Origin of the sequence: Acidianus infernus (genome assembly GCF_009729545.1) — an archaeon.
GTDB lineage: Archaea > Thermoproteota > Thermoprotei_A > Sulfolobales > Sulfolobaceae > Acidianus > Acidianus infernus.
This window is the reverse complement of the sequence record NZ_WFIY01000004.1, coordinates 447,432-900,452: the sequence shown is the minus strand read 5'-3', so window position 1 is coordinate 900,452 and position 453,021 is coordinate 447,432. Positions and strand designations below refer to the sequence as shown.

Here is a 453,021-nt window from a genome sequence, read left to right as displayed (position 1 = left end):
ATGACAAGAACCTTTTTTTAATATATAAATTCCTCAGCTCTGCATCAAGCGCGACTACTAGGTATATAGTCTTGTTCACAAATCCCTTTGTTGGAGTAGTAGATAGCCTGGATAATGAAGAAGTAATGAAAGTTGAGAAAACCGTGCTAGATGAGTCTTCGCCAATAAAAATCCTTATAAGAAAAAACTATGACATAGAGTATCAAAATGTAATAGAAGTTAATAGAAAGGATACAAATTCAAATTACTACCAAGTTGAAGTGGAACCAAAATTATTAGGAGATTATGAGGCTAAATTCAAATTAATCTCACCTTTCTTCTCTTTAAATGTTAATATACCAATTATTAGCGAAAAACCTAAAATATATGCAAAAGGTTCTATTATAAGAACAAATGGAGAAGTTTTAGGAACTAAAATGAATTCGTATCTAAATATAACTATTAACGCTAAAATAGTAACTAATATTCCTTACACTATTAGAATAAGATTCAGAAATCAATCATTTGATATTATCTTTGACAAAAAGGAGATTAATAAGGAGCTCAAAATCCCTGTAAATATATTTAATCAAAAAGAATCAAATGAAATTATTAAAATAGAAGTAATAAGGAATAACACTATACAAACCTCTATGGAATTACTCGTCCCTATAATTTTCGTAGAACCCCCAAGTGAGTGGAAATCAAAAATTATAGACCACGGCAACTATATAGAGAAAATACTATATACTAGTAGAGGAGACATATCTTGGACTAAGGTTTATCATTATCCAATGCACAAAAAGGCATTATTAGTTAAGGAAGGCTTAAAGGAAGGCGTGAAGGTTTCTGGAGATAAAGTAATAGTAAATTTAGAAGACCCTATAATAAGCTTATATTATACAGTAGACTATCCCTATTTAGTTTTAATACCAAATATGAGATATTATTATCCTATAGAAGTTTTCTACGGAACTCACAGTTATAGAGGGCTTCCTGAGAAAATAATATTTCCTCTGGATCCTGCATATAACGAAATTTTCTTCAGAGTTTACGTTGGAGATAAAATAATAAAGAGAACATATAAAATTCCTAAAGAGATATATTTCAAGGTAGCAGCAAGCTCAAAATGTAAGTTAGAAGAATTACTCAAAACTTTTGGTATAGTCTGAAGCTTTTTTATTTTCTAATCCTTACGTGCCTTCCAATATAGTGAAAAATACATATTACATTATGGGCTGCAAAGTTACAATATCGCAAGTAGATGATGTATTAAATTACACAGTAGAAGAACCTACATTAACTCTAGAGGAGGAAAAAGCTCTTAAATCACAAGTTCAATTACCTCAAAATAGTATAGAAAAAATAAATTATTATAGAGAAAAAATGGAAAAATTCGGTAATCTAACTTGTTTAATGCTTGATAAAAATGTTGAAGAAATTGAATGCATTGATATTTCAAAACCTTTAAATGTAAAAATTAAAGGATTAGGAAGAGCGACAACTAACATAAAAGTTAGTAGAGATGAGATACTAGATATTTTCTCTAAATTTATGGACTCAAAAAATTATAGGAGAATAGGGGAATTCATTATTATAGAAAATGATAAATTCAGAGGTATAATTAAAGTTAAAGAAGATATAAACTTCAACATAATAAAAAATGATAATTACTCAGAAAGTATAACTGAACTCATTTCTGAAGGGTACTTAAATAAATATTCTGCAACTTACTTATGGCATATTATTGAAAATTCAGGAATTATTATAATAAATGGAAACAAAAGAATTGCTAATAGTTTAGCCTTTTCTTTGGTTAACTTAGTTTATAATAAATTCAATAAAATCGTAGTAGTAAGTAAATCTAAGATTAGGAAACTTAACGAGTTAATTATACTAAATGGCGTTAAAAACCTCGATATAATTGATTATTACAACCCAGACTTAGTATTATTTGATTATGTTAATAGTGACGTTATTACAAAAATTATCGATTTAAATATTCAAAATAAGGGCGTAATAGTACTATCTGGTTTTCCAGATAATACTACTTTCCTAAGTAGCTTATTAAAATTTCAATTGCTTTCCTTGTCTAAATTACCTACCGTACTTGTGGAAATAATTGGAAATTACGTTAATATTCACGAGTTGTATTCTACCAGAACTAAAGTAAGGGTAAGAAAAGTATGCAAAAAAGGAATTATGAATAAAAAAGAATTCAATTATTCTATAATACTAAAGAATAAAATAAATACCAATAATCTAGATTTAAAGATATCAATTATAGAAAATTTAACTAATAATAATATCTTAGATAAGTACGAAATAAGAGAAAAAGTGGCGAAAATAGGTGAAAAAATTGAGCCAGAGATTTAAATTGATAAAGTCATTTAATATTGAGAGTTTTGAGAATATTAACGAGAAAAACTTTACTGAGCTTGAAAATTTATCAATAAAAATCTTATTATTTAATTATCTAACATTTATATCAAGTCTAATTTACTTACGCCTCTCCATTCAATTAATCACTATTGCCTTACTTGCGTCTATGCTAAGCTTGATATACCTTTTAGTTAAACGCAAAGTTAACTTTACTCAAAACATTAATTTATTATCACTAACTGCAGTAGCACCATTATTACTACCAATGCCAATAGAAGTAAGAATAAGTACTTCTCTTGCAATTTTTTCAATGCTTAACTGGAATTTTAATAAGGAGGATATATATCATCAGTTTCTTAAGAAAAAAAGAGAGAAAATACTAGAAATGAAGAGAAAACTATTGCAAGGATCTAAAACTTACAGAGTTACTATAAAAAGGCTGAACAAACTTGAGAAAAAGTTCTATGGGCTATATCAAAAACTCCAAGTATTTTATATCGTATTATATTTTCTACCATTACTAACATTACCATTTATTAAGTATGAAACTATAGCATACGAAGAGGGAATACTGACTATTCTAATTTTATCCTCTATAATATCTTTACTGCTAAGAAATAGTTTATTTGATTTCAAAAACATACTTTATATCTCATTAATTTCAGTACTAATATGGTTTATATGAGCGCATCTTTACTTTCCTTGGTAACAATATCTATTTCATGACCCTTTTCTAAAGCCTCCAATATTTCTTCGCCTTTTTGAGTAAGCTTGTATACCTTATGTGAGCCTTTAGAGTAAATAGTTTCTATAAGCCCTAAGCCTTCTAAAATGTGAAAAATGGCTAAAACCTCGTATCTGGGTATTTTTGTCCTTATTACTACCTCTCCAGGGTTTACTGCACCGTCTCTTATAGACTCAAGAACAACTTTAATCTCGTACATCAGTTGAGATACTGGAGCTATTTCGCTTAAAAGCTCTCTTACTCCTTATCATATTGTGAAGTGTACTGGAAGAGAAATCATTGAAAAACTAAGAAATGCTTATAAGAGAGACCCTAAGGAATATGTTGCTTATGACGTATGGATAAACTTTAAGGATCCATTTAAGGTTCTCATAGCGACGTTACTTTCTCAGAATTCTACAGATAAGGGAACCTATAAGGCATTCTATACACTACAAGAAAAAATAGGAGTAACTCCAGATAATTTAATTAAAGCTAACCTAGAAGATATTGCTTCATGTATAAGAAATATCGGAATCTATAGAATAAAAGCAGAAAGAATAAAAGAACTCGCAAAAATAATAAAGGAAAAATATAATGGTGATTTAAATAAAATTCTAGATAAGGATCCACAGGAAGCTAGAGAAGAATTATTATCCCTCCCTGGAGTAGGTGAAAAAACTGCTGATGTTGTACTATTGACTTGTAAAGGATATCCATACTTCCCAGTTGATACGCATATAAAGAGAATATCTCAAAGACTAGGAATTGCTTCAGGAAGTTATGAACAAATTTCTGCTTCTCTTATGAAACTTTTTGATCCTAAGGATTACTTAGAAGCACATCATTTATTAATAGCCCACGGAAGAAATGTTTGCAAGGCAAAAAATCCTTTATGTGAGAAGTGTGTACTAAATGACTGTTGCGAATATTACGCCAGAATTAATAAGAATAAACCAAATAATAACTCATGAGGATATAGATATTGTTAACCTAGACAAGGTAATTAGTTGTATTAAGAAAACTAAGGAAATTAATCCTATAATAGTTGATGAAGAAACATTCATGGTAATTGACGGACATCATAGATTTTATGCAATGAAATTGCTAGGATTTTCAAAAATACCTGCGTATTTGATCAACTATAGAAAGGATTATGTAAAAGTAAACAAATGGTTTAGAAAAATAGTATTTGGTAAGGGAAATAATGTAGATAGAATACTCTCGTTAGTTATTCCAGATAGTGAAGGAAAAGTTTGTATCAACTTTTTCTCTAAAAGATTCTGTTCTAATTCCGAATATACTCTATATTGGAAATTAAACATAATAGAGAAATATTTATTATCAATCGGAATAAATGTAATAAAGAATCCTAAGGAAGGAATAGAACCTCCTTCTTTAGATAAAGAATACGTACTAAGTATTGCTAAGAAGGGATTAAGATTCCCGCCAAAAACGACAAGACATAGCTATGAATTTATTATCCCGAGTTATAGAATTTCATTGAATGAATTCGTTTAACATTATAACGCAGATAATAGTATTTGTAATACCTTCATTAATTCTATTATATCAATATATATTCTTTAAACTGGGATATAATAGAATAGACGTCATAGATGTAAATCCTAAAGACTTACCTTTGCTTTCAATTATAGTTCCTACAAAAGGCGAGAGACCAGAATTAATACAAGGACTTCTAAATAATTTAGCAGAAGTAGATTGGGATAAGAGTAAGATGGAAGTAATAATAGTATCAGATGATAGTCCAGAATATTTTGAGGAAATGAAAGAGAAAATAATTCCACCACAAGGATTAGAAGTTAGAATGTATAGAAGGGAGAAAAAGCTAGGTTTTAAGAGTGGTGCTTTAGCTTATGGATTTGAAAGAAGTAGAGGAGACTTAATATTAACTTTAGACGTAGATGCGAGAGTAAGAAAAGATTCTATCAAAAAAGCTTACCTTCACATGTTACAATTTAATTGTGATGCAGTTACAATGAAATGGATAGGGTATTCCCATAACAGTTACTCGCTATTGGCCAAAGGTATAATGGTATCTACTATAATTGCAGATAATTCTATCCTTAGGGGAAGAGATAGAGCAAATTTAAAGGTATTTCCCGTAGGATGCGGAACAATGTTTAAGAAAAGCGCAATAGAAGAAGTAGGACCTTGGGACTATAGCATGATTCAAGACGACCTAGAAATAGGGGCTAGGCTTATAAATCGCGGGAAAAGAATATGCTCCTCCGACTCTATTGTATTTGTTGAAGTTCCAGATAACTTACTAGCATTTTACATCCAACAAACTAGATGGGCAATGGGGAGTATAGAAGTGTTAACTAGAAGATTTAAGCAAATAATAACTAGCAAAGCTAATATATTACAGAAAATAGATGCATTGCTATTCCTTCTCCAATACGTACCTATTGCATTGACTTTTATTGCAGCATTATTAATTTCCGTTTACTCGTTTTTAGGCAAAGGAGATCCACTAAATTCTATTCCGCTTTTTACTCTGTGGGCAATTGCTCTTGGAATATATGCGTATAATTTCATTAAAGTGGCTAGAGATTCTGGACTTAGATTGATTGAAGCATTAAGATCATTAGGTAAGGTATCAGCTTATACTGTTTCGATATCTCCATTTATTACCTTATCCATATTTAGCGCGTTTAAAAAGTCAAGAAATTATATTATAACCCCTAAAGGAAAAGCTGGAAAAACAAGAATAATATACATAATACTAGCTTTTGGATTGCTATTCCTTTTCGCCTCAATTAATTATTTAATTCACCAAGAGTTCATAGCGGGCTTATGGCTTCTTTATTATTCTTTAGCCTATATTTTCACATTCTCTTCTTATAAACAAGAAATTAAATAGAAGCTTTTAACTCTAAGAGTTTCATTTAACCTAAATGAGCATTGAATATGCTAGGGGCTTAAGTGACGAGGAATTATTTAAATTATTAAGGCCTTATGTTGCTGATTGGTTTAAAAAGAAATATCAAACTTTTACTCCACCTCAAAGAGCCGCAATACCTTTAATCAAAAATTATGAGAACGTTTTAGTTTCAAGCCCTACTGGTAGTGGTAAAACACTTGCAGCATTTCTAGGCATAATTGATAATTTATTTGAGTTAGCAGAAAAAGGACAACTTGAAGATAAAATATACGCAGTTTACATCTCTCCACTTAGGGCACTTAATAATGATATGTATAAGAACTTAATAGAACCTTTAACTGAAATAAAGGAGCAGGAGAAAGTAGATTATAACATAAGAGTAGGAGTTAGAACTAGCGATACCTCATCCTATCAAAAGGAAAAGATGCTAAAGTTGCCTCCCCACATACTTATAACTACGCCTGAATCTTTTGCAATATCATTAACTTCACCCAAATTTAGTGAAAAATTAAAAAACGTTAAATGGGTAATTGTAGACGAAATTCATGAGTTAGCAAGCAGTAAAAGAGGGTCTTTCCTATCAGGATTTTTAGAAATTTTTGAGAATATGATAGCAGAGGATAAAGTTAGTAGAATAGGCTTAAGCGCTACAATATCTCCTTTAGAAGAAATAGCTAAATTTCTTGTGGGTCCAAAAAGGAGTTGCAAAATTGTTGATGCAAGGTTTGTAAAAGATATTGACTTAAAGGTTATTTCTCCAGTAAGAGATTTGATACATGCAACTGAGGATGAAATAAGTGAAGGTATTTATAAGACAATAATTGAAGAAGTACTTAAGCATAGAACTACATTAATTTTTACAAATACAAGAAGTGCCGCAGAGAGAGTTTCCTTTAAGCTAAGGAAACTTGTTCAAGCTCAAAACCTATTTGATGCCGACATGATAGGAGCTCATCATAGTAGCTTAAGTAGAGATGTAAGGTTGGAAATCGAGGAAAAATTGAAAAGGGGAGAATTAAAAGCAGTAGTATCTTCTACAAGCTTGGAACTAGGTATTGATATAGGTTACATCGACCTAGTGATCTTACTTAGTAGTCCTAAGAGCGTTAGTAGACTACTTCAAAGGCTTGGAAGGGCAGGGCATCATATTAGGAGTATAAGTAAAGGAAGAATAATTGTAGTTGATAGAGACGACCTAGTCGAATGTACAGTACTAGCAAAGCTTGCAAAAGAAAGAAAAATAGACAGAGTTTATATCCCAAAAAATCCACTTGATGTATTATCACAATTGATAGTTTCAGCTTCCCTTATAAGGCCAATTTCAATTGACGAATTTTACAATATTATTACTAAAAGTTACACATTTAGTGGGTTAACTTTAGACTCTTTAAAGGCTACAGTAGATTATCTTACTGGAAAATACGGATTGGAGTCTAACAAGGTTTATGCAAAGATAAGAGAAGAAAATGGAGTAATAAAACCGAAAAGAGGATCTAGAATGATATTCTACATGAATAGTGGTACTATTCCAGAAGAATCGTTAGTTCCAGTGTATACTGAAAGCAACAAATACGTGGGGAACCTTGAGGAAGAATTCGTTGAAATTTTATCTCCCGGAGATATCTTCGTGTTAGGAGGCAAAACTTACGAATTTCTTAGTAGCAAAGGAAATAAAATAATCGTAAGAGATGCTGAGGGCCAGAGACCTACAGTGCCTAGTTGGTTTTCAGAAATGTTACCTTTAGCTTACGATTCTGCGTTAGAAGTAGGAAAATTTAGGAAAGAAGTTGCAGAAATGATAGAAAATAATGTAGATAAAAAAACTGCAATTGAGGAGATCTCAAGGAAATATAATATCTCGAAACATGCAGCGTTCTCAATTTATGAATACATCCTAGAGGAGTATTTATTCACAGACGGAAAAGTTCCTAATGATAAATTCATCTTAATTGAAATATATGATGACGAAGAGGATAGAAGAAATTTCATATTCCACGCTCTGTACGGAAGAAGGGCTTTAGACGCGCTATCAAGAGCGTTGGCTTATATCATAAGCGAACAGCTTAACGTTGATGTTAGAATTTCTGTATCAGATAATGGGTTTATATTAACAATACCAGAAAGGACTGCTTACAGGATTAATAAAATATTTGACTACTTAAATCCAGACGATATGTATGACATATTAAGCAAGGTTATCCTAAGAACGGAAATGATTAAGAGGAGATTTAGGCAAACCGCAGAAAGGTCATTTATGATATTAAAGAAATATAAGGGAAGAGAAACTAATCTAGAGAGAAGGCAATTAAGTTCGGAGGCTTTACTTAACGTAGTTAAGGAAATTCCCAATTTTCCGGTATTGAAAGAAACAATAAGGGAAATTCTTGAAGACCATATGGACATAAAAAGTGCTATAGAAATCGTTAGAAAAGTTAAATCTGGAGAAATAAAAATTGATGTAATAGGGCCTAGAAGAGTACCAAGTCCTTTTGCACACGGAATTATAGCAAAAGAGCACGCAGATGTTGTACTTGCAGAAGAAAAGAGAGAGTTACTTAAGAAGCTTCACGAAGAAGTTATCGCGTACCTTAAAAGGAAGGGAATTAATATCGACCTCAATTATACCGAGACTTGAAGAGTATTTGTATGCCTTAATGCAGTCACTTGTCACGATAATCCAATATACTTTCCATATCTTCATGTTTTTGACGTCAAAATCACTAGGGATACAACTTTTAACGTGAGTATGAACTATAGCTTGGAGCTCTTTTCCATTACTTATTATAGAATAAAATTCTTCTGGATCCATAATAAATTCATAAGGATCACTTGAAATGTTATTTATCTCGTAAAATACTCCATCAACTATTATTCCGCACCTTTCTATACTCCCCATAGTAATTCTAATCCTGCTATAGACTTTAGAATATCAGTCCTAGTTACAATTCCTATAACTCTCTGCATTGAATCAACTACAAGTAATCTACCAACATTATATATTACCATTTTCCTAATTGCCTCTAAAACGTCCTCTTCTTCTCTGATTGTTATAACATCAGTCTTCATGTAATCTGAAACTTTTGCATCGTATTTACCTTCAAAGAATGCCTTAATAATATCTGCAGTAGTTATAATTCCCAGGACTTTCTCTCCTTCTCCTAAGACGGGAGCGCCTCTAATGCCCTCTTTATATAATATCATTGAAGCCTCTTTTAACGTCATGTCAGGCTTAAGTGTTATAAGCCTCCTTCCAATAATATTCTTCACTTTTTCCTTTGGAACGCTTATCATTCTCTTAACGTCTATTAAAACCTCTTTTCTGGAATCGTCGGCATTAATTACTACTCCGTCAATTACTAATCTGCTATAAGGCGTTGGGCCCAACCTAACTGGATCTCCTGGCCTAATTTTCCTTAAGTCTCCAGTGACTTTAAGAATAACTTTATTCCCAGAAGGATTAGTAATGTCAAGAAGCTCAATATTCTCAATTTTAATGTCAGTTTCGACATTCCCTCTATATAAACTTAATTTATCAAGAATAGGAGAAATTGATGGATTTTTAATAAATTCATAAGCTTTTAACGTTGGAATATATCCTCCATTAGGACCCGGTTTTGATTCAACAAGCCCAAGCACTTTAAGGCCTAAAATTATATTTCTAACAGTGCCTTCATCTTTGCCTATCATGTCAGCAACTTCTTTACTCTTTATCATCTTCTTTCCTTTATTGTATAATTCTACTAATGCTAGCAAAATTTCCCTTTGAGTAGATGATAAATTCTGCATACTAAATTATAATTTAAGTATTTGCTTAAAAACTTCTATGTTTTAGCTGAAACTTCTAGAATCTTCTTAATTAACTTAGGTTTAACATTGAAAACTTCTTGAGAGATCAGTGCTACATAATTAGCCTTAGGTAAAGGATACTCAATTCCTATATTTATTGATATCGCCTTCTTCATTGCAATATAATTCATTTTATCTCTAATACTACCTTCGGCTATGCCTTCAGCTAATTTAAATGCTGTATAAAATCTAGAAAAACTTTTAGCAGTATGTTTTATTGCATCGTTAGTGCTTGAGTCAAGTCTCCTTAAAGCATCTATAAGCTTGCTTTCATCTGCAAATGAGAAGATAACTTCAACAAAAATTAGCCTTAACGCTCTTGCCAATAAATCTTTATCTTCGTTAGCTTTTTTGAAAGCCTCTTCTGGGGAATTTAATATTAAATTAGCTATATTCTCATAATTTTCCTCCATAGAGAATAATTTATCAAAAACTTGTTTATAGTCATTAAATAGACCAAGTCCCTCTTTCCCAACTACGTAAACTGATATTAATTCTTTTTCGTAAAGATTGGTAGATTTAAATCCTCTGAAAGGTTTTATCTTATTGTCTTCATAAATTTTCTGAACTAAAGAAATTAACGAGTCTCTATTTAAACTTTCCCACTCATCAAGTATTTTTCCCCATAGATCAGTAATTACTTTTATCCTGCCCTTGTAAATCTCTTTAACCATAATTAACCCGTTGAATATTGTGTAATTTTGCTTAAAAAGGATAGCATTTAAGCTACAAACCATGAGTTTAGAAGAAAGTTTAAAATCAAGCGTAGTTTTGATTTCTCCATCTGATATAGAGGAAAGTGTAAAGAAAATTGAAGAAGAAATAAAATCGCATGAACAGATAGATATAGACTTCCAAAAGAAAATTCAAGAAGAGCTAGATAAAATATGGAGTACATTATCATGGTTAAAGATTGCAGAATCTCAAGGTGTTTGGAAAACAAAAACATGCAGACATGCAATTGACGGTGTTTGTGAAGCGTGGAACATAAGCGATCCAGCCAAATTAGGAATGCCTCAAGAAGTAATTTCGGTAAACCAGGACGGTACAAAAAGAGTAGTCGTTGCTAAATTTTATCAAATATGCATAACTTGTCCTCTATATGAACCCAGAAGAAGCCAATAATTTTCTGCCTTCTATTTCATCTAAAATTTTTTTAAGTTCGTCAATTTTTTCTGTGGTTACGTTAGGATATTCGGAAAATACTTCTATCACACTATTTACAAGGTCGTTTAAGATTATATTAACTATTTTCTCTTTTTCATCATCACTTGCTATTTCAAGGGCTTTTAAAATAGTATCATCACTTGGGTGAGTTAAACCTTTAGTAAACTTAACTATTGCAGCAGGAGTTATTCCTAATTCCTCTGCAAGTTCTTTTCTAGATCTTTTTTCTAGCAATATATTAATTATTTCCTGCCTAGCTTCTTTACTTAGATTATGTATAGCCTTCATTTAATGAAGATTTAGTGCTAAAACTTAAAAGAGAAGTTTATAATTGCTTTCACATGATATCAATTATATTTAACCAAGGTATTATTCCTAAGGACGTTGTTGAAAGGCCTATAAATAACGATTTTGTATTGGTATCACCAGATAAAGTATTACTAACGTTTATTGAAAATTCTGTATATCTAGGATTATTATGGGTAAGACCTTGGACAATACTGGGCAGTATTGGAATAGGTAAAATAGAAGCGGTAGGAGTAGATGTAGACTCGACTTTACAAGGTAAGAACGTTCTAGTCTTACCTTATTCTAGAAAATATGGAGGAATAGGAACAGAGATTGATGGATTATTAACTGAAAAAGCAGTAATTCCAGACGATGCAATAGTAACTCTTCCTGAAAAATTCAACGATAAAGTTCTTCTTTATCCTTTTGTCTCAATAGCAACGCAAATAGTGGACCTAGTAAAAGGAGAGAAAGTACTAATAATAGGTTCTGGTTTACTAGGATTATTAACTTACCAATATTTATTGGATAATTCCGTAGACGTCAGTATATATACTGACATCTCAGGTAAAAAAATTCAAGGAGTAAAGGAGGTTAAAAATTTAGAAGAAGGAAAATGGGATATAGTAATATTATCAACTATGAGAGGTTGGGCAAGATATATTGCTGAAAGGTTAATTACTGAAGAAGGAAGAATTATAGTCCCAGTTTTTATGAACACTTGGCCACCAACTTTGCCTTCTAGATCAATTAAAATATATCCTAAGAAAATGGACGGACTACTTCAAAAAACTGAGAAAATTTCGGATAAATTCTTTAGCGAAAACATAGCATATTCCGACGATATTTTATCTAGTATTCCAACTCCAAAAAACGGTGTTATAGTAAACGTTAAAAAAGCTTTAGCTAGTTACGCTAATTCCTCTTTGATAACTTGACCTAGGATTCTAATTCCTTCAACTAGTTTCTCCTTAGGCGGGAAGCTAAAATTAAGCCTCATAGTATTTCTTCCACTATAGTCATAATAGAAACTCGAGCCAGGGACATAAGCTACTCCTCTTTCTAAAGCTTTAGGCAGCATATTTAATGCATCTATTTTTTCAGGTAACCAGGCGAATACAAACATTCCACCCACTGGCTTAGACCAGCTGGCATCCTTAGGGAAGTATTCCTCTATAGCTTGTAACATAACGTCTCTCTTCTCTCTATAAAGTTGCCTAACTTTTGGAATATTGTTCTGGATTACATTCCTCTTTATAGCCTCAGCTGCTATAAATTGAGTAAAACTTGGAGTATGCAAATCTACATTTTGCTTATATAACTCAACGTTATGTATTATTTCCTCATCAGCTACTATCCACCCCAATCTAAAGCCTGGGGCTAAAATTTTACTAAAAGTTCCAGTATAGATTACTCTACCCTCTTTATCTAAGGCCTTAATAGGTGCAGGACTTTCGCCTTCAAACACTAAAAATCCATAAGCGTCGTCTTCTACTATTAGAAAATCATATTGAGAAGCTAATTCTAATACTCTTTTCCTACCTTCCATATCTAATGTAGTACCTCCAGGGTTTTGTGCTGTGGGAATTATATAAAGCAATTTTGGAGATTTACCTTCAGCTTTTAGTCTCCTCAATTCTTCTTCAAACTTATCTAAATCTGGACCTTTTTCCGTTAGCGGAATTCCGTGAAATTGAGGATTTCTAGCTCTTAAAATGTTTAAAGCCGCCAAATAACTTGGCATTTCTACAAATACATGATCTCCAGGGTCAACAAAGATGTTAAATAATATAAATAAAGCTTCTTGACTACCTACTGTTACAAATATATTATTCTCATTTATTCCGGTAATCCCTCTTTGGGATGAAAGGTTTACAAGTTCCTTTCTTAATTCCGGTATTCCAGCAGTTGCAGAATATTGCAGGGCACGAGAAGCATAATTTTGTAATACATAGTCAGTTATATTCTTTATATCTTCTGCAGGGAAAGTTGATGGATCTGGTAAGCCTCCTGCTAAGCTAATTACATTCTTTCCTTCAGTGAGCTTCAATAAATCTCTTATCTCAGAAGTTTTTAATAATGCTGTATCTTTAGAAAGAAACTTCGACCATTTAGCCATAAGCATAATTAGAGGGATTAGTATTTATTATTTTATGAGAACATATCCAGCAGAAATCTTAACCATAGGCAATGAAATACTTAGCGGAAGAACAGTTAATACTAATGCATCACATATTGCAAGAAGATTAACTTCACTCGGTTTTACAGTAAGGAGGATAACGGTGGTGATGGATGAACTTGACGAAATCTCTCAAGGTTTTAAGGAGGCTATACAGAGGAATCCAAGAGTAATAATATCAACTGGAGGATTGGGACCAACCTATGACGATAAGACTGCGGAAGGATTAAGCTTAGCATTAGGAAGAAAATTGGTAATAAACCAGAAAGCTCTAGAGGAAATAGAAAATAAATATAAACAACTTGGATTGCAACTAACAGAAGAAAGAAGAAAAATGGCCATGATGCCAGAAGGTTCAATTGCTGTAGAAAACTCTAAGGGTATAGCACCCGGCATATACATAGAATATAACGGTATAGAAATATTAGCTACCCCAGGAGTACCAAGAGAAATGGAAGATATCCTAGAGACGTTTATTAAAAAATACTTAAAGACAAAACCAGAAGTAAAATACGTGGAGGAAACAATTTATGCAGATAAGGTAATGGAGTCAGTATTAGCTCCTTATGTTAGACAATTGGTAAAGAAGTACGACCTATACATAAAAACTCATCCTAAAGGCTACGAACTAAGTAATCCGTCACTTGAAATTCAGATAGCAGGAAGTAGCGAAGATGAGGGAGAGATAAGGAAAAGGATAAACGCTTGCATAAAAGAACTTGAAGAGTACATAAAAAATCTTGGCGGAATTATTAAGAATTCCCAACAAGAAAATCAATAATTGATGCGTATAGCTCGTCTGGAGCTTCAAAATTTAAGAAATGACCATATCCATTAAGAATTCTATAGCTAGAGTTAGGAATAGTTAGCATTGTATTTAAATTCTGTTTTAATTTATCCTCACTGCCATAAATCACTAAAGTTCCGCCTTTTATATCAATCTTGTTAAGATCTTTAGAATAGTCTCTGGCACGCAATAATCCTTCTACTGCGTATTTATATCCTAGCGGATTGTTTTCATTATACACTTCTAAAAGCTTTCTCCAAGCCACAGGATTCAGAACTAAAGAATCAGCAAAATCTCCTATAGTTTTCCTATATTCCGCTAACGCTTCCATTCCAAAGTTAAGAGCGACTGAAACGTATTTCTCATAGGGCTCTGGATTAGGAGCCTTATATAAGGCTCCTATTAATATTAATTTATCAACTACGTTTCTTAAAGCATATTCAATTGCAACTAAAGTTCCTAAAGAATGGCCAATAATAATTGGACTATCTAGCCTAAGATATTCTATTAATCCTTTCAGATCTTTAGAATGATCTTCAATCCTATACTCATATGGCAAAATGGAAGACCTTCCGTGCCCTCTAAGATCATAAGATATTACCGTAAATTTTTGCGATAGCTGATAAGCAATATCAGACCAACTTTTGTAAGATCCTGCTAGATGGTGAATTAAAATAACTGGTTTACCTTCGCCTCTTATTTCATAATAAATTTTAGCATCATCTAAGATTACAAACATGTTACTCACACAATTTTTCCAAGTAAATTTCTGCTATAACTACAGGATTTTCAATATTAAATTTCTCTAAAACTTGTGGTGATATCTCACCTATCTCTCCAACAACGTTATTGTCAAACATTATTTTGGCAGACCTACCTTTAATAAAATAATCTTTATCTTGTCTGGCGTATCTAGGCTCCTTCCCTTTTAGATTATATAATATTTGATGAACTACAGACTGCAATTCCTCATAAGAGACTCTACTATTCATTATCGCAAGACATGCTCTAGCGTCATTTTTATATCCAGTATCACTTTCTTCACTTTTCACAACCACATCTCCTACTTCAAATACTTTAATAGGAAACCTAGCGTGTTGATTCTTTGCTAAAAACTTAAGCATATTCCAGATCAATGAGTTTCTTACAGCGTCGTATTCAACAGTTATAGGATTTTGTATTTTAACAAAATCATTGTATAACAAGTATGATGATTTATTTAGGACAAAAGTGAAAATCTCTTGGAATCCTCCGCCTATTGCTAAGTCTCTAAACGCTCTTTCAAGCCTGGTTATCGGTAAAAGTTCTCCTATTCCTTTACTAGTATATTGAGGCAAGCTAAAGCTTTTATATCCGTAAGCCATTGCTACGTCCTCTGCTACGTCCACGTAAGTCATTATATCTATTCTATACTGTGGAACTATTACCTCTACCTCATCGCCATTAATATTAGCGTCCATTCTCATCATTCTAACGTACTTAGCTATCTCCTCTGTCGATAAGCTTAATCCTAATCTCTTATTTATATCAGAGGTCTTTACTACTAATTTGTTATGAATTAATAGTGGAGAGGAAGAAGCGTACCTCGACACCTTTACTGTTCCAATCTTGCTTCCTCCTTCAGCAAAATTACTAACCAACAAATCTAAAGTCTGGGCAACAGCGTCAAAATTAGTTCCAGTAACGTCAATGAATAAGTTCTTAGTAGAAGAATCAATTTTTGTCTTATTTGAATTTATTACGGGCGGTATGCTTAGTACTTGGCCATCTTCTTGTAATATTGCAGGAGAATAATTGTCCTTAATTGATATATTTCCATAAAGTTTACCTTGCTCTGTAGAAGATATTACTGCTGAAATGCTCATCTCCTTATCCGAGTTTAAGGGAATGAATCTATAATCTAGAGGGACCTTCGAGTATCTTATTACCTTCCCATCTATTTTATCTAGATCGTGAATACCTATAGCAACTTTCTTTCTTTTCCTACCTATAGTACAATGTAATTTCTCTTGAAACTGTATTAATTCCTTTATTCTATCATCATCGAGCTTAACATCATAAACTACTGCAGCAAGAGCATAAGGCCTACTCTCTACATCATCTATTATTAGCTGATAATTAGTTGGAACTACTTCATATTTAGCCTCTCCCAATTTCCTTCCTAGGATTCCATCAACTGCCCTCTTAATTCCTTCTGGGCTAAGCATATCTAACCTATCTGAGTTTATCTCTATCTCAAGCTCATCTTCTCCTCTTTTTTCAACTTCAGACTTTAAGTTAAATAAAACGTCGTTCAATTCTTTCTCTTCTAATCCAAGAAGGTTTAGTAATCTTGATTCTTTCAATACAATATTTACCATTTAATATTCCACCTTTCTATTTCTCAAGTACTCAATATCGTCTGAATATAAGTCCCTTATATCTTTAATACCTAAAAACAGCATAGCTAGCCTATCCAATCCAAGACCCCAAGCTCCTGCTGGCATTGTAACCCCTGCTGGCTCAGTAACTTCTGGCCTTAATAAACCTGCTCCAGCCATTTCTACCCATCCTAAGCCTTGAATATAACCATAGACTTCTACACTAGGTTCTGTAAACGGGAAATATGCTGGCTTAAATTTTACTTCCTTAATTCCTATCCCAGAAAATATTGCCCTTAGAGTAGACAAGAGTTCCCTAAAGTTAAAATTCTCTTCTATAACTAAACCATCTAACTGGTGAAATTCGATTAAATGCGTGGCGTCAATTGCATCTGGTCTAAATACTTTACCTATAGTGAAGACTTTAATCTCTTTATTAGGCGACGTAGAAAGAACTCTTGCTGTAGTTGCCGTAGTTTGGCTCCTTAGAACTAAGGACTTTGCGACCTCTTGATTCCAATTATATTTCCACCATTTTTCATGAACTTCTTTTACTCTCTTTACTAAACTTTGGTTTGACAATTCTCCCTTTCCATCAACCTTAAAGCTATCATGAATTTCCCTAGCAGGATGATCTTGAGCTTGGAATAGCATGTCGAAATTATAAAATTCCATTTCTACAAAGTCACTCTTAACTTCTTTAAAACCTAAAGAGACCATAACATCTTTAACGTGCTCTAAAAACTCCTTAAAATAATGCTTCTTCCCCAAGGGAATAAACGGGGGTAACGCTTCAACATTGTACTCTTTTAATTCATATTTAGTCCATTCTTTATTTCTTAATAATTCTGGAGTTAAGTAAGTAATAGCTGGGCGAATTTCTGGCTCCTTAAGTAAAGTAAGTAATAGCACCTTATTCTTCTTAATTTCTATTAGCCCTCTATTTTCTAATTCTTTCAAATATTTTTTGTCCTCTTCAGAAAGATCCTGAGAAGATGATATCTTCTTAAGAACGATGTATTCTGGTGAAATATAAGACGATTTTAAAGGTATAATTTCTCCTTTATCTACCTTTACTAGTCCCTTCTTCTTAGCCCAGCTAAGTGCAATATTAAAATCCTTAAAACTTTTGGCTATTTCTTGTATTTTTTTACTTTCTCCTTTTAAAAAGTTCATTAAATTATCTTCTGGAAGCCCTTCTTTTAATCTTTCTTCTCCCTCTTTAGTTAATATGATGTCCTCTTTTTCTTCCTCTTTTACGTTTACATAACCTTTGTCTTTCAATAAATAAGCCAGACTAAAGACGGCAGTTTCTGGTATTATGGATGAGAGTTCTGTAGAATAAGCGGATTTATTATCCTTCTTTTTTAAAAAATCAATAATTTTAATCTCATTCTCGCTCAACATGGCTTTACAACTCTATGCTCTGTCCTGGTTGTAAGATTATTGGTTTATAACCCTTCTCTTTAACATATCTTTCAAAGTCTCTAGGATCTACTTTGATTAAATCCCAGGTATTATAATGAATTGGAATTACTCCTTTCTTAGGTTTTATCATATCTACTGCTATCGACGCTTGATATGGATCCATGGTAAATCTTCCTCCTATAGGAAGTAATGCATAATCAGGCTTAAAGACCTCACCAATTATTTTCATACCTTCAAATAGTCCAGTATCTCCTGCGTGATAAATTGTTATTCCTTCAGCTGAAATAATTACACCGGTAGGATCACTATGTTCACTGGAGTGAATTGCTTGAGTTAACGCTAATTTAATACCTTGATATTCAATATATCCGCCTACATTCGCAGGTATCATTCTGTCCCACGGTATGTTGTATTCCTTATTCAAGTAATTTTCTAAATCCCATGTAGCAAAGAGTAATGCTTTCTTATTTTTGTTCATAATTTCTACTGTATCGCCTAAATGGTCGTAATGATCGTGTGTTACGGCTATTAAATCAAAATCATCAAAATAAGATAACTTAACTGGAGCTGTTGGGTTATTCTTTATAAATGGATCTATAACTATTTTCTTGCCTTGTAAATTTAGTTCAATTGCCGCGTGACCTAGCCACCTTAGTGAAGGCATGAGATAATATTAATAACCAAGAAATAAAAACTTCCATTATGACAGATGAAGAACTAAAAATTATCATGAAAGTGGGAAAAATTGCCGCAGAAGCAAGAGATGCAGGAGCTAAAATGATAAAACCTGGAGTAAAAGTCTTAGATGTTTGTGAAGCTGTAGAAAAAATGATCATAGAGAAAGGAGCTTTTCCTGCATTTCCTTGCAATTTATCAATAAATTACGAGGCTGCGCATTATAGTCCAGTTATAGGAGACGAGAAAGTAATTCCGGAAGGTGCAGTAGTAAAATTAGATATCGGGGCACAAATTGACGGTTACATCTCTGACACTGCAGTTACTGTTGTTTTAGACGATAAGTATCAAAGGTTAGCAGATGCATCTAAAGAAGCGTTAAATGCAGCAATATCAAACTTCAAGCCTGGCGTAAGTCTTGGGGATATAGGAAAAGTCATTGAAAGAGTAATTAGAATGAACGGCTACTCTCCGGTCAGAAATTTAGGAGGGCATTTAATAAGAAGGTACGAGTTGCATGCGGGAGTATTTGTACCTAATGTTTATGAAAGAAATATGGGAAGAATAATGGAAGGAAATACTTATGCAATAGAGCCCTTTGCCACGGACGGATTTGGAGAAGTAATTGAAGGAAAAATGGAGACTATATATTCTGCAAAGTCTTTTGTCCCTAAAGGATTAACTGAGGAGGAAAAACAATTCCTAGATGTGATAAATAAGAGATTTAAAACATTACCGTTCTCAGAAAGATGGCTTTCAGACTTAGGAGATAAGGAAAAAGTCGAGAAAACTCTTAAAAACTTAGTCAGAAAGAAAGCGTTAAATTCATACCCAGTGTTAATAGAAATAAGGAAAGGAATGGTGTCGCAATTTGAACATACAGTGTATGTAGGTAAAGACGAAACGATAGTTATAACGTAAATTAGATTTTGGTAAAAGTTTAATTTGGACAAATGCAGATAAGTTACAAGAAGGTATATGTTGGATATAATTTTAAATATATTAGCTTTCGCTCAGTCAGCAAATAATGGTGCAGCGTTCACTTTTGAACTATTGTACATGCTATTCTTTATAGTAATAATAGCAATATCCTTCATCCCTGGGCTTCAACAGCAATACCAAATGATGTTCATGAGCAAAGATGTTGAAAAGAACCTTAATATTATAGAGAATTACCTTAAAGACGCTAAAAGTATAGCTGAAAAATTATTAAAAGAGAAGAACTTTCAAGACCCTAAAGCTTTCCTTGATAGAGTAATAGATAGGTTTGTAATAGATCCAGTAAGTATAGAGCCTACCGATATCATAAATAGAATGAAACTCCTACTCAGGACAAATGAAGATACTGTAAGGCAAATGATAACAAAGTATTCACCAAATATAGATCCAATGAGCAGAAGTCAAATTGAGGTATCGATAGAAGTAATTAACGCGCTTAACATGATATATAAGGTGATTAGGCACTATTTCTTACTAGCCAAGAAATTAAAGAACTTAATGATAATGTACCAACTACAAGCAGTAGCTCCAATTTATGCAAAACTTGCTGAAGCTTATGGAAAAGCCCAGAAAGTCTTCTTACAAGGTATACCAGTAGGTGACGGCTTAGGGCCACTAGTTGCATCAAGATTCTTAATGAATATAAATGACAAGTGGAGTCCAAGCAAAGATACTATAGCGGGTTCAATGGAATTTGAAGGAAGAAAGTTAATAGTCGTTAAAGCAGAAGGACCAATGGCAACAGTAGGAGAACCAGGAGAAGCTGTACAAAATATTGTAGAGAAAGAAGGCAATAAAGTTGCAAGAATAATAACCATAGATGCTGCATTAAAGCTAGAAGGAGAAGAAACCGGAAGCATAGCAGAAGGTATGGGTGTTGCAATGGGCGATCCAGGACCAGAAAAGATAGCAATAGAAAGAGTCGCTGCAAAATATAATATTCCTATAGATGCGGTAATAGTAAAAATGAGCATGGAAGAAGCAATAACTGAAATGAGAAAGGAAGTTTACGAAGCTGCCGATAAAGTTGTAAACTATGTAAAGAACATAATACTAGAGAGAACAAAGCCTGGAGATACTGTAGTACTAGTAGGTGTAGGTAATACTGTAGGAATAGCTCAGTGATATAAAATGGCAATCTCCTCAGAAACAAAACAACCACTTGTAGTGAAAACTGTAATAAAGTGCATGACTTGCGATTATTCTATTGTTAGGGATTTTCAGCAAGGAGATTTTGTTCCTAAACTTGTAGGAACTTGCCCAAAAGATGGAGGAAAGCTTTACATAGCCGGAATTTACGCTGAATCCCCCAATAGTCAACACAAGTAATTTTTTATACTTCTACTCCTTTTCTTTTATTGCCCACCCGGCCATAGTGGGAGGGCAACACCCGGACTCATCTCGAACCCGGAAGTTAAGCCTCCCACGTTGGAAGGGCAGTGGGGTCCGAGAGGACCTGCAGCCCTTCCAAGCCGGGATGGGTTTTATATTTCTCCCCTTTTCATATAATGTATGAAAAAGATATACGACGAAATTCATGGATATATAACACTTGGGGACGCGGAAATTGAAATTGTAGATTCTCCAGAATTCCAAAGACTAAGAAGAATAAAACAAACCAGCCTAGCTTACATAGTTTATCCGGGAGCTACTCATACAAGGTTTAGCCATTCACTAGGAACGTTTTACCTAGCGTCAAAAGTGGGAGAGAAACTTTATAATTCTGGCGAGATAAACGCTGAAGAACTTCAAGATCTAAAGATGGCAAGCTTATTACATGATATAGGCCAATTCCCATTTAGTCATGCTATTGAAGGATATTATTTATCTCAAGGCTTCGGGAATAAGGAATTAAGGGAATATATTTTAGAAAAATCTGAGATAAAAGATATACTAGAAAAATACGGTTTTTCAATTTCAAGAATTCTTGACATATATCACGGGAATTCATTATTATCATCAATTATAGATGGAGAAGTTGACGTAGATAGGATAGATTATTTAATGAGAGACTCAAGACACACTGGAGTTCAGTTAGGTAAACTTGACTTAGATAGATTAATAGATACGATATTTTACACGCAATCAGGGATTACAGTAGAGGATAAGGGAATAATAAGTCTAGAAAATTTTTACATCTCAAGGTTGCATATGTATCAAGCAGTATATTACCATAAAACAATATTAGGCTACGAGTTGTTTTTAAGGAAATTGTATGAGCATATGATAAACTATTGCAATAAAGACCTTAAAGATTCGTTAAATATTAAGGAAATGGTAAAAGAAGGCCTTTTCCCATATTGGGACGACGAATGGGTAATATCGTCTCTTTATAATTGTTTAACTGAAGATATTCCATTATCAATAATTCAAAAAATTAAGAACTTTATGGATAGAAAAGGACCTAAAGTTGTTTATGACGAAGTATCATACAAGGAGGAAAAAGGTTATTTAGAAGATATAAGAAACCAATTGGAGAAAGTCGGTATTCCTTCTGATTCAATATATCCGTTTGAAGAAAAAATTTCAATAATTGACAAAAATAAGATTAAGATCCTTTCAAAGGGCAGAGAGAAGAAATTAAAGGACTATTCTACAACGCTTTTGCACGAAATTCCCGACTTCATACTAATTAGAAGAGTTTACGTGGATTATGAATACGCTAAGAAAGCGAGGGAAGTATTGAGTTGATTAAACTACTACTAACAGATCTTGACGGTACACTTACTGAAGATAGAGGAATATACAAGGTTAGTCTAGATGCAATAAAATACCTTAGATTATTGGAAGAAAGGGGAATAAAAGTTGCATTAGTTAGCGGTAATTCTTACCCAGTATTAAGAGGATTGCATAATTATTTAGGCTTCACAGGTGGAGTCGTTGCAGAAAATGGTTGCATAGTCTTTTATAAACAAAAGATTAGAGTATGTAAACCTATGGATAGACAAATATTAGAAGAATTTAGAGAAAAATTCAAACTAAAGGATAGTTGGCAAAACGACTATAGGGAATGCGACTTCGGTTTTACTCCCCCAGATATTACAGAAGATATGATTAAGTGGGCAGAAGAAAAGGGGTTATATATTAACTCCTCGGGATATGCGTTACACATAGCTTTTAAACCAGCTGGCAAAACGGTTGGAGTTAGAAAACTTATAGAACTTCACGGCGTTAAAAAAGAAGAGGTTATAGGGATAGGAGATTCATTAACTGACTTAGATATGTTCAAAGAAGTAGGAATAAAAGTTGCGGTTGGCAATGCTGAGGAAGAGTTAAAAAAAGAGGCAGACATTATATTAAATCTTAAGAGTGGGGAAGGAGTTAAAGAACTAGTTACAATGATATTGGAGGGAAAATTAGATGGACGAGATAGATGAGATAATTTACAAGTACGCATTAGATAATGCCGTCAAACACGATGGTAAAGCAGCGGTAGGCCCGGTAATGAGTAAAGTGCTAGGAGAAAAACCAGAGTTAAAACCAAAAGCTAAGGAAATAGCAAAGAGAGTACAAGAAATAGTAGAAAAAGTAAATTCCATGAGCTTAGAAGACCAGAAAAAAGAACTAGAGGCAAAGTTCCCAGAAATGCTAACAAAGAAGAAAAGTGAAGAAGAAAAGAAAACTTTGCCACCATTGCCTAACGTTAAAGGTGAAGTAATAACTAGGTTCGCTCCAAATCCAGATGGGCCAATACACTTAGGCAATACCAGAGCTGCGATTCTCTCTTACGAATATGCCAAAATGTATAAAGGTAAATTCATTTTAAGATTTGACGATACTGACCCAAAAGTAAAGAAACCGCTGAGAGAAGCTTATGATTGGATAAGAGAGGATTTAAAGTGGCTGGGAATAACTTGGCAAGAAGAATTTACGGCCTCGTCAAGACTTGAAAGATACTATGAAGTTGCTAAAGAAATGATCAAAAAAGGTTACGCTTACGTAGATACTTGTAGCGAAGAAGAATTTAAGAAAATGAAAGAAACTAGAAACTTCTCCTTACCCTGCTTCAATAGATCAAAACCAGTAGAATATAATCTTGAATTATGGGAAAAAATGTTAGAAAGAAAATTTAAAGAAGGAGAAGCAGTTCTTAGAATAAAGACTGACCTTAACGATCCAGATCCTTCAAAAATAGATTGGGTAATGGCTAGGATAGTCGATACCGAGAAAAACCCTCATCCTCTTGTTGGCGATAAATATTGGGTATGGCCAACGTATAATTTTGCGTCAGCAGTAGACGATCACGATTATAAAATAACTCACATTTTAAGAGCTAAGGAGCATATGAGCAACGCGGAGAAACAAAAATGGGTATTCAACTATATGGGCTGGGAAATTCCCGAAGTTATGGAATTTGGAAGGCTTAAATTAGAAGGGTTCATGATGAGTAAATCGAAAATAAAAGGAATGATGGAAAAAGGGACTACAAAAGACGACCCTAGATTGCCTACTATTGCGGGACTAAGAAGAAGAGGAATTTTGCCAGAAACTATTAGAGAAATAATCATAGAAGTTGGAGTAAAACCGTCTGATGCAACAATTAGCTTTGAGAATATAGCTGCACTGAATAGGAAAAAACTCGATCCTATTGCAAAAAGGATAATGTATGTAGAAAACTACTCTGAGTTTACGCTTGAAATTCCAGAAGAAATGACTGCCAAAATACCTCTAAGTCCAACTATGAAGGAATTTAGGGAAATTACGGTAAAACCTGGAGATAAAATACTTGTAGAAAAGGCCGACGCGGAAAACCAAAGTATAATTAGACTTGTTGACCTATGTAATGTTAAAGTTGAAGGAAACAAACTAGTCTACGTAAGTAAGCCAGTAGAAGATGCAAAGAAAATTAATGCAAAGATAGTCCAATGGGTCAAGAAAGGAGAGGAAGTTAACGTAAATGTGATAAAGGCTGATCCAAATCAAGACTTAAAGATAATTAAAGGAAAAGCTGAAAGATATGCAATTAATCTTAATCCAAATGAAATAGTGCAGTTCATTAGATACGGTTTCGTTAGAGTCGACTCCAAGAACGAGAGCAGTAATGAATTAACAGTAATATACGCACATGAATGACTTTTTCTCAAACTTTCATTTATATAAGGAATAACTTGCTAAGTTTTTAGAAAAATTTTACAATAAAATGTACTAAGACTCGCACATTACCAAATTATACTACTTAGGCTATCATTACTAGCGATAACTTTTTCGAACTTAGAAAATGAAGAGCCTGGGGGCGTTAGCAAGAATGTACCCCCAGCCAGCGCCGCAGGCTGGACTCGAACCAGCGACCGCCCGGTTAACAGCCGGGCGCTCTTCCAGCTGAGCTACTGCGGCAATTTATTCTATTAACTTATTTCTTATAACGTTTTTGCTTACTCTTGTCAAAGGATAACTTGAACTACTTAACCATTAAGCATAATCACGCATATAGTGCAAATTTCAGATACAATTGGAAAAAGAAAATCTCATAAATAAAATCTATGAATATCTAAAAATAAAAACTAATAGTATTATTAAGATTTACCAGATATCTCTTGTAGTTTCTTTAATACTTCGTCTAACGCGTCCTTAGCTTCTCCTGGATCTATAATAGCCGCAGACGCTGCTGCAACTTGTAGTCCGCATGCTTCGCCTAATGCTTTCTTTGATGGTACGTATATATAAGGAACTTTCTTTTCTTCACATAATCCAGGCAAGTGAGCTACTATCTCTTCTGGTTGTACATCTTCTGCAATGTATACTAATTTTGCTTGTCCTCTTTCTACTGCTTTTGTAGTCTCGTTAGTTCCTTTCTTTATCTTTCCAGATTCTTTAGCTTTCTTAAGAACTTCTAGAGCTTTGTCTACCAAATCTTGTGGAACTTCAAATTTTACATAAGATGGCTTGGACATACGCTCATCCTCCTCCTTATTTCGTCACGCAAAAATGAATGAGACTCATTAGCTTAAAAAACTATTTGACGTCATTTAGAGAAACAATCTTCGTGCCACTTTAAAAATACGGTCTAAGCTATTAGCATAATCCAAACCTTGCGCACATATAGGCGTCGTGCAGTTCCCTCCTTTCTTCATCGGTGTAAGAAGAAAAGTCATGATCACTAGAGTTGATCTCTTCATATATCTTCTTGGCAATAATGTAGTTCTTCTCAAAGAGCTCACCAAACTAGCTTAGAGAATTAACTATTCGATTAGCAACGTCTTCTTCCATTTTATAGACATTGACTAAAACTTCAGCTACGGCAGAAACTTTGAGCACTCTTGCAAACGCTTTTCTAAAGTTATCGCCAATACCTAGCCAGTCAGCATAGGCTTCTAAATTTTGTAAACTATATGGATTAGAAGACGAAAAGTCTTGAGACTTCTGAGGAGTTACATCGGGTGTTTTATCATCCTTATCGGTAGCGTTGCTCTGGTTAGATTGGTTCGTATGAAAATGTTAGAAATTCGATATAAAAATACGCATCATCCTAGTTAGAGTACTTAATAGGCTAAAGTATTTCATAACTATATACAATACAAAAAGTTAATTACAAACGAGCTAACTTCCTACTGATTAATCTTATTTACTATCCCCAAGAATAAACGAGAAAATTTTATAGCGACCAAAGTATAAATGTACTTAGCGGCGTAGGCCAGCCTGGTAAGGCCGCAGGGCTCATAACCCTGAGGTCCCTGGTTCAAATCCAGGCGCCGCTACCTCACACTTTTTGTGATGAGAAGAGGGTCGAATGAGATTGTGATTATCGCTGGAAATGCTGAAATCTTAAATTAAATCTTCAAATTATATATTATGGGTAAGCTTTTCGGCACAGACGGAGTGAGAGGTATTATAAATAAGGAGCTAACGATAGAGTTGGCTCAAAAGTTAGGGCAAGCTATTGGAACTTTTTTTGGCAAAGGATCAACGATACTGATAGGAAGAGATGCTAGAGCCGGAGGCGACATGTATACTAGAGCTGTAGAGAGCGGTTTATTAAGTACTGGAGTTAAGGTTTATGAAGGAGGTTTTGCCCCTACTCCTGCATTACAATACGCTGTAAAGACACTAGGTTATGATGCTGGTGTAATTATTACTGCTAGTCATAATCCTGCGGAATATAACGGAATAAAAGTAATAGATAAGGATGGCGTTGAGATTTCTAGGGATAAGGAGAACGAGATTGAGGATATTTATTTCTCTGGTAAATTTTATTCCGAGGACTGGAGGGCTTTAACTTACGACGTAAAAAAAGAGGATAGAGTTATAGATAATTACGTTAAAGGTATTTTAAGTCATGTTGACGTAGAGAAAATAAGGAAGAAGAACTTTAAAGTATTAATAGATGGTGCCAATAGTGTAGGTTCTATAACTTCACCTATCGTTGCCAGAGAGTTAGGTTGTAAAATATATGGTATAAATACTAACTTAGATCCTTTATTCCCTGCAAGAACTCCAGAACCCACTTTTGACAGCCTAAAGGATACTGCAGAGATTGCTAAAGAGCTTAAAATTGATTTAGGTGTAGCTCACGATGGTGATGCGGATAGAGCAATATTTATAGATTCGCAGGGAAGAGTGCAGTGGGGTGATAGAAGCGGTGCATTATTATCTTATTGGGCTTCAACAAAGGAAAATAACTTTCCAAGGAGGATATTTACCGCAGTCTCCAGTTCTGTTCTGGTTCAAGATTACCTTAAGAAATATAATATAGAAGTTGTTTGGACTAAAGTTGGTAGTGTTGATATTGCTCATAAATTAATGGAAGAGAAGGGAATTGCTGGCTTTGAGGAAAACGGTGGGTTCATTTTCCCTCTTCACCAGTATGTGAGAGATGGAGCAATGTCTTTTGCTTTAATGCTTGAGATGCTTGCCTCTGAAAATATTTCTTCTGCAGAACTTTTTGATACATTACCAAAGTATTATACAGTAAAAACTAAGGTTTACATAAATAAAAACACGGACGTTGAGAAAATATACGAAGCAGTAAAATCTACATATTCTCAGGGTAATATCATAACTATAGATGGCGTGAAGATAATTACACCAGACTATTGGTTCCTAGTAAGAAAGAGTGGTACTGAGCCTATAATAAGGGTAATGGTTGAGGCTAAAGACAAGGAAAAAGCAGAAAATCTTGCAAATGAATTAGTAAAGCTGGTAGGTAGTTTGATATGAAATATAGGCTAATGGATATATTAGCTTGTCCTATGTGCAAGCATTTTCCTCTTCAGCTTATAGTAATTTCGCAGAAAAAAGTCGAGAGAACTACTGATGAGAAAAAGCCTTTGTGCGAACTTTATTGCGCATATAAGAATTCTGAAGTTAAGAACGTCGAAAATCCGCCTTGTGACGAATGCATAACTTATGAAATTGAGGAAGGAGTACTTTACTGTCCGGAATGTAAAAGATGGTATCCAATTATAGATGAAATACCTAGGATGCTACCGGATAAGTTAAGAAAGAAAGAGGAAGATTTAAAATTCCTTGAAAAGAATAAAGATAAGATACCATCTTACATTATAGAGAACGGCGTTCCATTTAATCTATCGAGTTTAAAATGAGCTTATTAATCCGGTTTACAAATGTATTTTTGGTGTAAATCGTGGAAAGTTCATTTCTATCTAATTTAGACGAATGGATAAAGATGCAGAAGAGCTTACTCGCAACTATAAAAGATATGGAAAAGAATGAAAACGATAAAGACATGGATAGGTTAGACTTAATCTTAGCTTCTAGAGTAGCTTTCCAGCACATGATGAGAACTATAAAAGCATTTGATCAATGGTTACAAGATCCAATGATAATAAAACACATGCCTAAAGAAATGCTGGAAGATGTAAAAAGAACTAGCTGGAGTATATTAGAACAGCTTCTGGAGTTAGATATTAGGCACACTAGTGAAGCACGCGACTTAATAAGCAAACTAGGAAAAGAAGGTAAACTAGATCCATTAATTTGGTCTAGGCCATTGTTTGATGAACAGCAGAATCAGAATAATAGGAGAATAACTTTCACAACAATGTAATTTTTATTAAAATATAGTTTAATTAAAAATAAGCGAAATTTTTCATTTTTATATTTATATACTAATACCTTCTTCCTCTACTATAACCTCTATTGGCATTTCTTAATTTCAATGTATATTCTTCATCAATAGCTACTATCTTAGACTTTATTTCTGATAAGATCTGATTTAACTGATTTTTGAAATTATCATCAATTACAGCTTGATTCTCTTCTAGAGCTTCTTCTCCGTTAGTTGATAATTTTAGTTTCTTATTTACTGGGTCACTTTCAATTAGCCCTAAATAGAGTAATGAAGTGAGGTCTTCTTTTATCATTGGACTGAATATATTATTTCCGATTATATTGAATTTATAGCCTAAATCTAAACCTTTTTGCGAGGCCTCGTATAGTAAAGTTATTAAAGCCCTTTCAGATATTCCTCCAAATATTTTTATTATATACATCAATTGTACTTTTTTCTTATCTTCTTTTAAAACAGATGGAGTAATTACTTGCTTAGTAATTGTTTTTAATTCCTTAGTTTTTGTCTGCCCAGGCTGTGACAAACTTAATCCCCTATCTTATTTATGTCCTCCTATTATATTAATTAAACGTTTCGTAACAAGTAATGGGTCACTACTCCTAGTTATTGCCCCTCCTACCACATAGATATTTATAGGCAAATCTAGGAGATCTACAATGTTCTTCTCGTTCAATCCTCCGGCAACTGATACCAGTGAGAACTCTGAGATTTGCTTAATTTCATTCTTTAAAGACGTTACTGTAATTCCGCGTTCTTTTTGAACGTCTAATCCCACGTGCAAACCTATTATGTCAACTCCTAATTCCTTTAATCTTTTTGCTCTCTTTACCGGGTCATTAACATTAATTAAATCAGCTTGAACTACTATTCCTAGTTCTTTTGCCTTATCTACTGCAGATTTTATTGTAGAATCACTCATTATTCCCAGAACAGTCATTATATCTGCATTGCCCAATTTAGCAATTTCAACTTCTACGTCTCCAGCGTCAGCTGTTTTTGTATCTGCTAAGAGAATTTTGTCTTTAGCTAATTCTCTTAATTGTTTTATTCCTCTAATTCCTTCTGCCTTAACTAGCGGAGTTCCAACTTCTACTATGTCTACTCCTCCTTCTATTGCCATTTTTGCCACTTTCATTGCGTCGTCAAGAGATATGAAATCTAACGCTACTTGTAAGTTCTTTTTACTCGAAATTCTTTCAAGGACTTCGTCTTTCATATGACATAAGCGGACGAGGTAATAATTAAATTAATCTATAAAAGAGTTTTTAAGCTCAAAAGCGGAGTACTTGTTACTGTGATTATGTATTGACAAAGTTCGTAATAGTAACTGGTGGTGTATTATCTAGTGTAGGAAAAGGTACTGTTGCCGCATCCATAGGACTTCTTTTGAAAGCTAGGGGATACAAAATCTCTGTAGTAAAAGTAGATCCTTACATCAATGTTGACGCAGGCACTATGAATCCTTATATGCACGGAGAAGTTTTTGTCACAGATGATGGCGCAGAGACCGACTTAGATTTAGGGCATTATGAAAGATTTCTCGATATAAACATGAGTAAGCATAATAACATTACTGCAGGGAAAGTTTATTTTGAGGTAATAAAGAAGGAAAGAGAAGGAAAATATCTAGGGCAAACTGTCCAAATTATACCGCATGTTACTGATGAAATAAAATCAATGATTAGGAAAGTAGCGGAATTGGATAAGGCAGACATAGTAATAGTAGAAATAGGGGGTACAGTAGGAGATATAGAAAGCTTACCATTCCTTGAAGCGGTTAGGCAAATGAAGTTAGAGGAGGAAGAGCATGATATAGTCTTTATTCACGTTGCATTAGTAGAATATCTTAATGTAACTGGAGAATTAAAAACTAAGCCTCTGCAACATAGTGTTCAAGAGTTAAGAAGAATAGGAATTCAGCCCGATATTATAATAGCGAGATCTATAGTACCAATAGATGAGGAAACTAAGAAGAAAATCGCATTGTTCACTAATGTAAAACCCGAGTACATTTTCTCGAATTATGACGTCTCAACTGCCTATGAAGTTCCTCTAATTTTAGAAAAACAATCACTTCCTTCAAAGCTTTTATCAAAGCTTGACTTAAAGGATACTCCGCCTAAGCTTGATGATTGGGTAAATTTTGTAAATGCCATAAAGAACGGTAACAAAGTAGTTAGAATAGGTTTAGTAGGAAAGTATACAAAACTAAAGGACAGTTACTTGAGTATAAAAGAAGCAATATATCATGCTGCTGCAATGTTACACCTTAAGCCTCAAATTGTTTGGATAGAATCTACTGACCTAGAGAAAGATAATGCTGTAGAGGAAAAATTGAAAGGATTGGATGGAATAGTAGTTTTACCCGGCTTCGGAGCTAGAGGTGTAGAAGGTAAATTAAAAGCAATAAAATATGCTAGAGAAAACAATGTTCCATATCTAGGTATTTGTTACGGCTTACAGCTAGCTGTAGTTGAGTTCGCCAGAAACGTTTTAGGTCTTAAAGGTGCTCATACTACTGAAGTTGACCCTAATACTCCTTACCCTGTTGTCACTTTACTAGATGAGCAAAAAAGAGTTACGCAAGTAGGAGGAACCATGAGATTAGGTGCACAGAAGATTATTCTTAAAGAAGGTACAATAGCCTATAGCCTTTATGGAAAATCAGAAGTTTATGAAAGACATAGGCATAGGTATGAGGTTAATCCAGAATATGTAGATAAACTACAGTCTGCTGGTATGATAATCTCTGGAGTTAGTGAGAGCGGTTTAGTTGAGATGATAGAATTAAAGGATCATAAGTTCTTTGTAGCCACTCAAGCTCATCCAGAGTTTAAGAGCAGACCTTTAAGACCTTCACCTTTATTTGTTGGATTCTTGAAGGCCGCTGCTGGACTCTGAAAGTACTATAATAATCTTATCATATTTTGATTTTATCATTTTTTTAATTCCCTTTTCACCATTCTCATACGAAATTTCTATTAATCCTGCATTTTGTAATTCTGCGACTTGAGAGCTTATATTTCCTTTTGACATCATCAGTTCATTGCTTAATTCTGTTATACTCTTTGGTTTTTCTGCCACCAATTTTAGTATATTTATTCTGGTCATTGAAGAAAATGCAGTTGAAACTCTTAGTATATCCTCTGGATCTGTTACTACAAGTTCCATGAATAAAAAGCTGGCAAATACTTTATTCAAAAGTCTTTTGCCGTAAAAACGCTAAGTCATTCTTTTATATTAGTTAGATAATTGATTAGGAAGAGGAGATTTATATTGCAAGCTAAAGTTGAGAATCCATTAAAGAACATTAAATCAGCTGTAAATAAAATTGTATTAGTTAAACTTAAAGATGGTTCAGAGTATATTGGTAAATTAGAGCAAACTGATGGTACAATGAATTTAGTACTTAGAGACTGTACTGAACTTAGAGAAGGTACTGCAGAGCCAGTAGCAAAATACGGCAGAGTTCTAATAAGAGGCAGTAATGTTCTCTTTATAAGTATTGATTATGAAACGATAATGAATAAAGAAAAATAATTTTAAAACATCAAACGAAAGTGAAAGTATAATGAAAAACATAGTAGTTGAACCTGCAAGGATTCAAGATATTAACAGTTTACCAGTAGAATTGGTAGAAAGAAAAGGTACAGGACATCCGGATTATATTGCTGATTCTGCTTCAGAAGAAGCTAGCAGAAAATTATCCTTATATTATCTAAAGAAATTTGGTACAATACTTCATCATAATTTAGATAAAACTCTCGTAGTAGGCGGTCAAGCTCAGCCAGAATTTAAAGGAGGAGAAGTCATACAACCAATCTACATTATAGTTGCAGGCAGGGCAACTACTGAGGTTAGGACTGAAGACGGCATTCAGAACGTTCCCGTGGGTACTATAATAGTTGAAAGTGTTAAAAACTGGATAAAGAATAATTTTAGATATTTAGATCCAGAAAAGCACGTCATTGTCGATTATAAAGTTGGCAAAGGGTCCGCTGACCTAGTTGGAATATTTAATAAAGGCAAGACAGTTCCTTTATCTAATGATACCAGCTTTGGGGTTGGATTTGCTCCTTTCTCTACATTAGAGGAATTAGTATATCAAACAGAAAGAATGTTAAATTCTAAAGAAGTAAAATCTGAACTTCCAGAGATCGGCGAGGATATAAAAGTCATGGGATTAAGAAAAGGTAAAGAAATAGATCTTACAGTAGCAATGTCAACTATAAGCCAGTTGATAGACGATACCAATCATTATTTAGCAGTTAAGGAGGAAGCGAAACAGAAGATCTTAGATTTGGCAAGCAGATTAGCGCCAGATTATAAAGTTAATGTTTACATAAACACTGGAGATAGGGTTGATCAAGGAATTTTGTATTTGACAGTCACTGGAACTTCGGCTGAACATGGAGACGACGGAATGACTGGTAGAGGTAATAGAGGAGTTGGTCTTATAACACCTATGAGACCAATGTCATTAGAAGCAACAGCCGGTAAAAATCCAGTAAATCACGTTGGCAAGATATATAACGTAATGGCGATGTTGATTTCTAAGAAGATTATAGAGGAGACTAAAATTAGAAATGTTCAAGTTGAAGTTCTAGGTCAAATAGGTAGGCCAATAAATGATCCTTTGGTAGTTAATGTAGAAGTTAGCACAGAAAACGGTAAAATATCTGATGATCTAAAGAACGAAATTAATGGAATTGTGGACGAATATTTAGAATCGTTTAGTAAAATCACAGAACTAATATTAAATGGCAAAGTTTCCATGTTTTAATTTCTGTCTCCTATACTCTTCAATTATGTTCTTTATATCATTAATATCTATTTCTTTCTGGATTTCTTTCTCTTTACTTAATTTGCGTATATCATCTAATATATTTGATTTACAGATTATGAAATCTTTTCCTACATAATTAAATATTGAAGGATTGACTTCTTCTCCCAAAATTTTGACTTTATAATCTGAGATTTCGATAAGCGAGTTAGATTTTATAATATTTACTCTTCCCTCTACTAGGTCATTAATAATTCCTTCAAGCTTATTTATTTTATCCGAGTAGTCCTTTATTATTTCTTGCAATTTTAATATTGATTTGTTTCTTTCCTCTAATTCCGTTTTTAGTCTATACAACCTTCTATCTCTCTCAACCTCTGCGTTAAACTGAGTTTTTATCTCATATAATTTCTTCTCTAACTCATATTTTTCATTTAATAACCTTGTAATAGTCCTTCTTAATCTAAATATTTCATGCTTTAATTCAGAATTCTCTGTAAATGTTTTATTCTCCGGCTGTTTTTCTTTAGTCTCAGTTTTTTCTACTTTTATGATTTCCCTATTCTCGTCCTCTGCTATCTCATTCTCAATCTGTTTCTCTATACATTCTGCCGCCGTCTTTCCTTCAATGATACACCTATATACTGCGTACTCATCTATATCTAGGTCGAGTTTTCTTATAGTAGAAAACGCTTGAGACAATTTGTTTTCTAATTCTTTATACGCTTTTAGTGCGGCAGCTAATGAGTCTCTGATGTGCGGATCTGTAATGTTTAAGTTGTATTTTTCAGAATATTCTTGAAGCAATTTTTGTTTTTCATCTACGCTTAAGGACTTATCCGGTACATATAATTTTGCTTTTAATATTCCTGCTATCTTTTTTACTGCATCTGGTACAGGGTTTACGTCAGTAGCTATTATTATTGCGGAGCCTTTTTCTGATAATATATTTATTATTTCTTCTCTATCAATTCCCTTTTTAGATTCTAAAATTACAGGATTACCATGAATATCTATTGCAGAAATTCCTACAAATATTCCCGGATCTATTCCTACTATTATAGGCTTTTTCTCTATCTTTTTGTTAGTTTCAAAATCTATCTTAGTTTTATACACTGGCCTAATCTCTAAGTTAACGTCATGTCCACTCATCTTTTTAACTAGTCCATAAAGCCTTTCTCTTGGTGCGTAGACTATGAATGTTGCATTTTCTAAACCACTCTTTGATTTCCTCAATATTACGTCATAGTCTATGTTATTCCTATCTAGAGTCTCTTTTACCTCTTTAAAAACCCTTAATATTAATCCCCTAATATGTCTCTTATACCTATTAGAGCTCATACCTCCTGGTCCTAAGTGCCTACCTCGGGAAATTATTATCTTAGTTTTATTTTCTGTGAGCTTAATTTTAGTCCCTGCGCCTTTCAGTGCCAAATAAGCTGCTAGGTATGCTGTCTTGCTAGGATTAGGTTTTCCTTGAATTTCTATACCCATGTTTTTAGCTACTTCCCTTATATCCATAAATCTTCCATCATTGTAAGTTACTTGGACTAGTTCTACGTTATCTGGAAATAGGCTAATTATTTTAATTACTTGCTTATCATTTTCTCCAAGTTCGTATATATTATCCGTTGCTACGATAGAAACTTCGTATTCCCAAGCTAATCTGATTATCTTAGATATGCCTATTTCATCATATTTTTGAACTATATTCCCATTCTCATCCAATATTACTACTGAGTATTTTGCGTCTAATAGATTAGCAGGGCTACTGCCTGGATTTATATCTATTCCCATTATCCTCATGCTTTCCCCTTGATAAAGTCCATTACATAGTTCAAATCTTCAGTTATATTGTATTTTTTACTAAAAAATGAAATTATATTATTAATATCTCTATTTAGCAAATTATCATCATCCTGCTTCCATTGGGGCCAGTCAATTATATAAGGACTCTCGTTATCTCCTATAATTATATTATAAGGACTTAAATCTCCATGTACCATTTTATTACAATACAAATACGCAATCCTAAGGGATCCTATTATTGAATCTAATACCTCCTTAGGGTTATTTAGCTCTGCCTTAAGTAAGCTGGGCCCTTCTATGTATTCCATAGCTACTGCATTATAAGCGTAACCTAAAGGTTTTGGCACTTTAGCTAAATTTTCTGATAGACATTTTAATGCGATATATTCATTCTTTGCATTATCGAGCGTTATTGAAACCCAACTTCTTTTTTCTCTATAACCTCTAAGTTTCCTAGCGTTTTTATAACTCGAATTTCCTACTCTATGAAATTTTACTATTATAGTGTTATTATCGAAATCATATCCATAATACACATTGCTCTCTTTTCCTTCTCCTATTATTAAACCTAGTCTATTTAGAATCTTGTTCACATAAAGCATTTTTATTGCTAGAATATCCAATCCTGTAAACGTTATTTTATACGCTCTTTTACCAGCTATTATGTCCCATGAGACTGCTCTTAAATTCCTTAACTTTTCTAAAGAAATTCTTAATTCGGCATCAGTAAAGTCTAGTCTATCTTTTAATTCCTCTTCAGTCAAATATTCATATTTATCTTTTAATTCTACAAATGTTTTAAGTACTAAATAGTCCTCTGGAAGCACTAACGAGGCTTTTTCTGCTAAAGTAAGGGATGGCATAAGAATATTAATATTAGATTAGCGTTAGGGTTATTATTGTTTATCATTAGTTTCTTTAACTACTTTAATTATTTTTGACTTCCCAGGTAAAATCGATAGTACCTCATTTTTAAGTTCTTTTCCAGCATTTATAGAATTTGCCTCACTAAGTATTTTTACTATTCTATCCGCGGTTCTTTCCAATTCATCACCAGGGGAAATTAATACGTAATTTTTAACTTTAGCCGAAACACTATTTTCTGAACCAACAATAATTTCAAGAGAATCATTTATTTTGAAGCCTATTGCCAAGTTTAATTTTACTGATTTAATATAATTCTTCTTTCCATATATCATAAACGAACCTTTTGGCAAATATTCTCCAGCAGGTGGACTTTTAGACACTTGGCTTCCGTAAACCCAAAATACATCAACTGCGGCTAAACCTAATTTCCATGCCTTTGAATAGCTTGCTGCAATAACTGCAGCATCATAAATATCTTGTTCTGTAATATTTTTAGGGTTTTTAATTATAGTAGCAGCGGCACCTTGAATATCTGCGTGCAAAAATATGTCGTTATCCTCTAGGAGTTTTCTTACTAAGCTTTCGTTTTGGTCGGCGTCTTTACCAGCTATTACTAAGAATCCATTAGTAGTGAAACTCCACCTATATTTTTCATACCATTCTTTCTTCCTTATTGATAATTTTCTCCCTTCTTCCTCCTTTTTTATCTCAATTTCAATTTCATTAAGCTTTCTTTTCAATTCTTCTAGAGTTTCTTTAGCTTTCTTACTTTTTTGCACGTATTCCTTTGCTTTATCAAAGTAAATTGAAGCGTTTTTAGTTACTGATAATTTAGGGTCTATTTCTATTTCCTTATCCTCAAGCTTAATTTTCTTTTCTTTATTCTTTATGGCATTCTCAACCTCCATGTAATGTTCCATTATTTCTTTACCTATTTTTCTTAGTTCTTCTGCCTTCTCTTCGTATTCCTTGATGTTCTCTTCTATTTGTTGGATAGTTTTCTCAAGCTTTTTCTTTTCTCCTTCAATTTTTTCAGTTATCTTTTGTATCTCTTTTTGTTTAGTTAGCTCGAGAAAATATTCGTCTATGACGTCATTAAAGCTATTTCCTTTTTCGCAACCTTCAAACTCTATTGGCATAAAATTTATCCCTTTTTGAATGCAAGGCGTTATTTTCCCCTCAACAATAGATTTTTCCAATTTTTCATACTCTTCCTCCGCATTGCTAGTTAAATGTAAGGCTAATTGTATATCCTTAGGTACAACTACCTTATTTTGTTTTGGTGGCTGTACATAAGGTAAGCCAGGTTTTACAACTCTATCTTTAAATTCCTTATACTCTGTAGAGAATTTTATTTTATCTTGATCGTCTAGTACTAAAAGCAATCCTCTGGGTAATAATTCGACTATTATCTTCATACCATTACTTAATGCAATTTTAAGGATTCTTTCCTTGTCTATTATTTGAACGTCTGAGATTACGAGATCTCTTATTAATTCCCTTAGGGATTTAGCTTTATTCCCAATTTCTTTTTGGATATCATATTTTGTGAAGTTTATTCTAACTCCGGGCTCTATTATTAGATTTTTATCAGAATTCTTACAATGCAACTTAAATATGAATACGTTATCCAATTTTTCCAAATTGTAAATGTTATCTATTCTACAGCCTATTAGCTCGTTTTTATTTTCAACTACCCATGCTAGTAAATCTATATAACTCATGGAATTTTTCCTTGGTAACTTTATAGCCATCTTCTTACATTTTAGAAATGTGGATGTTGAAGATAAAATTCTCTTAGTGAGGGGAATATTAGGGGCCATAGCTGGAGTAATTTCTGCTTTTTCTAATTCTTTCATTTACGCAGTAATAATTGTTTTAGTTTCATACATTATTAGTATTCCAATAGTAACATTCTATTTCAAGATCAAGAAAAACTGGCTAGTTTTTGGTAAAGGCAGTTTAACACTAGCTATAGCTTGGTTTTTAATACTAGTTTCTGTATATAATGTGTTTGGATAACATGCAAAGCAAGTTTATTGCTGATGCAATGCTAGGTAAATTAGCTAGATGGCTTAGGATTTTAGGGTACGATACTTATTATAGTAATGATATTGAAGATTGGAAAGTAATAAAAATTGCTGAAAAAGATAAAAGAGTCATATTAACAAGAGATAGAGGCCTATGTATTAGGGCTAAGAAAAAGGGTTTAGAGTGCTTCCTTATTCCTCCAGATTACGATATTATATCAATTTTAGCTAAGCTTTCCATAAAATATGGAATAGATTTAGAGGCAAGGATTGAAGCGTCTAGATGCTCCGAATGTAATGGAATTCTAGAAAAAGTTGGTGAAAATAGATGGCGGTGTACAAAGTGCAAGAAAGAATATTGGAAGGGAAAGCACTGGAAGACAATCGAAGAGATACTTATTAAGGCAAAATCAAAGAAAGAAAAAGATGAGCTTAGTTACAATTCAAGAACTAGGAATAGAGGAGGGCAAAACACTAGTCAAGATAGCAAGACAAGCAATAATGAAAAAATTGGGGTTACAAAGCTCAATTAACTATAAGGAAAGCGAAGTACTTAATAAGAAAGGCCTAGCCTTTGTTACTCTGGAAACCCTTTTAGGAGAGACCACTACTTTACGCGGATGCATAGGTTACGTGGAAGCAGTCGCTCCATTAAAGGAGATAGTTAAAAATGCTGCAATAGCTGCAGCGTTTTCTGATCCCAGATTTCCTCCGTTAATGAAAGATGAGATTAATAATATAATCATCGAGGTTACAGTATTAACTAAACCAGAGGAAGTAGTAGTTGACGATAGGAAAGAATTACCCAAAGTAATAAAAGTAGGCAGAGACGGACTCATAGTTGAAAAGGGAATATTATATAGCGGACTATTATTACCTCAAGTTCCTATGGAGTACTGCTGGGACGAGGAAACCTTTTTAGCAGAAACTTGCTTAAAAGCCGGATTGAGCCCAGATTGCTGGTTAGATAAGAGCGTTAGAATAAAAAGATTTGAAGGTATAATATTCAGAGAAAAATATCCTAATTCCGATGAAATTCTTATGATAAAGCCATCTGATGTTAAATGTAAACCGTTTGATTTTTCAGAGTAGATCTCTTCGGTAGAACAATAGTTTTCTACCTCTATGCTTTTATGAACATTTTATACAAATACATAAAAATATACTAAGCCATAATGATTAGAGATATGAGTGCGCCAACAATTTCGTAGTTTCTCAAAAAAGTCTGAACAGCCTTATTTTTGTTAGTATTTTTCTTAACTATTTATTAATCATTTTTCATAAAAACTTATATTAGTCTGAGGCACATTTCTTTAAGTTTATATGAATAGATAAATATTAAACTAACAATATTGTTGGACACGCTCAGAGATACTACTAATTAGGTATTTAACGTAAAATTCACGTTGATAGAACATTGATGTAACTTTTTAAGGCTGTTAATTAATATACAACAAGTGGATTGACATGAGTGAAGAAGAGTATGCAGAACTTTTTACTGATGAAGTAAGAGACGCTTTAAAAGATGCTTTAAAAGATATGAAAAATCCCGTTGATGTATATGTTTTTATAGACTCAAAAGATGTTAATTGCAACTATTGTGGGTTAACGAAGAAATTATTGGAATTCATTAGTGAAGCAGCACCACAAAATGAGGGGAAGAGCTTGCTCCAAGTTCACATTGAGGACAGAGGAAATGGAGATCCAGAGGTGGAAAAAGTATTCAAAGAGTTTAAAGTAGAAAGAGTTCCAACAGTAGCCTTCTGCAAAGGATATATAAGATGGACCGGAGCTCCAGTTGGTGAAGAAATAAGAGCTTTAGTGGAAACAATTGTAAGACTATCTCAAGGAGAAAGCGGCTTAAGCCAAGAAACAATACAAGCTATAAAAGATAAATTAAACGGAGAAGTGAAAGTAGAAGTAGTGGTAACTCCGTCTTGTCCTTACTGTCCTTACGCTGCACTTCTATCACATATGGTAGCATATGAGGCATGTAAAGCCAATAAGTGTAACATATTATCAGAAGTAGTCGAAGCGTATGAGAATCAAGATATTGCTGATAAGTATCAAGTAATGTCCGTGCCAACGTTAGCTATAAATGAATCCGTTGAATTTATAGGAGTTCCTAATGAAGAGAATTTTGTAAATACCATCTTAGAAAAGCAAAAGGTAAAATGAGTATATTTTTTAATTAAGCTTATATCTTTTGAATTCTCATTTAAAGTTGAAATCATGAAGACACTTGTTATTAAGCTTACAGATGAAGAATATAAACAATTGGAAGAGGAGGCGAGTAGACAAGGCTTTGCTATACTTAGTTATTACGTTAAGTATAAGTTACTATCATCACCTTTAAATGATGGAATGAATATTTCTACTACTACAAGTAGTAATATCACTCCACAAATTATAGATGAGATTACGAAAAAACTAGAAAGAAAAATTCAAGATATGGTAAATCCATTTACAGCTGAAGTGGAGAATTTAAAACAAAAAATAGCTGATTTAAGCGAGAAAATTGATGAAATAGAAAGCAAGAAAAGCGAAGAATCAGAAGCTAAATACGAAAAAACGCGCCAATACTCGCAACCAACTGGTGAAAAGAAGAAAACTGTCATGGATATTCTTAAGTCACAAGGGGCAATATATGAGAGCGAGGTAAAGCTTAAGAACCCTGACTTATTCTTTGAAAAAATTGAAAAACAAGGTGGAAAAGTTCTATATACTGATAAAGAAAGAATAGCCGTAGATGTTGATTTCTTTAATAATTTCGTAAAGAAACTTTCAGATATTCATACCCCAGATGATGTAGAAGCACAAAAGTATCTCACTAAACAAGAGCATAAATTATTCCAAAAATTGAGACAATTGGGAATAATATACTTCGATAATAATGCTAAGGCATGGAAATTATCTGGAATTTAAATTTTGCTGACTTCCCCTCCGTCTTGGAAGGGTTCCCTTCCAAGGGGCTCATAGTTACCACCATCAATTCGAGTAGCTCAGAGACCACCATTTGATTTTTATCTATAAATGCTAGTTGCCCCTAACTCGAGCTGGAGAGGAGCGTCATTAACGTCTTGGGTTATCCATCCCCTTTCCGCCTCCTTACCTCCCATTTTTAGGTAAAGTTACACCTTGTTGTCCTTGATATTTACCGTGGTAGGGGTTCTCTACTGGTGTTAAAGTTTTGGCGAAAATGAGGTGTAGAAACCTCGTGCCTCTTTTTATTTTGACTGGAAAGGCTGAACCTAGCACTTCTATTGTGAGCTGACCTTCAAATCCAGCATCTACTATCGTTGGAGGGATGAATAGGCCTAACCTAGCAAAAGATGAACGAAGGTTCACAAATGCCATTACGTCATTTGGCAATTTCACGTATTCTTCAGTAACTAATAGCACGTGTTCGTTAGGATGAATGATGAACTCATCTCCCTTTTCAATTTCATAAAATGACCGAGGATCCTTTCCATCTTCGTAGACCTCATCCGTTTTCCTGAATCGGGCAATTTCTCCGCCTACTCTTAAATCGACCCCGTTCTCTCTTATAGTGTCTTGAGTAAGAGGAGAAATTACTATCCAACCCTTTTCCAGGTAGTATTTTAAATCTCTATCCCCAAGAATCATAAATATCTACTTTTTTCCTCTTGTAAGAATATATTTTATAAGGAAAATGGCTTCAGAGTAACTCTGATACTTCATCCTTCCGGCTTGCCGGTTTTCATCATCAAATATATTATATCGTAATTCAAACTTTTATTTATGGAGTTTAAAATTATAGCTGAATACTTTGATAGACTAGAAAAGATATCTTCTAGGCTTCAACTTACATCATTACTTGCAGATCTTTTTAAGAAAACTGATACAAATGTTATTGATAAAGTTGTATATATAATTCAAGGTAAACTATGGCCAGACTTCTTAGGAATGCCAGAATTAGGAATAGGTGAAAAATTCCTCATAAGAGCATTATCAATAGCTACAGGCGTAAGCGATGATGAAATAGAAAAAATGTATAAATCCGTAGGTGACTTAGGGCAAGTAGCTTTTGATATAAAGCAAAAACAACAGTCTGCCAGCATTTTAGCGTTTTTAGGAGCACAAAAGGCTTCAAAGCCACTAACTGTAGAAAAAGTTTATGATGATTTAACAAAAGTTGCTACAAGCACTGGAGAAGGTAGTAGAGATATTAAAATCAGACTATTAGCAGGATTACTTAAAGACGCGTCTCCGCTTGAAGCTAAATATTTGGTTAGATTTGTTGATGGTAGGTTAAGAGTTGGAATAGGAGATGCTACAATATTAGATGCACTAGCAATAACTTTCGGTGGCGGACAGAACTTTAGGCCTATAGTTGAAAGGGCATACAATTTGAGGGCAGATTTAGGTAATATTGCAAAAATATTGGCAAATGGCGGAATTGAGCAACTGAAGAACATCAAACCTCAGCCAGGAATTCCAATAAGGCCAATGCTGGCTGAAAGATTATCGGACCCTGCAGAGATGTTAAATAAAGTAGGCAATCTTGCATTGGTTGATTACAAGTATGATGGAGAGAGAGGGCAAATCCACAAGGCTGGGGATAAAATTTTCATATTCTCTAGAAGATTAGAAAATATAACAAATCAATATCCTGACGTAGTAGAGTATATTTCAAAATACGTTAAAGGCAATGAGTTCATAGTTGAAGGAGAAATAATACCAGTAGACCCAGAAACCGGCGAAATGAGACCTTTCCAAGAGTTAATGCATAGGAAAAGGAAGTCCGATATTCACGAGGCTATAAAAGAATATCCAGTTAACGTATTCTTGTTTGATTTAATGTACTATGAAGGAGAAGATTATACAGTAAAGCCGTTATCAGAAAGACGTAAGAAGTTAGAATCAATAGTTGAAGATAACGATTATGTGCATATAGCTACTCATATTATAACTGATAATGTAGAAAAACTAAAGGAATTCTTCTACCAGGCAATTTCTGAAGGCGCAGAAGGCGTTATGGTAAAATCTCTGGCACCAGATGCAATATACCAGGCAGGATCAAGAGGCTGGCTTTGGATAAAGTTTAAGAGAGATTACCAGAGCGAAATGGCAGATACTGTAGACCTGGTAATGGTAGGAGCTTTTTACGGTAAAGGAAGGAAAGGAGGTAAATATAGTTCCTTCCTAATGGCAGCATATAACCCAGACAAGGATGTTTTCGAGACTGTATGTAAGGTTGCTTCTGGTTTTACTGACGCAGAACTTGACGATTTACAGAAGAAAATTGCAGAGTTAAAAAGAGATTCTCCTCACCCAAGAGTTGTTTCAACTATGGTTCCAGATGTTTGGTTAACACCAGTGCTTGTTGCCGAAATAATTGGAGCAGAAATAACTATATCTCCTTTGCACACATGTTGCAAGGATCAATATGGAGAAGGTGGTTTATCAATAAGATTCCCAAGATTTATAAGGTGGAGGCCAGATAAAAGCCCGGAAGATGCAACTACTAGTCGTGAAATTCTTGAGATGTATAAGAGCCAATTAAAGAAGATCGAAGAAAAGCCGTCAGATCAAAATGTATAAGTTTTTATAAAATAACTCATAGTTATGTTTTGTGTTCTTCGATATTAAGAAGTCTGGTGCAATACTTTTAGGTAACAACTTTACAGTTGATGGGCATTATGAGCGAAATTTTAGAGTAGTAACTCATTTCCATGCTGATCATATTTTGCAATTAAATAAGAGCATTTCATCTTGCATTGGAATCATATCGACTCCTCCAACTCTTGAAGTTCTTTCAGTCTTAGGGTATGATATACCTAAGAAAAAGGCAATGGGAATAAGTTATGGTATAAAGATTGCAATAGAGGATGAGAAAATAGAACTAGTTCAAGCAGATCATGTATTTGGAGCTGCTCAAGTAGTTGTAACAAATTCTAATGGGGAAAGTGTAGGTTATACTGGAGATTTTAAGAATCCTGGGAAAGGTACTCCTATACTTAATACTGACGTATTAATTGTTGATACTACCTACGGAAAACCGGCATTTAGAAGAAAATTTAGAGATGAAGTCGAAATCTTATTTTCAGACTACGTAAACGATTCGCTAATTTATGGACCAGTAAGAGTCTATGCCTACTATGGAAAGATTCAAGAGGCAATGAAAATACTGAGAAGAAATGGAATTTCGGCCCCTTTTATAGTAGATGGCAAAATAAAAGAAATTACAGACATTGCAATAAAGTATGGCCTAGAAATAAAAGACGTTTTCTCAGCTAAGAGTCCTGAAGCTAAGGATATAATAAAAGACGGTTGGTACGTGGAATTTAAACATTTTCATGAGTTCAAAAATAGGGACTCTAAATTTACAAATTTTGCACTATCTGGATGGGAATTCTCCAGTCCAATAAGAGATGTGGATAATAAATCTAAAATAGTTGCACTCAGTGATCATGCAGATTTTGATGAGCTAGTTTATTATGTAGATTCTTCCTCTGCCTCTTTAATAGTAACTGATGGAGGAAGAAAAGGTTACTATAAGGAATTTGCAGATTATGTTAATAGATACTTAAATAAGAAGGCCATTAGCTTGCCTAAAGATTAAATAACCATCTTTTCCTCAATTAGTTTTTCTTCATTAAATCTATCAGGAGAGAATATCTGTATAAATCTATTTTTCTCACCATCAGCTATTAAATCTGCCATTATTTTCCCAGCGTAAGGTGCAAACATCATTCCATGACCACTATATCCTGCATCAATAAATAATCCTTCTGGCCAATCATTTCCATAACCCATTACATGAGAGTGATCTGGAGTCATTTCATAGTACCCAGACCAACCTCTTAGAATTCCTATACCTTCTATTCCCTTAACAACTTCTCTCAGTCTCTTTAAGTACTCTATTGAATCTAAGAATGATATTGAAAACTCCTTAAATCCAATATCTTCTTTCTCTATTCCGCCTATTATTTCTCCTTTTAATGTATGGGAAAAGTAAATTTCCCGTTTGAAGTCTATAACAAGTGGTTTAATTCTAAATTTTACATCTTCAGTTATAAATATTTCCTTTCTATCTGGATATATAGGCAAGTTTATGTTAGCAGTCTTTAGTAATTCTCCTGACCAAGCTCCTGCAGTAACTACTACCTCATTATCTTTTATCTCCTCTCCGCTTTCTAGTTTGATTCCTGTAATTTTTCCATTATTATACAGAATTTTTGATACTTTTCCATATTTTATATCTACTTTATCCTTAATCTCTTCATAATAGCTATAAATCATGTAATCATGATGAAATGCTCCATCTTGAGGAGCAAAATAGCAAGTTCCATCTACTCTAAGAAACTCAAATTCTTTGCACTCTAGAAATTTTCCGCCAATTGAATAGGAAGACCATAAAGAATGCAATTTTTTAAAGTTCCCTATTAAATTTTCATCATGTAATAACCATAAATATCCTGTTTTGTATATTAAAGGATTATATTTTAATTCTTTCTTTTGGGATATCAAATATTTTATTCCTTCTAATGCAAACTCTATATTTTCTCTACTGTAAAAATGATATCTAAATCGGCTAGCATTCCTACTACTTGAACCATAACCTATCCTACTCTGTTCAACAAGAATTATACCCTTGACTCCTTTTTTAACTAAATGATAAGCTAAACTTAACCCGTGAGCTCCAGCTCCTATTATTATCATTTTACCACATTGAATATAAGGGAGATCTGAAAGTTATTAGCTTATTGCTATTTAAATAATCTCCAACTAGGAAGCTACATATTTTTCCTTGGCAATACCCTGTAGAAATTCCAAGAGTTCTTTTCATCTCTTCAACAGTTCTATAACCTTTTTTATACTGCTCCTCTACATCTTTCAGTTTAATATCCTCACATTCGCAAACATAACCATTACCAAAGAAATAAGGCGAAATACTGCTACTTTCTTCTTCTCCTCTCTTATTATAATAATGATAAAGATAGGTCTCCTTTAGTTCAGCGTAAAATTCGTCTATAGCTTCATTAAATATTATTTTTCCACTTAAGAATGACAGCTCATAATCATAAATTCCTCTCATCCCACCTGTCACATAGTAATTATCGTTAACTTTTCCATTTATATTATGTACTGGAAGATAAATATGAGATTTGTGATAAAAATTGTATTCGATTCCGAGATTGTTAGCTATTTCAATTCTTGGTTGTCTAACTATAGCAAAAACTATAGCATCTACAATTTCCTTCCCATAATCATGATAAAGCACAATTTTCTTACCTTTTCTTGAAGCCTTAAGTTCATTTACTTCTAGAATGTCTATTCCTTCATTTTCCGCCAATTCAAGATATTTTTTGGAGAAATTTTCTGTACCTTTTTTTAGGAATATTTTTGATTTAGAAATTAATGCAGTTCTTATGGCATCGTCAGTAGAGCCTATAACTACTACATTTTTAAATAAATTTAAGAATTTCAGATACATCCTACGCGATATTATGCCGGGTAAATCGTTACCGGGAAATACTGGAGGTAAGAATCTTGAACCGGAGGCTAAGATAACCTTAGCAGGTTTCCTTATTACTAGATAGTTATCTTTTAGCCTAAAAACTAACCCTTCGTCAAACCTTCCAATAAACCTACCATAAACTATTTTGTTCGAGTTATTTTTAATTATCGATTTAATTTTGTCTTTTAAACTGCAGTCTTTACATAGAGGATCTAGAAATATTTCATCGTCAAAATTTGGAGAGATTAAAATACAATTTTTACAATTTTCTAAAGCAGAAAGTCCGCTAATTCCCTCACCTATTATTATTTCGTCAATTTTATCGTTTATCTCAATCTTTATCTCGCGGTTTTCATTGTAGTATTCAGGTAAGTTCAGAAATCTGGGAATATTATTTAGTATGAATTGACTTCTAAGAAACTTACTATGTATTATGGAGGAACTAAAATTTATTGAAAAATGATTACTATAATGAAAATACTTTTCAAAATTCTCACATACCTTAATTCTTTTGCCATCTTCTATAACTTCAGTATAAGGCAAACCTTCCTCGCAATCTTTGGGAAATCTATATCTCTTGTGCTTCTTACTTTTGATATATTTCATAATCTTAATACCTCTACTAATGCCCTTCCATCAGATTTTTTATTTTGCACATTAAATAACTTTAATATTGTTGGTGCGATATCTATAATTCTAACTTCCATTTTCTCGCGAGTTTTCCTTATCTTATCTCCGTAAGCAAAAAATACTCCATACATATCTTCTTTTCTAAAATAACCATGATCTCCGGTTGAGGTTTTATAAGGTATTACTTGCTTAATTATCTCATCATCTGTACTTTCAACATCGCTACTCATTCCGTATAAATATCTTGGTGTTATTTCTATATCTCCTTCTCTATCTCCTGCAGGACTCTCTTTTTCATAGATTCTTGTAAAAACTTTTTCTCCATCATCTACTATATTTTCTAAGTTTCTAACAATGTATTTAACTAGTTTCGGAAATTCCTCTTTACTTACTATTCCATTTTCTTCTCTGTCTTTTAGATTTATTCTTATTATGCCTCCACCACCATAGAACGCTTTAGTTCTTCTCCAATCAATTTTTCCATCTTCAATTTTTAACACATTTATTTTTTCTAATACTTTATTAATATATATCTTCTTCCTAATCTTAGATATGCCATGATCAGAACATATGAAAATTGTATCTGCGTACCTTGAGTTTAATTCAACGAACTTATCTGCCAATTTGTACGCATTAAATATAGCATCTAAAGCTCTAGAATCATCTATTCCATATAGTAAATGTTGTAGATTATCTATAGTTGGTAAGTATGTAATTGCGAAATCCCAGCTAGTTTTTGTTAAAAGATATTCAGTGTATTTATAAAAGAAATTATATGATAACTCTACAGTTTTCATATATTCCTCAAAAGAAATCAGACCTTTATTTAATGATTTATAATCCCCATCTAAAATTATTCCTTCTTTCAAAGCAATATTTTTCCAAACTTCTTCTAAAAGAATTTTATTATTACCCCAATCAGTAAAAAACGATGGAGGAGTTAGATAAATGTCTTTTTCTCTAGCATGTAAAAAGGCTATGCCATTAACATCTTTCCCTCCACATTTTGCATTAAATTCTATTGGATTACTCCACTCTCCTTGAGCTAATTTTACTTCCTTACCATCTGGTAAGGTTATATAAAATGTATTATTATCAATTTTTACATTCCATTTATTGCCTAATATCCTATTTTCTCCTTCTTTAATTACATATCCTTTAGTACATTTTTTAATTTTAGACTTATAGGGATCAAATAATATTACATTATCAAGCTTCCACTTATCTGGTAGAGCTTGAGGAGCAGACGTTACGAGAACTTTGTAACCTTTTTTTCCTAAAATACTCCATATTGGCTCTGCAGTTAATGAAGAACTGTTATAAGCGGTTAGTGGATATGAAAGTTTTCTTCCCTTAACAAAAATTTTTGGTGCTACAATTCCGTGGTTTTTAGGTTGTAATCCTGTAAAGAGTGAAGCTAAAGCTATCGGAGTTATTGCAGGATACACACTTTCTAATCTACTATAGACTCCTTCCTGCGAGAATTTGTATAAAGTATTAAGGTGATAAAGAAAATTATCAACTAAATGAAAAGCCATCCCATCTATTATTGTTAGTATTACCTTCAATTGCTCACCTTATTCTCTTAATTTCTTTTCAAGCTCTTCCCTTAACTTTAACGTTTGGATCATGTTAATATGTTGCCTATAAATTTTACCCTTAGTATCAAAGCTGAGAGCAAACTCGTATATTCCTTTATCGTCCTTAAATTGCCCAAAAACATCGTATCTATTTTTATATTGTTGAAGAAATTTGATATCCAGAGAATCGTCAACGATGTTTGGATCCATTTTTTTCAAAATTTTTAGTAATTCATCCCTTACATCATTCATTGAAACTTCACTTCCTTTTTGATTAAGTCAATTACGCCTTCTATATCATATATTTTACTTTGAAAAATTTTTAGGTCTGGTCTTAGAGACAAAATAGTCTTAGTAGTCATAGGGCCTATACTAATTATCTTATAGCAATTCTTAAGAGAACTTGCGACAGCCTTTGCTATTTCAGAGCTAGTCAAAACTACCACGTCAATCTTACAATTTTCCAGATAATCTTTACTTTTTTCTAGTTCTTCCTTATTGATAATAGTATCATAATCATAAATTTCGTGATATTCAATATTCTGAAGCGAATTCTTTAGATCATTAGAGGCCTTCTTACTTCTTATGGCAGTTAATGATTTTATTCCTTTACTTTTAATGAACTCCGCCAAGTCTAGACTATCATAATTTGGAGGATAAAGAGAATTAATTCCATAATTTATCAGCTCTTTTGCAGTACTTTTGCCTATAGAGAAGATTTGTTTTCCTTTTATTTTATCAAAATCATGAAAGCACTTTACCGCATTAGAACTTGTAAAAGCATAAGCTTCTGTTAAAGGCAAAGGAGGATAGTCTATGCAAACAGGACTAAAAATTGGTATATTTATAACTTCCGCAAAATCAACTTTAGGTATTTTGCTACCTTCTGGTCTAAGGAATAAGATCCTCATTCTTCATCTCTCTTAAGAGTAATTTTCCTAATTCGTGACCAACATCTCTTGGCTTGCCTTTTCTTTCAATTGTCACAGTAATCTTCTTTTTACCATTAGAGAAACTAGCTATGCCTAATAATCTATCATCAATTTGCTCAAAATACACTCCGAATGGCGAGTGACAGCCTCCTCCTACAATTTCAATTGTGCTTCTCTCAGCAATTGCCTCATTGAAAGTTTGTTGGTCGTGTAATTCAGATAATAATTTTCTTATTCTCTCATCATTCTTTTTCCCAACAACAGCTATTATTCCTTGATTAGCCTCTGGAGTAAAATCAATGGGATTAAGCTTGAAATAATTAATATTCAAATTTAATCTAAGTATAGATGCTTCAGCTATTATTATTCCTTCATACTCTCCAGAAGTATATTTCTTAATCCTAGTATCTATATTTCCCCTTAAGTCTTTAACTAAAATGTCTGGCCTCAAAAATGTCATGAAATTCTTTCTCCTGATGCTACTAGTTCCTACAACAGAGCCACTATCTAAATCGAAAACGTCCTTTTTTGAGACTAAAACGTCATAAGGAGAGTCTCTTTTTACTGTAGCTAAAATATCTAATTCTTCACTAAGATTACTAGTTAAATCCTTCATACTATGAACAGCCAGGTCGGCTAGGCCTCTTATTACGTATTCGTTAACTTCTTTCTCAAATACGCCTTTTCCTAGCTTATACAAAGGTTCATTAGCAAACAAATCAGCCTTAGTTTTTACTCCAATAAATTCAGTTTTGTATCCAAGCTTATTTAAGTAGTCTGAAACTACCTTAACTTGAACTTGGCTAAGTTGACTATTTCTAGCAGCAATTCTAATCAACTTAACTCACTTGATTTTTTGATAGCAAGAATTGTATCACTAATTATATTATCATCATAATGCGCTAATGACGTGAAGACTGATTCAAATTGGCTTGGCGGGAAGTAAACTCCGTTTTTCATTAAGTTTATCTGGAATTGTAGATATACTTCCTTTTTTGCCCTTCTAGCTTCAGTAGCATTGCTAACTTTTTCAACTCCAAAGAATATTTGGAACATGTTCTTCACTCTGTTTATAACGTGAGGGTATTTTATTCTCTCAAGTTCTTCCGTAACCTTTTCTGCAACATATGTCGTTTTTTCAATAACATTTTCTCTCTCCATAACTTCTAATGTAGCTAAGCCCGCGCTCATGGATATAGGATTTGCATTAAAAGTTCCAGCGTTAAACACTTTGCCACTAGGTGTAAGCATATCCATAATTTCCCTTTTTCCACCGAATGCCCCTATTGGGAATCCGCCGCCTATTATCTTACCCAAGGTAGTAAGATCGGCTGTAACTCCAAAATATTCTTGTGCTCCGCCCATCGAGAGTCTAAATCCAGTTATTACTTCATCAAAAATTAGCAGAGTATTATAAGTTGAAGTGATTTCCCTTAGCCCTTTTAAGAAGTCTTTTTCTGGTGGAATTACTCCCATATTTCCCATAACTGGTTCCACGATAACTGCCGCAACATCCTCATTTTTTAACTTCTTTTCAACGCATTGCAAATCATTATATTCACATACAATTACAGTCTTTAATACCTCTTCTGGTATACCCTCAGAATTAGGAACTCCGAATTCACTTGCTGCACTTCCTGCATCAACTAATGCATAATCATGAGCTCCATGATAGTTTCCATTAAACTTCAATATTTTATCTCTCTTAGTATAACCTCTAGCCAGCCTTATTGCATTCATAGTTGCTTCTGTACCGCTGTTTACAAATCTGATTTTTTCTATTGAAGGCATGTGCAAAGAAATCTTTTTAGCAAGCTCTATTTCTACACGTGATGGAATACCGAAAAGCCAACCTTTCTCTATTTGCTCTATAACTTTCTCTTTTACATATTCGTTTGCATGACCTAAAATTAAAGGGCCATAACCTAATACGTAATCAATTAAGGAATTTCCATCTTCAGTATAGATATATGCCCCTTTTCCATAGCTTACGTAAAACGGATAAGGCTTTACTGCAGCTCTAACTGGGCTATTTACTCCTCCTGGAAAATACCTTAAAGCCTCTTTCCATAACTCACTACTCAAAACGGTAATCCCTCCTTAAGCCACTTTGCAATGTCATTAGCATAATATGTGAGTATTAAATCAGCTCCTGCTCTTCTTATTGCCGTAGTTATTTCTAATACTGCAATCCTTTCATCTATCCATCCATTTAGTGCTGCAGCTTTAATCATTGAGTACTCACCACTGACGTGATAAGCTGCTAATGGATAGTCAGGGAAATTGTCTTTAACTAATCTAATTACGTCTAGATAAGTATGTGCAGGCTTTACCATTAATATATCTGCGCCTTCTTCTATGTCAAGCTTAGCTTCCTTTAATGCTTCATATGCGTTTCTAGGATCCATTTGATATGATTTTCTATCGCCAAATGCTGGTTTTGAATATGCTGCATCTCTAAATGGAGAATAAAATGTTGAAGCATATTTTACGCTATATGACATTATTAGTGTATCAGTATAGCCGTTTTCATCTAGAACCTTCCTAATAGCTCCTACAACTCCATCCATCATACTTGACGGAGCTATAATATCTGCACCTGCTTCTGCTTGAGAAAGAGCTATTTTAGCATGTATCTTTAAACTTTCGTCATTATCAACTAGATATTCTCCTTTACTATTGTACTTTACTATTCCACAATGGCCATGAGAAGTATACTCGTCTGTACACTCATCTGTTATTACAATTAGTTTATCTCCAAAAGTATCTTTAAGTAGTCTAACGCTCGTTTGTATTACTCCATTTTTATCGTAAGCTGAGGAAGCAATATCATCTTTATACTTTGGAATTCCAAAAAGTATAACATTCCTTATTCCATTATCATAACTGCTCTCTACGAATTTTATTAATTTATCATTAGGGGGATAACGAAATACTCCTGGCATGCTCTTTATTTCTTCTTCTTCTAAAATACCTTCTTTGATAAAAATTGGTAAAATTAGATTTTTTTCAGTTAGACTGGTTTCTGCTATCATATCTCTTATTAACTTGTTTTTCCTCAATCTTCTTGGTCTTACTATCGGAAAGCTTGCCATTATTAAATAATTCTAAGATCAAGTTAATGTAGTTTGTCTCATTATTTCTTACAGCTTCTTTAATTTTAGATAACAATGGATAAAACATTTTCTTTACCATAGACTTAGTCATAGCATTAAGTACTTCTTCTGCGTTATCACCGTTAAGTTCTTTTAATGCTTTCTTTACTTCATTTTGTCTAATTTCCTCTATATTTTTCATTATTTGCGATACAATCATATCATACTTTAAATTTTCGTAATCTAGTATAAAGTCTCTTATTCCTTCTTCTATAATATCTTTTGCTTTACTCAATTCGCTTAATCTCTTTTTCCTTATTTCCTCAGATATTTGTTGCAAATTCTTCAAAGTATATACTTCATTACCTTGAAATATTGGTGGTGACGATAAATCTATTATAAACTTATTGTCAATCCTTATAACTCTAGGGTAAAATATTGCAGAAAATATTACATCAAAATCGGCAAGCTTTGAAAAGTCTAAGTTTGAGTAAGAATAACCATACTTCTCTGCTAGTTCTTTAGCTTTTTCAATAGTTCTATTTAGAATAGTAACGTTTTTAGCACCCTCGGAGTTTAGCATTGATACTAATCTACTTCCTATTTGCCCTGCACCTATTACTGCTATATTTGCAGTCTTTAAGTCGACTCTAGTTTTTGCTAATTCTATAGCTATAGAATATAAACCTACTTTTCCTTTAGAGATGTTTGTCTGTTGCCTAACTCTCCTTCCTACTTTTATCGCTCTCTCAAATAAAATCTCCAGTTCTTTTCCTATCATATGTAATTTTTTTGCATTTTCCAAAGAAAGTCTTACTTGACTTAATATTTCATATTCTCCTATTGCCATTGAATCTATTCCTGATGCTACCTCAAATAAGTGTTCTATAGCTTTACTTCCAGTAAGAATTGTAGCATCAATGCTTATTTTCTTACCATGTACTTGGTCAAGAAAATTTAATAGTTTAGTTGGAGTATCAGGATCCTCAGAATATAAGTAAATTTCTATTCTATTACATGTTTGTATTATAGCCATTTGCGAGCCGACAATGTTATGAATTAATGATATTTCGTTCTCTCTTAGATAATGAGAAGATAAGTTATCAAATCCAATTGTCTTGTAAGTGTATATTATTGCAAAGTATCTATTTTCGATTTCATTTAATATACTCATTCATTATCTCCTCCGCCCTATTTATTGCTTCATTATATTTTCCATTAATTAAAAAATCTGAAAATAACTTATCATAAAATATTTTATAATACAATGTAAACCTAAGTGAGGGATCATTAATTTTTTTCTTTGCAATTTCCTTAACTCTAGCCATAGCATTCGTCAACAAGTTTACAAAATCTTTCTTATGAGAAAGGTTATCAAGGATTTCATTAAGTATAAACTCTGAAACAAGACTAGATTTGCCATAAGTGGTTACAGCAATTTCGTAATTTTCATCAGAATAAAAAATTGGTACAATAAAGTTTGAATCTTCTGGATTTGTTGGATTATTACATAATTTTCCTAGTTTCTTTGCTAAATCACATAATTTAGAGTTTAATTCTTTATTGTTAGTTGCAGTGACAATTATATCGTATCTCTTTAAGAAATCCTCGGATAAATTTTCTGCATTCATTTTTATTTTTTCTATTGGAGAATTAAGCAAGTCTTCTGAAAAGTTTTCACTAATAACCGTTACATTTTTACTGTACTTGTGAAATTTTAATGCTCTTTTACTTCCTACTTTTCCTCCTCCAATTACTAGGATTCTAAACTTTTCTAGGTCTAATATTACTGGGAAGTATGGTAAGTTTGACACTATAAATTATTGGACACCTAACATATAAACCTAATTATAATAACAATTTAAAGTGCTAAAACCACTGATCTAATCCGCTCTGTCTGCTAGCTCCTTTAGCTTCTTTACCGGCTTTAATCAGTCTTTCGATTCCATTAGTTACTCTATCCTCACTAAAGTTATGCTCATCTATGAGGATTTTCTTAATTTCTTCTTCGTTAGGCTCTTTTAGATCTAAAGAACTCTCAGGCTTAACTACTGGCGGATTAAGAAAGATGGATCTAATTTCATTAATATTAAGATCAAGAATGTATTTCGGTAATTCTCCTTTTTCTACAGCTTTTTCTATATTTCCGTATTTCCTTATTATTCTTAGAGCAGTAACTGGCCCTATTCCCTTTATTCCGTCAGGGTCATAATCAGTTCCTATTAGTATTCCTATATCAACTAGCTGTTCTCTAGTAATCCCGAGCTTTTTAAGCAAACTCTCAAGCTCTATAAGTTCTGGCTTAATTTCTACATATACATCTTTTTTAGGTAATTTCCTCTTTCCGGTTAAGGTTAAATTTCTAATTAATTTATTTGCACCAAAAAGTAAAGAATCGTAATCCTGACTAGCCGCTGCCCAGGTATATCCTTGACTACATAAATATGCAGCTTCGGCTTCTCCTTCGCTAGGAGCTTGTACTACTGGAATTCCCATTGCCTCTAAAAGTTTTTTACTTTCTTCCGCCATATCGTTAGTTAACCTAGTTGCCATTTGCGAATACTTCTTTAATTCCTTTGTTTCTCCTTCTTCTTTAGCTTTTTCCAATTTTTTCTCCGCTTCTTCCTTTATTTTTCTCCTTCTTTCTAATTCTTGAGCTTTAAGTTCTGGCGGTTTTCCATCAAATACGTAAATTGGGATTACTCCTTCTTCTAAAAGGCTTATTGTTCTATAAAATATTCCACTGAGATGGCTAGTAACTCTCCCTTGAGAGTCCATTAGCGGGGTACCGTCTGGCTGTCTTATTGCAGTTAAAAACTGGTAAATCGCGTTATAAGCATCTATACTTACTTTCTTCCCTTTTAATTCACTTAGCTGAACTTCTCTTTTTATTTCTTTTACTAAATCAGCAAGGTCTACTCCTATTCCTTATCACCTATATAAGTTATCATTCTGGAATTTTCCCTAATTAATGATACTGAAATATAACCCCTAATTTCTAATGACATTAAAGCTCTTAAAAAATCTCCAAATGGAACTTCATAGTCTACTGATTTTCTCACATCATTATAAAGATCGTCGTCCTTTATGGGTCCTTCTAATTTTCTAAGTTTCTCTAAAATAATATGGGTTAATGGAACTTCCCTCCACATGCAGATCACGTGTATGTCGAAGGCTTTAACACTTGTCTTGGTAGTTGCTGTCTAGCTTTCTCTAACCAAGATTGATAGAATTGTATCATATCCTGAGATACGGATGGCTTCACTTTCTTCAATGCCTCTTCAAAATGCCTCATTTCTATTTTAACACTAGAACCTTTCATGCATTCTTTCATTTTAGCGTCACGACAGTCGGTATCAGTTGGTGGGCATAGATTATTTATCTTATCTATGCAAGTTTTCATTCCTTCTCTTATTGCTATCATTGCTGCTTCTCTTACTAACGCAGCTAAATCTGCACCAGTATATCCATCAGTCTTCTCTGCAATTTCTTCTAGGTTAACATCTTCTCCTAGTACTACCTTCTTAGTATGAACTCTTAATATTTCATACCTTGCCTGCTTATCTGGTGGTGGTACGTATATTAATTTTTCAAATCTACCTGGTCTTAATAGCGCAGGATCTAATATATCTGGTCTATTAGTTGCCGCAATTATTACTACATTATCAAGTTTTTCTATTCCGTCCATTTCTGCTAATAACTGATTAACGATTCTTTCGGTTACGCCAGTATCTGGTGACATTCCTCTCATAGGCGCTATTGCATCTATTTCGTCGAAGAATATTACCGTTGGGGCGTACATTCTAGCTTTTCTAAAGATCTCTCTTATTGCTCTCTCGCTTTCTCCTACCCATTTTGATAATACTTCTGGGCCTCTTACTGCAATGAAGTTTGCTCCGCTCTCAGTTGCTACAGCCTTAGCTAACATTGTTTTTCCAGTACCTGGAGGACCAAATAGTAAGATTCCCTTAGGCGGTTCAATTCCAGTCATCTCGTAGTATTCTTGGAACTTTAGTGGGTACTCGGCAACTTCTCTCAATTCTTCCTTTATATCCCCTAGCCCGCCAATATCATCCCATCTTACCTCTGGTACTTCAATGTAAATTTCTCTCATTCCACTAGGTACTATCTCCTTTAGGGCGTTCATGAAATCTTCCATCTTTACTTCCATCGATTCCAAAATTTCTGGTGGAATCTTGTCCAACGTAATATCTATCTTTGGTAAGTATCTCCTTAGGGCGTTCATTGCTGCTTCTCTTACTAACGCAGCTAAATCTGCACCAGTATATCCGTGAGTAACTTCTGCTAATTTTTCTAGATCTACATCTTTAGCTAATGGCATATTTCTAGTATGTATTTGAAGAATCTCTAATCTTCCCTGCTTATCTGGTAAAGGTATTTCTATTTCTCTATCAAATCTTCCTGGCCTTCTAAGTGCAGGGTCTACTGCGTTTGGTCTATTAGTTGCCGCAATTACTATTACATTGCCTCTACTCTCTAATCCGTCCATTAAAGTTAATAGTTGCGCTACTACTCTCCTTTCTACTTCTCCTATTACTTCGTCTCTCTTAGGCGCTATTGCGTCTATCTCATCTATGAAAATTATAGCCGGGGCATGCTTTTTAGCATCTTCAAATATTTCTCTTAGTCTTTGTTCGCTTTCACCATAAAACTTGCTCATTATTTCTGGTCCGTTAATTGAAGTGAAATATGCGTCTGTTTCATTTGCTACAGCCTTTGCTAACAACGTCTTTCCTGTGCCTGGAGGACCATAAAGTAATACTCCCTTTGGCGGTTCTATTCCTAACCTTTTGAACAATTCTGGATGTCTTAATGGTAATTCTACAAGTTCCCTTACTTTTTGTATTATATTCTTTAATCCTCCTATATCTTCATAAGTTACTCTTGGATACCTAGTCTGTTCAACTGGTTTATCGCTTATGTTTATACTAGTCTCATCAGTAACCATTACAATTCCTGCAGGCCTTACTTGAATTACAGTAAATGGTATAGCTTGCCCAAGTACTGGTATTAGCACAGTATCTCCTTCTACTAATGGAAATTCTTTCAATTTTTTCTTAACATACGCAACAAAACCTGGATCTACGGTAATGGAGAAGTTAGATGGTGCTAGCTTTACAGACGTTGCAGGTTTTACAGTAGCCTTCCTTACTATTACTTTATCTCCTATGGATACTCCAGCGTTTTTCCTTGTTATTCCGTCCATTCTTATTATATCTTTCTCTCCAGTATAATCATCGGCAGATAATGGCCATGCAATTGCTGCTGTTTTTCTCTGTCCTTCAATTTCTACAACGTCCCCTGGACTAACATCGATTTGAGATAGCAAATCTAAGTCTATCCTTACTTTTCCTCTTCCTACATCCTTTTGTCTAGCTTCAACAACTTTTAATATAAGCTCACGCTTCCTGGGTTCTTCAGCAGAAGAACTGGTTGCCAAATATGATCTCCACTAAAATATATGGAAAACTAGATAAAAGAGATTAACTTATTAAAAGCCGAGCCTCGTTATTCCAACTACTTCGGCATGACTTACTCCTTCTACATTAGAAGCAATTTCTTCAAGCGTATCTGTTCCTCCTTCAGTCTCTTCTGGCATTTTAACGTAAAGAACTAGAGCTTGTAAACCAAAAGCTATAGGTTCAGTCTCTTTTCTCACTATGGAATAATTTTGAGGAAGTTTCTTAGATATTTCCTCTGCTAACTTATCTAAATTAACCTCATCGCTATCAGGAAATACTTTTAGTACTACCAAAACATCTGTCATTTTATAATCCCCTCTTAAGGTCCAGTAAAACCGCACTTAGGACAAGTATATTCTACCCCTTGTAATCTACAGTATTTATCCCTTAATATCAAGACTTCACCACAATTAGGGCAATAAAATGCTACTCCTCTCTCTCTAGGATGTATAATTCTTCCACAACTACTGCAAACTGGAGGCTCTATTTCTTCTCTTAAACTAAGCTTGACTGACAATTTTATTTCCCTCTAAATATCAACTCTGGAGAGTTTATAAAAGTGTCAGATTACTTAGGATTTATGAAAATGGTGATAATGGTACGGAATGACATAAAAATGGGCAAAGGTAAGATTGCTGCCCAGGTTGCTCATGCAGCAGTTTCTCTAGTTTTAGATATTTTAAATTCCAATAATAATATCTGGAAATCTTGCCTTAAAGAATGGATAAATGAAGGTCAGCCTAAGATAGTTGTAAAAGTCGAAAACCTTGAGGAACTGCTGAAGAGAGCAGAACTTGCCAGGCAAAAAAATTTACCAGTAAGTATAATCCAAGATGCAGGAAAAACTCAAGTTGAACCTGGGACTATAACTTGTGCGGGTATAGGTCCTTGTGAAGACTCCTTAATAGATTCAATAACCGGTGATCTAAAATTACTATAAATTCCATTGATATTGCAGTAGGAATTGAAAGACATTTACACGAATGGCCTACAATTGATGCAGAAATACCTAGACCAGAAGGTTTTAGAGTAATAGAAGAAATAAACTACAAACCGTGCATTGAATGGAAAGGAGAAAAATCTGGGAAATACGCAGTATATCTTCTAGAGAAGACTAATGTTGATCATTTTACCGCAATGTATGAATTAACTAAAATTTTGAAGAGAAAAGTTAACTATATAGGAATAAAGGACACTAATGCAATCACATCCCAAATAGTTTACACAGATTCTTCATCTACTGTGCAAGAATTTGAAAGTGATGGGATTAAGCTAAAATTTCTTGGTTATTCAAATCAAAAGTTCAACCATACAGGAAATATATTCACAATAAAACTTGTAACTTCTAAATTTGATGAAGTAATAGAAAGGATTAAGGTAATTAATAAAGATCCTTTTATCCCAGCCTTTGTAGGCTATCAAAGGTTTGGAACTAGGAGACCCATGACTCATGTCATAGGTTATTATATTGTTAAAAAAGATTGGTATAATGCAGTAATGTCTATATTAGCTTACCCTTTTTACTCAGAGTCAGATTTAATGAAAGATTTAAGAAAAATGATAATGGAAGGAAATTACAAGGAGGCATTAAGTTTCATACCAAGTAAATTTAAACAGGAAAGAGTACTTCTGAAGAATCTTATCAAGGATAATAATTTCTTTTTAGCGTTAAAAAACTCGTTTATTCCTCTAAGTTTTTATGTTGAAGCGTATCAAAGTTATTTGTTCAATAAGTTTTTATCTAGAAAAATGAATGATATAGGGAAAAACTCTGTTTTAGGCATATATTCTGATATACGAAAATGTGATGAAATATGTAAAGAAATTTATGATGAAGAAGGAATAGATCCAAGTAATTTTAAGATAAAAGAGTTGAAAATAAATAAGCCACAACTGGTTAGAAAAGCGTTTACGAAAGTAAGAAGTCTAAAAGCTGATGAGAAAAATAACGAAATATCTTTTGCATTAGATAGGGGAATGTATGCTACAGTTTTTCTAGTGGAACTATTAAATATAGATGCAAGAAAAATAACCTAAGGAACAAGTCTTTTCTTATCCCTTGGGAATAACGAGATTTCTTTTACGTTTTGTAATCCGGTGAAAAGCATCATTAGTCTTTGTACTCCTATTCCCACACCAGCATGAGGAGGCATTCCATAATCAAACCATTTTAAGAAGAACTCAAAACTTGCTATATTTAGTCCTCTAGACTTTAATTCTTCTTCTAGAACTTCCCTCTTGTAGTTTCTACTGCTTCCAGAGGCTATTTCAACCCATCTATAAATTAAATCAAAGCTTTCGCTTAATTCAGGATTATTACTTTTCCTTCTTGTGTAAAATGGTCTAGCAGTAGAAGGCCAGTCAATTATGAAATATAAATCTTCATTTAATTTCTGGTGGAGAATTCTTTGCTCAGGTGTTCCTATATCATCCCCAAATTTTATATTAACTCCAGCGCTTTGCAATATCTCTATTGCTTCAGAATAGGTTATCCTCCTAATAGGTTTTTTAATCTCTGGTAAAGTATGATTGAGTATTTTCAATTCTTTTTGACAATTATTTCTTACCTTATTTACCATAAAGTCTAATGTATTTTCAACAATGTTCATTATATCATTATAATCTGCAAATGCTACTTCAATATCTGCACTTAAGAATTCTGATAAGTGATAAGGTGTATCAGACTCTTCAGCTCTCCAAGCCGGAGCGACTTCAAATACTCTTTCAATTGTTCCAGCTAATAGTTCCTTGTAAAGCTGTGGGCTTTGAGCTAAGAATGCTTCTTTGCCAAAATATATAACTGGAAATAGTTGTGCTCCTCCTTCAGTTGCAGTAGCAATTATCTTAGGTGTAAAAATTTCAACAAATTTTTGTGAGTATAGATACTCTCTAAAGGCTCTTATAGCCTCAGATTGTATTTTTATCACAGCTTCCATTTCCAATCTTCTTAGATCCAATAGCCTTTCCCTAAGTCTAGTATCCAAATCTGCGTTAACTTTCCCAGAAACGTCCAACGGAAGAGGAGCTTTTGCTTTACTTAAAATTTCAAGTTCATTTGCGTGTATTTCTACTCCGTTTGGAGCTCTCTTATCAGCTTTTACTATACCTTTAACTAAGATCACTGATTCTTGAGTTAAATCTTTGCTTAATTCAAAAGCTTTCGTATTACTTTTATCAATAACTATTTGACCTAAGCCTGACCTATCTCTAAGTAATATAAATTTCTTTCCTCCTAGATCTCTTATAGTGTGAACCCATCCTGCTACTGTAACTTCCTTCCCATCTTGCTCTGGAGATATTTCTGCTACAAAATCGGACTTAAGCATTTACTCAACCCTTATCTTAACTCTTGTATCATGAATTTTTGATAAAGCTGATTCTAAGATGTTAGAGTCGGCAGGCAATAATTTTCTTTCGCTTTTTGAAACTCTTATCACGTATTGAACAGAACCGTCGGGCAACCATACAGTATTAACTCCTAAAACTCTTGCGGGTGAAAGTAATTGTATTGCACTATTCTTAATATTGTTAGTCTTTTCTATTATCCTTACTTTCATATGAAGCTTATCTTGTAGAGCTTTAGCGACCTTTATCCACTTTTGTATGGTCATAGACGGACCACTCCCAACTAAAAGGATTAAAAGATCATTTACCTTAATTGCCTTATAATATGTTGAGTCTTTCAATTCTTTAAATTGAGTCTCCTCTAATTCTAAAAGAGCTTGCATTACCTTTACTTCAAAACTATCTACCTCTCCACTATCTACAAGACTCTGGCATCTATTGCAAAGCAGGCCACTTTTTACACACAAATAATCAAGGGGAATTTTCATCCAAATCCACGCTCCACTATTACCGCAATATTTATGAATCTTGTCAGATATATAAGTAGCGGGTTATATAAATGCCTATTACCGATCCTGAAAAGCTCAGAATAGTCCAAGAAAGAGTGTTCATTAAAAAAGTTTGTAGAAACTGCGGTGCTTTAAACTCAATAAAAGCTACTAAATGCAGAAGATGTCATAGTAGGAATTTAAGAATCAAAAAGAAAGAACTACCAGCTAAGAAAGCCTAAAACCAATATCCTTAAGTCTTTCTTTTATACTATTAGCATTTTCTTCAAATAATTCTATGTGTTTTTCAAGGTAATCCTTGTTTATTTTTAATTTTCCTTCAGCTATATAATATAGAATGCCTTTCAGCTCATCCTCGTCTTCTTCTCTATAAGCATTAACTTTTAACAATATGTAATCTTCAAGTCTTATTACCTTAAATGTGAATTTTCCAATTTTCATTTCTTCTGCACTATTTAGTATCTCTTGTGGTACAAAGAAATCTTGGATATTATCATAAATATCAATTTGCAATTGACCTTCTTCTACTGGGACTATTATTCTAGGAGTATCTATAGGTGTTGAACCAAAGTCCCAATTTTTTTCTTCAGCTAATTCCCTATATTTTTCTCCTTCAGCTATAGCACTTATTTCAGTGGGAAATATATCTACATCGCTTTCAGTTCCCTTTCTCTTTAAAAGTAGATCTACTATTGTATCTCCTATTATTACAAAATCTGATATTTTCCTCAGTTCTTCTAAGACTTCTCCAACTGAGTTAAAACTTATCAATTAGCTCACAAGTTTATGATAGCAAAATCTTCTATATTTTTAACCTATCCAAATCTTCGTAGATATGAGACCTTAATCTTAAATTTAAATTTTTTAAACACCGTTAATTCTTTGGTGATTATTTGAGCGCGCCTAAAAGAAAGGAAGAGACTGTAGGAAAAGAAATGACCGGAGATGAAGCTTTAGCTTATGTTTTAAAAGAAATAGGCACAAAAAAAGTATTTACAACTATTAGTCTTCCTGAAAATTTAAGAGAAAGATTAAAAGAATATGAAATAGAACAAGATATTTCATTAAATTCAAGGGATGCGTTACTTTTAGCAGAAACCTATGCAATGGAAAATAATACTGCAGGAGTAGTAATTCAGATACCAGGAACAGAAATACTTAATGGAATCGATGTAATAGCACAAGCTTATGCTGATTCAGTTCCACTTTTAATTATAGGTAGTTTAAGATCATATAGAGATGTAGGTAGAGCAAGAGTAGGAGAATTAAGAACCCCAGATGACTTAAGCTCTACTCTAGCACCAATTACTAAATTGAGAGAAAGAGCAATAAGTATCGAGGAGATAACAGTAACTGTAGAGAAGGCAAATAAAGAGGCTTTAAGCAATAGACCGAGGCCGGCCTTCGTTGAAATAGCTGAAGACCTTTTCAAGATGAAGGCTTATCCATTATCTCCTGCGGAACAAAAACCTGAAAAGAGAACTCCAGATAAGAATACTGTAGCAAAAGTAGCCGAGGTTTTATCAAACTCAAAGCTTCCAGTAATAGTTGCTGGATACGGTGTTATAACTAGCGAGGCTCATAATGAATTAATAGAACTTGCAGAACTACTTGATGCACCAGTAATTACTACAATAAAAGGCAAAGGAAGTTTTCCTGCATCTCACCAACTTTTTGCAGGAGAAGGATTAGGCATAATAGGAACAGATATAGGCAATAAGCTTCTGGCAGAAGCTGATTCAATTCTTTTCTTAGGAACTAGATTAACTCAATTGTCTACCGGTGGATGGTCAATGAAATTCAAGGGATTTACAATGCATAATAACATTGATGGCGAAGATATAGGAAAAGTAATCATGCCTCATTTACCCATAGTGGCAGATACTGGTCTATTCTTAAAGGAGCTACTTGTATTACTAAAGCAGAAGATTAAAGATAAAATTGATAGAGGCATAAGGTACGAGATTCTTAGATCTAAAAAGGAGCCAGAATTAAGAACTCATAGTGGATTATGGCCTTGGGATGTAGTTAAGACGCTGACAGACTTTAAGTTTAGTAAAATCTTTGTAGACTTGTCTGCAGTAACTTTCGACATGATAAGATATCCTGTTGATAAACCAGTATGGTTCACTTCAGAAAGTATTATTTCTAAAGGTTTAGGAATAGCAGGAGTTATACAGTCTAAGGATAAAAACGCTTTAGGAGTAACAGATTTACCTTCGATTACTAGAAACTTAGGACTATTACAATCAAAGAGAGATGAGGCTAAAGGAACATTAATAGTGTTTAATGATAAGGCTTCCACATATTTAGATACTACAGCATCCGATGCACCTACAATAAAAAGAAGCTGGTCTTCAATTAATATAGATTTAAAATTCTTAGGCGCAATTGACGTAAATTCAACTGCTGAATTAAAAGAAGCATTGAATAATAATGAAGGAGATAATAAACTTAGGATCATAAATGTAAATATTGATCCGCAATACGACTCTGTCGTTCTTATAAGAATGTGAAATTATAATGTTCGAGTGAAGGACTTTTTATAGTTTAAGCGCTATTATATTTATTTTAATAATATCTTTTTAAATGAAAATACGCTAACCCACTTTATGAATGACAAAGTATTCATAATAATCGATCCAACAGCTCTTAACGTTAGTATTGGTAGTCTAAGTGTACTAGCCAGCGGAATTTTTATGGACTCCTAGCCGTTACTAGCAAAATGTCTACTGGAATACTGACTTCCTCCTGAAGGGTTCCCTCCCAAGGGGCTCATAGTTCCCACCATCGATTCGGGTGGCTCAGAGCATTGGAAGAGTGAGTAACTTTCATTCACCTAGTCCCTTATTGCTGGTTGCTCATACTTGAGCTGGAGAGGAGCGTCATTAACGTCACTAATAGATAAACGAATATTTAAATCTATAAGGGGGCTATTCATTCCCTAGGCTTTTCTCCCCCTTAACCCCTATTTTGTAAATCCTAAAGAGCTAGTATTTTATCAGACGATAATATCTACAATCGTCACCTCATCTTTCCTTTTAATACTAAGATTCAATTTAACGTTAAATAGTATTAATAATAGTTACCATTGCAACGTTAGTAAATGCTTTACTAGCTTTATTCCTATGATATGATGCACTTGCTAAAATAAATATTCAATTATCGTCAGTTCTAAGCTATCTAGATCAGTATTCGCAATGCTATTTGCATTTATATTTTTACATCAAATACCGACTTTAATATCATTAATAGGCAGAATATTAATAATAATTAGCGGAATATTTTCAGTTATAGGAAAGGTAATTATTAGCAACCTCACCTAAATTAGCGCTGCATATTTTAATGCCTATTGTTGCACGAGTTAAATTTACAAATAAAACATAACAGCCTCAAAGTGGGCCCGCTGGGATTTGAACCCAGGATTACTGCCGCGTCAGGGCAGCGTCCTAACCAGGCTAGACGACGGGCCCTTTACAAAATATTAAAGGCTATTTTGGTTTAAAAAATTAAATCCGTCTTGTAACATCTTATACGACTCTTAAGCTATCGAGTATTGCAGGAGTGTAGATGTTTGCCCCTTTAATTCCAAGCCTTTCCTTCTCTTTAGGATTATCTATAAGTCTCTTAAAGGCCATCATTGAATTATATTCTCCATGATCTAGAATGATATTTTTAGGCTTAGGAGTTAAGTCGTGTAAGAACTTTAGTAGTTGTCTCCTATCTGAGTGCCCTGAGAAACCATCAACTACTTTTACTTCCATATTAATTTGTATGTTTTCTACTCTTCCGTCTCTTCCGATTATTTGTACTTCTTTTGCTCCATCCCTTACCTTTCTACCCAAAGTTCCTTCCGCTTGGTAGCTTACAAATACTATAGAATTCTTTGGATCTGGAGCCATAGCTTTAAAGAACTCCACCGCGGGTCCGCCGTTAAGCATACCAGATGTTGCTAAAATAATGGAAGGTTCTCCTTGTGCAATATCTTCCCTATATCCTTCTATCCTCTTAAATTGATCCGAAACGAAAGGATTCTCATCCTTATAAAGTATCGCATCTCTAACTTCTCTACTTAACCACTCTGGATAAGCAGTGTGTATTGCAGTAACCTCATCGAATAATCCAGTCACGTATACTGGAACTTCTGGTATTAATTTGTTCTTTAGCGCATTATTTATTACTAACATCATTTCTTGACCCCTTCCTACTGCTAAGACTGGAATAAGGACTTTGCCTCCTCTGTTTATTGTATTATTTATAATATCTATTAGCTGTTTTTCAGATTCCTCCCTACTAGTTTGCTCTTGAGCACCGTAAGTTGTCTCCATGATTAATGTATCAACCTTAGGGAATTCACTAGTAGCTCTATCTAATAGTCTAGTTTTTGCATACTTGAAGTCTCCAGTGTATACAATGTTATGAGTTCCTTCGCCTATATGTAAATGAACCATTGCTGAGCCTAAAATGTGTCCAGCATTATAGAATGTTAACCTTATATCTGGTGCGATGTCAGTAACTTCCTCGTAATCCAATGTTATTGTATGAAGAAGCTCTTTTCTCACTTCTTTTGCGCTGTAAGGTAAAGGTCTTCCATCTTTCTCTGCAACGTCCAATAAGTCTAATTGCATTAAAGCCATAACATCCCTAGTTGGTGGAGTTGTATAAACTGGACCTTCATATCCATACTTAAATAGGTAGGGAACCATACCGCAGTGATCTAAATGCGCATGAGTTATTACTACAGCATCTAAGTCTTCTAATCTAAGCTGGTCTATGTCTAATTTAGGAAACATTCTTTCTCCGAAATTGACGCTTGGATTTACTCCAGTATCAAGTAAAACTCTACTCTCTGGAGTCTCTACTAATATTGCTGATCTGCCTATTTCTTGAAAAGCACCTAATGCTGTGATTCTAACATATCTATCCTTAAATAATACTTCTCTATGTATTCTATCTCCAAAAGTCTTCAGGATTTTCGCTCTATATTCTGTTTCATTATATATGTGAGTTATGACATTCTCTATAGTCTTAGATTTTATTGGCGGCTCTCTAATTATTTCTGGTTTCCAGAAAGTTTCAAGGAATATTCTTTGCTGTATTAAACCTCCTTTTCCTATTACTAATCCAGGTTTCTTAGCTTTTATTAATACTTCTCCTAAATCTTCGTCAAACTTTATGTCAGTTATTTCTGCTTCTTTCGGTACAATGTTCTTTATTATTTCTATTGCTTCTTTTTCATCTTTTCTCACGCTTTTATCGGCTTTTACAACAATTCTTTTCTTTATTTCTTTGGCTATTTTCTTTATAATATCTCCACCATTAGTTAGAAAATTTGGATTTTTTACATATACAGCTATTTCTGGCCCTTCAAACTCTATTCTAGTTATTCCTGCATCTTTTGGAATTCCATTATATATTGCACCTAAAATTTCAAGTCTACTTGTCACTTAACTCACCAAGAAGGAGACTAACAACTAACATACTCACTTTTTAATATTTAAAACTTTACATTACCATATGGAAATGCGAGAGCACATAATCAGCTTACCAGAAAGAATTTTTATTGGTAATGGGATAATATCTCGAATTGACGAATACTTTTCTGAGTTAGGACTTACTGGTTCTTTCCTCATAGTTACTGGCAGTAACGTAAGAAGGCTGATAGTTAGTAAAATCCTAGATAAAATACCTGCTGATGTAATAGAAGTTCAAGAAGCAAACCTTGATGAGGTCAGAAAAGTTGAAGAATTCGCTAAAAAACATGAGAGCAACGTAATATTAGGAGTTGGCGGAGGAAAAGCTATAGACGTTGCAAAATTTGCAGCATTTGAATTAAATAAAAGATTTGTTAGTATACCGACTGCTCCTTCCCATGACGGCATTACGTCACCTTTTGCCGCAATAAAAGGTCTAGGAAAGCCTATATCGATGAAAGCTAAAGAACCTACAGCAATAATAGCAGATATTGACGTACTAAGTTCTGCACCTAGGAGACTAATTAACGCTGGCATAGGAGATACTGTAGGAAAAATAGTAGCAGTAAGGGATTGGAAATTAGCAGCTAAATTAAGAGGAGAATATTATGGTGATTATACTGCATCTTTAGCGTTGCTCTCAGCTAGGCATGCGTTAAACTGTACTAGGATTATAAATAAAGACCTTAAATACGGTGTAAGACTTTTAGTAGAAGCATTAATAAGCAGTGGAGTAGCAATGGGTATGGCTGGAAGTACAAGACCTGCAAGCGGTTCAGAACATTTATTTGCTCATGCGGTAGAAATGCTTTATCCAGAAGGGCCACTTCATGGCGAATTAGTAGGAGTAGGCACAATAATGATGGCGTATATTCATGGCATAAAATGGAAAGAGATAAGAAAAGCGTTAATTAGGATAGGTGCACCAGTTACTGCAAAGCAATTAGGAGTACCAAATGAAATAATAATAAAGGCATTAACTATTGCTCATACTATTCGCCCAGAAAGATATACTATACTTGGAGATAGAGGATTAACTTGGGCATCTGCAGAAAAAGTTGCAAGAAATACTGGAGTTATTACTTAAAAGTATCCTTATTATAGTTCTCTACAAAACTTACTACACTCTCTGGAAGCACGAAAGTTATGATATCTTTAGCCAAGACGTACTTTCTAGTCTGCAAATCTTCTAACAGAAAGTAATCCTTTGGAACTTCAAATTTTACGCTCTTCTTATCTTCTGTAAGCTCAAACGTCATTTTGCTATTTTCACCAAACCACCTTTCAACTAATGCTTGAATTTTTTCCTTTTCATCCTTAAGTACTTTAACTACTTTCACGTTGTAAACTATAGTCTTTCCAGCATATGGATGATTCAAATCAAGTATTACCCTTCCTCCACTTACACTTTTTACTGTAGCATATCCACCTTCTGCTAATCTTATTACCATGTTAGGCCTAGGATTGATACCTTGTCTCTTTAATTCTCCTAAAGATACTAATTTAACCTTTGAAGGATCTCTTTCTCCATAAGCCTTTGACGGAGGAATTTCTATCTCCTTTTGCTCTCCTTCATTAAAGTTCCTTAATGCCTCTTCCAATCCTTCTAGAACTCTGTGCTCCCCTATTATGACTAGGAGTGGTTTGTATTTTTTCTCTGGATTATAAATGTTTGCCTTTTTTGCTTCCTCCTCTATTGTTGTATCAATTACTTCTCCTGTATCTTTAATTTTACTAACATAATCTATATACACAAAATCGTTATCCTTAAACATTCAGATCTAGAGAGAGTTAAGATTATAGACTTTAAACTTATTGTTCTTTCACGTTCGATATCACTTAACTTTTTTACGTAAAACAAGATTTTCTCATATGGACTATAAAATCAAGGACATAAAACTCGCTGAACAAGGCAGAAAACAAATAGAATGGGCAGAAATGCATATGCCCGCATTAATGAGCGTAAGGAAAGAGTTAAAGGAAAGACAAAGCCTTAAGGGAGTAAGAATTTCGGCTGTACTTCACGTAACTAAAGAGACAGCAGCACTTGTAAGAACATTAAAAGAGGCTGGAGCAGAAGTAGCACTTGCAGGAAGTAATCCCTTATCCACTCAAGATGACGTTGCGGCTGCGTTAGTTGAAGATGGAATAAAAGTTTTTGCTTGGAAAGGGGAAAGTGAAGAAGATTATTATTCGAATATAAAAGAAATTTTGAAATATGAACCTAACATTGTAATGGACGACGGAGGAGACTTGCATGCGTATATTCACGAAAAATGCCAGTCTCTAAAGATAATAGGAGGTACAGAGGAAACAACCACAGGGGTTATTAGATTAAAGGCGATGGAGGAATCTAAAGTATTAAAATATCCAGTTATTGCTGTAAATAATGCGTTTACAAAATATTTATTTGATAATAGGATAGGAACCGGGCAGAGCGCTATAGACGGAATTCTAAGAGCTACAAATATATTAATTGCAGGAAAAGTTGCAGTAGTTGTAGGCTATGGCTGGGTAGGGAGAGGAATAGCCACCAGATTAAGAGGTATGGGAGCTAGAGTAATTGTAGTTGAAGCCTCACCTTTAAGAGCATTAGAGGCAGTAATGGACGGATTTGACGTAATGCCAATGAGCAAAGCGGCAGAAGTAGGAGAAATATTTGTAACAGCAACTGGTAATATAAATGTAATTAGCAAAGAACATATATTAAAAATGAAGAATGGAGCAGTATTGGCGAATGCAGGCCATTTTAACGTTGAAATAGATGTTAAAGGCTTAAAAGAAATTGCAAAATCTGTGAGAAATATAAGGCCTTACTTAGATGAATATGAATTACCTAATGGTAACAAAGTATATTTACTAGCGGACGGCAGATTAGTTAACCTTGCGGCAGCTGAAGGACATCCAAGCGAAGTAATGGATTTAAGCTTCTCAAATCAAGCACTTTCGGTAGAATATATTTACAACAATAGAGATAAACTTGAAATAAAAGTATACAATGTTCCTCAAGAAATAGATGAGAAAGTAGCATTATTAAAATTAAAAGGAATGGGAATAGAAATAGAGCAAATGACTGAAGAGCAAAAGGAGTATATGAAGCAATGGAAATATGGTACGTAATTTTTTTCGTAAGTCTTAAAAAGGATTGTTTATTAAAAAGAAAATAGTGGGCCCGTAGCTCAGCTAGGTAGAGCGCTCGGCTCATAGCCTCGGTGAGAGACCGAGTGGTCGAGGGTTCAAATCCCTCCGGGCCCATAAGGGTCTGGTAAGCGCTCCCAGACCCACATTCGATTATCTCGTCTAAGTAGTCAATGCTCTCCTATGTTACTGTCTTTGTCCTTCTCTACTGTGTAAATATTAATACTTCTTCCCTCTCTGATGAATCTTGTATCGCTTGGCTGAGAAAACTCTATACTAATTGCAACATGTGCGGATCTTTTAGAAACGTTAACTATTGTATGCTAACGCACTATATTCAAATGTTATATCTCGGAAATCACGTCACTAGAAATATTTATTTTTTATTCATATTATATTATAATAAGTGTTAAACTTTTATGCCCTTAGTACTAATTAATTTTACTCTTATCATTCCAGTTGTTGCACTAACATCGGCCTTTAGATTGCTTACCTCCAGCATTCCATCTACTAGGCTTTTTATGAAATCTATTATTCTACCTTGAAAATAAGGAGAAAAACTTTCAATGTATTTACCATTATAATCAACGTTTACGTCACCTATAAAGAGTAGAAAGAAACGTAAAATCGATAAAAATGACACTTCAACATTATTCATTAACTGACTTACGTAACTCATTAAACTTTTACCTAACTCTTTCCATTTTTCTAGGCTCATCTGTGAGTCTCTTAAGAAATCGAAAGGAACAAGAATCATAAATCCTTTATAATTGTTCATTAGTTTAGACAAGAGTATAAACGTACTTATCTCGTTTTTAATATCTACTCCGTTCTTCTCCATCTGTATTGACGCAGCTAGTAAATCATTTGTATAATTATATATTGAAGAGCCGTTTAATTCCGTTAATCTTCTTATTTCATCATAAATATCTTTTCTCATAAAACAAGGTTGACGTTTACCATTATTTTCATTTTCCATATTAATAGTGATGTATACACTTGTATATAAAATCAGTGGCTGCCCACTTACATCACTGTTCTGTTATCTTTGAGTCATCATCTGTTAGTCTTATTTCCATTTATAGCTTAAATTATTAAGTGATATTTGCAGGAGTTGATCCAGGGAGTGAAAGTTACGCAATAACTTTCGTAGACGAGTTAGGAAGAATAGTTGAGTATTATGAAATACCTACTGACCTAATTATTCACGATTCCATGAGACTAGTTAAGTTGATAAGAGATAAAAGACCTAGCGCTATTGCATTACCTTCTGGTCACGGATTGCCTTTAGTTAAAGCTTCAAAAATAGGTGAGAAAGAAATTTTTCTATTAACGCTCGCGGATCCTCAAAAGGAGGGTCCTCTTAGGAGTTTTTTAAGAGCAATAATACCGGAAGAGAATGCATTTACTATACCTTCAGTAATAGAACTTGAGAGTGTGCCAGAATATAGGAAGATAAATAAAATAGATATGGGTACTGCGGATAAAGTTGCTTCTGCATTCTTTTATAGGACTATTTTTGATAGTTTTGTATTAATCGAAATAGGTAGACATTTCTCATCAATCATAGTAGTTAAAGATGGTAAAATAATAGACGGATTTGGAGGAACCGAGATACCAGGTTTAATTTCACCTGGGTGCATTGATGGAGAAATTGCCTACTTACTTTGTAAGTACTCAAGGATAACTAAAGATACTATATATACTCAAGGAGAGGAAAAAAGATCCTTAGAGATTTTAAGGATAATCTCTGAATGGTATAGCGAAAAACTAGACTTACCAATAATAGTCTCTGGGAAAGCTAAGGATAAAATTGATTTTGGAATCAAATTCGAGATAAAGTACAAGGAAGCTTCTGTAGGAGCTGCGTTTATAGCAAATGCAATAGGTGGAGGAATTTTTAGAAAGTACATTGATATGCTTAATAGCTCTGGTACAGTACTAGATTATGTAAGGTTAAAGGGATGGGAAGAAATTACTTCCTTGATAAAGACATAATCAAGGATAAAAATGACAATCTTTACGTAGTTATTACAAATTATAATCCTCCTGGGTACGTATTTGCATATTTAAAATACGTGTATACAAGGGAAGGGCTTTGGAAAGGATACGAAAGAGTGTTTAAAAAATATGGAGTAAAAAATTTGATAAAAATTAAACAAAATTTCGAGTATGAACCTTGTTATGGATCTACATTTCCCGTGCTTAAAATATCAGAAATTAAAAACCATTTTAAGCCTGAGGATAAAATTAAGGAGATAATTCACAAGCCTACAAATAAGCTGGAAGAAACTGTAATAAATATGTTAGCTGAAATGGAAGTAAACTTGCCTTTAGATAAGATTGGAGTTACTGGTTCATTGCTTGCAGGAATATCTCATGAGAGCTCTGATGTTGATCTAGTAATTTATGGCAAAAAATACGCCGAGGATTTCGTTAATGTCTTCCAAGGATTTGAGGAGGATAAAGATTGGATCTTTGAAACTTCTGAGAATTATTCTCTACCAATAGAAGTAGTTAAAACCATATATAGTAAAAAAACTAGAGGAAAATACAAGGGTACGAAGTATTCATTCCTATTTGTAGATGACCAACCTTGGAAATATAATGAAAAAGTATGTGTAGAAGTAAATCCTATAAAAGTGGTCGGAGAAAATGTTAGCGATTATAGAGCTTTATTTTATCCATCAATTTCTACTCTTTATTCCCAAGGTAAAACATTTAATATAGTGTCATATGAAGGTATTTACAACTTGGCTCTCTATTACAGTAAGAAAATAGAAGCTTTTGGAATGCTAATGAAATGCGAAGATGAATTAGAAATCGTGATAGGTGATAAAAAAATTGGAGGATATATTAGACCAATTATGTAGTGAAGTCGCATATATCTTATCGTCTTCATCTATTATAGAAGCTTCGGTATTCAAGCCAGGTAACGCTTCGAGAATACAAGATATTAAAAGCGTAAAATATGAGGATATTCTACTTTCAGCAAATCTTGCCAATGCGTATTATAGAAAAGCCTGTATTAGAGGATATAATTCTTCTAGACCACTATACGATCTGCTTTACCTTACTATAAAAGAAAGTAAGAAGATGGAGGTAAATTATTCAATTCTAGGTACACAATTGCTCTTACTTCCTATCTCTTATTCATCACTCCTAGCTGATAATGTGGAGAATTTAAGGAGAAAACTTAGCGAAGTCATAATTTCTTTAGATGTTGAAGATACTAAATGGTTTTTTGAAGCTCTAAAACAAGTGAAATTAAGCTATCTAGGTAAAATTGACGTCATGGATTATAGGGAAACAACAAATAAAACCATATATGAGGTTTTAGTATTTTCATCAAATATGGATACTATAGCTAGAAATATGATAAGAAACTATGAGTATTCCTATACCGCATATAAAATAATAAAAGATAGCGAAAGTCTTGAAAAAGGAATACAGAAAGCTTTCATAGAAATTTTATCAGAACAACCGGATGGATTAATATACCGAAAGTATGGCGGAAAGATTGCTTTGCTTATTTCTCACATGGCAAGAGAAGTTAAGGAAGATTTTACTGAGAAAAAACTTTTGGATTTCAATGATTTTCTAGTTAAGAATAATTATAATCCAGGATCTACGGCAGATATTATAGCCTCTGGTATTGCATTATATTTACTTGATAAGTGGTATGAAAAAACTCGCAATGATTACCCGCTTCCCTTGCCAAGAGGATGCAGTAGAATATATAAATAATAATTTTGACGGAGTAATAGGTTTAGGGGATGTAGAATGCCCCCAATATCTTAATAACTTTCATGGAATTTTGGGTGAAATGGAAAGCGTTTATATCATGAAATACCTTAAAAAAACTGAGAAACTAATAACGAAGGAATTCTTAGGTCTCTCAACTGATTTTTCAACTGAAATTAGTATAACTCATTTCCCTCCTAAAGGATTTAAGTCTGGAATGATTATAAACGTTGAAATAGGAAAGAAGGAAATTTCTGCAAAGATACTTTCAAGTAAGACTAAAATTATAATACACGGCCATTCTGAAAACCAAACCATAGTGAACTCTCAAGGATTTCAAGTAATTTCTGTAGGTGCTTTCGAAAAAGGATACCTTGCAATTTATTATCCAGAAGAAAAGAAGGTTCAGTTAAGTAAGATAAGTAGCCATTAAGTACGCATCTTCTCCGTCAGCGTAATAATGTTTTAATACCTTGATTTTCATGAATCCAAGTTTTTCATATACTGAAATAGCTGGATAATTACTTACCCTAACTTCTAAGTAAACTTCTTCAGCACCATAATCTTCTTTCATGCTTTTCATTGAAGCTTTAAGAAGCGCAGTGCCTATTCCTCTATTCCTATAAGCCTCTAAAACTGCTATAGAGACCACGTGGCCTTTCTTAACTAATGACGGCAAATTCTTCAAATTACTGAAGCCCAACTCTATTCTAGGCATTATATATCCAACAACATCACCGTTAACTTCAGCCACGTAAAACGCCTTTCCGTAATCTTTAATATGATCGACAAAAAAGTAATAAGGATAATTTTCGGGTAATGACAGCCTATTAATCATTATTATATCGTCTATATCGTCCATTCTAACATTTCTAATAAGAAATGAGTTTGTAGATTTATTGCTTGTTGCTTGTTCCATGCTATAATATTTTTATTAAGAAGTTTATATACATGTTTGAACCTATTTATGACTCATCCATCGAAGAGAATAATAGGCGAAATTAGTGATGAACTAAAAGGTAAAAAAGTATTATTAGGAGTCTCAGCCAGTATTTCCTTATATAAGTCCCTTGACCTTGCAAGAGAACTAATGAGGAGAGGGGCAGAAATAAAGGTAATGATGACTCCATCAGCATCTAAATTAATTTCCCCGGAAATGTTCACTTGGGCTACAGGCAACAAGACAATCGTAAAAATAGGAGGGAAACTAGAACATATACAATTAGCTGAGGAGTTTGACGTAATGATAATTGCACCTTCAACTATGAATATTATAACAAAGTTAGCTTATGGTATTACAGACAATAATTTAGTTCTAACTGCAATAAATTTTCTTCAGTTAAATAAAAAAGTAATACTCGTTCCAGCAATGCATTTGCAAATGTGGAACTCACCTCAACTCCAAAGTGCAATAGAAATCTTAAGGAAAAATAATAATGTAGAAATTATAGAACCTAATTTAGTAAATAATCTAGCTCATTACCCAGATATTGGATATCTAACCTCAAGAATTACCTCTTATATTTTAAGAGAGAAGGACCTTAGAGGTTTAAAAATTGTAGTTACAGCTGGACCTACCAGAGAATACATGGACCCAGTAAGGTTTATAACAAATCCAAGTAGTGGCACAATGGGCGTATCAATAGCTAACGAAGCTTACTTCAGAGGAGCAGAAGTGGTCTTAGTTCATGGTCCTCTCAGCTCTCATTTACATCCTTATTCTCCAACTATCGAGGTCGAAACTACAGAAGAGATGCTAAAAAATGTTGTAAACCTTGTTGAGAAAGAAAAGTTTAATATAGTAATATTAGCAGGAGCTCCTGCAGATTATAAGTTTAAGGTAATAAGAGGAGAAAAAATTGATAGCCATACTGAAGTGCCAAAAGTAGAGTTAGAAAAAACACCTAAAATTTCAGAATATATAAGGGGAAAGGCTTTCGTAGTAGGATTCTCTGCGGAAACTGTAAATAATGATGACGAACTTATCGAAAAAGCCAAAATAAAGAAGGAAAGGCATGGCTTTAATATGATAGTTGCAAATAACGTAAAAAGAAAAGATATAGGTTTTTCATCTGAATATAATGAGGTAATTGTTATTACTAATAGTGAAATTATAAAGATACCTAAAAGTTATAAAACAATTATAGCTAGAAAATTGCTAGATATCGTAAGAGAAGAGTTTATAAAATCTAAAGTATAATGTTGTTTTGGCTCAGGTAGCTCAGCCAGGGAGAGCGCTGGGCTGTGGACCCAGTGGTCCCGGGTTCAAATCCCGGCCTGAGCCCTTATTTTACCAAAATGGGGTTAAGGAGGCGGAAAAGGGGATTGATATCCAAGAAAGTTTTTAGTGACGTTAATTACGCTCCTCTCCAGCTCGAGTTAGGGGCAACCAGCATTTATAGATGAAAGTTCCTCAAATAGTTCTCTGAGTCGCCTAAATTAATGACGGGGACTATGTGCCCATTGGAAGGGAAACATTCTAGGGCGAGGAGGAAGTCAGAAAGACTAAAAAACTTGTCTTCACGATAGATAACTAGACTATATATGCCAAAGAATACGATTGAATTTTTACATTTTGATGAATCTTCGCCATTAACTTTCAATTTCGCAGCCGAGTTAGGGCGTGCTTAAATGGTTGAAAAGGAGCATAGTTTAAATTATGGGTTATAGAGTTTTCTCAGCCTGAATATCCGTTAGAGAAGGAAGAAGCACTAATGTTTACTCTATAGAGAAGAACAAAAAAGGTAACGTAAGAGAGCGTCACATTGACCCCTTAGATAAGATAGTCGAATACTATCTTAGCAGTGGGAGTATCCTCACAATGGGGCTGGCGGGATTTGAACCCGCGACCACCAGGGCCCAAGCCTGGCATCCTAGTCCTGGCTAGACTACAGCCCCATTTTTTACAGTACATTATTAGCCTAAAAAATTTTTCATATAACTATTACCGTAGTTTGTAAATAGATTGCAAGTATTGCAAATATGCCTTCAATAATCCAAAGTATAGTAACTACTTGATATTCTTTAAATCTTCCCATTTTCATAACTATATGAGTTAAAGAATTTGGCTTATCATTCCAATATAACGTTCCGTCTTCGTCAACTTTTCCAAATGATACTCCCTTAAACCTTGTTCTTGCCTTTAATATAAATTCCGCAACGTAAGGTAAATATAATACAGCCAAAGCAGTATACATATAACCAGCTATTCCAATAGAACCTATTACTGAGCCAACAAAGTATGTCCCTATGTTTCCTATGAAAACTTTAGCTGGATATTTATTATAATAAAGGAAGGCTAAGAGAGAAGCTAGCAAGATCAATGCCATTTCTCCTGCAACAAAAATGTTCCCAGACCTTGTTAAACCAATATAGGCTAAAGCAGCTGACATTATTATGCCCATTCCGGTTCCTAATCCATTAAGTCCTTCAAGCATATTGAAGGCATTAGATGAAATTGTTAGTGCAGCCGGTATTACAACCACGTAATAGAAGATTCCTAAATTTACTACCCCTAAAAAAGGTATGGATATTGCTGAATGCCCTACGCTAAAAACTGCCAGAGGTACTGCAGCAAAGATTGGAGTAAAAGCCCTAATAGATTGCCTAAGATTCAAAAAATCGTCCATTAATCCAAGGAAAGCTATCAATAACGAGGAGAGTAAAATTGACGATATTATTCTCTCATAATTTTGGTCCTGTATTAAAAGTACAAAAGTTCCAGAAACAAAACCTGCTACTATAGCTATTCCGCCAAGTGAAGGTACTTCTGGCTTATTGGGCTTATTTACGTCCTTCCCTACAATTTTTCTCTCTTTTGCAACGCGAATTATCCATCTAGTAGTAAGAAATGTTATAATAAAAGCTATAATGGCACAAATAGGCAACACTATTTTCGCCTTTTTATTGTAAACTCTGCAAGGTATTTTAAAGCCTTTCCAGCTATATCGTTGCCCCCTATAGCAGATAGAGCCTTCATAGATTTTTGATAATATTCTTCTGCAACTTCATATGCGTAATTTAATGAAAGAGATTTTACTACTTCTGCTGCTCTAACTATTTTTTCTTGATCCTTAGATCCAAGTCCTTCAATTATAATTTTTCTTTCTGTCTCCGACGCTAAACTCAATGCCTTTATTACAAGGATAGTCTTCTTACCTTCTCTGATATCACTATATACCGGTTTACCTAGTTCTTTCTCATCTGCAGTTAGACCTAGAATATCGTCAATTATTTGAAAAGCAATGCCTAAATTTAGTCCAAATTGCTTAAGCAACTCAAGGTCTTTATCTTCAGCATTAGAAACTAGACCTCCTAAAAATGCAGAACACGAAAATAGTTGTGCCGTTTTCTTTTTTATCATTTCTAAGTATTCTTCTTCTGTAACATCCTGCCTATTTTCAAATTCCATATCCATTGCTTGACCTTCTGCAATTATTATCACTGATTTGGAAAATTCTGATAAACCCATGTAAAATCTCCTTGAATCTAATCCTTCTAATGCCTCTGATAAAACTTCAAAAGCTTTTGCATGAAGTAAATCACCTGCAAGAATTGCCATTGGTATTCCCCATTTTACATGCACTGTTGGCATTCCTCTCCTAAGTGTATCTTCATCCATTATATCATCATGTATTAAAGTAAAATTATGTAAGATCTCTACAGCAGCTGCAGCTTTATACGCTCTTTTTCTATCTCCAGAGAATAAGTCTGAAGAGGCAACTGTTATAAGTGGCCTAAGTCTTTTACCCCCAGCTTTTAAAAGATATATTGAAGCGTCGTAAAGTTCCTTTGGTTCACCTTTTATGTATTTTTCTATCTCTTCATTTACATTTTTAATTATCTCATCAAAATACTTGTCTAGTTCCATTATTCTCTTTTTCTTAATTTCTCATATGTAGATAAGCTTATCCCTCTACTTTCCATCCATTCTCTTAATTCCTTCCAAATAACTACTGGAACTCTCTTAAGTTCTTCCACGTTTTTAGCTCCTGTTAACATCATAGCCGCTTTAAGTTCAAAAATTACCTTATTAAAGAAGGAAACTAAGGACTCCTTTCCTTCCACGGCTTTCTTTAAAACCGGACTTGCCATTCCGGCAATATCTGCTCCTAAAGCTATAGCTTTAGCAATTTGAAGCCCATTTCTTATCCCACCGCTACCAATTATAAACGCATCAGGAACTGCAAACCTTGTTTCAATTATTGAGGCTGCTGTAGGAATTCCCCATCCGGCAAAAAGCTCCGCACTTTCTTTTTTCCAATTGTTCTTTCTCTTATCTCTTACCATTTCTACGGCAATCCAACTAGTTCCTCCTTGTCCAGAAACGTCAAAGTATCTTATTCCAATTTCCTTAAATTTTATTGCAGTTTCCATTGAAATGCCTGTCCCTGTTTCCTTTATTATTATTGGTACTCCCAATTCTTTTGAAATATCCTTAAGTTTTATTAAAATATCCCCTGGATATTCTGGCTCCCCTTCTGGCTGAAATAACTCTTGAGCAGGATTTAGATGTACAGCTATAGCATCTGCCTCTATCATACTTACTGCTTCCTTTAGTTCTTTTAATCCGTAACCTTTAGCTAACTGAGGAGCTCCGATGTTAGCTATTATAGGTGATGTAGGGGCTTTTTTCCTCACGATTTTAAAGCTCTCTCTAGCATCTGCTCGCTCTATTGCAATCCTCTGACTTCCAACTCCCATGGCTAATCTTAATTCTTCAATAACCTCTGCTATTGTTGCATTAATTTTTCCTAAGGCTTCATTTCCTCCAGTCATTCCAGTTACCATTAGTGGTGCAGAGATTTCTTTGTTGAGAAATTTAACGCTAGTATTTATTTCATTAAATGAAAGACAAGGCATTGCTTGGTGTATTAAAATTACATCATCAAGTAATGTTGGTATATAACCTTCAACGTCCTCATAAAGACAAATTTCAACGTGCTCCAACTTTCTATTTGTTATCATTTTTACACCTTACAAGAGTTCCTATATTCTTTCCTTCTAATGCCTTATATATGTTGCCTTCGATCTTACCATTGAATATCAAGGCTTCTACACAATTTTCCAAAATTTTCTGGATTTTAGCTTTCATACCACCAGTAACATCAAAGCTTGAAGAAGATAGATCATCTATAAAAGGAGAATTGACTTCCTTAGCAACTCTTCCATTGATAAATACCCCATCCACATCTGTGGCAAAAAATACTCTAGAGTTAAACTTTTTACCTAACAAGATCGCTATATCGTCTCCAGAAATTATTTTTCCAGACTCAGTGATATCGCCATAAATGACTGGAACTAGTCCTTCCTGTAAATATCTTTTAACAGTGTCTATGGAAAAGAATCTGCCTGGTAAAGGGAATGCTTTAATTCCTTCATTATAAAAGATTTTCATAATTTTAAGGTTTAATTCTTGCATTGCAATAACAGTTTTTATCTTATCGCCCTTAGAGGCTTCATAATGACCGAAACTCCCTCCTCCATGTATGACAATTAATGGATAAAACTGTCTAATTTCACGTGCAATTCTCCTAACTATTTCTTCGTTATAAGAATAAGGTATGTTCTTATTTGTTATTAAGCTTCCTCCTAATTTAATAATTCTATAAGTGAAGCCCATTTTAAGTCCCATATCCATTTCCAACTATTGTTCATCGGATATGGCAAACCATAAAGGGAACTCCATAAGCCGTTCTCAAATTGAATTAAGCTAGAATCTTTAGATATTTCTACAGGTAAAATGCCGGCCAAGTGAATTAATGAACTTTCTAAAAACCTCGGTTTAGGTAGTGGAAAGCTGGTAAGTAAGTTTATTCTGACTTCCTTTCCACTAAGAGGTACTGGATCTTCTCCATCGCGATAAAGTATAGGTGAATTAAGTTCTTGAGCCTTTCTTAAGGCCCTTATTAATCTAGAGTCAAACATTGCGTCATCTATCATTTCTAGCGTTTCCCTAACGTCATTTTCGTTCATGGGAATTTTGCATTTGTTTATTGATAAGTCAACGAGCTTTCTCGTTACATAAACGTAATAAGAAGAAAAAGGCAAATTCCCCTCTATATCATAGTCAATATTACAAGAAAAGCCTGTAGCTTCACGAAAATATTCTAGGAATTTATCTATTTTTGGTTTTCTTTTTACCTCTCTCACTTTAACTATTGCAAAATTAATTAAAACTGGATTATTAACTTCCAATGGGAGCCCAGAATAACAAAATGGAACTTTAACTTCCAAATCTTGCTGCAAGATATCCCACTACTGAAGACTTGTCTCCCGATGTATCTCCAGAAGTAGCATGTTTCAAAATATATGGCTTCTTATTAAATTTCTTTGCTAATATCATCGCAACCATTATTGGAGCGTAACCACAAAGTGTTACATCCTTATTCTCTACAACATCGTAAAGCCCTTTATAATCTAGTTGTTCTATTTTCTCTATCGCCATCTCATCTTTTTTATACGTAATATCGTAAGGATCATAATGATTCATGTCACTACTAGCTAGGACTACTATATCTTTTTCAGGATGTTTTTGCATTAATCTATATATTCCTTCAGCTATGTATTCTGCTATTTCAGGAGTTTGATAAAGTATAACTATTGGAATTATTTTTATATCAGAATCGAAGAAAAACTGTAAGAAAGGTATTTGAACTTCAACAGAATGCTCATATAGATGAGCTTGCTCATCTATATCAATAACTTCACTATACTTCACAAGCTCCATTGCCATCTCTTCATCTATCTTTACATCTCCTAGCGGAGTCTCCCAACAACCTTTATTCCATAAGGAAACATAAGATCCATAACCTGTATGATTAGGACCTAGAATTATTACAAGATCTGGCTTGCCTTCAGAAGCTAAATAATAGTAAGAATGGGCTGCTACAGGACCGCTGTAAATATAACCAGCATGAGGAACAATAAAAAATAAGTTATCTCTCTTACCTTTTTCTTTTGGAACTGTAGGTAATTTGCCAGGACCTACAGGATGAGTAAATGACCAAACAATTCGATCTTTTAGTTCCTGAGGATCTGCCTCATAAAATGCACCGGCTACTGCAGGTAATCTTTTCATTGAACAAGCTTCACCTCAAATTCCTCAACCTTCACTGGTATATCGGCATCCATGGGTATCTGCTTTCTCTCCCTAAGTATTTGCCTAGCTAGTAGCCAATAAAGTAAAGCTAAAGATTTCCTTCCCTTATTATTTGCAGGTATTACCAGGTCAACATACTCTATTTTAGCATCAGTATCCGCAAAAGCTACAACAGGGATTCCCATATCTGCAGCCTCTTTTATTGCCTGAGTATCAGTTCTTGGATCAGACACAAGTAACACTTCCGGCTCTATAAATCTGTCAAGGTATGCATTAGTTAAAGTGCCTGGAACTAATCTTCCGGTTATTGCCCTACCTCCTACTACTTCTGCAAACTTTTGAACTGGAGTAAATGCGTAAGGCCTTGACGCAACAGCTAGGATCCCACTAGGTGTAAATCTTGAAAGGAATTTTGCAGCAATTCTTAATCTTTCATCTATTTTTCTAACATCAAGTACGTAAAGGCCTTCAGGCCTTACTCTATAAATGAATTTCTCCATATACTTAGTACATGTATGTGTACCTATATGGACGCCTGCAGAAAGATAGTTCTCTAATGGAGCTAATAATTCTATTACTGCTCCTTTCTCTGATTTTTGTAATTCAGCTTTTTCTGCCTCAGATAACTCGGTTCCCTTATTTTCTTCTTCTGACATTTAAATCACCTTAAATTGGTCTAGTATAATTAACTACCTCTTTTATAATATCTACATGGCTTAATAACATTCTCCTACAACAATATCTTCTAACACCTAGGTCGTCCAATACTTTTTGTGGATCTTCTCCAGCATTAACTCTAGTTATAAAGGGTTCCCATTTGTCTGCTATCAAAGATCCGCAAGTAAAGCATCTGACGGGAATTATCATAAATGTCACCTATAAGCCTTCTGCCTCCATCTTCTAGCACTATACCTCATCCATTTTTCTGACTCTGTCTCTCTTGGGTCTCCTGCTAACATTGTCCTATCATACTGTTTGTATAATTCTTCTAATTCTTTGCTACCGCTAAACTTAACTAATGCCCTAGCTAACGCCATCCTTGCGGCATCTGCTTGGCCCATTATTCCTCCACCGAATGTGTATATTTTAGCATCTATTTTTGAGGCTAGTGACTCGCCCGCAAGTAATAAAGGTTCCATAATTTTTAATCTTATCATTTCGATGGGTATAAGTTCTATTGGCACTCCATTCACAAATACTCTACCCTTTCCTTCAGTAAGTTGGCATTGTGCCCTTGCCATCTTTCTTCTAGCTGAGGTTATTATAATTTTATTGGCCTGCTGCTCTGACATAAACTTTCCACCCCATTTCTTTAGCTAATTCTCCTACAGTAATATACTTACCTTTAAGTCTTTTTACGTCTGCGTCAGGAAAGCTTATGAAGTTCTTACCATTATATTGCTGTGGAACGCCTATGTAAACCTTAACGCTTTTTAACATTTGCCTGCCTTTTGGAGTCTTGGGTAACATACCCCTTATTGTCCTTTTTACTATATTAATTGGACTCCTAGGCCTTCTAACTCCTTGCTTTTCTGGGTTAAATAGAGTTCTAAGTGAGAAGTATAACTTATAACCAGCAACTACTCTACTTTTAGGACCACTTATTACAGCTTTTTCTGCATTAACAATTACAACTTTTTTACCTTCTTTGAGCAGTTTTACCACATTAGTTGCCATTCTGCCCAGAATCTGATTTTCTGCATTAACAATTACAACTTCACTCATTGTTTCATCAACCTCACATTTTTACCCTTTAAATCTAGCTTATCAAAATCATATAAACTCATAACTTTACCTCCAGCTTTAAGTATCTTTTCTTTAGCTGACTTAGAAAAATCAAGTGCTACTACTGTGACTTCATGAGTTAAATTACCTATACCTAGAACTTTACCTGGGACTATTACAATATCCCCAGGCTTCGTATACTTTTCTATTTTATATAAGTTTATATACCATCTTTTCCTACTTGGAGTTTGGAGCTTCTCTGCTACAGTTTTCCATAAAGGTTTTTTCTGCTTTTCTAGGCTCCTAATTAATTTTCTAATCATAATATTTGTACTTCCAGTCATGAAATCACCTTCTTCAATTCTTCAAGTTTACGAACTATACTCTTTCCAGCCTCTAATAAAATTCTCTCTGGCTTTAAACTACCTACACTCTCAATTTCTAAGATATATTTGTTTTCAACAGAAGAGATTTTTATTCCTTCACAATACCTTAAACATTCCTCACATAATGTACAAGCAATTTCATTAGCTATTACTATTTTTCCATCCTTTACTGCAAAGACTTTTTCTGGGCATACATCTGCTGCTTTAACGCAACTATCATCTTTTAATTCAATATGAGGATAATATCTTAATACAGCAATAGTAACTGGATTAAATTTAGCATGCTCTATGCCATATCCTAGCCTCAATCTAGCCTCTAATGAGACTTTTTGGTTCTTGCCTAATAGTACTATAGGTATATCTTTACTTATCGGAACTACTGCTGGGTCATCAGACTTTATATCTTTTGAATATACCATGACTTCTGAATCCTTAGCTTCTACGTCTAGATAGATTTTACTAAAGCATCCGTCGCAATTCTCTTGGCAGTTCGCACACTCTTCTGGAGGTCTATAATGGTCTATAGCTTCATCTGATGAAAAAGGAATTAAACCCAATCTGTGTGCTAGTATTTCGTCATATAAAGGACTATTATTTTCTATAATATACACATCATCTACTGCCATTACTGGAACGTATAGCATGCAAGCTCTTCTTATTGCGTTAACAAACTCTAAAGGATATCCATCTAAAGAAAGGGAAATAAAATTTCCTTCCTTTTTTATTACATCTATCATTTTATACTCTCCTTCCTCTTCTTCCTCCAGGTCTCCTAATACTATCGTGAGGTATTGGCGTAACGTCCTCTATTCTGCCTATTATGAATCCTGACCTAGCCAAAGATCTTATTGCCGGCTGTGCTCCGGGCCCTGGAGTCTTAGGACCAGAACCTCCTGGAGCTCTTACCTTAATATGGATTGCCATTATGCCTTTATCTAATGCTTCTCCTGCAGCCTTATTTGCTGCTAGCATTGCCGCATAAGGTGAGGGTTTTTCTCTATCAGCCTTAACTACCATTCCGCCTGAAGCTTTAGCTATCATTTCTGCTCCTGTTATATCAGTTATTGAAATAATTGTATTATTCTGTGAAGCATATATGTGGGCTATTCCCCACCTAATTTCACGCCTGCTGGACATTCTGTTCACCACCTTGAGTTACTTGAGAGGATTGGGTAACTTGAGCAGTTGGAGGTCTTGTTTTGAATACGGAAGTTGGGTAATAATCTATTAAATCTTCCTCATCTTTAGGTACAATATAGCCTGGTGAAGTCACTCTTTTGCCTCCTATTGCTATGTGACCGTGAACTATTAATTGTCTAGCTTGATATATTGTCTTTGCTAAACCTTTTTTGAAAACTATTGTTTGAAGTCTTCTTTCTAATAACTGTTCTTCCGTTAAGCCTAAAATGTCGTCTATTGTAGCGTTCTGCGATGTTAATAAACCCATCTTATATAATTTTGATATTAATTGCTTTTCTCTGACCATTCTTTCCGCTGGTGGTAATGCTAGTAAACTTCTAGCCATATGTCTAAATTTCCTTACTATTGTCCTTGCTAGCCATATTTCCTTTTTATTCCTAAGCCCATATTTTCCTAATAACTCTTGCTCATGAAGTAAAAGTTCTTTTATCCAAGGTAAACCGGGTCCTTCCCACTTTTTCCTACTTTTTCTAGGATCTCCCATTTAATTCACCTCATTTCTTAGCTTGAGAAGATTGAGAAGATTGAGCTTGACCGCCACCTGCGGGCTGTGCCGCTTTGGCTCTCTTTACACCTACAGTAGTTCCAGTTCTTCCAGTAGTCCTTGTTCTTTGTCCCCTAACCTTAAGGCCCAATGCGTGCCTAACTCCTCTCCAGCTTTTGATCTTCTTTTCTCTTTCTATGTCATTTCTAGCATAGAAAATTAGCTCAGAAGTAACTAAATGTAAGTCCAACCCAGATTCATAGTCTTTCCTCCTATTAAGCATCCATGAAGGTAATCCTTTTATTGTCTTATCTGATAATGCCTCTTCAATCTTCTTTAACTCTGAGTCTGAAAGCTCGCCAAGCCTTCTATCCTTGTCTATTCCTAATTGCCTTACTATAGCTCTTGCAGTATTATAGCCGATTCCTTTTACCATAGCCAAGGCATAAGGAACTTTCATAGTACCGTCTACGTCTTGCCCAAAGAGCCTAACTATGTACTTAAATGACTCTGACATATAATATCGACTGGATGTTCTATGCAAAATGGCTTTTTAAATTTTTCAATACGTTTTCCTTTCTTATCTTCGAAAACTTTACTGCGTTAGATAAGTGTTTCTCAATATCGTCTATAGTATAAGGAGAATAATTGCCTATAACTTTCTTAACTGGAGTATAAGGGCTTTCCCTAAATCTTGCTTCCAATCTTTTACCATCTTCTGTTAATATCGGATAGCCTTTATAGGTAGTAACATAACCAATTACATCGGCTTTAATTTTATTCTTGTTCAGTAATTCTAAAACCTTATCTTCATTATTAGTGAATATTAAGATAGAATCTATAGAAATTCCGAAAGGATCTATTTGCAGTTCATTAAGCATTTTTAAAACCTTAGGATTTATAAGATGTAGGAATTTCTCAGAGTCTATTATAAATGACAACTTATTGGCTTCTGAAATTTCTATGGCATCCATTCTTAATCCACCGTTAGTTACGTCAGTCATGGATTCGGCTATACTTGGATTATTTGAGATAATCTTGCAAGTAACTAGCTCATCTAAACTTAATGTTTCTTCAATCACTTCTGGAAATCCATAGTATATAGCTGTGGCAGAAATAGTTCCGCCACCGTTTCCTTGAGTCATTACTATTTTCATTCCCTCTCTAACGTTATGCCTTGCAAAAAACTTTGACTTAAGCTTTCCTATTGCTCCTACCCCTCCGCTTATCCTTTCTCCTAAAACTAAATCTCCACCAATTCTTAATGTACTACCTGCTAAGATAGGGACTCCTAAAAAATCTGTAACAGTTGTAACTCCTGCCTCAAAATCTAGAAGATATGAAACGTCTGCATCATCTGCCAAATGTATATCTACAATAACCCCTAAAGGTTCTGCACCTTTCACCATTATATCTCTTAAAGTAGCCTTAGTTGCATGAAAACCGGCTAAAAATGGGAAATACGATAACCTAGAATGAATCCCGTCTATTGAGGCTATTATGTCATCTGCAATTCCAGCGTCTTCAAATTCCTTCTTACCTGCTATCTCCAAAATTTTCTGATGAATTATATGGTCACCAATGCCTCTAGAGCCTAAGCCTGCATCTCCTGCTTTTATTCCAGATAATACTGGCTCATAAATTGAGGCTTTCTTAGAATTTTCCACTTCGGTTATTATACTATCAGCTATCCTTTCGTTAATATCTCTTTTACCCTTATAAAATTCTAGCCATTTTATTATCTCTTTTCTAGCTTCGTCTTTCTGCAATCTTCTAGCTATTCCTTCTAGATCAACCATGATTGCTTATATTCACTAGTTAACTTAAAATGCATATGAAGATTTTTGAGAAAGAGTTTAAAGTAAAAACAAATGAAAGATTCGAGAGCATAGATATCACTGATAATGTTGAAGACGCTGCAAAAAGTATAGATAGCGGAATTGCATACATTTTCGTAAAACATACAACTTGTGCAGTAATAGTTAACGAAGCTGAGAAAGGGCTAATGACCGATTACTTAGAGTGGGCAAAGAAACTTGTTCCTCCAGAAGGAAAATTTAACCATAATATAATTGATAATAATGGGCATGCACATATAATATCTTCCATAATAGGAAACTCTAGAGTAGTACCAGTTAAAGGAGGAAAATTGGATTTAGGGACTTGGCAGAGAATAATATTGTTAGAATTTGACGGGCCTAGAGTTAGGACTGTTAATGTAAAAGTTATGGGAGAATAGTGATTTTTTTACCAGCTATTCGTAATTTATATCTTGATCAAATTGCCTCCATTAAACGGGCCTAGTATATATAAATTAAATATGTGCGAAGACAGAAAATGCGTGGAAGAAGTAGTAGATGACTACTTAAAATCATTATTAAGACCCCAATCTGCTAATGAAAAGTTTAAGTTATTTCAGGATAATGAAGAAGAAGATGAAGAGATAGATGAGAAAACAGTTACAAACTCGTATTTATTTACAGAAATTCTAATAAAGAGAATACTAAATGCGGACTTAGACCTTGATTTCATTTTCGAAGACTTAAAATCTAAACTAGGTAATTCCCATCCTATAGTAATATTTTTGAAAGAACTTCTAGAAGAATAGTACTTTTTATTCACTTCTTTCCTTTTAGATTTGGGGATGATTATTTGGAAGATAAGCTTTCACTAATAACTAGGAATGTGGAAGAAATTGTAACACTAGACGATCTTAAAAAGAAGTTAGAAAACAATGAAAAATTAAAGGGATATATTGGCTTTGAGCCTAGTGGACTATTTCACATAGGTTGGCTAATATGGGCACAAAAAGTAAAGGACCTAAGTAATGCTGGAGTAAATATGACGCTTTTAATGGCTACATGGCACGCTTGGATAAATGATAAGTTGAACGGAGATATGGAGCTTATTAAATTAGCGGGAAAATACGCAATTGATGTACTTTCTGCATACGGTTTAGATATGAGTAAAATTAACGTAGTCGATGCAGAGGATATGGTAAAGGATAAAGTGTATTGGGAATTAGTACTAAAGGTTGCTAAAAATACTACATTAGCTAGAATGAAAAGAGCATTAACAATAATGGGGAGAAAGTCTGACGAAGCAGAGTTAGATACGTCAAAACTGTTTTATCCCGCAATGCAAGTAAGTGACATATTTTACCTTGATGTTGATATCGCATTAGGTGGTACCGATCAAAGGAAAGCCCATATGCTAGCTAGAGAAATAGCAGAAAAGTTTCATAGGAAAAAGGTTATAGCAATTCATACTCCACTTCTCGTAGGGCTAAAAGGAGGACAAAGAATGGGCAATGTAGAGGAAGACGACTTGCTTTCTGAAATAAAAATGAGCAAATCAAAGCCTGAGAATGCGATATTTATAAATGACTCACCAGAGGAAGTTACAGCAAAAATTATGCGTGCTTATTGCCCTAGCAGAGTAGTTGAACTTAATCCCATATTACAGATTAATAAATATATTATATTTACTAATGTTAACAAGCTAAAAGTTGAGAGAGATATAAAATATGGTGGAGATATAGAGTTTAATAGCTATGAAGAGCTTGAGAAAGCGTTCGCAGAAGGGAAGTTGCATCCAATGGACTTAAAAATGGCAACTGCAAGAAAGTTAAATGAGATACTAGAACCAATAAGGAAAAAGTTAAACACCCCAGAATATGAAGAATTAGTATCTAAGATTTCAAAAAATGTTTCAAGGTGAAACTCATGAAGTATATAATTAAACTATATTTTGAAACCGAGGGAATAGTTGATAAACCGGACGTTATTGGTGCCATATTCGGGCAAACTGAAAATTTATTTGGGGAAGAATTTGATTTAAGAGAATTACAAGACAAAGGTAGATTAGGAAGAATAGTAGTGGAAATGGAAACTAAAGGTGGAAAAACAAAAGGAACTATAGAAATACCATCAAATTTAGACAGAATAGAGACAGCACTAATAGCATCGATGGTGGAGAGTGTAGAGAAAATAGGTCCTTATCCAGCAAAATTTGAACTCAAAGAAATCCAAGATATTAGAGCTGAGAAATTAAAGAAAATTATTGATAGAGCTAAGGAAATATTAACAAATTGGAGCAAGGAGAAGACTCTTGATATTAAGGAGGTACTTAATGAAATTAGTAGTGCAGTTAAAACTGGAGAAATTACTGAATTCGGACCAGAAAAGTTACCAGCAGGACCAGATGTTCTTACTGATCCAAACTTAATAATTGTAGAAGGAAGAGCTGATGTTATCAATTTATTAAGATACGGATATAGAAATACTGTAGCAGTAGAAGGAGCAAGTGGTAAAATTCCTCAAAGTATAATAGACCTAAGCAAGCAAAAGAATACGGTAATAGCGTTTTTAGACGGAGATCATGGAGGAGATCTGATACTTAAGGAATTACTTAATGCTAATGTTAAAATAGATTACGTGGCCAGAGCTCCACAAGGTAGAGAAGTCGAGGAATTAACTGGAAAGGAAATAGCTAAGGCGTTATCTAACATGGTTCCAATATCGCAATATCTAAAGAAACAACAAGAAACTCCTCAAGTTGTAGTTAAAACGCCAGAAGAGACTGTAACAGTAATTCAGCCTCCTAAAGAGGTAGAAATACAGATTCCTCCTTCAGCATTAGAGGAAATAAAGAAGTTGCCAGGAACATTAGAAGGAATAATGTTTGATGAAAATTGGAATCCAGTAGAGAAAGTTCAAGTTAGAGATATAATACCTAAACTAGAGGCAATGAGCGAAAACAAGGTTGCTTACATAGTATTTGATGGAGTAATTACGCAAAGATTATTAGAGCTTGCAGCTTCTAAAAAGGTTAAGCTACTAGTAGGAGTTAGAATAGGAGGAATAAACAAGAGTTTAGATAATGTAAAAATACTCACAATGTCTGATATTCTCACTTCTTAAAGAAATTCAAGATATCAAAGCTAGTATTTTTTAACGTATTTTCTTTTATTCCGAACTGCTCTAGAATTCTCATGGCAGAAGGAACAATTTGTTTATCTATATAATAGTCAATATCTATTCTATTAATATCATTAACCATGAAGTATGGTTCTGCTCTTTCAGAAATTTTTCCGCTTCCCTTAACTATAACATAGCCTATTTTCCCACCCTTAAATATCACGTAACCTGCTTTCATAGCTTTCTTTGCAGCAGTTACGTGGGGTGCGTCTACTTCATATTCCTCAAGGCTTTTGTCTAAAGATTTCCAAATTACTAAATCTTGTATTGGCACTTCTTTTCTCCTTATTTTCATAATAACATCTCTTACAAGTTTCACTGCTTCATCTACTCCAGATGTTAGTATTTTCTCAATAACTCTCCTCTGTAGATCCTTAGCTAAATCGCACCAATCACCTCTTACGGCTTCAAAACCTACAATATCTATTTTTCCATCCTCGGTAATTCCGGCATAACGTTTTTTATTTTCTGTAAAGAATATCTTTTTATATATTTTATCAATCTTTATTTCTAATCCAAATTTATTCATTATCTCATTAATCAATGAATCTACATTTCCAGATCCTTTTATGAATACTGAGTCAGTATCTCCGTAAATTACTTTGAAACCACGCTCCTCCACCAGTTTAGCCACAGAAGATATAATTTCCCTACCCCACGCTGTTACTGCTTCTGCACCTTCTTTACTATACCACCTAGCACCTAACCATCCCATGTATCCATAAAAAGCATTAGCCATAACTTTTAATGCTCTTTGTCTTTCGTTTAGTCTTCTCCTTTCATATTCATCTTTTTCTATTGGTATTTTTGATTTTACTGCTTTTCTTTCCTCTACTAGCTTCTGTAAAATCCTCTTATAAAATCCGTCAGGAGATTTCCTAAATTTATGGCCAACTTCTGGAGCAACCCAGCAATCCTCGCATTCACCTTTAACTAGCGTATCTGGGCCAATGTTATATTTTATCATTATTGAAGGGTACATTGATGAGAAGTCAAGCACGTAAACATCTTCATGTATCCCAGGTGCGGGGGAAATTACCAGCCCTCCTTTATAGCTTTCGTATTCTCTTTCAACTCTATTTGGTATTATTTCGCTAAATTTATATGCCTCTCTCATTAAAAGCCATTCTACTCTATAACCTACGCTTGCCATAGAAAGTTGGTCTAATGGCAATCCGGTAATCATGGTCAATTGTTCTCCAAAGGGTAAGAACACATCCTTAAGCAAATACGTAGATCTTACATCATCCATATTATATCTCAAAAGAATATCCCTTTTTGATGGATCGGACCAATATTCTGGAATTTGATACCATTCAAGGTTGACTCTCTCAGTCTTTTTAACTACTCCTAGATAATCAGCTATATTATCTAAGCTCTTAACTTTCACTTCTGCAATGCTGCTTGCAAATCCAAGTAAATCAACGTTTAATCTTCCAACTACGGAATAGTGTCCATAGGTTCCTTGTGAAGGTTCTGAATTTACTTTTCTACCTATATCTAACTTTACACCTCTGCTATTAACTCTTTCAAGTAAATATGGCCAATCAAAGCCATTAGAATTATACCCTAATATTATATCTGGATCATAGTCCAAAACAAATTTTGCAAACTCTCTAATAATTTCCAGATCGTCATCCTTCATAACAAATTGCTTTCCGCCATTACTAGTCCATACGCCAATTATTATCACTGGATCCCTCCTTGGATTTGGAGAACCGTACTTATTGTATACTTCAATATCAAAGGCCATAACTCTCAATTCTGGTGGCTTATCTTCATAAATCTGAATAATCTTTTTTAATTCATATACTTTTTTAACTCTAAGTTTGGGATCTTGAATTTCCTCTACTTCCGCTTTGAACCAATGGAAAGGCTTTAAGTCGTGATCTATGGAATACCTCATGTAAAATCTTATATCTGCTTCTACTACCTCTTTTACTCCTTTTATTTTAGCTACTTTATCTCTATAAGTTCTTACATATGCAGGAATTACTGTTTCTATTCTCAGAACTTTTACTGGATTGCCATAATATTTTCTTTCCTCTAATTTTACACTGGTAATTGGGGATTGAGATATGCTTAATCGTTTTATATCTTCTGTTACTTTATCTGGGTCAACTGTATCGTCTAAGATTGCATAAAAATATGGTCTAAAATTCTTCTCTAGGACTGCTACCCTATTTCCTTCCTTATCAATAGCCCATATATAAATTACTGGCTTACCCTCTTCTACATCATATGAAAAGTCTAAAATGTAAAAGCATCCTATCATATATTCTTTATAAAATTTCAAAGATTAATAATTACTCCAACCCTTTTCTAGAATATAAATCCTTAACCATAACGAACGCATGTTTTCCTCTACCATAATAATTTTTTCTCACAAATAATGGAAAATATCCATTGTGAACATAGAAGTAGAATGCGTCTTTATTTGTAGTCATGACTTCTAAATATGAGTACTTGCAATGGCCTAGTTTAAATCTCCTTTCAATCTCGTTAATCAAGAGTTTGCCTATTCCTTTATTTCTATAACTTTTTCGTACAGCTATAGAAACTATATGCCCTCTTATTTTAAATTGTATAATACCTATTACATAGCCTAAAATTTTACCGTCTTCCTTGACAACTAGATATAATCCATCTGCTATATATAGATATGCCTTTAGTAAAGAGTAAGGATAAGGGTTATCAAAGCTTTCCACTTCTATCTCATAAATTTGTTGCAGATCGTCTTCAGTTGCATCAGTTATAATTACCACAAAATGATTAAATTAGAGTAGATAATGAAAGTATTGGAATTCGATGAGAAAAAAGGCACAATGAAAGTTCATGTAGAGGACGAGGATGATCTGTGGACTTTACACATGATCCTAAATAAGGGAGATAAAGTAATAGCAAGGACTTCTAGAGATGTAAGCATGGGAAATGAAGGAAAAAGAGTTTCGATGATTATAGAGCTACAAGTAGAATATACAGAATTCCAAGCCTTCACTACAAGGTTAAGAATTCATGGGATAATACTCGATGCTCCAGAAAGATATAGCATAAAAGGTGCACATCATACAATAAACCTTGATATAGGAGATGAGATAATAATTATAAAGGAAAAATGGAATAAAAGTGTTTTAGATAGAATTTACAAACAAGCTGAAAAGAAAAATAGAGTATTAATAGCCCTTGTCGATTTTGACGAATACTTAATAGCAATACCTATGATTCAAGGCATAAAAATACTTGCGGAAAAGAGCTTATCTACGCCAACAAAAGAAGAGGGAATTATAGAAGATAATGCGAGAGAAGTCGCAAAAGAAATTGAAAACTACCTAAATAGTTATAATAATATAGATGCTGTGCTAATAGCCGGCCCAGGCCCGTTTAAGGAGATTGTAAGAAAACACTTGAATACTAAAGTAAAAGTTTACATGGACTCAGTATCTTCTGCTACAGAAGCTGGATTAAATGAAGTATTAAAAAGAGATATAATAGATCAAATAATGAGAGATTACGAAATTTCTCAATCGGAAAAAGACCTGGATAAGGCATTAATGTTACTAAATAAGGATTCTGGATTAATAGCTTATGGAATTGATGAAACAAGAAAAGCTTCAGAATATGGAGCCGTAGATTCCTTACTTGTAATAGAAGATATGGTAACTGAAAACGAAGAGGTGCAAAATATAATGGAAGAAGTAGAGAAAAGAGGAGGAAAAGTTCACATAATACCTAGAGACTCTCCCATATACTTCCAAGTAAAAAATTTCGCAGGAATACTAGCAATTCTTAGATTTAGAATAAATTAATTTATCGGATATTTTCAAGCCATAAGGGAGTTCCTCCACAATTCTGACTTCATCGGGATTATATTTTGATATTACCTCATCAACAAACTCTGGAGAAATGTAAAATCCATTAGAGGTTTTCTCGCCATAATCTGATAGATCTGCGTTTGTTCTTACAAAAGCCTTTATTATGGTACCTTCTCCACTATATTTTTCATAAGGCTTAGAATAATATCTTATAGTCCTTAGGAACCTCGTTCTAGTTTCTACCACGTCCTTATATACTGAACTACAATAATGTATGTCCAATTTAGAATCTACATTTACTTCAAGTACTTTTAACGCTAGCTCGAAGCTTCCTTTTCCACCTGCTAATCCATGGGTAATTGTTATGCCTTTTGAATTTAAATTGTAAAAATTTCTTTCAGTTATCTCTAATTCGTTTATATTAATAAACTTAACTTTATGCTCTTCAGCCCACTTTATTAAAAAATTAAGATATTCTTCCTCTCCAGGTATTGCTGGAACCTCTAAACCAACATCAAATGAAAAATTCAATGCCTTTTCCACTGCTCTAAGATATTCCTTTCTAACTGGATGAAAACGTATTTCATCAAGTCCTGCTCTCTGGAGAGCAAATAAAGCGTCATAATTTACATACCTGCCAGATGTATAAAGATGAATATGAAAGTCCTCTCCAAATTCAGACTTTAAAATCTCTATCAATTTTACTACCTTATCCAAATGTAAAATAGGATCTCCACCCGTAATTCCTGCACCTAGTGCATTCATCTTATATGCTTCATATATAAAATCTTGAAAACTCTCGGTTTTCTTTTCATTAGCATACATAACATCTTTACCAAATCTTTCCTCACTTACTGGGCAATAATAACACGAGTCACCGCATTCTCCAGTAATGAACACGACTAGTTTACTTCCTAATCTACAATATTTACATCCTAATGGTAAATCTCTATTATACAATGAAATTTCTGGATTTCCTTTTAGCATTTATCCAGTCTTTAACTTTCTCATTTTTAACATCTTCTAATAACTCCTCCAATTCCTTAAGAGCTACACTTTCGTTCAAAGGCTTATTAGCTTGTATCTTTGGACTTCCTTCATTGCCTCCTTCAGGAAAGTACCAAACTTTGAACCACGTGAATCCTGCTTTTAACAAAGAAAAACCTAAAGGAGTATCTACAGCAGAATAACCTTTCATTATCATATCTAAAGTTTCCTTATCCTTATCATACGTCACAAATAGCCTACCTCTTTTGGATAGGAAATTGTATATCTTTTTGAAGAACTCTTCCTCTAAACCTACGTCCCTTAACCACGGATAATAATCTATTTCCAGCCAATCTGGATAATAATCCCTTCCAGAAAAATAGTTGCAATATCCTACTAGCTTGTCTCCTAAGTATAACTTAAAATAGAAAAGTTCCTTTATATGAGTTTGTTTTATATCTACAACTTTTAATTCCAGATCTCCTATCTTACCTTGAATCATTTAGAACCCTTCTAAAGAATTTATTTCTCCTACTTAATTCTCTTATTGCTTCCTCAAAATTTTCGTTAGCGGCTAATTCATATTTCAAGAAAACGCCAGTTCTACCTTTGTCCTCTCTTTTCATCAACAGCTTTTCTCTCTCATTAATAGTTGCTATGGAAATCTTAAGTAACCTAGTAGCATAGTCTTCATTTCCTTTAAGTGGAATTTCGTCATGACCATTCTTATTTGGTATAATAAGCTTTAATTCCTTATTTATACCCGGCTTTCTAACGCCATTTATTATATCCTCTAGGCTAACTAATCCGCCAAAATAGTAAAATTCCTCTTCATCTTTTTTAAGTTTTGATAATGGAAAAGATATTACTTCAGTTTCCTCAGGATTTAATGAAATATAAGCCTTAGGAGTTGATATTGGTGTAGCTTGTATTATATATTTATGGTCAGCTTCAAGTAAATCAAGTTCTAATATATTAGGTTCAAAAACGATAATATCAATATCACTAGTCTTTTTAACATCTCCCCTAGCAATAGATCCATAGGCATATCCCTTAATACCTTTGTAATATAAGGTTTCTAGGATTTCTTTTGCCCTTTTTCTCTTTTCATTAAATAACTTCCACTGCTCTTCTGTATACTCTATTTCCACAATTGATTTATAGTTCTTAGATAAGTTAAACTCTTATGGATATTTCCCTTTACACCTTTGCAATAGGCTTTGTAATATTTTGGGGGCTTATCTTAGCTTTTAGAAAAAGACTTGAGCCAAAAGGATTTATTATATATCCTCTATTTTTAATGTGGAAAAAGAGTACCCGATCATTATGGTTTCCAAGATTAGCCTCCTCAAAGCCGTTTAAAATTTATGAAAAAATAGCAATGATCCTAGGAATCCTTGCAATGATTGGAGGTATTACAATGATATACTATGTAATATTTGGCCTAATTTTTCACCCACAATCCACTACAGTAAGGCTAGAACCAATAATCCCTGGAGTTACTATAAGTTTATCATGCTTGCCTTACATTCTTTTAGCTTTAGGAATTTCAGTTACTTTACATGAATTATCTCATGCAGTATCTGCAACATCAAATAAAATAAACGTAAAAAGCGGAGGTTTCATACTCTTAGGAATCTTTCCCGGAGCATTTGTAGAGCCTGAAGATGAAGAATTTATGGCGTCTAGCCTGCCTGCAAAAATAAAAATTCTTGCTGCAGGTATAGCAGTAAACCTAATTCTTGCAGGCATATTTTTTCCACTAGCTATATTTTTGCCCGGATATTTTTCACAAGGTTTACTTATAGAAGGGGTAATACCTCATAGTTCAGCTTATAACGCATCCATACAAGCTGGAGATGTAATACTATCTGTTAACGGAATTAGGACAAATACTTTCAATTCTCTAACTACAGCTCTAAATCAAAGCACTAATTATACTATAGTACTAAAAGCACCAAATGGGTCAACAATAGTAAAACATGCTGAAGCTAAAAACCATTTCTTAGGAGTTTATGTAACTTACTATTTTCCTCCATCAGTAAGACCGTTCTTGCTTTTCGTTACCTGGATGTTTATAATAAATTTCAGTTTAGCATTATTTAATGCTGCACCGTTAATAATTACAGATGGAGGGAAAATATTTACAGAATTACTTAAAAAGATAAGTTCACAAAACGGTGAAAAAATGTCTATGGCCATACAAGCTTTCCTTTTAATGTCGCTAGTATATGCAATAATGTTATCTATAACTGCTTAATCTTCTTCAATTAATTTTGCGCTAAGCATTGGGAATGGTATTACTTCTTTTATACTTTGATTATTCGTCAATAGCATTACTAGCCTATCTATTCCTATACCTAAACCTCCAGTAGGCGGCATGCCATAAGATAAGGCCCTTACAAAGTCTTTATCATAAGGATGAGCTTCTTCGTCTCCTCTTTTCATCATTTCTTGCTCTTCTTTGAATAATTTATCTTGTAATATTGGATCGTTAAGCTCAGTATAGGCGTTTGCCAATTCCATTCCAGCAATATATAATTCAAATCTCTCTACTAAACCTGGCTTTGACCTATGAGGCTTACATAATGGTGTAGTTTCTATTGGGTAATCAGTTATGAAAGTAGGTTGTATTAAGTTGGGTGTAACTAATTTATCAAATAATTTTTCAATCATTAAACCTCTGACGTAAAGGTTACCTCTTGGTATAAGACCATATTTTTTCATTAGCTCTTTTAATTCATCATCTGTCATTTTCTCAACGTCTTTACCGAGGGCTTCACTTAGCGAATCAAACATAGTAATTTTTCTAAACTGAGATAGTTCTATTTCATATTCCTTATCTGCTACTTTATACTTGAGCTTAGTGTCTCCTAAAACTTTACTTGCCACAGTTTTTAACATATCCTCAGTAAGTTTCATTATATCGTTATAATCTGCATAAGCCCAGTAAAGTTCCAACTCAGTGAATTCTGGATTATGAGTTACATCTATATCCTCATTTCTGAACACTTTACCTATTTCGAAAACTTTATCAAATCCGCCGACTATGAATCTCTTTAAATAGAGCTCTAATGAAATTCTGAGGTACCATTCTTCATTTAGATAATTCACTTTAGATTTAAACGGTTTTGCTAACGCACCGCCATAAACTGGTTGTAATATTGGCGTTTCGACTTCTATGAATCCCTTTGAATTTAAATATTCTCTTATTTCCTTTATAGTCTTAAATCTTACCTCCATAGCTTTCCTTGCATTATCATTATAGAGAAAATCAACGTATCTATGAGCGTATCTAAATTCCGTACTTAATTTAGTCCAATCAGGAGGCTCTATTAGTGCCTTTGCTAGCAATTCATAGCTCTTAACAAGTAATGTCAGCTCTCCTTTACCTGTATAGAATAAATCTCCTTTTACTCCTATTATATCGCCTCTTCCAATATAATTAAAGAACTCTTCATATTTATCGCCTAATTCGTTTATCCTTAAATAAAGTTGTAATCTTTCGCCTTCATCAAAAATGTCTACAAAAGACGCTTTTCCATGCCTCCTAATATTGGCAACCCTACCTGCAGTTGAAATATCAAACATAAAAGGCTCGTGAGGTTTATCCTGCCTATTAAGGCCTATTTGCCTAATCTGAAGTATAGTATGAGTTATTTCGTATTTCTGCGGATAAGGATTAATTCCTTTAGCTTTAAGCTCCTCTACAATTTTAACTCTTCTTTCGTCCCATTTCACACAATAACCGAATATTTCTAGTATAAAACATTTTACGATAATAAACTACAACTTTACTCCTAATATCTCTAGAAATTTTAATGCACAATCCTTTATTCTTCCCTCGGTAGACTTATCTATAGAAATTTGCTTATTATAAGTAGTATAACCGTTTTGACTAATAAATGCAATAACATCGACTGAATTGTAATAGAATTTTACATATAACATATCGGAATAAACTATGGAAATTATGCAAGGGCATAAGTTAAGCAATTCCTTAACTTTTAAAGAATACTCTTCAGCTATTTTCATCTTCTCTTCGCTCACTTCTTTTTTAACAAACTCAACTCCATCGTATTCCCCTACCTTAATTTCTCCGTTAAGCATTATGCTATCAATTCCATGCTTTCTAAGTTCTATCATAATGACTTCTTTACCTTTTATTTTAAGCTTAGAAACGCTTTTAGTCATTTCGCATAATTTTTAGCTAAAAGAAAATTAAATTTCTGGCCTCTGACTCCATTTCCTGAACATATAGAAAGTTAATATGAAGAAGATTATTGCAATTACCGTGAAAATTATACCAAAAATTGTTAAAGGCAATAATTCATTCTTTGGGCCCACTCCGAAGAATATTGGGAAAGGACCTATTAATACTAGTCCTCCTACAGCAGTGCTAGAAGTACTCGGCGTAGAGACTGTACAAGATAAAGCTGAGATGAAGAGTAGTGCAAAGCCTATAAATATTAAACTCATCCCTACGCCGATGACGGATAATTTCATAATATTATTTATGATACTAAGGTTTATAACGGTGTTGATAATTGTATTACGGCAACATTATAAGTGTACTATCTTCAGACAAGGAAAAGGCAGGAAAATTAGCTGAAAGTTTAGGAAAACTTCATGAAAATGAGAAATTGAGAATTTATTATAGGAAAAAAGGAGATTATATAAGGTCAATCCTAGTACCTACAGAATATCCAGAAAAGATTCTTCAAGCTGCTGAGGCAGTTAGTCTTTCATCGTATTGCGTACTTTATTTGCCTATAGTTCCTTCTTGGACAGAAGGAGAACTAGCACTTTTAATTACATCTGCAGGTTGTAAAGGAGAAATAATAACTGAAATGCCAGAAAGTGATGTAAGAAAATTATTCAAAGGCTTACCCCTAGAGGAGTTCCCTATTCACCAGACTCCTGAGGAATTTGAAGGAAAAGAAGAAGATAAGGGAGTAGTTTATATAGATAAAGCATTCGTAGTGAAAGGTGTTGGAGTAGTAATTACTGGATTTTCCTATACTCAAGTTAAAGTACATGATAAATTGAAAGTTATACCGCAGAATAAAGAAGTTGAGATAAAGAGCATTCAAGTTCTTGATGAAGATCAAGAGGCTGTAGATACCGGAATCAGAATAGGTTTTGCGTTAAGAAATGTAAGAGAAGACGAAATGAGGGACGCACTGCTTTTAGTTAAGAGCGAAGTAAAGACTGTAAAGAGTTTCTCAGGAGAAATCTTCCTATTCCCTTGGGCTAAAATCGAGTCCGGAAGTTACCATTTAGTCGCAGATGGAGTATCAGTAATGGCTAACTTAAAGATTAATGGGAGTAATGTGGATGTTGAGCTGAGTAACGAAATGCCATTACCTAAGAGGTTTATAATAGTCAATGTTAACGCAAAACAAGGTAAACCGAGGATTGCAGGTTATATAATACCAAAGTAGCCGGGCAGGGATTCGAACCCTGGTCGACGGGGCCAGAGCCCGCCATCCTTGACCGCTAGACGACCCGGCTAAGATTTAAATTTTTAAATATAATATTAAAAGCTTTTTCCGTGATCTGAAATTCATAGATTAAAAACATGACGGAAAAACTTATAAATTATGTAATCGAAAGATTTAAAAGGGTTTCGGAGAATGTTCAAGCTTAAGGTGACCTACTTATGAGTGATAAACCTCAAGATAACATTTGCCCTCCAGATAAAATAGTTTTTGATGCTGATAGAGGAGAATACATATGTACAGAAACGGGAGAAGTGATTGAAGAAAGAATTATTGACCAAGGCCCAGAGTGGAGGGCTTTTACTCCAGAAGAAAAAGAGAAAAGAAGCAGAGTTGGTGGGCCTCTGAACCAGACTATTCATGATAGGGGATTATCCACACTTATAGATTGGAAAGATAAGGATGCTATAGGGAGGAATTTAGATCCAAAAAGGAGGCTTGAAGTACTAAGGTGGAGAAAGTGGCAAATAAGAGCTAGAATTCAATCATCTATTGACAGGAATCTTGCTCAAGCAATGAATGAATTGGAAAGAATTGGTAATTTATTAGGTTTGCCTAAATCTGTTAAAGATGAAGCTGCATTAATATATAGGAAAGCAGTAGAAAAGGGCTTAGTTAGAGGAAGATCAATAGAAAGCGTTGTTGCCGCATCCATTTATGCTTCTTGTAGGAGAATTAAAATTGCAAGGACTTTAGATGAGATTGCCCAATATACCAAGGCAAATAGAAAAGAAGTAGCTAGATGTTATAGGTTATTACTAAGAGAGCTAAATGTGGAAGTACCAGTATCGGATCCTAAGGATTATGTAACTAGAATAGGATCTTTATTAGGACTTAGCGGCGCTACAATGAAACTAGCTGCGGAGATCTTAGAAAAAGCTAAGAATGCCGGTTTAACTGCAGGGAAAGATCCTGCAGGTTTAGCTGCAGCAGCAATCTACATTGCTGCATTAATGAATGATGAGAGAAGGACACAAAAAGAAATAGCTCAAGTAGCTGGAGTTACAGAAGTAACCGTAAGAAATAGATATAAGGAACTTATTCAAGAATTAAAAATAGAAATACAAAATCAATAACTTTTATAATCTTAAAATTTATTTTTATTTATTCTATTACCATTATATTTTCTGCTGGAAATCCTAATTTTACTAAAATGTCCTTAACTTTTTCTCTATGATCTCCTTGTATTTCAATTCTCCCATTTTTTACCGTGCCTCCTGCAGCTAATTTTGACTTAAGTTCTGAAGCTATCTTTTTTAAGTCAGCATCATTACTACTTATCCCTTCTATTACAGTAACTTCTTTACCATAACGTCTTTTCTCTAACTTTATTTTTATAAATTGTTCTTCTTTATTTAATTGTTCACATATATCTGGTGGAAGTCCTCCACACAAGTTGTCTGCCATGTTTCTAATTAAGAATTATAAAAACTCCTTTTTGAGCTTTTCTATCCACATTAAATTTAAAACTTCTTAAAGATAAGCTTTTGTTATGGACAAATATAGGTGTGGTAGGTGTTGGAAAACTTTTGATGATGATAAATTAAAAGTTTTACCTGGAGTTAGATGCCCATACTGTGGGTATAACATAATATACATGATAAGAAAACCAACTATCAAGGTAATTAAGGCAATTTAGATTTTATTATTGCACTCGTCTCCATTATAATTTTTGCAGCTAATACTGATGTGATTCCAGAAGGATCGAAGGGAGGAGATACTTCTACTATATCGAAACCAACTATTCTTTTATCCGCAATTAATTTTACTATATCTAGAATTGTAGTGGGTTTTAATCCTTCAGGCTCAGGAGTAGCTACACCGGGTGCATAAGATGGGTCTATAGAATCCATATCGTATGTTATGTATATTCTTTTACATTCTTCAGTGAAATTAATAATCTTTCTAGCCACCTCCTTATAGCCTAATAGTTCTACATCCCAAGATGTTATAAATGGGACTCCTGCTTTTCTTGCATATTCTAATTCTTCTTTACTAACAGCTCTATTGCCTATTTCCATGATTTTTATTCCTTTTTCACTTAATCTTCTCATTACGCATGCATGGTCGTATTTATATCCTAAATAATCGTCTCTTAGATCTAAATGTGCATCAAAACTTATTACACAATCAGCGCTTGTACCACTGGCCGTGCCAACCGTTATAGTATGCTCTCCTCCAATCGATACTACTATTTTACCTTTTTCTGAAAAATAGCTTACTACATCAGATATTCTTTTTACATTCTCCTCAACATTTGAAGGGTGTAAAGCTACATCGCCTATATCGTTAAATCCTACCTCTCCCATGTCAATTCCTGTCCTTAAGGAGTAAAATTCGATGTATTGTGCAGCATCTCTTATAGCAGATGGTGCAAAACGACTACCGGGTCTATAACTACTTGTTATGTCCATTGGAATTCCCAGTATTACAAAAGGAGAATTTTCTTTATTAAAACCTGCAAATTTCCTACTTACATCGTTCAAGTAAAGCAGTCTTGCATCGCTCATGCATATAACGGTTGTAATGAGGTTTATAAGCTTAATACAATAATTGGGTTATGTGAGCGAGGAAAAAGTTATAGAACTTGCAAAAAGGAGAGGAATTTTTTGGCCATCATATGAAATCTACGGAGGAGTAGGAGGATTATACGACATAGGACCTATAGGAACTAGGATAAAGAATAAAATAGTACAGTTATGGAGAAAGATCTTCGTTGAAGAGAATAGTGATTTTGTTGTAGAAATAGAGACACCAATGATAACACCAAAGAAAGTTTTTGAAGCAAGCGGTCACCTTGAAAATTTCACTGATCCTATAGTCGAGTGTAGCAAGTGCCATAGAGTATTTAGGGCCGACCACTTAGTAGAGGAAGTTTTAAAAATTAATGCTGAAGGGTTAAAAGCTGAGGAACTTACAAATTTAATAAGAGAAAAGAATATAAAATGTCCCGTTTGTGGTGGAGATTTAGGAGATGTTAGATATTTTAATTTACTATTCTCAACTAATATTGGCCCATACACTGGAAGTACTGGATTTTTAAGGCCAGAAACCGCACAAGGAATGTTTACTTCATTCAAGAGAGTTTACGAATCTACAAGGGAAAAATTGCCTTTAGGAATAGCACAAGTAGGTAGAGTAGCAAGAAATGAAATCTCGCCGAGACAGGGCTTAATAAGAATGAGGGAGTTCACGATAATGGAAATAGAATTTTTCATGGATCCTGAAGATACAGAAAACGTTCCTTTAGATAAATTTTCTGAAGACAAAATCAACGTATTACCTGCTGAAGCTAAAATAAAAGGAGATAAACCGTCAACTTTTAAGGTAAAGGAGCTCGTAGACGAGAAGATCGTTATAAATCCTTGGATGGCTTATTGGATGGCTACTGCTAATAAATTTGTAAGGAAGCTAGGTGTACCACTTGAAAGGGTTTACTTTGAAGAAAAACTTCCTTCAGAGAGAGCTCATTATTCTAGCCAAACTTTCGATCAAATGGTTATAGTAGGAGAAGATAAAGTCGAAATTTCCGGCCATGCCTATAGAGGAGATTACGATCTTTCAAGACATTCCAAGTTTAGTGGACAAGATTTATCAGTATTTAAAAAATATGATCAGCCTAAGATTATTAAAAAGAAAATAGTAATTATAAATAAGGATAAATTAAATAAAGAGAGCAAGGATTTCGTTAAAGAGTTAATGAAAAGGATATCATCATTAAAACCCGAAGAAGTCGAAAAAATTCTTGATGAAAAAATTGATGGAAAGGAAATTAAAGAATATGTAACTGTAACAGAAAGAGAAGAAAAGGAATCTGGCAAGAGATTCATTCCACACGTGGTAGAACCATCTTTTGGAGTAGAGAGGTGCTTATACATCTCAGTACTGAATGCTTACAGAGAAAAGAAGGATAGAATAGTATTGTCATTACCGAGAGAAATAGCTCCTTATGAAGTAGCTGTATTTCCGCTACTTGAAAGAGAAGAATTAATTAGTAGAGCAAGGGAAATTTATAACAAAGTTAAAGAAAAATTCGATGCAATATTTGATGATAGTGGCAGTATAGGTAAAAGATATGCCAGAGCGGATGAGATAGGTATTCCTTATGCTATAACTGTAGACCCGCAGACGTTACAAGATAATACAGTTACTATAAGAGATAGAGATACTTGGAATCAAATTAGAGTAAAAGAAGAGGAATTAATTAATACTTTGGAGAAGTTATTTAGTGGTGAAGAAATAATACCAAAGGGATCAAGCGATGAGTCAGGATAATTCTCAAAATGAGAAAAAAGTAGATATAAAATCATTAGTTAGTGTCATTCCACCTGCTTCCGCACTTAAAAATAGAGAAAGAGAACCTCCAAAAGAAAAGAGAGTTAAAGTTAGAAAGAAGCCGGAAGTTGATGAGGGAACCATAATAATTTCAAATAAATTAGTTTCACAAATGAATATTAAAAATGAAGTAGAAATTTCAGTGAAAGGAAAAAGACTAAGATTAAAGGTAATTTCTCAAGATGGGCTACAAGATATAGAAGTATGGGCAAATCCTTCAGATATGCTCAAACTTGGTTTAGAAGATAATAGTACTGTCACACTGAGGGTAGTATAATGAACGATAGTGACACTCAAGTTAATATAGCATTAACTCATTTCGAGACGTTGATAGAAGACCATTCCACATACTTAAACGAGCTAGAAAATCTAAGTGCAATTCCACAGATGGACATGGATAGAGTTATGAGAATCATAAAAAGAATGAGAAAGATAAGGAAGGATCTTGAACTTGGAATTAATACTATCCTTACTCACATTGATAGCGTTGGAAACTCAAGAATAAAAGAAGAGGCTATAGGAATAATAAGTTATTTAAATATAGTTGGATTTAAGGATGAAAAGGAGATCCTACAAAAACTTTCTACACAAGCAAAGGAAATGGGATATGATATAAATGTAGACGACGATATAAAGCAAATTGATAATATACTTTCTAAAATTTCTAAAATAAGTCTATAGTGAAATCATGAGCATAGCCAACATAACATTAGAAGAAAAATTACAACAAATAACAGTTAAACTTATTGACGAAACTAGAGCACTTTACGAATTCCTTACTGTAGATGATAATAAAATTAATCCTATGCAAATTTATGCGAAAATAAATGGAATAAAGGACAGCGTTGAAAATGAGAAGTACCTCACTGGAGAATATATAATGAAGGTAAGAGAAGGACTAGACTATGTAGACCTTTATATAGATATCTTGAATAATCTAGAAAAAATAGCACAAAATATAGATGCTGCAACATATAGGTTAAGTGTACTTCTAACAAGAAGTAGCAAAATTGATAATATAATGCACGGTTTAATTGTAGTAATGTGCGAGAAAATACTTGCTTCTCTTACCCATTTAATTGAGTCAATTAAAACACTGTCTTCAAATGCTAAGAAATCTATAGAATCTGCTAGAAATATCTTAAAATTAGAGGAAGACGTTGACGATTTATATAGAAATATTGAATTAAAATTGTTTGAAAAACCTCACGACGACCTTGTCTATGTAATGTTAATGAAAGATATTGCTGATAGATTAGAGGATAGCGAAGACCTAATTAGAGATTCAGCTAACTCTATAACATACATAGCCTTTAGTAGAACATGATGAGCATAAAAGGATATTTATTTGGCGATAAGATTGTAATCTTTGATATAAATGATAGCAAAAAATTATATTCTACTGGTTTTTATGGAAAGCCACTTGGGATAAATAAACCGAAGAAAGCCGAAGATATAAAATATCCATTGGAACTTTCTTTAATAGAAGGATTATATTTACTAAAGAAAGGCGAAATAGAAGTTATATATAATGGAAATAAGCTGAATGAGAATGATCTGTATGAAATTGGTAGAAAAAACATAGCAAGATTTGACAGCCTATTCATCGTATATTCAGACTTAAGAAATAAGGGATTTGTAGTTAGATCTGGAATAAAGTTTGGTGCAGATTTTGCAATATATACTTTAGGTCCTGGAATAGAACATGCCCCTTACGTAGTAATAGTTTTAGACGCAAACTCAACTCTTCTTGCAAATGAGTTGATGAGTTTCGGAAGAGTATCTCATAGTACTAGAAAGAAACTCATCTTAGCAATAGTTAATATGCTTTCGCCAAAAAATATAAGATACGTAATGTTTAAATGGGTGAAATTATAGAATAATATTGCATAACATGAAAAATGGGGGTTTTGATTGAGAAACTATTCTGGAAGGAGCTTTAATAAAGAAAGAGGACAAATATCCCAAAACGAGCCAAAACCTCTACCTTTGGGAGAAAAATGCAATTATCTATGCCCTTATTTTAGGTGTAATAAGAGAGCATTAATGATACAGACAAAATATGTAAAAGGTAGTCCATATAAAGTAGGCTTCTGCAGATGGGTTGGAGATACTTGTATCACTGGCGAATGCCAATACGCATATTGTGAAAAAAGAGCACTACTTCCGGGTAACAGGTGTGCTTTTGCTGTAAATAAAAGAACTGATGGAGACGATATGGAGAAAGAATTAAAAGAATCTGATGAGTATGAAGATAAGGTTAAAGATATCATATCTAAGAAACTTGGTAAGAAGGATCTTGATCTGATTTAGACCACCTTTTATATAATTCATTCCTTATTCCTAACAAGTCAAGAGCTTTTCCTACAATAAAATCTATTAAATCTTGAATTTTTGTCGGCTTAATATAAAAGCCTGGTGAAGCAGGCATTATAATCCCTCCCGCTTTAGCTATTTTTAATGCATTATATAGCTCTATTTGACCCAAAGGAGTTTCTCTAATTACTAGTACTAACTTTTGTCTACTCCTTAAGTAATTTATTGCAGATCTAGCAAGTAAATTTGAGGCAAAACCATGAGCTATATAAGCTAATGTGTTTATACTACAAGGAATTATAATCATCCCTTTTGTAGTTACAGTAAAACTAGAACTAGAAGTTGGAGCATCTATTTCATTCTCCATAAATATATTAGAAGTGAATTTTCTTACTTCATGAACCAAGTCTATACCGTTTTCTTTTTCAGCAACTTTTATTGCTGCATTAGTTATTATTACGTATTGGTCGTATCCATATTCATTTAGTACTTCTACTGCCCTTAAGCCATAAATTATTCCACTTGCACCGCTTATTCCTATTACTACCTTCTTCTTATTTGCTCTTGTCTTCTTAACCACTGTCTCATCCATGCTGTGTAACAAGAGTTACTACAAAATACTAAAGGTTTATTGTTACAGCAAGTTTTAACAACTATTGGATTTCCTCTTATTATCTTCTTACACCAGCTACATCTTATTTCGTTAATTTTAGTATCTAATTTTAATGGCATATTTCATTAACTTTATGAAGAATTTAAATATATTTCTTAAATGAACTCTATATAACTTAGTTTATAAGTAAGTTATTATGAAGTAAACACATGCAAAGCATAAGAATTAAACAAGTAAATGAAGTGAAAATAAGTAAATATATTCTAAAATACACTTTTGAAGATTGGAATAATTTAGTAGAAAGTGACGTAGTAATTGTTGGAGCTGGACCGTCTGGTATGACTGCGGCTTATTATTTAGCAAAGGCAGGCCTAAAAACTGTGATCTTCGAAAGAAGACTAAGCTTCGGAGGCGGTATAGGAGGTGGAGCAATGAATTTTCATAAAATTGTTATAGAAACTCCAGCAGATGAAATAATAAAGGAATTGAAAATAAGATACATAGAACCAGAAGAAGGAATTTTTGTAATAGATAGCTCAGAATTTATGGCTAAATTAGCTACCGCAGCAATAGATGCAGGTGCAAAGATTATTCATGGAGTTACTGTAGACGATGTAATATTCAGAGAAAATCCACTTAGAGTAGCTGGAGTAGCAGTAGAATGGACTTCAACACAAATGTCTGGTTTACACGTAGATCCATTATTTATCTCAGCAAAAGCCGTAGTGGATGCTACTGGACATGACGCAGAGATAATTTCTGTTGCGTCTAGAAAAGTTCCAGAGCTAGGCATATCTGTTCCTGGAGAGAAATCCGCATATAGCGAAATAGCTGAAGAGCTGGTTGTAGAAAATACAGGAAAAGTAGCTCCAGGCTTATATGCAACTGGCATGGCAGTTTGTGAAGTAAAATCCTTGCCTAGAATGGGGCCTATATTTGGAGCAATGATTCTTTCAGGCAAGAAAGTTGCTGAGGAAATAATTAAAGACTTGCGTAACTCTTAAATCTTATTTTTTATATTGTAACTCGATGAGTCAAGCTCAGCAAATTAAAATCTCGGATAAGATTCAAGGTGTAATAGAAAAAGATTTTGATAACAAGGTAATAGGAAGAAGAGAATTATCACTAAAATTATATCATATAGGTACTGGAACGCCGTCAAGAAACGAGATTAAAAAGGCAGTAAGTGAATTGCTTAACACTAAAGAAGATCTTATTGTAGTCAGAAAAATATTTACTAGCTATGGTGCTGGGATAAGCACTGCAAGAGTTCATGTTTATACTAATAAAGAAACTTTAGAAAAATACGAGCCTAAACATTTATTAACAAGAGGTACAAGCACAAAGAAGGAAGGTGAACAAGGTGGCGAAAAAGGAAGCAAGTGAAGTTAAGGCTTCAGTAAGACTTTATTACGAAATATCTGATGGAAAAGTAAAATTAAAGAACAAAAAGTGCCCTAGATGCGGTAGTGTAATGGCTCACCATTTAAAACCAGTTGAGAGATGGGCTTGCGGTAAATGCGGATATACAGAATTTGTTTCCTCGGGGAAAAAATAAGAAATGAAAGTTCTTGGTATTGAATCAACAGCACATACTTTTGGAGTTGGAATAGCAGAAGATAAACCTCCTTTTATTTTAGCTAATATTAGAGATACTTATATACCTAAATCTGGTGGAATGAAGCCTGGAGATCTAGCGAGGCATCATGCAACCGTTGCCCCAGATATACTAGCAAAGGCACTTGAGGAAGCAAAAACTACTATAGAAGATATTGACGGAATAGCAGTAGCATTAGGACCAGGAATGGGACCTGCTCTTAGAGTCGGTGCAGTAGTAGCTAGGGCGTTAGCATTAAAATATAATAAGAAGCTGATACCAGTTAATCATGGAATTGGACATATAGAAATAGGATATTTAACCACGGGTGCCAAGGATCCGCTTATTTTATACTTATCTGGAGGGAATACAATAATAACAACTTTTTATGAAGGGAAGTTTAGAATCTTTGGTGAGACCTTAGATATAGCTTTAGGAAATATGATGGACGTTTTTGTCAGAGAAGTAAATCTAGCACCACCGTATGTTGTTAATGGAAAGCATGTTATAGATATTTGTGCTGAAAATGCTAGAGATTTAATAGATTTACCATATGTTGTTAAAGGACAAGATATGTCATTCTCTGGACTGCTAACTGCTGCTCTGAGAGCTGCAAAAAAATATCCAATTCCAGATATTTGTTATAGTATTAGAGAAAACGCATTTGATATGCTTTTAGAAGCTACTGAAAGAGCATTAGCACTAACAGAAAAAAAGGAAATCATGGTAGTAGGAGGGGTCGCAGCAAGCGTTAGTTTACGTAGCAAATTGAATTTACTAGCAAAAGATTGGAATGTTGAAATTAAAATAGTACCCTCACAATTTTCTGGTGATAATGGCGCTATGATAGCTTATGCTGGACTTTTAGCCTTAAAGAGTGGAGTCACTATACCTATAGAAGAGTCGGTCGTAAAACCCAGGTGGAGAATAGACGAGGTAGATATTCCTTGGAGGAATTGAAACTACTTAAAAGAGGTGCAGAATCACAAATTTACGAAACGTATTTCTTAGGAATTCATGCAATAGTTAAGAAACGAATATCTAAAGCATATAGGGATCCCAAGTTAGACAGGAAAATAAATTTGGAAAGAACTATTATGGAAGCAAAGCTCATGTATAATGCATTAAAATCGGGTATAAATGTTCCTGCTATACTCTATATAGATAAGGATAATTTCTCAATAATAATGGAATTTATAGAAGGAATAACAGTAAAGGAAGTATTATGGAAAAACCTTTACGACCCAAAGAAGATAGGCGAAATGATAGGAGAAATAGCATTAAGATTACACAGTTCTCAAATAGCTCATGGAGACTTAACAACTAACAATCTTATTTTAAAAGGGAACCAATTATTCTTAATAGATTTCGGACTATCAAAAAGAAGTAACGATGTTGAAGATTTTGCCACAGATGTTCACGTGTTTTTAAGGTCTTTAGAGAGCGTTCATCCCGATAAAAAAGATGAAGTTTTTGAAGGATTTAAATTAACATATTCGAAGTTTAAGTTATATGAAAAAGTTATGGAGACTTTGAAAGATATTAGAATGAGGGGTAGATATGTTGAAGAAAGAAGAAGTAAAAGTAGTAACAGGTAATAAGAGAAAATTTGAAGAGATGAATCAAATAGCATTACAGTACGGTATTAAACTATCAATGATAAATTTGCCTAAATTTGAAATCCAGGCAGATAGGTTAGAAGATGTGGTTAGGCATGCAGCTTCAGTTTTTTATTCAATACTAAACGAACCTATAATCTTGGAAGATAGTGGCCTCTTTATAGAAGCGTTAAACGGGTTTCCAGGACCTTATACCAAGTTTGTGAAAAAAACGTTAGATATTAATGGCATTCTAAAACTTATGAAAGGCGAAAAAAACAGGAATGCGTATTTTAAAACTGCATTAGCCTATGTGAATGAGAATGAAATTAGAATATTCACTGGAGAAGTTTACGGTAAAATAGCAGAAGAGGCTAGAGGAAATAAAGGTTTTGGATTTGACCCTATTTTTATACCAGAAGGATCCGAGAAAACTTTTGCAGAGATGGAGATAGAAGAGAAAAATAAATACTCACACAGAAGTAAGGCTTTTAAAAAATTTCTTGATTATTACATTCATTTATAGATTTTAGTCTCTTCAATGCTTTCATCATTAAGTTTCTTATAATATTTCTCATAATAAGAAGAGATGAATGCTATATCCTCTTCTGTTAGATCTTCTAATTCTTCTGTCTTTACAAATTCCTCCAATTCTTTAACTGAAGTAATATTAGGAACCACTGTAGAAGCATTAGGATTAGCTAATACGAATTTTATAGCTAATTGAGATAACTTCATGCCTTTTGATTTCGCAAATTCTAACATTCCTTTGCTGTTATTTACTGCTTCTTCAATCCATTTAATGTTTTTTAGACTTCTATGAAGATTTTTATTCTCGCCTATTGGCCATTTATCTTCAATTAAAGCATCAGATGCGTGAGGAACTCTTACTACATTTCCTACTCTGTATTTAAGAAACTCTTTACCTGGATATTGTTCAATCATATTATAAATATGCTCTAAACCTTCATACCCCATTTTTATTGCTTCCAATCCTTCTTCTCCCCAGCCAAGTGTAGGACCTAGTGCAACTCCTATTGCTCTAACTATGCCGTCTTTTTTGAGTCCTTGCATAAAATCAAAGATTTCCTTATTCCTAATTACGTTCATTTTTGGATTATGCAACATAAGAATGTCAACATAATCTGTATTTAATCTTTTTAGTGATTCCTTTATTGCAAATTCTAAATAATCTATATTAAAATTCTGTTCTATCTTTCTCCCCTTTTTGTTATAAAAATCGTAACCTATCTTAGTTAAAATAACTATATTGTCTCTTTTATTTCCTAATACTTTAGCAAGCAATTCTTCAGCTTTTCCTTCACCGTAAATATCTCCAGTATCGTAAAAAGTTATACCTAGTTCATAAGCTTTTTTCAAAATCTCTTCAGCATTTACATTTGGAGCCCACCAGTCAGTAGCAAGACTCCATAATCCTACTCCAATTTCTGAGACTCTTATTCCGGTATGACCAAAGTCTCTTTCTCTCACGTTATACCACTACTAATAATTTTAAACATTCTTAAAAATAAAGGTAAACATCGATACATGCTTGTTAGACTAGAAGAAAAAGAGTTCGATAAAATATTTAGCAAATTAAAAGAGCAAGTATATGAATATAACTCTAAAATTAGTGGAAGTGAAGTGTATTTGAAACCTTATCATGTAGTATATAAAAATGGTAAGAAATATATTTACATAGGAAAATATTGGTATAAACTGGAAAAATATAATGGGAAGATAAAATGGATATATCTTGGAAAAGAGAAACCCCTAGCTAATTTGCCAGATCCCCCCAAGTTTCCAGAATTTACTATAATAAAAGATGAAAAAAGTTACATTGTTGACGAGAAATTTTTAAATAATTTCTAATGAAAGTCTTGATTTTATAGCTTCTTTATTCATTTTTATTTTTAATCCATTTATTATTATTATTAGATCTTCCATGTCCAATTTTATTAGTTCGCTTATAGCCAAAGCAGTAACAGGAGTAAATGGAGAACCCATAAATGCATATATTGAAGCTTTTCTAGCTTCTATTCTAGCTAATCTATACAATGAATATAATGCGGAATATGCATCACCTAATTCGATATTCCTAGAGTATTGTGTTCTTCTTAATATATTGGCTACTTCTTCCATTTTTGAAGATTGCAAATCCCTTATAATATCTGGCAATATCTTACATGTTAGTGGTATTACTATCTTCTGCCTTATCGCTAAGCTGGCTGAGTAATAATCTTTGTATCCACATATTATTGCTTCTGCAGCAGCTTTCCAGTCACCTTTGAAGGTCTCAATTATTGACGATAGTCTATCGATAAAGTAAAAGTCAAGAAGAGACTCTAACTGAGATAAATTCTTTGGATTTTTTGATAGTGCATACTCTAACGCATTAGAATATATTGTTCCTCTTATAATACTCCTTAGTTCTTCTATAGTTGTTGGATTAGATTCATATATTTTCGATAGAAATACAATTTTTGATGGTCTTGATTTATTATATATTCCAGCAATTATTGATTTAAATTCGTCTAAAGTTAAATAATAATAATATAAATCTACAATGTCGTGAGCAGACTTAACTGAAGATGAAAAATTTAATATTTTATAAATTTGGTCAATTGCTCTTCTTTTTATTTCTATCTCAGCATCATCAAATGTTGCTGGAATATCTTCTATAAAGTTTCGTTCTTTTAATATACTTAATACATTTTTCCAATCATTCTCAGCTAATAGCTCTGTTACAAGACCTTTAGTTAATGTTGTCGATTTAAATAATCTAGAAATCGAGGAAATATATGCTAAAGAAGGAGAACTCACTTATATGCACCTTTAATTGCATTTAAAACTTCTGACACAGCTTTTTCCAAGTTTTTGTTAGCCTTTTCTTTTATTTCACTTATTTTCTTTTCCCTTTCATCAGCATACTTCTTTCTTAACCTATCTATTTCTTCTTGAGTTTCTTTAGAAATATTTGAAGAAATGTCATCAAAGATTTTCTTTACTTCTTTATCCATTTCTAGGCTTAGACTATAAGCTAAATCTATTAGTTTTTTTGCATCATCAGAGGTACTAGCTCTAATTTTATCTAAATCGTTTTCAAATTCGACTATAATCTTCGGATAAATTGAAAAGTTAGAATCGCTCATTTGATTATAATTATAGAGAAGTTCCTTTTATATATTTCCTGCCTCTAATTAGGTATCCAGTATGCATTACCCCAATGTTCTTTGGTCTAACAGCATTTTCCTTTACTTGGTATTCTCTGAGTATTAGTTCCTCGGCATGAATGTCTATAAATCCCTCATTTCTCATTTGTAATACAGTTTTCTCTATTTGATTTACTGTAGGAACGAATACTATAAGCGAGCCTGACGGTTTTAGTGCTTCATAAGCCTTTGATACAACGTTCCAAGGATCGGGCATATCTAAAATTACAGCAGAAACTTCTTTTTCATCTATTCCTTGTCTTATATCCTTAATTTTGAATTCTATTCGATCTAAAAGATTTAACATTAATGCATTTTGTTTAGCTTTATTTTGCATATCTTCTCTCACATCATAGCTTATGACTTTGCCGTTAGGACCTAAAAAATAAGCTAAAGTTATTGTTAAAAACCCAGATCCAGTCCCTGCTTCTACTACAGTATCTCCAGGCTGTATTCCAGAGGCATAAATTATATACGAAGCGTCCTTAGGATAAACAACTTGTGATGGTCTAGGTAAAGTAGTATATATATCCATAGGTGTAGGCTTTAGTAAATATGCCTCACCTTTTGATATTTTTATAATTTCACCATATTCTTTTCCTATTAGCTGATCATGAAGTATGTAACCTTTGTCAGTATCAAGTCTTTTGCCTTTTTTTACCTTAATTAGAAAAGCTCTCTTATTATCAATCCAAATTGTAACTGGATCGCCTTCTTGAATTGGCACATGTATAAATCTCATTATATTAAAAATGTTTATCTTCTAAAGGATAGTTGCACTAAATATAAATGAACAAAATTCAAAAAGCCATTTAAATTTTAACTTTCAGCATTGGTGTCTTAACTCATTATGTCGTTAATACCAGCCCTCATCATTCACTCTTTTATCCATAATTCCTTTCTAATAAAATCACCTATGGCTGCTCTAATTACTTCACTTCTTGATTCGTATCTACCCGTGTTTACTAATTCATCTATAGCTTCTAAGAATTGTTCCGGTAGTTTAACGGTTATTATTTTCATAAAGATCGATTATTCACCTAAGTTGAAAACTGCTTTTAAGAATTATTGCAACGTAATTTTTTCTTATTTTGCTTGAGTCCATAAATGGTTAAAATAAACGGTAGCGATGTCTACGATATACTTATGATTTGAGAATAAACCAGAAAGCTTATCTGCATTTTTAATTATTAACAAGACGGCTGTTGAAGTTATTAAACCACTACCAAACATGTTGCTCAATTTACGTATTTGCAGTCCAGAAATTTCAGGAATATTTATATCACTCTGAATTATTACTCTAAGATCTGGAGAAGTATAACTTTTCGCCTTTATAGCTTGTATTATATCTTCACTTAATAATTCTGGATAAGATATTGCAATTGAAACCTTATTGCCTTCATCGAGTATTTCATAAAATGTAGATTTAATCTTGTCTGAAGGTATCATAGTTATACTGTAAGTGGACGAAGGTGATAATAATGAGGATAATGGTTCTATGAATTCCTTTTCGAATTCATCTACTTTAATCTCAATCATTTTCTTAATACTAGCCCATAGATCTCTTAGAGGTATAGCCTCATAAACAGCTGGTTTTTTTCCTAATCTTTTAATCCATCCTCTTTCTTCCAGTTTTGTTAGTAAAGAGTAAATTTTTGTATAAGATATTCCTAGTCGCTCTGCTAACTGCCTTGCAGTCATCTGACCTTCTAATAACAATGTAGAATATATTCGTAATTCAGCTCTAGATATTCCTAAAATTGAAGCAAACCTAGAAACTCTTGCTAACGTATCTTCTAACGGATTACTATCCATTAAATTATTATAAGCCTATTTGCATTAAAGATTAATAGGTGTGCTAAATGGGTGGAGTATCGAAAAAGCCTATTAGTAACATTGAAAAAAGATTAAAGAGACAACAAGAAGAACAACAGCAGAAAGGTAAAAAGAAGATAAGTAAAACTGGTAGTGAAGTCATCTCAAAGAATATTCAAATTTCTGATGAAATGATTAAGAAAATCCAAGAAGAAATAAAAAGAGAAAAGATGATAACACCTTACGAACTAGCAACAAAAACTAACATAACCCTAAGTGTCGCAAAACGTATTTTAAAGGACTTAAATGCTCAAGGAGTAATAAAAGAAGCATTTAGAAATAGAAGAACTGCAATATATATTAACCCTCAGGCTTAGGAATAGGTTTTTCATTCATTTTAGTCTTTTTGATACTCTTGCAAAGTCCATAAATTATTGGCTCTATCCCATTCAACCTTGTATTAACTCCTTCTTTATTCTGTATTATCATAGAACTTTCTACGAGGACTATAGAATCCTCATCTTCCGCTTCCTTATAAACTAAAGAGTCTGGAGTAGCTATAAATGTCGGCGTATATCCTACTATTTCTCCATCTTCGTTCTCTATAATTTCTCCGTTTATTAGGTATGAAATTCCATTTTCAACGCTTCTAGTTATTGCTACATACTTTATCAAGTCCTGTTTTTTATTAACTGGCCTAGTGGTACCTATTATTAACTGTGAACCTCCTAATGCTAAGATTCTGCTAATTTCTGGTGAAAATAAGTCATCTTCAGATAATACTCCATACTTTTTATCTAAAACTACATAAATTGGTTCTTTACCTCCAGATATTCCGAGCTTTACGTCTTTTTCTGACATCATTATCTTCCTATATTTACCTATTATTTCTCCATCCGGAGAAATAACTAGTGTAGTTAAAAATATTTTAGGTCCTGCTTGCTCTAAAAGGGGACCAGCTATTAAATGTATTTCACCTTCCATGGCCAATTTTACCAAGATGTCAGTAGAATTGCCAGGTATTTTCTCTGCAAGATTCTTTACTACACTCCTCATTTTCTTCTCGTTATTATATATTTCAAATGTGTTACCGACTGGAAATAACGAGGGGAGAATTATTAACTTTGCTCCTCTTTCTTTTGCAGTTTTTATTAATTTCTTTGCTTTTTCTATATTATGTTTTCTAGACATCTCTTTGAGTTTTAAATACGTTAACGAGATTAGCATAACTTTCACCCAATACTTTGTATTTCATCATATAATTGTTTTAATACTTGTCTATAATCTTCTTTACCGTCTTCTATAAGATCCATTAATTCAAGTAATTGTCTTGTTCTTTCTTCCGACACGAACTTAAAGTATTTACTCGTTAAAAAGTTATACACGTTAATCCCTAATTTAGATGGAACAAGTCTTTTAACTTTTTTGCTCTCTAACATATATCCTCTTTTGAGCAATGTGGCAATAATTGTAGCATACGTACTAGGTCTACCAATTTTCTTATTCTTCATCTCAGTTATAAGTTCGCCTTGAGTATAAAGTTGATAATCACTTTTTACAAATGAAGATACTATACTTCCTGTAAATTCACACTGGCTCGAATTGCTACATTCTTCTAGCTTCTTTATAGTATCTGCATAAGAAGAATCCCTACTAGCAAAATAAGACCTTGGATAATATAATGACAGTTTTCTTACGTCTATTCCCCCAGGTAAAGAGACATTAGTTATTAACTCAATTTCTGGATTTTCTACTTTAAGTTCTTTGCCATTGCTCAAAACTTTAATATTAAATTTCAATTTATCAACATTTAATGGTACAATTTGACTAGATATAAATCTGGAAAATATAAGACCATAAATTCTATAATGATTTAAAGTAAGCCTTTTAGGCAATTCTAATTCACCTTCTTCTATTAAAGCTCTTAATTGATTCTCATCCAGTGGTCTAGTAGGTCTAATAGCCTCATGCGCTCCACCTTCTCCCCAAGTTCTTGGCTTAAATATCTCCTTATATTTATCTTCAAGGACTTCTTTTAGATAATTCTCCGCAACTGCAATTCCTGTATTCGAGATTCTAGTACTATCTGTTCTATGATATGTTATTAGACCCATTTCAAAAAGATCTTGGGCTACTCTCATCGCTTCTGGAGCAGAAATTCCATATAAATTGGATGCATCAGAAAGCATCTCGTCAGTTGTATATGGAGGCATAGGACCAAATGTTTCTGATGACTTTGATATATTATAAACTACAACTTTAACATCATTTCTGTCTAAGTCTGCTTGCTTAGGGACAAGAACTGAAAGAGAATTAAGGAACTTAACTACAAATACCATCCTTTTAGTTTCATTATACTTATTATACCTGTTTATAACCCATCCTAATACTGGCGTTTGAACTCTTCCCGCACTTAAGTTTTTATTCTCTCCACAGTCAGTTCTCTTTAATACATCAGAGCAATATTGTGGCCAAAAAACAGTTTGTAATTTAGTTGATAGACTAAAACCTATCCATCTATCCTCGACTCTCCTTACAACTTGGGACTGTAACAGCGGTATAGAGAATTGCCTAGAATTATTTATTGCTTCTACTATTGCTCTCCTAGTAACTTCGTGAAATTCTGCTCTTTTTATATTTGGATTATAAGGTTTTAAAGCCAAATATAGATCCCAAGAGATTTTTTCTCCTTCTACATCAGGATCCGTTCCAATTAAGATTTCATCAGCTTCCAATGCTAGTTGTCTAAACGAATTAATAACATCAATCTTATCTTTTATAATAGTAGATCCACATGTTGGGCACTTATTACCTTCGGCATATTCAGTGAATTGATGGCCATTATTACACCTCTTTATTGTGTTATAATATGGTATAAACTCTAGGTTCGAATTCTTTCTCACTTCTATTCCATGAATTCCTATATTTTTAGTAGTTAGATCATAAACATGTCCTCCACTTGCAGTAACCATTAATACTTTATCACCTATTACAGTCTCGTATATTATTGCTCCATTGAATACTCTTATACTCGGTTTAGAGAAAAAGTTAGATATCGTTCTGGCCTTATTAGGAGATTCAACAATAAATAACACTGTCTTTATATTTTTAACTGAAGTTGAAGTTAAAAGGCCTTCCTTCTTTATTTTTCTTATTTTCTCTCTTTCAGAATCAATTCTCTTAAGTATTTCATGTAAATTATTATTTCCTATTTTATCGTTATCTATATCAAATGGATTCCAGGTTACTTCATCTAAAACAATAGATAGGCGTCTATTTAAGAGTTCAAATAATCTCGGATTATCTACTAGTAAAACAGATAGTCCAGTTGTTAATTCTCCCCCAAAAATCCTGGAAGTTCTACCACTAGCTTGAATATAAGTTAAATAATCGGGGGTTGAAATATACCCATTATTTATTGAAATTTCCCCTATTTCTGCAATTTTTTCTAGAATTTCCTCATTTCTTAAATACTTATTGGTTAAATCATATGCCTCTTGGATATACTTGTCTTCAATTTTACCACTTTTTACAGAATTTGCAAGCATTGCGAGTGCGGCAGGAGATATACGCCTTAGCTTATTCCTTACTATTCTTAATATCTTAGTTACCTCTTCGTCTTTAGTTACTAATGAGATAAGGGTAAGCATCTTTAACATAGCTAAAGGATGCATTGTCTCTCCTATCTTAAACCTAAATCTAGGAATTCCTGCAAATATTGCATACCTTATTCTCCAAGGTATATCTATTCCCCTTACTAGTATACCGTAATGAGTAGCTACACCTACTAGAACATCGATCTCTCCTTTCTCGAATTTATCTAATTTTGTAATAGACGTAGAAGAAATTGCTTCAGCCTTTAACCCAGAAATATTTGATGCTATCTCATTAGCAAAAGATACGCCTTTATCTATAGGTACAAAAATTAAACCTCCACTACCTAGCTTATTTACAATCTTATTTACAATGTCAATTATTTCTTCGTCAGTAGCGCTCGATAGCTGAACATAAGAATCTATAACATTTCTCAAGTATATTACTGCACTACCTGGCCTAAAGCCCATGAGTGCTGAGAATACTGGATTACCTTTGGTTATAGTTGCGGAGGAAAATATAGCAATCTTATCCCCAGTTTTTTTCTCTCTAATCTTTCTTATTTCGTCATATACTTCCTCACTATTTTTAGATTTTCTTAATAATTCTCTCACATTTTGAATATCGTCTTCTGTAAATCCCACTAATTTTAATACAGCGTTTGCACTTTTACTTGATTTTAAAACTGAATCTACGTCATCTACAAATAGGTACTTATAATCTTTTGTTGATATATAATCAACATTATTAATTATATACCTAGATGTAGATACAAAAATGTCAAAGTCTCCAGATTCTAAAATCTTATTAAGTTCATCTTTTTGAGATTGAGTAATCCCAGAATAATAATATGCTAATTTCGGTACTTCTTCTAAATTTTTGCTCATTTCTTGTATTCTTTGAACAACTTGATTAACTAATGTCTTTGTAGGAAAAATCATTAGAGTTTTTCTTTGCTTTTCTGAAAAATACAAAGACATTAAAATTCCAAAGGTAGTTTTTCCTAAGCCGGGTGGTGCAATTATCGCAAAGCTTTCTCCTCTTAATGCTCTAACTATCCACGATCTCTGCGGTCCTAATGGTGGGGATCCTAGAACTCTCTTAAAAAGTCTTTCTACTTCTTTCAATTCTTTCAGTATTTCATACGACGAGCGTAAATTAATTAAGCTCTTGTTTTTTAATAGATATAAGGCCAAATCATACACTGAATTGAATTGAATATCTTCTTTTATGCATTTCTCGCACACTGAGCCTCTATACAGTCTATTAGCAGTTATCTCTCCTCCGCAATTAGGGCATGAATTCATATAAACTAAGTTAGGTAATTCTTCACTCATTACTAGTGATTCTGAATAAGACTTATTTAAAAGGTTTAGCTATAGCATATTGATGTCGACTCCAATTAAGCTTAAAGTTTCTGAGGCTAGACAAAGGGATGTAGGAAGAAAAATAGCTAGACTATCAGAAAATTTAATGACAAAGTTAAAAATAGATGCTGGAGACTACTTGGAGATAATTGGACCCTCTGGCTCTTCTTTGATTCAAGCAATGCCTGCTTATGATATTAACGACGACGAAATACGGATTGATGGTTATATAAGAAAAGCAATAGGGGCTAGCATTGGAGACGAAGTCGAAATAAGAAAAGCTACAGTAAATAAGGCTACTAAAATAGTATTAGCACCTACACAGCCAATAAGATTTGATCAAAGTTTTGTTGAGTACGTAAAGGATCAACTCATGTATAAACCATTGGTTAAAGGAGAGACAATCCCTATACCAATTTACACTGGTGTAATAGAACTTGTGGTAGTAAATACACAACCAAGCAATTACGTATTTGTAAGTTCAGAAACTCAACTAGACATTAAGGAAGAACCAGTCAAAGCTGAAACTACGTATGCTAAAGTTACGTGGGAAGATATAGGTGATCTAGAAGACGTCAAAGAAAGAATCAGAGAAATTGTTGAATTACCTATGAAACATCCAGAACTATTCCAGCGTTTAGGAATAGAGCCGCCTAAAGGAATACTACTTTATGGACCCCCAGGAGTTGGAAAAACATTACTTGCTAGAGCTTTAGCTAATGAAATAGGAGCGTACTTCATTTCAATAAATGGACCAGAAATAATGAGCAAGTTTTACGGAGAGAGTGAGGAAAGACTTAGACAAATATTTGACGAAGCAAATAAGAATGCACCATCAATTATTTTCATTGACGAAATTGATGCAATAGCTCCTAAAAGGGAAGAGGTCACAGGAGAAGTTGAGAAAAGAGTAGTTGCACAGTTGCTAACTTTAATGGACGGAATTAAAGGAAGAGGAAAAATAATAGTTATCGGCGCAACTAATAGACCAGATGCTATAGATCCTGCACTAAGAAGACCTGGAAGATTTGACAGAGAAATAGAAATAAGGCCACCAGATACAAAGGCTAGAAAAGAGATATTGCAAGTTCATACTAGAAGTATGCCTCTTTCAGATGACGTAAACCTTGATGACATAGCAGAAATGACTAATGGCTACACAGGAGCAGATTTAGCGGCTTTAGCTAAAGAGGCTGCAATGGTAGCATTGAGAAGATTTCTAGCTACCACTAAAGTAAACCTAGATCAAGGACAGATTCCTGCAGAATTATTAAAGGAATTGAAAGTTACAATGAATGACTTTCTAGAAGCAATGAAATCAATACAACCAACCTTGCTTAGAGAAGTATATGTAGAAGTGCCGAAGGTTAGATGGAGCGATATAGGAGGATTAGAAGATGTTAAACAACAATTAAGAGAAGCTATAGAATGGCAAATAAAGTTCCCAGACGTTTTTACTAAATCTGGAATTAGGGCTCCTAAAGGAGTTCTATTATTTGGTCCTCCAGGTACTGGAAAAACAATGTTAGCTAAGGCTGTAGCAACTGAGAGCGGAGCAAACTTCATTGCAGTAAGAGGGCCAGAAGTATTATCAAAATGGGTAGGAGAAAGCGAAAAAGCAATAAGAGAGATCTTCAGGAGAGCAAGACAAACGGCTCCAACGGTAATATTTTTCGATGAGATAGATTCTATAGCGCCTATGAGAGGTTTTGCTCATGATAGTGGCGTAACAGAAAGAATAGTTAATCAATTATTAGCAGAAATGGATGGAATTACGCCCTTAAATAAAGTCGTAGTTATAGCAGCAACTAATAGACCAGATATATTAGACCCTGCGTTATTAAGGCCAGGAAGATTTGATAGACTTATATACGTTCCTCCGCCAGATAAGAAGGCAAGATTGGAGATACTCAAAGTTCATACTAGAAATGTCCCATTAGCCGATGATGTTAACTTAGAAACATTAGCTGAAAAAACTGAAGGATATACCGGAGCAGATTTAGAGGCAGTAGTAAGAGAAGCTACAATGCTTATGTTACGTCAAGTATCTGCAACATGCGAACAAAAATCCAGAGAAGTCTGTACAAAGGATGGTAAATTTGTAGAAGAATGTTATAATAAGGAAATGAGAAATTGTATGAATAACTTTAACAGTAAAGTCTCAATGAAAGAGTTTGAAGAAGCTCTAAAAATAGTTTCTCCAAGCATAACTAAGGCAGATATTGAAAGATATGAAAGACTTGCCAAAGAATTAAAGAGGAGCGCTGTAGTATGAAAAAATATAAAATACTTTTAATTATTGCCGATGGATTAGGAGATAGGCAAGTTAAATCGCTAAGCAATAAAACACCTTTAGAAGTTGCAGATAAGCCTAACATAAAGGAATTACTTAAATCTTCACTAGTTGGTTTGATGGATCCCATAGGCCCTGGAATAGTAGCAGGCAGTGATACCTCACATATGGCAATCTTTGGCGTGGATCCTCATAGATATTATAGAGGCAGAGGTGCACTTGAAGCTTTAGGCACTGGAGCTTATCTTACTGAAGGAGATATAGCATTTAGAGGAAATTTTGCAACAGTAGATGAAAACATGAACGTAATAGATAGGAGAGCAGGTAGAAAGATTGATGAAAGTGAACAACTGGTAAATGAGTTAAATCAGAAAATAGGAGAAATAGATGGAGTTAAAGTTACCTTTTATAAAGCCACAGAACATAGAGTTGCTGTAGTACTCTCAGGAAAGGATCTTAGCGATAAGATCTCTGATACAGATCCACACGAAGTAGGACACAAGATTAAAGAATCTATACCGTTAGATAACTCGATAAGTGCGAGAAGGACTGCAGAAATTGTGAATAATTTAACAAAAAGAATTTATGACGTGTTATCAACTTCTGTATATAACAAGAATAGAATTGAAAGAGGGGAACCTCCTGCTAATATAATATTATTAAGGGGGGCGTCAAAGTTTGTTGAATTACCTAAGTTATATAATTATACTGGACTAAAAGGGGTAGCAGTATCGGCTACTGCCCTTATAAAAGGCGTGTGTAAAGCGATAGGAATGGACGTATTTACTCCAAAGGGCGCAACTGGAGGTATAGATACAAATTACGACGCTAAGGCAGATAAGGTTATAGAGCTCCTTAAAGATGATAAATACGACTTCATTTTCTTGCATATAAAAGCTACAGATGCCGCATCTCATGATGGAAAAGCTGAAGAAAAAGTTAAGGCAATCGAGAAAATAGATTATATAATAGGAAAGATATTAAATAATGTAGGAAGAGAAATAGTAATAATGTTCACTGGGGATCACGCCACACCGATAGAACTTAAAGAGCACTCCGGAGATCCAGTTCCAGTTCTACTTTACGTTCCAGACAATATAATTCCAGATTACGTAAGTGACTTTAACGAAAGAGAAGCTAGAAAAGGAAGTCTTAAGATAATAGGACTAGATGTAATGAACTTATTACTTAATTATTCCAATAGAGCAACAAAATATGGCGCATGAAGAAGCTCGAAAGGACTGATAGGTGAAGAACCCGCGCAGGACTGATTAACATTTTTTTACATTAAACTTAGAAAATATGTCATTAACTCTCCACTTTGTTGCTTCACAAACCTCTAGTGCAACTGCTCCTGCATTAGGTTGACCGTAAATAACTAAATCCCCTTCTCTTCCATATATAGTAGCGGGAATTACAAGTAAATCTTCTTCTCCGTCAACATAAATTACAGAACTTAATGAAGAATTTAATGCAGACTTAATATAAGACATTGCTGAAAGTCTTATTATACCCGGCTCATTTTTTACTGTAACATAATTCGAAAATTTCATATTCAATTTTATATTCCTTTTAGTCTTACCGTCTACTATAGATAGAAATACACTTCTATTATTCTTTAGTAACTCTTGAGTAACAACGTCTCCTACAGTAATTATTCTTTCGAAATTATCTGCATATTTTAGGAGTTTTTCAGTAGATTTAAAAAGAATGCCATACGGTCTTGAAAGTTCTTTTCTAACTTCCTTTGGCAAAGAAAAACATAAATCTACTTTATATTTATCGCGTATCTCCAAGGTTTCTTTGCACCTATTAAGTTCATTAATTCAGAATTCTCATTCAATATTATAACCATCCCTTCCCAATCCTCAGTAAAACTCGTACTTCCGCATATTGGACATACTTCTTGATCTGGCAAAACTAATGCCTTACAATTTCTGCACGCTTTAAAAATTGATGATTTAGGCATTTTTCATCACTTATTCAACTTTCCTAATGTAGGTTGTTTCATAGTTAAACCTATCCTAGGCAATTTACCTGAAGATGATACAGCAGAAACAGTTACTATTCTTGCCCTAACTAAATCTCCTTTTTGCAGAACCTTCTTACTTTTCTCGCCAATTAAAACTCCCCTTGTTGAATCGAACTTAAAAGTATCGTCAGCTATTTGAGATATATGTACTAATCCATCCATTGGACCTAGATTTACATATATTCCATAATTATCTACTTCTGCCACTGTTCCTTCAACTACTTCCTGTAAAGCCGGAACATATGTCAATAATTCGAATTCAACTTCATGATATGTTGCTCCATCTCCAAAAATTATTTGGCCTTCTTCACTAGCTTTAGCTGACAATACTCCAAGAACTAAACCTAAATCTTTAAAGATTTTATCTTGATATTCCGATTTCAAGATTTCAAGGGCAATCTTGTCTAATTCTTCGCCAAAATATTCTGGCGGTATTCTTACAACTCCTTTAGCTTTAATAATTTTAAACATAATAATCAACAGTTAGATAGGAAAGAGCGATTTTATAATTTTACCTTTACTTGTTAAAAAAATTATTCCTACATTGTTTTTTAATGCCTTTTGTTTCAATTCCTTATCATTTGTAAAAATAAGTAATTTATTCCTTTTAGCGCATTCAATAAGAATATCGTCAGTAGGTTTATCAATCTCATTACCTATAAGTTTCCAATAATTCTTATACTTCTCCAGATAAATTAATGCAATATTTATTCTTGACATATATGAAGGAGATCTAGAGTGTCTAGACCTCAAAATTTCCAATTCATGAAAAACTGCTTTATGAATATAGAATTCTGGTTTATAATCAAGATATTCTATTATCAAATTAAAAGGATCTACTCCATCATATACGTAAAGTAAAATATTGGTATCAACTAGGATACCTAAATTTTTATTTGCCCCCATCCTACTAATCTCCATCTTCCTCCTACTTGCCTACTTATAACTAATCTTAAATTATTCTCCCAAACAGGAATTGGTTTCTTAAGTTCAAGTTCTATTTCATTAGACTTAGCATGAGTTACTGTACCTAGAGTCGTAGCAGACCCAACTGTTATCATTAATACTTCTTTATTTCTTATAGGTTCAACTTTAACAAGATCCTTACTACCTACCACTCTTTCAAGTAAATTATATTCAACTCTAATATTCCATAAAACTGGAATATCCGCCTTTGCGTCCGTTACCATATTACCCATTAGGCTATCAGCTTTAGTTACTGAAGGATCTAAATAAGTTCCTACTGCTACTAGACCTCCAGGTTTGGCCTCGTTCACTTCTAGATCTCCAAATCTAAGCGATGCGATCTTACTGTAAATCGGTTCGTAAGTTACTTTACCTTTATCTTCAACTCTAATTCCAGGCAAAATCTTTATTTCCTGACCTATAGAGAATTTACCTTGAATTATACTTCCTCCTACTACGCCTCCAACTAATTTATCAAATGTAGTTCCTGGCTTATTTACGTCAAAACTTCTCACTACTAACATTATAGGTGTTTTAGTTAAATCTCTCTTTGGTGTAGGAATTCTTTCTTCTATAGCTTCTATTAGCGCATCAATATTTATTTTGTGAAGTGCACTAACAGGAATTATAGGCGATCCTTCTGCCCAGGTTCCTTTTATGAACTCAGTAATTTGCTTGTATTGTGCTATTGCTTGATCTTTAGTTACTACATCGATTTTATTTTGTACTATAACTAGATTTTTTATTCCTACTATACCTAAAGCTACAAAATGTTCCCTAGTTTGAGGTTGAGGAAATGGTTCATTAGCTGCAACTACCAGAATTGCACCATCTAGGATAGCAGTTCCAGATAGCATAGTAGCCATTAAAATCTCATGTCCTGGAGCATCGAGAAATGAAACTCTCCTTAAAAATTCCGGCTCTTCATCACTTCCGCATTGCCTACATGATTCCTCGTTAACATAAGCGTCTGGCTTCTTACAGTTTTTACAAATCCCAAAACTTGCCTCAGCATATCCTAGTTTTATAGTCATTCCTCTTTTTAATTCCTCAGAATGTTTAGACGTCCATATTCCAGTTAGAGCTTGGACTAACGTAGTCTTACCGTGATCTACATGACCGACTACACCTATATTAACTTCAGGTTGGACTTTTGGCCAGGGCAAAAAATCACCTTACTATTACAGTATTTATCTGAACAATTTCATTACTTATTGTATCCCCTCTTAGCATTTTTCTTTTTCTTTCACCATCTTCGCGTGGAATATAGCCCGGAGGGCCAGAAACTAATACTCTTCTCTTTGCAGGACCAGAAATATCTGGTCTCATTGCAAAGCCAGTATTATCTGATCCTCCAGTAATTTTTAACGTAAATGGTGTATCACTAATTACTAAATTTATTTTATCTCCTATTTTAGTTCCAAATAAGTTTAATTTTGATTGATCGATAGAAATTTGAAAAGCCTTAGTCCTATATGCTAAGGCCTCAAAGTCTTCAGCACCGAATTTTTCTGCAATATTCTTACTTATATGCACCTCATTGTCTGGTAAACTGTCATCAATTTGCACTAAGAAATGTACTTTTATTTTCACTTTTTTATCTCCTTCTTGCTTTTCAATTTGCAGTGTTAATAACTTATCCAGATTAAGTGCTTGCTTTAATTTACTATTTAATTTAGCTATAGGTAGTGCTTTTCCATCTTTTTCTCCATCTATCGATTTTACATTTTCGTCTACCTTTACCTTTACTTTCATTATTTTTAATTGCTTTGTTTCGGGATCTGAAATTACAATCTTAAAGTCCGGCAATTAAATGCCACCTTTTCATTTTGGTATTCTGACACAAGTATATAAACTCGTAGCTCCAGAGAACTTAAAATGATCGGTATAATTTTAGTCTTGCATGGCAGTAGAGTTGAGGAATGGAAAAATATAGCTGATGGCTATAAAAATTTACTATCAGAGTATTTTCCCTTAGTAGAATATGGTTTTCTTGAATTTAATAAACCTACACTCAGAGAATCGTTAGAAATCCTAGTAAATAAAGGTGCTACAGAAATAATTGCTGTGCCTCTATTATTTGCTGCTGGTATGCATTTCTATAGAGATATCCCAAAATTATTAGGACTAGACGAGAAAGGAGAAACCGTAATAAACGAGAAAAAAGTGAAAGTTGTTATTGCTAAGCCTATAGGAGTAGATAAAAGAGTTGCAGAAATATTAAAGGAAAGGGTAGAGGAAAAAATTGATGGTAAAAGTTAATTTTGACGGATTGTGCGAGCCAATAAATCCTGGTGGAATAGCTACTTATGCGTATGTAATAAAAATTGATAATCAAGTTCTACAAGGTTACGGTTTAGCAGAAAAACCTTGGTCAAAAGACTCGACAAACAACGTTGCCGAATATATGGGCGCATATTGTGCTATAAGGAAATTAATACAATTGGGAATTACAAAAGCGATATTTTATGGAGATAGCCAACTGGTTATTAGACAGTTATCTGGAGAATATAGAATAAAATCTCCAAGACTTAAAAGAATATACGATAAAATACAAGACAGTTTAAAAAATTTCGAGCATATAGAATTTAAATGGATTCCAAGAGAAGAAAATACTGAAGCGGATAGATTGACAAGAATCGCGTATAAATTAGTTCTTGAAAATAAATTGAAAGAAATAGGATGCAGGTTATGATGTACTAGTTATCAATAATTCAGCAGTTGCAGGATCGTAGTTCCAATTAGCAGGTAATTTTCCAACTTCTTTATAGTAATCTACTAGTCTTCTTATCTTAGACTCAATTTCTTCAAGGCCTTTTTTAGATACTTTATCTTTAGGATATTCTGTCAGATGTCTCCTTACATTAACAGCCTTTCTAATTAGGTTAAATAAGTCTTCTGGAATTTTGGGGGCCAAGCCTTTTTCCTCAAGGATTTGTGTCAACTTTTTACCAGTTATTTGCTTAACTAAAGGTACGCCATACTGGTCCCTTAATATTACTCCTATCATACTAGGTCCGTATCCTCTCTTTGCTAATTCTTCTACTAGCATTTCAACTTCTTCTCTAGTGAACCTAACCCATTTAGGAGCTCCAGCTCTTACTGGTCTAGTAGAGTGAGATTTTCCTCTGGCTCTCTTCTTATTCATAGCTAATCACTAGCTTATTTTACTACATACATTCTACTTTTTAAGTTCTTCCCTTACCATCTTTGTACCTTTTACCATATTTACTAATTTCTGGAAAGCTATGCTCCTAGGAAGTAGTTTTAACCCGCAATCTGGATTGATCCATATCTTTTCTGCGGGGAAGTATTTTAACGATTTTTTAATATCTTTAGCAACTTCTTCGGCAGATTCTACTCGTCTACTATGTACGTCTATTACTCCTAATCCAAGCTCCTTTTCATAACCATATTTTTTAAATAATTCTAGATATCTATAATTATATATTTTTAGAGCAAAATTTATTTGATCAACCTTAAACTCATTCAAGTACGGAGCAACTATCCTATAATCTCCATAGCATATATGAACAACTAATTTAGCATTAATTCCCTTTACAGCTTCGTTTACTGCTTCTACTGCCCAACTAACGTCTTTCTTATTAGAATGTATTGCAGGTTCGTCTATTTGTATTATTCTTGCACCAGCGTCTACCAAATTATGTAATTCTTTGTTTATAATTTTAGCTAGATCGAATACTAAATCCTGCATATCCTTATAGTATTCATTATACGACCAATAGGCAATAGTATAAGGACCAGTGATAGTTATCTTAACATTTGGAGTATATGATACTGACTTAGTATAATTAAATTCGTCCACTAAAAGCGGTGATTTATATTCTATTTTTCCTACAACTGCTGGCTTTCTATAATACGCAGTACCCCAAACCCTTACAGGACCGTAAAACTTGAAACCGCCTAATCTTTCCGCGAAATATTCAACCATTTCATCCCTTTTTACTTCCCCATCTGTTGGAACATCAATTCCTGCCAAATAATGATCATGAAGAACTGCTAGAGCAGCATCATTAAATGCTTCCGTCAATTCTTCATCCGAAATCTTTCCAGCTTTATGTAATCTTATAGCTTCTCTTAACCACTTTGGTCTAGGATAACTACCTATTACAGTTGTGGGTAGGATAGGTAACTCGTCCATCATTGTATCACCTTCTTTAAAAGCATTAATTTTTTCTTAGCTATCTTCTCTGGTATAAAGTCCATTAGGCTTGCGTTACCAATCATAATTTCTTTAGCTCCTTTTTCCTTAGCCTTCTCTACCATTCTTCTTATAGTACTTATTCTTTCCATTTTAGTATTTCTAGTGTTTAAAACTCCTAGGAAGACATTCTTATCCTTAAAATATTTATATATATTAGGCAACTTCTTTTTATTCTCTATTACATCTACGCCATAATTTTCTACTGGCAGGGAAAACAAATATGGAAGTCTTTTATTTAAAACCTCAAAATAGGAAAGAACTAATGTAGGCTTTCTAGTACCTTTAAGCATGTTCTCGTATGCTGAAGAAAGCTTATCGAGTATTTCTTTTTTAATACCCTTAGAGAAGAGTGAAGGTTCGTGTATTTCTATCATGTCAACTTTACTTTCTATTCCTTTTATAACTTCATTAACTACAGAGGAGTAGGCAAATAATAATTCTTCTACATTATGATAGTATTCGTCTTGTGATAATTCAACGTAAGTTAAAGGTCCCAATATTACTGCACTTAAACCAGATTTTAAGCCAAGTTTCTTCATCATTTCTTTATCGACTTCTAGAATGTTTTTATATTCGTCTTTAGGAGTTAATTTAGACTTTATTACAGCTTTTCTATAATAAAAGTTATTATCAAAAAATCTCATTAGCTCTCCTTTTTCTTGACCATTAATGTATGAGAAAGTTAAATCTACTATATCGTCCCATCTAAATAAACCATCAGTAGTGCATTCTGGATTAACATCTTTTACAATATTGAAGAATTTTTCCTCTTCTTTTAGAATGGCGTTTTCTAATTTATCTTGAGATATTTTTCCTGACCTATATCTAGATATTGTCTTACCTAATGCGATAGATTTTGGATAACTTCCTATTATACATGCCTTAAATTCTATCACCCCATTTGTGGAGCAAGTAAGTATACTACATTACCACCAGATTCCATATTAAACTGTATCTGTAATGGTTTTTGATCAGAGAATGAGACTTTCATTAAGCCAGAAAGCTTTGTTAAAGCTAATATATCGTCTAAATAATCACAAGAGTAAGTAGACTCGGCAGGCTTTGATAATTCAATATCTTGTAATCCTCCAGATTCTTTTGTAAATTCTACTTCTACATCAGTTTCAGATTTGCTCTTTAGAGTAATACCGTTCTCATCTGCTTTAAATAATATGGTATCACTTACTGCCGAAATTTGACTTACTGCCTTTTTGAATCCAGAAGAATTTATACTCGCATTTACATCAAATTCTAAATTAAGTTCTGGAACTTCAGGAGGAGAAACGTCTAGATTTCTAATAATATAATCTCTATTAAAACCTCCAGAAATTCTTATTATAACTTGTGAAGGATCATTAGCTTCTAGCTCTATGGATTCTTTTCTCTTAGAAGTGGATAAAATCTTTAGAAGGTATTGAGTATTAAAACCGAAATTGAACTCCTCTTGAACATCGTAGTCTTTAAACGCCTCTTTAGGAATTTGGAGTTTCACTAACGAAATATGAGCCCTATCTATTGCTACTAATTCTACTCCATCTGGTTTTATCTTTAATGAAGCCTCATCGACTAACTTTGCTAAAGCAGTTAATATATTCTTAAAGTCTCTTACATCATCATAAGAAAACTTCATGATTGAATTTAACATAAACTATACATTTATTTCTTTTTCTCATTAGGTATAATATGACTCACATACCTAGAATTTTAATTTCATCAGATAGAAGCGGTTCTGGAAAAACACTTATTTCATCTGGTTTAATGAGAGCGTTGTCTAAAAGAATTAAAGTTAGACCATTCAAAGCCGGCCCAGATTTTATAGATACTGGATATCACAAGATTGCAACAAGAGGGATTCCCTCAATAAATTTAGATTTATTTATAATGGGAAAGGAGAACGTTATTAACAGCCTAATAAAATATTCGAAAGGGTATGATATATCGATAATAGAAGGAGTAATGGGCCTCTATGATGGAATAGGACTAGATTACAGTACTTATCAGCTATCAGAAATAACAAAAACTCCAATAATTTTAATCATAAACTGTGAAAATATAGGTAGTACAGCTGGAGCAATAATTAAGGGACTTAGAGATTACGGAAATGCAAAGATAGCCGGAGTAATATTTAATAAAATCTCTTCTGAAGGCCATTTCAACTATTGCAAAAGTTCTGTAAAGGATGTAAAAGTTTTAGGTTACATACCGTTTTCAAAGGACGTAATAGTGCCATCTAGGCACTTAGGACTTTATACTACTGAGGATTATAACCCAGAGAAAGCAATTGATGCAATATCTAAGTTACTCGAGGAATACGTAGATATAGATAAAATTATTGAAATAGCTAATTCTGCTGAAGATTTGCCTGAAGTTAACGATTTAGAAACGCTAGATACTGAGAAGAAAGTAGCTGCAATAGCTTACGACGCGGCTTTTAATTTTTATTATCAAGAGAATATAGACATATTAAAACGAAAATTCCAAATAAAATTCTTTAGTCCATTAAATAACGAAACAGTTGAAGATCCAGATTTAATTTATATAGGTGGAGGCTATCCGGAACTTTACTTAAAAGAGTTAGAATCTTCTATAACGTCCAGTTGGATAAAAAAGGAGTCATATAAGGGAACAAAAATTCTAGCAGAATGCGGTGGATTAATGTATACTTCCAAGTATATAATAGGCTTTGATAGCAAAAAATACAATATGAGTAATATTTTCGACTTAGGAATTTCTGCAAAAGGAAAACTTACCATTGGATATACTGAACTTTTGACTTTAGAAGATTCTATTCTCTCTAAGAAAGGAGAAAAGATAAGAGGACATGAATTTCACGTATCTTTTCCAGTCGAAGTTAACGAAGAAAAGTTTATATTCAAAAACATAAGAGGAAAAGGAATAAAAAACGGATACGACGGAGTAAAAGTTCAAGAAACTTTAGCTACATATACTCATTTCCACTTTGCTAGCCTTCAGAACTCTGCCTTTTAAGTTCTAGTCTTTTAACACGTTCTATATAGTCAAGGACTCTATCTATATCCTGCGAATATAGTCTAACTTTATAGGGTAATTTCTGTTTCGTTGAGTCTATCTCAATATAATGTTTTTCACGATTTATCGTTATTTCCGAGTTAAGTAAATATTTTGCATGAAGAAAGACAGAATATCCTTTGCCGCTAACTATACCTTTTTCAGTTATTTTGTAGCTAGGTAGCGCCATAGGCGCCATATTGCTCATTGAAGGCGCAAGAATCTTTCTACTAACAAAGAAACCTATTCCAAACAAAGCTTCAAAGTAAGCTAAATAAACTAGCAACCTATAACTCATAGCTTGAGAATCTGCAAACTTTATTATATATTGATATGCAAAGAATAATATTGCTAAATAGACAATATAGAATCCTAGCATTCTAAAATTTCTCTTTATAGAATCCATATATTGTTTTTGATATTCTTGATCTGCCATTATTAATTTTGTAACATCTTTTTCTTCGTAAATTGTCCTAGCATTAACTATTTCATAAAGTAGTTTTCTATCCCTAAACACAGGATTGGATTTGTAAGTCATAAAGAATGTAAATCCAAAAATTACTATAATATATAGAATTATTATCTCGAAATAATATTGCGGATAATAAGTTAAAACTATAGATATTATTATAAGCCATACTTGTGTAAATAGTAGGAATTTCCAATTATAAGGATTATATTGACTGGCAGACATTTCTCATTCCTTTTTATCTTACTCTATTAAATATTTATTAGCATGCTTAAAGCGTTAATATTTTTGCTTATAACACTAGTCTTCTCTTCATTGGTTTCCTATTCCTATTATTCTAATCTCTCATTTAAGATTGGGTATTCTCCACCAAATAAGGTAATCTTAGAAATATATTCTATTGTAAGTAATCCAGTTAACATTTCACTTAACAACATTACACAAGAAATATACATAAGAACTTCGTATAATTTGACTGGAGTTAACATATCGCTTATCCATATACTCATTCCTAACTGTTCAAACTCTGAATATTGCTACATAATAAATAGTGAGTATTTAACGTATTATAATTCCACTTTTTTAATATTAATAATGAATAACAGTAAAGAAATCGGGTACATAAAAATAATTGTGTGTAAACCAGAAAATCTTACTACGCCAAACCTAACTAACTCAGACAGTAATGCCGCATTACCTAGTAAGACTAAAGATATTCAGACTACATATGAGTATATTGTTATATTACTAATACCTATTCTATCAATAATTGGTAGTATATTACTAAGAGTTATAAAAAGGAATAAGTAAATACTTATATATTATTGTTGAATAGATAGCTTATGATACCTAAAGAAGAAATAAGGAAAAACTTGGAAGACGGTTTGCCAATACTAATATACGACTTCGATGGAAGAGAAGAGGAAACGGACATGATGTTTTATGCAGGCGTAATAGATTGGAAAAAAATCTATATATTAAGAAAAGAAGCGGGAGGACTAATTTGCTACGCTACTGGTAGTGAAGAAGGTAAAAAACTTGGTTTAAAATTTCAGACAGATATCCTATTAAATTCTGAGTATAAGCAATTAGTTAAATTACCTCAGTATGGAGATAAGCCAGCATTCTCATTATGGGTAAATCACGTCAATACAAGAACTGGCATTTCAGATAATGATAGAGCATTAACTATTCTTAAGCTTCATGAAATTATATCTGAGTTAAAGGAAGATGAAAAAAGTGCAGTGAAAAGATTTTATACAGAATTCTACGCTCCAGGGCACGTTCCAATTTTATTATCCAGAGGAATAGGAGAAAGACACGGACATACGGAACTCTCAACTACACTCGCAGAATACGTTGGCCTTGAAAGGAGCGTAGTAATAGCTGAAATGCTTGACGAGGGAAAAAGTTTGAGCAAAGAAAAAGTTATAAAATATGCAAGAAATATGGGATTCTTATTAATAGAAGGTAAGGAAATTCTAAAAGAGGTGATAGCATAATGAAGTATGGCGTTGCGGATACAACGTTTTCAAGAGTAGATATGGGAGCAATTGCAATTAAAGTTATAAAAAGTGAAGATCCAGATGCGGAAATTATAAGGTATACGGTTCCAGGGATAAAGGATCTGCCAGTAGCCGCAAGAAGGCTAATCGATAGCGGATGCGATGGAGTAATAACTCTAGGTTGGGTAGGTAAAACTATGCTTGATAAATATAGTTATTTAGCAGCTAGTATTGGATTAATAATGGTACAAGTGCTAACGTCAAAACACGTAATAGATGTAACAGTGCACGAAGACGAAGCTGATAATGAAGAAAAACTAAAAGAAATAGCAATTGACAGAGCGTCAAAACACGCAAGAAATTTGGTTCTCCTAGTAAAGGAAGGCAAGAACGCACTAACTCCTTATGCAGGAAAAGGATTAAGACAGGGGTATAAAGATGCAGGATCAATCGATTAAATTAGGATTAGTTGTAGCAGAATTCAATTACGATATTACTTATTTAATGCTACAAAGAGCAATATCTCATGCAGAATTCCTAGGAGCTAAAGTCAGTGTCATATTCAAAGTTCCTGGATCGTTTGAAATACCTCTAGCAGTAAAGAAATTAATAAAATTGGATGTAGACTGCATAGCAGTTTTAGGTGCAATTATAAAAGGTGAAACAAAACATGATGAGTTAATAGCTAACCAGATAGCTAGACTCATTTCCGACCTCGAAGTTGAATATGAAAAACCGATAGGATTAGGAATTATAGGACCCGGAGCAACTCATGAACAAGCAGTAGAAAGAATTGAAGAATATGCAACTAGAGCTGTTGAGGCTGCAATCAAAATGGCTAAAAGGCTAAGGAAAATTCCAGAAAAATTGAACGAGGAAAAAGTGATAATAGAATGAAAATTTTACTAATAGAATTTATTGGATATAAAGAATGGACAGAAAGTTTAGGTTACGATAGAGAATGGAAAATACAAGATATACAGTCTAGTATATACAAGATTGTAAATGACGAAATATCAAGAGTTGGAGGATTCGCATTACCAGTAAGATATGACGGCTTAATAATTTTAGCCGACGGAATACCTAACAAGCATTTACTAGAAATTTATACTAAGGTTAAAGAGATTTCACCTACTAAAATTAGCGCGTGCATAGGTTTCGGTAAAACTCCTAGAGAAGCTGAAATAAATGCACACAACTGTATACTAAATTCTTTATCAGATGAACCTAAGTTTAGTATAATTCATGACGAGAATGTAGTTGCATGCCACTTTGATTATAATAATTTTACATCATTAACACACGAATTATCATTCTATGCAGCTTATATGAGAGTAATGAGACTTTACTCTAAACTATCTGACTCTATATATGATTTTGGTGGAATTAGCCAATATTTAGGAGGAGACAATATGATAGCGTTCATTGATGAAGATACTATAGATAAAATTATCAAAATTGTCGAAAATATGGACGAAATAAAAGTAGGAATAGGAATAGGTAAAAATGCGAGATCCGCTATGGCAGGAGCAACCAGAGCTTTAGACGAAATAAGGAGCAAAAGGGAAGATAGATGGAAAATTGTAAAGTTCTCAATGTAAGGAAGGTACTTATAGGGGAGGACCTAGAAGTTAAAGACAATGCTAACATTGAAATATGTGATGGATATATTACACATATAGGTAATGGATTTTCAAGTAATGCGGAGAGCTTTACTAGCGGAATTGCTATACCATCACTCGTAAACTCTCATGTCCACATGCTAGATTACGCATTTCCAGAAATAGGAATAGATAAAACGATAAAAGAACTTGTAGGAGATCCTAATAGCCTAAAATATGAATTATTATCAAAGCAAAATGAGAAAGATTTAATAAACTTTTCATTAAACTTTATTTCTAATTCGATAAATTTTGGAGTAACAACTATAGCTGACTTTAGGGAATTAGGTATTTTTGGTAGCAAAATAGCTCTCGACATAAAAAGAAAATTAAAAGGAATAAATTATATTATTTTAGGTAGATTAGAGAAAAATGAATTTAACGATAAAAATCTAGTACATCTAGCAGAAATTGATGACGGCTTCGGTGTATCAAGTATTTCAACGTACTCACTAGAAGAACTAATGAAAATAAGTGAAATATTTAAAAATAAAATTAGAGCTGCACATATTTCTGAAACTTTGAAACAGAATTTAAAGAAAGATCTAGAATTTTTCATGAAATATTTAAGACCAAATCTTATAATTCATGGAACTTGGCTTTCAGATGATGAGCTATTGATACTAAAAGAGAAAAACGTAAGTCTAGTTCTTTGCCCTAGAAGTAATTTATGGTTCTCTACTGGAATACCTAGGATTGCGAATGCAATAAAACTTGGAGTTAACATACTATTAGGTACTGATAACGCTGCATGGCTATCTCCAAATTTATGGAAAGAAATGGAGTTGGCTTTGCTAATATCTAGGCTTCAAGACCCTTTAAGTAATTATTCTAAGGAAATATTAAAAGCTACAACGGTAAATGCAAGATTATTTGGAACAAATAAAATAGATGAAGGAGAAAAATCAAATTTTATAATAATAGATGGAGAGAAAACAGGAATTTTAAGAGCACATGACGTATATTCGGCTATAATAAAAAGGGGCTCGGAAGGAAATATTACATACGCGGAGCAACCCAGAATATTAGCATAGCTCCTTTATCTGTATAAGCCTCAACTTTCATTGGTAGATTATTGCCAAAACTTATTTTTAATGTATCAGTAAAGCTACTTGCTGTAGCCACAGTTTTTAATACTTCTAAACTATACACTGCTTTAGCACTACTTTCTATGCTAACTTCTTTTAAAGGCTGATCTTTTTTAAGAATAGCTTTATAGCTTTTTCCAGACTCTTCTGTGGATATAGTGACTTCTTCCCCTTCTGCAGAGAATTCAACTTCTTCTCCTATTTCTGAGGCATCGCTTATTATTGTTTTTAGAATATCGCCTTCAAATACTATAGAGACTGGTAACTTTACGTTAGGTTCTTTTAATACTTGTAGCTCTCCTTTTTCAGCCTTTAAATTCATTGTACTCCTAGTTCCAGATTTTTCATCCCTAATAGTAATTTTGACTCCATAATCTGTCTCAGAGATTTCGATTGAAGAGTTCTTTGATTTAGCCTTACTAAGTACTTTCTTAAGATCAGAAATGGTAATCTTTAATGATAGAGGTTTTTCTATTTCATAATCGTCTAAAACATCTTTTGGAATATTTATAACTCCCATGAGAACTTTATCATCAGTCAAATGTTTAGCTACTACTCCGTCTTCTGTTAAATTTAATATCGGAGAATCGACTAATTTTGACATTGCTGTTATTAATCTATAAAAATCTAATGAACTCCCATATACTACCTTAAACACCTTACTCCTCCTCTTCTTCTTTTACTTTTGTTTTCTTAGATTTAGTAGTTTTCTTTCTTACAGTCTTTTTCTTTTGCGAATTGACTAATTCTTCGTAATTTTCTTCAAATAATTTTTTAGCTTGTTCAATAGTAATTTTACCAGCTATTAATTCATCCCATACCTCAGTATTCTTCATTAATAATTCTATATCTTGTAAAGTTAGTGCAGGTAACTCTTCTTCCTCTTCCTCAGTCTTTTCTTCCTTTTCCTCCTTTGGTTCTTCCTCCTCCTTATTCTCGTAATCGTCTGACATAATCTCACCTAATTTGAACGAACCAAAATTATTTCATCCCGCAATATATCTCTTGTTATAATTAAACCCCTTTCTAACTTCGGTAAGCTATTATAAATAGCTTTAAATATATCTGGATCTTGCCCTCCTATTAATCTACTTATAAAATCAATCTCTGTAGGATCAACAATATTTAAAGCAAAGACATATGAAGTATTTGGAATAAGTTTCCTCACATATTCTACAGATTGTGATATTAATATAAATCCAAAACCAAATTTTCTACTCTCCGCAAAAAGCCTCTCCATTATTTGCTCTCCACTTTCCTTAGATAGTATAAAAGGAGCCTCATCGATTACTATCATTTTCCTAAAATTAGATTGTCCAGAGATATACATAAATGCTAGGATGGATCTTAAGATAGTTTCAATTATAACGTATTTTATTTCTGGAATTGTAACTTTTGAAAAATCTAACACATAATCATCAATTATTAGATCATAAAGATTTATTGAATTATCCATGAATGTATTAGTTGCTAAAAAATAAATGTACGGCTCTAAAGATTGAATTTTATTAAGCTCTTGCGCTGTCGTAACTAGTTTTTTCTTCTTCTCAAGTAGCATTAATACATCCCTAAAATTCGGCGGAGGTAAATTCCAGGTCCTTTCATCATCTTCAAATATACCTTTTTCCCCGTATGCGTCTATAATAATGTTTGAAAGATCAATGGTTTGCAAGCTACCCAAATTAAAAATAGATTTTATCATATATGCAACTTCTAACGCCCTTTGCCTCGGAGATTGCCCAAATAGAGACAAAGGATTAATTGATATTTTAGAAACATCTATCCTCTTTGCATTTACGTCGTATTCTCCATGAATATCAAAAATAAGGAAATGAAATTTTCCCTTCCTTATTATATTCTTGGCTAAATGAGATTTACCTGATCCGCTTCCTCCAACTATTATTATATTGAAATTTTTATTCTTCTCCATATTAATATAAAACTTAGACTTATATGAAACCCATTTATAATTACTGTTAGTCGATATTTTGGATGAAGAAAATGAAGCTCTCTTTAGTATACCTATTATTTCGCCTATACAAATTCCTTTTTCTTCTCTATTTGAGCCAATTTGAGACATTAAATAAGGCAAAAAAATCCAACTTGACAATATTAGAGGAGAATCTTCCTTCTTACCTGAAATTAACAGCAAAAGAAAAGCAATAACGCTACCTATCAGCAGTAATTGACTATAATATATATATAAATAAATTATTATCGCCAAAATAAGAAATACTAAGGATACCAAAATCGTGTAAAAATTAAAGGTAATACTTATTTTCTTCAGGGATGATAAAAATTCATCATCATATTTTCTCCTTATAATTAATCCAAAGAATAGGGCAGTTGCTAATCCCATACTGTATGGAAATAAAATGTAAATATTGACTAAATTCGTATAATTAAGAATATCTATCAGCGATAGTACGGTTAAAAAATAAACCAATGATACTATAATTGACCCAAACAGAATATACGATAAAATAGCGTCAACAAAAAGGGATACAAAAATACCGAAGCTAGTGTAAACAGATTCTAACGGATAGCCTGCCAAAATAAGCCTAGGTAAAATCAAACCCAGTATTACTATAGTCAAAAATATTCCATGCCTAATTTCTTGCATACTCTTATTACCTCATAACTACCATTATTAACTTGTTAATGCAGGAAGATCTAGTTTTTGTTGATAATCTAAGAAAGCTCGGCTATGAAAAACTTACTCCAATACAAAAATTAGCAATCCCTATAATTCTAAAGGGAAATAATACTTTAATAATAGCTCCAACAGGTTATGGAAAAACTGAAGCTGCAATAATACCAATTTTTTACAGAATTTTTGCTTCAAGACCACAAGAGATTTCTACATTATACATAACTCCACTTAAAGCATTAAATAGAGACCTGGAATCAAGACTAAAGAGACTTGGTGAAGCTTTCGGAATAAGCATAAAGACTAGACACGGAGATACGACTCCGAAAGAAAGAAAAGAAATTGCCGAGAAGCCTCCGGACGTTCTTATAACTACACCCGAAAGCTTGCAATATATAATACTAAATGAGTTTTATAGAAAATATTTCGCAAATTTAAGATGGATAATAATTGACGAACTACAGGAAATGTTAGATGAAAAAAGAGGATACGAGCTTTCAGTAGTTTTACAAAGACTCAAAAGACTCATAAAAGGAACTCCACAAATAATAGGAATTTCTGCCACAATAGGAAATGTAGAATTAGCCAAAAAATATCTAGATATAAACGGCAACGTAGAAGTTGTAAAAATAGATGCAACAAAAGAAATGGAATTAAAATTGTTAATTCCAAGACCTAACGATGATATAAAAAATCTCGCACTAAAAGAAGGACTTGACGTAATCCTAACTGCTAGACTTAACGAAATAAGTAAAATAATTAAAGAGAACAAGCCAGTTCTAATTTTCACAAACACTAGAGAAACCGCAGAATTCCTTGCCAATAAACTTCAATCAATATTTAACCTGAACGTCGCAACTCATCATGGATCTCTATATAGAGATGTTAGAATAAATGTAGAAAAAGATTTTAAAGAAGGAAAGTTAGATGCAATAGTTGCAACTTCAAGCTTAGAATTAGGAATAGATATAGGTATAATATCCCTTGTGATACAATATATGTCTCCTAAGCAAGTTATCAGATTACTACAAAGAATAGGAAGAAGCGGTCATTCACTTTATAAAAAAGCTAAAGGCGTGCTCATACCATCAAATTACCTCTTTGACATTCTAGAATGCGAGGCATTAATAGAAGCAGTAGGAAATTATTTAGAAAAACCATCCTATGAAGAAAACCCATTAGACGTCTTAGCACACCAAATTGCCGGAATGGTTCTCGAAGGATATGATGATAAAAAAGAAATCTTACAAATAATTAGAAATTCAGTTTATTTCGCCAATTTAAAAGAAGAGGAATTAGATAATGTAATATCTCTATTAGAATCTGAGAGAATAATTAAAATCAAAGATAATGGAAAGCTCTCTCCTTCCTCAAGAACTTGGAAGTACTATTACCAAGTTAACATGATACCTGACTCTATAAGATCTTACGATGTAATAGAAATATCGAGTAATACAAAGATAGGAAAACTCGACGAGGATTTTGTGGTTATGCTAGATGAGGACTCAATATTCATTTTAGGAGGAAAACTCTGGAAGGTAGTCTCAATAGAAGATAATAAAGTAATTGTAGAAAAAGCCTCTTTAAAGGAAGGAATCTTACCAAGTTGGTTTGGAGAATCAATACCAGTAGAGAAAGAAATAGCCAAGAAAGTCTTCAAAAATTTAGAAAAATACATGAAAGAAAGCTCTCCTTACGAAGAAGTCAATGAAAAATTAGAAAAATACAAGACAAAAGGTTATCCGGAGATCAAAAGCAACGAGATTCTAGTAGAGATAATAGGACAAAATAAAGATCTCACTGTAATTTTATCTCCTTTCGGAAGTAAAGGAAATAATACTTTGGGAGCAGTAATATCTTTTATCCTCTCTAAAATTAGTGGTATAAAAGTCACATATAGGAACGATCCATATCACATAGTCCTTGCATCTATGACTCCCATGTCAAGAGAAATGGTAGAAAAAGCAATAAAAACCATTACCTCGCTAAGTAAAAGAGAAATAATAGAAATAGTAAGTAACGCAATAAAGGAAAGCCCGCAGTTCAAATGGCAATTATTAATAGAAGCAGAAAGATTTGGCGCTATAGATCTAAATTCAGATATCCAAGTGAGCAGTACATTGCTTAAAGCATTTACAGATACGATAGTTGGCCAAGAGGCAGTAAAGGAAATGACAGTAAAATACCACGACCTAAGTATTTTTGAGGAGTTAAAATACTACTCTTGGAATATTTTGGAAGTCCCAGAACCTTCACCTTTATCACAAGATTTTCTAGATAGACTTCTAGCCTTCACTACGGAATCCAACTCGGCTATGTTAGAAATATTCAAAAGAAGACTCCTTTCGAAGGATGTAAAAGTATTGTGCATAATGTGCGGCTGGAATGAGATAGTTAGTATAAGAAATACACCGGATAAATGCCCTAAATGCAATTCTGTTTTCCTAACAGTTACTACTCCAGATGATAAAAATAGTCCAGAAATAATAAGGAAAGTACTTAAGGGAGAAAAATTAAAGAGGCTCGAAAGTAAGAAACTTGAGGAATTAAGGACAATATCTTCACTCTTCTCAAGGTATGGAAAATACGCATTCATCGCCCTTACAGTTCCGGGAGTAGGACCTTCAAACGCTGGTAGAGTTCTTAGTAAATTATCTGATGGAGAAGAAAAATTTTACCTTACTCTCATAGAAGAGGAGAAAAAGTTCCTCAGAAACAGTAAATATTGGAAATAGATGGTAAATTAAAGGTAAGTTTTAAATTATAGGCATAAAGTTTCTTTTAGATTACAATGCCCGCAATTGAAGTTGGTAGAATATGCGTAAAAATTAGAGGAAAAGACGCAGGTAAAAAATGCGTTATAGTTGATATTATAGATAATAACTTTGTATTAGTAACTGGACCTAAGAAAATAACTGGAGTAAAAAGAAAAAGGTCTAACATTTTACACTTAGAGCCAACTGACAAAAAAATAGATATCCAAAAAGGAGCGTCAGACGACGAAGTAGAAAAGAAATTACAAGAGGCAGGATTAATTGACTTTATGAAAGAAAAGGTAAAGATAAAGATACCAGTGATTTAAATGATTTTTTATGATTTTATATATAAGATAGATAATTTTTGTAGATATAATAATCCATGGAATATAAGGAAAGAAGCCCAAACGTCGGACAAGTACGGCTTCTTTGCAGATAAAAGACCTATAGAAGAGTTAGTAAAAAATTCAATAATAAACCTAGATAAACCTCCAGGACCAACTAGCCACGAAGTAGCTTTTTGGATTAAGAAAATGTTTAACCTCAACAAAGTAGGTCACGGTGGGACCCTAGAGCCCTAAAAGGGCGGGGTAACCCCAAAGTATCTGGAGTATTACCTATAGGACTAGAAAACGCTACAAAACTAATGACCTATATAACTAAAGCTGGAAAAGAATACATCTGCGTAATGGAAACTCACGAGAAAGTTGATTTATCTATAGTTAAAAAAATTGCAGAGGAATTTAAAGGAACAATTTACCAGCGGCCACCCGTTAGATCCTCAGTAAAGAGAAGATTAAGGACTAGGAAAGTCTTTGACATTGAAGTACTAGAAGGAAAAGATGACAAACTATTTTTATTAAGAATCTCGTCAGAGCCAGGAACTTATATGAGAAAAATATGCCACGATATGGGAATAATTTTAGGTATAGGTGCACACATGAGAGAACTAAGGAGAATAAGATCTGGAATATTCACTGAAAGTGGACTAGTTACCTTACAGGAAGTTTCTGAAGCATTATACATGTGGAAAAACTGCAAGGACGAGACTGATCTAAGGAAAATATTACTCCCCATGGAGATAGGTCTTTGCGGAATACCAAAAATTATCTTAGATGATAATGCAGTTAACGCGATAGCTTATGGAGCAACTGCAAACGCCCCAGGAATAGTAGCATATCAAAACTTCAAGAAAGGTGACTTAGTAGGTTTAATAACGTTAAAGGGAGAAGGAGTAGCAATAGGCAGGGCATTAGTTGATTCTGACAATATACAGCAAATGAAAAAAGGAGAAGTAATAAAACCTAATAGAATTCTAATAAAAAGAGATGTTTACCCAAGGGCTTGGAAATGAGAGAATTTTACATTGTAAATGATGTAATAGAAGGCATTCCTCTATCACTAGTAAGCCATCCAGGCTTATTCTCAAAGAAAAAAATAGATTTAGGCACTAGAACTTTCCTAGAAAACCTAATAATTCCACAACAAGGAACGGTGGTAGACTTAGGTTGCGGATATGGTGTAATAGGAATTTTTATAGCGCTTAAAAACGAAAACCTAAAAGTCTACATGCTTGATATAAATCCGTTAGCCATAGCTACAGCAAAGATGAACGTAGAAAGGTACAATTTACAAAACCGCGTAATAGTAATGAAAAGCGACGTGCTTTCTACACTCCAGGAAAAAGTTGACGCAATATATTCAAACCCCCCTCTATCAAAGGGAGTAGATTTTCTACAAAAATTTGCAGAACAGTCCGCAGAAAAACTCAAAAAAGGCGGATTTATTCAAATGGTCGTTTATAAAGGAGAAAATAACGTAATAAAAATATTTTCTAACTATTTTTCCGATATAAAAGTAATTAAAAAAAGCAAAGGCTACTCTATTATAGTAGTTAATAATTAAAACTCTCATGGCAATTTTATAATTGCCGGGGTGCCCGAGCGGACCAAGGGGCTGGCCTTGAGAGGCTAAGCTTAAGAAAGCCAGTAGGGGAAACCCTGCACGGGTTCAAATCCCGTCCCCGGCGCCTTTAGCAAGTAACAATCCCTCCTTAGTTCTGAAATAAAATGCATTTAAGAAAACAATAAGGAATTATTATTTCGCTTATTCTAAAAAACCTAGAGCCTTAACTATTCTGTCATATGCCTTCTAATGCTAGGGAATAGTTCTTCATGCATTCCTCGTATTTATTTGAATTAAGTTCTACCCTATGGTAGAACGGTGTATTTAGGGGAGTATTAAAAAGTTTTCACGACTCAACGTTATATTTGTTAAAAAGACAAATAAAATATAAACAACATCAATAAAAATTGTTAAGATAGTTAACGAATTCTATTAAAACGCGCGCCGTAGCCGGGATTTGAACCCGGGTCAAGGGCTCGACAGGCCCTCATCCTAGACCGGGCTAGACTACTACGGCATATTAATATTATTACAGTAAGTATTTAAAGTTTACTCACTACAACTTCTAAAAACTAATAAATAAGGTTTTCTTCTACTATTTAACATTCTCCTTCTAAGTATTGGTCTCTTTTGTATTATGAATATTATAGATGTAAATTTCATTTTAAGATCAAACCTTGTACTGAATTTATACTATGATAACATTTAAGATTGGTAAAATCCACTAAAGTATATACTCAGAGGAACTTGAGGAATATGAGGCAATGTAGAATAAACTGGGGAGATAATTAAAAGAGCAAAACGAAACATAAGCTTACTGAATACGCCTCGATATTTTAAATAGCTTAGCTAGTATTATAGCAGTTCTAGTTTCAAGACTAGGTACATTCACTAGCTTAGTTACTGACATGAAGGAAGCCATATTAAGTTGGATTGTGAGTTTGGCTGTTAGAGAAATTTACTATGCCGTCTTCTTAGTATTGTCTAGTTTTTCTGAGGATTATCAGGTCTGAATTTAGTAATTGTCAAGATTTAAAGAAGTGTAAGGACGAAGTTAGATAATTGCTAATGATATTTACAATTCTCTGCAATCTGAGGATAGTGACAAATTTAGTTTTTATTATTCGTTATTGTAATGATGAAAGTATTAGCGTAGATAAGGATTGCTATAACTCTTGATTTGCACAATTTAAGGACAATATTAGGAAATTACCAATTTGAGATTATCACTTGGCTGAGAATCTGACTTCCTCCTAAAGGGTTCCCTCCCAAAGTAGTTCATCGTTACCACCATCGATTCGGGTGGTCCAGAGAACTGTTTGAGGGAATTTCATTCATCTAGTCCCTTTGAAGAGAGGAATGCTGGTTACCCCTCCCACACTCGAGCTGGGGAGTCACTAAAAACTTTCTTGGGCTATCCATCCACTTTCCGTCCCCTTAACCCCCGTTTCTGTAAAAGATAAGCTAATTTAATAATGGCTGAAGAAAAGTGCAAAAGGTTTGCTCAAAAATTACTAGCAGAAGAAATTGAAGCAAATAATGACAAGAAAAATAATCCTAAATTGTTGAGAGATGAAATCAATTACGGGCAAGCTGGTATAATTCCTTGATTAGATAAATACTCCTGAATTTCGGATTCTAACCAAGATAATATATCTTCTTCACTAGCTTCTGCGTTTACTTCATACATTAAACCAGAGAGATACTGTTGCACTTGTTGAATATATATAATTTTAGCGTTCCTTGGCAAATTGGGAAGAGACTCAATACAACTAGTTGCATAGTTTAAAGCTTCATTATATAGTTTGTTCAACTTATCTACATATGGTTTAGCGTCCCTGGTTATTTGATCTTCGCTTTCCCACTCTTCCACAGCCATTACTGCGGAAAAGGCAATTCCAGCAAGAATACCAGAGGAAATTAAACTGCTTATAGCCCTCTTAGCCTTCCTTATGCCATCTAACACCATGTTTACAGCATTTTCTTGCCCTAACCACTTAATATACTGGTCAATATTAGAGGGTTCAGGGGCCTTAACTAACGTTAAAATATAATAGCCTGCAATAAAATCGCTAGGAAGTTGGGATAATAAACTCCTATCAGTAACAATATTACCTTTAATATCAGCATTAAAATTAGTAATTGCACTCACTAAACCTAAAACACCATAATCAGTACAAGGCTTACCATTATTAGGATTATACTTACTAAGATAGACTGGAGCACCAATAGACATATTATTTAACATAAAAATATCACTACTATACCCATTATAGAACTCGGGATATAATAAATCATTTGAATAGAATGGCGATTGCTTTGGAAAATCTACTATCACTACTCTTAGATATCCTAGGAATAATTGTGTAGGAAAGTTTCCTGTATATTCTATTCCAGAAGTATAATAAGCTGGATAAGGATACGGAAATCTAGAGCTTATGTCAAGCAGTTGGTCTGGTAGTGATTTACTTATGTATGTTGATGTATCAGACCTATAATAGAAGTCCTTTTCCCGCTTTATGGCTAGATGATTTAATTCTGGTTGGTATGTCAATAATTGTGCCGTCGCTGATGGCAATATTAATTCGTTAACTGATTCTTCATAACTTACATTATTAGCTGCTCTGTAATATGTTGGATTTATCCAGCCTGATGCTGGATTAGAAAATCTAGAAAGTATTGGTATTACACAAATTTGTTGTAGGCTTTCTTCGGTGAGCGTCTTTGCGTATTCTTTTAATGCTGCGGTGTTTATCCTAGTTCCTCCGGACATTGTTATGGGCATTCGTCCTGCTGCTCCAAACTGTGCTCCTCCTTGGAATATTAGGTATTTTCCAGATCTCCAATAACCAGAATTATAGTTTACACAACCTCCAATGAAGTAAAGTATTCCTTCTTCATTTGATGTAATTACTATGCCTTGTCTGATAATATCAACAAGTGATTTTGTACTACTTGAGATTGTTTCTGGAATTATTATTGCAGGATACAACCAAAATTTGTTTCCTGAGTACGCTTCACTATTTCCTTGTACTTGACATTTTACGTCTTCTTGAGTTAATGTTGGAGCCTTATTCATTAAGGCAATTTTAGGGTATTGCTCCAATTCTTCGGCAGTTATTGAGTTCTGTTGCTTTACAACAAAGTAATTGTAGATATTATATTCATAGTCTGCAGATTGTTCCGCAATAACTTCCAATTGTTGTTGTGACATAAATATTATGCAGAACTTGGATTTAAAAGCATTTTCATAATACATAGTATTTAGAAACTTATTATAATGGAATAAAATAGGATGATAAAATTAAAATTCCTCACTTAATGACGATAAAGGCATTAACTATGGGAGTATGAAAGATAATGTCACTTCCTTATTTGCGGATGGGGAAAGAGAAGTTTATAAGATACTTAATTTAGTATTGTCTTCTTTAGGTATTTTATAATTATCTTTAGGACCTTTAGTATATTCTTCTAACGAGTAAGAAAATTAATAAAAGCCTCAATAGTTAAAGAGATCTAGCTTTGATAGAGGGCTTATGCTAGTTAACATGAGTCTTTCACCCTTATTCTATATACTCCATTGAATTAAATCAATTCCATGAATCTAATGTTAGTACTATATTATTGCCATAAAACTATTTGCAACATTTACAAGATAGCTGGATAAATATAACGATAGATGAAAGCGCCGGGGACGGGATTTGAACCCGTGCAGGGTTTCCCCCACTGGCTGACCGGTTAACTCTCCAGGCCAGCCCCTTGGTCCGCTCGGGCACCCCGGCAAGTATAAAATTAGATAAAAAACTTAAAAGATTTGCACTAATAAGCGAAGGGAAAATCGTCTAAATTAATTCTATTTCAATATATACGTCTTCTGGAACTCTTACTCTCATTAATTGCCTCATTACCCTTTCATCAGCAGCAATGTCTATTACTCTTTTATGAATGCTCATCTCCCACTTTTCCCATTTCTTCCTTCCTTCCCCGTGCGGTAATTTCATTACGGGAACTTCTAGTCTTTTAGTAGGCAAGGGCACTGGTCCTCTCATACTAATTCCGGTCTTATCAACTATAGCCTTTATTTGTGTTACAACGTAATTTAGATCTTTAACGTTTGTGCTCCATAATCTTATTCTTGCTTTAGTAGGCATAAAAAACACCAAAAAGAGTTTACTTAATCTCTACCTTCATCGGTTTAATGTCAGTTATAACTCCTACTCCTACAGTTTTACCCATATCTCTTATTGCAAATCTACCTAACGCTGGGAAGTCGGAGAACTTTTCTACACATAGAGGCTTAATTGGTTTGAACTTCACTATTGCCGAATCTCCTTGCTTTAAGAATTGTGGATGATCTTCTACTACTTTACCAGTCTTTGGATCCAGCTTTTGTACTAACTCTGTAATTTTACAAGCAACGCTAGCAGTGTGAACGTGAAGAACTGGCGTATAACCTACTGCTATAGCTGTTGGATGCCAGACTACGATTATTCTAGCTGTAAATTCGTCGGCAACTGTTGGTGGATTATCTAGATGACCTGCAACGTCTCCTCTCTTTATATCCTTCTTTTCTACACCTCTAACGTTAAAACCAATGTTATCTCCTGGCTCTGCTTTTTCTAATCTTGTATAGTGGGTCTCTATAGACCTTACTTCTCCTTTCTTTCCTACTGGCATGAATACTACTATATCGTTAACTTTTAACACTCCACTCTCCACTTTGCCAACTGGTACTGTTCCTACTCCAGATTTGGAGTAGACGTCCTGTATTGGTATTCTTAAAGGCTTATCAATAGGCTTCTTTGGAACTTCAAACATATCTAACGCTTCTTCTAATGTTGGTCCATTATACCATGGCATGTGCTCAGATCTATGAGTTACATTCTCTCCTGTAGGAGATACTACTGGAACGAAGGGAATTTTGCTAACATCGTATCCGAAGGCTTTCATGAATTTTGATACTGTATCTTTAACTTCATTATATCTCTTTTCGCTATAGGGCGGCTCGGTCAAATCCATCTTAGTTACTGCTACTACTACTTGGTTTATTCCCATAGTCTTAGCTAATATTATATGCTCTCTGGTTTGACCTTCTTCGCTCATTCCTGCTTCAAATTCTCCTTTCTTAGCAGAAACTGCTATTATTGCTGCATCAGCTTGGCTAGCTCCAGTTATCATGTTCTTTATGAAGTCTCTATGCCCTGGTGCATCAATAATTGTGAAGAAGTATTTCTTAGTCTCAAATTTCATAAAGGTTAAGCTTATTGTTACTCCTCTTTCTCTTTCTTCCTTTAATCTATCAAGTAGAAATGCGTATTTTTCTGACTCTTTTCCTAACTTCTTTGCTGCTTCTTCTGCTTCCTTAATTGTCTTTTCATCTAAAAATCCTCTATCCATTAATAGTCTTCCTACTAATGTACTCTTACCGTGATCTACGTGTCCTATTACTATTAAATTCAAGTGAGGCTTCTGAGGCGCAGACATTTATTCTTCACTCCTCACGCATTCTATTACATTCTTCATTAAAAAATTAGCTTATCTTGAGCTTAGGGCAATTCTCTCAATTTCTTCTTTCTTTCTTATAGCATAACTTTTTGGATCGTTAGATGAAGCCGCTATTATTTCTTCAGCCAATGCTTCGTCTATAGGCTTAGGATTATTAAATGACGCAGTTCTAGCACCTTCTACTAGGTATCTTAGTGCTAGATCAACTCTTCTTTGAGGAGCAACATCTACAGCAACATAATAAACTATACCTCCATACATTATTCTAGTTACTTCTTCCCTAGGTGCTGAATTCTCTATTGCTCTAACTAAAATCTGGATAGGATTCTGACCAGTTCTTGCTGCGATTATCTCAAACGCTGCTCTAACTATATTATACGCTAAAAATTTTTTGCCCTTGTTTCTTCCTGGTCTCATCAACTGGTTTATCAACCTTTCTACTATGGGTACTCTAGACTTACCGAATCTTCTATGCTCGTGTCTTCCACCAGTATGGGGTAAATATACTGGCATTAATGATATGTATTTCTTTAAGCTTGGATCCCTTATTTCAACTTTTGTATCCCATTTTCCAAATATTCTAATATCTAGCTTGCTTAATTCGTAATCGCTCATGCTATGAATGTTATGATAAGTGGAATATATAACTATCTGTTAATGAAGGGTTTAATATGTTGTAAGTCATATTTATTTTTGATAATGAAAGAGGAAGAAGATTACATAAAAGTAAATAGAGTTGATGCATTTGTTTATCCACTAGATGGTCTGCCCGTAATGGTTTGTTATCTAGAAGATGGTAGGGAATTTAATTTATTTTATGTGCCAATAGAAATTGTTATAGCAATAAATAAAATAAAAAAACAGTATGAAGAGGATAGTATATTAGGCGATAAGAGAGAAACAATTTTCGATATACTGTCCTTCATACCAGAAGTTACGGAAGAAATAAGCAAACATATTAACAAAGTAACTATTGACGATATTTCTGGATCAGTTTATATAGCAACTATAGAGCTAAAATTTGATGGTGTTATAATTCAGAAAAGAATGATACCAAGTCATGCTATATACTTAGCATTAATTTCTAACAAACCAATATATGTCAAGAAAAGCTTAGTAGATGAACAGGAAAAAGAAAGGAAGAAAGGTGGAGGAGAAGAGGAAGAGAAGAAATAATTACCTAACTGGTTTTTGTTTCTTTCCTTTATATAATGCGTCTAAAGATACTCCATTAACCATAATAACTTTATATCTAACTCCCGGTAGGTCACCCATTGATCTACCTAATGTACCTCCTATGCCTGCTATTACTACCTCATCGTGCTCATCGATAAAGTTAACTCCACCGTCTCCTGGAACGAAAGCAGTAACTACTCTACCGTTCTTAACTAACTGAACTCTAACACATTTCCTTACTGCAGAATTAGGCTGCCTCGATTCTATACCTACTTTTTCTAGCACTATTCCTCTAGCCATTGGAGCTCCTTCTAATGGGTCAAATCTCTTCTTTAATTGCAACATCCTAGCTTTAAATGACCTTTGGCTCCACCTAAACTTTAATCTCTTCAGTTTAAGTTTTCTTGCTGCATATAAACCTTTAGGTGATTTTCCCGACATTTACAACCCTCAGACAATAACTACTGAGTCTATATCCATATATCTTTTTAAAATTAATTTTGCTCTAACAACGTTCTTTCCGCTTTTACCTATAGCAATACCTTTATCTTGTGGATCTACTGTTATATAGACAGTCTTTTTACTATCATTATCTATAACTTTTACACTTCTTACTCTTGCTGGCGACATTAAGTTCTTTACCATATCTTCTAGGTTATCACTATACGCAACTATTTCTATGTCCTTTCCCAAAACTTTCTTTAGCTTCTTTACGTTCATACCATTTTTTCCTATGGCTAAACCCATAAAATGAGGATCAACTAAGAAAATTATCCTATTATTTTCTTCATCTACAACACAATCCTTAGCAGTAACTTTAGTTACTTCTTGAAATAAAGACATATATCTTATTTCGTCCTGAGTTAGCTTGATCTCTGGCAATTATACTACACCTCATGAGACTGGCTTTGCAAGTTGTAGAATCTTTGAGTCACCTTCATTTTCTACACCAATTGTTGATACCATAAAAGGTTTTCCAGCTAATGTTCCTAATTCCCATCCACTGCCAGGATACTCATAAATTGGTACTCCAGATATCTTAGAATAATATAGAATATCTGCCTTTAAATCAGTTCTTAAGGTAGATGCTATTATCACTGCCTTAATTTTGCCTAATTTTAAGCTTTTTATTGTTCTTCTTGCCCCAAATATTACCTTTCCTGTTTTTAAAAGTGTTTTTAATTCTGATTCGAATGATATTTGTTGAGACATTTTATCACCTCGCTCCAGGCTTCATGAGAAGCTCAACCATTCCAGTTCCAAGTTTAATAGGTTGCCCAATAATAATATTTTCTACTACTCCTCTAAACTCTTCCACGTCACCTCTTGCTGCAGCGTCTAATAAATGTTTAACTGTTACTTCAAAGGCGGCTTTTGCAAATACACTAGTTTTTTCTCCAGTTACACCATGTCTTCCAATTTGCCTAACTTCTCCAGTTCTAGTCATTATGTCGGCAACGAGCTCAACGTGCCTTATATCTACGTCTAAACCTTGCTCGTCTAACACTTTCTTAATTTCTCTAGTTATTAATTCTCTTGCGGCTTCAATTCCTAATACGTTTTCTACTTCATGAAGATTATTAGTTTCTATCCTACTTACATCTACTCCTTTAATTCCTAATACTCCTTCTAAGTTAGATCCATCTGTTATAATCACGTATTCATCCCCTCTTTTTTGTACTATTGCTCTTTTTATTCCTTTAATGCCTTTAATTTTAGTATTAAGTATCTTTTCTCTTGCTTTAAATAATCCGGTTATACTATCCATATTCTGGAAAGTAACTGTAATTGTTAATTCATCTGGCCTATCAATCGTAAAATCTCCTAGTTTTAGTTTTCTAATCACTTTTTCAACTTCGTCTGGCTCAATTCCTTTATCCTTTAGCATTTTCTCATCAAGATGAATTATAAGAGCCATAGATGCCATATCTATGCTAGTTGAATCTACTACGTTCTCTATTTTTGTATATTCTATTTTCCTAGCTATAGAAATTGCCTTTTCCCTATCTGTTTTATATTCGTCTGTAAGATAGATAGTCATCATTGGTGTAGAAGGAACCTTTCTTGCGTCTACTATTTCTATTAATCTTGGCAAACCTAAAGTTACGTTTAACTCTCTAACTCCAGCAAAGTGGAAGGTTCTTAAAGTCATCTGAGTACCTGGCTCCCCAATTGATTGGGCAGCAACTACACCCGCTGCTTCTCCAGGATTTATTAGCGATACATCGTAATCTTTTAATGTTAAATTGATTATTTTATCAATCTCCTCCTTAGTTATATTTGCTGGATACGAGACTATTGCATCTCTTAACTTCTGAATAACACTATCTGGAATTTTACCACTTAATGAAGATAATTTTTCTTCCAAATATTTTTTATCTTCTTCATTAATCATAAATTCTCACCTCTTCCAACCTACAACCCTTTCTAGAATTCTATTCACATCAACGGTTTTACCATGAGAGCTATACATTGGATGTACACCGTCTCCTCCATATAAAGTTTGTATTACCTCGCCATATAAAGTTCTTACTGTGCCATCATATTCTACTCTTAAATCTGATAATGCGTTTATTAATCTTCTTTGCATGTAACCGCTTTGTGAAGTCCTTACTGCAGTGTCTACTAAACCTTCTCTACCTGCAGCCGCGTGGAAGAATAATTCTATAGGATTTAATCCGCTTCTAAATGATGAGTATATGAAACCTCTAGCTTCTGCAGATATATCATCGCGTTTAAAGTGAGGCAAAGCTCTCTTATAATAACCTCTAGAAATTCTCTCACCTCTTACCGATTGTTGTCCTAGCATCGCTGCCATTTGAGTAATATTTAGGACGCTACCTCTGGCACCAGTTCTTGCCATAATATACACATTATTAAATGGATCTAGGTCTGCCGCTGCAATCTCACCAGCATCATTTCTTAATTTGTCTAATGTGTCTAGGATATAGCTCTCCAAACTTTCCTCTAAAGTTCTACCAGGTATTTGCTCTAGTTCTCCTTTTTCATACTTCTCAATGAGTTCTTGAACTTGTTTATCTGCTTGCTTTGCTTTTTCAGCTATTTTAGCCATAGCTTCTTGCGAAATAGTTACGTCATTGATACTCATCGTAAGTCCATGAATTTCTATATACCTTATAAATACCTTGAATATGTTATCCATCAACCACAATCCATAATCCTCTGGATATTCTCTAATTAACCAATGAAGTATGCTTTCTGGCTGCTGGTTTCCTAAAGCTTTCTTATCGAATACTCCTTCTAATAACTTTCCGTTCTTAATAACTATGTAAGAATCGTGCGGACAATCTTCATCTGTGCATAATCTAGGACCACTTGCTATATTAGCTTGGCCGTGATAATTAAAGTCCTCCGGTAGGAATAGACTTACTACTTGTTTCCCTGTGTATAATCTTTTTGGTGCTAATATTGCAGGCTCTCCAATATCCTTAGATATGTTTGCTACCCCAAGTATAGTTTGTACTTCATCCTCTGTTAAAAGCGTAGTTTTTACAGTAAGTAAATAAGCACCGCTAATATAATCTTGGGCAGAACCCATTATTGGACCTCCATATCTAGGAGTTAGAATATTCTTATGCACCAGCATTAATTCCTTAGCTTCTGCAATAGCTTCTTCTGACTGCGGCACATGTAAGTTCATTTCATCTCCATCAAAGTCTGCGTTATATGGTGGACATACAAGCAAGTTTAATCTGAAAGTTCTGCCTGGCAATACTCTAACTTTGTGAGCCATCATGGAAATTCTATGTAAAGATGGTTGTCTATTAAATATCACAATATCGCCGTCTATTAGATGTCTTTCTACTATAAAACCAGGAGCTAATGTTGACGCAAACTCCTTTCTATCTTTTACATAACGTAAATCAATTCTTCTGCCGTCTGGTTTTATAACGTAGTTAGCTCCAGGCCACTTGTCTGGACCGTTTAGCACGTATTCCCTCATTCTTTCAATGTTCCATTTTGTAACTCTCTCTGGAACTGTAAGTATTTTTGCAATATCTATGGGAACTCCTACTTCATCAATACTTATGTTAGGATCAGGAGATATAACAGTTCTTGATGAAAAGTCAACTCTTTTACCAGATAAATTACCTCTAAATCTACCTTCTTTACCTTTTAATCTTTGTGCTAGAGTTCTTAATGGTCTACCTGATCTATGTTTTGATGTAGGTAAGCCTGGAATTTCATTATCAAAATACGTTGCAACGTGGTATTGTAATAGGTCCCATAGATCTTCTACTATTAATTGTGGGGCTCCTGCATCTATGCTTTCCTTTAATCTTTCATTAATTCTAACTATATCCACAAGTTTGTGAGTTAAATCATCTTCAGCTCTAATTCCATTTTCTATCATAATTGACGGCCTTATTGTAATAGGCGGTACTGGTAGGACAGTTAGTATCATCCATTCTGGCCTGCTAGTTTTAGGATCATATCCTAATAATTCTACGTCATCGTCAGGTATTCTTTCAAGCCTATCCCTTATATCTACTGGAGTTAACCTAACTACACCTTCTTTTCTCTCTTCGTAGAAATTGTATGGTTTTTCAAGCTTTATCTTTAATTGCTTTTCTCCACAATGGGGGCAAACTGGGGCTTTCATTGAAGATTTCTTTATATGCTCAACAAGTCTTTTAGCAGCTGAAGGCCATCTCTTATTTATGGCATGATAAATTCTTCTATACCTTTCTAATTCTTGATCCTCTAATTTTATTCTACCGCATCTCCTGCAAGTTGCACGAAGTAAATCGTATATATGTTTAACAAATCCTACATGTATAACTGGCTTTACTAGCTCAATATGACCAAAATGTCCAGGACAATTGCCCATCATATTTCCACATGTAGGGCAACGTTGGCCGGGTTCAATTACACCTAACCTTGGATCCATAACACTGCCTTCTATTGGAGTACCGTCTTCATCATAAACCTCGGAGGTAATTATAGCAGTTACTGACATCTTCCTTATTTCGTCTGGAGATAATATGCCGAATTTTACTCCTTTTATTATTTTTTCACTCATTATTATCACCTTTTAAAGAAACTTTATCACCAAGAATTAACCTAGGTGAAATAACCATGCTCATCAGCTCTTGGAGTAATAATTTGAATGCGTAGGATATGGTAACTGGGTATAAATTAGCTTTATCACCGTGAATTGGACATACATACTTATTCTTATTCTTATCATACCAGCCTATGTAACCGCATTGTTCGCAAACATAAACAGTAGTTTTATCAGAGTTATCAAGTAATCTATCTTTTATAACCATTGCAGCCCCATAACCTATCAAACAATCTCTTTCCATTTCTCCAAATCTTAATCCTCCTTCTCTAGCTCTGCCTTCTGTAGGCTGTCTAGTTAAAATTTGGATAGGCCCTCTAGCTCTACCGTGCATTTTATCCGCAACCATATGATGCAATTTCTGGTAATAAACTACTCCATATAATATCCTTCCTTTTACCTTTTGTCCAGTTCTGCCATCATATACAACTTCTGTACCGTCTGGTAAGAATCCAAAATCTAGAAGCTTCTTTTGTAATTCCTCTATTGGCGTATTATAGAATGGAGTTGCATCTACTGTTTTACCAGATAATGCAGCGTATTTTCCAGCCAATGCTTCCATTATTTGACCTAGTGTCATTCTAGATGGTAATGAGTGAGGATTAAGTATAATGTCTGGTACAATACCTTTAACTGTATAAGGCATATCAGCTTGTGGTATTAGCATACCTATTACTCCTTTCTGTCCATGTCTAGTCGCAAACTTATCTCCTAATTCTGGTATTCTTAAATCTCTAACTCTAACTTTTACTAGTTTATTTCCTTCAGAAGTTTCCGTGATTAACACTAAGTCTACAATGCCTTTTTCTCCATGTCTGGTTATTACTGAAGTATCCCTCTTTGCTTGCTCTGGCGATAACTCTTTAAATTCTTGTAGAAACCTTGGTGGGCTAACTTTTCCTATTAATACATCTCCTCCTTTTACTTCGACTTCTGGAGGAACTATTCCGTTCTCATCTAACGACTTATAATACTCACTACCTTTGTATCCTCTAACTCCTGGTTCTGGTAATTGTATTTTATCTTCTTGACCTCCAGGATACTTAATTTCTTCCGCTGAGTACAATCTAAAGAACGTTGATCTGAACATTCCTCTTTCTACCGAGGATTTATTCATGATAATTGCATCTTCCATGTTATAGCCAGTAAACGACATTATTGCTAGTATTGCGTTCTCTCCAGCAGGTCTATTATTGTACCCAATTATATCTAGCGCTCTTGTTTGCACTAATGGTTTTTGAGGATAGTGCAAGAAATGAGCTCTACTATCAGTTCTTAACTGGTAATTAGAAGCATAAAGACCTAAAGCTTGTTTAGCCATTGCAGACTGGTAAGTATTCCTTGGGGACTGATTATGTTCTGGATACGGGATTATAGATGCAGTAATTCCAAGTATGGCTGGCGTCCATATTTCTAAGTGAGTGTGTTCTGGAGTAACTTTACTTGGCTCTAATGCGATATATGCATTCTCTTCTTCTTCTGCATCTAAAAATTCTATTTTACCTTCCTTAACTAGAGTATCAAATGTAATTTCTCCTTTCTTTAGTCTTTGAATATCCTCTTCTGTAACTAATGGCTTACCATCCTTTACTACAATTAATGGTCTCCTAACTCTTCCGCTATCTGAATTAACATAAACTTCATCATAAGTATCTGTAACTATATGAGCTACATTTATCTCATCGCTAATTTCTCCAGCTCTTCTTTTCTCTCTTATTTTATTAGCTAATTCTTCACCATTAGGATAATAACCTACTAATCTTCCATTTAATATTACCTTGCTCCAATTAGTGTAAGAAGAGGGATCTTCTCCTTCATCGATTTTCCTTATTAATTCTTCTAGTGGAATTACTCCTAAGTCGTAAAGCATCTTTTCAACTATCTTATCATTTATTCCTACGGATATTTGGGCGAGCAAAGCTAAGTTCTTAACCAGACCGCTGTTTGGACCTTCTGGAGTTTCAAATGGACACATTCTACCCCATTGTGTACCGTGCAAATCTCTAGCTTCAAAATTGGGCTGACCTCTAGCTAGAGATGAAATGACTCTCCTTAAATGGCTTAACATTGATAACCAATTAGTTCTATCTAAAAGCTGGCTTACGCCAGTTCTGCCTCCCACCCAGTTTCCAGTAGCCATTGCATGCCTTATTCTTTCTGTTATAATATCTGGTCTAACTAGTGCATTAAGAGTTAGTCTTCTTCCTCTTACCTTAGACTTTTCTAATTGATAAACTAGATCTTTTACAAATGCTTTAAACGCTACTCTAAATAAGCTAGAAAATAGATCACCTGCAAGTTTGAGTCTCTTGTTAGCATAATGATCTTTATCGTCTGGTTCTCTTCTACCTAACTGTAATTCAATTAGTTTTGAAACAGCATAACCTAAATAATACGCTTTCTTTTTTCTATCTGCAGGAGTAAGTCCTAAATGAGGTAAGAAATACTTATCTAAAACTTGCTCAGCTCTTTCTATTCTATTTTCTCTTTTTTGACCTATGGCAACTCTATTTCCAATAAAGTCTAATGCGTCTTCTTGCGTGGTAATAGATGATGCTTGCTCTAAAGATGGTAATAGCTCGTTTTGTATTTCTTCGTCAAAGGAAACCGCAAAGGTTATATCTCTATCTGTTTCTAATCCTAACGCTCTCATTAATATTGCAAATGGAATTCTTCCAGGAACTGCTGGGAATGAAACGTGAATTGTGGAGTCTCTTAATCTTTCTATAGTTATTGGAACTCTATATCCTGCGGTACTAGATATTATTTTTGCTGTATGAGTGACATTTGAACCGCTCTTTCCTTCATCTACTAGGACTCTATTAGTAGCTAGGTCTTCTTGTGTTACTATCACTTTTTCTGTTCCATTTATTATGAAATACCCTCCAGGGTCTTTAGGATCTTCACCTATTTCTACCAGTTTTTCTGCAGGCAAGTCGGCTGTAGGGTCTGCTACTGATTTAAGCATTATAGGTAAGTCGCCTATGTAGACTTCTGTAGGTTCTCCTTCAATATTGTTCTCAACAGGAATCATTGTTAGATATATTGGTGCTGCGTACGTTAAGTTCCTAAGTCTTGCTTCCATCGGAGTTATTTCTCTATCTCCTCTATCTGCCTCCCTTACTCTTGGTTTACCTACTCTTATCTTACCAAGTTTAATCTTTAATCCCGGAATTTCAGTCTCAATCTCTCCTTGCTCGTCAATTATCTCTTGAAGCTTGTTTTTTATAAAATCGTTAAATGAATCTAAATGCTGTCTTACTAATCCCCTAGATTTGAAATAGGATTCTACTATTGCCCACCTATCATCTACTGAAAGCATCATTTCACCCACTTATTACATACCTATAAATAACTGTCTCTCCAACAGTTTGGCTTTTCCTAGTAATTTTTATGATATCTCCTGGCTTAGCTCCAATGGCTTTTACTACAGGATCTGATGCTTTAATCCAAGGTAATTGCTCTGGACTAACACCAAGAGCTTTTAGCACTTTATACGCCTCTTCTATTGAAAGTACTTCATGTTTTGGAACTAAAGAATGAACCCTAGGGTCTATTTTCTTATTAGAAGATGAACGCATGAACTACACCTTTGATAGATAAAAAGGCTTTCTGTAATGTAATATATAAGGTTTAAGTTAATGAAGCAAGTAGCTTTCTAGCGTTCTCTATCATCTGTCTTGCATTATTATATATTTCTTCATAGCTTAGATTAACTCTAGCTATTCCTTGTTGTACAGCTTTGATCCCTACCGCAGCTGCAACTCTTGGATAAACTTCCCACTCTGTCATTTTAGGTATAATATAATCCTCTGAAAGACCTTTTTCTCGAGCAAAGGCAGAAAGTTCCCTAGCTGCAGCTATTACCATATCGTCAGTTATAGTCTTAGCTCTAACGTCTAAAGCTCCTCTGAAAACTGCTGGAAATATTAACGAATTATTAATTTGATTGGGCAAATCGCTCCTCCCAGTTCCAACAATCCTTGCACCTGCTTTCTTTGCTTCGTCTGGCCATATTTCAGGTATAGGATTTGCTAAAGCGAATACAATAGCATCTTTATTCATTTTAGAAATTAATTTTGGATCAATAGTATGAGGTCCAGGCTTTGAAGCCGCTATCAACACGTCTGCACCTTCAAATGCCTTTTCCACTGTTGTAACATTATCCTTATTTGATTCTTTAAGTAGCTCGTACTTCCATGGATTAGTATTCTTTATTTCTTCCTCATCTTCTCTTCCTCTATATAATGGTCCTTTAGTATCAATAAGAACCATATTAGAATAAGGTATTCCGTACGATTTCAATAAACGTGCAGTGGCAATATTTGCTGCTCCTACTCCATAAAATACTATCTTAATTTTAGTAGGAGACTTGCCTACAATCTCTAACGCTGAAATAAGTCCAGCTAAAGTAGCTCCAGCAGTACCTTGTTGATCATCATGCCATACTGGAATATGAAGTTCTTCTCTTAACTTATCTAATATGTAAAAACATTTGGGAGATTCTATATCTTCTAAGTTTATCCCTCCAAATGCAGGTTCCAAAATTTTTACAGTCTCTATAATTTTATCTGGATCTTTAGTACCTATAGGTAATGGTATAGCATCAACACCGCCAAGATATTTAAATAATAATGCTTTACCTTCCATTACTGGCATAGCTGCCTCAGGGCCTATATTTCCTAATCCTAAAACTCTAGTACCATCTGTAACTACTGCTATTGAATTCCATCTATAAGTATATTGAAATGATAAGTCAGGATTTTTACTTATTTCTTTGGAAACTGCAGCAACTCCAGGAGTGTACAAAACCGCAAAATCTTCTAATGATCTTATAGGCACTTTAGGCAATATCTGAATTTTACCTTTATATTTAGACGAAACTTCAATCGCTAACTTATCATAATCCAAACTTACAACCCATTATATCAAGAGAATGTGAGCTTAAAAATAATAACATAAAATTAAAGTAATCTATGTCACGGTGATAAATTTGCCTAAATTAAGGCAGCCAATAGTAGTTGTTCTAGGGCACGTTGATCATGGAAAAACAACTTTGTTAGATAAAATAAGAGGTACTGCGATGGTTAAAAAAGAGCCTGGAGAAATGACGCAAGAAGTTGGAGCTAGCTTTGTCCCTACATCAGTAATATCAAAAATAGCAGAACCATTAAAGAATATTATACCTATAAAGCTAGAAATTCCTGGTCTACTTTTTATAGATACTCCAGGGCATGAATTATTCTCTAATCTTAGAAGAAGAGGTGGTAGCGTTGCGGATATAGCAATTTTAGTAGTAGATATTATGGAAGGATTTCAAAAACAAACTTATGAATCAATAGAGATTTTAAAAGAGAAAAAAGTTCCATTTTTAGTAGCGGCAAATAAGATAGACCGTATACCGGGCTGGAAACCTAATGAAAATGAACCGTTTCTTTTTAGTTTACAAAAGCAAAGCCCTGTAGTTCAGAAAAAATTAGATGAACTTATTTACAACCTTGTAATACAATTGGCATCAGAGAATTTTAATGCTGATAGATTTGATAGGATTAGAGATTTCACAAAATATGTAGCAATTGTTCCAGTTTCTGGAAAAACCGGAGAAGGAATACCAGAATTATTAGCAATACTAGCCGGCTTAACACAACGTTACATGCAAGGTAAATTAAAGTTCGTAGAAGGACCAGCCAAAGGTGTAGTTTTAGAAGTTAAGGAAGATCCTGGTATAGGACATACTATAGATGTAATTATTTATGATGGAATTTTACATAAGAATGATACCATAGTTGTTGGAGGGCTGAATGGAATTATTGTAACTAAGGTGAGGGGAATATTACTTCCTGCACCATTACAAGATATGAGACTTGCAAAAACCGGCTATAGATCTGTAGATGAAGTACCTGCTGCAGCTGGTGTTAAAATTTCGGCTCCAAATCTAGAGGAAGCATTAGCTGGATCTCCGCTATATGTTGCTGAAAATGAAAGCAAAATAGACGAATATAAGAAACTTATTGAGGAGGAATTATCAAAAATAAGATTCGCTAAAGATGTAAAAGGAATAGTAGTAAAAGCTGATAGCTTAGGAGTATTAGAATCCATTGTTACAGCACTAGAGAAAAGAGGAATACCAGTAAGGCTTGCGGATATTGGACCTATAACTAAAAGAGATATAGTGGAAGCGGAGTTAGCAGGGAAAGAAGAGGAAGAATATGGTATAATAGCCGCATTTAGAGTTAAACCTATAGGAAATCTTGATACTTCAAAGGTTAAGATAATTTACAATGATATAATATATCAATTAATAGATGAAGTAGAAAAATACATTAATGATGTAAGAGAAAGGAAGAAAAGGAGAACGTATGATAGTTTAATTCTACCAGGTAAAATAAAGATTTTACCAGGTTTCGTGTTTAGAAGAAGCGATCCGGCGATAGTTGGAGTTGAAGTAGAGGGAGGAGTAATAAAACCTAAATTCCCGTTAATAAAGGATGACGGTAGAAAAGTTGGCGAAATACTACAAATCCAAGATAATAAAAAATCTTTAGATAAAGCTACAAAAGGTATGGAAGTTGCTATTTCAATAAAGGGAAATGTAATGGTTGGAAGGCAAATAAATGAAGGAGATGTACTTTATACTGATGTACCTAAAGAAGATTTAGAAATTCTAGTTAATAATTATAAAGATACAATAACTGACGACATGAAAGAGGTAATACAAGAAATTATTAAGATAAAAAGAGTGGAAGATCCTTTATACGGTTTGGGTATTAAGCTGTAACTCCGTTTCCTCGAAAAATAGAGACATTTCTTTCTTAGCTTTCTCTGGAGAATCCGATGCATGTATTACGTTTTCTGCTTTACTTAACGCATAATCTCCCCTAATAGTTCCAGGAAGAGCTTCTTTAGGATCAGTAGCTCCTATCATTTTCCTTATAACGCTTACAGCTTCGTCTCCTTCTATTACCATACATACCACTGGACCAGAAGTTATATAAGAAATCAAATCCTCGAAGAAAGACTTGCCTTTATGTTCTTCATACAATTTTTCCGCAGTTTCTCTAGAAATTCTTACCATCTTCATTGCTATAATATTAAGCCCTCTCTTTTCAAACCTAGAAATTATCTCTCCTATTAATCTTCTTTTTACTCCATCAGGTTTTATCATTACAAATTCTAATTGACTTACCATTACCTAACCCTCATATACGAGGTCGTCCACTTTAGCTTTCTCGGATCTTTATGATATTTTAGCATATATTTTCTACATTTACTAGAACAGAACCATAAAATTGTACCATCATTCATGACATACATTAACCCTGTTCCTGGCCTTATCTCTTTTCCACAAAAACTGCACTTGTGAGTTACTGGAGGCATTTTTACCCACTTAAATTTTTGAGTGAAGTATTTAAGTGAATTGCTTAAGTTATTATACTGATTGGATATGAGTGAGAAAAAAGCTGAAACGTCACCCATAATAGAAGAGTTTGGATTCCCTGCAGAAGTTATACAAATATTGGATAGAACTGGAGTAACTGGAGAAGTAACACAAGTTAGAGTTAGAGTTTTAGAAGGTAGAGATAAGGGAAGAATATTAACAAGAAATATAAAGGGACCAGTAAGATTAGGAGATATAGTAATTCTTAGAGAGACAGAAAGAGAAGCAAGAAAGTTAACCACAAAGAGGTAAATTCATGCCTCTATTTTTATTATCATCCCCCCTTTCTTTACATATATTAACACAAATAAGAAATAAAGATACAGATCAAATTAATTTCAGAAAAGGATTAGTAAGATTAGGAAGGTTAATAGGTTATGAAATAGCTAACACAATGGATTACGAAATAATAGAAGTAGAAACTCCGCTAGGAGTAAAAACTAAAGGAGTTAGAATTTACGATTTAGAAAACGTGATTATTATAAATATACTAAGAGCGGCAACTCCACTAGTTGAGGGATTACTTAAAGCCTTTCCTGCCGCTAGGCAAGGCGTAGTGACCGCAAGAAGGAAAGAATTTGAAGGAAAAGAACCACCTAAGGAAATGGAAGTAGAAATTTTCTATGAAAAAATTCCAAAAATAAGGAAAGGTATAGATAATGTGATAATAAGTGATCCAATGGTAGCTACTTCAAGTACAATGCTAAAAGTTCTGGAAAAAGTTGCAAAAGAAGAACCTAAAAGAATTTATATTGCTTCAGTAATAGCGTCCGAGTACGGAGTTAAAAGAATTCTAGAATTATATCCACAAGTATACTTTTTCACAATATCGATAGATCCTGAACTGAATAATAAAGGTTACATAGTTCCAGGGTTAGGAGATGCAGGAGACAGATCTTTCGGATGAAAAATTATTGGAAATTGCTAAAAATGCCGCAAGAAACTCTTATGCTCCATATTCGAATATACATGTTGGTGCCGTGATAGTTACTGATGACGGCAAAACGTTCACTGGAACTAATATAGAGAATTCATCGTACGGTCTATCAATATGTGCAGAAAGAGTTGCAGTTTTTAATGCAGTCAGTAATGGATATAGGAAATTTAAAAAGATCGCAGTAATAACCTCTGACGGAAAAGGCATAATGCCTTGTGGAGCTTGTAGACAAGTCTTAGCAGAATTCTCTGAAAATATGGAAGTTATAACGCTTGATAAGGATGGTAACGTGATAAGATTTAAGTTAAATGATTTATTACCGCATGCATTTAGGTTATAGAGTGATAAAAATGCCAAAGATAGGTCTGGAAGTTCACATTCATTTGAATTCATTAAAAACTAAATTATTTTGCTCTTGCCCTACAGATTATGTAGGAAAAGAACCAAACACTGTAGTTTGTCCAGTTTGCTTAGGTTTACCTGGTGCAATACCGGTATTGAATGAAGAGGCACTCAAAAAAGCAGTAATGGTAGCAATAGCTCTTAATTGCGAAATAGCGCCGTATTTGATATTCAGTAGAAAACATTATTTTTATCCTGATATGGCAAAAAATTATCAGATTTCCCAATATGATGGCCCAGGTAGTATGGCAATAGCTAAAGCTGGATATCTCAATATAGGTAATAAAAAAATAAGAATAAGGAGGATAAACATAGAAGAAGATCCCGCAAAATCAATTTATCCTTCTGGATCAATGCTGACTAGTAAATATACGCTCCTGGATTATAATAGATCTGGAATTGGATTACTAGAAATAGTAACAGAACCCGATATTGAACAGCCTAAAGAAGCTAGAGAATTTCTAAATAAATTAAGATCAATATTGGAGCACTTAGATGTATGTAATTGCGAAATTGAAGGTTCCATGAGAGCCGACGTTAACGTTTCGGTTGAGGGAGGTGAAAGAGTAGAAGTAAAGAACGTTGGATCTATTAGAGATGTGGAAGATGCGATAAAATACGAAGTCGCGAGACAAAAAGCGGCCATTGCGCAAGGATTAAAGGTAACTAGAGAAACTAGACACTGGGATGCAGAAAGGAAAGTTACAGTTCCAATAAGGTTAAAGGAATCTGAAGAGGATTACAGATATTTTCCAGATCCAGATTTACCCCCATATCAAATAACTGAGGATTATATTAGAAAAGTAAAAGAATCTATGCCAGAGCTTCCAGATGCTAGAATAAAAAGAATGGTAGAAATGTACGGAATTACTGAATACGATGCTGAAGTTTTAGTCTCCGACAAGGCACTTGCTGACTTATTCGAGAGAACGGCGAAATTATATAACAACTATAAAAAATTGGCAAATGTTATAATAAATGATTATTTAAGATGGATAAATGATAAAAACCTAAGGGTTAGCGATTCAAAAGCTACTCCAGAAGCTTTAGCAGAACTTATGAATATGATGGATAAAGGTATAATCTCAATAAAGATCTTAAAGGAAATTTTACCTCAAATAATCCTTGAAGGTAAAAATCCAAGGGAAATAATTGAAAAAGAAAAATTAAATGTGATTAGTGATAAAGATTATTTAGAAAAAATAATCGACGAGGTATTAGAAGAAGATAAAGATGCTGCACTTGCGGCTAAAAAGGATCCTAAAGTTATAAACTATCTTGTCGGCAAGGTAATGAAGAAGACTAGAGGTAAGGCCGATCCGTATTTAACTAACCAATTACTAAAAGAAAAGCTTCAGAATATTTAATCGCGGCGTGGGTCTCTCATCATTTTTCAGCACTTAAGTTGTAGCTCATCCATGTAATATGAGTCGGGGAAGATAAAATGATTAAAGTTAGTAAGGATAAGGAAATTAGAAATCGATTATTAGCTATAGACATACTTAGAGAATTGAAAAATTCATATACATATAGAGAATTGTCTGAAATTTTTGGAATTCAAGAAACACTTATTTGTAGATACGTAAATGGAAATACTGTCCCAAGTGATGTGCAAAGTATGGAAATAATTTCAAAAGTTAAAAATAAGGAGTTTTTACTAAAATTTTTCAGAAATAAGATCAAAGTCCTTGAAGATGGATATATAGATTCCTCACAATTATTGCTTTATCCAAATTTATTAAAATTACTTTTAGAACTGTATCTTACAAAAGTATTACAACAAGATGCAGTTGACAAGATCTTTAGTATAGCTACTAACGGAGTGCCCTTCGCTACTATCGCGTCCTTAATTTTAGATAAACCACTATTAATAGCTAAAAAGCATAAAGACTCCATTAACCTAGAATATTATGAAGAAAGCCTAAAGGAAACTGATAGTGTAGTAAATAATATATATTTAAGGAAGGACTTGATAAGGAAAAACGATAGAATATTAATTGTTGATGATGTAATTAAGTCGGGTAAAACTATAAGCTCTTCTATAAAGCTTCTTCAAAAAGCAGGCGCCAGAGTAGTAGGAATATTAGTCTTGGTAGGCAATTTAGATAATATAAAGTATCTTAAAGACGAGAATATTCAAGTGATATTTAACATATGACGTTCGCGTATTTAGGAAACGGAGTATATACAATTGATAATGAAATGTATATAATAAACACGTACGAGAATAACTTTTTTATAATAGATAGTAAAGAAAATATAGGAAATTCTGAACTGATGGATATTCTAGAAATAACAAAAGGTAAAAAACCTATGTATCTTTTCTTAACTAGTTGTTGTAAATCTGTGAGTGGAGGTGCTTGGTATATTTATCAAACATTGGGAACTAGGATAATCGCTCATTATCCGGACTCCGTTAATATAAGGCACGGTGAATGTAATAATCTAACTTATACTCCTGTAAACGTATCGGTAGAGTTAAAGGGATACATAAATTATGTTGATAATATTAAAATAATTAATTCTAAAGTACCCACAAGCGGCTCAGTTATAATCAAATGGAAGGGTTTTCTTTTTGTAGGAAATAATAAAACCCTTTCACCATATGGCAATGAAGTTAAATACATATGTGGAGTTAATGGTTGTATAAAGGCGTGATAAAAATGGTTTATGAGCAGATTTGTGATTCTTGTGGAGAATTAAGGGAAGTAAAATACTGTAGTGTAAAAAAGATTAATGTTTGTTATCGTTGCTGTGTGGAATGTAAAACTCGTAATGTATGTAATATACGCGTATGGTTTAAAGGACTGCAAGTCATAAGATGAAAAATGTATGTAATCATTTTCTCTACTATAACAATTGATGGAAAATTAGCATCAAAAGATTACTATAGTGAACTAAGCTGTAAATACGATAAAGTGCGCCAACATATTCTTAGATCTGAAGTTGATGCTATAATGATAGGAGGAAATACTGTACGTATAGATAATCCTTCTCTAACTTTAAAATATGCCCATGGAAAAAATCCCATTAGAGTGATAATATCTAATAGCCTAAATTTTGATATAAACTATAAAATATTTAATATACCACCTCAGACTATAATATATACTTCTAATAGTTCTGAGAATAAAGATATCGAAAATAAGCTAAAAGAAAAAGGAGTCATAATAAGAAAGTTAGATAACTTTAACATATGTAATGTAATGAATGACCTGGAGTCTAACTTTAATGTACATAAAGTTATGATAGAAGGTGGTGGGAAATTAATATGGAGCGTAATTAAAGAAAATTGCTTTGATGAGCTAAGAATAACTATATCTCCGAGAATATTCGGAAATGGTGTAAGTTTAGCTAATGGTGAGGGATTTCTAGGCAAAAACTCTCCAAAGTTAGATCTAGAAGATGTTAAAATTTGTGAATGCAAAGAGGAAGTTCATTTGATATATAAAAATCATAACAAAATAAAGAATTTATAAAAATAAAGAAAATACTCTTACATGAAATGCTTGTATGTATTTTTGTATATTTCTCCTTTTTCTAAGTCACTTACTACTCTCTTATACTTGACTTGATCGCCTATACTATTTTCTCCATGTAACTTTACCCATTCGTCTAGTGGTATCTGGTATTCTTTTAGTATTTTATCTCTGTACAGGTCATTTAATACGTTGTATGTACAGAAAGGAATTACACGACCATCTGGCGTTACATAGTGTATATCACATCTCATTACTCTTTGTATATCATAGTTGTATAAATCCATAAAGTGCATTGTACCTAGGAATAATGTCCTATAGTGCCATTCTCCTAATGCTTCGTAATTATGATTTACGATAATGTTATATAACATCTTATATACGTCGAAGTCTTTAGGTCCTTTCTCTTTGTCAATGAACTTTCTAATATTGTACAATATTTTCAATCCTACCCAATACTTATTACCTCCTTCTTTTAGCTCTTCAGCTTTTTCCTTAAAGTATTCTAGAAGTCCTTCTAGATCAATAAACTTAGATAATGGTATGAAATGCGGCTTACCTTCTCTCCATTCTACAAATACGTAAGTGCCAGCACCACAGCTAGGGTGATTAGCCATTTCAAATTGCTCTTTTCCTGTTAATGCTTCTATCAATCTAGAAAATACTACTGAGGTTCCTATAGGATACCAACTATCTCTTGTAATTTCTCCATCAGTTTGATCTTCTATATCCTTAATGATTTCTGGTATAGTTATCCTAAATCTAGACCTCATATTTCTTTTCATCATTCCAGTTAAGCTTACTGGCTGGAAGTTTATCGCTCTTACTACATCTATGTTTTCTGCTGCAAACCTTACAATATTACCTAGATCGTTATCATTAGTAGTTTTTATTACTGTAGGAACTAAAACTACACTAGTCATTCCTGCTCTTCTGAATACTTCTAATGTGTATGGAATTTCCCAGTGATTTTTAGGATTAGTTCTTCTATTAGTTCCATCAAAACTCATATATACGGTGTTAACTCCGGCTTCCCTTAATTGCATTGCGTACTTAATAGCCTTGTCTGGATCTTCCATGTAAAGTCTTGCAAAAGTTCCTCCCCAAGTGTTTAGCTGAATATGCTTAACTCCAGATTCCCTTAATAATTTTACAATTTGTACTAAATCTTCCCTTAATGTTGGTTCTCCACCAGTTATTTGAATGACTAGAGTGATCTCTTGTCTCTTAAGTTGATCTACCATGAATTTTATTTGTTCTAACGTTGGCTCAAACACATATCCAGCTTTTTCCGCAAAGAAGAAACAATACCAACACGCTTGATCACATCTATTAGTTATGACTAGATTAACTAATGCTGAGTGCTGATGATGCATTGGACATAATCCGCAGTTAAATGGACAGGGAGATTTCAAATCAACATAAGGTACTTTAGGTCCTTTGCCTTCATATTCCCAATAATCAAACTTGTAATACATTCCTACGTCTCCATAGTATAAATCTTCAAATTCTCCGTGCTCTGGGCAAACTTTCCTTATATACATCTTTTCATCTTTTTCGAATATAGCTGCTGGTAATAATCTATAACAGACCGGACATAAAGAATGAGTTACTCTTATCAGCTTTTCATTTTCGGCCAGTTTTGGCAAAGGTCCGCCTATTTTTATTTCTCTATCTCCAAATTTTACTACACCATTCTCATATTTTGATGGAGCTGGAAGTAATCTAAATCCTCCTTCTTTCTTCTGAGTCTCTACTTGTGCCATCTAAACATCTAGGACACTAGTTATTCTAATTTATATATAAATATATTCTCCAAATAAACCGTTTATTTAGTTAATACCAACCCTTAAAATTATCCCAGCCAGATATAGCTAGCTTATTACCTTTATACTTTATTTCATTCTCTCCTTCTTTTCCAAGTTTTCCTAATATTTTAGAAGAAAAATTGTAATGATAAAGCCATTCAAGCATTTCTTGTGCTTTTTCCTTTTTCACTACAAATAACGATGAAAACTCTTCTCCAGAATATTTTAATATATCATTTACTCCGTATCCATATCTACGTAAATTTTCGTATACACTATGGTTAATATTAAAATCCTCTATTAATATAGAATAATTTAATCTATCAGATAGATTCTGTAATGAAATAAGTAACCCATCACTGATATCAGTAGAGGATACTATATAATTACAGAATTCTTTATAAAAATTAAGTATATTTTTATTAACTATAGGATGTTTTACTCTTAACTTAGATATTTCATGTATAGGTATATTAAAATTATTTAGATATGATATAAAAACTTCCGACGTAAAACCTATTTCATCTGAGATGATTATAATATCTCCTTCTTCTGGATTATTTTTTGCATCGCAGAGTTTCTTTCCTATTCCAGCTATATCTATCCAACCATTTTTTTCTGAATTATTTAGATCTCCTCCTACGTACTTTACTTCATAATATTCGGCAGCATTAATTATTCCATAAAATATGGCTTCTAATTGTTTATCTTCCATCTCAGAATTTACACCAATAGAAGAAAGAATTATTCTAGGTTTAGAACCGGATGTGATTATATCGCTTACTGTTGCAGTTACTGCTTTCCAGCCAATATCATAATAGTCCATAAAGGAGAAAAAATATGACAGTTGAAATCCATCTATTTTATAAGTAAAGCCATCTTCCGTATATATATCATAGAATATATTATGTCCTAAATATTTTGATAAACTTCTTCTTATGAATTCATGCTCTCCTATATCCTTTAATTTCATCTTTGTGCACCAAAGCCGCCGGCGGGATTTGAACCCGCGACCACCGGCTTTCTTGACTTAACCCTTACGAGGCCGGCGCTCTACCCGCTGAGCTACGGCGGCAATTATGAATTAGTATTCTGAATTTTTAAATTATATTCCTGTTTTAACTTTTCGTAGTACTTAATAGCCCTCTGTATTAGATATTCTGTTTGACCTAAGTAATTATTAGGATCCAGTATCCTTCTAATTTCGTCCGCTGTAAAATATTTCTTAATCACTTCATTTTCCATAGCTTCCTCCAATAATGAACGACCGTTATTCTCAGCATCTCTAGAAAGTTTCATTGATAGTTCATGAGCAATATGCCTAGGCATTCCCTTTAAGGTCAAATTGATCATTAAACTTTCAGCCATAATAAGTCCTTTAGTAATTTCAATATTCTTCTTCATATTTTCAGGGTAAACTATCAAATTATGTAATAATGAAAGCATACTATCTAACATTTCGTCAATTATTAGAAAAGCATGAGATAATACTATACGTTCTGATGAGCTATTTGTTAAATCTCTTTCATGCCATAGAGGTATATTTTCTAATTCAGTTAAGCATAACCCTCTTATTACTTTAGCTAAACCGCTTATCTTTTCTGCAGTAACTGGATTTTCTTTATGGGGCATTGTACTACTTCCTACTCTATTTCCTACACCTTCGCTTAATTCCCTTATTTCTGGTCTCATTAGTTCCCTAACTTCTAATGCAAATCTATCTAGCTGTGAAGCAAGAATTGCTAAGTCAGAAATAATTTCGGCAAAACCATCTCTTGGAGCAACTTGAGTTGAAATCTCATGAGGAGTCAAACCTAGTTTTTGCATGACTTTTTCTTCAATAATTCTCCCTTTATCTCCCCATGCTGCCATTGTACCTACTGCTCCTGCAAATTTGCCTTTTATAAGCCTTCTTTCTGTATCTTTTATTCTCTCCAAAGATCTAGAAAGCTCGTATACATAATTTGCAAATTTAAAACCTAAGGTTATTGGTAACGCGTGCTGACCATGCGTTCTTCCTATCATAATTGTATCTTTATATTTTATGGACATTTGTGAAAGGGTGTCTAGAATTTCTAATAGTTTTCTTTCAATAATATTTAACGCGTCTCTAAACATTAATGCGTAAGCTGTATCTACGATATCGTAACTAGTAGCACCAAAATGTATGAATTTACCGCTTTCTCCAGATTTCTCAGCTAACCATACAACCATTGCCATTACATCATGCCCTAATTTTTCTTCTAACTTATCTATTTCGCTTAAATCTATATTCTCAGAAACTTTTTCTACAACATTAATATCTTCTTGTGAAACGTAACCTAAGTCTTTTAAGGCATAAAGTAAAGCTATTTCGACTTGTATTCTATATCTTATTATACCCTCTCTAGAGAAGATTTTTCTCATTTCGTCACTTCCATATCTCCAATCCAAAGGACAAATGTTCATCTAAATCTACTTAAAATCAAACTTAATATCTTTATTTACTACTATTAGCCGAAATGATAATTAGTACCCTAGGTAGCCATTCTTCTTTACAAATTTTACATGGTGCAAAAAAAGAAGGGTTAGCAACAAGTGTAATTACTGATAAAAATAGGGAAAACTTCTATAAAAGATTCAATTTTATTGATGAAGTAAGAAGTTATAGTAATTTAGATGAAGCATTAGATTTAATAAACAATAATAATGAAGAAAGTGTATTCATACCGCATGGAAGTCTTATAGAGTATTTGGGAATGGAAAGAGTGAAAAAAATTAAAACTCCAATATTTGGTAATAAGAATTTATTTGAATGGGAAGCTAATCAGCATAAAAAAATGAGTTTATTAAAAATGGCTAAGATAAAAATACCAGAGTCATTTGAAAGTCCAGAAGATGTTGATAGATTAGTTATAGTAAAGTTGCCTGGAGCTAAAGGCGGAAAAGGTTATTTTATAGCAAAAAATAAGGAGGAAGTAAAAGAAAGTCTTAATAAATTACTAGAGGCTAAACTCATTAAATCTATAGATGAAGTAATAATTCAAGAATACGTAATAGGAATACCAATGTATTTTCACTTTTTTTACAGCCCTATCTTTAAAAGGGTAGAAATAACTGGAATGGATATTAGATATGAGACTAACGTGGATGGATTAAGAAGATTACCAACAAATCTTATTAACGTAGATCCAACATTTGTTGTAGCAGGCAACATTCCAGTTGTAGCTAGAGAAAGCATATTACCTAAGGCATTTGAATATGCTGAAAACTTCGTAAATACTGTAAAGGAAAATGTTCCGCCTGGCATGATAGGACCATTCTGTTTAGAATCAATTGTAACAGATAGTTTAGATATAGTAGTATTCGAATTTTCTGGGAGGATAGTTGCAGGTACAAATTTATATGTAGAAGGTAGCCCATATAGTTGGCTTTATTGGGACGAGCCAATGAGCGTAGGTAGAAGGATTGCAAGAGAGATTAAAATAGCCAAGCTTGAAAATAAACTTGGTGAAGTCACAACTTGATTAAAATCTCAGCCTTAGCTAGTCATTCGGCCTTAGACGTATTTGATGGGGCTAAGGACGAAGGTTTTAGCACAATTGCGTTGTGTAAGAAAGGGAGAGAAAGACCATATTTAGAGTTTAAAAGAATAGTAGACGAATGTATTTTACTAAATGATTTTAAGGAAATACCATCAGAAAGTATTCAACAAAAATTAATTTCTGAAAATGCAATCATAGTACCAAATAGAAGTCTTGCTGTTTATGTTGGTTACGATAATCTAGAGAATATGAAGGTAAAATTTTTTGGAAATAGAAAAATGCTTAGATGGGAAGAAAGAAAAGGCGAAAAGAACTATTATAAATTGTTAGACGAGGCAAAAATTAGGAGGCCTAGAATTTACACTCCAGATAATATAGATTCTGCGGTTATAGTAAAACTTCCAGAATCGAAAAGGCGTGTAGAAAGAGGATTCTTTTTTGCCAAGAATAAGGAAGATTTTGATAAAAAACTAGAGGAACTAGAAAAGGATGGAATAATAGATGAGGAAAGCATAAAGGAAATGGTAATAGAAGAATTCATATTAGGAGCATATTTTAATGTTAATTATTTCTATAGTCCAATTTTTAATAGAACAGAAATTATTAGTATAGATAGAAGAATACAAAGCGATTGGGATGAATTCTACAAACTACCTGCTGATATTCAACTTAGTTTAAATAGAACTCCTAGACTTATAGAGGTTGGCCATGAGCCGGCGACTATAAGAGAAAGCTTACTTGAGAAGTTGTTTGAAATAGGGTATGCCTTTGTAGAAGCTACACAAAAACTTGAGCCCCCTGGAATAATAGGTCCTTTTACTTTACAGCTTTCAGTAACTCCGGACTTAGATATAGTAGTTTTTGACGTTGCGCCAAGAATTGGCGGAGGGACTAATGCTTATATGGGAATAGGTAGTCAATATTCTAAACTATATTTTGGCAAACCAATAAGTTTAGGTAGAAGGATAGCTATAGAAATTAAAGAAGCTATAAATAGCTCATTAGAAGAGAAGGTTATTTTTTAATTATAAATTAATCGTAAATACTACATATTTAAACGCTCTAAGAATATGCATCGATAATTACAGATTGCCATTAGAGAATTTTTTATATCTTGAGAGCATATTTACCAAAACGGTGTTAAATGCTTAATATTCTTGTTGGTGGATTCTACGGAGATGAAGGTAAAGGTAAAATATCATCTTACTTATCACTTAAGGATTCGCCAGATATTGCTGTAAGAACAGGATCTATAAATGCCGGACACACTGTATGTTATAATAATAACAAATGGAAAATAAGGATAATTCCTTCAGCATTTGTAAATAAATCTACTAAACTAATGCTTGGACCGGGAGCATTAACTTCTATAACGGAATTAATTAAGGAACTTAAGGAAACAAATTCTGAAGATAGATTCTTCATGGATTATCACGTAGGTATTATAACTGAAAAAGAGATTTATGAAGAAAGAAATGATGAAAACCTAATGAAATCAGTAGGGAGTACAGGGCAGGGGGTAGGATATGCTGAAGCAAAAAGAATATTAAGAATATTAAAGCTTGCAAAAGATTATCCAGAGCTTTCAAAATATACAATAGATGTACCTAATACATTAATTGAGGAAATAGAAAAAGGAAGTGAAATCTTAGCTGAGGGAACTCAAGGTACGTATTTAAGTTTGTATCATGGCGAATATCCTTATGTAACTAGTAGGAATACTACTTCGTCTGGCATACTTAGTGAGATAGGAATAGGACCAAAATACGTAAAAGATATAATAATTGTATTTAAATCATTTGTAACTAGAGTAGGGAATGGTCCATTAGAAGGAGAGCTAAGCGAAGAAGAAGCCGAAAAATTAGGTCTAATTGAAATTGCAACTGTAACTGGAAGAAAGAGAAGAGTTGCACCATTTAATATCAAATTAGCAAAGAAAGCAATTCAATTAAATACAGCGACACAAATTGCAATAACAAAGCTAGATGCATTATTTAAGGGGGCGTATAAAGTAAGAGAATACGAAAAATTACCTAACGAAGCCAAAAAATGGATAGAAGACCTAGAGGATCAACTTAAAGTGCCAATAACTCTCATAGGTACTGGAGAAGACGCTATGGACACAATAGATCTTAGAAAAGAGAAATTGGGTGAGTAAAATGTATGATGTAGTAATAATTGGTGGCGGACCAGCAGGTTTATTTGCTGCATATGAATTAGCAAACGCTTTACAAGGAAAATCCGATTATAAAATATTACTCGTTGATAAAGGAGTTAGAGCCTCTAAAAGATCTTGTCCGCTATTAACTCCTAAAGAAAAGTGCACTTTTTGTAATCCTTGCCATATAAATTACGGTATTGGTGGTGCAGGAACTTTTAGCAGTGGTATAATAAATCTAAGGCCAGATATAGGAGGAGATTTACACGAACTTATGCGTAGCTGGGACGCTGCACAACAGTTAATAAATTACGTAGATGAGATCTTTGTAAAATTTGGAGCACCAAAAGATAGACTATTTAAACCAGATCCAGAGAAGACAAAGGAAATTCAAAAGAAAGCTGCAAAGGTTGGTGCAGAATTTGTACCAATAGTTCAAAGACATATAGGAACTGATAAAAGTCCACAAGTAATAGAAAATTTAACTAACTATATTGAGCAAAATGGAATAAAAATTTCTGAATTAACAGACGTCTATCAGATAGAAAAAACCGGAAATTCATTTAACCTAAAAACTAGTAAAGGTGAAATAGAGTCAAAGATAGTCCTAGTAGCGCCAGGTAGAGCTGGGGCAAAATGGTTTTATGAGCAAACTAAGAGATTAGGCGTCGACACTGTTCCAGGTCCATTAGATATAGGTGTAAGAGTTGAAGTAGAGTCTTTCGTTATGGACGAACTAACATCTGCAGTATGGGATCCAAAAATTATTATGTACTCTAAAAAGTATGATGATAAAGTTAGAACGTTCTGCGTTAATCCAAGAGGTTTTATAATGAAAGAAGTCTACGATGATGGAACTATAGGGGTAAATGGAGAAACGTATGTTGATAGAAAAAGTAATAATACCAATTTTGCGTTCCTCGCTACAATAAAACTTTCTGATCCATTAGAAGATACAATAGAATATGGCAAAAGCATTGCTAGACTTATGACAAGACTGGGAGGAGAAAAACCAATACTCCAACGCCTTATAGATTTTGAGAAAGGTAGAAGAAGCACTTGGGAGAGAATAAATAGATCTACTGTTAAGCCTACCCTTAGAGACGTTACTCCAGGAGATATAAGTATGGGACTTCCATATAGAATAATCTCAGACCTAATAGAAGGGTTAGAAAGATTGGATAATATAGCCTCTGGTATATACTCTTCAAATACTTTACTTTATGCACCGGAAATCAAGTATTATAGTGTAAAGACAGTAGTAGATAGCAACATGGAGACCGTAGTAGATAATTTATTTGTAGCCGGTGATGGAGCAGGATTATCAAGAGGAATAAATGTAGCAGCTGCTACAGGAATACTGGCAGCAAGAGGAATTATAAATAAACTGGGTTTAAGCTAACGTTTTTTATTTCAGACTGAAAAGAACTATATATGCAGTTAGATGAAGTTGATAAAAACCTACTTATGGAATTAGAGTATCATTTTCCTTATTCCCCTACTCCATTCTATGAGATTTCTAGAAAACTTGGTATTTCAGAAGACGAAACAATAGATAGGATAAAAAAGCTTGTTGATGAAGAGATAATAAAAAGAATTGGTATGTACATAAACTTTAGAGCTAAAGGTATGGATGGAGCATTAGTTGCAGCACAAATTCCTTTAGAAAACCTTGAAAAGTATAGAAGAATCGCTTTGGGAATTAGAGAACTAACTCATAATTTCATAAGAAATCATCCAAAATACAATGTATGGTTTGTTATAAAGGCCGAGAATAGAGAAAAACTAGATACTAGTATAAAGAACTTAATGGAAGAAGTTAATGCAAAAGATTACATAATATTATATTCTAAAAAATCGCTAAAATTAAGTGTGAAATATGATATAATTAGAGGAATTTCATGGAGTGAAAATAATGAACCAACATTACCAGAAAAAATACCAACGGCTGAAGAATTAGGTATTAGTAAAGAATTACTAAAAGCATTATCTGTTCCATTACCTATAACTAAACGTCCATTTAAGGAAATAGCAGAAAAATTCAATATGACAGAAGATCAACTAATAGACCTAATTAAAGAACTAAAAGATAAGCATGTAGTAAAAGATTATGGAGCTACTTTAAATGGCGAAAAAGTAGGAATTAAAGAAAACGCAATGCTTTTAATTGATACCGAAGATGTAGAGAAAGCTTGTGAAAATATTGCACTACATATAAATGAAGCCACACATGTAGTCTTAAGAGAGAGCAATAAGCCATGGGATTATTTATGTTATTGTATGTTACATGGCAAGGATAAACAAGTTATTTTTGATGCTGTAAAGAAAGTTATAGGCGAAACTGATGCAAGGAGCTATATGTTATTATTTAGCCTAGAAAACTTAAAACCGGGTATTGTTATGTAATATTATAACTTCCTTTAAATTTAAGTGAAGTGGTTACTTTTTTGAGTTCATCTAATAATTCCTTCTCATAAGATCCTTCATACTCCACATAAAAGTAATAATTCCAAGGTATGCTTCTGACGGGTCTAGAATATATCATTTTTAAATTCTTATTAAATGTATAAAATTTTTCTAGAACTTTATATAAACTCCCCGGTAAATCTGGAACAGTGAATAATATCATAGATCTTTCTCCTCTAAAGCTAACATTTTTGGAAATTAAGGCGAATTTAGTAATATTATTATTATAATCTTGAACTCCATAAGCTAAAATTTTCAATCCATAAAGTCTAGCAGCAAACTCTGAACATAAGGCTGCAGAATTTGGATCAGACAAAGCTAATATGGCTGCTTTAGAAGTACTTTCTACTGGTATTACATTATTAACGATGCCTAGTTTAAGTAATGAATTTTGTGCTTCCTTATATGCGTATAAATGCGTATAAATATTCTTTATATGTTTTATATTAATATCTCCCTTAGATGCTAAAACCAAATTAATCTTTAATTCAATAATTTTATTAACGAACACATCATCAAACTTAAATAAATTATCTAAGGTCTCATTAATAGGGCCTTCCAAACTATTTTCTATAGGAACTATACCTAGTTTGCCTTCAGAACTAACTTTATAAAATATTTCTGATATCGATTGTGCTTCTACATAGATGGCATTGCTAATCTTTAAAGCAGCCTCATGTGAAAAACTCCCTTTAGGGCCTAGATAATAAATTCCATTTGGATCCCACTTCTTACTTTTTCTCTAAAATAAAAATTTAATCTACAATCTTTGCATCTATGCCTTCCTTAGCTAGATCAAGAATTAATTCACTTATTGCATTTGTTGAAGATATCTCGAACATTACATATATCTTAGTATACCCTGGTTTTACATCACTACTTATTCTATCATGAACTACATCTATAATATTTCCTCTAATTTTTGCAACATAACTTAATACTTTATTTAAATATCCTGGTTTATCTGGAACTATTACCTTTACTTTCACTATACGCTTTATTTTATATAGATTTTTCTCTATAATATGAGATAATAACGAGAGATCAACATTCCCTCCACTTAATATACTAACTACTTTTTGAGAAGGATTAAGCTTTATTTTAGATGAAAGTATAGCCGCTAAAGAAGCAGCCCCGGCTCCTTCTACAAGTGTTTTTGCTCTCTCTAATAGCAAGGACATTGCACAAGCTATTTCGTCGTCATCAACTAGCACGATATCATCTACTAGTTCACTTATTATATCAAAAGTAAGTTTAGATGGAGTTTTTACTAATATTCCATCAGCTATCGAATATGAAGGCTCTATTTCAGTTAGTCTACCTAGATCTTTTGAAATTTTTAAAGAAGGAGAAGCAGAAGATTGAACACCTATTATTTTTATGTTCCTATTTTTAGCTTTCAATGCTATGGATACTCCAGAAATTAGACCTCCTCCCCCTACAGGAACTACTACTACGTCTGGAGATATTTGCGATAGAATTTCCAGTCCTAAAGTGCCTTGACCTAAAATAACATTAATATCGTCATAGGGATGGACTAAAACTAAGTTACGCTCTTTTATTATTTCTTCAGCTTTGCTCATACTTTCATGTAGATATGATCCATAAAGTATAACTTCTGCACCATAACTTTTAGTAGATAAATACTTTGAAATGGGTGCAGTTTCTGGCATTACTATTACTGATTTAATTCCTAAAACTTTAGAGGCGTAAGCAACACCTTGTGCATGGTTTCCTGCAGAAACTGCAATTACTCCTCTTTTCTTTTCTTCATCCGATAATGTGAGAAGCTTAGAGAAAGCACCCCTAACTTTAAATGAGCCTGTTTTTTGCAAATTTTCTAGCTTTAAATAAACATTCGAATTTGCCATTCTTGAAAACGTGGTAGAATAATCTAATGGAGTCTCATGAATATATGGAGATATTCTTTCTCTAATTTTTACTATTTCATCAAAATATTTTATATACGTCATCTGCAAACCCTGCCTTCATCATGTTTCAGTGATCGAGAGAGTCTTCATTATTAATAATATCCTTAATAGCATTTTTTATTTTTACATATGTAGTTTCTAAGTCCTCTGGTAATACTTTTGTATTTGATAACACTGGCATGAAATTAGCATCGCCGTTCCATCTAGGTACAATGTGCACATGTACATGAGCTTCTATACCTGCTCCTGCCGTTCTACCTATGTTTATACCTACATTAAATCCGTCGGGAGAATAAACTTTCCGAATTGCTGCTAACGTAATTTTAACTAACCTAAAAATATCTTGGGCTTCATTATCTTCCAATAACTCAATAGACGAAATGTGTCTATACGGAACAATCATGACATGAGCTGGATTATACGGAAATCTATTAAGAATGAGGTAAGCGTATTTACTTCTATATACTATCAAATTTCTTTCATCATTGTTTTGCTTAGGAAACTCGCAAAATATACAATATTCCTCTTTTTTACTCTTAGATGAGTCAGCTACATATTTAGATCTCCAAGGAGCCCATAGAAAATCCATAATATTGAAAATATTGGCCATTTTAAAAAATTATTCTTCAGCGTCCCTAATTCCTTCTTCTGTTATCGCAAATACTACCTCTCCTTCCGGTAGATGTGGAGCGTCTACTATCCTTGCTATTCTTTTATTTCCTCTACTCTTCTTTAATTGAACTCTTATTCCTGGAACGTGATAAAGCGTATGACCTCCTACTGCTACAGTAGGATCTCCGTAAAACATATCTGGCCTTGCCATTACTTGGTTAGTAATAATAACTGCTAGATCGTATATTTCTGCTAATCTAGTTAATTGATGAAGATGTTTGTTCAACTTTTGCTGCCTTGCAGCTAAGTTTTCTCTACCAGTGTATTCTGCTCTAAAGTGCGAAGTCACTGAATCTACTATAACTACTTTTACGGATGGATTTTTAGCTATAAATTCTTGTAAATCGTCTCCTATTGCTATTTGATGATCAGAATTTATGGCTCTCATGTAATATATGTTATCCATTGCCGTATCGGGATCTAATCCTGCAGCCTTTGCCATAGCTTCTATTCTTTCCCATCTAAAGGTACCTTCGGTATCAATATAAACAGCTTTACCAGATAGTCCGCCTTTCTCTGGTGGTAATTGCACATTTACAGAAATTTGATGGCATATTTGTGTCTTTCCTGAACCAAATTCTCCAAAAAACTCCGTCATTGTTCTAGTTTCTATTCCACCACCTAATAGTCCGTCTAAAGCTTGACTACTAGTAGTTATCTTTCTAACATTCATTCTTTCTTTTTTGACTTCTAAAGCTGTCTTGAACCTAATATCTAATGCGTCTCTAGCTTCCTTTATGATACGTTGTGCAGTAGTCAATGGAATTCCGGCTGCAACACTAAGGTCTTGTGGAGATGCTACTGCTATTGCTTCAAGACTTGAGTATCCAGCATCTATTAATTTATTTAATACAGCTTGACCTACTCCGCTAAGATCCTCAATGCTTTTAGGTTTTTTCTTTTCTTGAACTTGATCAGCCAAACTTATTCACCTTTCTAAACTTAGAACTTTGACAATAACTATTATATATTTTATCCACCCTTCCTTAAATACCAACCTATATCTAATTCTGGTATTATCAACGTACTATTTTTTTCTCGCGTAATTTTAGCGTATGCGATAAACTCCCCATAATTATTTAATATAATAACTCTATTAAAATTAATTTTCTCATTAATCTCTATAGTCTTTCCATAAATTAATTTATTTATAAGATTTTCATTTAATCTTATAATTTTTTTACAGTATTTTGAAAGAATATTACCTAAAGGTAGTAATGGAAAGATCTTTTTTGATTCAGTTATCCTTAGAATCGGAGTGCCAACCATATACGGATGCAAACCTATTTTTGATATAATATCAATTATATTTGAAAAATCTGACGTAGATATACTTATCTGTGAGAACTTTTCTCCTATAATTTCATATATGTGATACTTGGAGAAATACTCATAGAGTTCATCGTACGAACATTCAAATTCTATTATTATCTTTTCTAAAATCTTCATTAATTCGCGAGTTTTAAGAGTTTTTACTAGCATTTTTTGAGATGGCATACAAAAAATCCCTCTGTTCCATTCTTATGAGGATAAAATCTAATACAATTTGATACTTCCTCATTAAATGAAACTCCATTATATTCAACAATTCCATTTTCTGCGGGATATCCAGAAATTTTTATAGTTTTCATGCCTAGCTCTTCAATAGCGAAATTAACTATCATTTCATCTTCCTCTGGAGCTATGCTACATGTTGAATAAACAAGTTCTCCTCCTTTTTTAAGTAATTTATATGCTGTAGAAATTAATTGTAACTGAGTAAAGCTAAATCGTTTTAAATCATCGAGCGAAGTTTTTGTCTTTCTAGATTGATCCTCAGGTATTAATCCCTCTCCAGAACAAGGGGCGTCTAAAAGTATCTTATCAAATGAGAGAGTAGTTTTTTCCAATGTCCTAACGTCTGATCTTAATAATAAAACGTTACGGGCACCAAGTCTGCTAATATTTGATAAAAGTGATGCTATTCTTAATCTTGATTTCTCTACAGCTACTATTAAGCCTTCATTATTCATTATTTGAGATAACTGTGTAGTTTTACCCCCTGGAGCTGCTGCCATATCTAGCACAATATCTGAAGATGAAGGATTGAGAACATATGCCGGAACCATAGAAGCTAAACCTTGAATATAATAATAACCTTGTAAATATTCTATTGTAGCTCCTAAGGAAGGTTTAGGAGGTGCTTTCTTTACTATATAACCATGTTTTAACCAACTTACCTTTTCTAACTCGAAACCTTTCTGTTCCATTCTCGATTCTAGTTTATCACAATCTATCTTTAATGTATTACACCTTATACTTTTTTTCAATGGAAAATTACATGAATATAGAAAATCTTCTGCTTCATGTCTAAATATATGTAAATATCTTTCCACCATATAATCTAAAAATCCGTACTTACGTGATAATTCTATAGCTTTTAACGAAGGAGAAATTTCAAAGACTTTATCATACTTTTTTATATAGTTTTCAATAGTAGACATGCAAATGGCTGATATAATAGAAAGGGAAGTAAAATTAAAGCTTGAATCGCCTACATTAGCAGAACTTTATGCCAAATTATTGAATGACGGAATGCAATTAATAAAGAAAGAAACAGAAGAAGATATCTATTTTAATAGTGAATTTAGAGATTTCAGAAAAACAGATGAAGCGCTAAGAATAAGAAAGACTGATAGTGGAATAGAATTTACATATAAGGGACCTAAAATAGGAAAAATAAGTAAATCTAGAGAAGAAATAACAGTAAATGTAAATAACGCGGATAATCTTATTAAAATTTTAGAAAGACTTGGATTTAAACCTGTATACACAGTTGTTAAAAACAGAATCTTTCTAAAAGATGGAGAATTTATAATTTGTCTAGATAGCGTGAAAGATCTTGGAGAATTTATAGAAATAGAAATACCGAATTCAACAGAAGAAAAACTTATCGAATATGTAAATTTATTTCTTGAAAAATATAAAATAAAAGCAACACAAATTAAAAAGTCATACTTAGAATTATTGGTGAGTAAAAACGAGGAAAATAATAGCAATTCTAACTGATTTTGGAATAAGCGATAATTATAATGGAGTAATGGAAGCAGTAATTAGAAGAATAAATAGCGAAGTGGATATAACATATATAACGCCTAACTCCAAAAATTTCAACTTATATGCAGCATCGTATTTACTTTATACGTCATACAAATATTTCAGAAAAGGTTCGATATTTTTAGTAGTAGTAGATCCAGGAGTAGGTACAAGTAGAAAAGCTCTACTGGTAAAATCAAAAAATTATTTCTTTATAGGCCCAGATAACGGAGTTCTATATCCTGCAGCCTCTGAGGATGGCATAGATGAAGTGATTGAGATAAGCAATCCAAGATTATACTTATCAAAAAGCATTTCTAGGACATTCCACGGCAGAGATATATTTGCAACTGCTGCAGGTTTTGTGTCGGCAGGAGTGAATATTAATGCATTTGGTCCAAAAATAAGTAAGGATGAATTAGTAAAACTTAGCTACGATTATAATATAATAAAGGATAAAAATCTAGTTTGTGGTAAAATAATATATATAGATCATTTTGGTAATATAGCTACAAGCATTCGTAATGTCTCTTTTGTAGACGAAAATGTAAAAATTATTTTCAATAACAACAGATTAAATGCAAGAAAAGTGAATACTTTTGGCGAAAGCAAAGGTAACGAGCTATTAGTGTATAAAAATGGTTACGGCTTCATAGAAATAGGTATTAATAAAGAGAATGCATCTATAAAACTTAATGCTTCAGAAGGTGAAGATATTTGCTTAGAGGGATCTATCCAGGAAGATTCCAGCCATTCCACTTAGGTCATTTAAGTGTAGTAAAATGGGCCTTAGAGAGAGTTGATGAATTAATAATAATAGTAGGTAGTGCACAAGAAAGTCACACATTAAATAATCCGTTCACTGCAGGAGAAAGAATAGAAATGATAAGGATGGCACTAACAGAATACGGAATTCCTGCAGATAGATATTATATTATTCCAATTCCAGATATTTTAATGAATAATGTTTGGGCATATCATGTAAAAATGTATGTACCAACTTTCCAAAAAGTATTTGCAAGAAACCCATTAGTTGTTAGATTATTTAAGGAAGCAGGAGTAGAAATAGATATTCCTCCTGCATTTAATAGAGATAAATATAATTCTACATTGATAAGAAAATTAATAATAATGAATGAAGAATGGAAAGACTTGGTACCTAGTAGTGTATATAACTATATAAAAAGTATAAAAGGGGACGAAAGATTAAAAGAAATTACTGGAAGCGATAAAAAATGAGAACAGAAACCTATTATAACGTTTTCCCTTGGCACACTAATCATTTTGGTTCGTTACATGGAGGCATATATATGAGTTGGCTTATAGACACTGCAGGAATCCTAATGTCAAGCATTAGTAAAGGAAATTATTTACTTGCATCTGTAGATTATATCTTCTTATTTAGACCTGCTAGATTAGGTGATGTATTACGAGTAATAGCTAAAGCTAACGCAACGTGGAATAGCTCCGTAGAAATTGAGGTTAAAGGCTGTATTAGAAGAGGAGACAAAGAAGAATTAGGTGCTGCAGGATTAATGACTTATGTGGCTGTAGACGAAAATAATAAACCTAGAAAACTCGATATCAAGATTCCTCCAGATGAGAATGCAGAAAAAAGAAGAATTCAAAGACTTGAGAGAAAGAAGCAAATAATGAACGACGTAGATGATATACTTGACTTAAGTTTTACTAGAAGTTACATAAGAACCATTTATCCAGAGCATGGATTTGGGAATGGTATATTATATGCTGGAAAAATGTACACAATGCTTGATGAAGCTTTAGCAATTGTGGCAAAGCTATATTCTAAGGGCAATGCTTTTACTGTATCTGCTGGACCTGCAGACTTTATCTCACCAGTAAAAATAGGGGATATATTGGAAATTCAAGGCGCAGTAGAATATACTGGAAATACGTCATTAGATGTTGGAGGAAAAGTTTACGCAATAAACCATTATACTGGAGAAAAAAGACTTGTCACCTCAACTGTTTTCTCGTTTGTAGCTATAGATGAGAACGGTAAACCGAGACCTATTCCTAAATTAAATCCAGCTAGTGAAAAAGAGAAGAAGATATTCGAGGAAAGATTGAAAGAAAGAGAAGAAAGAATAAAAACAAGTAAGAGGCTTCAATCAGAAATAAGTTGCGATTGACCTATTGCCTTTCCTATTATATGGGCATACTTTATTGGTTCTGGATATTTTGAAAATGTTTGATAATACTCTATTACGTTTTTTACCATTTTAAGGTCTAAATCAGTATTGACATAAACAGTCCCACGATTAGTAGATAATGCAGTCATATTAGATAAAAACTCTTTAATCACGTTAACACGTTTATCATTATAATGTTTTCTTGCTGCATTTAATATGCTATCAATATCTGGTTTACTAGCATAATAAATAATGTAATTATTATCTGGTATAATATAATTAAATCCACCAACAATTATACTATCAAGTATCTTTATGTCCCCTTTTCTAAGATTTTTGTATGCGGCCGTAGCATCATCACCATCTACAGTTATGAACTCTACGTCAACATCTACTAATTTATATCCGTCAAATGTGACTGAAACTAAAGGACATTTACCACGTTTTCCTTTATATGCCAAAGGGAAATATCCATCGTCTATACCGCTTACTAACACAAACTAGTTTAGTACCTAGACTTTAATAAGGCTTATTAATTTCTCATCATTATCCTTTAAAGCTCTAATTATAGTAGCTTTATCTACGGCTAATTTTACTTCTTTTGTTTTGCCATATCTTCCTCTATTAATAACCGTTGCTGTTATTATTCCTACCATATCAAGCTCGTTCAAAATATCGCTGACACGCCTTTGTGTTACGCACTCTGTACCCATTTCGCTTGTTAATTTCTTATAAATCTCATATACTTCTCCAGTTGTTAATGTATTCTTATATTTTAATCCGTTAAGTATGGATATCAATACGATTTTAGAATGAAAAGGTAACGTAGAAATTATTTCATATACTCTATCTCTTTCAATCTCTATTCTAGCTTTCTCTATATGATCTTCAGTTATTTTAGTATCTCCTTGCCTTTCTGCAATTTCTCCTGCAACTCGTAATAAATCTAGAGCCCTTCTAGCATCACCATGGTCTCTAGCCGCTAGAGCAGCGCATAGTCTTATTATGTCGTCTGAAATTACTCCATCTTTAAATGCCAGGGAGGCTCTACGACGCAATATATCTTCTAATTCTTCTGCATTATACGGTGGAAAAACTAATTCTTCTTCACTTAAACTACTCCTAACTCTAGGATCTAAATTATCAACAAATTTCACATCATTAGTTATACCTATTAAAGAAACTTTAGCATTATTTAGTTCGGTATTTATCCTTGTTAATCTATAAAGAATATCGTCCCCATGCTTCTCAACCATAGCGTCTATTTCATCTAGAACTATAATAATAATAGTATGTTCATCATTAAGAATTTTAAGCATTCTCCGATAAAGCTCTGCAGTAGATAACCCAGTAAATGGCACTTTTTCTCCAAAACTTTCTATAATATCTGCTAAAATCCTGTAAGGGGTGTCTGATTGCCTAGTATTAACATAAATATATTTGAATGATTTAATTTTTTCGTATAATTTATTTAAAACAAACTTAGTTACCGCAGTCTTCCCTGTACCGGTTAAACCGTATATAAATATATTATTAGGCCTCTCTCCTCTGTATACTTGAGCTAATATACTGGCAATTTTCTTTATTTGTTCTTCTCTATGTGGTAACTCGTCAGGGATATAATCAGGCGATAAATATTGCCTATTTTTGAAAATATTGGAATTCTTTACGCTGGATAAGACCTCATCTATGATGTCACTCATTACAATATATGAATCGTAACAAAACTGCTTATAATAACTTTGCCTTAACCGGGGAGTAAAATACCCCTTTATTTCCACTGGAGATTATAAGAGAAAAACAGGCACCCCTCTATTTCCACTGGAAAATTTAGATTTCGATTAGCTAGAATATAAAGTTTGTATAATATATGTATTATGCCTTGTTAGTAGATATTTTCCAAGAGAAATAAAGGGGGAGAGACACTTAGATAGTTGAACTTATAAACCTAGATTTTAATTAGAATATTGGGCCGGTAGCTCAGCCTGGAAGAGTGTCCGGCTTGCAACCGGAAGGTCCCGGGTTCAAATCCCGGCCGGTCCACTATGGGGAACATCCCCACGCCTCCACTGCTAATACTATTATCTAAGAGGTCAATATAACGCTCTCTTACGTTACCTTCTTTGTACTTCTCTATAGAGTAAACATAATACTTTCCCTTGGCTTAAAATTCGGATATCCCAAAATGTGAAAACTTTATTACCCATGTCCATATTTAGCATGTTGGGTTATTTAAGGACGTTAATTATCATATTAGACGTTAAGTAAAAGAGGATGATAATAATTCCACAGTTATTCAAAAATCATATTTTGTTTAATTATTATGTAGTAGAAATCCTAGATCGTGTAAATTTCCATTGAATCTGAATTATCAGCTATTGGCCAGAGTCTATGTTAATTTTATCATCATTATTAAGTCAGTTCTTCATCTTTCATATATCTTGTATCATCAAGTTGAGAAAATCTTGTACTTATCTTTTCTTTCATTAGTCACTTCATTAGTTTATAAACCGTATTTTTGCCTAAAGTTTAAAATTTACTTAATTACGAAGTAGAACGTTTAAAATTTTATTTAAAATCTCAGTTTCTTTTCTATAATTATTATAAAATTCAAGGAATATTGGTTTTGTTAAATGTCTATAATATCTAGTTTGATAAGTTCCTAAACTAATGTCTCTTGGAATTTCTATAATTTCTTTTTCTGAACTGAATTTGTATCCACATTTTCTGCATCTATATCCTTTATTTTTACCTATAGATTCACTTGAATGTCCACAAATAGGACATTTAGGATTTCTATATTCTACCTTATTTGATAATGATAAAATCTCTATTCTTTCTGCATCGATTATTTTACCATATTTACTAGACGGTTTTATTGCACCTATAACAATAATTTCATCCCCTGGCAATAAGGACTTAGCCATACTATTTAACTCCCCAGTTTCTCTATATACGAAGACTGTAAGGCAATTTTCTGTGCGTAAAATTACATCTCCGCCCGGTATTATTTCTACGTCTTTTACAGTTAATTTACCATAATAAGTTTGATACATCTTATCTCCAGGTTTAATTATATGTGCATCTGTACCTTGGTTCGACTTAAATATCATAAAGTTCTCTATTTCCTCGTCTTTTATTTGTATCATGTCTATTCCTTTTAATAATATTTCTGGGTCAATTCCTCTTATACCGTAAAAAACCGGATCTCCTCCGTGGGAAAGTATTAATGGTCTTTTTTTAATATAATCTACGTTAGCAAAAACTTTAGGAAAGAATTTTTCATCGAAAGCAATTAAGCTATCTAAGTCTATTTTCCTTTTCTTTTCCCAGTTTTCTTCTTTTCTATACGTAAGTAATTCAAAAGTATAATTTCCTTCAAATCCTATAGCAGCTAGCGATCCTATTATTCCTCTGCTTCCACGTACTATTGTATTAGTCTTTTTTATGTAATTCTCCATGAAGCTTTGGGTTATTACATCGGAAACTGCCTTTACGTAAAAATTCTCTAATATGTGTGAAGAGTCATAGTTTACAATAGCCATTCCAGGTTTTCTTCCATACTTTAGACCTTGAGAAACATTATTTACATAATCAAGCGAGGCATTCCATACAATGTCTGCTATTTCTTCACGATCTTTGTCGCTTTCTACTATTAATTTAATTGCTGCGTTACCTCTAGTTTTCCATGGAATATTAGGATTTAATCTTATCAAATACGGAAAATCAAGTAATTTTATTCCATTTTTATATAAAATCTTAATTAAATTTGTAGCAAAATGTGTAGTGCAGCCTCTATTGGGCGAATCATGATCGTCTATACCTATTACGTATTTCATTTTTTCATCGTGCTACTCTCCATTATGATCATTGTTAAGGTAGATCTAACCTTAGGTAATTTTCTTATAGTAGAGCTAACAAAATTCCTTAATGAATCCATATCTTGTGCTTCTATTTTAGCTACTATATCATAAACGCCATATACTATATAAGCTTCTGAAACTTCCTTTAGTTCCTTTAATTTCTCATAAACTTCTTCCTCTCCTCCAGCATCTGTATTTATTAAGATTATTGCGGACACGTTTTTAGACTGAGGGTTTGATATCAATTTTAAACTCCCATTAGTTTTAATATATAGCACTATAAGAACTTTACGAGTAATTTTGAAAATTTTTGTCATAGAACTCTATGAAGATGATCCAGAGAAGTCAACTGGGAGAAAGATGGTGAGATTTGGATTTGCAAAGTATACTGAAAAACCCAGAGGTATTGTTTTAAATCCTCTATCTGAAGAAGTGATTTCTATAGATGATATTGAAATAGTTAACAAGTATGGTATAAGTGTAATTGATAGTTCTTGGAATAAAAGTGATGCTAAATTTTATGCAAGATTTATGTCTAGATTCTCTAGAAGATTGCCTTTACTATTTGCAGGTAATCCAATAAATTATGCAAAACCCTATAAACTATCTTCACTTGAAGCTATTTCTGCCAGCCTTTATATTTTAAATTTTGTAGATATTTCTCTGAAACTTTTATCATTATATAAATGGGGAAAAACATTTTATGATTTGAATAGGGAACTTTTGGAAAGTTATAGGGGAAAACATAAAGATGAAATAATAGAGATAGAAAAATCCTTTTTTAAGGAAGAGCCCCAGCAATAACCCAGCTTCTGTATTTGGGGGATTTGACTATGCGTCAAGGGAGGTCTTCGGATCAGTCTCATTGGCCTCCCTACTTGCTCCGGGAAGGACTGCATTTCAACCCCTAAATATTCTCTTCATCTATCTTACCTTGTCGCCAAGGTAAGACTCGAATCATACTCATCGAATATTTAGGGGTAAGTTTTCTGTGCAGTTGCCAAGGGTACTACCCTTGTCCCTTGCGGGACTTCCCTTGATCTGGAGGCTGGAGTTTCCTCAGGATATCCCCGTAACCCCCTACTGGGGCTCTTCCAATTTATATTTAACCAAGAATCCTATTAAATCACTTCTAGTAATTATGCCCAATGGATGTAATTTATCATCTATAACTAGTACAACGGAATATTTGCTAAATAATCGTAAAATTCCATTGATAGGTTCAGTTTTCTGAATTAATGGGGGTAACGGAGACATTACTTTTGACGCTGTAAGCTTCTTAATATTATTAGAGATAATTTTACGCAATAACACATAATCATAAATTATACCAATTAATTTCTCATCATTATTAACTACGGGTATTTGAGAAATGTTATAGTTCTCCATTTTATTCACTACACTAAATATATCATCTTTTTCATGTGATACAATAACTGGCGTGTGCATTATTTTTTCAGCCGTATCTTGAACATTTATCATCAAAAGTAATTCGTCATAAATTTTCTTAATTACTGAAAATTTTGGATCTATTTTTCCATTCTCAATTTTAGCTATAAAAGACTGTGATACACCTACTCTTTTAGCTAATTCAGCTTGAGTTAAGCCGGCTATTTGTCTTAATTTCTTAAGTTCAGAAAAATCAGGAATCATATTAGATACCTTATGGTGGAGGAACTAGCTTGGATAGTATTAATATAATTGCTATTAAAACAATACTTCCAATTAAAGCAACTTTAGGGTCAATTTTAACTTTCTCATTCTCTTCATCATAATATCTTATTAATCCAGCCATAGAAGCTAAAGGTATACTTTCCTTTCTCTTTTTAGTTGAAGGCATTTAAACTCGCCTATAATTTCTAATACTCTCTATTATTTTTATAGCTTTTTCTGGGTTATCCTCTATTATATTGCCTGTAACTATTATATGGGCACCTGCTTCTACTAATTTTATTGCTGTTTCTTGAGTCCTAATTCCTCCCCCTACTATTATTGTAAGATTAGCAAATCTTCTTATTAATGATACCATTTCTGGTTTAACTGGCTCCGGAGATCCAGAGCCCGCTTCTAAATAAAGAAATTTCATACCCATAAACTCTGCAGCCAATGCATAAGATAACGCTAAATCGTTATTATCGAATGGAATAATTCTAGCTCTTCCTATATGTCCTGCAGTACCTCCATAACCTATGATTAAATATCCAGTAGGTAATACTTCTATTCCGAGTTTTTTTATTAAAGGAGCTGCAACAACTTGAGCACCTATTACGTAATATATATCGTCTGAATTAAGAAGAGATAAAAATAATATAGCATCAGCTTTCTCTGAAATTAAATTTATATTACTTGGAAAAATTATTTTAGGAATTTTAATATCGCTCAGAATTTCTAAAACATTATCTAATTTATCTTTAGAAACACCTAAGGTTCCTCCTATTAAAAACGCCGAAGTTCCAGCTTCGTATAGCTTTCTTGCAAGAGAATCAAGTTTATCCAAATTAGATATTTTATCTGGATCTATAAGAGAAAAATGTAACGCGCCTTCTTCACTAAGTTGTTGTATGTACTTGCTTATCTTCTCCTTCATTTATGCTTTCCTCTTTATTGCTTTCTTTTATTTCTAACTTTCCATCAAGGTATAAATCTATGAATTTACCATACGCATTTGCTTCATCGAATATAGGAGGTACCTCGATGTCTGCAGATAGTCCACAATTACCACATTTTATGTGTGCAATACCGTTTTTAATCTCTATAGAGATTGCAATTCTACCACATCTAGGGCATTCAAAGGTTTTTGGCAACTTAGGTTTGGGTTTAATAATCTTAGTTCTCTTCTTTCTTTTACCTCCCATTTTTACTCCCTCTTCTTTCTTTTATTAGAAATTAATACCTTTTTCTTTCTTGGCTCCTCAAGAATTTCCAAGAAAGTAACATAAATAATTCCTAATCCCAATACTAGAATAGTGGCTATTAGCGTAATTTCCATTATATTCATGTGGTGTATATCAGTTTTCTTAATTTTAATGATTTTCCGTCATGTCTTATTTCTCTAATTATATCTAAAAAATCGTTTAATTCGACATCTATAGTAATAGTTTTCTCTGTATGTAACGCGATTTTTAATGCCAAGACGTGATAACAAAAAGCTTTATCTTTGTAAATCTTATTGAAGATAAAGAATTCGCAGTCACAGTAGTTTTCATTTACTATATGATCCTTATGCTTGGAACCATCTTTACCCAGAAAAATGTATGTAAAAAGAAACCCTTGCTTAGATTGTATTTTTACTATTCTACCTTGCATTACAGAAATCTTAGCTTTTTTTAATAATCTCAAGTCTTCCATCATTATCTGCCAATATTATAGTATCGTACAAATTACAAAATATACCTGTTTCTATTACGCCGACAATATTACTTAGTTCATTGTTTAACTTGCATAGATCTTGAGTATTATCAACTTCCATGTCTAGAATTATATTGCCATTATCTGATATTAATGGGCCTATTTTACCTTGACTTTCCCGTATTTTGACCCTAAATCCTTGACTAGTTAAATTGGTTAATACATAACTTAACGAGACTGGAACTATTTCTATTGGTATTTGAAGAAGTTTTGGTACTTTTAATTTGCTTATTTCTCCAATAAAAATTCTCTCTTTGGAACTAACAGTTAATAGTTTCTCCCTAAGTAATGCTCCACCACCTCCTTTTATGAGTATTATTTTGCCGTTATTTTCTCTAATTAGGAAGTCGAAGCTATCTATATAAACGTCTGGAATTATGCCAGAAAATAGCGAAATTACCGAGAAACCTCTTTTACTTAGCTCAATTTCGCTATCTATTGAGCTAGCTATATATTGTTTTGTTTTAAAAATATCGATATCACTTATTGTCTCTATTAATTTCCTAATTGTTTTTCCTGTTCCTATTCCAATTATTTTTTTATCTTTTATATAGTCAATTGAATACTTTGCGACTATTTCTTTAGCATCCATTAAGCTCAATATTATTAAATAACATTAAAAATTAGGGGCCCGTAGCTCAGCCAGGACAGAGCCCTGGTCTCCGGAACCAGAGGTCCCGGGTTCAAATCCCGGCGGGCCCGTGTCAATTTCATAAATTGAAAGATATTTTTATTCCATATATAAAATCTAAATGCAACGGTAAAGGTTAAATTTGTAGCAATGTAAAACTAGGGTTAATAGTAGAGACGACTAAAATTAACGTTGACATATTAGATGATCAGAAAAAGCTTAAGCAGTGAAAAATAATGTTTAAGCTACGTTTCTCGTCATATATGTGTTGATATGCTCGTATTTAAATAGTAAGATTCAGAAGACTCCACAAAGAGATTAATGATAAGGAAATTTCAAACTCCTATTTAGTTATAAAAGGTGGTGTTGGCTCTTTGAGAATATTAATTAAGAAATGAGAGGAGTAAATCTACTGCAGAAATTAATATTATTGAATTTAAGCCATATGTCAGTGAAACTATATTTTGACTAATTTCTATAAAACTTTAAAAATTGCTAATTATTTTGTGTTTCAATTACGTATTTTAACATTAATAACAATTAACATAGTATATGCAACCTTGGATACGGGATTAATATTTTTAATATGATTCTATTCGAAGTATAACTAGTTAGTTCACTTGAGAAAATTATAAGTACCTTCCAAATAAGAGTTGTTCGGTGTATAAGTTGATGGAGGAAGATTGGGAAGAGGACTTAGAAGAGGAAGAATGGGAAGATGAAACTGAAGAAGATTGGGAAGAAGATGAGTGGTAAAGCTAATTTTTAATTTTTATTTTCTTTAAGGATGATGTCAATGAGGGTTGCAGTAATAAATTATGATTTTTGTAAACCTGACAAGTGTAATCTAGAATGTATAAGGTTTTGTCCAATCAATAGGTCAGGCAGCAAGGCTATAGAACTTTCTGAGATAGTTAAAGGTAAGCCAGTTATTTACGAGGAGACATGCATAGGTTGTGGTATTTGTGTGAAAAAATGTCCTTATGAGGCAATATCAATTGTTAATTTACCAGATAAACTATCAGGAGAAATTATTCATAGATACAAGATTAATGGCTTTGAATTATTTGGTTTACCTATATTAAAGCAAGGCTATGTAATTGGTATATTAGGCAAAAACGGTACTGGAAAGAGTACTATATTAAGAATATTGAGCGGAGAATTAATTCCTAATTTTGGAGATCCTAATGCTAAGCTTAGTTATGATGATGTTTTGAATAAGTTTAAAGGTAAGGAAATATATGATTATTTCTATAAGTTATATAATAAAAATCTGAAAGTAGTTCATAAAATTCAGTACATTGAGTATGCTAGTAGAATGCTCAAAGGAAATGTAAATGAGCTTCTGAATAAAATAGACGAGAGGGGCAAAATTGATGAGGTGAGAGAGCTTCTTTCTATGCAGAATATGTGGAATAAGTCAGTTCAAACTCTTAGCGGAGGAGAATTACAAAAATTTTTAGTCGCAGCTGCATTGCTTCGTGAAGCTGACGTTTACGTGTTTGATGAACCTTCATCGTATTTAGATGTTAGAGAGAGACTAAACATGGCTAAAGGCATAAGGGAGCTTACCAAAGATAAGTACGTTGCAGTAGTAGATCACGATCTTATTGTATTAGACTACCTTACGGATTTAGTATCTATAATATACGGTGAGAGTAGCGTATATGGTAGAGTGTCAAAATTATATTCCGCTAGAACTGGAATTAATAATTTCCTGAATGGGTATCTTCCCGCAGAGAACGTAAAATTTAGGCAAGATGAGATAAAATTTATGCTTAAAGAGCTTACAGATCTGGATTTCTCTAAAAATGTAAAAATTAGAATAAAATGGTCTGAAATAAAAAAGAATCTTTCTGACTTTTCACTTGATATTGAAGAAGGAGACGCGAGAGAAGGTGAAGTAATAGGCATTGTGGGTCCAAATGGTATAGGAAAAACTACGTTCATGAGAATACTAGTCAATGAGATAACTCCAGATTATGGTTATGTAACGCCAGAAGGCCTAAGAATGTCATATAAACCTCAAAAGCTTATTCCAGAGTATGATGGTACTGTTCAACAATATCTAGAAAATGTAAGTAAGGACGTACTATCAACATCGTCGTGGTTTTTTGAAGAGGTGATAAGGAAATTAAATTTACATAGGATTCTAGAATCAGAAGTTAAAGATCTCAGCGGTGGAGAGCTTCAAAAGCTTTATGTAGCAGGGGCATTAGCTAAAGAGGCAGACATTTATGTTTTAGACGAACCTTCATCGTATTTAGATGTAGAAGAACGTTATATAGTAGCTAAAGCAATAAAGAGAATAACACGTGAAAGGAAAGCGGTAACGTTTTTAGTTGATCACGATTTAGCAATTCATGATTATATTTCTGATAGAATAATGGTATTTACTGGAATTCCTGGTAAGGAAGGCCATGGTAAATCTCCTACTAGCTTAAGAAAAGGTATGAATGAATTTCTTAAAGAAATGCAAATTACTTTTAGGAGAGATGCTGACACTGGAAGGCCAAGGGTTAATAAATTAGGAAGTTACTTAGATAGGTTACAAAAAGAAAGGAACGAATATTATTCCTTAGAAGTTAGTAGAGATTAGTAAGATAAAAATTTAATAATATCGTAAGAGAATGTCTCTTATGAAGACCACAATAAGCGTGATTAAAGCAGATATAGGAAGTTTAGCTGGACATCATGTAGTACATCCAGATACTATGGCAGCAGCAAATAAAGTGCTAGCCGAGGCTAAAAAGAACGGTATAATAATAGATTATTACATAACGAATGTTGGAGACGATATGGAACTTATTATGACTCATAATAGGGGTGAATTAGATACTAAAGTTCATGAAACTGCTTGGGATGCGTTTAAAGAAGCAACTAAAGTGGCAAAAGATCTTGGATTATATGCCGCAGGGCAAGATTTGCTATCTGACACATTTTCTGGAAACTTAAAGGGAATGGGTCCAGGAATAGCAGAGATGGAAATAGAAGAAAGGCCTGCAGAACCCATAGCTATTTTTATGGCAGATAAAACAGAACCTGGAGCATTCAATTATCCCCAATATAAAATGTTCGCTGATCCATTTAATACTGCAGGTTTAGTTATAGATCCAACTATGCATGAAGGTTATAAATTTGAAATTTTAGATGTTTATGCAGGAGAATCTGTAACACTTAACGCCCCAGAGGAAATTTATGATATATTAGCATTAATTGGAACTCCTTCCCAATACGTAATCAGAAGAGTATATAGGAAAGCAGATAATATAATAGCGTCTGTTACATCAATAGAAAGATTAAATCTCTTGGCAGGAAAATACGTAGGAAAAGACGACCCTGTCATGATCGTTAGAGTCCAACATGGTTTTCCTGCATTAGGTGAGGTACTAGAAGCTTTCTCTTTCCCATATTTAGTTCCAGGATGGATGAGAGGAAGCCATTATGGTCCTTTAATGCCAGTTTCACAGAGAGATGCTAGAGCAACTAGGTTTGATGGTCCTCCAAGATTAATAGGATTAGGATTCAATATTAAGAATGGAAGACTAGTAGGTCCTAGCGACTTATTTGATGACCCGGCTTTTGATGAAACAAGAAGATTAGCAGAACAAATAGCAGACTATATGAGGAGACACGGTCCATTTATGCCGCATAGACTAGAACCTACGGAAATGGAATATACTACTTTACCACTAATTCAACAGAAATTAAAGGCTAGATTTAAGAAAGAAGCTGGAGTAGTAGAAGCAAAGAAAAGCATATATGAAAAACAAGTTGAAGGAGGAGACTAAATTTAAATTTTTATAATATTTATTAACTAACGGGCGAGCTTATGGGAAATATATATACGAGGGATATTAAGAGAATTGCTGCAGAAATTTATGAGAAATATAAGGATGAAGTTACTACTGACTATTCAAAGAATAAAGAAGTAGTTAAGAAATATATTGATGTATATTCTAAAAAAGTTAGGAATAGGATTGCAGGTTATTTAACTCGGTATGCTAAAAGGATGTCCTCTCAGAAGTCTGTATCTGAAGGGGAGGTAGTAGAAGAGAGTGAGTAAAATAATATTTTTTGGCCCACTAGTTCAAGCCTTTAATAGCAAAGAAATAGAAGTTAAAGGGGAAGATATTTTTCAAGTTTTAAAGAATATTGATAAAAAGGGAATTATTTTAGATTTGGATAATAACACCATAAGGCCTGGGTATATAATATTAATTAATGGAGTAGATTGGAGAATTAGAGGTAGTAAAATTACTGATAATGATATTATACAAGTAATTCCGATTAATCATGGAGGATAAAGATGATAGAAATCTCTCAAACTACATGGACTGCTGATAAAAAGAATATTATAAGATTTGATGGCAAATGTGTAATACAAGTGATTAAGGATATTCCGCCTAAATCAGTAATTAATCAAGCATGTTATATATTTTTTAAAACGTATACAAAATCTCGTATTAAAGAACCAGAAATTTATTTTCTAACTTTATTGTACTCGACTTCTCAAATTGCAAATGCGCTAGCGCATATAAAATTTAAGGAAGGAGACGTTGCGTATATAATAAAATGTTGTGATAAAGATATCAATAAATTTGAGCAAATACAGATTAAAGATAATAGCGAACGTATCGCGTTATCTACTAACGCAATAAATTCGCTTATCTGAGTCTCTAAAAAATATATATAACTTGGTATATGAATTTTAATAAAATAGGTCCTATTGTTCTATTTATACTTGGGTTTGGTTTAATACTATTACAATATCATTTAATATATATACACATATTTGATTCAGAATATTTTGTCCTTATTATACCTATAATATTTTCATTTATTATAATATTACTGAGAAAAAAGAATATTATATCAAATGTATTAGTTAAAAACAACATATTTATTATTAAGTCAAATAACGCTGTCATAATAGGTATAGCTTTTAGAATTTTAGGAAAGCAAGATATAAATAATTCAGATAGTAATTTGCAAAGAGAATTGGATAATTTAGTTGATGTATTAAGTAGGAAATCTGACAGTATAAAATACAGTATAGTTACATATATTTATAATAGGCGTAAATCTTCTGCTTTAATTATGTTTAAAGAATGTAAAGACGAAAACTATACAATATGTGAAACAGAAGTAATTCAAGAATATGAAATACTAAAAAAATTGGCAGAATCTATTGCTCCGCATATAACCTTAGAGCCTATAAAGGCAAGTAATGAAACATTACCTATACCCAACGATTTCGGAAATTTGACATATGCACGAGTTTTTGAAAAGCAGTATGAAATACCTAAGTCGGAAAATATTCAAGTAGACTACGATATCGAATTAGGTTATGTGATAACATCATCCTTAGCTAAAATTCCTATAGGCATACGAAGTAATGATGTGCTTAGACATATAGGAATATTTGGTACTACTGGAAGCGGAAAATCTAATACTGCAGCCATAATAGCTTCTCAATTAGCAAATAAGGGATTCAATGTCATAATTTTAGATTGGCACGGTGAGTATATAGATAAGTTAAAGGATTTTAAAATATATAATGAATCAAATCCGCTAAGGCTTAATATTCTAAAACTATATAATTTAGAAGAAACAGTTGAAATCTTTCAAGACGTTCTTGAGCTTACTGACCCTCAAAGATATATTCTATATATCATTCTTTCTGAATTAAGAAAATATAAGAGATTTTCTCTATCTGCATTATATGATGCAGTATCAAGAATAAAAGATGAATATACTTGGATTAAAGATGTAAAACTGGCTTTATTAAGAAGAATGAATTCTATACTTTATAGGCCAGTAAGGCTTTTATTAATTTCTAATATTAACATGGAGGACGAGCTTGCTAACAATAGCAAAATAATTATAGACTTAAGTTTTATACCAGATATCTCAGTTAGGAGATTATATGCATTATTCATAATTCGTGCAATTACTGATATTTATATAAAGAAAAAGATAAAGAATAAACCAACTTTAATAGTCCTAGAAGAGGCACAAAACTATTTTACAACTAGTAATAATGAGATGGTAAGTAGATTACTTAATGAGATACGAAAATTTGGAATAGGACTATGTATTATTACTCAGAGTCCCTCATCAGTTTCTCCAGATGTGATTAAAAATACTAATATAAAAATAATTCATGCAATAAAATCAAATATAGATAAAAAAATAATTGTAGATTCACTTGCGTTAGATCCTAATTTGTCCAATATTTTGGACAAACTGGATATAGGCGATGCTATAATTTCTGCACCAAATATAAAACAACCAATATTAATAAAAATTAAAGAAATTTAGTCTTCTTCTGATGGTTTGCTTTCTCCGCTCTTGGATTCGCTTCCAGAGGATGTTGATTTCTTACCTGCTGCTACTAGATCGTCTATTCTAAGTATTAATGTTACTGCTTCAGTTGCAGCTTTAATCGCATTCATTTTAACTAATGCTGGGTCTATTACTCCTTTTTGCCACATATCTACTGGCTGTCCAGCGTATAAATCTACACCTACCCACTTATTATTCTCGTTTTCATGTGCACTTCTTAGTTTCATTAATAAATCTATTGGATCAAAGCCTGCATTCTCTATAAGTATCATTACTAGACTTTCTAATGCTGATGCATACGCTTCTATTGCTAATTGCTCTTTACCTCCTACTTGTGGGGCGTATTTTCTTAATGCTTTTGCTATCTCAATTTCTATCGCTCCTCCTCCTGCTACTGCTCTTCCATCTTTAATTACATCTGCTACAGTTCCTAATGCATCTCTTAACGCTCTTTCAGTTTCATCTACAACTCTCTCTAATCCTCCTCTTATTAGTATGCTTATTGCTTTCGGATTCTTTGCACCTTCTACAAATACCATTTTATCTTCTCCAACCTTTCTTTCTTCTACGAGTGCAGCATATCCAAGATCTTGTGGGCTTAATTCGTCAATATTGGAGACTACTCTTCCTCCAGTTGCTCTAGCTAGTTTTTCTAAATCACTCTTCTTAGCTCTTCTTACTGCTAATATACCTTTCTTTGCTAAATATGACTGTGCTACTTCATCAATTCCTTTTTGACATATTACTACGTTAGCTCCAGTGGCTGCTATCTTGTCTACCTTTTCTTTTAGCAAATTATCTTCCTCTTCTAAGAATTTCTGCATTTGTGATGGATCATTAATTCTTATCTCCGCATCAAGTTCAGGCTTTTCAGCTTCTAATGAGGCGTCAAGTAACGCTATTTTTGCATTCTCTATTCTCTTTGGCATTCCTGGATGCACTACTTCCTTGTCTACAATTATTCCATATACTAGTTGTGTATCGTTGATTCCTCCTCCTGCTTTCTTTACTATTTGAATATTATCTAGGTCTACATACCACTTATCTCCTCTTAATTCTGAGACTTGTGTTACTGCTTTTACTACAATATCAGCTAAATATTCTCTTGCGCCTGCTACTGATTTACTGCTTAATGAAGTCATTGCAACCTTCTTAAGTAAGTCAGTGTCATTTATACTAACTGGTTGTGCTATTTCTTGAATTGTCTTTAATGCAACTTCTTCAGCCTTCTTATAACCGCTTATAATTATTGTTGGATGAATATCTTTATATAATAAGTCTTCAGCCTTCTTAACAAGTTCGCCTGCTAATATTACTGCAGTTTTAGTTCCATCGGCAGTTTCTTCATCTTGACCTTTAGCTATCTGAACTAATAGCTTAGCTGCAGGATGTTGTAAATCCATTTTATCTAATATAGTAGCTCCATCATTTGTTATTGTAATATCACCTAAACTGTCTACAAGCATCTTGTCCATTCCTCTAGGGCCATATGTGCTTTTTAGGGCTTCTTCTACAGCTTTAACAGCTGCAATGTTTAATCTAACTGCTTCTTTTCCATAAGTTCTTGAGGAACCTTCCTTTAAAATTATTACGGGAATTCCTTCAGGAGTAGTAGCTACAGTAGCTGTGGATGACATATAATTCACCTTCACACTCACTTTGAAACTGGTTATATAAAAATTTAACTGCCATATAGTTATACGCAAACTACATTATTTAACAAGACTAAAGTAATAGGAAAATTAATCTAATAATTCTTTATTCATATATTTTAACTCCTTAGGTAATTTATATGTAATTTTTCTAAAATATTTCTCATTTATATGTAATTTTTCTAAAATATTTCTCATTTTTTTGCATCTATACCCTGCTATATAGAAACTTAAAGCTACCCTTATTTTTATTTTTCTTCCGCAAAATATTCCGTTTTTCTCTAAATATTCATATACTTTGTATACTTTCTTATCCATGTTAAGTAAACTTAAGGCTAATTCTCCGTCTTCGGTTATAAATTTCATATTTTTCTTATTATTAATTATCCTAAATTTATTTGATACAGTTTCTGTTAATTTTATGAAATTTCTTGTTTCTTTTCTTTCTGAGAGGTTTTTATTTAAATCTATTATATCTTCAGAGGTATCTATTTGAGAATAATCGTAAAGTGTATCAATTACACTTCCACATGATGCACAAACTATATTTCCATGTATATTATCCCATATTAAATCATTTGAGCCACAATATGGGCATTGCATGATAATTTTTATCGTTGAATAATCATTATAACTTAATTGTTACTAAGTACATTAGACTGAGATATGACTGAAACTGAGGTTGAAGAATTGCTAACTAAAATTATGTCTAATAAAATTTCAGATAAAGATTTGCAAGCTTTACAAGCCATATATGGTAGTGACAAACATTTTTGGAATAAAATTTCAGTTATTGTGGATTTAAAGTTAAGATCTAAGAAAGCTAAAATCTCTAATAAATTTGATAACGTAATATATTTACAGGATTCAAGCGAGAAGGTGATTGGTATAGTTGTAATTTATAATGAAAACGAACCTTTGAAAATAAATGAAATATTTAAATATATTGAAATGGCTAAGTCGTCTAATATTGATGCATATCTAGCCATAATAGACAAGTATGGAGACATAACTTATTATAATCTTTCTGAGGTATCATTATCTAAGGGCTGATATGGTATCTTATGAACCTTTAAGAGGAATGAAAGATTATTTTGGTGAAGATGCTGAAAAAATTAGATATATAGAGGAACAATTTTCAAAAATTGTGAAAAAATCAGGATATATGGAAGCTATAACACCAATTCTTGAAGAATTTGAATTATTTGCATTAAAAGGCGGAGAAGAGTTAAGGAATACAATGTACACATTTGTTGATAAAGGCGGAAGAGAAGTAGCCTTAAGGCCAGAATTTACGCCTAGCATAGTAAGATTATTTCTAAATTCTATGCAACATTTGCCTAAGCCAATTAGACTATATTATATTGGGACCGTTTATAGGTACGATGAACCTCAGTTTGGTAGATATAGGGAATTCAGGCAAGCCGGAATAGAAATGCTGGGTGAATCTTCAATTAATGCCGATTTAGAAGTTTTAAGTATATTATGGGAATTTTTTAAGAAAATTGGTTTGGAAAATATTACTATAAAAATAAATAATATAGCAATATATAGAGAACTTTTTTCAATGTTAAAAATGTCTGAGGATCAAGAAGATCATTTATTGCATTTAATCGATAAAGGAAATAAAGATTCTGTAATAGAATATTTATCTAAAATTTCAGAATATAAAATTCTAAATATAATAAGGGAAATGCTATATAATTCCATATCCAAAGAATCGGATTTTATTGAGTTAATCAAAGATTTGAATAATGAGCATTCAAAAGTTTTAGAAAATCAAATTTCAAGACTTTTTAAAATTTATGAAATATTAGCTAAGCTTAATGTTCCAATAAAAATTGACTTATCACTAGTAAGAGGCTTGGCATATTATACTGGAGTAATTTTTGAGGTCACCCATCCTTCAGTATCTTTTAGTATTGCTGGAGGTGGAAGGTACGATAATTTAGTACAACTCTATGGCGGGCCATCTACACCTTCTATAGGTTTTGCAATAGGAGTAGAAAGGGTTTTAAGTGTTTTACAAAATTTAAAAATTAAAGATAATGTTAGGAAAATTGCCATAATTCCTCTAAATGAAAATGTAATTGATTATGCACTTAAAGTTCTTTTCATCTTGCATGAAAACGATATTCCTGCAATATTGAACACAAAAAATATTTCGTTATCTAAGATAATACCAATTTTATTGGATATGAACGTAAATATAGCCATTATTATCGGAGAAAATGAAAAAAAGGAAAATAAAGTCTCAATAAAAGATTTAACAACAAGACAGCAAAGTTCAATATCACTTAACGATCTTTTGCCTTATATAAGGCAAATAATTTAAACTTTGTACAAAGACTTATAGTGATAATTATGGAAGAGTTACCCTCAACTGCAGTGGGAATAAAGTTAAATGATGGCATAATCTTAGCCGCTGAACGTAGGTTAAGTTATGGAGGTTATGTCCTAAGTAAGTCTGCTAAAAAGGTTCATATAATAGGCAGATTTGGAATAGCTGGTGCAGGACTTTTTGGAGATTTACAAGCTTTAACTAGAATAATGAATGCTGAAATAAAATACTATGAATTATATAATGAAAAGCCTATATCTACTAAAGCAGCGGCAAAACTACTATCTATTATATTATATCAATATAAATATATGCCATTTATTTCTGAAATTCTATTTGCAGGAGTCGATAATGGAATTCCCCAATTATATGTCTTAGATCCATTAGGTTCTCTTTTAGATGATGTATACGCAGCAGTAGGTTCTGGAGCTAGAGTTGCCATAGGCGTTCTTGAGGCAGAATACGATCAAAATATGTCATTAGATAAAGGCAAGGAAATAGCAATAAAGTCTATTAAAGCATCTATAGAAAGAGACGTAACTTCTGGGGATGGTATTGATATCTTGATATTGGATAAGTCTGGAAAAACATATACAGAGTATATTCCTTATTAATTTTATTTTGATTTTATTACACAGAAATATACATGATCCATTATATTAAATCCGTATTTATTAAGGAAACTTGAGTCGCTTTCTATTTTAACTAGTAATCCAAATAAGGATATTATTGTGACGTACGTTTTCCTATTTTGATTAATTTTCTCTTTTTCTGTAACTATATATCCATGACCACAAAAATCATTCTGCGTGAAACTAGGCTTTGACCTAGATATTATAACATTAACCTTTTCATTATTATTAAAAATATTGATCTCTGATGTAACATCTAAATTTATATTAATATCTTGACATTTTATATTTACTACATATAAATCTCTAAGTACGCCCTTTTGAATAGACGCTATTGTCCCTTCTTCATTAAATTCATAATTTATGCGTTGCAAGGTTTTTCACTTCATTATTTAAATCCTTGTATATTAATCTTATGTTGACCGTTATGAGTATAAGTCGTAGAGTAGTTTATGATATAAATTCATTAATAGATAAAACTGTAATAATAAAATTAACTAATGGAAAAACTTATACTGGTCAATTATCGTCTTTTGAAATAGATCCTTTTATGGTAAGTATATCAAATGCTAAAGATAATGAAAACAATGTTTATTATAAAGCTATAATAAATGGTAGTATTATTTCAGAGATTCTAATAAAGAACGCTCCAATTTTTGATGTAAAAGAGTTCGCTAGTCTAATAGAAAAGTCCTTAAATTTAAGGCCTGGCGATATTAAAGTTTATGAAGAAGCAGGAGTTATAACTGTCCTAGAGAAAATTAAAGTAACAGAAAACGGTGTTGAAGGTAGCGGACCTCTTGCCCAAAGAATTTATGACCTATTTAATGAGTACGTAGAAAAGAAAAAGAGAGAGACTTCAAGATGATTGGAGATTTTGAGGTAAAAGAAGAAGACTTAGCAGGTAGAATAGGCAAATTAGAAACTTCACATGGTATTTTAGAGACTCCGGCTTTTTTCCCAGTAGTTAATGTACTAAAAAAAGAGATATCCATTAAAGATATTATGGCAGTTGGATTTAATAGTATAATAACTAATGCATATATACTTAAAAAAAATAATATAGTTAAGCAAGATATACATAAAGAACTTGATTTCAATTCAATTATAATGACCGATTCAGGAGCATATCAGATCTTAGAATACGGTAATATAGAAGCTAATAATAGAGAAATTGTAGAATATCAGAATCAAATAAAGCCAGATATTGCAGTAATTCTTGATGTACCGACTGGAAAATTGGAAGATAGAGAAGAAGCGAAAATGACTGTTGACGAAACATTAAGAAGAGCTAAAGACGTAGAAAGTATAATAAATACCGAAAATATAATATGGACTCATCCAATTCAAGGAGGAAGATTTTTAGATCTGCTTCAATATTCTGCAGTAGAAGCAAATAAAAGAGAGAAATATAAATTACTAGCATTAGGTAGTCCTACTGTATTAATGGAAAAGTATGATTATGATACATTAATTGATATGATATTTACAGTTAGGTCATCTATAAGTAGAGGAAAACCATTACATTTATTTGGTGGAGGTTTACCGCATTTAATACCTTTTGCAGTAGCATTAGGAGTAGATTCCTTTGATTCTGCATCGTATATATTATATGCTAGGGATAATAGGTATATAACTAGATCTAGGACATTAAAGCTTGAAGAGATAGACAGTTTCCCGTGTAGTTGTCCAGTGTGCTCAAGATATACCCCTCAAGAGCTTTTAGAGATGGATGAAAACGAAAGAACTAGACTACTAGCAATTCATAATTTATATAAAATATTAGAAGAAATTAGAGAAACAAAAATAGCTATAAAAGAAGGAAGATTATTTGAATATTTACAAGAAAAGGCATTTTCTCACCCTTCAGTATATTCTGCGTTTAAGAGATTGCTTAAATATGCAGAATATTTGGAAAAATATGACCCAAGAGTAAAAGGTGAGATAAAGGGATTATTTTTATATGACGAGAATTCTATAAAAAGACCAGAAATTATTAGACATTATAGATACCTTGACTTAATAAAGCCAATGCATGAAAAGGCAATAGTTATTTGTGGAGATAAGTTTGCACAACCATTCATTTTAGATCCTTTTATTTTAAAAATTGTTAATGAAAAATATATGGAGGCAGATATATACATAGCTTATCCATTTTACGGTCTAATACCAGTTCTAGTTTCTGAGTCTTATCCATTGTCTCAATTTGAAATTCCAAAGTCACTATCAGAGAGTGTAATTAGAATATCCTCAGATAAGGCTAATAGCATATTAAAAGCTAAATACAAAAAAGTCGAATTAATAGAATGTGAAAATTCAAAGTTACATATAATGCCTATCTAATCCACTTCTACTTATTTCTTTTTGGATATTCTCTAATTGCTTTTGAAGTTCTTCTTCTAATTTTTTGGCGTCTTCATAAAGTTCGGTAACATCAATATTAGTTCCTAGAATTTTATTTATGGCATCTACAGCAATTGCAGCAGCGGCAGGATCTATTCTTTCTCTGTCTGCATAAGGTAAGAGGACTATTGCTGGAAGATCCTCAATTTCTGAATAGATAGTAAATAATGCTAAAGGTCCTACCATTATTAATTGCTTCTCTAATTCTGGATAAGGTAAATTTATTGTACTTTTAGAAGTTTTAAGCCATCTAAGCTCTTCTGAACTTTCCTTATATCTCTTGTCAAGTCCGCCTATTAGTATTATATTCTTTACTTCGAGTTTTTTAAGCCACATTATGGTATCCTTAGCAAAGGAGTTCCATTCACGTTGGAAAGGTAATAGATGATTTAGTAGCACTATAGTATGCAATTCTTTATCATAAAACAAGTCAAAAGGCGTTGCTATGCCATATTCGTCTAAGAAAGTGACATCCCTAAGATACTTTGTTGTTATAAATCCTATTCTTTGTAATTTGCGTTTTAGCACTATGTATCTTGATGCAAGATATCCAGTTTCTCCTATTGTTCTAAATCCAGTTATAAATGTGGATCCTTTTAATTCATCTTCAGTTATACCCTTAAGAATTACCTTCATTTTTATTCCTCTCCTTTACAATTACAGCTACTCCTCTTTTATATTCGATTATCTCCTCTGCTGATAACTTTAATCTACCTACAGCTATTATATTATCGTCGCTATCGACTACTATAACTTGGTCTCCAGCTCTTAGACTCTTATCTACTTCAATTACATGTTTTGCGAAAACGTTTCCAGAATATCTTACAACTTTTGCGATATCATATGGAATTATTACTCTAAATCTAGGAGGTTTGGAACAAATTTTAATCTTTTTGGCAGAATTTAAAGTCAGCGAGAATAAATTGTCTTGAGCCCTTAAAACTAAAAATAAATTATTATCTATTAGGATATTTCTTATTCTATTAGTATTTATAGATCTTTGAATAAAAAAGTAATTTGAGTCATCAAATACGCAATCAGCAATATCATAACCGAACTGGTACGCAAATATATTCTTTAAATAAAAAAATTCGAACTCAGATACCTTTTCTGGATAAGTTACAAATTCTCTCATGTGTATTTCTCTTCTCTTCCTTTAAATTCTTCCTTTCTTTTAGATTTTACTTTATTTATGGCCTCTATAAAATGGTTCATTTCTATGATTCTTTTATTCTCTCTTATCGCTAAGTATCCAGCTTCAGTACACACATTTTTAATATCAGCACCGCTAAATCCTTCAGTAAGCTTAGCTAATATGTTAATATCAACATCTTTACTAACTTTCATTTTTGAGATATAGATTCTGAAAATCTCTTTCCTACCATTAAAATCTGGTAACGGAATTTCTATTATTCTATCAAATCTACCCGGTCTTAATAAAGCCGGATCTAAAATATCTATCCTGTTTGTAGCTCCTATTATCTTTACATTATCTAAGGGCTGAAATCCATCTAGCTCTGCAAGCAATTGCATTAAAGTTCTTTGTACTTCTCTTTCTCCACTAGTTCCTAGGTCTATTCTTTTTGCACCTATTGCATCTATTTCGTCTATAAACACTATTGAAGGGGCCTTTTTCCTAGCTAACTCAAAGACTTCTCTTACAACTCTTGCTCCTTCACCTACAAACTTCTGAGCAAATTCTGAAGCAACTACATGAATAAAAGTTGCATTGCTCTCTGTTGCTACAGCTTTAGCCAGCATAGTTTTTCCTGTACCCGGAGGTCCATATAGAAGAACACCTTTAGGAGGTTGAATTCCTAATTCTTTAAATATTTCTGGATTCTTTAAAGGTAGTTCTATTACTTCCCTAAGTTCTTGAATTTGTTGAGATAGACCTCCTATATCCTCATACCTAACATTAGGTTTCTCCAATACCTCCATCGATTTTACAAATGGATCATTTCTTTCAGGTAGTATTTTGACTATTGCAGAGCCTCTTTGATTTAACGCTACTGATTGACCAATTTTAAGGCTTTTAATATCTATATCGCTACTTACTGTAACTATCAAATTTGGTCCAGATGTACTTCTAACTACCACTTTTCCATCGTCTAAAATATCAAGTACTACAGCCTCTATTAGAGGAGGGCTTAATAATTTCTCTAGTTCAGATTTATAGTAATTTAATTCCTTTCTTAGACTTTCAGTTTCAGCTTGTAACGCATTAATCTTTTCTTCAAGCAACTTAATTATTTGCTCATAATCCTCATTATTATCTCTAGAAACATCTATTTCTCCAGACAAGCTTAATCCATATCATTTCTTAATGAGATAGACTAAAAATGTTTGCCACTATTTATTACTTGTGAGCATTCAGAAACAACCACAAAAATACTGTGAAATGTGCGGCATGCCAATACGTGGAAAAGGTTTTACGGTGGTCTATGAAGGTAGTGTAATCACCGTTTGTGAAGCATGTTACTCAAAGATTAAAAAATCTGCTAAAATTTATGAAGAAAGACCTAAAAAAACACAGATAATAAAACAACAGAGTCAAAATATCAATAACAAAAAACCAGAAATAGAAGTTGAAGTAGTGGACGATTACTATAAAGTAATTAAAAGTGCAAGAGAGCGTTTAGGCCTTACTACTAAACAATTAGCGGAGAAAATGAGAGTTTCTGAAAATATAATAAAGAGATTTGAACAAGGCAAATTGAAGCCTACAATAGAACAAGCAAAGGAATTGGAAAAAATCTTATCAGTGAAATTACTATATACAGTGCCAAACGAGGAAACACAGAGAGTAGAGAAGAACTTTGAACTTACTTTAGGAGATATAGTAAATATAAGGGAAAAGAAATGAAAGCAATTCTGTTCTCATCGGAGGAGTATCTGGACGAAGCTAAAATATTGTCTGAAACTGCAGGATATGAAATTGTTAGTATATATAAACTTCCAAAAAAGCCAAATCCGTCATATTACATTCAAGAAGATAAGTTAAATAAGTTAAAAAACGAGAATATTGATGCTATAATAGTCTTTGATCTCTTAAAGCCTAGACATTTTATTAATTTAAATAAGGAATTAGGAGGAAAGATGAAAATTTTAGATAAGCTTTTACTGCTATTGGAAATTTTTGCTTTGCATGCTGGATCAAAGGAAGCTCAGTTACAAATTGAGCTAGCTAAATTAAAATATGAATTACCTATAATTAAAGATGTTTACAAAAAGCATAAAATATCTGAGCAACAAGGTCTATTAGGAGCAGGAGTTTATGGAGTAGAGTCAATACTTAGACTGTATCATAGAAAAATTGCAAAAATCTCAAAGGAGTTAATGCATATAAAGGAATTAAGAGAATCTCAAGTAAAGCAACACGAAAGTAATGGTATACCAACTGTAGCTATTACTGGTTATACAAACGCTGGAAAGACTTCAATATTTAATATACTAACTGGTCTCCACCAGAAAGTGGATTCCTCAATGTTTACAACTACTGCCCCTAAAAGATTTAAAATCTCTATAAACGGGCAAAAGCTGATGCTTGTCGATACTGTAGGTTTTATTAGAGGAATTCCTCCTCAAATTATTGAGGCGTTTTTCGTTACTCTATCAGAAATTAAGTATGCAGATATTATACTTCTAGTAGTAGATATATCCCTTGAAGATACATTAATTCTTGAAATGTTAAAGTCTTCATTTTCAACTTTAAGAGAATTAGGAATCTCTGGAAAACCCATACTAATAGTTGCTAATAAAACAGATAAGATACCTTATGAAGAAATAGATAGACGCTCAGATTTAATATATAAAATAAGTAACGAAATATATTCTCCTATTATTGGTATAATTCCGTTTTCTGCTAAAACTTTGTACAATCTATCTAATTTAAAGACAAAAATAGCAGAAAGTTTATTAATGTATTATAATCAGGAAAAAAAGGAAATTACATAGGTAATCTATAAAAACGTCTAGAAGAATAATATATAGGTAGGCGAGCGCAATTGACTAGTAATGTAGACGAGCTTATACTAAATTTAGCTAAGAGCTTATTAGGAGAAGAGTATACAGAACTATTGGAATTTCTTTTAAATAAAAAGACTGAAATGACTGATGACGAAATAGCTAATGAGTTGGGTATAAAAGTTAATGAGATAAGAAAAAAGCTCTATGCATTAGCAGATCAAGGGCTTGTTAGTTATCGTAAAAGTAGAGATAAGGATACAGGTTGGTATATATACTATTGGAAAGTTAATACTGAGCAAATTAATGAAATACTATTAAATAGAAAAAGGGAAATTTTAGAAAAATTAAAAGCAAGATTAGAGTATGAATCTAATAATGAATTTTATATGTGTCCAGAAGATAAAAGTAAATATACCTTTGATGAAGCGTTTGAGAACGAGTTTAAATGCCCAAAATGTGGATCTCAATTAATATATTATGATTCCAGCAAAGTAAGACAAGTATTAGAGAAAAAAATTAATGAGTTGCAAGAAGAGATAGATAAAGAGACTAAACTTGGAGCTAAAAGTAGTTGACTTATTTTCTGGAGCAGGAGGATTCTCTTTAGGGTTTAAAAACCAAGGATTTAATATAGCCCTGGCTATAGATATAAATCATGCAGCGGCTAGGACGTATGCTGAAAATTTTCCTTCGACACTTGTTCTAGAAGAAGATATAAGAAATGTTACTGGAGAAGAAATAATAGACATTTTAGGTTCAAGTCCAGATATTTTAATAGGAAGTCCTCCATGTGAAGGATTTACCGCTGCCAATCCATCTAGACTAAAAAATCCGGTAGATAGATTATACTTGGATGAAAGGGGGTCTTTAACACTAGAATTTATAAGACTTGTAGGGGAATTAAAACCTAAGATTTTCGTAATGGAAAACGTTCCTGCAATAGTTGAGACCAAGGAATTAAAAGATGCTTTAATACTTGAATTCTCAAAAATAGGATATGAGCATATTTATTTTAATTTTCTAAGGGCAGAAGATTACGGTAATCCTTCCAGAAGGTTAAGAGTGTTTATCTCTAACATACAAATAAACCCACCAAAATTAGCTAAAAAGGTTACAGTTCATGACGCGATATCAGATTTAGATGGGAGAACAGACGTTCCTAATAATGAGATTCATGAGATCTCTGAGAAAAAGATGCTAAAAATAAGTAAATTAGGCTTTGGCGACTATTTAACAATGTATAGGGGAAGTAAGAAAGAAATTCCGCTTTATATTAGGCTAGATCCTTTTGACTTAGCACCCACAGTTTTAGGAAATTCAAGATTTATTCATCCTTATCATGATAGATTCTTAACAGTAAGAGAACAAGCTAGATTAATGAGCTATCCTGACGAGCATGTCTTTATAGGAAGTAAAGATGAACAGTATAATCAAATAGGCGAAGCAGTTCCAGTAGCCTTATCAACTGCTATTGCATCATATATTAAGGTGAAAATACGTGAAGAATATTATAGTTGGTTTGCATAATATTACAAGTTCACAAAGATTAATAGATTTTGCAAAAATAGTTTTTAATCTTGGTGTGGAGAAATTAGTTGTAACTAAAGCTAGTGGCACTGCAGCACAAGTAGGAATTCCAGAAGTAGGAAAATTAGCCTTTAAACTTAATAAATCCCTTTTAATTTTACCTGATTTGAAAGATTCAATAGAATTATTAAAACCCAGTTCAGTGTATTTAGTATCTTCTAGTGCCAGAGACGAAATAAATATTGAAGATATAAGAAATAAAAAAGATTCGAATCAAATATTAATAATATTCTCTGGCATAGAGAGTGGATTTACAAAAATAGAACAATCTTTAGGTAATTATGTAAAAATTCCTAAATTATCAGGGGATCTAGGACCAGAAGCAGAAGTTGCTATACTCTTGTATACGCTTCTTTAATACGAGGAAAAAACTTTAAAGAGCGTTAAGTCAAAATAAAAAATGGGCCCGTAGTCTAGCCTGGTTAGGACGCTGCCCTTACGAGGCAGAAATCCTGGGTTCAAATCCCAGCGGGCCCACTTTTGCGTTCTACTCTTTTGGTAGAATGATACGTAAATGCAACGGCAAAGGTAAAAATTGTACTAAATACTTATTTATAGACTGAGAAAAGCCTATATGCATATAACAAGCAAAACGATTAAGCTTTCATTAAAATAACTTTTTTAATCCTTAAAGTAAAAACATAAATCGGAGACCCGCCGTAGCTCAGCCCGGTTTAGAGCGCCCGGCTGTAGATAGGGGGCAGTTACCGGGTGGTCCGGGGTTCAATTCCCCGCGGCGGGACTTCCTTCTTAGTGAAAGATAGATTTTAAACTCCTTTTGCTTCAAAATCATTTAAGGTGATATTTTGGCAGAAACCGCACATAAGGTGCTTGCAGAATCATTAGGTAGCTTAGTATTAGTTAAATTAAAAGGAAACAAAGAGGTAAGAGGACTATTAAAAAGCTATGATCAACATATGAATTTGGTATTATCAGATTCCGAGGAAATACAAAGTGATGGCAGCGGAAAGAAGATTGGTACTATAGTAATTAGAGGAGATAACGTAATTCTTATATCCCCAATACAACAAGCATAAGTGTGATTGAAAATGAAAGGAACACCATCATTTGGTAAAATGAATAAAGGTGCTACACATATTAGGTGCAGAAGATGTGGAAGAAATGCATACAATCCGAGGAAGCATTATTGTGCAGCATGCGGATTTGGTAGATCTAAGAGAATAAGGAGATATAGTTGGCAGAATAAGAAGGTTAATGGAATAAGGTTAGTTTAAATGAGCCAGTTTGGCTGGAGTTGGCATTTAGAATGGCAAAGTCCTTGTGAATTTCATGGCCATTTAATAAATAGAGTAATTGTTGATTTAAAGACGCAATATCAAAGAGTTATGGTAGCAGAGCTTGCAAGGTTTGGTAAGGTATTAATAATAGATGGTAAGATTCAGTCCAGTGTAGCCGATGAGTATATATATCATGAAACTTTAGTTCATCCACTAATGCTTAGTGTTGAAAATCCAGAAAACGTATTAATTCTAGGTGGAGGAGAAGGAGCAACACTTAGGGAAGTATTAAAGCATAAGACCGTCAAAAAAGCTACAATGGTAGATATAGATCAAGCAGTTATAGATTTTGCTAAACAATACTTAACCGAATGGCATAGAGGATCTTTTGATGATAAAAGAAGCAGGATTATAATATCGGACGCAAAGGATTATATTGAGAAAACCACCGAAACTTATGATGCAATAATTCTAGATTTGACGGATCCCATAAAGGGTAATACCTCATATAAGCTATATACAAAAGAATTTTACGAAAAGATAAAATCAAGATTAAACAAAGGAGGAGCAATGGTAACCCAAGCAACTTCTCCATCATTCTCCTTATGTGTTTTCTCAACAATTTTCAATACGCTTAGGCAAGTGTTTAAGCTAGTGTCTGCATCAATAGTTTATGTTCCAGCGTTTGACGGGTTATGGGGATTTGTCTACGCTTCAGACTATGTAAATCCAATATCTTTAACTAAAGAGCAAGTTAACAAGAGAATTAAAGACAGAATAGAAGGCGAACTCAGATTTTATGATGGAGAAACTCATTCAATGATATTTAGTATGCCAAAAGATATAAGGCAATATCTTGCAAATGAAAAAAGAATATCGACGGAAGAGAATCCAATATATGTCCCAGCTTGATTTTTAAGCCTTAATTTCTAATTTTATACTTGCCGGGGTGCCCGAGCGGACTAAGGGGGTAGGCTCGAGACCATTTCCAGCTAAAAGCGAGCGACCTACTGTCCGAAAGGACGCGCGGGTTCAAATCCCGCCCCCGGCGTATTGCGGGGATGCCCGAGCCAGGACGAAGGGGGTAGGCTCAGGCCCTACTGGCGAAGGCCTTCGCGGGTTCAAATCCCGCTCCCCGCACTTATTATGATGAGAGTCCCGACCAATGAAAAATGATTGGGACTCTCAGCCAGCGCTGATTAAAGCTAATAAAAAGAAATAAAAGTATTAATTTCTTATATGATATTAATAATTATTAAAAATTGTACTGTTTATTGCTCAAATTATTATTTAATTATGGCTTCATTTTATTTAAAAGTGTACAATACGTACAATGCATTGAGTCATATAAATACTTAATATCATATCAAACGAAATAGACATGCGGGGGGTGGGATTCGGACCCACGCAGGCCTTCGCCAGCGGATATCTTATCTGGCGGGTGGCATCTTAAGTCCGCCCCCTTTGACCATGCTCGGGCACCCCCGCACGTAAGTAGAAATTAGAATGTACAACTTAAATGTTTTTCCATAATCTTTATAGAAGGTATCTAAGAAGCTAATTAAAGTTTAATTTAATCTTCTTTCGTCTTTAATTTTTAATATTTATTTTATAAATTAGACATTAATACATATTATTATCCATGTAATTTTGTCCCTTTGCACGTCTTTCAAGTATTAGAGGCTCTTTGCTTATAAGACTGACCAAAAATTTAATTATAGGTATGTTTATGCTATTTTGGGTAAGATTATGGTATCTCACTCTAAGGGTAACAGAACCAGGTCGAGAAATCTTTTGAAGAAATCTCCTAGAGAAAGAGGCGCAATTCCATCCTTAAGTTCATTAATGTATGATTATAAGCCTGGAGATAAGGTAATTATTAAAATAAATTCTGCAATACATAATGGGATGCCTCATAGAAGGTTTCAAGGGAGAGTTGCAGAGGTTGTAGGTAAGAGAGGTAGAGCTTACGAGCTAAAATTACGTGTGGGTAACAAGGAAAAATTGATAATTGTGAGACCAGAGCATCTTAGGTTATTTAAGCAGTGAGGTAGATTGTCCTCAGTTATTATAGAGGAGGAGCATTATATTCCATATTCAGTAGCTAAGAAGTATGTATATGAACTAATCAGAAATGGTAATAACTCGAGTATCTTACAAAGAACATATGAATATCTTAATTCAATAACTAAATGTAATGACGAAGATGCTGCTAAACTTATGGAAGAGCTAGCTCAATTAGTGGAAAAAGAAGAAATACGGGCTGTTATAGCAAGTATATGCCCAACTACAGTAGATGAAGTCAGAAGTATTTTGGCATCTGATAGCAAGAATTATGGCCAAGAAATTCTAGAGAAAATTGTAGAACTTGTTAAGAAGTATCTTCAAAAAGGTTGATATTTTTTATTAAGCTAAGCGTAATTGATTATAGTGGAATGATGGCTGAGAATAGAAGGCCGTATGAGAGGAAAGTAGAAAGAAGAGTTGAGAGAAGGGAAAAGTTCGCGTACGTTTTAGATTATCTGAGAGAAGGTAATCCTTTAGATAAGCATAAAATTCATAAAAATAGGCCTTTTGCTCAATTACTTGGTACAGATTATTTCATGTTAATGGAAGCTTCTACAATTAAGGAATTGCAAATTGAAGAGAAAGTGGACTTAGAAAATCCTTCCTTCGGCATAAAGGTAGATTTTATAATTTCCTATGATGACTTAACTTCAGTAGCTAAAGATACTTTAAATAGGGTTATCAAAAAAATAATTGAAGAAAAAGAGAAGTTGTTTGTAGAATTCTTTAATAAATCTGAGCCTTTAACTCTTAAGCTCCATGCATTAGAACTTTTGCCTGGGATTGGTAAGAAAACTTTAAGGGAAATTTTAGAAGAGAGAAAAAAGAAGCCTTTCGAATCATTTAAGGATATTGAAGATAGAACCGGAATAAAGAATATTATTGATATAATAGCCGAGAGAATTCTTATCGAAATAGAGAGAAAGGACAAGTATTATTTATTTGCTTATCCTATAGACCATAAAAAGCCTCAAGCTACACAGCAGCAAGAGATTATTTATGTTGGATATTTGGAGAAGTTAAAATGAAACTTTCACAAAATTTTTTGGTTAATGAGTTTTTTATTTCTAAATTTTCATCCTATGTAAAAAAGGATATAAAGCCAGTAGTTGAAGTTGGATGTGGTAAAGGTAATATTTCCAGGCTCATTGATCCTGATTTATGCATAGAGATTGATGATAAATTCATTAGGTATCTTAAAGCTTATAATCTTATTATCGCCGATGCGAGATTTTTACCTATAAAGAGAGGTCAGATAGTCTCCTCCTTACCTTATTCTATTACTGAAGATTTTTTCTTGGAAGTAAGTAAACTGGATCAAGTAGTCAGTTTAGTTTTAATCTTACAAAAAGATTTTATGGATAAAATATTGAATTACGCTACTTATATTTCTTTTCTACTTAACTATATTTTTGATATTAAAACTCACGAAGTTATTCCTCCTTCAGCTTTTACTCCAAGCCCTAGGGTTTATTCAATTATAGTAACTTTTATGAGGAAAAGGGTATATAATGCAAAAGTAGACGAGTATTTAAAATGTGTTAGCAGATTTAGGAATAAGAAATTAAAAAACGTAGGAGAATATTGTGGCTTTACATCTAATAGCGAAAAGCGTGTGAGGGAGTTTAAACCATGTCAAGTTATAGAACTATTGAATTTAATGGGATTAAATTATGTATAAACGACGAAGTTTATGAGCCTGCAGAAGATACCGAATTGCTGCTTTCAATTGTTAAAGTTAAGAAAGGAGAAAAAGTTATAGAAATTGGTTCTGGATCTGGCATATTTAGCATAATTTCAGCTAAAATGGGTGGAAAAGTATATTCCATAGACATTAATCCTTTCGCGTCTTTAGCTACGTTATGTAGTTCTAAGCTTAATAACCTTGATATAGACGTTATTAACTGTGACATGTTAACGTGTTTAAGAAATATAACATTTGACGTTGGTATATTTAATCCGCCATATTTGCCTTTTGAAGAGTACGATGATTGGATAAAATATAGCTGGTCTGGAGGCAAATCTGGATCTGAGGTTTTAGTCAATTTTATTAACACAATATCTGCTAGAAGACTATATATATTGTATTCTTCTCTGTCTAACGAAGATAAAATATTAGAGGCTATTAGAAGAAGGAAAATGGTAATTAATAGGAAAATAGAAAAAACTTTTGGCTTTGAAAGGCTTATAGCATTAGAGCTTAATGCTGAGGGTAGTGTTAGTTGAGCCTGAAGGAGAGTACAATGTAGGTTTTGTAGCTAGATTATGTAAAAATTTTGAAGTAGATGAATTATTTATCGTAAGACCAAAATGTGATATTAATTCTGCAATAAAATTTTCTGCGAAAGGAGAGAGTATTTTGCGTAACGCTAAGATAGTAGATAACTATGATGATGCACTAAAAGATGTAGAGATAAAGATAGCAACTTCCAGTATTGCTAACAATAAAGGAGACATTTTAAGGAAAGCGGTATTTCCTTGGGAATTACCAAGTATAATGAAATCAGAAAAGATAGCGTTAATTTTTGGTAGAGAAAGTGTTGGGTTAACGAGAGAAGAAATAAGTAAAGCAGACTTCCTTCTTTTTATACCAGCTAATCCTAATTATCCTACCCTTAATTTATCACATGCAGTAGGGATTGCTTTATATGAGATATGGAAGGCAAAGCATGAGATCAAACCCAAAATAACTAAGGAATCTATAGACCTCTTAGATAAATACGCAAAAATTCTATATGATCTAATAAAAAGGAGTGAAGAAGATTATGTGCTGTATATTGCATTGAAAAGAGCCTTAATTAAAGGGATAAATGATGAAGAAGAAGCAAGAACGGTAATAAAATTTCTTAGGAGACTTTATACAAGAATTTTGCATGAAGATAAAGAATGATCTTATATACCCAAGTATTAATGTTTTTATAAATGTCGTCAAAATCCACAAGTGCAATTAGAGATAAATGGAAGTTAAAAAAATGGTATACTATATTGGCTCCTAAAGTATTTGGAGAAGTTGTATTAGGATCCACGCCAGCATTTGATGTATCTTACACTATAGGTAGGAAAGTAGAAACTACGCTTTATGACTTAACTGGAGATTTTAGCATGGTTTATGTACATCTTTATTTCAAGGTAGTATCTCATGATGGCGATAAACTAATAACTAGCTTTTATGGACATGAATTATCTAGGGATTATGTTAGATCTTTAGTTAGAAGAAAAAGCTCTAAAATTAATGAAATTACTGATGTAAGAACTAAGGACGGTTATTTATTACGTGTTAAAGGTCTTGCTTTAACTACTTATAGAGTACACAGAGAACAAAGGACTGCAATAAGAAAAATTATGGAAGATTTAATAAAGAAAGACGCAGAAGGACGCACTTTTGACGAATTTGTTCAAGATATGGTGTTTGGAAAGCTAGCTAATGATATATTTAATGAGGCTAAGAAAATAGCACCATTAAGAAAAGTTGAGATAGAAAAATCAAAGTTACTTGAAGCTCCTTCTCAGGAGGTCACAGTTGCAAGTAGTAATCCTAGCAGCGGGTAAAGGAGAAAGATTAGAGCCAATTACTCATACTAGACCTAAACCTTTTGTTCCACTTTTAGGTTCTACATTAATTGAAAGAACTATTAATTCTATTAAGGAGAGAAATATAGGTAATGAAATTTTAGTAGTAATTCCTTCAGATTATCCCGAAGAATATAAGGAATTTTACTCGAGGCTTAAAGATGTAAAACTAGTTAAACAAAAAACAGATTACGGTACAGCCTCTGCCTTACTGAGCGTAAGAGATGAAATTAAGGACGAAGAATTCCTCTTAATATATGGGGATATTCTTGTAGATGAAAATGCCATAGAGAAAGTTTCTTCAGCAGCTCGTAACGCGATTCTTGGAGTGAAGGTAAATAACCCACGCGATTTTGGCGTGCTAAATATCTCAGAAGATGGTTATTTGAAGAATATCTTGGAAAAACCCCAGAATCCTCCATCCAATTTGATAAATGGTGGAATTTATAAGTTAAGTAGTAAAATATTTGAATATATAGATAAAATTTCCAAATCTGTTAGGGGTGAATATGAGCTAACAGATGCAATAAATTTGTTTTCTAGCGAAAATAAAATAGAAATAATAAAATATGATGGATTGTGGATGGATATTGGAAAACCTTGGGATATAATAGATGCTAATAAGGCGCTTTTAGATATAGAAAAGCCTAGAATTCTAGGAGAGGTTGAGGATGGAGTAAAAATTAAAGGTAAAGTTATAATTGAAGAAGGTGCAAGAGTTCTTCATGGTACATATATAGAAGGTCCAGTTTTTATAGGGAAAAATTCAATAATTGGCCCTAATAGTTATTTAAGACCTTATACAGTTTTATGTGGAAATAATAAGATAGGAGCATCAGTAGAGGTAAAAGCATCAGTAATAATGGAAAATACAAAAGTTCCACATTTAAGTTATGTAGGTGACAGTGTTATTTCTGAAGATGTTAATTTTGGTGCAGGTACTTTAGTTGCTAATTTAAGATTTGATGAGGCAGAAGTTAAGGTTTTTATAAAGGGTGAGAGAGTTTCGTCTGGAAGAAAGAAGTTAGGAACTTTTATAGGAGCCCATGTTAGGACTGGGATAAATGTATCTATTTTACCTGGAGTTAAAATAGGAGCATATGCAAAAATATATCCCGGTGCCGTAGTTAATAGAGACGTCAAAAAGGGGGAATTTTATAAAGGCTAGCCGTGGGCCAAACTTGAGACTATCTTGATTACGTCTCTATCTTGTAATTGGTAATTTTCTCCGACTCTAATTTTCTTTCTTGCGTCTATTGCATATAAAAATCCTTTAGCTAGGTCACTATGTATTACTGCTGCCAGATCCTTAGGCGTAGATCCTTTCTTAATTAGGATAGCATCTGGTAATACATTACCGTTTCTATCTGTTAGCTTTCTCTCATCTTCAACTGGGAATACAGTAATCATATTTAAAGCTCCAAAGACAGCCTCATTTATAGCTTGTTGAACTCCAGTATTTCCATAAACGTCTAGTACGTTAGTTTTTATATAATCCAATGCTTTACGTTGTTTTTCAGGCAAATTGCTAGTCTTTATTTTAAATTCTTTTTCTCCAGGGATATAATCTATTAGTCCATTTTTAGCCGCTTTTCTTAACGCTAATTCTGCCTCTGCACTAGTGGGAATAAGAAACTTGTATTTTTCTTTTAATCTATCTATATTTTTTCTAGCTATAGGTATATCATCTTTATTTGCGGCTATTACGATAGGTTTCGAAATTTGTCTTAAAGTAATCCCGAATCTTCTTATGTCTTCTTCACTCCACTGCATAAATTTTACATTTTCCAATTTACTCTCCTTTAGACTTTGAATTATTTGTTCTCTGTTTATAGATAATCCTGAAAGCTTACTAAGTAATGCGTCTATTGGATCCTTATTTCCTAGATCGGTTACCCTAGCGAATTTTTCCCAGTCTTTCTTGATAATTGAGATAAACCATTCATTTATCTCGTCCTCTACAAATTTTATATCTTCTTCTGGATCTCTACTACCTGGCTCTACTGGAACTCCTTCCTCATTAGTAGAGCCACTTGCATCTATTACATGAATTAGTACGTCTGCCTTCCTTAAATCGTCTAAAAACTTGTTTCCCAATCCTCTTCCTTCATGCGCTCCAGGTATTAGTCCTGCTACATCTACCAATTTTATTGGAATAAACCTATAATCTCCTATACATATTGAATTTCTTGGGCTGCATTTAACTTTGAACTCATTATGAACGCACAATGTTTTAACGTATGCCATTCCTACATTAGGTTCTATTGTAACAAAAGGCCTATTTGCTATTTCCACATCTACTAATGTTGCTGCTGAAAAGAAAGTACTCTTACCAACATTTGTCTTTCCAATAAGGCCTACTGTAATCATGCATTTTCCTCCTAATAAGATAGGCATCACTCTTTTTAATTAGTTATTCTATTTTGAAGTAGGAGAAGATAATGGCATTATCCATGTATCATTATTTAGCAAAAGTTTGGCAAGATGAGGAATGGAAGAAGAGTGTACTAAGGAAGAGAATGATAGAGTGGAGAAACGAAGAAAACACAGTCGTAAGAATAGAGAAACCTACTAGACTAGATAGAGCGAGAGCTATTGGATATAAAGCTAAGCAAGGATTTGTCGTAGTCAGAGTAAGAGTTAGGAAAGGAGGATTAAATAAACCTAGACCTAATAAAGGTAGAAGACAGAAAAGAATGGGCGTATATGGGTTTTCACCATCAAAAGGCTATAGGTGGATAGCTGAAGAAAAGGCTGCTAGAAGATATCCGAACTTAGAAGTTCTCGGTAGTTACTTTGTGGGAGATGACGGTCTTTACAAGTATTATGAGGTTATTTTGGTAGATCCTGCGCATCCAGTTATAAAGAATGATCCAAACTTAAAGTGGCTACAAGATCCTGCTAATAGAAGAAGAGTGTTTAGAGGATTAACTGCCGCAGGTAAGAAAGCTAGAGGACTATTAAAGAGTAGAGGATTAAAGTATACTGTAAGACATAAGTTTGTCAAGAAGCAGAAGGAAAGAGAAGCAAAGAAGAGACATGAGGCCAATAAGTATTATAGACTACAAAATTATGATAGAATACCTGGTAAGGGATGAAAGTAACTAGCGTTTCTTTTCAAATATTTTGTCATGAGACTGAGGATGTGGAAAAAATTAAAAATGCTTTGAATTCTTTTCTTCAAGATTTTTTAAAGTATGCTAATATATCAGAGAATCCTACTGAAGGTCATTATGGAGACAAAATTACTCTAATAAAATATGATTTTCAAGGCAAAATCTCAGAAAAAATTGTAGATTATTTATTTTCCAAATTAGATAAGGCAGATCTATTATATTTAGTTTCTACGATAGATTCTAGGCTTGAGAAAAGTAAAATACACATAAGAATTGATAAGCAAAAGTTCATAGCAGAAGGAAAGCTTTATCTTAGGGATGGTGACGATATTATAAAGATAATAATAAGTTCTGTTGGCGGTCCAAAGAGAGTTAAGGAGGAATTGAATAAAATTGCTAATAGAGCCATGCATACTCAATTTCAAGATTAAATATTTTTTAAAAAAAGCTGGTTATGATGAAGCTTTTATAGAAGGTAAAGATTCTAATTCAAGAATTTCAAGGGTTACAATAGTGACTAAAGATAAGAATACTCTTTTTAGTAATATTAAGCTTTATACTGGAAATAAGTTAATATTTTGTAAACCGTTAACAGAAGAGATTTTGCGAATATGTATATCATATAATAAAGTACATGCAATAACTGTGGATAATGCAAATTTTCACCTTTTTAAGAGAAGGACTACGCTCAACTTAGTTAGGCTTTATGACAAGACTGTAGAGGTAATTTTGCCATATTCCTCCTCATACATTATATATAAGTTTATAATATGGGGCTATAAATGGATTAGAAATATTTTATTTTCATCATGTGCAAAAGATTTTAATGAGATTTGGAATCCTTTATCAAAAGTTAATTATCTTATATTGCATGGTGCAGACTATGAGATGGCAACTTATTGGATTTTTAAATCACCTCAGGTGTTTTTGAACAATGTTAGTTCAAATTATTATTGACTTTGTGTTAATTATATGGCTATCTATCTTAACCTATTTAATTTTATATAGAAATAATTTATATATAAGAAAGATTAAAAATAAGAAAGATATTAAATCCAAGAGATATATAGTTTTCTATATTATTAGCGAAGATCAAAAAATCAGCCAAAAAAATATAGAGGAAGCGATAAGATCTGCAGTTAAAGAGCTTCTTGGAAGTATGTGGTTAGAGATTTCTAATCCTAGAGTTATTATTTATTTAAATGATTCTAATGAAGGAATAATTTCTACTAACAGAGCGGGATATAAAGCTGTTATAGCATCTTTGCCTTTAGTTAAGGCAGTAGATGGCAAGAAAGTACTAATAGTGCCTAAGAGAACTACAGGAAGTTTAAAAAAGGCTAAAAGATTAATTGGTATTAGATGATGAAGACTTAGATGGCTGTAAAATGATGTGCCCAGCGACGATCTGAATAATGTGTAACACTTTTATTAACCGGTTCAAGTCTATAAAACTGTGATCAAAATTGGCTTTTGGACCAGCCGCTATGGGATACGATAGAGCAATAACTATATTCTCTCCAGACGGTTCTCTATATCAAGTAGATTATGCATTTGAAGCTGTGAAAAAAGGTTGGACAACGTTAGGTATTAAGACAAAGTCAGCTGTAGTAGTACTTGGAGAAAAGAAAAAAGCCTCACAATTATTAGATTTAGATAGCATAGAAAAAGTATTTTTATTAGATGATCACGTTGGTTGCAGCTTTGCTGGCTTAGCCTCAGATGGCAGAGTATTAATAGATTATGCAAGAAACTCCGCACTCCAACATAGACTTATTTATGATGAACCTATAACTGTAGATTATTTAACGAAATTAATTTCTGATGTTAAGCAAATGTATACGCAACACGGAGGAGTTAGACCCTTTGGAGTAGCATTAATAATAGGTGGAGTTGATAACGGAGTAACAAAACTATTTATGACAGAGCCTAGTGGTCAGTTTATGCCATATCAAGCTGTCGCTATAGGTCAAGGAGGATATACTGCTACTGAATATCTCGAGAAAAATTATAAAGAAGATTTAAATGTAGAGGATACAATATTATTAGCTTTAAATGCACTTAAATCTACACTAAAGCCCGGAGAAAAGTTAGGGCCAAGTAATGTAGAAATAGGCTACGCCGCAGCCGATACTGGAATATTTAGAAAATTAACCACAGAAGAGAAGATACAATACTTACAGAAATTGGGGTGAAAAAAATTAATGGCGAAACAAGATTATGTAGTGATAAAATATGAATCGCATGGAGAAAGATTTGAAATATTAGCGAAGCCAAAAGAAGCAATGGCTTTTAGGTCTGGAAAATCAATATCTATTTCTGATGTAGTGATCTCTGATACTATTTATAAGGATGTAAAAAAAGGATTAAAAGCATCTCCTTCTGCATTAAAAAAAGTATTTGGAACTACTGATTTTGAAACAGTAGCTAGGGAAATTTTGTTAAAAGGAGAAATGCCTATAACCGCTGAGCAGAGAAAAGAAATGTTAGAGAGTAAAAAGAAGCAATTAATTGACTTCATTCACAGGAACGCTATTGATCCTAAGACTCATTTACCTATACCACCTGCTAGAATAGAAGCTGCTATGGAAGAAGCTAAAGTTCAAATAGATCTTAACAAGGATATAGAATCACAAGCATTGCAAATCATTCATGAAATTGCAAGAATAATACCAATAAAAGTTGCTAGGGCTACATTAGAAATAAAAGTGCCTGCAAAATATAGCTCTAAGGTAAAGTCTCAATTGTCTAATCTTGGAAGTGTTAAGAAAACTAACTGGCTAAACGACGGTACGTTAATTGCAGAAATAGAAATACCAGCAGGAGCTCAAGAAGAAGTAATTGATAAATTAAATTCATTAACTAAAGGTGAAGTTGAAGTAAAAGTTTTACAAGTGGTTTAATATGGATTCTAATCAAAATTCTAATAACAAGATTTACTTTAAATCTAGAAGTATAGTAGTGCCTGGTGATTTAATTGCAGAAGGCAATTTTCAAATACCTTGGTCTCCCTATATTTATAAACTCGGCAATAAATATTATTCTACAGTTATAGGTATAGTAGACCCTAAGGATTCTACTTTTGAAATAATACCGCTTGAAGGATCTCATTATTATCCAAGAGTAGGAGATACAGTGATAGGACTTATAGAAGACGTGGAATTATATGGATGGATAGTTGACATTAAAGCCCCCTATTCAGCATATTTGCCTGCACTTTCTCTATTAGGAAGGCCAGTCAATATAGGTGAAGATTTAAGAAAATATCTTGATATTGGAGATTATGTAATAGCTAGAGTAGAAAGTTTTGATAGAACAATAAATCCAGTATTAACTGTAAAAGGAAAAGGATTAGGAAGATTGAATAATGGTAAAATAATAGATATAATGCCAGTAAAAGTCCCGAGAGTAATAGGTAAGAATAAGAGTATGTATGAATTATTAACGTCAGAAACAGGGTGCGAAATGATAGTTGCTCAGAATGGTCGTATATGGGCTAATTGCCCATCTAAAGATATGGAAGAAGTGTTATTTTTGTCTATAAAAACTATAGAAAGGGAATCTCATATTAAAGGTTTGACTGATAGGATAAAGGAACTAATAGAAAGGAAAAAAGGTGAGTTGAATGTTACAAATTCAAAAGCCTAAATTAATTTTAGATAATGGATTAAGATTAGATGGAAGAAGACCAGACGAATTAAGACCAATGAAGATGGAAGTAGGAGTATTAAAGAACGCAGATGGGTCAGCTATAGTTGAAGTTGGTAATACTAAAATCTTGGCAGCCGTTTATGGCCCTAGAGAAATGCATCCAAGGCATTTGGCATTGCCAAATAGAGCTGTATTAAGGGTAAGATATCATATGACTCCTTTCTCTACTGATGAAAGAAAGAATCCTGCACCTAGTAGGAGAGAAATTGAATTATCTAAAGTAATAAGAGAGGCTTTAGAAGCACAAATACTTGTAGAACAGTTTCCTAGAACTTCTATAGATGTTTTCATGGAAGTATTACAAGCAGATGCAGGAACTAGATTGGCATCTCTAATGGCGGCTTCTTTAGCCGTGGTTGATGCAGGAATACCAGTAAGAGATTTAATAGCTGCTGTTGCAGTAGGCAAAGCAGACGGCGTAGTAGTTTTAGATTTAAATGAGCCAGAAGATATGTGGGGAGAAGCAGACATGCCAGTAGCCATGATGCCTTCAATTGGTCAAATAAATCTTTTACAGCTTAATGGAAACATGACCCCAGAAGAATTTAGGCAAGGAATGGAGCTAGCAATGAAGGGAATAAATATTATTTATAATTTAGAGAAAGAGACTCTTAAAAATAAGTATGCAGAATTAAAGGAGGAGTAGAATGTCAATAACTCCATCAAACGAGAACATAGTACCATTAATTAAGAGAGAAAGTATACTAGCAAGCTTAGATAGAGGAATTAGAGCGGATGGTAGGAAATTCAACGAGTATAGGCCATTAAGCATAACATTAGGTTACGCAAAAAAAGCTGATGGCTCTGCATTAGTTAAACTTGGTGACACTACAGTTTTAGCAGGAGTTAAGGTTGAACCAGAAGAACCGTTTGAGGACACTCCGAATCAGGGTAATTTAGTTGTTAATGTTGAGTTGTTACCGTTGGCTTATGAAACCTTTGAGCCAGGTCCTCCAGATGAAAATGCAATAGAATTATCTAGAGTTGTTGATAGAAGCCTTAGAGACTCTAAGTCAATAGACTTATCTAAGCTAGTAATAGAACCCGGCAAAAAGATATGGACAGTGTGGGTCGATATTTACGTCTTAGATTACGGAGGAAATATATTAGATGCATGTACGTTAGCTGCAGTATCTGCACTTTATGATACTAGATTACCTAAAGTTGTAAAAGAAGGGGATGAAATAAAAATTATTAAAGAAGAGAAAGGAGAGAAACTCCCAATGAATTTTCCAGTAGTCACTGTATCAGTAGCTAAAATAGGCAAGCATTTAGTAGTCGATCCAGATTTAGATGAAGAAGGAATAATGGACGCTAAGATTTCATTATCGTATACACCAGAAGGTAGAATTGTTGGTATACAGAAAACTGGCATAGGCACATTTACTTTAACAGAGATAGATAATGTAGAAACTTTAGCTAGGTCAGTTAGCCAAAAATTGTTCGAAGAACTTAAAAAGCAAATAAACATACAATAGGTGAATTAAAATGGCAAAGTATAAGGTTGTAGGCATAGCAGGGAGATTTGGTGCTAGATATGGATCTACTCTAAGGAAAAGATGGAAGGAAGTTATGGAAAAGAGATATCAAGATTATCAATGCCCAGTATGTAAAACTGTTGGTACAGTATCTAGATTAGCCAGTGGAATTTGGTACTGTAAGAAATGTAAAGCAAAATGGGCCGGTCTTGCTTACACACCGTATTAATGTACTTATAACTTCTAGCAGAGATGCATCCTCTAGATTAAGGAATTTTTTAAACGATCTAGAGTGCGTTATTCCTTATTCTATAAAACGCAATAGAGGAAGAAGTTCGATCGAAGATGTTTTATTTTATTGTAGGAAATTAAATTGTAGGTTTATTCTGTATGTGGACTCTGATAAAGGAAATCCACGTAGAATACTACTTTATGATGCTATTCAAAATAAGATAAGATACGAAATAAAAATAAAGGGAGTTTCTACGTTATCAGACTTTAGAATTGAAAGGAAAAAAATTGATAAGATTTGTATTAGGAACATTGAGTGTAAAGAGTTCATTCCATTCTTAGTTGATCTAAATTTATTTAATATCTCGTCATGTGACAACTTTATAGATATAGTAAAAAAGGAAGAGATATGCGAAATAAAATTTGTCAATAAATTTGAAAAACTTGTAGGTCCTATTATTAGAACATATGATTTCAATAACTATCTCTATAAATGAAATGCCTGAGGATATAAGAGAAATAGTTCGTAAAGCAATACTTTTAGAGAAAATTGATGAAAAATACGTTAAAATAGATGACCCTTTAACTATTAGAATTAAGGCAGAAACAATAAGTAGGGGCAGGGCAATAATGAACTCTTATATATTTTGGCTCTATACAATTCTAAGAACATTAGAAGAGGTGGATAAAAGTGGCAGAAAAAATTCCCCCTGAAGTACAGACCCAGTTAATAAAACTTCAACAATTACAAAAGCAATTAGACAATTTAACATATGAGAGAAGTGTAATTGATAGTGAACTAAGAGAAATAAACAAGATTCTAGAGGAATTATCAAAGTTAAGTGCCGATACCCCTGTTTATAAGATAGTAGGTAATATATTAGTTAGGAAAGATAAGGCTTCCATTGAACAAGAATTAAACGATAGAAAGGAAATACTTGAATTAAGAAGTAGAACGTATTTGAAGCAAGAATCATTATTAAGAAAGCAATTCGAAGATTTGCAAAAGAATGTTAATGATTTATTACAAAGATATTATCCACAACTCAAGGGCTCATCTAATCCTCCAAAAGCTTAAATTTTTTATAACTCTATCATTCTCACATAATGTTAAGAATATACGTTGATAACAGAGAAAAAAATAGTGGAATTCCTGAAATTCTTAAAGATATGGGCATATCAGTAATAATAGAGCAATTGGACGTAGCGGATTATGTATTAGCAGACGGTGTAGCCGTAGAAAGGAAAAGTGTTTCTGATCTGGTAAATTCTGTTTTTGATAAAAGATTTTTTGATCAAATTGATAGATTAACTTCAGCTTATGAGACTTCTTTCTTACTTATAGAGGGAAATCTAAATAGGATTAGAGAGATTACTGAAAAATGGAAGGCAATTAATTCCGCATTAATCTCTATTATTGTTGACTATGATGTAAAGGTAATATATTCCTCTGATAAAAGAGATACTGCAGAAGTTTTAGTAAAACTAGCTGAAAAGTTTCAAGAGCATAGAAGTAAAAATAGAATAATTAACCTTCATGATAAGCCTAAATTTGAAAGCATTAAGGACATTCAACTGTATGTTGTTGAATCATTTCCTAATATCGGTGAAGTAAATGCTAAAAAATTACTAGAGAAATTTTCTACAATAAGAAATATATGCAACGCATCAATTTCTGATTTAGAGAGAGCGTTAGGAAGTAGAAAAAGAGCTGAAGAATTATATAAAATTCTAATAACACCTTACTCTCCTCAGTCTTCAAATTCTAATAACAAGAAATCATTAATGGATTTTATATAAGAACCGTGCAGACACATTTTAATACTTCTTAAACTTAGTACTAGTCGTATATTGGTGATTAGTGTTGGCGAAATATAAGACTACAGAACAAGTCTTAAGCCTAATGAAAGATATTGAAAGAGTTAGAAATATAGGAATCATAGCACACGTAGACCACGGAAAGACTACAACAAGCGATACGTTATTAGCAGCTGCAGGTATAATTTCTCCTAAAGTAGCAGGAGAAGCTCTCGCATTGGATTATTTATCTGTTGAGCAACAAAGAGGTATAACCGTAAAGGCAGCTAACGTAAGCTTATATCACGAAGTTGATGGTAAAGGATACGTAATTAACTTAATTGATACGCCAGGTCACGTAGATTTTAGCGGTAGAGTTACTAGAAGTTTGAGAGTATTAGATGGCTCTATAGTCGTAGTTGATGCAGTAGAAGGAGTAATGACTCAAACAGAAACTGTCCTAAGACAAAGCTTAGAAGAGAGAGTAAGGCCAATCTTATTTATCAATAAGATAGACAGACTAGTAAAGGAATTGAAACTAGGACCTCAAGAAATGATGCAGAAACTTCTGGATATAATAAAAAGCGTAAACGATCTAATAGACATGTATGCTGAACCAGAATTCAAGGATAAATGGATGGTTAATCCCACCCAAGGTACTGTAGTATTTGGTTCTGCAAAGGATAAATGGGGATTTACTTTACCCATTGCCCAAAAGAAAGGAATAAACATGAAAAACGTAATAGACGCTTATACATCTTCTGATAAGAACAAGATTAATGAATTAGCCTCTCAAGTTCCAATTCATGAAGCATTATTGGATGCAGTAATTAAGTTTGTCCCTAATCCTAGAGATGCACAGAAATATAGAATTCCAAAAATATGGAAGGGAGATATGGATAATGATTTAGTAAAATCAATGTTAAATGCAGATCCTAATGGGCCTATAGTAATGATGATAAACGATATGAAAGTAGATCCTCATGCTGGACTAGTAGCTACAGGTAGAGTATTCTCTGGAACTCTTAGATCCGGAGAAGAAGTATGGTTAGTTAACGCAAAATCTCCTCAGAAGATATTGCAAGTTAGTATTTACATGGGTCAATTAAGGGAATTAGCAGACGAAATACCGGCAGGTAATATAGCAGCAGTACTGGGTTTAGATAAAGCAAGGGCAGGAGAAACTTTAGTTGATATTAATTACAAGAATTTACAAGGTAGCTTTGAAAGCTTACATTATGTTTCAGAACCAGTAGTTACTATAGCTGTAGAGCCTAAGAATCCTAAAGATTTAACTAAGATGATAGATGCTTTGAGAAAATTAACTATTGAAGACCCCAATTTAGTTGTAAAAATTAACGAGGAAACAGGAGAGTACTTATTATCTGGAATGGGATTCTTACATTTGGAAGTTTCACTTCAGTTACTTAAAGATAACTATGGAATAGAAGTTAATACATCACCACCCATTGTAGTTTATAGAGAAAGCATAAGAGCTAAGAGTCAAGTATTTGAAGGAAAATCTCCCAATAAGCACAATAAATTCTACATTAGCGTAGAACCATTAAATGAACAAACAATAGAATTGATTGCTAATGGTACAATTAGAGAAGATATGGACTCTAAAGAAATGGCTAAGATCTTAAGAGATCAAGCAGATTGGGATTATGACGAGGCCAAAAGAATTATTGCTGTGGACGAGAACGTTAACTTATTTGTAGATATGACTAGCGGCATTCAACACTTAAGAGAAATAATGGACACGTTATTACAAGGATTTAGACTAGCAATGAGAGAAGGTCCTTTAGCTCACGAACCTATAAGAGGATTAAAGGTAGTATTACACGATGCTGTTGTCCATGAAGATCCAGCACATAGAGGTCCTGCACAAATATATCCAGCAGTTAGGAACGCCATTTTTGCAGGCTTCTTAACATCTAGACCAACATTGTTAGAACCTTTACAAAAGTTAGACATAAGAGTTCCAATGGATTTAGTAGGTAATGTAACTGCAGTACTTACAAGGAAGAGAGGAAAGATTCTTAATATGACACAAGTAGGTAATGTTGCAAGAATACTTGCAGAGATTCCAGTAGCAGATTCTTATGAATTAGCTAGTGATTTAAGAGGAGCAACTGGAGGTAGAGCATTCTGGGGTACAGAGTTTAGTAGATGGGCTCCAGTACCAGACAGCTTACTAATGGATGTAATAATGAAAATAAGAGAAAGAAAAGGACTACCCAAACAAATACCAAAGCCAGAAGATTTCTTGTCGTGAACTTTATGCAAGAATATAATATTTTTTACGGAACTCGAGCAGTTATTTTTGATTTTGATAATACATTGGTCGAATTTAATTATTATTCTAGGAAAGCATTAGAAGCTGTTGCTAAAGATATGTCTGATTATTTTAATGACATATCTTTTTCTCCAGGGTACGAGAAAATCCTTTCTATTTTAATTTCTGTTTCAGAAAAATTGGACAGTGAAGGAGTATATGATAGAACTAAATGGTGGGAAGAAGCATTAAAAGAACTTAATTTGAAGGTAGAAAAAGATCAGCTATACGATTGGACTTCGTTGTATTGGTCCATAGCGTCTAATAATCCAGTTTATGATGACACAAGAGAAATTATAGAATATTTAAAATCAAAAGGATATAAACTAGGAATTCTAACTAATGATGACGGAGAAGGCGGAAATAAGTTACAGAGAATAAAAAAAGTTGATATTTCATCATATTTTGATAAGATAGTAATAGCTGGTACTAATGGAGTTAAACCTAAACCTAATATCCAACCATTTGTGTATATTTGCGAGCAATTAAACGAGAAGGTTGAAAATTGTACCATGATAGGTGATGATCCAGTAAAAGATTGTCTAGCAGCAAAAAAGGCCGGGCTTAAATCAATTTTAATTGACAGAGAAAGTAAGGTTAAATTTGCTGAACTTTATGCAGATTATGTTATACGCAGCTTAAGGGAATTAGAGGAATTTCTTTGAAATTTCATAAAGTTTACTCATGTATTCGTCCTCAAATTCTTTGGCTATTGAACGTAAATAGAGCTTATCATTTGAAGATATTTTTAATGCAGGTTTTCCTTCAACATAGACAGGTTTCTCATATTGTATTCCAGCCAATTTATGAAATAATTTAACAATTGCTAGACTATCTCTCGGAAGAATACCCCCATATAATTTAAGTAAATTTTCGTATATTTCCTTATTATTCAAATTATCTAGAATATTTAATAAATATGTCCTCATAGGAGCTTGAGTAGTGCTCATAAATTGCATAAGTTCGTTTTTTAACATATCATATCTTATCTGTTCAACGTTTTCATCATTCAGTATTTTATTTATAGATAATACTAAACTGGATATACATACTTCCTCTGAAGGGATAATTTCGTCATCTATTGAATGATATTCTTTATAATATCCTTCAAGCGTTACACTAGGTATACCATTTTTTATAAATGTATAACCATCACTGTAAATTTCTGGTTCATAGATAATACTATTGTTAAAGTATTTTTCAAAGACTGAGGATATTGAGGGCACGGCTTTAATTTTTAAATTGCATGGATCTATGTTATCAAGATTAATATTAAGTAATATGCCATCGTTGAATCCCTTCTTTTGTAACTCAAAGTATTTTCTCGAGCCATAACTCCATGAAAATGATTGATAACCTAAAGCTCCTGCTTCTTCTGCAGTAAAGCTTACAAGGTGTAGTTCATATTTTTCCGATTTTAATTCTGGTAATAAACTAACACCCAATAAGTTATCATGCTCTCCTTTAAACCAGTGGTCGTGATGTGCAGTAATATAAACTTTTTTATCATTTTTTGAATTTTTTATGCATTCTATAATGTATCCTGTACTTTCTTTTATATTTACACTAGCCTTTATACTTAGTTTATCTTCAATTTTATTTTTTTCACTTTCTGGTATAATTATTCCGGGTATTTTAGGGGGAGGAGTAGGAAAGAGGTTTAGAAGAGGATCTGATTTTATGACAAATTTTCTTCTTTTATCTGTAAAAAATACTATACCTACACAATTACGCTCTTCTGCTTTTATGTAATATCTAGGTATATCAAATAAATTTTCTATTTTTACTCCTAATATGGAGTCTTTACATTCATCAAGTGAGTAAGTTAATTTTCCTTCAATATCTACACTTGGGGAATATGGCAAATATTCAGAATTTTCTATCTTATTTTTTCCAAAAATCTCATGCGACTCTGAGTAATTTAGGACTGGAATTGGTATAACTCTAGTTTCATCGCATTTATCAAAGAATTTTCTGATTTTATTTACTATTTTTTCCTCTATTTTATCTCCTGCAAATATTTCGCCAAGGCTTGATAATTCTTTTACTCTCTCTATTATCATAATCTCTATGGAGTTGCATGAAGCTATAAAGAATATCTTTCCATCAAGTGGAATATACGAAGTTATATTAGGTACTAAAGGCATAAGGGACAATATTTCGCCAATAGGAGTTATAGTTGATGGAAGTCAACTTAAAGTAAAATTGTATAAATGCACTACAACGTACCAGAATATACTTGTTTATCCATATTGTTCAATTAACGTGGTAATTGACAATCCTAAAATGTTTTATCTTGCACTATTTAATAAGCCAGTTAAGTATACTTTAATTCACGGCTTACCAGTAGTTTCTGATAATGTGATATTTTCTAATTGTAAAATAATAGAAGATCATACAGAGTATGTAATTTTATCTTTAGATCCATTTGATGTGAAGTATTCTAGACATAAAATTAGTGCGTTTAATAGGGGCAATTGTTTATTTATAGATTTACTTGTAAATGTTACTAGATTAGATATCTTTTCTAGAGAGGAACTGGATTCGATGTTAAAAGTGATTTCTTATGAGATTAAAGTAATTAAACGGACTCAACCAAATTTATTAGATATAATTAGAGAAATTGAAGATTTGATAATATCAAAAGGTTATAAACTTGAATAATGTTTCTCTATGTATGGAGTATAGGATTGCATTACTGCCTGGTGATGGAATAGGACCAGAAATTGTTGCGAATTCTAAGAAAATTTTATCTAAACTTATAGAAAGTTATGCATTAAATCTACAAATTACGGAAGTAGAAGCTGGAGATTCAGCATTAGCAAAATATGGCGATCCTTTACCTAAACAAACTTTAGATATAATAAATAAATCACATATTATATTAAAAGGTCCGGTAGGAGAGTCAGCAATGGATGTAGTTGTAAAATTAAGGCAGATGTACGATATGTATGCTAATATAAGGCCTGCCAAATCTTTACCGAACGTTCCAAATAAATACGGTAATGTCGATATATTAATTGTACGTGAAAATACAGAGGATTTATATAAGGGATTTGAATTCATGCTCTCAGATGATACTTCAATAGGCATAAAAGTAATAACAAAAAAAGCTTCAGAGAGGATAGTAAGGGTCGCGCTAAAATACGCGCTAGAGAGAAATAAGAAGATAACATGCGTTCATAAGGCAAACGTAATGCGTATTACAGATGGACTTTTTTCGAGAGTGTGTAGAGAAATATTAAAAGGAAGCGAGGTCAAATTTGAGGAAATGTATGTAGACGCGGCAGCTGCTAATCTAGTAAGAGATCCGTCGAGATTCGATGTTATAGTAACCACTAATGTTTATGGTGATATTTTAAGTGATGAAGCAGCACAAATAGCTGGAAGTCTTGGTCTTGCTCCTTCAGCAAATATAGGAGATTCTAAAGCCTTATTTGAGCCAGTTCATGGTGCAGCGTTTGATATTGCTGGTAAAAATATAGCTAATCCTACCGCATTTTTACTTTCAGTTTCTATGATGTTAGACTACATATATTCATTATCTAAGGAAATAAAATATAAGAATGCGTCTAACGCATTACAAAATGCAATATATGAAGCCTACAAAGAAGGGAAAGCTCTAACACCAGATATAGGGGGTTCGGCTAAACTAACCGATTTTATTGATGCTATATACTCTAAAATAGCGTAAACTCACGTAATGTTTTTTAACCAAAATTTTATTTTTCATTTGGTGGTACGAATTATCCTCAATGAAAGCGTTGTCTACTAAATTCGATTCAAAGTCTATTGAGAATGAGGTTATACAATATTGGAATTCTAATATGATATATGATAAGTTAAAGAAAATAAATCAAGAAACTAGGACAAAAAAATTCCTATTTATAGATGGTCCTCCATATCCTTCTGCGCCAGTACCACATATAGGCACGATATGGAACAAAGTGATAAAGGATTGCATTCTACGCTTTAAGAGAATAGAAGGTTACAAGGTTTATGATCAGCCAGGTTATGATACTCATGGCTTGCCTATAGAGGTAGCAGTCGAGAAAAAACTAGGTGTTGTAAGGAAACAAGATATCATAGATAAAATAGGAGTAGATAAATTCATCCAAGAGTGCAGAAATTTTGCTTTAACTAATGCGAAATCAATGACTGAAAATTTCAAAAATGTTGGAGTTTTTATGGATTGGAATAATCCATACTATACGCTTAGAAATGAATATATTAGCAATTCATGGGCCTTAATAAAAAAGGCTTACGAGAGAGGACTTCTAGCAAAAGACGTTGAAGTTTTGCATTGGTGCCCTAGATGCGAGACTACGTTGTCAGACTACGAAGTTTCAGAATATAAAGATTTAGAGGATCCTGCAATCTATGTGAAATTTAAAGTTGTTGGAGAAGATAATAAATATCTAGTCATTTGGACTACAACTCCGTGGACTATTCCTGCTAATGTATTTGTGATGGTAAACTCTCAGTTCGATTATGCAGAAGTTCAAGTAGGTAATGAAATTTACATCATAGCAAAGGATCGCGTAGAGAGTGTAATGAAAGAAGCAGGAATAAAAGATTATAAAATTTTAAGGACGTATAAAGGTTCTCAGTTAATTGGCTTAAAGTACATTCACCCATTAAAAGAACTTATTCCAGCTCAGAAAAACTTAGATGAATACCATAAGGTAGTAGATGGCGGAAACGAAGTAACGTTAGAAGAAGGTACTGGCTTAGTTCACGCTGCACCTGGTCACGGTGATGTAGATTTTGAAATAGGTAAAAAAATGAACTTCCCAGTGGTAATGCTAGTAAACGACAAAGGTGAGTTTTTAGATATTGCAGGTAAATATGCGGGTAAATATGTCAGAGATGCTAATAATGAAATAATAGAAGATCTAAAGAAAGTCGGTGCGTTATTCCATGCAGGCAAGATAGTTCATAGGTATCCTATTTGCTGGAGATGTAAGACTCCACTAATATTAAGGGCAGTAGAACAATGGTTCATAAAAGTAACTAAGCTAAAAACTGAGCTTCTAAACGAGATAGAAAGGGTTAACTGGGTGCCAGAATGGGGTAAAACAAGAATAGGCAATATGGTAAAAGAACTGAGAGATTGGGTAATAAGCAGACAAAGATTCTGGGGAACTCCATTACCAATTTGGATATGTAAAAACGGTCATATAACAGTCGTAGGTAGTAAAGAAGAGTTACAAAAATTATCTATAAACGGAGTTCCAGACGACCTTCATAGACCATGGATAGATAATGTTATAATAAGATGTCCTAAGTGTGGTGAAGAAGCACATAGAATACCAGATGTAGCAGATGTATGGTTTGATAGCGGTGTAGCATTTTTTGCTAGCTTAGGAGAAAATTGGGATGAAAAATGGAAGGAAATAGGTCCTGTAGATCTTGTGTTGGAAGGGCATGATCAACTTAGAGGATGGTTCTTTAGCTTATTACGTAGTGGAGTTATACTAATAGATAGGGCACCTTACGAATCTGTATTAGTACATGGTTTTATGCTAGACGAGCAAGGTAGGGAAATGCATAAGAGCCTAGGCAATTACGTTGAACCATCAGCAGTTATAGAAAAATATGGAAGAGACATTTTAAGGCTATGGTTATTGAGAAACACCACTTGGGAAGACGCAAAATTCTCTTGGAAGGCAATGGATCTCACAATGCGTGACTTGCAAATAGTGTGGAATGTCTATGTATTTGCAAGTACTTATATGAGCTTAGATAATTTCGAGCCAGAAAAGTATAGTTTCTCTGATGTAGAAAAATACCTTAGAGTAGAAGATAAATGGATATTGTCGAGATATTATTCCATGCTAAGGAAAATAAAGGAAAGTATGAAGAATTACAAAGTTCATGAAATGGCTAATTATCTAATTGATTTCATTATAAATGACGTCAGCAGATTCTATTTAAGGCTAATTAGAAAAAGAGCGTGGGTAGAGTATAATGATCCAGATAAGATTGCAATGTATTATGTGCTATATACCATATTAAAAGGATGGATTATATTAGCTTCTACAGTTATTCCTTATACTGCAGAAAAGATCTATAGAGATTTTGTAGTGAATCCAAAAGACTCTGTTAGCATGGAAGACTTTCCTGAAATTCAAGACAGATTTATAAATGATCAGTTAGAAAAAGCAGTTAATCTTGTTAGAAAAATAGAAGATGCGGGTTTAAATGTTAGAGCAAAAGCTGGAATAAAACTTAGGTGGCCTGTAAATAAAACATTTGTATTCTTGAATAATGAAGATGACATTAAGCTTGTTAATAGCGTTATAGATATACTCAAATCTGTACTTAATACAAAAGAAGTAGAGTTGCACAATATTGTAGATTATGCTAAATTCTCACAAATTATAGTATCCCCATTGCCAGGTAAAATAGGTAGGGATTATAAGCAACTTACACCTAAAATAGTACAATATATTAATAATAACGCTAACGTTATAGGTAAGGATATTATAGATAAGGGATATCATGAAGTAGTAATAGACGGAGTTAACGTTAGACTGGACAAGAATTACGTTAATATTGAGGAGACTAGTTTAGAAGGCTATGTAAGCTCTAAATTCGATCTTGGAGTAATTATGATATCTAAGACTATAAGTGAAGAAGAGGAAGAAGAAGGAATGATCAGAGATATAATAAGGAGAATACAATTTATGAGAAAGAAACTTAATCTAAATGTTACAGATTATATCAACGTTTCTATATTGCCACCTAGTGATAGAGTACAAATGATAGAGAAATGGAAGAATTATATTGCGTCAGAAACTAGAGCTAAAAATATAGAAATTTCCGATAAAAAACAAGAGCTTATAGAAACTTGGGACATTGAAGGAGAGCAATACATTATAGGTATAAGTAAGGCAGACTAAATGTTTCCATTTAAGAGAAGAAGAGAGCTTAATATAGCATTTTTTTCATCAATATTTTCAATAGAAAGAACTCTTACGGAAAAAACTCTTAAAGCTTCATTGCTATTTAGATTTTTTATAGAATACAGGATAACAAATGTATATGTAATATGTTCCTCAGACAAAGAATATGAGTTATTAAGGGAAATTTCAGAATACGCATTAACTCCGCCTTATCTAAAAAAATATATTCCAATAAGTCCCAACTTAAGAAAAGCTGGTTTGTTACCTCCAATGAATTTACCTTCTCATCTTGTACATAGATTTCCAGTGGAAGGCGAAATACGACTAGGTAAGAATCAAGATTTCGGTTTGCATAAAAAAATTAGAACCAAGTATAGATCTATCATGTTTACAGATTCAGTAAAAGGTTCATTTATTCAATATCCAATGATATACTATGACGGATTTAAACTTCATAAAGTAAGGTTTGAGGAAATACTTGAAAAGAATAATCTTATAATAGGCAGTAGAAATGGTAAAAATCCATTAAAATATAAGGAAGAAATAATTTCCATTTATGAAGAAAAGGGGCTAACACTACTTATAGGCCCCCCCGAAGGAATGCTATTAAAAAAATTAGGAGAAAAATTTTTGGAAAAGTCTTATAATTTTATAATAAAACAAGGCGTTTCTGATGTTAGGGCAGAAGAGGCCATAATTTCCTCATTAAGCTTACTTAATGCAATCTTGGAATAGTTACTTTTATAACTTAATAGTAGTGCATGAAATAAGAAGGGGAAGAGGATTGGGTCACCGAAAATTAGCGTCGCCAAGAAGAGGTTCATCTGGATTTAGACCTAGGAAGAGAGCTAAGGAATTACTTCCTACTCCTAGGTCTTGGCCTAGGATAAACTCTTCTAATCCTATACTCCTTGGTTTTGTAGGATATAAGGTAGGCATGACTCATGTTTATTATATTAATGATATTAAGGGATCTTCAGAGTATGGAAAAGAAGTATTTACCCCGGTCACTGTTATAGAGACGCCTCCAATAATTCCTATTGCTTTAAGAGCATATATACTAGGAAGTAAAGGGGAGCCAGAGGTACTTACAGATTATTGGAGTCCAGAATTACCTCAAGAAATAACTAGGAAGATAAAGTCTTTGAAAGTAAATAAGGATAAATTAAATGGATTTTTAGATAAAATAAAGTCTAACCTTAATAATATCTTATACCTAAGGGCAATAATTGCAACTCAACCTAAGCTAGTTCCTGCGCTTGGAAAGAAAAAACCAGAGATTGTAGAGATACAAGTAGGCGGCGGAGATACTTCTGCGCAATTGAATTATTTGCTTAATATTTTAGGTAAGCCAGTTAATGTTACTGACATATTTAAGGAGGGACAACTAGTTGACATAATAGGAGTTACAAAAGGAAAAGGATTCCAAGGAGTTATAAAGAGATATAACGTTATTGAATTACCTAGATGGCATAAACACAGAAAAGGTAGTAGAAAAGTGGGTACTAAGGGGCCCTCTTTGGGTACTCCTAGTTATGTTCCACAACCTGGTCAATTAGGTTTTCATAGGAGGACAGAATATAATAAAAGAATATTAAAAATCTCCACTAATCCACAAGAGATTAATCCTGCGGGAGGATTCGTAAAATATGGATTAGTAAGGAACCCTTATATATTAATTCAAGGTTCTACTATAGGAGTAAGAAAAAGACCACTATTCTTAAGATATCCTATAAGACCTTATGAAGTTCCTGCAGAAGCACCTAAGATTACGTATATAGATTTAAGTAGTAAACAAGGGTGAAATGAATGTATATACAACTTCAACAGAAAAAAGCAGATGTGATTGATTTAGAAGGTAAGAAATTAAAGGAAATAGACTTGCCATTAATTTTTAGCTATCCCGTAAGGAAAGACCTAATTAATAGGGCCTTTAGGTCTTCATTTACTAAGTCTTTGCAGCCTAAAGGAAGAGATCCTATGGCAGGAAAAAGAACTACTGCAAGAAGTTTTGGAATTAATTTAGGATTAGCCAGAGTACCTAGAATAAGAGGAAGCGGAGAAGCAGCTTTAGCTCCTAACACTGTAGGAGGTAGGCTGGCTTTTCCGCCCTCTCCTATGGAGAGGATAGTTGAGGAGATTAATAAAAAGGAAATGAGACTTGCTATAATTAGCGCTATTTCTGCTACAGCTATTAAAGATTTAGTTAAAAGAAGAGGTCATAGGTTACCAGATGGTCTTTCTTTGCCTATCGTAGTTACTGATGATCTAGAGAGATTGTCTAAATCTAAGGATATAATAGAATTTATCGAAAAATTAGGATTAGAAGATGAATTAGAAAGATGTAAAGTCAAAAAGATTAGAGCAGGTAAAGGTAAAATGAGAGGTAGGAGATATAAAATACCTAAAGGTCCACTATTTGTAATAAAGGATGAAAAATCTCCAGTTATTAAAGCTATAAGAAACATACAAGGTTTTGATGTAATAACTGCTAAAGAACTTAGTGTTATGCATTTAGCTCCAGGAGGACATCCAGGTAGACTTACAATATTTACAGAAGGTGCTATACAAGTTTTAAATGAAAGATTTGGAGGTGAACTTAAATGAAAATAAAGGAAGTTTTGGCTACGGAAAAGGCAACAAAGCTAATTGATTCTGAGAACACTATAGTTATAATAGTTGATAGAAATACGACAAAATCAGAAATAAAGAAGGAAATAGAAAAAGCACTAAATGTGAAAGTAGTTAAAGTTAATACACTAATCACACCAACTGGTGATAAGAAAGCATATGTTAAATTAAGTCCAGAATATAAAGCATCAGACGTAGCACAGAAATTAGGATTATTATGAGGTGAGACAGATTGGGTAAAAGTTTACTTCAACAAAGAGCCGGAAGAGGTAATATAAACTTTAGGAATCCAGGATGGCTAAGAGTAGGTAAAGTTAGGTATCCAAAAATAGAAGGTAATCACGTAGGTAAAGTGATCGATATCCTGCATAATCCTGGAATGCTAGCCCCTGTAGCTAAAGTAAAATTAGATACTGGTGATGTCTTCTATATGCAAGCAGTACAAGGGATGACAGTAGGGCAGAAAATAGAAATAGGCAGTAATGTGAATCCTGCTACTGGAAATATTGTAGAAGTAGGGAATTTGCCAGAAGGAGCAATAATATGTAATGTAGAAGAGCATTATGGAGATGGAGGAAGGTATGCTAGGGCTGCAGGATCTTATGCCACAGTAATAGGTAAAAGTGGAGATAAAGTTCTTATCAGGTTACCATCAGGGAAAATAAAGGAAGTATTAAGCAATGCTAGAGCTACAGTAGGCATGGTTGCAGGTGGAGGAGTATATGATAAACCTATGTTAAAAGCAGGAAATGCTTACTGGAAGTATAAAGTAAAAGCTACCAAGTGGCCAATAGTTAAAGGAGTAGCCATGAATGCTGTAGATCATCCACATGGAGGAGGTCTTCACACTAGCGTAAGCAGACCTAGTACTGTTTCAAGAAATGCACCGCCTGGAAGAAAAGTTGGACATATAGCTGCAAGAAGAACTGGGAGGAAAGAGAGGAAGTGAATTTTAATACCAATGTTTATATAGGGTGATTATAATGTCAATGTCAGAATTTCCGGCTGAATGGCAAAAGTTTAAGTACAGGGGTAAGAGTTTAGATGAATTAATAAACATGCCTATGGATGAATTTGTTAAACTTTTACCTTCCAGACAAAGAAGATCGCTTACTAGAGGGTTTACTCCCCAACAGAGAAGATTACTTGAGAAAATTAGGAAAATGAGGAGAGAAGGAAAAATAACTAAAACAATAAAGACTCATGTGAGGGATTTAGTTATCCTTCCAGAGATGGTTGGCTTAAAATTTGGTGTATATAATGGTAAGGAATTCGTTGAATTCCAAGTAGTTCCAGAGATGATAGGGCATTATTTAGGAGAATTTGCTATAACTACAAAGAAAGTAGAGCATGGTGAACCTGGCTTGAAGGCTACAAGATCAAGCCTATTCCTAGCAATGAAGGGATGAGTATGGCTAGTTGGACATATCCCCAATTATCTATAGATGAGACAAAGTTAGGAAAGGCCGTAGTTAAAGATGCGCCAGTATCTATTAGAGATTTATATAACGTATGTAAGGCAATAAGAGGTATGAAAGTTAAGGAGGCTAGAGATTTCTTAGATAGAGTGCTAAAGCGTCAAGAAGCTTTGCCATTTTGGAGATATTCGCATGGCTCCTCTCATAGGTCTAACATTTCATCAAAGTGGGGTATTAAAAACGGAAGATATCCAGTTAAGGCAATAAAATACGTACTAAAGGCCTTAGACAATGCAGAAGCTAACGCTGTGGCAAAAGGATTAGATCCGGATAACCTAAAGATTATACATATAGCTGCTCACAAGTCATTTACTTTAAAAAGATTTATGCCGAGAGCGTTTGGAAGGGCTACAGCAAAATATAGAAGAACATCGCATATTGAAGTTATAGTGGGTGAGTTATGAATGGTAAATATAAAACAATACTTTCTGCAAAAATCAATGACTAAAGTAATGCTAGATGAATATTTGGCTAAGCAATTCTACAATGCTGAGTATGCCGGTGTTGACATAATAAAAACTCCTATGGGAACTAGAATTATTATATACGCCGGTAGGCCTGCAATGATAATAGGTAAAGGCGGAAAGACTATAAAACAATTAGCTCAAGTTTTCGAAAAGTTCTTCAATTTAGAGAATCCACAGATAACAGTGACCAATGTCGATAATCCAGAGCTAAATGCTAGAGTAATGGCTTTTAGGCTTGCCGTTGCTTTAGAGAAAGGATATCATTTTAGGAGAGCGGCTTTTATAACTATTAGGAGGATAATGAATGCTGGAGCATTAGGCGCAGAAGTAGTGGTTAGTGGTAAGATTACTTCTGAGAGAGCTAAATATGAGAAATTAAAAGAGGGTACAGTATATAAGACTGGAAATAGCTTAGAGACCATGATAGATAGAGCAATAGCAATAGCCAAATTAAAACCAGGAATTTACGGTGTAGAAATAATTATTGCGAAACCTTTAAGGCCAGTAGATAAGATTTCCTTTAAGGAAACTCCAGCTCCTTCTGCAGGCGAAGTTACTGTAACAAATGTTAAGATTATAGATGAAAATACTGGAGGTGCACAGAATGCCGCTGGATCCTAAAGAGCTAAGAAAGATGGACATAAAAGATTTGTATAAGAAATTAGATGAATATAATGCTGAGTTGCTGAAATACAGAGCTGAAAGCAGAATGGGAACACTAAAGAATACATCCGCGATAAAGAATGTGAGAAAGGACATAGCAAGAATTTTGACTATAATTTCGGAGAAAAAGAGAAGTAGCAAAAAGAATGAAAAGACCACTTGATCTTATAGGTTTGAAAGTTAAAGTTTTATCACATTCTAATCCATTTTTTATAGGACTTTCTGGAGTTATTGTTTTTGAGTCGCCTAAGTTTTTATATATTAAGTCTTCTAAAGGTAAGGTCTTAATGGTGTATAAAGCAGATGGCATATTTGAGATAGATTTTAAAGGAAGTCATCAGATTATGCATGGTTATAAGTTAATGGGTAATATTGTTAAAAGGTTAAAGAAAAGGTGGACAAAATGAGTCAAGCTAAAAATGTTGGAATAGTAGGAGTAAAAGCTCCAGAAAAAGTATGTAATGACAAGAATTGCCCATTTCATGGAACTCTTAGAGTAAGAGGTATGATATTTGAAGGAAAATTAATAAAATTTAGAGCAAATAAGACTGGAGTTTTTGAAAGAGTTTATTTATACTATAATAGTAAATACAAGAGATATGAAAGAAGAAGAAGCAGAATAAGAGTTCATATTCCTCCATGTTTAGATGTCAAAGAAGGAGATAATGTTATAATTGGGGAATGCAGACCAATAGCTAAATCTGTATCATTTGTAGTATTGGGGAAGGTGGGCAGTTAATGTCAGAAAAATTACAAGTTTTAGGTTCAAGGAAGGCTTTAACGCCAGGTTTACAGCACTATTCTAGAGTAGTTGTAGCTGATAATAGTGGAGCAAAAGAAGCCATGATAATAGGAGTATTTGGATATAGAGGAGTTTTAAGAAGAGTGCCTTTTGCTAATATTGCGGATTTAGTGGTAGTGTCAGTAAAAAAAGGCACGCCTGAAGTAAGAAAACAGAAATTCCGTGCAGTTATAGTAAGGCAAAGAATGCCTTTTAGAAGGCCAGATGGCACGTGGGTGGCTTTTGAAGATAATGCCGTAGTTATAGTAAATCCTGATGGCACGCCAAAAGGTACTGAAATTAGAGGGCCTATAGCCAGAGAAGCTGCAGAACGTTGGCCAAAAGTAGCAAGCTTAGCTACTATGGTTGTATGAAGGTGGTGAAAGTAATGACGTCTTCTAAACCTGCTAAGCAAAGAAAAATACTATTTAATGCACCTTACCATTTAAGGAGGAAGATGCTTACTGCAATGGTTTCAGAAGAAATTACCAAAGAGTATGGAATAAAGAGAATAGAAGTTAAGAAAGGAGATACAGTAAAAGTCATGAGAGGAGACAACATAGGATTTGAAGGAAAAGTCGCACAAGTAAACACTAAAACTGGAAGGATTGCTATAGAAGGGCTAACAAGGAAAAAAGCTGACGGAACGCCAGTCTATATTTGGATTCATGCGTCTAAAGTTATGATAACTAAGTTAGATTTATCAGACAATAAAAGGAAAGCCTCAATAGAAAGGAAAGTTAAGCAGGTGAGTAAGTGATGCCTCACATTACAAGATTTGAAGCTCCTTGGTTCTTAAAAATAAGTAAGAAAGAATACAAGTGGACTGTCAGAGCTAATCCTGGTCCTCATCCATTATCAAAGAGTATACCATTAAGTTTAATATTAAGGGATTACTTGAAGGTAGCTGCAACATTATCTGAGGCAAAGAAAGTAATATCTGAGGGTAAAGTCTATGTTGATGGAATTATAAGGAAAGATTATAGGTTCCCAGTAGGATTAATGGATATTATATCTATACCCAGTGCTGGATTATATTATGTCATGTTTCCTGATAAATCAAGGTATATTTCTCCTAAACAAATTAGCGAAGCAGAGGCTAAGTATAAGCTAGTTAGAATTATGAATAAGACTATGGTAAAAGGTGATAAATTACAATTAAATTTGGAAGATGGTAGGAATATATTAGTAAACAAGGAGGATTCTTCAAAGTATCCTACTCTTAGCACTTTGAAGATTGAAATTCCTTCACAAAATATAATCTCTGTATATCCTTTAGTAGAGAATATGTACGGAATAATAATTGGTGGAAAGAATACTGGCTTACATGGTAAAATTGTGAAGATTCAAAGAGCACAATATAAGACTAGAAAATATTCTATAGTAACAATACAAAAAGATAATGAAAGTTATGAAACTAATTTATTAAATACAATGGTTATTGGAGAACAAAATCCTGAAATAAAGGTTGAGTAAGAATGTCTCAAGAAACAGTTCAAGTTAAAAAGGAAAATCCGATGAGGAGAATAAAAATAGCTAAGGTGACAGTCAATATTGGTTTAGGAGAATCTGGAGAAAGATTGGAGAAGGCTTATCATTTGTTAGAAGAATTAACTGGAGCTAAGCCAGTGTATACTCGTGCTAAAAAATCAATAAAGGAATTCGGAATCAGAAAAGGTCAGTTAATAGGAGTAAAAGTAACCCTAAGAGGTCAAAAAGGAATAGAATTCCTTAAGCGTGTTTTACAAGCAGTCGGATATAAATTAAAAGCTGAAAGCTTTGATGATTACGGCAATGTTAGTTTTGGTATAGCAGAACATGTTATTATTCCAGGGACAAAATATGATCCAGAAGTTGGAGTATTTGGAATGGATATCGCAATAACATTAGAAAGGCCAGGATATAGAGTAGCAAGAAGGAAAAGAAAAACTGCCAGAATTCCTAAGAGACATAGGATTTCTAAAGAAGAGGCGATAAAGTTTTTAACAGAGACACTAGGTATTGTGGTTGTTTAAGGTGATATAAATGGGCAAATACAAGCCTCCTGCAGAGAGAAAGCATGGAAAAGGAGTTCAAGCTTGTAGGCGTTGTGGTAGCACAGATTCTGTTATTCAAAAATACGGAATTTACCTTTGTAGGCAATGTTTTAGAGAAGTTGCTTATGAATTAGGTTTTAAGAAATTGAGGTGACCTATGTGACTGTAATTAATCCTTTGGCTAATGCATTAGTAACTATTTATAACAACGAGGTTAGGAGAAATAAACAAGCAATAATAATGCCTTCATCTAAGCTAATTATAAACGTACTTAGAGTTATGCAAAAGGAAGGTTACATAGGAGAATTTGAGTATATTGATGATGGTAGATGGGGTAAGGTTGTTGTCCAGTTGTTAGGAAGAATAAATAAGTGCGGTCCAATAACACCTAGATACTCATTAAAGTATAGGGATATGATAAACCTACCACAGCATATTAGAACATATTTGCCATCTAAGGAAATTGGAGTAATTCTCGTCTCTACCTCTAAAGGTGTAATGACTCATAAAGAAGCTGCTAGGCAAAGATTAGGAGGAGTTGCATTAGGTTACGTTTATTGATGGGTGATTTAAATGCTCCAAGTATTAGTGAAAGAATCATTAAAAATTCCTAATAATGTTTCCCTAACTTTAGAGAATGGCAAAATAAAAGTTAAAGGACCTAAAGGTGAAGTAGAGAAGGATATTTCGCATATGAGAGGGATAGAAGTTAGGTTAGAAAATGGAGAATTGATAGTCGAAGCAACATTCGCAAATAAAAGAACTAAATCATTAGTATATACTCTACTTAGGCACGTTCAAAACATGATTACTGGAGTCACTAAAGGCTATAGATATTATCTTAAAATAATATTTACTCATTTCCCTACGTCAGTAAAAGTTGTAGGCAATGAAGTTCAAATCACTAACTTAATAGGAGAAAAGAATATTAGGAGGGCAAAAATACTGCCTGGAGTTAAAGTTACCGTAAAGGGAGAAGATATTATTGTAGAAGGAATTGACCTAGAAAAAGTAGCTCAAACTGCTGCTAATATAGAAAGAGCAAGTAAGATATCAGGATTTGATAGACGTGTCTTTGGAGATGGCATATATATTTATAAAAAAGAGGTGATTGAGTAATGTCTATAAACAAATTAAGTAAAGAAAAGATTTATAAATTGAAGCAGAAATATAACTCTAAAATACCAGATTTTCTAAGATATGACTGGGATAAATACTTTAGATTAGAAAGGCAGGAAAAATGGAGAAAGACTAGAGGAATAGATAATAAAACTAGGCTTAAACTTAAGGGATTTCCACCACCAGTTGATCCAGGATATAGAAAACCTAAAATCATACGCTATTTACATCCTTCTGGCCTAAAGCCAGTAATTATAAATAACGTGAAAGATTTGGAAAATATTGCTAAATTTAAGGATCAAGTAATAGGGATAATCTCTTCTAACGTAGGATTTAAGAAGAGGTTAGAGATAATAAAGAAGGCAACAGAAATGGGTATAAAACTTGCAAATGGTGAGTAAGAGTGCCAGAGTTATATTTACAAAAAAGGTTGGCCGCTGATATAGCTAAAGTAGGTATTAACAATGTAAAAATTCCGCCAGAGAATATTGATGAAGTAAAAGAAGCATTAACTAGGGCAGATATAGCAAGGCTAATTAAAGAAGGCAAGATAATTATTGAGAAGGAAAAAGAAAGATCAAACTCTAAAGTTAAAGAGAGAAGGAAAGCAAGAAGAGTTAAGGGAGAAGGAAGAAGACATGGGAGTAGGAAAGGAAAGAAAACTGCTAGATTTGATGAGCATGAAGCTTGGGTTAACAGAATAAGGAAAATAAGAAAATATCTAAAGTGGCTAAGAGACCATGAAGTCATAGATTCTCATTTATATAGGCAGCTTTATATTAGGGCAAAAGGTGGCTCCTTTAAGAGTATAAGTGATGTTAGATCAGTTTTAATTCAGATGGGAAAATTAAAAGGTGAGTAAGATGGCTTTAGGTCCTAATTATAAGGTTAAGCCAAGGAGAAGAAGAGAAGGTAAAACTAACTATTATAAGAGATATATTTATGTTCTAAGTAGGGCAATAAGGTTAGTTGTTAGGCTTACAAATGAATATGTAATTGTTAGTGTAATGAAATTTGACCCTAAAGGAGATATTACTATAGCATCTGCACATTCAATAGAATTAGTGAAGAAATATGGATGGAAAGGGGATACAAATAATACACCCGCGGCTTATTTAACTGGATTTTTAGCTGGGCTTAGAGCTAAGAAGGCCGGTATTGAGTCTGCTGTAGCAGACATAGGATTATTTACCCCTACAAAAGGTGCAAGAGTATTTTATGCAATAAAAGGAGCACTTGACGCTGGTTTAAAGGTTCCTATGGGCGATATAGAGCTTGATGAAAACAGAATAAAGGGAGTACATATTTCCGAATATGCCAAAAAGTTAGAAGCAGAAAACCCAGAGAAGTTCAATAAACTCTTTTCAAGATATTTAAGTAGAGGATTAAATCCTAAGGATCTTCCTTCTCATTTTGAGGAAGTTTTAAATAAGATAAAAAGTTCTGGTGAATAAGAATGGCAGAAGGCGTACCTACTGCTAATATAGAGGAATGGAAACCTAGAACTAAACTAGGTCAATTAGTTAAAGAGGGTAAGATAACTTCAATAAAGGAAATATTTGAAAAAAATCTAGTCATAACTGAGCCCGAAATAATAGATGCGTTATTGCCTAATTTGAAGTACGAAGTGATAGATATAAAAATGGTTCAAAAACAGACAGATGCTGGAGAGCTTTCTAGATATAAAGTCCTTGTAATTATGGGTAATTTTGATGGTTATGTTGGAATTGGGATGGGTAAAGCTAAGCAATTGAGAGTAGCAATACAGAAAGCAATAAGGGATGCTAAAATGAATATAATTCCAGTTAGAAGAGGATGCGGTAGCTGGGAATGTACATGTGGAGAACCTCATAGTTTACCATTTACTGTAACTGGCAAAGCTGGAAGTGTAGAAGTTACTCTAAAGCCTGCACCAAAGGGGACTGGATTGGTAGTAGGAAGTGTTTTGAAAACATTATTATCTTATGCAGGTATCAAGGACGTTTGGTCATCTAGTAAAGGAGAGACTAGAACTACTGAAAACTTTATCAAGGCCGGATATAATGCACTTTATAATACTTATAAGTTTGTAACGCCTGCAGATTGGGCTAGGAAGAGGTGATGAGGTATTCCTAAGGCAGTTGCCATAGTTAGAATAAGGGGATATGCGCACGCTCCATGGAAAATTCAAGAGACTTTAGAAATGTTAAGATTGCCTAAGGTCTTTAATACAATGATTTATCCTTATACGGAATCATTAAAGGGAATGTTAATTAAAGTAGAGCCATTTATAACTTGGGGCGAAATTTCTGAAGACGGTTTAAATGCTCTTCTAAATAGGTTAGAGACATGCAAAGGTGAGAAAATTACAGAAGAGTACATAAAAACTAAATTATCCATGGATTTAAATACATTTAAAACAAAACTGCTTTCAGGAGAATTGGCGTTAAACAAGCTTGATAACATATTCAAGCTTCCCATAAGGTTACATCCACCAAGTGGTGGATTTAAAGGAAAGATTAATGCACCTTATAAATCAAAGGGAGAATTTGGTTATAGAGGGTTAGAAATAAATAACCTAATAAAGAGGATGGTATGAAATGGTGGTCAGAAAAGAGAAAAAATCGAGAAAAATGCGCGGATACAGAACAATGGGTTGGGGATCTAAAGGCCAGCATAGAAATAGAGGGGCTAAAGGTGGAAGACAAGTAGGCATGCATAAACATAAATGGTCATGGTTAGTCAAGTATGGAAAAGATTGGTATGGTAAACATGGTTTTGTAAATCCCACTAGTGTTAAAATTAGTGCCATCAGCTTAAGAGATTTGCAAACATCTATAGAGAACGGTAGTATTAAAATTGATGAGAAAGATGGAAAGAAAATAGTTGACTTAACCAAGTATGGATTTGATAAACTACTTGGAAGTGGCAATCTAAATATTAGCGGATTAAACATAATTGTGAGACATGCTACTGAAAAAGCAAAACAAAAATTAGAAAAAATAGGTGGACAAGTTATTTTAACCCCTAATTCTTAATGTTTTTGAGATTTCATGTCATTTATTGACTTTCTTGCAGCGCTTGGTAAGGATTTACCCGCAGTTAGAAAGCCTAGGCATAAACCTAATTTAAACCAAAAAATAATGTGGTCAGTATTAGCAGTTATTGTTTATCTAGTAATGTCGTCTGTACCACTTTATGGTATTCAATCTACATCCCTTAGTAATTTTTTGATAGAACAAGTTATTTTTGCATCAACTGCAGGTACACTTGCTCAGTTAGGTATAGGTCCTATAATAACTGCAGGTTTAATTATGCAAATTCTAGTTGGATCGAAGTTAATTAATATTGACTTAGGTAATGAAGATGATAGAGCTAAGTTTACTGAAGCACAAAAAGGTCTAGCCTTCATATTTATACTAATAGAAGCATCCCTATTTGGATATGTATTAACTAAAGGTGCAATTATTACATCTGTGCAAATAGAGCTAGCTACTATAATTACCGCGCAGCTAGTAGCAGCAACTTTCTTTATACTATTACTTGATGAGATGATACAAAAAGGCTGGGGATTAGGATCTGGGGTTAGCTTATTCATACTTGCAGGTGTGATGAAAATAATTTTCTGGTATATGTTTGGAATTGTTACTGTAAGTTCCCAAAACCTTCCAATAGGATTCTTTCCTACTTTAATTTCTTTAATAGCAAGTCACGGTAATTTGCTTAGCATTATTGTAAATACTACTAAACCCTTTGAACCTGATTTAGTAGGCTTAGTATCAACTATTACATTAATAATCCTTATAGTTTATCTTACGTCGATAAACATTCAAATACCCGTTACTTCACAAAGGTTGAGAGGAATAAGAAGAACAATACCGCTTAATTTCCTATATGTTAGTAGCATACCAGTTATATTTGTAAGCGTTTTAGGAGCAGATATCCAATTATTTGCTTCTCTTTCCTCCTATTCTAACTCTACTCTCGCGAGTATACTAAATGACATAGCTAGTGCTTTTGAATTTCCACCACCAAATTCTAAAATACCTCATAGCGTTTATGCTGTTGTTCTAGATCCAGTGGGCGCTGTTATCTATGCGATAGTATTTATCACATTAGGCGTATTATTTGGATTAATTTGGGTTGAAGTAGCTGGTTTAGATCCTGCAACTCAAGCTAAACAATTAGTGGAGGCAGGAATAGAGATTCCAGGCATGAGGAGCAATACTAAAATGATTGAAGCTATTCTATCTAAATATATCTATCCTTTAGCATTCTTTAGCTCTCTTATAGTAAGTGTGATAGCAGTTGGTGCAACTTTTCTAGGAGTATATGGTACAGGAGTTGGAATATTATTAGCAGTTACTATAGCCATTCAATACTATAGTTTATTAGCTTATGAGAGGTCTATTGAAATGTACCCATTATTGAGAAGACTGGTAGGTGAGTAAAAATGAAAATGGGTATAGTAACAGGCATACCTGGAGTTGGCAAAACTACTGTATTAAGTAAGGTATCGGAGATATTATCTTCTGAAAATAGAAAATATAAAATAATGAATTATGGTGACTACATGTTAAACACTGCTATTTCTGAAGGATTTGTTAGTAATAGAGATGAAATGCGAAAATTACCTCTTTCAAAGCAAAGAGAATTGCAACTAATAGCTGCAAAGAAAATTGTAGAGGATGCAGAAAAATTGGGGGAAGATGGTTTAGCCTTTATAGACACTCATGCAGTTATAAGAACACCCGCAGGCTATCTCCCTGGATTACCAAAACATGTTATAGAAATCTTATCTCCTCAAGTAATATTTTTACTTGAAAGTAATCCTGAGGATATTTTAAATAGACAAAAAAGGGATAAAGGTAGGATTAGATCTGATTATGCAGATATAAATGTAATTAATGAAACTATTAATTTTGCGAGATATGCTGCTATGGCATCTGCAGTGCTAGTTGGTGCTTCTGTAAAGATAGTAATTAATAAAGAAGGAGATCCTACCATTGCAGCTAAAGAGATAATTTCGTCAATGATGTAATATGGAAATTTATCTTTTTTATATTATTCTTTTATCATTTTTTTCCAATTTTGTTGTTTATCTTTTTTATAAGTATTATATTAGTAAAAAACTAAATTACATCATAATTAAGTTAAAGGAGTATGATGAGAGATTAGGTAAGATAGTATCAGATAAAAGAAAAGAAAAAGTCCAAAAGAAAATTCAAAACGAAATAAAATCGTATAATTCTACTATGTATTTCTACTCATTTATGCAAACTGCACTATTAATTTTTATATACTTTATAGATTTATCATTAGTAGTTTTTAGAATGAATTTTAATGTATGTTTGCCTTACTATATACCGTTAATTTCAATTCAATATAATGGTAAATATATTATTCCATACTCGTCCTTTATAATATTTATTTTATCGTTTGTTCTATTTACTCCTATATCTCTGAGACGCCCGAAGATTATATAAATTAAAGATATATTTTCTTATTGATAAGCAATGCCTAAACCACAGTTTAGGTCTAGGTCTTATAGAAAAATACATATTAGAACTCCTAGTGGTGAATCCACGCTTCATTTTGAAAGAAGAAAGAATAAATTAGCTCACTGTGCTATGTGCGGAAATCCTCTAAATGCAGTAAAGACTAACAAAATTTATTCGTTCTCTTTATCTGAGAAAAGGCCAGAGAGACCTTTTGGTGGGTACTTGTGCCATAAGTGTCTTGAAAATTTGATCAAGTTGAGTGTGAGAGGAATATCATGATTATTGTTATAAGTGGGCCTTCTGGCAGTGGAAAAACCACTGTTGCCAAAATTTTGTCTGAAAAACTGAAACTTAGGTTTGTATCTGCAGGACAGTTATTTAGAGAAATGGCGGCAAGTTTAGGAAAAGATATAATTGAGATGAATAAATCTGCAGAAAAAAAATTTGATATAGATAAATTAATAGATGAGAAAATCCTAGACGAAGCAAAAAAAGGAAATGTAATTATAGAGTCTCATATAGCTGGTTGGTTACTTAGTGGGATTGCTGATTATACAATATATCTTTGGGCTAATATCGAGGAAAGAGCTAAAAGGATATCAATTAGAGATAAAATTCCCTATGAAGAAGCTCTAATTAAAATTATGGAAAGAGAACAAAGTCATTATTTTAGATTTTGGAAATATTATGGGATAGATTTGCTAGATTTAACTCCTTTTGATATGGTTATAAATACTTCTAATATAGATATTAATAGAATAGTAAATATTATCCTTGAGTATATTGGTAAAAACACTTCCGTTTAGGTCTCCTAGCTTTATTAAATGTCTTATAATTTTAGGTCAAGAATGTCTGGTATAGAGAGTCTAATATCTAATTTAACGACTCAAATAACAGAAACTGCATGGAGTATATTTATATTATCATGGGCAGTAGGTTGGGCCTTAAGAGGCTCTCCTATCCCAATATTTAGAATAAAGCGAGGTGGCCAAGATATTATAGAAGATGCTATAATAGCGGCTTTTTGGTTAGCCATAGGTAGCACAGTATTTAGTTTAATATCATACTTAGCAGGTCAAGTGTGAGGTGATAATAATTGTTTAATATAGGCGAAATGTTATTTCTTGCTTCCTCGCTTGGGGCATTAACTTACTTTATTGGAACGTTAATTATGGGTCTTCCAATACCGATATATGGAGTAAAAAGATGGGGGCCAAAATTAATATTAGACGGATTATACGTTACTGCATTAATTAATGCTTATGGTAGTATTCTGACTTTATCATCCATGATTCAGTCATATCTAGGTGCTACATGGTGTAACTACTTTAAGTGGGTATGTTGTTTAATAATTCAAGAAATTGCTCTTAATACATTCTTAAGAACGATATACGGAATAATAGCAGTAGCTAGCGGTCCTGCTGCAGGAGTCTTATTATCTGAGGTCGGTGTACTTTTTTCATTATTTGGAAGTTTAATAACTACTTCAGAAACATTACTTATAATAGCAAGAATAGTTTATGAATATTCTCAAGTATTTGTAGCTTTAGGTATATTATTAATTTCTATACCATTTAGAGTCGGAAGAGGGGTAGGAGGTTCACTTATAGGATTTTCTATAGTATTTTATGCCGGATTGCCATATTTGCCTAATTTTCTAACATCATTAGGAGTCAACGTTCTACAAGGTTTAAATAACATACCTAATAATAATGTATGTTGTATTATAATTTATCTCATGACTAAAGTCGTTCCACTGCTTATTGAAGGTACTATAGTATTTCCTATAGCGTACATGATTATATTAAGTGGTATTTCTGTAGGTGTAGGTGCTGCAATAAGCGGATACTCATCTAGGTTACCAATTCCTATAGAAATATTTTAGAGTGTGATAAGATGAAAAGTAGAGATATATTACTTTTTCTCCTTATTATTAACTCAATAATAGTTTATTGTTTTACAAAAAATATATTATATTCTGTTATAGATATATTTTTGGCGATTGGTATATATTTCTCTAACTATATCATTTCGAGGAAGCTTGCTGACCAGTAGCTGTACCTCTTTTTTCTTTCTTTATTTCTTTTGTCATAAATAGAGTAGTTTTTTGTCTTCCGCCCATTTTTAATCAATAACGTTAAATCCTACTAAGGTTAAAAGTGTTTTTATGAAGAAATTTGAGTTCTTTGACAATACAGCAGATGTTGGGATAAAGGCCTATGGTAGAACTCTTGAGGAAGCCTTTGAGAACTCCGCTTTAGCAGTTTTTGAGGTAATGACTGATACCTCTAAAGTGGATCCGGTAGAAGAGAGAAAGGTAACTATAGATGGAATAGACTTAGAAAACTTATTATATAGATGGATTGAGGCCCTTTTAGTATACTATGATTCAGAATTAATGCTATTTAGTAAATTTAAAGTGAAAATTGATCAAGATAATATGAGATTGGAAGGAGAAGCTTGGGGTGAAAAGTTTAATGAGGAAAAACACGAGAGAAGAACACTAGTAAAAGCAATGACTTATAGCTTAATGTCTATTAATAAAGTAGGGGACATGTATGAAATTACCTTTGTAGTAGATATTTAAATACTTGCAATTAATTTTCTCAACATATTCTCGTCATCTATGTTAATTATCTCTATTTTGCCATGTTTTTGGGCTATTTTGTTGCAAAGCTTTAAGGTAGTTAATAAAAATATCTTTTCGAATGACAGATTATCAAGCTTTTTACTTACATAGTCAAGTATTTTATCTTCTTCATAACAATTGTTTTCCCAATTATAAAATGAAATTGGTATATGTAATATCTCATTTAATATATATATATCTTTTTTATCCTGAAGATGTAATATCTTATTTATATCTATCTTATTTAAAAATACTATAAGTGTTTTCATGTTGGGGTCTCTGGAGACCCTATATCATTGACCCCTAATAAAGGGTTCTCCTAGGGTGTCGCCAGACCCCAATTAACTAATTATCATCGAAAGATTTAAGTTTGAAGATTTCAAGAAATATATTGCCGCCGTAGCTCAGCCCGGGAGAGCGCCCGGCTGAAGACCGGGTTGTCCGGGGTTCAAATCCCCGCGGCGGCACTGCGAGGTTAGGGAAGCACCCCCTAAGACCTCCAATGTTATTTCCACAACCTTATCTAAGGGGCCAATGTAACGCTCTCTTACGTTTACCTTCTTTGTTCTTCTCTATAGAGTAAACATTAGTGCTTCTTCCCTCTCTGACGGATATTCCGGCTGAGAAAACTCTATAATCCATATTTGTATTATGCCCTTTGTAAAGATATAAGTATCGGACTATTGGTATAGTAGAATTGATATTGAGCGGCAAAGATTTCTCAGCTCTAGAAACTAATTCTATTAGCATCCGCTTAGATGAAACTTCATGAGACTCGTCTAATGTCTCTTAATAGTTTCTATTGCTTTAGATGCATTAAGTAAAATCGTTATTTATATCTATTAATGTAAACAGATTAAGAGAAGAGGCGGGAGGAGGCCCCAGCTTCACTCTACCACGGTTCTCGTGGACTGTTAGCTGGGTATGGCCTAACTTTATATAAGACTTTTGATTAATAAAAATTACCAGTATCCTTGTTATGTATATGTTTATTAGTTAGATTGATTATAATTTGAAATTTCTTAATCTATAAAATTTTATGATATAATTTTACCTTTTGGACTGTATTTACTTGCAATTCTATAAAAGAGTAGAACGTAAAATATGGGCCCAGCGGGATTTGAACCCGCGATCACTGCCGTGTGAGGGCAGCGTCCTAACCAGGCTAGACTATGGGCCCAATTGACAATATTAATGAGTTAAATAAAAATTTTAAGTTACTTCTTCTGGCACTTCTACAAGGATTACATAAATATCTTTCATATCAGCTAAATCCGGGTCTATATCTATTGCTTTTAATCTATCCTCCATTTTATTCATATCAAGGATTAAAATTTTAAAATCTGGATACAAACTTTTAGCTTCATTATAAGATATTTCAGCCTCTTTTTTATTCTTTTGAATGTCAAAAATTCCTGCAGATTCTAAGATTGTTGAGCCATAGACAGACTTCATTGCTGGTAATATTAGATTTTAGGTTTTTTATATGCTTTTTTGACTGAAGCTAATAATATTGAGAAAATATGCCTTCAATAAAGGTAATATTTGGTTCTTATGGTGATAACGGAGTTACTTCACTATTGTACGAGGTTATTCAAAGTCTGCCAAATAAATACGATATAAAAATAGATGTAGAGACTGATTTGCTTTATGATTATTCTTCGCCTATGATAGAAATCGATGGTAGGAGAATATTATTTGATTATATAGATGAAAATGATGCAAAAGTTAAATTAAGTAAATTAATTAAGGGAGAACTAATAGAAGATCATAAGCCTTTTAAGATCTTTTATAGTCAAAACGGTATTTTTGGTAATGGAGTGTCAGTCTTATAAATAATTCTTTACTTCCTATATTATGTGAATATAATTTTAGGTGGAGGAATTTCAGGCTTACTTTTAGCTTCCTTAAATAAGGAGGAATCTTTAATTCTAGAGCTACAACACGAAGTTGGTGGATTATTTGCTACGGAAGAAATTTCAGGAATTAATATCTCTATTATTCCTCCAATAGTGAGTAATCCTAACTTTATGGAAGGGCTAAAATATCATGAATATAATCCTACAATAATTTCTGAAAAATCAAAATATTTAAAAGATAAGATTTGTAAGGAATGCGAAACATTTCCATCATGGTTAGATTTCAATAGGAAGAAGTTTTGGATCGATAATTTTAGTGAAATTATTTCCGATCTTGGTAAAGGGGTTAAAATTATTAATGAATACCCTATAATTATAAAAGATAAAAAAATTATTACTAATAAAGGTAGGTCAGTGATTTTTGATAAAATATATAATACAATTTCAAGAAAAGAATTATTAAAGCTAATTGGTTATAATGACCCTAACTTAAAGTCAGTGTCAGCATTTATAACCATATTGATAACTAAAGGAGAGAAGGAGTGGGACGTGTATATCAATGGGGATACGGGTATAGTGTTTTCTCATATAATTAGAAAAAATATAGAGAGCGAGATCTTTGTTAACTATATATATTCATTCTTTACTTCTAAATTGCCTGATATTAAAAAGGTATTTAGTGATCTAAAAAGGACTCACCTATTTTCTAGAGATGAAATATTAGCTTATCGATCACATGTTATTAAAGACGCAATATTATACGGCACTCCTTCAATTGAACTAGATTTTATAAAAAATTGTGGTAGATTGGGTCTATGGAAAAACATTAGCTTAGAAGAAGCTGTAGATTTGGTCCGTAAATGCTAAATTTTTGTGAAGCTAGTTTTGAAAGTCTTGCAGCTTCTTCTATTTTTACTCCTTTAACCCTTAATGTGAAATAAAATCCTAATAGGAAATCTCCGTTTCCTACTTCGTAATTTCCTCTATTTTCGACGGTCTCTTTTAAAATACCATTTTTGCTGTAAATCTCAAACCCTAGGTCTCCGTAACTTATTATAATCTCCTTAAATCCTACGTCTAAAAGTTTTTTAATATCTAATTTTCCATTATTTTTTTCCTCAATGTTAGCATGTGCGACCATATAGTTAGGCTTATATGGGATGTAATTTATTTCCTTATATGTAATTTCCTTGTCTGTTTCACATTTTCTTATAATTCCCTGAAAATCTACGGCTAATGGGATATTTAATACATTTACTTGATCTAAGTCAATTTCATTACATACTGGATTAATTATTAATCCATCTATGTTACCTAGACTTACTTTATTAAAATCTATTTTAGATCCTGGAGATTTCAATTTTAAGGTCCTTTTTCCATTATTTATAATTATTTCAAATCTCAAATTATTTTTTATATTAATTATAAAATCCTCTTTAATATAATCTGGCAATTCAAACTTGAAATCCTCGCCCTTTATTGAATATACGTGAGGCTCTCCGCCCGCTATATAAACTCCTAAACTAGAGTATATTGGTGGTCCTCCAGCTTTTTCATATATTATATTATTTTCATGAATTTCGTCTATAGTATAACTTCCCATAATACCTATACTAATCTTCCTCATTATCTTCCTCTTCTCCTTCTTCCTCTTCTTCTCTTATTTCTTGTGGTCTCTTCTTTAACCATAATGCGTTTTTATGTGCTATTATATGAGCGACCAGATCCTCTACATGGTAAAAATATGTGCTGTAGTCCGGAATTCCTCCTTTTTTGCAGACGGGATTACAAAATGGACAAGCATAAAGTTTTAAGTCATCGTCGTAACACACTTCTACTTCTTTTCCTTTTACATTAATCTTAACTACCTTCCACTTAGGGAGCCATCTAGTACTCATTAAAAATCATTATTATCATTTTGTAATTATAACTTAAAATACTATTCACATACATAACAAACTTTATAAACTATTCATCCTATAGTTTCACGGCGAATCGGTTGTCTTCATCCTCCTCACTTCTTAATCTACCTCTAAGCTTAAAGACAATGTACGATTTAGCAGAGTTTGTGATTAGAGCCGCACAGCTTATTAAACCTGACCAAGTGGAAAAAATGATAGACACTCTAGAAAATTTTTATAAAAATAATAGAAATGGGAAAGTATTGGTTATGGGAGCTGGTAGAAGTGGTTTAGTTGGAAGAGCATTTGCAATGAGGCTTTTACATTTAGGTTACAATGCGTATGTATTAGGGGAGACTATAGTTCCAGCTATCGGTAAGAATGATTTGGCGATCGCAATTTCTGGCTCTGGAAGAACTAGATTAATTTTAACCGCGGCGGAGGCTGCCAAAGAAGCTAAGGCAACTTTAATAGCAGTAACAAGTTATGCAGATAGTCCAATTGGTAAAATTGCAGATGTTGTAGTTGAAGTGCCAGGTAGAACCAAATATTCACAATTTGAAGATTATTTTGCAAGGCAGATTTTGGGAATAACTGAACCCCTAGCTCCTTTAGGCACGTTATTTGAAGATACTACTCAAATGTTTTTAGACGGAGTTGTGGCTGAGTTAATGTTAAGGCTAAAGAAGACTGAAGAAGACTTGAGGCAGATTCATGCTAATATCGAACTTTAGAAGTTTCGGTTTCCTCCCCCTAATATTATTTCTCAAATTATTTTGATGAACGAGGATAAGATATCTTTCGTTTTTGTTTCAATATTAATTATGGTTCTCACAATAGTTTATAGAAATCCATTACTATTGTTACTATTAGTTGTTGTAAGTCTTGTTGCATTTAAATATGGAAAAATCGATATTGGATCGTTAATTCGAAAGATTCCATTTTTTAACAATTCAATAAATTTATCTAGTATTAAGATAGAGGACGGATATATACAAAAAGGCAATGAATATATAGGAGTACTGTTAATTTATGATATACCCGTAGATTATAAAGATTTGAGTGAAAATAGCTTAAGAAATTCTATAGCTTCATTCTATAAAATATTACAAGTAGGCGAGCAAGTAGATATATTCTTTAGGAAGAAATATGTAGACAGTATAAAATATAAAGAAGTTCTATTACATAAGGCTCAAAATTTAAGAATTATAATAGATTCTGACCCATCTAACAGTAAGGCAAAAAGGGAGCTAGAGATAATTAATTTTCTTCTAGATAGAATATCAGAAGGCGAATATCCATTTAAGTATGAAATCTATCTTTTAATACATTCCAAAAATAAAGAGAGGGCTATACAATTGGCAGAAGTTATAAGTAAAGGATTAGAAGGATTAAATATAAGATCCAGGCTAGCGAAAAAAGATGAGATCTCAAATCTTATTTTTTTAAGTGAATGTAAGTGTAATAAAATTTCTATTCCTAGCCAAGTGCCTTTCTTAACTCCATTTTCTGTAGATAAGCTTCCTAAGTTTCAACTTAGAAATGATGGCATTCTTTTAGGTAAGGATATAAATCATGGAATTCCAGTTTTCTGGAATATAGATACTAGTGAGAATCCGCATATGCTAATTATTGGACCTACTGGTGCGGGAAAAACTGAATTTCTAATTAATACTTCTTTACAGCTATCACTTAATTATTCAATTCCTATAGTATTTTTTGATACAAAAGGTGATATAAAGCAAAGAATAATAAAGCGAGGATTAGAAGTGAAAATATTAAATCCATTATATCATGGAATTTCATTACTTAAAGCCAATAATATACCAATACAAGTTAGAGCAATGCAAATAGAAAAGATATTAACAAATTCTTTTGACTTAGATAAGATTCATAGTTCTATAATATTTAAATTAATATATGATACTCTAGAAGATTATTATTCTGGCAAAATTTCCTACTTAAACTGGGACGTAATAGACGAGAAAGCAAAGTCCATGCTAGATGAGATAACATATCTTTACATTTCAAAAATAATCAAAATTATTAAAAGTCTAGATCACGGAGGTGATCTAGTAGATTATATAACCACTGGACTTAATGTAATAGACATTACGATGATTAAAAGTGAAACTTTGAGAAAGATAATCATGTATACAATTATAACCGATATTTATAATAAATTTTCAAGCTCGGTTGATAATGGAACTAAAATAGTTCTAGTGTTGGACGAAGCATGGACTGTAATTAAGAATGAAAAAGTTGACTATCCTTTAGTTGCGGATTTAGTGAAGAGAGGTAGAGGGCATGGAATTGCGTTACTTATGGCTACTCAAAACGTAGAAGACTTAGGAGAGATGTCCTCTGTTTATCTCGATAATATTGGACTCTTGATTTTTATGAACAATGGAGATAAGGAATTTTGGAATAATGTTGTAAAGAGATTTGTTAACATTAACGATGAGGAAATCTATAATAATTTAACGTTTTTAGGTAGAGGAGAAGCCCTAGTGCGATTCTTAGGGGATCCTAGACCGTTATTAATAAAAACCGATATTATAACTAGCTAGCTCTTTCTAAAATAGTCTGCAGCGCTATCTTTATCTTATTATAACATAAGTCGTCATTAACATTATTTATACTTATTTCCTTTAAATCATCCTTATCGAAAACAATATTATAATCTATTTTATCATTATTCTTGCTATCTTCAAGTATCTTACTTAACGCATTAATGTAGGCTTTACTTAAAGTTAATTTTCTTCTAACTATTATTTTCATTAAAGGAGGGGTGTAGTATACTTCTGCTATTATTTCGCCTTTTCTACTTTTTATGTAATCTATACTTCCTTTACTTCCTTTAACTGGAGAAAATCCAGATTCCAATAAACTCAATAAATACTCATAGTATTCTAGCTCTTTTTTTAAATTAGATATCTTATTTTCAAGGAACTTTCTCAGCTCGTCTGTGTTAGACTCCATTGATTAAAATATATCAACATTATTTATAAGTGGATTCTCCTTTTCTACAATAATGATAAGAGTTGCAGTAATAGGCGGTTCGGGTTACACTGGTGGCGAATTACTAAGAATATTATCAATACATAGTAAAGTAGAAATAACCTTAGTTACGTCTAGAGAATATGCAGGAAAGCCAATTTCTTTAGTTCATCCTAATTTAAAGGGAATACTCAATATGAATTTTTCTCAATTATCTTTAGATAAAATTGGGGATAAAGCAGATACGGTATTTTTAGCACTTCCGCATAAGGTGTCATTAAATTATGTGCCCAAATTACTTGAAATGGGTTTACAAGTAATAGATTTAAGCGCAGATTTCAGACTAAAAGATCCAGAAGAATACAAAAAATGGTATGGAATAGAGCATCCATACCCTGATTTACTTAAAAAATCTGTTTATGGTTTACCAGAACTTCACTATGAAGAGTTAAAGGGAGCTAAGCTTATTGCTTCTCCTGGATGTAACGCTACAGCAACTATTTTGGCATTAGCACCGGTAGTCGGTAACGGGATTTCAGCCGATTTGAAGTTTATTAGCGATGTAAAAGTTTCTAGCAGCGAAGGAGGGATGAAACCTAGAGAAGGTAGCCATCATCCTGAAAGAGAGAACGCTATTAGGCCATATGAACCAGAAGGCCATAGGCATGCTGCAGAAGCTGAACAAGAATTAAGCCTATTAGCAAAGAAACCAGTAAAAGTTAGTATAGTTCCTCACGCTGTAAGTAGCATAAGAGGTGCTCTAGCTTCAGCCCATGCCTGGCTTAATGATAATTATGATGATATTGAAATATGGAAAAAGATTGCTGAGTTTTATCGTGGCAGGAAATTTATAAGAATTATTAGGGGAGGACTTCATCCATATCCAGATCCTAAATACGTAATAGGTAGTAATTTCGCTGATATAGGATTTGCACAAGAGAGGAGAATTATGAGACTTACTATGTTTGCGGCAATAGATAATTTAGTTAAAGGTGCAGCCGGTCAAGCAGTTCAAAACTTTAATATATCAAGAGGCTTCAATGAAGACGAAGGTTTAAGAGCACCACCATTGAGGCCTGCCTAAAATGATAGTAGTAAAAGCTGGAGGAAGAGTTATAAAAAATTCTTTACAAAATTTAATTGATAGTATTATATCATACAATGGCAAATTAATATTTGTGCACGGCGGAGGAGACATAGTGACTGAGTATTCTAAAAGGATGGGAATAGAACCAAGATTTGTTACATCGCCAGAAGGTATAAGAAGTAGATACACAACTAGGGAAGAATTAGATGTTTATGTAATGGCTATGGCGTTAATAAATAAAAACATTGTAACGGCGTTAAGCACTAGAGGCAAGTTGGCAATAGGAATAAGCGGTGCTGACTCTGCAATAGTAAAAGCAAATAGAAAAAAGAGAATAATGATAATTGATGACAGAGGAAAGAAAAGAATAATAGATGGGGGTTATACTGGTAAAATCTACGAGGTGAATGCAAATTTATTAAATACTATTTCTAATGTTTTTGATTATATTATATTATCTCCTATTGCTATAGATATTTCTGAGGGCATAATGCTTAATGTGGATGGGGATCAGATGGCTTTTAGCGTGGCTTCTGCTATTAAAGCGGATACATTAGTTATTCTAACTGACGTAAAAGGAGTTCTTCAAGATGGTGAAGTAGTTAAAAAAATTTCAAAATACGAGGCAGAAGAATTCGCTAAAAAAGTTGGAGCTGGAATGAATAGAAAAATACTGATGGCAGCAGAAGCAGTTAAGAATGGTGTTAATAAAGTTATAATCTCGTCCGGATTAGAGAAAGATGCTATTAATAAGGCTCTCAGTGGAGAAGGTACGGTGATAGAATGAGTAGTAAAATTGATAATAATGATTTAAAAATTCTGGAAACGTTAAAAAAGAATGCTAGGACTCCATATACCTTAATCGCTAAAGATCTAAAGATAAGCGAAGCAGCAGTTAGAAAAAGAATAGAGAAATTAATTAGATTGGGAATAATAAAGAGATTTACTATAGAATATGAATTAGAAAACGAAATAAAAGCAATTGTTATGGTTAAATCTACTCCTCAAATTCCTACGCCAGAAATTTCAAAGAAGATAATTAAGATTTCTGGCGTAGAGACTGTTTACGAAACTACTGGAGATTACGATATAATAACCATAGTACGAGGAATTAATATAGCAGAGATAAACAAAACAATAGATGAGATTAGAAGTATTCAGGGCGTTATAAGTACTACAAGTACTATTATACTTAGGACATGGTACTAACTTCAAACCAATTATTTTCATATAAACTTTTGAACACTAAACTTGTTACTATTATTTCGACCAAATATGGTAACACTTAAATGCCCAGTTTGTGGAGGTCAAGTTAACGTAGAAGACGATGCATTACCAGGAGAAATAGTTGAACATGAATGTGGAGCTCAATTAGAGGTATACAAAGAAAACGGTAAGCTAGCACTAAGATTAGCAGAGCAAGTAGGAGAGGATTGGGGAGAGTGATAGTTGGAGTTACGTATGATTTACTTAGATGGGAAGAGAGAAATTTAATTCAAGAAGCTACAAAATTAGGTCATAAAGTAATACCAATTTACACTAAGGATTTTTATCATTTATTTTCTGAGGATAACCAATTTCAGAATCTAGATGTAGTTTTACAAAGGAACACTTCTCATCAAAGGGCCTTATCTACATCTCTAATCTTTGAAACTCTAGGTTATAACGTAATAAACGATAGTAGAACATTAATCAATTGTGAAAATAAGTTAATAACCACAGCATTACTATCTAGGCATAATATAAAGGTTCCTAAAACTGCCATAGCATTTTCTAAAGATAAGGCACTGGAAGTGGCAAGCAAGCTAGGATATCCTGCAGTAATAAAGCCTATTGAAGGTAGCTGGGGTAGAATGGTTGCTAAAGCAGTAGATGAAGATACATTAAGGAGCTTTTTAGAATACCAAGATTATACTTCAGTAGGATTTAAGAATGTCTATTATATTCAAGAATTTGTAAAGAAGCCTGACAGAGATATAAGAATCTTTGTGATAGGCGATGAAGCTCCAGTAGGAATATATAGGGTAAATACTAAAAATTGGAGAACAAATACAGCACTAGGAGCCATAGCAGAACCTCTAAAAATTGACGATGAATTAAAAGATTTAGCATTAAAGGTAAAAGAAGTAATAGGAGGTTTCTTTTTAGGAATTGATGTATTTGAAGATAAGGAAAGAGGTTACTTGGTAGACGAAGTTAATGGAGTACCAGAGTTTAAAAATACGGTAAGAGTAAACCAATTTAACTTGTCTGAATATTTAATCAGGAAAATAGAGGAGTGGATAAGAAAATGAAGCTTATAGAATTTTATGCTACAAGAGGCTTAAGGATAGTAAAAGGAGAAAATCAATATGTATGGGATGATAAAGGGAGAAGGTATTTAGATTTACATGCAGGTCACGGAGTAGCATTTTTAGGACATAGAAATAAGATAGTTTTAGAATATTTAGAGAGGCAAATGTCAGAAATAATAACACTTACTACAGCTTTTGACACTCCTATAAGAGAAGAAATGCTAAATGAGATGGAAAAAATAAAGCCTGACGACCTAGACAACGTATTCCTATTAAATTCCGGTAGTGAAGCCGTAGAATTGGCATTAAAAACTGCAAGGAAGATAACTGGTAAAAGAAAATTAATAGCTTTTAAAAATTCGTTCCATGGTAGAACTTCTGGTTCACTATCAGTTACATGGAATAAGAGATATAGAGAACCATTTGAACCTTTATTGGAACCAGTAGAATTTCTCGAGTTTAATAGTATAGAAGATTTGAAAAAAATTGACGAAAATACTGCAGCTGTTATAGTAGAGCCTGTTCAAGGAGAAGGAGGAGTTATACCTGCAAAGGAGGATTTTATGAAAGCTTTAAGAGAAACTACACAAGAGAAAGGAGTCTTGCTAATTGTTGACGAAGTTCAAACTGGTTTTGGAAGGACAGGAAAAGTGTGGGCTTATCAACATTTTGGCATAAAGCCAGATATAATGACCGCAGGTAAAGCAATAGGCGGAGGATTTCCAGTCAGTGCAGTCTTTATGCCAGATTGGATAGCCGAAAAACTCAGTGAAGGAGATCACGGTACAACTTATGGCGGTAATCCTTTCGCAGCAGCAGCGGTTACTGGAGCAATAAAGGCATTGCTTACTGACAATGTACCGGAGCAAGCAAGAGTTAAGGGTGAAATATTTATGAAAATGCTTAATGAAGCTTTAGCTGACTTTAAATCTGTTAGAGAAGTTAGAGGGCTTGGATTAATGATAGGAGTCGACTTAAGACTTAATCCGGGTAAAGCAATAAAATATCTACAAGATCATGGAGTTTTATCCCTAAAGGCCGGAGTATCAACAATAAGGTTCCTTTCACCTTATATGATAACTCAAGAAGATATGGAGCTGGCAGTAAATGCAACTAGACAAGGAGTCGCTATTACGGAAGGCAAAACAGTATCTTCTTGAACTGGCAAGTATATATACTCCGTCAGGAGAAGAAGCTCGAGCGACGAATTTTTTTGAGAAAGTTTCCAAGGAGTTAAATTTAGACTTGAAAATTACTAAAACAAAATCTTTCCTTTTAGGAAAGGGTGATTTCTTATTAGCTTCCCACGTAGATACTGTCCCTGGATTTATAGAGCCTAAAGAAGAAGGAGGGATAATATATGGTAGAGGAGTAGTAGATGCTAAAGGTCCATTAATCTCAATGTTACTTGCAACTTGGATATTAAATGAAAACGGTTATAAAGTTCAATTTGCTGGACTTTCTGACGAAGAAAATAAAAGTAGCGGTGCAAGGGAACTCGTAAACGCAGGTTACTCATACAAAGGAATAATAATAGGCGAACCAACTAGTACAACTAAAATAGTTATAGAATATCGCGGAGTTATCCATGTAGACGTCATTTGTAATTATGAATCTCAGCACTCATCTTCGGCAAATTTCAACCCTATCCTAGAAGTATCTAAGAAGCTCATTGAAATTTCTCAATTACCTACAACCTATGATAAGCCTTCGATAGTGCCTACAATAATAAAAGCTGGTGAATATGTAAATGTAACTCCTTCGACAGTCTACTTACATTTTGATATAAGATATCCCTACGGATTTAAGTTAGACGATATACTACTGAAATTAAAAGAGGAGTTTGCTTCATGTGAAATAAAAATAACTGAACAAGTTCCTCCTGTTAAGGTTAATGCTAACGATAAAATAGTAAAATCTTTATATAGGGCATTGCTTCTTCAGAATATTAAACCATCATTAGTTAGAAAAGCTGGGACAAGCGATATGAACATTCTATCGGCAATTACTAAAAATATAGCTACATATGGCCCTGGAGACTCAAAATTAGAACATACTTTGTACGAAAAAATAACTTTGGAAGAAATATTTATAGGAATAACCACCTATACAAAAGCAATAGAAGATCTATGTTACAGCGATTGTTAAAGCCCGTTTATGTAATTTATGAGAAATGGCTTTGGAATCAGATTAAGTCTGGACCTATTCCTAGACATGTGGGTATAATACCGGACGGTAATAGAAGATGGGCTAGGGAAAATAACTCAAGCTTTAACGAAGCGTATCTTCAAGGGTATAGAAAACTTAAGGAAGTTTTAATTTGGTTAGCAGAGCTTGGAGTAAAAGACGTTACTGTGTTTGCGTTATCCACAGAGAATTGCGATAAAAGGAGCTCGCAAGAACTTAGTGTAATTTTAAAGTACATAAAAATGGGTATAGACGATCTTTTAACTGAAGATTATATCTACAAGTATAAAGTAAAAGTTAGAGCTATAGGTCAGCTTCATAAGCTTCCAGAGGATCTTAGGTTATCAATCTCTAGAGTTGTTGAAAAGTCTTCATCATTTAACGAAAGGAGTTTAACCCTTGCAATATGCTATGGTGGTAGGCAGGAAATATTAGATGCTGTTGCAAAGCTTTTAGACGAATATAAAAAAGGTTTAGTAAAAGATATCGTATTAAATGAGGATACTTTTAGAAAATACTTTTATGATAAAGAGCTAGAAGATATAGATCTTGTAATAAGGACCTCTGGCGAGATGAGAATAAGTAATTTCCTTTTATGGCATTTAGCTTATTCTGAATTGTTCTTCTGTGATGCATACTGGCCCGAATTTAGGAAAATAGATTTATGGAGGGCTATTAGGTCATACCAAAGAAGAAAAAGGAATTTTGGAGCTTAACTTTTTATCCTATAATAGTTTTTCTTATAAAGTGATAAGAGATGGGCGTTTATCAAGGTAATGATTTGAGGAAAATAACTGGAGGGCTAAAGGGTAGACATAGGGATAAAAGAAAATTTGAAATGGGTGAATTGCCCACAGAGACTAAACTTCATACAGAGGATATAAGAGAAAAAGTAAGAGTTATGGGGGGCAATTTTAAAATTAAACTGAAGTATGCTGCTTTTGCTAACGTGTATAATCCATCCGATCATACTTATAAAAAGGTTAAGATTCTAGAGGTAGAAGAAGTACCTTCTAACAGAGAATATGCAAGGAGAGGTATAATAGTAAAAGGTGCTAGAATAAGGACAGAAATAGGTGAAGCTATAGTAACCTCAAGGCCTGGACAAGATGGAGTTATAAATGCAATATTGGTTCAGAAATGAGCTTAAGAGATTATGAAGGTAATAAAATAGCAATTTGGTTAGCATATTTTACTGCAGATAGCAGAAGGAAGGGAAGAAAAACTAAGAAAGTTAAGATTACCTTAGATGATCTTTTTTCTGCAGCTAAAGCTCTTGGTTTGGAACCAGAAGTTCTAGATAAGGTACATCCAGGAAGCAGAGTTAAAGGATTAATAATGGTTAAAAAAGTTAAAGGTAAATATAAATTAATAAAGGATATTTATTCATATTTACAACAGCAAAAGAAACTTTGATATAATGCTTATGCAATAGTTTTATAAACGGCAATAAAATGTTATTTTTGTGGGCCCGTAGCTCAGCCAGGTAGAGCGACGGGCTCTTAACCGCTAGGGAGTAACCCGTAGGTCCCGGGTTCGAATCCCGGCGGGCCCGCCACCATTTTTATAAATCCCTATTTCATATATAGAGATCATGAAATATACCGAAGTTGCTCCTAAACTTTTTATGAACACTGGTACTAGATTTCCGAGGAAAATAATTTGGGCTATGGGGTTAGTTAAATTAGCTTGTGCAAGGGCAAATGCAAAATTAAACCTTTTAGATAAAGATATAGCAAAGGCAATAGAGGATGCTTCAATAGAAGTTATGGAAGGCAAGCACGATGAAAAAGTAGTCTTAGATGTTTTTCAGACGGGCTCTGGTACGGGATTGAATATGAATATTAATGAAATTATAGCAGAAAGAGCTTCTGAACTGTCTGGTAAGAAAATCCACCCTAATGATCACGTCAATATGTCGCAATCATCAAATGATGTAGTTCCTACAGCTATTAGAATAGCTGCAGTTTCTAATGCAATAGAGAATTTGATGCCATCACTTAGAGAAATTATCTCATCACTTAACGAAAAGAGTAAAGAGTATGAGAACGTTATAAAATCGGGAAGGACGCATTTAAGAGACGCCTTACCTATAACATTGGGACAAGAATTATCAGCATATTATGACGCCTTAAGTCACGATTTAGAACAACTGAATAATGTTATCGAGTATGTTAAGGAATTACCTATAGGTGGTACTGCAGTTGGAACTGGTTTAAATGCTCATCCCAAATTTACTGAAGTAGTGATTCAAGAAATAAATGAATTAACATCACTTAATTTTAAGACATCAAATAAATTTAGATCTATGAGGTTTTTAACAGATCTTTTATTACTTAGTGGAGTAATGAGGAACATAGCTATAGAACTTTATAGGATAGGTCAAGACTTCAGACTAATGTTTTCTGGTCCATTTACTTCAATTGGAGAAATAGATATTCCAACTCAAGAAGAGATTGCTGGAAGTAGCATAATGCCGGGCAAAACAAATCCAGTAACAGTTGAGGCTACATTATTAGTCTCATCAGAAGTAGTAGGCTTAGATCAAGCCAATCAAATGGCTTCAATGTTAGGCGAGTTTGAGTTAGCTATGGGGGTTCCATTAATTGGTTATAATATTATATTGCAAGAGAACCTTCTATCTGAAGCTTTACGCAAGTTCTCCTCGTTAGTAATAAACGGAATGAAGCCCAATGTAGAAAAGATGAAGAGATATGCTGAAAGCAGTCCATCGTTGATAACAGTTATTTCTCCTATAGTTGGTTACGATAAAGCTTCACAAATAGGTAAAATGCTAGTTAAAGGTATGTCAATAAGAGAAGCGTTAAGAGAGATGGGATTCAGCGAAGAGGAAATTAATAGAATTTTAGACTTAGAACAACTGGTAAAAGCTGGAATTCCGGCTAAATCTCAAAAGTAACGCCCTTGCTTTCTACTTTTATATTTTTTGCTACTTCTGATAAGATTGATTTAGCCGTTATCTCATTTAAAATTACTGATGTAGGATTTATTTCGTTTTTACCTCTTTTAATCATGAGTTTAATTACGACTTCTTCTGCAGTCATGGGATTTCCTCGTATAATATCTTTAATTTCTTCTACAAGCTTCTTGTTATAATCAATGTTAAAGTTTAGTAGTTCTATCATTTTTTCCTTTTTATATATTGGTCCATGAGAAATTATGATAAAATCTACGGATTTGACAAGCTCTTTTAATTTATCTAAGCTATCTTGTGCAGCCCAAAAATCAGTATAAAATGGGAAAATGAAAGATTCCAATACTTTTTGTCCAAAGAATGCATCACCGCAATACAATACGTTGTCTATCTTATAAGCCACATGTCCTGGCGTATGTCCAGGAAGTTTTATTTTCTCTACTTCACTATCAGTAAATTCGTCCTTTAGTTCTTCCTTTATAAGATCATAAGTAAAAATGCTAGAATTTTTTGCACTAAATCCATAAGTTATCGCTCTTCTCCCTATTATATTTAAACTCCAATAATCTTCCTTTGGAAGAAATTTTATCTTTGCATTTTTGAATAGTCCAGCAATATGGTCCATATGACCATGAGTTGCCAATTGTACTTCTGCATTAATATTTAAATCGGCATTTTTACCACCTTGGTCTATTACTACTCTCTCGTCATAAATGAGTGTGTTAGGACTACCTGGTATAACTTCTACATTTTTACTTAATTTCATAAAGTGTTATCTTTTTTTACTTTTTTATCTCTTTTTATCATATGTTAGTAACAACGCCTTTTGCAGGGCCAGTAAGTTTTCCATTACTAGTGGCTAAAGAATTAGGAGGAGAACAAATTAATTTAAAAAACTCATGTGAAACCAATGAAATAGGGGATATAGTTCTAGATTCTATAACTAATATTGCTAAACTAAAAGTAAAAGGGTATAAGATAGTTGCTGGAGTTTACATAGATATGTATAGTATTCTAGGTAACAAGAATTCTACTAAGCTCTATACAATAAGAGCAGGAACGCTAGCAGATATAAATGCTCGTCTTTATGCAAAATATACTAGCAAAGAAGTTATAAATACTGATGCAGAAACAGCTGTAAAAAAATCAGAGGAAGGAAATCTTGCAATAGTTGGAATAGAGATTAAATTAGGCGAAAAACTAGAGGATGAACTTGATAAATTAGGCTTAAGAGCTCCTTCTTGTGTAATTTACTCTAAAGTAGACCCTACTAGCTTGTTAAAAATATATGAAAAGGGAATAAACATTATTAGAAAAGATCCTAAGAATTCTGCTAGGGTAATATCTTCTTTGTCTAAGTACTATACTTTAAACGTAATGGAAAATATAATAGAGCATTATAATCATAGGTTAACAACAAACTTTCATGAATTAAAGAAATCCATAGAAGTGTATTCACAAATAGTGCCTTCTGTAGCTGATTTACAATTAGGTTTTTCGTAAAAATTGTAAATGTAATTGATAATGTAATGCTATTAATAAGTCTCTTTCGGTTATTATTCCTTTAGGTCTAGATTCATCATCTAATATTAACAAGGAACCAATATTCTTCTCTATTAGAGTAGCAGCTGCTTCATTTATAGATCTATCTTCTTCTATGCTTATAGGCGGGGTGCTCATTATATCAGTAACTTTCTTACTAAAGAAGTAATCTGGATCTAATTTTTCTACACTCTTTGAAGCGGCCTTTATACAATCAGCAGCTGTCACTATTCCTATTACCTTTCCTTCATCATCAACTACAGGTAATCTCCTAAATCCTCTATGTAACATTTGTCTAGTTGTCTGCACAAGGTCAGCATCTTTATTTATTGTAGTTACTTTTTTACTCATGAACATACTAACTGGAAATAGAACCTCAAGATCTTGAAAATTCAAGAGCATTTCTCTTTCTGTTACTATACCAGTTGGTCTACCTAAGTCATCAACAACTGGTAAAGATCCGAAGTTCCTTGTTACCATGATAGTTATTGCCTCCAATATATCATCTTTTTCGTTTACAACCGCAGGATTCGGGGTCATGTATAAAGATGCCTTCATATTGCTCATTTTATATAAATCTCCTTGGCTACAATTTTGAGGACAGAAGCTAAGGTAAACAGAAAGTAAATCTCTAGTAGAAAGTATTCCTTCTACCTTCTCATTAGCTATTATTACTCGTCCAATGCCTCTCTCATTAATCCTCTTAAAAGCCTGCATTAAGTTATCTTCAATTGAAATTATAGGAGGCCTTAATACCTCTAATGTCTTTACTATCATACAAGAATATTGTAAGAAGAGGTAAAAAAGATTGGAGCTACATACGTGTCTTAGTATTATAATTCAATCTGACAAATTATTAATGATAAAAAAGAAGAGGGGATTAGGAGAGGGACTTATAACTTTTCCTGGAGGAAAAGTAGAAGAGAACGAAACTCCTTTAGAATGTGCAATAAGGGAAACAGAAGAAGAAGTTGGCGTAAAAATAATAAATCCACGAAAAGTAGGTGTTATTACATTTAAGCAAATCAATGGTAATGTTCAAGTAATGCATGTGTATTTAGCTACAGAATTTATAGGCATCTTAAAAGAAAGTGATGAAGCTATACCTATTTGGGTACAGCGTAACGATTTACCATTTAAGAATATGTGGGTTGATGATAGAATATGGTTACCTTTAGTTCTTGAGGGAAAATATGTAAATTGCGTATTTGAATTTACAAATGATTGGAAATTTATGGTTTCATCTTTATGCGAATTTGCATGATTTTGGCTTTCCAAATAATATTTTAAGGACTTTAGACAAGCATAAATCTTGACTTTCTTTACACTCGAAAATTTTTACGCCTTTATTCCGATACTGTTCCATTTTTTCCCTAGTTAACGTCTTAACTATTATTACTTGTAGATTTTCTTCATTTTTATTTTCGTCTTCCTCTATTTCTCCATTCTCCTTTATTATGTAAGTTTTCCCATTTTCAAAACTTATTCTATACATATCTTCACCTAAAAGAATATTATTGAGACTAGAAAAGATACTATTCCAGCGCTTAAAAGTATACCTCCTAACGTAAATAAGTCCTTTTTATTTATAGTAGAAGGTGCAAATTTTGTTAGTATTATATAGCCTATTCCGAACGTACTTGTAACTGAAGCTATAACTAATAGTGTTAATTTGAATAGTAGTAGGATATCCATAGATATATATCAATTTCTATAGATAAAAAAGTTTATAACGATTTTGAATGGAATAATCAGCTTATCATAGATAAATATTTTTCTATAAAGCTTATTGAAATATCTAGTCTATAAGAAGTATTCATATGTCCGTCTTCATATTCTTCATAGTAATGCTCTATGCCCATCTTCTTCATCTTATTGTGAAGAATTCTAGCACCATATTGAATATTGTATTCATCCTTTATTCCTACATCAATGAATACGCCTTTATTCTTTAATTTTTCTCCAAGTTTTTCTATTATTCTTACCGGATCTTTCTCTAACCATTTTTTCCATAAATCTTCTATAATTTCTCCAGAATCCAAATCAAAAGGAAGTAATATTTTTCCTTCTGGACTAGGAGAATAAAATGCTGACATGCCTATTATGTTAAGTACGTTTAAGTCTTCCTTTTTCTTTTTATTTTGTTTTTTCCAAAAATTATTTAGCCATTCTTCTGGGGAAGAGAATTTTCTCAAATATGGTATTACTTTAGGAAACATTGGCAGGTAAACATACTCAAAGTATGCGTCACCAGAATGAGAAGCTATTGCTTTGATTTCATTATATTTCATGCCTAAGACTAATGCACCATAACCACCGGATGATTTTCCTATCAAACCTATTTTTCTACTCTTATATTTTTCTTCTAGATATGGTATTAATTCCTTTATCAAAAAATCTTCATAAAAACCTACAGCTTGTGAGTTAATGTATTGATTTCCTCCTACTTTTGTGAACATATCTGGTAGAACTATAATCGAACCATTAATTTTACCCTCTTTCTTAAGTCTCTCTACTCTACTTAGAATATCCTCAGATAATGGATCATAATTTAACATTGATAGCGAAGATCCAAGAAATCCACTTAAGTATATTATTATTGGCTTGCCAATAGGATCTTCTGGTTCTATTATGCCTATACGTCTAATATAAGGATCTTGCAAAGGATTATCCTTCAAAATTTCGCTTTCGAAATTGATAAAATTTAATCTTATCATTGATTACCTATGTGTGGAAGTGTATAATAACCTTCACTCATTTTAATCGGCTTCGGAAAACCTTTAGGTAATAAGTAAACTGTTCCATCATTAGCAGAAATTTCCAGAGCAAGATGATTATCATAGGCATAAGCAGTAATGGCACAAATTACTGCGTCTATTTCATCCTTCTTTCTTGAATAATCTTTCCAATTAATTCCCAAATTTTTCATTGAGGATGTTGGATGAGTTTCTATAACATTTGGTAATAAACTAGAAAGTTTAATGGCCCTTGTTACCAGACTAACCATAAAAGATGGAGGCAAAACTCTATAACCATTTCTTATCATTGTCTTATCTACTTCTCTAAATCCTTTAGAGAGAGATAAAGGAGAATCAATACTTGTCACTTTTGCGTCTTTGCAGTAATTGATAATTTCTTCATCAGTAGATAGGAATTTTACCTCTATTCTACTATCTATCATTTTTGCTATTGCAGATTTTCTCTTTACTGCTAAATCAACTCCACAATAAATAAAAATAAGCTGTCCCCCCTAATCTTATGAAAAAGCCAATAATATTAATAAATTTCAAGGCTTACGAGAACTCTTTTGGTAAAAAAGGTATAGATATTGCAAAAAAGATAGAGAAAGTATCAATAGAGTATTCTACTGAAGTTATTTTATCTGTTCCGGCTACTATGATACCTATTCTTTCTCAGGAGGTATCATTACCTATTTATGCGCAACATGTTGATCCATATCCTTTAGGCGCGCATACTGGATCTTTATTACCGGAAATGATAAAAGAAGCTGGAGCAAAAGGAACATTGTTAAATCATAGCGAGAAAAGGATAAGAGCAGATGAAATACACGACGCATTAATCAGATTAAATAGACTAGGTTTAGAATCAGTAGTTTGCGTAGATAGATATGAGCTTGTAGAGCCAATGGCTCTGTTAAAACCTACAGCCATCTTAATAGAACCGCCAGAATTAATAGGTTCTGGAATTTCTGTATCAAAAGCTAAACCAGAAGTAATAACTAACGCTGTTAAAGAAATTTCCAAAGTACCTGGAGTATTTATAATAGCTGGTGCAGGAATAAGTAGTGGAGATGATGTATATACTGCAGTAAAATTGGGAGCTGATGGGATAGGCGTTGCTAGTGCTGTAATGAAAGCTAAGGAACCAGAAAAAGTAGTTGAAGATTTCATAAAAAGTGGAATAAAGGCAATGGAGGAGAAAAATGATAGAAATTAGGACTCATAGTGCTTTACATGTTCTAAAAGGTGCAACAAGAAAAGTTTTAGGCGCTAAATGGACTGCAAGTACTTATGTTAACGGTCCTCACGGTAGGTTAACTGTCCAATTTGAGAGAAAACCTACTGAAGAGGAAATTAATAGAATATTTGTAGAAGCACAGAATAAAATAAACGAAGGTGTGCCGTTTATTACTGAAAAGCTAAGCAGAGAAGAAGCAGAGAAAAAATATGGAGACGAGATTTACGATCTATTTCCAGTGCCTCAAGAGGTAAAAGAACTTTATATTGTAATAATTCCAGGATGGAACATAAACGCTTGCAATAAACAACATGTTAATAATACAAAAGAAATTGGAGAAATAAAATTAGATCACTGGAGATATAGGAACGCAAAGAAATTACTAGAACTATCATTTAATGTCATTTAGCTTCTTAGAGTATTTTTCAAGCACCGCAGAAACTTCGTTCATTGCCTCTTCATAAATCTTAAGAAGCTGTTGTACTTTATCTGAGACTATAGTTCCTCCTGCATTCTTTCCTCCTTTTTTCATTTCTATTCCTCCTATTTCTGATTCAATTTTTCTCACATATTCCCAAGCAAATTTATATGATAAGTTAAGATTTTCGGCAGCTTTAGAAATAGACCCCGTATTAATTATTTCTTTTAATAATTCAACTCCACCTTTACCTAATATAGAATTTCCATTATCGTCTTCTATCCAGATTTTAAAATTAAATTTCATAAGTCCAGTCCTTGAGGATATATTATCTTCATAACATTATCAATTTTTTCTTTTACGTCCTCCAAATTATCTCCTATAATATTCACGTGACCCATTTTTCTCCTTTTCCTAACTTCACTTTTCCCATACCAGTATACTTTGCCAAATTTTAATACGTCCTTAGGAACTTCTCCTACACCCAGTATATTTACCATTCCAGAAGGGGAAAGTATTCTTGTTGAGCCTAAGTCTAAATCCGCTATAGCTCTTATATGTTGTTCAAATTGTGAAGTCTCCGCCCCATCTAGTGTATAATGTCCAGTATTGTGAACCCTTGGCGCAATCTCGTTTATTAAGACTTCATTGCCTCTAACAAAGAATTCAATACCAATTGTACCTATATAATCTAGCTCTCTAGTTAATCTATCTGCTATTTCAATCATTTTCTCGTTATAATATGGTCCATAGTTATAGACTAAAATTCCCTTCTCATTATAATTAAATGTGGGAGTAAAGGCCTTAAACTCTCTTCTACTCCTTGTAGCTATTATTGAAGCTTCAAAATCAAAATTCACATACTCCTCTACTACGAATTTGCATTTCATGTTCTTTATAAATTGATACTTATCTACATCTCTGTGTATAAAATACTGTCCTTTTCCGTCATATCCACCTCTTGACTTTTTTAAAACTCCTTCATTGTTAAATTCATCCTTAAGTATTTTCAAAGCTTCTTCTCCATCATTAGCTACATAAAATCTAGGTACGGGAAAGCCATGATCCCTTAAGAATTCCTTTTCCTTATATCTCTCCCTTTTTAACTCTACAGAATTAATCTTAGGATATAATTTTCCTTTTTCTTCAGCGTAATCTAAAGCTTTCTCACTTACGTGCTCAAATTCAAAGGTTACTATATCTGATGAGTCTACAAGTTCTTTATATTGATCTTCTGAGAAGCACTTATCCGCAATTCTACATGCGGGTTCGTCCTTATTGCCAAGTACGTAAAATTCAAATGGAAATTTTCTTCCTTCTAATATTAGCATCCAGCCTAATTGACCTCCGCCCAATATTCCAATCTTAAGCTTGGAGAGATGTTGATAAGACATCGTTTCTCATATCTTCCATAAATTTATTTAACTTTTCTTCCAAATCTTTATATTTTATCGAAAGTATTCTGATTGCCAACAGTGCAGCATTTTTAGCTCCACCTATGGCAACAGTTGCTACTGGGACTCCGTAAGGCATTTGAACTATTGATAATAGCGAATCTAATCCATTAAGATTTTTAGAAGGAATCGGGACTCCAATTACTGGCAGAGTAGTTAAAGATGCAGTCATTCCAGGTAAGTGCGCGGCTCCTCCTGCGCCGGCTATTATGACCTCAATTCCTCTAGATCTTGCGGTCTTTGCGTATTCAACCATAAACTCCGGAGTTCTATGTGCAGAGACAACTTTTACTTCATAACTAACTCCAAATGACTTTAATATATCTACTGCCTCTTTCATGTATTCCCAATCTGATTTACTTCCCATTATTACTCCTACAAGTGGCATAAAATCTTAAGGGGCTCAAGTATTATAAGGTTTTTTAAATCAAGAGACTAACTGATGGAAGTATATAACGAGAAGGAATTATATAATTCCATTAAGGATGCTTATTTAAGTGGCAAAAAGGTAATGATTATAGGCTATGGAAAGCATTCAAGTCCTAGAAAATCTGATATTTATCTGAAAATTAAAATGGATTACTACAAAATAGAGAAAGAAGGTTACGTTGAAGCTTATGCAGGAGCTTCTGTCGATAAGATAAGGGAGGAAGCATCGGAGTATGGACTACTATTACCATGCTTATATGACGGGAGTATTGGCGGACTTTTAGCAAACAATGAGTTTTCTCCTTTATCTACACGTTACGGCAAACCGTACGATTTTACTGATAAGGTATTTTTCATCACCCCTTTTGGTAAAATTTCATGGAAAATTATTATAGGTAGCAAAGGTAGATTAGGTGCAATATATAAGGCAAGGTTAAAATTATTTCCAAAACCTACTAAGGTTTTTACTTTCGAAAGGTCATTTAGTAAAAAAGATGAAACTATAGCCTACGTTAATAAGTTGATGCATTTAAAACCTTTAGCAATGCTGGTTGAATACGATGGAAAATATACTATTCATGCATCTTATGATTTTGATGCTAAAATACATGGGTTTTCAAAAGATGAAGGAGTAGCAACTATTGAAGAAAGCAATAGTAGTAATGGATATTACGTTACTACTCCCACTATAGAAGATTTTATGAGTACTATAGAAAATACTCAACCTATTTATGCATATACTGTAGTTGGTTCTGGAATCAGCAAATTATATGTCGCTGATGAAGATGCAATAAAGAAATTAAATTATTTTACACACGACGATATCCCAAGGGTGTATTGGAAATTAAAAGCAATATTAGACTTTAAGAATATATTTGCATAGGGTTATGCATGTCAAGGCATTTTATAATTGATTGCGATACAGCAGAAGACGATATAATGAGCCTTTTTATGCTTTTACGTTATGGAATATCTGTAGAAGGAATAACAATAGTTGAAGGTAACATAAGTTTTGATCAAGAAGTAAACAACGCATTATGGGCATTAGAATTTATAGGTAAGGAAATTCCAGTTTATCCAGGTAGTCAGAGGCCTATTGTAAAAAATTATAGAACAGTTGAAAACGTACACGGCAAAGGAGGTATAGGCGATAAAGTTGTTAAACCTAGCAAATTAAAGGCTAGTAATAAGCATGCAGTAGATGCTATAATAGAACTTGCAGATAGATATGCAGGGGAATTGGAATTTTTAGCAATTTCACCTTTAACTAATTTAGCCTTAGCGTATTTAAAAGACAAGAGTTTAGCTGAAAAAATAAAGAAAGTATGGATTATGGGCGGTACAATATATGGCAGGGGTAATATTACGCCAGTAGCCGAGTATAATATTTGGGTCGATCCAGATGCTGCTAAAGTAATATTTAGCTCTGGTATGGATTTAACAATGGTTGCATGGGATCTAATTACAAATTATACAATTAATGCTGAAGAATGGAATAAAATAAAATCTATGAATACTAAGCTTTCCTCGTTCTATATAGATATTTATACTCATTACAGAAATTATGCTATGACTAAACAAAAAATGAAAGGTCATCCACACCCAGACTTAATAACAACTGCTATCGCGATAGATAGCTCTATTGCAACTAAAGTGGAAAAACAGTACGTAGATATAGAAAATTGTGAGTGTTTAACTAGGGGAATGACGGTTATTGACTACTTGGGAATTTGGAATAAAGAGCCTAATGCAAACGTAGTTTATGAAATTAATAAGGAGAAATTCATAAGTATGCTCTATAATTTATTAGCTTGGTTTTAACAATCAAATCTACTACATAATGTGAATTCCATGTCTTCTATTAACTTTTTCATAAATAAATAATATTTGTAAAGTTCTTCTAGTCCTTCTTCTGTTATTGAAAATATTATATCTCTTCCTATTATTGCTCTTTTCTCTACATATCCTCGATTCTCTAAGCTTTTCATTGCTTTTATTATATTCTTTTTCGGAATTCCAGTGTATTCTGCCAACTCCTTTATACTAAGCTCTCCTTCTGCTAAGTTTGTCAATATTACTAACTGTGTTATATTCACATGAAATATTTTGTCACAATATAATTTAAGCAGTTAGTATGAAAAGTTAGATAGAAGAGTTTTTTATATTCCCTAATATTTTCCAAAATTTATAGCAGTAAGTACAATTAAAGATAGAACAGATGATAAAAATATGGCGTCTCTAGGACTTTGTATAATTGACGCAATTAGATATCCTAGAATCCAACCTACTATCTGCATTGTTACTGCAGAGATATAATTTTTCTTGGATATGGATAGTGATAATGGAATTATTGATTCCCATAGTCCGTAGAATACGGAAAAATAAGGAGAAATTATTATTAATGATTGCAAAGAAAATAGAATAAGAGAAATATTAATTGCTTTTTTACTCGAGATAAAAGAAGAAGTAAAAGCTATTATGCTACCTAATAGCTCTGCAAATGTGGCTATAATTCCTATTAATGTATCACTTAAATTATACATCTCCTTTATAACTAAATAAATAAACTGACTTGATAATGCTACTGGAAGTATAATTAGAGAAATTATTGGATAAAATTCGATTTTTGGATCCGCGTTTTTGATTTCTTTTTGCATAATTAATGGTAAAAATGAAAAAATAATGAAAAATGCGGATATAATAAATAGGTAAGTAAATCCTAGATACTGTGAGATTATTCCTCCTATTGAGGGCATAAATATTGATGGTAAAACCGATATTGCCCAAATCTTTGATATTGTGCTTTTTCCTTCTATTTCCATTAATTCATAAAAGGCCGGTAATGCTATGTAGAATGAATTATACATTATCATGAAAATATAAAGTGATATAATGGAAGAAGCAAAAGGAAGTAATAAAATTCCTATTCCAGAAAGACTCATTCCTAAAATTATGCTATATTTATCTCCAAATTTCTTGTTAATTTTTCCTCCAAGGTAAGGTAATGGCAAGGCAAATATTAATGTTGTTAGATAAAAAAATCCTAATTCGGAAGGTTTTATATATCTAACTAGAAATATTGAAAGGAAAGGATAATATAGATAAAATCCTATTCCCCAAAGAATCCAACTAATAGCTAATTTTAATAAAAGTTTCATTGCTGATCAAATTTTTCTAGTAATTGATCAACAAGATCCTTTTCTCCATAAATTATCATATCATCGCTAGTATCATCATAGTATTTCTTTATTATCTCATAAGCTTTGTCTACTCCACCGTTCTCAATGTCTGATATAACTCCTCCTTGTAATTTATCATCTTCATAGATAGATATTATACTATCTTTATACATCATAATTCTAAACGCAGAAATTATTTTTCCATCTTCAACTTTTTTATATAAATATATAGTAACTAAAGGTTCTGTCATACTATGTCTCATGTATTCTAGGTGTTTTAGCATATATTTACAATGTAGTTTTATATCTAAAAATTAGTTGTTCTACTGTAATACTATATAATGCTCTTTCCTCATTATTTAGTGTCCTATTTTAACTAAATAAGAGATATGTATTATTAAGCCGAAATCTAAAAAGAGTTATACCGAAATCAAATTAATCGTGCAGTTTGTATTTACTGACGGTAATAAAAGGTACATATTTAATGACGGAAAAGTTGAGGAATACTTTGGAAAATTAAAAACTAAGGATAATATAATAGGCTATCTGGCGACAATAGATGGAGATAAAATAAAATTGTCAAAATTTCCCATTTATGACTGTTCTAAAATTATTTTTGAAGGTAAGCTTACTTTAAAAGTAGGTAACCTAGGTTACTTATTTGAATCGAATGAATCTCTTTGCTTATTTTTAGGTAATATTGATAATCCCATATTTAATGAGAATTATTTAATCATAAAAGGTATAGTAATTATTAGTAGGAATAAAAGGAAGCTACTGGACGCAATGGATAATTATGACGTTATACAATATGCACTTTCTAAGTACTCTTCAGATGATGAAGTAATTCGACAAGCAATAATAGGTCTTTCAAAGCTTGGAAAATGCAGCGAAGCGATTTCGTTATACACAAAACTAGATAAGAAGTATCCAGAAGAATCATTAGCAGTGGCAGAATGTTATGAGAAAATAGGAGAAGAGCTGGAGGCTCTAAAGATCTATTCATTTTTCTCAGACGAAAGATATAAAATTCTAGAAGAAAAATTAAGAAAAAAAGTTGATAAAATTATAGAAGAATACGATGCCACAGGAAATGCCAAGATCTTATATAACGCGCTTTCAATTTTACCTACATACGATGCACCTGCTCTAAAATTAGGATGGCATTTTATTAAGAAAAATCCAGAGGAAGCTGTAAAATTCTTTGAGGAGGCTGTGAAGAGAAGTAGGTCTTATCATAACTTACTGATGTTAGCAAACGCTTATATAAAATCTGGTAAGTTTATGGATGCACTAAAAATAATTGAGGAAGCAGAAAAAGTACGTAGAACTGCGGGTTCCGCGTTCTTAAGAGGATTAGCCTTAGAAAGCTTAAACGCAAAGAGTGAGGCAGAAAAAGACTTCCTTTATGCATGTAAAGAAGGTATAGTAGAAGCCTGTGAAAAGGTTAAGCCGGGAGTCCTTTACTCTCCTAAAGATTTTTACCCAGAACAGTGGATAGGCTACGTAATATATGGATATGAGGTAAAACAAGTGCTAGGAACAGGAGGAATGGGTTATGTGTTATTGGTTGAAAGACTAGGTAAAAAGTATGCTATGAAAATAATGAAGAAAGAATACAACTTTGATGAAATGTTAAATGAAGTAGCTAAAATGCAGGAAATCTCAAAGAATTCAAAATACCTTGTAAGAATTTTAGCTAATTTCATTGACGAAAATTGGGTGGATTATTACAGTTCTCCCCCCGCTATTGTAATGGAGTACATGGGTGGTGGAGACTTAAGAGATGTGCTAGCAAAGGACGAATATTCAACTTTAAGGCACTCAGTTATCTGGCCTCAAGTAGTTTCAGTAATATTCTCTAAATTAGCTAATGCAATAATAACCATTCATAAAGAAGGATATATCCATTGTGACATTAAACCTTCTAATATATTATTTACTAACCCTTTACCTAATTACGGAGAAGAGGCACTAGAGGCATTAGAAAAAGAGCGTGTAATTCCAAAGCTTTCTGACTTAGGCAGTGCCGTAAAGATAGGAACTCCAGTAATTCATTATACTCCTTATTACGCTCATCCATTGCAGAGGTTTGGGCAAAGAGCTTCAACAGAGATGGATATTTACTCTTTCACGGTCTCATTATATGCTTCCTTGACTAACAATTTCCCATTTCCTGAATGGCTAGAAAGAGAATTGGAAGAGGCAGTAACAAATCCTTCAAAGAGGGAACAAGCATTAAAGGACTTTTACTCAGTAGATCCTAGAATGGATTATGTTCCGGAAGAGTTTAAAGATATTATAATGAGAGGCTTAAGAGGCGAAATAACCATGGAAGAAATTGCCAGAGACTTGAAGGACATAGCCATGACAGAATATAATATTCCAGAAGAAGTATTAATCTAATTGTGAGAATAGACGTTCATCAGCATCTAGGAATTAAATGGGTTAATGCAAAGGAAATTTCAGAATATTTTGACATTATTTTACTAAATCCTGCATATAAATACTCTTGTCAGTGCTGTGTGGACGGATTCTATCAACAATATCTTTGGCTAACGAATAAAAATGAACATAGAGAGAAATATCGCTTACTTGGTATATATAATCCAAAGTGTAGAGTTCCTTTAGAAGTAGAATTAGGTAGACAGTACGAGAAAGGAATAGTAGGCATAGTATTAACGCCAGAGAAACATGGATACAAAATCCAAGATATTGACAAGGTTCTAGAATTCGCCGAGGATCATAAAATGCCAATATTTATAAAGACTATGCAAGATCTAACTCAAAAAATACAAGAATTTACCCATTTAACTTTTGTAGTATTAGGCTCTTATTATCCAATGGAAGAAAGGCTCTATAATTTGCTTAAATATGATAACGTGTTTTTTGAGACCTCTGGTGTTCCAGAGAGCTTCTTAAATAAAATACCTACGGATAGACTGATTTATGGTAGCGGTTATCCTTATTTGCCCTTTAAGAACGTGCACTTAATCGATGTTATATCCAAGAATGCGTTAAAAATAATTAGTATACATTGATATCATAGTCGATGAAAGAAATAATCTATACTGAAAAAGCTCCAAGGCCTATAGGTCCATATTCTCAAGCAGTAAAAATGGGTAATCTAATATTTATATCGGGGCAAATTCCATTAGATCCTAAGTCAAATAATGTTGTTAATGGCGGAATAAAAGAGCAGACTGCTCAAGTTTTAGAAAATATTAAAGCGATATTAGAAGCAGCCGGTTCAGGGTTAGATAAGGTTTTAATGAGCTTCGTTTATCTAAAAAACATGAACGATTTTCAAGGTTTTAACGAAGTATACTCCATGTATTTTAAAGATAATCCTCCTGCAAGAGTTACAGTAGAAGTATCAAAATTACCTAAAGACGTTCTAATAGAAATAGCTGTTGTGGCGGGCATTTAAGAAAAAACTTTTTTCAATAGCTTTTCTACATGTGGGCAATTTAGGTCTAATAGATCGTGATTTCCATGTTCTATGCAAGATGCAGCTATTGGTTTTCCTTCTAGTAATACTATTGATGCTTCATCGTCTTCAATTATCGTATATGCAAGACCCTCAAAGATTTTTCTGTAGTCTTCCATTTTCTTCTCACTTATTCCATAATGATGTATTTTTTCACTTATAAGCTTTTCTTCTTCTTTCATAGATTAGTAAAAAATTAAATAGATAAGACTGCAAGAATTTCTCTCTCACTAAGGCTACCTAATATTTCCTTTGGACTAGTTACTGGTAAGAAACCTATGTTCTTTTCAGCCATTAGTATTCTTGCGGTCTCAATTTTATCGTCTGGATACACTTTAAAAACATTATTAGACATGAATCCAGAAACTTCTGTCTTTGTTAAATCTTTCTTTGCTAAAAGAGCCTTTCCTATATCTTTAGTTGATATAACTCCGCAGGGTAAATTATTGCAAGCAACTATAGCATGCCTAACATATTTTTGTTTCATAAATTCTACTACTTCTGCCAATGTAGTATCTGTTGAAATTATTAGTGGATTTTTGTTCATAATATCTTGCACGAACGAGTTTATGTCTGCCTTACAATATCTTATTAAATCTCTTTCAGTTATTATTCCTTCTATGTTATCTCCGTTGCCTACTACTAAAGATCCTATTCCTTTTGCAGTTACTATTCTACAAGCTTCTTTTAAATCAGAATTTTTATCTATAAATTGTAAATCAGAAGTCATAATTTTATCTACAGTATCGTCAATTTTTTCCCAATTATATACAATATCTCTTATAGTAACTATTCCATTAGATTCGACCACAAGTCTTCTTATATTATTTCTAATCATTATATTTAATGCATCGTATATTTTTGTATCTTTAGTTACTTTTATTACATCAGGAGACATGACATCTTTAACAAACACAATCTTTCACCTCTTCTAATCTTTCATCTTTTATTATTATAATCTAGCTGAAAAAGCTTAATTTCAAAGATTTTAATGAGAACCAATAATTGCCGTTAATGTTTAAGGTAATGTTAAAAACTACTATTTTTAATCTTACATAAAATGATAGAGATAAAATTCTTCCATGACGTGCTATGCCCTTACTGCTTTATTGCGACTAGGAGATTAATGAACGTAGTGAAGGACTATAAAGATCAAGTTATTGTTAGGCATAAATCTTTTATGATGATATCTTCCCTTGAAGACCTAAAAGACATTGCTCCAACAATAGAAGAGGTTAGAGAGTTATTTAAAAACGAATTTTCTATACTAAAAAAATATATTCCAGATTATGATCCTGAAAAAGTAATAAATAAAGGTAAAATAGGTTATGTTTGGTCTCTTCCACCTCAGATGGCATGCAAGGCAGCAGAGTTTCAAAAAGGGGACGAAGGTCACTGGGAATATTATAAGAGAGCTCAAGAAAAATTATTCTTTGAAGGAGAAGATATAACTTCAGATGATGTACTAATAGAAATTGCTAAAGAAGTTGGGCTAGACGTTGAAAGGTTTAAAGAAGACTTCAAGTCAAAGAAGGCAAAATTAGCGGTAATACAAGACGAAGAAGAGGCACATGCAATGGGGATACATGGAGTACCGGCAGTTTTAATTAATGACAAATGGTTAATTAGAGGAGTTCAAACTGAAGATTATTATAGGCAAGTAATTGAAGATTTAATAAAGAATGGAGGAGAGCCTAAAAACGTTAACCTAAAAGCTTATTGGGAACAATGAAGAATATTCTCTTATGAGAACTGTAAAAGACTATATGAATACTCCAGTTTTTCAAGTGGAAGCAAACACTAGCCTGCAAGAAGTTTGCAAATTAATGCTAGAAAGAGGTATAGGCTCTGTTTTAGTTACAGAAAATGGAGTGCCTAAGGGAATATTTACTGATAGAGATGCTGTAAAAGCTATAGCTTCAGGTTTTTCTCCGTCAGACGAAGTTAGAGTTGCTGCTACTATGGGCAATTTAATAGTAGTGGATCTTAATACAGACATAGTAGATGCAGTAAGCATAATGACTAAAAATAAAATTAGACATTTGCCGGTTAAAGATTCAGAAGGGAATATTGTAGGTATATTATCTATTGTAGATGTCTCAAAGGCTATTCAAGACCTTTATAAGTAATATTTTATTTATAATCGATATTTTTATTATATATCAAAGAAATTCCGGTTAATAAATTAAGTGTGAATTCTGAACTTGGAAAAATATTTATTTTCATTCACATATATGCTATTATGAAAGTTGGACTGCTAGAAGACTTTAAGGGCAATGTGACAGCATTATGGAACGCAGAAAATCTTGTTGTTATTAATGGAAAAGAAGAAGAAATTAGCTTAGCTTACGGTCGGTTATCAAATTTTATGGATTTAGATATTTTAATAGGTAAAAATTTTTTAGATGGAGAGATAAATTTTCTTAGACAAGTTTACGGCATAATAATAGATGGTTCTAATATCGCTAAAAAGATTAATTTTGAAAATTTTAAGGCTGAACTAACTCTGGGCAACATTGCTATTTCTTCTGCTAAAGTATTTGATGACTTTGTAACATTCTTCTTTCCTTTTCCAATCCGCAATTGTAGTATAAATTATTCAATAGTTTACGAAGTTTTAGATTATGATATTATGAGAGAACTTCATAGAATTACCAAACTTGGAGGTAAAGTCAGAATTATAATTAAGGATAAATTACACGGAGGTTTGAGTGTAGATGATATAATGAAGTTTATAATAAAATTCGATGTAGAGAAAATAAGTTGGAAAGATGGATTTTGGATAATAGATGTAATAAAGAAAAGACGGTAAGGCTTATTTTTAGTCAGGGAAGAACAATTTTATGAATCCGATTTATAGTAGGATGAGAGAAATTCATGAATATTCTTTAATGTATCCAGAAAAATTTTGGGATGCGGTAGCCAGAGAGCTATTTTGGTATAAACTTTATGAGAAAGTAATTGAATCTCATCATCCGTATTATTATTGGTTTAAAGGGGGTAAAATTAATATAACATATAATATTCTAGATATAAGAAAAAACAGTAACAAAATTGCGTTATATTGGGAAAGCGAAAATGGAGAAAATATATCTTTAAGTTATAAACAACTCTATAATTTAGTGTCCTCATTTGCCGGCGCACTAACTCAACTTGGTTTAAAGAAAGGTGATGTAGTCACTATCTACATGCCCATGATTCCAGAGGCAATGGTAGCAATGTTAGCCTGTGCAAGAATAGGAGTTATACATAACGTTGTCTTTGCGGGTTTTGGAGAGAAGGCATTAAGAGAAAGAATAGAAATAGCTGGTTCTAAGGCAATTATCACTGCGGACGTAGGATATAGAAGAGGTAAGGAAATTTCTTACCTAGATGTTGTTGAAAATGCTACTAAAGACCTTAGCTTAATTAAAATTACAGTGCCTAGAGGTGGTAAGGTAGTTGGTCACAGCTTTTATGACCTATTAGATGCAAAGAAAGTTGATGCTGTCCCCATGGACTCTCAAGATCCTCTCTTTATATTATTTACTTCTGGAACTACTGGCAAACCAAAAGGTGTAGTACATTCTGTGGGTCCATATACTGTTTGGGCTTATTATCACGTTAAATGGCTATTAAATTTTGACGATACTTCAACTTTCTTTTCAACTTCAGATATCGGCTGGATTAACGGTCACTCATATAGCACTTATGGAACATTACTTAATAATGGCACATTACTATGGTATGAGGGAGTTCCAGATTATCCAGATCCTCAAGTGTGGTGGAGACTAGTAGAAGAGTACAAAGTTACTGATATTTGGACTGCGCCAACTGCAATAAGATTACTCATGAAATATGGTAGTAAAATAGATCACGATATTTCCTCACTAAGAATGATAGCTAGTGCAGGCGAAATACTTGGAGAAGAAGCTTGGAAATGGCTAGTAGAAATAACTTCAAATAAAGTTTATGTTATAGAGACGTGGGGACAGACAGAAAATAGTGGTTTCATAACTTCTCCCGGAGGATTTTATATTGGCGGAATATATTACAAGAAGGGATCAGTAGGATATCCTTTACCTGGAATAAATATAGCTATTTATGATGATAATGGAAGAGAATTACCTCCTAATACTAAAGGAAATATTGTAATAAAATCTTCTGCTCCAGCATTTATGAGTTCCTTATGGCATGACGATGAAAGATATAGGAAATACTATGAGAAATTCGGCGTATATTTAACTGGCGATTATGGTTATATGGACGAGGAGGGATATCTGTATATTCTAGGAAGGATAGACGACGTAATAAAAGTTGCAGGGCATAGAATAAGTCCTGCGGAAATCGAAAATATTGTTCTCTCAAATGAAGAAATTGCAGATGCCGCAGTAGTAGGTAAAAAAGACGAAATTAAAGGAAATGTATTAGTAGTCTTCGCTTCATTAAAGCACGGCTTCTTACCTTCAGAAGAGCTTAAGAATAAAATAATGAGTGAAATTAAGAAAAATTATGGAGGTATAGCTGTAATTGATGATATTATATTTGTTGATAAATTACCTAAGACAAGGACTGGTAAAATTATGAGAAGAGTTTTAAGAGCTCTAATTAACAATGAGGAATTAGGGGACTTATCGACTCTAGAAGAAAGAGAAGCTATAGAAGATTTAAGAAAAAGATTGGGTGAAAAGATTGGAAAATAAGGTAACTGATATAAAATCAGCGCTTGATTTGATAAGAGAAGGCGATACAATAACAATTAGCGGAATGTCGATTCATAGGAACCCTATGGGGTTTATTTTTGAGTTAATAAAATCTGGCATAAGAAATCTAAATTTTATAGATAGAGAACCTGGATTAGGTTTAGAAGTTCTTTTACAAAATAACGTATTAAAGAAAGTTAGGATAGCCATGGCAACTTTAGAATGGTTTGGAATGTTACCTAGCTTTAGAAGGAAAGCAGAAAGTGGAGAAATAGAAATTTTAGAGGACACTTGTGGGGCTTTTATTGCTGGAATAAGAGCTGGAGCTTTTGGCGTTCCGTTTATGCCAGTTAAAGGAATAATTGGCTCAGATTTAATCAAACTTCATGAAAAAGAAGGCACATGGAAAATTGTTGATGATCCGTTTTCTGGAGAAAAAATAGTTCTAGTAAAAGCAATAACGCCAGACGTTGCAATAATACACGTAAATAAGGCAGATCCAGAAGGTAATGCAGAAATTGAAGGTCCAGTATATGAGGATGAATATAAGGCTAGAGCTTCTAAAAAAGTAATAATAACTGCAGAAGAACTCGTAGATAAGAGCTATTTCTATAAGAAAAGGCCTAATATTTACGCTGAACATGTAACTGCAGTAGTACATATGCCAAGAGGCGCAGAACCTACTAGCATGTTTCCTTTATATGATGCAGATTACGAGAAAATACTCAATATTCTAGGGATGACCTAAGATCGTCTGGATCTAACTTTGTAATAAAGTTCTTTTCTTCCTCGTTAACGTCTATAACTCCTTGGATTGCATTATAAACTTGAAAAGCAGTATTTTCGGCAATTTTTGTAAAATTACTCCATGGGTACACGTATTTTACATACCATTTTTTATCTTCTCTAGAGTATTCTAAAACGCCAAGATTTGTAACTACAATAACTCTATTCTTAGAAAACTTAGCGCTGCCAGTAGCAAAATCTACTTTCTTTACTAAAGTAGATTTACTATGTTTTAAATTCCATAGTATAGCCTTTTTAACGAGCGGTAATATGTAAGCTGTTGCAGCTCCTCCTGGTAATCTAACTTTAGGTTTAGAATATTCTCCTATTACAGATAAGTTAACATTAGTTTCCTCATCTATTTGGGCGGGACCTAGAAACATTACGTCCAATTTTCCTTTTTGAGCTAAATCAAATGACTCGAATGTAGGTAAGACTGGAGTATCATTAACATAAAACGGATTGCCAGTGGAAGGAGTTATTTTTATTTCTGATGGATTGTCTGCCTCGGCTACGCCTAATATTCTTATCGTCTTGCCGTAAAAATCTCTTGCCATAAATGCACCTAATATTGCTGGAATAGAATTTAATCCAACGTAAACTTTTTCTCCGTTATCTAAGCTTAATGCAATGGCTTTTATTACATGATCTATCATGAAACATAATTCCTAAATACTCGAAAATTAAGTTTACTTCTATGTCTGTGTATAAGTTTGGTAATTACTATATAGCAGGTATTTCTCACGTAGTAAAAGGATACTTTCAAGATGTTGTTCTTATATATAAAGATGGTAATAACTGGAAGGTAATTAGTGCAGAAAGATTTAGGAGTAATGATTCTACTTTAAATAAAATAGTAAGCCAAGTTAAATTTGCAGTTCACGAGGACGATTTAAGAAATGCTGTAGAAGAGTTAAGAAAAGCTGGAATAAAGCTAGAGGAAGTTAATAATATACCGTTTCCTAGAAAATTATTGGAAGGAAAGAAGAAAATTCAAGCAGAATTTGATTGAATTCCTAATCTTCTAAGTATCTTTTCGCTAGGTTTTAACCATTTTATAGCTTCTTTTAAATTCCCTTTTTGTTTCTCAACAAGTAAACGGTTAAATTTATCGGCATTCGATTGCAAATCTAATATTGCGTTTTCCAATTTTTCTCCATAATACACACGGAGTATAATTTCTATAATTTTATTTATTCTATCAGGAACTCCTACTGTAGATCCTCTTAATGTTATTTTAACATGAGGAAAATCATATTTTGCAATTTTTGCCATTTCATATGTGGCATATTTCCATCCAGACCTATCTACTATACCACCAATTATGAACGTTTGAGTATTTCTAATTAATTCTTCAGTTGCATCTATTTCTCCATAAGGATTAAGTATTATTGTTTTACCTTCTGGCATCACGTTAAATCTTACTTTATTTAAAAACGGAAGTGAAAAACCTTGTGGAAAATTGTTTATTGATAAGTTATAATCCCATAAATATTTTCTTATAGAGGTTACTGCACATGCAAGCTGTGTCAGTAGCTTATTTTTTTCTTCTTCAGAGTGTCTATTCCATAAAGATAAATCTATAATAAAAATCGGAAATTTAGGGAAATCTATTTGTATGTCTTCTTTAGCATCTTTAGATATCTCATAATTAACCTTTTCATAACCTTTGCCAGAAAATATTTTAATATTATTTTCTTCTGCCTTAAGCTTTCCTAATTTCTCAGTTTCTCTTAGTTTTAACCCCTTTAAAAGAATATTTACTGCAATATCTTGGAGATACGAATTTCCCCTTCTCTTTACTTTATTAATATAAATCTCATCTATTCCTCTTTTTTTCAGAAATAATGATAGATTTAGAGCCAAGCTCATGATCTCATTTTCTTTGTCACTTCAGATAAATCAGCCTTAGCATATCCTGTAAGCTTCTGCGTTTCTTCTATTAGTGCTTGGTTTCCAGTTTCTTTAGCAGTTTGCATTAATTCGGCCATTATTCTAGTAGTATCTTTGCCTTTAGCAAGCATATCTCCGTATTCTTTTAATAGTCTGTAATACTTAATTTCTGCTAGAACATCCGAATTTATTGTTGATCTAACGATATCATCTTCTGCTCTTTCTAAAGTAATTGTACTTGATATTACTTTATATTGAGAATCTACAGGATCAGTGTAATTAGCTGTAAAAGTCAAATTAACTGGTAAATTTCCTGGGTCTATTATCATTGTACCATAAATAGCTATTAGTTTATCAACTATAGGTATAAATATTGGTAACTCGTAATTAAATGGATAGAATCCTTGAGGAAGATCAAGAGTTAAATTTAGAGCATATGTAGAAGTTGTCCTCTGCTCCTCTAAGACATTAGGCATCTGTGAAACATCTTCTATATGGTAAAAAACTCCAGCAGACTTGTCAGATAGCCTCTTAAGTATTACTTCGTTATAATCTTTACCAATTCCTATAGATATAAACGTTAAATTAGTAGGTATTTGTAACGCTTCATAGTCACTTACATTAGTTTTATCGGTAGGCTTTCCATCAGTCAGAAGTATAGCTTTAGTTGGTATTCCGTCACTAGCTATCTCAAGGATTTTTCTTATTGCTTCATGTAATCTAGTGGTTCCTCCAAATTTCCTTGGTATAGAGACTTGATTTCCTCCAGGACCATTATATATAATCTCTGGATGATTAGAAAATAAAATTATAATTACGTTATTAGCTGAAGGTATATGAGAAAGTAAAGTTTGGGCAGAATTAACTGCTGTCTCAAATTTATTATGATCCTTCATAGATGGACTATTGTCAACTGCAATAATATATCTAATATTTGCATTTACAGAGTATTTTTCTGGTACAATATAAATTAATATTCCAACTTCGTTTCTGTCATTTCTACTAACATATTTATGAGAAGTTTTGATTTTTAATGAGATAGTCAAGTTTTAAAAACCCCCATAATATACGCAAGAGAGTTTATTAATGTTTTTGTATAAGTAATTAAGTATGACATGGAAATGTCCAGTTTGTGGATATGAAAATCTTGACGATGCACTTTTTTGCATTCAGTGTGGCACGAAGAAGCCAGATAACATTCAACAACTAACTGTTCCACAACAAGTTACTGAACAATCTTCTCAGTCTGCTAACCAAACAACTCAAGCTCCTAAAGAGCAATCTATTCAACAGCCAACTATTTTAGAGTCTCAATCAGCCCAAGCCAATAATGACCAAAATCAGTCTAGCCAGCAAGGAACTTTACAAGCTACACAAGCCACCGCTTCTCAGTCTTTACAATCAGTTCAAAATGCTCAACAGGTCTTGCAAACTCAGGCATCTACAGGAAAATATTATATAATCTTTATTGCTACTCCAGTTTCTGCATTGAATAAAAGTAAACTACCTTTAGATTTTGATGTATTTGAAAGTATATCAATAGGAAGAAGTCCGGAGAATGTTATAGTAATACCTGATCCAGAAATTTCTAGGAGGCATGCAATTATTTCTCTAGAAAAAGATAAATTATATATTGAAGATTTAAATAGTACTAATGGAACTTATATATATGATGGTAAAATATTCCAGCCAATAAAAGGTAAGCAAGAAATTCGTCCAGGAAGTATAATAAAACTAGGTAGCAATACTATGTTAAAAATTGTGATTGAATAATGACCTGGAGCGAAAGTGTGATACATGAAGTACTGAAATTAATTAATGAGGCTCATGATTTTTTCATGAGTAATCCTCTTTTACTTGAATTGCCAGAAAAAGATAGCGTAGCATTTATCGGAGACACTCACGGAGCTTTAGATGTAACAGAAAAAGTTTTTAGAGAATTATATGATAAAGTTGATGTACTTATATTTTTAGGGGATTACGTAGATAGAGGTTCACAAGGAATAGAGAATTTAAAATTAATTTTAAGAAAAATGTTAGAAAATCCAAAAAAAGTGATAGTATTAAGAGGAAACCATGAGAGCCCGCTAACTAACGAATTTTATGGCTTTAAAGAAGAGGTATTGGAAAAAATGGGAGATTATTACGAAGATTTTGTTAATATGTTCTCCGTTATGCCCTATGCTGCTACCATAAATGGATATTTCTGTGTACACGGGGGAATAGCGAGGAATTTAGAAGATATAAAACAAATAAATTCCTTAAGAAGACCGGACGTTAATCCAGATGATGAGATAGCTTTCGAAATGTTATGGAATGATCCTAGGGAAGAACTAGAAGGCTTTGTACCTAATATTAGAGGAGAAGGAACGTATTTTTATGGAAAAGATGTTACCTTAAAATTTCTTGAAAGAAATAACTTAAAAGGAATAATAAGAGGACATGAAGCTGTTGATGGAATTAGATTCGAGATGGATAACAGAGTAATTACAGTATTTTCCAGTAGATATCACGGTCTTGGTGCAGGAGCCCTAGTATTTAATAGGGGAAAATTGTGTAAAGTACCATTGTAGGTGGAATAAAATGACGCTATCTTTGAGAGTAGATGTTAGCCATAAATACTCTTTTGAAAATGAAGTGAGAATGATATTCAAAATACTTTTAGTACCTGAAAAAATATCTATTGCTACAGGATTTCATTATATAATATTACTTGATGCTAGCGGATCTATGGAAGGCTTAAAAATAGAGAAAGCTAAAAATGGAGCAATTGAGCTATTTAAAAAAATACCACAAGGAAATAAAGTCACATTCATAAAATTTGCTACTAATGTCGATATTGTAAAAGAATTTTCAGATCCACTAGACCTTACTAGTGAAGTTCAGCAAATTACTTCTGGAGGTCAGACTTCATTATTTACTGCTCTATTAATAGCATTTAAAATAGCTGTTAAATATAATATGCCTGCTTATATTCTTTTACTTACTGATGGTAATCCTACTGATGTTACTGATTTAAAAGCATATGAGAAAATGAATATCCCGAAAAATGTTCAAATAATTTCATTTGGTATAGGTGATGATTATAATGAAGAACTTTTAAAAATTTTAAGTGATAGAACTGGTTCAGTGTTCTATCATATAGAGGAGGCATCAGAAATTCCAGAAAAATTGCCTAAAGCCGCAAAAACAAAAATAGCAGGCAAAAATATAGTAGTCGATATAGTTACAGAATCCTCCGTTAAGCTGTTAAATTATCCTTCGTTACCTGTTAAAATAAATGCAGCTGAAGGAGTAATTAAGATACTAGGAGAGACAATAATACCTCCAAAATACTCTGGAAATTTCATGACTATTAAGGTTAATTATGAAGATCCTGCAAAAAATGCTCAAGATGCCTTAATGCATATAATAACTTTAAAACCTGCACAAGATCAACAAACATTCGTTTCTGGCATAAATAAAGATGTTATAATGGAATATGAATATTATTCAACATTACAGAAATATGCAGAGGACGTTAATGCAGGAAATTTGGTGGAGGCAACTAGAACATTAAAGAAAATGGAAGAATTGGCACAACAGACTAGAAGGCTGGAAATCATTGAAACTACTAAAAGATTATCAGCTGATCTTGAAACTACTAAAAGGATAAGCTCTACAGAACAGACTAAAAGGCTTTCTAAGGAGGTATCAAGTGAAGTTACTAGAAAGTTGAGAGGAGAATAACGCATAATCTATATCTAGGATTTTTGAGTCTGTATTTACCTTATTTGGTACGTTCGTAATTTCTGCAGGAATAGAAGATACATTAATCCCCCAACTTGATAAATAATTGAAAATTTCATTATAAAGTTCTTCTTTATTTTTAGCTATAATTGGTATATCATGTAAGATTAATATTTTTTCTAATTCCTTTTTAAATCCAAAAAAGATAAGATCAGTTGTGAGTGCGCCTAATTTTTTTATTAATTTAGCGTTTATACCAAGTATTATTTTCTTGCACTCTTTAAGTGAAGAAAGCCTTCCATCAGTCTTAGAGCTTATTGTAAATTTGTACCCTATTTGAATTTTATTTCCTCGTAGTAGATGATCTTTTATTACAATTAATTCTCTGATAACATTAAAATTAGAGTTAAGTGATACAATTTCTGGGAATTCTTCTGCTAGAAAAGGCACAAATACTTTCTTAGTTATAATATAATTAACCTCTGGAGTAAGAAGAGAATCAACGTTATGTCCAAACAATTTCATGTGTAATACTTTATCTTTGTAGAATAAATATCTTGTATTTAACTGTACTTAAATCTGTATATAATAGATTGATAGATAAAAAAGTGTTTATAAAAATTCAGTTAAATAGTTCAGAAACTACGTAACTAAAATATAAGTTAGCGATAATGATTAAACATCTACATAATTTATAGTTATAAATTAGGTCGATAAAATAAAAAGTATTCAGAAGTAGTCTACGATTAACGAAGTTAATAAATGTCAAACATCATAATACAAGGTTATTTCTTATCTTTGTTATCATTTTTTAATCATATATGATATATAAAATTCTATGGTTTTACGCTAATTCTAAAGTATAAGTATAGCCTTAATGATTGAAATTATGATAAAATTTTAATACCTAATATATACTTATATAGCAAGGGGAAGAAAAATTGGCAACAGAAGATATAGTAAAAGTTAGCAGAAATTATCAAGTAACTATTCCAGCAAGAATTAGGCAAAAATTTCAAGTAAAAGAAGGAGATCTAGTAAAAGTTGTTTATGATGAGAAGGAAAATGTTGTAAAGATAATACCTGCTAATAAGCAGTCATAACATACTCAATTTCTTTCTTAATTCTTTCTAACATCTTATAAGATAGATATTTTTTGTTTTCTTCTAGTTTATCTTCGTCTATAATAATTTTTTCTCCATTCTTGATTATTATATCGACTTCTAAATCTATATACCTAATTTTCCCATCTAGAAGTTCTGGAGGAGTTGAAATATTAATGTATTTTCCTTTTAGCGTACCATCCTTACTATAGTAATTATGCACTTCATGCCATTTTCTTGAATCTATTTCCATGATATCGTAATCTCCTTCTTCCTTTCTTATTCCTAGTCCATCATAGTATCCATTTCCAGAAATTTCTCTCCTAAGTAACAGAAAATATCCATTATCTGAAACTCTTTTCTCAATTACCTTTCCCGGTTTTAGAAATATTCTCCTGCCATTAATTTTTATATGTTCTATTCCCATATAGTCTTTGATTAATGACTCTAGTATTTGAGTTACATTATCTTTACCACTTTCCGCAATATCAACTTCTCTCGACCTTGATAATTTAAGCATATGATGAAAATTAATTGTTGGAACCACAAGGCTTCTTATTTTATCCAATTCTAGTTTATCCTCAAGAGACAAGTTTATCAAATAGAAATCGCAACCTTGCTTTGAAAAATCATTATTTTCATATTTAAACATTAAATTTTCTAGGTCTTTCTCTAAAAGGTAATTTTTCTCGAATTGTGCGTTACTTCTCCATTTGACATTATATCCTTTTTTATTATATTTAGTACTTATATTAAGTAACCTTTTTCTTTCTTCAGGAGCTATATGCTCAGAAAAGAAAGTTTTTCCTTCTCCTCTCCACACCATTGCGAATTTACTTACTGCTTTAGGAGGTGAAAGTATTATTTTCCTACCATCGGTAGGAGGTTTAATTACAATACCTTTTTCTAAGCACGGTTCTACATCATAATTCTGATACTTACAATTCTGTGTTTCTATTAGAGAATAAAGTTTAACTGGAGATTTCCAAACAATTGAATATGGAAAGATTTCTTTCAAGTAATTTTCAAAGTTATCAGCGCTTCCAATTACAATTAGCGAACCTTTATCTTCTCCGTCTTTAAACGTAATATCTGCTGGCTCCCTTATAATTTCTTGCATAAATCTTTCTGCAATTTGAGGACTTTGTTGTACTATTTCAAAGTTTTTAGATAGCATGTATGTTAATGCGGTGGCGTATATTCCTCTTATCCTAATTTTCATCCTTTATCATCTTTTCCAAAACATATTTTAGAATACCTCCAGATTTTATATATTCAATTTCAGTTTTAGTATTTACTCTTAAAATACCATACGTTTCCACTTTTCTCTCATTATTTTCAAATATTATTCTAACTCTACTTCCCGGATTCAAATCGTTAAATTCTATTGAAACTAACTCATCCCCTTTTATTCCCAATTTTCTCCAATCTTCTATTTCTATTGGTAAAACTCCCATTGCAACTAAATTACTCCTGTGTATCCTTTCAAAGCTCTCTGCTAATACAGCTTTAATACCTAATAAAGCAGTAACCTTGGCTGCCCAATCCCTAGAGCTTCCGCTGCCATATTGCTTACCTGCAACTACTACAAGTGGAACCCCTTCTTTTTTGTACTGCATTGCAATTTCATATACTGTACCTTCTCTTTTATCTGGGAAGTGTATAGTATATCCTCCTTCTTTATTTACAAGGTAATTCTTAAGTTTTGGATTAGAAAATCCTCCTCTGATCATTACCTCGTGATTTCCTCTCCTAGCGCCAAAAGTATTTAACTCCTTTACTCCAAGTGACAAAAGATATTTTCCTGCTTCACTATCTGGAGATATAGGTCCTGCGGGTGAAATGTGATCAGTGGTTATTTTATCTCCTAAAAGTAAAAGTATTCTGGCTTTTTTAATTTCCAATTTTTCGTTTTCCTCTTTAAACCAAGGAGGTTCAACAATATACGTAGACTTAGGCCAATCGTATATTGGGGAAGGAGTTACGGATAATTTTTCCCAGTTTTCGTCTCCTTTAAATATTGTGGAATACTGCGAAAGATAGTATTCCGGGTTCATCGCTAGGTTCATATAAGAATTTATTTCTTCTAGTGTAGGCCATATGTCTCTTAAGTATACAGGCTTACCGTTGGGGTCAAAAGCTATAGGCTCTTCATAGTTTATATCAATTCTACCTGCTATAGCAAAAGCCACAACAAGAATAGGTGACGCAAGGAACGTACCTTTAAGCAATGGATTTATTCTCCCTTCAAAATTCCTATTACCGCTAATTACAGCATAGGCCTCAATTCCGTAAGTCCTTATGTCATTTTCAACCTCTTTGATTAAAGGTCCAGCGTTACCTATACACGTTGTACACCCAAAACCTACTACATGAAATCCTAGGGCTTCTAAATAAGGTAAGAGTCCTGCATCTTTTAGGTATTTTACAACTACTGGCGAACCTGGGGCTAAACTGGTCTTCACATAAGGCTTGCTTCTTAACCCTAGTTCCACAGCCTTCTTGGCTAATATTCCTGCCCCTAGCATTACGGTCGGATTTGAAGTATTAGTACAACTAGTTATTGCGGCCAAAACTACATCTCCGTCCTGGATTATATTTCCTTTTTTCTTTCTTTCTATTTTTAATGAGCCGAATCTAATTCTCTCGTCGGGATTTTTTGGTCCAGCAATTGATGGTTCTATTTCACTTAAATTGACCTCCACAACATCAGAATATTTAACTTCTTCTTTTTCATTATAAAATATTCCTAGTTCCATTGCAATTTTCTTTACTTTATCCCCATCACGCCCGGTTAAATTAAGATATTTTACAGTTTGTTCATCTATAGGAAAATATCCTACAGTAGCTCCATATTCTGGAGCCATATTCGCTATAGTAGCCCTATCTTGAATTGTGAGTTTAGAGAGAGAATTACCAAAAAATTCTACGTATTTTCCTACAACTCCTTTTTTCCTTAACAGTTCTGTTATATATAGTACTATATCAGTAGGTGTAACTCCTTCTCTTATTTCTCCTTCAAGTTTTACTCCTATAACTTCTGGAACTATAGAATGGTAAGGTTCACCTAACATTACCGCTTCAGCTTCTAATCCTCCAACACCCCAACCTAAAATACCTAATCCTCCTATCATTGTAGTGTGAGAGTCTGTTCCTATGACTATTTCTGGTTCATTATTATCGTTAATTACTTTACTTAAGTATTCTAAGTTTATTTGATGTATAATACCCTTACCTGGGGGGATAATTCTAAGATTCTTAAAGGATCGTTGTGCCCATTTTAAGAATTTATATCTTTCTTCGTTTCTTTCAAATTCTTTCTTCATATTAAGGGTTAATGCGTATGAAGTGCCATAGTAATCAACTTGAATTGAATGGTCTATAACTAAATCGCTTTGAATAATTGGATTAACTTTTTCTGGATTTAATCCTCTTCTAGCCAGCTCAGATCTCATTTCGGCAAGATCTACTAATAACGGAACTCCAGTATAATCTTGCATTATAACTCTAGTAGGCATAAAGGAAATTTCATTTCCAACTTTCCAATTTATTATAGCATCTAGGTCATCTTGAGTTATTTTTTCTCCATCAATATGCTTAGAAATATTTATTGCTAAAACTCTTAAAGAGTAAGGAAGATTATTCAGATCCACGAGAATTTAATACTTTATAAAATATTAAGGTTTAGCATGGAGGCTAACCTTGTTTCATTATGCAAGAAATGTAAGGCTTTAGGATATTTTGGATCTTATGTTAGAAAAGAAGATTACGTAGAGGGGGTATCTGATATAAATATTTTTGCAATTTCTGACGATAAGTCTTTACTCTTAGAACTTGGTAGTTACAACGGAATTTCTCCTATCGTAATTTCAGAAGAAAAATTTAGAGAAATATGTGAAAGTGGTGATATTATTTGTTATTATATACTTTATGACTCAAAATTAATCTGTGGAGAATTACCAAAGGTTGAATTCACAATAAATGTTAATACTTGCGAAAGGCTGAAGATGTCTTCTTTGTCTTTTATTAAGTTAAGTTTTGAGGCTTTCAAGAGAAACGATGAAATAGGTACGTTAGAAAATGCATATAGGGCAATAAGAAGCCTTATTCAACATATTTCTTGTTCTTCTTTAAGAAAGATACCTATTTCCAATTCAGAAATTAAAGAAACTTGTATAAAATTGAATTTGAATTTTTGCAAGGAATTCGATAACTTAATCTTACTGCGTAATATGAAAAGTCCTTTGACCCTATGGGCTCTAAATAGAATATATAATATAATTAACTCTCAAATTAAAATGGATTTTTCCTCAACTCCGATTTAGAGAAAAATTAAATAATATGTATGCAAAATAATTACATATGTCAGAGGCTCAAAGAGATATTGAAAGAGCAGAAGAATACGAAGAAACTACGCCGAGAACTTCTGTCCTAGGTGAGAACAGATTTGAATTATCTACTGGACTAATAATTGCAGCTAGATATGCAGATAAGTTAAGGAGAGTAGCTTTAGTGTCGTTAGGTAAAATGGTTCCCAAAGATGTTATAATAAGGGATGTATCTGAATTTAATAAGAATTTATATGATAAAATAGTAAATCAAATGAAAATTGACAAATTAGATGTAATAAAATTAGTTGTATCTGTTAGATATGATAAATCTCAAAATAAATTAATTTTTGAAGACACTAAAATTATAAGATATTACACAGAAGAAGAATGTAAAAAACAATATGAATCTGTGATTCAAGAAAATGAAAAATTAAAAAAAGAAATAAGTGAAATAAAGAAAAAATTATCTGATTTACTTGGTTCTGTTCAATAATATTCCTTTTCTTTCTTTATCCTTTAATTAAACCTATTACTAGTCCTATAATAAAGGCAATAGAATTGTATGGAAGTAATCTAATATAAGACGATACTTCACTTTCAGCTTTTGAAGCCTGCTGTCCTAATGTTATCAAGCCATGCTCTACTGTGCTAGGAGATATGACGCCTATTGCAATAAGAATGATTATAATTGCAAGAATTATTATACCTATTTGAAATATTTTCTTTATTAATATTCCTACCAATAAGCCAAGAACAAACGCTATAACTAATGATAATACATCTGTTGTAGAGATCATCTAACTAAAAACATCTATGAAAGATCTATTAAGGTTTTTGCCACGAAACTCTAATAATAATAAAATTTGTAACTTAATAAGCAATAACTTTCTTCATAAAAAACTTATTGTGCTTCAGCCATTACTGGTAAGTGTTCTTTTAGGTTTTCTTTAACTTTACTAACCAGTGCTTCTAGATCTTCTGCAATTTTCTTATATAGATACTCATTATCTACCCAATATACATAACCTGGTCTTCCTTTCTTTTTATCTTCTTCAATTTTATCTCTCATTATTAGCCCTTTATAGATTAAATTATTTATAGACTTGCTAATTGATGCTTTGGTTACTTTTAATGTTTCAGCTAGTTCATCAGTTGATATCTTTCCTTTTTTAGACATTATTACGTGTAATACTTCTACATCACTCTTTGATAAGCCGTATAAGAACGCCATTACTTCGTGTATATCAACTTCTCTTCCATCGGGGAATTTTATCCTTTCTGCCATTTTTCCTCTAATCTAATTATACTGTATTCTAAATTTAAAAAAAGTATGTTTATTAAAATAAGCAAAAATATACGTTTAGGTAAATATGTATACATAAATGAACATATATTCACATAAATATATACAACTTAGATAGATGAACGTAAACTATGTTAATTAGAACATAATAATAGATTGTTTGAAAAAGAAATAATTAACCCTGTTAATTAATTTCCCCTTGGGTTATATTATATTTAATATTTATTCCATTAAGATAACATTCATTTATGAAATGGCAAACTGAATGTGAAAAGGCTTACTCTCTTGTTGTTCCGTATTTAAGAACTATACTTATTAAAAAATTAATAGATAGGGGAGTTCCAATAAGAAGAGCTTCCAAGATTGTAGGATTATCTATAACGTCTTATGAGAAGCACATAAAGGATGATAAGATTAAGAAAATATTAATGAATGAAGATATAAATGATATGCTTGATGCGCTTGCCAGTAGGCTTTATTCTGGAGACAAGATAGAACCTACCACTTTTTGCCTCGTGTGTTCTGCAACAAGGAAGATCTTTGATTTGTCTCCTTGTATTTTCTAAGCTTTTTATTTTAGTTCGCTCAAAAATAGCTATGACAAAAATTCTGAGTAAATCCAAAATAGGGAATAAGTTAGTTGTAAAATTTGATACCAAGTTACAATTTAACCCAGGAAATACTATTGACGTCATTATTGATAATGATAGGCGTACATTTTCAATAGCAAGTGCACCATGGGAAAATTTTACAATGATAGCTACAAATATTAGAAATTCTCCATTTAAACAAAAATTATTGATGCTAAAAGAAGGAGACGAAGTAAAAATAGAAGGTCCGTATCAAGACGAATTTGTCATAAAAGACTCTCCTAAACATGTATTTGTAACTAAGGGTATTGGGATAACTCCAGTTAGATCTATGGCTCTATACTTGCTTAAAAATTCTCAAAATGTTACTATATATTATCAACCGGACGAGGATGGAGTAATTTTATTTAAAGAAGATCTTGGCGATATAATGAAAATAGAACAGATAAGTGATAAAATATTTAAGGAAAATCAAGATGCCATGTTTTACATAAGTGGAGAACCAGAATTTACAAAAGTATCTACCAAAATTGCAGTAGATAATGGAATAAAACCTGGTAAAATAGTTGTAGAGCCATTTAGTGGATATTAACTGACTTCCTCCCGCCCTAGAAGGATTCCTTTCCAAGTGGTTCATAGTTCCCACCATCGATTCGAGCCCAGAGAACCGTTTGAGGGACTTTCATTCATCTAGTCCCTTAAAGAAAGGAGATGCGGTTGCCCCTCTCACAGTCCCATTGAGCTGGGGAGTCACTAAAAACTTTCTTGGGTTATCCATCCCCTTTTCGATTCCTTAATCCCATTTTTGTAAATCAGACCACTGTTTTATTTCATTGTTCAAAACTCGGCAAAGTCATCATCATGATTACTATCAACTTCTGGTAATATTTAAATCAGACGCTGGCGTATTCGTCATTAATCAGTAGCATGATCAATCATCATATGAAAAAAGCGTTTAGCCATCCTCTTCTCCTAAGAGTATTAAATATTTCTTTTCTCAAATTAACCTTATCTTTAAGCGGGCAATCATTACATTCTCTAATATCTTCTCCTTTTATGGAATAATACCAGAAAGAAATTGGATCTACTATGCTTATCTTATTATTAGCATTTTGTAAAGTAAAAGGCATATCAGTCATCATGGAATGGATTTCTATAACATCTTTTAATAAGCTTCTTGCGTCGCTCTTAGATATTGCTAAATTAAGAAAATTAGAGAATAACTTGTCATAATTCGAAAAATCTAAAATCCCATTTCTGGCAGATTGTGAGAAGGATGCAAATAGATACTCATTAATTTCCAATTTTCCAGAATTATGAAAATCTACTAGGCTAATTCCTCCTATTCTCAGTATTTTTTCATCTTTTTTTACAAATAAGCCAGCATAAAGTCTCCCTTTATTTAGACTGCTTAAATCGAAAAATTCTAATTCCTCAGTTCTTAGTCCTCCTTTATACGTTGATAAAAAGAATTTTCCTACTCTTTTATTGACGCTCTTTCCTTCAAATTCTCCCTTTCCTTTATCACCATTATCTATAAACACGGCAGTAAAGAACGTTATATTATCTAAGGTAGTTAGCGGATTTCCATTGTGCGGGTCTAATTTGTTTGTAAATAATACTAAATAAAGTAATTTTAAATCTGGGCTAGCTGGTTCTATTTTTCCGTTAACTATACTTACGTTATTAACCATGAAATTAAAGTAGTTTGTTGCACCTATTTCTGGAACATAAGCTATAAGTTTTCCTTGGTTAGATAGTAAAGGCACCACGTAAAAAGGTTCTGAAACCTTTCTTAATTCGCCTATCATATCAGACAAGTTATCTTTTTTCTCTCTGGGTTTTCTCTCCTCTCTCTTAGGAATACAATTTGTAAATAATGCTACATCGGAAATTTTTACGTCAGTAATTTCCTTACCTATATATTCCTCTGCTTCGTCTATAAAATCTAGTATTGCTCTATGAAAAGTTGTTTTATCAAATATTTTTTTAATTGTCTTTACTTCTCCATCTTGCGTGCATATATATGCAGTAAAAGAATACTCATCGTTTTTAGTTAGTAGAATAGGAATATTGTCCTCAGTAGTTAAAGCTGCTATTGATCCGTTTTCAGCATGTTCAAGTAAATAGCTTATTATATCATAAGCTTTCATGGAATCCAATTATCTAAAAGATAAAATTAAGCCTTTTCTTGTTTTTATTTTTGTCATAGTAATGTTTTTAATAAGATAAAACAGTATTTACAATAATAAGTTTATATTTATCAAACTAAAAGTAATTTGTATGCAATATACCGAAGAAGTAACAGTTCCTATTGGTAAAACATATATTAATACAGTATTGTCTAATCCATATTATATTTCAGGGATCTTAGGTCATGTTACTCTTCTAAAAGTTTACGATAAGGTTAAAAATAACTATTTCCCACCATCTGAGGTAAAAGAAGCTGATAATAAATTCTTATCAGCTTTGGTCTTACAAGACGAAAAAGGTAAGGTTATTGTTTATCAAGGGGAATTTATAGGCCCAAATGTTCTACCTAATTACATAGAATACTATCTTAAAACTAATGACGAGAAAATTGAGATTAAACTAAACTTTCAACTTAAAGAAAGAACAGACGGAACAAAAATTAACATAGGATGTGAGTTTATTCAGAGAAAAGGATTCTTTGATTTTTTCTCTAAAAATTATGGCAAGTTTGATGAGCATTTAGTGAAAGGTCACATTATTCCATTCATTAATTCTTCCTTAACTAAATTTATTGTAATGAGAAAAATTTATGATGAAACGCTAGAACTCAACGAAGCATTAATAAAATTAAGGGAATTACCTAAAACTACTGGAGTTATAATGATTAAGAGTGATTCATTGGATTTCACTGGATATTTTAACTATAATGGTATGATCGGATCAGAATTAAAGTATAATGATAAGTTGTATAATAATGCAGAAGCTTTAGCAGAATTATTTAAAGTTAGAAACGAAAAAGTTAAAATGGTAATTTATGAAATGCCTATTCACGATATTAGATTAACTTTTAGCTAATTGTTTTTGCCCGTTACCTATCTGTAACTCTTTAATAGTTTTCATAGTAATTCTAAGTACTTGATCTCTAATAGGCTCTTCAAATATTGATTTGGCTAAGGTATCTATTCCTAAAATATAGGTAGTAAATGTAGTTTCTAACACTTTTATATCTACCTCAAGAACTCCCTCAATTCTTTCTATTTTAGGCTTTAATTCTTTAATTACGGTCTCTGGGTCTAAATCCTTCGATACTTCATACTTTGACCTTATTTTTCTTACTTCCTCGGAATTGTGTATAAATATTGCTGCTTGTACCATGATACTATTTGGTATTTTTACTGGTACTTTATCATCAGTATAAATTGTAGTATAAAGTAGTGAGATGTCAGTTACTACTCCAGTGTAACCTGGGATAAGAAAATCGTTAGAGAAAAATTTAGGAGGGTATGTTGGAGCTATTAATCCGTATTGCCAGGTTGATATGGTTATTCTATCTCCGACCTTGTAAGGCCTTGAAAAAAGTAACATTATTCCTCCAAAGATGTTAGATAAAACTGTTTGTGAAGCTAAGCCTAAAACTAGTCCAGCAAACCCTCCTGCAGCTAATGCAGCACCTATACTTACATGAACTAATAGGAAGAATCCAATGAACGCTATAATATAGCCTAATAATCTTGTTATAAAAGCTATACTTGTAGCATTACTTGCTCCAATAAAATTTCCTAACCTATTTTTAACTATTTCAGAAATTAGGTATGCAATTAATACAGCTCCTACGAACCATATTGTTGCATAAAAATAAAGCGTATAGTTTGCTGGAATTACTTTTAGATTAGCCAATGTAAATATAGCAAGACCTATAACTACAGCTGAAATTATAACTGTTAGTATTAATCCTATTAATTGTCTTTCGCTGAACCGTTTCATATTATTCTCTATAACTCATCCTTTATAAACGCAGATTCCCTGAGCAGAGATATATAAGTTAGATTAAGCTATTAAATCAATTATGACAAGGAGTATTATTCTTGGTAACGGTAGACTTACTATTTTAGCTGATCAAAATTACTTATTGAGAGAATTGTATTATCCTTTAAGTACAGATAATCATTTGCATATGGGAAGAATAGGAATTTGGGTAAATAATAGATTTTATTGGCTTCACGATCTACATCCTGAGATAGAATATGAAGAAGATACCTTATCGTCAAAAGTTAAGGCATCAGTTGAAGGTATAAAGATTAAAATAAAAGATGCTGTAGATATGGCTTATGAAATTTTATCAAGAGAAGTTACAATAGAAGGAAATAAAGAAGTTAAGGTCTTTTTTGCGTGGGATTATCATATTTATGGTACAGAATACGGAGATACCGCTCTTTATGACCCGGCAACGGATGGTATTATTCATTATAAACGCGATAGATGGTTTTTATTCACTTGTGATATTCCTACTTATCAGTACGCAACAGGTTATAAAGAAGTAATGGGTTATCAAGGTACTTGGAAGGATTGTGAAGATGGAGAACTTTCTAACAATCCTATTGCCCAAGGAGCAGTAGATTCTGCAATAAGTTTTAAGATAAATACTGGTACAACATTTTATTGCTGGCTTATTGCAGGTTATAATTACGGTGATGTAAGAAAGAAAAATGACTACGTACAGAGTAAGAGTCCTAGAGAATTAATAGATAGAACAGAAAAATTCTGGAGAGCATGGTTAATAAAAGCTAAAGATTACGATAAGGTTGTAAGGAGGAGCCTTTTAACTATTGTAGCAAACTGGCAAGAAAACGGCGCTATCCCAGCATCGCTAGATACTGATATAATGAGATTTAATAAGGATACTTATAATTATGTTTGGCATAGGGATGCAGCCTTTGCAAGCATAGCGCTAACATTACTAGGTTATCAGGACTTCTCTAGGAAATTCTTCACTTTTTCCAAGAATTTATTATTTAATGGCTTCTTATTTCAAAAATACACTGTAGATGGATTCTGGGGTTCAACTTGGCATCCTTGGACAACCGGCTATGTACCTATTCAGGAAGATGAAACTGCACTATTAATTTACGCTCTATGGATACATTTTAGAAAATTCTGGGATGTAGATTTCATAAAGGATTTATACAGACCTATGGTAAAATCTGCAGCAGACTTTCTATCTACATATATTGATGAGAAAACGGGTTTGCCTCTACCTTCTTACGATTTATGGGAAGAAAGAAGAGGAGTTCATTTCTTTACATCGGCAGCAGTATATGCTGGTTTAGTTTCAGCATCAAAATTTGCAGAATTTTTTGGAGATGAGGAATATAAGGATAAATATTTCTCGGCCGCGCAATTAGTAAGAAAAGGCTTAGATACTTTTTATCAAGGAGACCATTTTGCAAGAATGCTAGGAGATAAGGGCTTTGATAAGACTGTTGATGCAAGCACTGTCCTAGGGGCAATGCTCGTATATGACCCTATGGATCCCAGAGTAATAAGTAATAGAAAAGTTGTAGAGGCAAAGCTTACTGTTAATGGCGGTATTGTAAGGTATGAGGGAGATTGGTACTTGAAGGAAAGCGATAAGCCTAATCCATGGTTTATAACAACATTATGGGTTGCTCAACAACACATAGCAGAAGGTAATATTGAAAAAGCTACAGAGTATTTAAATTGGGTTCTGAAAAACTCCTTGCCTACTGGAATTATACCAGAACAAATTACTCCATCTGGGAATTATCCTTCCGTATCTCCTTTAGTATGGTCTCATGCAGAGTTAGTAAGGACTTATTACTATTTAAAGAACGGTTTCACGAAGTTCATATAACCTAAGTAATTCTTTCCTAAATTGTAAAAAAGTATAATTATTTATAATGCCCTTTAATGCAAGTGATAAGCCAAGTTTAGGTATTCCTTCTTCTAGTAGTGAGATAAATTCCTCTAAGAGATTTGTATCTATTTTGAAAATAGTATTGACGGCATAAGGAAAAACATGCTTCTCTAAACATAGATATTTATCTATATAAGGATCTTTAGTTCTAGATAGAGATTCGTTTCCTTTATGGTAAACTTTAGCGCCTTTAAACGTTGCTGAGTCTCCTCCTAAATATATTCCATGAAGAGCCAAAATACTTTCATTATAGCTTCCTCTTAAAGTAAAGGTAGGAATTTTATAACCTAGGAAAAAATTGGTTTTTAAACTCATATTAACTCCTGCAATTGCTAACGACTTCTCCACGTCGTAAGATCCTAAATCGTCTCTATCGACACTAAGTCCAACCTTTGTAAGAAATCCTGTATATTCATTAAACCTATTATTATAAGGCATCATATATTTTGTATTTTTATATTTTTTAAAGAGAGCATTGGGATAGTTTTTCCATTTTTCTCCAACGACTTCACCAGAAGCAATATAAATTAATGGATTCTTATCGTGAAATTCTAGATGCTCTTCTACCCATTTATTTGAAGGTATTGCATCGTCATCTATAAATAATGCAATGTCGTCAGGATTTAAGTTTTCTAAGGCTAAATTTATTGCCTCTTCAAAGTATCCTTCCTTCTGTATAATTATTTTATTTACTCCATTTATATTAAGTTGCTTTCTAGAAATTAATATAATTTCGAAATCTCTAAATGTTTGTGTTTTTAATGCATCTAATGTGTATTTAATAGATTCTCTTCCTAAAGTAGGAATAAAAATTTGAACCATGAATATACTTTTTAATATGATTTTAAAAAAGAGGATTTATGCCATGGATCTCGGCCAAGGGGTCTGATAAGATAGTCTATAATCAATGTTTGAAACTGGAACAGGGAAAAATATTACGAGTAGAGAGTTTTAAAGGAGATAGATGGATAGAAATAAAGAGGAAAAAAGAAGATGAGTTTGAAATAACTGAGAAAGGTTATAATAATACTACATATGTTGTTAGCTCTAAGGAATTAAAAACATTATTAAAAAGGCTTTTCGAAATAGAGTTTCCAAGAAGTCATCAAGTAAGAATTTCTGTAACGTCATGAAATTGCCTATTCCTTTTTAAAATAATACTTGACAATATACTAATCATGGATATTGGTCTTGATGACATTATCAACGTTAATTTGCTAAAAAAGAAATATGAAGATTATGCGAACTCCTTAACTTTTGGAAGTAATATAAAGGCTATAGTAAAAGATTTTATATCATTTATTAAACAAATTAGGTTATCTACATTTTCCTCAAAACTCTTGGAAATATTGGATGAACAGGAAATAGTTGCAAAAAGAATTCTTTTAGTTTACAATATAAGATACTTATTATTAATTTTCTATAAATCTATAATTCAAAGAATGATTAACAAATTAATAAACTTAATAAGGTCGTTCTTATCGCTCATCTAAATATATATATTTTTATTTTCCATTCTTTTTCTCATGAAGATTGTTATATTCACTTCTTCTAAAGAAGCTCAAATGGAAGAGCCAGTAATTTGTGATAGAGATACAGTAAAAATTGATGCGAGCAAATGCATAGGCCGAAGTTTAGGAATTGCACCTTATGTTGTAAAGTATCTAAAAGATCTAGGATTTTATGTAATAGTTATAGATCCTTTCGCTGAAGATAACGATTACGAAGCCGATGAGGTAATAAAAGGAGAAGTTTTCAGCGTACCAGACGAACTAATAAAAGGAAATTATGTAGTAATAAGTACTAAGCATGTTTATGACACATGGGCAATAATGAAAAGTATATTAGCTGGCGCTAAGGCAATACAAGTAGTCATGAGTATAAAAAGGGCAAAAGTAATTCTAGGAAGACTAATAAAGGCTGGTATCTCAAAGGAAGAACTAAAGAAATTAAGAATACCTGCAGGATTAGATATAGGCGCTAAAACTGAGAAAGAAATAGCATTAAGTATAGTTACTGAAATCTTGGCAATGGAAAGAGGCACTAGTGGTTTACCTTTAAGTAAAGTTAAAGAATTCGAGAAAGTAGTTGATGGATTATAATTAGAAGAAAGTTACAGTCCTATAATTCTAGTTTTTACATTTAGAATAATTTTCATGTATATTTATATTCTCGCTTAATGAAGAGAAATACAATTAGAAATTCAGGAGTGTTCATGAATGGTATTTAGCTTATTAGTAAACAATAGGTCTTGCTTTTAGTCGTATGAATGGGGCAATTCCACCGTGATAATCATCTATATACACGCTCTTAACTTCTTTGGAAATTGCATCAATAGTAGTTAATTCTTGCAAAGGTATTGCGATCTCTCTTACTATTACACCGCCATAGCCTATTAGCATAGAGTTTCTAGGGAAGAGTCTTATGCTATTTTTTACTATTTCACTTCTTATAACTCCTAAAACCAATAACCCATTTTTAGTATCTTGAATTAACTCTTGAAATCCCCAGTCCTTTGGCTTTACAATTAAGTTAAAGTAGTCTGGAAGAGGTAAAACTCCCCTTGCGTTGCCTGGACTACCACTTTTAGTTGTTAAGGTACCTAGATATTCTAAGACTATGCCGTCTCCTATAATTTCTTTCTTTCGAGTTCTAACTCCTTCATCATCAAATACAGAAAAACCTATAAGATTTTCATTAAGAGGGTCATCATAAACAGTTATTTCGCTTGAAATTCTTTCTCCTAGTTTAATCCTTGGGTTATCTCCTCTTAGAAAGTTCATGAATTGATGGAATAAATGAGCAGTAGCTTCTGGATCCAAAATTACATTCATTCGTTCTAAGCCCCAAATCCTTTCATTCATAGAGATGCTTTGCATTTTTAAGAAATCTGCTACAGCCCTAAGGTCTGAAGGTTTTCCAGAATATGCAAATTTTACTCCGTTATATTCAACATAATTTAGGATCTTTTCCTCTACACATTCATCTATTTTTCTATATACCTTTTTTACCGTAACATTAACGTCAGTTAACTTAGACAATATTTCGTCTAAGTTCTCCCACTCCTTTACTGCAGGAGAGATATAAGAGATGCATTCCTCATGAGATTTAATCTCTTCTTCTTTCCCCTCAATTTTGTTTAAGACCCAGCCTGATCTAGTCAAATATCTATTTACTCTAATTTCTCTGGTTTCCCTATAAATTCCAGAACCAGATATAAAGTGTACTATCTCTTCCTTTAGCTCATAAGTTTGCATTAATAAAAAATAATACCTTAAATTAGAAAAAACTACCTACTGTCTTTTCTTTTACTTACTTATTTTCCATAATGCTAGAGATAGTACTATCATTATTGCGTCTATTATTAGCGAGATGTCAACGTAAGGATTAAATGGCAAAACCTTTCCTACGAATAGTGCTGGTGCTGTTCTAGTCTCTAAAAGTAATGCAAAGTCTATAACATAAAATATTGTTATTGGCAAGTAGAGCTTCTTAATGCCCTGTATTAAAGCAACTGCTGCCACTATTGCCAATGAAGCTACAAATCCGAAGAAAACTCTATAGATTAATGTAGCCGTTGGATTAGGTAGTTTCGCGTCTACTAAATCTAAATGGACTCCTGCCCATAGCGTTGACAATAACATTCCTGCCCATTGTAACATGCTTTGTTTTACTGTAGTTCCGTTCATCACAATAAAAAATGGAATTAGTCTAAAAATATTTTTACCCGAATCAAAAAATTAATTTATCCCAAATCAGATGTTAAGTTAAAATGCAAGTCTACCAAACTTGCTCCTTAAGAATACGCCCATTATGAAGAAGAATATTGCAAAACCTATTATTACTGGAACTACTGCTCTCCAAGGCCCAAAATTATTTAGATATAATGCTAAACCTATTGACAGAACAAAGAAGAACGCTAAAGGTCCTATTACTACTGTCCATGTGAACCTATCCCATCTCTTTGTTTGTCTTCTTTCTTGTTCTTGCTTTTCCTCGGTCATAAGATAGTCTTTTACTATTAACTAATAAATCTTTTTAAAACAAAATTAACCTAAGACTCTTCTAATCTCTTCATAAAGTTCGGGATCTTTTTCTTGAAGCTTCTTAAGAGAAGGAGGTCTTAATCCTTTAGTCTTTACTCCTTTTATAACAGATCTTATCCATGTATCATAAATCTTCCCCGAGCCTGTTTTGTAATAGAACTCCTTTAATTTTTCTAGTGCCTCATCTTCATTTAAGTTTTTAACGTTTACAAGATATCTAGATGCAACATATAATATAAACCTCTTCCTACCATCCGGAAGACCTTTCTCTAGAATTGTATCTATCCAGCTATAGTTAACCTTAGATGGTATAGGAGGAAATACTCCTTCAACTTCAAATAAGAGATTTCCATCTTCGTCATAGACTTTTGACGTACCATTTTGATATATAACATATCCTGCGGGAGTGTCGTCTGGATAATGCAAAATTATTTTAACTATTTACCTTCACCTCTGTTAATTTCATTCTAATAGCACAAAATGAGCAAATTTCTCTGTCCTTATTTGTAGGCATTCCACAGATCTTACACTTACCTAAACTTCCCTTAGGAATATCTTCCATTAATGGTCTGAATTTTTCCTCAAAATTAGTAACTAATGAGATCATGAAGCCAGGTATTTTATCTTCCATTTCTTCTATTGATCTCCTTATATTATCTTGAGTTTCTCCGCCGACTCTAAATGTATGAGGGCATGAGTCGTAAATAAATGGTATTCCTTTAACTAATGCGTAAGTCATGATTTCCTTTTCAGGAGATAAAAATAGGGGTTTAATTTTCTTTATATAACCGTTCTCGGCAGGGGATACTGGCCTTAACCTAGCTAAACTTAATATATCACCATTATAGTATCCAGTTAATACGTATTGTGCAATATCATTAAGATTATGGCCGGTAGCAAGAGTGTCTGCACCTTCTTCCTTTGCAACTTTTTCAAGTATATACCTTTTTGTAAGTCCGCAAGTACTACATACTGGTCTCCTTATCTTTACCTTAGCTTCATCTATGGTAAATCCATATTCCTCCTTTAGTTTTACAATCCTATATTTGACCCCTAACATTTCGTAGTTCTTAATTGCGTATTCTACACTTTTAACTGAGTATCTTTTACCCATATCTATTCCTAAATCTATGGTTATACCAATGATTTCAATACCTTCTTTTTCTGCTATCTTAGTCATTACGTGAAGTAATGTAGTACTATCCTTCCCACCAGATACTGCAATTGCCAATTTTCTTGTTCCCTCAAGCATATTGTATTTTCTAACAGTTTTTTCGACTCTATTTTCAAACCATTGTATAAAATGCTCTTTACAAAGGTACTTGTGAGCATAAGGTATCTTAATTATTGCTTCTTCTTTACACTCACTGCATCTCATAAGATTTAATATATTCATTATATATTAAAATCAAATCTTTTAATCCACTGATCGAAGGTATTACCATGCAATTACTTGCAGAAGTTCATCCAAAGACTAAAATTGAAAAAATAAAGAAAGAAATTCAAGATTTATCGTCCTTTGACGGGTTTGACATACCAGATTCTCCATTAGGTCTACCATCAGTTAAACCAACTTCCATAGCAGCTTTAATCAGAGAAAAGTACGAGCATAAGAGGATAATAATAAACCAAAGGCTTCTTGACGTTAATGAGCTTTACGTACATTCGTTATCATTAACTGCTAAGGCTTTTAATCTAAATATAGCATTTACTAAAGGAGATAAACCAAAAATAGGTAAAGAAGTAGGTTATTTGTCCTCAGAAGAGGCAGTGAATATTGCAAAAGGTTACGGTGTTAGTTCTGGAATGATGATAAGTTTAAGAAAAAGCAGGACTGAAATATTAGCCAGATTAGAATCTAACGCAGATTTCTACCTTGCCTTGCATTTTTATGGAGTAGAATCTATAAAAGGGCTTGAAGAAAGTTTTCCAAAAATAATACCATATATAATAGTGAAGACTGAAAAGAATAAGGAAATATTATCTAATATTTCACAGCCTTCCTTTGAAGGAAGTAAGGTGCGTGACCTACTTTACGAACTGGAAAGTGTAGGAATAAAATCCGTTCTGATATCGTCTCCTGGAGATTTGAATTATCTAGCTAATTTTAAATTTTAAAGATTGGTAGAAATATATAATTTAATAGATAATATTTTAAACTCTGGAGTAGAAGCATGTGCTATGTTTAAAAATCTTAGTGAAGAGCTTACAAAAGCTTTGCAAGAAGCAAACTATGTAAACCCTACTAAAGTTCAAGAATTAGCAATACCACAAATGTTACAAGGAAAGAGTGTCTTAGCTCAAGCAAAGACTGGCTCAGGTAAAACCGCTGCATATTTAATTCCCATTCTAGAGAAGGAAGAGCAAGCTTTAGTGTTAACGCCTACTAGAGAATTAGCTGAGCAAGTAGCGGATGAGGCAAGAAAACTAGGTAAATATAAGAAAATGAGCATTGGAGTTATTATTGGTGGTGTTCCCTACTCTGGACAAGATAAAGAGGCCAAAAAAGATATAGTAATAGGAACTCCAGGTAGGATATTAGACTTATGGGGGAAAGGACATTTAGATCTTTCACGCTTTTCAGTTGCAATAGTTGATGAAGTTGATAGAATGTTTGATATGGGCTTTATTGACGACGTTAAGATGATACTAAAAAATGCCAACCCAGATATGTATGGATTCTTTTCAGCAACAGTTCCGGAAGAAGTGGAAAGTCTTGTAAAGGAATTCTCTCCTAATATTGAATTTCTAAAAGTTGATGATATTAAACCTGTAGAAATAGAACATTTATTTTACGAGGTAAAAGGTTGGAGAGATAAGATTAGTAAATTAAAAGATGAGTTAGACGATAATGAGAAAACTATTGTTTTCGTAAATACAAAAAAGAAGGTTGAAGAGCTTTACGAGGAGCTAAGGGACGATTTCGAAATTTCTTTACTTCACGGAGACTTACCACAAAGAGTTAGATTAAGGAATCTATCTTCTTTCAGAAGAGGCAAAACTAACGTACTTCTCTCAACCGATTTAGCCTCAAGGGGAATTGATGTAATAGATGTTACTAAAGTAATAAATTTTGATACTCCGAGAGATATCGAAACTTATATTCACAGAGTAGGAAGAACTGGAAGAATGGGAAGAAAAGGGATAGCAATAACGTTTTACACTAGGAGAGACGCTCAATTAATTCTGAAGATAAAAGATTTAATAAAAGGTAAGAAGCTGGAAGTTCAGTAGAAAGGAATATAAATTTCATTTGAAAATATGAAAATATGAATCTGGCGGATAAAATACTTGCATTACTTTACGATAGAGGAGAATTAACGAGCAGTGAGATTGCTGATAGCTTAAGAGAAGACGAAGAAAATGTAGGGCTTACATTAAAGGGTATGGAAAAAGAAGGGCTAGTTTTTGAGAAAGAGAAAGGCCTTATATTTAAAAAGAAAGTTTACTCTTTAACGCCCACAGGATTAGAAAAGGCTAAAAAGGCAAAGGAAGAACTAGAAGAGAAGGCCAATAAACTAATGACAGCAATACAACAAGGAGAAGACCCACAAGTAATAGTTCAAGAATACGCTGATTTAATACCATTAATGTTAGCAATGTCTTTAATTGATATGATGATGTTGCAAGATCTTATGTTTATAGATTTTATGAACTTTTGAAGAAATAATAAAAAATAATTATTGAGTTGTTTTTATTATTTCTTCCTGTGTTATTTTGCTCTTTGGTCTCCAACCCATGGAATATGCTATAGCAGTTCCTATTAATGTTACTGCAAGGTTAATTGCTAATGCAAATATTGCAATGAATAAAGGTCCTAGAGGAGTTGTCATTAATGATGTCTTAAATACACCAAAGTGGTACTGTATGAAGTTTACATAATACTCTAATCCAACGCCCGATATTATACCAGCTGTCCAACCTGCTATTAGAGATTTAGGCTCGAGTTTATCAGTATAGAGCCCTAAGAATACTGCAGGTAAAGTTTGAGAGATTATTATACCACCCAGTAATTGTAGCTGTATTGCATAAGTTGCAGGTACCACAAACACGAAACCTAATGCCAAGAACTTAAATATTGTAGAAGTCCACTTTGCTAGTTTTGCCTCAGAATATGGAGGCAAATCCGGTTTAAACTCCTTTATTACATTTCTTACAAATAAGTTTGCTACTGCTATGGCCATTATTGATGCTGGAACTAATCCACCCACGAATATTGCTAAGAAAGCTAAACCTACGAACCAACACGGCATTGTACATGCTATTAAAGCAGGTATTGCTAGTGCACCGTTCCCAGTTTTAGCAATAAGACCTAGAGCTCCTGGAACTGCATAAACTAATATTCCGAATAATGATATTAATGCTAAACCTATTCCGTATATTGGTAGGAAAGACGTGCTATATACTAGTTTCTTCTCGCTTTCAGAGGATAAAGAACCGTTAATTGCGTGAGGATATAAATATAGAGCAAATGAACTGCCTAACGCTAAAGAGAAATAAGCTGGAGCTAATTTTATTGGAAGAGTTTCCATTGCTGGTGGAACTTTACTACCAGTAACTTTAGCCAAATGATAAGCAGCGAAGTTAGTTGATAAATCAGAAAATGCTTTAGAAAATCCTCCTATTTCTATTGGAACTAAAACTATTACAGTTATCACGGTAATCCATATTAATGCATCTTTAAATACTCCGGTTAGTGCAGCACCTCTTAACCCGCTTACAAAAGTAAAAGCTGCTAATATAATAAACGCTAGTATTAACGAAATTTCAGTAACTATTTTACTTGATATTCCTAGTCCTGCTAAAAGAACTGCTAATACAGCTTCCATTCCTACTATTTGCAGTGCAATATATGGTAATTCTGCAACTACTCCAGTTAGTGCTACTATAATCGCTAAACTTCTGCTATTGAATCTATCTTTAACAAAATCTGCGGCAGTTATATAACCTTTGTTTCTTGAGGCATTCCATAATCTAGGCATAGTTAATAACGCTACACCAAATCCCCAGGCTACGTATGGAATAGCAAAGAAGTACAAGGAACCAGAGGCAAATATCCCTGCTGGTACAGCTATGAATGAATAAGCTGTAAATAAATCTGCACCTAATAAGAACCACACTAGTAGAGTACCTAGTCTTCTACCTCCTAATCCCCACTCACTTAATTTATTTAAGTCTCCTTTTCTCCATCTAGCTCCATAAAATCCTAAAAATGAGAAGATTGCGAAGAGAATTACAAATACTGATAGCGTTAGGTAATTCACGTTCATGACTTCTCACCCCTAAAGACATATCCTACAGCAAAGTATAGTAGCGAAGTTACTATTAGTAATACTATTTGAACCCAATAGAACTCTGTTAGACCAAATAGTGTTGGTTGAACGTTGTTAAATAATGGATAGAGAGAGTAAATTATAATGTCTAGTAAAAGAACTATTCCTAGAGAGAGATAAAATCCTTTTTTCATTGCAAATAAATGCAAAGGCTAATTTACCTATATATTTTAATTATAAAGAGAAAAACATGAGTTTAAAAAAATCTTAGTGTAAATATTAAGTTAGTATACATGTATCTTTATCCTTAGGAAAATTTAATCTAACATTCTAATGTAAAATAGAAGAGCAAATTAATGCGGCTATTAAGAAGAAATAATGAGTTGGAGTTAAAAATCGAATTACCAGAAGATTTAGTAATTCCGCCATTAGACGAGTTTTCTTATATATGCAATGGAGAAGTAACAAAAGTGAAATGTAATAATACTATTTATAGAGATGAAGATAAGATTATTGCAACACCTTATGATATAATATATTCAATATCATTAGAAAATTTAATAAGAAATAAGACTAGAGGTAGGAAATACAATAGATGGTCTTACTATATAAATAAGTATAAAATAGCTATAGAACCCATAGAATTTTCAACTATAATTAGAACTGGAGCAATTATAACAATATTTGTAGATGGACTAGACATAAACGGAACAGCTGGCGATGTTGCAATTAAAGAATTTAAAATAAGTGGGAGTAAGGATTGTGAGAAAATTGTAGATAAGCTGCAAGATGTGAATCCAAGGCTAATAGTAGTAAAAAAGGATAGTTTTGTGTTTACAGCTTCTGCTTATAAAGTAGTATATATAGATCGAAACTTACAAAATACTATGAAAGAATTTATTGGATATAAAAGAATGGAATGTGAGAAACTGGTCATTAAGGATTATACTAGGATATGCTATATTTCTTCCACATTCTCTTAGATTAACTTTTTGTGTTTTCTATTACTAGGATTTTATCATTTATTTGTTTTACATTTCCATCAATTTTTATCCTTATTTTTTTATCACTAATTACAATAACTTTTGAATACCTATCTTTAATTTCGTTTAATTCCTTAAGAGAACCGCTAAAAAGTATTGGAATTAAGGAGATTTCATCCAATCTTCCTTCTTCTATATATTTTTTATATTTTTCATCATTTTGTAAGATGTTTTTTATAGACTCCTTCTCTCCGTACTCCTCATAAGATAATAAGGGGAGAATTGCTATATCCCCTTCCTTGGATTCAATTGAATAATTTCTTACTTCGCTTAAAATTACGTTAAAAAGCCTATCCATATATTCTCTACCAAGCTCTACGTCATATACCTTATCTTTATCAAAGTTCTCGTGAAAACTCTCATTTAGCCAAGTATAAGCATCTATTATCTCATCTTTTCTTTTTGAGATAGTATCAACAAATTTGATATTAAATGAAGAAAGGCATGTAGAGCTTATATATCCTGAAAGTGCAGGATTTAGGATAATTATACTTTTTCCCTTATCAAGTGCTGAACATAAACTTTGGACGTCAAAAAGTGAATTAGGGAAAGATAAAGGATCTGCGCCTATTCCTACTTTCATTCCTTCATTAGGATCAACATAAGAATAAAATGTAAATCTATAATGATCAAAAAGTTTTACATTACCATACCACTTTGAATATTCCTTTAGATTATCTTTAAGTTCTTCAACTTCTTCTAAAATCTTTTCAAAGGCATCAATTGTGGATTTATATTTACCATCAAGTCGTCCATAAGGTATGAAAATTGGCTCTCCGAGTTTAGGATAAAGGTAATCAAAACCATAAGCTTTAGCTACATCTGGAATCGATGAATCAATTAGTGTTTTAATTGCAACTTTCATTTCTTCAGGAAGTCTATCAATGTGAAATATCTTCTTTTCTTCTTTCTTAAATAAAGACATCGATATTTTGTAGAGTTTTAATTATAAAAAATTAAGCTAGATCTTGAACACTGTCCTTATGAAACCTAGGATAATATATATGAAGATTACTGTCATTATGCCAAACATTACGAGTCCTGTCCAAAATTCCTCTGAAATCGAGAACGGTGAGAAAGGATAAACTTGATTAGAATAAGGAGGCCAACCAACTATTAAAATGACTGAAAGCACGCTATCTCCCATCATCCATAACACAAACAGTATTGCCTTAATTGCGTTGTTTAAACCATGGATTGTAGATCCCATTACTAATCCGCCTAAATATAATGAGAGATCTTCAACAATTCTTAAGCACAAATATGCTCCACCTAAATTGAAAAAGTAGGGAATATGCCAAAATACTGGAATTATTATGCCAGGAATTAAATATATTTTCGACCCTCTAAATCCAATATATCCTAGAACAAATCCGCCAATGTAAAGTAAATAATGCATAGCCATGTATAATGCTTCATATCTTGGCTCTAAGAGTTCAGTTACAGGATTCATGGCAACTATTAAAGATAGGACAGGGAATATCAAGGACTTTTTTGTAAGCTTATCCCTTAAAATCTGCATAAGTATAAAAGAAGATTAAGAAGAAAAAAGATTTTATTCAGGAGGAATTTCTTTAAAGCTCATAGAAATATCTATGCCATCCTTCTTATGCTTATACCAAGATGCTACATAAGTTATTACGCCAATAGTTATCGTTAAGCCGACAAAGAATTCTGTTAATGGGAAGCCATCTACTGTACTAGTAAATCCAAAAACCGGATTGACTCCCGCTTCATACGTTAAGAATGCGAAGTAGATAGCTGAGATTATTCCAGCTATCTCAAGGCTCTTAATTCTATTCTTAATTCCATAAATGGCCCCTGCTATGCTTGCTATAAGGAAATATAGCGCTCCCAGGATTGTTGCTCCATATAATGAAGTTGCTGCTGATGTTGAGAACACTGGAATTAGAAGTAATATTAGCATTATAGATAAATCTAGTAAGTGAGCGTAAACGGGAGAGCCCTTAGAATTTACTTGAGAGAACTTTTCTGGTAAAACTCGGTCAAAAGATAATGCAAATATGTACCTAGAGAACACTATAACACCGTAAGCTAAAACGTAGAAATTCCATAATACAGTTCCTAGTCCTATAATCCATTGAAGAATAGGATTTCCAGCCAAGGCAATGGCCACTGTCCAGAAATTGTAAATGAAAGATCCATACGCATAATAATTGAAACAATAACCTGCAACTAAATCCATTTCAAGGAAGGCTAGAGTAACTAATAATCCAGTAATTCCCAGGGCTAAGACTAGATTTAACTTAGCTATTTTTTCTGTTTGTTTAAATTCTGCAGACACTGCAGGACCTGCCTGCATCCAAGGATATGTATATAATGCAAAAATTGGCAAAAGCAGTAAAGTATAATCAAGGTTTATGGAACTAGGTAAAGCAGAATATTTAACTGGAGGAACACTAACTCCAAGATTAGAGAATAATGGAATTATGCTAGTGAAATGAGAAGAATTTAATGCAATAACAATCATTGCCAGAACTAATGAAAGCATTGAAAATATTCCTAGTATAGTGACTATTGAATAACCCCATTTTGCTCTTAATATATTTATTAAAATTACTGTTATGAAAAATGATGCAGAAATGACGTAAAATATAACTTTCTGGAGTAATGTAAGGCTTCCGTATGGATTTACGAAAATCGTGTTTGCTAAATTAATTAATCCTGGATTATTGTCAGCATGTCCTATAATACATAGTACTGCATTTATGCTACTACCAGAAAAGAATGCCACTAAGGCAAAATATGCTACTGACTCTATCATTAATGAAATAGCCATTACTGCGCCTAGTGGTCCGTTTAAAGATCTCGATATCCAAACGTAATCTCCACCAGTTCTAGATATTTTTCTAGTCATTATTGTATAAACTATTAATTGCGGTATTGCGAAGATGAAACCTATTATAGAAGCTAACCATAATATTCCTCCAGGCCCACCTATCGTGGGATTACTAGAAGAATTAAGATATGGGGATATCGATTCAAATAACGCTACACCGGCTGACATATTTCCTAAGTTTAACATTATTGCGTCTATAAGGCTAACTTGCTTTAAAAGGCCCGAGGATTCTCTAACAAAAACTGTTTTAGACATCGAGTTATCTCTTACGAAAGATAATATAAAAAATTTACTCAGAAAAGTAAAATGAAAGAAGTTTTATCACCATATAATTTACTTGATCAATTAAATGTAAAAAGTAATAGCCATTATAAAATACATAATGTAATACTAAAAAATGACTAGTAATATTAATATTAAACGAAGGAAAGGAAGGCATATGGCTACTAAAGTAAAGTTCAAGTATAAGGGAGAGGAGAAGGAAGTAGATATTTCGAAGATAAAGAAGGTTTGGAGAGTTGGCAAAATGATATCGTTTACCTACGACGACAACGGTAAGACTGGTAGGGGAGCAGTTAGCGAAAAAGACGCACCAAAAGAACTACTAGAGAAACTGAAATAAATGATAATATAAAAAAGAGTTTTATTTTAAGTTCGTTATTTCTTTTTATGGATTTTCAAGATCTTTTTAAGTTAAGGCCTGTCTACGCTTTTGATGTAAATAATGGGAAAATAAGTTATGTAATGAGAGATAAAATACCTTCGGTGTATATTCATGGCGAAGGCAAAGTTCCACTAGAAGATGTTTATGCAGAAGACGTAGAATGGATAACCGATAAAAAATTAGCAATTATAGGGGATCCAGGAGGAAGCGAAAAAAGAGAGATTTATATTTATGATAGAAATAAGGTATTTCCCTTATTAAAGGATCAATATGATAATTTTGGAACTTACTTCATTAACGAGGATAAATTCCTTTTTATTTCTAATAGAGACGGGAAGACTCTTCATTTATATTTATATGACAAGGGGGATATAATCCAAGTTAGCAAGGGAGATGATCCAGTAGAAAGTTATTGCTTATCGCCTAGTAAGAAAAGAGTAGTATATTCTCAAGGAATTTACAATAACGATCTTTATGTTTATGATTTAGATAGAGGAGAAGTCATATCTAAGATTTCTTATCCTAACTCTGAAGAGACGGTCTCCTTATATTGTTTTAAAGACGAAGATAATTTCCTTTTCATATCTAATAAAGATAACTATTTTGATATATATAATTTTAATATAGGAAAAGGAGAGATAAGTGAAGTTATAAAAAGTGAACATGAGAAGCACGAAGTAGTTCACATAGCCAATAAGATAATTTACACTGAAGATGTATATGGCGACTTTAAGATAAAAATTCATAAAGGAAATGAACTAGTCACAGAAGGATTCAATTCGTATTTAACTCCGGATCAAGATTATGTTTATTATATAGGTTCTACTTATAATAGGCATTTTGATTTATATAGAGTCAATATATTGACAGGAAAAATAGAAAGGCTTACAAACTCTATGGACGATATTAAAGGAGATTTTGTAAAACCTAAAGTGGTAAAATATGAGAGTGAAGGTGGAATAGAGATTAACGCGTTACTTTACGAAAAAGGAGGAGAAGATAAAGGAGTGGTTTACATTCATGGCGGTCCTGATTGGGAATGTACTAACTCCTTTAACCCTGAAATACAGTTCTTAGTCGATAGGGGTTTCAAGGTTATTTGTCCTAATTACAGAGGTTCTACAGGTTATGGGAGGAGGTTTAATCACCTTAACGATAAAGATCTTGGAGGAGGAGATTTAAAAGATGTAATAAACTCTGCTAAATTACTTGGCGTTAAGAAATTAGCCGTAACGGGTGCAAGTTATGGAGGATATTTAACAATGATGGCAGTTACCAAATATCCTGACATGTGGTGTTCTGCTGCCGCTGTAGTTCCTTTTGTAAACTGGTTTACTGAAAAGAAATTTGAGAGAGAAGTTCTTCAGCAGTACGATGAAATGAAAATGGGTAACGATGAAAACTTGCTTAGAGATAGGTCTCCTATATTCTTCATAGATAATATTAAGTCTCCTCTATTAATATTAGCAGGAGAAAATGATCCTAGATGTCCTGCGGAAGAGACTAGACAAGTTATAGAAAAATTAAAGGAAAGAAATATAGAAGTGGAATATAAAATATACGAAGATGAAGGACACGGATTCTCGAAAATAGAAAATTACGTGGATTCTATAAAGAGAGTTGTAGAATTTATAGAAAGGCATTGTAAATGATGATGCCGCTCGTCAGATAGATGAAGAAGGTCTTGAGTTCTGAAGTCCTTTTCTTAATTCTTCCAAGTTATTCGGGGCGGTAAAAAAGACTGGCACATCGTGAGGTAATGCTGCCTTAAAGCTAACTAATAACCATTGGCCTACTTCTAAATCTAAAGTTCTGTCCATTAAGGTATCGTTAATTCCAAAGGTTTCAGCTATTAGTTGTCTATCATAAGGTCTAGGTAATGTACTTATAAAATACGTGTGAAGCTGTTGAAGTACATTTGTATTCAAGTAAGCTAATCTTTGTGTACTTATTAGGCCGTGGAGATGGTACTTTCTTCCATGTCTTAATAGTTTTTCTACGGCATTGCTAGAAAATTCACTATTATCCTTTTGTTTTGTATCAAAAGGTATGAATTCTTGAGCTTCATCTAATACGAAAAGTATTGGATTTGTTGAGTAAGATTTTTTCCTTCTAAGCATAATTTGGTTAATAAGTTGTCCTACTATTAATCTAGCCTCTTCTATGTTTGGTAATTCTAAAATGAAAAGTCTAGGAGAGTTTTCGTCATTATCTAAGATCTCTATTGCCATCTTTTCTATGTCATATTCTTCTCCTTCTTGGATTTCAGAGGTTAGATACACTCTTAAGGCATTAAGGAAAGCAAATATTGATGCGTTTTCCTTTAGTCCGCTTTCTCTAGCCAAGGTTTCTATTTCGTCTATTACCGGACTAAGCGTAGTATCAGCAATATCTTCCTTAGTTAGCTTATTTTGTCTCATAGTCTCATCTATTTTTTTAAGAAATAATCCAAATAATGGCTTTTGTGCAAACGCCGTATATTTATCATTAATTTGAGCTCTTACCATGTCTATAATTTCTCCATAAGTTAGGTAAGTAGAACCTTCTGGTGGAACGTAAAGTTGCCTCATTTTATTTAATTCAAAAATTTCTTCGGCAGATTTTCTTATTTCATCCTTTAAATCTATAATCTCCTCTGGAATTACATGAGTCCTTATGAATCTTCTTCCAGCATCAGTTTTATTTATAGGTAATCTTTCAGTGGAGATTAGTCTTGAATTATTTGAAATCAGTTGATCTAATAATAATATTGAATATTCTAAAGAAATATCAAAAATTACTACTTTAGTATCTTTATTTTCCTTTAAAATCCTCCTAACAAGCGAAGCAGTTAAGTTTGATTTTCCAGACCCAGTAAATGCAAAAATTCCTATGTGGTAATTAATTGCTTTTTCCATGTTTATTCTTAGCTTGACGTCCTCACCTATTATATTTCCAATTTCTACGCCGTTTTTATCGCATACGAATTTCTCGTAAAGCTCTCTAGATAAGACCCTAACTGTAGATCCCGGAATCGGAGGAGAATATCCCTTGTAAAATTCAACGTCTCCATCTATTTTTAATAAATAACCTATGGGATAGGCATAAACATCTAACCAAGCTTCTTCATCATTTCTTCCCCAATCTTCTTCAACTTTTCTCATTACTTCATCTCTTATTTCCTTAGGAATACTGCCATCTAGATTTATCATACCGTAATGTACAGGCAAAAGATCTGCAACCTCTAGTAATAGGTAATCGTTCTGCAAACTCTTTACTGCCAAGATTTTACCTGCGGTAATTTTAGTATTAATAGGAAATTCTACTATGAAATTTCTAAAACTAACTGAACCCCTACCATCAGCTGTTTGTCTAGTTATAACTTTCATTTCCCTTAATCTTCCTATTTGTTCTTCAAACAAACCTTCTGACATGTTCAACAATCCTTCTAAAATCCCTATATCTAGATAATTCCTTGTTACTTGTAAAATCTAAAACCTTTGCATACTTATCTCGGTAATATTTCACAAGTTTGTCTGCTAAAAATAACGGATAATTATATCCTAACGCTTCTGGAATTGGCTCTTGTGATAGATTATAAATTAAGCATTGAAGCAGTTCTAGATTATCTAAATTTGTTTCATATCTAAAAATCCAACTTGTAATTTTATAGTATCCAGTGTAGAAGTCCTCCTCTTTATTTATTGTAATCCAAGGAGGTTCTTCATTTATATTGACTTCTTCTCTATTAAAATCCTTAACTATGCCTATAGAATTCTTAGGAATCTGCATACCTAGTTTCTTATCCATAGAAAATTTTCTATCCATAAAAATTATGTCTGCATTAATTTCATTAGCTAGTTTATATTCTAGTTCTCTCATAATTTCTTCTCCTTTTGAATTGCATATTCTCGTTTCTATTATACTGTTCAAGTAATTCAGTCTCCCTTGATTTAGAGTAAAATTAACTGCCCCAGCAATTACGAAAGAGATTGTTCCTTCGTCACTATTTATCTCATGTAAACTTCCATCTATTGCTGAGATCTTTAAATTGAAAGCACATTTATTTGAGCTAGCTAATCTAATAATCGTGCTTGACACTCCCCTTTCATTAATAACTGATGTTTTATTACCAAATATTAGAGCTTTAGAGGCTAAAAGATTAAGAAACCTCGGAATGAGCCAAAGTAAGATAGCTTCAACTTTAGGTGTTACACAACCTGCAGTAAAGCAATATCTTGATATCCAAGATAGGTTTTACCTCGAAAAACTTTACGATCTTGGTCTTACTGATGATGAGATTAATAATATTCTAGATATGCTTACTGACGTTTTGCTTTCTGGGGATATAAAGAATGTCATGGATTTCTTTACCTCAGTAGGTCTCTCATATTTGAGCAAATTAAGATTTTGCACTTTTCATAGGAAATTAAATCCAAAAATCCCCCAAGATTGTAGTATATGTGAGAATTTGTATAGAGAAGACGAAGAAGAAGAAATGAACGTCGCACTATCAATGATTCAAAACGAGATAATATCTCCGTTAATTCCAGAAGTGCTTAGTAATATAGCATATGCTAGGAAAAATCCTAAAAGTTTAGACGATATTATAGCAGTTGCCGGTAGAATAACTAAGATTAGAAATATTCCAACTCCAGCCTCTAAGCCTATGTGGGGAGCAAGTAAGCATTTAGGAAATATTTTACTTTACGTCTCACGAAAATATCCTGAAATTAGATCGGTTATGAATATAAAATATGACGAGAAGGTTAAAAAATGCATGGATGAGTTAAAGATGAAATATGCAATAGTAGGTCCGCACGATTATGCTACAGATGAAATAATAGAGACTGCAGTTTCAATGGTTTTTAGGCCTTGTTTGGATGCAGTAGTTCATTTAGGAGGTAAAGGAGTGGAACCTAACACTTATATATTTGGTAAAAAACCAGTAGATGTTGTAAAAAAAGTACTTAATATAGCTACGAAATACTCTAGCCTTTCATGAAGCAAATGGCCACCAATTATATTTCTTCAATATTGACATTATTGCTGGAACAAATATTGGTCTTACTATGAAAGTATCGAAAATGACAGAGAAGCCTACAGAAAAGCCTATTTCTTCAAGGAAGCGCATATCCGCGGAAATTAATGAAAAGAAAGCTCCAGCTAATATTAAGCCTGCAGCAGTTACTACTAATCCAGTATATGTTACTCCTTTAATTATTCTCTCATCCTCGTCTTTTCCTTTCTCTTCTTTTATCCTTAATATTATGAACATATCGTAATCAATACCTAGGCTAAATAAAAGTGCAAACACTATAAGCGGAGAAAGCCAGTAGACTTCCTTGAATACTTCAAACATTATTGCAACTCCTACTAGAGAACTTACTAATAAGGTTAAGGATAATCTAATTGGAACAACTATTGACCTTAGTACTAAAGCAATATATGCTGTTATCAAAATTATTGTGAGAGGTAACGTAAATCCATAGTATGTGCTAACGGTATTATTTACTATATCTATTCTGTCCGCATTACTTCCTCCAACCATATAGCCTTGATTGATCAACTTTTGAGTAAAAGAGATCGCCCCTTTACTAAATACTGGATAAGGAATGTAAGCTTCAATAAGAGAATAGTTATGTGAAGAATAAATATTTTCTAAATAAGTTAAATTTCTAGTAATGAATTTTCCAAATGAAGCAGGTCCATAAGCCAAACCTCCGCAGTCAATAATTTCCTTACTCACGTTGTAAATTTTATCATAAGTTAAATTAGGATTGCCTTTTATTATTATGTAATCTATACTATAATTGAAATAATTAGAAAGTATATTCTCACCAATTATCGTTTCTGAACTTGAAGGTACTATCTCGGTAAAATTAACGGTAGTAGTATGGGTAAAAAACACTGAAAAAGAGACTAGGGCTAAGATTACCATTATCCCTATTACGTAAAATTTATGCTTAATTGAAAATTCTGAAACGTCTCTTAAGTATTTTTGTCTTACATCTATAGGGTTAGGAACTTCTTTCCTTGGAAAACTAAGAAGCCTTAAGCTAACAATTTTAAGTGCAGTATAATTAAATAAGATTGCAGGAATTAGAGCTGAAAGGGAGGCGATTATTAGAGCTTCTCCTATATTCTTAAGTAAGGGAGAAGGAGATAGCAGAAATGAAGAAAACCCAATTGTTATGCTAAGTCCGCTAAATATTGCTCCTTTGCCGGCTGTTCTAAAGGCCATCCTTAAGGCATTATTTGAATTCTTCTTAACTTCCTCAAAATATCTATACATAAAGAGGATGGAGTAATCTATAGTTATACCAAAGACGATAGGAGGAATTACTAGACCAGATATATAATAAATTTTGTATCCAGCAAAAGTTGCTAAATAAAGTAAACTATAAGCAATCTCTATTCCTAGAACTGCACTAAAAATTAGGAAAACTATAGGAAATAACGCTCTAAGTAATATTACAAGTAATGAGCCCACTAGAATAATAGTTACTAAATCAATTATCTTAAGATCCTGCTGAGTATAGTATGCGGATTGTGCATAAATTGCAAAATGACCAGTTACTATTGCTGGAGTATTCTGCATAAATTCCTCAACATTAGTTAAACTTTCGTTATCTGGAACTTGAACTATAAATATCCACGTATTTCCCCTATGAAAATTACATAATCTTATAGGAGGCGGAGGAATTTTACTCTCTACTTCATGCAAAACGTATACAGACGTATTCTGTAATGCACATAAAGGAAAATATTTTCCAGTAAGCTTATAAATTAAGTAGGAATAGTTTGAGAAAGTGTCCAATGTTTCTTTGATTAGAGACTCGTTTGTATAGTTATTTATAGAAAAAAGTAAAATAAACGGATCATCAAAAGTTTTTACACCAGCAAGTATTGGGTTATGAGTTTCTTCTAAGTATTCTTCGTACATAGTAACATAGCTTGAAGGAGTTACATTGTGCCCTTCTTTAAAAGTTACATTTAGCTGATAATAGAACCAAGATAAATTACTCAGTAATTCTTCTCTTTCTACTGTCAAATTATGATAAAGCTCTATAGCATAAGATAAATTCTTCTCATATTCTTTTATTATTGGATTTACAAACGACATATAAGACGAATTGACTTGCGAAATGTACTCATAAGGTGTTATTAGCTTTGCGTCATAAAGGTAATGTAACGAAGCGTTAATTTTTTCTAGTGATTCATTATAACTTCCGTTAATTATTACAAAAAGCTCTGACTCTTTAGTGTAATTAAAATACTCTTTTAGAATATTTTCCACTTTGACGCTTTGATATTGAGTAGTTAAAAACGGAGAATCACTATAAACAAAATGGGATTGAATATTAAGTGTAATGGGAGCTAGAAGTAATGCAATAAGAACCCAAACGGCTATTATAAAAATTGAACGTTTCATGATTATAAGAAAACTTACATAGGATAAAATCGTTTGGGAAATACCGGTTTTATGAATGGAACCTATTTATCTTAATGAAAGGAAAATAATTTATGCGCTCGCTTGATGAAGCATTAAACCTTTTGGAAGAAGTGGAAAAAATTCTAAAAGAATACAATCCAAGCAAAGATGATAAAGAGCTTTTAGGAAAACTCCTTTCTAAAAATATGAGAATAGAAGCCGAGGCATATGCAAAGTATATAAGGATTTGATATAAATTAATTTTTTGTGTTATTCGAAATTAGTATAGATAAACTACAGCAAGAAGAAAAAGGAGTAAACTTCATAAGTAATTCTGGTCACTTAGTTTCTTTTTCAAGCTCTTTATTTAATGAACTTAATAGATTAGGAATAGACAAGAGAACATTTGCTGAAATTGTTATTGATTTCCTAAATGAAGGTACAAAATATTATTCCACTTATATAAAACCAATATCTAATATTGAGGAATGCAAATATTATTCTAGAATATTTGAATTTTGGATAACATCTTCTTTAACTTCAAAACAAATGTTCGCAGTTATCACAAATTATGATGAAATAAGCGAAGTGCTAATAATTGATCCTCAAGTTTTTAATTATGCAGTAGAGAAGCTCTTAAACTATGCATCAACAAAAGATTGTATGAAATTTTCCATGCCATTTATCTATAAATTCGTTGTCTTTGAGACATTTAATATATTTAAAAAGAAGTTTAATGCAAATTCGGAAAAAATTATAGGTAAAAATAATGAAAAATTCCTAATAGCTAAGAATGTAGAAGATAACGCATTAATATGGAAGATCGAGGCTCCTCAATTTTCTTATGTAAGTAACTATGAGGAGAATAAAGCTAATGTTTGAGTCAGAAATTTATATTATAAGTCATAATGAATCTAGATAAACTTGAGTAAGCTTGATGAACTAGAATGGCGGTTTAGGAATATTAATGAGGTCGTAGCGTTTTTGCTTGCAATATTTTCTATATCAACTTTTGGAATTGGAGAACTAATTTATAGCATCATAAAAGGATATCCACTTTATTTTTCATTGCTTATAGTATTATTTACTTTAATAGCCGCAACAATAGCTGTGATACCGCATGAATTAGCTCACAGGCAAGTAGCTAGAAAATACGGTTGTTTTTCCAGATTCTCCTTAAGTTTCTCTGGGTTTTTAGCCACTTCAATAATCAATTTATTTGGATTAGCAATAGTTTTCTTTTCTGGTTACACCTTAATTTCATGCAACTTCTTCAGAGCTAACAAAAAATTAGATGGAATAACCGCTACTGCAGGTCCAGCTACAAACTTAGTCATCTCAGCTATATTTTATCTAGCATATTTGTTCTCACAATCGTTAGTAGGTTTATTATTCTTTTATATAGCAATGTTCAACTCCGTAGTTGCGTTCTTTAATTTATTGCCTTTCTGGGTTTTAGACGGAATGAAAATTATGAGATGGAACGTAAAAATATGGGCAGTGATGATAGCATTATCTTTAGTACTAATGTATCTAACTCATGTATTATGAGAGAGACTTTAATATTAGCTTTTTTAGTAGTTCTAGGTTACGTAATAGGATTATTAACTAGCATATACTACCCTTCCATTTTTATCTATTTGATCCAAGTAAATTATTTAGTCTTTAAAGGCGATTATATTTCGCTTTTAACTTCGATATTTGTTACAAATAGCCTTCTTGACGCAGGATTTAATACTATAGCTCTTCTAGTAATCTATTCCTTATTTGGTTCTAAGGCTGGCAAAATGGAGTACGTAGTGTTTCTTTTCTCTGGTCTTTTAGGAAATATCTTTAGTCTTTTCCTATTTCCTCCAAATACTGCTTCTGCGGGAGCCTCTGGAGGAATATTTGGAATACTCTCCTTTTATATAATTTACGATATGCTAAAAGATAGAAAATTCTATTTTTATGAATTTCTTATATTGATAATAGTTTTTGTTCTAAGTGATATATTACCTAATGTGGATTACTTTGCACATATAGGAGGAATCTTAGGAGGAGTAATATTAGCTTTTATTGCCAGTTGGCTTAAAAGAGATGAGAAGGAAGATACACATTATGAATTTAATAGAAGAAATTTTAATGATAATTGGAACGATTATGCTGCCTTATGGATTGTATGATATAGCTAAAGGTGAAGGAGATAAGCAAGTTAAAATTCTCCTCATTGCAATTTCGTTAACATTATTTATTGTAGAATTCCTACTAGTAAGGTAATGACGAGAATAGTAATATCTGGAACGCCAGGAGTAGGAAAAACTGCTGTAAGTAAATTACTTTCAACAAAATTTTCTTTAGAATATTTTCATGTTTCATCATTTATTATTCAAAACAAACTTTACGAGTCTTATGATCCCTTACGTAATACTTATAATATTGATGATGAAAAAGTCGCGAAGGTTATTAATTCTTATTTAAGTAGCAAAAAAGATGTAGTAATTGAAACTATTTATCCATCACTTATAGATTATGCAGACAAAGTAATAATCTTAAGAAAATACCCCCTTGTACTTTATGAGGAATTAAAAAGAAGAGGATGGAATGAGATAAAAGTAGCAGAAAACGTAGAGGCTGAGATATTGGGTGTAATTCTACAAGAAGCAATTGACTGGTTTAAAGATAAAAGACCTTGCCAGATAAATACTACTAATAGAACTGCGGAAGAAATTGTAAATAGAATAATGAATGACTCATGCGAGGAAATAGATTGGTTATCGGATGAAAAAGTTCAAGATCTTCTTTTCACTTTAGATAAGGTTATTAGTCTTACAGAGAATAAATAATGGATGAGTTCAAATCCTTTCAGATTACAGCAACCGCAAAGGCAACCTAGAGATCTAAGAAAAGTTCAACCCCAAATTCAAGGTGCTGATTTAAAAATTCAGATGAGAATGAAAAATGTAAAATATAAGATTGCAGTATTAAGCGGAAAAGGAGGAGTAGGGAAATCCTTCGTATCGTCAAATTTATCAATGGCCTTAGCTGCTGCAGGAAAGAAAGTAGGAATAGTAGATGTAGACTTTCATGGTCCATCCGTTCCTAAGATGTTAGGTGTTAGAGGTCAAGTTTTAACTGCAGATGATGAAGGAATAATTCCAGTTAATGGACCTTTTGGCATTAAAGTAGTTTCAATAGATTTTCTATTACCTAAAGACGATACGCCAGTAGTTTGGAGGGGCGCTATAAAGCACACCGCTATAAAGCAGTTTCTAGGAGATGTAAAGTGGGGCGAGTTAGATTATTTAATTATAGATCTGCCCCCTGGAACTGGGGACGAAGCACTATCTGTAGCCCAACTAGTTCCAAATTTAACTGGATTTATTATAGTCACCATACCTTCAGAAGTATCAACTCTTGCAGTAAGTAAATCAGTAAATTTCGCAAAGACAATTAATGCAAAAATTTTAGGTGTAATAGAGAACATGAGCTACTTTATATGCCCTGCTGATAATAAACCGTACTATATTTTCGGCGAAGGAAAAGGAAAGAAAATGGCTGAAGATATGGGAGTGGAACTATTAGGTCAGGTTCCACTAGATCCTAAAATTGCTGAGGCTAACGACTTAGGAGAGCCGTTTTTCTTAAAATATCCTGACTCTCCTGCGTCTAAAGAATTCCTCTCCATAGCTGATAAAGTAATGAAAATTGTAGAGTCAAATACTAAATAAAAACTTTTTCCTCTCATAGTTAGGAATTTTTTTGACTTTTCCTTCTCTAACCATTTTAGCTAAAACTTCCCTAAACTGTAATGGCGTAAAATCTATATTTTCTTGAATTAATTCATTTCTTATTTCTTCTGAGGTTTTTGCTCCATTTTTTAATATCTCGAGGATTTTTTCCTCTAGTTTGGTATTATCCATGAGATAATATTGGAGATACTTTTATAAAAAATTAGGTGTGATATTACATAAAACTTTAAAAAGAATAAAAACTTAAAGTTATAATGGTGAAACTTAAATGAGTATCGAAATTAGCGAAAAAAGTATCATATTGAGAAGATTTCTAATGGTAGCTTACGGTTTATCTGAGGCAGATGTAGATGCATTCATGAAAATCGTTAATAGCAAAGAAGGAAAAGATGTAGATGCAATATCGTCAGAGCTAGGGATTAGTAAAAGCAGAGCAAGTTTAATACTTAAGAAACTTGCTGATGCAGGGTTAATAGAAAAACAAAAAAGCAATGGTAGTAAAGGCGGAAGGCCAAAGTATATGTACTTTGTTAACAAGAACGAGGTAATAGAAAAACTTGTTAAAAGAGCAGAAGATGTGTGTAAAGATTTAAGTGAAATTATAAGAGGCTTATGACGCCTTCGTAAATCATGTATAATCCAAAAGCTAGAAGAATTATAAACGAGAAAATTTTCACGTATTTTGCATATTTGTTTCCTAGCCTATTTATGAAAGTAGTAAATGCAAAGATCCATATTATTATTCCTCCAAAGAATGGCAATATAATTGAAATTCCGAATTCATTTATCATAAATAAGCCTACTGTAATCCACCAACTTATTTGATAAGGATTAGTAATCCCCATAATTAGTCCCGTAAAGTAATTACCTTTTTTACTTCTATTACTTACCTTAGCCTTTAATGTTGTGTATGATAAGAATACCATTAATCCTCCACCTATAAAATAAAACACGACAAGAAGATTTTCAGGAATGAATTTTCTTACCTCAAAGGTTATCAGAAAGAAAATAAAGTCGGCAGTCATGGCACCAAATCCTACACTACTGCCATGTAATTTGGACCTTAAGGATTCATTAGCCATTATTGCATTAATTGGGCCGGGAGGAGCTGCCATCGATAAACCTAATAAAACTCCTAAAAGGTAAGAAAACACATGAAATGATAAAACTTTCTCTATATAAATTTTGCCTTCAATTCTTTCAGAGTTCTATCAGAATATTCTTAGATTCTGGAAAAAATTTAAAAACGATAGGGAAAACGGAAGCATATGCAAGAAGAGGAATTAAAAGAGAAGATTAAAAAGATGTATGAAGATGGGAAAACTATAAGAGAAATAGCTAAAGAATTAAATATGAGCTATAGTAAAGTAAGAAAAATTCTAATTTTAGAAGGCGTTGAATTTAGGGGTAAATTAAAGCAAGAGTTAGTTAATAAAATTATAGAGCTCGCAAAACAAGGTTATAGCGCAAATAGAATCAGTAAAGAAATGAGACTCAATTCTAATACTGTCTTAAGGATTCTTAGAAAGAATAATCTGGTAAAGACTAAGAGAAAGTTATCAAAGGAAGACATAGAGAAAATTAAATTAATGTATGAGAGCGGAAGTTCAATTTATAAAATTGCTAAAGAGCTAAAAATATCTACAAATTTAGTGGTATATCATTTAAAGAAATTAAACATTTATAAACCTCAAACCTATTCATGAATCTTATTCCACATTTCCTTAGCTAATTTTCCTTCATATTTAAACGTATTCACTAATTCCTTAGCTTCTTCTCTCTTAGCTCTATGTTCTTCCAAGAATTTATTTAACTTATCAATAAGAATTTGCTTAAGTTCTCCAGTAAGCATTTTACCGCTACGATAATCTTCTTCTATTTTCTTTATCTTATTATCATCCTCTTCAAAGAACATATATAACCATTGAAATGACACATCTATTTCAGGATTCCCTCCATATTTCCTGTGAAGCTCTACAGTTGGTTGTCCACCAGAGAATGCATATTTCATAATCTTTCTTTCTACAGTTTTTGGATCATCAGTTAAGTAAATTGCGCTTTCTGGAATGGAAGAACTCATTTTACCCTCTGGTCCAGTCAATGGAGGAAGGAATTTGCTGTGAATTTGTGCCGCTTTATAATATCCAAGGCTTTCTGCAATATCTCTCTGTAATCTCCAATAAGGATCTTGATCTATTCCTGCAGGGATTAAACACCTCTTTTTCTCAAACATTGTTGGAGCTATTTGTAATGCAGGGTAGAATATTATTCCTATATTTGATGAATTTTCTAGACCAAACGTTGCTTTGACTTCGGAGAAAGTTAACTTCTTAGCTATTTTTGTTGCCAAAGGATACATATTTCTTATATATTCTGTATCCTGGAAAATGAAAGTTCTGTCTGGATCGAAACCTACAGCTATTATATCTAAAATATTATCATAAGCAAATTGCCTAGTTTGCTCTAAGGTAAGTTCTGGATTTCTCATGAACTTTTCATCATCCGTTATCTCTATATAAAGATTGACCTTAAATTTCTCTTGTAACCACTTGGTAAAAATAAAGGGTACTAAATGGCCAATGTGCATGCCAAGAGAAGGAGCTCTACCAGTATAAAGGAAAAACCCTTTACCTTCTTCATAGTCTTTTAGAACTAAATCAAGATCTCTATGAGAAAAGAACACGTCTCTCCTTAACATTACATGTAAGTCTCCGGTAATTTTCTTTATTCTTTCCTTTAATTCTGGCGTTATTTTCTGAGTTCCAAACTGTACAATAAGTTTGTCATAATCAACCTTTCCTTTTACTTCCCAAGGAGTTACGGAAAAGTTAGAAGACACGAAAAAATGTAAAAATATTAAAAAATAAGCTTATGCTTTCTGTGAGATAGTAGAGGAAGATACTGGCAATTCGGGGAACTTCTCTTTCATCTTTTGTTCAGCCACTGCGGCAGCTTCTTCTAATATCTTCCTTGCCTCCGCAGTAGGTGCGGCAGATATTCCAGATACTCCAGTAAAGTCTCCAGCTTCAATTACAACTTCCTGTAAACCTTCTCCAAGTTCTCCTAGTTCAACTGATAATTCAGGCATTACACCTCTTATTACGTTCCTTAGTTCATTTATTACTCCAACAACAGGAACTAAATTAACGAATACGTCTCCTAACTCACTTACTGTCTCCAATCTTAGTTCAACTTGTTCTAAAGCTATCTGAGTCATTATTAATTGCTTAGTTATTTTCCTAACTTCTGCTACTTCATTTGCATACATTGCTGCTCTTGCAGTATCCTTAGCCATTTGAGCTTCAACAACTCTCTCAAATAAAGTCTTATCTCTTTCCTGCATTCTTGAAATATAAGCGTCGAGCCTGCTAATCATTGAACTAATTTGATAGTGAGCTTGAACTAATCTGTATTTGAGTGGCTCCTTAGGTTTAAACGCACCTTTAATTCCCGAAACTATTCCATTCTTCTCTTCTGGTCCTGCCCAATATTTTTGGAAATCTTTTCCAAGCATTCTAATCTAATTATTCTCGGTTAATACTATATAAAGGAGAGAACTCGGTCTTATTAACTTAAAAATCAAAATGACAAATAATGATGTCATCTGCTGAAGACCCAGATGTGGACATACTTAATAAAAACGGTTTAGTTAATATATATGTAGACCTTAGAGGAAAGGAAATAAACACTAAAAGGTTACTAGTAAGAGCCGATAATTCTCATATATATATTTATGATCCGGATTCTAATTCTATAGTGAAAATTATATATGTAAATGAGTTAATAGACCCTTCCACTCTTTCAGTCTCAGAGAAAAATGGAATAATTAATATTTCACTTAAGAAGACATAAATAATGTGGCGACAGAAGAACTTTATCTAAAAGATTCTTATATAAAAGAATTTGAGGCAAAAGTTACTAAGGTTAATGGAAATGAGGTAATATTGGATAAAACAGCTTTTTACCCAGGCGGTGGAGGTTTAGAAAATGATGTAGGAAAGCTAATAAAAAATAACGGCGAAGTACTTAACGTAAAAGAAGTGAAAAGACAAGGAGATGATATAGTTCACATAATAGAAGGAGGAGAATTAAGGGAAGGCGATAACGTTAAAGGAGTAATAGATTGGAATAGAAGGTATAAAATGATGAGACTACATACTGCATCTCACGTTATGGCTGCAGTTGCATATTCTCAATTTAATGCGTTAATTACTGGAGGGCATATTTCTCCAGAGTACGCAAAGGATGATTTTAATTTAGAGAATAAGGATTTAATACCTCAAATAGTCGAAAAGGCTAACGAGATTCTTTCAAAGGGCATAGAAGTTAAAGTGTACTTCTTACCCAGAGAAGAAGCTTTAAAAATTCCTGGAATAGTAAAGCTCGCTGAAAGAAATCCTCCTAGTATACCTATTTGGAGAATAGTAGAAATACCTGGAGTCGATATACAAGCTGACGGAGGTCCTCACGTTAAAAACACTTCAGAAGTAGGAAAGATACACATTATAAAAATAGAGAATAGAGGTAAAAATAGGAAAAGAGTTTATTATACCGTGGAAAGCTAAGCCCAAACGTATTTTAAGCTAGTTATGAACCTTACGGCAAAGCCTGAAACAATTCCTATAAAGTTAATTACTGCAAGAAATAACGACTGCGCCTTTATGTAAGAGAAGAATAGAAAGAGCAGAATTTCGGATAAATTTGAAAAATGAAGGAACACCACCAGCAATAGAATAACTGTAATGTATTGTACTATTCCACCGCTAAAAGACGATACATGAAATTTAAGTAATCTCTTAATAAAACTTCCTACTCTTCTATCCTTAAAAGTCCAAATATCATTTAGTATAAAATTAAATATTATTGAAAGCTCTATAGCTAACCCTAAGGAAAAGAAAATAGGCATACTGTGAGCACTGAGAAGGAAAACTCCTTCATTAACTAATGTTCCTAAGCCTCCAACTATCATGAACTTTAATAATCTTAGATCCACGACTTCTATTTCTCTATTAAAATATTATAAATCTTATCCCATTAAATTGTGTACTTTCTAAACTGGTGGCATTAAATTGATGAATTTGATAAAAATTCATCAATTTCATTTATTAGCTCTTGATAATCTTTTCTCAAGGAAATTCTACCATAAAATTCATTTAAGCCTACAAAGTTAGAGCAATCCCTAATTAAGAACCCCTTACTCCTAAGATATGAGTTAATGATTCTAACATTAATGGGAAATCTTACTAGAACATACGGTGCAAATGATTTATATACTGTAACTCTTCTTCCATTAATTCTAAAGGTTTCCAAGAGGGAGGTCACAATTTCTCTACTTTTTCTAAAGAAATCCTTAATTTCCTTAGGATTAGCGTTGGATAATACATAATAAGCAATAGAATTAATCCTCCAAGGAGGCGAATTCTTTTCAAGTTCTTTACTTCTCTTTCCTATAGTAAATCCAATCCTTAAGCCAGGAATTGACAATGATTTAGTAAAAGTTGAAATTATTAGAAGATTATCATAATCCTTTACAAATTTCTTAGCAGAATCTACAAGACTTATGTCTGCGAAAGATTCGTCAACCACTAAATCCTTTCCTTCTTCTAGGAATTCCTCAATTTCCTTAAGGTCTATTTTTGCACCAGTAGGATTATTAGGATTACTTATTATGACTTTATTGCCTTGTAGGTGATAAATAAAATAATTTTCTCTTTCTTCCGCAAAATAAATATAGCTCCTTTTATATTCAACATAATTAGGCTCTGGGACAACCCTAGGTTCTAGTAAATTTATAACCTCACTAGCACCGTTAAATACTCCTATATATTCCTCATCAATGTCATAAATCTCAGCAATATTTTCCCTCAGTTTCTCGTAGTTGTCAGGATAATAAAGATAAACCTTTTCCTTTATTGCTTCATTAATTAAATCTTCAATAAAATCAGGGTAAATAGGATTGAGATTAACGCTGAAATCCCTTAACTTTTCCGGTTTTCCGTTTATCCACTTAACTCCTCCGTGTTTCATTAACTCCTCTCCCTAAAAAACGTTTCAATAACATTTCTTTCTGCTCTTCTTAAAATTTCCGATAAATTTGAAACACTCATATTTAGTTTTTCCGCCAATTCCTTAATTCTGATCTTCTTAGGATAATCAAAATAACCAGCCTCAAAAGCTATCTTTAAAATCTGTTCTTGCCTAGCAGTTAATACATCCTCTGATTTTACCTTAATTACCTTAACAACCTTGACTTCTATATGGTGCTCAACAAAATCCCTCAACATTTTCTTTAATTCAGTATAATCTGAAAGAATTACTGTCCAATACATTCCGTCGTTAGTTGCAGTACCATTCATTATAATATAGTTAGACAATATGCGTTCTATCGGTTCATTAACTATTATAGTTCCTAGGTATTTGAATTTGGAAACTCTCGAAAGGTTCCACTTAAGCTTTTTTGCATCCTCCTCTTTTCCTTTAAATTCTATTAAAAGCCTTGCTCCATTAGCGGAAGGTTTTATATCTAATACCGATAATGAATTCCTAGAATAATCAATTCCCTTAGACCAGTCCTCGTGATTTACCTTAAAACTTACGTATAGCATCCCGAAAATCTTCGGGGTAAAATAAATAAGTTTTTCTGGAAAATGAATAAGTTAAAGTCAGAAAGTTTTAAATATTTCAGCTTACTAATTATATCTCGCTCCGGTAGTATAGCCCGGTCAAGTATGCAGGCCTCTCAAGCCTGTGGCCCGGGTTCAAATCCCGGCCGGAGCACTGATATAAATTGTATATAAATTATTATTTTAAATTATTTATTAAAAAGTTATTTTATTATTGATAATTGATCATCTTGGTAAATTTTACTTAGCTATTTATTCTCATTCTTCTTTGATGAGATTTTATGAGCTTCTTCCTTTACTTTATCTCCTGCTTTATTTGCACTATTTTCTACGAATTTTGCTGTATCTTTAATTTTATCTTTTACACTTTTTGTCATAGTTACATATATAGTATAGTTTTTCTAATAATTTTTCGATATGCGGTCTTAAATAACAAAATCTCAAGCAATGCCTACTCCAGAAGATAAAGATATGGTAATATTTGATAATGGAGATGGAAACGTTTACGTATTAAATGCAACCAATGGTCAGTTAATTTGGAATTATGGAAGTGCCAACATTGCAAGTTTAGGTAGGGAACAATTATGCATTAGTAATAACTGCATTTTCTCCAGGATATCCAGTTAATATGTTTGCTATAATTACATTATATGCAAATAATGGAACTCCTGCATACATAATTAAGGTGCCTTTTGCTTATGGATCTTCTGTAGGAGATGCAGTACCGGCAATTTATTGCTTCAATTTAGTTGATAGCTTTATGGGATATCCAATACATCACGGTGTTTATTTAAATCAAATATACGTTAGGCAAGTATTATTATTATTAATAGTAAACGTAACTAACGGTAAAATAATAAGAGAATATAACAGGATATGGTCATTCTGGAGATGACAATAACTGATTTAGTCCATTAGTGCATAATGGCATAATTTATGTTTCTTCGCACATTAATAGAACAGTAGCTGCTTTTAATCTATCCACTGGAAAATTAATATGAGTCTCACTAAAACTTTATCATGCGTCGCTAGCTGATCAGCCAGTATACTATGATGGTTATATAATAATCCAGACTTCAATCATATAGCCGTACTTAACGTTACTACCGCTCAATTAGTTAATAAGTAGGTGTAGATTTAGGTAAAGACCGGCCAGTAATTGTAGGAATAGATTCGTCAATATTTGGATACATTATTAGCAGTTCCACTATGTCTAGTTCTATAGGTAAGCTTCCTTTTTTAATTTTAGGCAATTTTTTAACCATGCATATTTACAATATAGTATGGGAGTATTTAAAAAGGAAAAAATATATCCTGGCCAACATAATTTACAAGCAATAATTCAAGAATTTACTCAATATCTACAAAACGATGGTTGGAAAGTTCAACAAAAGACAGAAGGTAATATAGCAATAATACAGGCTCAAAAAGGTGGTATACTTAGAGATATATTCGCAGCAGATAGAGCTTTACAATTTTCGTTTGAACAGACCCCAGAAGGATTAAAAGTAACTGTCGGAATAGGTAAATGGGTTCAGAACTTAGCAGTTACTGCAGTTGAGGCAATAATCTATTTGCCGTTATTGGCAATTGATATTCCAGAAATGGTTTGGACGGAACATGTTGAGTCAAAGCTAATGAAGGAATTGGATAGAATAGTTTCTTCTACATAATTTTATTATTTTTTGAAGTATAGTGTGTTCTTATGAAAGGTTCAATAGCAGGTTTAATAATAGTAGTAATTATTTTAGCTGTTGTATATTATTTGTATACCGAAGGATATTTTTATTCTGTGGATATTGATGGTGTATACGTTACTATAGACTCAAATTTTCTTGGAATAAAGAGCTCGTTACATGTATCGTACTCTAATACAACGATTTCTGCCCACGGAGACCAAGATATTACTCTAAAAATTTATTTATATAACAATAACCCATTACTTTCGGTGAAAGTTACTAACGTTAGTGTTTCTCATCCTTTTACCTTAATTTCTGCAGCTCCAGTACCTTCTGAAATATCTCCGCATAATAATGAAACCTTATGTATAGTGATTAAAACTCCTATGTGTAATTATGCAGGGGCCGTAGATATTATAATCTATGCTACTGAAGGATAAAAACAAAAAGTTATTTATTTAGGTATTTTTCTCTTAAGTATTTTATGAAGTACTCAGGATTGTATGCATCTCCAAATGATCTAGTTAAGAGAACTTTAGGAGGATAGATTGCTCCATATTTATGAATTTTTTCTCTTAAATACTCTTTGATTTCATTAAATTTCCTTTCCCTAACTTTTTCTAGAACATTATACTTTGCGTATATCATTCCTGCAATTATATTACCTAATGTGTAAGTAGGGAAATAACCAAAACTTCCTCCACTCCAGTGTACATCTTGTAATGCACCTTCAGCATCGTTTTTAGGTCTTATTCCTAAGTACTTTTCGCTTAAGTCGTTCCACAAGGACGGTATTTCGTCAACTTTTAGTTCTCCTGCGATTAGCCTTTTTTCTATTTCATATCTAATTGCTATATGTAGGTTATAAGTGACTTCGTCTGCATCAACTCTTATTAAACTTGGCCTTACTACGTTAAAGTATTTATAAATTTCTTCTTCATCGTATTTTAAGTCAAGGAATCTCTTTAATAATGGGTAAATGATTCCTACGAATTCTCTACTCCTACCTATTATATTTTCCCAGAATCTTGATTGAGATTCATGCACTCCCATTGAAACTCCTTGTCCTACTGGAGTTATTTCCAAGCTTGGATCTATCTGCAGCTCATATATTGCGTGGCCGCTTTCGTGTATTACTGAAAACATAGTAGCTCTGAAGTCTTTTCCTTCATACCTAGTTGTTATCCTAACGTCGTCTGCAGAAATTCTTTGTGTAAATGGATGGGGCGAAATATCAATTCTAAATTTACTTCTAGGCATTTCTAGAATATTTATTATCTCATCATTTACTTTTTTCATCACTTCTACATCATAAGTCATATCTTCTAGTGGGTGATGCGCAGGATAATACCCAGAGGACAAGATTTTATCTAATATGTTCTTTAATTCTGGTAATAACGAAGAAAATACTTTGTCAGCGTCATCAACTGTAAAACCTTCTTCATAAAGGTCTAATAGTGCATTATAAGGATGCTTCTCGTAACCTAAGCTTTCGGCAATCTTTCTTTTTAAATCTACAATTTTTTCTAAATATGGTTTAAATATTGAGAAATTTGATTCATTTTTTGCTTTTGACCAGGCTATGAAAGCTTCAGAAGTTAGCCTAGCTAATTCTTCGTCAACCTCCTTAGGTACTGCTCTATAATATTTTATTTCTCTCCTTAGCACACGTATAATTCCTCTTTCTTTATCGTCGAGTTTACTATCATCTATTTTATCCACTTTTTCCGCAAGTTTCATTATTTCGTTCCTTCTTAGTGTAATGAGCTGCGCTGTTGCTTCTCCTCTATATTTTGATCCTTCTTGCGGCATGTATGTTTCAAGATCCCAACTCATTAATGCCAGAGCGTGACCTAATGCCCAGGCTTTTTTGTATTCTTCTAAAATATCCTCAAGCATAAATTAAGTAGCAAAGCAAGGTATAAAAATGCTAGTTTTTCTTTCAGTGTATGGAAAATGCTATTGTAGTCGTTGTAGGAGCAGATAAGCCTGGAATAGTTGCAGGAATTTCGTCTAAACTTGCTGAAGAGAACGTGAATATAGTTGATATTTCACAGACCGTATTAAGAGGAATATTTGCAATGATAATGCTTGTAGATATATCAAAGAGTAAAGTTCCCTTGTCAGAACTTAGAAAAGAGTTACAGCAAAAGGGAAAAGAACTTAATGTTGAAGTTCTAGTTTATCACGAGGAAGTTTTTAAATACATGGAGAGGATATAAAATGAAATATTCTGCAGATGAAATAATTGAAGTTGTGAGAATGCTAAGTGAAGAGGACTTAGATATAAGGTCAGTTACGTTAAGTGTAAATACTTTACCATTCATTTCTGACGACATTAATAAAACTTTGGAAAAATTTAATTCCCTCAATTCTCTCTTAGAAAAATTTTCATATTCTGTAGATAAAGTGAGTGAAAAATATGGAGTAAAAATAGTTACAAAAAGAGTTGCAGTTTCTCCAGTACAGTACTTTCTAGAGGTACTTGGAGAAAGCAACGGGATAAAAATAGGCGAAAAACTTGAAGAACTTGCAGAGAAAAACGGAATAGATTATATAAGCGGTTACTCGGCATTTGCGGATAGAGGATTTACTAAAGGCTCTTTATCTATCATAAACACTCTGGCAGAAGTTATGAACTCTACAAGAAGGCTAACTGGAATGATAAATGCCGCATCAACTTTCTCAGGATTAAATTCCGACGCTGTAAAGAAGTTCGTTGATCAAATTTTTAATATGAAGCCTGAGGCATCCTCTAGGGTCTCAATACTATCTAATGCTCCTCCTGATAGCCCTTTTGTCCCATCTGCACATCATGGCATTGGAATGCCAGATATGATGATAAACGTTGCTGTAAGCGGACCAGGAGTAATTGAAAACGCAATAAAGAGAAGTTCCCCTTCCTCACTTGAGGAGTTACATGATATAATAAAGAGGTCCGCGTTTAAAATAAGTAGGCTTGGTGAATTAATAGGTAAGGCAGTCTCTAAGGAGATGGGAGTACCTTTTGGTTCTGTAGATCTTTCTCTAGCCCCATCTCCCAAGGTTGGTGACAGCGTTGCAGGAATAATTGAGGCAATGGGTATAGAGAGAATGGGTGGGCACGGAAGTTTGTCGGCATTAGCGATTCTAATGGATGCAATAAAAAAAGGCGGTTCAATGGCGACTTCCCATGTAGGAGGATTAAGCTCGGCGTTTATTCCGGTTAGTGAAGATTCTATTATGGCTGAAAGAGCATTAGAAGGTTATGTTGACTTCTTTACATTGCTTGCTTTATCTTCTGTTTGCAACAGCGGTATTGATATGGTAGGAGTCAGTAAAAAGCAAGGAAAGGATAAAGTTATTGGATTGATTATGGATGTGCTTTCTTTAGGTATAACCCTAAATAAGATTCTTGGAGTTAGAGTAATTCCAGTAGATAGCGAACCTGGAACTGTTATTGATTTAGGAGGACTTTTAGGAAAAGTTGTAGTAATGAGGCTAAAGGACGTTAATGTTGAGAGATTTACTTCACTTAATGGATTTATACCGAATACGATAAAAAGGTTAGAAGCTGGTTAGAAATATTTAATTATCATAAATACAAAGGTATTAACGATGAGGAGTATAAAAATTTTAATACCAGTATCGCTAGTTACCTGGTGGCTTCCTTTAGTTGGCGGGGCAATAATAGGTTTTATTTCAGGTACAATTGAAAGGAAAATAGCTTCAGCTATAATTAGTGTAGGAATAACTTCAGCTATAGCCTCAGCGTTTTACATTTTACTTGGTTTTAAAGTACTTTATGTTCCGCTTTTAGGTAATTTATTGCCAGTAGTATTGGTAATTTCATCAGCAGTTAATTCTGCCTTAGCAGTTCTTGTAGCATATTTTATATCAACTAAAATGATAAGATCCACTTTTGAAGGCAATAATGCCAAGATAGAATTCTATGCAAGAGATCAGGACGAAATAAACGAGAAATTAAATGAAATTGCTACTCAATGTAGTGAGCCTACTTATTCTTTTCATAGCGAGAATGAGGTAGAAGTTACTAGACGTTGCGAAGGATTTACAATGAGGTATATTATAAAGAAAGAAGGTAAATTATTCAAAGTTACGCTCTTCATTAATGGCGATCAATAAAGTTTACCTATAATAAATGTTTTCTAAGTATTTTCTGTATTCTTCTGCGGTCTTATTCCAATCATATTTTAACGATTCTTCATAACTTTTTCTAGACAGCTCCTTCATAATGTTTTCATCCTCTGTTATATAATCAATGTATTTTGCCATCATGTTAACGTCTTTGTAAGGTACAATAAAACCGTTAATTCCTTGCTTTATTATCTCCGGTAAAGAGCCACTGGAGTAAGCAATTGCAGGAGTTCCGCAAGCATTTCCTTCAACTATGGTCATTCCCCAGCCTTCTATGAAAGAGGTAGACAATATTACCCAAGATTTCCTATATAACTCGATCTTTGTCTTCTCATCAATTTTTCCTAAGTATTGTATTCCTTCTTTTTTTGCTATTTTACTAAATTCATTTGAGAGCTCTCCTCCTCCTGCAACTATGAATTTTACATTCTTCTTATTTTTTATTCTTCTCTTTATCTCTATTACGTCAAAAGGATTCTTGTATTTCATCATCCTTCCTATCCAAAAAACTATAGGAATTTCACTCTTTATTCCAGGGTTAAACTTGTTATGGTCAACTCCATTGTAAATTACAGTTATTTTATTTTCGTCAACTCCCAGTTTTTTTATTAAATCCTGCTTTGTAGTGTTAGATACTGAGATAATATATTTATAGTTCCTTATTCTTCTTTCTGCAAGTCTTACTGCTTCTGCTAAAATAGGATTTAGTTCAAATTTTACTACATCTTGGTGAACGTGGTGAACTAGTGCTACGGCCTTATCATTAACTAGATAAGAGAAGAAAGGTACAGCATGTGCTATACTGTCTATCACTATTTCGTGTCTTTTAGCTTCAATCAGAGAGTAAAAATGTAAAGTGAACTTATTTCCTTTTCTAATTATTTTTATTCCATCTATATACTCAGAATCCGGTCTTCCTTTTACTTTTTCTGATAGCCAAGTAACTTCTTTCAACCTCTTCCCAATCTCATAAATTACGTTTTCTGCACCACCAGCATTAGGGTGAAACGGATCTCTATGATTTATAAAAATAATGTCCACAGAACTGTTTTATTCCTGAAAATTTTATCCTCTTTGTATGATATCTTTAATACTTTCTGAGGAAAACCCTACCTTGCCTAACGATATTAAACTGGTATTTAACGACGTTAAAGTATTTTACATGAAATATTATCCAGGTCACGGAATTAGAAAAGACGAACAAGAAAGAATGTATAAGGAATTATCTATAATAAAGAATGAAGTCGAGAAAGGCGATGTGATAGTTTATGCAAGGTCTTACGGAGTATTTTACAGAGATGGGATGAATAGGTTAAAGAAGTTCTTTTCAAAGCCAGTAGTTATCTCAACTGAAGCTATAATAGATAGGTTAAGAGAATTGGGAGCAAAGAAAGTTTATGTAGTAACTCCCTATAATCAGAGAAGGCATGATTATGAAATAAAATGGATTCAAGGCTTTGGATTTCAAGTAGTTGGCTCAATAGCCTTAGGTAGAACTGGAGGACATGCAATAGCTTCAACTCCTCACGAACTAGTTATAAATGCAGTTAAAGTTGCCCAAGAATCTTATGCAGACGCTATTTATGTTGCTTGTACGATTCTTTCAACTCTTCCCATTCTTGATAAGCTTTCCGGTAAGCTTCCCGTTGTTACCGCTGCCTCTGCTATTGTCGACAAGGTTAAAGAGATTATTAACCTCAGAAATAATGTTTAAGAAATCCCTAGCCCATAGAGTGAACACTTTATCCTTATCTAAGTCGGTAAACCCGTAAGGATGAATTACCCTAGAAATATTAGCATAAATTCTCATTAAATTTGTTGTACTCTTCCCTGTTATGTATTCTGCCAAGCCTATTAGTGCGCTAGCCTTTGGCATGGCTAAAGTAAAATAATCGGCCTGCCTATGACAGAATTTACATTTTGCAGATATCCTCACTCTTAATTTATCCTCTAACTCATCTATGCTCATTGAGTATTTTTGGAACTTCAAATGTTTTCTACAAACAGGAGCACCCATGAGGTAAACTGAGTATTTATTTAGTTTTAGCGTTCTTCCTGTGGCTTTCTTTATCCTTCCAATTCCTTCACTTGCAGCCCTTATAATGTAACCTTCGTCAACTAATACGTGCCATTGTCTTTCCTTTAGAAGTTCTAAGTATTTCTCCTCTGTTGCGGATACAAATATTGATAATGAAGCTCTTTCAATTATAAATCTGTTGCTCTCTTCCGCAGATCTTAAATAGCCGGCTAATGCATTTTTATATCCACTGTGCATTGCTGAAATGATATCTTCCGCAAATAGCACTCCTTTCAATAATTTTTCCTCTTCCTCAATCTTTTTCCTTACGTAATTCTTAAATCCTGGGTAAGCCTTAGGAGCATTATTTATTAGTTGTAATGTTCCTTCTTTTCTCTCTAAGAATTTCATAATTTTCTCGCACTTTTCTGTTCTGCATTCCACTAGGAAATCTATATCGTTGGATTATCAAATTTTTCGCATTTCTGTAATGTCAGAAAATTTTACGTTACCTTAAACGTCAAGGTAGATAGGGATAAGAAGGTTTTAGGGAAAGAGTTAAGATAATCTTGTGAGAAATTTCCCTAATATCGCCAAAAAGTTTTTAAGGAATGACGCAAAGTAATCTCACATGACTACTGTAAAGTTCAAGTATAAGGGAGAGGAGAAGGAAGTAGATATTTCGAAGATAAAGAAGGTTTGGAGAGTTGGCAAAATGATATCGTTTACCTACGACGACAACGGTAAGACTGGTAGGGGAGCAGTTAGCGAAAAAGACGCACCAAAAGAACTACTAGAGAAATTAGAGAAGAAATAAAGCAATAAGCCATAAAAAACTAATAGAAAATAAATTATTTTTATTATTTTTGTATTTATTTTTGTTGAGAATAACTCTTACCTATAATTTTAGCTATTGTGAATAATACGCCTATTCCTTTTTGTACGTCATCGTCCGTCATTTGTTTCACTATCCCTCCTAAAGTAACCTTAGGAGGATTGGCAAGCAATTTAGTTGCTTCATCGCTGCTTAATGCTTTTATTATTTTTAATATTGACGGATTTAATGCATAATTTAAGAACTCTTGGGCTCTAGGCAAGAAATCTAAAAGTAAAGATAATGTAGTGCCTATATTTGTTATTGCATCATCAGTTAGTGCATCTCTTAAGCTCTTTAGTGCATAGGCAAAATTAACCAATACGTCGAATGCTCCACTTTCCTTTAGTTCTTTTAGCTTTGTTATTGTATAGCTAATAGTGTTTGCTTGGTTAATTATTTGATTAACATCATTGGTGTGCTCGCTAGTGGTGGATAAGAGTGCCATGAATGTAGATAGCATATTACCTAAATTCTGAATAGAATCGTCATTTAATGCGTCTTTTAGCGATTTTATTGCATAAGAAAAGTTTATTATTGCATCTAAAGCTCCGCTCTCCTTTAATTCCTTAATTTTTTCCAAGAAATCGTTAATTGTGGGTAAATAATCTAAAAACTTAGAAAGTTCCTCAGCCTTCTTCTCATCTATTTTAGAAGTTATTTTTTCCACTGCAGCCGTCTTCATCACCTCATACTATAGCTTTTGCAGTTACTGTCCAGTATAATTTATTGTAAAGTAACTTCCCCCACCAATGGACATATGATGGAGGAGGAGGCACTGGAGGATAGTTATAATTAAACCTTATGTACGTTCCTGAGTCTAATCCAGTAGCAATGTAGCAAAATACCGAACCGTCAAACAGTTTTGTAGAATTATTTCCTCTTATGTCATTAACTATATTTCCTGCAACTACGTAAGACTCAAAATCTGCAGTTGATCCTGCCTTTGAAATTGGCAAATCAGTTGTGTCACCTATTACGTAAACGTCTGAATGATCCTTCATTCTAAGAGTGAATTTATCAGTAGGAACCCAGTTTCTTCTATCACCAATACCAGAATCTTCTATCACTTTAGCACCTTTATGAGGTGGAACTCCTAATGCTAGGTCAAATTTTATTTTTTCACCTTCTTGGGATTCTATTGTTTTCTCTTCTGGGTTAACTCTGGTTACGTTGAATGGAGATATTACTTTTATTCCTCTTTGCTCAAATATTTTTATCATCACGTCATTTGTAGTTTTTATTCCGAAAACTCCCGGGACTGGGTAAGTATATATTATTTCAGTCTTTTCTCTTAATCCTCTTCTCCTTAAGTAGTCGTCAAGCATTAAAGTCAATTCCATAGGTGCAACTGGGCATTTGTGAGGCAATTTTGCCACGTTAATTACTACAGTTCCTCCCGTGAAGGATTGTAAAACTTCCCTCAATTTTTGTGCACTTTCTAAATCCCACGGTGAGTAAACCGCCCTATAGCCTGGTACTTCATCCCACTGCAAATGTGACCCAGTGGCTATTACTAGTTCATCATAATTGTATGCAGTTCCGTCTGCAGTTATTACGGAATGGTTTTGAACGTCTATTTTACTAATTTCCTTTATTATTAATCTTATCTTTGGATCAAGTAATTCTTTTTCGTCTCTAATTATTTCCCCCGTATCTGTAACTCCGAAAGGAATTAGAAGTTGGCCGGGTTGATAAATATGTCTATCCGAGGCATTTATTACTATAATTTCTACTTCTCCTTTCTCAAGCTCTGGCGATAATTGTCTTGCTAACCTATTTGCGACAATGGTTCCGGCTATTCCTCCGCCTGCAATTATTATTCTCTTCATTTTCCAACCACCACTACGAAATTATTTCCTTCTTTTCTCTCTTCAAATATTTTCAATCCTACACTTTTTGCCCAGCTTATAACCATGTTTTTTGTATCCTCGTCTTTGAGTAAAGCCTCTACTGCCTCGCCTTGCTTTATTTCGTCCATTAATCCCATCAATTCTCCTATTGGTCCTGCACAAGATGTTCCGGTTAGGTCTACCTTTTTATAAATCTTAACCATTGACATCTCAAATTAAATAGTATTATTCCGCATTTTAAATATTTTGCTTATTATACGAACTTCTTAGAATATTAAATAGATATTCGTATAAGTTTAGTTTTATAAAAATTGATATTAACGATAAAAATGAGAAAGAAAATTGTAATATATAGTGTTTTGGTTTTTAATCCTCGTCCATTAACGTTAAATTATGGATTTAGGATTTCCTCTAAATTCTTCAGAATTGGTAAGAAAATGCATAGCAATACTTGGCATAAGAGGTTCAGGAAAATCTAATACTGCAAAAATTTTGGGTAAAGAGCTCATTAAAGAGGGATTTCCAATAGTTGTTATTGATCCAGATGGCGAATATGATTTCCAAGACGCATTAAGGATAGAGGATTTTAACCTAGATCCAGAGTTTGTAGTAAAAGATGTGCTAGAAAGGAAGAGGTCAGTAATAATTGATATGAATGAATGGAGTGATGAGGCTTTTAATTTTCTTTTTAAGTTCCTTGACTCGTTCTGGAATTTATCAAAGGTTTATAGGACTAACGTTTTTCTAGTTCTAGAAGAGGCTCACGAATTCATACCTCAAGGTGAAAGGACTAAAATAAGTGAAGAAATTACTAGGTTTGCGTTAAGGGGGAGAAAGAGAGGAATTGGAATGATAATGATTAGCCAAAGGTCTGCTAGGGTAAATAAAGACGTTTTAACTCAGAGCGAAGTTTATTTCCTTCATAAGGTAGTTCACCCTGTTGACCTCAAAGTGTATAGAGAGATTTTACCTTTAAAAACAAAAGAAGTTGCAGACGTAGTTAAATCTTTAGATGTAGGGGAGGCTTTATTTTACATGAACGGTAGGGTCGAAAAGGTAAGAATAAAGAAGTATGAAGAGGACTTAGCAGATACTCAATTAGCTGAGAACTTAGCATAACACTTTTGCTAATTCTTTGCTAATTTTCCTTATCTGTTTAAATCCTTTATAATTATGATTCCTTAAACCTTTCATAGTTCTTGGAATGTGCATAAGCTCGTGGGTTATTACAAAAACCTTATCACTACACTCTAATTTATCGTATTTCTCTGAAACTACTTCAATAATGTATAAAACATTATCTCCAAGAACATATCTCCACTGAGGGGGCAAAGTTAATGTTCTAGCTATTGCCGTAGTCTTAGAATTCTTGCTTCGCAAGAAAACTATCTTATTTAGATCAATTCCCATATTAGTCTCTTCATTAATTCTTAAAGCTAATTCTTTTACGTCTTCTGCTTTCTCTAGTTCAAGCACTTGAATACTTATTTATAAAAATATTTGAAGTTTTATGATAGAGGAGCTCTTCCTAAAGGAGCTTTCTTATTTAAACTTTCAGCAACAACTTGGACCAATCCAGTGTACCATGCAGCAATAGCAGTTAATATTCCAGTATATCCGCCTGCGTGAACAAGTAAAGTATTACACGTCAGTGAACCTATGCCTAAGAGGAAGAATGTTATCCATAATAGGAGGAAAGTTGTAAATAATCCTAGGTTAGTTTTAAACGTAGCGAACCACATTATTAACGTAAATATTCCAAAGGCTATTAATACTAAGCCTACTCCTTGTGCTGTTATATTTCCAAATATTCCTAAAGCTGTTAAAAAATACCATTCCCAAAAAGCTCCATATGTAAAGAATGCTACATAGCCGAATGTATTTCCTCCTTTCCATTCCAATATTCCTGCCAATAATTGTGCTAGACCACCGTAAAACGCTGCTAAGCCTAACACTACACCTGATCCTGAAGTTAATAACCCAGCATTATACGTACTTAAAACTAATGTAGTTAAAGCGAACCCAGATAATCCTAAAGGAGCAGGGTTTGCCCTTTTTTCTTCCGTCATGGCGGATTTTCTGTAATATGATAAAATATAAATCTTATGTACTCAAACTCTTTGGGGAAATTCTTAAAAATTGTCCGACTTTAAAGTCTGTCATGTCAGAAAATCTTCCATTTGAGGAGAGATACTATCAGCCTCCTTATAAGCAACTTTACAAGGAATCACTAGAAGAGCCGGAAAAGTTCTGGAGAGAAATGGCTGAAGGTTTAGAGTGGTTTTCTCCATTTGATAAAGTTTTAGACGAATCAAACGCTCCGTTCTATAGGTGGTTTGTTGGAGGTAAAATTAATATAACTTACAATGCTTTAGATAGGCAGGTAAAAGTTAGGAGAAATAAGATTGCAATTTATTGGGAGAACGAAAAGGGTGAAAGTAGGCAATTAACTTATGGAGAACTTTATAACGAGGTAAATAGGTTTGCAAAAATACTCCAGGATTTGGGAATAAAGAAAGGAGATAGAGTTCTAATTTACTTACCTTTAATGCCAGAATTACCAATTTCAATGCTGGCTTGTGCAAGGATTGGGGCAGTTCATAGCGTAGTTTTCTCAGGATTTTCTACTCAAGCGGTTATTGATAGAATAAACGACGCAAAGGCTAAGTTAGTTATAACTACCTCCCATACAATGAGGAGAGGTAAAAGAGTAGAGTTAAAAAGAATAATAGATGAGGCAGTTTCTCAAACTCCTTCAGTTGAGAAAGTACTCGTAATAAAAAGAGATGAAGAAATAGAATTAAATGAGGAAAGGGACGTATTATATCAAGATTTAATTAAGAGGACTGGGTATAAGAAAGTAGAACCAGAGGAAACTCTATCTACTGATCCATTATTCATTCTTTATACTTCTGGAACTACAGGAAAACCGAAGGGGATTTTGCACTTACACGGTGGATATGGGTTATGGACTTATTTGACTACTCAATGGGTCTTCGACTTAAGAGACAACGACGTATTCTTTAATACTGCAGATATAGGCTGGATAACTGGGCATTCTTACATAGTTTATGGTCCATTGCAAAATGGGGCCTCAGTACTAATGTACGAAGGAGTGCCAGATTATCCTAATCCAGATAGGTGGTGGGAATTAGTAGAGAAGTATGGAGTTACTGTATTCTACACTTCTCCTACAGCAATTAGGTCTTTAATGAGGTATGGTGAAGAATGGGTAAAGAAGCACGATTTGAGTACTTTAAGGATTTTAGGAAGCGTTGGAGAACCAATAAATCCTGAGGCATGGAGATGGTACTTTAAGAACGTAGGTAATTCTTCTTTACCTATAGTAGATACATGGTGGCAAACTGAAACAGGAGGAATAATGATCTCTGCAACTCCGGGTTTAGGCAACTATCTACTTAAGCCCAGCGCTAACGGATTGCCATTACCTGGAGTTGATGCAGATGTATTTACTGAAGACGGTAAGCAGGTAAAGCCAAGAGAAAAGGGATACATTGTAATTAAGAGACCTTGGCCAGGTATGCTCGCAGGGGTTTGGGGAGATCCAGAAAGATATGTAAAGACTTACTTCTCCAAATTCCCTGGAGTATATTATCCTGGAGATTATGCTGTCAGGGATGAAGAAGGATTCTTCTATATATTAGGAAGAGCAGACGAAGTGTTAAAGATCGCAGGACATAGAATAGGAACTAGAGAAATAGAGGACATATTAATCTCTCATCCTGCAGTTGCAGAATCAGCAGTAATAGGAGTACCAGACCCTGTAAGAGGCGAAGTTGCAGTAGCTGCGGTAGTATTAAAGCAGGGCTATCAACCATCAGAAGAATTGAGAAAGTCGTTAATAGAGTATGTTAAGAACAACTTGGGTCCCATAGTAGTGTTTGGCGGATTATACTTCGTAAGCAAATTACCAAAGACTAGGTCTGGAAAGATAATGAGGAGAGTAGTGAGAAGCGTAATTTCTGGTCAGCCTCTAGGAGACGTATCAACTTTAGAGGACGAGACATCTGTTGATGAGTTAAAGAAAGTCATAGAAGAATTCTCTAAAGAAATACAAGGACAACAAAAAGAAGGTAAAGTCTAGTATCTTTATGTTATTTTACTAGAAAGAAAAATTATTGATAGTTATTGCTCTATCATAATTACTCTTGCTTTTGCTCCGCTCTTTGGCCAAGTTATTACGCTAACCAATACTAAAAGTACTGAAGCAAATCCGAAGCCATCTACCCATTTTGATATTGTATTTATTCCATATATTGAAGTAAGCAAGCCTATAATTATATCCGCTATACCACCAACGAAACCTCCAGCATTATATGCAAATCCAGAAAGAAAGCCTCTCACTTCTGCAGGAACAGCGTCAGCTAATAATAATGGCATAAGAGGCCAGAATCCTGTAAAGAAGGCAAAAATTATTACACCTAGGGACATTCCTATAACATTAATCAATATAGATAATACTGGGACCGCAAATGGAAGTCCTACCATCAGCCCTATTAGGCCAATATAAATTAATTTCTTTTTGTCGTACCTATCAGCTAATCTTCCAAAGAGAATAAAGGAAAAAGCAAGAATTAGATTAGCTATAGTCATTAATATGCCAAGTACATAGTCTGGGAGATGATCAACTTCAGCAACTTCAGTATAATTTCCAAAGACTGCAAAGTATGCTGTGAACATTCCAGACATTCCTAAAGTTGCCTTAAGTAAAATTCCCATGTAGTCTCTATATCTAATAGCTATTTTGCTCGAACCTTCCTTTGTATCCTTCACTTTCAATTGAATGTAAGGTAGAAGAAGAAGAGGCAATGCTCCAGTTAATAGAAATATTCTCCAGTCAGTAACTATGTTAGAAACGAATATTAGATATGTAATACCAGTGAGAGAATATCCTATTCCGTAGCCGGCCTGAACTATACCGGTTACAAATCCTTTTAAAGATCTTGGAGCTTGTTCGTAAGCTATTACAGTTCCCGCGGTCCACTCAGCGCCCATAAATATACCTTCAATTAATCTAAAAATAAATAAAAGAATAACATTAGGGGAAAAGGCCATTAAACCTTGGAATAGAGCATAACCGCCAGTTCCTATCATTAAAACTGGCTTTCTTCCTATTGTATCAGCATACTTTCCGAAAACCATGCCTCCTATTACTCTTCCTATAAGACCTAAAGAGAAAAGTATGGAAATCTCAAAATAATTTAAGTTGAATACTTTTTCAAGTACTCCATAAACGTAGGTGATTAATAGCAAATCATAAATATTGCCTGCCCAAGCTAAGGAGGACGATATTGTAGCGTGAATGTAATGCTTCATAAAGACATTTCAACACATGTTAAAATAAAAGGTTTATTAATTTAAATCTTTCAAATCTTTCATTAAACTTTAAAATAGAACTAAGAATTTTTTAGTCCTAGGCGTGTCTAATTATGTGAGTTCTTTAAATATTTTAGGATATTCATAATGATTAATATTAAGGTTTAAACAAACTCAGAATGTAAATGATTTAATGTGCGTTTTTAATAAAGTGCTATTAATACTTTAGATATGGCTATTAACATAATCGTTAATGGAAAAGGTAAATATAATTTGGATTATAACTGCCAATTATATTACGGCTACTTTGACTTACAAGACCTTATTAATTCTTTAAGTATCTTAGATCCTTCTGGATATTTGAAAATTAGGCGAATGCTAGCTTGGAATCTTTATTTTCACTTATCAAGGAACTATTCCGATCAGCTACGAAATTTATATTATGTAATTTATGAAATATCAGCGATTATAAGGGAACTTAATTTTAGGAATATAAATCCTGCATTCGCCTTACCTTCAATTCTTGATAAAATAAACACGTCTATGAGACTTGAGTGGAAAAATGGAGAATTCTCGTTAAAAGATCCTTTAAATATTTCTTGTGAAATTGATATCAATAACGAGATAAATAAATTACTTAAAATAGAAATAGAAAGTAAAGGTAAAATTAGTGTAAAAGAGAGCGAGATAAAAAGCCTTAATCAAATGGATTTATATAAATTATCGAGCGTAAAAGGATTAAATTTGGAATCAGAGTTTTATTATAAAGATGGGAAAGTTAATGTAAAAATAAATTTGAAATTTAAGCCAGAGAATAAAGGTTTAAACAAAGAGATAAAAGCCGAAGAATTAAACAAGGTACTTAGAATTACTGCAAAAGAAGTCAACGAGAGGGCAATTAATTCTCACGAAGTTTTTGAGGACTTCATGGTAGGAATTATGGAGGCTTTGATACAGCCTTTTCTTGATAAATATAAGAATGAGCTGACTGAAATCTTAGGTTTTAAGGAACTCTTATATATTCCCCCTGGAAGACATTTCATTTTAAATGCAGAAGAATCGGCATTAAACAATGAGGAAATTGCACAGTTATTTTCTGATTCTTGTCAATTAGCCATAAATAGGATAAAGGAAGGTAAAAGTTCCTTTTATGACAATTTTTCTTTGCCTATAAGTATTAAAGGAGGACTAGTATTTTATGAAGATTCTCAAATAACTTCTTTAAGTTCTCGTTCAATAAAATCTTTAGCAACGCTTATACTGGAAGTTAACTCATTAAAGGACCAGGCATTAGTTGTTATTGAATCTCCAGAAGAATTTTTACTTGATGAGGATAAGAAGAGAGTTGTAGATATTATTATTAGAATGCTAGAGAAAGGAAATAAGGTTATAATTCACACATGGGATAAGAAAATCCTGGAGTATTTTAAGGACTGTCAAGTATATAAAAATGAAAAATTAGTTTAAAATTTAGAAACTTCTTTTAAAATAATAAAAAGAAGTAGCTTACAGTCTTTTTAAATTTAGTAAGTCAAAAATAAGTGTTAAAGTTAGGTTAGTAAAAATGCAATGCAAAGGTACATTCACGCTACAATTTCAGCTTTCTTTTCTTGGGCAGGAAACATTTACGACTTGTTAATAGTAACTTACGTTTATTACTATTTCCAAAAATGTTTGGGTCTAAACACTGTAGAAGGAACTTTACTCTTTGCTCTAGGCTTAATTTTTAGAGTAATAGGAGGTTATGCATTTGGTAAAATAGCTGATAGAAGAGGAAGAAAACCAATTTTAGCAATAGGAACAGCAGGATATTCCGCTTTTCAAAGCTTAATGGCATTTTCTCCTAATGCAGTAATTTTATTAATTGCAAGAGCTTTTCAAGGATTATTTATGGGCGCTCAATGGACTGCGGGAACCGTAATAGCTTACGAACAAGCTCCTCCAAGTGCTAGAGGGCTAATTAATGGAATTGTTCAAGCCGGCTACGGTGTAGGTTACGCCTTAACTGGAGTGGCTTTTATAGTGTTTTCACAATCAATGGGCGGTATTGGTTGGAGGTTATTTTTACTTACTGGTTCAATTCCTATTATATTATTACCTTATATTATTTTGAAAGTGACGGACGTTAAAGTTTCTAGAAAGACTATAAGCAATACAAACGTCAAGGAATATACTAAGATATTAATTAGAGCCTCTATCGTGATATCTGGAATGTTTTTCTCTTACTATTCAATATTTGCAGTTTATCCAGGATTAGCTGAATATTTAGGCTTATCAAAGGACTTTATAGGTTTAATGATGACGGTAGCTAATATTTTCTTGGCAATATCTTTCATAGTATATGGCAGAGTTGCAGACTTCATAAATAAGAGGAAACTAATAATTTATGGCGTTATTGGGGAAATGATAGGTTTACCAATGATGTTGCCAATAATAGTAAAATCAGCAGAACTAATGCTTATAGGTTTGCTGGTATATTCAATAGCTACTGGATTTTGGCCACTAGCACCTCTGTTGATAGTAGAATCCGTCCCACCAGAAGTTAGGTCAGCGCTAACTGGATTATCTTACAATTTAGGTAGTGTTGTTGGTGGCGTAGGATCAATAACTATGGGTACTTTAGTTCAAATATTTGGTTTAGCAAATTCTCCTTTGTTTGGAAATATTCTAGGATATTCATCTTTGCTCATAGTTTTAATAACATTATTAACTTGGCCTAGAGGAACTGTAATTACAAAAAATAAGTAACTTTAGTAAGCAGGTTCTGTCACGTATTTTTCAATTTCCTTCTCCATTACTGTAAGCAATCCCCATTCTCTATCAAATCTTTTATAAACTTCCTTGTATCCCATCTTCTTGTAAAATCCTATTGCAGTATCTAAAGCCTCAAGTTTTACCAATTTCTTACCTTTAATTTTAGCTAAATATTCCGCAAAATCCAACATTCTACTACCAACTTTTTCAGCCTTTACTAGGATATTTCTAGCTAACATATCAATTAACAAGCTATCGTTATTCTCTATTATATCAATAACGCCGGCTATATTTCCGTCTATATCCAAGACGTAAACTAAGTCTCCTTGCAATTTCCATAAGTAATAGTCCTTAAGAGAGTACTTATCCATTCTATAATCTCCACTCTTAAATGGTTTTTCTGTATCTTCAATTCTTATTTCACGTAAGCCCCATAAAGGGGCATTAACGCGATTTTCCTAAAGTTAAATTCTTTCTTACGGAGAAGGATTTATTTGACTTAAATAGAGATTTTTGATACATATTTTTACTTCCCTTTCCATTTTTACCTTTCTCAAAGGGGTTAATAAGGATGTCATTCCTTAATTTTTAATAAAAATAAGTAAATGGTTGAAGAGAGTATTATTATAAATCCTGAGAATAACCAAAGTAACTTAAATCCTAAGGAAGTTATAATGATAGATGCAATTAATGGAGCCAGTATACCACTGCTTTGCCAGAAAAAGTTTGCAAAACCAGAAACGCTTCCAGCGTTCTTTCTGTCAATTACTGATACTGCACTTGAATTAGCAGGTGTTATTATAAACCTAACAAATCCCATAATACTCGCTATAATAAAGATTTGAATCATAGATAAATAGTATGAGAGGTTAAATGTGAGCAAGCCGTATATCCCCTCAAAAAATGCTAGCGAATTTTTGATTCCTATCTTTCTTATTATATAACCAGCAATTACTGTTGAAGGAATTCCGGCTAAAGCAAGCATTGAGTAAGTTAAGCCTGCAATATAAGAGTTCATTCCTAAGGTTAGGAAGTATTTATATGCATAAAGTGTTATTATCCAATAAGAAAGAAAGAAAAGGAAACCTGAAAAGCTGACTATTATAACGTTCCTATTTTTAGCTACCAAGAAGAGGGATTTCCTCTCAATTTTAGAGTTTTTAATAGGCATTGGCAAGTAAGATAGAGCTGTAAACAATGATATTATTGAAATTAAGTAGTAAGGGAACCTCCAGCCAAAATTGATACTTAAATAAGGCAAAGTTACTCCTGCTAATACTATAGATAACGGCCACGCTAAACTATAATAACCTATTGCTATTGGTAATTCTTTGCCAGAAAATTTACAAGATAGAATTCTAATTGTAGTAGGATAAATCCAGCCTGCAAATAATCCCATTAAAATACTTGAGAAATATTCAAAAACTATCGAATTCGCATAACCCGAAAGAAAAGAAGCAAAAGACAGCCCTAAGAGTGATATTATAGAAGTTACCTTAGGGTAACCATTTGCAATAAAGCCAGAAGGAATTTGAACTATTACATATCCTATAAAGAATAAGGAAAATATTATACTATCTTGCAATTCTGTAGGCTTAAGAGAAGAATAAACTGAAACTATACTCCAAGCAATCCTAGAAAAGTAACTTAGAAAGAAAGATAGGGAAGTTATGAAGATTACTAGAACTTGCTCTGATTCTTTACTTTTCATATTTAAATATGCAAAAACTAAAGCTTTTAATAGTGTCTTCTTTTAGTCGTTAATAAGCTACAAGAATTCTGCGTTCAGAATGATTATGCATATTAAAAAGGATTTTAGAGGAGTAAATGCCTTAGGGAAGAAAAACATATAAAAACATAAATATAATATTAATTGCGGTCGTCGTCTAGCCTGGATAGGACGGCAGCCTCCCAAGCTGTTGATCCCGGGTTCAAATCCCGGCGGCCGCATACATTAATTTATAACATAGTAGCCTATTCTAAAGAATTTGCAATCTATCTTCATTATTATCCATAACTCTGTATAATATCCTGGCTTAGTGCAAACTAATTCTAAATTTCCTACGTGTGCTTTGTATACATCGGCGTTACCTTCATATATTATATTACTGTTTAAACCGAGTATTGTCAACGTCATTTCTGTGGGCGACGTTGAGTTTATTAATGCAAAGCAACTCGGAGTAACAGTTGACGCAGACTTAGAATAACAAGGCTTTATAAAAAATGCAACGAGATATATACAACCATTTGGATAATTAAAATCGTTTATTATTATAGGTACTTGGTTCCCTGCTGGGGAGCCAGCGGATATTCTAAGCCCAGAAGAATAATATTGAGCGTCTTGAACTTCTAAAGCGTTTGTAGCGTAGATAGCGCCATATGATGCAAATAATGAGAAAATTATAACACCTAAAATAATTGTTGCACCTACTAATATAAACGACGATAAAGATTCCATGACATAGTGCTTTAATAATAAAAGAGAAGAGACAAAGTTGAAACTAATAAAAACTCACGAAGATTTATTAAATCAATAAATGGGTAATATAATATGCAGAAACTCTATACAGGAAGATATGTAAACCTTCAAGCGTTAGCTCAAGAAATTAATAGCATACTTTTGCAAGAAGGCTGGGAATCGACTATGCAGCCAATGATGATTGGTAATCCGCAATACCAAGATTACATAATTAGAGGACTAAAGAAAGGTCATTTTCATCATGCAGAAGAATTAATAGTTAGAGTTACTGGCTCTCCATCTGAGTTCAGGATAATAATTGAAGAAGAACACATAGGGCCCATAGGCAGAGAATTGATAAATAGAAGATTATTAACTCAAATAGATAAGGAAATTAATGACGGTTTATTCGACTTACCGATGCCAACAACGCAACCTATTAATCAACAAATAACTCCGACAGTTGCTTCTCAACAACCAATTGCTCCTCAAGCACCTCAACAAATCAGATGCCCGCAATGCGGTTACTTAAATCCGCCAGGAGCTAAGTTCTGTATAAATTGCGGTGCAAGATTAGCTTAATTTATTATTTTCTTTTTTCTTCTTTCTTCTTGTTAATGCAGATTGCTGTAAGACTTTTATGGAATAGTGCTGTTCCTAAAATGGCTATAGAAGAAGCTAGGAATACTAAATGGAAATTAATAATTTATAGGGATGCTGGAGGAAATTATAAGTTAGACGGTGTAAATTATTTAATACTTAGGAAAAGGGGAGAAAAAGGCTTCTTTACTCCTCTTTTCTCTTTTATAACTTCAATTTATGCAAAACATAGAGGAAAGGAAGCAACAGTAGACCTTGACTTAATTTTAAGAGCAACAAAGATTAGGGGACCTACTCTTTATCATGACCAATTTGCAGGAATTACCGGTTACGTAAGGAAATTACGTTATGGAGAAGATTACGCAGTTTACCTCCACGAAACATCATTACCCTTGAAAGGGGTGAAATACTTTTTACCTAAGAAAATTGAAGAAAAAGTATTAAGAAATGCAAAGGTTATTATTACTAACTCCATGTGGAATAAGAAGACTTTAGAGGAATATGGAATAAAATCTGAAGTAATATACCCGGGCTGTTATCCGGTAAGTAAATTGCCAGAAAGCAGAGAAAGAATTGTTTTGGCAGTATCAACTTGGGACTCCGGAAGAAAGCCAGAGATTTACGGCGAAATAGCAAAGAGAATAAAAGGTAAAATGGTGATGGCAGGTTCTTGGGCTAGGGAAGATACTTTAAAAGAATTCTTAAGAAAGTACGGAGATTACGTAACAGTAACTGGAAAAATAAGCGAGGAAAAACTCGTAGAGCTATATTCAAAAGCCTTAGTCCTTGTAAGGTTTGGCTTTAATGAAAGAGGTCCAGGATTGGGAGTAATTGAGGCAATGGCTTACGGAGTACCTGTAATAGTTAACGAAGGTCTAGGAAGTAAGGAGCTAATAAAGCAGGGTGAAAATGGATTTGTAGTAAGAGATTGGGAAGAAGCCGTAGATAGGATTAATGAAACTTTAGAAAACTGGCATAAAATGAGCGTTAATGCGTGGAATACTGCGAAGGATTTATCTTGGGAAAATCATGCAGAGAAATTAAAGGAAATTTTATGTCAAACTTTTGAATGTTAATTTTTCATATTTTTATAAAAAGTTAGATTAATTGGAAAATATAACTTTACATAAAAAAGGTTTTTTATGTTCAAACATATAGTTTTGTTTGATAAAAATGACTAAAGTATTAGTATTAGGAGGAAGGTTCGGGGCTTTAACTCCTGCATATACACTAAAAAGGTTAGTAGGAAGCAAAGCTGAAATAAAATTAATAAATGAGAGCAGATTTAGTTGGCTAAGGTTAGATTTACCCCACGTTTCTATAGGAGTAAAGGATGTAGATCAATTTAAATTAGACTTATCTCAAGCATTACCAGAAAAAGGTATAGAATTCCAAGAAGGAAAAGTAATAAAAATAGACGCAAAAAACAACGAAGTTATATATAAAAAACCTGACGGCTCAATTGAGGAGGAAGAATACGATTACGTAATTGTTGGAATAGGTGCACACTTAGGAACAGAATTAATAAAAGGCTGGGATAAATATGGTTACAGCGTTTGTGAGCCAGATTTCGCGCTAAAATTAAGGGACAGATTAGCTACTTTTCAAGGAGGAAATGTAACAATAGGCTCAGGCTATTTCTATCAAGGTCGTAATCCAAGGCCTAAAGTTCCTGAGAACTTAGCTCCATTCTCTGATGCTGCTTGTGAAGGGCCAGTCTTCGAAATGTCATTAATGCTTCACGGATATTTTAAGAAGAAAGGAATACTTGATAAAGTAAAGATGACTGTTTATTCTCCAGGAGAGTACTTATCAGACTTATCTTCAGAAGCGAGAAAAGCAGTAGGGGAAATGTATAAGCAGTTAGGTATCACTTTAGTTCAAAACTTTAGAGTTAGAGAAATCACTGAACAAGAAATAATAGACGAAAAAGGTAATAAACTACCTTCAGACCTTTCAATAATATTACCACCATATACTGGGAATCCTGCATTAAAGAATTCTACTCCAGATTTAGTTGACGATGGTGGTTTCATACCAACCGATTTAAACATGGTCTCAATAAAATACGATAACGTTTACGCTTCAGGAGATGCAAATTCCATGACAGTTCCAAAATTGGCGTATTTAGCAGTAAAGACTGGAAGAATTGCTGCACAACATTTAGCTAATAGATTAGGAGTACAAACTAAGATTGACAAATATGACCCAGCAGTGGTTTGTATAGCAGATAATCCTTTAGAGGGCTATGGAGTTGCAGTAAGCGATAATACCATGTATAAGGGAACACACTCTACCGCAGTGCCTTCACCAGTTAATTCTATAAAGAAAGAATTATTCGTGAAGTACTTCATGTGGAGTAAAGGAGATTTAGCATTAGAAAAATACTTTGGCGAGTGGTAAAGCCAAAATCTTATACTCTATTTTTTAATATTATTATAACTTTTGTTATTCCCATTAATATTATTAGAAAAGAGAGAATTATTATCATAGAGATGTTAAGCAAGAATCCTTGAACTGAATAGTCTGGGACGGTGAAAATAAAATACATAAGTTGATAAATCCAAGATATTCCCATTAACCTAGATAAAACAGATAATAAGAAAAGTATAACAGTAGCAGTGTACTTATTTAAATTAAGGATCAGCTTCACAATTGGGTAATTAGTAAGGTAATAATTAAATATTACTTTCGCTATTCTCACAGATTTTTAAAATAAACCAAACAGACATGAAAGGTCTATCTGCAGTTATAGGTATGGTATTTCTCTTAATAGTGATGATAGCGGTACTTTTACCATTAGCATTAACTGTAACATCAACAACTTCAAAGGAGGAAGAGAACATAAATGCAATACAACCATTGCAGATAGAAGTAGAAGAACAGATGAGCGAAGTTAATACTGAGAATTCTCCTATAGGTTTCTATTACTGTAACGTAACTGGCGAGGCGCTATTAGTATACTACTCTTCTCCGCCAATTCCGCTAAATATCTCTTACTTTTTAGGATATAAAGGCGGCTATATTCAAATAATAGATCCGCAGCCAACTAGAACTACGTGGAATAAATACCCCGCTTTAGAATATCAAATAGGTAACTTCAATAAGCTGGCAATGGTAACAACACTAGGAAACATAATTTATGCCGATCCAATGCCACATTCACAAGAGAGTAGCTCATCATCATACGACCCATCATATTGGGTATACGTGCTGAAGACTCCTTACACGTCCTATACTAATCCTAGCACTGTGCAGATATGCAATAATCCTTCTGCAATTACAAATGATTGGAAACCATGCGGAATTAATAATGCAGTATTAATTGTTCTTAAACAGAGCCATAAGCCATTATGCATAAACCTTACTATACATTTCACTTGTATGTTCGGAACAAGATGCAGACATCGTGGGGATGTAGGAACTACTGTGGGGATATACTCTGGGTCTTTTTACGGTCAGATTGAGTTTGGAAATTACTTTCTCGATGCAGGTTCTGGTGTATGGCCGTTCGAGGGATTCCAATGTATATTACTTAATGTATCTCACGGATATGTTTCTAGGACAGCCAATTGTATAGGTCTAGGAGTTCTAACATCATGTAGTTATTTAGCACTTAAAACCAAAGTTAATTTTCTCGCATGTAAAGTTTATAATTATTTGCTAAATATATATATTAATTGTAATTGTCAAATTTACATCAAACTATACGAAATATGTAATGGAAAATATATTCCAATAAAGTTACCCTATATAACTCCTAAATTTATAAGTAGTTGGTGTTGGTTCTTAAAACCTTTACCGAAATATGAAGGAAATTATAATGAAACAGAATGGGGATATACAAAATGCCTTATTAATGTCCCAAAATCTACCTCTTGCGTTGTTCCATTTGGGGAAATAAAAGCTAAAGCAATGTGGGTAGGCTGTAAAATTTGCGGTTTCTGCCCAGTGGAGTATCCTTATGATCCAATAGGAGTTACAGTAGAAATAATGTGGGGTGAATGCATTTACGTCTCTGGTTTCCAAATAGCAGGCTACAACACTTTCACGTAACTACTCGTTATAATCATTTCTAAATACCGTTTTGGATAGTTATACTTTTTTATTTATATAGCTAGTAGATAGTATTACACTATGTGTATTTTTTATTATGATAATCTCTCAACTGATGAGTGCTCACAAGGGTGAGAGGGTAGTAGTGTTTCCCTCGAAGGGTATATGATCCCTTAAGCTTGTGAGAAGTTAAGCCACGAGTAAACACGAAATATACTTAAATTATTTCTCGTTTTAGCTCTTCGAATAAGCAAAAATTCTTATATAGTACCTTAATTTTATTCATTGTTTTATACTTATCTTAGCTAATAATTGATAAAAGACAATTATTCTATTGTATACTATTGTAGTCGTAAGTTTTTAATATGGAATATGATAACACTTTCAACAGATCTAGTATGGATCGCACGACCAAGAAGTTAATAAGTGCTGGTCTAGTTTTTATATATGCATTAAGTTTGGCAATATTAATTCCAACGTTCTTAGCAAGTAATCAAGGAGTAATAACTGCAGTAATTAATCCGGCAACCGGAGGAAATTGCTTACCTGGTAGATTTTCTGGAATAGTAGAAGCTAATGGTGTAACATTAACTGCAGTAAACCTAACTTACGTTCCACCATTTAATACTACATTACCATTAAAAGTATATAATCAGTCAATAATATACAAGGGTAAGATATATTACTATAACTCTACAGGATTCAATGAATTATTGAAAGAATATGGAATTAGTATGACACCAGTGAATCAAATAGTAAATGTGACTTCAAAATTCTTTGCAAGGACTACGGAAGGTGTCATTCCAAATACATTGCCACCATATAATTCTGGCAATTGCTACTTATTTAACACAACTCCCCCAACGCCATTCTACTATAGTTATAGGACATTAGCAATGGTAAACTCCTACTTCCCCAATGCACAATATATAAATACTAGCGCAGAATTAAGCGATTTATACTTTAACGTATCTTACTTACCTTATAATACTACATTAACATTATCTATAAATGCAACTCCGGCGTTACCAGGAATAGAAGGCCTTATAAAATTCAACTTTAGCGTTAAGTTATGCGCTAACATGACAACTTATCCATATACTGAATACACTCTACATGCGTATTTCTATTTCAATAATTTATTCATCTGTGAATTAGAAAACATAAAAACCAGCATACCCGGTGTGGCATCTGCAGTATCTCCTACAACAATTCACTTTACATCCACTGCAGTGAATTATATACTCTTAGTAGACTTAGGTTTATGGAGCAACGTTAGTACAGTATACGTAACGGGCGTTGAAGGTACAACTTATCCATACGATACAGTTGCAACTACCTTGAATAATGGTAGCTTCCACCCAATTATAATTCCACCAGCAATATGCATACACTATAAGACATTCTATAGTAATCAGATTAACCCAGAATTACCTAACACATCCGGTCCAGATTCAGTACCATATATGATAGTAAATGTTACGATACGTGCTGCAGACGACATGCTCAACTGGACTTATGCACATAAGTGTCCAACATTTGCTAACCAGTTATGGAACCCATATTGTAAAATAAATGAAGCATGGTACAATAACTTTGGTCATGGCGGTAATGGATTAACTGCAACCTTAATGGTAGGTAACAATAAAGTAGTAAGTATCAACTTCCCATACCTAGCTCTATGCCAAGTATCCACGAACAATGGATTCAACAACTTCGTCTACAAGTTCTCAATACAGTTCTTGTTATCCAGTGTAGATAATTTAACTTATATTCCAACAACTGTAAAGCCTAATACTACTGGTATAGGCGGAGATATGCTATATGTATTAATTAAGCCTTGTCAATTAAAAGATGCAAAGCTCCTATTAGTCTATAACGATAGTGACTACGCAGTACAGTACTACTTCGGTCCTGTAGATAGGGAAATTGCTATAACGTGCAATAACATTAAAGTTTACACTCCATTATTATATATGCCTAAGTGTGTGCCATTATCTAGTCCGTACTTCTGTGGCCAAATAATAGATTATGACTATGGATACAACTATGCCTTAGCTGGGTATGTTAATACCTATTATTACAACGCAACATCTCATGAGTACTATAAAGTTGGGCAGTATGTATATTTACAGCACTTATCCGGAGATTCAGAGCTAATATTAGGAGTTTGTCCAGGCTATAAGTGTGCATCCTTAAGTATATACTATCCAAATACTCCACCATACTATCCTCCAAGCCATGAAGTTAAAGTAGGAAAGATAATGGGTATATACGTAAAATTTGCTAATGGCACTATGGAGAGAATATACTTAAGCCCGAGCAACATAACTGCACTATTAACAAGCAATGTTATGAAGCAGATGTCTCCAATGCCACCATTCTGGAACTATTCCTTCGAGATAAGCATAATAGGATTAGAGAATATATTACACATAACTCCTAACCAAGCATTAACTGTACTAAACAACTCGTACGTTATAGTGTGCTACTATGATATAGCATCCAACTCTACAGTTCTTAATATGACAAAGTTAGTATCTAGTGGTGTCACTGTAGCTATATCTCCACCATCTCAAGCCTTCTATTACGCACCTGCTACTCCATTTGCTGATATAATACATCCAGGATGCCAGATATTCTACTTCGTCAATGTTAATGCAACATATCCAATAACTGTAACTTTAAGTGATAAGAGCTTGGGCGAATTATCTCCAACTACCATAGTCACAACTACTGTAACATGCATATATGTAATATTATATAATGGAACTATACTACACTACAATAGCACAGTATTCCCAATAACATTAACTGAAACTGCTCCATCCAGTGGAGTATTCACAGCAACATTATACGTTGAGGTAACTAATAGCAAAGGTACTCCTGTAACAGCATATCCATTGAACTACTCTTACTTGGCAATATACAACCCAGCTACCAAGATGCAAATAATTGTAGGTAAACTATCAAACATAATGCCACTAGAACCAAGTAAATACTTCAAGGTTGGTGTAGTAGTTGATGGATTATCAGCAAACTCTACATTCACTCTAACAGAGATTCCTAACGTGGTATACAATGTATCCCCAGTTATATACAACTATATAGATGGAGAATTATCAGTAACAGTTGCAGCTAATATTCCAGGATATTATTACTCTGGATATCTAGTGTTAACAATCTATAACTGTACTGCGAAACCGTGTCACCCAATATACACATATGAAATATACTTTAACTTTAGCTCCACATCTCCACACTTCGTAGCAGCGTACGACTTGCTATTCTTAGAGCCAATACTTAACGGACATACATACTATATTACAATAACTGCTATAGTAGTTCCATTAACATATGAGCCATTCACCACTATAGGATTCGTAGGAAAAGTATTCAGTGGAGAGTACTACTTTAGTACGTCGACAGGAAGTCAATAAGTTATGATAAGCTTTTTTAATTTTTTGTTTATCAGATTATGTATAAAAGGTGATCCTTAATGGTTAAATATATGAATTTAATTGTATTGGGAATATTAATGTTTGGGCTATTTGTTACTCTATCGCTAGGTAGTAGTACTGCCTTGACAGTATATTCACCAGTTCCTGGTGAACATATAGCATTAATAAATGCAAAGGAATTGATATTGAATATATCAGTTTATGATCCAATAGCTCCAGTAAATAGCACTGTAGCAGTTACTATATCTGGTCCTTATGATATAAGGATGACGTCAGCAGGAGTTCCAATAGGTCAGTTAAATGCAAGTCATATGTTTACAGCGACTAATTACGCGTTTCCAGTTACATTATTTGAGGCAAATGGTACTCAACTATCTGCCTTTATACCGGGTCAATATAATGTAACAATTTCAGTAGCCGGCTCTTCAGAAACTATTCCAATATGTGTCATAAGTCCTAATGAAATAGAGTTCCTAGTATATGTATATTCTAATGGTGTAGCGTTACCTGGTGCTACAGTAAGTATATATAATGTAACTAGTGGACAGTTACTATTTACTAATACTACTAACTCGCAAGGTTTAGCTACACTAGTAGTTCCATATGTTTATACTATGACTAACGAGTATAATGTTACTGCAGTAAAGCCTGGATATCAACTAGTATACGAAGAAGTTACAGTTCCTGCTGACCACATAACTCCTGTTACCGTGAAGTTAACTACTCATCCAATAACCTTTGTATTAACGCCAGTATGCTTCCAAGATATGGGAATTGTAGAACCTGCAAAGCCTGCGTCACTACCAGGTACTCCTGAACCAGTATATGTTGCATCTGCCTTTATGGGTACCGATCTATCAATTATAATAAATGCTACTGTGTCTGGTATTCCAGTCCAAGGTGCAACAATATCGGGCTCTTATTTAACTATTAGCGGTAAGCAATTTACATCCACTGCCAAATACATTGGAAATGGTCAGTATAATTTAACAATAGTTTTACCAAACTATACAGTTCCTTATACTTTAGAAATTTATGTTACTGGAAAATATCAAACTAATACTTATACCTTCGTAACTTTAGTATCCGTGCAACCTAATTACATAGCAATAATTGATAATTTGCAGGCTGAAGTAAATAGCTTAAATAATACAGTGACTATGTTATATAGCGAAATATCTCTACTTAAGAATAATATAACATACCTTAATATGACGATATCTATGTTAAAGGAAGAGATAAGCGAAATAAATAGTACTTTAATGACATTATCTGGAGAATTACATACAGTTAATTCGACTTTAACTAATGAAATAGATAATTTAACTAATGAATTAAACAGCTTAAGTAGTAAGGTTTCAAGCCTAGAGACTCAAGTAAGTAGTGTCAATTCATCGCTTCAAAATGTAAATTCAGAGATAAGTTCTGACAACTCTAAGATAAGTGGCCTGACTTCTCTAGTATATGGTGGCCTAATACTAGGAATAATAGCATTAATAATTGCTATAGTTGCTATAGTACTTGTATTTAGGAAAGTAGCATAAAGCTAATTTATTTTTTATCTTTTATTTAATTTTGATAATTTTAGATGATTGACTAATTATTATACATTCTTGAGGTTTAGTTTAATGCAATTATGAAGAGTCTTGATGGTAATGTATGGAGAAACTTAAATTAATGAGAGTATATATGATAAATTATCTATAACAACTTACTATATTCTCTTCTAGCGTTGTGTCATCGACTTAAGGAAGATAGAAAACTATAAATCCTAATAATAAAAGATAAATAATGCGGTCGTAGTCTAGCATGGATTAGGACGCCGCCCTGCCACGGCGGAGGTCCCGGGTTCAAATCCCGGCGGCCGCATACATATTATTTATGATTAGGTAAAACTTGATGAGTAATTTAAAGTAGTTATAATAAATAATAAAAATATTATTGTATTTCCTTTAATGCTTCTTTGAGTAGTTTTTTAACTCTTCCCTATTTTATCGTTTGAGACTCCTAGATTAAATACGAAACCTTCTTTTTCTATTTTCTCATGTGTTTATTAACTGTCTAGCTTTTGTTTCTCCTCTTAAATGCCTTCTTATTGTATCCTCAGTAATCCCTATTTCATCTGCTATCTTTGAAGTTGGGATTCCAGCTTTTTCTCTAGCAAATGCAGCTGCTATATATAACGAGTCAATCGATGTTATTCTTTCTTTTTCTTCTTCTATAGTATCAATTGTTTCCTTAGAATATAAAGCAGTCAATAGGAGTGCTGTTTCCAATTTTCTTATATCTTCTCTTTCAATAGTTTTTAAAGGTACTGACATTATATTTTTAAAAAGTTAACTCCTTTTTACTCTTCTTCCTCCTCTTCTTTCATTGCTTTCTTCATTTCTTCTTTTGGTAAACATAAGCTAATACTTTTGTTATAAGATATTTATCCCATTCAACTACTATTCCGTTATTGTCTAACCATTGAGATGTTTGTATCCCTCATCTTCCATACAGTTATTGCCCTATACATCTTACCTTCTATCTCGTCTAAATTCATTCTAATAATTCCGTCTACAATGTGTTCTACTCTGGGCCTCTAAAACCTCTCTTTTGATTTTCCAGTTCCTGGTCCTCTAGATAATAATGCTACGCTTCTTTCCTGCATTCCGCCATAAAGTATTTAGAACATACATACCAGGGTAGATACCTCTCTTTACATAAATCATGTAATAAATATGTAAACTCATGCTTTAAAATTTGTCAGAAAAATTTTCAATGATAAAAGGAATTATTATTCTTCAGGCGACTTAAGTAATTCTCCAGCGATTTTTTCTGGGATTAATAAACTTAATATCCTTAAACTTCTTTACGCTTTCTAGCCTTTTTCCGAGATCGTCGTTATGAACTATTGCTATGATTTCTGCGTCTTTTGTGATCTCTACTAGAATTAAAATTACGTAAAGCATATCAGAAGAGTTTTGTATATCTACTATTATTACCTTCACTTTTTCTAGATAAAAATTTCGTTTTCTGAAATTAAGTTGACTGCATATGTTTTCGAATCCATCTCTGAGAGTTTTTCAGCTTCGTATTTATCGGAGACTAACATGAGATTTTCTTGGTTTTTCAAAATTCTGTGCAAGTTCAAGGTTACTGCTTCATATAAGAATTACCTTATTTCTTGTATTCTTTGCAATTCGTTTGATAAGTCTAGAATTCGCTCCAGATAAGCTAGTAGTTAATAAAGCTCTCATATCAAATATGATCAAATGTTACTACAAATAGTTTAGCTATAGGAGTAACAGGTACTATGTCTCCATATCCTACTGTAGATAAAGTTATTAGTGTAAAATAAATTGAATTAACTAAATTCATACAAGCATTAAAATTATGCCCTATATTGCCTAGAAACACCGAATAGGTGATGCTATTGACCTCGTTGATAGAAACATATAATAATATCATAAAAAATAATAATAATAATAGAATACTTTACCTTCTAATTACTCAGCTTGCATGTATTTATTTGTCAAGTAACTTCCCACAACTAGCATTATTAAACCAAATGCCGCTAGATAACCTAGGTAATACCAATTAGGATCTCCTGTTAGTAAGGCTTGTCTACCAAGTTCTGCTGAGTAGGTTATTGGGTTTACATCACTTATTGCGGCTAGCCATGAAGGGAAAAAAGCTCTTGGAAATAGTGCTGTGCTGGAAAACATTAGAGGTAAGTTAAGTAAGTTTGCAATAACACCGGGTGCTTGCCAATCTGAGGTTCTTATTGTGAATATTGCGTAAAGTGACGAGAAACCCATGCCTAAGAAAGTTAACGACAACAGTAGTGTTAATATACTTATTAAATTAATATTAAGGGAAACGCCCATAGCTACTGCAGTTCCTATTAATATTGGCACTTGCAATAAACCCCTGGTTATTCCTCCGAAGACTTTTGCCAGAAAGACGTAATATTTGGGTACTGGAGTTATAAAGATTCTTTTCATGTAACCGAACCTTTTATCTTGTATTAAGCTCATTGAGGAAAACATTCCAACGAAAAGCATTGATACAGATAGCTCTCCTGGAAGAATAAATGCAATGTAGTTTGTAGTATGGAAGAATGAAATTAGTACTTCTTTAGGTAAGCCGGAAAGCGAACTACCGAAGAATATTAACCACATCACTGGCTGAGAAACTATCATGATCCACATGTAAATACTTCTATAAATCCTCTTAACTTCTCTCATGTATAAAGCTTCTAGACCTTCTATCATCTTCTCGCCCTCCTTAGCATTGCGTAAAATCTTCTTGCGTCAAATTCTTCGTTTTCTTCTAAACTTCCTCCAGTTAAGTTAAGGAATACAGTGTCAAGAGACGACTTGTTTATCTTGAGGGATTTAATATTATTCTGACCTACTATACCTACTATCTTTAATAAAACTTCCTCAGCGTTTCCTACCTTAATTGCAATTTTTCCATTTTCTCTCTTTATTACTTTTCCTACGCTCTCTAGGTCTGAAATAACACTGTTTTTAATATCCTTTAATTCTATTTCTACTACATCTCCTCCATATTTTTCCTTAAGCTCTTCTGGCGTACCTTGAGCAATTATTTTTCCATGGTTAATTATGCTTATTCTATTACATAGCATATCCGCTTCTTCCATGTAGTGAGTAGTCAGCAGTATTGTAACTTGGTAGTCCCTATTTATTTGCCTAATTAAATTCCAAAGGGAAGCCCTAGTATTTACGTCTAGCCCTATAGTTGGTTCGTCCATAAATATTATTTCTGGAGAGTGAAGTAATGCCATTGAAACTTCAAGTTTTTTCCTCATTCCGGTTGAGAATTTTCCTGCTTTTCTGTTCTTGAATTCCTTTATTCCGAAGTATTCCAGAAGCTGATCAGCCTTCTCTTGCCAATCTTTTACTCCTAGCAATTTTGCTTGAATTTCTAAGTTTTCCCAGGCAGTTAGTTCGTCGTCTAAAATGACTTCCGAAGATATCCAACCTATTCTTTTTTTAACATCTCTTGGCTTCTTTTTTACAGAAATTCCTGCGATTATTGCGTCTCCCTCTGTTATCGGAGTTAACCCAGTGAGCATCTTTATTGTTGTAGTTTTTCCTGCCCCGTTAGGTCCTAAAAGCCCGTAAATTTCCCCTTTTTCTATTTCAAAATTAATATGGTCTACAGCAACAAATTCTCCATACTTCTTAGTAAGATTCTTAGCTATAACTATGCTCATGAGAATATAATAATAAAAACAAAGATATATCTTTTTGCTATTAGAACTTTCTTGCCAAAATTAGTGCAGCTGCAAGTAAACTTATTATTCCTGCTGGAATTAAAAACTCCTCAGGTTTAATTGATTCTTGCCGTGTCGAATTTACATTTTCTTGGTTGTTATTTGGCATCATAACGCTGTCTAATTTTATATTCGTATTCTTCAGCAATATGCATAATGTTTCATTACCTTTGGAGTAAGTATTTAGGAATTTGTAGAAAGTAATGTTATTCTGGCTTTCACCAGTTAAGTAAAGCTTATAAAGTATCCCTTTTTGGAACGTTAATATATTTCCTATCATAGTTGACGTGTAGGTTATGTTAGCATACTTATTTTTGCCAAGTGCGCTTAGGTATAAGAATGCTTTATATGAGTCTAAAGTATATTGCTTACCGTTAAAGGTTACACTTTCAGTACCATTTGGCTGATAATTTATTTTATAATTAACTGTGATATTGAATATCTTAAATTCATTAGTAATATTAAGCGTCATGTTTAGTAAACTTGATAAGTTAAATATTGTTATTTCCTTAGCTAACGGATATTTTGAAGTGAAATTGAAAACATAATGTATTGTCTCATTATTAACTGAAGTCATGAGCGGTGAAGAATAGTTAGTGAATATATAGCCCGTAATGATGATTGTATTATTATACTTATTGCTATTTATTTTTGTTGATGTTATATTCAAATTTATTGAGGATTCTTTATAGGATGTGGTAAAGTATTTTCCTGAATTGTAAGAGTGATAGTTTATCGAATAATCCATAAAATATGTAGAAGATGACGAATTCGCCATAAAGATAGTTGGTAACATCGCTGATGAAATTAAGACTAATATAGTTGCTAACCCAACTACTATTTTGCTCATAATTTGTATTATCTTGCCAGCATTAAAATACCTTTTTACAACAGTTTCTAAAACCTCTCATCAAAAATTATGCTCTCTTGGAATAGAAATAACGGAGGCAGTTAAATACGCTCTAGAGAATGGCGGAAAGTATGTTATAGGAAGCGTAATGAATTCTGATATACTCTTTAAAACAATTGCAGGACAAGAAGCTAAGGTTCAAATGGAAATGATAGGAGAGGATCATAGGAGTAGTAGGTGGGGGGATCAAATTATTCAGCTTTTCCTTTCTTAGGAGAGGAGTTGCGTTCTGGAAAAGTTAAGAGAAAATACATTGCCTCAGGATCCCTAGAAGTTCCTAAAATGACTAAAGGAGTTTATAAATATGATTATCCGGATACTGGAAAAATATTGCCTCAGCTTAAGATGTATACAATAGGCGCAGATTTCATTCCCCCACCAGTTTATGCAGGTGGATTAAGATATCACGCAGTTGCACCTACTTTATCTCTATTGATGAGCAAAGGAATAGTTGAAGCGAGAGATTACGACCAAGAAACGGCATTTGCCTGGGCTAAGCTATTTTCTCAAATAGAGGGATGGGTTCCAGCACCGGAAACCAGTCATGCGTTACCAATAATTAAGGAGATTGCTGATGAAGCAAAGAGAACAGGAGAAAAGAAAACAGTGTTAGTTAGCTTTTCAGGCCACGGGCTATTAGATTTAGCAAACTATGCTGAGGTGCTAGGCTTCAAGTAATGTGGGCTTAGATTTCATATATTTCACATTTTTTCTCTTTTCAGTTAGATTCTTATTTTTTGTGAATAAAAATCTTTATAACCTCTATATAATCTATATAGGCAATGAAAAGAAAGTTAGTCGTAATAATTATGCTCATATTAATTTTTTTATTAATTATAATATTGCATTCTTTCTCATCTTTATTATATTATCATAATAATCAAAGGCAGTCTTCTTATTCTTCTATTTCTAAAGAAATTCGCAATATGTACAATCTAACTATATATGAAATATCTTTCACATCACCTTATGATAAAAATACAACATTATTTGAGGGATCTCCTTCCCACGTGTATTTTATCCCAATAAAGGCAGGATTTTTCATCCTAAATGTTACTACTGCCATTATAGTTCCGCCTTCAGTATATCACTGCTTATTGTTAGTAACTACTTCTGGTCCAATGAACTTAGCTAATAGGCAACTTTGCTCTTGTCAAGGTTGTGTATATGCCATAAATATATCTAATGGAGAGATAGTCTGGTTTGAAAAATTTAATAATCAAATAATGACTCAACCTATAGTGATAAATTGTATAGTAATAATTGGTCTTGGAAACAATATTTTCCAAAATTGTCATGTAAGAGGCACTGGTGATAACGCTATAATAGCGTTAAATGCGACTAATGGTAAAATTTTATGGGAGTATAAAACCTTAGGAGAGGACATGCCTACTCCAGCGTTTTATGACGGTAAGATCATTGAAGCTAATGGAAACGGACAAGTTATTGCATTAAATCTAGATGGAGAAGTTTGTTGGTGCAAAAATATAACTTCCTATGATAGCATGTCATCTCCGCTACTAGTTAACGATGTAGTTTATTTTGGAAGCGCAAATCCGTACGTTTTTTGGGCTATTAATGCTACTAATGGAAAGACAGCATGGTATATAAACTTTTCATCAATTTATCCTTCTTTAGGCGGTTTAGACGATTCGTCACCGGCTTATTGTAACGGAGTAGTTGTAAGTGCTTATACTATAAGGACTAATGTTTCAATCAAGGAAATATTATTCGCGGTAAATGCTACTAGCGGGAAAATCTTATGGTGTATAGATGAAGGTTGTACAAAGATTCCACCTAATCTTGAATCTCCACCACCTACTATATTTGACGGCGTTGTTTATCACGATTCTCCAGTAGGTATACTTTATGCAGTAAATTTAACTTCTGGAAAGATTATTTGGACTTTCAATACTGGATTTACTGTAGATAATCCTGAAATATATGAAGGTAAGATAATTATACAGAACGCTAGTGGATACTTATTTGTTTTATCTTCTGAAGGCTATCTTATTAAGGGCTTTCAAACCCCTGTAATGCCAGGTCCTGGTAATATGCTCTTAACCTGCAATTCTCTAATTTTAGTAGGAGTTAACGGAATAGTAGATTCTTTACCCCTCTACTGTTTAACGTAAACCCCAAAAGGCAATTCTCTACTTTTTATTATATCTTCATGAGTAGAGGAATCTATAATGCCCAAATATTTTCCTTTTACTTTAATTTCAAAATTCTCGAAAGGATAAAATGTAACTAAAGTGATTAGTCCATTTCTTTCAAATCCGCACCCGTTAAACTTTATTGGCCTATAACCTTTGAATAATTCCTTCCTATTCTTCTTAAGTTTAGCAACTTCCAAGTTACGTATAGCTTAAGCTTACCAAATTCTTCGTTCTTAAATAAAGTCACTGGGTCCTCAGATTTTATTTCTTTAAGCATTTCCGCTAGTGTGTTGAAGTTTACTTTCCGTCTATTGTCTGGGTCAACCATTAAGTAAGTTAGGGTTTCATTACCTTGGTAGATATCTGGCAATCCTGGAGAAGTAAGCTTCAGTATTACTTGTTCTATTGAGTAAATACTACCTACTCTATTTATCTTTTTAAAGAATGGAATAAAAGATGATAAGAATTCTTTATCCTTAATAACTCTTCTTACAAAGTTGATTGTAGCATTTTCGTACTCTTGGTTTGGATTTAACCAAGAAGTATTAGTTTTCTCTTCTCTTATTGCTTTAATCATGTAATTTACTAATCTATCCTCATACTCTTTTGAATAACAGCTCCACGTGCCTAATAGAATTTGATAAAATCTATATTCGTCGTTCCTTGTAGGATATCCTTTAACCTTGTATTTTTCATTTATAGCACTCCATGTCTTAATTAAATTTCTCCATTCTTCTGGAAAATTACTTAAAGCATTTATTCTTGCTCTTACGTCTTCACTGAGCTTTGTATCGTGAGTTGAAGTATCTATCATAGTGTTTGGCCAAAACAGTTCTCTTTCAATATTTCTAGCGTGAAATTCTTCACATGAAATGCCAAATTTTAGGTCGCTTCCGACCTCGTTTAGTGAGACCAGCAGATTGTATCTATAAAAGAGAGTATCTTCATAACCTTTAGCCATTATCGGATCTTCAAGCTGTTGTAATATCATCATCCCTTTTCTTTCGTTAATCAAATCGAGGATAGATTCATCAGCGCATTCCTTTATTTCTTCAATATCTTCCCACTCAATTTCGTCCTCTGTAATATATGTTCTGTAAACGTTAAGGCACGATAAGAATTTTATTAGGCTTTCTTTTTTAATCTCTTTCCCCGTTAACTCCTTCAATTTTCTCAATATTCTATCCACGTCACCATAGAAGAGCTGGTTTATTACGTCAATCTTCGCCTTAATTTTTTCTTCCTCTAGGTCTAGCTTCTGGCCTACGAAATCCTCATATATTTCTTTAAATTTTCCCTCATTTTTTGAATTGACAAAAAGTAAATTCACGTCTCTCATAAAATCATAGCCAGTAGTTCCGTCGATTTTCCAGTCTCTCAACTTCTCCTTTGGTGAAAGGATCTTCTCTACTACTATGTACTTGTCATTACCCATTTTTTCCCTTAGCATTTCAAGGTATTTTCTAGGATTTAATAGACCGTCTATATGGTCAACTCTTAAGCCGTCAATACATTCCTTCAGTTCAAAAATTTTCTCATGATATTCGTTAAATACATCCTCATCTTCTTGCCTTATTCCTATTAAACCGTTTACGTCAAAGAATCTCCTATAATTTATTTTATCGAACATTTTCCAGTAAACAAGCTCGTAGTTTTGTTTCTTTAATAACTCCTTGAGATCGTTTCCCTCTCCTATAAGCGGTAACTTTAATCCATAATAATCTAGAAATTTCTCTCCATTTTCTTCAACAATTTTCAGTTTACTTAGGTCTTCCTCTCCTAGAATCGGTAAGACTATTTTATCCCCGTCAAAGTCGAAGAACTTCTTATACTTAGAATTTGAATTTCTTAGAAAGTCGAGCAAATAAGGATTTTCTAGAGCCATGTGGTTAGGTACAATATCTACTATTATCCTCATTCCTCTCCTTCTTGCTTCCTTGCAGAGTTCAAGGAATTTTTCTTCGCCGCCTAAATCTTCGCTTACCTTCTTGAAGTCGTAAACGTCATAACCGTGAGTACTACCTTTCCTTGCTTGCAGTATTGGTGACAAATATAACCATTCTACACCTAGATCGTGTAAGTAATCCAAGATTGATATTAAGTTAGAGAAATTAAATTCCTTATTTAGCTGTATTCTATAACTCACGTTCACACTCTCTTGTATATTATTGCAGTTCTTCCTTCAACTTGAATTTCCTGCTCTGCCTTAACTATTTTCTCATTCTCCTTAGGATCCCTTAAACAACTCCAAGCAACTAACTCCCATTTTTCTCCTAGTTTAGGTATCTTGAATTTTATACTACTTGGACTACCGTTGAGTATCACTAGAAATGTATCATCTGCCACTCTTTCTCCTCTTTCGTTTACTTCATCCATGGCATCTCCAGATAAAACAAAGGCTATTGTTTGCGTTGGAGAGTTCCAAGTTTTATCGTCTATTTCAGTACCTGCTGGTGAAATCCAGGTTAAATCCTTATAGGGCGAGCCAAAAAGTTTCCTACCTTGGAAAAACTTCCTCCTTCTGAAAATTGGGTGAGCTTTCCTGAAATATATAATCGATTTTACGAAATCTCTAAAAGCCTTTTTTCTTTCATCTAAGTTCCAGTCATACCAAGATATTTCGTTATCTTGGCAAAACGCATTATTGTTTCCCCTTTGTGTTCTGCTTAATTCGTCTCCTCCTAATAGCATAGGCACTCCTTGGCTTATGAATAATGTTATCATGAAGTTCCTCTTTTGTTTTTCCCTACAAGCTATTACGTTGGGGTCTTGTGTTTCTCCTTCAAAACCACAGTTCCAGCTATAATTTTCATCCATTCCGTCCTTATTGTCAAATCCATTTGCTTCGTTATGCTTTTGATTATAACTTACTAAATCTTGTAATGTAAACCCATCGTGAGAAGTAACGTAGTTAATGCTAGCAAAAGGTGTTCTTCCAGAGCCTTGATAAAGGTCAGGGGATCCCATTAATCTGTTTGCTAATTCAGAGTAAAGTATTGGTTCTCCTCTCCAAAACCTCCTTATAGTATCTCTATACTTGCCGTTCCACTCTGCCCACTGGTAAGGGAAATTGCCTACTTGATAGCCCCCTTCTCCTACGTCCCAAGGTTCCGCAATTAGTTTTACTCTAGATAGGATAGGGTCTTGTTGAATTGCTACAAAGAAAGTTGATAGCATGTTAACGCTGTAAAGCTCTCTAGCTAAAGCTGACGCAAGGTCAAACCTAAAGCCGTCAACGTGCATTTCTAAAACCCAATAACGTAAGCTGTCCATTACCATTTGTAAAACTCTAGGATGTCTCAAGTTCAACGTATTGCCAGCCCCAGTGAAGTCCATGTAATATCTAGGATTTTGCGGGTTTAGCATGTAATACGAAGAATTATCTATTCCTCTAAAGCTTAAAGTTGGTCCTAACTGGTTTCCTTCTCCCGTGTGGTTGTAAACCACATCTATTATTACTTCAATTCCAGCTGCGTGAAGTTCTTTAACCATTTTCTTAAACTCAATTACTTGTTTTCCTAAGCAGTCAGTTGCATAACCGCAATCCGGTGCAAAGTAGGCTATTGGATTATAACCCCAATAATTTGTTAACCCTTTCTCTACTAGGAATCTATCTCTAACAAATTGCTGTACTGGCATTAGTTCTACTGCAGTAATTCCTAAGTCCTTAAAATAGGAAATTGCAGATTTAGAAGCTAAGCCGAGGAATTTTCCTCTTATTTTCTCATCTATATCGTCCCTTTTTATTGAGAAACCCTTCACATGAGTTTCATAAATTATCGTCTGAGACCACGGTATCCTTAAACTTAAAGGCTTATCATCTTCCCAATCAAATTCGTCGCTTACTACGACTGACTTCGGAATAAAAGGCGTTGAATCCCTTTCATCAAAGGATAAATCTTGATTCGGGTCGCCTATTTTGTAACCGAAAAGTGAGTCGTCCCATTTTATAAAACCAGCAACCGCCTTAGCATAAGGGTCAATTAGAGTCTTGTTTTTATTAAACCTTAATCCTTGTTCGGGCTTATATGGTCCGTCAACCTTGTAAGCATAAAGTTGTCCGGGCATAATCCCGGGTACGCAAACGTGCCAAAGATCTCCTGTTCTTTCTTTGACGTCAATTACTTCCTTAGGTTCCTTATCGTCAGGGTGAGAGAAAAGTAAGAGTTGCACTGCAGTGGCATTTTCAGAAAATAGTACAAAATTAGCCCCATCTTTTGTCAAAGATACTCCTATAGGATAAGGATAGCCTGGTCTTGTAGGTACCTGTACAAAAGCCATACTAAAATATAAATGTAGCCAAAATTAAGCTTCACTTTAAATTATTTAGCCTATTAGCGAAATTTTTCTTGTAATTGTCTCCTTAATAAGAAGCCATATTGTATTAAGTAATAATAGCAAAGACTATAGTTATCTTCGAGTTCTTAAGTTTAATAACGATCTTTCCCCTTATAGTATATGGATATAGGAGCAAACTTTGATGGCAAATCTACGTTCTTCAGAGTATGGGCGCCTTATCACAAGGAGGTATTTTTAGTTCTCTATAAAGATGGGGAAAGAGAAGTAATAAAAATGGAATTAGAGGACGAGGAAAGAGGTTACTTTTCAGTTGAGGTAGATAACGCAAAGCCTGGAGATATGTATACTTACATGCTAGGAGGAAAAGAGTATCCAGATCCCGCATCAAGGTTTCAACCAGAGGGCGTTCACGGTAAGTCACAAATAATTGGCGATTTTTCTTGGGAGGATGGCGATTGGAAAGGAATAGATTTTCCTTTAATTTACGAACTGCATGTAGGAGCCTTTGGAGGAGATTTTGAAGGAGTTAAGAGGAAATTGGATTATTTGAAAGAACTAGGAGTTACAGCAATTGAGTTAATGCCAGTTCACCAATTTGCAGGTAATAGAAACTGGGGATATGACGGAGTATTACTTTATGCTGTTCAAAATAGTTACGGTGGTCCTCAAAAGCTCAAGGAATTGGTAAATGAAGCTCATAAAAAGGGTCTTGGAGTTATCTTAGACGTAGTTTACAATCACGTTGGGCCAGAGGGCAATTATCTTTCAGTCTTTGGTCCTTACTTTTCTACAAGGTATAAAACTCCTTGGGGGCCTATCTTTAATTTTGATGAAGCTTACAGTGATGAAGTAAGACATTACGTTGTGCAAAATGCTGTTTATTGGATTAAAGAATATCATATTGACGGTCTTAGACTTGACGCAGTACATAGCATATTTGATAATTCTCCAAAACACATTTTGGAGGAAATAAGGGATGCCGTAAAGGAAGCTAACCCTAAGGCATTATTAATTGCGGAAAGCGACTTAAACGACCCAAGGATAATATTACCTAAGGATAAGTGTGGTTATTGTATTGATGCACAATGGTCTGACGACTTTCATCACTCCTTACATGCATTACTTACCGGAGAAAGGGATTCATATTATTCTGACTTCGGAGAAATTACGCAGTTGGCTAAAGCAATAAAGGATGTTTTCGTTTATGACGGAGTATACTCAAGGTTTAGGAAGAAAACCCACGGTAGACCAGTAGGTAATTTACCCGGTAATAAATTCGTAGTTTATGCTCAAAATCACGACCAAGTTGGTAATAGGAAGGACGGTAAAAGGTTAATATCCTTAGTTGGCGAAAAAGCGTTAATTGCTCCTTTCCTTTACATTTTGTCTCCTTATATTCCAATGATATTCATGGGCGAGGAATATGGCGAAACTAACCCCTTCCTATTCTTTACGGATTTCTCTGATCCAGAAATAATAAAAGGTTTAAGGGAGGGTAGGAAGAAGGAACTTGGAGAGTATTATTACGATCCTCAGGATTATTCTACTTTTGAAAAATCAAAACTAAGCTGGAAAATAAATGAAAAAATTCTATTCTTATATAAGGAATTAATAAGATTAAGAAAAGAGTTATTTAACGACTTTTCTAGAGACGTTGACATAAGGATAGAAGATAATAAGTGCATAATAATTAAGAGAAAGGAAAAATATCTAGTTATAGCTTGTTTTGGCGAGACGCACTTAGATGTTAAAGCTAAATCTATAATTACTACTGGCGGAATGCCTTCTTCTCTTCCAGGAAAAGTTAGTATAGGAGCAGGAGTTTATGAGGAGTTATGAATTTTCTTCATAACTGCGTAAAGGTCTTCATCGATGACGTAATCCTCACTGATGTACCAGAATTTCCATTGGTTAGGAGAGAAAAGCTGTATATACACTTTATTTTTATCATTTTTAATAACGTTAATTACGTGAATTCCTTCCTCTTCACTTAGGTTAAAAAATACTTTTTTACCTCCATAATGTTTAAACAAGGCAAAACTTATTTCTTCTTTTAATTCATCATTTAAGTTCAGCGTTTTACCTTTAATCACGTGTACTTTAGTTTTTCCGCTTATAGTTTCACATAGTGAAATTAACTCGCAATTGTTTATAACCTCACGTAATTTTTCTTCAGCGTCTTTTTCTATCTCTTGAGTTATTTTAAATAATTCATCTATTGATTTAGGTAAATTGTATTCTACATGAGAAGTTATAGAGCCACAGGAAAAATACAATTTAATTTTTCTCCTAAATTCTCCTCTAATTTTAATCCTGCCGGTGATCCCACTAAAACTGAAAGGTGAATTTGTGCTCACAGTGTACACGAAGCAGTTTGAACTCGAGTATTTTTGTAATAGTTTAAAAAGGATACCTTGAATGTAGAATTGTAAGGATAAGTTCATTAATAATAATTTACGGAAGAAATTTATTAACATTCAACTTCTGGATATTATGCAATTAGCAATAGCCGTTCATAGTTCTCTAAATAAAGAATTAGAGGATAAAATAAGGAAATTCTTCGAAAACCTCAAATGTAACCCGACAATCTTAGTTGGAGGTTATTGGGGAGGCATGAAGGTTGTTGTTGACGAGGCTGTAAAAAAGAAGCTTAAGGTTGTTGTTATATTGCCAGAAGAAAGGGAAGATGTAGAACTCCCTCCAGACGTTATAAGAATAAATAGCGGTTGTGAATATAGGTGTAGGTCAGTAATTCTAGTCAGATCGGCTGATTTATTAGTTTCATTAGGTGGTGAAGTAGGTACTACTATAGAAATTTTCATGGCATATGCAATGGGAAAGAGAGCTTTAGTTTTGACTGACACAGGATTTTCTACTGATAAGCTAAAAACTGCTTTCCCAGAATATCTCGATAACAGAAAAGTAATGAAAGTTGAATATTATTCTTCACCAGAAGATTTAGCAAAGGAAGTTTGTAAGCCTATAACTCAAATTAAGATGAATTTTGGTTAATATTCGTAATTACTGAGATATCGCAACCTTTCACTGAGGGATGGATGAGTTCTAAATAAACCTCCATTTCCGTAATTGCTCGAAATTATATCATATTTCATTAACAAGATCTGTAATTCAGGAAAGTTCTTTAATATATACGAAGGTAACTTATCGCTTAAATATGCTATTTTTATTAGTGCAGTCTCTAGGGGTATTGCATAACTTTTGTCTTCCTTTACTGCTGTTATGTCTGCTCTTTTTTCAACTCTTCTATGAATAGCAAAAAATAGTGGAAATAAACCAAAAAAGTAGAAAATAATTATTATTGACAGATAAGGAGGAAATGAATATATTAAAAATGAGTATACCGAATTAATCCCTACTATTGTCAATATCAGTACTTCTGGGTCGTGATTTTTTAAGTGTGAAATTTCATGCGCAATTACTGCTTCTAATTCTTGGTCATTTAATAAGTCTAATAAAGGCGAAGTTACTGCCATTCCTCTAAATAAAATATTGCCAAAAGCTAAAGCATTAGGAAAGTCTACATAAGATATATATACTCTAGGAGTTTTTACTCCAAATTTTTTGGAAATCTTATCAACTACTTCTACTAATTCTTCTCCTCCTTTTCTCATCTTTAGGAGTGCTATCATTGTAAAAGGAGAAATAAAATACCAAAGTCCAAATATCATAATAATTTGAAAGATATAAAAGAACGGTATGCTTACAACTATAGAAGAAACTATAATGTCGATAATTGCAATTGAGGCAAAAGATACTATGTAATATCTTAACCAATATCTAGTTACCATGTGATACTCTTCAAATAAAAGGTAATATTTTTTCCTTAAATTTCTAGCAACTTTTTATGTCGAGTCAAAATACTATATACTAATTTTTATTATGTTTATATATTAGTAGATGACTTTAAATTTACCCAGTAGTATATTATATATGGTGATATAAATGAAGGCATTATCAAAGAAAGTTGATATTGCTTATGATGAGCTTCCAGAGGAATACTTAAAGAACGAATTTCCGGAGATATATGAAAGCTATAAGAAGAGAAAAGAGATGGCTTTCGATTTACTACTCTACTTGAGGAACTAAATTATTTTGGCCAAGTGACTGGTTTTTAAACCAAAATCATGTCATGCAATTAAATCTTGCAGAAGTTGTTTCTAATATATTTCCTATCACGAGAGATGAAATTGAACGGATTTATATTAATAAAAATAAATTTATTGTAGTCATATACGATTTTTCCACTTTTAAATCAAGAAAATATGAAGGAGAATTAAAAAGAAATAAAATAATATTTTGGAGGAACAAAATTAAATTACAAGTACCTTTAAAGGACGTTAGATTATTGAGAAAACCTCTAGAGGTTGGTAAATTAGATAATTTTGAAATATGGGAAATTAAGGGTAATGAAAAACTACCAAGCTTTCCTTTAGAAATGCCTATTATTAGTTCATAATTTTTTCCTAATTTCATTGCGAACTTCTTCTTTAAACTTCTTTATTTCTTCCAAGTTCCTAGGAGTTAAAACGAATTGCGCATTACCTTCAAAGCTTACTGTAATCCCTACCTTTCCTACTGTCCTTACTCCAGTATCTATTTGTAAAACTTCCTTATTCTTATAATTCTGAATATTATTTATGTTTATATATTCTCTTTTATCTGATACTAGAACGTGAATATCTATCCCTGGATTAGGATGATATAATATTTCTACAATTTTTGAATCAATGCTAAGTACAAATGAGTCAATCAATTTTCCTCCCATTTCTATTATTGCCTCTATTACCTTAGTCAGAACCCATTGCGAGTATATTTCTTCACTGTAAGAATTTAGAACCCTAACTCTCTCCTGTGGTATAGGCCTTAGCATAGCGTCAACTTCAGCTTCTACGGTATTAATAATGGGTAACCTTAATCTTAACTTTTGAACACTACTCTTTATTTCCTCCTCAAGCGGAGCAATTCTCCTAAAGGTAAATAATGGCATTCTTTCGATTCCAAATAATCTGGGTCTTAGCTGTAATAAAGGTGAGGGAGTTAAAGTTTTGCTTAACATTAAGTCAAACGTTAAATCCCTTCCTAAAATGTTAGGTCTTGTAAATCTGAATAGCCTAGGTTTAGGATTATAATTCACATAATATCCATTCGTTATTTCATTTTCTGGAACTTCCCATATTACTACAGATCTATTTCCTAATGAAATTGATCCTACTTTTCTTGCTCCTCCAATTTGCGATACATGAACTACTTCATTTCCTCTTACGAAGTAAGTAAACCAGCTATCTTCTCCGTAAATTTCTTCTACGGTTATCATTTAAGGTCTGTGAAATATTATATTCAAAGTTTAAACGATTAATTCACGAGAAGGAAATATAGAATAATATTATTGAAATGAAAAGTAACAAATAGTCTATTAAATGAAAACCTATTTTTACTAAAGAAGTCCTATTTTTCTTACTCATATACCCCCTTGTTTCTAAGGCTATTGCTAAGTTTCTAGAACCTTTAACTATGTATACAAAAACTGGCAGAATTACGGTCATTAGGCCGTAAAGTTGGTAAAATAGCCTAATTGGGAACGGTTTTCCGTAACCTAACCCCCTTAATATGGTCATTTTATATGAGGTCTCCATATTTCGTAAGGCTTGAGGAATTACTTTTACAAAAACTGAAAATATTAATGTTATTGCTAGCGGTATTCTAAGTTCAGAAAAAGCTCTAATTACTTCTGACGTATTAGTAGTTGAAATAAAAACAAAGCCTAAAAGCGTTATATATAACGTCGGCGAATATAGAGAAAACAAAATACCATGAAACAGGGAAGAATAAGTTACTATAGTAGAATATCCAAAAATTCTTGCAATTTCACATGACCAAGTGTAGATTGTACTTCCATAGCTATAGAACGAATTAATCTCCACCCATGCTGTAATAAGCAAATATGCTCCTACATAGTAAGCCAAGCATTTAATTTTATTCCTTAAAACTAAAAAGATTGCAGAAAGCAACAAAAGAGGGAAAGCAAATAACAGCTCTACGTTATTTAAGCTAAAAATTGTATAAAATCCTCTGGTTAAAAATACAAATAATCCTATCTCAAATATTATCTTACTTATAGGATTAATAACAACTTTTCTTTTCTCGTATTTAACTATTTCAGCCAAACCACCATAACCAAGTTTTATCATTAAAAATATTGTAACAAAATAAACTAGTGGTAATAAGAGATACTGTATGCAAATCACAACTCAGTTTAGGCAGAATAAGGTTAAATATTTTATGAAAATCTTTGGTGGTAAGATTTATTAGTTAGATGTCAAAAAGTTTGTATCCGAACCAAAATGGAGAGGAAGAAAATATTAGCTTTAACTAATACGAGCATAGGAATTTTCATGGCTTTTGCCAATTATAATATGATAATAATCGCCTTACCTGCTATATTTAAAGGCTTGAACTTTAATCCAACAAGTCCGGACTCTTTAGGATACTTAATTTGGGTTATCTTGGGTTATATGGTTGTTACTGCGTCGCTAGTAGTTACCTTTGGAAGAATTTCTGACTTAAAAGGTAGAGCAAGGTTTTATACAATAGGTTTTCTAATATTCGCAATAGCTTCCGCGCTATTGGCGTCTATTACTTCTACTGGCAATTTAGGAGTACTGGAAATGATAATCTTTAGATTACTGCAGGGAGTAGGAGGTGGATTATTAATGGTAAACAGTACTGCTGTGCTTACTGACTACTTTGATAGGAATGAGCTAGGAAAGGCTTTAGGATTAAATCAAGTTGCAGGATTAATTGGAGGAGTAGCAGGTCTAATAATAGGCGGTGTTTTATCAATTTATAATTGGAGGTACATCTTCGTTTTCAGCGCCGTTGTAGGAATTATAGGAACTATTTGGTCAGCATTAACTCTTAAGGATGTTCAAAAACCTATAAGAAGATCAATAGACGTAGTTGGAAATACATTATTTGCACTAGGTATTACGATTCTTCTAATTTCAGTGACTTACGGACTTTTACCTTATAATAATCAACCTCTAGGCTGGGGCAATCCTTGGGTTATTGCTGGAATAGTGGTTTCAATTGGGCTAATAAGTTCTTTTGTCTTTGTGGAGAGAAAAGTTAAAGATCCTATGTTTGACCTTTCCTTGTTTAAGAATAAAGATTTCTCTACTTCTAATACTGCTAACATGATAGCATCATTGGCTAGACAAGGAATTCTATTAATGCTCCTAGTCTTATTACAAGGTATTTGGTTGCCTTTACATGGAGTGCCTTACTGCGACACTCCGTTTTGGGCTGGAATCTATTTAATACCTAATGTTTTAGGATTTGCAGTGTTTGGTCCAATTAGTGGAATACTCTCAGATAAATATGGAGGAAAAATACTTACAAGCATTGGTTTAACAATTAGCGGTATAGGTTTCCTCTTACTGACATTATTACCTTACAATTTTAACTTATACGAATTCTTTGCAATAACTTTTATTCAAGGTGCAGGGATGGGATTATTTACTGCCCCTAACACTGCAGATATGATGGCTTCAGTACCCATTAATAAAAGAGGTTCTGCATCCGGAATGAGGGCAGCTCTTCAAAATACTGCCTCAGCTTTCAGCGTAGTATTTTACTTTAGCATATTAATTTCAGCAATGACAGGAAGTTTGGATTCCTCAATATCTTCTGCATTATCCTCATATGGAATTCACGTTAACGCAAATATCCCTGCCTCGGTTGTAATATTCTCTGTACTATTAGGTTATGATCCTTTATCAGCATTTTCCTCGTCTCTTCAGCATTCGATAGCAGTAAAGATTGATAATCCCCAATTCTTCGTGGAGACTATTGCCCCTTCGTTTATGAGTTCACTAAGGTTAACACTTTATATTTCCGCCGGATTACTTTTCATGTCAGCATTAATTTCCGCATTTAGAGAGAGTGGTAGAGTTGGAAGATTGGGAAATAATACTCAAGGGGAACAGAAAGCTGAGAGAGCTATTACAAAAGGAAGCTGAAAAGAGAGGGCTTTCCTATACTGAAGTTTCCACTCTGTATTTTTTAAAGAGTGGAGAAAAGAACGTTAGTAGCTTGGCAGAATTTGTAGGAGTGAATAAATCAACAATGGTTGAAATTCTTGATAGATTAGAAAGTGAAGGAATGATAACCAGAAGTAGAGATGAAAAAGATAGGAGAGTTGTTTTAGTTAAAATAACTCAAAAAGGGTTTGAAGAACTTGAGAACGTTAGACAAGCGTATAAGAATTTAATAAATGACATTCTATCAAGATCTGAAGGTAACATTATAAAATTCTTCCAGATAGTCATAGAAGAAGTATCTTTAAAGGAGAAAGCAAGCAATGCCCAAAAATGAATTTATATACCTAGCTACAGTGATTTTTACTCTAACTTTTGCTATTAGGGCCTCAAACAATATGTTAATTACAACTATTCCGCTAATTTCCGCTTATATCTTTCATTTCTCCTCAGTTTTAATTGGAGTACTTTCATCAATTCTTTCAATATCATCTTTTATTTCAAGCTTTTTTGTTAACTCAAGGTTAGATAACTTAAGGAGGAGAGAATTATTTTTAATATCCTCAGCTACTTATGCAGTAGTTTTTCCATTATTTTTCGTTGCTAACTGTATTTTAGTCTTTATCTTATCTTTTATAGCAGGGTTTTCATTGGGAATTCTGTTTCCTAATATTATTACGTTATCAGGATCATTAGACGATAGAAAAATGAGCGAGAGAATGTTAGCATTATATACTACGGCGTTAAGTCTTTCCTTAATAATAAGCCCAGGGCTAGAATCTTTAATACTTCAAAGATTTAGTTTAAGGGAAGCATTTCTATTCTTTTCCTTTTTAGCTTTTCTAGTTTTATTTATTTCATTAAAGGTTAGATACCCAGAATCTCATGAAAGGAGAGAAATAAGTGCTAAGGCTAGAGAAATTTTATTCTCTCCTAGATTCCTCGCTCCGTTCTTTAACAATTTGATGTACGATATTCCTTTTGCATTTATAGAAGTTTTTGGCGGAATATACGCTATAGAATATTTTAATGCCAGCTATTCTATGGCGACGTTTTTGTTTACTCTCTATTTTTTAACATCGTTTATAGGTAGGGTCTTATTCACCTTAAGAGCTCCACGTAACGTATTTAGGATAATACTCTTAAACGTAGCTCTCAGTGTTATAGGACTGTTTCTAGCTTTCATCTCTTTCAACGTTATTCTTTATATTATTTCCCTACTTATTTTAGGCATACCTCACGGTTTGACTTATCCGTCTTCATTGGTAATCATTAGGAGGAACTTTAAAGATGAAGAAAGAAGTGCAGCAAATAGTTACTTTACTGGAATACTCATGGGCTTAGGTGGAATAGTTCCAATAATAATGGGAGGAATTGTAAGCTTAATAGGGATAAGATTATCTTTTCTAGTATTAACTATTGTAGTTCTAGTTTTCTTCTCCTTATTTTTCATTAAACAAAGAGAAATTAAAAATAAGGATTCTTCTTAGCCATTTCATTAAGAGTATTAAATAATTTTTCATCAATGTTAATTTCATTTCCGCTACTTTTTAATAATTTATCACCTCTATCGCCGGGCAATGAACCCAGAATTTTTCTCATCAATTCTATTCCGTGATTTTCCTCCTCAGTAAATTTAGGGTTAATAACTATTAGTACTTCGCCCTTATTTGGAGGATTTTCAGTATTTAATACTCCTTTAACCTCAGGACCTACAGCACTTCCTGTTAAGAATGAGGTAAGGAGTTCTAGCGTTAACATTAAATAGAATCCTTTTACTCCACCTAAAGGTAGTAAACCTCCTTTTAAAGCCTCTGTAGGGTCAGTTGTTATTTCTCCTCTCTCATTTACTGCGACTCCATAAGGAATTTTTTCTCCTTTTCTTTGTGCCTCTATTATTTTACCTCTTGCAGTTAGGGATAAGGCCATGTCTAAGACAACTGGTGGGTTAGAAGGAATTGATATACTTAAAGGAGTTGTTGAAAGTAGCTTTTCAGCTTTCCCAGGAAAAACTACCGCTGGCTCTGCGTTTCCAAACATTATTGCTGAATAACCTTTTTCAGCTAATTTTCTAGTATAATAACCAAGGAAACCTATGTGAGAAGCATTCCTTACGGCCACGATACTTATAGGTTCTTTAAACTCCAGTTCGTTAATTATTTTATTCCACAGCACAATCCCAATACTCCTTCTAGCATCTATCAGTAGAGAAGAAGAAGTAGATTTCAATATTTTGTAATTTAACTTCCTTTCTATAGTTCCTAATTCTATACCTTTAACTAGAGGAATTACTCTTTGTACACCGTGAGAAGAATGCCCCCTTAATTCAGCCTCTATAAAATGTTCAGCTATTACACTCGAGTCTTCAACTCCTCGCTTATCTAGTATATGAATAATGATTTCCTTTAACTCATTTATGGGAATTTTCATTTGCTTAAAACTTTGTATTTTCTTTTATAAGCTTGGATTGTTCTAAGAATATTTATATAAAAACTTAAAATTCTTTCTCATATTTAGAAAGATAATTTTATTAGATAATTTTCGTAAGTTTTATTATGAAAAAATATTTTACTGTAAAGGAGACATCATTTTGTCCCACAAACTACGGTATCTTTGAGTGCAAAATAAAGGAAGATGGAGATAAAAAAGAGATATGCAGTTTAATAGCTTGTTGTAGAATAGAGTTAAGTACACAAATAGATAAATTTTAGGTAAGACGAATTATTTTTCCTGATAATACTTTTTGTACAAAATTGTTTGAATGTTAATTAAGGTAACCTAACCAAATTCTTAATAGAGTTAACTTTAAATAATTTAGGCTAACCCTAATTTTTTAGGGTTCCCCAAATGAGCGCAAATGTTCCTAGGCTTAAAAAAGGAGTAGTCGGAACTTTAGAGGCGATAGCTCAAGAGATAGCTGCAATGGCACCTGCCTGTGACACGGTAGCTTTCATTACTTCCGCAGCAGCTTTCGCTTTCGTTCTAACACCTCTAGCTTTTCTATTAGCAATGATTACTATGTTCATTGAAGTTAACACTCTTTATCATCTTTCCAAGAGGCATGCAAGTGCTGGAGGCTATTACGGTTACGTTGCTACAGCTTTTGGTTCATTTCCAGCAATAATAACGGGATTAATGTATCCAGTTTATCAAATAGCTAGCACTGCAGCAATACCAGTTTATGTAGCAGGAATTGTATTGCCTGGCGTATTACATTATTTCTGGGGTATAACTTTACCAGGATGGGTATGGATAGCTTTCATAACTTTCTTCATTCTCTTCCCAATATTCCTAGCTATGATAGGAATTAGACCGCAAATGAAATACATTAGATATGCAGCATTAACTGAGGTAGCCTTCCTTGCAATAACCTCGCTAATAATAATATTGAAGGCTCCAGACAATACAATAAACGTGTTTAATCCATTTGCCTGGAATTCAGTATATGGTTCTCACTGGAATACAATGGGAGGACCTCTGACAGGTTTAGGATTAGGAATGATATTCGGTTTAACAAGCTTTATCGGCTATGGAGGCTCAGCTCCATTAGGAGAAGAGGCAAAAAGCAGCAGAGCAATAACTAAGGCATTAATGCTAGGAGTATTCGTAGTAGGTGTCGTTTTAACTGAAGTCGCTTACGCTTTGACAGTAGGATGGGGAATTAATAATATGGTTTCATTTGCTTGCTGCGGAATTCCAGGAATAGTAGTTTATACGGAATATCTAGGTATCGCTGGGGGTCTTTTATTAGCATTATTTGCATTTAATTCAGCATTCTCAGACAGCGTAGCTATGCAGTCAAATGCTGGAAGAGTGTACTTTGCTATGGGCAGAGATGGCATATTACCAAAGTTCTTCTCATATGTACATCCTAAGTGGGTTACTCCGACTAAGTCTTTGCTCTTTGTAGGAATTTCCGCTAGTATATTAGCCTTAGCATCAGGGTTTATAGTAGGGTACTTCGCTGGAACTTCTCCATCACAGCTTATATATTGCCCGGCTACATCTAAGCCAGTATTCTGTGCACTTAGTGAAACGTTCGATTATCTAACAACTATAGCACTTGTAGGGTTTATGGTAGCTCACTTCATAAATAACACTGCAGTTATGGTGTTATTTGCAAGGCTAAAAGAAAGACATTATGGAATAAATAGAATAATTCACCCATTCTTGCATTACATTTTACCAGCAATAGCAACAATAATCTTTGCTTTCGTACTTTACAAGTCAATATGGCCACCAGAATTCCCAGTAACTCAAGCAGTTATAACGGGAGCTTCCGTGCTAATATTCTCTATAATATACACGGCCTGGATAAGAGTAAAAAGACCAGAGACTTATAGAATAGCTGGAAAGACTGTAAATATTGTTGAAGAAGAAAGGAGAGAACAAGCTAAAGTATAACCTTTTTTTGATTGAAAGTATTTATTTTTTAATAGTTTTTCTCTCTAATGGATATTTCACGAAAATTTTCGGGGTAACATTCTTTTTATAGCTAATCTAATCTATTTCTCGGTGAAATAGTTGGGAATAGATCCGAACTATCGTACGTCCAGACAAGTAGTAGGTGAACATCAAGGCCACAAGGTTTATGGTCCAGTAGATCCACCTAAAGTTTTAGGAATACATGGAACAATAGTTGGAGTAGACTTCGACTTATGCATTGCCGACGGCTCTTGTATAACTGCTTGCCCAGTAAACGTATTCCAATGGTATGACACTCCAGGACATCCTGCATCAGAAAAGAAGGCTGATCCAATAAACGAACAAGCTTGCATATTCTGTATGGCCTGCGTAAACGTTTGTCCAGTTGCTGCAATAGACGTTAAACCACCGTAAGCGTTTTTATTTTCTTATATAAAAACCACTAAATCATTTTTATTGCATAAATAAATATTTTATACTAACTCTCTAATTTCTTAAGTTTCTTTTTATTGTATTTGGATATTTCTTAGATACCTTTCATGTCTCTACGGACCTTTTAGATTGAAACTATTCTTAATTTGAAGAAAAACTTATTTAAGAAAAGCTTTTAAACATTTAATACTAAATTATTTTAGTGATAAAATGAACTTAAAAGGAACTAAAACTGCCGAAAATTTAAAGACAGGCTTTATAGGTGAATCAATGGCAAATAGACGTTACTTATATTTTGCAAAGAAGGCTGATGAAGAAGGATATCCAGATATTGCTGCAGTTTTTAGGAGTATAGCTGAAGGAGAAACTGCTCACGCTTTTGGACATTTAGATTTCATAAGACAAGGAGGCTTAACTGATCCTGCAACCGATAAGCCGATAAAGACTCTTGAAGATATGATACAATCTGCCATAGCTGGAGAAACTTACGAATTTACTCAAATGTATCCTGGTTTTGCAAAACAAGCAAGGGAAGAAGGTTTTGAAGAAATTGCAGAATGGTTTGAAACTTTAGCCAGAGCAGAGAAAAGTCATGCTGAAAGATATAAGCAACTATTAGCTCTACTACAAGGTAAGCAGTAATGTATTCATTAGATCCTGAAGATACTTCATTTTTTGATTCTTCCAAACTTAAGTCGGAATTTGTAAGGCAAGCTTCCGTATGTCATGGATGTAGATTATGCTTTAATTATTGTTTCGTTTTCCCTAAGCTGTTTTCTATTACAGATAAGAAAGGCCCGAAAGAGTTGACCTTAGAGGATTTATTCTCCATAGTACCGGACTGTTTTCACTGTAAGATGTGCTATAATAATTGTCCTTACACACCTCCTCACGAATTCAACATGGACTTTGCTCATTTAATGGATTGGGCTTGGTTATATTATAAGCAAAAGACTGGATTATCATTAAGAGACTATTTATTTGAGGCTGTAAATGTTCCGTTTAAGAAAATTGTAAGTAAAATTTATCCATATACTAAAGGATTTCTAGGAATAAAAGAAGACGCTCCAATGCCACAGATGTCAGATAAGGGCTTTAAACCTAGGGTTGGGAAGATAGAGAATCCGGTAGCTAAAGTTATACTTTTCCACACTTGTCTAATTGAGAATTTTTATCCAGATTTAGGTCAAGACGTTATAGAAGTTTACAATAAGTTAGGAATTGAAGTAAAGCTAGCTAACTTCCTTTGTTGCGGTGCTCCGATGCTGGACGTTGGTGACGCTAAGATGCTAAAGAAAGTAGCAGAGTTTAATTCATCTATACTTGAGAATTTTATTAAGCAAGGTTATGACGTAGTTTCTCCAATACCTACATGTTCATTGATGATTGAGGAATATAAGAACGTAATAAATAAGGAGATTAAGGTCTACGATGCTATGGAATACCTTTTAAAATTAAATAGGGAAGGAAAAATTAAACTTCCAAGAAGTTTTAATAAAACAGTGCTTTATCATACCCCTTGCCATCTTAAGTACTTGAAAATTGGCTTACCGGGAGTAGCAATTATGAGATCTTTGGGAGCTAAAGTGGAAATAGCTGATAAAGGATGTTCTGGAATTGATGGAGGCTGGGGGTTAAGGAATTATGATAAAGCTAAGATTATAGGGAAAAAGATGATGGAGGTTTTTTCTCAAAGCAAGGCAGAAGTTTTTGTCACTGAGTGTCCATTAGCAGGTTTGCAAATCTTCAAGGCTTCTGGCAAAAGGCCCCTTCATCCTATTCAAGTTTTAAAGGAGGCGTTAAGTATTGGTTAGCATTACGATTAAAGACGTGTTACCATGGAGAGAATACGAGAAAATTAGAATGAATGAGATAAGGAAAATATCTGAAATAAAAAAGAGTAGAAGAGTAGAACTAGGAGATAGATTATCATTACTCTTTGAAAATAAGGATACTGTACTACATCAAATTCAGGAAATGATTTATCTTGATAGGTTGGAAAAAGAAAATGATATAGAGGAAGTAATAAGAATTTATTCTAGTTTACTTCCCGGAAATGGAAAAATAAAAGCTACTCTTTACATTTATGCATATTCTATGAATGACTTAATTAATGTCTATAAAACTTTAAATAAAGTATATAATTCTGTTTTTCTGAAAATAGGATCTAAACTTATTCAAGGAGAACCAGAGGCAGGAAGAGAACAAGGCGAATCTTTCAGCACTGTGCAATATTTAACATTTGATCTTCAAGGAGAGAGATCTACAAATATGGAAATCCACGTTCTTCACGAGAATTATAAGGTTACTGCTAAAATTCCGGAGGAGTTAGCTAAGAAGCTTCTCAAAGAAGCATACGACGAATCCTAAAATTTGTGTAATCAGTTTGCAATCTCTTGTAATTACAAAAGGAGGCAAAGCCTCACTGATGGATAGCCCAAGACGTTAATGACGCTCCTCTCCAGCTCGAGTGAGGGGCAAGCAGCATGAAAGTTCCCCACTCTTCCAATGGTAGTTCTTTGAGCTACCCGAATTGATGGTTGGCTAAACTTTAAGTCTAACTTTACACTCAAGGAGGGTCTACACCCCAGTCAGATCTGACTAATATGCCTTAAAGGAGGTCAGATAAATATTGCACTAGCGTATTGTTGACCATAATATAAATATTTTTATTTTTTACTGTGAGATATTTTATGTGTTAATCATAAACGATTCTAGATTTGTTGGTAAGTATGTTGCTATTGATTCCAACGATAGGATTATTGGTTATGCTGATACTAGGGAAGAGTTAGTTAAAAATCTGGAACAAAAAGGTTATAAAATTCACGAATATTCAATACTTTACATTCCATCACAGTTCAAATTGCATATAGAGTATTCTAAGGTCTGTGATGAGGAATTGCCTTTAATGAATTTGAAAATAAATTGTAATTCTAACTCTTTTAGGGCAATTGCTACTTTTGGAAACACTAATTTGATTAATAAAGAAATTGCAGAATTTTGCGGAATTTATGAGGAAGGAGAAATAGAGGTAGAAATTGGTATAATAAAAAAGAAAATCAAAGTTAAAGTTGCTGATTTAAATAAAGTAGATTTACCAATAGTGCCAGGTCTTATTTTAAGTCCTACTAATTTTATAGTTTGCTTTTACGATAATTACTTTGAAATAAGTGACTAAAAATGATAGTATTAGATTCTAGATTTGTTGGTAAGTATGTTGCTATTGATTCCAACGATAGGATTATTGGTTATGCTGATACTAGGGAAGAGTTAGTTAAAAATCTGGAACAAAAAGGTTATAAAATTCACGAATACGCTATAATTTATGTCAAAGGAGAGAAAAAATACTGATATTCTTGTATTTCCTTTTTCAGAAATATTTGGGAATAAAGTTCCTTTAATCGATATTTTTGTTGAGTGCCCATCCATAGGTTCAATGGTTAAAATGAAGGGCCTAATAGATACCGGAAGCAGATATACTTTGTTAGATAAAGAGAAAGCGTTGTACTGCTTTAATGATCTAGATTCAAGGTATCACGATTTAGCAGTTATTAATGGTGCATTAACAAAAAGATATTTAATAAAGATAAAATTGGGGAGTTCGGAACTAGACGTTCCAGTTTCCTTATTCTCATTACAGAGCTTAAGTTTACCAGTAGTCCCAGAAATAATATTGGGTCGAGAAGATTTCCTAGAAAAGTTTATCGTAACTCTATATAAAAGCCATTTTATAACTATATACCTAGATTAATAATAATATAGAAATTTATTAATATAAACAAAAGCTCTGCTTGCGTGTTTTGGGGCAATCTAATTTTTCGTAAATCCAGGGACTATTGAAGATCAATAATTAATTCTCCTCCTTCTATAATATTATTATGAAACGGAAAAACCTTATAATTCTTGCAGTAGTAGTAGCTTTTGTCGTACTATTTACATTACCTTACATTTTATATCCCTTTGAAGTACCGTTAGACTCTTTCTTTAAAGTAAGTAATGAAGATCTAGCAAAACCAGGCTACGTTTGTATTATATTTATAAGCTGGTACGGATGTCCTTTTGGAGCTGCTGATAGTTGGGTTTTATACTCCTTTCTTTCTCACTACGGTAAGATAGTGTACAATTTCTCTTATTCTGATCCACAAGACGTTTATCCTAATATCCCAGCAATAATATTCAAGGAATTTTATCCTAACTCTTCAGTGTTGTTTCGTTTTGTATACCTTTATAATAGATATCTTAATGCAACAGCTTGTTGTAAAGTTGTAAGCAACTACGTAAGCTTTGGACTCTCTAAGATTTCTTCATGTTTTCCACAATACTGTCCATTAGTAAAAGAATACGTAATTAATAAGTGGGCTCAAGGAGGTTATTTCCAATCTGCAGCATATATGGGCAATCCACCTCATATACCTACTACAATAATTATCTCAAGTTCTAAAGGAACATACATGTTAATAGGGTATATCTATAATCCTTCTTGCATTTCTGGTATGACACCTAGTTACATTCTATCTCATCTAAATTCTCTTTCATTTATACAAAATGGAATAGAAAAAATCGAAAATTTAATTTAAATATATTTTTCAGTCTCTTCTACGTCTTTCTTATCAGCTTCTCTATACGTTAACCACCAGGCATAGCCTTTAAATTGCTGTAATCGAAGTTTGCTTTCTTTCACTGTTCTTGGCGGAGGATTAAGTAAGTTATCTCCTATTATCTCGTTCTTAGGCCAATTAGCAGGTACCACTGCACCAGTTCTGTCAACTATTTGTAAAGCCTTTATTGACCTAAGTATTTCGTTAATGTTTCTTCCTATTTCAAGCGGATAATACATGATCAATCTTATAGTTCCCTTATCGTCAACAATAAATACCGCCCTTACTGCGGCTGTAGAAGATTCTGCGTGTATCATTCCTAACCTTTTAGCAACGTTACCCATAGGATCTGCAATTATTGGGAAAGGTACTTCGACCTTAAGGTTTTGCTCTATCCAATTAACCCATTCTATGTGGCTTATGTTACTATCTACAGAAAGTCCTATAAGTTCGGTATTCAGCTTTTTGAATTCTTCATATTTCTTTGCAAAAGACACGAATTCAGTAGTACATACTGGCGTAAAATCTCCAGGATGGCTGAAAAGTACAAACCATTTTCCTTTATACGCATCTGGCAATTTTATCTTTCCATGAGTTGTATCTACTTCCATTTCTGGGAATTTTTCACCGATTAACGGTATTCTATATGCTTCCGACATGTTCTCTAATATAATATAGACTTAGTACTATTTAAAACTATCTATTAAATTAGTTTTCCTTTTAACTTATAGTTACTCCAACTTAGTAATAGTTTGTATATTTTTAGCGTTAATTTATAAATGTATGATGAGTGTATAAAGTATGGGTTACAAAAGTAGGCTTTATCATTTAAGAAGTAGGGCTTTGTTTAATAGATATTATTTTATAATTTCAAGGCGTTATATTATGAAATGGGCTAGAAGGCATAGGTGAATTACCTCCCTAGAAACTTATTTTATTGTTTAGTAAGACATGAGTGATAGCTAAAATTTATTATAAGATAATTCTAGAATCATGGCTAAAGATGTGCTCGGTATATTAGGAGATTATGAGCCAAAAGGCAAGACTATTAAAGGTGTTGGAAAATTCATATTATGGGGACTTGATGACCCATTTCATATAACTACAGTATCTGGCGCATTAATCTATGGCGTAGGTAAAATTATAGAGAGTAGGAGTCCTTACGGAATAAGAAGAGCTAAAATGGATTTAGCAGAGATAAAAAGGCAAATGAGAGAACTTATTCTAGATATAAGTTCCTTAAGAGTTTGAACTTTTTGTTTAAAACTGTTTCTGCATTCGCTGTCTTAACAAAAAATATATTCATGTTTATGCACTTATTATTGTGCTTTATGTAATAGTAATATTAAGTTCGTTAGTATCTGCCTGGAGTATATATAATTCATTCTTAGCAATTGTAGGAATTAGATGGAATCCAAAAGAATATAAAAATCCATCTGGCGTATCTTTTTCCTTAATTATTCCGGCAAAAAACGAGGAAAAAGTTCTTGGAAGACTATTAGATAGATTGGAAAACCAAGAATACGATAGATCTAAGTATGAGATAATCGTAGTGGAAGACGGATCTACTGATAAGACCCTAGAGGTTTGTAATTCCTATAAGTTAATGTATGATAATATTTCATGCATTCATTTAGAAAGTAATACTAGAAGAGTAATTAACGGAAAAAGTAGAGCATTAAATTATGCATTAAGAATAGCTAAAGGCGAAATAATCGGAATTTTTGACGCGGATACTGTGCCAAGGTTGGATACTTTAGCTTATGCCTCAGTCAAATTTGAAGATCCTAAAGTAGCAGGAGTTCAAGGTAGACTAGTTCCAATAAACGTTAGGGAAAGTGCAATAGCGAGATTTGCTTCTCTTGAAGAATTATTTTATGAATACTCAATAAGCGGAAGAGCTAGGCTAGGCTTCTTTGTTCCGTTAGAGGGCACTTGCTCTTTCATAAGAAAATCTGTACTAGAAGGTTTAGGCGGATGGAACGAGAACTCTTTAACTGAAGACCTTGATCTCAGTCTGAAAATAATATCCAGCGGTTACAAGATAATTTATTCTCCATCTATCGTAGCTTGGAGAGAAGTGCCAGTTAGCTTAAGAATGCTAATAAAACAGAGGCTTAGATGGTACAGAGGGCATTTTGAAGTAAGTCTCAAGGTAGAGAAGGTAAAATTTGATTGGAGGGTAATAGATGCAATATTAATTGTAGCAACTCCAGTTTTTATGGTATTAAATCTAGTGAACTACTCTTTAGTTCTCCTATATCCATCAGAAATTTACATAGTCGTTGTTAGTTTAATTTCATTTGCATCTTTTCTATCATTATTACTGGGAATAATGATTTCAAGAAAGCATATGATAGAAGAGTTTTATCCAATATTATCTTTCATTTACATGAATCTCGTAGTAATCCTTAATTTAATAGCAATCTCTCTAGAACTTTTAAGAATGCCTAAGAAATGGATTAAGACTGAAAGAACTGGAAATATAACGGTGAGGATTCACGATAGTTGAATTCCTAGCAAAAAAGAGGGTAGAAGATTACTTATCTCATCAAAGAGAAAAAGATACTTTTTACGTTACAGATCTGGTAAGATGTCCATTAAAACTAGTTTACGAAGAGAAATTCAGGGAATTAGCAATAGCAGAGGTTTACAATCCTTCAACACTTATGGGGGAATTAATACATATGGGTTTAGAGACCTTTAATGAAATTGAAGGCTATAAAGTGATTTCAGAGGTTGAAGGAGAAAAGGAAGTAAATTTAGGAGAAAAGGTTGTAAAAATAAAAGGTAGGGCAGATATTATTTTACAGAAGGGCGAGGAAAAAATTATAGTAGAAATAAAGAGTGCCAGAGGAGACAAAGGATTGCCTCATAAGCATCACTTAATGCAGCTTCAAGCTTATTTATGGTTATTTGGAGCTAAGAAGGGAATTCTATTTTATGTTACACCAGAAAGGTTCACAGAATTTACTGTGGATAAGCCATTAGATGAGGCTACAATAATTAAGTTAGTCCAAGAAAATATTTCGTTAAGTCCTTCACCGCGTTTTGCTTGGGAATGCGAATATTGCGTGTTCTCAATAGTTTGCCCTAATAAGAAGTAGAAAAGGTTAAGAATTATAACGAATCTTTTAACTCGTGATAAGACCGGTAGTAATGACTATTGCAGGAAGCGACTCAGGAGGAGGAGCAGGGCTACAAGCTGATTTAAAGACTTTTACGTCTCTCGGAGTTTTCGGCACGGTTATTGTTACTGGTCTAACTGCCCAGAATACTTTTGAAGTAACCAGAGTAATGGAAGTTCCTCCTGATTTTATTGAGGCGCAATTTGACGCCGTAATGAAGGACCTAAATCCTAGATACGCTAAAACCGGAATGTTAGCTTCAACAAAAGTGATCGAGACAGTAAAAAAGAAGGTGGAAGAGTATAAGATCAATCTTATTTTAGATCCAGTAATGGTTGCGAAATCGGGAGCTTCGCTAGTAACGGAAGACGTAGTTTCATCTATAAAATTATTGATGAGAGATTCATTGATTATTACTCCTAACAAGTTTGAGGCTGAGAAACTTATAGGCAAGAAAATAGAGAGCGAAGAGGGGTTAAAGAAATCGGCTAGGGAACTATACGAGAAATATTCAGTTAATGTAGTAGTAAAGGGCGGTTCTCAATTTGGTCTAGATTATGCAATAATAGATGGTGAAGAATTGGAGCTTAAAGGGGAGAAAATAGAGACTAATAATACTCACGGTAGTGGAGATGTATTTTCTGCCTCAATAACTGCTTATTTAGCTAAAGGCTTCAAGTTAAAGGATGCCGTTAAGAAAGCGAGGGAATTTACAACCTTTGCTATAAAATATTCTTTAGACTTAGGCAAAGGTCACGGTCCTGTGGATCCATTTGCGTATCCCGAAGCTCTAATAGAAAAGGAGATTGCTAGAGAGGAATTGGAAGATTTACTCTATTTTATTGAAAAGAAAGAAGAAAAGACTTTCAAGGATTTAATTAGTGAGAACGATAAATCAAACGTTGGTTATTTAACAAAGTACGGAGATTTTGTAACTCTTGCTGGTGGAATAATTAGATATCTTGATTGGTTAAAGATTGATGGTCCTCTTCTAGTTAATTGGAAGAAAAATGACATATATGAAGCTCTAAAAAGGAGTGGTAAAAAAATAGGTGTAATTATCTCTCCTAATGATAAGATTCTATCACTTGCAGAAGAAAATAAGATAAAATTATCAGAAAGCGGAATAAACTCAGATGCCATAACTATTAATGGCAAAATAATTTTGGTTGCGGATAGTGTAGAAGAATTAAAGAAGAAAATAGAGGGATTAAAGTAAATGATTTACGTAGTTGGAAGTTATAATACTGATTACATAATAAGAGTTGAAGAATTCCCAGCAGTAGGAGAAACAATTTTTGCAAAGGAAATAATAGTATCTCATGGAGGTAAAGGTTCAAATCAGGCAGTTTCTGCAGCAAGATTAGGGTCTAAAGTGAGGTTAATTGTCGCCGTAGGTAATGATGAGAGAGGTAAAGATGCTCTCAGATTTTGGAAAGAGGAAGGAGTAGATACTTCTGGAGTAAAAATTAAAAATACCTACACGGGTTCTGCTTACATTTTAGTTAATAAAAGAGGGGAAACAATGATAGTAGTTAACAGAGGCGCAAACTATGAACTTAATGAAGACGACGTAGAGCTTGACGATGGAATACTTTTAACACAAATGGAGATTAGAGAAAATGTAGTTAAGAAAGCCTTACAGAGATTTGAAGGAATAAGAATACTAAATCCCGCGCCTGCAAATATTTCTGATTATTCTATACTGAATTACGTCGATATTTTAACTCCTAATGAAATCGAATTTAAGGAGTTGACAAGCGCAGACGATATTGAATACGGTCTTAATATCTTACTTAAGAAAGTAAAGATGGCAGTAATAGTAACCCTAGGCGAAAGAGGTGCATTGATTGCAACTAAAGATAAAAGAGTTCTAATTTCTGCCCCAAAAGTTAAGGCTATAGATACTACTGGTGCAGGAGATGTTTTTAATGCAGCTTTAGCCCATTCCTTAGAAAAAGGCGAGGATTTAGAGTCGGCAGTAGAATTCGCAAATATTATTGCCTCCTATTCAGTAACTAAAATAGGTGCAATAGGACCAAAGTGGGAAGAGGTGAGGGAATTTGTCGAAAAGGAAAAGAGAAATGAAAAAGATAGAAGGAGAGAAGAAGAAAGAAGAAATTGAAGGATATTGTTCTTTACCCGAGGATATTAGCCAAAGAGACGATATTTAAGCTCATGGTCGTTAAGATAGATTTTTAGTTTTTAATATTCTACCTAAACGCGTGTATATAGTTTACTCAGATAAATATAAAGAACATTACTCCTCAATGCATCATGTTGAAAATCCAGATAGATTAACTAGAGCTTTAAGTTCATTAAAAGGAGAGAAAATAGTTGAACCCATCAAAGTTGAAGATCCTCAAATTGTTCACTCTGAAGATTATGTTGAGAAAATAAGGAATATTAAAGGGGAGAAATGGATCGATGCTGACACTTACGCTAATGATAAAACCTATGAGACCGCCCTGTATGCCTTAGGCGGAGCATTAAAAGCCTTTGAATTACAAGGCTTTGCACTAGTTAGACCTCCGGGACATCATGCAGGCAAAAATGGGAGAGCATTTAATGCCCCAACTTTAGGTTTTTGTATTTTTAATAATGTAGCTTACGTAGTTAGGAAAAAGGCGTTGAAACATGTTGCAATAATAGATTTTGATGTTCATTATGGTAATGGAACTCAGGAAATTTTTTATGATGACCCAGAAGTCCTTCATATAGATATTCATCAAGATCCTAAAACTATATTTCCCGGCACTGGATTCCCAGAAATGGTGGGTAAAGGAGAGGCAGAAGGGACTAAGGTTAATCTTCTCATTCCTCCTAGAGGTTCAGATGATCTTTATGAGGAATTATTTCCATTAATTCAAAGTATTCTTGAGGATTTTAAACCTGCATATATAATTTTCTCTGCAGGTTTTGATGGATTTAAAGGTGATGGACTAGCTTCCCTTAATTTGACAGAATACACTTTTTACAATTTAGGTTCCTTAGGTAAAGGCAAGTATTCTGCCGGAGTATTAGAAGGAGGCTACGGCATAGGACTAGAGAGAGGTCTTCCAGCATTTATAAAAGGATTGAAAGGAGAAATAGCTGACTATGCCGAAGAGAAATCTCCTGATTCAGTGAAATCAAGATTCTTTGATTATCTTGAAAAAGAGAAGGAGATATTAAGAAACTATTGGAAGATTTAGCATGTATAATAACATTTTAACGCAAGGTTATATGCAGCATTGAAGTCTCTGTCTGCCTTATATCCGCAAGATGGACAAACAAATATTGAGCCTAATACTTCTCCTTTTTTATACCCACACCTAGAACAGATTTTTGACGTACCTCTGGGATCTAATCTCCTAACTTTCATTCCGCGTTTGAATAATTCCTCTTCTAATATCTCTTGTATAGCCCTTAAACCTTTACCAACCTTAGCTTCATAAAGCCTAAGATCTTCTATCGCTATAACTTTAGGTTTCAACTCCTCCAGGAATTTTACAGTCTCAATTACCGGTTTTCTAACTCTTTCCCTTATGTCGTTTAAATATACTAAGCCTTGAGATTCTCCTAAATACTTGGAAAAAATATCGAGCATCTTTTTGTCTCCCACGTATTTTACTTTATATAGTTTACCATGGTTAACTATCGCAACTATGGTAAAGAGATGTCTTATTCCTAAATCTATGCCTACTATTGGACTCTCTTCCTCATAAGCTAAAAGTACTTTTATTCCTTGAGAAAAATCGACTATTGCATAAACTGGATTACCTTCCTTAGTAGGTTTAACTATTGCTCCTATTTCTTTTATTTTTATCACATTTCCTGCAATTATTAAACTAAGAGGTCCAATTCTCCTTCCGCTGAATGGTAATGCTCGTAGAGATTGAGGTGGAGGAGGATCTATTCCGCCTGTCTTTTTCAATATTGACTTATAATTTTCATAGTATAGAATATCACTATATATTTCTTTTAATCTACCAAAATCTACGATTTGAGCCTCAACTAACTCTTCCGGCATAAATAAAAATATATAAAAACTTACTTATGAAACAACTTATACTATGACATGTAAAAAATTGTTTTATTTTAATAATTGAAGAACTCTTGTGTTAACCCTTGAGGATATTCTTCTAAAGATTTTGCAACGTCTAAAGGATTGTCAAGGCTTGAGAACTGAGCTATTTGAGTTTCCTTTCCATTCTCTATCTTATATACTATTATTTCTTTCACCGAATTTATTGGTATATATCTGAAGGCAATTTCGTAACCGTTAGCAGGTCTCTCATAAATTCTGAATCCTTTTTCGTCAAGATATCTTCTTTCTAAATTCTCTAATTCAAGCGCCATGTTCTAATATTTCTTTTCAAAGTTTTAAGTCTGAGTATCTAAAGTTAAAACAATCATTATAAATATATTATATCTCCATAAACAAGTTCATTATCAGCATTACCGAGATAATATTTTATTGTTGATGAAAATACATAATTTCTCCAAGTATAAAGCTTAAAGTATTCTTCAGAAGCATCTAATGCTTCCTTTTTATTATAATAATAGCCAATTTGAATTAGTGGACCTTCACCTTCAGAGTAAGAAAGCAAAGCAGAATTAAGGCTAGTTGAGTATTCCTTTAGGCTATTAAATGTGAATCTAAAAGATTCCTTAACGTCGTTAGATTTACCAATTCCTTCAGCAATCTTTAATAAAAACATATAACTATCCGTGTAAGGTAAGGAAGGATTTTCAAATGTATTACGCAATATTGAGCCGTTATGTGCAAAATACAAATCATAAACTCCAGCCCTTATATGGTAAGGATGTGCATGAGCTAGTCCTTGTAAAAATTTCTTACCAGCCTTTCTGGCATGAATTATTCCCATTATTTCTTCGCCTTTAATTGAAGTAAGAGTAGAGAGATCATCTTGAAATATTGGTTCTGGAGACCTATAATATAAGCTTCTCCAGATTCCATTCTTCTTTATAAAAATGATAAAGCCCCAACCATCTGGGTGAGATTTATATGGAGAAAAAGGGTCGTATCTTGCAGAATTTACGAAAGCTTTAAGCACTTCTCCATTAATCTTCTCTCTATCCTTAAATGCTAATAATCTACACATTCCAAATCAACCCATCGAAGGCTAAAATAAAATCGCCCAAGTTAGAATACTTATCTTCAATTTGTGAAGGTATATGGGTTATTATAATTCTCTTCTTATTAAAGATCTCCTTAAGCTTTGGCAACGGTGTATGACCATAAATTTCGCAACCTTCTATGCATGTTGCCTCGTGTATTATTAAATCTGCATCCTTACTTTCCTCAATAATTCCTTCACACGGTTCAGACGTATCGCCAGAATAAACTATTTTCTTTTCACCGTTAGTTACTACGTATGCTACTGCGTATATTGCGTGGCAAGCTTCAACGGAATAAACTTCAAGATTCCCTATTTTAGCTTTAGGCAGATTGCTTTCATAAACTTCTGCAGAAATATTATTCCCAATATCCTTGTAAGTATTCAAGAGCTTAGAAAATCCTGGAGGAGAATATATTTTCACGTCGTTCATTCTTCTTATTTTTCTCTGTACTAAATAGTCGAAAATTCCGTTAATATGATCTATATGAAGATGAGTGAGAAATACTGAATTAATATCAGGAAATCCAAGATCTTCTAAGTTTGAGTTAGCACCGTTACCCATGTCAAGGATTATACTATCTCCTCCTTCTGAAATCATTATGGAAGACTTGGCTCTCCTTGAACCAACGGTTGAACCAGATCCAGTACCTAGAAATGTTATTTTCATCATTAGATGTAATGACTACTCACTTATATTCTTAGAAACAAAAAAGGGAATTATGGATAGAATAAGAAAGCTTCAGAACATGATGAAAGACAGAGGAATAGATTATGTAATTATAGGACCTACAAGTAACATGTTCTATTTAACAAACTTTAGTGAGGAACAAATGGAAAGACCTTTATTCTTTGTGGTAAGTGAGGGGCACTCATATTTTCTAGCTCCAAAACTTTATGAAGAACAACTTTCAAAGTATAATTTTGAAATAATCTCTTATGCAGATGGAGAAGATCCATATTCAAAAATGGATTTAAATACTAACTCCATCATTGCAATAGATGATCAATTATGGTCAGTTTTTACTATAAATTTAATTAGAAAATTCAATCCAAGTAATCTAATTCCTGCTTCTACTCTTTTAAAAGAATTAAGAATGAGGAAGGACAAGGAAGAAATAAATATAATGGAAGAAGGGTTGAAGATCGCAGAAAATAGCTTTTTACAATTTCTTAACAATATTAAGGAAGGTAGTTCTGAATGTAAACTTGCGGATAGGTTAGAAGAAATATTTAAGGAGAATGGTGCAGACGGAGTATCATTCAAGACTATACTTACCTCTGGGCCCAATACATCAATGCCTCACTTAAGGTGTACTGATAGGAAAGTAAGGAGAGGCGATGTAATAATAGTAGACTTTGGGATAAAATATAGAGGATATTGTACAGATACTACGAGAGTTGTCTCATTAGGAAATCCTTCTGATGAAGTTAAGAAAATCCATGAAATAGTACTCAATGCTCAGGAATCTGCTGAAAAAGCAAAGAATGGAATGAAAGGTAAAGAAATAGATTCAATAGCTAGAGGAATAATCGCAAAAGCAGGTTATTCTCAATTCTTCATTCATAGAACTGGACACGGTATAGGAATAGATGTTCATGAGGATCCTTATATCTCGCAAGACAGTGAACAAATAATAGAACAAAATATGACGTTTACCATAGAGCCAGGAATATATTTACCCGGTAAGTTTGGGATAAGAATAGAAGACATGGTTGTAATGGGAGAAAAAGAAGCAAGACCTTTAAACAAACTTGAAAAAGAGATTTACGTCATTTGAATAGCTTTTTTAAGAATACTAACTCCTTCTTTTATCTCTTCTTCGTTCGACATTGTTATGCTTAGCCTTGCCATTGTATCTCCGCCTCTTAAGAAAAACGGTTTAGCGGGCACAAAGCTTAAGCCTAGCTGTATTGCATTATTAAATACTTTCCAGCTATCTTTTTCTAGGTCTAAAAGTAAGAAGAAGCCGCACTTTGGATCATTAAACTTTGTTAGTCCATGATCAATAAGAGAGTCTTTCAGTATCTTCATTTTCCTTGAATAATACTCATATAATTCTTTCATTCTTCTCATTACTATTCCTTTCCTAATTAGCCTTGCAACTACATATTGGTTTACAGTTGACGTTGAAAAGTCTAATTGTTCTAATAAAGAGATCTTCTCAGCAATTTCCTTATTAGCTAGAATAAATCCTATCCTTAAACCTGGAGCAAGAATTTTACTAAAAGAGCTAATGTAAATTACCCTTCCGTTTTTATCAAAATACTTTATAGGCTTAGGAACGCATCCAGCTATAGGCCTATAAGGATCATCCTCTAAAACGTAAAAGTTGTATTTTTCAGCCAATTCTACAATATACTTTCTCCTTTCCTCATCTAAGTTAACTCCTGCAGGATTATGACAGTTAGGAATTACGTAAAGTAAATTTATTTTAACAATCTTAAGAAATTCCTCAAGTTCATCTACCTTAATTCCCTTATCGTCTAAATCTATTGGAATGGCCACTGACGACCTAAGTTTAATTGCATTGAAAGTTTCTATAAACGTCGGATTTTCAACTGCTATTACGTCATTTTCTAGAAAGTATTTTCCTAATAATTCCATTGCGTGTTGAGCTCCACTTGTAATTACTATTTCGTCTTCTCCTTTACTTAATCCTAGAAATTGAAGATAATGCTCTTCAATTTCCTTCTTTAACTCTTCTTGTCCACCCGCTCCAGGATAAAAAAGTGATTTTACGTCCTCTAAAACTTCGTTATATGCTTCTCTTATTTCGCTAATTGGAATAACCCTTGGATCTGGTGAACCGCTAGCTAAATTTATCTTAGCCTTTTTGGCAAGTTGAGAAGCTAATTCTACTGGAGAGATTTCTATTTCCTTTCCTATTCTCGAGACCATATGCCTTTCACTTCTATTTCCTTTCCTATACCTTTTTTCTTAGCTTTTTCATAAAGGACTTTCATAACAGCAACGTCCTCTAATCCAATTCCAGTAGACTTGAATATAGAGATATCATCATCTTTCTTTTTCTCTACTTTTCCTGCTATAACTGAAGACAACGTAACGAGTTTACTTTCATCCAGCATTCCCATCTTTTTAGCTAAAATTAGATCTCCTGCTTCTTCTAATGCTTGTTCAACATCCTCAACTACTATAATCGATGAGGCTTTTATTAGTTCTGGAAAAGCCTCGACTCTTTCTGGAATATTAGAACCCATAAGATTAATATGCATTCCTTTTCTCACGTAATCGAGTTTGATAAACGGATCTTTAGATGAGGTTATCGAGGTAATAACTTCAGAATTAAGAAACACATCCTTATATGATCCTGCTACTTTAACTTTTATTCCTTCAGAACTAAGTATCCTAAGTGCTTTATTTATTCTTTCTTGAGTTCTAGAGATAACTATTGGTTCTATTTTCTTGAGCTCATAAAATGCTTCGACTTGGGCTAAGCCTTGCTTTCCTAATCCAATAATACCTACTGTGTCGTATTTTATTTGAATATAATCTGACGCCAAAACTGATAAACTTCCAGTTCGTATTTGGCTTAATCTATCTGCTTCAGCTATCATCAAAAGCTCTCCAGAGGTTGAAAAGAGAAGAGAAACAAAATTACCCTTTATAAAAGTTTTGATGCCAAGATATCCTTGCAATCCTCCTGCTTGGCAAGTTAACGTAGAGCCGGAAATCGAAGTTCTCATTCGTTTAGAATTTACGCCCGCTTTGCTTTCCAAAGCAATAAAAGCTTCTTTTAATGCAACGTAAGCATCTTCAAATTTTAATAAACTAGATACATCTTTTTCTGTAAGTAATAGGGCCAATTTTCCCTAATAAAATCTGCCCAAGCGCTTAAAAGTACTACTATTCAAAAAACTTACTATGGAGCTTACACCTAGATTGCAGGATGTAATAAATATCGTTAAACAAAAAGGAGAAATTAACCTAAAAGATCTAGCTTTAGAACTTAAAGTTTCCCCTAAGACTGCTAAGGGATATGTAAGAGAGCTAACAAGGCTTGGATTCGTTGAGATGGATGAAAAGGAAAACGTAAAATTAAAGGTCACTCAGGAAGATCCAGTAGAAAGCTTAAAAAAGATAATAGAAATTCATGAGAGTGAGATTAATGCATTAAAGAAGGAGGTTGAAGAGTTAAAGACTGAAATAATAAAGCTTAGGAAGAAGGGTAAATATACTACGACGGAAGATTAACTTCTTGATAAACTAATTACATATTTGAACCATTTATAGATTTGCCCTGTTGTTAATTTACTTTTACCGATTTCCCTATCCTTAAAAATTATTGGAACTTCTGCGACGGGAAGATTTGCCTTTAACACTCTATAAACTGCACATATTTGAAATTCGTAACCGTCTGCACTCTCACACTTTAAAACTTCCTTTGCTGCTCTAGTTGAGTATATTCTATAATTGGAAGTATTATCATGAAGAGGTGAGCGTAAAAGTAATCTGACCAAAAAGTTTGCTCCCCAACTAATTATTCTCCTCTTTATCGGCCAATTCTCAATTCCTCCGCCTTTTATATATCTGGATCCTATTACTAAGTCAAATCCTTCTCTAGCTTTCTCATACATTGCTGGGAGGTAAATAGGATCGTGGCTTAGGTCTGCGTCCATGGTAACTACATAATCCGTGCCATTTTCTATAGCTTTTTGTATTCCTGTCCTTATCGCTGAGCCAAGTCCTCTTTCCTTTTTTCTAACTATCACTTGGATATTGGGAGAGTTTAAAGACCTTATAGCTTCTGCAGTCCCATCCTGACTATTATCGTCGACTATTATTATGCTAGCTCGTATTACCTTATTTAAAAGGGGCAATAATCTTATAATATTATCTCTCTCGTTAAATGTAGGTATAACAATAGTAACCCTTTTATTTACTTGCACATTTTCCATATTTCATCTCCTAGATAGTGCAAATTCTTTGAAAACTTGCCTTTCTTTTCTTTTTCTGCATCTTCCTTGCTTATAAGAACTTTCATAATAGCTATTGCTTTTCCTTCCATTGTAGTGACTGCAATTATATCTCCAGGTTTGCAATTACAGTTATATTCTTTTATACCAGGGACAAATAGATCCGCCCCTTTCAGCACTGCCCTTACTGCTCCTTCATCTACCTTAACTGAAGGAAGAGAGATATTAAATTTGTAAATTGCGCATAGCGTAGGAATTAAATCTTGCGAAAAGAAGGATAAGACTCCGTCTAAAAAATAATAAACTTCTTTTTTCTCTTTACCTATTTCTACCTTCTGAGGGGAAAGGCTAACGTTATATTTTTCTTTTATTTTCTCAAGCAATTCTTCTGTCTCCTTCTCTGATAGAAAATGCCTCTGCATTATAGGTCATCCGGTTTAATTGGTATTTTATATATTCTCTTTCCTAAACAATTTTCTACTGCATTGACAATTACTGGAGTAGAAACCACTGCACCCGCTTCTCCTACTCCTTTACTTCCAGTAGGATGATCAGATAACCCTCTTTCCACATAAGTCCAAATATACTTAGGACTTTCTACAGCAGTAGGAAATACATAATCGTCTAAGTTAGAGTTTACCAAATTGCCTTGAGAATCTATTATCGCCTCTTCATAAAGTGCTTGTGCTATACCTTGCATTACTCCGCCATGAATTTGCCCTTCTGCTGTTAATGGATTAATTACTTTTCCTATATCGTCTATTGCGACGTATTTCTTAACTTTAATCTTGCCCAACTCTTTGTCAACGTTTACTAGTGCCATATGAACTCCGTAAGGAGTTGTTGGTTTACTTACAGGATAAACGTAAGTTACGTCCAAGCTTATTCCATTTTTATACGCAAACGAAATAACTTCTGTTATAGTAGCAGATTTTCCGGTTCTCTCATTAGAGAATTTTCCTTCAGAATAATTAATCTCTTCAACGTCAGCTTGTAGCATTTTAGCTGCTGTCTCAATTAATCTCCTTTTTAATTCCTCTGATGCCTTAAGCATTGCAGAACCCCCCACTGTAATTGTTCTACTGCCCCAAGTTCCTATTCCGTCCTCTATTATGTCAGTATCCCCCCACCTCACTTCTACATTTTCTATTGGAATTTGTAATGTTTCTGCAACTATTTGTGCAAATCCTGTAGCATCACCTTGCCCATGAGGCCCAGAGCCAGTTATTGCTATTATTTTACCGTCAGACTTGGCAAATACTCTAGCTACTTCCCAAGGTCCGAAGGCAGTTATTTCTACATACATTGCAAGTCCTACACATTCATCTTTTCCGGCTTCTGATTTTAATTCGTTATAATACTCTCTTGCTTTGTTTAGGATTTCAACATAATTTCCTGAATCATAAGTTATTCCGAATGCGCTCTCATAGGGCATTTCCTCTGGTCTTACAACGTTCTTTAATCTAATATCTATAGGATCCATGTTTAGTTCATTGGCTATCATATTTACTATTCTCTCTATAAAGTAAGTAGCTTCTGGTCTTCCTGCACCTCTATAAGAAGTTGTGGGAACCTTATTTGTGTGAACTGCATAAGAAGTTATTAACGCGTCCCTTATTTTATATGGTCCAAGAATCATTCTAGAAGTACTAAGTACATTGCCAGACTCATCATCGTTTGCGTCAGCATAAGGTGCTCCAAGATCTCCTATTATTGTACCAACTAGTGCTGTTATTTTCCCATCTCTAGTGAATCCAACCTTAAATTTGAACCTTTTATCTCTACCATGGCCTGCACTTATCATTTCTTCAGTCCTAGTGGGAATCCATTTTAGCGGAACGCCTAATTTTATTGCCAATTTAGCCACTGCATACTGCTCTGGGTGAGTAATTATTTTGCTTCCAAAAGCACCTCCTACATCTGGTTGAATTACTCTTATATTAGTGAATCCCAGAAATTCAACTAAATTTCTCCTCATAAAGTGAGCCGATGAGTTGATGCCCAAACGTTAAGCCTCTGTCCATCAAAATAAGCTAAAATTCCCCTAGGTTCAATTGGCGAAGCTATGACCCTTTGGTTAATTAATTCGCCTTCTAAGGTTAAAGACTCAGAAAGTATCTTCTCAGGATTTCCTGAGGAAAAAGTTTTTTGGAAATAGATGTTTGACTTAAGTCCGGAATAAACTTTCACTTCATCTTTTATAGCCTCAGTAGGATCTAGGACGTAAGGTAAATCCTCGTATTCAACCTCTATACTTTCTAATAAATCGTAAGCCTCATATCTATCCTTTGCGACTACTGCCGCTATAGGCTGACCTACGTAAGTAGTTTCTTTACTGGCAATTGGAAAGTCTTTTCCGGGATTTATATCATCTCCAGTAAATACGTTATCAGTTTTTTTAACGTGAATTTTAGCGTGAGGTTTTGTTGACCTTAGAAATGCTACGAACATTTCTCCAGGTAATTTAATATCATCAACATACGAACCTTTTCCTGAAATTAATCTAGGATCTTCTATTCTCCTTATTGGTTTTCCTATATATTGCATAAATAGTAATAGAAGAGGTAGCTTATATCTTCTTTATTCTCGCAGAAGAAGAAGGATGAGTTGAAAATATGCTCGATTTATTTTCTCCATATTTCATTATTAAATTCATTAATGATCCTTTATCAACTAACTGAGAAGCGTATTTGTCTGCTTGTATTTCAAATTTTCTTGAGATAAACCTCTGAATTAAAACTATCGAAATCCCTGAGATAATGAATAAAAATAAGGAAAATTCAGCAGTATAGAAAAATAATAGGACTAACAAGTTTACTAATATTAACATCTTTAAATGGTGATGAAGTTTTATATGTCCCATTTCATGAGCTATCATAGCGTCTAGCTCGTCTTTTGGTAAGTTTAGGCTAGCTGAGGTTACGAGAATTTTACCAGTTATTACTGAGAAGGCATTAACTCTAGAATCTTCCTTAACCTTTAGCTCAATTTGTTTTCCAAGAAAATCGTATTTTATTGATTTAAACCTCTTAACTAGAATTATAGAGACCGCAAAGTAAACAACGTTTATTGCTAATAGAGAGAGTAATCCGAAAATAATTATTTGCATAAAGGTATTTAAGATGTATTACTATAAATATATTTGCCTTAAAGCCGAAAGTAAACTTTTCTTATAAACTAGACGTTCAACTATAAAATAATGAAAGCAATAATTCTTGAAAACGGAAGGCCAGTATTGAAAGAAGTTCCAATTCCTAAGCTTAACCCAGGAGACGTTTTGGTTAAAATGAAAGCATGCGGTCTATGCGGAACCGACGTAGAAAAGATATGTGGACAATATACTGCTTCTCAACCAATTCTAGGTCACGAACCGGCGGGTATAATAGCAGAATCAACAGTAGACTGGTTAAAGGAAGGTGATAGAGTTTTTGCTCACCATCACGTTCCCGACTATGAATGTTATTACTGTAAAAAAGGAAGTCCGACAATGTGTCCTTATTATAGGAAAACAAATCTAGATCCAGGAGGATTTGCAGAGTATTTCAGAGTGCCTGCGTGGAACGTAAGCAGGGGAGGAATACTAAAATTACCAGATAACGTATCATTTGAGGAGGGTTCTTTCATAGAGCCTTTAGCAACTGTTATAAGAGCACAGAGGAGGGTCTTCATAGATAAAGACGATTATGTCCTTGTAGTAGGAGCCGGACCGATGGGTCTATTACACGTAATGATGGCTAAAGTAAACGGTGCAGGAAAAGTTTATGTATCCGACATTTCCGACTTTCGCAATGAGTATGCAAGAAAAGTAGGTGCGGATGAGGCATTTAATCCAAAAGTTGTTAAGGTTGAAGACGAAGTAAAGAAGCTCACTGACGGCAGGGGTGTTGATGTTGCAATAATTGCCTCTGGTGCTCCTTCTGCAATTTTAACGGCACTGTATTCTGTAAGAAAAGGAGGCAGAGTATTACTTTTTGGCGTTCCTTATAAAGGAACTATATTAAACTATGATATAAGCAATCTTCTAAACAATGAAATTTCAATAATTTCCAGTAATGCCGCAGTTGAGGAAGATACTAGAGAAGCATTGAAGGTAATATCTGAAAAGAAAATTGATGTAATGAAGCTGGTTACTCACAAATTTAGACTAGAAGAATTCAACGAGGCCGTAAGGATAGCTAAAGAAGGCAAGACCATAAAGGCTATAATATATGATTGAAAGCAAGACAATAAAGAGGAACAAAGTAAGTTTGAATAATTTAAGAGATTTTTCAATCTCTTCTTTTCCTGGTAATTTACCTTCTCCAACGGTATAATATCCCTTTTTCTCTAGCTTTACTCCTAGTAAAGCTGATGCTATGCAAATAGGGTATCTGGCATTAATACTCTCTATTTGTGTATTTTTTAAAAATCTAAAAGGATTACTGCTTTGCTTAATTCCCAAAAGTTTTCCTGCAATTACCATTAATAGCCCTGTGAGCCTTGCGGGAATATAATTCATAATTGTGTCAACTTTTGCAGAGAAATATCCTTCCTTATAAAGTTCCTTTGTTTTATAACCAACCATGCTATCCATAGTATTCGCCAACCTTTGCAACATTGCTCCAGGTAAACCCAAGATTAAAAACCAAAATAAAGGAGAGATTATGCCGTCTACAAGGCTTTCGAATAGCGATTCTATAGCAGCGGAAGCTATGTGTCCTTTATCTGCAGTTGATAAGTCCCTCCTGACAATTTGCTGGACTAAATTTCTAGCTCTCTCATCAAGTTCCCTAGACTTGCTAACGATGTCATACAACATCTTTATGGAGAAAGTAGTCTTAAGAAATAACGCCATCAAGATTAGTTTAATTGGAATTATTGGAATATATATAGGAAGAATGGAGAAAATAATCTCTACAGGAATTACAGATATAAACCAAATTAAGATCCCGTAACCATATCCTTTATATGGCTTTATTAGTTTTTCAGAGATTTTACCAGTATATACAACTGGGTGAATATAAATTGGCGGTTCTCCAAAGAGTAAATCTATTGCTAATGCTAAAAAGAGAATAGGAAGCAACAAGAGTTAAAAGATAAGAAAAGAAAAAAGTCTTTCCACAATCAAGAATAAAGGAAAGGATATAGTTATTATAGCACCAGTTAAGTCTCCAGAAGAACCTCTCAAGACTTTCTTGCCTATCTCATAAAATATGACAAAGAGAGTAAAAAATATAATAACTGAGAACGGATAAAAGAGCAAAAATGGTATTCCCTCAGCAATTATTATAACCCACTTATCTTTCAATTTATCATGAAACAATTTACCAAGGTAACTCGATTCCATGGGCTCTAATATTGAAAGGGTTAAAATTCCAAGGTCTCTGGAAAGAACCTCAGCTGAAATCAAAATTAAAAGTGTACCAATAGAAGGATAAGGAAATCCGCATAGAGAAATAAGAAAGATGGAAAAGTAAACTATAGCTGAACCTATTCCTCCGCTTCCTACGGCAACGTCCTTTAATGCTTTTAATTTTCTTTCGTAATCACCTTTTATCATTATTGCGTCTCCCAAATCGAGGAGTCCATCAAGATGATTAAATCCTCTTATAACTTCTACAATTATGATAATTACAAACCTTGAAGAGTAACCTAGTATATGGAAGAGAGAAAAATAAGCTACAAAATCTATTATTCCCGTTATTATCCCTATAAAAATTGGAGAAATAAAACTGTATTCTGCAATTTCCTCAAGGCTTGTATTAACTGAAGGTATTATTGTAAAGAAAGACAATTGCGAAAGAACGCCTTTTAAAGCTTTCATCGCTCTAAAATATCTGTGGCAATTATAATTTCTTCAACGATGAGCGACTCAGGAAAATCATTTATAACTGCAGGACTTGTTAGACTCTTAGGAGGAATACCTTTTAAATCCCAAAACATGTCATTAAATTCATTTCCTTCAGAAGAAGGAGGAGAAATTGCATTTATACAAGCTTTTCAAGCAATTGGAGCAGGTTTAAAGCCAAGCAGTTACATGAATCCAATACTTCTAAAGCCCTCAAGTTCTGGAAAGATTGAGGTAATATTTTTCGGAAAATCTCTGGGAAACCTAAGACCAGAAGATTATTACAAAATGATACCTAGCTTTTGGGATAAAATTAAGAAGAGCATAAAAGAAAATTACGTTATAGAAGCAGCAGGAGGAATAGAACCAAATTTTATGGAGAGAGATTTAACAGCCTTTCTACCTATGAAGGAAGGGATCCCTGCAATCCTTGTTTTAGATATAGATAGGGGAGGAGCTTTTTCTTCGGCATATGGAGTTTATCAAATGTTACCCCCATCAGTTAGAAATTCTCTAAAAGGTTTTATAATTAATAAATTTAGAGGTTCTCCTTCTCTTCTAGATAGTGCAATAAAATGGTTAACAGAGAGAACTGGAATGAAGTTTTTAGGCACAATACCTTATTTTGACGAGGAATTGATTCTCCCTGAAGATTCTATGAATATTAAGGACTTTGGAGAAGGAGGAGAAGCAAGCATTGCTATAATAAATTATCCATATATAAGTAATTTTAATGAATTTTTTGCACTATTAAAGTCTAATGCTTCAGTTAGATTTGTTAATAATCCCAAGAAACTGAGGAAGGACGATATCTTAATCCTTCCAGGTAGTAGGAACACTTATGAATCTTTAGTTTGGTTAAAAGAGAGAGGCTTTCTAGAAGAAATAAGGAAAAGGCAAGTATTAGGTGTGTGTGGAGGATTTCAAATAATGGGTAAGAGGCTTATAGATCCTTTTGGTATAGAGAGCGGAGAACCAAGAGAATATGATGGCATAGGAATATTTGACTTTGTAGTAAAATTTGAAGAGGAAAAAGTTGTATCAACAAGTGAAGGTTTATTACAAGATGGAAGTATAATAAAGGGCTACGAGATAAGAAGAGGAAGAATAGTATATGAGGGGAACGATAAACCACTTTTGACGATAGTAAGGAGAAATAATAAAGATGTGGATGTAAAAGACGGTTCTTTAAAAGAAGATAAGTTAGGATTAAGCATTCACGGTTCTTTATATAGTAAAAATTTATTGGAAAATTTCGGAGTAAAGATTTTCTCTAAGTCAATGGAAGAGGAGATAATTTCTATGGCAGAAAAAATTGAGAAGATTATTAAGCAAAACGTGGATATTGATGAAATTAAAGAAATATATACTCAAGGAAAATAGTTACATGTGTTTAATCCAGAAAGTTTCATTGAGGAAGTAAAGCCTCAAATATTAAAGGAAGTTAGAGAAGAGAAAATTTTAGCCGCAATTAGTGGTGGTGTAGATAGCACAACTGCTGCAGTATTAATGTACAAAATTTTAGGGAAGCAACTTCTTCCAATTATGATAGATACCGGTTTTCTTAGGAAAGATGAGGCAAGGAAAGTTAAGGATATGCTTAAAGACATTTTACCCTTGCAGGTAGTTGATAAAAGTGAAGAATTCATTTCAGCACTTGAAGGAATTTCTGATGCTGAAGAAAAGAGGAAGAAATTTAGAGATTTATTTTACTCCACGCTTTCAGCAATAGCAAAAGAAAATGGAATAAAATACCTTGTACAAGGTACAATAGCCGCCGATTGGGTTGAAACTCAAGGAGGGATAAAAACTCAGCATAACGTTTTAGTTCAACTAGGAATTAACACAGAAGAAACTTGGGGGTTTAAAGTTATAGAACCTTTAGCGGATCTTTATAAGGACGAAGTAAGAGCGCTTGCAAGATATTTAGGCTTACCTAAAGAAATATCTGAAAGGCAACCTTTTCCTGGACCAGGATTGTTAATAAGAGTAGTAGGAAAACTTACTAGAGAAAAATTAGAAATAGAGAGAGAGGTTAACGACGTTGTAGAGAACGAATTGAAAGATATGGGTTACTCTCAATATTTTTCAGTAATTATAGATTCACAAAAGTCCTTAGATAACATAATATCAATGGAAGCAAATGTTCCAGTTTACGTTTATAATACGAGAGCTACTGGAGTCAAAGGTGATGTAAGGAGTTACGGCAAAATTGCTTCAATTCCTTTGATTGATGATTATGAAAAAGTCAGAGAAATAGTGCAAAAAATTACTAAGTACGACGTAACTCATGTTGGGATGATAATAAATGATAAAAAAGACGGTAAATATTCAATAGGAATTAGGGCAGTTTTAACTCAAGATTTTATGACTGCAGATTTTGCTAAGATAGAGATATCTAAACTACAAGAGATCGGAGAAAAAATCATGGAGATTAACAAGGAAATTAAAGAAGTATTCTACGACGTTACTTCAAAGCCTCCAGCAACTATTGAATATGAATAAAAATTTTAGAAGAAGAGATTTAGTGTGAAAATTTTAATTTTTCTAATAACTGTATCCTCTTTGCTGGATGTGGATGGTCACTGAAGAAGTCTGCATACCACGGCACTTTTTCGCGTTTCCAGTATTCTATAAGTTCATCAACATTATTTTCTGGAATATCCTCTTGAACTTCAGTTGGTGCAAAGAATAACATATTTGCTATATTTGCTTGTTTATTTCTATATCTTTCTAGTGTTTCTGGATCAATAGATAACGTTATTTTTGCTAATGCTCTTTGTAGATTCTCTGCTCCGCCCGGTACAGTTTCTGCAGAATTTACATCAGCGTAAGCTTCTCTCATCCTATTTAGGTATAATAGGAAGAATTGAAATATATAACTTACAGCTAATAAGGCTATGCCTACTAACCACAGAATTCCTCCATTATTATTTCTCCCTCCTCCTTCGCCTCCTAACATTCCGCTCCACATTAATGAATAACCTATCCAGAAGATGAGTGCAGGAATTAAGCCTATTGCCATTAATAATTCGACGTCTTTATGCCTTAAATGTCCTAATTCGTGACCTAATACAGCTTTTATTTCTTCTTTGTTTAGTATCTTCAATAGCGGCAAAGTTATTGCAACTCTTCTTCCAGCAATTGGGCTTCCATAAGCAAATGCGTTAGGAAATGGTACGTCTGCTATGTATACCTTAGGAGGTGGTGAAATTCTATTATAATACGCAACTTCATTAACAACATCTATTAACCATCCATATTTTGGATCGTTTGGTGTTACTTCTACGGCTCTGTACATTGCATTTATTACGTATGGACCAAATAGCCATTGTATGATATTTAACGCTATTAAGAAGCTAAGTATCCCTACAATTATAGCTGGTGCTAAGCTTAGTCCATAAAAGTAGCTAATTATCGCAAAAACTAGAGCAAAACCTAGTAAAAAGATTCCTAAGCTAGTAAGGATCATTCCTAATCTAAGTTTTAAAACTGTTAAGTTCATACTTATCAAATCCTCATATTATTTATGGGGATTATAAAGATTATTCGAATTACTAAACATAAAATTAGACCATCTAATACGTATACAACAAATTGTACTTAATAATTCCTTAGTTTGTCATATCTTTCTAAAAATCTTTTATTTATGAGCTAGAATATATTAGTATGGAAGAGGTAGTTAAAGAGTACATGAAAAGTAACGTAATTTCGGTTGAGAAATCTCTTACCTTAAAGGAAGTTACTGAAATCATGACTAAAAACAATGTAGGCTCGGTAATAGTAGTTGATCACGGAAAACCAGTAGGTATAATAACTGAAAAAGATGTTGTCAGAGCATTAGGTAGTGGAAAGGATTTGAATACAAAGGCAGAGGAAATAATGACTGCATCCTTGATTACGATAAGAGAAGATGCTCCCATAACTGGGGCTTTAAGTTTAATGAGGACAAACAATATTAGACATCTTCCAGTGGTTAACGAAGACGGTAAACTTACTGGAATATTATCAATAAGAGACGTAGCAAGAGCTCTAGACGATATGTACGAGAATTATTTAGATTAGGATAAGTCTTATTATTTTTCCTTTTATTTTTTGAGTGTGAAAATTAAGATCTGGAAAGAATGGTATGAAATTCTGCTAAAGCTGTCAAAAGATAAGAGAACAACATTAGAAGGGTTAATTAAGGAGATTATGACTACAAAGGATTGCATTAATCTACCGAGGGTTACTACAACGAAGAAGAAAGAGATTAATTTAAACTTAAATTATACAGAAAAGGAAGTCCTAGAAAGGATAGAAAAATTTCTCTTCTGTGATTAATATGTTAAAAACTAAAAAATCGCCCGGATTTGTTAGGATAGGATTATTTAACCTTTTAGTAAAGACTGCTGTAGCTCCAATATCTTTTCTCTTTTCCTTTTTAGTAGTGAGGTATTTATCTTCTATATCTATAGAAACTTTTGGAGTTTGGCAGTATATTTACGTGTTAATAACTGGTTATTTCACTATTCCTGCAGATCTTTTTTCTTCAATAACCTCAAGGTACTCTGCTGAAGGCAAAAATGTGGGCGGAATAATAATTATTAATGCGATAGCTGGCTCTATTTCTTCCTTTGCTTACTTTTTGTTGATACCAATATTCATGCATTCTGCCGGATATAATCAACCTATTTATTTTTACACTGCAATTTTACTTATTGTACTTATTTACTTGAATAAGATCTCTGGTTCTGTTGCAATAGGTAGATCTCCTAGGTTAACCGCAATAAGTGCTTCGGGGTTTCAAATAGTTAGACTACTTTCTGCAATAATTATGATGTTTTACCTAAATCTATCAATAAATGCAGTAATATTTGCATATTCCTTAGGATATTTAGTTCAGATAATTTTCAATTTAACCTTCGTTAATGCTAGATTAGGAATAGACTTTAAAGTGGCACTATCCGCAGTTAGGAAATCAATTGTATTTATAATGAACTACGTGCAGTTAATGATAGAGGCAACTCTAGTTTGGGTTGTTGTTTTTATAGTAAATTCTGCTATTCCTGTATCGTACTTTGAGTCTGCTTTAATAATTTCAAATTTGGTAGGCTGGTCTCAAGCAGCTACTGATGGTTTAATACTTAAACTTCAAGAAAGCAGGGATCCTAAATTAATAGAAATCGCAATAAAGTTCTTCTTTACTACTGGTGGAGTATTTCTCTTAATAATCTTTGTTGATGGAGAAAGATTACTTTACGTTCTTAGACCCGAGTATGTTTCTTCAATATATGCCTTAATTGTACTATCTTTCTCAACTTTCATAAGATCTGCATATAACATCTTTTATAGAGCAATATATATGGCTGACGAATCGTTGGCTGTAGAATCTAAAGGAGAATTTAGAGGATATACTGCTAAGTTAACCACAAGAAATGTGATAATCTCCGTTATAGGCGTTTCATCTTCTCTTTTCCTAATTTACTTATTTAAAAATGGAAATATATACAAAATTTCGCCTATACTTGCAGTTATTATTTCATTAGCTTTACTAGTAAATTCTTTAGGGATGTTTTTCTCTTCATATTCTATTTCAAAAAGAATTTATGGTTTTAATTTTCCGGTGAAGGAAGTTATAGTCTCGTTAGTACTTTCAGTAATTTCATCCTTGCCATTTATTGGATTAAGTAAAGTAAGAGCAATAGAGCAACTCATTATAATGTTAGAAATGACATCTTTAGCATTAACTTTGTATATAGCATTAAGTTACATTTTCAATCCTTATGCTCGAGGTTTGTTGCATTCTATATTTAGAGAAATAAAAAACTTTAAGCTATAAAGCATTGTTTAGAATAATGTCTGGATCAACTATTAGACTGAAAAGGCTTTTTGAAAAAGGAAAAGCTTTTGTTGTAGCTTTGGATCATGGGCTCGTAATGGGTCCATTGAAAGGTATAGAAAATCCGGTGGAAATAGTAAGTAAGCTTTCTAATATTCCGGACGCATTACAAATGACTCCTGCTATGCTTAAGCTTGTTGAGGAAAATTTTTACACTAGAAATTCTCCTATGTTAATTGCTAGGCTAGATACAGCCAATGTATGGAGGAAAGAAAAGAAATACTCCCAAGGATATTATTCAATGGTGTATCAAGTTAAAGAAGCAGTAGAAGCTGGAGCGGATGCGGTAGTGACTTATTTAGTAGTCGGCTACGGAGACGATAGAGTTGAAGGTTATAATATAGAAGCATTAGCAAAAGCTAGAGCCGAAGCCCACGATTATGGACTTCCGTTCATTATCGAACCTTTATATGTATCTCCCGATAATCCAGATTCAATAAAAGATGTCAATTTAGTTAAATATGTTACTCGACTAGCTTCAGAAATTGGTGCAGACATCCTGAAGGTAGATTATACTGGAAATAAGGAGGAATTTAAGGAAGTAGTTAATGTTGCTTTTGCACCTATTTTAATTAGAGGTGGTCCTAAGACTAAGGATGATAAAGAATTTTTATTAATGCTTAAGGATGCGATAGATGCTGGAGCAAGTGGAGTAACTGTTGGCAGAAACTTATGGCAGTCTAAGAATCCTACTGCAATGGCTAAGGCTATTGCTGATGTAATAAGGGGCAAAAGCGTTGAAGAGGCCTTAAAAATTTGGGTAGAATAAAATGATAAGAAAAGCAGTAATAACTGCTGCTGGAAAAGGTAGTAGAATGCGTTATATTACGTCAGTTTTGCCAAAAGCCCTTTTACCTCTTTTTAAACAAGAAGATGGAAAAAGAGTAATGAGACCTATAATAGATTTAATAATGTCGTCTTTATCTTCTGTCGGAGTTAACAGTTTCTGTATTGTAGTAGGGAAGCATGGTAAATTACTAATGGATTATTTATATGAAAGAAGAGGAGTGACTTTTGTTTTTCAAGAGCAACCTAAAGGTTTTGGAGATGCTGTACTAAGAGCAGAAAATTTTATTTATAATGAACCTTTCTTCGTGCACGCAGATGATGGGATTCTTACTGGAGGATATTTAGAAGCTTCAGAATTATACGAGCAAAATAAACCAGAAGGAGTCTTGTTATTAAGGAAAGTTGAGAACCCATTCAGATATGGTATTGTAAAAGCGGAAGAAAAAGGTATATTTCTAAATCATAAACTATACAGAATAATAGATGCTCAAGAGAAACCAAAAAATCCTTTTTCGAATTTAGCTATATCTGCAGTTTATATTTTTAAACCAAGTATATTTAAGGCTTTAAAAGAGGTAGATAATTACGAGGGAGAATTAGAACTAACTTATGGGATAAAGAAAATTCTAGATCAAGGAGGAGAAATTTATGCCATACTTTTAGAGAAGGAAAAATGGCTTAACGTAGGAGATCCAGAACATTATTATGAAGCTCTTAAATATTCATTTTATAGAATATAATTGAAAATAATTATTTTCTCCATTTTGTTTTAGGCATAATTACATCCTTAAACCTTTCAAGTCTTTCCTTATAAGGCAATAAGTCCTCTATTATGTTCTTCACCTCTTCTCTCATGAACCTTTTTGGAGTGAAACCCAAGGACTCTAAAATTCTCCTCTCAGGATTATAGTAATGCTCTTCTGCTTCAACTCTTGGATTCTCAACGTGCTTTATTTCTACATGTAAGCCTAATTCTTCTCCTGCTTCTTTAACTATTTGTGCTATTTCATTTACACTGTGAATTTCCATAAATTGATTAACAACTCTGTACTCACCTTGTTTCGGTGGATGTTCTATTAATAGTCTTAGAGCCTCAACGCTATCTTCTAGTGAAATGAATCCCCTAGTCTGTCCTCCTTTACCGTAAGGTGTTAACGGAAGTCCTAAAACTGCCTCAACGCAGAATCTATTTACTACAGTGCCCCAAACTTCGTCAAAATCGAACCTAGTCCTTAAAGACTCGTTTACTATTTCTGGAATTCTACTACCGTAAACTGGGCCTTGCATAATGTCAGTTATAGTTAATCCGAAAAGTTGGTTAAAGTAAGCTAAAAGATAACTGTCAAATATTTTAGAAAAATGATAAATAGATCCTCCCCATCTTGGTGTGAATATTTTATCTTTCTTACCATTAATAATTGCCTCTATAAAAGCAGACTCTGGAATATCAAAATTTGGAGTACCGTATTCACCCATAGTTCCCATTTTTAAAATGTGTATCGAAGGATCAATTTCTTTTACTAGATAAATTAAATTAAGGGTTCCGTCAAGATTATTATTTATTGTATAGATGGCATGATCTAAGTCTTTCATGGAATAGGGTGCAGATCTTTGTTCCGCGAAGTCAACTATAACATCTGGTTTCGATTCTTTTATTACTTCCTTTAATTTTTCCTTATCAGTAATATCGCCCTTATAGAATTTTATGTCAGCATCAAGGTATTTTTTTACTGCATTTACTCTCTCCTCTGGAGCCGGTAAAGGAAAAGCAGAATCTGAACCTATTTCTTCTACTGCTTTCCTAGTTGATAAGTTATCCATGCCGTAAACTTCATGATTTTTTGAAACTAATCTTAGAGCTAATGCCCAACCTAGGTAACCATCTATTCCAAGGATTAAAACTCTCATCAATACTTCATAACTTAACATAATAAAAACGTTAATGGTATGATTAGGAAAACTTTTTTCTTATAAATTAAAATATATTCTATGATTCTTGTAGGTGTAGACGCTGGAGGAACTTCAACTATTTCAATAGCATATACATGTGAAGGAAAATTCATTGGAATTGGGGAATCTGGCCCAGGGAATTTCCACAATGTTGGATTAGAGAACGCTGTTAATAATATAAGGGATGCGATTTATAAGTCAACAAAAGGATTGAAGCCAGACGTAGCCTGCATAGGCTTAGCAGGCTTAGATTCTAAATATGATTATGAAGTTCTTTCTTCAGCTCTTAAAGATTTGGCTAAGGATACTATTATAGAGCACGATTCTTTTATTTCTCTTTATGCAGAGACTAGAGGTAAGCCTGGGATTATAATAATTTCTGGAACCGGAAGCGTAGTGATGGGATATGATGGAAAAAGAAGACTGAGGGTAGGAGGAGCAGGTTGGTTATTATCGGATGAAGGTTCTGCCTATTGGATAGGAAGAAAGGCACTAAGGCTTTTAGTAAAAATGCTTGATGGAAGAGAAGAAAAAACGTTGTTAGCTGATTTAATATTACAAAAGCTTTCTGCCAGCGGTCTAGACGATTTAATAAAATGGGCTTATCATGAGGGGCATAAGATTGAGGAAATTGCTTCTTTAGCCCAGGTAGTAGATATTGCAGCAAATAAAGGAGATAAGAAAGCTCAAGAGCTATTTTACTTAGCTGCAAAAGAAATTAGCAATAACGCTATTTATATTTCTAAGAAATTAGGAATAAAGACTGCTTATATGAGTGGGGGTATGTTCTCATCTAAACTGTTTAAATCTTATGTTGTAGACTTGTTGAAAAAAGAAGGTATAATAGCATTAGATAAAAAGAAAAGCCCAGAATTTGGTGCTTTATTAATAGCCTTTGATAAAGCTGGTTGTATTAATGAACCGGAAGAGCCACACCTTCACTCCTAGGATCCGCAACTGCTATAAATTCATTTCCTTTCCTTTTCATTGCTTGAACAATTCCTACTTCGCTTGAGAGATACTCTGTTTGTGTTGCTGGAATTCCTAGTCTCTTCTCTGCAATGACCTTGCCATTAACGTACATGAACCTAGGAGCATTAACTGCCTCATCAATTTCCATTGAGTAATCTGCATAATATTCAAATACTTCAGAATGAATTTGCGGCCTTAAATCTCCACCTGCACAACCTATTATTAAGTCCTCATTATCTTTGCTTGCAAGCAGGATAGAAAGAGTATGAAGTGGCCTTTTTCTGCCTTCGGGCTTGTTTACTCCATCTTTAAATCCATATCCTCTATTGTTAAACACGATGTCGTCCACTATAATTCCAGACCCAAATGGGTAAAACAAACTTTGTATAAATCCTACCTCATTTTCTCCATCTGATACAACAAAGAATGTAGTATCTCCATCATATAAGTTAACCGGAACGCCTTCGGTAGTCATTTTCTGAATTAAGTATCCTTCATCTAGTAAGTAAGAGGGAGGTTGATAGAATCTAGGATCAGCTATATACTTATTCCTATCGTCATAGGCTAAAATTGAAATTTTAACATGATTATTAACTCTCTTAATATCATTATAGGGTAATTTATTTATTCTAGATAATTCCACCATTTTTAGTATTTGTAGCGTCGTTAATCCTTGAGTATTTGGTGGAAATTCATAAACATCATAATCCTTATACTTAATCTTTAAGAGAGAAATTTCTTCACCGTGAAATTGAGAGAAGTCCTCACTCTCTACAGGAACTCCTTGAGTTTTTAGACCTTCTACTATCTCCTGAGAAATCTTTCCTTCATAAAATTCTCTCGGATCTCTTGAAATCTCCTTAAGAATTCTACCTAACCTTGGTAGTTTTATAAAATCTCCGAATCTCTTATTCCCAAATATCTTTTCAAATTGAGGATTAAATTTTGGAGAAGTTATTATAGCATGATGTAAAGCCCTTCCTACATAAAAGCCGTTTGTTGCTAAAGAAATTGCTGGTTTTAAGAGTTCAAAAAGATCCATTGTAGTATAATTTTCTTGTAAATATCTCCACAGATCTGCTAGCCCTGGAACTACAACTGAATTAGGATCTCTCTCGTCAATCTTTTCAGCCTTTAAATTCTTAGGAGACCAACCGGAAGAGTTGTAAGCTTTTATGCCCTCGGAGGATTTTATTAAAATAAACCCATCTCCTCCTAATCCACTAGTGTGAGGTAAAACTACTGATAATACTGCACTTATTGCTATAGAAGCATCAAATGCGTTCCCTCCGCTCTCCAAGATCTTTGCCCCAACGTAACTTGCAATATAATTTTGTGTGGCTACAACTTTTTTACCCACTGCAGATATCATGTATGTTTTTAATTCACTAAAGGTAATTAAGTATAAGCCTTGAATATTCCAGAAGAAACAAAAAAGGAGCTTAAGGAAGGAGTTTGTCTAACATGTTGTGAGGAGTATGTAATATGCATGACAAACGATTTGCCCAGGAATTTTAATGCTCCAGTTGATATAGAAGTGGATAGAGATAAAGGAAGTGTTCTTTTAAGGAATATAATAAAGGATGATCCTCAAAATCCTCTATATATAGAATATTACATTGATAGAGAGTTCGTAGAGAACATATCGAGATCAGGAAAGATTGACATATTTTTCGTAAACGAGAAATTTGACGAACTTGGTAAATTCGAAGTAAAGTTAATGAAAGAAGACTTAGCAATAATAAGGAGGGAAATAGGTCTTGGAAATTAAGGAAGCTCAAGAAAAATTAAAGGAAATGTATTTACAAAAGGATAAAGATAGAGGAGTTTTCGCTACTTTTACGTGGTTTACTGAAGAAGTTGGAGAGCTAGCAGAAGCTCTCCTATCTGGTGAAAAGAATAAAATTGAGGAAGAACTCGCAGATGTCATAGCTTGGGCGATATCAATAGCTAACTTAGAAAATATTGATGTAGAAGAAGCTTTAAGGAAAAAGTACAACTTATAAGCTATGCAAAGGAACGAGTTTTACGAAGAGCTAAAGAAAGCTTTGTGGGACGGAAAGGAGAAGTATTATAGGAACCTAGTTTACATAGAAAAGAAGGATTACCTTGAGGATTTATTAACATCAATCAAGACTTATCTTGAAGTAAATCAAAGCCCCAGCGTAATTTATGCTTTCCACCCTTGGGTTTCTAAAGCCAAGGAGAGAAGGAATATAATTAAAGAATTATTTAAAGAAGGTAAATTTGAAGACGTGGATTATGCATCTACGGATGAGTATCTTGGTAATACATATGATCTAGTTATTTTAGATCTTGTAGATAATTTTCAACCAAATTATATAGGAAGATTAGTTGATTTAGCTAGAGGGGGCGGCCTAGTAATTCTATATACAGATAATCTAACTGAAAATAAAATGTTTAGAAATTCTATAGTAAGATATGGTAAAATTCTAGATATTTATGAGAGACGATTCAGAAAAAAATAGAAGAGCATGAAGGAATTTTCATAGCTAATGAAGAAGGCTATAAAGCTAAGCCATTTGTCGGTAATACAAAAAGGGAAGAAGTAAAAATACCTCAAAAGACTTTGATGCCGAGAGAGCTTCACGAGCTTGCAATAAGTCAAGACCAGATAAAAGTCCTAGAAGAATTCTACTTCTTATTAAGAGGAGGAAAAAGAGTAATTTCTCTAACAGCAGCTAGAGGAAGAGGTAAAAGTGCCGTAACCGGTTTAGGTTTAGCTGGAATAATAAAGATAAATCTAGACGAAGGCTACGATACAGAAGTAACAGTAACTGCTCCTTCATTGTACTCTGCGTCGCAAATTATGGAATTCGCTAAGAAAGGTTTGGACGTATTAAAGATAAAATATAAGGAAAAAAATTCAGATACTGGATTTATAAGAGAAATAAGTGGAGACTATTTTGAAATAAATTATAAGCCTCCGGATGCTGTATCTGAGGTTGAAACTAGTAAAGGAATACTAGTTATAGACGAGGCTGCCGCATTAGGTGTTAATTTTATTGACTTAGCTTTAAGGAAATGGAAGAAGGTTGTTCTAGTTACAACGATTCACGGTTATGAAGGTTCAGGGAAGGCTTTCATTAGGTATTTAAGAAAAATAATCTCGGAAAGAAAGGCTCCTGTTAGATTACTTACAATGCAAAAACCTTTAAGATATGCTGAAGGCGATCCAATAGAAAAATGGTTATATGATGCACTAGTTTTAAATCCTGAGCCCCAAAGACTTCCAGAGGATATTTCTATAGCATTTTATGAAACGCAAGACAAAGAGGAACTATTAATGAATGATAACAAACTCTTTCAAGTTTATGGAATATTAGTTTCTGCTCACTATAGAAATAATCCAGACGATTTAATGATTATGGCAGATGGAGTTCATCATTCAATAAAAACAATTTACTCTGGAGATTCTTATTTAGCTGTTGTTCAGACGTCAGAAGAAGGAGACTTACCAGATAATTTGATAGATTTAGCATTAAGAGGTGGAACATTTGACGGTGATTTAATTCCGGATAGATTATTAAAGCATGTAAGATTAAGGGATTTTGGAAAATTAAAGGGATGGAGAATAATAAGGATTGCAGTAGTCCCAGAACTTCAAGATAAGGGATTAGGTAGTAAAATTCTTCAAATGGTAACAGAAGATGCAAGAGAAAAAGGTTTAGATTGGATAGGTTCAAGCTTCATGGGAGATTATAGGGTATTAAAGTTCTGGGTAAAGAATGGCTTTATTCCAGTACACGTATCCCCTGTAAGAAATGAGAAATACGGTGATTTTCCAGTAGTTGTAATTAAGCCTTTAAGCGAGATTGCCAAGAGAATTGTAGATATTTCTGCTTTTATATTTAAAGAAAAGTTACTTAACACAATTCACGATATTTACTTCAACATGTCTCCGCAAGTTGCACAGCTATTGTTAAGAGGAAATAAAGCTTATAAGGATATAAATTTGAGTAAGTTACACTTAGCGAAAATTGTTGCATTCCTACAGGGTACGAGTCCTTATGAAGCGTCTGCGGATGGAATCCATTTATTAACATTAAAGTATTTTTGGGATTCTAAAAGGGATTGGTCGCTTTATGATGAAGAAGAGTGGATATTAATAGGCAAGGTACTTCAAGGAAAACCGTGGGGATATTTATCTACTCTTCTTGGTATAAACAGAACTCAAATGAACGAATTACTTTATACTGCTGTTGCAACAATGTTAAAAAAATATTATAATATGGACGCCGAGGGTAATATTGGCTATAGTCTTTCAGATTTAGGTGATGAGTTCACAACACGTTGATTGATGAGATAATGCACCTCGACTGATTCATAGTGCGTAATATATTAGTGAGGCAACAATTAATAGAGAAAATAATTGGTGAAGCCCAACGGAGATTCCTGGCTTTACTGGATTTTTATTTGCTCCTACATAGACTAATAATCCTACTACCACTTCTGCAATTGTTAACAATAAAGGTATCCACAGAGCCTCTAAAATTAAGGCTATTACAAATATTGCTGCCAATACTGAATGAATTAACCAAGCTCCTTGTAACCAATTCTTAGGCTTTCTAACATCGCCTATTTGGAACTTCATTTTCCTCATACCAGTAACAACTCCACCCATGAAAATAACGAAGTAAAGGAAATGAGGAGGTAATACAGCGTATAAGAAGAATTGAATAATGTTAACGTTAAATCCTTTTAAGAAAATTACAAAATACGTTGCAAATACACTATATGCTGCTATATCATGAAGGCCTTGGAACACAGCTGGTAGTTTCCCTGCTAAAACGTAAAGCGTTGCCATACCTAATAATGCAGTAGCAATAACTCCTAGGAATCCTACAAGGCTAACTACAGAAAATCTTAGAATTAAGAATACTAATGAAATGATACCTACAATTGTTGCACTAATTCTATGAATTGCCTCTGGATCTTTCTTTGCGGCTAATTGCATAATATCTCTAGTATAAGGCCAATTTGTTCCTAACGATAATCCGTATCCGTATCCTTCAACTATTCCGCCCAAAACTATTGTTATTCCTGCAAAAATTGATGCAAGTAAACTAATTTCCTTAAGCATAATATCTTTACTTTGTTGCAGGATAATAAAACGTTTGTTAAGACTTTGAAACATTTTCCTAAAAAGTAAATTCTTTATTTTACTAGCTCTATTATAATATGTGCTAGATATACTTTGGAGAATCATAGACCTTCAACTTCCTTTAGTAAAATCTGATATGGAAACTTTCTTGATAAAAGATGGAGAAATAACAGAAGATGACTTAAAAATTTTTAATGAAGCATCAGAGCTAATAAAAAAGGCATATTATAATGCGGAAAAAGATCCTAATTCTGTAATAAATCTAGTTAAAGAAGCCCTAACTAAGCTTGAGTCGATAAAACCTAAGAAACCTTTTCCTCCAGAGATGAGAATTAGATTTGATGAACTTAAATCGTCATTAATGGAAATTTTAGGAGAGAGTAAAGTTTCTCAGACTACATCTCCATAAAGTTAATATTTTTTATAATATTCCCCATAAAATCTAAATATATTTTTGAAAACCTTTAAGCTCAAAAAATATTTTTTATCGAGTACTCCCTTTAAGCTTTGCGGATTTTACGGGCAAAATTTAGGGAAAATTTATAATCTCTTAAGACCGAAAAGCTTAAAGGGAGATCATGAGGCTCAGCAAAGGATCAATTTCACTTAAAGAGGCCTATGGGCAAGCAATGGCCGTTACTGCACCACTAGGTAGCGTAGTTTCTACTTCAACTGCAGCAATTCTTTACGCTGGTTACTCTGTAGTGTTTACCACATTACTTGCTTTGCTAGGCAGTGCTCTTTGGATTTATACGCTTACAAGATATACTTCAAAATTGGCTTCTGCAGGGGGCTTTTACACTTATGGTTATAGCGCATGGAGGAGTAAGAAAATTTCCTTCTTTGAGGCCCTTATAGAAGCATTTGCTTATTCATTCCTTAACGCAGTAAACGCAATTACTGCTTATCTTATTATATCTATATCTCTAGGAATATTTGGTATATCATTGACTCCAATAGAAGAAGGAATAATAATATTCTTAGCAATACTTTATCCTACAATTATATCCCTTTCTCATATAAAATTTGTATTAGGAAAAATAGTGTCAATAAGTGCAACTGCTGAGGCTGCATTACTAATAGCAATGTTTGCATTTTCCCTTACTAAAGGCTTTCATTTCAACTACCTAACTCCTGGTAATGTTCCAGCTCATGATCTAGCAACTGCGTTTGTTCTATCAATGGTAAGTATATCTGGAGCAGGAGCCGCTACCTATTTGGGAGAAGAAGCTAAGAATCCTACAAAGACGGTAACACTAGGAATGTGGTTATCATTACTAATTGGCGGAACTGCGATGTTCCTAGGAACTTATGCTCTAGTAGCATTATGGAATGGACCTCTTTCAGCTTTGTCTAACTCTCCACAACCGTTAATTTATGAAATGTATTCCTTTGGTGTATTACCACTTTTAATAGCATTAATAATGTCGATAAATAGCCTATTTGCATCTAATATAGGTACTACTTTAGGTGCTGCAAGAATAATATTCAATCTATCAAGAGAAAAATCGGCCCCAGTAATATTTTCTAAGGTAAATAAGAGTCATGAACCAGTTATTGCTACAATATTTGTAGGAAGTATAACAGGATTGGTAACTGTATTATCAGTAATATTTCTTGGAATAAACACCGCATTTGCAGATATAAGTGCCATAACTGGTATATTATGGTTATCTGGTAGAATAATAGATGGATTTGGAGTCCCCGTCTTCTATTATAGAATTGGACAACTTGGATTATTTAATGCTATAATACCCTTAATAGCTACTGGACTTAATCTTTGGGGAGTCACTGAAACTATTTCAGTACCTGATATTGCCTCAATTGTTATACTAACGTCAACAATGGTGGTTTTAGTGGGATGGTATTTACTTAAAGGTAGAAAAGGTAATCCAGGCAGTCTTGTGGTTGATGATAATAATGAGGTAATATCAATAGATGAATATTTAAAGAAATTGAAAGAAAAAAGTGTCACTACTTGACAACTAAAACTGGATATGGAGATTTACTAACTAACGCTGAAGATACGCTACCTAGAATCACCTTTTTTAAACCAGTTAAACCTCTACTACCAGTAACTATTAAGTCACACCCAATTTCCTTACAATAATCTATCAAGCTATCTGCAACATCATTACTCTCGAGTATTTTCTCCTTAACATTATAACCTTCTAACTCACTTTTTATCTCGTCTATTGACCTTTTTGCTTTCTCCTCAGAATCTATTATAACTTGTTCTGGGCTTTTTGGAGCTTCTTTTACTACAGTAACTATGTGTATTTCGTCTTCCTTCTTAAGAAATCTTAAAGCAAAAAATACAGCCTTCTTTGAATAATCTGATCCATCATAAGCTAAAACTACTTTCATAAGAAATTTAAAAGAATAATATAATAATAAGTCTTTCTTACGTTTTAATTAAAAAATTTTTAGACAACACTCAAGCCTTGAATTTCTAGTTCTCCAGTACTAACATTGCCTATCATTAATCTCTTTTTAGAGGTTCTCTGAATTCCTTTAAGTAAATCCTTTAGATTTGACGTAATTACTATCTCTTTCAATGAAATCTTTTTACCATCTTTAATTATCCAAGATACAGAACCAACTACACTAAATTCCCCTGTATCAAAATTACTCGTATGAACTCCTTGAATTTCGTCTACGTAAACTTTGCCTTCTTCAGATAAGTTATCTTCCTCATCTCTTACGTAAAATTCTAAATTACTTGGATAAATATAAGGCATTGAAGAATACCCTCTTGAGGCTGAAGCAGTATTCTCTCTTTTAGCCTTAATAGACCAATAGTAGTTACTAAGGAATTTCTTTACACTGGCATTTATTATCTCATTATTTAGTGATTGTTGACCCTCACCGTCAAAAGATCTACTATAGACACTGTTCTCAATTAGCGGATTATCTATGATCCTCAATTCCTCATTAATTAGTTCTCCTTCTTTTAGAGGGCTTCTATGCCTATAGTAATTCTCCAGTGATATGGCGTGACTCAACAAGGGAAATACTAAATAGTAAACTGCTTTAGGCGTTAAGATTACGGACTTAGGTTTAAAATCTAGAGTAGTTCTCTCGGACGTGATCTGAACTTTCTCTAATATTGAGTCTTTCATTTCATCAATACTAGTTGAAGGATCCCTAAATGACCTCGTCTCATAGATCTCTGGGCCTACATATGTTGAATCCTTATAATTTGCGCTAACGCTCACTGATATTCCGCTTCTTTTTTCGCTTAAATTCATTCCTTCGGTGCTAACAATTCCTACTTCACTAACCCATGCTGTAGAGTTCAAGGTTACTATGTTAATTTTCTTTTCCTTTAACTCCTCTAGTTCTCTGATTTTTTCCTTTACTACTTCACTTAAGTCAAATTTCTTATAAAGATTCAAATAATTTACCTTATTAGGCTCAGGTATTTGATTTGCCTCATCTTTTTCTGATGCTTTCCAAGATTTTATTGCATTATCCAATAGATTCTCGTCAAGTCTAGTAGAATAAGCGAAACCAACTTTTCCATCTTTAAACACTCTGAGACCGTAACCTTCTTCTTTTAGGAACCTAGAATATATTTGTTTTTCCTCGTTTATTGAGAACTCTGTCCTTTTTACGTAAAAAATTTCTGCAGAATATCCTTGATTTTTTGCCTTATCTAGTATCTCAAACATATCCTCCCACCTTAACCTTAACACTTATATAAGGTCCACCTGTCCCTACTGGAACGCTTTGCCCACCTTTACCGCAAAAGCCGGGCCACACATCAAACTCCTTTGAAACTCCTTTTATTCTACCTAGAGTCTCTATAGTATAACCTGAAATTCCCATGTTCCTAATAGGTTCTCCTATTTCACCGTTATGAATATAATATCCCTCTTGTATTCCAAATTGGAAAGTTCCGTCTGGACTAGTTTGGCCTCCAAGGGGAGAAACTATGTAATATCCTTCTTTTATTTCACTAATTAATTCGTCAACTTTCCTATCTCCTGGAAGCATGAATGTATTTCTCATCCTAATTAGTATAGGACTTCTAAAATCTTCAGCCCTTGCATTACCAGTAGGCCTTTCTCCTAGGAACGTTGAATAATATCTATCTACTAGGAATTCTGAAACAACCCCCTTTTCTACTATCTTTACTTCTCTACCTTCAACTCCTTCATCATCATAAGGAGTGATACCTATAGCCATGTTATAATCCATCTTAGGTGAGTCGTGTACTGATACGTAATCTGGGGCAATTTTCTTTCCTCTTAGTTGACTAAGTATTCCGTTAACTGCTAAATCCGCCTCAGCCAAGTGACCTAAAGCTTCGTGTGAAAAAACTCCTACAACGTCAGGTCCAAGTACTACATCAAATTCTCCAGCCTTGGGAGTTTTGCCTTTAAGTTGATTATTTAATCTCTTTCTTAACGTTTCTATCATTTGGTTTATGTCGAATACTTCTAATGGATATCCTTTGTAAGTGTATGCAGAATAGAAAGAAGACGCAACAATGTCACCTTCTCTGGCAACTGCTGAAATTGAAATTCCGCTCAATACGTACTCTTGGTGAATTTCTCTTCCTTCTGTACTTGCATAGTCTTTCTTTACTCCTTCATGAAAATATCTAACGTTAACCGACTTTACTCTTTCGTCCTTGAGTAATTCTTCCTTAATCTTATCTAGATCGGACATTATTTCTTCTAAACTTTTTGACAATGGTTTTTCCTGTTTTATCACAATTTTATCCTTTTTTGGCGGTAAGAAAGTTATATTAACCTTTTCATCACCATAAGCAGAGTTTATTGCATTTCTTACTTCTTCATCGTCAAGTTTTGTTGAATTCGAATAGCCCCAATTTCCATTATATAATACTCTTAACGAATAACCGTCATCCACACCATTAGTTGTTACATATTTTCTATTCTCCGTTACAACTAACGACAACTCGTCATACCTATAATGCCTTACATCGGCAAAGATTGCACCTAAATTTTCAGCCTTTTTTAAAACTTCAATCATTTAATAAAAACCTCCTCCTTAGTTTTAAGTATGAATGTAGAAAAGATTAGTGTTTCGATCCCTAAAGACATAATGGAACAACTCGATAAGTTCATGAAAACTTCATCTTCTCTTGATAGATCTAAGATTTTTCAAATAGCAATTAAGAATTTCTTAGATGAAAATTCTCTGGAAGACGTGGACGTAGTTGGGATAATAAATATAGTTTATGATGATGAAGTTACTGATGAAATTACTAAATTGCAACACGAGAAACTTTCTTCAATAATTTCTACTCTCCATATTCATCTGAACGAGAGGGAATGCATGGAAGCAATAGCCGTGAAAGGAAAAAAATCTGATCTAGTAAAGTTAACTTCTTCTTTATCTCAAATTAAAGGAGTTAAAAAGGCTAAATTATTAACATATGAAGTGAAGGAAAAATGAATATAGTAGTGAGCGAAGACTGTAAAAACCTTGGAATATTTGTTGCTCATACTGAAATCCTAGGTGTTACAAATAGTAAAGGAAAATTAGAGGAAGAAATGAGAAAAGTTGAAGAAATGTATTCTCAAGAAGATCCAGAAAAACTAAAGCTTAATCCCATTGTCAGAGCTTACAGAGATTTTTATTGGAAAATAGGCATAGATCCTACTAAAGTTAGGCCAGCAGGGGAAGCATTAAGAAGAAGAATTAACAGAAGCGGTAAGCTTCCGAGGATAAATGATATTGTAGATGCAGGCAATATAGCTAGTTCCTCAACTTTAGTTCCAATAGGAATATACGATATTTCTAAAATTATTGGCGAGCCTTCAATAATACTGAGTAAAGGCGGAGAAGAATTTTACGCGATAGGAAAAGATAAGCCCGAAATTCTTCAAAAAGGAATACCTATAATGGTAGATAAGGAAAAAGTAATGCATATTTATCCTCATAGAGATTCAAAGATAACTAGCGTAACAGACACTACAAAGGATATATTAATAGTTGGTGCAGGCGTTCCTGGAGTCCCACAGGAATTAGTAGGCAATGCTGTAAATATTGTAGTTGAATTAGTGCTTAAGTATTTGGGAGGGAAACAAACACACCAGGTGGTTTTCAGTTGAAGTTAATGCTCGTAGGATATGGAAATGTAGGAAAAGCATTTAGAAAATTACTTCACGAAAAGAAAGTGAAAGAGCTAGAAAATGTAAAAATTGCCGGAATTGTAACAACTAGAGGATTAATGTTAAAAGATCAAGAAGCGTTTGTTCCAGACAAGAAGATTAACGCTTTGGAAGCGTTAGATGAAGTTCAGCCTGATGTAGTTGTAGATATGGCTTCTGCAAACTACAAGACCGGGGAACCATCGCTTTCCTTATACTTGACCGCATTAAAGAGGGGAATTCACGTTATTACTACAAATAAGGCTCCATTAGCGTTAAAATATAAGGAAATAATAAATACTGCAATATCGCACGGTTCTAAGATATTCTTTCAAGCTACTGTAATGAGCGGTACTCCTTCAATAAATCTTTACAGAATTTTGCCGGCCATGAAAGTTAGGAAAATAAGGGGCATTCTAAACGGTACGACTAACTATATTTTAACTAGGATGAGTCAAGGGTTATCTTTTAATGAAGCATTAAAGGAAGCTCAAGAATTAGGTTATGCGGAAAGAGATCCCACACTTGATATAAATGGTTTTGACGCTGCAGGGAAAATAACAATCCTATCTAACGTGTATTTCTCTAGAGGCATCTCAATTAATGAGGTAAAGTTTGAGGGAATAGGTAATATAGAAATTGGGGACGCTCTGAAAAGAGGTAATAAAATAAAACTCATAGCATACGCTGATGAAAATGAAACTTATGTAAAACCAATGGAGATTACAAAAGAGGATTTTCTTTATAATGTAGATGGGGTTAATAATGCTCTAGAGATAGAAAGTGACATTCAAAAAATAACAATTGTGGGTCCAGGAGCAGGACCTCTAAATGCAGCTTATGGAGCATTTTCAGACTTGATTTTATTATTGAGAGGAGAGAATTTACCAGGATTGTAAAATATTAGAATTGTTATAAACCAAATTTTTAAACTTAAAAACCAAAATAGCTTAGATGATCATGGCAACTTCACCAACTGTAAAATTAATTTATTATGCAAAACTTAGCAAACCCAGAATTATTTGGTTATTAGATCTTGCAGCATTAGCTGGTGCAGCTTTATCCTCTAGGTTTATTTTAATTCCATTAATTTCTGTAATCGTTGGCGGAACCTTAGCATCTGGCGGCGCAATGATAATTAATGAAGGAATTGAGATTGATAAGGATAAAGTAATGAAAAGAACTTCTAAAAGGCCTACAGTAATGGGTTATGTGAGCAAGAAAGAAGCAATAATTGTTGGTTCAATAATGCTCGTTTTAGGAACAGTTATAGGATTAATAGCAAATCCGTTAACTTCCTTCTTTATACTGTTAGGAGGACTAATTTATATCTTGGTGTATACTATTTGGTTAAAGCCCAGAACGCCATTAAATATTGTTATTGGAGGATTTGCAGGAAGTGCTGCAGCTTGGGCAGGGTATGCAGCGATGACAAATTCTTTTACAATTCCTTCCTTATTATTGGGGTTGTTAATATTCATGTGGACCCCTGGTCACTTCTGGTCTTTAGCCTTAAAATATAAGGAAGACTATAGTAAAGCCGGAATTCCTATGTTACCAGTACTTCTACCAGAAAAGGATTCCGCAAAGTATATTGCAATTTCCAATGCTTTAATGGCTCCATTTGCGTTGATATTATATCTCTACGTAGGTCTACCTTATTTGATAATAACTTCAATAATGACTGCATTATTACTTTATAATTCCATAGTACTTTTTAGGAATCCCACAGCAGAAGAAGCCTGGAAGTCATTCAAAATATCCGCTCCATATCTTGCAATTATATTGTTAACTATTATAATCTTAAAAATAATTTGAATTTAGTAAGAAATAGATACCTTCATATAAGCTTCGTCTTTATTTGATAAATTAATCTCAACTATTGTATCTCCGCATCTTTTTCTTAATACTATTTTATCCTCATGAACTTCTACTTTAAGATTGGAACAATTTCCTAGAGATCTTAATTTATAATAATAGTATGGATTTTTCATTTTCTTTAGAGCTTTATTGAAGATTTTCTCAAAAAGTGCATTTGGATCAGAAAATTGTGAATAAGAAATCGGAACTTTTAGTGTTATTTCAATATAATATTCATTAGGAACAACTTCAACATTCTCATAAGTCCTGGAGATAGTAAAGGATGAGATAAAAGGAGCTAATAATACTATTAGCAGAACAACGTAGAGAAACTGTTTAAAATATTCAAAAGTTAGCACAGCAGATGTTAGCAAACTTGCTGGAAGTCCTAGAAAGATATAAGGTAACGCTTCCACGAAATCTCTAATTTTATTAATGGTTATAACACTATAAATAGTACTTCCTGCTATGGGTATTACTGACGTTGGCAAATAGATAAGTAGATTCTTATCTAATCTGTTCATAATTCTATATCCGTATAACCCAAATTAAAGCATTTATTAATATCTTTTCATAGAGATAACTATGGAAACTATCGAAACCAAAATTGAAAATGGAATAGGATGGATTATATTAAATAGACCTGATAAATTAAACGCTATAAATTTAAAAATGTTAGAAGAATTGGAAGAAGTAACAAAAAATTTTGAAGAAAATAACGATGTTAAAGTAATAATTTTTACAGGTAATGGAAAGGCATTTTCTGCTGGAGCAGATATATCACAATTTAAAGAGTTAAATTCAATCTCTGCTTGGAATTTTGCTAAAAAGGGGAGAAAAGTTATGGATTACATAGAAAGTATTAGTAAGCCTACTATAGCAATGATTAATGGTTATGCATTAGGTGGAGGCCTAGAATTAGCTCTGGCTTGCGACTTTAGGATTGCCGCCGAAGAAGCATCTCTTGGTTTGCCAGAAATTAATTTAGGTATTTACCCTGGATTCGGAGGTACTCAAAGATTAGTAAGAGCTATAGGTAAAGCAAAAGCTATGGAGCTCATGATGACTGGAGATAGAATTTCTGCTAAAGAGGCAGAAAGAATTGGATTAGTTAATAAAGTAACTCCATTATCTTCTCTAAAAGAAGAAACTATTAAATTTGCTGGAAAGCTTATGGAGAAATCTCCCATAGCTTTAGCAATATTAAAAAGTGTAATTCTCTACGGTAATGACTCACCATTGTTAGATGGATTAAATATGGAAAGCTTAGGTTGGGGAGTAGTGTTCTCTACAGAAGATGAAAAAGAAGGAGTTAACGCTTTCCTTGAAAAAAGGAAAGCTGTTTTTAAAGGAAAATAATTGTTTTTATATAAAAACTGGCTCAAATCTATCTTCTTCAAACGCGTGTTTAGACAGTTTACCTACTATTGGCAATTTATATCCACAATATTGACATCTCATATCTTCAGTTAGATGCCACTCTGTAATTCTAAAGCCGTCTCTACCTATTACTAAATTATGACATTTTGGACAATAGGTACTTTCATATGGGTGACCTGGAACATTTCCTATGTAAACATAATTAAATCCTAACGACTTTGCTAGATTGTAGTGTTTTTCTAAGGTTTCTACTGGAGTCCAAGGAAGGTAATCAAGCTTATAATCTGGATGAAACCTCAGGAAGTGAATAGGAACGTCAGGGCCTAGAATATCCATTATTTTCTTAAGTAAATTTTCTGCAGCCTTCAAATCATCTCCTATCTGAGGAATAACTAAATCCGTAATTTCAACATGGATACCATTCTTATTAAGTTCTCTAATAGTTTCCAATATTGGCTCTGGACCAGAAGCTCCAGTATATCTCTTCATGAATTTTTCCTCGCCGTTTCCCTTAAAGTCTATTGTTACCGCATCAAGAAAATCTTTCACGTAGTCTACTAGTTCCTCAGTCCAGTATCCGTTACTAACCATTGTATTAAATAATCCTCTTTTTCTAGCTATTACTCCAGTATCATGTGCAAATTCTGCAAATATTGCTGGTTCATTATAAGTATATGTAATTCCCTCTGCCTCATACGCAATTGCCATATCTACTAATTCCTCTGGAGATACTTCATATCCTTCTGGTCTTCTTCTTTGACTTAGATCATAATTCTGACAATACATGCACATCCAATTACAACCATATGTAGAGAATGAGAAAACTTTTGACCCGGGATAAAAGTGGACTAAAGGTTTCTTCTCTATAGGATCTACGTGGGCCGCAGCAACCTTACCGTATACATCTAAGTACAGCTTTCCATTTCTTACGGATCTAACTCCACAGAAGCCTATTTGCCCTTCTCCTATTAGACATCTCCTAGCACAAGCTAGACATCTTACTCTATTGCCTTCCTTTCTATATAGTACTGCTTCTTTACTCATCACATTTATACTGTTTTTATAAAATAAAAAGCAATGATTAAGGTTCTGAGGTAGGAATAATCATAAAGGGTGATAAAATGGGGAAAAGACATATTTTATTGTATCCGCCTACTATTGAGGTTAAGAATCTTCATAATATAAATATAGTAGATATAAGGCGTTGTAAATATACGGAAATAGACATAATAGATGATCCTCAAAAAGTAATTAAGATATTGGGAAATCCAATAAAGATAATTAATGTTAACGAGGAAAAAGAAAGCTTTCCAGACTTATTTTTTACTTGCAGATTTTGGGAAGCTCATGAGGTTCTTGAAAAAATATGGATTAATGAAGGAGATGAAAAAAGAAAAAAGTACCTTCAAGCTTTAATATTTTTATGCGCTTCAATGATTCATTATTTAAAGGGACATGAAAAGGTATCTGATGATTTGCTTAACAAGGCTTTATCTCTTATATCCGAACTTCCTGAGGATCTCCTTCCTCTCTTTTATATCAGCATCGCTCTCGACTCCTAGTGGAGTATAACCGTCTACTACTCCAATTACTCCTCTTCCTTGGTCAGTTTCTGCAACTAATACTTGCAATGGATTTGCTGTTGCCGCAAATATTCTAACAACTTCTTCAACATTCTTTATTCTATTAAGTACATTGATAGGATACGCATTTTTTATATAAATCACAAAAGTATGTCCTGCACCAATTCTTTTTGCATTTTCTATTGCAAGTTTTATTAGCTCCTCATCATTACCATCAAATCTTACTAATCTTTTGCCACTTGCTTCATTAAATGCTATTCCAAATTTTATACTGGGAGATGAAGAAGCTAAGGTTTCATATAAGTCTTCCACAGTTTTTATAAAGTGAGACTGGCCAATTATTACATTTGTACCTTCTGGTATATCTATCCTTACAACATCTATATTTACCATATGATAATGTTCTTGAGAAAGGTAAAAAATTTACATTACTTTGGTGCATATAAGTAGGCGTAACTTATCGTAACCTCTTTTGAAGAATTTAAGGAAACATTGACGCTACAATGTAGCTGGGTTACAAATACCTTGTAATTACCAGGAGGCAAATGGAATGTTGCAACTCCTTGAGAGTTTGTAAAGTTTGCAGTAACATAGTATCCTTGCGAATTATAAATCTCAACGTAGGCATCTGAAAGAGGTGAAACTCCGCCAAGAGGTCCATAATTTATTAGAACTTTAACTTCTAGAGTTTCCTCGTTAGAGGATGAAGAAGGCAAATTAGTTATACTTATGGTAGTTCTATAGCTTGAAGCCATATAAACTCCTACTGCTGTTAATAATAAAATGACGATACCCAAGGCGAGCAATAATTTCTTATTCATGCCAAAAAGACTATAATAGCCTGGTATTTAAATTGATTCAAAACATGTTTGAAGGAATAATAGATGGTTTAAAATATGCGCTGAAATACGAGAGATCAATACTTAGGAGATATTTAATATTAGGATCGTTTGACGGATTATTACTTACCCTAGGAATTATAATGTCAGCAATAGTTGAGCATATTAAAGTAAAAGATACGGAAATTGCAATATTAAGTGGATTAACCGCTGTATCAATATCATCAATTTGGAATTCTCTAATAGTTGAGGCAAAAGAGAAAAGGGAAGAATATAAGGAGCTTGAGAGACAAATGATGAAAAGCTTAAAGGGTACTATATATGATTACGGAACTAAGGCTACAATAGTTCTTTCAGCTTTTGCGCACGGTATATCTCCATTTCTAGGTTTAATTGTACTTTACTCATATATTACGACTAGAAATATGGTAATGGTATTGTCTGCATCATCTTTTGTGCTTTTCTTGCTCGGTTTATCATATGAAGGTGAAATAAAGGATAAAATAGAATCAGGATTATTAATCCTAATAGCTGGATTATTTACTGCGTTTTTAACATACTTATTAGGGAGTTAAAGCCACCAACCAGAGGCACTCCAGCATCCGTATCTTTCCAGAATTTCAATGCAGGCTTTTCTGTCCCCTCTTTTACATTCTTCACATAACTTGCCATAGTCGTTTACAGTATCTTTATCGCATATTAGTTTTCCGCATATTACTACGCAAGTCTTATCTCCATCTTTAATATAACAATCACTCATAATAGACACCTTTTTAAACTTTTTAAACTATATAAACACATGCAACATATTTTAGAGAGAGAAGATAAGCAGGAAGAATTAACAAGGGAAATAAAATCTATAATTAAAGAAATTGAGAACGATGATCTTAAAGTAGTAACCTTCATGGAATACACTTCACCACCTAAGGAAATCAAACCTAAAGTAATTAAATTTAACAAGGCTTTAGAGCTCTTAAGGCTAATAGCAAAACAAGGTAAGATACAAAAAGGTGTTGCAAAAATTATGTTTTACAGTCCAAGTACCGAAAGATCAAGAGGACTAACTCCAACAATGATGGCAGGTTTTCAATACATTGAGCCAGGAGTAGCTACAAAACCGCATTCCCATAACATGGCCTCCATTTACCTAGTAGTTAAAGGTAAAGGCTACTCAATAATAGATGGTAAGAAATACTATTGGGAAGAAGGAGATATATTTGTAGTTCCTGCCAACGCTGTTCATTCACACGTAAACACCTCAAATGAAGAAGTTGTGCTATTCGATGTAACCGATTCAGGATTATTAGAAAACCTAGGAATATTGGAATTTAAGGAAGAAGATTGAGAAAATAGGAAATTTTATTTATTATTTTCTCCATTAGAATTTTGTTTCTTATCTCCCCATACTATTTTATATATTTGGAACAATTTTTCATCTCTCCATTTTGATAATTCCTGAAAGCTTTTTCCTTTAATGAAACTATATTCCTTCATTTGCTGTACAGCTTTCACTACTCCAGTATAAGGAAACTTATCATATTTAGCTAAAGTATGCATCCATTCATTTGCACCGTAACCAAAACCTCTGCTAAAGAAGTATTCTAACCCTCCTTCTCCTCCGCCTAAATGGTAAGTTAAGAAAGGACCCATGAAAGCCCATCTTAAGCCTATTGCTGCTGTCATTACTTTATCTATGTCCTCTACAGTAGCAACACCTTCATCTACTAGGTATACTGCTTCTCTAAATAATGCAAAAGCTAACCTATTGCCTAAAAATCCGGGGATTTCCTTCTTTAGGACCACTACTACTCTATCTAACTTCTCCATGAAATCTTTAGTTACATTAAGGGTTTCTTGTGATGTTTTTTCTCCAGGAACTATCTCAACTAGAGGTAACAAATGCGGTGGATTCCATGGATGTGCTATTACACTTCTTTCTGGATATCTTTTCATTGCTTTCTGAATCTCTGTCATTAGCAACCCAGAAGTGCTACTACTTAATATCACGTTCTTATCCAGTTTTTCATCTAAATAAGAGAAGACTTTCTTTTTAGCATCATAATCCTCTATTATTGCCTCAATAACGAAATCTGTTCCTTCAATTGCTTCGTCCATGTTAAGAGTAGGGCTAATATTTTTCATGTAATAATCCGGTTCCTTATCCACTAAGTTCATGTTTTTCATAACTTCTAAGTAAGATTTTATCTTTGCAATTCCTTTATCCAAAGTTTCTTTCTTATCTGTATATAGAGAAACTTCATAGCCTTTAGTTGCTAATAGTGTAGCCCAACCGGAACCTATTAAACCTGCACCTATTACGCTAACACGTTTTATCATATGGTTTATACTATATAAGTAATATAAGTATGTTTCTACTATTTATTTCCTAGGTATAGAATTATAGCTTAACTTTTTACTTAGATGACTTATCTAACCTCATGATAGAAGAAATACAGAGTTATTTAGTCAGGATAGAGAAAAAACTCACAGAAAGATTTGATAATAGGGAGAAACTTCTCCTCTTGTCTAGAGAATTGATAAGAGTTTGCGGAGAAACAATCTCGCTTTCGCATAGACAAAAGAAGGAAGAAGCATTAAAGAAATATGAGGAGGCAGTACAGAAAGCCAAGGAGATTGAACAAATAGTTAACCAATATCCAGAATTACTTTACGGTGATGTCGGTACTTCTTTTCAAGAACTTGCTGAGGCTAGCGTGGTAATTAATATGTATTTCGGCGGGAAGTTATACCTTGCTGATGAGCTAGGAATTCCAGACATGTACTATGTATTAGGCATAGCAGATGCAGTTGGCGAAATGAGAAGGGCAATTCTAGAGTTCCTTAGGAAAGGGGATTATGAAAATGCGGATAAATTCTTCAACTACATGGAAACAATCTATGAGGAATTATGGAAGTTTGAATACCCAAAGTCGTTAATCCCTGGTTTAAGGCAAAAAATCGACGCTTTAAGGAGAATTTTAGAAGAAACCAGACATGACTTATTTCTAGCTAAATTAGGAAAAGTTTGAAACAATGTAATCAACAAGTTTTTCGGCAACGTTTATGCCAGTAGCTAGCATAAATCCTTTAAATTCTGGCGTGTCATTAAGTTCATTTATCACATAACCTTTACTTGAA

General features: G+C 33.2%; 541 protein-coding genes, 24 tRNA genes, 1 rRNA gene, 1 other RNA gene and 6 pseudogenes (2 of these 573 running past the window's edge). 323 read left to right on the top strand and 250 right to left on the bottom strand.

Translation table 11 applies throughout. The annotated features are described in order from the left end of the window. The 3 genes from upsX to D1867_RS05505 all read left to right on the top strand — a co-directional run. A protein-coding gene (upsX, locus tag D1867_RS05515; protein ID WP_155863121.1) for a protein UpsX crosses the window boundary here: on the top strand, nt 1-1,151 show its 3' portion. 736 nt of this gene lie to the left of the window's left edge; 1,151 of the gene's 1,887 nt are visible here — the last part of the coding sequence; its start codon lies off the left edge, out of view; its stop codon occupies nt 1,149-1,151. A gap of 61 nt (nt 1,152-1,212) precedes the next feature. Next, the gene (locus D1867_RS05510) at nt 1,213-2,355 is read left to right on the top strand and encodes a hypothetical protein (protein ID WP_155863120.1); all 1,143 of its coding nucleotides are present in this window, start codon (nt 1,213-1,215) and stop codon (nt 2,353-2,355) included. Then, nucleotides 2,339-3,046 carry a hypothetical protein gene (locus D1867_RS05505; RefSeq protein WP_155863119.1) on the top strand — a complete coding sequence of 236 codons (708 nt, stop codon included), beginning with the start codon at nt 2,339-2,341 and terminating at the stop codon, nt 3,044-3,046. The genes D1867_RS05510 and D1867_RS05505 overlap by 17 nt, the downstream gene beginning before the upstream one ends. Here D1867_RS05505 and D1867_RS05500 read toward each other — a convergent pair. Then, entirely contained in the window at nt 3,039-3,305 is a 267-nt protein-coding gene (locus D1867_RS05500; RefSeq protein WP_155863118.1) for an SSO5209 family protein, read from the bottom strand. The genes D1867_RS05505 and D1867_RS05500 overlap by 8 nt on opposite strands. 55 nt (nt 3,306-3,360) lie before the next feature. Here D1867_RS05500 and D1867_RS05495 point away from each other — a divergent pair, with 55 nt between their 5' ends. The 4 genes from D1867_RS05495 to D1867_RS05480 are packed head-to-tail and all read left to right on the top strand — an operon-like array spanning nt 3,361 to nt 8,628. Then, complete coding sequence (locus D1867_RS05495; RefSeq protein ID WP_338077975.1) at nt 3,361-4,059, top strand: endonuclease III domain-containing protein; 699 nt, start codon at nt 3,361-3,363, stop codon at nt 4,057-4,059. After that, nucleotides 4,001-4,606 carry a ParB N-terminal domain-containing protein gene (locus D1867_RS05490; RefSeq protein WP_155863117.1) on the top strand — a complete coding sequence of 202 codons (606 nt, stop codon included), beginning with the start codon at nt 4,001-4,003 and terminating at the stop codon, nt 4,604-4,606. Before D1867_RS05495 ends, D1867_RS05490 begins: the two co-directional genes overlap by 59 nt. Further along, nucleotides 4,593-5,972, top strand: a complete 1,380-nt coding sequence (locus D1867_RS05485; RefSeq protein ID WP_155863116.1) for a glycosyltransferase family 2 protein — start codon at nt 4,593-4,595, stop codon at nt 5,970-5,972. The genes D1867_RS05490 and D1867_RS05485 overlap by 14 nt, the downstream gene beginning before the upstream one ends. Nucleotides 5,973-6,006: 34 nt before the next feature. After that, nucleotides 6,007-8,628, top strand: a complete 2,622-nt coding sequence (locus tag D1867_RS05480; protein WP_155863115.1) for an ATP-dependent helicase — start codon at nt 6,007-6,009, stop codon at nt 8,626-8,628. Nucleotides 8,629-8,876: 248 nt separating this feature from the next. On the opposite strand, the gene D1867_RS05475 is transcribed toward D1867_RS05480, so the two are convergent. Beyond that, nucleotides 8,877-9,779 (bottom strand): CBS domain-containing protein, encoded by a 903-nt coding sequence (locus D1867_RS05475; RefSeq protein ID WP_155863114.1) that lies wholly within the window; start codon nt 9,777-9,779, stop codon nt 8,877-8,879. A 35-nt stretch (nt 9,780-9,814) separates the two neighbouring features. Further along, a complete protein-coding gene (locus D1867_RS05470) occupies nt 9,815-10,513 on the bottom strand; it encodes a DUF2192 domain-containing protein (protein WP_155863113.1) in 699 nt (232 codons plus the stop codon). A 61-nt stretch (nt 10,514-10,574) separates the two neighbouring features. Between D1867_RS05470 and D1867_RS05465 the strand changes: the two genes are divergently transcribed. Then, the gene (locus D1867_RS05465; protein WP_155863112.1) at nt 10,575-10,964 is read left to right on the top strand and encodes a hypothetical protein; all 390 of its coding nucleotides are present in this window, start codon (nt 10,575-10,577) and stop codon (nt 10,962-10,964) included. On the opposite strand, the gene D1867_RS05460 is transcribed toward D1867_RS05465, so the two are convergent. Beyond that, nucleotides 10,938-11,294, bottom strand: a complete 357-nt coding sequence (locus D1867_RS05460) for a helix-turn-helix domain-containing protein (RefSeq protein WP_013775384.1) — start codon at nt 11,292-11,294, stop codon at nt 10,938-10,940. The two genes, D1867_RS05465 and D1867_RS05460, sit on opposite strands and share 27 nt — an antisense overlap. A 53-nt stretch (nt 11,295-11,347) precedes the next feature. Between D1867_RS05460 and D1867_RS05455 the strand changes: the two genes are divergently transcribed. Beyond that, a complete protein-coding gene (locus tag D1867_RS05455; RefSeq protein ID WP_155863111.1) occupies nt 11,348-12,232 on the top strand; it encodes an MDR/zinc-dependent alcohol dehydrogenase-like family protein in 885 nt (294 codons plus the stop codon). Here D1867_RS05455 and D1867_RS05450 read toward each other — a convergent pair. Beyond that, nucleotides 12,205-13,413, bottom strand: a complete 1,209-nt coding sequence (locus D1867_RS05450) for an aminotransferase-like domain-containing protein (protein WP_170283901.1) — start codon at nt 13,411-13,413, stop codon at nt 12,205-12,207. The two genes, D1867_RS05455 and D1867_RS05450, sit on opposite strands and share 28 nt — an antisense overlap. Nucleotides 13,414-13,447: 34 nt before the next feature. Here D1867_RS05450 and D1867_RS05445 point away from each other — a divergent pair, with 34 nt between their 5' ends. Beyond that, nucleotides 13,448-14,254, top strand: coding sequence for a nicotinamide mononucleotide deamidase-related protein (locus D1867_RS05445; RefSeq protein WP_155863109.1), 807 nt, complete (start codon nt 13,448-13,450; stop codon nt 14,252-14,254). Here the strand turns inward: D1867_RS05445 and D1867_RS05440 are convergent. From D1867_RS05440 to D1867_RS05425, 4 genes are read right to left on the bottom strand one after another with little or no spacing between them, the layout of a single operon-like run. Further along, complete coding sequence (locus D1867_RS05440) at nt 14,226-14,999, bottom strand: alpha/beta fold hydrolase (protein ID WP_155863108.1); 774 nt, start codon at nt 14,997-14,999, stop codon at nt 14,226-14,228. The two genes, D1867_RS05445 and D1867_RS05440, sit on opposite strands and share 29 nt — an antisense overlap. Before the next feature lies 1 nt (nt 15,000). Then, complete coding sequence (gene pheT / locus D1867_RS05435) at nt 15,001-16,620, bottom strand: phenylalanine--tRNA ligase subunit beta (protein WP_155863107.1); 1,620 nt, start codon at nt 16,618-16,620, stop codon at nt 15,001-15,003. Continuing rightward, entirely contained in the window at nt 16,621-18,027 is a 1,407-nt protein-coding gene (gene pheS / locus D1867_RS05430; protein ID WP_155863106.1) for a phenylalanine--tRNA ligase subunit alpha, read from the bottom strand. Between the two features lie 4 nt (nt 18,028-18,031). Continuing rightward, on the bottom strand, nt 18,032-18,712 hold the full coding sequence (locus D1867_RS05425; protein WP_155863105.1) for a metal-dependent hydrolase: 681 nt from the start codon (nt 18,710-18,712) through the stop codon (nt 18,032-18,034). Between the two features lie 38 nt (nt 18,713-18,750). On the opposite strand from D1867_RS05425, the gene map reads away from it, so the two are divergent. From map to D1867_RS05390, 7 genes are all read left to right on the top strand, one after another. Further along, nucleotides 18,751-19,644 (top strand): type II methionyl aminopeptidase, encoded by an 894-nt coding sequence (gene map / locus D1867_RS05420; RefSeq protein WP_155863104.1) that lies wholly within the window; start codon nt 18,751-18,753, stop codon nt 19,642-19,644. A 60-nt stretch (nt 19,645-19,704) separates the two neighbouring features. After that, the gene (locus D1867_RS05415; RefSeq protein ID WP_420809275.1) at nt 19,705-20,847 is read left to right on the top strand and encodes a DUF1512 domain-containing protein; all 1,143 of its coding nucleotides are present in this window, start codon (nt 19,705-19,707) and stop codon (nt 20,845-20,847) included. 6 nt (nt 20,848-20,853) lie between these two features. Then, nucleotides 20,854-21,051 carry a hypothetical protein gene (locus D1867_RS05410; RefSeq protein ID WP_155863102.1) on the top strand — a complete coding sequence of 66 codons (198 nt, stop codon included), beginning with the start codon at nt 20,854-20,856 and terminating at the stop codon, nt 21,049-21,051. 33 nt (nt 21,052-21,084) lie between these two features. Then, nucleotides 21,085-21,203, top strand: a 5S ribosomal RNA gene (gene rrf, locus D1867_RS05405). Between the two features lie 31 nt (nt 21,204-21,234). After that, nucleotides 21,235-22,413: an HD domain-containing protein gene (locus D1867_RS05400; RefSeq protein WP_155863101.1), complete on the top strand. Its 1,179-nt coding sequence runs from the start codon at nt 21,235-21,237 to the stop codon at nt 22,411-22,413. Continuing rightward, nucleotides 22,410-23,099, top strand: a complete 690-nt coding sequence (locus D1867_RS05395) for a phosphoglycolate phosphatase (RefSeq protein ID WP_155863100.1) — start codon at nt 22,410-22,412, stop codon at nt 23,097-23,099. The genes D1867_RS05400 and D1867_RS05395 overlap by 4 nt, the downstream gene beginning before the upstream one ends. Continuing rightward, on the top strand, nt 23,083-24,795 hold the full coding sequence (locus tag D1867_RS05390; RefSeq protein WP_155863099.1) for a glutamate--tRNA ligase: 1,713 nt from the start codon (nt 23,083-23,085) through the stop codon (nt 24,793-24,795). Before D1867_RS05395 ends, D1867_RS05390 begins: the two co-directional genes overlap by 17 nt. A gap of 188 nt (nt 24,796-24,983) precedes the next feature. Here D1867_RS05390 and D1867_RS05385 read toward each other — a convergent pair. Both D1867_RS05385 and rpl7ae read right to left on the bottom strand, forming a co-directional pair. Further along, a tRNA-Asn gene (locus tag D1867_RS05385) sits at nt 24,984-25,056 on the bottom strand. A gap of 179 nt (nt 25,057-25,235) precedes the next feature. After that, a complete protein-coding gene (gene rpl7ae / locus D1867_RS05380) occupies nt 25,236-25,613 on the bottom strand; it encodes a 50S ribosomal protein L7Ae (RefSeq protein WP_013775398.1) in 378 nt (125 codons plus the stop codon). Nucleotides 25,614-26,342: 729 nt separating this feature from the next. Between rpl7ae and D1867_RS05375 the strand changes: the two genes are divergently transcribed. The 4 genes from D1867_RS05375 to D1867_RS05360 all read left to right on the top strand — a co-directional run bounded on the left by D1867_RS05375 (nt 26,343) and on the right by D1867_RS05360 (nt 28,726). Continuing rightward, nucleotides 26,343-26,417, top strand: a tRNA-Met gene (locus tag D1867_RS05375). Nucleotides 26,418-26,511: 94 nt separating this feature from the next. Beyond that, nucleotides 26,512-27,876: a phosphoglucosamine mutase gene (glmM, locus tag D1867_RS05370; protein WP_155863098.1), complete on the top strand. Its 1,365-nt coding sequence runs from the start codon at nt 26,512-26,514 to the stop codon at nt 27,874-27,876. Next, nucleotides 27,873-28,262 (top strand): Trm112 family protein, encoded by a 390-nt coding sequence (locus tag D1867_RS05365; protein ID WP_013775400.1) that lies wholly within the window; start codon nt 27,873-27,875, stop codon nt 28,260-28,262. The genes glmM and D1867_RS05365 overlap by 4 nt, the downstream gene beginning before the upstream one ends. A gap of 41 nt (nt 28,263-28,303) precedes the next feature. Then, on the top strand, nt 28,304-28,726 hold the full coding sequence (locus D1867_RS05360) for a DUF2153 domain-containing protein (RefSeq protein WP_338077974.1): 423 nt from the start codon (nt 28,304-28,306) through the stop codon (nt 28,724-28,726). Nucleotides 28,727-28,787: 61 nt separating this feature from the next. Here D1867_RS05360 and D1867_RS05355 read toward each other — a convergent pair whose 3' ends face one another. Together D1867_RS05355 and D1867_RS05350 are read right to left on the bottom strand one after the other, a co-directional pair. After that, the gene (locus tag D1867_RS05355; RefSeq protein WP_155863097.1) at nt 28,788-29,273 is read right to left on the bottom strand and encodes a hypothetical protein; all 486 of its coding nucleotides are present in this window, start codon (nt 29,271-29,273) and stop codon (nt 28,788-28,790) included. 15 nt (nt 29,274-29,288) lie between these two features. Continuing rightward, nucleotides 29,289-29,966 (bottom strand): orotidine 5'-phosphate decarboxylase / HUMPS family protein, encoded by a 678-nt coding sequence (locus tag D1867_RS05350; RefSeq protein ID WP_155863096.1) that lies wholly within the window; start codon nt 29,964-29,966, stop codon nt 29,289-29,291. 89 nt (nt 29,967-30,055) lie between these two features. On the opposite strand from D1867_RS05350, the gene D1867_RS05345 reads away from it, so the two are divergent. Beyond that, on the top strand, nt 30,056-31,651 hold the full coding sequence (locus D1867_RS05345) for a CTP synthase (protein ID WP_155863095.1): 1,596 nt from the start codon (nt 30,056-30,058) through the stop codon (nt 31,649-31,651). On the opposite strand, the gene D1867_RS05340 is transcribed toward D1867_RS05345, so the two are convergent. After that, nucleotides 31,613-31,921, bottom strand: a complete 309-nt coding sequence (locus D1867_RS05340; RefSeq protein WP_155863094.1) for an ArsR/SmtB family transcription factor — start codon at nt 31,919-31,921, stop codon at nt 31,613-31,615. The two genes, D1867_RS05345 and D1867_RS05340, sit on opposite strands and share 39 nt — an antisense overlap. Nucleotides 31,922-32,026: 105 nt before the next feature. On the opposite strand from D1867_RS05340, the gene D1867_RS05335 reads away from it, so the two are divergent. After that, entirely contained in the window at nt 32,027-32,290 is a 264-nt protein-coding gene (locus tag D1867_RS05335; protein ID WP_013775406.1) for a U6 snRNA-associated Sm-like protein LSm6, read from the top strand. Between the two features lie 28 nt (nt 32,291-32,318). Next, on the top strand, nt 32,319-33,533 hold the full coding sequence (locus D1867_RS05330; RefSeq protein WP_338078103.1) for a methionine adenosyltransferase: 1,215 nt from the start codon (nt 32,319-32,321) through the stop codon (nt 33,531-33,533). Here D1867_RS05330 and D1867_RS05325 read toward each other — a convergent pair. Genes D1867_RS05325 through D1867_RS05315 form a run of 3 tightly spaced genes read right to left on the bottom strand, consistent with a single transcriptional unit; the run spans nt 33,507 to nt 37,933 of the window. Beyond that, entirely contained in the window at nt 33,507-35,339 is a 1,833-nt protein-coding gene (locus tag D1867_RS05325) for a DUF460 domain-containing protein (RefSeq protein WP_155863092.1), read from the bottom strand. The two genes, D1867_RS05330 and D1867_RS05325, sit on opposite strands and share 27 nt — an antisense overlap. After that, nucleotides 35,336-36,205: an RIO1 family regulatory kinase/ATPase domain-containing protein gene (locus D1867_RS05320; RefSeq protein WP_155863091.1), complete on the bottom strand. Its 870-nt coding sequence runs from the start codon at nt 36,203-36,205 to the stop codon at nt 35,336-35,338. Before D1867_RS05320 ends, D1867_RS05325 begins: the two co-directional genes overlap by 4 nt. 33 nt (nt 36,206-36,238) lie before the next feature. Next, nucleotides 36,239-37,933 carry an Rqc2 family fibronectin-binding protein gene (locus tag D1867_RS05315; RefSeq protein WP_155863090.1) on the bottom strand — a complete coding sequence of 565 codons (1,695 nt, stop codon included), beginning with the start codon at nt 37,931-37,933 and terminating at the stop codon, nt 36,239-36,241. A gap of 49 nt (nt 37,934-37,982) precedes the next feature. Here D1867_RS05315 and D1867_RS05310 point away from each other — a divergent pair, with 49 nt between their 5' ends. The 5 genes from D1867_RS05310 to D1867_RS05290 all read left to right on the top strand — a co-directional run bounded on the left by D1867_RS05310 (nt 37,983) and on the right by D1867_RS05290 (nt 41,164). Further along, a complete protein-coding gene (locus D1867_RS05310; RefSeq protein ID WP_338077973.1) occupies nt 37,983-38,231 on the top strand; it encodes a hypothetical protein in 249 nt (82 codons plus the stop codon). Beyond that, on the top strand, nt 38,218-38,772 hold the full coding sequence (locus D1867_RS05305) for a Mut7-C RNAse domain-containing protein (RefSeq protein WP_338077972.1): 555 nt from the start codon (nt 38,218-38,220) through the stop codon (nt 38,770-38,772). Before D1867_RS05310 ends, D1867_RS05305 begins: the two co-directional genes overlap by 14 nt. After that, the gene (gene amrA / locus D1867_RS05300) at nt 38,666-39,331 is read left to right on the top strand and encodes an AmmeMemoRadiSam system protein A (RefSeq protein WP_155863087.1); all 666 of its coding nucleotides are present in this window, start codon (nt 38,666-38,668) and stop codon (nt 39,329-39,331) included. The genes D1867_RS05305 and amrA overlap by 107 nt, the downstream gene beginning before the upstream one ends. 375 nt (nt 39,332-39,706) lie before the next feature. Continuing rightward, entirely contained in the window at nt 39,707-40,417 is a 711-nt protein-coding gene (pdo, locus tag D1867_RS05295) for a protein disulfide oxidoreductase (protein WP_155863086.1), read from the top strand. 54 nt (nt 40,418-40,471) lie between these two features. After that, complete coding sequence (locus D1867_RS05290) at nt 40,472-41,164, top strand: CopG family transcriptional regulator (protein ID WP_155863085.1); 693 nt, start codon at nt 40,472-40,474, stop codon at nt 41,162-41,164. A 183-nt stretch (nt 41,165-41,347) separates the two neighbouring features. On the opposite strand, the gene dcd is transcribed toward D1867_RS05290, so the two are convergent. Further along, nucleotides 41,348-41,866, bottom strand: a complete 519-nt coding sequence (dcd, locus tag D1867_RS05285) for a dCTP deaminase (protein ID WP_155863084.1) — start codon at nt 41,864-41,866, stop codon at nt 41,348-41,350. A gap of 135 nt (nt 41,867-42,001) precedes the next feature. On the opposite strand from dcd, the gene D1867_RS05280 reads away from it, so the two are divergent. After that, entirely contained in the window at nt 42,002-43,804 is a 1,803-nt protein-coding gene (locus D1867_RS05280) for an ATP-dependent DNA ligase (RefSeq protein ID WP_155863083.1), read from the top strand. A gap of 31 nt (nt 43,805-43,835) precedes the next feature. Further along, on the top strand, nt 43,836-44,825 hold the full coding sequence (locus D1867_RS05275; protein ID WP_338077971.1) for an MBL fold metallo-hydrolase: 990 nt from the start codon (nt 43,836-43,838) through the stop codon (nt 44,823-44,825). Here D1867_RS05275 and D1867_RS05270 read toward each other — a convergent pair. Genes D1867_RS05270 through D1867_RS05200 form a run of 15 tightly spaced genes read right to left on the bottom strand, consistent with a single transcriptional unit; the run spans nt 44,822 to nt 58,961 of the window. Further along, a complete protein-coding gene (locus D1867_RS05270) occupies nt 44,822-45,925 on the bottom strand; it encodes an NAD(P)/FAD-dependent oxidoreductase (protein ID WP_155863082.1) in 1,104 nt (367 codons plus the stop codon). The two genes, D1867_RS05275 and D1867_RS05270, sit on opposite strands and share 4 nt — an antisense overlap. 1 nt (nt 45,926) lies before the next feature. Further along, on the bottom strand, nt 45,927-47,330 hold the full coding sequence (locus tag D1867_RS05265; RefSeq protein WP_155863081.1) for a (2Fe-2S)-binding protein: 1,404 nt from the start codon (nt 47,328-47,330) through the stop codon (nt 45,927-45,929). After that, complete coding sequence (locus tag D1867_RS05260) at nt 47,327-48,892, bottom strand: alkaline phosphatase family protein (protein WP_240872323.1); 1,566 nt, start codon at nt 48,890-48,892, stop codon at nt 47,327-47,329. Before D1867_RS05260 ends, D1867_RS05265 begins: the two co-directional genes overlap by 4 nt. Before the next feature lie 39 nt (nt 48,893-48,931). Then, a complete protein-coding gene (locus D1867_RS05255; protein ID WP_155863079.1) occupies nt 48,932-49,186 on the bottom strand; it encodes a hypothetical protein in 255 nt (84 codons plus the stop codon). After that, the gene (locus D1867_RS05250; protein ID WP_155863078.1) at nt 49,183-49,845 is read right to left on the bottom strand and encodes a uroporphyrinogen-III synthase; all 663 of its coding nucleotides are present in this window, start codon (nt 49,843-49,845) and stop codon (nt 49,183-49,185) included. The genes D1867_RS05255 and D1867_RS05250 overlap by 4 nt, the downstream gene beginning before the upstream one ends. After that, entirely contained in the window at nt 49,826-50,704 is an 879-nt protein-coding gene (hemC, locus tag D1867_RS05245) for a hydroxymethylbilane synthase (RefSeq protein WP_155863077.1), read from the bottom strand. Before hemC ends, D1867_RS05250 begins: the two co-directional genes overlap by 20 nt. Continuing rightward, nucleotides 50,701-51,951 carry a glutamate-1-semialdehyde 2,1-aminomutase gene (gene hemL, locus D1867_RS05240; RefSeq protein ID WP_155863076.1) on the bottom strand — a complete coding sequence of 417 codons (1,251 nt, stop codon included), beginning with the start codon at nt 51,949-51,951 and terminating at the stop codon, nt 50,701-50,703. Before hemL ends, hemC begins: the two co-directional genes overlap by 4 nt. Then, on the bottom strand, nt 51,948-52,961 hold the full coding sequence (gene hemB, locus D1867_RS05235) for a porphobilinogen synthase (protein WP_155863075.1): 1,014 nt from the start codon (nt 52,959-52,961) through the stop codon (nt 51,948-51,950). The genes hemL and hemB overlap by 4 nt, the downstream gene beginning before the upstream one ends. Further along, nucleotides 52,876-54,135 (bottom strand): glutamyl-tRNA reductase, encoded by a 1,260-nt coding sequence (locus tag D1867_RS05230; RefSeq protein ID WP_155863074.1) that lies wholly within the window; start codon nt 54,133-54,135, stop codon nt 52,876-52,878. The genes hemB and D1867_RS05230 overlap by 86 nt, the downstream gene beginning before the upstream one ends. After that, on the bottom strand, nt 54,119-54,775 hold the full coding sequence (locus tag D1867_RS05225; RefSeq protein WP_338077970.1) for a precorrin-2 dehydrogenase/sirohydrochlorin ferrochelatase family protein: 657 nt from the start codon (nt 54,773-54,775) through the stop codon (nt 54,119-54,121). Before D1867_RS05225 ends, D1867_RS05230 begins: the two co-directional genes overlap by 17 nt. A 55-nt stretch (nt 54,776-54,830) precedes the next feature. Then, nucleotides 54,831-55,886 carry a flap endonuclease-1 gene (gene fen, locus D1867_RS05220; protein WP_338078102.1) on the bottom strand — a complete coding sequence of 352 codons (1,056 nt, stop codon included), beginning with the start codon at nt 55,884-55,886 and terminating at the stop codon, nt 54,831-54,833. Further along, nucleotides 55,883-56,113, bottom strand: coding sequence for a hypothetical protein (locus D1867_RS05215; RefSeq protein ID WP_013775430.1), 231 nt, complete (start codon nt 56,111-56,113; stop codon nt 55,883-55,885). Before D1867_RS05215 ends, fen begins: the two co-directional genes overlap by 4 nt. 5 nt (nt 56,114-56,118) lie before the next feature. Beyond that, a complete protein-coding gene (locus D1867_RS05210; RefSeq protein ID WP_155863073.1) occupies nt 56,119-58,422 on the bottom strand; it encodes a CDC48 family AAA ATPase in 2,304 nt (767 codons plus the stop codon). 51 nt (nt 58,423-58,473) lie between these two features. Then, on the bottom strand, nt 58,474-58,749 hold the full coding sequence (locus tag D1867_RS05205; protein ID WP_013775432.1) for an elongation factor 1-beta: 276 nt from the start codon (nt 58,747-58,749) through the stop codon (nt 58,474-58,476). A 14-nt stretch (nt 58,750-58,763) separates the two neighbouring features. Then, the gene (locus tag D1867_RS05200) at nt 58,764-58,961 is read right to left on the bottom strand and encodes a zinc finger domain-containing protein (protein ID WP_013775433.1); all 198 of its coding nucleotides are present in this window, start codon (nt 58,959-58,961) and stop codon (nt 58,764-58,766) included. Nucleotides 58,962-59,024: 63 nt separating this feature from the next. Here D1867_RS05200 and pth2 point away from each other — a divergent pair, with 63 nt between their 5' ends. After that, on the top strand, nt 59,025-59,384 hold the full coding sequence (gene pth2 / locus D1867_RS05195; protein ID WP_155863072.1) for a peptidyl-tRNA hydrolase Pth2: 360 nt from the start codon (nt 59,025-59,027) through the stop codon (nt 59,382-59,384). Continuing rightward, nucleotides 59,375-60,481, top strand: a complete 1,107-nt coding sequence (gene truD, locus D1867_RS12385; RefSeq protein WP_338078101.1) for a tRNA pseudouridine(13) synthase TruD — start codon at nt 59,375-59,377, stop codon at nt 60,479-60,481. Before pth2 ends, truD begins: the two co-directional genes overlap by 10 nt. On the opposite strand, the gene aspS is transcribed toward truD, so the two are convergent. Both aspS and D1867_RS05180 read right to left on the bottom strand, forming a co-directional pair. Next, complete coding sequence (gene aspS, locus D1867_RS05185; protein WP_155863071.1) at nt 60,478-61,770, bottom strand: aspartate--tRNA(Asn) ligase; 1,293 nt, start codon at nt 61,768-61,770, stop codon at nt 60,478-60,480. The two genes, truD and aspS, sit on opposite strands and share 4 nt — an antisense overlap. Continuing rightward, a complete protein-coding gene (locus D1867_RS05180) occupies nt 61,771-62,277 on the bottom strand; it encodes a transcription elongation factor NusA (protein WP_155863070.1) in 507 nt (168 codons plus the stop codon). It abuts the gene before it with no gap. A 71-nt stretch (nt 62,278-62,348) separates the two neighbouring features. Here D1867_RS05180 and D1867_RS05175 point away from each other — a divergent pair, with 71 nt between their 5' ends. Next, entirely contained in the window at nt 62,349-62,519 is a 171-nt protein-coding gene (locus tag D1867_RS05175) for a 50S ribosomal protein L40e (RefSeq protein ID WP_155863069.1), read from the top strand. Here D1867_RS05175 and D1867_RS05170 read toward each other — a convergent pair. Then, nucleotides 62,506-63,069 (bottom strand): nucleotidyltransferase, encoded by a 564-nt coding sequence (locus D1867_RS05170; protein WP_155863068.1) that lies wholly within the window; start codon nt 63,067-63,069, stop codon nt 62,506-62,508. The two genes, D1867_RS05175 and D1867_RS05170, sit on opposite strands and share 14 nt — an antisense overlap. A gap of 122 nt (nt 63,070-63,191) precedes the next feature. Between D1867_RS05170 and D1867_RS05165 the strand changes: the two genes are divergently transcribed. Next, nucleotides 63,192-64,814: a thiamine pyrophosphate-binding protein gene (locus D1867_RS05165; protein WP_155863067.1), complete on the top strand. Its 1,623-nt coding sequence runs from the start codon at nt 63,192-63,194 to the stop codon at nt 64,812-64,814. A gap of 882 nt (nt 64,815-65,696) precedes the next feature. Here D1867_RS05165 and D1867_RS05160 read toward each other — a convergent pair. Together D1867_RS05160 and D1867_RS05155 are read right to left on the bottom strand one after the other, a co-directional pair. Further along, nucleotides 65,697-65,771: transfer RNA gene (locus D1867_RS05160), tRNA-Val, on the bottom strand. 57 nt (nt 65,772-65,828) lie between these two features. Beyond that, nucleotides 65,829-67,745, bottom strand: coding sequence for a beta-CASP ribonuclease aCPSF1 (locus D1867_RS05155; protein WP_338077969.1), 1,917 nt, complete (start codon nt 67,743-67,745; stop codon nt 65,829-65,831). Between the two features lie 70 nt (nt 67,746-67,815). On the opposite strand from D1867_RS05155, the gene D1867_RS05150 reads away from it, so the two are divergent. Beyond that, nucleotides 67,816-68,859 (top strand): NAD(P)-dependent glycerol-1-phosphate dehydrogenase, encoded by a 1,044-nt coding sequence (locus D1867_RS05150; RefSeq protein WP_155863066.1) that lies wholly within the window; start codon nt 67,816-67,818, stop codon nt 68,857-68,859. On the opposite strand, the gene D1867_RS05145 is transcribed toward D1867_RS05150, so the two are convergent. After that, entirely contained in the window at nt 68,852-69,547 is a 696-nt protein-coding gene (locus tag D1867_RS05145; RefSeq protein ID WP_155863065.1) for a peptidylprolyl isomerase, read from the bottom strand. The genes D1867_RS05150 and D1867_RS05145 overlap by 8 nt on opposite strands. Before the next feature lie 97 nt (nt 69,548-69,644). On the opposite strand from D1867_RS05145, the gene ahcY reads away from it, so the two are divergent. Next, nucleotides 69,645-70,892, top strand: a complete 1,248-nt coding sequence (gene ahcY / locus D1867_RS05140; protein WP_155863064.1) for an adenosylhomocysteinase — start codon at nt 69,645-69,647, stop codon at nt 70,890-70,892. A gap of 48 nt (nt 70,893-70,940) precedes the next feature. Continuing rightward, nucleotides 70,941-71,027 (top strand) — tRNA-Ile (locus tag D1867_RS05135). A 292-nt stretch (nt 71,028-71,319) separates the two neighbouring features. On the opposite strand, the gene D1867_RS05130 is transcribed toward D1867_RS05135, so the two are convergent. Then, nucleotides 71,320-71,889, bottom strand: coding sequence for a hypothetical protein (locus D1867_RS05130; protein WP_155863063.1), 570 nt, complete (start codon nt 71,887-71,889; stop codon nt 71,320-71,322). A gap of 119 nt (nt 71,890-72,008) precedes the next feature. Between D1867_RS05130 and D1867_RS05125 the strand changes: the two genes are divergently transcribed. Genes D1867_RS05125 through D1867_RS05110 form a run of 4 tightly spaced genes read left to right on the top strand, consistent with a single transcriptional unit; the run spans nt 72,009 to nt 75,087 of the window. Further along, nucleotides 72,009-72,908 carry a DUF1464 family protein gene (locus tag D1867_RS05125; protein ID WP_338077968.1) on the top strand — a complete coding sequence of 300 codons (900 nt, stop codon included), beginning with the start codon at nt 72,009-72,011 and terminating at the stop codon, nt 72,906-72,908. Then, a complete protein-coding gene (locus D1867_RS05120) occupies nt 72,875-73,783 on the top strand; it encodes a nucleotidyltransferase domain-containing protein (protein ID WP_155863062.1) in 909 nt (302 codons plus the stop codon). Before D1867_RS05125 ends, D1867_RS05120 begins: the two co-directional genes overlap by 34 nt. Then, a complete protein-coding gene (locus tag D1867_RS05115) occupies nt 73,755-74,657 on the top strand; it encodes a triphosphoribosyl-dephospho-CoA synthase (RefSeq protein WP_155863061.1) in 903 nt (300 codons plus the stop codon). The genes D1867_RS05120 and D1867_RS05115 overlap by 29 nt, the downstream gene beginning before the upstream one ends. Beyond that, a complete protein-coding gene (locus D1867_RS05110) occupies nt 74,608-75,087 on the top strand; it encodes a hypothetical protein (RefSeq protein ID WP_240872168.1) in 480 nt (159 codons plus the stop codon). Before D1867_RS05115 ends, D1867_RS05110 begins: the two co-directional genes overlap by 50 nt. On the opposite strand, the gene rimI is transcribed toward D1867_RS05110, so the two are convergent. After that, a complete protein-coding gene (gene rimI / locus D1867_RS05105) occupies nt 75,064-75,573 on the bottom strand; it encodes a ribosomal protein S18-alanine N-acetyltransferase (RefSeq protein ID WP_013775450.1) in 510 nt (169 codons plus the stop codon). The two genes, D1867_RS05110 and rimI, sit on opposite strands and share 24 nt — an antisense overlap. 36 nt (nt 75,574-75,609) lie before the next feature. Between rimI and coaBC the strand changes: the two genes are divergently transcribed. The 3 genes and pseudogenes from coaBC to D1867_RS12605 form a co-directional block, all read left to right on the top strand. After that, complete coding sequence (gene coaBC, locus D1867_RS05100) at nt 75,610-76,854, top strand: bifunctional phosphopantothenoylcysteine decarboxylase/phosphopantothenate--cysteine ligase CoaBC (RefSeq protein ID WP_205737137.1); 1,245 nt, start codon at nt 75,610-75,612, stop codon at nt 76,852-76,854. Nucleotides 76,855-76,864: 10 nt separating this feature from the next. Continuing rightward, nucleotides 76,865-76,938 (top strand) — tRNA-His (locus D1867_RS05095). A 402-nt stretch (nt 76,939-77,340) separates the two neighbouring features. Beyond that, a pseudogene (locus D1867_RS12605) lies at nt 77,341-77,448 on the top strand (putative integrase); the annotation flags it as partial. Between the two features lie 28 nt (nt 77,449-77,476). On the opposite strand, the gene D1867_RS05085 reads toward D1867_RS12605, so the two are convergent. The 17 genes from D1867_RS05085 to D1867_RS05005 form a co-directional block, all read right to left on the bottom strand. Then, nucleotides 77,477-77,552: transfer RNA gene (locus tag D1867_RS05085), tRNA-Pro, on the bottom strand. Between the two features lie 35 nt (nt 77,553-77,587). Further along, nucleotides 77,588-78,547, bottom strand: a complete 960-nt coding sequence (locus tag D1867_RS05080; RefSeq protein ID WP_338078100.1) for an MraY family glycosyltransferase — start codon at nt 78,545-78,547, stop codon at nt 77,588-77,590. Beyond that, complete coding sequence (gene gds / locus D1867_RS05075; protein WP_155863058.1) at nt 78,544-79,524, bottom strand: geranylgeranyl diphosphate synthase; 981 nt, start codon at nt 79,522-79,524, stop codon at nt 78,544-78,546. The genes D1867_RS05080 and gds overlap by 4 nt, the downstream gene beginning before the upstream one ends. Beyond that, nucleotides 79,524-80,621, bottom strand: coding sequence for a type 2 isopentenyl-diphosphate Delta-isomerase (gene fni / locus D1867_RS05070; RefSeq protein WP_155863057.1), 1,098 nt, complete (start codon nt 80,619-80,621; stop codon nt 79,524-79,526). Before fni ends, gds begins: the two co-directional genes overlap by 1 nt. Then, the gene (locus D1867_RS05065; protein WP_240872166.1) at nt 80,608-81,276 is read right to left on the bottom strand and encodes an isopentenyl phosphate kinase; all 669 of its coding nucleotides are present in this window, start codon (nt 81,274-81,276) and stop codon (nt 80,608-80,610) included. Before D1867_RS05065 ends, fni begins: the two co-directional genes overlap by 14 nt. Beyond that, the gene (locus tag D1867_RS05060) at nt 81,246-81,902 is read right to left on the bottom strand and encodes a hypothetical protein (protein ID WP_240872165.1); all 657 of its coding nucleotides are present in this window, start codon (nt 81,900-81,902) and stop codon (nt 81,246-81,248) included. Before D1867_RS05060 ends, D1867_RS05065 begins: the two co-directional genes overlap by 31 nt. Continuing rightward, entirely contained in the window at nt 81,880-82,734 is an 855-nt protein-coding gene (gene amrB / locus D1867_RS05055) for an AmmeMemoRadiSam system protein B (RefSeq protein ID WP_155863055.1), read from the bottom strand. The genes D1867_RS05060 and amrB overlap by 23 nt, the downstream gene beginning before the upstream one ends. Further along, nucleotides 82,731-83,411 carry a 30S ribosomal protein S2 gene (gene rpsB, locus D1867_RS05050; protein WP_013775459.1) on the bottom strand — a complete coding sequence of 227 codons (681 nt, stop codon included), beginning with the start codon at nt 83,409-83,411 and terminating at the stop codon, nt 82,731-82,733. The genes amrB and rpsB overlap by 4 nt, the downstream gene beginning before the upstream one ends. Nucleotides 83,412-83,421: 10 nt before the next feature. Next, the gene (locus D1867_RS05045; protein WP_013775460.1) at nt 83,422-83,622 is read right to left on the bottom strand and encodes a DNA-directed RNA polymerase subunit N; all 201 of its coding nucleotides are present in this window, start codon (nt 83,620-83,622) and stop codon (nt 83,422-83,424) included. Between the two features lie 5 nt (nt 83,623-83,627). Then, nucleotides 83,628-84,047, bottom strand: a complete 420-nt coding sequence (locus tag D1867_RS05040; RefSeq protein ID WP_155863054.1) for a 30S ribosomal protein S9 — start codon at nt 84,045-84,047, stop codon at nt 83,628-83,630. Further along, nucleotides 84,025-84,480, bottom strand: coding sequence for a 50S ribosomal protein L13 (locus tag D1867_RS05035; protein WP_155863053.1), 456 nt, complete (start codon nt 84,478-84,480; stop codon nt 84,025-84,027). Before D1867_RS05035 ends, D1867_RS05040 begins: the two co-directional genes overlap by 23 nt. Next, nucleotides 84,477-84,824, bottom strand: a complete 348-nt coding sequence (locus D1867_RS05030; protein ID WP_013775463.1) for a 50S ribosomal protein L18e — start codon at nt 84,822-84,824, stop codon at nt 84,477-84,479. Before D1867_RS05030 ends, D1867_RS05035 begins: the two co-directional genes overlap by 4 nt. After that, nucleotides 84,821-85,603 carry a DNA-directed RNA polymerase subunit D gene (locus D1867_RS05025; protein WP_155863052.1) on the bottom strand — a complete coding sequence of 261 codons (783 nt, stop codon included), beginning with the start codon at nt 85,601-85,603 and terminating at the stop codon, nt 84,821-84,823. Before D1867_RS05025 ends, D1867_RS05030 begins: the two co-directional genes overlap by 4 nt. Nucleotide 85,604: 1 nt before the next feature. Further along, complete coding sequence (locus tag D1867_RS05020; RefSeq protein WP_013775465.1) at nt 85,605-86,003, bottom strand: 30S ribosomal protein S11; 399 nt, start codon at nt 86,001-86,003, stop codon at nt 85,605-85,607. Then, complete coding sequence (locus tag D1867_RS05015; RefSeq protein WP_155863051.1) at nt 85,987-86,550, bottom strand: 30S ribosomal protein S4; 564 nt, start codon at nt 86,548-86,550, stop codon at nt 85,987-85,989. The genes D1867_RS05020 and D1867_RS05015 overlap by 17 nt, the downstream gene beginning before the upstream one ends. A 10-nt stretch (nt 86,551-86,560) precedes the next feature. After that, nucleotides 86,561-87,067, bottom strand: a complete 507-nt coding sequence (locus tag D1867_RS05010; protein WP_155863050.1) for a 30S ribosomal protein S13 — start codon at nt 87,065-87,067, stop codon at nt 86,561-86,563. A gap of 19 nt (nt 87,068-87,086) precedes the next feature. Beyond that, nucleotides 87,087-88,349, bottom strand: coding sequence for an AIR synthase-related protein (locus D1867_RS05005; protein ID WP_155863049.1), 1,263 nt, complete (start codon nt 88,347-88,349; stop codon nt 87,087-87,089). A gap of 35 nt (nt 88,350-88,384) precedes the next feature. Between D1867_RS05005 and D1867_RS05000 the strand changes: the two genes are divergently transcribed. From D1867_RS05000 to dnaG, 4 genes are read left to right on the top strand one after another with little or no spacing between them, the layout of a single operon-like run. Next, the gene (locus D1867_RS05000) at nt 88,385-88,789 is read left to right on the top strand and encodes a secondary thiamine-phosphate synthase enzyme YjbQ (RefSeq protein ID WP_170283900.1); all 405 of its coding nucleotides are present in this window, start codon (nt 88,385-88,387) and stop codon (nt 88,787-88,789) included. A gap of 33 nt (nt 88,790-88,822) precedes the next feature. Next, nucleotides 88,823-89,158, top strand: a complete 336-nt coding sequence (locus tag D1867_RS04995; protein ID WP_240872163.1) for a hypothetical protein — start codon at nt 88,823-88,825, stop codon at nt 89,156-89,158. Between the two features lie 44 nt (nt 89,159-89,202). After that, the gene (locus D1867_RS04990; protein WP_155863047.1) at nt 89,203-90,270 is read left to right on the top strand and encodes a tyrosine--tRNA ligase; all 1,068 of its coding nucleotides are present in this window, start codon (nt 89,203-89,205) and stop codon (nt 90,268-90,270) included. Nucleotides 90,271-90,275: 5 nt separating this feature from the next. Beyond that, the gene (gene dnaG / locus D1867_RS04985; RefSeq protein WP_155863046.1) at nt 90,276-91,472 is read left to right on the top strand and encodes a DNA primase DnaG; all 1,197 of its coding nucleotides are present in this window, start codon (nt 90,276-90,278) and stop codon (nt 91,470-91,472) included. On the opposite strand, the gene D1867_RS04980 is transcribed toward dnaG, so the two are convergent. Together D1867_RS04980 and D1867_RS04975 are read right to left on the bottom strand one after the other, a co-directional pair. Beyond that, nucleotides 91,462-93,804 carry a DNA-directed DNA polymerase gene (locus D1867_RS04980; protein ID WP_155863045.1) on the bottom strand — a complete coding sequence of 781 codons (2,343 nt, stop codon included), beginning with the start codon at nt 93,802-93,804 and terminating at the stop codon, nt 91,462-91,464. The two genes, dnaG and D1867_RS04980, sit on opposite strands and share 11 nt — an antisense overlap. Nucleotides 93,805-93,835: 31 nt before the next feature. Continuing rightward, complete coding sequence (locus D1867_RS04975) at nt 93,836-94,294, bottom strand: GNAT family N-acetyltransferase (protein ID WP_338077967.1); 459 nt, start codon at nt 94,292-94,294, stop codon at nt 93,836-93,838. 24 nt (nt 94,295-94,318) lie between these two features. Between D1867_RS04975 and D1867_RS04970 the strand changes: the two genes are divergently transcribed. After that, nucleotides 94,319-95,335, top strand: a complete 1,017-nt coding sequence (locus D1867_RS04970; RefSeq protein ID WP_155863044.1) for an mRNA surveillance protein pelota — start codon at nt 94,319-94,321, stop codon at nt 95,333-95,335. Here the strand turns inward: D1867_RS04970 and D1867_RS04965 are convergent. The 3 genes from D1867_RS04965 to D1867_RS04955 are packed head-to-tail and all read right to left on the bottom strand — an operon-like array spanning nt 95,306 to nt 97,479. Further along, nucleotides 95,306-96,328, bottom strand: a complete 1,023-nt coding sequence (locus tag D1867_RS04965) for a radical SAM protein (protein ID WP_155863043.1) — start codon at nt 96,326-96,328, stop codon at nt 95,306-95,308. The genes D1867_RS04970 and D1867_RS04965 overlap by 30 nt on opposite strands. After that, a complete protein-coding gene (locus tag D1867_RS04960) occupies nt 96,294-96,830 on the bottom strand; it encodes a DUF1122 family protein (protein WP_155863042.1) in 537 nt (178 codons plus the stop codon). The genes D1867_RS04965 and D1867_RS04960 overlap by 35 nt, the downstream gene beginning before the upstream one ends. Further along, nucleotides 96,817-97,479 carry a nucleotidyltransferase domain-containing protein gene (locus D1867_RS04955; protein WP_338077966.1) on the bottom strand — a complete coding sequence of 221 codons (663 nt, stop codon included), beginning with the start codon at nt 97,477-97,479 and terminating at the stop codon, nt 96,817-96,819. The genes D1867_RS04960 and D1867_RS04955 overlap by 14 nt, the downstream gene beginning before the upstream one ends. 35 nt (nt 97,480-97,514) lie before the next feature. Here D1867_RS04955 and D1867_RS04950 point away from each other — a divergent pair, with 35 nt between their 5' ends. Further along, nucleotides 97,515-98,588, top strand: coding sequence for a site-2 protease family protein (locus D1867_RS04950; RefSeq protein ID WP_155863041.1), 1,074 nt, complete (start codon nt 97,515-97,517; stop codon nt 98,586-98,588). On the opposite strand, the gene lysS is transcribed toward D1867_RS04950, so the two are convergent. From lysS to D1867_RS04935, 3 genes are read right to left on the bottom strand one after another with little or no spacing between them, the layout of a single operon-like run. Then, nucleotides 98,585-100,069 carry a lysine--tRNA ligase gene (gene lysS / locus D1867_RS04945; protein ID WP_338077965.1) on the bottom strand — a complete coding sequence of 495 codons (1,485 nt, stop codon included), beginning with the start codon at nt 100,067-100,069 and terminating at the stop codon, nt 98,585-98,587. The genes D1867_RS04950 and lysS overlap by 4 nt on opposite strands. A gap of 45 nt (nt 100,070-100,114) precedes the next feature. Then, nucleotides 100,115-100,522: a hypothetical protein gene (locus D1867_RS04940; protein ID WP_155863040.1), complete on the bottom strand. Its 408-nt coding sequence runs from the start codon at nt 100,520-100,522 to the stop codon at nt 100,115-100,117. A 27-nt stretch (nt 100,523-100,549) separates the two neighbouring features. After that, nucleotides 100,550-100,834 carry a TIGR00304 family membrane protein gene (locus D1867_RS04935; RefSeq protein ID WP_240872161.1) on the bottom strand — a complete coding sequence of 95 codons (285 nt, stop codon included), beginning with the start codon at nt 100,832-100,834 and terminating at the stop codon, nt 100,550-100,552. A 41-nt stretch (nt 100,835-100,875) separates the two neighbouring features. On the opposite strand from D1867_RS04935, the gene D1867_RS04930 reads away from it, so the two are divergent. Continuing rightward, nucleotides 100,876-101,772, top strand: coding sequence for a translation elongation factor (locus tag D1867_RS04930; protein WP_155863039.1), 897 nt, complete (start codon nt 100,876-100,878; stop codon nt 101,770-101,772). Here D1867_RS04930 and D1867_RS04925 read toward each other — a convergent pair. Then, nucleotides 101,770-101,842, bottom strand: a tRNA-Gln gene (locus D1867_RS04925). The genes D1867_RS04930 and D1867_RS04925 overlap by 3 nt on opposite strands. A gap of 148 nt (nt 101,843-101,990) precedes the next feature. Here D1867_RS04925 and D1867_RS04920 point away from each other — a divergent pair. Further along, on the top strand, nt 101,991-102,905 hold the full coding sequence (locus D1867_RS04920) for a transcription initiation factor IIB (protein ID WP_013775484.1): 915 nt from the start codon (nt 101,991-101,993) through the stop codon (nt 102,903-102,905). A 28-nt stretch (nt 102,906-102,933) separates the two neighbouring features. On the opposite strand, the gene yciH is transcribed toward D1867_RS04920, so the two are convergent. Continuing rightward, nucleotides 102,934-103,236 carry a stress response translation initiation inhibitor YciH gene (yciH, locus tag D1867_RS04915; protein ID WP_152939917.1) on the bottom strand — a complete coding sequence of 101 codons (303 nt, stop codon included), beginning with the start codon at nt 103,234-103,236 and terminating at the stop codon, nt 102,934-102,936. Between the two features lie 85 nt (nt 103,237-103,321). Between yciH and D1867_RS04910 the strand changes: the two genes are divergently transcribed. After that, nucleotides 103,322-103,468, top strand: a complete 147-nt coding sequence (locus D1867_RS04910; RefSeq protein WP_013775486.1) for a DNA-directed RNA polymerase subunit P — start codon at nt 103,322-103,324, stop codon at nt 103,466-103,468. On the opposite strand, the gene speB is transcribed toward D1867_RS04910, so the two are convergent. After that, a complete protein-coding gene (speB, locus tag D1867_RS04905; protein WP_155863038.1) occupies nt 103,455-104,339 on the bottom strand; it encodes an agmatinase in 885 nt (294 codons plus the stop codon). The two genes, D1867_RS04910 and speB, sit on opposite strands and share 14 nt — an antisense overlap. A 52-nt stretch (nt 104,340-104,391) precedes the next feature. Between speB and glyS the strand changes: the two genes are divergently transcribed. Genes glyS through D1867_RS04875 form a run of 6 tightly spaced genes read left to right on the top strand, consistent with a single transcriptional unit; the run spans nt 104,392 to nt 108,477 of the window. Beyond that, nucleotides 104,392-106,104 carry a glycine--tRNA ligase gene (gene glyS, locus D1867_RS04900; protein ID WP_338077964.1) on the top strand — a complete coding sequence of 571 codons (1,713 nt, stop codon included), beginning with the start codon at nt 104,392-104,394 and terminating at the stop codon, nt 106,102-106,104. Beyond that, the gene (locus tag D1867_RS04895; RefSeq protein ID WP_155863036.1) at nt 106,091-106,441 is read left to right on the top strand and encodes a hypothetical protein; all 351 of its coding nucleotides are present in this window, start codon (nt 106,091-106,093) and stop codon (nt 106,439-106,441) included. The genes glyS and D1867_RS04895 overlap by 14 nt, the downstream gene beginning before the upstream one ends. Next, nucleotides 106,441-106,845: a hypothetical protein gene (locus D1867_RS04890; RefSeq protein WP_155863035.1), complete on the top strand. Its 405-nt coding sequence runs from the start codon at nt 106,441-106,443 to the stop codon at nt 106,843-106,845. Before D1867_RS04895 ends, D1867_RS04890 begins: the two co-directional genes overlap by 1 nt. Nucleotides 106,846-106,852: 7 nt before the next feature. After that, nucleotides 106,853-107,491, top strand: a complete 639-nt coding sequence (locus tag D1867_RS04885; protein ID WP_155863034.1) for a DUF47 family protein — start codon at nt 106,853-106,855, stop codon at nt 107,489-107,491. Then, nucleotides 107,491-108,042 (top strand): tRNA-intron lyase, encoded by a 552-nt coding sequence (endA, locus tag D1867_RS04880; RefSeq protein WP_155864391.1) that lies wholly within the window; start codon nt 107,491-107,493, stop codon nt 108,040-108,042. Before D1867_RS04885 ends, endA begins: the two co-directional genes overlap by 1 nt. A gap of 36 nt (nt 108,043-108,078) precedes the next feature. Next, nucleotides 108,079-108,477 (top strand): hypothetical protein, encoded by a 399-nt coding sequence (locus D1867_RS04875; RefSeq protein ID WP_155863033.1) that lies wholly within the window; start codon nt 108,079-108,081, stop codon nt 108,475-108,477. Here the strand turns inward: D1867_RS04875 and D1867_RS04870 are convergent. After that, nucleotides 108,440-109,072 (bottom strand): UbiX family flavin prenyltransferase, encoded by a 633-nt coding sequence (locus D1867_RS04870; RefSeq protein ID WP_155863032.1) that lies wholly within the window; start codon nt 109,070-109,072, stop codon nt 108,440-108,442. The two genes, D1867_RS04875 and D1867_RS04870, sit on opposite strands and share 38 nt — an antisense overlap. Beyond that, nucleotides 109,024-109,212 carry a hypothetical protein gene (locus D1867_RS04865; RefSeq protein WP_155863031.1) on the bottom strand — a complete coding sequence of 63 codons (189 nt, stop codon included), beginning with the start codon at nt 109,210-109,212 and terminating at the stop codon, nt 109,024-109,026. Before D1867_RS04865 ends, D1867_RS04870 begins: the two co-directional genes overlap by 49 nt. A 90-nt stretch (nt 109,213-109,302) precedes the next feature. Here D1867_RS04865 and D1867_RS04860 point away from each other — a divergent pair, with 90 nt between their 5' ends. Genes D1867_RS04860 through D1867_RS04835 form a run of 6 tightly spaced genes read left to right on the top strand, consistent with a single transcriptional unit; the run spans nt 109,303 to nt 112,814 of the window. Beyond that, entirely contained in the window at nt 109,303-110,097 is a 795-nt protein-coding gene (locus D1867_RS04860; protein WP_155863030.1) for a sulfide-dependent adenosine diphosphate thiazole synthase, read from the top strand. 25 nt (nt 110,098-110,122) lie between these two features. Further along, a complete protein-coding gene (locus D1867_RS04855) occupies nt 110,123-110,479 on the top strand; it encodes a 30S ribosomal protein S24e (RefSeq protein WP_155863029.1) in 357 nt (118 codons plus the stop codon). Then, nucleotides 110,448-110,651 carry a 30S ribosomal protein S27ae gene (locus tag D1867_RS04850; RefSeq protein ID WP_420809274.1) on the top strand — a complete coding sequence of 68 codons (204 nt, stop codon included), beginning with the start codon at nt 110,448-110,450 and terminating at the stop codon, nt 110,649-110,651. The genes D1867_RS04855 and D1867_RS04850 overlap by 32 nt, the downstream gene beginning before the upstream one ends. A 3-nt stretch (nt 110,652-110,654) precedes the next feature. Continuing rightward, the gene (gene kae1 / locus D1867_RS04845; protein WP_155863028.1) at nt 110,655-111,650 is read left to right on the top strand and encodes a KEOPS complex N(6)-L-threonylcarbamoyladenine synthase Kae1; all 996 of its coding nucleotides are present in this window, start codon (nt 110,655-110,657) and stop codon (nt 111,648-111,650) included. After that, on the top strand, nt 111,611-112,288 hold the full coding sequence (locus tag D1867_RS04840) for a Kae1-associated kinase Bud32 (RefSeq protein ID WP_338077962.1): 678 nt from the start codon (nt 111,611-111,613) through the stop codon (nt 112,286-112,288). Before kae1 ends, D1867_RS04840 begins: the two co-directional genes overlap by 40 nt. Next, nucleotides 112,251-112,814 carry an XTP/dITP diphosphatase gene (locus D1867_RS04835; protein WP_155863026.1) on the top strand — a complete coding sequence of 188 codons (564 nt, stop codon included), beginning with the start codon at nt 112,251-112,253 and terminating at the stop codon, nt 112,812-112,814. Before D1867_RS04840 ends, D1867_RS04835 begins: the two co-directional genes overlap by 38 nt. Here D1867_RS04835 and D1867_RS04830 read toward each other — a convergent pair. Beyond that, nucleotides 112,805-113,779: an aldo/keto reductase gene (locus D1867_RS04830; RefSeq protein ID WP_338077961.1), complete on the bottom strand. Its 975-nt coding sequence runs from the start codon at nt 113,777-113,779 to the stop codon at nt 112,805-112,807. The two genes, D1867_RS04835 and D1867_RS04830, sit on opposite strands and share 10 nt — an antisense overlap. 57 nt (nt 113,780-113,836) lie before the next feature. Between D1867_RS04830 and ubp the strand changes: the two genes are divergently transcribed. After that, nucleotides 113,837-114,160: a UBP family nucleoid-associated protein gene (gene ubp, locus D1867_RS04825; protein ID WP_152939944.1), complete on the top strand. Its 324-nt coding sequence runs from the start codon at nt 113,837-113,839 to the stop codon at nt 114,158-114,160. Here the strand turns inward: ubp and D1867_RS04820 are convergent. The 5 genes from D1867_RS04820 to D1867_RS04800 all read right to left on the bottom strand — a co-directional run bounded on the left by D1867_RS04820 (nt 114,146) and on the right by D1867_RS04800 (nt 117,315). Next, the gene (locus D1867_RS04820) at nt 114,146-115,111 is read right to left on the bottom strand and encodes a V0D/AC39 family V-type ATPase subunit (protein WP_338077960.1); all 966 of its coding nucleotides are present in this window, start codon (nt 115,109-115,111) and stop codon (nt 114,146-114,148) included. The two genes, ubp and D1867_RS04820, sit on opposite strands and share 15 nt — an antisense overlap. Further along, nucleotides 115,108-115,440, bottom strand: coding sequence for a hypothetical protein (locus tag D1867_RS04815; protein WP_155863025.1), 333 nt, complete (start codon nt 115,438-115,440; stop codon nt 115,108-115,110). Before D1867_RS04815 ends, D1867_RS04820 begins: the two co-directional genes overlap by 4 nt. A gap of 10 nt (nt 115,441-115,450) precedes the next feature. Then, nucleotides 115,451-116,242 carry a tRNA (adenine-N1)-methyltransferase gene (locus D1867_RS04810; RefSeq protein ID WP_155863024.1) on the bottom strand — a complete coding sequence of 264 codons (792 nt, stop codon included), beginning with the start codon at nt 116,240-116,242 and terminating at the stop codon, nt 115,451-115,453. Between the two features lie 134 nt (nt 116,243-116,376). Continuing rightward, nucleotides 116,377-116,523 carry a ribbon-helix-helix domain-containing protein gene (locus D1867_RS04805; protein WP_013775506.1) on the bottom strand — a complete coding sequence of 49 codons (147 nt, stop codon included), beginning with the start codon at nt 116,521-116,523 and terminating at the stop codon, nt 116,377-116,379. Nucleotides 116,524-116,586: 63 nt separating this feature from the next. Next, a complete protein-coding gene (locus D1867_RS04800; protein WP_155863023.1) occupies nt 116,587-117,315 on the bottom strand; it encodes a TrmB family transcriptional regulator in 729 nt (242 codons plus the stop codon). Between the two features lie 47 nt (nt 117,316-117,362). Between D1867_RS04800 and D1867_RS04795 the strand changes: the two genes are divergently transcribed. Further along, the gene (locus D1867_RS04795; RefSeq protein WP_155863022.1) at nt 117,363-117,692 is read left to right on the top strand and encodes a 30S ribosomal protein S25e; all 330 of its coding nucleotides are present in this window, start codon (nt 117,363-117,365) and stop codon (nt 117,690-117,692) included. Here the strand turns inward: D1867_RS04795 and D1867_RS04790 are convergent. Continuing rightward, entirely contained in the window at nt 117,676-118,542 is an 867-nt protein-coding gene (locus tag D1867_RS04790) for a carbon-nitrogen hydrolase family protein (protein WP_155863021.1), read from the bottom strand. The genes D1867_RS04795 and D1867_RS04790 overlap by 17 nt on opposite strands. 5 nt (nt 118,543-118,547) lie before the next feature. Continuing rightward, nucleotides 118,548-122,246 (bottom strand): reverse gyrase, encoded by a 3,699-nt coding sequence (rgy, locus tag D1867_RS04785; RefSeq protein WP_155863020.1) that lies wholly within the window; start codon nt 122,244-122,246, stop codon nt 118,548-118,550. A 52-nt stretch (nt 122,247-122,298) separates the two neighbouring features. On the opposite strand from rgy, the gene D1867_RS04780 reads away from it, so the two are divergent. After that, nucleotides 122,299-124,551 (top strand): CDC48 family AAA ATPase, encoded by a 2,253-nt coding sequence (locus D1867_RS04780; protein ID WP_155863019.1) that lies wholly within the window; start codon nt 122,299-122,301, stop codon nt 124,549-124,551. Next, nucleotides 124,548-125,795, top strand: coding sequence for a 2,3-bisphosphoglycerate-independent phosphoglycerate mutase (locus D1867_RS04775; protein WP_155863018.1), 1,248 nt, complete (start codon nt 124,548-124,550; stop codon nt 125,793-125,795). The genes D1867_RS04780 and D1867_RS04775 overlap by 4 nt, the downstream gene beginning before the upstream one ends. 45 nt (nt 125,796-125,840) lie before the next feature. Here the strand turns inward: D1867_RS04775 and D1867_RS04770 are convergent, their stop codons facing one another. From D1867_RS04770 to D1867_RS04745, 6 genes are read right to left on the bottom strand one after another with little or no spacing between them, the layout of a single operon-like run. Beyond that, nucleotides 125,841-126,323, bottom strand: a complete 483-nt coding sequence (locus D1867_RS04770) for a GTP-dependent dephospho-CoA kinase family protein (RefSeq protein ID WP_420809291.1) — start codon at nt 126,321-126,323, stop codon at nt 125,841-125,843. A 14-nt stretch (nt 126,324-126,337) separates the two neighbouring features. Then, a complete protein-coding gene (gene spt4 / locus D1867_RS04765; protein ID WP_155863016.1) occupies nt 126,338-126,538 on the bottom strand; it encodes a transcription elongation factor subunit Spt4 in 201 nt (66 codons plus the stop codon). A 6-nt stretch (nt 126,539-126,544) separates the two neighbouring features. Continuing rightward, a complete protein-coding gene (locus tag D1867_RS04760) occupies nt 126,545-127,072 on the bottom strand; it encodes a DNA-directed RNA polymerase (RefSeq protein ID WP_152939964.1) in 528 nt (175 codons plus the stop codon). Between the two features lie 12 nt (nt 127,073-127,084). Continuing rightward, nucleotides 127,085-127,507: a type II toxin-antitoxin system VapC family toxin gene (locus D1867_RS04755; RefSeq protein ID WP_155864390.1), complete on the bottom strand. Its 423-nt coding sequence runs from the start codon at nt 127,505-127,507 to the stop codon at nt 127,085-127,087. Beyond that, nucleotides 127,486-128,733 carry a translation initiation factor IF-2 subunit gamma gene (locus tag D1867_RS04750; protein ID WP_155863015.1) on the bottom strand — a complete coding sequence of 416 codons (1,248 nt, stop codon included), beginning with the start codon at nt 128,731-128,733 and terminating at the stop codon, nt 127,486-127,488. Before D1867_RS04750 ends, D1867_RS04755 begins: the two co-directional genes overlap by 22 nt. Nucleotides 128,734-128,737: 4 nt before the next feature. Further along, nucleotides 128,738-129,376 carry a 30S ribosomal protein S6e gene (locus D1867_RS04745; protein ID WP_155863014.1) on the bottom strand — a complete coding sequence of 213 codons (639 nt, stop codon included), beginning with the start codon at nt 129,374-129,376 and terminating at the stop codon, nt 128,738-128,740. 69 nt (nt 129,377-129,445) lie between these two features. Here D1867_RS04745 and D1867_RS04740 point away from each other — a divergent pair, with 69 nt between their 5' ends. Next, nucleotides 129,446-129,829, top strand: a complete 384-nt coding sequence (locus tag D1867_RS04740) for a CbiX/SirB N-terminal domain-containing protein (RefSeq protein WP_155863013.1) — start codon at nt 129,446-129,448, stop codon at nt 129,827-129,829. After that, nucleotides 129,816-130,262 (top strand): ribonuclease HI, encoded by a 447-nt coding sequence (gene rnhA / locus D1867_RS04735; protein ID WP_155863012.1) that lies wholly within the window; start codon nt 129,816-129,818, stop codon nt 130,260-130,262. The genes D1867_RS04740 and rnhA overlap by 14 nt, the downstream gene beginning before the upstream one ends. Here the strand turns inward: rnhA and D1867_RS04730 are convergent. The 4 genes from D1867_RS04730 to pcn are packed head-to-tail and all read right to left on the bottom strand — an operon-like array spanning nt 130,257 to nt 133,422. Continuing rightward, nucleotides 130,257-130,715 carry a 30S ribosomal protein S15 gene (locus tag D1867_RS04730; protein WP_155863011.1) on the bottom strand — a complete coding sequence of 153 codons (459 nt, stop codon included), beginning with the start codon at nt 130,713-130,715 and terminating at the stop codon, nt 130,257-130,259. The genes rnhA and D1867_RS04730 overlap by 6 nt on opposite strands. A gap of 33 nt (nt 130,716-130,748) precedes the next feature. Continuing rightward, nucleotides 130,749-131,732, bottom strand: a complete 984-nt coding sequence (locus D1867_RS04725) for a methionine synthase (protein ID WP_205737136.1) — start codon at nt 131,730-131,732, stop codon at nt 130,749-130,751. After that, complete coding sequence (locus tag D1867_RS04720) at nt 131,729-132,685, bottom strand: uroporphyrinogen decarboxylase/cobalamine-independent methonine synthase family protein (protein WP_420809290.1); 957 nt, start codon at nt 132,683-132,685, stop codon at nt 131,729-131,731. The genes D1867_RS04725 and D1867_RS04720 overlap by 4 nt, the downstream gene beginning before the upstream one ends. Then, nucleotides 132,685-133,422: a proliferating cell nuclear antigen (pcna) gene (pcn, locus tag D1867_RS04715; RefSeq protein WP_240872160.1), complete on the bottom strand. Its 738-nt coding sequence runs from the start codon at nt 133,420-133,422 to the stop codon at nt 132,685-132,687. The genes D1867_RS04720 and pcn overlap by 1 nt, the downstream gene beginning before the upstream one ends. Nucleotides 133,423-133,484: 62 nt before the next feature. Here pcn and D1867_RS04710 point away from each other — a divergent pair, with 62 nt between their 5' ends. Beyond that, nucleotides 133,485-134,780 carry a cobyrinic acid a,c-diamide synthase CobB gene (locus D1867_RS04710; RefSeq protein ID WP_338078099.1) on the top strand — a complete coding sequence of 432 codons (1,296 nt, stop codon included), beginning with the start codon at nt 133,485-133,487 and terminating at the stop codon, nt 134,778-134,780. On the opposite strand, the gene D1867_RS04705 is transcribed toward D1867_RS04710, so the two are convergent. Both D1867_RS04705 and D1867_RS04700 read right to left on the bottom strand, forming a co-directional pair. Next, a complete protein-coding gene (locus tag D1867_RS04705; protein WP_155863007.1) occupies nt 134,755-135,513 on the bottom strand; it encodes a DUF2208 domain-containing protein in 759 nt (252 codons plus the stop codon). The two genes, D1867_RS04710 and D1867_RS04705, sit on opposite strands and share 26 nt — an antisense overlap. Nucleotides 135,514-135,620: 107 nt before the next feature. Next, complete coding sequence (locus tag D1867_RS04700) at nt 135,621-135,797, bottom strand: hypothetical protein (RefSeq protein WP_155863006.1); 177 nt, start codon at nt 135,795-135,797, stop codon at nt 135,621-135,623. A gap of 85 nt (nt 135,798-135,882) precedes the next feature. Here D1867_RS04700 and D1867_RS04695 point away from each other — a divergent pair, with 85 nt between their 5' ends. The 6 genes from D1867_RS04695 to D1867_RS04670 are packed head-to-tail and all read left to right on the top strand — an operon-like array spanning nt 135,883 to nt 139,488. Further along, nucleotides 135,883-136,098, top strand: a complete 216-nt coding sequence (locus D1867_RS04695; protein ID WP_155863005.1) for a hypothetical protein — start codon at nt 135,883-135,885, stop codon at nt 136,096-136,098. Between the two features lie 32 nt (nt 136,099-136,130). Further along, nucleotides 136,131-136,790, top strand: a complete 660-nt coding sequence (locus D1867_RS04690; RefSeq protein WP_155863004.1) for a 3,4-dihydroxy-2-butanone-4-phosphate synthase — start codon at nt 136,131-136,133, stop codon at nt 136,788-136,790. Beyond that, nucleotides 136,790-137,251, top strand: coding sequence for a riboflavin synthase (ribC, locus tag D1867_RS04685; RefSeq protein WP_155863003.1), 462 nt, complete (start codon nt 136,790-136,792; stop codon nt 137,249-137,251). The genes D1867_RS04690 and ribC overlap by 1 nt, the downstream gene beginning before the upstream one ends. Continuing rightward, complete coding sequence (ribH, locus tag D1867_RS04680) at nt 137,232-137,690, top strand: 6,7-dimethyl-8-ribityllumazine synthase (RefSeq protein ID WP_013775529.1); 459 nt, start codon at nt 137,232-137,234, stop codon at nt 137,688-137,690. The genes ribC and ribH overlap by 20 nt, the downstream gene beginning before the upstream one ends. Beyond that, nucleotides 137,687-138,394: a GTP cyclohydrolase IIa gene (locus tag D1867_RS04675; RefSeq protein ID WP_155863002.1), complete on the top strand. Its 708-nt coding sequence runs from the start codon at nt 137,687-137,689 to the stop codon at nt 138,392-138,394. Before ribH ends, D1867_RS04675 begins: the two co-directional genes overlap by 4 nt. Next, entirely contained in the window at nt 138,367-139,488 is a 1,122-nt protein-coding gene (locus tag D1867_RS04670; protein WP_155863001.1) for an amidohydrolase family protein, read from the top strand. Before D1867_RS04675 ends, D1867_RS04670 begins: the two co-directional genes overlap by 28 nt. On the opposite strand, the gene D1867_RS04665 is transcribed toward D1867_RS04670, so the two are convergent. The 3 genes from D1867_RS04665 to D1867_RS04655 are packed head-to-tail and all read right to left on the bottom strand — an operon-like array spanning nt 139,454 to nt 142,165. After that, on the bottom strand, nt 139,454-140,200 hold the full coding sequence (locus D1867_RS04665) for a DNA polymerase sliding clamp (RefSeq protein WP_338077958.1): 747 nt from the start codon (nt 140,198-140,200) through the stop codon (nt 139,454-139,456). The genes D1867_RS04670 and D1867_RS04665 overlap by 35 nt on opposite strands. Before the next feature lies 1 nt (nt 140,201). Continuing rightward, nucleotides 140,202-140,495, bottom strand: a complete 294-nt coding sequence (locus D1867_RS04660) for an RNA polymerase subunit Rpo13 (RefSeq protein ID WP_155863000.1) — start codon at nt 140,493-140,495, stop codon at nt 140,202-140,204. Between the two features lie 8 nt (nt 140,496-140,503). Further along, the gene (locus D1867_RS04655; protein WP_155862999.1) at nt 140,504-142,165 is read right to left on the bottom strand and encodes an ATP-binding protein; all 1,662 of its coding nucleotides are present in this window, start codon (nt 142,163-142,165) and stop codon (nt 140,504-140,506) included. 38 nt (nt 142,166-142,203) lie between these two features. Here D1867_RS04655 and D1867_RS04650 point away from each other — a divergent pair, with 38 nt between their 5' ends. The 6 genes from D1867_RS04650 (at nt 142,204) to D1867_RS04625 (ending at nt 146,977) form a co-directional block, all read left to right on the top strand. Next, entirely contained in the window at nt 142,204-144,927 is a 2,724-nt protein-coding gene (locus tag D1867_RS04650; RefSeq protein ID WP_155862998.1) for a DEAD/DEAH box helicase, read from the top strand. 56 nt (nt 144,928-144,983) lie between these two features. Beyond that, complete coding sequence (locus tag D1867_RS04645; RefSeq protein ID WP_155862997.1) at nt 144,984-145,274, top strand: 50S ribosomal protein L14e; 291 nt, start codon at nt 144,984-144,986, stop codon at nt 145,272-145,274. Next, nucleotides 145,275-145,529 (top strand): tRNA pseudouridine synthase A, encoded by a 255-nt coding sequence (locus tag D1867_RS04640; protein ID WP_155862996.1) that lies wholly within the window; start codon nt 145,275-145,277, stop codon nt 145,527-145,529. 38 nt (nt 145,530-145,567) lie between these two features. Beyond that, nucleotides 145,568-146,302 carry an RNA-guided pseudouridylation complex pseudouridine synthase subunit Cbf5 gene (locus tag D1867_RS04635; RefSeq protein WP_338078098.1) on the top strand — a complete coding sequence of 245 codons (735 nt, stop codon included), beginning with the start codon at nt 145,568-145,570 and terminating at the stop codon, nt 146,300-146,302. Next, entirely contained in the window at nt 146,299-146,853 is a 555-nt protein-coding gene (locus tag D1867_RS04630) for a class I SAM-dependent methyltransferase (RefSeq protein WP_155862994.1), read from the top strand. The genes D1867_RS04635 and D1867_RS04630 overlap by 4 nt, the downstream gene beginning before the upstream one ends. Nucleotides 146,854-146,877: 24 nt before the next feature. Beyond that, nucleotides 146,878-146,977, top strand: a tRNA-Ser gene (locus tag D1867_RS04625). A 318-nt stretch (nt 146,978-147,295) separates the two neighbouring features. Here D1867_RS04625 and D1867_RS04620 read toward each other — a convergent pair. Further along, nucleotides 147,296-147,370: transfer RNA gene (locus D1867_RS04620), tRNA-Asp, on the bottom strand. Nucleotides 147,371-148,328: 958 nt separating this feature from the next. Between D1867_RS04620 and D1867_RS12600 the strand changes: the two genes are divergently transcribed. Beyond that, nucleotides 148,329-148,463, top strand: a complete 135-nt coding sequence (locus D1867_RS12600) for a hypothetical protein (protein ID WP_276608429.1) — start codon at nt 148,329-148,331, stop codon at nt 148,461-148,463. On the opposite strand, the gene D1867_RS04615 is transcribed toward D1867_RS12600, so the two are convergent. From D1867_RS04615 to D1867_RS04595, 5 genes are all read right to left on the bottom strand, one after another. Beyond that, nucleotides 148,436-150,067 carry a hypothetical protein gene (locus D1867_RS04615; RefSeq protein ID WP_155862993.1) on the bottom strand — a complete coding sequence of 544 codons (1,632 nt, stop codon included), beginning with the start codon at nt 150,065-150,067 and terminating at the stop codon, nt 148,436-148,438. The two genes, D1867_RS12600 and D1867_RS04615, sit on opposite strands and share 28 nt — an antisense overlap. Before the next feature lie 472 nt (nt 150,068-150,539). Beyond that, a tRNA-Ser gene (locus tag D1867_RS04610) sits at nt 150,540-150,635 on the bottom strand. A gap of 60 nt (nt 150,636-150,695) precedes the next feature. After that, entirely contained in the window at nt 150,696-151,004 is a 309-nt protein-coding gene (gene rpsJ, locus D1867_RS04605) for a 30S ribosomal protein S10 (RefSeq protein ID WP_013775541.1), read from the bottom strand. A 19-nt stretch (nt 151,005-151,023) separates the two neighbouring features. Next, a complete protein-coding gene (gene tuf / locus D1867_RS04600; protein WP_155862992.1) occupies nt 151,024-152,337 on the bottom strand; it encodes a translation elongation factor EF-1 subunit alpha in 1,314 nt (437 codons plus the stop codon). A 51-nt stretch (nt 152,338-152,388) separates the two neighbouring features. Further along, entirely contained in the window at nt 152,389-152,973 is a 585-nt protein-coding gene (locus D1867_RS04595) for a 30S ribosomal protein S7 (protein WP_155862991.1), read from the bottom strand. Between the two features lie 84 nt (nt 152,974-153,057). Here D1867_RS04595 and D1867_RS04590 point away from each other — a divergent pair, with 84 nt between their 5' ends. Beyond that, the gene (locus tag D1867_RS04590; protein ID WP_155862990.1) at nt 153,058-153,534 is read left to right on the top strand and encodes a bifunctional nuclease family protein; all 477 of its coding nucleotides are present in this window, start codon (nt 153,058-153,060) and stop codon (nt 153,532-153,534) included. Here the strand turns inward: D1867_RS04590 and D1867_RS04585 are convergent, their stop codons facing one another. From D1867_RS04585 to D1867_RS04550, 8 genes are read right to left on the bottom strand one after another with little or no spacing between them, the layout of a single operon-like run. Further along, nucleotides 153,535-153,975, bottom strand: coding sequence for a 30S ribosomal protein S12 (locus D1867_RS04585; RefSeq protein WP_013775545.1), 441 nt, complete (start codon nt 153,973-153,975; stop codon nt 153,535-153,537). A 9-nt stretch (nt 153,976-153,984) separates the two neighbouring features. Next, on the bottom strand, nt 153,985-154,416 hold the full coding sequence (locus D1867_RS04580) for a NusA-like transcription termination signal-binding factor (protein ID WP_048054555.1): 432 nt from the start codon (nt 154,414-154,416) through the stop codon (nt 153,985-153,987). A 12-nt stretch (nt 154,417-154,428) separates the two neighbouring features. Continuing rightward, nucleotides 154,429-154,746 carry a 50S ribosomal protein L30e gene (locus D1867_RS04575; protein ID WP_155862989.1) on the bottom strand — a complete coding sequence of 106 codons (318 nt, stop codon included), beginning with the start codon at nt 154,744-154,746 and terminating at the stop codon, nt 154,429-154,431. Nucleotides 154,747-154,750: 4 nt separating this feature from the next. After that, nucleotides 154,751-155,929: a DNA-directed RNA polymerase subunit A'' gene (gene rpoA2, locus D1867_RS04570; RefSeq protein WP_155862988.1), complete on the bottom strand. Its 1,179-nt coding sequence runs from the start codon at nt 155,927-155,929 to the stop codon at nt 154,751-154,753. 6 nt (nt 155,930-155,935) lie between these two features. Further along, entirely contained in the window at nt 155,936-158,578 is a 2,643-nt protein-coding gene (rpoA1, locus tag D1867_RS04565; protein WP_155862987.1) for a DNA-directed RNA polymerase subunit A', read from the bottom strand. After that, on the bottom strand, nt 158,571-161,942 hold the full coding sequence (locus D1867_RS04560) for a DNA-directed RNA polymerase subunit B (RefSeq protein WP_155864389.1): 3,372 nt from the start codon (nt 161,940-161,942) through the stop codon (nt 158,571-158,573). The genes rpoA1 and D1867_RS04560 overlap by 8 nt, the downstream gene beginning before the upstream one ends. Nucleotides 161,943-161,946: 4 nt before the next feature. Beyond that, the gene (locus D1867_RS04555) at nt 161,947-162,201 is read right to left on the bottom strand and encodes a DNA-directed RNA polymerase subunit H (RefSeq protein WP_013775551.1); all 255 of its coding nucleotides are present in this window, start codon (nt 162,199-162,201) and stop codon (nt 161,947-161,949) included. Nucleotides 162,202-162,253: 52 nt separating this feature from the next. Then, nucleotides 162,254-163,531 (bottom strand): NAD(P)-dependent malic enzyme, encoded by a 1,278-nt coding sequence (locus D1867_RS04550; protein WP_155862986.1) that lies wholly within the window; start codon nt 163,529-163,531, stop codon nt 162,254-162,256. A 73-nt stretch (nt 163,532-163,604) separates the two neighbouring features. On the opposite strand from D1867_RS04550, the gene infB reads away from it, so the two are divergent. After that, complete coding sequence (gene infB, locus D1867_RS04545) at nt 163,605-165,398, top strand: translation initiation factor IF-2 (protein ID WP_338077957.1); 1,794 nt, start codon at nt 163,605-163,607, stop codon at nt 165,396-165,398. On the opposite strand, the gene ndk is transcribed toward infB, so the two are convergent. Both ndk and D1867_RS04535 read right to left on the bottom strand, forming a co-directional pair. Then, on the bottom strand, nt 165,372-165,809 hold the full coding sequence (gene ndk / locus D1867_RS04540; protein WP_155862984.1) for a nucleoside-diphosphate kinase: 438 nt from the start codon (nt 165,807-165,809) through the stop codon (nt 165,372-165,374). The genes infB and ndk overlap by 27 nt on opposite strands. Beyond that, entirely contained in the window at nt 165,809-165,997 is a 189-nt protein-coding gene (locus D1867_RS04535; protein ID WP_013775555.1) for a 50S ribosomal protein L24e, read from the bottom strand. Before D1867_RS04535 ends, ndk begins: the two co-directional genes overlap by 1 nt. Before the next feature lie 67 nt (nt 165,998-166,064). Here D1867_RS04535 and D1867_RS04530 point away from each other — a divergent pair, with 67 nt between their 5' ends. From D1867_RS04530 to D1867_RS04500, 7 genes are all read left to right on the top strand, one after another. Further along, a complete protein-coding gene (locus D1867_RS04530) occupies nt 166,065-166,310 on the top strand; it encodes a 30S ribosomal protein S28e (protein WP_048054556.1) in 246 nt (81 codons plus the stop codon). Nucleotides 166,311-166,314: 4 nt separating this feature from the next. Continuing rightward, complete coding sequence (upp, locus tag D1867_RS04525; protein ID WP_155862983.1) at nt 166,315-166,965, top strand: uracil phosphoribosyltransferase; 651 nt, start codon at nt 166,315-166,317, stop codon at nt 166,963-166,965. Continuing rightward, complete coding sequence (gene cdd / locus D1867_RS04520) at nt 166,940-167,335, top strand: cytidine deaminase (protein ID WP_155862982.1); 396 nt, start codon at nt 166,940-166,942, stop codon at nt 167,333-167,335. Before upp ends, cdd begins: the two co-directional genes overlap by 26 nt. A gap of 10 nt (nt 167,336-167,345) precedes the next feature. Then, nucleotides 167,346-168,764 (top strand): Asp-tRNA(Asn)/Glu-tRNA(Gln) amidotransferase subunit GatB, encoded by a 1,419-nt coding sequence (gene gatB / locus D1867_RS04515; protein WP_155862981.1) that lies wholly within the window; start codon nt 167,346-167,348, stop codon nt 168,762-168,764. A gap of 77 nt (nt 168,765-168,841) precedes the next feature. Beyond that, entirely contained in the window at nt 168,842-169,555 is a 714-nt protein-coding gene (locus D1867_RS04510) for a phosphoribosyltransferase family protein (RefSeq protein ID WP_155862980.1), read from the top strand. Then, on the top strand, nt 169,552-170,055 hold the full coding sequence (locus D1867_RS04505; RefSeq protein ID WP_155862979.1) for a hypothetical protein: 504 nt from the start codon (nt 169,552-169,554) through the stop codon (nt 170,053-170,055). Before D1867_RS04510 ends, D1867_RS04505 begins: the two co-directional genes overlap by 4 nt. Before the next feature lie 170 nt (nt 170,056-170,225). After that, nucleotides 170,226-170,876, top strand: a complete 651-nt coding sequence (locus D1867_RS04500) for a 2,5-diamino-6-(ribosylamino)-4(3H)-pyrimidinone 5'-phosphate reductase (RefSeq protein ID WP_155862978.1) — start codon at nt 170,226-170,228, stop codon at nt 170,874-170,876. A 17-nt stretch (nt 170,877-170,893) separates the two neighbouring features. Here D1867_RS04500 and tes read toward each other — a convergent pair whose 3' ends face one another. From tes to purB, 4 genes are all read right to left on the bottom strand, one after another. Beyond that, nucleotides 170,894-172,642 (bottom strand): tetraether lipid synthase Tes, encoded by a 1,749-nt coding sequence (gene tes, locus D1867_RS04495; protein ID WP_155862977.1) that lies wholly within the window; start codon nt 172,640-172,642, stop codon nt 170,894-170,896. A gap of 70 nt (nt 172,643-172,712) precedes the next feature. Further along, the gene (locus tag D1867_RS04490) at nt 172,713-173,657 is read right to left on the bottom strand and encodes a thiamine-phosphate kinase (protein WP_155862976.1); all 945 of its coding nucleotides are present in this window, start codon (nt 173,655-173,657) and stop codon (nt 172,713-172,715) included. Nucleotides 173,658-173,670: 13 nt separating this feature from the next. After that, nucleotides 173,671-173,759, bottom strand: a tRNA-Thr gene (locus D1867_RS04485). 2 nt (nt 173,760-173,761) lie between these two features. Next, entirely contained in the window at nt 173,762-175,132 is a 1,371-nt protein-coding gene (gene purB, locus D1867_RS04480; protein ID WP_155862975.1) for an adenylosuccinate lyase, read from the bottom strand. A gap of 53 nt (nt 175,133-175,185) precedes the next feature. Here purB and D1867_RS04475 point away from each other — a divergent pair, with 53 nt between their 5' ends. The 5 genes from D1867_RS04475 (at nt 175,186) to D1867_RS04455 (ending at nt 180,772) form a co-directional block, all read left to right on the top strand. Next, nucleotides 175,186-176,190, top strand: a complete 1,005-nt coding sequence (locus tag D1867_RS04475; protein ID WP_155862974.1) for a formate--phosphoribosylaminoimidazolecarboxamide ligase — start codon at nt 175,186-175,188, stop codon at nt 176,188-176,190. Further along, complete coding sequence (locus tag D1867_RS04470) at nt 176,187-177,233, top strand: formate--phosphoribosylaminoimidazolecarboxamide ligase family protein (RefSeq protein WP_155862973.1); 1,047 nt, start codon at nt 176,187-176,189, stop codon at nt 177,231-177,233. Before D1867_RS04475 ends, D1867_RS04470 begins: the two co-directional genes overlap by 4 nt. A gap of 119 nt (nt 177,234-177,352) precedes the next feature. After that, entirely contained in the window at nt 177,353-178,366 is a 1,014-nt protein-coding gene (locus D1867_RS04465) for an adenylosuccinate synthetase (protein ID WP_155862972.1), read from the top strand. Nucleotide 178,367: 1 nt separating this feature from the next. Next, nucleotides 178,368-179,768, top strand: a complete 1,401-nt coding sequence (locus tag D1867_RS04460; RefSeq protein WP_155862971.1) for an NAD(P)/FAD-dependent oxidoreductase — start codon at nt 178,368-178,370, stop codon at nt 179,766-179,768. 32 nt (nt 179,769-179,800) lie between these two features. Beyond that, nucleotides 179,801-180,772 carry an AsnC family transcriptional regulator gene (locus D1867_RS04455; RefSeq protein WP_155862970.1) on the top strand — a complete coding sequence of 324 codons (972 nt, stop codon included), beginning with the start codon at nt 179,801-179,803 and terminating at the stop codon, nt 180,770-180,772. On the opposite strand, the gene D1867_RS04450 is transcribed toward D1867_RS04455, so the two are convergent. The 6 genes from D1867_RS04450 to D1867_RS04425 all read right to left on the bottom strand — a co-directional run bounded on the left by D1867_RS04450 (nt 180,765) and on the right by D1867_RS04425 (nt 185,918). Continuing rightward, nucleotides 180,765-181,493, bottom strand: coding sequence for a prephenate dehydratase (locus tag D1867_RS04450; RefSeq protein WP_420809289.1), 729 nt, complete (start codon nt 181,491-181,493; stop codon nt 180,765-180,767). The two genes, D1867_RS04455 and D1867_RS04450, sit on opposite strands and share 8 nt — an antisense overlap. 94 nt (nt 181,494-181,587) lie before the next feature. After that, nucleotides 181,588-182,805: a threonine ammonia-lyase gene (gene ilvA / locus D1867_RS04445; RefSeq protein ID WP_155862969.1), complete on the bottom strand. Its 1,218-nt coding sequence runs from the start codon at nt 182,803-182,805 to the stop codon at nt 181,588-181,590. A gap of 25 nt (nt 182,806-182,830) precedes the next feature. Continuing rightward, complete coding sequence (locus tag D1867_RS04440) at nt 182,831-183,352, bottom strand: HIT family protein (protein ID WP_155862968.1); 522 nt, start codon at nt 183,350-183,352, stop codon at nt 182,831-182,833. A 30-nt stretch (nt 183,353-183,382) separates the two neighbouring features. Beyond that, nucleotides 183,383-184,357 (bottom strand): DNA repair and recombination protein RadA, encoded by a 975-nt coding sequence (gene radA / locus D1867_RS04435; RefSeq protein ID WP_152940056.1) that lies wholly within the window; start codon nt 184,355-184,357, stop codon nt 183,383-183,385. 50 nt (nt 184,358-184,407) lie between these two features. Continuing rightward, complete coding sequence (locus D1867_RS04430) at nt 184,408-184,932, bottom strand: hypothetical protein (RefSeq protein WP_155862967.1); 525 nt, start codon at nt 184,930-184,932, stop codon at nt 184,408-184,410. Then, a complete protein-coding gene (locus tag D1867_RS04425) occupies nt 184,911-185,918 on the bottom strand; it encodes an RsmB/NOP family class I SAM-dependent RNA methyltransferase (RefSeq protein WP_155862966.1) in 1,008 nt (335 codons plus the stop codon). Before D1867_RS04425 ends, D1867_RS04430 begins: the two co-directional genes overlap by 22 nt. Nucleotides 185,919-185,922: 4 nt before the next feature. On the opposite strand from D1867_RS04425, the gene cyaB reads away from it, so the two are divergent. Genes cyaB through D1867_RS04405 form a run of 4 tightly spaced genes read left to right on the top strand, consistent with a single transcriptional unit; the run spans nt 185,923 to nt 188,663 of the window. Further along, nucleotides 185,923-186,483 (top strand): class IV adenylate cyclase, encoded by a 561-nt coding sequence (cyaB, locus tag D1867_RS04420; protein WP_240872158.1) that lies wholly within the window; start codon nt 185,923-185,925, stop codon nt 186,481-186,483. A 31-nt stretch (nt 186,484-186,514) separates the two neighbouring features. Next, nucleotides 186,515-187,273, top strand: a complete 759-nt coding sequence (locus D1867_RS04415) for an SAM hydrolase/SAM-dependent halogenase family protein (protein WP_240872157.1) — start codon at nt 186,515-186,517, stop codon at nt 187,271-187,273. Continuing rightward, the gene (locus D1867_RS04410; RefSeq protein ID WP_155862964.1) at nt 187,228-187,749 is read left to right on the top strand and encodes a nicotinamide-nucleotide adenylyltransferase; all 522 of its coding nucleotides are present in this window, start codon (nt 187,228-187,230) and stop codon (nt 187,747-187,749) included. Before D1867_RS04415 ends, D1867_RS04410 begins: the two co-directional genes overlap by 46 nt. Beyond that, nucleotides 187,746-188,663 carry an acyl-CoA thioesterase gene (locus D1867_RS04405; protein WP_155862963.1) on the top strand — a complete coding sequence of 306 codons (918 nt, stop codon included), beginning with the start codon at nt 187,746-187,748 and terminating at the stop codon, nt 188,661-188,663. The genes D1867_RS04410 and D1867_RS04405 overlap by 4 nt, the downstream gene beginning before the upstream one ends. Here the strand turns inward: D1867_RS04405 and D1867_RS04400 are convergent. Beyond that, nucleotides 188,639-189,160, bottom strand: coding sequence for an endonuclease dU (locus tag D1867_RS04400; RefSeq protein WP_338077956.1), 522 nt, complete (start codon nt 189,158-189,160; stop codon nt 188,639-188,641). The genes D1867_RS04405 and D1867_RS04400 overlap by 25 nt on opposite strands. A 15-nt stretch (nt 189,161-189,175) precedes the next feature. Continuing rightward, nucleotides 189,176-190,366 carry an ORC1-type DNA replication protein gene (locus D1867_RS04395; RefSeq protein ID WP_013775582.1) on the bottom strand — a complete coding sequence of 397 codons (1,191 nt, stop codon included), beginning with the start codon at nt 190,364-190,366 and terminating at the stop codon, nt 189,176-189,178. A gap of 266 nt (nt 190,367-190,632) precedes the next feature. Between D1867_RS04395 and D1867_RS04390 the strand changes: the two genes are divergently transcribed. Beyond that, a tRNA-Ala gene (locus D1867_RS04390) sits at nt 190,633-190,706 on the top strand. 31 nt (nt 190,707-190,737) lie between these two features. Here D1867_RS04390 and D1867_RS12685 read toward each other — a convergent pair. The 3 genes and pseudogenes from D1867_RS12685 to D1867_RS04375 form a co-directional block, all read right to left on the bottom strand. Beyond that, a pseudogene (locus tag D1867_RS12685) lies at nt 190,738-190,800 on the bottom strand (hypothetical protein); the annotation flags it as partial. Between the two features lie 403 nt (nt 190,801-191,203). Continuing rightward, nucleotides 191,204-192,502, bottom strand: a complete 1,299-nt coding sequence (locus D1867_RS04380) for a tRNA(Ile)(2)-agmatinylcytidine synthase (RefSeq protein ID WP_155862962.1) — start codon at nt 192,500-192,502, stop codon at nt 191,204-191,206. Further along, the gene (locus D1867_RS04375) at nt 192,499-192,771 is read right to left on the bottom strand and encodes an Lrp/AsnC ligand binding domain-containing protein (protein ID WP_013775584.1); all 273 of its coding nucleotides are present in this window, start codon (nt 192,769-192,771) and stop codon (nt 192,499-192,501) included. Before D1867_RS04375 ends, D1867_RS04380 begins: the two co-directional genes overlap by 4 nt. 55 nt (nt 192,772-192,826) lie before the next feature. On the opposite strand from D1867_RS04375, the gene D1867_RS04370 reads away from it, so the two are divergent. Beyond that, a complete protein-coding gene (locus tag D1867_RS04370) occupies nt 192,827-193,330 on the top strand; it encodes a DUF367 family protein (protein ID WP_155862961.1) in 504 nt (167 codons plus the stop codon). On the opposite strand, the gene rnpB is transcribed toward D1867_RS04370, so the two are convergent. The 8 genes from rnpB to rpiA all read right to left on the bottom strand — a co-directional run bounded on the left by rnpB (nt 193,316) and on the right by rpiA (nt 196,526). Continuing rightward, nucleotides 193,316-193,618, bottom strand: an RNA gene (gene rnpB, locus D1867_RS04365) — RNase P RNA component. The genes D1867_RS04370 and rnpB overlap by 15 nt on opposite strands. Then, nucleotides 193,607-194,179 (bottom strand): CBS domain-containing protein, encoded by a 573-nt coding sequence (locus D1867_RS04360; RefSeq protein WP_155862960.1) that lies wholly within the window; start codon nt 194,177-194,179, stop codon nt 193,607-193,609. The genes rnpB and D1867_RS04360 overlap by 12 nt, the downstream gene beginning before the upstream one ends. Nucleotides 194,180-194,189: 10 nt before the next feature. Next, nucleotides 194,190-194,366: a preprotein translocase subunit Sec61beta gene (locus D1867_RS04355; RefSeq protein WP_155862959.1), complete on the bottom strand. Its 177-nt coding sequence runs from the start codon at nt 194,364-194,366 to the stop codon at nt 194,190-194,192. Next, a complete protein-coding gene (locus D1867_RS04350; protein WP_155862958.1) occupies nt 194,367-195,113 on the bottom strand; it encodes a phosphoglycerol geranylgeranyltransferase in 747 nt (248 codons plus the stop codon). It lies immediately after the preceding gene. Further along, nucleotides 195,076-195,381: a transcription elongation factor gene (locus D1867_RS04345; RefSeq protein ID WP_155862957.1), complete on the bottom strand. Its 306-nt coding sequence runs from the start codon at nt 195,379-195,381 to the stop codon at nt 195,076-195,078. The genes D1867_RS04350 and D1867_RS04345 overlap by 38 nt, the downstream gene beginning before the upstream one ends. Before the next feature lie 2 nt (nt 195,382-195,383). Further along, a complete protein-coding gene (locus D1867_RS04340) occupies nt 195,384-195,524 on the bottom strand; it encodes a hypothetical protein (RefSeq protein WP_152940079.1) in 141 nt (46 codons plus the stop codon). Next, a complete protein-coding gene (locus D1867_RS04335) occupies nt 195,521-195,874 on the bottom strand; it encodes an SWIM zinc finger family protein (RefSeq protein ID WP_162309150.1) in 354 nt (117 codons plus the stop codon). The genes D1867_RS04340 and D1867_RS04335 overlap by 4 nt, the downstream gene beginning before the upstream one ends. Next, nucleotides 195,843-196,526 carry a ribose 5-phosphate isomerase A gene (gene rpiA / locus D1867_RS04330; RefSeq protein ID WP_155862955.1) on the bottom strand — a complete coding sequence of 228 codons (684 nt, stop codon included), beginning with the start codon at nt 196,524-196,526 and terminating at the stop codon, nt 195,843-195,845. The genes D1867_RS04335 and rpiA overlap by 32 nt, the downstream gene beginning before the upstream one ends. Nucleotides 196,527-196,561: 35 nt before the next feature. On the opposite strand from rpiA, the gene D1867_RS04325 reads away from it, so the two are divergent. From D1867_RS04325 to D1867_RS04295, 8 genes are all read left to right on the top strand, one after another. Beyond that, nucleotides 196,562-196,636, top strand: a tRNA-Arg gene (locus tag D1867_RS04325). Between the two features lie 589 nt (nt 196,637-197,225). Beyond that, nucleotides 197,226-197,321, top strand: coding sequence for a pyruvate dehydrogenase (locus tag D1867_RS12235; RefSeq protein ID WP_196773543.1), 96 nt, complete (start codon nt 197,226-197,228; stop codon nt 197,319-197,321). Nucleotides 197,322-197,355: 34 nt separating this feature from the next. Next, entirely contained in the window at nt 197,356-199,164 is a 1,809-nt protein-coding gene (locus D1867_RS04320) for a ribosome biogenesis/translation initiation ATPase RLI (RefSeq protein ID WP_205737158.1), read from the top strand. Nucleotides 199,165-199,204: 40 nt separating this feature from the next. After that, on the top strand, nt 199,205-200,356 hold the full coding sequence (gene fbp / locus D1867_RS04315) for a fructose-1,6-bisphosphate aldolase/phosphatase (protein ID WP_155862954.1): 1,152 nt from the start codon (nt 199,205-199,207) through the stop codon (nt 200,354-200,356). A gap of 41 nt (nt 200,357-200,397) precedes the next feature. Next, nucleotides 200,398-200,631: a 30S ribosomal protein S17e gene (locus D1867_RS04310; RefSeq protein ID WP_013775594.1), complete on the top strand. Its 234-nt coding sequence runs from the start codon at nt 200,398-200,400 to the stop codon at nt 200,629-200,631. Further along, nucleotides 200,624-200,872: a Urm1-like protein gene (urm1, locus tag D1867_RS04305; protein ID WP_155862953.1), complete on the top strand. Its 249-nt coding sequence runs from the start codon at nt 200,624-200,626 to the stop codon at nt 200,870-200,872. The genes D1867_RS04310 and urm1 overlap by 8 nt, the downstream gene beginning before the upstream one ends. A 2-nt stretch (nt 200,873-200,874) precedes the next feature. After that, the gene (locus tag D1867_RS04300) at nt 200,875-201,240 is read left to right on the top strand and encodes a hypothetical protein (protein ID WP_155862952.1); all 366 of its coding nucleotides are present in this window, start codon (nt 200,875-200,877) and stop codon (nt 201,238-201,240) included. Nucleotides 201,241-201,269: 29 nt separating this feature from the next. Beyond that, entirely contained in the window at nt 201,270-202,889 is a 1,620-nt protein-coding gene (locus tag D1867_RS04295) for a DNA-translocating ATPase CedD (protein WP_155862951.1), read from the top strand. On the opposite strand, the gene thsB is transcribed toward D1867_RS04295, so the two are convergent. Both thsB and D1867_RS04285 read right to left on the bottom strand, forming a co-directional pair. After that, nucleotides 202,886-204,550 carry a thermosome subunit beta gene (gene thsB, locus D1867_RS04290; RefSeq protein WP_155862950.1) on the bottom strand — a complete coding sequence of 555 codons (1,665 nt, stop codon included), beginning with the start codon at nt 204,548-204,550 and terminating at the stop codon, nt 202,886-202,888. The two genes, D1867_RS04295 and thsB, sit on opposite strands and share 4 nt — an antisense overlap. Before the next feature lie 105 nt (nt 204,551-204,655). After that, complete coding sequence (locus D1867_RS04285) at nt 204,656-205,168, bottom strand: TFIIB-type zinc ribbon-containing protein (protein ID WP_155862949.1); 513 nt, start codon at nt 205,166-205,168, stop codon at nt 204,656-204,658. Between the two features lie 63 nt (nt 205,169-205,231). On the opposite strand from D1867_RS04285, the gene D1867_RS04280 reads away from it, so the two are divergent. From D1867_RS04280 to psmB, 3 genes are read left to right on the top strand one after another with little or no spacing between them, the layout of a single operon-like run. After that, nucleotides 205,232-205,618 (top strand): hypothetical protein, encoded by a 387-nt coding sequence (locus D1867_RS04280; RefSeq protein ID WP_155862948.1) that lies wholly within the window; start codon nt 205,232-205,234, stop codon nt 205,616-205,618. Between the two features lies 1 nt (nt 205,619). Next, on the top strand, nt 205,620-206,900 hold the full coding sequence (gene hisS, locus D1867_RS04275) for a histidine--tRNA ligase (RefSeq protein ID WP_155862947.1): 1,281 nt from the start codon (nt 205,620-205,622) through the stop codon (nt 206,898-206,900). A 29-nt stretch (nt 206,901-206,929) separates the two neighbouring features. Next, on the top strand, nt 206,930-207,520 hold the full coding sequence (psmB, locus tag D1867_RS04270; RefSeq protein WP_155862946.1) for an archaeal proteasome endopeptidase complex subunit beta: 591 nt from the start codon (nt 206,930-206,932) through the stop codon (nt 207,518-207,520). A 2-nt stretch (nt 207,521-207,522) separates the two neighbouring features. Here psmB and D1867_RS04265 read toward each other — a convergent pair whose 3' ends face one another. Next, nucleotides 207,523-207,912 carry a DNA-directed RNA polymerase subunit G gene (locus D1867_RS04265; protein WP_155862945.1) on the bottom strand — a complete coding sequence of 130 codons (390 nt, stop codon included), beginning with the start codon at nt 207,910-207,912 and terminating at the stop codon, nt 207,523-207,525. Nucleotides 207,913-207,965: 53 nt separating this feature from the next. Here D1867_RS04265 and D1867_RS04260 point away from each other — a divergent pair, with 53 nt between their 5' ends. After that, on the top strand, nt 207,966-208,406 hold the full coding sequence (locus D1867_RS04260; RefSeq protein WP_048054564.1) for an Lsm family RNA-binding protein: 441 nt from the start codon (nt 207,966-207,968) through the stop codon (nt 208,404-208,406). Further along, nucleotides 208,406-209,881: a tRNA guanosine(15) transglycosylase TgtA gene (tgtA, locus tag D1867_RS04255; protein ID WP_338078096.1), complete on the top strand. Its 1,476-nt coding sequence runs from the start codon at nt 208,406-208,408 to the stop codon at nt 209,879-209,881. The genes D1867_RS04260 and tgtA overlap by 1 nt, the downstream gene beginning before the upstream one ends. Here tgtA and D1867_RS04250 read toward each other — a convergent pair. The 3 genes from D1867_RS04250 to D1867_RS04240 are packed head-to-tail and all read right to left on the bottom strand — an operon-like array spanning nt 209,861 to nt 212,245. Further along, on the bottom strand, nt 209,861-210,577 hold the full coding sequence (locus D1867_RS04250) for a proteasome assembly chaperone family protein (RefSeq protein ID WP_155862943.1): 717 nt from the start codon (nt 210,575-210,577) through the stop codon (nt 209,861-209,863). The two genes, tgtA and D1867_RS04250, sit on opposite strands and share 21 nt — an antisense overlap. After that, entirely contained in the window at nt 210,561-211,076 is a 516-nt protein-coding gene (locus D1867_RS04245) for a PUA domain-containing protein (protein WP_155862942.1), read from the bottom strand. The genes D1867_RS04250 and D1867_RS04245 overlap by 17 nt, the downstream gene beginning before the upstream one ends. Beyond that, nucleotides 211,073-212,245, bottom strand: a complete 1,173-nt coding sequence (locus D1867_RS04240) for a proteasome-activating nucleotidase (RefSeq protein ID WP_155862941.1) — start codon at nt 212,243-212,245, stop codon at nt 211,073-211,075. Before D1867_RS04240 ends, D1867_RS04245 begins: the two co-directional genes overlap by 4 nt. Before the next feature lie 67 nt (nt 212,246-212,312). Here D1867_RS04240 and D1867_RS04235 point away from each other — a divergent pair, with 67 nt between their 5' ends. The 12 genes from D1867_RS04235 (at nt 212,313) to D1867_RS04180 (ending at nt 217,875) form a co-directional block, all read left to right on the top strand. Continuing rightward, a complete protein-coding gene (locus D1867_RS04235; RefSeq protein ID WP_420809288.1) occupies nt 212,313-212,807 on the top strand; it encodes a multiprotein bridging factor aMBF1 in 495 nt (164 codons plus the stop codon). Beyond that, the gene (gene hflX / locus D1867_RS04230; protein WP_155862940.1) at nt 212,804-213,898 is read left to right on the top strand and encodes a GTPase HflX; all 1,095 of its coding nucleotides are present in this window, start codon (nt 212,804-212,806) and stop codon (nt 213,896-213,898) included. The genes D1867_RS04235 and hflX overlap by 4 nt, the downstream gene beginning before the upstream one ends. 74 nt (nt 213,899-213,972) lie before the next feature. Continuing rightward, complete coding sequence (tfe, locus tag D1867_RS04225; RefSeq protein ID WP_048054891.1) at nt 213,973-214,485, top strand: transcription factor E; 513 nt, start codon at nt 213,973-213,975, stop codon at nt 214,483-214,485. Then, on the top strand, nt 214,466-215,437 hold the full coding sequence (locus D1867_RS04220; protein ID WP_155862939.1) for a DNA cytosine methyltransferase: 972 nt from the start codon (nt 214,466-214,468) through the stop codon (nt 215,435-215,437). The genes tfe and D1867_RS04220 overlap by 20 nt, the downstream gene beginning before the upstream one ends. After that, nucleotides 215,409-215,855: a RecB-family nuclease gene (locus tag D1867_RS04215; protein ID WP_338077954.1), complete on the top strand. Its 447-nt coding sequence runs from the start codon at nt 215,409-215,411 to the stop codon at nt 215,853-215,855. Before D1867_RS04220 ends, D1867_RS04215 begins: the two co-directional genes overlap by 29 nt. A 44-nt stretch (nt 215,856-215,899) precedes the next feature. Beyond that, nucleotides 215,900-215,974 (top strand) — tRNA-Val (locus D1867_RS04210). Nucleotides 215,975-216,150: 176 nt separating this feature from the next. Further along, a tRNA-Tyr gene (locus D1867_RS04205) sits at nt 216,151-216,239 on the top strand. Between the two features lie 64 nt (nt 216,240-216,303). Then, nucleotides 216,304-216,534, top strand: coding sequence for an LSM domain-containing protein (locus D1867_RS04200; protein WP_013775614.1), 231 nt, complete (start codon nt 216,304-216,306; stop codon nt 216,532-216,534). Between the two features lie 12 nt (nt 216,535-216,546). Beyond that, the gene (locus tag D1867_RS04195) at nt 216,547-216,732 is read left to right on the top strand and encodes a 50S ribosomal protein L37e (RefSeq protein ID WP_155862938.1); all 186 of its coding nucleotides are present in this window, start codon (nt 216,547-216,549) and stop codon (nt 216,730-216,732) included. Continuing rightward, nucleotides 216,733-217,647 (top strand): polyamine aminopropyltransferase, encoded by a 915-nt coding sequence (gene speE / locus D1867_RS04190; protein ID WP_155862937.1) that lies wholly within the window; start codon nt 216,733-216,735, stop codon nt 217,645-217,647. A gap of 31 nt (nt 217,648-217,678) precedes the next feature. Then, nucleotides 217,679-217,786, top strand: a tRNA-Ser gene (locus tag D1867_RS04185). A gap of 4 nt (nt 217,787-217,790) precedes the next feature. Then, a tRNA-Leu gene (locus D1867_RS04180) sits at nt 217,791-217,875 on the top strand. Nucleotides 217,876-218,117: 242 nt separating this feature from the next. On the opposite strand, the gene D1867_RS04175 is transcribed toward D1867_RS04180, so the two are convergent. Continuing rightward, nucleotides 218,118-218,223: transfer RNA gene (locus D1867_RS04175), tRNA-Leu, on the bottom strand. A 261-nt stretch (nt 218,224-218,484) separates the two neighbouring features. On the opposite strand from D1867_RS04175, the gene D1867_RS04170 reads away from it, so the two are divergent. The 8 genes from D1867_RS04170 to spn are packed head-to-tail and all read left to right on the top strand — an operon-like array spanning nt 218,485 to nt 223,540. Further along, nucleotides 218,485-218,784, top strand: coding sequence for a 50S ribosomal protein L21e (locus D1867_RS04170; RefSeq protein WP_152940119.1), 300 nt, complete (start codon nt 218,485-218,487; stop codon nt 218,782-218,784). Nucleotides 218,785-218,790: 6 nt separating this feature from the next. Next, complete coding sequence (locus D1867_RS04165) at nt 218,791-219,132, top strand: DNA-directed RNA polymerase subunit F (RefSeq protein WP_155862936.1); 342 nt, start codon at nt 218,791-218,793, stop codon at nt 219,130-219,132. Between the two features lie 38 nt (nt 219,133-219,170). Beyond that, nucleotides 219,171-219,830 carry a DUF655 domain-containing protein gene (locus D1867_RS04160; RefSeq protein ID WP_155862935.1) on the top strand — a complete coding sequence of 220 codons (660 nt, stop codon included), beginning with the start codon at nt 219,171-219,173 and terminating at the stop codon, nt 219,828-219,830. Next, the gene (locus D1867_RS04155) at nt 219,827-220,483 is read left to right on the top strand and encodes a 16S ribosomal RNA methyltransferase A (protein WP_155862934.1); all 657 of its coding nucleotides are present in this window, start codon (nt 219,827-219,829) and stop codon (nt 220,481-220,483) included. Before D1867_RS04160 ends, D1867_RS04155 begins: the two co-directional genes overlap by 4 nt. Then, entirely contained in the window at nt 220,435-221,028 is a 594-nt protein-coding gene (locus tag D1867_RS04150) for a HemK2/MTQ2 family protein methyltransferase (RefSeq protein ID WP_155862933.1), read from the top strand. The genes D1867_RS04155 and D1867_RS04150 overlap by 49 nt, the downstream gene beginning before the upstream one ends. Further along, complete coding sequence (gene trmJ, locus D1867_RS04145; protein WP_155862932.1) at nt 221,006-221,692, top strand: tRNA (cytidine-2'-O-)-methyltransferase TrmJ; 687 nt, start codon at nt 221,006-221,008, stop codon at nt 221,690-221,692. The genes D1867_RS04150 and trmJ overlap by 23 nt, the downstream gene beginning before the upstream one ends. A gap of 32 nt (nt 221,693-221,724) precedes the next feature. Further along, nucleotides 221,725-222,351, top strand: coding sequence for a 30S ribosomal protein S3ae (locus D1867_RS04140; protein WP_155862931.1), 627 nt, complete (start codon nt 221,725-221,727; stop codon nt 222,349-222,351). Beyond that, nucleotides 222,323-223,540 carry a bifunctional sugar-1-phosphate nucleotidylyltransferase/acetyltransferase gene (spn, locus tag D1867_RS04135; RefSeq protein ID WP_155862930.1) on the top strand — a complete coding sequence of 406 codons (1,218 nt, stop codon included), beginning with the start codon at nt 222,323-222,325 and terminating at the stop codon, nt 223,538-223,540. The genes D1867_RS04140 and spn overlap by 29 nt, the downstream gene beginning before the upstream one ends. Here spn and D1867_RS04130 read toward each other — a convergent pair. Next, nucleotides 223,537-224,742: a redox-regulated ATPase YchF gene (locus D1867_RS04130; protein ID WP_155862929.1), complete on the bottom strand. Its 1,206-nt coding sequence runs from the start codon at nt 224,740-224,742 to the stop codon at nt 223,537-223,539. The genes spn and D1867_RS04130 overlap by 4 nt on opposite strands. A 71-nt stretch (nt 224,743-224,813) precedes the next feature. Here D1867_RS04130 and D1867_RS04125 point away from each other — a divergent pair, with 71 nt between their 5' ends. The 16 genes from D1867_RS04125 to D1867_RS04050 all read left to right on the top strand — a co-directional run bounded on the left by D1867_RS04125 (nt 224,814) and on the right by D1867_RS04050 (nt 235,708). Continuing rightward, nucleotides 224,814-225,470: a 50S ribosomal protein L15e gene (locus D1867_RS04125; protein WP_013775626.1), complete on the top strand. Its 657-nt coding sequence runs from the start codon at nt 224,814-224,816 to the stop codon at nt 225,468-225,470. Further along, a complete protein-coding gene (locus tag D1867_RS04120; protein ID WP_155862928.1) occupies nt 225,467-225,919 on the top strand; it encodes an RNA-binding domain-containing protein in 453 nt (150 codons plus the stop codon). The genes D1867_RS04125 and D1867_RS04120 overlap by 4 nt, the downstream gene beginning before the upstream one ends. Next, the gene (locus D1867_RS04115) at nt 225,882-226,445 is read left to right on the top strand and encodes a PHP domain-containing protein (RefSeq protein WP_162309149.1); all 564 of its coding nucleotides are present in this window, start codon (nt 225,882-225,884) and stop codon (nt 226,443-226,445) included. Before D1867_RS04120 ends, D1867_RS04115 begins: the two co-directional genes overlap by 38 nt. Then, a complete protein-coding gene (locus D1867_RS04110) occupies nt 226,423-226,854 on the top strand; it encodes an Rpp14/Pop5 family protein (protein ID WP_155862926.1) in 432 nt (143 codons plus the stop codon). The genes D1867_RS04115 and D1867_RS04110 overlap by 23 nt, the downstream gene beginning before the upstream one ends. 100 nt (nt 226,855-226,954) lie before the next feature. Next, nucleotides 226,955-227,683: an archaeal proteasome endopeptidase complex subunit alpha gene (psmA, locus tag D1867_RS04105; protein WP_155862925.1), complete on the top strand. Its 729-nt coding sequence runs from the start codon at nt 226,955-226,957 to the stop codon at nt 227,681-227,683. A 9-nt stretch (nt 227,684-227,692) separates the two neighbouring features. Further along, entirely contained in the window at nt 227,693-228,391 is a 699-nt protein-coding gene (locus D1867_RS04100) for a ribosome assembly factor SBDS (protein ID WP_155862924.1), read from the top strand. A gap of 1 nt (nt 228,392) precedes the next feature. Continuing rightward, entirely contained in the window at nt 228,393-229,136 is a 744-nt protein-coding gene (gene rrp4 / locus D1867_RS04095) for an exosome complex RNA-binding protein Rrp4 (protein WP_155862923.1), read from the top strand. Continuing rightward, a complete protein-coding gene (rrp41, locus tag D1867_RS04090) occupies nt 229,114-229,845 on the top strand; it encodes an exosome complex exonuclease Rrp41 (protein WP_155862922.1) in 732 nt (243 codons plus the stop codon). The genes rrp4 and rrp41 overlap by 23 nt, the downstream gene beginning before the upstream one ends. Nucleotide 229,846: 1 nt before the next feature. Beyond that, on the top strand, nt 229,847-230,677 hold the full coding sequence (rrp42, locus tag D1867_RS04085; protein WP_155862921.1) for an exosome complex protein Rrp42: 831 nt from the start codon (nt 229,847-229,849) through the stop codon (nt 230,675-230,677). Nucleotides 230,678-230,687: 10 nt separating this feature from the next. Continuing rightward, complete coding sequence (locus D1867_RS04080; protein WP_155862920.1) at nt 230,688-230,906, top strand: 50S ribosomal protein L37ae; 219 nt, start codon at nt 230,688-230,690, stop codon at nt 230,904-230,906. A gap of 163 nt (nt 230,907-231,069) precedes the next feature. Continuing rightward, entirely contained in the window at nt 231,070-231,405 is a 336-nt protein-coding gene (locus D1867_RS04075) for a hypothetical protein (protein WP_155862919.1), read from the top strand. Further along, nucleotides 231,377-231,622 (top strand): KEOPS complex subunit Pcc1, encoded by a 246-nt coding sequence (locus D1867_RS04070; protein WP_155862918.1) that lies wholly within the window; start codon nt 231,377-231,379, stop codon nt 231,620-231,622. Before D1867_RS04075 ends, D1867_RS04070 begins: the two co-directional genes overlap by 29 nt. Beyond that, nucleotides 231,600-231,986: a prefoldin subunit beta gene (locus D1867_RS04065; RefSeq protein ID WP_013775637.1), complete on the top strand. Its 387-nt coding sequence runs from the start codon at nt 231,600-231,602 to the stop codon at nt 231,984-231,986. The genes D1867_RS04070 and D1867_RS04065 overlap by 23 nt, the downstream gene beginning before the upstream one ends. Nucleotides 231,987-232,012: 26 nt before the next feature. Further along, nucleotides 232,013-232,708 (top strand): 3'-flap repair endonuclease Xpf, encoded by a 696-nt coding sequence (gene xpf / locus D1867_RS04060; RefSeq protein ID WP_338078095.1) that lies wholly within the window; start codon nt 232,013-232,015, stop codon nt 232,706-232,708. A 64-nt stretch (nt 232,709-232,772) separates the two neighbouring features. Next, complete coding sequence (locus D1867_RS04055; RefSeq protein WP_155862916.1) at nt 232,773-234,983, top strand: elongation factor EF-2; 2,211 nt, start codon at nt 232,773-232,775, stop codon at nt 234,981-234,983. Between the two features lie 5 nt (nt 234,984-234,988). After that, nucleotides 234,989-235,708 (top strand): HAD family hydrolase, encoded by a 720-nt coding sequence (locus D1867_RS04050; protein WP_155862915.1) that lies wholly within the window; start codon nt 234,989-234,991, stop codon nt 235,706-235,708. Here D1867_RS04050 and D1867_RS04045 read toward each other — a convergent pair. Continuing rightward, nucleotides 235,691-237,106 carry a M28 family peptidase gene (locus D1867_RS04045; RefSeq protein WP_162309148.1) on the bottom strand — a complete coding sequence of 472 codons (1,416 nt, stop codon included), beginning with the start codon at nt 237,104-237,106 and terminating at the stop codon, nt 235,691-235,693. The genes D1867_RS04050 and D1867_RS04045 overlap by 18 nt on opposite strands. A 7-nt stretch (nt 237,107-237,113) precedes the next feature. Here D1867_RS04045 and D1867_RS04040 point away from each other — a divergent pair, with 7 nt between their 5' ends. The 35 genes from D1867_RS04040 to D1867_RS03870 all read left to right on the top strand — a co-directional run bounded on the left by D1867_RS04040 (nt 237,114) and on the right by D1867_RS03870 (nt 259,193). After that, the gene (locus D1867_RS04040; RefSeq protein WP_155862913.1) at nt 237,114-237,707 is read left to right on the top strand and encodes a DUF447 domain-containing protein; all 594 of its coding nucleotides are present in this window, start codon (nt 237,114-237,116) and stop codon (nt 237,705-237,707) included. 13 nt (nt 237,708-237,720) lie between these two features. Further along, a complete protein-coding gene (locus tag D1867_RS04035) occupies nt 237,721-238,737 on the top strand; it encodes an isocitrate/isopropylmalate dehydrogenase family protein (protein WP_155862912.1) in 1,017 nt (338 codons plus the stop codon). Nucleotides 238,738-238,807: 70 nt separating this feature from the next. Continuing rightward, entirely contained in the window at nt 238,808-241,948 is a 3,141-nt protein-coding gene (gene ileS, locus D1867_RS04030; RefSeq protein WP_205737157.1) for an isoleucine--tRNA ligase, read from the top strand. Continuing rightward, nucleotides 241,949-242,686 (top strand): putative RNA uridine N3 methyltransferase, encoded by a 738-nt coding sequence (locus tag D1867_RS04025; RefSeq protein WP_155862910.1) that lies wholly within the window; start codon nt 241,949-241,951, stop codon nt 242,684-242,686. It abuts the gene before it with no gap. A gap of 49 nt (nt 242,687-242,735) precedes the next feature. Then, complete coding sequence (locus tag D1867_RS04020; protein WP_155862909.1) at nt 242,736-243,755, top strand: 50S ribosomal protein L3; 1,020 nt, start codon at nt 242,736-242,738, stop codon at nt 243,753-243,755. 5 nt (nt 243,756-243,760) lie between these two features. Further along, entirely contained in the window at nt 243,761-244,558 is a 798-nt protein-coding gene (gene rpl4p, locus D1867_RS04015) for a 50S ribosomal protein L4 (protein ID WP_155862908.1), read from the top strand. Continuing rightward, entirely contained in the window at nt 244,555-244,803 is a 249-nt protein-coding gene (locus D1867_RS04010) for a 50S ribosomal protein L23 (protein WP_013775648.1), read from the top strand. Before rpl4p ends, D1867_RS04010 begins: the two co-directional genes overlap by 4 nt. Nucleotides 244,804-244,814: 11 nt before the next feature. Then, nucleotides 244,815-245,531: a 50S ribosomal protein L2 gene (locus D1867_RS04005; protein WP_155862907.1), complete on the top strand. Its 717-nt coding sequence runs from the start codon at nt 244,815-244,817 to the stop codon at nt 245,529-245,531. A gap of 40 nt (nt 245,532-245,571) precedes the next feature. Beyond that, nucleotides 245,572-245,991, top strand: coding sequence for a 30S ribosomal protein S19 (locus tag D1867_RS04000; protein WP_205737135.1), 420 nt, complete (start codon nt 245,572-245,574; stop codon nt 245,989-245,991). Between the two features lie 2 nt (nt 245,992-245,993). Further along, complete coding sequence (locus D1867_RS03995) at nt 245,994-246,464, top strand: 50S ribosomal protein L22 (protein WP_155862905.1); 471 nt, start codon at nt 245,994-245,996, stop codon at nt 246,462-246,464. Then, the gene (locus D1867_RS03990; protein ID WP_155862904.1) at nt 246,465-247,148 is read left to right on the top strand and encodes a 30S ribosomal protein S3; all 684 of its coding nucleotides are present in this window, start codon (nt 246,465-246,467) and stop codon (nt 247,146-247,148) included. Then, on the top strand, nt 247,132-247,353 hold the full coding sequence (gene rpmC, locus D1867_RS03985) for a 50S ribosomal protein L29 (RefSeq protein ID WP_155862903.1): 222 nt from the start codon (nt 247,132-247,134) through the stop codon (nt 247,351-247,353). The genes D1867_RS03990 and rpmC overlap by 17 nt, the downstream gene beginning before the upstream one ends. After that, nucleotides 247,337-247,597, top strand: coding sequence for a ribonuclease P protein subunit (locus tag D1867_RS03980; protein WP_155862902.1), 261 nt, complete (start codon nt 247,337-247,339; stop codon nt 247,595-247,597). Before rpmC ends, D1867_RS03980 begins: the two co-directional genes overlap by 17 nt. Further along, complete coding sequence (locus D1867_RS03975) at nt 247,594-247,929, top strand: 30S ribosomal protein S17 (RefSeq protein WP_155862901.1); 336 nt, start codon at nt 247,594-247,596, stop codon at nt 247,927-247,929. The genes D1867_RS03980 and D1867_RS03975 overlap by 4 nt, the downstream gene beginning before the upstream one ends. Continuing rightward, complete coding sequence (locus D1867_RS03970; protein WP_155862900.1) at nt 247,929-248,345, top strand: 50S ribosomal protein L14; 417 nt, start codon at nt 247,929-247,931, stop codon at nt 248,343-248,345. The genes D1867_RS03975 and D1867_RS03970 overlap by 1 nt, the downstream gene beginning before the upstream one ends. Before the next feature lie 14 nt (nt 248,346-248,359). Next, nucleotides 248,360-248,731 (top strand): 50S ribosomal protein L24, encoded by a 372-nt coding sequence (rplX, locus tag D1867_RS03965; protein WP_155862899.1) that lies wholly within the window; start codon nt 248,360-248,362, stop codon nt 248,729-248,731. Further along, the gene (locus tag D1867_RS03960; protein WP_152940192.1) at nt 248,731-249,447 is read left to right on the top strand and encodes a 30S ribosomal protein S4e; all 717 of its coding nucleotides are present in this window, start codon (nt 248,731-248,733) and stop codon (nt 249,445-249,447) included. The genes rplX and D1867_RS03960 overlap by 1 nt, the downstream gene beginning before the upstream one ends. Before the next feature lie 2 nt (nt 249,448-249,449). Next, entirely contained in the window at nt 249,450-249,986 is a 537-nt protein-coding gene (locus tag D1867_RS03955) for a 50S ribosomal protein L5 (protein ID WP_155862898.1), read from the top strand. Nucleotides 249,987-249,996: 10 nt separating this feature from the next. Continuing rightward, nucleotides 249,997-250,161, top strand: coding sequence for a 30S ribosomal protein S14 (locus D1867_RS03950; RefSeq protein WP_013775660.1), 165 nt, complete (start codon nt 249,997-249,999; stop codon nt 250,159-250,161). Between the two features lie 5 nt (nt 250,162-250,166). Continuing rightward, the gene (locus tag D1867_RS03945; protein WP_155861182.1) at nt 250,167-250,568 is read left to right on the top strand and encodes a 30S ribosomal protein S8; all 402 of its coding nucleotides are present in this window, start codon (nt 250,167-250,169) and stop codon (nt 250,566-250,568) included. Nucleotides 250,569-250,580: 12 nt separating this feature from the next. Further along, entirely contained in the window at nt 250,581-251,126 is a 546-nt protein-coding gene (locus D1867_RS03940; protein ID WP_155862897.1) for a 50S ribosomal protein L6, read from the top strand. Continuing rightward, nucleotides 251,126-251,527 (top strand): 50S ribosomal protein L32e, encoded by a 402-nt coding sequence (locus tag D1867_RS03935; RefSeq protein ID WP_155862896.1) that lies wholly within the window; start codon nt 251,126-251,128, stop codon nt 251,525-251,527. Before D1867_RS03940 ends, D1867_RS03935 begins: the two co-directional genes overlap by 1 nt. Nucleotides 251,528-251,529: 2 nt before the next feature. Continuing rightward, complete coding sequence (locus D1867_RS03930) at nt 251,530-251,988, top strand: 50S ribosomal protein L19e (protein WP_338077953.1); 459 nt, start codon at nt 251,530-251,532, stop codon at nt 251,986-251,988. Nucleotide 251,989: 1 nt separating this feature from the next. Further along, nucleotides 251,990-252,580: a 50S ribosomal protein L18 gene (locus tag D1867_RS03925; RefSeq protein WP_155862895.1), complete on the top strand. Its 591-nt coding sequence runs from the start codon at nt 251,990-251,992 to the stop codon at nt 252,578-252,580. Nucleotides 252,581-252,582: 2 nt separating this feature from the next. Beyond that, complete coding sequence (locus D1867_RS03920) at nt 252,583-253,227, top strand: 30S ribosomal protein S5 (RefSeq protein WP_155862894.1); 645 nt, start codon at nt 252,583-252,585, stop codon at nt 253,225-253,227. Nucleotides 253,228-253,233: 6 nt separating this feature from the next. Next, the gene (locus tag D1867_RS03915) at nt 253,234-253,704 is read left to right on the top strand and encodes a 50S ribosomal protein L30 (protein ID WP_338078094.1); all 471 of its coding nucleotides are present in this window, start codon (nt 253,234-253,236) and stop codon (nt 253,702-253,704) included. 1 nt (nt 253,705) lies between these two features. After that, nucleotides 253,706-254,143 carry an uL15 family ribosomal protein gene (locus D1867_RS03910; RefSeq protein WP_155862893.1) on the top strand — a complete coding sequence of 146 codons (438 nt, stop codon included), beginning with the start codon at nt 253,706-253,708 and terminating at the stop codon, nt 254,141-254,143. A 15-nt stretch (nt 254,144-254,158) separates the two neighbouring features. After that, complete coding sequence (gene secY, locus D1867_RS03905; RefSeq protein ID WP_155862892.1) at nt 254,159-255,556, top strand: preprotein translocase subunit SecY; 1,398 nt, start codon at nt 254,159-254,161, stop codon at nt 255,554-255,556. A 2-nt stretch (nt 255,557-255,558) separates the two neighbouring features. Further along, a complete protein-coding gene (locus tag D1867_RS03900; protein ID WP_155862891.1) occupies nt 255,559-256,146 on the top strand; it encodes an adenylate kinase in 588 nt (195 codons plus the stop codon). Between the two features lies 1 nt (nt 256,147). After that, entirely contained in the window at nt 256,148-256,591 is a 444-nt protein-coding gene (locus D1867_RS03895) for a hypothetical protein (RefSeq protein WP_155862890.1), read from the top strand. A 30-nt stretch (nt 256,592-256,621) separates the two neighbouring features. Continuing rightward, nucleotides 256,622-256,885: a 50S ribosomal protein L34e gene (locus D1867_RS03890; RefSeq protein ID WP_155862889.1), complete on the top strand. Its 264-nt coding sequence runs from the start codon at nt 256,622-256,624 to the stop codon at nt 256,883-256,885. Continuing rightward, nucleotides 256,882-257,412, top strand: a complete 531-nt coding sequence (cmk, locus tag D1867_RS03885; protein ID WP_155862888.1) for a (d)CMP kinase — start codon at nt 256,882-256,884, stop codon at nt 257,410-257,412. Before D1867_RS03890 ends, cmk begins: the two co-directional genes overlap by 4 nt. A gap of 42 nt (nt 257,413-257,454) precedes the next feature. Beyond that, nucleotides 257,455-257,691, top strand: a complete 237-nt coding sequence (cedA1, locus tag D1867_RS03880; RefSeq protein ID WP_152940212.1) for a DNA import protein CedA1 — start codon at nt 257,455-257,457, stop codon at nt 257,689-257,691. 11 nt (nt 257,692-257,702) lie between these two features. Beyond that, a complete protein-coding gene (gene cedA, locus D1867_RS03875) occupies nt 257,703-258,491 on the top strand; it encodes a DNA import protein CedA (protein WP_155862887.1) in 789 nt (262 codons plus the stop codon). A 282-nt stretch (nt 258,492-258,773) separates the two neighbouring features. After that, nucleotides 258,774-259,193 (top strand): archease, encoded by a 420-nt coding sequence (locus D1867_RS03870; RefSeq protein WP_152940216.1) that lies wholly within the window; start codon nt 258,774-258,776, stop codon nt 259,191-259,193. On the opposite strand, the gene D1867_RS03865 is transcribed toward D1867_RS03870, so the two are convergent. Continuing rightward, nucleotides 259,190-259,504: a hypothetical protein gene (locus D1867_RS03865; protein ID WP_155862886.1), complete on the bottom strand. Its 315-nt coding sequence runs from the start codon at nt 259,502-259,504 to the stop codon at nt 259,190-259,192. The genes D1867_RS03870 and D1867_RS03865 overlap by 4 nt on opposite strands. Before the next feature lie 124 nt (nt 259,505-259,628). Here D1867_RS03865 and D1867_RS03860 point away from each other — a divergent pair. Then, nucleotides 259,629-259,702, top strand: a tRNA-Phe gene (locus D1867_RS03860). Between the two features lie 638 nt (nt 259,703-260,340). Here D1867_RS03860 and D1867_RS03850 read toward each other — a convergent pair. Further along, a tRNA-Val gene (locus D1867_RS03850) sits at nt 260,341-260,415 on the bottom strand. A 32-nt stretch (nt 260,416-260,447) separates the two neighbouring features. Continuing rightward, nucleotides 260,448-260,690, bottom strand: a complete 243-nt coding sequence (locus D1867_RS03845) for a hypothetical protein (RefSeq protein ID WP_155862885.1) — start codon at nt 260,688-260,690, stop codon at nt 260,448-260,450. Nucleotides 260,691-260,758: 68 nt separating this feature from the next. Here D1867_RS03845 and D1867_RS03840 point away from each other — a divergent pair, with 68 nt between their 5' ends. Then, a complete protein-coding gene (locus tag D1867_RS03840) occupies nt 260,759-261,070 on the top strand; it encodes a hypothetical protein (protein WP_013775678.1) in 312 nt (103 codons plus the stop codon). A gap of 24 nt (nt 261,071-261,094) precedes the next feature. Further along, a complete protein-coding gene (locus D1867_RS03835; protein ID WP_155862884.1) occupies nt 261,095-261,961 on the top strand; it encodes a hypothetical protein in 867 nt (288 codons plus the stop codon). Here the strand turns inward: D1867_RS03835 and D1867_RS03830 are convergent. Both D1867_RS03830 and D1867_RS03825 read right to left on the bottom strand, forming a co-directional pair. Beyond that, the gene (locus tag D1867_RS03830) at nt 261,921-262,721 is read right to left on the bottom strand and encodes a carbohydrate kinase family protein (protein WP_155862883.1); all 801 of its coding nucleotides are present in this window, start codon (nt 262,719-262,721) and stop codon (nt 261,921-261,923) included. The genes D1867_RS03835 and D1867_RS03830 overlap by 41 nt on opposite strands. Next, a complete protein-coding gene (locus tag D1867_RS03825; protein ID WP_155862882.1) occupies nt 262,708-262,992 on the bottom strand; it encodes a hypothetical protein in 285 nt (94 codons plus the stop codon). The genes D1867_RS03830 and D1867_RS03825 overlap by 14 nt, the downstream gene beginning before the upstream one ends. Nucleotides 262,993-263,141: 149 nt before the next feature. On the opposite strand from D1867_RS03825, the gene hxlB reads away from it, so the two are divergent. Together hxlB and cedB are read left to right on the top strand one after the other, a co-directional pair. After that, nucleotides 263,142-263,729, top strand: coding sequence for a 6-phospho-3-hexuloisomerase (gene hxlB, locus D1867_RS03820; protein ID WP_155862881.1), 588 nt, complete (start codon nt 263,142-263,144; stop codon nt 263,727-263,729). 45 nt (nt 263,730-263,774) lie between these two features. Next, the gene (cedB, locus tag D1867_RS03815; protein ID WP_155862880.1) at nt 263,775-265,565 is read left to right on the top strand and encodes a DNA import protein CedB; all 1,791 of its coding nucleotides are present in this window, start codon (nt 263,775-263,777) and stop codon (nt 265,563-265,565) included. On the opposite strand, the gene D1867_RS03810 is transcribed toward cedB, so the two are convergent. After that, on the bottom strand, nt 265,558-265,977 hold the full coding sequence (locus D1867_RS03810; protein ID WP_013775684.1) for a hypothetical protein: 420 nt from the start codon (nt 265,975-265,977) through the stop codon (nt 265,558-265,560). The genes cedB and D1867_RS03810 overlap by 8 nt on opposite strands. A 52-nt stretch (nt 265,978-266,029) precedes the next feature. Between D1867_RS03810 and argC the strand changes: the two genes are divergently transcribed. From argC to D1867_RS03750, 12 genes are all read left to right on the top strand, one after another. Beyond that, nucleotides 266,030-267,079 carry an N-acetyl-gamma-glutamyl-phosphate reductase gene (gene argC / locus D1867_RS03805; RefSeq protein ID WP_155862879.1) on the top strand — a complete coding sequence of 350 codons (1,050 nt, stop codon included), beginning with the start codon at nt 266,030-266,032 and terminating at the stop codon, nt 267,077-267,079. Nucleotide 267,080: 1 nt separating this feature from the next. Then, nucleotides 267,081-267,869, top strand: coding sequence for a [LysW]-aminoadipate/[LysW]-glutamate kinase (locus D1867_RS03800; RefSeq protein ID WP_155862878.1), 789 nt, complete (start codon nt 267,081-267,083; stop codon nt 267,867-267,869). Then, nucleotides 267,866-268,291: an HTH-type transcriptional regulator LysM gene (gene lysM, locus D1867_RS03795; protein WP_013775687.1), complete on the top strand. Its 426-nt coding sequence runs from the start codon at nt 267,866-267,868 to the stop codon at nt 268,289-268,291. The genes D1867_RS03800 and lysM overlap by 4 nt, the downstream gene beginning before the upstream one ends. A gap of 66 nt (nt 268,292-268,357) precedes the next feature. Beyond that, the gene (gene lysW/argW, locus D1867_RS03790; RefSeq protein ID WP_155862877.1) at nt 268,358-268,528 is read left to right on the top strand and encodes an alpha-aminoadipate/glutamate carrier protein LysW; all 171 of its coding nucleotides are present in this window, start codon (nt 268,358-268,360) and stop codon (nt 268,526-268,528) included. Beyond that, nucleotides 268,525-269,376 (top strand): lysine biosynthesis protein LysX, encoded by an 852-nt coding sequence (lysX, locus tag D1867_RS03785; protein ID WP_338077952.1) that lies wholly within the window; start codon nt 268,525-268,527, stop codon nt 269,374-269,376. The genes lysW/argW and lysX (D1867_RS03785) overlap by 4 nt, the downstream gene beginning before the upstream one ends. Next, nucleotides 269,373-270,536, top strand: coding sequence for a [LysW]-aminoadipate semialdehyde/glutamate semialdehyde transaminase (gene lysJ / locus D1867_RS03780; RefSeq protein WP_155862875.1), 1,164 nt, complete (start codon nt 269,373-269,375; stop codon nt 270,534-270,536). Before lysX (D1867_RS03785) ends, lysJ begins: the two co-directional genes overlap by 4 nt. Further along, a complete protein-coding gene (locus D1867_RS03775; protein ID WP_155862874.1) occupies nt 270,484-271,524 on the top strand; it encodes an N-acetyl-lysine deacetylase in 1,041 nt (346 codons plus the stop codon). The genes lysJ and D1867_RS03775 overlap by 53 nt, the downstream gene beginning before the upstream one ends. After that, nucleotides 271,506-272,279 (top strand): polyprenyl diphosphate synthase, encoded by a 774-nt coding sequence (gene uppS / locus D1867_RS03770; RefSeq protein WP_155862873.1) that lies wholly within the window; start codon nt 271,506-271,508, stop codon nt 272,277-272,279. Before D1867_RS03775 ends, uppS begins: the two co-directional genes overlap by 19 nt. A gap of 41 nt (nt 272,280-272,320) precedes the next feature. Next, nucleotides 272,321-272,707, top strand: coding sequence for a 30S ribosomal protein S8e (locus D1867_RS03765; protein WP_155862872.1), 387 nt, complete (start codon nt 272,321-272,323; stop codon nt 272,705-272,707). Then, nucleotides 272,704-272,979, top strand: a complete 276-nt coding sequence (locus tag D1867_RS03760; protein WP_013775694.1) for a hypothetical protein — start codon at nt 272,704-272,706, stop codon at nt 272,977-272,979. Before D1867_RS03765 ends, D1867_RS03760 begins: the two co-directional genes overlap by 4 nt. A gap of 51 nt (nt 272,980-273,030) precedes the next feature. Beyond that, a tRNA-Lys gene (locus D1867_RS03755) sits at nt 273,031-273,121 on the top strand. A gap of 36 nt (nt 273,122-273,157) precedes the next feature. Next, nucleotides 273,158-274,483, top strand: a complete 1,326-nt coding sequence (locus D1867_RS03750; protein ID WP_155862871.1) for a class II fumarate hydratase — start codon at nt 273,158-273,160, stop codon at nt 274,481-274,483. On the opposite strand, the gene D1867_RS03745 is transcribed toward D1867_RS03750, so the two are convergent. Then, complete coding sequence (locus tag D1867_RS03745) at nt 274,467-275,264, bottom strand: MBL fold metallo-hydrolase (protein ID WP_155862870.1); 798 nt, start codon at nt 275,262-275,264, stop codon at nt 274,467-274,469. The genes D1867_RS03750 and D1867_RS03745 overlap by 17 nt on opposite strands. A 41-nt stretch (nt 275,265-275,305) precedes the next feature. On the opposite strand from D1867_RS03745, the gene D1867_RS03740 reads away from it, so the two are divergent. Continuing rightward, the gene (locus D1867_RS03740; RefSeq protein WP_155862869.1) at nt 275,306-276,001 is read left to right on the top strand and encodes a DUF3834 domain-containing protein; all 696 of its coding nucleotides are present in this window, start codon (nt 275,306-275,308) and stop codon (nt 275,999-276,001) included. Here the strand turns inward: D1867_RS03740 and D1867_RS03735 are convergent. Then, nucleotides 275,987-276,817, bottom strand: a complete 831-nt coding sequence (locus tag D1867_RS03735; protein WP_155862868.1) for a CBS domain-containing protein — start codon at nt 276,815-276,817, stop codon at nt 275,987-275,989. The two genes, D1867_RS03740 and D1867_RS03735, sit on opposite strands and share 15 nt — an antisense overlap. Before the next feature lie 31 nt (nt 276,818-276,848). Between D1867_RS03735 and D1867_RS03730 the strand changes: the two genes are divergently transcribed. Then, a complete protein-coding gene (locus D1867_RS03730) occupies nt 276,849-277,304 on the top strand; it encodes an 8-oxo-dGTP diphosphatase (RefSeq protein WP_276608428.1) in 456 nt (151 codons plus the stop codon). Here the strand turns inward: D1867_RS03730 and D1867_RS03725 are convergent. The 4 genes from D1867_RS03725 to D1867_RS03710 are packed head-to-tail and all read right to left on the bottom strand — an operon-like array spanning nt 277,287 to nt 279,272. Further along, complete coding sequence (locus D1867_RS03725) at nt 277,287-277,535, bottom strand: hypothetical protein (protein ID WP_155862866.1); 249 nt, start codon at nt 277,533-277,535, stop codon at nt 277,287-277,289. The two genes, D1867_RS03730 and D1867_RS03725, sit on opposite strands and share 18 nt — an antisense overlap. Nucleotides 277,536-277,543: 8 nt before the next feature. Beyond that, a complete protein-coding gene (locus D1867_RS03720) occupies nt 277,544-277,735 on the bottom strand; it encodes a hypothetical protein (RefSeq protein WP_155862865.1) in 192 nt (63 codons plus the stop codon). Between the two features lie 56 nt (nt 277,736-277,791). Continuing rightward, nucleotides 277,792-278,757: an alpha/beta hydrolase-fold protein gene (locus D1867_RS03715; RefSeq protein ID WP_155862864.1), complete on the bottom strand. Its 966-nt coding sequence runs from the start codon at nt 278,755-278,757 to the stop codon at nt 277,792-277,794. After that, the gene (locus D1867_RS03710) at nt 278,754-279,272 is read right to left on the bottom strand and encodes a DUF429 domain-containing protein (RefSeq protein ID WP_420809287.1); all 519 of its coding nucleotides are present in this window, start codon (nt 279,270-279,272) and stop codon (nt 278,754-278,756) included. The genes D1867_RS03715 and D1867_RS03710 overlap by 4 nt, the downstream gene beginning before the upstream one ends. A gap of 26 nt (nt 279,273-279,298) precedes the next feature. On the opposite strand from D1867_RS03710, the gene tpiA reads away from it, so the two are divergent. Together tpiA and D1867_RS03700 are read left to right on the top strand one after the other, a co-directional pair. Then, nucleotides 279,299-279,997: a triose-phosphate isomerase gene (gene tpiA, locus D1867_RS03705; RefSeq protein WP_155862862.1), complete on the top strand. Its 699-nt coding sequence runs from the start codon at nt 279,299-279,301 to the stop codon at nt 279,995-279,997. After that, nucleotides 279,984-280,427, top strand: a complete 444-nt coding sequence (locus D1867_RS03700; protein WP_155862861.1) for an alanyl-tRNA editing protein — start codon at nt 279,984-279,986, stop codon at nt 280,425-280,427. Before tpiA ends, D1867_RS03700 begins: the two co-directional genes overlap by 14 nt. On the opposite strand, the gene D1867_RS03695 is transcribed toward D1867_RS03700, so the two are convergent. From D1867_RS03695 to purE, 3 genes are read right to left on the bottom strand one after another with little or no spacing between them, the layout of a single operon-like run. Beyond that, the gene (locus D1867_RS03695) at nt 280,410-280,742 is read right to left on the bottom strand and encodes a winged helix-turn-helix domain-containing protein (RefSeq protein ID WP_155862860.1); all 333 of its coding nucleotides are present in this window, start codon (nt 280,740-280,742) and stop codon (nt 280,410-280,412) included. The two genes, D1867_RS03700 and D1867_RS03695, sit on opposite strands and share 18 nt — an antisense overlap. Beyond that, nucleotides 280,739-281,830, bottom strand: coding sequence for a 5-(carboxyamino)imidazole ribonucleotide synthase (locus tag D1867_RS03690; RefSeq protein WP_155862859.1), 1,092 nt, complete (start codon nt 281,828-281,830; stop codon nt 280,739-280,741). Before D1867_RS03690 ends, D1867_RS03695 begins: the two co-directional genes overlap by 4 nt. Continuing rightward, complete coding sequence (gene purE, locus D1867_RS03685; protein WP_155862858.1) at nt 281,802-282,278, bottom strand: 5-(carboxyamino)imidazole ribonucleotide mutase; 477 nt, start codon at nt 282,276-282,278, stop codon at nt 281,802-281,804. Before purE ends, D1867_RS03690 begins: the two co-directional genes overlap by 29 nt. A gap of 54 nt (nt 282,279-282,332) precedes the next feature. On the opposite strand from purE, the gene D1867_RS03680 reads away from it, so the two are divergent. Both D1867_RS03680 and D1867_RS03675 read left to right on the top strand, forming a co-directional pair. After that, complete coding sequence (locus D1867_RS03680; RefSeq protein ID WP_155862857.1) at nt 282,333-283,202, top strand: FAD-binding protein; 870 nt, start codon at nt 282,333-282,335, stop codon at nt 283,200-283,202. Between the two features lie 8 nt (nt 283,203-283,210). Beyond that, nucleotides 283,211-284,140 (top strand): nucleoside hydrolase, encoded by a 930-nt coding sequence (locus D1867_RS03675; protein WP_155862856.1) that lies wholly within the window; start codon nt 283,211-283,213, stop codon nt 284,138-284,140. Here the strand turns inward: D1867_RS03675 and D1867_RS03670 are convergent. The 3 genes from D1867_RS03670 to D1867_RS03660 form a co-directional block, all read right to left on the bottom strand. Then, nucleotides 284,137-284,415, bottom strand: coding sequence for a helix-turn-helix domain-containing protein (locus D1867_RS03670; protein ID WP_048054582.1), 279 nt, complete (start codon nt 284,413-284,415; stop codon nt 284,137-284,139). The genes D1867_RS03675 and D1867_RS03670 overlap by 4 nt on opposite strands. A 72-nt stretch (nt 284,416-284,487) precedes the next feature. Next, nucleotides 284,488-285,477: an MFS transporter gene (locus D1867_RS03665; protein ID WP_155862855.1), complete on the bottom strand. Its 990-nt coding sequence runs from the start codon at nt 285,475-285,477 to the stop codon at nt 284,488-284,490. Next, nucleotides 285,474-285,782: a hypothetical protein gene (locus tag D1867_RS03660; RefSeq protein ID WP_155862854.1), complete on the bottom strand. Its 309-nt coding sequence runs from the start codon at nt 285,780-285,782 to the stop codon at nt 285,474-285,476. Before D1867_RS03660 ends, D1867_RS03665 begins: the two co-directional genes overlap by 4 nt. A 157-nt stretch (nt 285,783-285,939) precedes the next feature. Here D1867_RS03660 and D1867_RS03655 point away from each other — a divergent pair, with 157 nt between their 5' ends. Genes D1867_RS03655 through D1867_RS03645 form a run of 3 tightly spaced genes read left to right on the top strand, consistent with a single transcriptional unit; the run spans nt 285,940 to nt 288,928 of the window. Continuing rightward, entirely contained in the window at nt 285,940-287,904 is a 1,965-nt protein-coding gene (locus tag D1867_RS03655) for a protein kinase domain-containing protein (protein ID WP_338077951.1), read from the top strand. 2 nt (nt 287,905-287,906) lie between these two features. Further along, the gene (locus tag D1867_RS03650; protein WP_205737134.1) at nt 287,907-288,539 is read left to right on the top strand and encodes an amidohydrolase family protein; all 633 of its coding nucleotides are present in this window, start codon (nt 287,907-287,909) and stop codon (nt 288,537-288,539) included. Between the two features lie 11 nt (nt 288,540-288,550). Then, complete coding sequence (locus D1867_RS03645) at nt 288,551-288,928, top strand: RidA family protein (RefSeq protein WP_155862853.1); 378 nt, start codon at nt 288,551-288,553, stop codon at nt 288,926-288,928. Here the strand turns inward: D1867_RS03645 and D1867_RS03640 are convergent. Both D1867_RS03640 and D1867_RS03635 read right to left on the bottom strand, forming a co-directional pair. Next, on the bottom strand, nt 288,925-289,107 hold the full coding sequence (locus D1867_RS03640; RefSeq protein WP_155862852.1) for a hypothetical protein: 183 nt from the start codon (nt 289,105-289,107) through the stop codon (nt 288,925-288,927). The two genes, D1867_RS03645 and D1867_RS03640, sit on opposite strands and share 4 nt — an antisense overlap. A 77-nt stretch (nt 289,108-289,184) precedes the next feature. Further along, a complete protein-coding gene (locus D1867_RS03635; protein WP_338077950.1) occupies nt 289,185-289,904 on the bottom strand; it encodes a CBS domain-containing protein in 720 nt (239 codons plus the stop codon). A gap of 144 nt (nt 289,905-290,048) precedes the next feature. On the opposite strand from D1867_RS03635, the gene D1867_RS03630 reads away from it, so the two are divergent. The 5 genes from D1867_RS03630 to D1867_RS03610 all read left to right on the top strand — a co-directional run bounded on the left by D1867_RS03630 (nt 290,049) and on the right by D1867_RS03610 (nt 294,418). After that, nucleotides 290,049-290,720, top strand: a complete 672-nt coding sequence (locus D1867_RS03630; protein ID WP_155862851.1) for a DsbA family oxidoreductase — start codon at nt 290,049-290,051, stop codon at nt 290,718-290,720. Between the two features lie 13 nt (nt 290,721-290,733). Further along, nucleotides 290,734-291,117 carry a CBS domain-containing protein gene (locus D1867_RS03625; RefSeq protein ID WP_155862850.1) on the top strand — a complete coding sequence of 128 codons (384 nt, stop codon included), beginning with the start codon at nt 290,734-290,736 and terminating at the stop codon, nt 291,115-291,117. Between the two features lie 113 nt (nt 291,118-291,230). After that, nucleotides 291,231-291,800 (top strand): hypothetical protein, encoded by a 570-nt coding sequence (locus tag D1867_RS03620; protein ID WP_155862849.1) that lies wholly within the window; start codon nt 291,231-291,233, stop codon nt 291,798-291,800. A gap of 31 nt (nt 291,801-291,831) precedes the next feature. Further along, nucleotides 291,832-293,670 (top strand): AMP-binding protein, encoded by a 1,839-nt coding sequence (locus tag D1867_RS03615; RefSeq protein WP_205737133.1) that lies wholly within the window; start codon nt 291,832-291,834, stop codon nt 293,668-293,670. Then, the gene (locus D1867_RS03610) at nt 293,660-294,418 is read left to right on the top strand and encodes a CoA transferase subunit A (RefSeq protein ID WP_155862848.1); all 759 of its coding nucleotides are present in this window, start codon (nt 293,660-293,662) and stop codon (nt 294,416-294,418) included. The genes D1867_RS03615 and D1867_RS03610 overlap by 11 nt, the downstream gene beginning before the upstream one ends. On the opposite strand, the gene D1867_RS03605 is transcribed toward D1867_RS03610, so the two are convergent. Then, a complete protein-coding gene (locus D1867_RS03605; protein ID WP_155862847.1) occupies nt 294,396-295,112 on the bottom strand; it encodes a CoA-transferase in 717 nt (238 codons plus the stop codon). The genes D1867_RS03610 and D1867_RS03605 overlap by 23 nt on opposite strands. 41 nt (nt 295,113-295,153) lie before the next feature. Here D1867_RS03605 and D1867_RS03600 point away from each other — a divergent pair, with 41 nt between their 5' ends. After that, nucleotides 295,154-295,468 carry a hypothetical protein gene (locus D1867_RS03600; protein ID WP_155862846.1) on the top strand — a complete coding sequence of 105 codons (315 nt, stop codon included), beginning with the start codon at nt 295,154-295,156 and terminating at the stop codon, nt 295,466-295,468. Here D1867_RS03600 and trm10 read toward each other — a convergent pair. Together trm10 and D1867_RS03590 are read right to left on the bottom strand one after the other, a co-directional pair. Beyond that, nucleotides 295,450-296,328 (bottom strand): tRNA (adenine(9)-N1)-methyltransferase Trm10, encoded by an 879-nt coding sequence (gene trm10, locus D1867_RS03595; RefSeq protein ID WP_155862845.1) that lies wholly within the window; start codon nt 296,326-296,328, stop codon nt 295,450-295,452. The genes D1867_RS03600 and trm10 overlap by 19 nt on opposite strands. Beyond that, a complete protein-coding gene (locus D1867_RS03590; protein WP_155862844.1) occupies nt 296,325-297,395 on the bottom strand; it encodes a VWA domain-containing protein in 1,071 nt (356 codons plus the stop codon). The genes trm10 and D1867_RS03590 overlap by 4 nt, the downstream gene beginning before the upstream one ends. Before the next feature lie 64 nt (nt 297,396-297,459). On the opposite strand from D1867_RS03590, the gene D1867_RS03585 reads away from it, so the two are divergent. From D1867_RS03585 to D1867_RS03575, 3 genes are read left to right on the top strand one after another with little or no spacing between them, the layout of a single operon-like run. After that, entirely contained in the window at nt 297,460-298,122 is a 663-nt protein-coding gene (locus D1867_RS03585; protein ID WP_155862843.1) for an FHA domain-containing protein, read from the top strand. Continuing rightward, nucleotides 298,122-298,922, top strand: coding sequence for a metallophosphoesterase (locus D1867_RS03580; RefSeq protein ID WP_155862842.1), 801 nt, complete (start codon nt 298,122-298,124; stop codon nt 298,920-298,922). Before D1867_RS03585 ends, D1867_RS03580 begins: the two co-directional genes overlap by 1 nt. A 10-nt stretch (nt 298,923-298,932) precedes the next feature. Beyond that, nucleotides 298,933-300,078 (top strand): VWA domain-containing protein, encoded by a 1,146-nt coding sequence (locus tag D1867_RS03575; RefSeq protein ID WP_155862841.1) that lies wholly within the window; start codon nt 298,933-298,935, stop codon nt 300,076-300,078. Here D1867_RS03575 and D1867_RS03570 read toward each other — a convergent pair. Further along, nucleotides 300,043-300,603, bottom strand: a complete 561-nt coding sequence (locus D1867_RS03570; RefSeq protein WP_155862840.1) for a hypothetical protein — start codon at nt 300,601-300,603, stop codon at nt 300,043-300,045. The genes D1867_RS03575 and D1867_RS03570 overlap by 36 nt on opposite strands. Before the next feature lie 416 nt (nt 300,604-301,019). On the opposite strand from D1867_RS03570, the gene D1867_RS03565 reads away from it, so the two are divergent. Beyond that, complete coding sequence (locus D1867_RS03565; protein WP_155862839.1) at nt 301,020-301,181, top strand: AbrB/MazE/SpoVT family DNA-binding domain-containing protein; 162 nt, start codon at nt 301,020-301,022, stop codon at nt 301,179-301,181. Here the strand turns inward: D1867_RS03565 and D1867_RS03560 are convergent. Both D1867_RS03560 and acnA read right to left on the bottom strand, forming a co-directional pair. Continuing rightward, nucleotides 301,165-302,403 (bottom strand): ribonuclease FAU-1 family protein, encoded by a 1,239-nt coding sequence (locus tag D1867_RS03560; RefSeq protein WP_155862838.1) that lies wholly within the window; start codon nt 302,401-302,403, stop codon nt 301,165-301,167. The genes D1867_RS03565 and D1867_RS03560 overlap by 17 nt on opposite strands. Continuing rightward, on the bottom strand, nt 302,393-304,834 hold the full coding sequence (gene acnA / locus D1867_RS03555) for an aconitate hydratase AcnA (RefSeq protein WP_338077949.1): 2,442 nt from the start codon (nt 304,832-304,834) through the stop codon (nt 302,393-302,395). The genes D1867_RS03560 and acnA overlap by 11 nt, the downstream gene beginning before the upstream one ends. A gap of 36 nt (nt 304,835-304,870) precedes the next feature. Here acnA and D1867_RS03550 point away from each other — a divergent pair, with 36 nt between their 5' ends. Next, on the top strand, nt 304,871-305,506 hold the full coding sequence (locus D1867_RS03550) for a hypothetical protein (protein ID WP_155862837.1): 636 nt from the start codon (nt 304,871-304,873) through the stop codon (nt 305,504-305,506). 37 nt (nt 305,507-305,543) lie between these two features. Next, nucleotides 305,544-306,005 carry a DUF2258 domain-containing protein gene (locus tag D1867_RS03545; protein WP_155862836.1) on the top strand — a complete coding sequence of 154 codons (462 nt, stop codon included), beginning with the start codon at nt 305,544-305,546 and terminating at the stop codon, nt 306,003-306,005. 16 nt (nt 306,006-306,021) lie between these two features. Here the strand turns inward: D1867_RS03545 and D1867_RS03540 are convergent, their stop codons facing one another. Together D1867_RS03540 and lrs14 are read right to left on the bottom strand one after the other, a co-directional pair. Further along, nucleotides 306,022-306,309 carry a hypothetical protein gene (locus D1867_RS03540; protein WP_013775735.1) on the bottom strand — a complete coding sequence of 96 codons (288 nt, stop codon included), beginning with the start codon at nt 306,307-306,309 and terminating at the stop codon, nt 306,022-306,024. 104 nt (nt 306,310-306,413) lie between these two features. Continuing rightward, entirely contained in the window at nt 306,414-306,797 is a 384-nt protein-coding gene (gene lrs14 / locus D1867_RS03535) for an Lrs14 family HTH-type transcriptional regulator (RefSeq protein WP_152940319.1), read from the bottom strand. Between the two features lie 266 nt (nt 306,798-307,063). Between lrs14 and D1867_RS03530 the strand changes: the two genes are divergently transcribed. Then, nucleotides 307,064-307,381: a transcriptional regulator gene (locus tag D1867_RS03530; RefSeq protein WP_152940321.1), complete on the top strand. Its 318-nt coding sequence runs from the start codon at nt 307,064-307,066 to the stop codon at nt 307,379-307,381. Between the two features lie 31 nt (nt 307,382-307,412). Further along, on the top strand, nt 307,413-307,997 hold the full coding sequence (locus D1867_RS03525; protein ID WP_155862835.1) for an FAD-dependent oxidoreductase: 585 nt from the start codon (nt 307,413-307,415) through the stop codon (nt 307,995-307,997). Between the two features lie 346 nt (nt 307,998-308,343). Here the strand turns inward: D1867_RS03525 and D1867_RS03520 are convergent, their stop codons facing one another. Beyond that, a complete protein-coding gene (locus D1867_RS03520; protein WP_155862834.1) occupies nt 308,344-309,558 on the bottom strand; it encodes a hypothetical protein in 1,215 nt (404 codons plus the stop codon). Between the two features lie 130 nt (nt 309,559-309,688). Between D1867_RS03520 and D1867_RS03515 the strand changes: the two genes are divergently transcribed. Continuing rightward, a complete protein-coding gene (locus D1867_RS03515) occupies nt 309,689-310,453 on the top strand; it encodes a hypothetical protein (RefSeq protein ID WP_155862833.1) in 765 nt (254 codons plus the stop codon). On the opposite strand, the gene D1867_RS03510 is transcribed toward D1867_RS03515, so the two are convergent. After that, complete coding sequence (locus tag D1867_RS03510; RefSeq protein ID WP_155862832.1) at nt 310,439-311,362, bottom strand: mechanosensitive ion channel family protein; 924 nt, start codon at nt 311,360-311,362, stop codon at nt 310,439-310,441. The genes D1867_RS03515 and D1867_RS03510 overlap by 15 nt on opposite strands. Before the next feature lie 82 nt (nt 311,363-311,444). On the opposite strand from D1867_RS03510, the gene D1867_RS03505 reads away from it, so the two are divergent. Then, a complete protein-coding gene (locus D1867_RS03505; RefSeq protein ID WP_155862831.1) occupies nt 311,445-313,250 on the top strand; it encodes a glycoside hydrolase family 15 protein in 1,806 nt (601 codons plus the stop codon). On the opposite strand, the gene D1867_RS03500 is transcribed toward D1867_RS03505, so the two are convergent. Continuing rightward, a complete protein-coding gene (locus D1867_RS03500) occupies nt 313,221-314,135 on the bottom strand; it encodes a glycosyltransferase family A protein (RefSeq protein ID WP_155862830.1) in 915 nt (304 codons plus the stop codon). The genes D1867_RS03505 and D1867_RS03500 overlap by 30 nt on opposite strands. Nucleotides 314,136-314,173: 38 nt before the next feature. On the opposite strand from D1867_RS03500, the gene D1867_RS03495 reads away from it, so the two are divergent. From D1867_RS03495 to D1867_RS03485, 3 genes are read left to right on the top strand one after another with little or no spacing between them, the layout of a single operon-like run. Beyond that, nucleotides 314,174-314,446: a hypothetical protein gene (locus D1867_RS03495; protein WP_155862829.1), complete on the top strand. Its 273-nt coding sequence runs from the start codon at nt 314,174-314,176 to the stop codon at nt 314,444-314,446. 45 nt (nt 314,447-314,491) lie between these two features. Then, on the top strand, nt 314,492-314,806 hold the full coding sequence (locus D1867_RS03490) for a hypothetical protein (protein ID WP_155862828.1): 315 nt from the start codon (nt 314,492-314,494) through the stop codon (nt 314,804-314,806). Nucleotides 314,807-314,839: 33 nt separating this feature from the next. Continuing rightward, the gene (locus D1867_RS03485) at nt 314,840-315,415 is read left to right on the top strand and encodes an XdhC family protein (protein ID WP_155862827.1); all 576 of its coding nucleotides are present in this window, start codon (nt 314,840-314,842) and stop codon (nt 315,413-315,415) included. A 132-nt stretch (nt 315,416-315,547) separates the two neighbouring features. Here the strand turns inward: D1867_RS03485 and D1867_RS03480 are convergent, their stop codons facing one another. From D1867_RS03480 to D1867_RS03460, 5 genes are all read right to left on the bottom strand, one after another. Further along, the gene (locus D1867_RS03480) at nt 315,548-316,570 is read right to left on the bottom strand and encodes a metallopeptidase TldD-related protein (RefSeq protein WP_155862826.1); all 1,023 of its coding nucleotides are present in this window, start codon (nt 316,568-316,570) and stop codon (nt 315,548-315,550) included. 51 nt (nt 316,571-316,621) lie between these two features. Beyond that, nucleotides 316,622-317,002: a hypothetical protein gene (locus D1867_RS03475; RefSeq protein WP_155862825.1), complete on the bottom strand. Its 381-nt coding sequence runs from the start codon at nt 317,000-317,002 to the stop codon at nt 316,622-316,624. A gap of 78 nt (nt 317,003-317,080) precedes the next feature. Continuing rightward, entirely contained in the window at nt 317,081-317,317 is a 237-nt protein-coding gene (locus tag D1867_RS03470; protein ID WP_155862824.1) for a hypothetical protein, read from the bottom strand. A 45-nt stretch (nt 317,318-317,362) separates the two neighbouring features. Beyond that, nucleotides 317,363-317,785 (bottom strand): DNA primase noncatalytic subunit PriX, encoded by a 423-nt coding sequence (gene priX / locus D1867_RS03465; protein WP_155862823.1) that lies wholly within the window; start codon nt 317,783-317,785, stop codon nt 317,363-317,365. A gap of 7 nt (nt 317,786-317,792) precedes the next feature. Then, nucleotides 317,793-318,737, bottom strand: coding sequence for a PP-loop family protein (locus D1867_RS03460; RefSeq protein ID WP_155862822.1), 945 nt, complete (start codon nt 318,735-318,737; stop codon nt 317,793-317,795). Nucleotides 318,738-318,802: 65 nt separating this feature from the next. On the opposite strand from D1867_RS03460, the gene D1867_RS03455 reads away from it, so the two are divergent. The 3 genes from D1867_RS03455 to D1867_RS03445 all read left to right on the top strand — a co-directional run bounded on the left by D1867_RS03455 (nt 318,803) and on the right by D1867_RS03445 (nt 321,021). Beyond that, the gene (locus D1867_RS03455; RefSeq protein WP_155862821.1) at nt 318,803-319,477 is read left to right on the top strand and encodes a hypothetical protein; all 675 of its coding nucleotides are present in this window, start codon (nt 318,803-318,805) and stop codon (nt 319,475-319,477) included. Between the two features lie 63 nt (nt 319,478-319,540). Continuing rightward, nucleotides 319,541-320,593, top strand: a complete 1,053-nt coding sequence (locus tag D1867_RS03450) for a DEAD/DEAH box helicase (protein WP_155862820.1) — start codon at nt 319,541-319,543, stop codon at nt 320,591-320,593. A gap of 35 nt (nt 320,594-320,628) precedes the next feature. Further along, a complete protein-coding gene (locus tag D1867_RS03445; RefSeq protein WP_155862819.1) occupies nt 320,629-321,021 on the top strand; it encodes a helix-turn-helix domain-containing protein in 393 nt (130 codons plus the stop codon). A gap of 18 nt (nt 321,022-321,039) precedes the next feature. Here D1867_RS03445 and D1867_RS03440 read toward each other — a convergent pair whose 3' ends face one another. Both D1867_RS03440 and D1867_RS03435 read right to left on the bottom strand, forming a co-directional pair. Continuing rightward, nucleotides 321,040-322,629: a sodium:solute symporter family protein gene (locus tag D1867_RS03440; RefSeq protein ID WP_155862818.1), complete on the bottom strand. Its 1,590-nt coding sequence runs from the start codon at nt 322,627-322,629 to the stop codon at nt 321,040-321,042. Next, entirely contained in the window at nt 322,626-322,826 is a 201-nt protein-coding gene (locus D1867_RS03435; RefSeq protein ID WP_240872156.1) for a hypothetical protein, read from the bottom strand. The genes D1867_RS03440 and D1867_RS03435 overlap by 4 nt, the downstream gene beginning before the upstream one ends. A 162-nt stretch (nt 322,827-322,988) precedes the next feature. Between D1867_RS03435 and D1867_RS03430 the strand changes: the two genes are divergently transcribed. Continuing rightward, nucleotides 322,989-323,615, top strand: coding sequence for a hypothetical protein (locus D1867_RS03430; RefSeq protein ID WP_155862816.1), 627 nt, complete (start codon nt 322,989-322,991; stop codon nt 323,613-323,615). Between the two features lies 1 nt (nt 323,616). Here the strand turns inward: D1867_RS03430 and D1867_RS03425 are convergent, their stop codons facing one another. From D1867_RS03425 to D1867_RS03415, 3 genes are read right to left on the bottom strand one after another with little or no spacing between them, the layout of a single operon-like run. Further along, entirely contained in the window at nt 323,617-324,600 is a 984-nt protein-coding gene (locus D1867_RS03425; RefSeq protein ID WP_155862815.1) for a hypothetical protein, read from the bottom strand. A gap of 36 nt (nt 324,601-324,636) precedes the next feature. After that, nucleotides 324,637-325,197 (bottom strand): DUF1404 domain-containing protein, encoded by a 561-nt coding sequence (locus tag D1867_RS03420; RefSeq protein ID WP_155862814.1) that lies wholly within the window; start codon nt 325,195-325,197, stop codon nt 324,637-324,639. Between the two features lie 33 nt (nt 325,198-325,230). Next, complete coding sequence (locus tag D1867_RS03415) at nt 325,231-326,790, bottom strand: APC family permease (protein WP_155862813.1); 1,560 nt, start codon at nt 326,788-326,790, stop codon at nt 325,231-325,233. Nucleotides 326,791-326,974: 184 nt separating this feature from the next. On the opposite strand from D1867_RS03415, the gene sul7d (D1867_RS03410) reads away from it, so the two are divergent. Both sul7d (D1867_RS03410) and D1867_RS03405 read left to right on the top strand, forming a co-directional pair. Then, nucleotides 326,975-327,157, top strand: coding sequence for a Sul7d family chromatin protein (sul7d, locus tag D1867_RS03410; protein WP_013775761.1), 183 nt, complete (start codon nt 326,975-326,977; stop codon nt 327,155-327,157). A gap of 47 nt (nt 327,158-327,204) precedes the next feature. Further along, entirely contained in the window at nt 327,205-328,851 is a 1,647-nt protein-coding gene (locus tag D1867_RS03405; RefSeq protein ID WP_155862812.1) for a S9 family peptidase, read from the top strand. Nucleotides 328,852-328,863: 12 nt separating this feature from the next. Here the strand turns inward: D1867_RS03405 and D1867_RS03400 are convergent, their stop codons facing one another. Both D1867_RS03400 and D1867_RS03395 read right to left on the bottom strand, forming a co-directional pair. After that, nucleotides 328,864-330,612: an ATP-binding protein gene (locus tag D1867_RS03400; protein ID WP_155862811.1), complete on the bottom strand. Its 1,749-nt coding sequence runs from the start codon at nt 330,610-330,612 to the stop codon at nt 328,864-328,866. After that, nucleotides 330,593-331,279 (bottom strand): DNA double-strand break repair nuclease NurA, encoded by a 687-nt coding sequence (locus D1867_RS03395; protein WP_338077948.1) that lies wholly within the window; start codon nt 331,277-331,279, stop codon nt 330,593-330,595. Before D1867_RS03395 ends, D1867_RS03400 begins: the two co-directional genes overlap by 20 nt. Here D1867_RS03395 and D1867_RS03390 point away from each other — a divergent pair. Next, complete coding sequence (locus tag D1867_RS03390; RefSeq protein WP_338077947.1) at nt 331,269-332,183, top strand: thiamine-phosphate synthase family protein; 915 nt, start codon at nt 331,269-331,271, stop codon at nt 332,181-332,183. The genes D1867_RS03395 and D1867_RS03390 overlap by 11 nt on opposite strands. Here the strand turns inward: D1867_RS03390 and D1867_RS03385 are convergent. Next, complete coding sequence (locus D1867_RS03385; protein ID WP_155862809.1) at nt 332,178-334,613, bottom strand: MMPL family transporter; 2,436 nt, start codon at nt 334,611-334,613, stop codon at nt 332,178-332,180. The two genes, D1867_RS03390 and D1867_RS03385, sit on opposite strands and share 6 nt — an antisense overlap. Nucleotides 334,614-334,705: 92 nt before the next feature. Between D1867_RS03385 and D1867_RS12205 the strand changes: the two genes are divergently transcribed. From D1867_RS12205 to D1867_RS03360, 6 genes are all read left to right on the top strand, one after another. Further along, nucleotides 334,706-334,864, top strand: coding sequence for a hypothetical protein (locus tag D1867_RS12205; RefSeq protein ID WP_170283899.1), 159 nt, complete (start codon nt 334,706-334,708; stop codon nt 334,862-334,864). Between the two features lie 16 nt (nt 334,865-334,880). Next, a complete protein-coding gene (locus D1867_RS03380; RefSeq protein WP_155862808.1) occupies nt 334,881-335,495 on the top strand; it encodes a hypothetical protein in 615 nt (204 codons plus the stop codon). Nucleotides 335,496-335,537: 42 nt separating this feature from the next. Next, nucleotides 335,538-336,164, top strand: coding sequence for a site-2 protease family protein (locus D1867_RS03375; RefSeq protein WP_155862807.1), 627 nt, complete (start codon nt 335,538-335,540; stop codon nt 336,162-336,164). Next, on the top strand, nt 336,161-336,778 hold the full coding sequence (locus tag D1867_RS03370; protein WP_155862806.1) for a rhomboid family intramembrane serine protease: 618 nt from the start codon (nt 336,161-336,163) through the stop codon (nt 336,776-336,778). The genes D1867_RS03375 and D1867_RS03370 overlap by 4 nt, the downstream gene beginning before the upstream one ends. Before the next feature lie 93 nt (nt 336,779-336,871). Further along, nucleotides 336,872-337,438, top strand: a complete 567-nt coding sequence (locus tag D1867_RS03365; RefSeq protein WP_155862805.1) for an adenylate kinase family protein — start codon at nt 336,872-336,874, stop codon at nt 337,436-337,438. A 3-nt stretch (nt 337,439-337,441) separates the two neighbouring features. Further along, on the top strand, nt 337,442-338,323 hold the full coding sequence (locus D1867_RS03360) for an Mrp/NBP35 family ATP-binding protein (protein WP_155862804.1): 882 nt from the start codon (nt 337,442-337,444) through the stop codon (nt 338,321-338,323). Here the strand turns inward: D1867_RS03360 and D1867_RS03355 are convergent. Continuing rightward, complete coding sequence (locus tag D1867_RS03355) at nt 338,309-338,515, bottom strand: hypothetical protein (protein WP_013775774.1); 207 nt, start codon at nt 338,513-338,515, stop codon at nt 338,309-338,311. The genes D1867_RS03360 and D1867_RS03355 overlap by 15 nt on opposite strands. Nucleotides 338,516-338,612: 97 nt before the next feature. Between D1867_RS03355 and D1867_RS03350 the strand changes: the two genes are divergently transcribed. Next, nucleotides 338,613-338,960: a helix-turn-helix domain-containing protein gene (locus D1867_RS03350; protein ID WP_048054592.1), complete on the top strand. Its 348-nt coding sequence runs from the start codon at nt 338,613-338,615 to the stop codon at nt 338,958-338,960. Here D1867_RS03350 and D1867_RS03345 read toward each other — a convergent pair. Then, nucleotides 338,944-339,459 (bottom strand): LysE family transporter, encoded by a 516-nt coding sequence (locus D1867_RS03345; RefSeq protein WP_155864380.1) that lies wholly within the window; start codon nt 339,457-339,459, stop codon nt 338,944-338,946. The two genes, D1867_RS03350 and D1867_RS03345, sit on opposite strands and share 17 nt — an antisense overlap. 153 nt (nt 339,460-339,612) lie before the next feature. Here D1867_RS03345 and cbp1 point away from each other — a divergent pair, with 153 nt between their 5' ends. Continuing rightward, the gene (gene cbp1, locus D1867_RS03340) at nt 339,613-340,050 is read left to right on the top strand and encodes a CRISPR DNA repeat-binding protein Cbp1 (RefSeq protein ID WP_155862803.1); all 438 of its coding nucleotides are present in this window, start codon (nt 339,613-339,615) and stop codon (nt 340,048-340,050) included. On the opposite strand, the gene D1867_RS03335 is transcribed toward cbp1, so the two are convergent. After that, nucleotides 340,041-341,183, bottom strand: a complete 1,143-nt coding sequence (locus tag D1867_RS03335; RefSeq protein ID WP_338077946.1) for a tryptophan--tRNA ligase — start codon at nt 341,181-341,183, stop codon at nt 340,041-340,043. The genes cbp1 and D1867_RS03335 overlap by 10 nt on opposite strands. Nucleotides 341,184-341,213: 30 nt before the next feature. Beyond that, the gene (gene cdvB1/B2 / locus D1867_RS03330; RefSeq protein ID WP_155862802.1) at nt 341,214-341,858 is read right to left on the bottom strand and encodes a cell division protein CdvB1/B2; all 645 of its coding nucleotides are present in this window, start codon (nt 341,856-341,858) and stop codon (nt 341,214-341,216) included. Between the two features lie 80 nt (nt 341,859-341,938). Here cdvB1/B2 and D1867_RS03325 point away from each other — a divergent pair, with 80 nt between their 5' ends. Both D1867_RS03325 and alaXM read left to right on the top strand, forming a co-directional pair. Beyond that, entirely contained in the window at nt 341,939-342,196 is a 258-nt protein-coding gene (locus D1867_RS03325; RefSeq protein WP_155862801.1) for a hypothetical protein, read from the top strand. Nucleotides 342,197-342,201: 5 nt separating this feature from the next. Next, a complete protein-coding gene (alaXM, locus tag D1867_RS03320; RefSeq protein WP_338077945.1) occupies nt 342,202-342,909 on the top strand; it encodes an alanyl-tRNA editing protein AlaXM in 708 nt (235 codons plus the stop codon). Here alaXM and D1867_RS03315 read toward each other — a convergent pair. The 3 genes from D1867_RS03315 to D1867_RS03305 form a co-directional block, all read right to left on the bottom strand. Beyond that, entirely contained in the window at nt 342,906-343,313 is a 408-nt protein-coding gene (locus D1867_RS03315) for a GtrA family protein (RefSeq protein WP_155864379.1), read from the bottom strand. The genes alaXM and D1867_RS03315 overlap by 4 nt on opposite strands. Before the next feature lie 95 nt (nt 343,314-343,408). Beyond that, on the bottom strand, nt 343,409-344,371 hold the full coding sequence (locus D1867_RS03310) for an aminotransferase class I/II-fold pyridoxal phosphate-dependent enzyme (protein WP_155862800.1): 963 nt from the start codon (nt 344,369-344,371) through the stop codon (nt 343,409-343,411). Further along, complete coding sequence (locus tag D1867_RS03305; RefSeq protein WP_155862799.1) at nt 344,371-344,949, bottom strand: helix-turn-helix domain-containing protein; 579 nt, start codon at nt 344,947-344,949, stop codon at nt 344,371-344,373. The genes D1867_RS03310 and D1867_RS03305 overlap by 1 nt, the downstream gene beginning before the upstream one ends. A gap of 97 nt (nt 344,950-345,046) precedes the next feature. Between D1867_RS03305 and D1867_RS03300 the strand changes: the two genes are divergently transcribed. Continuing rightward, nucleotides 345,047-345,121: transfer RNA gene (locus D1867_RS03300), tRNA-Glu, on the top strand. 94 nt (nt 345,122-345,215) lie between these two features. On the opposite strand, the gene D1867_RS12595 is transcribed toward D1867_RS03300, so the two are convergent. Next, a complete protein-coding gene (locus D1867_RS12595) occupies nt 345,216-345,344 on the bottom strand; it encodes a hypothetical protein (protein ID WP_276608427.1) in 129 nt (42 codons plus the stop codon). Between the two features lie 70 nt (nt 345,345-345,414). On the opposite strand from D1867_RS12595, the gene D1867_RS03295 reads away from it, so the two are divergent. Further along, on the top strand, nt 345,415-345,594 hold the full coding sequence (locus tag D1867_RS03295) for a PQQ-binding-like beta-propeller repeat protein (RefSeq protein WP_155862798.1): 180 nt from the start codon (nt 345,415-345,417) through the stop codon (nt 345,592-345,594). Nucleotide 345,595: 1 nt separating this feature from the next. After that, the gene (locus tag D1867_RS03290) at nt 345,596-345,862 is read left to right on the top strand and encodes a hypothetical protein (protein ID WP_155862797.1); all 267 of its coding nucleotides are present in this window, start codon (nt 345,596-345,598) and stop codon (nt 345,860-345,862) included. A gap of 223 nt (nt 345,863-346,085) precedes the next feature. Here the strand turns inward: D1867_RS03290 and D1867_RS03285 are convergent, their stop codons facing one another. Then, a complete protein-coding gene (locus tag D1867_RS03285) occupies nt 346,086-346,232 on the bottom strand; it encodes a hypothetical protein (protein WP_155862796.1) in 147 nt (48 codons plus the stop codon). An 18-nt stretch (nt 346,233-346,250) separates the two neighbouring features. Between D1867_RS03285 and D1867_RS03280 the strand changes: the two genes are divergently transcribed. After that, nucleotides 346,251-346,640 carry a hypothetical protein gene (locus D1867_RS03280; RefSeq protein WP_155862795.1) on the top strand — a complete coding sequence of 130 codons (390 nt, stop codon included), beginning with the start codon at nt 346,251-346,253 and terminating at the stop codon, nt 346,638-346,640. A gap of 32 nt (nt 346,641-346,672) precedes the next feature. After that, nucleotides 346,673-347,086 carry a hypothetical protein gene (locus D1867_RS03275; RefSeq protein WP_155862794.1) on the top strand — a complete coding sequence of 138 codons (414 nt, stop codon included), beginning with the start codon at nt 346,673-346,675 and terminating at the stop codon, nt 347,084-347,086. Nucleotides 347,087-347,096: 10 nt separating this feature from the next. Here D1867_RS03275 and D1867_RS03270 read toward each other — a convergent pair whose 3' ends face one another. Then, nucleotides 347,097-348,545 (bottom strand): carboxypeptidase M32, encoded by a 1,449-nt coding sequence (locus tag D1867_RS03270; RefSeq protein WP_155862793.1) that lies wholly within the window; start codon nt 348,543-348,545, stop codon nt 347,097-347,099. 50 nt (nt 348,546-348,595) lie between these two features. Between D1867_RS03270 and D1867_RS03265 the strand changes: the two genes are divergently transcribed. The 3 genes from D1867_RS03265 to D1867_RS03255 are packed head-to-tail and all read left to right on the top strand — an operon-like array spanning nt 348,596 to nt 350,771. Then, on the top strand, nt 348,596-348,868 hold the full coding sequence (locus D1867_RS03265) for an ACT domain-containing protein (protein ID WP_013775794.1): 273 nt from the start codon (nt 348,596-348,598) through the stop codon (nt 348,866-348,868). A 1-nt stretch (nt 348,869) separates the two neighbouring features. Continuing rightward, nucleotides 348,870-350,207: a DUF711 family protein gene (locus tag D1867_RS03260; protein WP_155862792.1), complete on the top strand. Its 1,338-nt coding sequence runs from the start codon at nt 348,870-348,872 to the stop codon at nt 350,205-350,207. A gap of 36 nt (nt 350,208-350,243) precedes the next feature. Next, the gene (locus D1867_RS03255; protein WP_155862791.1) at nt 350,244-350,771 is read left to right on the top strand and encodes a hypothetical protein; all 528 of its coding nucleotides are present in this window, start codon (nt 350,244-350,246) and stop codon (nt 350,769-350,771) included. 3 nt (nt 350,772-350,774) lie between these two features. Here D1867_RS03255 and D1867_RS03250 read toward each other — a convergent pair whose 3' ends face one another. Further along, nucleotides 350,775-351,824: a glycosyltransferase family 4 protein gene (locus D1867_RS03250; protein WP_338077944.1), complete on the bottom strand. Its 1,050-nt coding sequence runs from the start codon at nt 351,822-351,824 to the stop codon at nt 350,775-350,777. 37 nt (nt 351,825-351,861) lie between these two features. Between D1867_RS03250 and D1867_RS03245 the strand changes: the two genes are divergently transcribed. Beyond that, complete coding sequence (locus D1867_RS03245) at nt 351,862-352,497, top strand: aspartate racemase/maleate isomerase family protein (RefSeq protein ID WP_155862790.1); 636 nt, start codon at nt 351,862-351,864, stop codon at nt 352,495-352,497. On the opposite strand, the gene D1867_RS03240 is transcribed toward D1867_RS03245, so the two are convergent. Beyond that, on the bottom strand, nt 352,387-353,244 hold the full coding sequence (locus D1867_RS03240) for a hypothetical protein (RefSeq protein WP_338077943.1): 858 nt from the start codon (nt 353,242-353,244) through the stop codon (nt 352,387-352,389). The two genes, D1867_RS03245 and D1867_RS03240, sit on opposite strands and share 111 nt — an antisense overlap. Nucleotides 353,245-353,431: 187 nt before the next feature. Between D1867_RS03240 and sul7d (D1867_RS03235) the strand changes: the two genes are divergently transcribed. Next, nucleotides 353,432-353,617, top strand: coding sequence for a Sul7d family chromatin protein (gene sul7d, locus D1867_RS03235; RefSeq protein WP_013775800.1), 186 nt, complete (start codon nt 353,432-353,434; stop codon nt 353,615-353,617). Between the two features lie 55 nt (nt 353,618-353,672). Here sul7d (D1867_RS03235) and D1867_RS03230 read toward each other — a convergent pair whose 3' ends face one another. The 3 genes from D1867_RS03230 to D1867_RS03220 are packed head-to-tail and all read right to left on the bottom strand — an operon-like array spanning nt 353,673 to nt 355,736. Then, a complete protein-coding gene (locus tag D1867_RS03230) occupies nt 353,673-354,359 on the bottom strand; it encodes a helical membrane plugin domain-containing protein (RefSeq protein WP_155862789.1) in 687 nt (228 codons plus the stop codon). 4 nt (nt 354,360-354,363) lie between these two features. Next, nucleotides 354,364-355,506 (bottom strand): NAD(P)/FAD-dependent oxidoreductase, encoded by a 1,143-nt coding sequence (locus D1867_RS03225; protein ID WP_155862788.1) that lies wholly within the window; start codon nt 355,504-355,506, stop codon nt 354,364-354,366. Next, complete coding sequence (locus D1867_RS03220; protein ID WP_155862787.1) at nt 355,503-355,736, bottom strand: sulfurtransferase TusA family protein; 234 nt, start codon at nt 355,734-355,736, stop codon at nt 355,503-355,505. Before D1867_RS03220 ends, D1867_RS03225 begins: the two co-directional genes overlap by 4 nt. Nucleotides 355,737-355,920: 184 nt before the next feature. Between D1867_RS03220 and D1867_RS03215 the strand changes: the two genes are divergently transcribed. Beyond that, entirely contained in the window at nt 355,921-356,646 is a 726-nt protein-coding gene (locus tag D1867_RS03215; protein WP_155862786.1) for an ATP-binding protein, read from the top strand. Here D1867_RS03215 and D1867_RS03210 read toward each other — a convergent pair. Then, nucleotides 356,638-357,003, bottom strand: a complete 366-nt coding sequence (locus D1867_RS03210; protein ID WP_338077942.1) for a putative metallopeptidase — start codon at nt 357,001-357,003, stop codon at nt 356,638-356,640. The genes D1867_RS03215 and D1867_RS03210 overlap by 9 nt on opposite strands. A 32-nt stretch (nt 357,004-357,035) precedes the next feature. Continuing rightward, the gene (locus D1867_RS03205) at nt 357,036-357,596 is read right to left on the bottom strand and encodes an acetate uptake transporter (RefSeq protein WP_155862785.1); all 561 of its coding nucleotides are present in this window, start codon (nt 357,594-357,596) and stop codon (nt 357,036-357,038) included. A 92-nt stretch (nt 357,597-357,688) separates the two neighbouring features. Here D1867_RS03205 and acs point away from each other — a divergent pair, with 92 nt between their 5' ends. Then, nucleotides 357,689-359,632 (top strand): acetate--CoA ligase, encoded by a 1,944-nt coding sequence (gene acs / locus D1867_RS03200; RefSeq protein WP_155862784.1) that lies wholly within the window; start codon nt 357,689-357,691, stop codon nt 359,630-359,632. A 41-nt stretch (nt 359,633-359,673) separates the two neighbouring features. Here acs and D1867_RS03195 read toward each other — a convergent pair whose 3' ends face one another. Beyond that, nucleotides 359,674-360,864, bottom strand: a complete 1,191-nt coding sequence (locus D1867_RS03195) for an MFS transporter (protein ID WP_155862783.1) — start codon at nt 360,862-360,864, stop codon at nt 359,674-359,676. 231 nt (nt 360,865-361,095) lie between these two features. On the opposite strand from D1867_RS03195, the gene D1867_RS03190 reads away from it, so the two are divergent. Beyond that, nucleotides 361,096-362,331 carry a hypothetical protein gene (locus D1867_RS03190; protein WP_155862782.1) on the top strand — a complete coding sequence of 412 codons (1,236 nt, stop codon included), beginning with the start codon at nt 361,096-361,098 and terminating at the stop codon, nt 362,329-362,331. 102 nt (nt 362,332-362,433) lie between these two features. Then, nucleotides 362,434-363,612 (top strand): MFS transporter, encoded by a 1,179-nt coding sequence (locus tag D1867_RS03185; protein WP_155862781.1) that lies wholly within the window; start codon nt 362,434-362,436, stop codon nt 363,610-363,612. A 2-nt stretch (nt 363,613-363,614) separates the two neighbouring features. Here the strand turns inward: D1867_RS03185 and D1867_RS03180 are convergent, their stop codons facing one another. Further along, nucleotides 363,615-364,031 carry a GNAT family N-acetyltransferase gene (locus D1867_RS03180; RefSeq protein ID WP_338078090.1) on the bottom strand — a complete coding sequence of 139 codons (417 nt, stop codon included), beginning with the start codon at nt 364,029-364,031 and terminating at the stop codon, nt 363,615-363,617. A gap of 161 nt (nt 364,032-364,192) precedes the next feature. Beyond that, the gene (locus tag D1867_RS03175; RefSeq protein ID WP_155862779.1) at nt 364,193-365,329 is read right to left on the bottom strand and encodes an MFS transporter; all 1,137 of its coding nucleotides are present in this window, start codon (nt 365,327-365,329) and stop codon (nt 364,193-364,195) included. 164 nt (nt 365,330-365,493) lie between these two features. On the opposite strand from D1867_RS03175, the gene D1867_RS03170 reads away from it, so the two are divergent. After that, nucleotides 365,494-365,568 (top strand) — tRNA-Gly (locus D1867_RS03170). Nucleotides 365,569-365,572: 4 nt separating this feature from the next. On the opposite strand, the gene D1867_RS03165 is transcribed toward D1867_RS03170, so the two are convergent. Continuing rightward, complete coding sequence (locus tag D1867_RS03165) at nt 365,573-366,076, bottom strand: hypothetical protein (RefSeq protein WP_155862778.1); 504 nt, start codon at nt 366,074-366,076, stop codon at nt 365,573-365,575. A gap of 93 nt (nt 366,077-366,169) precedes the next feature. On the opposite strand from D1867_RS03165, the gene D1867_RS03160 reads away from it, so the two are divergent. The 3 genes from D1867_RS03160 to D1867_RS03150 all read left to right on the top strand — a co-directional run bounded on the left by D1867_RS03160 (nt 366,170) and on the right by D1867_RS03150 (nt 369,079). Then, nucleotides 366,170-366,658 (top strand): zinc ribbon domain-containing protein, encoded by a 489-nt coding sequence (locus D1867_RS03160; RefSeq protein WP_155862777.1) that lies wholly within the window; start codon nt 366,170-366,172, stop codon nt 366,656-366,658. 35 nt (nt 366,659-366,693) lie between these two features. Then, nucleotides 366,694-367,752 (top strand): glycosyltransferase family 4 protein, encoded by a 1,059-nt coding sequence (locus tag D1867_RS03155; protein ID WP_155862776.1) that lies wholly within the window; start codon nt 366,694-366,696, stop codon nt 367,750-367,752. A 97-nt stretch (nt 367,753-367,849) separates the two neighbouring features. Then, on the top strand, nt 367,850-369,079 hold the full coding sequence (locus D1867_RS03150) for an NAD(P)/FAD-dependent oxidoreductase (RefSeq protein ID WP_155864376.1): 1,230 nt from the start codon (nt 367,850-367,852) through the stop codon (nt 369,077-369,079). A gap of 10 nt (nt 369,080-369,089) precedes the next feature. Here the strand turns inward: D1867_RS03150 and D1867_RS03145 are convergent, their stop codons facing one another. Beyond that, on the bottom strand, nt 369,090-369,329 hold the full coding sequence (locus D1867_RS03145) for a hypothetical protein (protein ID WP_155862775.1): 240 nt from the start codon (nt 369,327-369,329) through the stop codon (nt 369,090-369,092). Nucleotides 369,330-369,406: 77 nt separating this feature from the next. Here D1867_RS03145 and D1867_RS03140 point away from each other — a divergent pair, with 77 nt between their 5' ends. From D1867_RS03140 to D1867_RS03125, 4 genes are all read left to right on the top strand, one after another. After that, nucleotides 369,407-370,732, top strand: a complete 1,326-nt coding sequence (locus D1867_RS03140) for a hypothetical protein (protein ID WP_155862774.1) — start codon at nt 369,407-369,409, stop codon at nt 370,730-370,732. Nucleotides 370,733-371,130: 398 nt separating this feature from the next. Then, the gene (locus D1867_RS03135; RefSeq protein WP_162309147.1) at nt 371,131-374,172 is read left to right on the top strand and encodes a hypothetical protein; all 3,042 of its coding nucleotides are present in this window, start codon (nt 371,131-371,133) and stop codon (nt 374,170-374,172) included. Between the two features lie 59 nt (nt 374,173-374,231). Then, nucleotides 374,232-375,737 (top strand): carboxypeptidase-like regulatory domain-containing protein, encoded by a 1,506-nt coding sequence (locus tag D1867_RS03130; RefSeq protein WP_155862772.1) that lies wholly within the window; start codon nt 374,232-374,234, stop codon nt 375,735-375,737. Nucleotides 375,738-375,986: 249 nt separating this feature from the next. Further along, a tRNA-Gly gene (locus D1867_RS03125) sits at nt 375,987-376,062 on the top strand. A gap of 173 nt (nt 376,063-376,235) precedes the next feature. Here the strand turns inward: D1867_RS03125 and D1867_RS03120 are convergent. From D1867_RS03120 to D1867_RS03090, 7 genes and pseudogenes are all read right to left on the bottom strand, one after another. Beyond that, nucleotides 376,236-376,514, bottom strand: coding sequence for a hypothetical protein (locus D1867_RS03120; protein ID WP_155862771.1), 279 nt, complete (start codon nt 376,512-376,514; stop codon nt 376,236-376,238). A gap of 26 nt (nt 376,515-376,540) precedes the next feature. Beyond that, a pseudogene (locus D1867_RS12360) lies at nt 376,541-376,791 on the bottom strand (ATPase domain-containing protein); the annotation flags it as partial. Between the two features lie 197 nt (nt 376,792-376,988). Further along, nucleotides 376,989-377,186: a hypothetical protein gene (locus tag D1867_RS03110; RefSeq protein ID WP_155862769.1), complete on the bottom strand. Its 198-nt coding sequence runs from the start codon at nt 377,184-377,186 to the stop codon at nt 376,989-376,991. A gap of 250 nt (nt 377,187-377,436) precedes the next feature. After that, complete coding sequence (locus D1867_RS03105) at nt 377,437-377,670, bottom strand: ion channel (RefSeq protein ID WP_338078089.1); 234 nt, start codon at nt 377,668-377,670, stop codon at nt 377,437-377,439. Nucleotides 377,671-377,684: 14 nt separating this feature from the next. Continuing rightward, nucleotides 377,685-378,452, bottom strand: a complete 768-nt coding sequence (locus D1867_RS03100; protein ID WP_155862767.1) for an ABC transporter permease — start codon at nt 378,450-378,452, stop codon at nt 377,685-377,687. Continuing rightward, the gene (locus tag D1867_RS03095) at nt 378,449-379,420 is read right to left on the bottom strand and encodes an ATP-binding cassette domain-containing protein (protein ID WP_155862766.1); all 972 of its coding nucleotides are present in this window, start codon (nt 379,418-379,420) and stop codon (nt 378,449-378,451) included. Before D1867_RS03095 ends, D1867_RS03100 begins: the two co-directional genes overlap by 4 nt. 40 nt (nt 379,421-379,460) lie before the next feature. Further along, nucleotides 379,461-380,330, bottom strand: coding sequence for a hypothetical protein (locus D1867_RS03090; RefSeq protein WP_155862765.1), 870 nt, complete (start codon nt 380,328-380,330; stop codon nt 379,461-379,463). Nucleotides 380,331-380,403: 73 nt separating this feature from the next. On the opposite strand from D1867_RS03090, the pseudogene D1867_RS03085 reads away from it, so the two are divergent. Beyond that, nucleotides 380,404-381,068: pseudogene (locus D1867_RS03085) on the top strand (PALP domain-containing protein); the annotation flags it as partial. 104 nt (nt 381,069-381,172) lie between these two features. Further along, nucleotides 381,173-382,525, top strand: coding sequence for an outer membrane protein assembly factor BamB family protein (locus D1867_RS03080; protein WP_155862764.1), 1,353 nt, complete (start codon nt 381,173-381,175; stop codon nt 382,523-382,525). Here D1867_RS03080 and D1867_RS03075 read toward each other — a convergent pair. Genes D1867_RS03075 through glgX form a run of 3 tightly spaced genes read right to left on the bottom strand, consistent with a single transcriptional unit; the run spans nt 382,510 to nt 386,830 of the window. Further along, nucleotides 382,510-382,746, bottom strand: coding sequence for a hypothetical protein (locus tag D1867_RS03075; protein WP_155862763.1), 237 nt, complete (start codon nt 382,744-382,746; stop codon nt 382,510-382,512). The two genes, D1867_RS03080 and D1867_RS03075, sit on opposite strands and share 16 nt — an antisense overlap. Further along, the gene (gene treY, locus D1867_RS03070; protein ID WP_338077941.1) at nt 382,686-384,695 is read right to left on the bottom strand and encodes a malto-oligosyltrehalose synthase; all 2,010 of its coding nucleotides are present in this window, start codon (nt 384,693-384,695) and stop codon (nt 382,686-382,688) included. The genes D1867_RS03075 and treY overlap by 61 nt, the downstream gene beginning before the upstream one ends. A gap of 2 nt (nt 384,696-384,697) precedes the next feature. Beyond that, a complete protein-coding gene (glgX, locus tag D1867_RS03065) occupies nt 384,698-386,830 on the bottom strand; it encodes a glycogen debranching protein GlgX (RefSeq protein ID WP_155862761.1) in 2,133 nt (710 codons plus the stop codon). A 177-nt stretch (nt 386,831-387,007) separates the two neighbouring features. On the opposite strand from glgX, the gene treZ reads away from it, so the two are divergent. After that, nucleotides 387,008-388,687: a malto-oligosyltrehalose trehalohydrolase gene (treZ, locus tag D1867_RS03060; RefSeq protein ID WP_155862760.1), complete on the top strand. Its 1,680-nt coding sequence runs from the start codon at nt 387,008-387,010 to the stop codon at nt 388,685-388,687. Here the strand turns inward: treZ and D1867_RS03055 are convergent. Then, nucleotides 388,672-389,205 (bottom strand): hypothetical protein, encoded by a 534-nt coding sequence (locus D1867_RS03055; protein WP_155862759.1) that lies wholly within the window; start codon nt 389,203-389,205, stop codon nt 388,672-388,674. The genes treZ and D1867_RS03055 overlap by 16 nt on opposite strands. Before the next feature lie 136 nt (nt 389,206-389,341). On the opposite strand from D1867_RS03055, the gene D1867_RS03050 reads away from it, so the two are divergent. Then, complete coding sequence (locus D1867_RS03050) at nt 389,342-389,860, top strand: SLOG cluster 4 domain-containing protein (RefSeq protein ID WP_155862758.1); 519 nt, start codon at nt 389,342-389,344, stop codon at nt 389,858-389,860. Here D1867_RS03050 and D1867_RS03045 read toward each other — a convergent pair. Continuing rightward, a complete protein-coding gene (locus D1867_RS03045; RefSeq protein ID WP_155862757.1) occupies nt 389,857-390,657 on the bottom strand; it encodes a M56 family metallopeptidase in 801 nt (266 codons plus the stop codon). The two genes, D1867_RS03050 and D1867_RS03045, sit on opposite strands and share 4 nt — an antisense overlap. Before the next feature lie 154 nt (nt 390,658-390,811). Here D1867_RS03045 and D1867_RS12200 point away from each other — a divergent pair, with 154 nt between their 5' ends. Together D1867_RS12200 and D1867_RS03040 are read left to right on the top strand one after the other, a co-directional pair. Next, nucleotides 390,812-390,955, top strand: a complete 144-nt coding sequence (locus D1867_RS12200; protein WP_170283898.1) for a hypothetical protein — start codon at nt 390,812-390,814, stop codon at nt 390,953-390,955. A gap of 43 nt (nt 390,956-390,998) precedes the next feature. Continuing rightward, the gene (locus D1867_RS03040) at nt 390,999-391,325 is read left to right on the top strand and encodes a hypothetical protein (RefSeq protein WP_155862756.1); all 327 of its coding nucleotides are present in this window, start codon (nt 390,999-391,001) and stop codon (nt 391,323-391,325) included. Here D1867_RS03040 and D1867_RS03035 read toward each other — a convergent pair. Beyond that, nucleotides 391,320-392,183, bottom strand: coding sequence for a hypothetical protein (locus tag D1867_RS03035; protein ID WP_155862755.1), 864 nt, complete (start codon nt 392,181-392,183; stop codon nt 391,320-391,322). The two genes, D1867_RS03040 and D1867_RS03035, sit on opposite strands and share 6 nt — an antisense overlap. Nucleotides 392,184-392,226: 43 nt before the next feature. Continuing rightward, on the bottom strand, nt 392,227-393,114 hold the full coding sequence (locus D1867_RS03030; RefSeq protein WP_155862754.1) for a CbiQ family ECF transporter T component: 888 nt from the start codon (nt 393,112-393,114) through the stop codon (nt 392,227-392,229). A 96-nt stretch (nt 393,115-393,210) separates the two neighbouring features. On the opposite strand from D1867_RS03030, the gene D1867_RS03025 reads away from it, so the two are divergent. From D1867_RS03025 to D1867_RS03015, 3 genes are read left to right on the top strand one after another with little or no spacing between them, the layout of a single operon-like run. Then, nucleotides 393,211-394,887 (top strand): MFS transporter, encoded by a 1,677-nt coding sequence (locus D1867_RS03025; protein WP_155862753.1) that lies wholly within the window; start codon nt 393,211-393,213, stop codon nt 394,885-394,887. Continuing rightward, on the top strand, nt 394,820-395,242 hold the full coding sequence (locus D1867_RS03020; RefSeq protein ID WP_155862752.1) for a MarR family winged helix-turn-helix transcriptional regulator: 423 nt from the start codon (nt 394,820-394,822) through the stop codon (nt 395,240-395,242). Before D1867_RS03025 ends, D1867_RS03020 begins: the two co-directional genes overlap by 68 nt. After that, a complete protein-coding gene (locus D1867_RS03015; protein WP_155862751.1) occupies nt 395,229-396,395 on the top strand; it encodes an MFS transporter in 1,167 nt (388 codons plus the stop codon). The genes D1867_RS03020 and D1867_RS03015 overlap by 14 nt, the downstream gene beginning before the upstream one ends. Here the strand turns inward: D1867_RS03015 and D1867_RS03010 are convergent. Continuing rightward, complete coding sequence (locus D1867_RS03010) at nt 396,373-397,335, bottom strand: Ldh family oxidoreductase (protein WP_155862750.1); 963 nt, start codon at nt 397,333-397,335, stop codon at nt 396,373-396,375. The two genes, D1867_RS03015 and D1867_RS03010, sit on opposite strands and share 23 nt — an antisense overlap. 417 nt (nt 397,336-397,752) lie before the next feature. Between D1867_RS03010 and D1867_RS03005 the strand changes: the two genes are divergently transcribed. The 9 genes from D1867_RS03005 to D1867_RS02970 all read left to right on the top strand — a co-directional run bounded on the left by D1867_RS03005 (nt 397,753) and on the right by D1867_RS02970 (nt 404,339). After that, nucleotides 397,753-399,309 carry an APC family permease gene (locus tag D1867_RS03005; RefSeq protein WP_155862749.1) on the top strand — a complete coding sequence of 519 codons (1,557 nt, stop codon included), beginning with the start codon at nt 397,753-397,755 and terminating at the stop codon, nt 399,307-399,309. 120 nt (nt 399,310-399,429) lie between these two features. Further along, nucleotides 399,430-399,744 carry a zinc-containing ferredoxin Zfx1 gene (zfx1, locus tag D1867_RS03000; RefSeq protein ID WP_013775843.1) on the top strand — a complete coding sequence of 105 codons (315 nt, stop codon included), beginning with the start codon at nt 399,430-399,432 and terminating at the stop codon, nt 399,742-399,744. Between the two features lie 228 nt (nt 399,745-399,972). After that, nucleotides 399,973-400,404: a rubrerythrin family protein gene (locus tag D1867_RS02995; protein WP_155862748.1), complete on the top strand. Its 432-nt coding sequence runs from the start codon at nt 399,973-399,975 to the stop codon at nt 400,402-400,404. Beyond that, nucleotides 400,404-401,576 (top strand): heterodisulfide reductase-related iron-sulfur binding cluster, encoded by a 1,173-nt coding sequence (locus D1867_RS02990; RefSeq protein WP_155862747.1) that lies wholly within the window; start codon nt 400,404-400,406, stop codon nt 401,574-401,576. The genes D1867_RS02995 and D1867_RS02990 overlap by 1 nt, the downstream gene beginning before the upstream one ends. Beyond that, nucleotides 401,569-402,132 (top strand): DUF3501 family protein, encoded by a 564-nt coding sequence (locus D1867_RS02985; protein ID WP_155862746.1) that lies wholly within the window; start codon nt 401,569-401,571, stop codon nt 402,130-402,132. The genes D1867_RS02990 and D1867_RS02985 overlap by 8 nt, the downstream gene beginning before the upstream one ends. A 325-nt stretch (nt 402,133-402,457) precedes the next feature. Beyond that, nucleotides 402,458-402,940, top strand: a complete 483-nt coding sequence (locus tag D1867_RS02980; protein ID WP_155862745.1) for a DUF5678 domain-containing protein — start codon at nt 402,458-402,460, stop codon at nt 402,938-402,940. Between the two features lie 2 nt (nt 402,941-402,942). Next, nucleotides 402,943-403,113 carry a DUF5678 domain-containing protein gene (locus D1867_RS12195; RefSeq protein ID WP_170283897.1) on the top strand — a complete coding sequence of 57 codons (171 nt, stop codon included), beginning with the start codon at nt 402,943-402,945 and terminating at the stop codon, nt 403,111-403,113. Next, nucleotides 403,088-403,513, top strand: coding sequence for a hypothetical protein (locus D1867_RS02975; protein ID WP_155862744.1), 426 nt, complete (start codon nt 403,088-403,090; stop codon nt 403,511-403,513). Before D1867_RS12195 ends, D1867_RS02975 begins: the two co-directional genes overlap by 26 nt. Before the next feature lie 127 nt (nt 403,514-403,640). Continuing rightward, a complete protein-coding gene (locus D1867_RS02970; protein ID WP_155862743.1) occupies nt 403,641-404,339 on the top strand; it encodes a DUF929 domain-containing protein in 699 nt (232 codons plus the stop codon). On the opposite strand, the gene D1867_RS02965 is transcribed toward D1867_RS02970, so the two are convergent. After that, nucleotides 404,336-405,019, bottom strand: coding sequence for a peroxiredoxin (locus tag D1867_RS02965; RefSeq protein WP_155862742.1), 684 nt, complete (start codon nt 405,017-405,019; stop codon nt 404,336-404,338). The two genes, D1867_RS02970 and D1867_RS02965, sit on opposite strands and share 4 nt — an antisense overlap. Before the next feature lie 334 nt (nt 405,020-405,353). Here D1867_RS02965 and D1867_RS02960 point away from each other — a divergent pair, with 334 nt between their 5' ends. The 6 genes from D1867_RS02960 (at nt 405,354) to D1867_RS02935 (ending at nt 410,682) form a co-directional block, all read left to right on the top strand. Beyond that, nucleotides 405,354-405,611 carry a hypothetical protein gene (locus D1867_RS02960; RefSeq protein WP_155862741.1) on the top strand — a complete coding sequence of 86 codons (258 nt, stop codon included), beginning with the start codon at nt 405,354-405,356 and terminating at the stop codon, nt 405,609-405,611. A gap of 70 nt (nt 405,612-405,681) precedes the next feature. Then, complete coding sequence (locus D1867_RS02955) at nt 405,682-406,872, top strand: glycosyltransferase family 2 protein (RefSeq protein ID WP_338078088.1); 1,191 nt, start codon at nt 405,682-405,684, stop codon at nt 406,870-406,872. Next, the gene (cas4, locus tag D1867_RS02950; RefSeq protein ID WP_338078087.1) at nt 406,865-407,467 is read left to right on the top strand and encodes a CRISPR-associated protein Cas4; all 603 of its coding nucleotides are present in this window, start codon (nt 406,865-406,867) and stop codon (nt 407,465-407,467) included. Before D1867_RS02955 ends, cas4 begins: the two co-directional genes overlap by 8 nt. A gap of 52 nt (nt 407,468-407,519) precedes the next feature. Further along, nucleotides 407,520-408,707: a bifunctional hydroxymethylpyrimidine kinase/phosphomethylpyrimidine kinase gene (gene thiD, locus D1867_RS02945; protein ID WP_155864375.1), complete on the top strand. Its 1,188-nt coding sequence runs from the start codon at nt 407,520-407,522 to the stop codon at nt 408,705-408,707. After that, nucleotides 408,708-409,613 (top strand): PfkB family carbohydrate kinase, encoded by a 906-nt coding sequence (locus D1867_RS02940; RefSeq protein WP_155862739.1) that lies wholly within the window; start codon nt 408,708-408,710, stop codon nt 409,611-409,613. 145 nt (nt 409,614-409,758) lie between these two features. Continuing rightward, nucleotides 409,759-410,682 (top strand): histone deacetylase family protein, encoded by a 924-nt coding sequence (locus D1867_RS02935; RefSeq protein WP_155864374.1) that lies wholly within the window; start codon nt 409,759-409,761, stop codon nt 410,680-410,682. Here D1867_RS02935 and D1867_RS02930 read toward each other — a convergent pair. From D1867_RS02930 to D1867_RS02915, 4 genes are all read right to left on the bottom strand, one after another. Continuing rightward, entirely contained in the window at nt 410,679-411,500 is an 822-nt protein-coding gene (locus tag D1867_RS02930) for a zinc ribbon domain-containing protein (protein ID WP_155862738.1), read from the bottom strand. The genes D1867_RS02935 and D1867_RS02930 overlap by 4 nt on opposite strands. Before the next feature lie 68 nt (nt 411,501-411,568). Next, nucleotides 411,569-411,829, bottom strand: coding sequence for a hypothetical protein (locus tag D1867_RS02925; protein ID WP_155862737.1), 261 nt, complete (start codon nt 411,827-411,829; stop codon nt 411,569-411,571). Nucleotides 411,830-411,885: 56 nt separating this feature from the next. Beyond that, nucleotides 411,886-412,596: a class II glutamine amidotransferase gene (locus D1867_RS02920; protein WP_155862736.1), complete on the bottom strand. Its 711-nt coding sequence runs from the start codon at nt 412,594-412,596 to the stop codon at nt 411,886-411,888. After that, a complete protein-coding gene (locus D1867_RS02915; RefSeq protein ID WP_155862735.1) occupies nt 412,589-413,281 on the bottom strand; it encodes an MBL fold metallo-hydrolase in 693 nt (230 codons plus the stop codon). Before D1867_RS02915 ends, D1867_RS02920 begins: the two co-directional genes overlap by 8 nt. A 52-nt stretch (nt 413,282-413,333) precedes the next feature. Between D1867_RS02915 and D1867_RS02910 the strand changes: the two genes are divergently transcribed. Continuing rightward, a complete protein-coding gene (locus D1867_RS02910) occupies nt 413,334-414,392 on the top strand; it encodes a M24 family metallopeptidase (protein ID WP_155862734.1) in 1,059 nt (352 codons plus the stop codon). Here D1867_RS02910 and D1867_RS02905 read toward each other — a convergent pair. Together D1867_RS02905 and D1867_RS02900 are read right to left on the bottom strand one after the other, a co-directional pair. Then, on the bottom strand, nt 414,380-415,513 hold the full coding sequence (locus D1867_RS02905) for an aminotransferase-like domain-containing protein (RefSeq protein ID WP_155862733.1): 1,134 nt from the start codon (nt 415,511-415,513) through the stop codon (nt 414,380-414,382). The genes D1867_RS02910 and D1867_RS02905 overlap by 13 nt on opposite strands. Next, nucleotides 415,498-416,439, bottom strand: coding sequence for an ornithine cyclodeaminase family protein (locus D1867_RS02900; protein WP_155862732.1), 942 nt, complete (start codon nt 416,437-416,439; stop codon nt 415,498-415,500). Before D1867_RS02900 ends, D1867_RS02905 begins: the two co-directional genes overlap by 16 nt. 58 nt (nt 416,440-416,497) lie before the next feature. Between D1867_RS02900 and D1867_RS02895 the strand changes: the two genes are divergently transcribed. After that, the gene (locus D1867_RS02895; RefSeq protein WP_155862731.1) at nt 416,498-416,827 is read left to right on the top strand and encodes a Sul12a family chromatin-organizing protein; all 330 of its coding nucleotides are present in this window, start codon (nt 416,498-416,500) and stop codon (nt 416,825-416,827) included. On the opposite strand, the gene D1867_RS02890 is transcribed toward D1867_RS02895, so the two are convergent. The 4 genes and pseudogenes from D1867_RS02890 to D1867_RS02875 all read right to left on the bottom strand — a co-directional run bounded on the left by D1867_RS02890 (nt 416,824) and on the right by D1867_RS02875 (nt 420,658). Continuing rightward, entirely contained in the window at nt 416,824-417,531 is a 708-nt protein-coding gene (locus D1867_RS02890) for a polyprenol monophosphomannose synthase (protein WP_155862730.1), read from the bottom strand. The genes D1867_RS02895 and D1867_RS02890 overlap by 4 nt on opposite strands. Further along, nucleotides 417,513-417,971 (bottom strand): DUF1947 domain-containing protein, encoded by a 459-nt coding sequence (locus tag D1867_RS02885; protein WP_155862729.1) that lies wholly within the window; start codon nt 417,969-417,971, stop codon nt 417,513-417,515. Before D1867_RS02885 ends, D1867_RS02890 begins: the two co-directional genes overlap by 19 nt. Beyond that, a pseudogene (gene cutA / locus D1867_RS02880) lies at nt 417,971-420,096 on the bottom strand (glyceraldehyde dehydrogenase subunit alpha). The gene D1867_RS02885 and the pseudogene cutA overlap by 1 nt, the downstream one beginning before the upstream one ends. 22 nt (nt 420,097-420,118) lie before the next feature. After that, nucleotides 420,119-420,658: a M48 family metalloprotease gene (locus D1867_RS02875; protein WP_155862728.1), complete on the bottom strand. Its 540-nt coding sequence runs from the start codon at nt 420,656-420,658 to the stop codon at nt 420,119-420,121. A 90-nt stretch (nt 420,659-420,748) separates the two neighbouring features. Between D1867_RS02875 and D1867_RS02870 the strand changes: the two genes are divergently transcribed. Then, nucleotides 420,749-421,765 carry a zinc-dependent dehydrogenase gene (locus D1867_RS02870; RefSeq protein ID WP_013775867.1) on the top strand — a complete coding sequence of 339 codons (1,017 nt, stop codon included), beginning with the start codon at nt 420,749-420,751 and terminating at the stop codon, nt 421,763-421,765. Here the strand turns inward: D1867_RS02870 and D1867_RS02865 are convergent. Further along, nucleotides 421,694-422,611 (bottom strand): cobalamin biosynthesis protein, encoded by a 918-nt coding sequence (locus D1867_RS02865; protein ID WP_155862727.1) that lies wholly within the window; start codon nt 422,609-422,611, stop codon nt 421,694-421,696. The two genes, D1867_RS02870 and D1867_RS02865, sit on opposite strands and share 72 nt — an antisense overlap. Nucleotides 422,612-422,617: 6 nt before the next feature. Beyond that, nucleotides 422,618-423,352, bottom strand: a complete 735-nt coding sequence (locus D1867_RS02860; protein ID WP_155862726.1) for an adenosylcobinamide-GDP ribazoletransferase — start codon at nt 423,350-423,352, stop codon at nt 422,618-422,620. A gap of 15 nt (nt 423,353-423,367) precedes the next feature. Here D1867_RS02860 and D1867_RS02855 point away from each other — a divergent pair, with 15 nt between their 5' ends. Both D1867_RS02855 and D1867_RS02850 read left to right on the top strand, forming a co-directional pair. Next, a complete protein-coding gene (locus D1867_RS02855) occupies nt 423,368-424,759 on the top strand; it encodes a cobyric acid synthase (RefSeq protein ID WP_338077940.1) in 1,392 nt (463 codons plus the stop codon). Nucleotides 424,760-424,765: 6 nt separating this feature from the next. Next, nucleotides 424,766-425,881: a GMP synthase (glutamine-hydrolyzing) gene (locus tag D1867_RS02850; RefSeq protein WP_338077939.1), complete on the top strand. Its 1,116-nt coding sequence runs from the start codon at nt 424,766-424,768 to the stop codon at nt 425,879-425,881. A 19-nt stretch (nt 425,882-425,900) separates the two neighbouring features. On the opposite strand, the gene htpX is transcribed toward D1867_RS02850, so the two are convergent. Continuing rightward, nucleotides 425,901-426,881 carry a zinc metalloprotease HtpX gene (gene htpX / locus D1867_RS02845; protein WP_155864372.1) on the bottom strand — a complete coding sequence of 327 codons (981 nt, stop codon included), beginning with the start codon at nt 426,879-426,881 and terminating at the stop codon, nt 425,901-425,903. Nucleotides 426,882-427,045: 164 nt separating this feature from the next. Here htpX and D1867_RS02840 point away from each other — a divergent pair, with 164 nt between their 5' ends. The 5 genes from D1867_RS02840 to D1867_RS02820 are packed head-to-tail and all read left to right on the top strand — an operon-like array spanning nt 427,046 to nt 430,786. Beyond that, nucleotides 427,046-427,441, top strand: coding sequence for a CBS domain-containing protein (locus D1867_RS02840; protein ID WP_155862725.1), 396 nt, complete (start codon nt 427,046-427,048; stop codon nt 427,439-427,441). 36 nt (nt 427,442-427,477) lie between these two features. Beyond that, entirely contained in the window at nt 427,478-427,699 is a 222-nt protein-coding gene (locus D1867_RS02835; RefSeq protein ID WP_155862724.1) for a hypothetical protein, read from the top strand. A 1-nt stretch (nt 427,700) separates the two neighbouring features. Continuing rightward, nucleotides 427,701-429,197 (top strand): teichoic acid transporter, encoded by a 1,497-nt coding sequence (locus D1867_RS02830; protein ID WP_155862723.1) that lies wholly within the window; start codon nt 427,701-427,703, stop codon nt 429,195-429,197. A gap of 16 nt (nt 429,198-429,213) precedes the next feature. After that, a complete protein-coding gene (locus tag D1867_RS02825) occupies nt 429,214-430,026 on the top strand; it encodes a class I fructose-bisphosphate aldolase (RefSeq protein ID WP_155862722.1) in 813 nt (270 codons plus the stop codon). Between the two features lies 1 nt (nt 430,027). Then, complete coding sequence (locus D1867_RS02820) at nt 430,028-430,786, top strand: nucleotidyltransferase family protein (protein ID WP_155862721.1); 759 nt, start codon at nt 430,028-430,030, stop codon at nt 430,784-430,786. A gap of 10 nt (nt 430,787-430,796) precedes the next feature. Here the strand turns inward: D1867_RS02820 and agl3 are convergent, their stop codons facing one another. Then, entirely contained in the window at nt 430,797-431,954 is a 1,158-nt protein-coding gene (agl3, locus tag D1867_RS02815; protein ID WP_155862720.1) for a UDP-sulfoquinovose synthase, read from the bottom strand. Between the two features lie 81 nt (nt 431,955-432,035). Between agl3 and D1867_RS02810 the strand changes: the two genes are divergently transcribed. After that, a complete protein-coding gene (locus D1867_RS02810; RefSeq protein WP_155862719.1) occupies nt 432,036-432,944 on the top strand; it encodes a BadF/BadG/BcrA/BcrD ATPase family protein in 909 nt (302 codons plus the stop codon). Here the strand turns inward: D1867_RS02810 and D1867_RS02805 are convergent. Then, nucleotides 432,910-434,340, bottom strand: a complete 1,431-nt coding sequence (locus D1867_RS02805) for a gamma-glutamyltransferase family protein (RefSeq protein ID WP_155862718.1) — start codon at nt 434,338-434,340, stop codon at nt 432,910-432,912. The genes D1867_RS02810 and D1867_RS02805 overlap by 35 nt on opposite strands. Nucleotides 434,341-434,379: 39 nt before the next feature. Between D1867_RS02805 and D1867_RS02800 the strand changes: the two genes are divergently transcribed. The 3 genes and pseudogenes from D1867_RS02800 (at nt 434,380) to D1867_RS02790 (ending at nt 437,286) form a co-directional block, all read left to right on the top strand. Then, on the top strand, nt 434,380-434,739 hold the full coding sequence (locus D1867_RS02800) for a hypothetical protein (protein WP_155862717.1): 360 nt from the start codon (nt 434,380-434,382) through the stop codon (nt 434,737-434,739). Continuing rightward, the gene (locus D1867_RS02795; RefSeq protein WP_155862716.1) at nt 434,729-434,974 is read left to right on the top strand and encodes a MazG nucleotide pyrophosphohydrolase domain-containing protein; all 246 of its coding nucleotides are present in this window, start codon (nt 434,729-434,731) and stop codon (nt 434,972-434,974) included. Before D1867_RS02800 ends, D1867_RS02795 begins: the two co-directional genes overlap by 11 nt. 3 nt (nt 434,975-434,977) lie before the next feature. After that, a pseudogene (locus D1867_RS02790) lies at nt 434,978-437,286 on the top strand (tRNA(Met) cytidine acetyltransferase TmcA). A 27-nt stretch (nt 437,287-437,313) separates the two neighbouring features. Here the strand turns inward: D1867_RS02790 and D1867_RS02785 are convergent. Beyond that, nucleotides 437,314-438,072, bottom strand: a complete 759-nt coding sequence (locus tag D1867_RS02785) for a cytochrome C oxidase assembly protein (RefSeq protein WP_155862715.1) — start codon at nt 438,070-438,072, stop codon at nt 437,314-437,316. A gap of 100 nt (nt 438,073-438,172) precedes the next feature. Here D1867_RS02785 and D1867_RS02780 point away from each other — a divergent pair, with 100 nt between their 5' ends. Then, nucleotides 438,173-438,502 carry a hypothetical protein gene (locus D1867_RS02780; protein WP_338077938.1) on the top strand — a complete coding sequence of 110 codons (330 nt, stop codon included), beginning with the start codon at nt 438,173-438,175 and terminating at the stop codon, nt 438,500-438,502. A gap of 169 nt (nt 438,503-438,671) precedes the next feature. Further along, nucleotides 438,672-440,075, top strand: coding sequence for an APC family permease (locus D1867_RS02775; RefSeq protein WP_155862714.1), 1,404 nt, complete (start codon nt 438,672-438,674; stop codon nt 440,073-440,075). Here the strand turns inward: D1867_RS02775 and D1867_RS02770 are convergent. From D1867_RS02770 to tldD, 3 genes are read right to left on the bottom strand one after another with little or no spacing between them, the layout of a single operon-like run. Further along, nucleotides 440,068-440,460: a universal stress protein gene (locus D1867_RS02770; protein ID WP_155862713.1), complete on the bottom strand. Its 393-nt coding sequence runs from the start codon at nt 440,458-440,460 to the stop codon at nt 440,068-440,070. The two genes, D1867_RS02775 and D1867_RS02770, sit on opposite strands and share 8 nt — an antisense overlap. 59 nt (nt 440,461-440,519) lie before the next feature. Further along, nucleotides 440,520-441,767 (bottom strand): TldD/PmbA family protein, encoded by a 1,248-nt coding sequence (locus D1867_RS02765; RefSeq protein ID WP_155862712.1) that lies wholly within the window; start codon nt 441,765-441,767, stop codon nt 440,520-440,522. Then, entirely contained in the window at nt 441,760-443,097 is a 1,338-nt protein-coding gene (tldD, locus tag D1867_RS02760; RefSeq protein ID WP_155862711.1) for a zinc metalloprotease TldD, read from the bottom strand. The genes D1867_RS02765 and tldD overlap by 8 nt, the downstream gene beginning before the upstream one ends. 30 nt (nt 443,098-443,127) lie before the next feature. Between tldD and D1867_RS02755 the strand changes: the two genes are divergently transcribed. From D1867_RS02755 to cyoE, 4 genes are all read left to right on the top strand, one after another. Continuing rightward, entirely contained in the window at nt 443,128-443,523 is a 396-nt protein-coding gene (locus D1867_RS02755; protein WP_155862710.1) for a CopG family ribbon-helix-helix protein, read from the top strand. Continuing rightward, nucleotides 443,520-444,182, top strand: a complete 663-nt coding sequence (locus tag D1867_RS02750) for a B3/B4 domain-containing protein (RefSeq protein ID WP_155862709.1) — start codon at nt 443,520-443,522, stop codon at nt 444,180-444,182. The genes D1867_RS02755 and D1867_RS02750 overlap by 4 nt, the downstream gene beginning before the upstream one ends. Next, a complete protein-coding gene (locus D1867_RS02745) occupies nt 444,179-445,120 on the top strand; it encodes a homoserine dehydrogenase (protein ID WP_155862708.1) in 942 nt (313 codons plus the stop codon). The genes D1867_RS02750 and D1867_RS02745 overlap by 4 nt, the downstream gene beginning before the upstream one ends. Before the next feature lie 61 nt (nt 445,121-445,181). Then, the gene (cyoE, locus tag D1867_RS02740; protein WP_155862707.1) at nt 445,182-446,039 is read left to right on the top strand and encodes a heme o synthase; all 858 of its coding nucleotides are present in this window, start codon (nt 445,182-445,184) and stop codon (nt 446,037-446,039) included. Nucleotides 446,040-446,041: 2 nt separating this feature from the next. Here the strand turns inward: cyoE and D1867_RS02735 are convergent, their stop codons facing one another. Continuing rightward, complete coding sequence (locus D1867_RS02735; protein WP_155862706.1) at nt 446,042-446,605, bottom strand: hypothetical protein; 564 nt, start codon at nt 446,603-446,605, stop codon at nt 446,042-446,044. A gap of 61 nt (nt 446,606-446,666) precedes the next feature. Here D1867_RS02735 and D1867_RS02730 point away from each other — a divergent pair, with 61 nt between their 5' ends. Further along, entirely contained in the window at nt 446,667-447,440 is a 774-nt protein-coding gene (locus D1867_RS02730; protein ID WP_155862705.1) for an enoyl-CoA hydratase/isomerase family protein, read from the top strand. 6 nt (nt 447,441-447,446) lie between these two features. Here the strand turns inward: D1867_RS02730 and amrS are convergent, their stop codons facing one another. Continuing rightward, nucleotides 447,447-448,505, bottom strand: a complete 1,059-nt coding sequence (gene amrS, locus D1867_RS02725; protein ID WP_155862704.1) for an AmmeMemoRadiSam system radical SAM enzyme — start codon at nt 448,503-448,505, stop codon at nt 447,447-447,449. Nucleotides 448,506-448,582: 77 nt separating this feature from the next. Here amrS and D1867_RS02720 point away from each other — a divergent pair, with 77 nt between their 5' ends. Beyond that, the gene (locus D1867_RS02720) at nt 448,583-449,023 is read left to right on the top strand and encodes a DUF309 domain-containing protein (protein ID WP_155862703.1); all 441 of its coding nucleotides are present in this window, start codon (nt 448,583-448,585) and stop codon (nt 449,021-449,023) included. Here the strand turns inward: D1867_RS02720 and D1867_RS02715 are convergent. Next, entirely contained in the window at nt 448,952-449,437 is a 486-nt protein-coding gene (locus tag D1867_RS02715) for an adenosine-specific kinase (protein ID WP_155862702.1), read from the bottom strand. The genes D1867_RS02720 and D1867_RS02715 overlap by 72 nt on opposite strands. Before the next feature lie 35 nt (nt 449,438-449,472). Next, nucleotides 449,473-449,865 (bottom strand): hypothetical protein, encoded by a 393-nt coding sequence (locus tag D1867_RS02710; RefSeq protein ID WP_155862701.1) that lies wholly within the window; start codon nt 449,863-449,865, stop codon nt 449,473-449,475. Nucleotides 449,866-449,909: 44 nt separating this feature from the next. Here D1867_RS02710 and D1867_RS02705 point away from each other — a divergent pair, with 44 nt between their 5' ends. Continuing rightward, on the top strand, nt 449,910-450,458 hold the full coding sequence (locus tag D1867_RS02705) for a VIT1/CCC1 transporter family protein (protein WP_155862700.1): 549 nt from the start codon (nt 449,910-449,912) through the stop codon (nt 450,456-450,458). On the opposite strand, the gene D1867_RS02700 is transcribed toward D1867_RS02705, so the two are convergent. Continuing rightward, nucleotides 450,455-450,643 (bottom strand): hypothetical protein, encoded by a 189-nt coding sequence (locus D1867_RS02700; RefSeq protein WP_155862699.1) that lies wholly within the window; start codon nt 450,641-450,643, stop codon nt 450,455-450,457. The two genes, D1867_RS02705 and D1867_RS02700, sit on opposite strands and share 4 nt — an antisense overlap. A gap of 39 nt (nt 450,644-450,682) precedes the next feature. On the opposite strand from D1867_RS02700, the gene D1867_RS02695 reads away from it, so the two are divergent. Further along, the gene (locus tag D1867_RS02695; protein ID WP_155862698.1) at nt 450,683-451,228 is read left to right on the top strand and encodes a cupin domain-containing protein; all 546 of its coding nucleotides are present in this window, start codon (nt 450,683-450,685) and stop codon (nt 451,226-451,228) included. Between the two features lie 14 nt (nt 451,229-451,242). On the opposite strand, the gene D1867_RS02690 is transcribed toward D1867_RS02695, so the two are convergent. Beyond that, entirely contained in the window at nt 451,243-452,220 is a 978-nt protein-coding gene (locus tag D1867_RS02690; RefSeq protein ID WP_155862697.1) for a 3-hydroxyacyl-CoA dehydrogenase family protein, read from the bottom strand. A gap of 101 nt (nt 452,221-452,321) precedes the next feature. Between D1867_RS02690 and D1867_RS02685 the strand changes: the two genes are divergently transcribed. Next, nucleotides 452,322-452,912, top strand: a complete 591-nt coding sequence (locus D1867_RS02685) for a translin family protein (RefSeq protein WP_155862696.1) — start codon at nt 452,322-452,324, stop codon at nt 452,910-452,912. Here D1867_RS02685 and lysX (D1867_RS02680) read toward each other — a convergent pair. Next, nucleotides 452,898-453,021, bottom strand: partial view of a lysine biosynthesis protein LysX gene (lysX, locus tag D1867_RS02680; RefSeq protein ID WP_155862695.1) — the 3' end only. It continues 722 nt past the right edge of the window; 124 of the gene's 846 nt are visible here — the last part of the coding sequence; its start codon lies off the right edge, out of view; the stop codon is at nt 452,898-452,900. The two genes, D1867_RS02685 and lysX (D1867_RS02680), sit on opposite strands and share 15 nt — an antisense overlap.

Excerpts from the sequence above, each read along its gene's own strand:
- D1867_RS05510 (WP_155863120.1), top strand. The coding sequence starts at position 1,213 with ATGGGCTGCAAAGTTACAATATCGCAAGTAGATGATGTATTAAATTAC.
- D1867_RS05500 (WP_155863118.1), bottom strand. The coding sequence starts at position 3,305 with ATGTACGAGATTAAAGTTGTTCTTGAGTCTATAAGAGACGGTGCAGTA.
- D1867_RS05490 (WP_155863117.1), top strand. The coding sequence starts at position 4,001 with ATGACTGTTGCGAATATTACGCCAGAATTAATAAGAATAAACCAAATA.
- D1867_RS05485 (WP_155863116.1), top strand. The coding sequence starts at position 4,593 with ATGAATTCGTTTAACATTATAACGCAGATAATAGTATTTGTAATACCT.
- D1867_RS05480 (WP_155863115.1), top strand. The coding sequence starts at position 6,007 with ATGAGCATTGAATATGCTAGGGGCTTAAGTGACGAGGAATTATTTAAA.
- D1867_RS05475 (WP_155863114.1), bottom strand. The coding sequence starts at position 9,779 with ATGCAGAATTTATCATCTACTCAAAGGGAAATTTTGCTAGCATTAGTA.
- D1867_RS05470 (WP_155863113.1), bottom strand. The coding sequence starts at position 10,513 with ATGGTTAAAGAGATTTACAAGGGCAGGATAAAAGTAATTACTGATCTA.
- D1867_RS05465 (WP_155863112.1), top strand. The coding sequence starts at position 10,575 with ATGAGTTTAGAAGAAAGTTTAAAATCAAGCGTAGTTTTGATTTCTCCA.
- D1867_RS05460 (WP_013775384.1), bottom strand. The coding sequence starts at position 11,294 with ATGAAGGCTATACATAATCTAAGTAAAGAAGCTAGGCAGGAAATAATT.
- D1867_RS05455 (WP_155863111.1), top strand. The coding sequence starts at position 11,348 with ATGATATCAATTATATTTAACCAAGGTATTATTCCTAAGGACGTTGTT.
- D1867_RS05450 (WP_170283901.1), bottom strand. The coding sequence starts at position 13,413 with ATGGCTAAATGGTCGAAGTTTCTTTCTAAAGATACAGCATTATTAAAA.
- D1867_RS05445 (WP_155863109.1), top strand. The coding sequence starts at position 13,448 with ATGAGAACATATCCAGCAGAAATCTTAACCATAGGCAATGAAATACTT.
- D1867_RS05440 (WP_155863108.1), bottom strand. The coding sequence starts at position 14,999 with ATGTTTGTAATCTTAGATGATGCTAAAATTTATTATGAAATAAGAGGC.
- pheT (WP_155863107.1), bottom strand. The coding sequence starts at position 16,620 with ATGGTAAATATTGTATTGAAAGAATCAAGATTACTAAACCTTCTTGGA.
- pheS (WP_155863106.1), bottom strand. The coding sequence starts at position 18,027 with ATGTTGAGCGAGAATGAGATTAAAATTATTGATTTTTTAAAAAAGAAG.
- D1867_RS05425 (WP_155863105.1), bottom strand. The coding sequence starts at position 18,712 with ATGCCTTCACTAAGGTGGCTAGGTCACGCGGCAATTGAACTAAATTTA.
- map (WP_155863104.1), top strand. The coding sequence starts at position 18,751 with ATGACAGATGAAGAACTAAAAATTATCATGAAAGTGGGAAAAATTGCC.
- D1867_RS05410 (WP_155863102.1), top strand. The coding sequence starts at position 20,854 with ATGGCAATCTCCTCAGAAACAAAACAACCACTTGTAGTGAAAACTGTA.
- D1867_RS05400 (WP_155863101.1), top strand. The coding sequence starts at position 21,235 with ATGAAAAAGATATACGACGAAATTCATGGATATATAACACTTGGGGAC.
- D1867_RS05390 (WP_155863099.1), top strand. The coding sequence starts at position 23,083 with ATGGACGAGATAGATGAGATAATTTACAAGTACGCATTAGATAATGCC.
- rpl7ae (WP_013775398.1), bottom strand. The coding sequence starts at position 25,613 with ATGTCCAAGCCATCTTATGTAAAATTTGAAGTTCCACAAGATTTGGTA.
- glmM (WP_155863098.1), top strand. The coding sequence starts at position 26,512 with ATGGGTAAGCTTTTCGGCACAGACGGAGTGAGAGGTATTATAAATAAG.
- D1867_RS05365 (WP_013775400.1), top strand. The coding sequence starts at position 27,873 with ATGAAATATAGGCTAATGGATATATTAGCTTGTCCTATGTGCAAGCAT.
- D1867_RS05350 (WP_155863096.1), bottom strand. The coding sequence starts at position 29,966 with ATGAAAGACGAAGTCCTTGAAAGAATTTCGAGTAAAAAGAACTTACAA.
- D1867_RS05340 (WP_155863094.1), bottom strand. The coding sequence starts at position 31,921 with ATGGAACTTGTAGTAACAGATCCAGAGGATATACTAAGAGTTTCAACT.
- D1867_RS05325 (WP_155863092.1), bottom strand. The coding sequence starts at position 35,339 with ATGAGGATAATGGGAATAGATATAAATCCAGGCAGTAGCCCTGCTAAT.
- D1867_RS05320 (WP_155863091.1), bottom strand. The coding sequence starts at position 36,205 with ATGCCATCCCTTACTTTAGCAGAAAAAGCCTCGTTAGTGCTTCCAGAG.
- D1867_RS05315 (WP_155863090.1), bottom strand. The coding sequence starts at position 37,933 with ATGAGTTATATAGATTTACTAGCATGGGTAGTTGAAAATAAAAACGAG.
- D1867_RS05305 (WP_338077972.1), top strand. The coding sequence starts at position 38,218 with ATGTGTTTGGATAACATGCAAAGCAAGTTTATTGCTGATGCAATGCTA.
- amrA (WP_155863087.1), top strand. The coding sequence starts at position 38,666 with ATGAGCTTAGTTACAATTCAAGAACTAGGAATAGAGGAGGGCAAAACA.
- pdo (WP_155863086.1), top strand. The coding sequence starts at position 39,707 with ATGAGTGAAGAAGAGTATGCAGAACTTTTTACTGATGAAGTAAGAGAC.
- D1867_RS05290 (WP_155863085.1), top strand. The coding sequence starts at position 40,472 with ATGAAGACACTTGTTATTAAGCTTACAGATGAAGAATATAAACAATTG.
- dcd (WP_155863084.1), bottom strand. The coding sequence starts at position 41,866 with ATGATTCTTGGGGATAGAGATTTAAAATACTACCTGGAAAAGGGTTGG.
- D1867_RS05280 (WP_155863083.1), top strand. The coding sequence starts at position 42,002 with ATGGAGTTTAAAATTATAGCTGAATACTTTGATAGACTAGAAAAGATA.
- D1867_RS05270 (WP_155863082.1), bottom strand. The coding sequence starts at position 45,925 with ATGATAATAATAGGAGCTGGAGCTCACGGGTTAAGTTTAGCTTATCAT.
- D1867_RS05265 (WP_155863081.1), bottom strand. The coding sequence starts at position 47,330 with ATGAAATATATCAAAAGTAAGAAGCACAAGAGATATAGATTTCCCAAA.
- D1867_RS05260 (WP_240872323.1), bottom strand. The coding sequence starts at position 48,892 with ATGGCTTTTCATTTAGTTGATAATTTTCTTTATCACCTTAATACTTTA.
- D1867_RS05255 (WP_155863079.1), bottom strand. The coding sequence starts at position 49,186 with ATGAATGATGTAAGGGATGAATTACTAAAAATTTTGAAAAAAATGGAT.
- D1867_RS05250 (WP_155863078.1), bottom strand. The coding sequence starts at position 49,845 with ATGAGGATCTTATTCCTTAGACCAGAAGGTAGCAAAATACCTAAAGTT.
- hemB (WP_155863075.1), bottom strand. The coding sequence starts at position 52,961 with ATGGCAAGCTTTCCGATAGTAAGACCAAGAAGATTGAGGAAAAACAAG.
- D1867_RS05230 (WP_155863074.1), bottom strand. The coding sequence starts at position 54,135 with ATGAGTATATTAAATGAAATCGAAAATAGATACTTTGCAATAATATAC.
- D1867_RS05215 (WP_013775430.1), bottom strand. The coding sequence starts at position 56,113 with ATGTGGAGGGAAGTTCCATTAACCCATATTATTTTAGAGAAACTTAGA.
- D1867_RS05205 (WP_013775432.1), bottom strand. The coding sequence starts at position 58,749 with ATGACAGATGTTTTGGTAGTACTAAAAGTATTTCCTGATAGCGATGAG.
- pth2 (WP_155863072.1), top strand. The coding sequence starts at position 59,025 with ATGAAAATGGTGATAATGGTACGGAATGACATAAAAATGGGCAAAGGT.
- aspS (WP_155863071.1), bottom strand. The coding sequence starts at position 61,770 with ATGCTTAAGTCCGATTTTGTAGCAGAAATATCTCCAGAGCAAGATGGG.
- D1867_RS05180 (WP_155863070.1), bottom strand. The coding sequence starts at position 62,277 with ATGAAAATTCCCCTTGATTATTTGTGTGTAAAAAGTGGCCTGCTTTGC.
- D1867_RS05175 (WP_155863069.1), top strand. The coding sequence starts at position 62,349 with ATGCCTATTACCGATCCTGAAAAGCTCAGAATAGTCCAAGAAAGAGTG.
- D1867_RS05150 (WP_155863066.1), top strand. The coding sequence starts at position 67,816 with ATGGAAATGCGAGAGCACATAATCAGCTTACCAGAAAGAATTTTTATT.
- D1867_RS05145 (WP_155863065.1), bottom strand. The coding sequence starts at position 69,547 with ATGTTTAAGGATAACGATTTTGTGTATATAGATTATGTTAGTAAAATT.
- ahcY (WP_155863064.1), top strand. The coding sequence starts at position 69,645 with ATGGACTATAAAATCAAGGACATAAAACTCGCTGAACAAGGCAGAAAA.
- D1867_RS05130 (WP_155863063.1), bottom strand. The coding sequence starts at position 71,889 with ATGGAAAATGAAAATAATGGTAAACGTCAACCTTGTTTTATGAGAAAA.
- D1867_RS05120 (WP_155863062.1), top strand. The coding sequence starts at position 72,875 with ATGGGAAGAAATTACTTCCTTGATAAAGACATAATCAAGGATAAAAAT.
- D1867_RS05110 (WP_240872168.1), top strand. The coding sequence starts at position 74,608 with ATGATTACCCGCTTCCCTTGCCAAGAGGATGCAGTAGAATATATAAAT.
- rimI (WP_013775450.1), bottom strand. The coding sequence starts at position 75,573 with ATGGAACAAGCAACAAGCAATAAATCTACAAACTCATTTCTTATTAGA.
- gds (WP_155863058.1), bottom strand. The coding sequence starts at position 79,524 with ATGGAACTAGACAAGTATTTTGATGAGATAATTAAAAATGTAAATGAA.
- fni (WP_155863057.1), bottom strand. The coding sequence starts at position 80,621 with ATGATAACAAATAGAAAGTTGGAGCACGTTGAAATTTGTCTTTATGAG.
- D1867_RS05065 (WP_240872166.1), bottom strand. The coding sequence starts at position 81,276 with ATGGGCTTCACTTATAGAATTATTAAATTAGGAGGAAGCTTAATAACA.
- amrB (WP_155863055.1), bottom strand. The coding sequence starts at position 82,734 with ATGAAAAGATTACCTGCAGTAGCCGGTGCATTTTATGAGGCAGATCCT.
- rpsB (WP_013775459.1), bottom strand. The coding sequence starts at position 83,411 with ATGTCAGAAGAAGAAAATAAGGGAACCGAGTTATCTGAGGCAGAAAAA.
- D1867_RS05045 (WP_013775460.1), bottom strand. The coding sequence starts at position 83,622 with ATGATAATTCCCGTCAGATGCTTTACTTGCGGATCTTTGATAGCAGAC.
- D1867_RS05040 (WP_155863054.1), bottom strand. The coding sequence starts at position 84,047 with ATGTCAGAGCAGCAGGCCAATAAAATTATAATAACCTCAGCTAGAAGA.
- D1867_RS05035 (WP_155863053.1), bottom strand. The coding sequence starts at position 84,480 with ATGAGTGAAGTTGTAATTGTTAATGCAGAAAATCAGATTCTGGGCAGA.
- D1867_RS05030 (WP_013775463.1), bottom strand. The coding sequence starts at position 84,824 with ATGACTGGAAGTACAAATATTATGATTAGAAAATTAATTAGGAGCCTA.
- D1867_RS05025 (WP_155863052.1), bottom strand. The coding sequence starts at position 85,603 with ATGATAGATGTAATAAAAAAGGAAGGAAATTTTATTTCCCTTTCTTTA.
- D1867_RS05020 (WP_013775465.1), bottom strand. The coding sequence starts at position 86,003 with ATGTCCAGCAGGCGTGAAATTAGGTGGGGAATAGCCCACATATATGCT.
- D1867_RS05015 (WP_155863051.1), bottom strand. The coding sequence starts at position 86,550 with ATGGGAGATCCTAGAAAAAGTAGGAAAAAGTGGGAAGGACCCGGTTTA.
- D1867_RS05010 (WP_155863050.1), bottom strand. The coding sequence starts at position 87,067 with ATGTCAGAGTCATTTAAGTACATAGTTAGGCTCTTTGGGCAAGACGTA.
- D1867_RS05005 (WP_155863049.1), bottom strand. The coding sequence starts at position 88,349 with ATGGTTGATCTAGAAGGAATAGCTAGAAGATTGCAGAAAGACGAAGCT.
- D1867_RS05000 (WP_170283900.1), top strand. The coding sequence starts at position 88,385 with ATGAAGATTTTTGAGAAAGAGTTTAAAGTAAAAACAAATGAAAGATTC.
- dnaG (WP_155863046.1), top strand. The coding sequence starts at position 90,276 with ATGAAGTATATAATTAAACTATATTTTGAAACCGAGGGAATAGTTGAT.
- D1867_RS04980 (WP_155863045.1), bottom strand. The coding sequence starts at position 93,804 with ATGATAGGATGCTTTTACATTTTAGACTTTTCATATGATGTAGAAGAG.
- D1867_RS04970 (WP_155863044.1), top strand. The coding sequence starts at position 94,319 with ATGAAAGTATTGGAATTCGATGAGAAAAAAGGCACAATGAAAGTTCAT.
- D1867_RS04965 (WP_155863043.1), bottom strand. The coding sequence starts at position 96,328 with ATGCTAAAAGGAAATCCAGAAATTTCATTGTATAATAGAGATTTACCA.
- D1867_RS04960 (WP_155863042.1), bottom strand. The coding sequence starts at position 96,830 with ATGATTCAAGGTAAGATAGGAGATCTGGAATTAAAAGTTGTAGATATA.
- D1867_RS04950 (WP_155863041.1), top strand. The coding sequence starts at position 97,515 with ATGGATATTTCCCTTTACACCTTTGCAATAGGCTTTGTAATATTTTGG.
- D1867_RS04940 (WP_155863040.1), bottom strand. The coding sequence starts at position 100,522 with ATGACTAAAAGCGTTTCTAAGCTTAAAATAAAAGGTAAAGAAGTCATT.
- D1867_RS04935 (WP_240872161.1), bottom strand. The coding sequence starts at position 100,834 with ATGAAATTATCCGTCATCGGCGTAGGGATGAGTTTAATATTTATAGGC.
- D1867_RS04920 (WP_013775484.1), top strand. The coding sequence starts at position 101,991 with ATGAGTGATAAACCTCAAGATAACATTTGCCCTCCAGATAAAATAGTT.
- yciH (WP_152939917.1), bottom strand. The coding sequence starts at position 103,236 with ATGGCAGACAACTTGTGTGGAGGACTTCCACCAGATATATGTGAACAA.
- D1867_RS04910 (WP_013775486.1), top strand. The coding sequence starts at position 103,322 with ATGGACAAATATAGGTGTGGTAGGTGTTGGAAAACTTTTGATGATGAT.
- speB (WP_155863038.1), bottom strand. The coding sequence starts at position 104,339 with ATGAGCGATGCAAGACTGCTTTACTTGAACGATGTAAGTAGGAAATTT.
- D1867_RS04895 (WP_155863036.1), top strand. The coding sequence starts at position 106,091 with ATGAGTCAGGATAATTCTCAAAATGAGAAAAAAGTAGATATAAAATCA.
- D1867_RS04890 (WP_155863035.1), top strand. The coding sequence starts at position 106,441 with ATGAACGATAGTGACACTCAAGTTAATATAGCATTAACTCATTTCGAG.
- D1867_RS04885 (WP_155863034.1), top strand. The coding sequence starts at position 106,853 with ATGAGCATAGCCAACATAACATTAGAAGAAAAATTACAACAAATAACA.
- endA (WP_155864391.1), top strand. The coding sequence starts at position 107,491 with ATGAGCATAAAAGGATATTTATTTGGCGATAAGATTGTAATCTTTGAT.
- D1867_RS04870 (WP_155863032.1), bottom strand. The coding sequence starts at position 109,072 with ATGGATGAGACAGTGGTTAAGAAGACAAGAGCAAATAAGAAGAAGGTA.
- D1867_RS04865 (WP_155863031.1), bottom strand. The coding sequence starts at position 109,212 with ATGCCATTAAAATTAGATACTAAAATTAACGAAATAAGATGTAGCTGG.
- D1867_RS04860 (WP_155863030.1), top strand. The coding sequence starts at position 109,303 with ATGCAAAGCATAAGAATTAAACAAGTAAATGAAGTGAAAATAAGTAAA.
- D1867_RS04855 (WP_155863029.1), top strand. The coding sequence starts at position 110,123 with ATGAGTCAAGCTCAGCAAATTAAAATCTCGGATAAGATTCAAGGTGTA.
- kae1 (WP_155863028.1), top strand. The coding sequence starts at position 110,655 with ATGAAAGTTCTTGGTATTGAATCAACAGCACATACTTTTGGAGTTGGA.
- D1867_RS04835 (WP_155863026.1), top strand. The coding sequence starts at position 112,251 with ATGTTGAAGAAAGAAGAAGTAAAAGTAGTAACAGGTAATAAGAGAAAA.
- ubp (WP_152939944.1), top strand. The coding sequence starts at position 113,837 with ATGCTTGTTAGACTAGAAGAAAAAGAGTTCGATAAAATATTTAGCAAA.
- D1867_RS04815 (WP_155863025.1), bottom strand. The coding sequence starts at position 115,440 with ATGAGCGATTCTAACTTTTCAATTTATCCGAAGATTATAGTCGAATTT.
- D1867_RS04810 (WP_155863024.1), bottom strand. The coding sequence starts at position 116,242 with ATGAGATTTATACATGTGCCAATTCAAGAAGGCGATCCAGTTACAATT.
- D1867_RS04805 (WP_013775506.1), bottom strand. The coding sequence starts at position 116,523 with ATGAAAATAATAACCGTTAAACTACCGGAACAATTCTTAGAAGCTATA.
- D1867_RS04800 (WP_155863023.1), bottom strand. The coding sequence starts at position 117,315 with ATGGATAGTAATCCGTTAGAAGATACGTTAGCAAGAGTTTCTAGGTTT.
- D1867_RS04795 (WP_155863022.1), top strand. The coding sequence starts at position 117,363 with ATGGGTGGAGTATCGAAAAAGCCTATTAGTAACATTGAAAAAAGATTA.
- D1867_RS04790 (WP_155863021.1), bottom strand. The coding sequence starts at position 118,542 with ATGCTAATCTCGTTAACGTATTTAAAACTCAAAGAGATGTCTAGAAAA.
- rgy (WP_155863020.1), bottom strand. The coding sequence starts at position 122,246 with ATGAGTGAAGAATTACCTAACTTAGTTTATATGAATTCATGCCCTAAT.
- D1867_RS04780 (WP_155863019.1), top strand. The coding sequence starts at position 122,299 with ATGTCGACTCCAATTAAGCTTAAAGTTTCTGAGGCTAGACAAAGGGAT.
- D1867_RS04775 (WP_155863018.1), top strand. The coding sequence starts at position 124,548 with ATGAAAAAATATAAAATACTTTTAATTATTGCCGATGGATTAGGAGAT.
- spt4 (WP_155863016.1), bottom strand. The coding sequence starts at position 126,538 with ATGCCTAAATCATCAATTTTTAAAGCGTGCAGAAATTGTAAGGCATTA.
- D1867_RS04760 (WP_152939964.1), bottom strand. The coding sequence starts at position 127,072 with ATGTTTAAAATTATTAAAGCTAAAGGAGTTGTAAGAATACCGCCAGAA.
- D1867_RS04755 (WP_155864390.1), bottom strand. The coding sequence starts at position 127,507 with ATGGGGGCAAATAAAAATTTAGGTATCCTAGTTGATACCAATATTTTA.
- D1867_RS04740 (WP_155863013.1), top strand. The coding sequence starts at position 129,446 with ATGATCGGTATAATTTTAGTCTTGCATGGCAGTAGAGTTGAGGAATGG.
- rnhA (WP_155863012.1), top strand. The coding sequence starts at position 129,816 with ATGGTAAAAGTTAATTTTGACGGATTGTGCGAGCCAATAAATCCTGGT.
- D1867_RS04730 (WP_155863011.1), bottom strand. The coding sequence starts at position 130,715 with ATGAATAAGAAGAGAGCCAGAGGAAAATCTCACTCTACTAGACCAGTA.
- D1867_RS04725 (WP_205737136.1), bottom strand. The coding sequence starts at position 131,732 with ATGATGGACGAGTTACCTATCCTACCCACAACTGTAATAGGTAGTTAT.
- pcn (WP_240872160.1), bottom strand. The coding sequence starts at position 133,422 with ATGAAGTTTTCTTATGATGATGTAAGAGACTTTAAGAATATATTAACT.
- D1867_RS04705 (WP_155863007.1), bottom strand. The coding sequence starts at position 135,513 with ATGTCTGCCAGTCAATATAATCCTTATAATTGGAAATTCCTACTATTT.
- D1867_RS04700 (WP_155863006.1), bottom strand. The coding sequence starts at position 135,797 with ATGAGTATATGGATAAGCGATATGTTAACTCCAGTCAAATTATACGAA.
- D1867_RS04695 (WP_155863005.1), top strand. The coding sequence starts at position 135,883 with ATGAATAACAGTAAAGAAATCGGGTACATAAAAATAATTGTGTGTAAA.
- D1867_RS04690 (WP_155863004.1), top strand. The coding sequence starts at position 136,131 with ATGATACCTAAAGAAGAAATAAGGAAAAACTTGGAAGACGGTTTGCCA.
- ribC (WP_155863003.1), top strand. The coding sequence starts at position 136,790 with ATGAAGTATGGCGTTGCGGATACAACGTTTTCAAGAGTAGATATGGGA.
- ribH (WP_013775529.1), top strand. The coding sequence starts at position 137,232 with ATGCAGGATCAATCGATTAAATTAGGATTAGTTGTAGCAGAATTCAAT.
- D1867_RS04675 (WP_155863002.1), top strand. The coding sequence starts at position 137,687 with ATGAAAATTTTACTAATAGAATTTATTGGATATAAAGAATGGACAGAA.
- D1867_RS04670 (WP_155863001.1), top strand. The coding sequence starts at position 138,367 with ATGGAAAATTGTAAAGTTCTCAATGTAAGGAAGGTACTTATAGGGGAG.
- D1867_RS04660 (WP_155863000.1), bottom strand. The coding sequence starts at position 140,495 with ATGTCAGACGATTACGAGAATAAGGAGGAGGAAGAACCAAAGGAGGAA.
- D1867_RS04655 (WP_155862999.1), bottom strand. The coding sequence starts at position 142,165 with ATGCAAGAAATTAGGCATGGAATATTTTTGACTATAGTAATACTGGGT.
- D1867_RS04650 (WP_155862998.1), top strand. The coding sequence starts at position 142,204 with ATGCAGGAAGATCTAGTTTTTGTTGATAATCTAAGAAAGCTCGGCTAT.
- D1867_RS04645 (WP_155862997.1), top strand. The coding sequence starts at position 144,984 with ATGCCCGCAATTGAAGTTGGTAGAATATGCGTAAAAATTAGAGGAAAA.
- D1867_RS04640 (WP_155862996.1), top strand. The coding sequence starts at position 145,275 with ATGATTTTTTATGATTTTATATATAAGATAGATAATTTTTGTAGATAT.
- D1867_RS04630 (WP_155862994.1), top strand. The coding sequence starts at position 146,299 with ATGAGAGAATTTTACATTGTAAATGATGTAATAGAAGGCATTCCTCTA.
- D1867_RS12600 (WP_276608429.1), top strand. The coding sequence starts at position 148,329 with ATGGCTGAAGAAAAGTGCAAAAGGTTTGCTCAAAAATTACTAGCAGAA.
- D1867_RS04615 (WP_155862993.1), bottom strand. The coding sequence starts at position 150,067 with ATGTCACAACAACAATTGGAAGTTATTGCGGAACAATCTGCAGACTAT.
- rpsJ (WP_013775541.1), bottom strand. The coding sequence starts at position 151,004 with ATGCCTACTAAAGCAAGAATAAGATTATGGAGCACAAACGTTAAAGAT.
- tuf (WP_155862992.1), bottom strand. The coding sequence starts at position 152,337 with ATGTCTGCGCCTCAGAAGCCTCACTTGAATTTAATAGTAATAGGACAC.
- D1867_RS04595 (WP_155862991.1), bottom strand. The coding sequence starts at position 152,973 with ATGAGCGATTACGAATTAAGCAAGCTAGATATTAGAATATTTGGAAAA.
- D1867_RS04590 (WP_155862990.1), top strand. The coding sequence starts at position 153,058 with ATGAAAGAGGAAGAAGATTACATAAAAGTAAATAGAGTTGATGCATTT.
- D1867_RS04585 (WP_013775545.1), bottom strand. The coding sequence starts at position 153,975 with ATGTCGGGAAAATCACCTAAAGGTTTATATGCAGCAAGAAAACTTAAA.
- D1867_RS04575 (WP_155862989.1), bottom strand. The coding sequence starts at position 154,746 with ATGTCTCAACAAATATCATTCGAATCAGAATTAAAAACACTTTTAAAA.
- rpoA2 (WP_155862988.1), bottom strand. The coding sequence starts at position 155,929 with ATGATTAATGAAGAAGATAAAAAATATTTGGAAGAAAAATTATCTTCA.
- rpoA1 (WP_155862987.1), bottom strand. The coding sequence starts at position 158,578 with ATGAGTGAAAAAATAATAAAAGGAGTAAAATTCGGCATATTATCTCCA.
- D1867_RS04560 (WP_155864389.1), bottom strand. The coding sequence starts at position 161,942 with ATGCTTTCAGTAGATGATAGGTGGGCAATAGTAGAATCCTATTTCAAA.
- D1867_RS04555 (WP_013775551.1), bottom strand. The coding sequence starts at position 162,201 with ATGCGTTCATCTTCTAATAAGAAAATAGACCCTAGGGTTCATTCTTTA.
- ndk (WP_155862984.1), bottom strand. The coding sequence starts at position 165,809 with ATGGTAAGTCAATTAGAATTTGTAATGATAAAACCTGATGGAGTAAAA.
- D1867_RS04535 (WP_013775555.1), bottom strand. The coding sequence starts at position 165,997 with ATGCCTCCAGTAACTCACAAGTGCAGTTTTTGTGGAAAAGAGATAAGG.
- D1867_RS04530 (WP_048054556.1), top strand. The coding sequence starts at position 166,065 with ATGAGTGAGAAAAAAGCTGAAACGTCACCCATAATAGAAGAGTTTGGA.
- upp (WP_155862983.1), top strand. The coding sequence starts at position 166,315 with ATGCCTCTATTTTTATTATCATCCCCCCTTTCTTTACATATATTAACA.
- cdd (WP_155862982.1), top strand. The coding sequence starts at position 166,940 with ATGCAGGAGACAGATCTTTCGGATGAAAAATTATTGGAAATTGCTAAA.
- gatB (WP_155862981.1), top strand. The coding sequence starts at position 167,346 with ATGCCAAAGATAGGTCTGGAAGTTCACATTCATTTGAATTCATTAAAA.
- D1867_RS04510 (WP_155862980.1), top strand. The coding sequence starts at position 168,842 with ATGATTAAAGTTAGTAAGGATAAGGAAATTAGAAATCGATTATTAGCT.
- D1867_RS04505 (WP_155862979.1), top strand. The coding sequence starts at position 169,552 with ATGACGTTCGCGTATTTAGGAAACGGAGTATATACAATTGATAATGAA.
- D1867_RS04500 (WP_155862978.1), top strand. The coding sequence starts at position 170,226 with ATGTATGTAATCATTTTCTCTACTATAACAATTGATGGAAAATTAGCA.
- tes (WP_155862977.1), bottom strand. The coding sequence starts at position 172,642 with ATGGCACAAGTAGAGACTCAGAAGAAAGAAGGAGGATTTAGATTACTT.
- D1867_RS04490 (WP_155862976.1), bottom strand. The coding sequence starts at position 173,657 with ATGAAATTAAAGGATATAGGAGAGCATGAATTCATAAGAAGAAGTTTA.
- purB (WP_155862975.1), bottom strand. The coding sequence starts at position 175,132 with ATGAACATTTGTCCTTTGGATTGGAGATATGGAAGTGACGAAATGAGA.
- D1867_RS04475 (WP_155862974.1), top strand. The coding sequence starts at position 175,186 with ATGATAATTAGTACCCTAGGTAGCCATTCTTCTTTACAAATTTTACAT.
- D1867_RS04465 (WP_155862972.1), top strand. The coding sequence starts at position 177,353 with ATGCTTAATATTCTTGTTGGTGGATTCTACGGAGATGAAGGTAAAGGT.
- D1867_RS04460 (WP_155862971.1), top strand. The coding sequence starts at position 178,368 with ATGTATGATGTAGTAATAATTGGTGGCGGACCAGCAGGTTTATTTGCT.
- D1867_RS04455 (WP_155862970.1), top strand. The coding sequence starts at position 179,801 with ATGCAGTTAGATGAAGTTGATAAAAACCTACTTATGGAATTAGAGTAT.
- ilvA (WP_155862969.1), bottom strand. The coding sequence starts at position 182,805 with ATGACGTATATAAAATATTTTGATGAAATAGTAAAAATTAGAGAAAGA.
- D1867_RS04440 (WP_155862968.1), bottom strand. The coding sequence starts at position 183,352 with ATGGATTTTCTATGGGCTCCTTGGAGATCTAAATATGTAGCTGACTCA.
- D1867_RS04430 (WP_155862967.1), bottom strand. The coding sequence starts at position 184,932 with ATGCCATCTCAAAAAATGCTAGTAAAAACTCTTAAAACTCGCGAATTA.
- D1867_RS04425 (WP_155862966.1), bottom strand. The coding sequence starts at position 185,918 with ATGTCTACTATTGAAAACTATATAAAAAAGTATGATAAAGTCTTTGAA.
- cyaB (WP_240872158.1), top strand. The coding sequence starts at position 185,923 with ATGGCTGATATAATAGAAAGGGAAGTAAAATTAAAGCTTGAATCGCCT.
- D1867_RS04415 (WP_240872157.1), top strand. The coding sequence starts at position 186,515 with ATGGAAGCAGTAATTAGAAGAATAAATAGCGAAGTGGATATAACATAT.
- D1867_RS04405 (WP_155862963.1), top strand. The coding sequence starts at position 187,746 with ATGAGAACAGAAACCTATTATAACGTTTTCCCTTGGCACACTAATCAT.
- D1867_RS04395 (WP_013775582.1), bottom strand. The coding sequence starts at position 190,366 with ATGAGTGACATCATAGATGAGGTCTTATCCAGCGTAAAGAATTCCAAT.
- D1867_RS04380 (WP_155862962.1), bottom strand. The coding sequence starts at position 192,502 with ATGAAATACGTAATAGGTATAGACGATCATGATTCGCCCAATAGAGGC.
- D1867_RS04360 (WP_155862960.1), bottom strand. The coding sequence starts at position 194,179 with ATGATTCCTGATTTTTCTGAACTTAAGAAATTAAGACAAATAGCCGGC.
- D1867_RS04355 (WP_155862959.1), bottom strand. The coding sequence starts at position 194,366 with ATGCCTTCAACTAAAAAGAGAAAGGAAAGTATACCTTTAGCTTCTATG.
- D1867_RS04350 (WP_155862958.1), bottom strand. The coding sequence starts at position 195,113 with ATGAAGGAGAAGATAAGCAAGTACATACAACAACTTAGTGAAGAAGGC.
- D1867_RS04345 (WP_155862957.1), bottom strand. The coding sequence starts at position 195,381 with ATGGGAGGTAAAAGAAAGAAGAGAACTAAGATTATTAAACCCAAACCT.
- D1867_RS04340 (WP_152940079.1), bottom strand. The coding sequence starts at position 195,524 with ATGAATATAATGGAAATTACGCTAATAGCCACTATTCTAGTATTGGGA.
- D1867_RS04335 (WP_162309150.1), bottom strand. The coding sequence starts at position 195,874 with ATGGAAGACTTGAGATTATTAAAAAAAGCTAAGATTTCTGTAATGCAA.
- rpiA (WP_155862955.1), bottom strand. The coding sequence starts at position 196,526 with ATGGATGCTAAAGAAATAGTCGCAAAGTATTCAATTGACTATATAAAA.
- D1867_RS04320 (WP_205737158.1), top strand. The coding sequence starts at position 197,356 with ATGTCAATGAGGGTTGCAGTAATAAATTATGATTTTTGTAAACCTGAC.
- fbp (WP_155862954.1), top strand. The coding sequence starts at position 199,205 with ATGAAGACCACAATAAGCGTGATTAAAGCAGATATAGGAAGTTTAGCT.
- D1867_RS04310 (WP_013775594.1), top strand. The coding sequence starts at position 200,398 with ATGGGAAATATATATACGAGGGATATTAAGAGAATTGCTGCAGAAATT.
- D1867_RS04300 (WP_155862952.1), top strand. The coding sequence starts at position 200,875 with ATGATAGAAATCTCTCAAACTACATGGACTGCTGATAAAAAGAATATT.
- D1867_RS04295 (WP_155862951.1), top strand. The coding sequence starts at position 201,270 with ATGAATTTTAATAAAATAGGTCCTATTGTTCTATTTATACTTGGGTTT.
- thsB (WP_155862950.1), bottom strand. The coding sequence starts at position 204,550 with ATGTCATCCACAGCTACTGTAGCTACTACTCCTGAAGGAATTCCCGTA.
- D1867_RS04285 (WP_155862949.1), bottom strand. The coding sequence starts at position 205,168 with ATGCAATGCCCATATTGTGGCTCAAATGATTTAATATGGGATAATATA.
- D1867_RS04280 (WP_155862948.1), top strand. The coding sequence starts at position 205,232 with ATGACTGAAACTGAGGTTGAAGAATTGCTAACTAAAATTATGTCTAAT.
- hisS (WP_155862947.1), top strand. The coding sequence starts at position 205,620 with ATGGTATCTTATGAACCTTTAAGAGGAATGAAAGATTATTTTGGTGAA.
- psmB (WP_155862946.1), top strand. The coding sequence starts at position 206,930 with ATGGAAGAGTTACCCTCAACTGCAGTGGGAATAAAGTTAAATGATGGC.
- D1867_RS04260 (WP_048054564.1), top strand. The coding sequence starts at position 207,966 with ATGAGTATAAGTCGTAGAGTAGTTTATGATATAAATTCATTAATAGAT.
- D1867_RS04250 (WP_155862943.1), bottom strand. The coding sequence starts at position 210,577 with ATGAAGGTAATTCTTAAGGGTATAACTGAAGATGAATTAAAAGGATCC.
- D1867_RS04245 (WP_155862942.1), bottom strand. The coding sequence starts at position 211,076 with ATGAGAGAATTTGTAACTTATCCAGAAAAGGTATCTGAGTTCGAATTT.
- hflX (WP_155862940.1), top strand. The coding sequence starts at position 212,804 with ATGAAAGCAATTCTGTTCTCATCGGAGGAGTATCTGGACGAAGCTAAA.
- D1867_RS04195 (WP_155862938.1), top strand. The coding sequence starts at position 216,547 with ATGAAAGGAACACCATCATTTGGTAAAATGAATAAAGGTGCTACACAT.
- speE (WP_155862937.1), top strand. The coding sequence starts at position 216,733 with ATGAGCCAGTTTGGCTGGAGTTGGCATTTAGAATGGCAAAGTCCTTGT.
- D1867_RS04170 (WP_152940119.1), top strand. The coding sequence starts at position 218,485 with ATGGTATCTCACTCTAAGGGTAACAGAACCAGGTCGAGAAATCTTTTG.
- D1867_RS04160 (WP_155862935.1), top strand. The coding sequence starts at position 219,171 with ATGATGGCTGAGAATAGAAGGCCGTATGAGAGGAAAGTAGAAAGAAGA.
- D1867_RS04155 (WP_155862934.1), top strand. The coding sequence starts at position 219,827 with ATGAAACTTTCACAAAATTTTTTGGTTAATGAGTTTTTTATTTCTAAA.
- D1867_RS04150 (WP_155862933.1), top strand. The coding sequence starts at position 220,435 with ATGTCAAGTTATAGAACTATTGAATTTAATGGGATTAAATTATGTATA.
- trmJ (WP_155862932.1), top strand. The coding sequence starts at position 221,006 with ATGCTGAGGGTAGTGTTAGTTGAGCCTGAAGGAGAGTACAATGTAGGT.
- D1867_RS04140 (WP_155862931.1), top strand. The coding sequence starts at position 221,725 with ATGTCGTCAAAATCCACAAGTGCAATTAGAGATAAATGGAAGTTAAAA.
- D1867_RS04130 (WP_155862929.1), bottom strand. The coding sequence starts at position 224,742 with ATGATTACAGTAGGCCTTATTGGAAAGACAAATGTTGGTAAGAGTACT.
- D1867_RS04125 (WP_013775626.1), top strand. The coding sequence starts at position 224,814 with ATGGCATTATCCATGTATCATTATTTAGCAAAAGTTTGGCAAGATGAG.
- D1867_RS04120 (WP_155862928.1), top strand. The coding sequence starts at position 225,467 with ATGAAAGTAACTAGCGTTTCTTTTCAAATATTTTGTCATGAGACTGAG.
- D1867_RS04110 (WP_155862926.1), top strand. The coding sequence starts at position 226,423 with ATGTTAGTTCAAATTATTATTGACTTTGTGTTAATTATATGGCTATCT.
- D1867_RS04100 (WP_155862924.1), top strand. The coding sequence starts at position 227,693 with ATGGCGAAACAAGATTATGTAGTGATAAAATATGAATCGCATGGAGAA.
- rrp4 (WP_155862923.1), top strand. The coding sequence starts at position 228,393 with ATGGATTCTAATCAAAATTCTAATAACAAGATTTACTTTAAATCTAGA.
- rrp41 (WP_155862922.1), top strand. The coding sequence starts at position 229,114 with ATGTTACAAATTCAAAAGCCTAAATTAATTTTAGATAATGGATTAAGA.
- rrp42 (WP_155862921.1), top strand. The coding sequence starts at position 229,847 with ATGTCAATAACTCCATCAAACGAGAACATAGTACCATTAATTAAGAGA.
- D1867_RS04080 (WP_155862920.1), top strand. The coding sequence starts at position 230,688 with ATGGCAAAGTATAAGGTTGTAGGCATAGCAGGGAGATTTGGTGCTAGA.
- D1867_RS04070 (WP_155862918.1), top strand. The coding sequence starts at position 231,377 with ATGATTTCAATAACTATCTCTATAAATGAAATGCCTGAGGATATAAGA.
- D1867_RS04050 (WP_155862915.1), top strand. The coding sequence starts at position 234,989 with ATGCAAGAATATAATATTTTTTACGGAACTCGAGCAGTTATTTTTGAT.
- D1867_RS04045 (WP_162309148.1), bottom strand. The coding sequence starts at position 237,106 with ATGATAATAGAGAGAGTAAAAGAATTATCAAGCCTTGGCGAAATATTT.
- D1867_RS04040 (WP_155862913.1), top strand. The coding sequence starts at position 237,114 with ATGGAGTTGCATGAAGCTATAAAGAATATCTTTCCATCAAGTGGAATA.
- D1867_RS04035 (WP_155862912.1), top strand. The coding sequence starts at position 237,721 with ATGGAGTATAGGATTGCATTACTGCCTGGTGATGGAATAGGACCAGAA.
- D1867_RS04025 (WP_155862910.1), top strand. The coding sequence starts at position 241,949 with ATGTTTCCATTTAAGAGAAGAAGAGAGCTTAATATAGCATTTTTTTCA.
- rpl4p (WP_155862908.1), top strand. The coding sequence starts at position 243,761 with ATGTATATACAACTTCAACAGAAAAAAGCAGATGTGATTGATTTAGAA.
- D1867_RS04010 (WP_013775648.1), top strand. The coding sequence starts at position 244,555 with ATGAAAATAAAGGAAGTTTTGGCTACGGAAAAGGCAACAAAGCTAATT.
- D1867_RS04000 (WP_205737135.1), top strand. The coding sequence starts at position 245,572 with ATGTCAGAATTTCCGGCTGAATGGCAAAAGTTTAAGTACAGGGGTAAG.
- D1867_RS03995 (WP_155862905.1), top strand. The coding sequence starts at position 245,994 with ATGGCTAGTTGGACATATCCCCAATTATCTATAGATGAGACAAAGTTA.
- D1867_RS03990 (WP_155862904.1), top strand. The coding sequence starts at position 246,465 with ATGGTAAATATAAAACAATACTTTCTGCAAAAATCAATGACTAAAGTA.
- rpmC (WP_155862903.1), top strand. The coding sequence starts at position 247,132 with ATGCCGCTGGATCCTAAAGAGCTAAGAAAGATGGACATAAAAGATTTG.
- D1867_RS03980 (WP_155862902.1), top strand. The coding sequence starts at position 247,337 with ATGAAAAGACCACTTGATCTTATAGGTTTGAAAGTTAAAGTTTTATCA.
- D1867_RS03975 (WP_155862901.1), top strand. The coding sequence starts at position 247,594 with ATGAGTCAAGCTAAAAATGTTGGAATAGTAGGAGTAAAAGCTCCAGAA.
- D1867_RS03970 (WP_155862900.1), top strand. The coding sequence starts at position 247,929 with ATGTCAGAAAAATTACAAGTTTTAGGTTCAAGGAAGGCTTTAACGCCA.
- rplX (WP_155862899.1), top strand. The coding sequence starts at position 248,360 with ATGACGTCTTCTAAACCTGCTAAGCAAAGAAAAATACTATTTAATGCA.
- D1867_RS03960 (WP_152940192.1), top strand. The coding sequence starts at position 248,731 with ATGCCTCACATTACAAGATTTGAAGCTCCTTGGTTCTTAAAAATAAGT.
- D1867_RS03955 (WP_155862898.1), top strand. The coding sequence starts at position 249,450 with ATGTCTCAAGAAACAGTTCAAGTTAAAAAGGAAAATCCGATGAGGAGA.
- D1867_RS03950 (WP_013775660.1), top strand. The coding sequence starts at position 249,997 with ATGGGCAAATACAAGCCTCCTGCAGAGAGAAAGCATGGAAAAGGAGTT.
- D1867_RS03940 (WP_155862897.1), top strand. The coding sequence starts at position 250,581 with ATGCTCCAAGTATTAGTGAAAGAATCATTAAAAATTCCTAATAATGTT.
- D1867_RS03935 (WP_155862896.1), top strand. The coding sequence starts at position 251,126 with ATGTCTATAAACAAATTAAGTAAAGAAAAGATTTATAAATTGAAGCAG.
- D1867_RS03925 (WP_155862895.1), top strand. The coding sequence starts at position 251,990 with ATGGCTTTAGGTCCTAATTATAAGGTTAAGCCAAGGAGAAGAAGAGAA.
- D1867_RS03920 (WP_155862894.1), top strand. The coding sequence starts at position 252,583 with ATGGCAGAAGGCGTACCTACTGCTAATATAGAGGAATGGAAACCTAGA.
- D1867_RS03910 (WP_155862893.1), top strand. The coding sequence starts at position 253,706 with ATGGTGGTCAGAAAAGAGAAAAAATCGAGAAAAATGCGCGGATACAGA.
- secY (WP_155862892.1), top strand. The coding sequence starts at position 254,159 with ATGTCATTTATTGACTTTCTTGCAGCGCTTGGTAAGGATTTACCCGCA.
- D1867_RS03900 (WP_155862891.1), top strand. The coding sequence starts at position 255,559 with ATGAAAATGGGTATAGTAACAGGCATACCTGGAGTTGGCAAAACTACT.
- D1867_RS03895 (WP_155862890.1), top strand. The coding sequence starts at position 256,148 with ATGGAAATTTATCTTTTTTATATTATTCTTTTATCATTTTTTTCCAAT.
- D1867_RS03890 (WP_155862889.1), top strand. The coding sequence starts at position 256,622 with ATGCCTAAACCACAGTTTAGGTCTAGGTCTTATAGAAAAATACATATT.
- cmk (WP_155862888.1), top strand. The coding sequence starts at position 256,882 with ATGATTATTGTTATAAGTGGGCCTTCTGGCAGTGGAAAAACCACTGTT.
- cedA1 (WP_152940212.1), top strand. The coding sequence starts at position 257,455 with ATGTCTGGTATAGAGAGTCTAATATCTAATTTAACGACTCAAATAACA.
- D1867_RS03870 (WP_152940216.1), top strand. The coding sequence starts at position 258,774 with ATGAAGAAATTTGAGTTCTTTGACAATACAGCAGATGTTGGGATAAAG.
- D1867_RS03865 (WP_155862886.1), bottom strand. The coding sequence starts at position 259,504 with ATGAAAACACTTATAGTATTTTTAAATAAGATAGATATAAATAAGATA.
- D1867_RS03845 (WP_155862885.1), bottom strand. The coding sequence starts at position 260,690 with ATGAAGTCTGTCTATGGCTCAACAATCTTAGAATCTGCAGGAATTTTT.
- D1867_RS03840 (WP_013775678.1), top strand. The coding sequence starts at position 260,759 with ATGCCTTCAATAAAGGTAATATTTGGTTCTTATGGTGATAACGGAGTT.
- D1867_RS03830 (WP_155862883.1), bottom strand. The coding sequence starts at position 262,721 with ATGAGGAAGATTAGTATAGGTATTATGGGAAGTTATACTATAGACGAA.
- D1867_RS03825 (WP_155862882.1), bottom strand. The coding sequence starts at position 262,992 with ATGAGTACTAGATGGCTCCCTAAGTGGAAGGTAGTTAAGATTAATGTA.
- hxlB (WP_155862881.1), top strand. The coding sequence starts at position 263,142 with ATGTACGATTTAGCAGAGTTTGTGATTAGAGCCGCACAGCTTATTAAA.
- cedB (WP_155862880.1), top strand. The coding sequence starts at position 263,775 with ATGAACGAGGATAAGATATCTTTCGTTTTTGTTTCAATATTAATTATG.
- D1867_RS03810 (WP_013775684.1), bottom strand. The coding sequence starts at position 265,977 with ATGGAGTCTAACACAGACGAGCTGAGAAAGTTCCTTGAAAATAAGATA.
- argC (WP_155862879.1), top strand. The coding sequence starts at position 266,030 with ATGATAAGAGTTGCAGTAATAGGCGGTTCGGGTTACACTGGTGGCGAA.
- D1867_RS03800 (WP_155862878.1), top strand. The coding sequence starts at position 267,081 with ATGATAGTAGTAAAAGCTGGAGGAAGAGTTATAAAAAATTCTTTACAA.
- lysM (WP_013775687.1), top strand. The coding sequence starts at position 267,866 with ATGAGTAGTAAAATTGATAATAATGATTTAAAAATTCTGGAAACGTTA.
- lysW/argW (WP_155862877.1), top strand. The coding sequence starts at position 268,358 with ATGGTAACACTTAAATGCCCAGTTTGTGGAGGTCAAGTTAACGTAGAA.
- lysJ (WP_155862875.1), top strand. The coding sequence starts at position 269,373 with ATGAAGCTTATAGAATTTTATGCTACAAGAGGCTTAAGGATAGTAAAA.
- D1867_RS03775 (WP_155862874.1), top strand. The coding sequence starts at position 270,484 with ATGCAACTAGACAAGGAGTCGCTATTACGGAAGGCAAAACAGTATCTT.
- uppS (WP_155862873.1), top strand. The coding sequence starts at position 271,506 with ATGTTACAGCGATTGTTAAAGCCCGTTTATGTAATTTATGAGAAATGG.
- D1867_RS03765 (WP_155862872.1), top strand. The coding sequence starts at position 272,321 with ATGGGCGTTTATCAAGGTAATGATTTGAGGAAAATAACTGGAGGGCTA.
- D1867_RS03760 (WP_013775694.1), top strand. The coding sequence starts at position 272,704 with ATGAGCTTAAGAGATTATGAAGGTAATAAAATAGCAATTTGGTTAGCA.
- D1867_RS03750 (WP_155862871.1), top strand. The coding sequence starts at position 273,158 with ATGAAATATACCGAAGTTGCTCCTAAACTTTTTATGAACACTGGTACT.
- D1867_RS03745 (WP_155862870.1), bottom strand. The coding sequence starts at position 275,264 with ATGAAATTAAGTAAAAATGTAGAAGTTATACCAGGTAGTCCTAACACA.
- D1867_RS03740 (WP_155862869.1), top strand. The coding sequence starts at position 275,306 with ATGTTAGTAACAACGCCTTTTGCAGGGCCAGTAAGTTTTCCATTACTA.
- D1867_RS03735 (WP_155862868.1), bottom strand. The coding sequence starts at position 276,817 with ATGATAGTAAAGACATTAGAGGTATTAAGGCCTCCTATAATTTCAATT.
- D1867_RS03725 (WP_155862866.1), bottom strand. The coding sequence starts at position 277,535 with ATGTATAGAATAAGTTTTGAAAATGGGAAAACTTACATAATAAAGGAG.
- D1867_RS03720 (WP_155862865.1), bottom strand. The coding sequence starts at position 277,735 with ATGGATATCCTACTACTATTCAAATTAACACTATTAGTTATAGCTTCA.
- D1867_RS03715 (WP_155862864.1), bottom strand. The coding sequence starts at position 278,757 with ATGATAAGATTAAATTTTATCAATTTCGAAAGCGAAATTTTGAAGGAT.
- tpiA (WP_155862862.1), top strand. The coding sequence starts at position 279,299 with ATGAAAAAGCCAATAATATTAATAAATTTCAAGGCTTACGAGAACTCT.
- D1867_RS03700 (WP_155862861.1), top strand. The coding sequence starts at position 279,984 with ATGATAGAAATTAGGACTCATAGTGCTTTACATGTTCTAAAAGGTGCA.
- D1867_RS03695 (WP_155862860.1), bottom strand. The coding sequence starts at position 280,742 with ATGAAATTTAATTTTAAAATCTGGATAGAAGACGATAATGGAAATTCT.
- D1867_RS03690 (WP_155862859.1), bottom strand. The coding sequence starts at position 281,830 with ATGTCTTATCAACATCTCTCCAAGCTTAAGATTGGAATATTGGGCGGA.
- purE (WP_155862858.1), bottom strand. The coding sequence starts at position 282,278 with ATGCCACTTGTAGGAGTAATAATGGGAAGTAAATCAGATTGGGAATAC.
- D1867_RS03680 (WP_155862857.1), top strand. The coding sequence starts at position 282,333 with ATGGAAGTATATAACGAGAAGGAATTATATAATTCCATTAAGGATGCT.
- D1867_RS03675 (WP_155862856.1), top strand. The coding sequence starts at position 283,211 with ATGTCAAGGCATTTTATAATTGATTGCGATACAGCAGAAGACGATATA.
- D1867_RS03665 (WP_155862855.1), bottom strand. The coding sequence starts at position 285,477 with ATGAAACTTTTATTAAAATTAGCTATTAGTTGGATTCTTTGGGGAATA.
- D1867_RS03660 (WP_155862854.1), bottom strand. The coding sequence starts at position 285,782 with ATGCTAAAACACCTAGAATACATGAGACATAGTATGACAGAACCTTTA.
- D1867_RS03645 (WP_155862853.1), top strand. The coding sequence starts at position 288,551 with ATGAAAGAAATAATCTATACTGAAAAAGCTCCAAGGCCTATAGGTCCA.
- D1867_RS03640 (WP_155862852.1), bottom strand. The coding sequence starts at position 289,107 with ATGGAAGACTACAGAAAAATCTTTGAGGGTCTTGCATATACGATAATT.
- D1867_RS03630 (WP_155862851.1), top strand. The coding sequence starts at position 290,049 with ATGATAGAGATAAAATTCTTCCATGACGTGCTATGCCCTTACTGCTTT.
- D1867_RS03625 (WP_155862850.1), top strand. The coding sequence starts at position 290,734 with ATGAGAACTGTAAAAGACTATATGAATACTCCAGTTTTTCAAGTGGAA.
- D1867_RS03620 (WP_155862849.1), top strand. The coding sequence starts at position 291,231 with ATGAAAGTTGGACTGCTAGAAGACTTTAAGGGCAATGTGACAGCATTA.
- D1867_RS03615 (WP_205737133.1), top strand. The coding sequence starts at position 291,832 with ATGAATCCGATTTATAGTAGGATGAGAGAAATTCATGAATATTCTTTA.
- D1867_RS03605 (WP_155862847.1), bottom strand. The coding sequence starts at position 295,112 with ATGATAGATCATGTAATAAAAGCCATTGCATTAAGCTTAGATAACGGA.
- D1867_RS03600 (WP_155862846.1), top strand. The coding sequence starts at position 295,154 with ATGTCTGTGTATAAGTTTGGTAATTACTATATAGCAGGTATTTCTCAC.
- trm10 (WP_155862845.1), bottom strand. The coding sequence starts at position 296,328 with ATGAGCTTGGCTCTAAATCTATCATTATTTCTGAAAAAAAGAGGAATA.
- D1867_RS03585 (WP_155862843.1), top strand. The coding sequence starts at position 297,460 with ATGACATGGAAATGTCCAGTTTGTGGATATGAAAATCTTGACGATGCA.
- D1867_RS03580 (WP_155862842.1), top strand. The coding sequence starts at position 298,122 with ATGACCTGGAGCGAAAGTGTGATACATGAAGTACTGAAATTAATTAAT.
- D1867_RS03575 (WP_155862841.1), top strand. The coding sequence starts at position 298,933 with ATGACGCTATCTTTGAGAGTAGATGTTAGCCATAAATACTCTTTTGAA.
- D1867_RS03570 (WP_155862840.1), bottom strand. The coding sequence starts at position 300,603 with ATGAAATTGTTTGGACATAACGTTGATTCTCTTCTTACTCCAGAGGTT.
- D1867_RS03560 (WP_155862838.1), bottom strand. The coding sequence starts at position 302,403 with ATGAAAATTAGGATAAGAGGAATATACGCCACCGCATTAACATACATG.
- D1867_RS03550 (WP_155862837.1), top strand. The coding sequence starts at position 304,871 with ATGGAGGCTAACCTTGTTTCATTATGCAAGAAATGTAAGGCTTTAGGA.
- D1867_RS03545 (WP_155862836.1), top strand. The coding sequence starts at position 305,544 with ATGTCAGAGGCTCAAAGAGATATTGAAAGAGCAGAAGAATACGAAGAA.
- D1867_RS03540 (WP_013775735.1), bottom strand. The coding sequence starts at position 306,309 with ATGATCTCTACAACAGATGTATTATCATTAGTTATAGCGTTTGTTCTT.
- lrs14 (WP_152940319.1), bottom strand. The coding sequence starts at position 306,797 with ATGGCAGAAAGGATAAAATTCCCCGATGGAAGAGAAGTTGATATACAC.
- D1867_RS03530 (WP_152940321.1), top strand. The coding sequence starts at position 307,064 with ATGAAATGGCAAACTGAATGTGAAAAGGCTTACTCTCTTGTTGTTCCG.
- D1867_RS03525 (WP_155862835.1), top strand. The coding sequence starts at position 307,413 with ATGACAAAAATTCTGAGTAAATCCAAAATAGGGAATAAGTTAGTTGTA.
- D1867_RS03520 (WP_155862834.1), bottom strand. The coding sequence starts at position 309,558 with ATGAAAGCTTATGATATAATAAGCTATTTACTTGAACATGCTGAAAAC.
- D1867_RS03515 (WP_155862833.1), top strand. The coding sequence starts at position 309,689 with ATGCAATATACCGAAGAAGTAACAGTTCCTATTGGTAAAACATATATT.
- D1867_RS03510 (WP_155862832.1), bottom strand. The coding sequence starts at position 311,362 with ATGAAACGGTTCAGCGAAAGACAATTAATAGGATTAATACTAACAGTT.
- D1867_RS03505 (WP_155862831.1), top strand. The coding sequence starts at position 311,445 with ATGACAAGGAGTATTATTCTTGGTAACGGTAGACTTACTATTTTAGCT.
- D1867_RS03500 (WP_155862830.1), bottom strand. The coding sequence starts at position 314,135 with ATGGTTCAAATTTTTATTCCTACTTTAGGAAGAGAATCTATTAAATAC.
- D1867_RS03495 (WP_155862829.1), top strand. The coding sequence starts at position 314,174 with ATGCCATGGATCTCGGCCAAGGGGTCTGATAAGATAGTCTATAATCAA.
- D1867_RS03490 (WP_155862828.1), top strand. The coding sequence starts at position 314,492 with ATGGATATTGGTCTTGATGACATTATCAACGTTAATTTGCTAAAAAAG.
- D1867_RS03485 (WP_155862827.1), top strand. The coding sequence starts at position 314,840 with ATGAAGATTGTTATATTCACTTCTTCTAAAGAAGCTCAAATGGAAGAG.
- D1867_RS03480 (WP_155862826.1), bottom strand. The coding sequence starts at position 316,570 with ATGCAAACTTATGAGCTAAAGGAAGAGATAGTACACTTTATATCTGGT.
- D1867_RS03475 (WP_155862825.1), bottom strand. The coding sequence starts at position 317,002 with ATGAACGGAACTACAGTAAAACAAAGCATGTTACAATGGGCAGGAATG.
- D1867_RS03470 (WP_155862824.1), bottom strand. The coding sequence starts at position 317,317 with ATGACCGAGGAAAAGCAAGAACAAGAAAGAAGACAAACAAAGAGATGG.
- D1867_RS03460 (WP_155862822.1), bottom strand. The coding sequence starts at position 318,737 with ATGAGATGCAGTGAGTGTAAAGAAGAAGCAATAATTAAGATACCTTAT.
- D1867_RS03455 (WP_155862821.1), top strand. The coding sequence starts at position 318,803 with ATGCAATTACTTGCAGAAGTTCATCCAAAGACTAAAATTGAAAAAATA.
- D1867_RS03450 (WP_155862820.1), top strand. The coding sequence starts at position 319,541 with ATGTTTAAAAATCTTAGTGAAGAGCTTACAAAAGCTTTGCAAGAAGCA.
- D1867_RS03445 (WP_155862819.1), top strand. The coding sequence starts at position 320,629 with ATGAATCTGGCGGATAAAATACTTGCATTACTTTACGATAGAGGAGAA.
- D1867_RS03440 (WP_155862818.1), bottom strand. The coding sequence starts at position 322,629 with ATGAACGTGAATTACCTAACGCTATCAGTATTTGTAATTCTCTTCGCA.
- D1867_RS03435 (WP_240872156.1), bottom strand. The coding sequence starts at position 322,826 with ATGAAAAAAGGATTTTATCTCTCTCTAGGAATAGTTCTTTTACTAGAC.
- D1867_RS03430 (WP_155862816.1), top strand. The coding sequence starts at position 322,989 with ATGCGGCTATTAAGAAGAAATAATGAGTTGGAGTTAAAAATCGAATTA.
- D1867_RS03425 (WP_155862815.1), bottom strand. The coding sequence starts at position 324,600 with ATGTCTTTATTTAAGAAAGAAGAAAAGAAGATATTTCACATTGATAGA.
- D1867_RS03420 (WP_155862814.1), bottom strand. The coding sequence starts at position 325,197 with ATGCAGATTTTAAGGGATAAGCTTACAAAAAAGTCCTTGATATTCCCT.
- D1867_RS03415 (WP_155862813.1), bottom strand. The coding sequence starts at position 326,790 with ATGTCTAAAACAGTTTTTGTTAGAGAATCCTCGGGCCTTTTAAAGCAA.
- sul7d (WP_013775761.1), top strand. The coding sequence starts at position 326,975 with ATGGCTACTAAAGTAAAGTTCAAGTATAAGGGAGAGGAGAAGGAAGTA.
- D1867_RS03405 (WP_155862812.1), top strand. The coding sequence starts at position 327,205 with ATGGATTTTCAAGATCTTTTTAAGTTAAGGCCTGTCTACGCTTTTGAT.
- D1867_RS03400 (WP_155862811.1), bottom strand. The coding sequence starts at position 330,612 with ATGTCAGAAGGTTTGTTTGAAGAACAAATAGGAAGATTAAGGGAAATG.
- D1867_RS03385 (WP_155862809.1), bottom strand. The coding sequence starts at position 334,613 with ATGAAACGTTCAATTTTTATAATAGCCGTTTGGGTTCTTATTGCATTA.
- D1867_RS12205 (WP_170283899.1), top strand. The coding sequence starts at position 334,706 with ATGCGCTCGCTTGATGAAGCATTAAACCTTTTGGAAGAAGTGGAAAAA.
- D1867_RS03370 (WP_155862806.1), top strand. The coding sequence starts at position 336,161 with ATGAGAGAGACTTTAATATTAGCTTTTTTAGTAGTTCTAGGTTACGTA.
- D1867_RS03365 (WP_155862805.1), top strand. The coding sequence starts at position 336,872 with ATGACGAGAATAGTAATATCTGGAACGCCAGGAGTAGGAAAAACTGCT.
- D1867_RS03360 (WP_155862804.1), top strand. The coding sequence starts at position 337,442 with ATGAGTTCAAATCCTTTCAGATTACAGCAACCGCAAAGGCAACCTAGA.
- D1867_RS03355 (WP_013775774.1), bottom strand. The coding sequence starts at position 338,515 with ATGGATAATACCAAACTAGAGGAAAAAATCCTCGAGATATTAAAAAAT.
- D1867_RS03350 (WP_048054592.1), top strand. The coding sequence starts at position 338,613 with ATGAGTATCGAAATTAGCGAAAAAAGTATCATATTGAGAAGATTTCTA.
- D1867_RS03345 (WP_155864380.1), bottom strand. The coding sequence starts at position 339,459 with ATGGCAGCTCCTCCCGGCCCAATTAATGCAATAATGGCTAATGAATCC.
- cbp1 (WP_155862803.1), top strand. The coding sequence starts at position 339,613 with ATGCAAGAAGAGGAATTAAAAGAGAAGATTAAAAAGATGTATGAAGAT.
- cdvB1/B2 (WP_155862802.1), bottom strand. The coding sequence starts at position 341,858 with ATGCTTGGAAAAGATTTCCAAAAATATTGGGCAGGACCAGAAGAGAAG.
- D1867_RS03325 (WP_155862801.1), top strand. The coding sequence starts at position 341,939 with ATGATGTCATCTGCTGAAGACCCAGATGTGGACATACTTAATAAAAAC.
- D1867_RS03315 (WP_155864379.1), bottom strand. The coding sequence starts at position 343,313 with ATGATAGTTGGAGGCTTAGGAACATTAGTTAATGAAGGAGTTTTCCTT.
- D1867_RS03310 (WP_155862800.1), bottom strand. The coding sequence starts at position 344,371 with ATGAAACACGGAGGAGTTAAGTGGATAAACGGAAAACCGGAAAAGTTA.
- D1867_RS03305 (WP_155862799.1), bottom strand. The coding sequence starts at position 344,949 with ATGCTATACGTAAGTTTTAAGGTAAATCACGAGGACTGGTCTAAGGGA.
- D1867_RS12595 (WP_276608427.1), bottom strand. The coding sequence starts at position 345,344 with ATGACAAAAAGTGTAAAAGATAAAATTAAAGATACAGCAAAATTCGTA.
- D1867_RS03295 (WP_155862798.1), top strand. The coding sequence starts at position 345,415 with ATGCCTACTCCAGAAGATAAAGATATGGTAATATTTGATAATGGAGAT.
- D1867_RS03290 (WP_155862797.1), top strand. The coding sequence starts at position 345,596 with ATGTTTGCTATAATTACATTATATGCAAATAATGGAACTCCTGCATAC.
- D1867_RS03285 (WP_155862796.1), bottom strand. The coding sequence starts at position 346,232 with ATGGTTAAAAAATTGCCTAAAATTAAAAAAGGAAGCTTACCTATAGAA.
- D1867_RS03280 (WP_155862795.1), top strand. The coding sequence starts at position 346,251 with ATGGGAGTATTTAAAAAGGAAAAAATATATCCTGGCCAACATAATTTA.
- D1867_RS03275 (WP_155862794.1), top strand. The coding sequence starts at position 346,673 with ATGAAAGGTTCAATAGCAGGTTTAATAATAGTAGTAATTATTTTAGCT.
- D1867_RS03270 (WP_155862793.1), bottom strand. The coding sequence starts at position 348,545 with ATGCTTGAGGATATTTTAGAAGAATACAAAAAAGCCTGGGCATTAGGT.
- D1867_RS03265 (WP_013775794.1), top strand. The coding sequence starts at position 348,596 with ATGGAAAATGCTATTGTAGTCGTTGTAGGAGCAGATAAGCCTGGAATA.
- D1867_RS03260 (WP_155862792.1), top strand. The coding sequence starts at position 348,870 with ATGAAATATTCTGCAGATGAAATAATTGAAGTTGTGAGAATGCTAAGT.
- D1867_RS03255 (WP_155862791.1), top strand. The coding sequence starts at position 350,244 with ATGAGGAGTATAAAAATTTTAATACCAGTATCGCTAGTTACCTGGTGG.
- D1867_RS03245 (WP_155862790.1), top strand. The coding sequence starts at position 351,862 with ATGATATCTTTAATACTTTCTGAGGAAAACCCTACCTTGCCTAACGAT.
- sul7d (WP_013775800.1), top strand. The coding sequence starts at position 353,432 with ATGACTACTGTAAAGTTCAAGTATAAGGGAGAGGAGAAGGAAGTAGAT.
- D1867_RS03230 (WP_155862789.1), bottom strand. The coding sequence starts at position 354,359 with ATGAAGACGGCTGCAGTGGAAAAAATAACTTCTAAAATAGATGAGAAG.
- D1867_RS03225 (WP_155862788.1), bottom strand. The coding sequence starts at position 355,506 with ATGAAGAGAATAATAATTGCAGGCGGAGGAATAGCCGGAACCATTGTC.
- D1867_RS03220 (WP_155862787.1), bottom strand. The coding sequence starts at position 355,736 with ATGTCAATGGTTAAGATTTATAAAAAGGTAGACCTAACCGGAACATCT.
- D1867_RS03215 (WP_155862786.1), top strand. The coding sequence starts at position 355,921 with ATGGATTTAGGATTTCCTCTAAATTCTTCAGAATTGGTAAGAAAATGC.
- D1867_RS03205 (WP_155862785.1), bottom strand. The coding sequence starts at position 357,596 with ATGACGGAAGAAAAAAGGGCAAACCCTGCTCCTTTAGGATTATCTGGG.
- acs (WP_155862784.1), top strand. The coding sequence starts at position 357,689 with ATGTCAGAAAATCTTCCATTTGAGGAGAGATACTATCAGCCTCCTTAT.
- D1867_RS03195 (WP_155862783.1), bottom strand. The coding sequence starts at position 360,864 with ATGAAGCATTACATTCACGCTACAATATCGTCCTCCTTAGCTTGGGCA.
- D1867_RS03190 (WP_155862782.1), top strand. The coding sequence starts at position 361,096 with ATGGCTATTAACATAATCGTTAATGGAAAAGGTAAATATAATTTGGAT.
- D1867_RS03185 (WP_155862781.1), top strand. The coding sequence starts at position 362,434 with ATGCAAAGGTACATTCACGCTACAATTTCAGCTTTCTTTTCTTGGGCA.
- D1867_RS03175 (WP_155862779.1), bottom strand. The coding sequence starts at position 365,329 with ATGAAAAGTAAAGAATCAGAGCAAGTTCTAGTAATCTTCATAACTTCC.
- D1867_RS03165 (WP_155862778.1), bottom strand. The coding sequence starts at position 366,076 with ATGGAATCTTTATCGTCGTTTATATTAGTAGGTGCAACAATTATTTTA.
- D1867_RS03160 (WP_155862777.1), top strand. The coding sequence starts at position 366,170 with ATGCAGAAACTCTATACAGGAAGATATGTAAACCTTCAAGCGTTAGCT.
- D1867_RS03155 (WP_155862776.1), top strand. The coding sequence starts at position 366,694 with ATGCAGATTGCTGTAAGACTTTTATGGAATAGTGCTGTTCCTAAAATG.
- D1867_RS03150 (WP_155864376.1), top strand. The coding sequence starts at position 367,850 with ATGACTAAAGTATTAGTATTAGGAGGAAGGTTCGGGGCTTTAACTCCT.
- D1867_RS03140 (WP_155862774.1), top strand. The coding sequence starts at position 369,407 with ATGAAAGGTCTATCTGCAGTTATAGGTATGGTATTTCTCTTAATAGTG.
- D1867_RS03135 (WP_162309147.1), top strand. The coding sequence starts at position 371,131 with ATGGATCGCACGACCAAGAAGTTAATAAGTGCTGGTCTAGTTTTTATA.
- D1867_RS03130 (WP_155862772.1), top strand. The coding sequence starts at position 374,232 with ATGGTTAAATATATGAATTTAATTGTATTGGGAATATTAATGTTTGGG.
- D1867_RS03120 (WP_155862771.1), bottom strand. The coding sequence starts at position 376,514 with ATGTCAGTACCTTTAAAAACTATTGAAAGAGAAGATATAAGAAAATTG.
- D1867_RS03100 (WP_155862767.1), bottom strand. The coding sequence starts at position 378,452 with ATGATAGAAGGTCTAGAAGCTTTATACATGAGAGAAGTTAAGAGGATT.
- D1867_RS03095 (WP_155862766.1), bottom strand. The coding sequence starts at position 379,420 with ATGAGCATAGTTATAGCTAAGAATCTTACTAAGAAGTATGGAGAATTT.
- D1867_RS03090 (WP_155862765.1), bottom strand. The coding sequence starts at position 380,330 with ATGAGCAAAATAGTAGTTGGGTTAGCAACTATATTAGTCTTAATTTCA.
- D1867_RS03080 (WP_155862764.1), top strand. The coding sequence starts at position 381,173 with ATGAAAAGAAAGTTAGTCGTAATAATTATGCTCATATTAATTTTTTTA.
- glgX (WP_155862761.1), bottom strand. The coding sequence starts at position 386,830 with ATGGCTTTTGTACAGGTACCTACAAGACCAGGCTATCCTTATCCTATA.
- treZ (WP_155862760.1), top strand. The coding sequence starts at position 387,008 with ATGGATATAGGAGCAAACTTTGATGGCAAATCTACGTTCTTCAGAGTA.
- D1867_RS03050 (WP_155862758.1), top strand. The coding sequence starts at position 389,342 with ATGCAATTAGCAATAGCCGTTCATAGTTCTCTAAATAAAGAATTAGAG.
- D1867_RS03045 (WP_155862757.1), bottom strand. The coding sequence starts at position 390,657 with ATGGTAACTAGATATTGGTTAAGATATTACATAGTATCTTTTGCCTCA.
- D1867_RS12200 (WP_170283898.1), top strand. The coding sequence starts at position 390,812 with ATGAAGGCATTATCAAAGAAAGTTGATATTGCTTATGATGAGCTTCCA.
- D1867_RS03040 (WP_155862756.1), top strand. The coding sequence starts at position 390,999 with ATGCAATTAAATCTTGCAGAAGTTGTTTCTAATATATTTCCTATCACG.
- D1867_RS03035 (WP_155862755.1), bottom strand. The coding sequence starts at position 392,183 with ATGATAACCGTAGAAGAAATTTACGGAGAAGATAGCTGGTTTACTTAC.
- D1867_RS03025 (WP_155862753.1), top strand. The coding sequence starts at position 393,211 with ATGGAGAGGAAGAAAATATTAGCTTTAACTAATACGAGCATAGGAATT.
- D1867_RS03015 (WP_155862751.1), top strand. The coding sequence starts at position 395,229 with ATGCCCAAAAATGAATTTATATACCTAGCTACAGTGATTTTTACTCTA.
- D1867_RS03010 (WP_155862750.1), bottom strand. The coding sequence starts at position 397,335 with ATGAAAATTCCCATAAATGAGTTAAAGGAAATCATTATTCATATACTA.
- D1867_RS03005 (WP_155862749.1), top strand. The coding sequence starts at position 397,753 with ATGAGCGCAAATGTTCCTAGGCTTAAAAAAGGAGTAGTCGGAACTTTA.
- D1867_RS02995 (WP_155862748.1), top strand. The coding sequence starts at position 399,973 with ATGAACTTAAAAGGAACTAAAACTGCCGAAAATTTAAAGACAGGCTTT.
- D1867_RS02990 (WP_155862747.1), top strand. The coding sequence starts at position 400,404 with ATGTATTCATTAGATCCTGAAGATACTTCATTTTTTGATTCTTCCAAA.
- D1867_RS12195 (WP_170283897.1), top strand. The coding sequence starts at position 402,943 with ATGATAGTATTAGATTCTAGATTTGTTGGTAAGTATGTTGCTATTGAT.
- D1867_RS02975 (WP_155862744.1), top strand. The coding sequence starts at position 403,088 with ATGTCAAAGGAGAGAAAAAATACTGATATTCTTGTATTTCCTTTTTCA.
- D1867_RS02970 (WP_155862743.1), top strand. The coding sequence starts at position 403,641 with ATGAAACGGAAAAACCTTATAATTCTTGCAGTAGTAGTAGCTTTTGTC.
- D1867_RS02965 (WP_155862742.1), bottom strand. The coding sequence starts at position 405,019 with ATGTCGGAAGCATATAGAATACCGTTAATCGGTGAAAAATTCCCAGAA.
- D1867_RS02960 (WP_155862741.1), top strand. The coding sequence starts at position 405,354 with ATGGCTAAAGATGTGCTCGGTATATTAGGAGATTATGAGCCAAAAGGC.
- thiD (WP_155864375.1), top strand. The coding sequence starts at position 407,520 with ATGACTATTGCAGGAAGCGACTCAGGAGGAGGAGCAGGGCTACAAGCT.
- D1867_RS02940 (WP_155862739.1), top strand. The coding sequence starts at position 408,708 with ATGATTTACGTAGTTGGAAGTTATAATACTGATTACATAATAAGAGTT.
- D1867_RS02935 (WP_155864374.1), top strand. The coding sequence starts at position 409,759 with ATGCATCATGTTGAAAATCCAGATAGATTAACTAGAGCTTTAAGTTCA.
- D1867_RS02930 (WP_155862738.1), bottom strand. The coding sequence starts at position 411,500 with ATGCCGGAAGAGTTAGTTGAGGCTCAAATCGTAGATTTTGGTAGATTA.
- D1867_RS02925 (WP_155862737.1), bottom strand. The coding sequence starts at position 411,829 with ATGGCGCTTGAATTAGAGAATTTAGAAAGAAGATATCTTGACGAAAAA.
- D1867_RS02920 (WP_155862736.1), bottom strand. The coding sequence starts at position 412,596 with ATGTGTAGATTATTAGCATTTAAGGATAGAGAGAAGATTAATGGAGAA.
- D1867_RS02915 (WP_155862735.1), bottom strand. The coding sequence starts at position 413,281 with ATGAAAATAACATTTCTAGGTACTGGATCTGGTTCAACCGTTGGTTCA.
- D1867_RS02910 (WP_155862734.1), top strand. The coding sequence starts at position 413,334 with ATGGATAGAATAAGAAAGCTTCAGAACATGATGAAAGACAGAGGAATA.
- D1867_RS02905 (WP_155862733.1), bottom strand. The coding sequence starts at position 415,513 with ATGGTCTCGAGAATAGGAAAGGAAATAGAAATCTCTCCAGTAGAATTA.
- D1867_RS02895 (WP_155862731.1), top strand. The coding sequence starts at position 416,498 with ATGGAGCTTACACCTAGATTGCAGGATGTAATAAATATCGTTAAACAA.
- D1867_RS02890 (WP_155862730.1), bottom strand. The coding sequence starts at position 417,531 with ATGGAAAATGTGCAAGTAAATAAAAGGGTTACTATTGTTATACCTACA.
- D1867_RS02885 (WP_155862729.1), bottom strand. The coding sequence starts at position 417,971 with ATGCAGAGGCATTTTCTATCAGAGAAGGAGACAGAAGAATTGCTTGAG.
- D1867_RS02875 (WP_155862728.1), bottom strand. The coding sequence starts at position 420,658 with ATGCAAATAATTATTTTCGGATTACTCTCTCTATTAGCAATAAACGTT.
- D1867_RS02870 (WP_013775867.1), top strand. The coding sequence starts at position 420,749 with ATGAAAGCAATAATTCTTGAAAACGGAAGGCCAGTATTGAAAGAAGTT.
- D1867_RS02860 (WP_155862726.1), bottom strand. The coding sequence starts at position 423,352 with ATGAAAGCTTTAAAAGGCGTTCTTTCGCAATTGTCTTTCTTTACAATA.
- htpX (WP_155864372.1), bottom strand. The coding sequence starts at position 426,881 with ATGAACTTAACAGTTTTAAAACTTAGATTAGGAATGATCCTTACTAGC.
- D1867_RS02840 (WP_155862725.1), top strand. The coding sequence starts at position 427,046 with ATGGAAGAGGTAGTTAAAGAGTACATGAAAAGTAACGTAATTTCGGTT.
- D1867_RS02830 (WP_155862723.1), top strand. The coding sequence starts at position 427,701 with ATGTTAAAAACTAAAAAATCGCCCGGATTTGTTAGGATAGGATTATTT.
- D1867_RS02825 (WP_155862722.1), top strand. The coding sequence starts at position 429,214 with ATGTCTGGATCAACTATTAGACTGAAAAGGCTTTTTGAAAAAGGAAAA.
- D1867_RS02820 (WP_155862721.1), top strand. The coding sequence starts at position 430,028 with ATGATAAGAAAAGCAGTAATAACTGCTGCTGGAAAAGGTAGTAGAATG.
- agl3 (WP_155862720.1), bottom strand. The coding sequence starts at position 431,954 with ATGAGAGTTTTAATCCTTGGAATAGATGGTTACCTAGGTTGGGCATTA.
- D1867_RS02810 (WP_155862719.1), top strand. The coding sequence starts at position 432,036 with ATGATTCTTGTAGGTGTAGACGCTGGAGGAACTTCAACTATTTCAATA.
- D1867_RS02805 (WP_155862718.1), bottom strand. The coding sequence starts at position 434,340 with ATGATATCTGCAGTGGGTAAAAAAGTTGTAGCCACACAAAATTATATT.
- D1867_RS02785 (WP_155862715.1), bottom strand. The coding sequence starts at position 438,072 with ATGCTTAAGGAAATTAGTTTACTTGCATCAATTTTTGCAGGAATAACA.
- D1867_RS02775 (WP_155862714.1), top strand. The coding sequence starts at position 438,672 with ATGAGGCTCAGCAAAGGATCAATTTCACTTAAAGAGGCCTATGGGCAA.
- D1867_RS02770 (WP_155862713.1), bottom strand. The coding sequence starts at position 440,460 with ATGAAAGTAGTTTTAGCTTATGATGGATCAGATTATTCAAAGAAGGCT.
- D1867_RS02765 (WP_155862712.1), bottom strand. The coding sequence starts at position 441,767 with ATGTTTGAGATACTAGATAAGGCAAAAAATCAAGGATATTCTGCAGAA.
- tldD (WP_155862711.1), bottom strand. The coding sequence starts at position 443,097 with ATGATTGAAGTTTTAAAAAAGGCTGAAAATTTAGGTGCAATCTTTGCC.
- D1867_RS02755 (WP_155862710.1), top strand. The coding sequence starts at position 443,128 with ATGAATGTAGAAAAGATTAGTGTTTCGATCCCTAAAGACATAATGGAA.
- D1867_RS02750 (WP_155862709.1), top strand. The coding sequence starts at position 443,520 with ATGAATATAGTAGTGAGCGAAGACTGTAAAAACCTTGGAATATTTGTT.
- cyoE (WP_155862707.1), top strand. The coding sequence starts at position 445,182 with ATGGCAACTTCACCAACTGTAAAATTAATTTATTATGCAAAACTTAGC.
- D1867_RS02735 (WP_155862706.1), bottom strand. The coding sequence starts at position 446,605 with ATGAACAGATTAGATAAGAATCTACTTATCTATTTGCCAACGTCAGTA.
- D1867_RS02730 (WP_155862705.1), top strand. The coding sequence starts at position 446,667 with ATGGAAACTATCGAAACCAAAATTGAAAATGGAATAGGATGGATTATA.
- amrS (WP_155862704.1), bottom strand. The coding sequence starts at position 448,505 with ATGAGTAAAGAAGCAGTACTATATAGAAAGGAAGGCAATAGAGTAAGA.
- D1867_RS02720 (WP_155862703.1), top strand. The coding sequence starts at position 448,583 with ATGGGGAAAAGACATATTTTATTGTATCCGCCTACTATTGAGGTTAAG.
- D1867_RS02715 (WP_155862702.1), bottom strand. The coding sequence starts at position 449,437 with ATGGTAAATATAGATGTTGTAAGGATAGATATACCAGAAGGTACAAAT.
- D1867_RS02710 (WP_155862701.1), bottom strand. The coding sequence starts at position 449,865 with ATGAATAAGAAATTATTGCTCGCCTTGGGTATCGTCATTTTATTATTA.
- D1867_RS02705 (WP_155862700.1), top strand. The coding sequence starts at position 449,910 with ATGTTTGAAGGAATAATAGATGGTTTAAAATATGCGCTGAAATACGAG.
- D1867_RS02700 (WP_155862699.1), bottom strand. The coding sequence starts at position 450,643 with ATGAGTGATTGTTATATTAAAGATGGAGATAAGACTTGCGTAGTAATA.
- D1867_RS02695 (WP_155862698.1), top strand. The coding sequence starts at position 450,683 with ATGCAACATATTTTAGAGAGAGAAGATAAGCAGGAAGAATTAACAAGG.
- D1867_RS02690 (WP_155862697.1), bottom strand. The coding sequence starts at position 452,220 with ATGATAAAACGTGTTAGCGTAATAGGTGCAGGTTTAATAGGTTCCGGT.
- D1867_RS02685 (WP_155862696.1), top strand. The coding sequence starts at position 452,322 with ATGATAGAAGAAATACAGAGTTATTTAGTCAGGATAGAGAAAAAACTC.